This window comes from Beutenbergia cavernae DSM 12333 (assembly GCF_000023105.1).
GTDB lineage: Bacteria > Actinomycetota > Actinomycetes > Actinomycetales > Beutenbergiaceae > Beutenbergia > Beutenbergia cavernae.
The window spans coordinates 4,277,644-4,669,183 of record NC_012669.1; the positions used below are offsets into that span (position 1 = coordinate 4,277,644).

Here is a 391,540-nt window from a genome sequence, read left to right on the forward strand (position 1 = left end):
GCCCCACGCGGCCTTGCGGGCCGCGCGGTACAGCGTCCCCTGCCGCTTCGACACGGTGACGCCGCGTGCCGCGCCGTCAGCCTCGCACAGCTCCAGCCGCACGTGCCCGGTGCGCACCTGCGGGTGCCGGAGCACACGCGCCGCCGGCAGGCGCACGGGCAGCCGTGTCGCCGCCACGTACGAGAACTTCTCGTCCTCGTACCCGCGCTCGCCACCCTTCGCGGCCCGGTGCTCCCGGGTACGCGGCAGCCGGACGGCGGCGTGGCACCACTCGCCCTCGACGCTCGCCAGCGGGCAGGCCAGCTCGTGCGGGCACGGCGCGGCGAGGTGCCAGCCGGCGTCGAGCAGCCTCCCCCGCGCCCGCAAGATCCGCCGGTACCCGGCCGGCGTCCCGGGCTCCACGAGCAGCACCGTCGGCGCGAGCATCGCGGAGTCGACGACGGCGTCGCGCGCCTGCTCCGTCAGCTCCCCGAGCACGAACGCGCACACGGCGAGATCCGGCCCCGCCACGCCGTCGTCGGCGCCGGAACCTGCCCGCGTGAGCGGCGCCGTCGTCGTCGTGACGTCCAGATCGCTCGCCCGCAGCAGCCGGGCGGCGACGGCGAGAGCCTCGGGTGCGTAGTCGACGAGCGTCGCGCGCTCGAGACTCCCGAACACCTCGCGTGCCGCCCACGTCGCGGCTCCGGTGCCGGCGCCGAGGTCGAGCACGGATCGCGGCTCGAGGGTGGGCACCGCGTCGCTGACCTGGTCGAGAGCAGCGGCGACGGCGGCGAACGTCGCCGGCATCCGGGTCGTCAGGTAGCCGGCGACGTCGTCGGGAGCGGCGAGGATCGGACGTGATGCCGGGTGGTCGGCGAGGTACCGCTCGCTCAGGCGGCGCGCGGACGCCGCGACGCCGGCGCCCCGGTGCCTGCCGAGCTCACCGGCGACGGCGTCGAGGAGCTCGGGAGGCATGGCGCGCACCGGCCCATCCTCCCGCGTCCGGCGAGCAGGTCGATCCAGGGATGCCCCGGATGGGCGAGCGCGCTCCTGCGAAGCCCCGCTCGTGTCGCCCTGCACCTCCCTCTGCGCGGAGTAATGTGTGGGCCATTCAAGGTCAAGCCGGGGCCGTTCGGGCAGCAGCGAGCCACAGCCGGACTTTGCGAGCACCGGGAGGTTCGATGACCGATGTGCTCGCCGGCTACCGGGCGGGCGGACCCGGCCACGACGAGATGCTCCAGTCCACCGGGGCCGCACGGGCCGCGTGGGCGCAGATGGCCGACCTCGTCGGCCTGCACCACGGCGAGCAGCTGGCCCAGCGCGCCGCCGACGTCGTCGCCCTCCTCGAGGACCACGGCGTCCGGCACGGCGCCGACGACGCGGGCGGCACGGGCCGGCCCTGGCTCCTCGACCCGCTCCCCGTGCTGCTCGACGAGGTCGAGTGGGCGCGCATCGAGTCCGGGCTGCGGCAGCGGGCGCTCCTGCTCGACCTCGTGCTCACCGACCTGTACTCCGGCGCCGAGCTCCTCACGCGGGGCGTCCTCCCACCGGCCCTGATCCTCGGCCACCGCGGGTTCGTCCGCGCCGTCGACGGCATCCGCGTGCCGGGCGAGCACCAGCTGTTCACGCTCGCCGTGGACCTCGCGCGCAACGCCGACGGCGGCTGGCAGGTTCTCGCCGACCGCGCCCAGGTACCCACCGGGATGGGCTACGCGATGCAGGACCGCCGCATCGTGGCCGAGGTGCTCAGCGGGCTGTACCGCCACGCACGCATCCGCCGCATCGGGCCGTTCTTCCAGGCGGTGCGCCACGCCGCGGCCGAGGTCGCGCCCGCCGGCGCCGGCGACGCGCCCCGGGTCGCCCTGCTCACGCCCGGACCAGACTCCCCCGCCGCGTTCGACCAGGCGTACCTGGCCACGATGCTCGGCTACCCGCTCGTGACGGGCGAGGACCTCGTGGTGGCCGACGGGCGGCTCTGGATGCGCTCGCTCGGCCGGCTCGAACCCGTGGACGTGCTGCTGCGCGCCGTCGACGCCGAGCACTGCGACCCGCTCGACCTGCGTGGCGACTCCCGGCTCGGCGTCGCCGGCCTCGTGCAGGCCGCCCGAGCGGGCGCCGTGTCGGTCGTCAACCCGCTGGGCAGCGGCGTGCTCGACAACCCCGGGCTGCTCACCTACCTGCCCCGGCTCGCCCGCGAGCTGCTCGGCGAGGAGCTCGCGATCGGGTCGGCCGTCACGTACTGGTGCGGCGAACGGTCGATGTGCTCGCACGTGATGGCGAACCTCGACCGCCTCGTGGTGCGCCCCACGGCCCCCGGCGCGCCGGCCGTCCGCGGCTGGGACCTCACGCTGCACGAGCGTGCGGACCTCGCCGCCCGCATCGCCGACCGCCCGTTCGCCTGGGTCGGCCAGGAACCGATCGAGGCCTCGACCACGCCCACCGTGGCCGGGTCGGCCCTCGAGGCGAGGCCGACGACGCTGCGGGCGTTCGCCGTCGCCGGCACCCGCGGCTACCAGGTGATGTCGAGCGGCCTGGCGCGCGTGACCCCGGAGGACACCGTGCTCACGGACCCCGGCCCGCTCGACGCCGCGAAGGACGTATGGGTGCTCTCCTCCGAGCCGTACACGGTGGCCGATCCGTGGGTCGGCGAGGCGGCGGCGCCGTCGTCCACCGGCGGGACGGCGCACCTCCCGGCGTCCATCTCCCCCGGAGCGGCCGAGGACCTGTTCTGGTTCGGCCGGCACGCGGAGCAGGCGGAGCAGACGGTGCGGCTCGTGCGGGCCGTCTCCGACCGGTGGAACGACTTCCACGCCTCTCCCGCGAACGTCGGAGCCCGCGCCCTCGACGTCTTGCTTGACGCGGTGGCCACCGTGGCGGCGTCCGGGAGCCTGTCCGAGGTCGTGACGGACGCCCGGCGGCCCGGTTCCGTGGCGCACACCGAGGCGAAGCTGACCCGGACGGCGACGGCGGTGCGCGACCAGCTCTCCGGCGACACGTGGCTCGCGCTCTCCGCCATCGAGCGGGCGATCGCACGCGAGCGCGCGCACCACGAGCGCGACCCGGGCTCCGAGCTCGGACCCGTCCTCGCCCGGCTCCTCGAGGGTCTCCTCGCGCTGTCCGGTATCGCGGCCGAGTCGATGGTGCGCGACGCCGGCTGGTCGCTCATGGACGCCGGCCGGCGCCTGGAGCGTGCGCGCTGGCTCGTCGACACGCTCGCCGCCACGCTCACGCGCCTCCGCAGCGGCGACGTCGACTCGCTCGTGCTCGAGTCGGTGCTCATCGCCCACGAGAGCGTCATCACGTACCGCCGCCGCTACCAGGCACGCGCGAGCGTCGGCACCGTGCTCGACCTCCTGCTCACCGACGCCGCGAACCCCCGCTCCCTGCGGTTCCAGCTCGTCGCGCTCGGGGCGGACCTCGCCGCCGTCCCCGCCCCCGCCCGAGGCACCGCCGCCCGCGATGCCCTGCTGGCCGACGTCGTCGACCTCCTCGACGAGCTCGACACCCGTGCCGCCGCTGCCGCCGGCGACGACGGCGTCCGGTCCCGTCTCGCGGAGACGCTCGAGTCGATGCGGTGGCGCCTCGCCGAGCTCGGCGAGGAGATCGCCCGCGTCCACTTCACGCATCCGGTGCCGGTCCCGTGGCTCGACGCCTCCCTCGCGTGGGCACCCGACGGGACGGCGTCGTGAGCAGCAGGCGGGCGACGGCGCACGGGGCGTCCGAGTCGGGGCGTCACTACCGGGTCGTCCACCGAGCGACCTACACGTATCCCGCCCCGGCGGCCGGCTCCTACGGACGAGCCGTGCTGCTGCCGCGGGACGGCGGCGGCCAGGTCGTGCACAGCTCGCGACTCGACGTCGACCCGGTCCCGGCGGAGACCGCCGAACACCGCGACTTCCACGGGAACCGCTCCAGCTACTTCCGGATCGCGACCGAGCACACGTCGCTGCGGGTGCGCGCCGAGTCGGTGCTCACGGTGACCCGGCGGGGTGCACGGATCGACAGCCTGCCCGCCGTGCCCTGGACGACGGCTGCCGAGATCGCGCGCACGATCGGGTCGCCCGGGCGCGCGGGCGGGCTCGGCGCGACCGGCCGCGCGAGCCGGGACGGGCACGGCCTCCAGGGCGCCGCCCTGCTCGGGGTGGCCGAGGCGACCCTGCCGTCCGCGATGGTCGACCTGGACGAGACGGTGCGCGAGTTCGCGGCGCCGTCGTTCGGCCCCGGCCGCCCGCTCGTGCACGCCGTCGTCGACCTCTCCCGACGCATCCACGAGCGGGGGCGGGCGTCGGGGCCGGAGCTCGCCCACCTGATGATCGCGAGCGTGCGGTCGATGGGGCTCGCCGCCCGGTACGTGTCGGGGTACGTGTGGGAGGACGACGACGCCGCGGCTCCTCCGGGCGACGCGCCGCCGGGCAGGGGCGGGGGTGCCCACGCGTGGGCGTCGGTCTGGGTGCCCGGCGGCGGATGGCTGCACGTCGACGCGGCCCGCGACGTCCTCATCGACAGCCGGTACGTCGTGCTCGGCTGGGGCCGCGACCACCTCGACGTCTCACCGCTGCGCGGCGTCGTCTACGCGGACGGGGCCGGCGCCGACGTCGAGATCGAGGTGGAGCTCGTCGCGCTGTCGAACGCCGAGGTCGCGGACGTGCGGGCCGCGAACCCGCCCCTCCGGCGGCCCGTGGCGCGAGCCTGAGTCCCGCCGACGGCGCCCGCCGCGGGAGAATGACGGCGGCACCGCTCCCGACGAGAGGCAGCACCATGGCCCGCACCATCGCCACGACCACCCGGGTGGACCGCGCCGGGCTCGAGGACTTCCTCCGGACCCGGCACCGCGCCGTCCTGCTCACGACTCGCGCGGGCGGCGCACCGCAGATGTCGCCCGTGACGTGCGGTCTCGACGGCGAGGGCCGGCTCGTGATCTCGACCTACCCGGACCGCGCCAAGGCCGTGAACCTCCGGCGGGACCCGGCCGCGGCGGCCTGCGTGCTGTCCGACGACTGGGACCCGTGGGTCCAGGTCACGGGCACGGCCGAGGTGATCGACCTGCCCGACTCCGTGGAGCCGCTCGTCGAGTACTACCGGTCCATCTCCGGCGAGCACCCCGACTGGGCCGAGTACCGCCAGGCGATGGTCGACCAGGGCAAGTCGCTCATCCGCCTCACCATCACCGACTGGGGACCGATCGCCACGGGCGGCTTCCCGCCGAGGCTCGCCGACGACTGACGGCGTCGACGCAGAAAACCTCTCGCGGTCGCACAAAAAACCTCTCGCGAAGGCGTTCGGCCCGAGCTCAGCTGCGGGCGGTGAGGACGAGCGGCCCGTCGGGCGTGATCGCGATGGTGTGCTCGGAGTGGGCGCCGCGGGAGCGGTCGGTGCTGCGCAGCGTCCAGCCGTCGGGGTCGGTGTAGATCTCGTCCGTGCTCGCGAGGAACCACGGCTCGATGGCGATCACGAGCCCCGGCTTCAGCGGCAGACCACGGTGCGCCCGGCCCTGGTTGGGCACGTGCGGCTCGCCGTGCATCGTGCGGCCGACGCCGTGCCCGCCGAAGTCGGTGTTGATCGAGTAGCCGGCGTCGGTCGCCACCGCACCGATCGCCGCGGAGATGTCGCCCAGCTTGTTGCCGACGACGGCGGCCGCGATGCCGGCGTCGAGCGCCACCTCGGTCGTCCGGATCAGCCGCAGGTCCTCCTCGCGCGGCGTGCCGACGACGACGCTCAGCGCGGAGTCGGAGACCCAGCCGTCGACCGACGCCGCGAAGTCCACCGACAGCAGGTCGCCGTCCTGCAGCACGTAGTCGAACGGGAGACCGTGCAGCACGGCGTCGTTCACCGACGTGCAGAGCACCTTCCCGAACGGCATCGCGCCGAAGCTCGGGTGGTAGTCGATGTAGCAGGAGACGGCGCCGCGCTCGCGGATCATCTGGTGGGCGATGCCGTCGAGCTCGAGGAGGTTGACGCCGACGGCCGCCTCCTGGCTCAGCCGGGTCAGCACGCTCGCGACGAACGCGCCGGCCGGTCGCATCGCCTCGATCTCGGCGGGGGTCTTGAGGTCGATCACACCGAGCACCCTAACCGCAGGGAGCCGGGGTCGCCGGAGTGTCGCTCCCGCCCTCGCGGGGGTACGGCCGGGAGGATGACCGTGCCGGCGGCCCCCTCGGAGTAGGCGTCCGAGGGGCCCGGGCCGGCCCGGGCCGGCCCGGCACCGCGCGACTCCCGACTCCCGACTCCCGCCTCCGCCGTCGTCGTCGCCCGCGCGGGCTCGCCACGTGCCGGACACCGGCACCTCCTACGATCTCCCCATGTCTCCGCTCGTCGTGGCCGCCGCGATCGTCGACGACCTCGAGGCGCCCGGACGGCTGCTCACCGCCCGCCGGTCGGCGCCGAAGTCGCTCGCGGGCCGGTGGGAGTTCCCCGGCGGCAAGGTCGAACCCGGCGAGGATCCCGTCGCCGGCCTGCACCGCGAGATCGACGAGGAGCTGGGCGTCACGCTCGAGCTGTCCGACGAGCTCGTGGGGCCCGACGACGGCGCCTGGCCCGTCCTGAACGGGCACCTGATGCGGGTGTGGGTCGCCCGGATCGTCGACGGTGCGCCCGAACCGCTCGCGGACCACGACGACGTGCGCTGGCTCGAGCGCGGAGACTGGTTCGGCGTCGACTGGCTCGAACCCGACCGGCCGATCGTCGACGCCGCCCTCTCGTGGGCCGACGCACGCGGCCGGGCGGACCGGCACCGATGAGCGCACCGCTGGGGCTGCTGCTCACACCCGGTGCCGGTGCCTCCCGCGAGAGCCCGGCGCTGGTCGCCGTCGAGAAGGCCGTCGCACCGCTCCCCTGCCGGCGCGTCGACTTCCCGTACCGCCTCGCCGGCCGCAAGGTGCCGGACCGGCCGGAGGTCGCCGTCGCCCACCTGCGCACCGAGGCGACGGCGTTCGCGGCGTCGCACAACGCCGACGTCGGCAGCCTCGTGCTGGGCGGGCGGTCCTACGGCGGGCGGATGTGCTCGATGGCCGTCGCGGACGGGCTCCCCGCGGCGGGACTCGTGCTGCTGAGCTACCCGCTGCACCCTCCGGGCAGGCCCGAGAAGCTGCGGACCGAGCACTTCGGCCGGATCGACGTGCCCGTGCTGTTCGTGTCCGGCCGCACCGACCCGTTCGGGTCGCCGGCCGAGTTCGACGAGCACGTCGCGGCGATCCCGGGGCTCGTGACTCAGGTCTGGGTGACCGGCGCCCACGACGTCCGCGGGCGCGAGGCCGAGGTGGCGGCCGCCGTCGCCGCGTGGGTCGCCGCCCTCTGACGGCGGCACATCGGGTGCGCCTGGTGACCACTGTGGTCACCAGGCGCACCCGATGCCGCCGCTGGTACCGCGTCACTCGGCGTCGAGACGCTCCGCGACGTCGGCGAGCCGGGCGAGTCTGCGGTCCCACCCTCGGCCGACGGCCTCGAGTCGATCGGCGAGCATCCCCAGCCTGGCGCCCAACGCCCGGTACCGGATCGCCCGACCGTCGGGCACCGGCTCCACGAGGCCGACGGCCTCGAGCTGGGCGAGGTGCTTGGCGATCGCCTGCCGGCTGATCGGCAGCTCTCGCGCCAGGTCGCTCGCCGAGGCGTCGCGACTCCCGAGCACCTCAAGGATCTGCCAGCGCATCGGCTCCGACAGGGCAGCGCACAACGGGACGGGGTCCAGGACCGCGGACGACGTCGCTCGCCCGACCCGCTCAGGCATCCGTCCGGGCGAGCGTCGCCACGTACGCGACGAGCTGGTCGAGCTCCTCGGTCCAGCCGGAGCGGTTGTCCTCCATGGCTGCGCGACGGCGGGCGTCGTCGCCGAGGTCCTCGAACCCTGTCTCGAGGACCGTGACGACGGTCGTGTCGCCGTCGGGGTCCAGCGTGAAGTGGGCAGTCGTCGAGTTGTCGGCACGGATCGGCTCGCCGGGCGTGCCCCAGGTGAACGCGAACCGTTCTTCCGGGGCGAACTCGACCACGCGCACGGGGAAGTCCCCGTGATCCGGCCATCCGAACGTCCCCTCGGCGCCCACGTGGACGCCGTCGGGGAACTCGGCGCGGTCACCGAACCAGCCGGCCAGGTGCTCGGGCGCGGTGAGCGCCGTCCAGACCGTGGAGAGCGGGGCGTCGATCCGGACGGTGCGCGACACGGTGAACGCGACGTCGTCGATGGTGGCGGGCGGGTTCGACATGATTCCTCCTAGTTGCAACTGTACGGTTGCAAGTCAGGCTAGCCGGTTCAACCCGGAATCGCAACCCTCCGGTTGCACTGTCGACCGACGGCGCCCCGCAGCCTGGCCGCCCGCCGCTCAGGCCGGAGCGGCGCGGGAACGGCGACGCTCCACCACGAGGTCCTCCGACATGTCCTCGAGCTCCTTGCCCTTGGTCTCAGGCACGCGGAGCAGCACGAACACGAACGAGAGCACCGCGAAGAACGCGTAGAAGCCGTACGCGAACGTCAGCCCGATCTCCGCGAACACGGGGAACGTCGTCGAGATGAAGAAGTTCGCCACCCACTGAGCGGCCGCCGCGACGGCGAGCGCCCCGGCGCGGATCCGGTTCGGGAACATCTCACCGAGCAGCACCCACACGAGGGGGCCCCACGTGGCGCCGAACGCGACGACGAACACGTTCGCCGCGACCAGGGCGATCGTCGACCACGGCGCCGCGAGCTCCGCCGTCTGCGTGCCGTCGTCGGCCGTCGTCAGCGTGGCGAACGAGAACGCCAGCGCCATGACGCCGAGCGAGATCGCCATCCCGATGGAGCCGGCGAGCAGCATCGGACGGCGGCCGACGCGATCCACCAGCAGGATCGCGACGATCGTCACCACGATGTTCGTCACCGACGTGATCACCGTGATGAGCAGCGCGTTCGACTCGTCGAACCCGACGGACCGCCACAGCGTCGTCGAGTAGTAGAAGATCACGTTGATCCCGACGAACTGCTGGAAGACCGACAGCAGGATCCCGACCCAGACGATCGGCTTGAGCCCGAGGCGCGGCCCGCGCAGATCCCGCAGCGACTCCTTCTTCTCGCTGTCGAGCGTGGCGCGGATCTGCTCGATCTTGAGATTCACATCGACGACGCCGGTGAAGTCGTGGAGGACCTGGGACGCCTTGTCCACCTTCCCGCGGGCGACGAGGTACCTCGGCGACTCCGGCAGCCTCAGCGCGAAGAGGCCGTAGGCCACAGCGGGCACCGACGCGGCGAGGAACATCCAGCGCCACGCCTCCTGTCCCCACCACAGCATCTCCGCGGCGCCACCGGCGACGCCGGCGAGCACGGCGTCGGACAGCAACGCGATGAAGATGCCCGTGACGATCGCGAGCTGCTGCAGAGAGCCGAGGCGTCCGCGCACGTACGCGGGCGAGACCTCGGCGATGTACGCCGGCGCGATGACGGACGCCGCGCCGACGCCGAGGCCGCCGATGACCCGCCAGATGATGAGGTCGACGACGCCGAACGCCATGCCCGACCCGATGGAGGACACGAGGAACATCGCCGAGGCGATGAGCATCACCGGGACGCGGCCCATGCGGTTCGCCACCGGCCCCGCGAACCAGGCGCCGACCGCGCACCCGATGAGCGCCGACGACACGGCGAAGCCCTTGAGTCCCGCACCGAGGGCGAACGCGTCGCCCAGGGCGTCCACCGCCCCGTTGATGACCGCCGTGTCGAACCCGAACATGAACCCGCCGAGCGCCGCGGCGACGCAGATCCCGATCACCCGCGCGTTGAGGCGGCTGACCGCCGGCTTCTCCGCCACCTGGACCACCCCCGTCGTCGACCGACTCCGGCCTGGCTCGTGGGGGCGAACGTACCGCCGCGGCGTCTCACGCGCGCGTTGCGCCTGTGGCTCGGGTCACTGAGGGTGACCTAACTTATCTGACGACGTCGGGCCCTTGTGTCAGCACGTGGCATCATGGCTGCGTGCCTAAGATCATCGGCTCGTCGCTCGCCGAGCACCGCGAGCAGGTCCGCCACCGGCTCTTCACGGCGCTCTCGACGCTCATGGAGACGTCAGGGTTCGACGCGATCTCGCTCGCGGACATCGCCGCGCGGGCAGGCGTGGGGCGGACGGCCGTGTACAACCACTTCCCCGACAAGGAGTCGGTGCTTCTCGGGTTCATCGAGCACGAGACCGGCGCGTACGTGGCGGCGCTCGAGCGGGCGCTCGCGGACGTCGACGACCCGGTCGACCAGCTCCGCGTCTACGTGCTCCAGCAGATCCAGCTCAAGCGCGTCTACCACCTGGCCCCCGGCCCGGACCTCCGCACCGTCGTCTCGCGCGCCACGATGGAGCGCCTGCGCGACCACATCGACCAGGTCGAGCAGATGCTGCGCCGCATCCTCGTGCTCGGCATCGCGACCGGGCGGCTTCCGCGGCAGGACCTCGACGCCGTCGTGCCCCTCGTGAACTCGTGCCTCGCCGGCCGCCCTGTGCCCGACTCCGGGCCCGCGCGCGACCGAGCGATCGAGGCGACCGTCGGGTTCGTGATGCGGGCGGTCGGCGTCGACCCGGTCACCGTCGACGAGCGCCAGCTCACCGGCGTCTGACCGGCCCCCGGAGGTCCGCGGAGGACGGCGGAGCGTGCCGGGTGATGCCTCAGGGTCGCGTCGGACGCTTCTCGTTACCCCGCTTGTAGTTGCCGGTGGCGCGAGCGAGCAGCAGCTGTGCCTCGTCGTCGTCGGCGCCACGCAGCTCGGCCGCGAGCGCGCGGCCGCGGTTGCCGGCGACCGTCACGACGGCGCGGCCTCCACGTGAGACGAGCACGCGGTCGTCCTTCGTGATGCGCCAGTCGAACGGGTCGTCGTCGAGTCCGGACATGGAGGCGAGGCTGCCAGGCCGCTTCCCGGCCGTCGAGCAGAAAACCTCTCGCTGTCGCGCAGAAAACCTCTCGCGGTGGCGCAGAAAACCTCTCGCGGTGGCGCAGAAAACCTCTCGCGGAGGTTCAGGCGGGGCGGGCGGCGGCGTGGTGCACCTCGCCGAGCTGGGTGAACAGCGCGGAGTTGAACGCGAAGGCGCGCCGCACCTCGGCCACGATCTCGGCACCCTCGGCGGGCGAGTACGGCGCGGCGTCGATCCTGGCCCGGTACCCGTCCTTGAACACCTTCGGCTTCGCGATCGAGGGGAACGCGTAGAACGTCAGCTCGTCGTCGGCCAGGCCGTAGTGGCGCTCGAGCATCCGCCGGACGATCTGACCGCCGGAGAGGTCCCCGAGGTAGCGGGTGTACGCGTGCGCCAGGTAGTGACCGGACCAGGCGCTGCCGGCGGACCGGATCCGCGCCCCGTACTCCTGCGTGGAGGGGAGCAGCCGGACGTCCGTGCGCCAGTCGGGGCCGCGGAGCACCGCGAGGTCCGCCTCCAGCGAGGCGACGCGCGCGAGCTCACCGAAGACGAACGTGGCGCCGACGGCGTCGCCCGCCATCGCGGACTCCACGTCCTCCAGGGCGCTGTAGATCGCGTGGTGCTGCGTGGCGAGGTCGACGTACGCGTCCCGGCCGAGAGCGCCCGACATCAGGTCCGTGACGAACCCCCGGGTCTCCGCGTGCTCGTGCTCGGGACGGGTCGCCTCGCGCAGCCGTGTCGAGAGCGAGTCGAGGTCGGTCGCCGGCGTGAGGGTCGTCATCGTGCTCCTCGGGGTCGGGGGGGTCGTGTCACGACAGATTGTCGTGACGTCCTGTCAGGAACGTAGTGCGCCGGCGGGGGAGCCGGAACCACTCGTGGTCGGGATCACACGCGACGTTCGGCGTCCGCGCCGCACGCCGATCAGCACCGCGCCGCCGACCACGAGGACGAGCACGACGAGCGCACCCCACGGCACCGCCCACGCGGACGTGCTGACGTCGACCGGCTCGCCCAGCGCACCGTCGACCGCCTCGGGGACGACGGCGAGATCCGCGCCCAGCCGCACGAGCGGCCACACGCCGTCGACGACGACCTGGCGCTCCACCGACGCCCCGGGCAGCAGCTCCTCGACGAGCGCGGACCGGGTCACCGCCGCGACGCCGCCCGGCCCGGCGACCGTCACGTCCTCGTGCGCGAGCGTGCGCACGTTCCCGGTGTTCGTCAGCGTGTACGTGAGCGTCATGGCGACGGGACGCGTCGGGTCGAGCGTCGTGGCGTGCTCCGCACGGACGTCGGAGACGGCGAGGCCCACCACCTGCTCGCCCGCCACGCGGACGTGGATGCGCGAGCCCAGGCGGTTGTCGCGGCGCACCGTGCCGTCGCCGTGGGCGTACGACGTCACGATCCCGCCCGGGTGGTCGCCGGGCGCGGCGTCGGCCGGCACGGCGATCGTGAACGGCACCTCGGCGCTCTCCCCCGGGTCGAGCGCGATCGCGGGCGACGACGGCGACACCCACGTGCCGAGGTCCACGGAGGGCTGGTCCGCGGGCAGCAGGTCGAGGTGGCCGGCGGACGTCGAGAACCCGTCGGCCGCGTACACCGCCAGGTCGAGCGGCGCCTGGCCGAGGTTCGTCACGACGATCGCGTCCTCGACGACGTCACCCGGCTCGACGGCGTAGGCGAAGTTCGCACGGGACGTCCCGTGCTCGTTGTCGGCGGGTCGGACGCTCCAGGCGAGGTCGCCGTCGTCGGCGGCGGCGGGCGACGACGAGAGCAGGCCCACCAGCGCCGCCAGGAGCAGCACGACAGCGCCGCGGAACCCGCCGAACCTCGCACTCCGCGTCGAGCCTCGTACCGCGGGGTGCGAGGTTCGACGGGAAGCGCGAGGGTCGGCGCTCGGGGCGGGGTGCAGTGTCATGGGTCTTCCGAAGGTTCGGGCCCGGTCCGGTCCGGCCCCTGCGCGGGCCGGACCGGGCCGTGAGCTCAGCTCAGCGCGGTCAGCGTGAGCGTGGAGGTGTAGGCACCGGGAGCGGTGCCCGCGGGCGCGTTGAGCTGCAGCGAGGTGTCGACCTGCACGGAGCCGAGCGCGTGCCCGGCCGGTGCGGAGACGAGCGTCCGCGAGACCGCGAGCCCCGCATCCGAGCCGGCGCCGGGTGCGACGGCCGGACCGGCGACGGCGCCCAGGGCGTTCGCGCTGAGCGCGGGCTCCCAGCCGAGCGCCTGCCCGCCGAAGGACGCACCGCCGCTCGCGGCGAACGCGCCGACCTGACCGCTCAGCGACCACGCCGGGGCGTCCTCGCGGGTGTCGGTCACCGTGATGGCGTGCAGCGCGCCGTTCGCGACGAAGCCGGACTGCGTGGCCTCGGCCGTGCCGAGGCTGACGGCGCCCGCGCCGGAGATCGTCCAGCTGAACTCGCCGGGCTCGGGCCCGGGTCCGCCGTCCTCCGGCACGATCACCTCGACGGGCACCTCACCGTCGCCGGGCTCGGGCCCGGGGTCGGTGCCCGGCACGGCCGTCCACGCGACGGTGAACGGCGTCGCCGGCTTCTTCGGGTCGGCGCTGCCGCCCGAGGAGTACCAATACGAGGACTGCCCCGTCACCTGGTGGAAGTCGACGTAGGACTGCGGGAAGGCACCCCAGGAGCCGCCCGTCCGCACCTGCGGGCTGGCACCCTCCGGCGTCGTGACCTCGACGCCGAGGTAGTCGGGCTGGACCTCGACGCCGTCGGCCGTGACCGTCACGCCGCTGAACGTCGCGAGCCCGACCTGGACCGGCTCGATCGGCACCCACTGGCTCGGGTCCTCCATCGACGCTGCGAACCCGCCCGCGCTCGCCGTCAGCGTGCCCGTGCCGTCGGCCGCGACGGACAGCACGGGGTCGCTCGCCGTCCAGTACGTCATGCCGCCGTAGAACACGACGGTGACGTCACCGTCCCAGGACACCTGTGCCGTGCCGGCCTCCGCGTCGACCGTGCCGACGCCGTTCGACAGGACGACCTGCGCGCCCGTCGTGCTGGCGGGCGCCGTGCTGACGGCGGCACCGTTCGCGTCCTGGCACTTCGTGGCCCACGACGGCGTCGCCCAGCCGCCGTCGGCCGTCGGCTTCTCGACGCGGACGTTCCCGACCTCCGTCTGGTAGAACCCGTCCGCCTCGGTCCACAGCCGGCTGCTGCCGGCGTTTCCCGCGGCGCCCGCGGACAGGAAGTTGCACCCGCCGAAGAACGCGCCTCCACCCGCCTCCACGCTCATCGACCACCGCAGGGTGGCGTCGTCGATCTCGTTCGGCGCGGCCTGCGCCGACGTGGCCAGGGCCACTCCGGCGGCGAGCGAGACGGCGAGGCCGGCCAGTCCCGCGATCGTGCGACGGCCGGTGCGGCTCGTCGCGCGTGTGCTGTGCATGTGTCCTCCGTGGGTCGTGTCGTGAGGGGAACGGTGAGGCGAGCCTTACCTTACTGAGGATAGCCTTACTTCGGAAGCGGTGCGTGCCGGGTCATGCCGCGGACCACGGCAGCGCGAGCCATCCGCGGCGGAAGCCGACGACGGCGGTGCCCGCGAGCGAGAAGACGCCGGACAGCGCCCAGGCGAACCGCTCGGCGGGGTCGTCGAACGCGGCCGCGACGTCCGGGATGAGACCCGACGCCGGCAGGTACGTCTCGGCGTCGAGCAGGCCCGGTGGGGCGGTGTCGGCGAGGCCCGCACCGTCGCCGCCAGTGGCACCCGGTGCACCCGCTCCGCCGGCGCCCGTCGAGCCATCGGCGCCGCCGCCCGTACCCGCGCCGGGGCCGGTCGGTGGGGGCGCGCTACCCGCGCCACCCGGGTCGGTCGGGACGGGCGGCGGGTCGGGCATCACCGGCGCGTCGGCGTCGTAGCTGACGTAGACCGGCGTCGCCGGCTTCGCCGCGTCGCGGATCCCTCCCGACGAGTACCAGTAGGCCGCCTGCCCGGTCCCCGCCTGGAAGTCGACGAACGAGGGCGGGAAGGACCCCCAGGCCGCGCCCTGGCGGACCTGCGCCGGGGCGCCGTCGGGCGCGGTGACAGGGACGCCGAGGTAGGCGGGCGCGCCGCGGAAACCCTGGGAGCCCGCGAGGTTCACCCCGCTCAGGTCTGCCAGCACGATCTCGGCGTCGTCGAGCTCCACCCACTGCGACATGTCCTCCATGGACGTGCCGAAGCCGCCGCCGGTCCCGCGGAGCGTGCCGACGCCGTCGGTGATCTCGAGCACGGGGTCGCTCACCCACCAGTACGTGAGGCCGCCGTAGAAGACGACGGTGAAGGACCCCTCCCACTCGATCCGGGCGTCCCCCGACGCCGGGTCGACCTCGCCGCGGCCACCACGGATGACCGCCTGGACCCCGGTCCCCGTGTGCCGGGCACTCGAGACGGCTGTGCCGTCCGCATCGAGGCAGCGGTCGGCGAACGGCATCTCGCGCCGGGTGACCCCCGACGACGTCCGGTACGGCTTCTCGATGGTGACGTTGCCGTCGCGCGAGGCGTAGAAGCCGTCGGCAGCGGTCCAGACCCTGCCGCCACCGGTGTCGCCCACCTCGCCGGCGGAGAGGAAGTTGCACCCGCCGAAGAACGACCCGGAGCCCGCCTCCTCGTTGAGGCCCCAGCGCAGCTCGGCGTTCGACACCGTGAACGGACCGGTGACGGTCTCGGGGATGGTGACGTCGACGTCCACGTCGCCCGCCGCCGTCGCGAGGGCCGGTGCGCCGACCGCGGCGAGACCGGCCGCGAGCGCAAGGGCGAGCACCGGGGCGCGGCGCCTCACGGCGCGCCCGCCTCGACCCGCGCGCGCCCGAGGGGCGGCAGGTCCTGCGTGTCGTCCAGCGCCCGCGCCCCGTCGGGCGACGGGCTCGCCTCCGTGGCGCCCGGAGCCCCCGTGGCGCCGGGCACCGCCGGACCGTCCCCCGGCGCACCGTCCCCGTCGGGGACCCCTGACCCGCCGCGCGCGGCCCGGCGCGCCCGCCGTCGTCGCACGATCGCCGTCACGAGCGAGGAGAGCACCAGCACCAGGAGCGCGAGCCCGGTGCCGGCCGCGGCGAGGAACGCCCACGACGGGAGGCCGCCGTCCTCTTGGGCCTCGGCCGCGGCGGCGGCGAGCGCGGGGTCCGCGACGACGGTCAGCTCGACCTCCGGCGTCTCGCCCGAACCGGCACCGACGAGGCGCAACGTGTGCGTGCCCGTGCGGATGTCGGCGGGCAGCTGCAGCACCCCGGCCACCTCGCCGGCCTGGCCCGCGAGCATGGGACCGGCGGCGGCCAGGCCGCCGCTGAGCGAGGCCACCACCTGCTCGCCGGGTGTGAAGCCCTGCCCGGTGAACGTCAGCACGCGACCGGCCACGACGGTCGTCGTCTCGACGCCCAGCGTCGCCGGGACGTCCGGTGCCACGCCTTCCTCCGCCGCCGCGTCGCCCGTTCGCTCCCCCTCGTCAGCCGTCGCCCCGCCGCCCGAGGCCGCGGCGCCGTCGCCCCCCTCGTCCGCGGCCGACGCCCCGCCCGCGACGAACTCGACGGGCGTGAACGACTCGTTGTTCGCGTTGACGACGCCGTGCGCGCCGACCGTGATGATGCCGCAGGTCACCTCGCGGCAGTCCACGGCCGACGCGTTGCCCGCCCGGTCCTGCCCCGTGAAGGTGGGGCCGGGGATCACCATCGAGAGCGCGAAGGTGCCGTCGGCCGCGAGCTCCCCGCCGTTCGCGGCGTGCGCGGTGCTCGACCCCGGGAACGTCACGAAGCGCTGGTAGCCGGCGTTGTCGGCCGACTCGGAGTCGGGCACGTACACGAGGTCCTCGCCCGTGCGGCCGCCCTGGGACGGGCGCCACGACCCGCCTCCGGGATCGGACACCCAGCCGAAGAACACGTAGACGCCGCCGAACCCGCCCTGGACGGACTGGAAGCCGGAGCCGCTCACCTGCACGGTGGTCGGGCCGTCGAGCGAGGCGACACCCGCGCCGGCCTCGCTCGTCACGCTGACGCGCGGGGCCGCGGCGGCCGGCGGTGCACCGGCCACGAAGGCGGCGCCGGCGGCGAGCAGGGCGCCCGCCAGGGCGACGGCGAGCAGGGCGCGGTGGCGCAGCCCGGCGGGCGAGGGGGCGCTCATGAGACCTCCGAGGGAACGAGGGCGGGGTGTCGCACCGGAAGGACGACGGGCCCGGGCGAGGCGGGGTGGTCGATGACGGCGACGGGGTGGCGGTAGACGAGCGTGAGCAGCTCGGGCGTGAGCACGGCCCGCGGCGGACCGTCAGCGCGGACCCGGCCGCCGTCGAGCAGGACGACGCGGTCGGCGTGCGCGGCGGCGAGCGTGAGGTCGTGGAGCACGACGACGACGGCGACGCCGCCGTCCGCACGGCGGCGCACCTCGCGCAGCACCGCCTCCTGGTGGCGGATGTCGAGGGCGGCGGTCGGCTCGTCGAGGAACAGGACGGCGGTGTGCTGGGCCAGCACGCGCGCGAACGACGTCCGCGCCTTCTCCCCGCCGGACAGCGTCGGGTAGCGGCGGGGCGCGAGGTCCTCGAGCTCCGCGATCCGGAGGGACTGCGCGACGACGTCGCCGTCCGCATCCGCGTGCGCCGTCCCGTGCCAGGGCGCGCGACCCATCCGCACGACCTCGAGCACCGTGAACGCGAACGAGATGCGCGTCTCCTGGAGCTGCACGGCCCGCACGCGCGCGAGGTCCGCCGCCCGCTCCGCACGGAGGTCGGCGTCGGCGAGCCGCACGACGCCGGAGTCCGGGGCGAGGTCGCCGGCGAGCGCGGCGAGCAGGGTCGACTTCCCGGCCCCGTTGGGACCCACGAGCGCGACGACCTCGCCGGGAGCGACGTCGAGGTCCACGCCGTCGAGGATCAGCGCGCCCCCGAGCGTGAGGGTCACGCCTCGCGCCGACAGGATCGCGCTCATGCCCAGCCTCCCGCGCCCCGCCGCGTGCGGCGGATGAGCCAGAAGAAGAACGGCCCGCCGACGAGCGCCGTCAGCATGCCGATCGGGAGGTCGGCGTACGGCACGAGCGTGCGCGCCGCGAGGTCGGCGGCGAGCAGGAGCACCGCGCCTCCGAGAGCGCTCGCGGGCACGAGGACGCGGTGCCCCGGCCCCACGAACATCCGGATGAGGTGGGGGACCACGAGCCCGACGAACGCGATGACCCCGCAGAACGCGACAGCGGCGCCCGCGAGCACCGCCACGACGACGACGGCCAGGATCCGCAGCCTCTCGACGTCGACGCCCAGATGGCGCGCCGGCCGCTCCCCGAGCGCGAGCAGGTCGAGCCGGCGCGCGAGCAGCAGCGCGACGAGGAGCCCCGCCGCCATGAGCGGGGCCGCGACGGCGACGTCCGGCCAGCGCGTGCCGTTGAGGCTCCCGAGCTGCCAGAACACGATCTCCTCGCGCGCCTGCGTGTCGCCGAGGAACGTGAGGAACGCGATCGCCGCTCCGGCCACCGCGTTGACGGCGACGCCCGTGAGGACGAGCGTGACCACCTCCGTGCGGCCGGCCTGGCGCGCCGTCGCGTACACGAGCGCGGTGGCCGCGAGGCCGCCGAGGAACGCAGCGACGGCGATGGTCCAGGAGCCGAACGCCGCCCATCCGAGCACGATGACGGCGCAGGCCGCGGCAGCGGCACCGGAGGAGACGCCGACGACGCCCGGTTCCGCGAGGGGGTTCCCGAAGACGCCCTGCATGAGCACGCCGCCCGTGGCGAGCGCAGCCCCGACGACGAGCGCGAGCGCCACGCGCGGGAACCGGATCGACCAGAGGGCGGAGTCGCCGTTCGGGTGGGTCGGCAGCGGGAGCGCGTCGATGCCGATCCGATGCAGGAGCGAGCCGAGGACCTCCGCTGGCGGGATCGCCAGCTGCCCCACGCCGGCCGAGACCACGACGCCGACGACGAGCGCGATCCCCAGGGCGACGAACAGGCCGACGGTGCGCGACACGCGTGGCCGCCGGGCGCCGTCGTCCTCCCCCGAGGCCGGCCGACGCCGCGCAGACGAGGCGGCGTCGGCCCCGGCCGCGCCGTCGGCCCCGGCGTGCGGACCGGCGACGGCGCGGGCCGGCGCACTCATGCGTCGGCGGGCGCGTAGATCGCGACCGCGAGCGCCTCGAGGACCTCCGCCGTGGCGGGTCCGAAGCTGAGGATCTGGGTGTCGTCCATGTCGACGACGCGGCGCCGCTCGCCGGCGGGCGTCTGGGCGAGCGCGGGGAGGTGCTCGAGGAGACCGTCGACGCCGTCGACCGACTCGAGACCCTTGCTCATGACGAGCACGAGGTCGGGTGCCGCGGCGACGAGTCCCTCGTCGGTGATCGGCCGCATGCCGTCCCAGCCGATCTCGGACGCGACGTCGATGCCGCCCAGCGCCTCGATCATCGAGTCGGTGCCGGAGTCGGACCCGAACATGTAGTAGACGCCGGCCTGACCGCGGACGTAGAGGAACGCCATCCGCAGGCGCTCGCCGTCGGCCGGGGCGATCTGGGCGATCTGCGCGACGACGTCGTCGATCTGCGACTGCGTGCGCTCGGCGAGCTCGCGGCCGGCGTCCGGCACCCCGAGCGCGTCGGCGACCTGCTGGATGAGCGAGGGGACTCCTTCGATGCTGCGGTGGGAGTCGACGACGACGACCGGGATGCCGGCGTCGCGCATCTGGAGCACGACGTCCCAGGGTCCGAGGCTCGTGTCCGTGATGATGAGCGTCGGCGCGAGCTCGAGGATCGCCTCACCGGTGAGCTGGTGGCCGTTGGCCGTGACGAGCGGACGGTCGGCGATCTCGGGGAAGCCGGACGAGGTGTCGCGGCCCACGACGTTCTCGCCCAGTCCGAGCTCGAACACCGTGCGGGCCGTGGAGCCGTACACGTCGAGGGCGAGGATGCGGCTGACGTCGTGGACGGTCACCGTGGTGCCCTGCGCGTCCGTGACGGTGACGGGCAGCTGCGGCTCCGGCGTCGCGAGCGGGTCGATGTCGGGGTCCGCGAGCGTCGCGGTGGACGGTCCCTCGTGGCCGAGCGGGTCGGCCAGCGGGTCCACGTCGGCGAGGCGCGCACCGGCGGGCGCGGGGCCTTCGGAGCCGCCGGCCGACCCGGCGGCGCACCCGGCGAGCACGAGCACGGCCGCCGTCACGGCGGCGGCGAGCCCCGCCCGGAGCCTCCGCGCTCGGCTCCTGACGGACACGGTCGGGACGAGAGGCAGCGGCGGGCTGGCGATCACAAGAGCACAGGCTAACCTAAGTTAGGAGTGCCTGGCCTCACTAAGTGTGGCAGCCACGCGCCCGCCACCGGACGCACGGGCACGCCGCCGACCGGGCTCGACCTCTGGAGGTGGTGGCGCGCGGTCGCCCACGCGAACGTCACGCGGCGTAGGCAGCGAGAAACACCCGCACGCCCTCGTCGGCGAACCGGTTCAGCTTCCGTGGCCCGTACGGGGCGTCGACGCCGGTGAACATCGCCTCGTTCAGCGGGACCGCCAGGATCAGGTAGTTGAGGTGCTGCGCGGCGAGCAACGGATCCGGAGCGCTGAGCATCCCCCGCTCGGCGAGCCGCGCGACGGCGCCGGCGAGCGTCGCGTGCCCGCGCACCGGCCCGCCGCGGTGCCAGGCCTGGGCGAGCTCAGGGAATCGCGGCGACTCGGCGATGATGAGCCGTCGCATCCGGACGAGATGCGGCTGCAGGACCTCGCGCACGTGTGCTCGGGCGAACGCCCGCAGCTCGGACGGGAGGTCGTGGCTCTCGCCCAGGGCGCCGACCAGGTCGCGGGTGCTCTCCTCGGCCTCGTCGATCGCCTCCTGGACGACGGCCTCGAAGAGGGACCGCTTGTCCCGGACGTGTGCGTACACCGTCACCTTCGAGGCGCCCGCGCGGGCGGCCACCTCGTCCATGCTCGCTCCCGCGAAGCCGCGGTCCAGGAACACCTCGCGCGCGGCGACGAGGATCTGGTGCCGCTTCGCGTCCGCGCGACGTGATGCGCCCGGGTGCGCCGCGCTCCCGCCGGACGTGGTCGCCATCGGGCCAGAGTACTGGACCGTTCAGTTCAGTCGGCGCACGCTCGCACACCTGTACTACACAGTACAGTTCAACCACCGGAGGTGGCAGCATGTCCTCGCCGCTCAAGACCTCGACGGACCGCACCCGCACGGCGACGTCGGCGGACGGCACCCGGATCGCGTACGAGCAGACGGGCTCCGGCCCTCCGCTCGTGCTCGTCGAGGCCGCCGGCCACTATCGCCGCCTCAGCTCGTTCGACGGCCTCGTCCCGCTCCTCGCGACAGCGTTCACCGTCGTCCGGTACGACCGCCGCGGCCGGGGCGAGAGCACGGACACCCCGCCCTACGCCGTCGAGCGAGAGGCCGGCGACCTCGCTGCGGTGATCGCCGCGGTCGGCGCCCCCGCCTTCGTCCACACGTTCTCCTCCGGAGCGCTCGTCGCCCTCCAGGCCGCGGCAGCCGGCGTCGCGATCGCCCGGCTGAGCCTGGCCGAGCCACCCGTCGGCGACGGGTCCGACGCCGTCGAGCAGCGCCGCTTCACCGCCGAGCTGGAGCGCCTCGTCGAGGCGAGCGACAACGACGGCGCCGTGGAGTTCTTCCTCACCAGCGTCGGCGTGCCTGAGGACATGCTGGCCGGGATGCGCGGCACCGAGTCATGGCAGGCGATGGTCGACGTCGCCCCGACGCTCGTCTACGACAGCCTCGCCAGCCTGGCGACGACGACCGACCTGCTCGCCGACATCCTGATCCCCACTCTGGTCCTCGCGAGCTCCGGGAGCTCCGCGGACCTCGTCGGGATGGCAGACGACGTCGCCCGTGGCCTCCCGCACGGGAACCTCCGCACGGTCGACGGCGACTGGCACGGCCTGCCTGACGACGCCGTCGCCGACGAGCTGCGCTCCTTCTTCCTGACGTAGCCCGGGGCGCACGGACCGGGGTCGATCCGGGAGCGGATGACTCCCGGATCGACCCCGATCACGTCAGCGCGCGGCGCGCCGGATCGCCCCGATGCCGACGGCGAGGCCGACGGCGCACGTCGCGATCGCCGCGAGCGCACCCCAGAGGATCACCGGATCACTGAACGTCCCGGCGAAGAGCGCGCGTTCGGCGTCGACGATGTACGTCAGCGGGTTGGCGCGCGAGACGGTCTGCATCCAGCCCGGCCCCGTCTCGAGCGGCAGCATCATCCCGGACAGCAGCAGCAGCGGGAACGTCACCGACTGCTGCACGGCCCAGAACATCCACTCCGTCTTCCGGGAGACGATCGCGAGGGCGTAGGACAGCGCCCCGGCCCCGATCCCGAAGACGCCGAGGATCAGCAGCCCGACCAGCACGTGGCCGAGGTAGAGCGTGAACCCGAACGGCGTCGCCGCGAGCGTGATGACGAGCGCCTGGACGACCAGCGGCACGAACTCCTTGAGCGAGCGTCCGACGATGATCGACGCGCGGGACAGCGGCGTCGCGAGGATCCGCTCGTACGAGCCGAGCTGCATCTCGAACAGGAGGTTCGAGCCGGTCATGCCCGTGCCGAACACGCAGATCATGACGACGACGCCGGGCAGGAACCACTGCAGCGGACTGACGCCGTCGATGCCCTGCTCGCCGACGAGCCCGCCGAGCAGCGGCGCGAACAGGGCGAGGAACACGAGCGGCTGGACGAGGGAGAAGACGAGCGAGAACGGGTCGCGGAGCACGAGCATGAGCTCGCGGATCATGACGGCCCAGGTGTCGGACGCGAACTTCGCGACGCCCGACCGCTGTGCGGGTTCCGTGCCGCGCAGCTCCGCCCGGGTGGAGGCGATCGACGTGGCGCTCATGCTGCAGCTCCTTCCTCGCGCAGGCTGCGACCGGTGAGATTGAGGAAGACGTCGTCGAGAGTGGCCTCGGCGATCGTGGCCGAGGCCGGACGCACGCCGGCGGCGTCGAGCCGGTACAGGATGTCGGGGAGCGCCTCGGCTCCGCGGTCGAGGGTGAGGAGCAGCGCGTCGTCGCCGGACTGCGCGATCGCCGGGGCGAACCGCAGGTCGGCACCGAGGGCCGACCGCGCCGTGCCGACGTCGTCGGGTGCGAACCGCAGGGTGATGACGTCGGCCGCGTGCTCGAGGCGGAGCACCTCCGGCCGGGCGTCGGCGATGATCGAGCCGTGGTCGATGACGACGACGCGCTCGGCCATGCGGTCGGCCTCCTCGAGGTAGTGCGTCGTCAGCACGATGGTCATGCCGAACTCGGCCCGCATCCGCAGGATGTGCTCCCACAGGTTCGCCCGGCTCTGCGGGTCCATGCCGGTGGTCGGCTCGTCGAGGAACAGCAGCGGCGGGTGGTTCATGAGGCCCATGGCGACGTCGAGCCGGCGACGCTGGCCGCCGGAGAGCGTCGAGACGGTGCGCTTCTCGAGCCCGTCCAGCTGCATCGAGGCGATGAGATCGGTGGCGCGACGCAATGCCTCCGCCGTGGGGATCCCGTAGAAGCGGCCCTGGGTGACGAGCTCGTCGAGCACCCGGTAGGAGTGGCCAGCGCCGTTGCCCTGACCGATGTAGCCGATGCGCTGCCGCACGTGCGCGGGGCGCGTGACGACGTCGACCCCCGCCACCCGTGCGCTGCCCGCCGTGGGGGCGAGCAACCCGGTGAGCATCCGGAGCGTGGTGGACTTGCCGGCGCCGTTCGGGCCGAGGAAGGCGACCAGCTCGCCCTCGGCCACGTCGACGTCGACCCCCTTGACCGCCTCGACGGTCTCCTTGCCGCGCGTGAAGGTCTTCGTGAGTCCTTCGGTATGGATCAACTTGTACTCCCGTACGTCGTACCGGAATGGCTGGAGGACACTAGCATACGCTGTACGACAATGGTGCACCCAGGGTCCGACATCGGCGAGGAGACGACGTGACGAAGGCCGACGACGAGCCGCGCGACGCCGGTGCGACCGGTGGCGGCGCACGCGACGACGGCGCACCCGGCGGCCGGGCACCTGGTGGCGGGGATGCCCCCGCCGCGGCGGGCGGGCCGCCGCCCCTCACCCGCGCCCAGGTCGACGAGATCGCGAAGGAGCGCGGGCTCGAGCTCGTCCGCACCGCCGAGGCGGATCGCCGCCTCGCGCTCCTGTGGGAGTCACCCGCTCCGCGCTCCCGCGGACGCCGTCCGAGGCTCAGCCTCGACGAGGTCGTGGAGGCCGGGATCGCCGTCGCGCGCGAGGACGGTCTCGACGCCCTCTCGATGCGCCGGGTCGCACAGCGGCTCGACGTCGGCGCCATGTCGCTGTACACGTACGTGCCCGGTCGGACCGAGCTCGTGGACCTCATGATCGACCGCGCCTACGCCGGCCTCGACCTTCCGGCGGCGGGCGAGCCCTGGCGCACGGGGCTGCAGCGCTACGCGCGAGCCTTCTGGGACCTCTTCCACGCGCACCCCTGGCTGCTCCAGGCGAACCTGTGGCGGGCGCCGCTCGCCCCCCACGTGCTCGACGCCCAGGAGGCGGGACTGCGCACGATCATCGACACCGGCCTGCCGCCCGAACGCGTCGTCGACCTCATCGGCATGGTCGACAACTACGTGCGCGGTCTCGCCCGCGCGGACATCGCCGAGGTGCTCGAACGCGAGCGCACGGGCCAGGACTACGACACGTACTGGGCTTCCCTGTCGAGCTTCTGGGAGGACTACTTCGACGTCGAGCGCTACCCGACGATGACGCGCATCTGGGCGGCCGGCGGGTTCGAGCACGAGACCGGCGGGCTCGACGACGCGCTCGAGCGGCTGCTCGACGCCGTCGAGTCGGCGATCGAGCGAGCCACCTCCTCCTGAGCGCGCGGCCTCAGCCCTGGGTCCCGTCGAGCAGGTCCGCGAGCTCCGCCCGGTAGACGCCACCTTCCTGGGTGCCGGCGAACAGCCACCGGCCGTCCCGGCTCGCCGCCAGCGAGAGCACCGACGTCACCGTCAGGCCGCCCGACGCGCTGGACCACGTCGCACCGCCGTCCGTGCTGAGCAGGACCCCGCGGCCGCTGACCACGAGCCCGTCCTGCGTCGAGGCCGCCGAGCCGGCCACGAGCACCGTCCGCCCGTGCACGACCGCGGACGTGAGCGCACGGATCGCGCCCGAACCCGACGGCGTCGTCGCGGCGGTGAACGTCGCACCGCCGTCGTCGCTGCGCCACAGCCCGAACCCGCCCACGACGACCGTCGCGCTCCCCGGCCGCGTCGAGTCGGGGTCGGCGGCGAGGTGCACGGACGCGACAGGCTCCTCGAGCAGCCGCTCCACCGCGTGCTCGGAACCCGACACCCGGTACAGCCCGGCCGTCGACGCCACCCACAGCACGTCCGGGGCGAACGGGTCGAACGTCATGTCGTGCACGGTGCCGGGCACCGGGACGACGTCGTAGGTCGCCCAGGCGTCCGACGTCACCAGCACGCCGCGGTCGTCGCCCGCGGCATACGCGAGCGCGAGCGTGCCGGACGCGCTCGGCGACGCGGCCAGGTCGCCCATCGACACCATCGGCATGCGCACCTCGGTGAACGTCTCGCCGCGATCCACGGAGTGCTCCACGTGGCCGATCCGGTTCCCGTCGATGCGCAGGCGCCAGACCTCGTCCCGTCCGACCGGCTCCACGTCCCGGATCGTGACGCCCAGGCGTCCCTCGGCGCCCGTCGCGCCCCACTCGGGGTCCGGGTCGACGAGCGTGGCGTCGTCCAGCTCCAACGTCGCGAGCCCGTGGGTGTCCCCGACCCACAGCACGTCCGCGCCGTCCGGGCCCCGGGCCACCTCGAGGTCCTCCACCGTGAGCGCCGGCACGCCGAGCCGATCGTCGTACGTGCTGCCGCCGTCCGAGCTCGAGTAGACGCCGGCGTTCCGGAGCGAGAGCAGGAGGGAGCCCGGGACGTCCGGCCACGCGTCGATGTCCGCGGCGAGCGGCCCCCGGACCGGGAACGGCGTCTCGGTCCAGGTCGCGCCGCCGTCGGCGCTCGACGCCGTCCCGCCGAGCCCGGTGAGGTGCAGCACGCCGTCGACGAGCCGCATCGCCGAGGCGTAGCCGAGGTCCGTCCGCCCGACCACCTCCCAGGTCACCCCGCCGTCCCCGGACCGCCACACGTCCCCCGAACGCGTGACGGCCCAGGCGGTGGCGCCGTCGGCCGTCAGACCGACGAACGTGTCGCCGTCCGGGGCGAGCGCGCGCTCGACGTCGCCGGGGGTCCCGCCCGGTTCCCCCGCCCCCGGCACGCGGAGCACCGCCGTCCGCATCTGGACGAGGAGGTCGGTGCCGGCCACGGTGGCGCCGTAGATCGTCTCCCCCCACGCCACCCTCGTGTGGTGCCACGTCTCCCCGCCGTCGACGCTGCGGAGGACGCCGTCGGCCACGACCGCCACGAGCGTGTCCCCGGACGTCACGAACTCCTCGATGTGCACGTCCGGGAAGGGCAGGATCCGCCACGACCGCCCCAGGTCCTCGGTCCGCAGCACCATGCCCTGGTACGTGGGGTCGAGCAGACCCTTGCCGAACATGCCGTTGACGGCGTACCAGAACGCCTCGCCGTCGTCGGGGTCCGCGACGGCGAACCCGTCACCGCCGGCGATCGGCACGTCCCGCACGCGCGTCCACGTCTCGCCATGGTCGGTGGTGACGAACGGCGTGGCGACGGCGTCGAGCGTCATCATCGCCGTGCCGGGCGCGGCCGACGACGTCGCCAGCCGGGCCGCTGAGGCGTTCCGGCCGAGCGGAGCCCACGGCCCGGACCCGGCAGCCTCGATCGACGCGACGGTCCCGCCGCCGTGCTGCGTGGCGCCGTCCGAGTCGCCGCTGACCGCCAGGCTGTGCTCGCCCAGCTCGTCGAGCGCCACCGTCGCCGCGTACCAGCCCGGTCGGCCGGCGATCGGCTCGGTGGCGACGGTCGACCTCGTGCCCGACGGGGCCGTGACGTCCACGTCGGGTGCGGCGTCCAGCGCGACGGACGACTGGACGACGACGCGCGTCGAGCCCGCCGCGGGGTCCGGGGACCCGCGGACCGTGAGCGGTCGGACGAGCTGGGCGAACGGCACGCGCACGACGTCGCCGGTCGAGAGCTCCGCGACGAGGCGCCCGGAGACCTCCGCCGCGACGGGCGCGTCCTCGACGGCGACGTCGAGCGAGACATCGACGCTCCCGCCGGCGGGGATCTCGACCGACGACGGCGTCACCCCGGCCTCCCCGCGACTGTCCTCCGACGGGGCCACGGAGAGCTGCGCCGTCACCGCCTCCGCGCCGGCGTTCGTGAGCGTGACGGTGCCGGCGGCGTCCGTCGGGCCGTCCGTGTCCGCCAGACCGAAGTCCAGGACGGACGGCTCGGCTGCGACCGAAGCCCGGACGGCGGCGGCGACGTCGAGCGCACCGGAACCGCCCGCGAGCGGCGAGGAGCCGTCGTGCGGCACGGCGCTCGACACGAGCGCCGCACGCACCTCCGCCTGCCCGGCGTCGGGTCGGGCCTGCCGCACCAGCGCCGCCGCCCCCGCGGCGTGCGGCGCCGCCTGGGACGTCCCCGAGAACCGCCAGGCGTCTCCCTCGATGCCGAACTCCGCGGGCACGAGCGAGCGGATCTCGACGCCGGGCGCCGTCAGGTCGGGACCCACGCTCTTGCCGGTGCCAGGCCCGCGGGCGCTGAACTCGGCGATCTCTCCGGTGACGTCGACCGGGCTGAGCCGCGCCTTGACCTCGTCGTCCCGGATCGCGTCCAGGAGCGCCTGGACCTCGGCGTTGGTGGTGCCGAGCACCACGAGGCCCTCGACCCGGATCGCGTCGGCCGGCACGTCGGCCAGCAGGGCCGGCGGCCCGTCGATCACGTCGGCACGCTGCGGCGGCGCCCCGGCGTCGGTCCCGGTGAGCCCGGGCTCGTACGCCAGGGCCGCGAGCGCGCCGTGCTCCTGGGCGAGCCGCGCCAGCGCGATGTCCCGGGACGTGAGGTCGGGGATGGCGCGCGGCGTGCCGCCGCGGTAGACGACGACGGCGCCCGTCACGTCACCGACGCGCTCGTAGTCCGCCTCGGTGCCGTCGCCGACGTCGACGAACGGCGCCTCGATCGGCACGTCCGGGGCGTTGCCCGACACCGGGACCCGCCAGGTGTCCAGCGTCCGCCCGATCGGCGCCAGGAGCTCGAGCCGGGCCTCGACGAGGCCCGTCGCGTGGGCGCCGACGGCGAGCACCCCCTCGGCGGACGCGGGTGACGTCACGGTGCCCTCGGACGGCCCGGCGTTCCCGGCGGCCGCGACCACGACGACGCCGGAGGCCGCCGCAGCGCTCGCCGCGCGCCCGAGCGGGTCCGTCCCGTCCCCGGGCCCGGCGAGGCTGAGGTTGACGACGTCGGCCGGGTGGTCGCCGAGCGGGTCGACGGCGGCCTCGATCCCCGCGACGACGTCGGCCAGCGAGCCGGAGCCTCGGGCGTCCAGGACGCGGTACGCCGTGAGGGTCGCGTCGGGTGCCACTCCCGTCACCGACTCCGCCCCGGAGCCGGCGACGACCCCCGCCACGTGCGTGCCGTGACCGTTGAGGTCCTGCGGGTCGGTGTCGCCGTCCACGAGGTCGTAGCCGTCGACCACGCGGAAGCCCTCACCGAACCCGCCGCCGAGGTCGGGCAGCGTGTAGTCGACGCCGGAGTCGATGACGGCGACCGTGACGCCCGTGCCGCGCAGCGTCGTCCCGTCGGGCCCCGTCTGCTCCCACACCTCCGGCGCCCCGATCGCCGGGACGCTCGCGTCGGTGGCGGCGTGCACCGTCTCGTCCGGGGTGACGCGGGCGACGCCGGGCAGGTCGCCCAGCGTGTCGACGGCGTCCGCCGGCACGTCGGCCACGACGGCGTCGAGCACGCCGGTGAGGCGGTGGACGACGTCCATCGTCACGCCGGCGTCGGCGGCTGCGGCGACGACGCCGTCCTGGGCGGCCAGGAGCGCGTCCCGTGCGGCCGCGTAGTCGGCGGCGAACGCGGCGTCCGTGGCGTGGCGCCCGGCGGCCGTCCGCTGCTCGCCCAGCTGCGCCAGGGCCGGCTCGGCGGCGAGCTCGACGATGACCCGCACGCGGGACGCGTCGACGCCGTCGGCTCCGCCAGCGCCGTCGGTCGAAGGAACCGCGAGCGCCGGGGCCGAGAACCCGGCGAGCGCGAGCGCCGCGACGGTGGCCAGCGCTGCCCGGCGCCGTGCCCGAACGGCGGGGGTCGGGAGGGGCGCGCTGAGGAGCGAGGAACGTCGAGGCATGGCCGAGACCTTTCGCGGGGGCCGTCGCGGGGTCCACACGATCCGCATGGACCCCGCGTGCGGGGGACCGCCCACCCCGCCGCTCCATGCCTAGTGGCCGCACGCGGTCACGGGCAACGACCGGCGAGGCCGGATGCGGCCAATGGCCCCGAGCGGCCACACCAGTCACCGTGTGATCTGTGGGTTCGACCGAGTGGGTCTTCCCTTGGACTTCCGCTTCGGGGACCAACCACACGGTCGAGGGTCCTGGCCGGAACGTCCCTTCGGCGACCGCGTCATCCGGGTCCCGTGAGGGCCGCTCCGGACCCGGATCACACGGTCACGGGGCCGCGCCCCGGGCTAGATCCAGCCCCGCCGCGTCGCGGCGACGGCGGCCTGGAAGCGGTTGGCGGCGCCGAGTCGGGCGAACAGCGCCTGCGTCCGACGGCGCAGCGTGCGCGGCGAGATCCCGAGCCGGCGGGCGGCCAGAGCGTCGGTGGCGCCCGCCGCCATCATGGCCAGGATGGCCCGCTCGTCACTGGTCGGCCCGGTCTCGGGGCGCGGCGCCGGCACCGTTCCGGCTCCCGCGGGCAGGTCGACGGCGCCCGCCCAGTAGCGCTCGAACAGGGCGCACAGGGCCTCGACGAGTGCCGGCGCCGTCGTGATGACGGCCTCGAACGCGTCGACGTCGAGCGACGTGAGCACCATCGCCGTGCGCCGGTCGCTGACCGCCAGCTTCGTCGGGAGCTCCGCGGTGATCCGCGCCTCCTCGCCGTTCGCGACCTGGCGACGCGCGTCCTCCCAGGCGCCCGGGTGCGTGAAGCTCTCGGCGACGTACAGCGCCCGCCACCGCACCCCGCGGCGCAGCACCTCCGGCTCCACCGGGTTCGCCGTCGCCAGCGCGTACGGCGGCCTGTCGAACGAGAGGATCTCGGCGTCCGCCTCCTGCTGGAGCCGCGTGAACCACGCGGCGACGGCGTCCGACCCGCGCACCACGATCGTCGACTCGCCGCCCGTCTCGGACACCGTCATCCCGGCGTCGAACGTCCGCGCGAGCGGCTGGGTGGCCTGTCGCAGCCGGAGCAGCTCCTCCTCCTTGGCGTCCGCGAGAGCACGCAGGGAACGCCGCGGGTCCACGGCGGTGTACGCGTCCTCGCGGGCCAGGCCGTGCACGAGCCCGAGGCTGCGCAGCCGTTCGAGGCCGTCGCGGACGACGTCGACCGGCTCGCCGTGCGCCCGCGCCAGGTCGTCCGGGCTGGCGGTGTTCCGCGTGAGGATCGCCCGGTAGATCAGCCCGGTCCGTTCGTCGAGACCCAGGAGAGCGAGATCGGCGTCGGCCATCGACTCATGATGCAGCAGGGCGCGCCGTCGCGGCGGGCACACGCTGGCCCGTCACGCGAGCAGCGCCTCGAGCTGCGGAAGCCGCCCGAACATGTCCGGAAGGCCGCGCAGACCGTCGCGCACCGACTCCTGCGACAGCGCGAGGTCGGGGCCGGTGCTCACCTCCACACCCGCGAGGCAGCGGTGGATGTTCCACCTGGTGTGCCCGAGCCAGCCGGCGATCATGTACACGAACCAGCTCGGACCGGGTGGTGGCAGCGCTCCCCCGCCTGCGACGTAGCCGTCGAGCACCGCGCGGAAGACGTCGGGCTGGATGGAGTCGAACCCCGTCCCCTGCGCGAGCCTCAGCGCCGTCGAGCCGAGCTCACCGGACAGGTCGAGCATCCCCGACAGCTCCCAGTCGAGCAGCACCGGCCGGCCGTCGCAGGCCAGCAGGTTGAACGGCTGGACGTCCTTGTGGGTCAGCACGATCGGCCCCGGCCGTTCGCACGTGTCGACGAGCTGCGCGATCGCGAGGAACGTCTCGACCTGCGACGCGAGCTCGCCGGCCCACGGCTGCCCCGTGGCCGCCGCCCGCTCGGCGAGCTCGGGCCAGTCCCGCGGCGTCGGCTCCTCCGGCGGCTCGTCCGCCCAATCGACGTCGAGCGCGTGGAGGCGTGCGAGGAGCTCGCCGATCTCGAACGCGTACGGCACGGACACCGGCTCCTCGGGCACCTTCTCCCCCTCGACCCAGCGGTGGACGAGCGTGCTGTCGTCGGCCGCGATCGGCTCGGGCATCGGGATGCCGGCGGCGAAGGCCGCCTGCTCGAGCCGGAACACGTCCCGGGCGCGGTAGGGCCAGCGGCGGTCGACGACGTTGAGCTCCTTCACGGCGAACGAGCCCTGGTCCGTGTCGAGCCGGTACATGCGGTTGGCGGCGCCGCCGTGGATGCGCGTCCTCGGCCCGATCGGCGCACCGAGATGCGAGAGATCCATCCGGGGACGCTAGGACACCCGGGTCGCCGTCGCACCGGAAATACCCACCACCGCGGCCGGGCGTGCGACGCGAGGGCGCACCGGCGTCGTCCCCGTTCCCCCGAAAGTCGCAACGCAGGTTCCGTCCCGCGCCAGAAGCGCCCGACAGCCGCTCCCGGGGAGCGTGGAGGCACACCACCCCAGGGAGGGATCCGCCGATGAGCGCCATCGCCATCTCGGGCCTGCGCAAGAGCTACGGCCCCGTCCACGCCGTCGACGACGTCACGTTCGCCGTCGAGCCCGGCCGCGTCGTCGGGCTGCTCGGGCCGAACGGCGCGGGCAAGAGCACGACGCTCGGCGTCCTGCTCGGCCTCGTCGCCGCCCACGCCGGCTCGGCCACGATCCAGGGCCGGGCCTACGCCGACCTGCCGCGGCCCTCGCACGTCGTCGGCGCGCTCCTCGACGCCGGCGGGCAGCACCCGGGCCGCACCGGCCGCGACCACCTGCGCGTGCTCGCCACGGCGGCGCGCCTGCCGCTCGAGCGGGTCGAGGAGGTGCTGGACCTCGTCGGCATGACCCCGGCCGCGCACCGCCGCGTGCGCACGTACTCGCTCGGCATGAGGCAGCGGCTCGGCCTGGCCGCCGCCCTCCTCGGCCGGCCCGAGGTCCTCGTGCTCGACGAGCCCGCCAACGGACTCGACCCCGCCGGCATGCGGTGGCTGCGCACGCTGCTGCGGTCGTTCGCCGACGACGGCGGTGCCGTCCTCCTGGCCAGCCACGTCCTCGCGGAGGTGGCGCAGGTGGCGGACGACGTCGTCGTCATCGGCCACGGGCGGGTCCTCACCGCCGGCCCGCTCACCGACCTCGTGACCGACAGCTCACTCGAGGACGTCTACCTCGACCTCACCGCCGCCACCGAAGGAGTCCGCTGATGTACCGCGCCGAGCTGCTCAAGCTCCGCACCACCCGTGCCCCGTGGGTCGTCGCCCTCGTGGCGGTCGCGGGCATGGTGCTGACCCAGACGCTCACCATCGCCCTGCCCCGCACGCTCCGGCTCCTGGACGAGCTCGACGCCACGCAGACCGGCGGCGGCACCGGCCTCGCAGGCGGCGCCATGCCGGACCTCGCCGCCCTCACCGACCTGGGCGCCGCGCCGGCCCAGCGCGGGCTGCTCGACCTGCTCGGCAACGGCCCCGGCGGCTCGGGCTCGACCGGTGTCACGGCCCTGTGCATGCTCCTGCTGGGCACGCTCGCCGCGACCACCGACTTCCGCACCGGCGGCATCGTCCCCACCGCGCTCGTCATCCCGTCCCGCGTGCGGATCCTCGCGGGCAAGGCGGGGGCGACGGCGACCGTCGCCGTTGTGACCGGCGTCGCCCTCGCCGTCGTCACCGCGCTGGGACTGGTGGTCGCCGTCGCGACGACACCGGGCGCACGGCTCGCGCTGGGTGCCGGCGAGGCGCTCGGGGTGTGGGGCCGCGGACTCGTCGTCATGGTGCTGCTCGCCTGGCTCGGGCTCGCTGTCGGCACGTTGGTGCGCGGTCAGGTCGCCGCCGTCGTGGTGGTCGTGGCGCTGGCGCTCGTCGAGCCGATGGTCCAGGCCGCGACGCTCGTCCTGACCGGAGGCGCAGCCACGATCACGTCGTGGATGCCGCTCACGCTCGCGTCGCTCGCCTCGGTGGGGCGCGGCACGGCCGAGCTGTTCGGCGGCTCCTCGCCGATGGGCGCGGCGACGGCGCTCGCGGGGCTGCTCGTGTGGGCTGCCGTGCTGCTGGGTGCCGCCGGCTTCGTCTTCCGACGCCGCGACCTCGCCTGAGGTCGGGCCGGCGCCGTCGGCCTCGTACCGTTGACCCGGTCGCCGACCCGGCGGCCGCACCGTGAAGGAGGATGCCGTGCTCGAGGCGCTGAACCGCCGGCTCGCCGCCGTCGGCGTCCGCACGCCGACCGGCCGGGACGCGCTGCTCGGCGCCGCCCTGGCCGTGGCGACGGTGGCGGCGTTCCTCCTCGTCCTGCGCATGATCGGCGGCGAGCTCGGCGCATCGTTCGAGCCGGCGGTGGAGCTCGCGACGATCCCGGCGTGGGCGCGGGTGACCGCCTGCCTGGTGCTCGCCGCGCAGGCGATGGCACTGACGCTGCGCCGTCGGGCACCCCTGCTGTGCCTGTTGCTCACGCTGGTCGGGCAGCTCGCGCTGGTGCCCCTGCTGCCCCCGCTCGTCTCGTTCCAGGCGCCGGCCGGCCTCGTCGCGGCGTACTCGCTCGGCGCGTACTCCCGGCGGCCCGTCGCGCTGTGGGGGGCGGCCGGGGTCGCCGTCGTCCAGGTGCTGCTCGGTTACGTGCTCGCGGGGGCGCGGGCGACCGAGGCCGAGGTGTCGGTCGCGTCGCAGCTGTGGGGTGGCCTCGTCTCCGCGCTGGTGACCTACCTCGGTGCGGCGCTGGTCGGGGCGTACGTCGGGACCCGGCGAGAGCTCCTGGCGCAGCTGCGGGAGCGCGTGACCCACGCCGAGCGGGAGCGCGAGGCGCTCGCCGCCCGGGCGGTGCTCGAGGAGCGGGGGCGCATCGCCCGCGAGCTGCACGACGTCGCCGCGCACCACCTGTCCGGGATCGTCGTGCAGGCGACGGCGGCCGACCGGCTCCTCGACCGCGAGCCCGAGCGCGTGCGCGAGTCGCTCGCGTCGATCCGCGCGCAGGGTCGCGAGACGCTGGAGAACCTGCGCGGCGTCGTCGGTCTGCTCCGCGGCGCCGACACGGCCGAGGACGCGCCGCAGCCGACCCTGGCCGACGCCGACGAGCTCCTCGACGTCGCCCGCGACAGCGGGAGCGCCGTCACCGTCGCGACGGCGGGGACCGCGTGGCCCCTCGGCCCCACCGCGGAGCTGACGGTGTACCGGGTGCTGCAGGAGTCGCTGTCGAACGTCCGCCGGCACGCGCCCGGTGCGGCGATCGACGTCCGGCACTCCTACACCGCCGACGCGTACGTCGTCACGGTGCGCAACGCGCTCTCGCTGCGGGGGACGACGGCGTCCGTGGAGTCGGGCGGACGCGGCCTCGTGGGCATGGCGGAGCGCGCGGCGCTGGTCGGAGGCGACCTCGAGGCCGGGGCCGGCCGCGACGGCGCGTGGACGGTGCGGCTCACCGTGCCGCGGGCCGGCACCCGCACCGTGCCGGGGGTGGCGCCGTGACGCGCGTGCTGCTCGTCGACGACCAGGCGGTCGTGCGGGCGGGCTACGCCGTGATCCTCGCCAGCGAGGGGCTCGACGTCGTGGGTGACGCGGCGTCCGGCCGGGAGGCGGTGCAGCGCGCCCGCGAGCTGCGGCCCGACGTCGTCGTCATGGACGTGCGCATGCCGGGCGGTGACGGGATCACGGCGACGCGCGAGCTCGCCGGGCCGGGCGCCGTCGACCCCGTCCCCGTGCTCGTGGTGAGCACGTTCGACCTCGACGAGTACGTGTTCGGCGCCCTCGAGGCGGGCGCCGGCGGGTTCCTGCTCAAGGACGCGGAGCCGGAGGTGCTGGCGGCAGCCGTCCGGCGGGTCGCGGCCGGCGAAGGACTCGTCGACTCGACGCTCACGCGCCGGGTCATCGACGAGTTCGCGCGCCGCCGGGCGCCCCGGTCCGCCGACCCCGACGCGCTCGGGCTGCTCAGCCCGCGGGAGCTCGAGATCGTCGAGCTGCTGAGCCGCGGCTCCTCGAACGCGGAGATCGCGGCGGCCCTCGTGCTCGAGCCGAGCACAGTGAAGTCGCACCTGAGCCGCATCATGACGAAGACCGCGACGCGGGACCGGGTGCAGCTCGTCGTCTGGGCGTTCACGCACGGTGTCGTGGCGCCGCCCACGCCGCGCTAGGTGTGCTCGGCCGTCAGCTTGGTGACAGCCGGGTGGCTGGCGAGTGGACTGTGGCGACGTTCGGTCAGGGTGTCGTCCACGGCAGGAGATGTGCCCCTGGACGTGGTCGGGGTCGCCCCGGGTGAGCTCTCCGCGCTCGACCGCGTCACGAGGGTCCTGTAGGACCCGCCGGGGACCCTGATCACACGGTCGGGACAGGGGCGGCGCCACCAACCTCCTGGCCGAGAAACACCTAGAGCGCGGCGAGCCTCACCCGGAGCCCATCGACCAGCGCGCGGAGCGTGAAGGCGAGTCGTTCCTGGGTGTCCACCGGGCCGTCCGCCGCCGCTGCCGAGAACAGCGGCCGGCCCCCGGCGACGCCGACGTCGGTGGACGGCGCCGCGGCGTCATCGGCCGCACGCCCGGAGGCGTGGTGCCCGATCACCGCCCCAGCGACGGCGTAGACGACGAGCAGTGCGTCGCGCGGCGTGAACCCCGCGTCGTGGAGCACCTCGAGCAGAGCCTCGACCTGGTCCATGGTCCGCTCGGTGATCGCGGGACGGGAGGCGAAAAGGGCGGCCGCGCCGGGATGGCGCTGCAGGCCGTCGTGAAGTGCCGACCCGTAGTCGGAGACGACCCTTTCCCAGGGCCCCGAGGCCGACACCGACTCGAGCGCCTCGTCGAGGACGTGCTCGACGATCGCGTCCTCGAGCGCCTGCTTGTTCGGCACGTGGTGGTACAGCGTCATCGCCTCGACGCCCAGCTCGCGCGCCACCTTGCGCATCGACAGTGCCGCTGCGCCGTCGGAGTCCGCGAGCCGGACCGCCGCGTCCACGACCTGCTGCTTGGTCAACCCCGCGTGCCTGCCCTGCGCGCGCTGCTCGGCCACGAGCTCCTCCTTCGCTTGACTCCCTTACGTCGTAAGACTATCGTCCTGCGCGTCACTTACACTGTAAGAGAAAGGAACGGTTCATGAGCACCGTGGCATCCCCCCGACGCACTGTCGTCACGCCGGGCCGACGACGTCGCGTCGTCCAGGCCGTGCAGGTCGGCCTCGTGATGCAGCTCATCTGTCTCGCGCTGCCGCTGCTCGACCTGTGGGTGTTCGGCTCCGTCGAGCGCCACGTCCGCGCGGCCTACCCCGACTGGCCGTCGGCCGACGTCATGGCCGACAGGAACGCGATCCTGGGTGGGCTCGTCGCCGTCTCGCTGCTGGGCCTGCTCGGGTGGTGCGGCGCCTGGTGGTCCGCGCGAAGCGGACGCGGCGTCCGCGCCGTCGCCACGACTCTGTTCGCCGTCGGCGTGACGGTCCTGCTGTCGGTCGCCGGGCTGTCCGGCGGTGCGTACGACCAGGTGGTGCCGCTCTGGCTCGGCATCACCTCGCTCGTGCTGCCGGCGCTCCCGGGACTCACCGCCGTGCTCGCGGCCTGGAGCCGCAGCACCCGCTGAGCCCTGGCGGCCGCCGCGTCACTGCGACGCGGCGGCCAGCGAGTGCCAGAACCAGAGGAGGAGGACGGCGTCGTCCACCGGCACCGTCGGGTCGACGTCGATCTGGACGAAGCTCGGGAACCCGCCCGTGAACCCGGTGTGGCCGACCTGCACGCCGCCGCGCCAGAGCGAGAACCCGGACGCGAGCGTTCCGTCCTTGTGCAGCTCGTACGCCGCGACGTGCGAGGCGGCGTGCCAGAGCGAGCCTCGCTCCTGCCACACGCGGAACGCGGGCTCGCTCGCGCCGTCCGGAGCGGCGGTGTACTCGGTCTGCCCGCGGCGGAGCAGCCAGCCGTAGCCGCGGATGTGCGCCTTGCTCTTCGTGCTCCACGGCGAGATGGGAATCCGCGCGACCTCAACGCCGTCGAGCAGGATCGTGTTCCCCGTCGCCCACTCCGCACGCATGGTCGGTAGCCTCGCACGCGCCGCGCGCGAAGTCAGGGGGAGGACGCCGTGGCGGCGCTGTCCCGCGCGCGGATGAGGTAGGCGATCCAGAGGAGGAAGACGGCGTCGTCGACCGGGACGCCGTCGGCGATGTCCAGCGTCGGGCGGGACGACCAGAAGCCGGTGCGGCCGCTCGCGCCGACCTGGGTGCCGTTCGCCAGCACGACGAGGCCGGAGGACCAGAAGCCGGCGCCGCGGATCTCGTACGTCGCCGTCGCGGAGCTCATCCGCCACGCTCGCCCGAGGGCGCTCGGCCGCCACGCGCGGAACGCCGGCTCCGACTGGCCCTGCGGGGTGCCCGTGCGCTGCGACCGGTCCTTGCCGAGCTCCCACGCGCGGCCCTGGATGACCGCCCGGGCGCGCTCGGCCCAGAACTCCTTGTCGATGCGGGCGACCTCGCGCCCGTTCAGGAGCACTGTGGCGTCCTTCGTCCACTCCAGGTGCATGCTCGTCAGCCTGCCACGCTCACGGCTGCCGTCCCGCGGTGCTCTCGCGGACGACCAGCTCGTAGTCGGCGGCGAGCTCGAGCGGTTCGGGCGCGTCCTTCTGCCGGCTGGCGAGGCGCTCGACGGCGATCCGGGCGATCTGGTCGCGCGACGACGCGATCGTCGTCAGCGTCGGGCTCGAGACGCGGCCATACGGGATGTCGTCGAACCCGACCACCGCGACGTCGTCCGGCACGCGGAAGCCGCGCCGGTGGAGCGCGTGGATGACGCCGAGCGCGAGCCAGTCCGTCGAGCAGAAGACCGCGTCCGGCACCGGCCTGCCCAGCGCGGCGGCCCGGTCGAGGACGTCGCCCATCACCGACTCGCCCGCCTCACCGCGGTTCGACTCGACGGGCACCACCCGCTCCGGCTCGACGGCGAGTCCGTGGGCGCGCATCGTCGCGAGGTAGCCGTCCCGCCGCAGGTTGACCGAGTCGTCGAGCGATGCGCCGACCATCGCCACCCTGGTGCGCCCCAGCTCGAGGAGGTGGCCGACGGCCAGGCTCGCCGCGCCGACGTTGTCGATCGCCACGTGGTCGGCGATGCCTCGGAACGGCTTGTCGCCGAGCAGCACGAGCGGGGACGTGTCGGACCGTGCCGCGATCTCCTCCGGCGAGACACGGAGCGGGCTGAAGATCACGCCGTCGATCCGCTGCGGGAAGTCCCCCCGGAGGACTCGCTGCTCCACCTCCGCCGACCCGCGCGTCTGCACGATCAGCACGAACCAGGCGCGCTCCTCGGCGGCCTCCAGCACGTGCATGGCGAGCGAGGCGAAGTACGGCATGTCGAGCTGGGGGACGACGAGCGCGATCGTGCCGGAGCGGCCGAGCGCCACGTTCCGCGCGGCCAGGTTCGGCCGGTAGCCGAGCTCCGCGATCGCGCGCTCGACGCGCTCCCGCGTGGCCGCCTTCACGTGCGGGAAGTCGTTGATGACGTTCGAGACCGTCTTCATCGAGACGCCCGCCCGCGCGGCGACGTCCTGCAGCGTCGGTCTCACGGCACTCATCGCTCCCCCAGCCCTCCGACCCGCGCTACTTCATGCCGGAGTGCGCGATCCCGTCGATGATCCGCCGCTGGAAGACGACGAACACGACCAGCACCGGCACGAGCGTGACGATGCTCATCGCGAACATCTCGCCCCACTGCGACTGCCCGGACGCGTCCAGGAACGTGCGCAGCGCGAGCGGCACCGTGAGCAGCTTCGGGTCCGACACGTAGATGAGCTGCGTGAGGAAGTCGTTGTAGGTCCAGATGAACGAGAAGATCGCCGTCGTCACGAGCGCCGGCTGGAGCAGCGGGAACACCACACGCCAGTAGATCTGCAGCTGGCCGCACCCGTCGATCCGGGCGGCGTCGTCCAGCTCGCGCGGCAGCCCGCGGATGAACTGCACCATGAGGAAGATGAAGAACGCCTCGACCGCGAGGAACTTCGGCACGATCAGCGGCAGGTACGTGTCCACCCAGCCCAGGTCCCGGAAGATCGCGTACTGCGCGATCAGCGTGACGTGGTGCGGCAGCATCATCGTCGCGAGCATCACGCCGAACAGCACCTTGCGACCCACGAAGCTCATCCGGGCGAACGCGTAGGCGGCGAGCGAGCACGAGAGCACGTTACCGACGACGACCGCCGCGCAGACCAGGAGCGAGTTGAGCAGGTACGTCGAGAACGGCCGCCCGAGCCCGACCCAGCCCTGCAGGTAGTTCGTCAGCACGGGGTCCTGGGGGATCAGCGAGTCCGACGTGAAGATCTGGTCCGGCTCCTTGAACGACGCCGACAGCATCCACAGCAACGGATAGATCATGACCAGTGCGCCGAGGATCAGGACGGCGTGGGTCACCACGCGCCGCGACCGCAGGCCGGTCGCCGGGATCGCCGTCGCTCGCGGCCCTCCTGCGCTCATCGGGACCCCCCCGTGTCGCTCTCGTAGAACACCCAGAACCTGCTCATGAGGAAGTTCGCGGCGGTGAACGCCGCGATCACCAGCAGGAGGACCCACGCCATCGCCGCCGCATAGCCCATCCGGAAGTTCCCGAAGGCCTCCTGGTAGAGGTACAGCGTGTAGAAGAGCGTCGAGTCGGCCGGGCCGCCCGATCCCCCGGACACGATGTACGCCGGCGTGAACGCCTGGAACGACCCGATGATCTGCAGCACGAGGTTGAAGAACACGATCGGGCTGAGCAGCGGGAGCGTGATCCGCAGGAAGCGCCGCACCGCGCCGGCGCCGTCGACCTGCGCCGCCTCGAGCACCTCGCTCGGGATCTGCCGCAGCCCGGCCAGGAAGATCACCATCGGCGCCCCGAACTGCCAGACGCGCAGGATGATCAGCGTCCACAGCGACGTGTCCGGGTTCGTGACCCAGGAGCCGGACTCGATACCGAACCAGCCGAGCACGTCGTTCACGAGGCCTTCGGACCCGAAGATCTCCCGCCACAGGATGGCGATCGCGACGCTCCCGCCGAGCAGGCTCGGCACGTAGTACACGGCGCGGTACGCCGCGATGCCGCGCAGCCCCCGGTTGAGCAGCATGGCGACGCCGAGCGCGATGACCATCTCGAGCGGCACCGAGACCAGGACGTAGGTCAGCGTGACGCGCGCCGACGCCAGGTAGCGCGGGTCGGAGAACATCTCGCGGTAGTTGTCGAGCCCGATCCACTCAGGCGGTGCGAGCAGCGAGTACTCGCTGAACGAGTAGTACAGGGACAGCGCCATCGGGCCGATCGTGAGCACCACGAGGCCGATCAGCCACGGCAGCAGGAAGCCGTACGCGGGCAGGCTCGCGCGCAGCCGCGACCGCAGCGGGGGTGTGACGTTCCGCGGGACGACGACGGCGGCCGTCGGCCTCGTGGCGCTCAGCGACCGGGTGGCGCTCATCGCGCGGCGGCCTCCATGACCTGGGCTGCCGCGCCGGCGGCGTCGAGATCCCCGAACGCGATGCCCTCGTTCGCCCGGGCGAACGCGTCGGACACCGCGCTGTACCCGCTCGGCCACGCCGGAGGCGGCGCCCCGACCTGGTCCGTGATCGACTCGATGTACGCGATCGCCCTGCCCTCGGCGGAGTCGGGTGCGGCGCCGAGCAGCTCGCGGGCGCGCGCCGACGGCGGGACGCCGAGCGTGAGGCCGATCGCCTCGATCGCGCGGTCGTCGTTGATGAGGAAGTCGACGACCGACGCGGCGGTGTCCGGCGACGAGGTGGTCCCGGACACGCACCAGAAGTCGAGCGCCTTGATGTAGAGCCCGCTGAGGTCGCCGCTCGTCATCGACGGCACCGTCACCACCTCGAGCGGGTTCTCCGTCAGCGGCTGGTAGAACGTCACCTGCTGCACCCAGCCGAACTGCAGCGGCGAACGTCCCTTCACGAGCAGCGAGTTCTCGAACCCCGCGGACTCCGTGGTGACGTCGGCCGGCGGGACGGCGCCCGACTGGCGCAGGCGCTCCCACAGCGCGAACCACTCCTCCACGGCGTCCTGCTCCACGCCGAACGACCCGTCCTGCGTGAACAGCTCACCGCCGAGCTGCCGCGCGTAGACGCTGAACGCCTGGATGTTGCCGCCGTTGTCGTTGCTGCCGTACGAGTCGTCCCCGGCCGCCGCGTGGAACTCCGTGGTGAGCGCCTCGTAGTCGTCCCAGGTCCAGTCGGCGTCCGGCGCCGGCAGGCCGACGGCGTCGAGCTGTGCCGGGTCCACGAAGACGGCGAACGCGATCGAGCTCTGCCCGACGCCGAACGTGCCGTCCGCGACGTCGCCGCTGACGGCGACGTCGTCGTCCAGGTCGCCCGTGTCGATGTCGCCGTTCCCGACGGCGTCCGCGAGGTCGAGCAGGGCGCCCCGCTCCGCGTACTCGGCGAAGTACGACATCGACATCCGGAACACGTCCGGCGTCGTCCCACCGGCGGTCTGGGTGGCGAGCTTGTCCCAGTAGTCGTCGAACGCCGCGAACTCGGTCTCGAGGTCGACGTCGGGGTTGTCCGAGGCGAACGCGTCGAGCGCCGCCGCCATGCCGTCGTGCACGGGCTGGCCGCCGTACCAGGCGACGCGCGCCGCGCCCTGGTCCTCGCCGCCGCCTCCACCGCCTCCCCCACCGCCGGCCCCGCTCCCGCTGCCGCACGCGGTCAGCGCTCCGGTGGCGAGCAGGCCGGCGCCTGCCCCGAGGAACGTTCGACGCTGAAGATCCTTCATGGTGTTTCCCTCCGTCGGGTCGTCGTCACTGCGTGGTCAGTCGCGCGCCCAGCGCCAGTTGTGCGGGGCGGTCTTGGACGTGTAGGCGCCCTGCGGCAGGTCGTCGGCGGCGCGGATCGCCCAGCGCGCGAGCCAGACGAGGAGCTCGTCGCGCACGGTGGCGAGCGCGGGGTCGGCGGCGCGGTCCACGAGCTCGGCCGGGTCCGCCTCGACGTCGTACAGCTCGACGTTGCCGTCGACGTCGACGACGAGCTTGTGCCGTCCGGCGCGCACCATGCGCGACCCGCCGCTCATGGTCACGGTGTTGAGCTCGTCGAACGTGGCGCCGTCGTACGGGAAGTGCAGCGGCGGGCGCTCGTCGTCGTCGTACGGGACGCCGCCGAACCCGAGCTCGCCGTAGACGGACGTGAACTCCTCGGCCGGGGCGGGCTCGCCGCGCAGGAGCGGCTCGAGGCTGCGGCCCTGGACCCCGAGCGGGATGTCCTGGCCGGCGAGCTCGCACAGCGTGGGGAAGAGATCGACCATCGAGACGGGCTCGGCGACGACGCCGCCGGGCCGGACGCCGGGACCGCTGAGCTGGAACGGGATGCGCATGAGGAACTCGGACATGCCCGCGCCCTTGCGCTGGAGCCCGTACTCCCCCACGAAGTCGCCGTGGTCGGAGACGAACGCGATCACCGTGTCCCGCGCGCGGTCGCCGAGGTGGCCCACCAGCCGACGGAGCTGGTCGTCGATGAGGCGGAGCATCCCGCAGTAGTTCGCGGCGTAGCGCCGCCACGCCTCGTCGTAACCGGGGCGCTTGGTCCCGATGAGGTCCCCGAGCCAGCGGTACGTCCTGCCCTTGCCCGCGAGCGCCTCCGGACCGGCGAGACGCTCCGGGATCTCGTCCTCGTCGAAGAGGCTGAAGTACGGCTCCGGGACCTGGTACGGGTTGTGCGGCTCAGGGAAGGACACCCAGCAGAAGAAGGGATCGTCCTCACCCAGCTCGTCGATGACGTCCATCGCGTCCGACGTGATCCGGTACGGCAGCTGCCGCTCGAGCGGGAACGGGGTGGGTTCCGGGTGCACAGCGTGATCGAGGTCGTGGAGCCACGCGTCGAACGCCTGGTCGTCGGCGGTGCGCGCCGTCCCGCCGTCGTGCATGTACGGCCCGCGGTGGGCGTCGAAGTCGTCGAGGCCGCGGTGGATGTGCGGCTTCCCCGCGAAGCCCAGGCGGTACCCGGCGGCGCGCAGGACGTCGAGCAGGTCGTCCCCGTAGAGCGCGTGCTGCCCGGTGCTGTTCTGGCGGACGCGGTGCGCGCTCGGGAACCGCCCGGTGAGCATGCTGACGCGGGCGGGGACGCACAGCGGCGCCGAGGTGTAGGCATTCCCGAACACCGTCCCGGCGCGGCCGAGCGAGTCGAGGAACGGCATGGTGTCGAGGGGGAAGCCCCTCCCGCGGGTGAAGTCCGCCCGGTGCTGGTCGGTCATGATCAGCAGGACGTTCGGCGTCGTCGTCGATGGCACGTGCGGGAGTCTGGCACGAGTTTCTAGCGCTGTAAATACAGCGCTAGAAATCTGAGACGGCGGGCCGCTCGGAGGGAGTTCGTTCGTGGCGGCGGGCCGGTCGGTCGGTGGCGGTCCCGCCGCGATCAGCCGCGCAGCGGAAGCACCAACGGCTCGGCGGCGTCGTCGTCGTCGGTCCGCGCGACCACCCGCACCGGCACCCCCCAGTCCTGCTGCGCCAGGTGGCACGCGGGGTACTCGATGGCCGGGTCGGCGTCGCACGACGCGGCCTGCGCCGTCACGTGCAGCACGCCCTCCCCCGGTGCGAGCACGAGGTCGCGAGCCAGGTCGACGTCGTCGCCGGCACCCGAGACGAGCAGCTCCGGCGGCGTGGCACTCACCTGGAGGCGCGTCGCGGGGCCGTAGCGGTCGTCCAGCTTCTGACCGGGGGCCGGCAGGAACGGGACCTCCAGCCGGAGCGCACCCGCGGCCAGCTCCGTGACCGGGCGCTGCGTGCGGTGGGCGGCGCCGTCGTGCAGCGAGCCGCGCAGCTCGGCGGGCAGGGCCACGCGGGTGATCCGGTGCCCGGCCGACTCGACGACCAGGACCGCCGGACCGCCGTCGTCGTCACTCGCCTGGAGGACGACGACGTCGCTCGGCTCCGCGAGGCCGGTCGCGATCGTCGTGACGACGCCCGTCGCCGGGTCGTGGCGGCGCAGCGCCCCGTTGTACGTGTCGGCGACGAGCACGGAGGCGTCCGGCAGCGCGGCGACGCCGAGCGGGTGCTGCAGCAGGGCCTGGTCGGCAGCGCCGTCGCGGTGCCCGAACTCGAACAGCCCCTGCCCGACGGCGGTGTGCACGTCGCCACCCGCCGGATCCAGCCACCGCAGCGCCGACGTCTCGGAGTCGGCCACCCAGATCCGCCCGTCCTGGGCGACGGCGAGCCCCGACGGCTGCGCGAACCAGGCCTCGGCGGCGGGCCCGTCGCGCAGGCCCTCGTGCTCGGTGCCGGCGAGCCGCGTCAGGGACCCCTGCTCGTCGTCGAACGCCCACAGGGTGTGGTTGCCCGCCATCGCGACGACGAACGCCGCGAGATCCGGCGACCACGCGACGTCCCACGGCGAGCTGAGCTTCACCGACGTCGGTACGAACTGGTCGCCGAACCCGACCGGGTGCGTGCCGCCGTGCGGATCGCTGGCGTTGTCCGGCGCCCCGACGACGTACTGCTGGCCGGTCCCGGCGACGGTGCTGACATGTCCGTCGGCGAGCCGGACGCCCCGCAGGGCGTGGTTGACGGTGTCGGCGACGAGCACGTCGTACCCCAGGCGGGCGCGCAGCTCGACGGGCACGAGGCACAGTCCGTTGGGCTCGCTGAACCGCGCGACGTTCGGGCCGCCGTCGACGAGGCCCCGCTCACCGGAGCCGACGCGCCGGACGAGCGTCTCGCCGTCGGGGCCGAGCTCCGCCAGGGAGTGGTGGCCGGCGTCGGCGACGAGCAGGTTCCCGTTCTCCAGCGCGATCGCCTTGGCGGGGAACCGCAGGGTGCCCGGGGTGGGCGACGGCGGGACGTACGGGCCGCCGTCGTCATCCGTCCGGAGCGTGCCCTTCGCTCGGTGCTCCTCCACGAGCTCGTCGACGAGAGCCTCGAGCGCGGACGCATGACCCTCGCCGGCCATCTGCGCGACGACGTAGCCCTCGGGGTCGATGACCACGAGCGTGGGCCAGGCGCGAGCACCGTAGGCGGACCAGGTGACGAGCTCGGGGTCGTCGAGCACGGGGTGGCGCACCTCGTACCGGTCGACGGCGGCGGCGAGAGCCTCGGGGTCGGCCTCGTGCACGAACTTCGGCGAGTGGACGCCGACGATCGTCAGCACGTCGCGGCGGGCCTCCTCGAGCTCGCGCAGCTCGTCGAGGACGTGCAGGCAGTTGATGCAGCAGAACGTCCAGAAGTCGAGGACGACGACGCGGCCGCGCAGGTCGGCGAGGCTCAGCTCGCGGCCGCCCGTGCCGAGCCAGCCGCGGCCGACGAGCTCGGACGCGCGCACACGGGGCAGACGGGTGGTCGCAGGCATGCGCCAAGTCTGCCTCGCTCCACGTCCCCGACTGCACGAGGTGCGCCGGGCGTCCGGATGGTGGCGCGGGGCGGCGTCAGCCCTCCGACGGCTCCACGAGGACCTGCCACAGGTGGCCATCGAGGTCGGCCCACGTGGCGCTGTAGCCCCACGGCAGGCGCTCGGGCTCACTGACGACGGCGCCGCCGGCCGCGCGGACCCGCTCGACCAGGGCAGCCACCGCCGCCTCGGTCTCGACGGCGACGCTCAGCACGACCTCGCTGGCCCCCGGCTCGGCCACCCCCCGACCGCCCAGCACCCAGCCGAAGCCGTCGGTCGGGACGAGCATGAGGACGGTGCGCGGGGCGAGCCGGAACTGCAGGGGCTCCGGGACGCCGTCGTCGGCCGGGTCGCCGAAGGGGTCGAGGCCGAGCGCCTCCTGGTAGAACTCCATCGCGCTGCGCCGGTCGGCGATCGGCAGGGCGATCGTGACGGTGCCGAGGGATGCGGCCATGGTGGGCTCCTGTTCGTCGTCGTTCGTCGGTCCCACCCTTCCGGACTCGTCGACCCACGCGAACTCATCGCTGCTCGCGCTGCCGAGACGCGCACCACCGGGCCCGGCGGGCCTCAGGGCGTCGAGTCGATCGTGACATCGCCGTGGATCCACACGACGTCGTCCCCGAGCACGCACTCGGCCGGGATCGTCGCCGCCAGGTCGCCGGGCGGCGCAAGCACACCGGTCGCCTGGATCTCGTCGCTGAGGGCGACGGTCAGCCCCTCGACGTCGACCCCCGGACGGTCGATCGCCGCCGCGTCGGTGCCCGGGGGCCAGATGATCAGGGCGATCGGCGCGCCACCCTCGGGCCGGTTCTCGCCGACCATCTCCAGCGCCAGGCAGCCGCCCGGACCCGTGAGCAGGCGGCCCGCGAGCGTCCCTCCCGCTCCGCCCGCTGCCGGCTCGGCGGCGACGAGCGTGCGGACGCCGTCCGTCTCGGCCAGCTCGCCCGCCGTGCCACCGCCGCCCGCCGGCACGTCGTCCTCGGCCGGTTCGGTCGACTCGGCGTCGTCGGAGTCGCCGGCGTCTGCGTCGTCGGACGGCAGCCCAGTCGGGTCCGTCTGCTCGGCAGGGCTGCCCGTGCCGTCGGGGTCGTCCGGGCTGGTGGCGCCGCACGCCGCGAGCAGCGCCGGGACAGCGAGGAGCGCGGCGGCCACGCGGCGGCGGGTGGCGAGAGTGCTGGTCGTCATGGCACCCACCGTGACGCCGGCCGCTTGCGCAGGAGTTGCACCCGAGGCCTCAGACCACCGGGCGAGCCTCCGACGGTGGCGTGCCGATCACCTCGACCGGCCGGGGTTCGTACGTCTCCGCCGTGACGTCGGCGCGCACCACCCGGTTCAGGCGGAACCAGCGGACGGCGTCGCGCAGCCTGTCCCACGCCACGAGGTACCAGGCGCCGCCCGTGTGGGCGAGGATGATCGGCTCCACCCGGCGCTGCGTCTCGGCGCCCCGGCGGTCGACGTAGCGCAGCGAGAGCGTCCGCGACGTCGCGAGCGAGTCCTCGACGGCGCGCAGCGTGCGGACGTGCCGGGTCGCACGCTGCATCACGCCACCGCTGGTCACCCGTTCGCGAGAGGAACTCTGCGCCACCGCGAGAGGTTCCGTGTCCGACTGCGAGAGGATCTCCGCGCCGTGATCCACCCACACGCGGGAGGCGAGCCGCTGCGCCCGAGCAGCGGCGTCGTCGTCGAGCGTGTCCCAGATCTTCCGGCGAGCGGCCGCGGCGTCGACGGCGAACGGCCCGCCGGGCGGGACGGTGGCGAGCGCGACGGCGACCGCCACCGCCTGGCTCGGCGTGAAGTTCACCGGCGGGAGGCTGGCTGAGCCGGCGAGCACGTACCCGCCGCCCGGCCCCGACTGCGCCCAGATCGGCAGGCCCGCCTGCTGGAGCGCAGCGATGTCGCGCTTGACGGTGCGCTCGCTCACCTCGAGCTCGCGGGCCAGCCGCGGGCCGGTGGTGCCGGCCCGACCGACGCGCCGGAGCTCCTCCGCCAGGGCGTACAGACGCTCGGTCTTGTTCATGCCGCTCCCTTCGCGAGTGCGTGATCCCTGCCCCGACCCGCCGAGGACCGCGAGAGAAGTCACGCACTCACCGGAGGGCCGCGAACAATGGTGACAGACAGGTGTCACCGGGGCGCGGACAGACTGGTGTCATGAGCACAGACACGAAGGTTCATGTGGTCCTGGTCCCTGGTTTCTGGATCGGCGGATGGGCGTGGGACGACGTCGTCGGCCCGCTCCGCGACGCCGGTCTCGAGCCGCACGCCGTCACGCTTCCCGGTCTCGAGGAGGCGCCCGGCGATGTCGGTGGTCTCACGCGCGCCGACCACGCCGACGCCGTCGCCTCGCTGGTCGGCGGGCTCGACGGCGATGTCGTCCTCGTCGGGCACAGTGGCGGCGGGCCCGTGGTCCAGGAGGTGGCAGATCGCCAACCTGCACGCATCCGCCGGCTCGTGTTCGTCGACACCGGGCCGCTCGTGGACGGCGCGACGCTCTCCCCGCCGCTGCCGGACGGCGTCGACGGCATCCCGCTCCCCACCTGGGACGAGCTCGCCGAGCAGGGTTCCTCGATCGACGGCATCTCCGAGGAGGGTCTCGCGCGGTTCCGGGAGCGGGCGCGGCCGCAACCGGCCGGCGTCGCGACCGGGGAGGTTCGGGTCAGCAACCCGGATCGGCTGCGGATCCCGGCGACCGCGATCTGCACCTCGATCCCGTCCGCGGTGCTGCGCGAGATGGCCAGCCACGACGCCCCGCTGCACACGGAGCTGCTCGACTACGACGTCGCGTTCGTCGACCTCCCGACCGGGCACTGGCCGATGTTCTCGCGGCCGGTCGAGCTGGCAGCGGCGATCGCGGAGGCCGCGCGCGCCTGAGTCTGCGCGGTTCACGCGCGAGGGCGCCTACCCGTCCTGCCGCCCGCGCCTCACGCCGCGAGGCGCGGCGCCATCGCCTCCATCTGCTCGATCACGAGCTTGATGGCTTCGGGCTGCTGGTCCGGCGGGTAGCCGTGCTTGACGAGCAGGCGCCGGATCGAGGACCGCAGCTTGGCGCGCACGTCATCACGGACGGTCCAGTCCGTCTTGGCGTCGCGCCGCACCACGGCCACCAGCTCGCGCGCGATCTCGGCAAGTACGCCCGTCCCCTGGACTTCGACCGCCGAGGAGTTCGAGGCGACCGCGTCGTAGAAGGCGAGCTCGTCGGTCGAGAGCGGCGGGTCGAACGACGCGCCCCGATCACCCTCGGCGGACACGTCGCGTGCCACCTCGATGAGCGCCGCGATCACCTCCGCCGACGTGAGGTTCGAGTTCGTGTACTTCGCCATCACCTCGCTCAGCCGGACGGAGAACACACGCTGGCGCACGAGGTTGCCGTGGGTCACGGTCTGAGACTCGCGAGCGATCAGGTTCTGCAGTGCTTCGATCGTGAGCTGTGGGTTCTCGGCGGACTGGGCGCGCGTGAGGTAGTCGGTATCGAGGCGGTCCAGGCGCGGCGCCTCCAGCCCCGCGGCACCGTAGATGTCGAGCACCTCGCCCGACTCCACTGCTGCCGCCATGAGCTCGTTCAGCATCCGTTGGACGTCGTCGGGGATCGGTTCCCCGCGAGCCTGCCGCTCCTCGGCGTCCAGCTTCCCGATCCAGATCCGCACCTCCTCGTAGAAGCGGATCTCGTTATCGACGTCGGCGAGAGCCTCCGGCCCGCTGATCGCGCGGGCGCGTCCCAGCTGACCCGCGAGCGTGCGGAAGGTGGACGACGGCGTCACGCCGTCCGTGGCGTCGTCGCCTCGGCGCGGTGTGCGCAGCCAGTTGACCGCGGCCAGGATCGTCCGGAGCCCTGCGGCCTTGTCACCCGAGGACTGACGGCGTCGCAGGTCGGCGCGCCAGTCGAACCCAACGAGCACGGCGCGCAGTTCCTCGATCAGCTGGCGGGCGACGTCGACGGCGTCGTCCACCGTCTTGCCGACCGGCTTGGCCTCCTGATCGCGATCCGTGTACTCCGCCAGTGCGGCCGTCAGGTGCTCCGCGATCGGCGCGTACGCCACGAGCAGACCGGCGTTCTTGCCGCGGAACGTGCGATTCACCCGGGCGAGGGTCTGCATCAGCAAGGCTCCGCGGATCGGGCGGTCCAGGTACAGCGTGTGAAGCGGTGGCGAGTCGTACCCCGTGAGCATCATGTCCTTGACGATCACGATCTCGAGCTCGTCGGTCGGGTCCTTGAGCCGCTTCTTGATCACGGCGTTCTCGGAGTCGCGGCGCACGTGGTCCGAGATAGGTGGCTGGTCCGTGGCCGAACCGGAGTAGACGACCTTGACCTTCCCGGCATGAATGTCCGCCGAGTGCCAGCCGGGGCGGATGGCGACGATCTGCTCGTAGAGCCGGGCGGCGATGTCACGAGTGGCGCACACGACCAGAGCCTTGCCGGGAGCCACGTCCCCGCCGTCGACGTCGACGCTGCGTACGAGCTCCGCCATCGCCGTCCGACGCGCTTCCCAGTGCGCCACGAGATCGGTCGCTAGCTTCTCCAACCGCGCGGGTGCGCCGTAGATCGCGTTGACGACGGCGACAGACTTCTCGATCCGGTCCCGCTCCGTCTCGTCGAGTCCCACAGTGACCTCGTCCGCCGATGCGTTGATCTGGTCGTCCGTGAGATCTCCGCTGAAGCCCACCTTGACGAGGCGGGACTCGAAGTACACGGGCACCGTGGCACCGTCCTCGACGGCCCGCGTGAGGTCGTACGTGTGGATGACGTCGCCGAACACCTCGCGTGTGTTGCGGTCGGCGAACGAGATCGGCGTACCCGTGAACGCGATGAGCGTCGCGTTCGGGAGGGCGTTCTTGAGGTGCCACGCGTAGCCGTCGAGGTCGTCGTAGTGGCTGCGGTGCGCCTCGTCCACGATGACCACGATGTTGGGCCGGTCCGAGAGCCGCGGGTGCGCGAGCCCGGCGTCTTTCTCCTCCTTGGAGAGCCCGAACTTCTGCAGGGTGGTGAAGTAGATCCCGCCGGTCACCCGGGAGCCGAGCTCGTCGCGCAGCTCGTTGCGACGCACGATCTGCCGGGGCTTCTCCGGCAGCAGCTCGCTGCGGTTGAAGGTCTCGTAGAGCTGGCCGTCGAGCTCCGTGCGGTCAGTGACGACGACGATCGTCGGGTTGTGCAGCTTCGGGTGCCGCATCACCTGGTTGGCGTACAGCTCCATCTCCATGGACTTGCCGGACCCCTGCGTGTGCCAGACGACGCCGGCCTTGCCGTTCGTCTCGACCGCGTGGATGGTCGTGGCGATCGCCTGCGAGACGGCGAAGTACTGGTGCGGCTTCGCGATGCGCTTGGAGAGGCCGCCGTCGCCGGAGTCGAACGCGACGTATCCCCGCAGCAGCTGCAGGAAGCGCTCGGTGTTGAACAGGCCCGCGATGAGGACTTCGAGTGCCAGTGCACCGGCGTCGCCCGTCGCGGCGTCGCCCTCGGGGATGTCGGCGGTGATGCCGTCCGTCGCCCGGCTGTCCTCCGGACCCGGCGCCGTCGAACGGCCCACGACGCGTCCGTCGTCGTCCACATTCCACGGCGAGTAGTGGTTGAGCGGCGTGAACGGGGTGCCGTACTTCGCCGTGACGCCGTCGCTCGCGACGGTGAGGACGGCGAACCGGAACGCCAGCGGCAGCTCTCGCACGTAGGTGGTGAGCTGGGCGTGCGCCGCTGCGACGTCGGCGTGAGGGGTGCCGGCGTTCTTGAGCTCGATGATCCCGACGGGCATCCCGTTGAGGTAGAGGACGACGTCGAACCGGCGCTCGACGTCACCGCTCACCACTGTCACCTGGTTGACGGCGAGCCACTCGTTGCGGTCGGGGTCGGCGTCGACGAGCCTGATGGTGGGGGTGCGTTCCTGGCCGTCGTCGTCGAGGTAGGTGAAGCGGAATCCCTCGACGACGGCGTCGTGGAGCCGCTTGTTCTCGGCGATCGCGTCCTGCGACTGCGGAGTCGTCAGGGTGGCGAGGGCCTGGTCGAGGTACGCCGGGGGCACGTCGGGGTTGACCTTCCGCGCCGCCCGCTTGAGCCGAGACGGGATGAGAAGGTCGGCCCAGGTCTCCCGCTCGGCGATCGCGAGGCCCTCGTCGTCCACGACCGCGGGTGCGCCGGGGGCGATGGACTTGCCCTCCCGAGGTGTCCAGCCGTGCTCGGCGAGCTCCTCGAGGGCGAACTGCTCCCAGTCGGCTTCGCTCGGGTGCATCGGCGTCTCCCTGCAGGACTCGGTGTCGGGTGCTGGTCCGAGTCTGGCGCGTTCGCGCGGTTCTTGCGCTGATCGCGCTGATAAGGGGGTCTGTCACGCCATTACGACGGCAGACGCATCCGCCTGAGTTGGTCGAGGGGAAGCAAGAGCATGGGTTGCTCGGTAGGCGCGTCGACGAACCCGTACTTGCGCCAGAACCCGTCGGCGGCGTCATTCACGGGATGCACCAGGACGAACATGAAACCGATCTGACTCGTCAGCCGAAGGCATCGCTGGAGCGCGTCCTGGAGCAGGGATCGCCCGATCCCCGCACCATGGTGCGCGACGTCGACTGCGAAGCGACCGATGAGCAGGACTGGGACCGGCTGGGGGGTGCCGTGTCGACGACCGCGCGGCAGGTCGCCGCGCATGATGGAGCCCGTGGAGAGCGAGTAGTACGCCACGACCGCGTCCGATGGATCAGCGACGACGAACGTCTGGGACGCCCCGCTCGTCGCATTCGAGAGCGCTCGGCGCTTCAGCCAGTCGTCGAGGGAGGAGACACCGCAGGTGAACTCATCGACGCGGTGGTGATCCGCGAGCGGTTCCGGGGCGAAGAAGACGCTCACCGAGCGGTGAACACGGACGGCTCGGAGAAGAGGTCTACGAGACCGGGGTTCGGCTCGATGGGGTCCTTCATCAAACGCTCGAACTCGGCCCACTTGTCGGCGGGGACCTGGAAGGTGCGTTGGGCGGCGATCACCTCATCAGCCTTCTCGACCGCAACCTGGACGGCGAAGTCGGTGACGGATCGGCCGAGCAGCTCGGCGGCTGCGGCGATCGTCTCCTTCTGCCGGTGCGTGACGCGAAGCGCGATCCGCTCGGCCTTCGGGGTCTTGGTTGCCATCGTCACAGTGTACGCCTGTTGTGTGCCACCGCGAAGGGCGCGCCTTCACAGGAGGCAGCAGACCTCCTGCGTCGCTGGGTCAGACGTCAGCGTCCTCGCCACCCTGGTCGCGGTCGCGGCGACGGCGGGGAATCCGTTCGGCGAGATCGCGGGAGACCTTGCCGGCCGCCGACCTGGTTCTGTCGATCGTCTCGTTGCCGATGCGCCGCGTTGCGTCGATACCTTCCGCGCCCGATTCGAGCACCCTGTCCCTGGCGTCCACGGCCGCATCCACCCAGCGCCTCGCTTCCAGGGTGAGTGGACCCCCCTCGAGCCCGAGCGCATCCCGCAAGTCGACGGCGGCGACCGTCACATTGTTGCTCGATCGCACCACGTCTCGGGAGGCGCTGGGGTGCAGCAGCACCTTCGCGTTCGCCGAACCGGCAGCGATACCCATGCGCTCGATCAGTCGCTCGGTGCAGCGCGAGATGAGCTCCAGCCGATTCCGTCGCGCAGCCAGGAGTCCCTTGCGATGACGGTCCACCTCGTCCGGCGCCGCGCCGAGCACTCGGTCGAGCTCGAGCACCGCGATCGCGTCTTGCAGCTGGAAGCATCGCGCCAGGACGGCCAGCCACTCTTGCGCCGTACCCTCGACCTCCTTCGACGCCTTGGCGAGATCGCTCATCTTCGTCTGGCGTTCCACCTTCTCCGCGAGCGCGTCGAGCTGACGCAGGGCGTAGGCCTGCGTCCGGGCGATCGTTGCCGATGCGCCCTGCACCTTCGACCACGTCACCTCGGAGACACCACCCACGTGCTCTCGAACCACCATCGACTCGTCGATCACGAGGTCTACGCCGATCATGTCTGCCAGGACGGCGTCCTTCTGGGCGCGGAGCACGTCGTCGACCTTCGCGTCGATCACGGCGAGATAGTCCGTGATCTCGTCCATGGTCTGCTGCATCGCGAGCTGCGCCATCAGTCCCGCTGCACCGGCCAACATCGCCGGGTTGGTCAGCAGCGATCCAGGGGTCCTCGCAAACTCGAGGATGCTCTTGATCTTGCCGTTCTTCGTCAGCACGGCACGGCTGACACCCTCGGTCGAGCCCTTCATCGGCTCGAACTGCTTGAGGGCTCGCGCGGACTCCTTGGTCAGCTTCACCCATCGACCCGAGTTGGCGGCGATCTCGGGACCGGCCTGCGCGGCTCCCGCTCCAGCGCTTAGGGCCGATCCGAGCCTGGCCAGCCGCAGGTCTCGCGAGGGCAGTCCCTCAGTGGCAAGGAAGCGCTCCACGGCCGTCGTGCTTCCGATGACAGCCACGCCATCGCCGTCGCTGATCAGCTCGATCTCGTCTGCGCCGTCGCCGCTCATGACGCTTCACCCAGGGCGGAGTCGAGCTGGTCCGGACTGAGGTCGAGCGGAAGGGACAGAGTCTGGCCAGCGATGCGTGTGCACTGAGCACTCAGGTCGGCACGAAGGTGGGGCCAGATGCGCGCGAACAGCTCCTGGGGTGAAGGTGGCGCTCCGCTCCCCAGACGGACCGCGAACGTCGAGCCACCGACGTAGTGCTCCTCGCCGCTCTCCTGCGCTCGCACGGTCACGTCGCCAGCCACGAACCAGTGACTCGGATGCCCCTCCTCCGGCTCGGTCACCTGCACCTGAAGTTGGACCTCGACTCGGTCCTCGAACGGGTGATGACGACGCTCCCCTGATGACCGGACCAGAAGCGCCTCGACAGGCTCAGCGGGCACGTGACACCTTCAGTGGCGCGTTGGACCAGGTCGGCGGAACCGTGTCGGGGACGTCGCGGAGCGTGACTTGACCGTCCCACGTGGACGCTGCCCCGACCTGGCTCCTGCGCCGTCGTCCTTGTCGCCGAGGGATCACCGGAAGATCGTCGCTGATCGGCGCGACCTGAAGCTGGACTCCGTACCCCAGGGCTCGAAGCACTCGAGCGAGAGTCGCCATACGAACGTTGCCGTCGCCGTTAAGGATCTGGGACACCCTGCTCTCCCCCACCCCGAGCCGATGAGCGAGATCGCGCTGCGAGACACATGCCGTCTCGCGAGCCCTGTTCATCGTGGCGACGGCGTCGACGGCGAGCCTGGCGGCGCTGCGCTCCAGCTCACTCTGCTCTGTCATGGCTCACGTCCTCGTCCCGTACCCGCTTCGCCAGCTCGATCTCGCCGGGAGGGGTCTTCCTGATGTGCGGTGGCTTGACGAACGCTGTCGCCAAGCGGATGTAGTCGTCGAACTCCGGCAGGTCCGGGGGCCCCCAGAGTCGCTCACCCTCAAACCCCAGCTTGGGGTCCCAGGACCCCTGGCCGTCGGTGTCGAAGAACGTGATTCTGAGATTGAACCGCTTGATCTCCCAGACGCCGTCGCGCAGGCGGTTCCAGGCGTGCGGCCCCGGGAGGTCTCCGTACTCCGCGAAGCGCTCGAACGCTGCCTCCAACCACGCTTGATGACCGATCTGCTCGTCCGGCGCGAGGTCCGGAGCGGACGACGCGTCCACGAGACCGCCGGCAAGCTCATCCAGGAACGTGGACACCGGCGAGGTGACCGCGTCCGCCCGGACAGCACAAGCGACTTCGTAGACAGCGCCGTCAGCGACGACCCTACGCTGGACTTTACCCATGTGTAAACTCCAGCGCTGATCCGCTGGCGAGGATCAGGCTCACTTCGGCTGAGCCGATCGCTGGTTGCGTAGCCACTCGGCGAAGCCCTGGATCATGTCCGACACCTCCGGGCCGAGCGCCTCTGGCGACACGTTGGACAGAGCGCCGACCGCGGCGGTCCAGCGCTGCTGCGCGCTCAGCATCGCTTCCCGGTTGAGGTGGAGGTCGGCGAGCTTGGCCAGTACCCCGAACGTGTCGCCGGCGCGGGCTCGCCCGATAGCGTCGCTGACGACGCCGATCAGTGCGTCGAGGCGGCTGATGACCTCCTCGGCCGCCTCGTCACGTTCGTCGGTGAGGCGCTCGACCTCGTCCCGCTCGTCGTCTTCGACGGCGGTGGTCCGCGCGCCGCTGCCGGCGCCGGGCCAGACGGGTACCGCCTCGCGGAGGCTCATGTCGCTCAGGACGATGGACGACGGCGGGTCCCCGACACTGCAGAGGACGCTGAGCGCGATGAGTTCGCCGTCGATCCCGCGCAGCCGCGACACCACGGAGTTCACGCCCTCATCCACGACCTCCCATCGAGTGTCCGCGAGCGCATCGTCGATCTCGGACGGCAGGTCGGCTATCGCCGCGTAGCGGTCCTCGAGGCTCGACTCGAGGACCGCCGTCACACCATCGAGCTGGTCGCTGGCCTGACGCCACGCCTCGAGTTGCTCGGGGGCGCCTGCGGAGACGCCGTGGAGGGGGCTCGAGACCTCGTCCTCCGCTGCACGGGTCGGGTCGTCGGTCGTCATGCCAGCTCCTCAGCGATTGCCTCCGCGGCATGGACCGTGAGCTTGCCCGACATGAGCTGCGGCAGGAGCGCGTCCCGCGTCGCCGCGAGTGCCTGCTTTTCGTTTCTTACTTGCTCCGCCATCGCTACGAGTGCATCAAGGGTTTCTGCAAGCGGCAGAGCATTCTCATTCGACGGTACGCAGATCTTCATCCTGGCGAGCGAGCCCCGGGGTAGTTCCGTCTGCCCAGTGCTGCCCTCGGCCAGCACCTCGATCTCGCGCTCGAGCCGCAAGAGGGCGAAGCCGGCAAAGGTCGTGTTCACCACAGCGTCGTTGAATCGAACGAGAGTGACGTGGGAATCGACCGTCGCTTCCCGCGCGTATGTCCACCGACCAACACGACCTAGCGAACCCATACCGGTGGAGTTGATGAGAACATCACCCGGCGACAGAAGCTTCTCCGACTTTACTCTCGCGGGATCGGTCCACCGCGCCGGCCCTAGGTCGACCCTCTGCCCACGGACGCAGCGCTGGCCAAGAACCATCGTCGCATCCGACCCTCCGTCGACATAGCTCGGCGTGATACCGCGTGTCACAAGGTCTGCCACCTCGGAGATCTCGTACTCACGCGTCTCTGAGCCAAGCGAGCGGACGAACAGCGACATCGCTAGCGCGTCGGCAGTGGCGGCGAGCTTGGTGTTCGCGGCGATCTTGTCGTCCAGCGCGCCCAGCACCTCCGCGATCGCTCGTTGCTCACCTAACGAAGGAAGCGCCAAATCGATCTCCCGAAGAGATGCCAACGGTTGAGCGATCCCAGGCGTCCCAACAGTAGATGCACGCATCATGAGTTCGCGCCGACCTGGACCACGGAAGTAGTACATCAGGAACGCTGGTTCAGCCTTGCTTCTATCGACTGTGAGCTTCATCATGCTCGACGACAGAAGAAACTCGTCGTCGCCAATGAGACCGACTTCCCCGATCGCACCCCGATGTGGAAACACGAGGTCCCCCTCCCTCACCAGCGACCTGGCAAGGCGCCTCGCTGTCTCCGGCGCCACAAAGGTGCCAGAGCGTTGCGGGTGCTTACCGACGCCTATGTCCTGCCCGCGGAGCACGGGAACGCCGGACTCCGTATAGAGTTCCGCTTTCAGCGCTGACCCAAAGGGGCCGATCGCGATAGAGCCTGCCGAGCTCGATGCAAGATCGGCGATCTTGCATCGCCTCTGGCTAGCCACGAACCCTCCCCAGTTGCTCGCGTACGACCTGCTCCAGCCGCGCGGACTCCTCGAACTGCGCGAACAGCTCCGCCGTCAGCCGCTCGATCTTCTCCTCGATCGGCTCACCGTCGTCCTCCACCTCGGGGGCACCGACGTACCGCCCGGGCGCGAGCGCGTATCCGGCCTCCTTGATCTCCGACAGCGTCGCCGAGTAGCAGAACCCGGGCACGTCCTCGTAGGACGCCCCCGAAGCGGACGGTGCCCCCCGCCACGCGTGGAACGTCCCAGCGATCCGGGCGATGTCCTCGTCGGAGAGCTCCCGCTCAGCCCGCGTCACCATGTGCCCCAGGTTCCGCGCGTCGATGAACAGGACCTGCCCGGTTCGATCGACCGACCCAGAGGCACCCGCAGCCTTGGACTTCGCGAAGAACCACACGCACACCGGGATGCCTGTCGATCTGAATAGCTGCGTCGGCAACGCCACCATGCACGAGACGAGGTCAACCTCCACGAGCGCCGCCCGGATCTCCCCCTCACCCACGGAGTTCGAGGACATCGATCCGTTCGCCATCACCACGCCCGCCGACCCGCCCGGCGCGAGCTTCGACAGGATGTGCTGGATCCACGCGTAGTTGGCGTTCCCGGCGGGCGGGACGCCGAACTTCCAGCGCGCGTCCTCGGCGTTCCGCGCCCAGTCCTTGATGTTGAACGGCGGGTTCGCCATCACGAAGTCCATCTGGACGTCGGGGTGGACGTCGCGCGCGAACGTGTCGCCCCACCGCGGCCCGAGCTGCGCCGTCAGCCCGTGCACGGCGAGGTTCATCTTCGCCATGCGCCACGTGCGCTCGTTCAGCTCCTGGCCGTAGACGCTGATCGCCTGCGGGTCCTCGCCATGCCGTTCGATGAACTTCTCCGCCTGCACGAACATCCCGCCGGACCCGCAGCACGGGTCGTACACGCGCCCGCGATACGGCTCGAGCACCTCGACGAGCACCCGCACCACGCCGGGCGGCGTGTAGAACTCGCCGCCCCGTTTCCCCTCGGCCGCGGCGAATTTTCCCAGGAAGTACTCGTAGACCTCGCCGAGCACGTCGCGCGCCTTCCGGGCGCCGTCGCCCGTGAACCGAGCCGAGTTGAACAGGTCGATCAGCTCGCCGAGGCGACGCTGGTCGACGTTCTCCTTGTTGAAGATCTGCGGCAGCGTCGTCGCGAGCGCGGGGTTCGTCCCCATGATCAGGACCATCGCCTCGTCGACCAGCTCGCCGATCGTCGCCTGCCCCTCGGGATCGCCGGCGGGGCGCCCCTTCGCGTGCTGCGCCAGGTACCCCCAGCGCGCCCGAGGCGGCACCCAGAAGACACCGGCGGCGCGGTACTCGTCGACCTCCTCGAGCAACGGCCCTGCCTGCTCCTCGCCGATGCCGTCCGCCGCGAGCTCCGCTGCGATCACCGCCCGACGCTCGTCGAACGCGTCCGACACATACTTCAGGAACACCAGGCCCAGGATCACGTCCTTGTATTGGCTCGCGTCCATCGAGCCGCGCAACTTGTCGGCGGCCTTCCAGAGCGTGTCCTTGAGCTCCTTCATCGTCGTCGCTGCGGTCGGCAACGCCTCGGCTCGCTTACGCCTCGGTGGCATCGGGTCTCCTCGTGGGATGGTGGGTGGAACTACGGAACGGGACTGACGGCGTCGTCGGCGGCCTCGTCTGGCGTCAGCATGACGGCGCCGTCCGACACGCCGGTCAGGAGCGCCGCCTCGAGGGCGTCGAGCGTGGCGAGGCGGGCACGCGTCGTCTCGCGACGAGTACGCACCGCCGCCAGTGCGGCCGTCAGCGGCGCAGCCTGATCGGCGGGCACGAGCGGGACGTCCCACATGCGCCAGCGCTTGGCCCCGGCGGGCAAGGCGCGGATCACACCGGCGATCACCTCGGGCAGAAGGCCGGCCGTCTCGCCGGACAGGCGCAGCACGCGCGACGGTGCGCAGACGACGGACAGGCCCTCGTAGTCCACGAGCGCCATCGGGCGCGGGCTCGTCGTGAAGACGACGTCGCCGGGTTCCGTCAGACGCACCCCTGGGTGGTCGCGCTCCAAGGCGAGGCGGTCGACGGCGCGGCGCGGCGCGGCGTCGTCGGCCAGCTCGGCCGCCCCGATCAGGCGGTACCCGTCCGCGTCGGAGGACGCGACGTCGTCGGGCACGCGATTGCCGGGCACCACCCTCGCGAGTCCCGAGCTCACGAGACTCCCCAGCCGCGCCCTGCTCGACGCTTCCCCGACTCCGGAACCGATGCCCACCGCGAGCTGCTTCTCCTCCGGGGACGCGGTCTCGCGCACGAGCTGGGCGGCCACTGCGGCCGGGTCGGTTGACGCCCTGGTCCCGCCCCGTACGGGTGGTCGCGCCGCGAGCACCAGGTCGCCGGACTGCGCCAAGAGGAAGCGAGTCTGCACGAATTGCGCGAAGCGAAACGTGTGCCGGTGGACGGCGTCCCGCCCCGCGACCGCGGCGAGCACGTCGGTCAGGAGATCGCCGACGACGGCGGAACCCAGCGTCGCAGGCGTCGCCTCCACGTGGCTCACGTCGGCGACGGTGGTCCATCGCTCAGCTGGCGGCGTGCCGTCCTCCGGGTCTGCCAGCACCCAGATCGCCAGATGCTCACGGGCCCGCGACGGCACGAGGCCGGCGGAAAGCCGGATCACGGTGCGGATGCGGTCCGTGCGCAGCAGGTCGGCGCGGCGCAGCTCCGCATGACGTGAGCTGGGAGCGTCCACGAACGCCGAGGCGCGCGCAACCAGCACGGCGCGCTGGCCGGGATGGAGCGACAGGGCGACGTCGTCGGCACGCCGGAGGATCTCCTCGTCGCTGCCCGCACCGGTGAGATCCGTGACGATGATCGCCTGCGCCGGCGTGGCGTCGTCGTCCGCCGCGGCGAGCCGCCAGCCCTGCGCCAGCAGGCGGCGCCGCAGCCGGCGCTCGGCGATGGAGTCGAGCGCTGGCCCGAGCCACGCCCGCGGTTCCTCCAGATCGCCGACCACGTGCTGCACGCGGGCGAGGAGATGGCCGTCACGCGGATGCGGGTCGGCGAGCTCGACGGATGAGCCCGGCTCCCATCCGGCGAGGGCGAGAGCGAGGCGGGCGACGACGTCGACCACCGCGTCGGCAGGCGGCGCCGCGGCGGGGGATCTGCCCAGGATCGTCTCCAGCGCCGTCGGCGCGTCGAACGCCGCATCGGCGAGGATGTCGACGAACGCGGCCGCGACCCCCGCGGACCCGAGCGCCTCGATCTCGCTGAAGCAGCAGGCGTCGTCGGGGTCGACGTCGTCGGCCAGGTCCAGAAGCTCGAGCCGCGTGAGCGCCGCGAGAGTCTCCCCCGTTCGCGCCTTCACGGCGAGCAGCGCCTCGACAGCCGCGGCGAGCGCCTCGTCCGCGACGCCGTCGATGGTGAGCTGGCCGTGCAGGGCGAGGTCGCGGCGGACGTCCGGGTTGTTCCCGTGTGCGGTGGTTTCGAGCCAGTCGGCGACGTCGGACGCGCGGAACTCCAGATCGGTGCCCGGCACGGGGTCCGGGAAGGGTGTCGCCGTGCCGGCGAAACGTCGTCGCCACGTCGTGACGACGGGACGCTGCACCTGCGCGGCGATCGCAATCTGCGACAGCCGCACGACGACGTGGGCCAGCACGTCCGGTGCGGCGGTCGTCGTCATGGCGGCACGGTATCGACCCGCGAGAACCAGCGCGAGGGCTGATTGCTGATTACCGCTCTTATCAGTCCCCGCGCTATCGGGTACGCCTCGACGCCGCCACGCTCCTGCTGTCCGACACCGTCGCGTCCCCCATCTCGTGGACGCCCACCCCGAGGAGGTACCGATGTTCTACATCCGCGAAGTCCGCGTCGATCAGCCAGGGACGCACAACCAGCACGTGGCGGCCGTCCGGTACTCCGGCTCGCCGACGGCGCCGGCTCTCCACTCGGCCACCCGCGAGCAGGTGCACGCCTGGGTCACGGGCGGGGAGCGGTTCCGCACCTACGCCCCCAATGGGGCCTCCGCGGACGTCGTCGCGAGGCGGACCGACTCCGGCACCCGCTACATCACCACGGTGGCCAACGGATGGGAGACGGACAACCTCCTCCGCCTCCCGCGGTACTGAGGCGGCGGCCATGAGCTCCGACCAGGTCGACGCGACCAGCCCTCCGACAGCGCCGCCGGCGGCACTTGGCCCGACGGCGGCGGCCGGGGACGGAGTCGGCAGCGCGACCCTGTTCGGTCCGGCGACCCCTCCGGCGCCACGTCGCCGCTCGCGCCGAGGCCGCACCTTCGCGCTGGCGCTCGTGATCGCCGCGGCCGCGACGGTGTTCCTACTGACGCGCGAGACGTCGACGCGACTCGAGGAGGCGTACGCCGACTGCGCGCTCGAGGACGTTGTGGGGGCCTGGATCAGGGACGACGGCCACTCCCTCGAGCTCGACACCCAGGGCGAGGACGAGCTCGTGGGCGCCGGCTACCTCGACGTCCTCTGCATCACCGTCGCCATCGACGTGCCGTACAGCGTGCTGTCCGAGATCGGTGCCACCCGCGCGCTCGACGGCCGCCTCACCCAGACGTGGGACGGCTTCACCGCTTCGTGGTCCTACCACCCCGCGAGCGGCATGTCGCTCCTCATCACCGAGCAGTGACCTACCTCTGAGTGAAGGAGAGATCGATGACCTACCCGCCGTCGGGCCCGCCCGACTCCCAGCCCGAGTACGGCTCACCGCAGGTGACGACCTCGGCCCCGGCCGGGTCCCGCACATCGCGCCGCGCGCTCGTCTGGACGCTGTCCGTGATCGCCGGCCTGATCGTCGTGTTCGGCGGGGCGGCGATCGCGACGAGCGGTGGGGACGACCCGCAGGCCGCGCCGCCGCCCGTCGTCGACACGTCCGACCCGACGCCGGAGGAGACGAACGACGTCGACGACGCGGCGTCGTCGTCCGCCCCCGAGCCGACGCCCTCGCCGGATCCGACGACGCCGCCCCCGCCTCCCGAGCCGGAACCCGCCACGCAGGAGCCGGAAGAGCCGGCCCTCACGATGAGCCAGCAGAACGCCGTGCGGACGGCCGAGAGCTACCTGGACTTCACTGCATTCTCCCGCACGGGTCTCATCGACCAGCTGGAGTTCGAGGGCTACTCCGTGGAGGACGCGACGTTCGCGGTGGACAGCCTCACGGTGGACTGGAACGAGCAGGCTGCGGCCAGCGCGCAGAGCTACCTGGACTTCACGTCGTTCTCGCGCCAGGGCCTGATCGACCAGCTGATCTTCGAGGGCTTCACCCCGGAGCAGGCGGAGTACGGCGTGACGGCCGTCGGGTACTGACCCGCGAGCGCTGTGAAACGCCCAGCGGTGCCATGCACCGCTGGGCGTTTCACGGAGGCGCGCGTCAGCGCCCCAGGAGCACGAGCACGCCGTACACGAGCGCCGCGCCGAGCAGCGTCCCCACGACGAGCCCACCCCACGCGACGGAGCGCCGCACGCGCGAGGCGCGTGGCGCCGTCGTCGGCCCCGAAGCCCCCGGACGCGTGGCGCCGTCGCTCACGACCCCTCCTCCGTGACCCGCGTGAGGAACGCTAGCGTCGCGTCGAGGGTCTCCCGAGCCTCGGGCCGCCGGAAGTCGAACTGGTACTCGTGCCCGAGCCCGGCGTCCTCCCAGAACACCGTCGACACGTCCACGTCGGAGCCGTCCAGCGCGGCCGCGAGCTCCTGCGCCTGCGGTTCGAACGGGTCCGCATCACCGACCGCGAGCAGCGTGGCGGGGTACGCCCCGGTGACCTGCTGCGTCGTCGAGAGCTGGTCGATCGCCGGGAACATCCACCAGTCGCGGTGGCCGGTGTAGGACCACAGGAACGTCCGCAGCCCCGGGAATCCCGTGCTCCCGACCGTGTCCATGTCGTACAGCCCGCAGAAAAGGATCGCGCCGCGCAGCTCGTCCGGCCCGAGGGCGGGCGTCACACCCATCTCGTCGGCGAGTGCGGGAGACGTCTCGACGGCGGCCACCTGGCTCGCGATCTGCGCCCCGGCGGAGTCACCGCCGACGACGACGCGGCTCGCGTCCCCGCCGTACGTCGCCGCGTTCTCGCGCAGGTACGTCAGCGCGGCCTCCGCCTGCAGCACCGGCGCCGGGTACCGAACCTCCGGCGCCAACGAGTACTCGAGGCTCGCGACCACATAGCCGGCGTCGGCCAGCACCGTCGTGTACCCCGCGAGCGCCGCCGGCGAACCCGAGATGAAGCCGCCGCCGTGGATCCACAGCACGACGGGGAGGTCGGCGCCCGCCTCGGCGTCCCGCGGGGCGTAGACGTCGAGGCGGGCGTCCGGCGCACCGTCCACCGGAACCGGGATCGCGAGATGCGTCGACACCGTGTCGCGCTCGATCGGCACCCCCGGCCCGGCGATCACGGCGTCGCCGCGTTCGAACACACCGCGCGCGATCGCCACACCCGGCTGCACGCTCACCTGGTACACGAGCAGCGGCACACCCACGGCGACCGCGAGCACGACCGCGGCGATCGCCGCCACGCGCCAGCGGCGACGACGGCGGGACGGACCCGTCGCGCCGTCGTCGCCGGCGGCGCGGTCGACCGTATCCATCCCGCGATCCAAGCACGCCCCTGCCAGGGAAGACCCTCGGCGGGCCCCAGCGGAGACCGCAGAGAATCTCTCGCGATAGCGCAGAAATCCTCTCGCGGTCGCGCAGAGAACCTCTCGCGGTCGCGCAGAGAACCTCTCGCGAAGGGGTGGGGGTCAGGCGGAGGCCGGCGGCTCCCCGAAGTCCGGGACGTCGAGCCGCTCGCCGCCCGCGAGTGCGGACTGGTACGCCACGATGCCCGGAGCAGTGAACCGCGCGGACAGCCACGCGTTCACCGGCGGCACCGTGCCCGTGACGACGGACCGCACGAAGTCGTCCGCGAGGTAGTGGTGCGAGCCCTCGTGCCCGTTCGGGGCGCCGTCGTACGTGCGCGGCAGCCGGGACCGGTCGTGCACCCGGGCGCTGCCGGACGTGAAGCTCTCCAGCAACGCCGGGTCGAGCCCCTCCGTCACGGAGTCGGCCGACAGCTGGACCTCGTTGGTGTGGAAGAGGTCGGAGATGTCGTGGTACTCGCCGTCGGCGCGCGACGTGTAGTGCGCCCCCTTGGACCCCTGCTCCATGACGAGGTCGGTGCCGTAGAACCGGAACCGGGACTCGTGCACGCCGCCGTAGTGGCCGACCCGCCGGAACTCGTTGGTACGCATGACTCCGCCGTCGGCGAGCTCGAACAGCGCCGACATGTTCGAGAACGAGTTGTCGAACATCGACACGTCGCGGTCGAAGACGCCGTCGCCGCGGTCGTCCTCGATGCCGATGCACGACACGGAGGTCGCGTACGTCGGGATCGCGCCGAGCACGCCGCCGATCGCGTGCGTCGGGTAGAGCATCGGCGGGTAGCTCGCCGTCGACTTCCAGTTCTCGCCGCCCGAGTACTGGTAGGCGGCGTAGAACCCGTGGTCCATGTCGTGGACGTAGTCGCCCTCGGAGTAGAACACGCGGCCGAGCTCGCCCCGGCGGTTCCGGTCCCGCACGTACACCGTGGCCGGGTTGTAGTAGCTCGTCTCGCCCATCATGTAGGTGAGGCCGGTCTCGGTGACCAGCTCGATGATCCGCTCGATCTCCGTGAGATCGACGGCCATCGGCACGGCCGAGTACACGTGCTTGCCGGCCTCCAGCGCCTGCACCACGAGCGGCCCGTGCGTCCAGCGCTGCGTGAGGATCGCGACGGCGTCGACGTCGGAGGAGAGCATCTCCTCGTACGAGTCCACGACGGTGGCGCCCTCGAACCGCGCCGCGAGCTCCTTGGCGCGCTCCGGGATCACGTCCGTGACGGCGAGACGCGACACGTTCGGGTGCAGGTTCCACAGCGTCGCGAAGCTGCCGGCGAACTGCCCGGCGCCGACGATGCCGATCGAGAACGACCCGGCGCCCGGGTCGAGGGGAGCCGTCGGCTCCGGGGGAAGAAGGCTCACGCGTCAGGTGCCTCTCTGCGGTGGTGTGTTCGGGGACGACGACGGCGGCGCGCCGGTCGCACGACACGTAGCCTTTCGAGCCCTCACCGGACGGTCAAACTCGGCGCAGCATACGGACCGCTGGCGACCGGCTCCGCGGGGCAGACGAGCGGTGCCCGACGCAGCTCAGATCTCCGGTTCGCCCGGGCCGAGCCCGTACATCCGCCGGGTCAGGTGCCCGACGTCGCGGTCGAGCGCGTCGATTCGTGCGTTCATCTCGACGCGCAGGCTGTCGAACCGGATATCGAGCTTCGCATCGAGCGCCTCGATCCGGTCGTTCGTGCGTCCCGTCTCCGTCCGCAGGATCCGCACGAACGTCGTCGACAGGATCGTCATCATGCCGAACAAGAGCGTGGTGAAGACACCCAGCATCGTCCACACCTGCGCCTCGGTCATCGTCAGCACCTCCCCATCATCGCCGCAGCGTGGCCACGGTGCCAGGGTTCGCTCGACGGCGTCCGCGGGCTGTGGATGTCTGGCTCGCCATCGCGCCCAGCCGGCGCCGGGGACAACCGGGACGTCGCGGGCTATGCGACTGTGCGAGACATCTCCCCGCGCCGTCACGCGACGAGGGGCGGCCCGCCGTCCGCCGCCCGGTCCGGCCGGCGCAGCGCGTCGGCGTACGCCGCGGCGAGCCGTTCGACGGCGTCGGGGACGACGGCGGCCGGCACGGTGAGCGGGAGGCGGAGCCTTCCGGCGTGGGTGCCGTCGGTGGTGAAACGCGCGCCCGGCACGAGGGCGAGCCCGTGCCGCTCTGCCGCGATCGTCAGCGCGCCGGAGAGCCGCTGCGGCAGCTCGACCCACAGCGCCAGGCCGCCTCGCGGCAGGGGCACGCGCCAGTCGGGCAGCCGGGCCCCGAGCTCGGCGTGCCAGGCGTCCCTGGTCGCGCGCAGCTCGCCCCGGCGCTCCGCGAGGATCGGGCCGGGATCGGTGAGGAACTCCACGCCGACGAGCTGGTCCAGCGCCGACGACCCCAGCTCCAGCGACACCCGCGCCTCGAGCAGACGGTCCCGCAGCCCGACCGGAGCCCGGAGCCAGCCGACGCGCACGCCACCCCACAGCGGCTTCGACAGGCTCCCGAGGGAGACGGTGTTCTCGTCGCCGGCGTCGAACGCCCCGAACGGCGGCGGCATCGGTGCGGCGTCGGAGGCACCGCCCTCGGCGAGGTCGAGTTCGACGAGGCACTCGTCGACGACGGCGAGCGTCCGGTTCGCGCGCAGCGTCGCCGCGATCGCCTCACGCTGCGGCGCGGACATGAGCATGCCGGTCGGGTTGTGGAAGTCGGGCACGAGGTAGGCGAGGCGCGGGGCGCTCTGGCGTAGGGCCGCCGCGAACGTCGGCGGGTGCCACCCGTCGGGTCCCACCGGCACCCCCACCACCCGCGCACCGGCCCCGCGCAGCGCGCCGAGGGAGTTGGGGTACGTGGGCGACTCGACGAGCGCCCGGTCACCGGCCCCGAGCACCGCGTGGGCGACGACGGCGATCGCCGCCAACGCTCCGGGCGTCACGATGATCTGGTCGGGGTCGGTCGGCAGGCCGCGCGCCGCGTACCGCGCCGCGACCAGCTCCCGGAGACGCGGCGCCCCGAGCGGTGAGTAGCCGTTCGTCCGGAGCACCGCCGGAAGGCCCTCGAGCGCCCTCGCGACCAGGGCGGCCGTGCCCGGCGAGGCGACCGACGCCGCGGCGGTGAGGTCGAGCACGTCGTCCTCGCGCGGGAGCAGCACGGTCGACGCGATCCGGCCCGTGCCCGGCAGCGTGACGGTCGTACCGGAGCCACGCCGCGCCGTCGCCCAGCCGGAGGCGACGAGCTCGGCGTAGGCGCGCGCCGTCGTCGTCCGGCTCGTGCCGAGCGACGCCGCCAGGTCGCGTTCGCCGGGCAGCCGGGTACCCGGGGAGACCCGCCCGTCGACGACGAGGACCCGGACGGCGTCGGCGAGCGCCGCGTAGGCCGGCCGGTCGACCGGCATGCCACCGAGCAGATCGGTCAGCCTCGCAGCGGAGATGGCACCAGCGCGCACCGGTCCAGTGTGGCTGAAGTGGCTATCGATAACCAGGCCAATCGCGCCTCAGACTAGGGCCGTGACGACAGAGGCCCGCGCCGACCCCCACCCCGCTCCCGGCTCGAGGGCCGCGACGCTCGGCCCCATCGACCAGCTGCGAGCCGGACGTCTCGGACGCCGCCTGACACAGCTCGTCGCCGGGCTCCTCCTGTACGGCTTCTCGATGGCGATGCTCGTGGAGTCCGGCCTCGGCCTCGACCCGTGGGACGTCCTCCACGAGGGCATCGCCCTGCGCATCCCGCTGACGTTCGGCCAGGTGACGATCGCCGTCGGCGTCCTCGTGCTGCTCGCCTGGATCCCTCTTCGGCAGAAGCCCGGCATCGGGACGGTGCTCAATGTGATCCTCATCGGGCTCGCGGCCGACGCGGGGATCGCGCTGCTCCCGCGGCCCGACGCGCTCGGCGGGCAGGTCGCCCTGCTGGTCGGCGGGATCGTGCTCAACGGGCTCGCCGGGGCGCTCTACGTCGGGACCCATCTCGGGACGGGACCGCGCGACGGGCTGTGGGTCGGGCTCGCGCGCCGCACCGGGCGCAGCCAGCGGCTCGTCCGGACGGTCATCGAGGTCTCCGTGCTCGCCGTCGGGTTCGCGCTCGGCGGCACGGTCGGCGTCGGCACGGTGCTGTACGCCGTCTCCATCGGGCCGCTCGTCCAGCTCTTCATGCCGTGGGTCGCGGTACGGCTACGTTCTGACGATGGAGTCCACGAGCACTGACCAGCTCCCGGAGCGCAGCCGCGCCGTCGCTCGAGCGCTTGCCGACGCCGGCGTGCCGGGCCGGGTGCGCCTCCTCGCCGACTCGGCGCGGACCGCAGCGGCCGCCGCCGAGGCGCTCGGCTGCGAGGTCGGCGCGATCGCGAACAGCCTCGTCTTCACCGCCGACGACGGCCCGGTGCTGCTGCTGACCTCCGGCGCCCACCGGGTCGACCTGCCGGCCGCCGCGGCGCGTCTCGGCGTCACCGGCCTGCGCCGCGCCACCCCGGACGAGGTGCGGGCCGCGACGGGCCAGGCGATCGGCGGCGTGGCACCGGTCGGACACCCGGCACCGGTGCGCACCGGCGTCGACGTGGCGCTCGCTGCCTACCCCGAGGTGTGGGCGGCGGGCGGCCACCCGCACACCGTCTTCCCGACGACGTTCGACGAGCTCGTCCGGATCACGGGCGGGACCCCGATCTCCGTCGTCGGCTGACACCCTCGCAGCTCCGTAGCGGGTGGAACCGCCGCCCCGCCCGACTCGTTCATCCCTCAGGAGCGGGCCGCATCGCCCGACGACGACAGGAGCACGACCATGGGATTCCTCGACAAGCTCTTCGGCCGCACGGAGTCCTACGGCCCCGCCGCGACGCCGCGCCAGGTCACGCAGCAGGGTCCGCCGATGACGCCCGACGAGCGCGCCGTCGAGCGGTACCGCTACCTCCTGCGCACGGCCCCGCCGGACCAGGTCGAGCAGGCGCACGCCGAGGCGTTCGCCCGGCTCACCCCGGCCCAACGGCAGCAGGTGCAGGCGGAGCTCGGCGCCGCCGTCGGCCCCGCCGAGCGGCCCACCACCGACGCGCCTGACGAGCTCGCCCGCTCCGCGACGCGCGCGGAGATGCGCGAGCCCGGCACGCTCGAGCGCACGTTCGGCGGGCAGCGCGGCGGCTACGGCGGGTTCGGCGCCGCTCTCGGCGGGAGCCTGCTCGGCACTGTCGCGGGCGTCGTCATCGGATCGGCCGTGGCGCAGGCGCTGTTCGGGCCGGCGTTCGCGGATCCGACGGCGGAGTCACCGACGGACAGCGAGTCCGGTGGCGAGTCCGGCGGCGACGCCGGGGGTGACGCGGGAGCGGACGCTGGCGGTGACGCGGGCGCCGATGCCGGCGGTGACTACGGCGCGACTGACGCCGGCGCTGCCGACGTTGGCGGCGGAGGCTTCTTCGGCGGCGACTTCGGCGGTGGGTTCGACGGAGGCGGGTTCGACGGCGGGGGCGGGTTCGACGGCGGCTTCTGACCCGCCCGCACCGACCGCGTGGTTGTTCCTCTCCGCCGCAGGCTCGAGAGACACACCGCACAGTCGAGTGCCTGCCCCTTTCCCGACCGTGTGGTTGGTCCCACGAACTCGCACGCCCGCGGGACCAACCACACGGTCGACCCCTGGCTAGAAGAACGCGTAAGTGGTAACTTACGCGTCATGCTCGCCACCGACCCCTGGACGGCCCTCGCGGACCCCACCCGGCGCGGGATCCTCGCCCGGGTCCTGGCGCGTCCGACGTCGGTCACCGACCTCGCGCGCGACGTGCCCGTGAGCCGCCCGGCGGTCTCGCAGCACCTCCAGGTGCTCCTCGAGGCGCGCCTCGTCGAGGTGCGGCCCCAGGGTCGGCAGCGCATCTACTCGGCCCGGCTCGACGGGCTCGCGGATCTGCGCCACGAGCTCGAGCAGTTCTGGACCCAGGCCCTCGCCACCTTCAAGCAGGTGGCCGAGAGCACGTACGCCAGCCAGGAGGAAACGCCATGACCACCACCGACCAGACGACCTCGGTCCAGCTGGACCTCGTCGTCGACGTCCCGCAGGACCACGCGTTCCGCGTGTTCACCGAGGAGTTCGACCAGATCAAGCCGCGCACCTACAACCTGCTCGCGAGCGACATCGCCGAGACGGTGTTCGAGCCTCGCGTCGGCGGGCACGTCTACGACCGAGCAGTCGACGGCGCCGTGTGCCGCTGGGCGCGGGTCCTCGCGTTCGATCCGCCCGAGCGTTTCGTCATCACCTGGGACATCAGCGCCACGTGGCAGCTGGAGACTGACCTCGCGCGGACGAGCGAGGTGGAGGTCCGGTTCGTCCCGCTGGGAACCGAGCAGACCCGGGTCGAGCTGGAGCACCGCCACATCGACCGGCACGGCGACGGCTGGGAGGGCTACCGGGGCGCGCTCGAGGGGGACGACGCCTGGCCGCTGTTCCTCGAACGCTTCCGGGCCCTCACCGTCCCGAGCTAGACCCTCAGCCCTCCCGGAGCCAGACCGCCATCGTCGAGGCCCCGCGGTTGTTCCACGAGTAGTACGGCACGGCCGTGAGCTCGACGTCGCGGCGCGGGGCGCGGGCCTCCGAGTAGAGCACTGCGTCGTCCGCGCTGCCGCGGGTCTCGACGGACGCCGGCCCGACGAGCACGGGCACGACCTCCGACGCCGGCAGCACGGGTTCGAGCGCGGAGTCGCCGAGGACCACGGCGTGCACGGGGGCCTCGACGTCGACACCCTCGACGCAGTACACGAACGGGCCGTAGGCGAGCGCGGTGCGGCCGGCGTCGGCGGCGACATGGGTGCTGGCGTACAGGCGCCGGACCTCGACGTCGAACGCGACGTCGACCCTGTCGCCGTCGGCCCACTCGCGGCGCAGGGTCACGTACCCGTCCTCCCCCACGACGGCGTCCGTCGCCTCGCCGTTGACGCTGACGGCCGTCCCGCGGGCCCACGACGGCGCGCGCAGCAGCAGCGACCACACGGCCGGCGCCGAGCTCGACACGGTCAGCGCGACGTCTCCCCCTGCCGGGGACGAACTCGACTGCCGCAACCGCACGTCCGCGCCACCGAGGCGGCGTGCCACGGTGGAGCCGACGTAGAGGTCGACGGCGAGCGAGTCGGCGCTGGCCGCGTAGACATAGGACCCGAGCGACGCCTCGAGGCGCGCCAGGTTGGGCGGGCAGCACGCGCAGTCGAACCAGTCCCGCCGGACAGCCGAGCCGTCGCTGGCGAGCGGGTTCTCGTAGAAGAACTTCTGACCGTCGGCGCTCACGCCGGCGATGACGCCGTTGTAGAGCGCCCGCTCCAGCACGTCCACGTACTGCGCACTGCCGGACAGCGAGGCCATGCGCCGAGCCCAGAACACGAGCCCGATCGCCGCGCAGGTCTCCGCGTACGCACAGTCGTTCGGGAGCACGTAGTCCCGCGTGAACCCCTCGTTGTGCCGCGAGTCGCCGATGCCGCCCGTGACGTACATGCGCTTCGTGGTCAGGTGCGTCCACAGCGTCTCGCACGCGCCGCGCAGCCCCTCGTCGCCGGTCTCGGCCGCGAGATCGGCCATCGCCGAGTACAGGTACATCGCCCGGACGGCGTGCCCGACGGCCTGGCTCTGCTCGCGCACCGGGGCGTGCGACTGGTTGTACTCCAGGAACTCCTGCCGCCGGTCGCCGCGCTGCGGGAACATCGCGCCGAAGAACCCGGCGGTCCCCCGCTGCTCCTGCTCGACGTCGAAGTAGTGCGGCGTCGTGCCGCGCGCGTCGACGAACGCGAGCGCGAGGTCGAGGTAGCGGCGCTCGCCCGTGGTCCGGTAGAGCCGCACGAGGGCGAGCTCCACCTCCTCGTGGCCGCAGTAGCCACCCTCGTGGGCGCCGCCGGGGCCGAACTCGCTCACGAGCAGGTCGGCGTACCGCGCCACGACGTCGAGCAGCGTGGTCTTCCCCGTCGACTCGTGGTGCGCGACGCCGGCCTCGATGAGGTGCCCGGCGGCGTACAGCTCGTGCGCGTCGCGCAGGTCGGTGAACCGCTCCCCCGGCGCCACCACTGTGAAGTACGCATTGAGGTACCCGTCCTCCTGCTGGGCACCGGCCAGAGCGGCGACGACGCCGTCCACCTTGGCCTCGAGCGCGGCGTCGGGATGCGTGCCGAGCACGTAGCTCGCCGCCTCGAGCCACTTGGCGATGTCGCTCTCCCAGAACGGGTGGGGCCGCGGCTCGTCCGAACCGGGCGTCCAGGTGAGCGCGAGCGAGCCGATCCGGCCCGTCGCGACGAGCTGGTCGTACTGCGCGTCCAGCGTCGTGGCGCGCAGCTGCTGCTGGCGCGGTCCCCAGAAGGCGTCCTCGACGACGACGTCCCGCACGTTCACGGGGTGGCGGCGGGTGGTGGTCGGGTTCAGCGTGTGGGTCATGCGTCCTCTTCGATCTCGCGGTTGGACGGCGTCGGTGGCGTCGGCCGGTGCGGACAATGGCAACCAGCGTGCCACGGCTGGGGACTCGATCGTTCAGGCCGTGCGCCGGCCCGGCCGCGGCGGCAGGGTGGGCGCATGGCCACCCTCCACGACGTCGTCATCGACTGCCACCACCCCGCCTCGCTGGCCCGGTTCTGGGCCGAGGCGCTCGACGGGTACCGCATCGCGGCGTACGACGACGACGAGATCGCGCGCCTCGCAGCCGCGGGGATCGACGACGTCGAGGACGACCCGACGGTGCTGCTCGAACGGGCCGACGGCGGTTCCCCGCGCGTCTGGTTCCAGAAGGTCCCCGAGCCCAAGACCGTGAAGAACCGGGTGCACCTCGACCTGTCGGCCACCGACCCGGACGCCGAGGTCGCGCGACTGGTCGGACTCGGCGCCCGCGTCGTCGTCGACCGCGGCGAGCTCGTGGTGATGGCCGACCCCGAGGGCGACGAATTCTGCCTCCTGCGCTGACAGCGCGGTTGCCGGCCTCCTCCCGCGGGTCGAGACTCGCCCCCATGGACAGCTCCGACTACGAGGCGTGGCGCGACGACTACGCATGGCTGTTCGGCGGCGTCGCGCTCGTCGTCTACATCGCCTTCGCGATCGTCATGCTGATCGCGTACATCCGGATCATCCAGAAGGCCGGCTACTCCGGCTGGTGGGTGCTCATCGCGTTGGTGCCGATCGTGAACCTCGTGATGTTCCTCGTGTTCGCGTTCTCGCGGTGGCCGGTGCTCCGCGAGCTGGACGCCCTCCGCGCAGGAAGCCCGCCACCGCTGTAGCCGTCAGTGCTGTGGGTCGAACTGGCTCACGGTGAACGTGGCGCCCTGGGGGTCGCGGACGACGGCGTCGTGCGCCCAGTCGCTGTCCTCCGTGTGAAGCGCGACAGCACCCAGGCGCTCGGCCGTCGCGACACTCGCGTCCCGGTCCGCGACGGCGAACACCACGTGCCACGACGCGGGCACGGCCGGTGACGTGGGCGACTGCCAGCCGAACGCGTCCGCGAACCCTGTCGGGACCGACACCTCCGCCTGCCGCTCGGCGATCCCCGGGTCGATCGTCGCGGCGAGGTGGGCGCCGTAGCCCGGCACCCGGATCATGACGCCGAAGCCGACGTCGTCGAACTCCCAGCCGAACAGGTCGGTGTAGAAGGTCGCGGCATCGGCGACGTCGGTCGCCAGGTTCGAGAAGTTCCACGCCCCCGGCTCGTTCGCGACCTGGGCGCCGCGCCTGCGGCCGGCCTGCCAGAGGCGGATCTCGGTGCCCTCAGGGTCGGCGACGGCTGCCCCGACACCGGCATCGCCTGCCGCCGACGCCGGCGACAGGATCCGCCCGCCCAGCTCGACGGCCCGCGCCGCGGTGGCGGCGGCGTCGTCGACCGCGACGTACGTGTTCCAGCGCGCCGGCCCGTCGCTGCGAGGCGCCAGACCCGCGACGTCTCGACCGCCCAGCCGGGCGATGACGTACGGGGCCGGCGCCTCGGGTGGAGTCGCGACCTCGAACGTCCACCCGAGCATCTCGCCGTAGAACGCCTGGGCGGCGGCGAGATCCGGCGCCTCCAGGTCGATCCACGACGTGACTCCGGCAGGGTAGGTGCGCTCCGTCATGTGCCCTCCTCAGGGATCTCGAGCTCGGCCCCGAGACGCTCGAGCACCGTGTCGATCGGGTTGAGGTACGTGAGGCCCTGGCCGTTCGAGCCGCCGGTCGTGGAACCCGCGAACAGCAGCCCGACGGCGGCCATGCCGCTCCGCAGGTAGACGAGCGAACCGGAGTCGCCGCCGTCGGAGAACGACTCCTCGCCCTCGCCCTCGACCTCGATCTGCCCCGAGAACGAGAGCGTGCCGAGCCCTTCGCCGTAGTCCACGAGGAGGTCGTCCACCTCGATCGCCGTGACCCGGCCGCGGGTGACTCCGGTGGTGCGCCCGATCTTCTCGACCCCCTCGCCGCCCTCGACCTCGGACGTGCCGGTCAGCGTGCCGCCGGGGTAGGCCGGGTCGACGTCGTCCGGGGCGTCGAGCGACGCGAGAGCCGCGTCCACCTCGGCCTCCTCGCCCGCGACGAGCGGGACGAGGTGCGCGAGCGCGCCGATCCGGTCCGCGGGATCGCTGCCGCCGTCGAACGGGCCGGGCTGCAGCACCGCGTCACCCGGCTGCCCGCTCGACCCCACGAGCACGTGGTGGTTCGAGAGAACGTGCCGCGCGCCGTCGTACGTGACGAACGCCCCGAGCGTGCCGGCCGTGACGTCGACGTGCGCGATCGAGAGCCCCGGGCGCAGCGGGCGCACCCGTCCGGTCTCGCCCGTGGCCTGGGCCTGCGGCACCGGCCAGCGCATGCCGGACGTCGCCGTGCGCAGCGGGCGGATCCGGCCGGTGCGGCGCACGTCGACCCCCTCGGCACCGAGCTCGTCGGTGATCCGCCGGGCGACCATCCGCGCCGTCGGCGTCCCGAGCCGCGGGCGCACCGCCAGCGCGAACGACCCGTCCGCCCGGGGCGCGAGCCCCAGCGCCACGCCCACGGAGCGCGGCCCGGCCGGTTCCGTGGGCACCCCGCCGAGCCGGGGCGCCGCCGCCGTGCCATGCCGCGCGAGCAGCTCCCCGATCCGAGCCGCCGCCTCGTGCTTCGCCTCACGCGCTCCCGCGCGGTCCCAGTTCGTCATCGCGCCTCCCTGCCCCCAGTGTGGTGACTCCCTCCGACACCGGCGCGCGGTGAGCGTCCACCGCGTCACCCGCCCCGCGGCCGAACCTCCCCGACCACCCGGACCTCGACGGGCACCCCCGCCACGACGTCCGGGATGTGGTCGGCGAGATCCGCGGACCGGACGCGGACGACGACGCCGAACCCGCCCTCGTCGCGGCGCGCGACGCCGATCGCCGCGACACCTGGCAGATCATGAAGGCCGCGGCGCAGCGTCGCCTTCGCGGTGCGAGCCGCGGCGCGACTCGCCCGGGGTGGGCCGTCGCGCTCCTGCCCCGTCATGCTCAACGACACTACGCCGACGACGGCGCCCGGGTCGGCTGGGCCTGGGGGCTCCCGCGACGCCTACCGGGCCGACGCCGTCAGCCCACCAACCGGAACCGGGCGCCCGCCAGGCGCGTGTACCCGTCGGCGGTGCGCACCTCGATCCGCACGAAGCCGTCGGCGCCGGCGGCGAAGGGGTAGGTCCCCAGCACGTTCCACGCGCGCGGCGCCACCTGCTGGTCGACGACGAACTCCTCCTCGCCGTCGGCGTGGTGCACCACGTAGACGGCGGAGCGCGACGTCTCCGCGTTCGAGGGATACCAGATCGCCACCTCGTACTGCCCGGCGACGGCGATCTCCGGCCGCCACGTGCCCGTGCCGCCGGCCACGTCGAGCGGGCTGTACAGCGAGTTGAGCCCGTCCGGACCGGGCAGGCCGCTCACGAGCCACGTCCCGGACCTGTCGAACCGTGGGAAGAAGTCGTTGTTGGTGAGCTGGATCGTGTTCGGGTCGACGACGAGCACCGAGTCCTGCACGCGCACGCCGTCACCGATCCGCGCCGAGAAGTACGACCGCGTCCCGGGCGCGATCGTGGCCGACGACGGCACCGTGATCGTCTGCTCGGCCTCGCCCCGCGCCGGCAGGTCGAACGCGAGCGTGGTGACCGGCAGCGTCCAGCCCGGGTTCGCGGCGAGCGTGATCGTCCTGCTCTGCGCGACAGGGCCGCGGTTGAGCACGTGGACCGCCAGCGTGATCGAGTCGCCCGGGCTCACCGTCTCCGGCGCGGCCGTGAGCGACAGGATCCGGATGGGTTCGACGACGGCGACGCTCGCCTCGCCGATCACCGCGTCACCCGCCCCGGACGTCAGCCCGGCCGTGATCGCCGTCGTCGCCACGGGCGCGTCCTGCGGCACAGCGACGGAGAACGCCCAGGTGACGGTCCCGCCGGCGGGCAGCACCGTCGGGTTGCCCGGATCCGCCGTCGGCACCCATCCGTCGGGGACGCCGAGGGCGAGGGCCACGTCCTCCCACGGCTCGTCGGCCGCCGAGCGCACCCGGACGGTGACGGCGAGCGTGTCGCCGGGCGACGCCGTCGGCGACACCTCCACCTGACCGAACGCGCCGACGCCGTCCGGCGCCACGCCGGTGATCAGCGGCGGGAACGCGAGCGTGCGCTCGGGGCTCACGCCTGCCGTGGTCTCCACGCTGTAGCGCACGACGGCGGTGGTCCCCTCGAGCGGGATCGTCCACTCGTTCGGGTACGGCTTGTCGGCGATCACCTGCTCCGCGCCGTCGTCGACCCTGTAGCGCAGCGTCGCCGGATCCGTCGAGGAGCTCTGGACGTAGGCGTCGGCGCCGGAGCCGTCCGGGCGGGCCAGCAGCATGCCCCGCACGATCCCGGTCTGGGTGCCGTCGACGTCGTCGCTCGCCCAGCTCGACGCCGACCGGTCCTGCGCCTCGGGCAACCGGTGCCACGGCGCGGGTCGGCCGGCGCCGCGGATCACGACGGCGGCCAGCCCGCGCCCGGGGACCTCGACGTCGAGGCGACCGTTGCGGATCCGCACGGGACGCCGTCGGCCGTCACCGCCGACGATCTCGACGTCGTAACGTCCGCTGCGCCGGATGCCGGTCAGCTCGGCGTCGAACGAGACCGTCACGCGCGACGCCGTCGTCGACTCGTTCGTCAGCGAGAGGTACAGGGAGTCGTTCCCGACGCCGGTGAGCCAGTTGATCTGCGGGTCGTCGACGCTGACGGACCCCGCCGGCAGGTACGGCCACACGCCGTCCTCGCCGTAGAAGCGGCCCGGCGCGTGCCCGTACGTCGAGTACTTGAAGTAGACGAAGTCGCACTCGAGCTCGCGCGGGAACGAGATCTCGCCGTCGGAGCGCACCTCGTGCTCCGAGAACAGGTAGTCGATCGCCAGGCCCATCTGCGCCGGAGCGTGGTGGAAGTAGAGGCACGTCAGTCCGGGCGGCCCGACGAGCGGGAAGTCCGGCTCCAGCTGCCACGCCACGAACTGGCGGTAGTAGTAGCCGGGGTAGCTCGTGAACCTGCCCACCACCATGTTGTGCGCGACGTCGGCGATGAAGGAGTCGCCGACGGCGTGCGCCAGGCGGAGCAGGAACGGCGCCCAGATGGGGTTCATCACGAACCCGCCGCCCGGGTTGGGCAGGTCGTCCTTGCTCTTGTAGGTCGTGAGCTGCTCGAACGTGAGCCCGGTGGTCGAGACCTCCCAGGCGGGGACGACGTCGTCGTCGAAGTCGTCGTTCGGGTAGTCGGGCATCACGTGCCCGTCCCAGTCGTCGAACTGGTCGTCGATGTGGTCGCCGAACGGGACACGGATCCGCCCGCCTGGCACCTTGCGGGCCATGGTCTGCGTGACGAACCTCTTCGCCTCGCGGTGCGCCGCCTCCAGGAGGTCCTGCTCGCCGGTGAGCTCGTGGAGCACGAAGAGCTCGAGCCAGGCCTTCGAGTACGTGAAGCCGAACGACCCCTCGGGACCGTTCCGCGTGTACGGGACGTCGATCTCGGTGCGCGCGTAGTGCCGGGCGCGCGCGAGGGCCTCCGCCAGCCACGCCTCGTCGCCGGTGATCCGGTACGCCTGGATCGGCGTGCTCATCGGGGTGCGGGTGTCGCGGAAGGGCGGGTTCGCGATCGTGCCCATGGCCAGCTCGAACAGGCCGGCGTTCTGCCCGCGGGTCTGCTGGTACAGCGGGACGAGGGTCGACGCGTCGCCGGACACACCGCCGAGCCCCCACGACGTGATGCTCGCGTCGCCGTAGACGTCGTGGCCGACGATCGGCGTCGTCCCGTGGTTCCGCCGCGAGACGTGGTACTCGATCATCGGCCGCGCACGGCGGGCGTACACGTCCCCTCCGTCGCCGGGCGCGCATAGCAGGTACTGCGCGGAGAGCATGATGCCGGCGACGGCGGTGCGCACCGACTGGTCGTTCTCGACGTCGACGAAGCCCTTGGCGCGGTTCCACCACCCGGAGAACGACGGCACGAACGCCTCGGAGTCGTCGGCGTCGGGGTCGATCGTCACGAGGTCGAGCAGGTTGTGGGCCGTCTGGGTGAGCGACGTCCCGCGCACGTTCTGCCGGTACGCCGTCAGGCCGAGGTCCTCCCGGCAGACGTCGACGTACGCGTCGTACAGCGATCCCGCGTGGGCGACGACGCCGAACGCGTAGCCGCGGCTCTCGCCGGCGGCGAGCAGGCTGCGGCGGCCGGCGTGCGGCGCGTACGCGACGGGCTGGACGTCGGCGCTGTCGTTGCGCAGGCTCATCCCGAACGGCTGGCCGTTCGGCCCGAGCTCGCGCTCGTGCTCGTACTCGATGACGTCGGCGGGCACGTGCACCCCCAGCGTCGCCGTGGTCCCGGCGATCGTGCGCTGCGTGAGCGCCATCGGGGCGAACAGCTCCCACGAGGCGAGCGCGGCCGGGCTGCCGACGGCGCGCGCGTGCTGGAGGGCGCCGCACAGCACCTCCTCCACCTCGTCGAACGGGGCGACGTCGACGGCCTGGTAGCCGACGATGTAGTGCCGCGCCGGACCCGCGGTGAGCACGTGGTGCAGCTCGGGCCGGCCGGACGACAGGTCCCACCGGACCACGAGGTCGAACTCGCCCTCGTGAGCGCCGCGCAGCTCGACGGTGCGGTCGTCGAGCTGGTGCAGGGAGTCGAACGCGACCCACCGCGGCTGCGCGGAGCTGTAGTAGAAGAACGCGTCCGCGGGCTCCTCGGACGTCAGCACGACCCACTGCTCGTCGAACCTGCCCTCGACCGACGTGACGGGCAGCCACCCGGCGTCGGTGCGCACCTCGAGGTCCCGCACGTACGTCCGCCCACCGGTCCACGTCGCCTCGTGGAACGTGACGCGGTGCCGCGGCCCCGTGATCGTCGCCGCCTCCCGGAACGCGAGGTCGGGCTTCTCCAGCCGACGCAACGCGTCAGCGGGCGGCCCGTCGGCGCTGGGCTCCGGACCGGAGGGTGCGGCCGACGCCGGCGCGGCGCCGAGCACCGGCGGGAGCACCGCCGAGCCCACGAGCATCGCGACGACCGAGCGACGCGAGATACCTGCATTCCCCACCTGCGATGTGACGTCGTTGTCCATATTACGCATCGAAGACCCAGGCGACTGTTCGCGTCAACCCCCGAGATTCGCCGTCGTCCGCGCGCGGCAGTCGCCCCTAGCGATCCACATGGTGCATGATGTGTCCAAGTCATGCCGAACGGCGAAGGAGTCCGTCGTGCCGAAGCAGTCCGCCCGCGAGACCGTGCAGGGCACCCAGAGCATCGATCGTGCCCTGTCGCTGCTCACGGCGTTCTCCGCGGAGCGCCCCCGCCAGCGCATCTCCGACCTCGTGTCCACGACCGGCCTCGGGCAGTCGACGGTGTCCCGGATGGTCGCCGCCATGACGAGCATGGGCTTCATCCGGCACGACCCGCTCAGCGGCCTCTACTCGCTCGGGCCGGAGGTCGTGGACCTCGCGGGGATCGTCCTCAACGACCACCCGGTGCACGCCGCCGCGCGCCAGATCGCGCAGAACCTCGCCGCCTCGCTCGGCCTCGGTGTGAACGTGGCGGAGCGCTCCGGCCAGCACCTGTTCTACCTGTGCAACTTCGAGGGCAAGGACGCCCCGCGCAACTCGACGCTCATCGGTCGCGGCGGCCCGCTGCACGCGACGGCCCTCGGCAAGGCGCTGCTCATCGACTCGGACCGCGCGAGCCTCGAGTCGCTGCTCGGCGCGACGTTCGACAGGTACACCGCCCGCACGATCACGACCGTGGACGCGCTCCACCAGGAGATGGCCGCCGTCGCCGACCGCGGCTACGCGATCGAGAACGAGGAGCTCGCCCTGCGGCGCGCCTGCCTGGCGGCGCCGATCCGCGGCCGCGGGGGCGACGTGGTCGCCGCCGTCTCCGTGTCCGGCCCGCTGTCCGCGATGAACCTCGCCGAGCGCGAGGACTTCCTCGCCATGGTGCTCATCGAGCAGGCGGACCAGATCTCGACGGCGCTCGGGTACGTCGCGCGAGCGGCGACGACGGCGTAGCCCTCACCGCGCCCGGCCGACGACCCGCCGGACGGCGAGCGCCGCGACGAGCGCCGCGGCCGCCGGCCCGAACGCGACGGCGGCGACCGGCGCGTACCAGACGAGTGCCCACCCCCCGGCCAGGAGGACGACGCCGGAGAGCAGGTACGCCCCGGCACCCCCGGCCATGAGGCGCAGGTTCGCGAGCCACAGCGCCGGCGCGCCCACGCCGTCGTGACGGCGCACGTACACGGCCGGCAGGTGCGCCAGCCACACCACGTACACCGCCCCGAGCACCGCGACGCTCACCGCGAGCACCGAGCCGCGGGTGAGCTGCAGGTAGAACGCGAGCAGCACGACCTGCAGCGCGGGGAGCCCGAGCGGCAGCTGCGCCGACCACAGCTCGGCCCGCCACGTGCGCCAGCCGCCGCGCAGGTCCGCCGGCGCGTCGGGGTCGGCCAGGCGGCGCGCCACGCCGTCCGCGAGCACCGCCGTCGCCGGCGCGAACCCCAGCACGACGGCGCCGGCCAACACCTGTACGAGCCACGTCACCGACAGCACGAACAGGCGCGGCACCCACGACACGACGGTGGTCAGCAGGCCGGGCAGCCCTGCCGGCGCGGACGACGTCACGGGTGGTCAAGTCCCCGACGACGTATCTGGAGTGCGGCATCGTCCATGACGCCTGGTCGGAACCCGCCGGGCGAGCCGGGCTGCGCGTCCTCGATGAGCGCGCCGACACGCAGCTTCTCGAGCATCTCGGGCCGGCTCATCGCGACGGCCGAGGTGCCGGACAGCCCGGCGTCGACCGGCAGCACCACGCCGGTGATCCCGGACGCGAGCGGCGACGCGAGGAGGACGACGGCGTCCGCCACCTCGCGCGACGTCACCGTGCGGCCCATCGGGTAGCCGTACGACGAGCGCTCGGGATCGCCGTCGACGAGCGCAGGGGCGACGGCGTTGACACGGATCCCGCGCGGGGCGCAGTCGAGCGCCGCCTGGCGCACGAGCGTGTTCACGGCGCCCTTCGACGCGGCGTAGGCGGCGTTCGCGGGGTGGACGACGTCGGCGTTCACCGACGAGACGGCGACGAGCGCGCCGCCGCGGCGCAGGTGCAGCAACCCGGCCCGCATCGTGTGGAACGCCGTGTCGAGCGTGCCGCCGAGCACGGCGCGCCACGTGTCCTCGCCCGTCTCCCACAGCCGCCCGCCGCGCTGCACGGCGGCGCCGGAGACCACGAGGTCGAGCCCGCCGAGGTGATCGACGGCGGCCGTGAACGCGGCGTCCGCGCCGGAGGCGGTGCTCATGTCCGCCACGACGTGCCGCTCGAACGGCGGCGCCTCGGCGTCGTCGCGCGGCGCCTCCCGGTCGACGCCGACCACGCGGGCACCGTGCTCGACCAGGGCCGCGACGATCGTCGCCCCGATCCGCGAGCGCGTGCCGACGACGACGGCGCGTCGCCCGGCAAGCAGGTTCACCGCAGCTCCAGCTCCTTCACGACGCTCTCGAAGACGTCGATCGCGGCTCGACGCATGGCCGGCGACGCCGCACGCGCGGGGGCACGCACGCATCCGCTGGCGATGATGCCACGGTGCACGAGCACCTCCTTGTGGATCGACCACGCGAGCCCGGGCTGCAGGCCCCAGACGATCAGCGGCAGGAGCGCGGCGAACCGCGAGCGGGCGACGCCGCGCTCGCCGGCCGACCACAGCTCGAGGATCGGCGCCAGGAGGTCGGTGAACTCGCAGGCGGGCATCGTGCCGACGGCGCCGAACGCGTACTCGTCCAGCACGAACTGGGCGTTCTGCCCCCCGAGCAGCACGACGCCGGCGGCGGCCGCCGCGGGACCGACCTGCTCGATCTTGGCGACGGTCGGGGGCGCCTCGACCTTGATGCTCACGACGCCGTCGAGCGCCGCGAGATCGGCCAGCTCGGCGGCGCTCATGGCCACGCCCGTCGCCCCGGGTGCGTCCTGGATCATGACGGCGACGCCCACCCGGGATGCCTCCGCCGCGAGCCCGCCGAAGAAGTCGAGCACCTGCGCCGGGCTGGGCTTGACCATGTGCGGAGGCATGACCATCGCCGTCGTGGCGCCTCCGTCGGCGAGCTGGTGCAGCTGGTCGAGCGCCGGGGCGAGCGCGGAGGCGGAGACCCCGGCCACCACCGGGACGCCGTCGCCCGCCTCCCGCACCGCCGCGAGGATCTGGCGCCGGTCGTCCGCGCCGAGGGCGAACCCCTCGCTCGCCATCCCGAAGACGGCGAGCGCGTCGGCACCGGCCTCGCGCTGGAATCGTACGAGCCGGGCGAGGCTCGCGACGTCCAGGCGACCGCCGTCGTCGAACGGGGTCGCGAGAACGGGCACCAGCCCGCGAACCGTGCCGGGCGCCGAGTCAAGTCCCATGTGCTTCCTCGCAGAATAGTGAGTGCGACCTTCGCAGCCCGAACATAGCAGTCATATGGTGGATGCCTCACCCATCTGCGTGTATCGTCATCGCCAGCGGGTCGGCTCCACGACCCGGACCACCTCAACAGGAGGGCTGTGCAATGAAGCGCACACGTCGAGCACGCACGACCTGGCGCCTCGCGGCCGCGGCCGCGGGAGGCGCGCTGCTGCTGAGCGGCTGCAACCTCGTCGGCGGCGATCCCGGCTCGGACGACGACTCCACGGCCGAGGGCGACGGCGAGGAGGTCACGCTGACCGCCGCGATCGTCCCCGACCCGCCGGGCGCGAGCGAGTTCTACCGCGCCCAGTTCGACCTCTTCGAGGAGGCGAACCCCGGCATCACCGTCGACGTCATCGAGAACCCCTCCGACCAGCAGCTCAACGCGATCGAGCTGATGTTCCAGCAGGGCGAGTCGCCCGACGTCTTCCGGGCGCAGGGCACGGAGGCGATGAACCGCTTCTACGACCGCGGCTGGCTCGCGCCGCTGGACGAGCTCGAGACCGACGAGTTCATCGCCCGCTTCCCGGAGGGGTCGATGGACCCCGCCGTCTCCGGCCTGCACCGCGAGGACCACCTCGTGAGCCTGCCGCTCGTGTGGGGCGACTGGGGCCAGACGAACCTGCTCATCTACAACGCCGACATCCTCGCGGAGAACGGGTTCGACGGCCCGCCCGAGACGTGGAGCGAGTACGAGGAGATGGCCCGCACCATCACGGAGAACGGCGGCGGCGACGTCTTCGGCACCGCCCCGGCCGGCCCGAACGGCGGCAGCATCTCGATGTTCGCGAACACCGCCGCGCCGTCGTCGGTCGGCACCGGCATCGACCTCACGACCGGTGAGCCGTCGTACACGAACCCGCAGGTCGTCGAGCTCGTCGAGCAGTGGCGCGGCATGCAGGCCGACGGCGTGTTCCAGCCCGGCTGGGAGAGCTGGGACGGCGCTCGCGCGTTCAGCGAGTTCGCCGCCGGGCGTCTCGCGATGTACGCCTCGGCGACCTGGCACGTGGCCGAGATCCGGAAGCTCGACCCGGAGATCGCCATGGAGCTCGCGCCGATCCCGGTGCCCGACTCCGGCCGGGTGGCGTACTCGCCGCGCTCCGTCGCGCAGCAGCCGATCTGGAGCATGTCCGCCGAGTCGGAGCACCCCGAGGAGGCGCTCAAGCTCATGGACTTCCTCGCCTCGATCGACTTCTACGCGGCGTACTACGAGGAGTTCGGCTCGTTCACCGCGTCGATGCAGGCGTGGGAGGACGCGGCGCGGGAGAACCCCGACCAGGCCGGCATCCTCGACGTCGCCGAGGAGACGATCCGGACCTCCCCGAACCCGCAGCTCGCCGGCGAGGGTGCCGAGGAGTTCTGGGCGGCGGCCAGCGCGAACCCGGACCTCAAGTGGGGCCTCGCCGCCGACGAGTCGATCATCAACAACTCGGAGTACCTGCCGATCGCCGAGGCGCGCACGCAGGCCATGGAGGCACTCATCGCGGAGTACGAGGCCGACGATCCCGAGCTGCGCGAACAGCTCGCGTTCGAGGACTGGGACCCGCTGACGGACTACGCCCCCGCCGCCGAGTAGCACCCGCGGTGCCGTGCCCGCCCGGACGAGGGCGGGCACGGCACCGACCGACCGTCCTGACCGACCCGAGACCACGAGAGGATCCGGCATGGCCACCGCCGTCGCGACCTCGCCATCGACACCGAAGCGGGCTGCCCCGTCGTCGTCACGCCGGCGCGCCCGCCGCCGCGCGACGATCTGGGGCTACGTCTTCCTCCTCCCCCTCATCCTCATCTTCGGGGGCTTCACGCTCTGGCCGATCGTGGCGAGCTGGGGCTACTCGTTCTTCGACTGGGACGGCGTCGGCCCGCCCGAGGACTTCGTGGGGCTGGCGAACTTCAGCGAGGCGCTCGGCTCGGCCTCGTTCTGGAACGCGTTCGGCAACTCGTTCCTCTTCTCGCTCGGCGCCCTCCTGGTCGAGCTCCCCCTCGCGCTGATCCTGGCGCTCGTGCTCAACAACACGCTGCTGCGCGGGCGCAACGTGTACCGGCTCGCGTTCTTCCTGCCGGTCGTGGCGACGACGGCGGTCATCGGCATGGTCATCGCCGTCCTGCTCTCGCCGGTCGGCGGGGTGGTGAACGAGGCGCTGCGCTCGATCGGGCTCATCGACCGACCGATCAACTTCCTCGGGAGCCCGTCGACGGCGCTGCCCACCGTCATCGGCGTCGACATCTGGAAGGGCTTCGGCATCACGCTCATCTACTGGCTGGCGGCGCTGCAGACGGTCCCCAAGGACCTCTACGAGGCGGCCAAGCTCGACGGCGCGTCCCCCCGCCAGCAGCTCGCGAGCGTGACGCTGCCCGTGCTGATGCCGCTCGCCGTCGTCATCCTCCTGCTGACGTTCCAGCGGAGCCTCAACACGTTCGACCTCGTGCAGTCCATGACCGGAGGTGGGCCCGTGTACTCCACGGACGTCGTCCCGACGTACATCTACCGGTACGCGTTCGATCCCGTGTCGGCGGCGCCGCGGTACGGGTTCGCCTGCGCCGTCGGCGTCGTGTTCGGTCTGTTCACGCTGCTCATCACGCTGCTCCAGGGCCCGCTGCTGGCCGGCCGCATGCGGAAGAGCGCCGCATGAGCGCGACGACAGCACCGGGCCTGGGCGCCGGCGCGGACGCAGCGGCGGCCGTCACCGCCGAGGCCGGCCCCCCGCCGCCGCCGCGCCGCCGCCGCGGTGGACCGCGGGGCGCGAGCCGGCGCCTGCGCTGGTGGCACGTGGCCCTGCTGCCGATCGCCTTCCTGTGGGTGTACCCGTTCCTCTGGATGGTCACGGCCTCGTTCAAGACGCAGCGCGAGATGCTGCTCGGCGGACTGGGGCTGTGGCCGAGCGAGTGGACGCTCGAGAACTTCCAGCGGGCGTGGACCACCGGTCGGTTCGGCGACTTCACGGTCAACACGCTGACGTTCTCGATCGCCGTCGTCGTCATCGTCGTGCTCGTGTCCTCGCTCGCCGGGTACGCGCTGGCGGACCGGCAGCTCCCCGGGCGCAAGGTCGTGATGGGCGTGCTGGTGGCGGCGATGTTCGTGCCGCACGGCTACACGATCATCCCGGTGTTCCAGCTGGTCACGACGCTCGGCCTGCAGAACGGGCTGCTCGGTGCGGCGCTCGCTCAGGCGGCCGGCGTCGCCGTTCCGGTGCTGCTGTACGTCGGGTTCTTCTCCGGCATCCCGGGCGAGCTCGAGGAGGCGGCGAAGGTCGACGGCGCCGGGTACCTGCGGCGGTTCCGCTCCATCATGTTCCCGCTCGCGCGGCCCGTGACCGGCACGGTGGTGCTGCTCAACTTCATCGGGGCGTGGAACGCGTTCTTCATCCCCCTGGTGTTCACGCTGGGTCGGCCGGACCTGCGGACGCTCGGCGTCGGGATGTACAACTTCTTCGGCACCGACACCACCGACTGGGCCGGCCTCGCTGCCGGGGCGTCGATCAGCGTCGTGCCGATCATCATCGTGTTCCTGTTCCTGCAGAAGTCGTTCGTCGAAGGGGTCGCGGGTGCGGTCAAGAGCTGAGCCGCTCAGCCGCGACACGTTCCGGCAGGGCGAGTCGCCGCGCGTCGACCCGCGCACCGGCGAGCTCATGTGGATCGACATGCGCGCGGGCACGTTCCACACGGGCGTGCTCGAGGGCGGAGCCCTCGTCACCACGCGAACCGTGCACGTGGGGACGCGGATCGGCGCCGCGGCGCCGCTGGCGGCCGACGGCGACGGCTGGGTCGCCGCGAGCGGGCGGGACCTCGTGCACCTGCGTGACGACGGACATGTGGACGACGCCGGTGGCGCTGTGGGGAGCGTGCGCACGGTGCTCGCCGGGATCACACCCGCCGACGACCGGCCGCTCAACGACGGGGTCTGCGCCCCGGACGGCGCGTTCTGGGTCGGCTCGCAGACGCTGCCGCGCCGGCCCGAGGGAGCGCTCTACCGCATCGGGCCCGACCTCGCGGTCACGGAGGTGCTCGCGGACGTCACCGTCTCGAACGGCATCGCGCTCGACCCGTCCGGCGCCGCGCTGTTCTACGTGGACACGCTGCCGGACCGGTGCCTCGAACGGTTCGACGTCGCGGGCGGTGTGCTCTCCGGCCGCCGCACCGTCGCCGTCTGCGACGGCGGCAACCCGGACGGCATCGCGCTCGACGACGACGGCTGCGTCTGGGTCGCGATGTGGGGCGCCGGCGAGGTCCGCCGGATCGCGCCGTCGGGCGAGGTGATCGACGTCGTGGAGGTGCCCGTGTCGCGGCCGAGCGCCGTCGCTCTCTGGGAGGGCTTGCTCGTGATCACGACGGCGCGCACCGACCTGGACGACCCGGCGCCGTCCGGCGACGAGGGCCGGCTCTTCGCCGCCGCCGTCCCCGTGGGCGCCGCACCCACCCCGGCGTTCGGCGCGACCGCGTCGACGCTCCGTTCCACCGAGGAGGCCACCCCCGCATGGGCGTGATCCGTACCGTCGAGACGTTCCGGCTCCGCATCGACAAGGGCGCACCGCCGGACGCGCCGCGTTTCGTCGCGTCGCCGCGGGTGCGGAGCATCTACCCGACGGCGGACGAGACGCTGCTCGTACGGATCGCGACGGACGACGCCGTCGGTTGGGGCGAGGCCCTCGCGCCGGCGTCCCCGGAGGCGCCGGGCGCCCTCGTCGACCACGTCTTCGCGCCCGCCCTGATCGGCGCCGACCTGGCCACGGGCGTGCGGCCGCTGACCCGGCGGCTGCAGCAGACGGGCCGCGAGCGCGGGCACCTCTCGGGCATCCAGGCCGACGCCCTCGCCGCGATCGACACCGCGCTGTGGGACCTGCTCGGGCACGAGCTCGGGCTGCCCGCGCACCTGCTCCTCGGCGGGTCCGAGCGCGCACACGTGCCGGTCTACCTGACCTCGGTGGAGGGGTCCGACGACGCCGCCCGCGCGGCGTCCGCCCGCGCCGCCCGGGACGCGGGCCACACCCGGTTCAAGCTGCACCTCACGACGTCGCCCGAGGAGACCCTCGCGAGCTACGACGCCGTGAGCGACGCCGTCGGGCCGGGCGCGCGGATCGCCGTCGATGCGCACTGGGTCCACCAGCTCGGGGACGCCCGGCGACTCGCCCGCGGGCTCGACGAGCGAGGCGCCTGGTTCTTCGAGGCCCCGCTCGCGCCGGAGGACCTCGCCGGCCACGTGACGCTCGCGGCCGGGGCGATCACGCCGATCGCCGTCGGCGAGGCCATGCGGCACCGGTTCGAGTTCGCCCAGTGGGCGCAGGCCCAGGCGGTGCGCATCGCGCAGCCGGACATCGGTCGGACCGGGATCACGGAGGGGCTCGCGATCGCCGGCGTCCTCGAGGCGCAGCACGTGCCGATCGCGCCGCACCACTCGATGGCCACCGGCATCGCGTACGCCGCCGGGCTGCACGTGTGCGCCGCCGCGGACGACCTCCTGGCGATGGAGTGGAGCCCCCACGTGCTGCGGCGGTCCGCGGGGTTCATGGACGTCTCGCCGCTTGAGCTCGCCCGCGGCGACGACGGCGGCTCGCCCCTGGGCGGGTCCGTCCCCCTGCCGAGCGGGCCGGGCCTCGGGCTCACCGTCGACGACGACGCCGTCCGGGCGCTGGCCGCCGGCTGACGCTCGCCGGGTTACGGTGGCGCGCGTGACCTACGCCCCGCCCGCCACGCGCCGCCGATCCACGGGCTGGCTCGCCGTCGTCCTCGTGGTCCTGCTCCTGGCGGCCGCCGCCGTCGCCGTCGACCGCTGGTTCGTGACCGAGACGGAGCGCCGCGTGGCCACCGAGCTCGAGCCCAGCATCGGCGCCCGCCCGGACGTCAGCATCGGCGGGTTCCCGTTCCTCACGCAGTACGCCGCGGGCGAGCTCGACGACGTCCGGATCACCGCTGACACCGTCACCTACACCGACCTCACGCTGACGGACGTGACGTTCGACGCGGCCGGGGTCCCGACCGACCTCACCCAGCCGGTCGGCCAGGTGCGGGTGGACGCCGTCGTCCCGGCCGACACGCTCACCGCCGCGCTGCAGAACGCGGAGGGCGTGCCCGACGGCGTCACGATCGTGACGCAGGACGGTGCGGTCGTCGCGTCGGTCAGCGTGCTCGGGCTCCCGATCGAGGCGACTCTCGCGCCGCGCCCGGACGGACGCGCGATCGCCGTCGACGTGGAGGAGGTCACGATCGGCGGCGCCGTCGTCTCCGTCGTCGACCTTCCGGCATTCGTCGCCGACGCGCTCACGGGCCTGCGCGTCGAGCTCGACCAGCTGCCCGAGGGCCTCGAGCTGACGACGTGCGAGGTGACGGACGACGGCGTCCGGCTGGTCGCGGAGGGCACCGACGTCGTCCTGCCGACCGGCTGACCCCTCGCCGAGCGGCTACCGCCGCGGGCGTGGGCGCCGCCAGGAGTCGTCCTTGAGGTCGGACCCGGCGATCGTCCCCATCTGCAGCATCCCGCCGTCGACGACGTACGACGTGCCCGTCACGTAGGACGCGGCGGGGCTGCACAGGAACGCGACGACGGCGGCGACCTCGCGCGGGTCCGCGGGCCGACCGAGCGGCACGCCGGGCCGGCTGACCGTGTGGACGTCGACGCCGTCCTGCCCCGTGAGCGGCGTCGCCACCTCACCGGGCGCCACAGCGTTCACCGTGATCCCGTGCTCCGCGAGCTCGAGCGCCGCCGCCCGCATCATCATCCCGAGCCCGGCCTTCGCCGTGCTGTACGCGGCCGTCCCGATGCGCGGCAGGTGCTCGTGCACGCTCGTGATGCTCACGATCCGGCCGCCGCGACCCGCCGCGATCATCCGGCGCGCAGCCCCCTGGGCGAGGAGGAACGGGCCCTCGAGGTCGACGGCGGCCACCTGCCGCAGCAGCTCGAGCGAGAGGTCGACGAACGCCGCCCGCCCGCCGACCCCCGCCACGTTGACGAGGGCGTCGAGGCGTCCCAGCTCGCCGACCAGGGCATCGAGGGCGGGATCCACGGAGTCGGCGTCACGCACGTCGAGCCGCTGCGTCGCCACCCGCGCCCCCGCCGCGCGGGCGAGCTCCGCCGTCGTCTCGACGCTGCGTCCCTCACCGGAGGCGAACCAGAGGAGACCGACGTCGAACCCCGCCTCGGCGAGCGCGATCGCGCACGCCCGTCCGATGCCCGACTCCGACCCCGTCACGACGGCGACCTGCCGCACCTGCTCGCTCATGGGCACACTCTCCGGCATCGCCAATGGATCGCGCTACGGCGCCCTGGAGGGCGCGCCCGTTCGGCGTGCCGACGCCGCGGAACCGGAGTAGGAACGTGTTCGACAGGCGTGGCCACCGGTGCCGCGCCCGGACACGAGGAGCACCACATGGGCATCGACGACCTCGTCAACAAGGCACAGGACGCGCTCAAGGAGCACGGTGACACGATCTCCGACGGCCTCGAGAAGGCCGGCGAGGCGATCAAGGAGAAGACGCCGGACAACATCGACGGCCACGTCGACACGGCGATCGACAAGGCGCAGGAGTACATCGAGCAGCAGAAGAACAAGTAGGACGTCCTGGCGCACGACGACGACGCCGCCCCTCCGCGTGCTGGTGGGGCGGCGTTCGCGTCCTCAGCCCGGGCCCGTCCTCAGCCCAGGACCTCGGGCAGCTCCCGTTCCTCCCCCAGCACGTGCCGAGCCAGGAAACCGGAGACGACCTCGTACCAGACCTTCGCGTGCTGCGGCGTCAGCACCCAGTGGTTCTCGTCCGGGAAGTACAGGAACCGGTGCTGGCTCGTGCCGTCCTCGCCCGCGGGGAGCCCCGAGGACGAGAGGAGCTCGTACCAGAGCCGCAGGCCCTCGCCGATCGGCACCCGGTAGTCCTTGTCGCCGTGCACCACGAGCATCGGCGTCGTGATGTCCGCGACGGCCCGGTGCGGCGAGTTCTCCAGCGCCATCTCGGCCGTCATCTCGCGCTCCCAGTAGAACGCGGCGTCGGTGGTCGGGCCGAACTGGTCGAGCGCCCACAGGCTGGCGTGCGTGACGATCGCCGCGAACCGGTCCGTGTGCCCGGCGACCCAGTTCGCCATGTAGCCGCCGAACGAGCCGCCCATCGCCGCGGTCCGCGTCTCGTCGACCTCGGGCAGCGCCTCCGCCGCGTCGGTGATCGCCATGAGATCGGTGAACGGGGCCTTGCCCCACGCGCCCCAGCCGCGCTGGATGAAGTCCTGCCCGTAGCCCGTCGAGAGCGCCGGGTCCGGCAGCAGCACCGCGTAGCCCTGCGCCACGAGCAGCCACGGGTTCCACCGCCAGCTCCACGCGTTCCACGAGCCGAGCGGTCCGCCGTGGATCCAGAGCGCGAGCGGGGCCGGCGCGGCCGGGCTCGCACCGTCCGGCACGGCGAGGAACGCCCGGATCGCGACCTCTGCCCCGATCTCGACGACGGTCGTGGTCACCTCACGCAGGTGGCCGGGCAGCGCGGGCCGCGCGCTCGGACCGGGCAGGACGCTCACGCCGGAACCGTCGAGCGCCACCCGCACGACCTCCGCCGGGTACTCGTAGCTGCTGCGCAGCGCGAAGGCGGCGGACCCGTCCGGTGCGACGACGACGTTCGTGAACGCCCCGTCCGCGGTGAGTCGCCGCACGTCGGACGCGCCCGCCCCCGGGTCGCCCACCGGGACGACGAACACGGGCGCGGCGCCGCCGTCGTCGGCGGTCACGAGCAGGGCGGACCCGTCCGGCAGCCACGCCTCGGGGTGCGCCCAGCGGTCCCAGTCGCTCACGAGCCGCCGCGCGCCGGACCCGTCGATCCCGGCGACCCACAGCTCGACGCGCGGTGCGTCGTGCGGGGTCGAGATCGTCTCGCGCACGTACGCGACCCGGGTCCCGTCGGGGCTGATGACGGCGGCACCGAGGTCAGCACCGGCGTCGTCGACGATGACGGTCCGCTCCCCCGTCGCGACGTCGATGCGCGCGAGGACGGAACGCACGAAGCCCTTCGCCCCCGGCACCGCCCACGACGCGACGATCGTGGCGCCGTCGGGCGCCAGGTCGAAGCCGGCCTCCGGGGACAGCGCCCGCCGCGCGTCGGCCGTGAGGTCGCGCGTGCCGCGCTCGTCGTCCGGGCCGGGGTCCTTCGTGGACGACGGCGACCCGCCCTCGGCGTCGGACGTCACCTTCTCGGCGTCCTCGGGCTTCTCGGGCGGCAGCGGTGCCCCCTCGACCGAGAACAGGCGCGGGAACGCCGGCCCGAGGTCGTGGTCCCAGTAGCGGACCGGGTAGCCGTCGTGCAGGATCGCCGCGACCTTCTTCTCCTTGCGCGCCTTGCGCAGGCGCCGCTCCGCCGTCTCGTCGCCCGCGCCGAGCAGCGTGTCGGCGACCACGACGACGGCCTCTCCCGTGCGGGAGGCCACGACGGCGCCGACGCCGTCCGGGCGCCGCGCGAGCACGTGGGCCTCCCCACCCGCCGCGGGCAGCCGCCAGACGCACGGGACGGCGTCGTCCTCGCTCGTTCCCGCCTCGGCCCGCTTCGCGACGAACAGCAGGTCGCCGGCCGGCGTGATCGCCGCCTGGCCCTCGCCCTTCGCGCCGCGGGTGAGCCGGCGGGCGGGCCGTTCACCGGCCGGGTCCACCTCCCACAGGGCGGTGACGTAGCGCGTCTTCTTCTCGTCGAGCACGGACTGGCCGACGACGAGCCGGCTCCCGTCCGGCGCGAGCGCGAGGCCGCCGAGGCGCGGCAGCGCGACGTACGCGTCGAGGTCGTGGAAGGGGGTGGCGGGCTGAGCGGCGTCGTCGGTCACGGCTCTGGTCTACCACGCGACCCCGCGCTCGGTCCCGAGGATTCGTGCGGCGGCGTCCTCCGGGGCTCAGGGCTGGTCGGCAGCCCACTCCATCGGTATCTCCTGGGTGATGGCGACCAGGTTGCCGTCCGCGGCCTTCAGGACGGCCAGCCGGGCACCGGGCATGTCCACGATGCCGGTGGCCGGATCGATGTTGTCCCCCGTGGCGGCGTCGGCGGTGCCGACCTCGGCGAGCGATCCGTCGGAGACCTCGGTCATCGCCGTCGCCCCGGCGGCGACCAGCGCGGCGTGCGCCTGCTCGATGTCCTCGACCGTCCAGAAGACCAGTGGATGGTCCACCCAGGGAGCCGCCGTGAGCCCGATCTCCACCCCGTCACCGGAGAACGCCGCGAAGTCGTCGCTCTGGAACGCAGGTGGTTGGCCCAGCAGCGCCGTCCAGGCGTCGACGCTCGCGATGAGATCCCGTGCGGGCAGGACCACATTGCCGAAGCCGGTCAACCGTGTCACTGGATTCTCCTCCAAGGGTTCGTCGCTGAGGCCGAGGCGCCGCCGCACGGTATCGCGCCCGTGCCGACCTGCGCGGATGCCACATCGAGCATGCGCCCGCCTCGCGTCCGGCGTGCGGTTGACTGGGGGCGTGCCGTACGCCGAGACCGCCCCGGTTCCCGCCCTGACCTACCCGCCCGCCCGCCGCAGCGACGTCGTCGAGGAGCTGCACGGTATCTCCGTGGCAGACCCGTACCGCTGGCTCGAGGATCCGGACGCTCCGGAGACGACGGCGTTCGTCGCCGCCCAGAACGCGCTGAGCTCGCCGCTGCTCGACGCGCTGCCGGAGCGCCCCGTCTTCGCGGACCTCGTCTCGCGGATCCTGCACGCGCCCAGCGTCGGCCTGCCGCACGAACGCTCGGGTCGCACGTTCGCGTGGGTGAACGACGGGACCACCAACCAGGACGTGCTCGTGGTGTCCGACGACGGGGCACCGGAGGCCGATCTCGACTCGCGCGTCCTGCTCGACCCCAACGCGCTGGATGCCGAGGGCACGACGGCGGTGACGGGCTGGTCGGTGAGCCCGGACGGCGCGCTCCTGGCGTACGCGGCGGCCGAGGCGGGCTCGGACTGGCGCACGATCCGTGTGCTGGACGTGGCGACCGGCGCCGCGCTGCCGGACGAGATCGGCTGGACGAAGTGGGTCGAGCCGACCTGGCTGCCCGACTCCTCGGGCTTCCTGTACTGGGCTCACGACGCCCCGGCCGGTGCGACGTTCTCGGACGTCACCGAGGCCGGGTACCTGCGGCTGCACCGGCTGGGCGACGACCCTGGCGACGACGTCACGGTCTGGCACCGCCCGGACGCCCCGCGCCTGTTCGCCTACCCCGACGTCGCGGGCGAGTGGCTCGTGCTCCGGTACGCGGCCGGGTCGTCCGGGCCGAGCGACCTCGCGGTGCGGCGGCTCGTCCCCGGGCCGCGGGGCCTCGACGTGGCGGAGCAGGAGGTCGCTCTCACGTCCGATGCGCGGGCGCGGTGGTCGGTGCTCGGCGCGCGCGGGTCGCGGCTCGTGCTGCACACGGACGACGGCGCCCCGCGCCGCCGCATCGTCACCGTGGACCTGGCGCGGCTCGGGGAGGACGACGGCGGCCCGGTCGAGTTCGTGGAGCTCGTCGCCGAGGACGCCGACGCGGTGCTGCGTCCGGAGTCCGCGCTGGCGGCCGACGGCCTCGCGCTCGTGTACTCGCGCGACGCCACGCACCGCGTCGTGCTCGCGACGTTCGACCCGGCGGACGACGGCGCCGCGGCCCTTACCGTGACGGCGCACCGCCGCGCCGTCGACCTGGGCGGCGCCGTGACCGTGGCGGATCTCGACGTCGAGGAGGGCTCCGCCGTCGTCCACGTGCGCACGGCCAGCTTCACCGACGCGGGGACGAACCACCGCGTGGTCACGTCGCCGACGCCGAAGCACACCGTGCTGCCGACGCCGCCGGGGGCGTTCGACGTCGGTGACGTCTCGGTGACACGGCCTCGTGCGACGTCCGCCGACGGCACCGAGGTGCCGATGTTCCTGGTCCGGCGCACCGACCTGGCCGACGGCGAGCACGGCCCGCGGCCGACCCTGCTGTACGGCTACGGCGGCTTCCGCCTCGAGGCGAACCCGGAGTTCCGCGCGATCTTCGTCGCGTGGGTGGCGGCCGGCGGGACGCTCGCGGTGGCGACGCTGCGCGGCGGCGGGGAGTACGGCGAACAGTGGCACGACGCCGGGACGAAGGACCGCAAGCAGAACGTGTTCGACGACCTGTACGCGTGCGCCGAGACGCTCCTCGCCGACGGGATGGCGTCGGCGATCGCCGTGCACGGACGCTCGAACGGCGGCCTGCTCGTGGGCGCGGCCATGACGCAGCGGCCGGAGCTGTGGGCGGCGGCCCTGCCGACGGTCGGCGTGCTGGACATGCTGCGCTTCCACCGGTTCACGGTCGGCTGGGCGTGGCGCAGCGACTACGGCGACCCGGACGACGCCGCCGACTTCCCGGCCCTGCACGCCTACTCGCCGCTGCACCGCGTGCGGGACGACGTGGCGTACCCGCCGACGCTGATCTGCACCGGCGACCACGACGACCGCGTGGTCCCCGCGCACTCGCTGAAGTTCGGGGCGGAGCTGCAGCACACCGCCTCTCCGTCCTCGGGGCCGGTGCTGCTGCGCGTCGACACGCGTGCGGGCCACGGCATGGGCAAGCCGAAGGACGCGCAGGCCGCGGAGTTCGCCGACCAGCTCGCGTTCGCCGCGCACCACACGGGGTTGGTCCCCGAATCGTGACCGCCGGCGACCTCACCTGGCCGGTGCCCGACGGCGGCTGGCCGGCCTGGGTGCGGGACGTCCCGTACGACGCCGCCCGGCACCCGCTCGCCCAGACCGGGCCGATCGAGCGGGGCGCGAACTGCCAGCGGTACGCGTACGCCGTCGTCGGCCTCTTCGGGCTCGAGGTCCCCCCGCTGCGCTCGAGCGACCTGTGGGAGCGCGGGCCGCAGGTCGCCGCCGACGAGCTGGAGCCGCTGGACCTCGTGCTGGTGAACGGCTCCGCCGAGGCGTATGGCGCGCACGTCGGCGTCGTGCTCGGACCGGACGCCGTGCTGCACCTGTGCGCCGAGGTCGGCCGGCCCGCGGTGTGGGGCTGGGCGGACCTCGCCGCGCGCGAGCGCTACGCCGTCGTCCTCGGCGGAGTCCGCCCCGCGGGCGTCAGTCCTCCGCCGGACGGTGCGTGACGTAGACGAACTCGAGCCCGGGCCGGTCCGGGGCGTCGCGGACCTCGTCGACCACGAACCCGGCCGCCTCGAGCGACGCGTCGAGCAGCTCGCGCCCGCGGAACCACAGCGTCGAGGTCGAGCGCAGCTCGGCGCCGTCGGACGCGAAGCGGACCACACCCCGGAACGTGACGTAGGTCCCCGGACCGCGATCCTCCTCGACGTCCGTCCCGTCGTTCCAGGACTCCACCTCACCGACGCCGGGGACGTCGACGACGGCGTGCGTCGCCTCACGCGTCCAGCGGCGCCACGCCTCCTTCGCCGGGTCGCGCGTCTCGAACACGAACCGCCCGCCGGGGCGCAGCGCGGCGCGGACGCCGGCCAGCGTGGCAGCCCACTCCTCCTCGGTGAGGAAGACCTGCGCGACGTTGCCGGTCATCACCGCGAGGTCGACCTGCAGCGGCGGGAGCGTCGTCGCGTCGCCGTGGATCCAGGTCACCGCGTCCGCGTGGGGCTTGCCGCGGGCGACGTCCAGCGACGCCGCCGCAGGGTCGACGCCGACGACGTCGACCCCGCGCGCCGCGAGCATCGTCGCGAACGTGCCGGTGCCGCAGCCGACGTCGAGCACGGCGCGGGCGCCGAACTCCTCGACCATGGCCGCGTAGTGGTCGAGGTCGCTGCGGTCCGGATCGAGCGGGTCGTAGACCGCGGCCAGCCGGGGGTGCTCGAAGATGTTGTCTGGCATCGGGCTGACGCTAGGCCGGTACCCGCGGTCCGGTCACGCCTTTTGCTCGAGCGCACGCGTCGGCAGCGTCATCGCGCCGGCCTCACTTCAGGTGACCGCGGATCTCCCCGCCCGGGAACGTCGGTGTGTGGACGTTGATGTAGTAGTCGCGCGGGGACGCCTCGATCGCGGCGAGCAGCGCCGGGTCGGCGGTCACGCAGTCGGAGATCGACCAGGTGGTGCCGGTTCCGACGTCGAGCGGGACGACGATCGGCCCGGCGACCTTCCGCTCGCCGACGTGGATGTGCGCCGCGACGGCCGGGACCGAGAGGTTCCGGGCCGACATCGTGTAGCAGAGCTGGTCGCCCGAGATCTCGTAGGAGAAGAAGCCGTGGGCGCCCGTGTTCGAGCCCGTGGTCTCCTGGCCGACGTTCAGCGGGATCGCCGGGCTACCGGAGGCGGCCGCGGCCGGGACGAGAGCGGCGCAGAGGGCGGCACCGAGGACGACGGCGCCGAGACGGGTTCGTGTGGACGTGCGCATGGGAACGGATCCTCACTGATCGGTGGTTCCCTGCACCGGCTCCGAACCTACTCCTTGCGGTCGTCCTCGGCGAGCCTCGCGAGCATGGCGTTGTACTCCGCGAGCTGGGCGTCGCCGTCGCGGTCGGCGGCACGGTCGGTGCGGCGCGCGAGTCGCTCGTCGTCGCGCGACCAGGCGATCGCGATCGCGATGGCGAGCACGAGCGACGGGATCTCGCCGATCCCCCACGTGATCGCGCCGCCCTGCTGCTGGTCGGCGATCGCGTCGACCCCCCAGGGCAGCCCGAGCCCGCCGAAGTAGTCGGCGGCGATCAGCGCCGTCATGGTGGTGAGCGCGAGGCCGAAGAACGCGTGGAACGCCATCGTCGCGAAGAGCAGCAGGAGTCGGAACGGGTAGGCCGGGCGCTTCGGTCCGGGGTCGATCCCGATGAGCGCGTTGACGAACAGGTACCCGGCGAGCGAGAAGTGCACCACCATCGCGACGTGGCCGACGTGCGACGTCAGCGCCAGCTCGAACAGGCCCGTGAAGTAGAAGACGATCATCGACCCGGCGAAGTTCACGGCGGCGATGATCGGGTTCGAGAAGAACGCCGCCACTCGTGAGGAGACGAGCGCCAGGAGCCACTCGCGCGGCCCGCGGGAGCCGTCCGAGCGGGACGGCAGGGCGCGCAGCGCGAGCGTGACCGGCGCGCCGAGCACCAGGAAGATCGGCACGACCATCACGAGCATCATGTGCTGGACCATGTGCGCGCTGAACAGGATGTGGCCGTAGACCGCCGCGCCGCCGTTCGTCACCCACGCGAACAGGACGAGGCCCGCGAGCCAGGACACGGTGCGCGGCCACGACCAGGCGTCGCCCCGATGCCGCAGCCGCCACACCCAGCCGAGGTACACGCCGATCCCGGCGAGGGCCAGCAGGCCGAACAGCACGTCCGGCGAGAACTCGGTGAACCAACGCAGCGCCGTCGGCTCCGGCGGCACGGGGCGCCCGGTGATGAGCTCCGCGGGGCTGACGGCGCTCGGCGTCTGCGGGACCGGCGGCGCGCTGGACCCGAGCGCGACGGCGACGCCCATGACGGCGCCCATCACCACGACCTCGCCGGCCGCCAGCCGCCAGAACGCGGCCGTGCGCAGCGCGCTCGTGCCGGCGGCGGCGGACGCCCGCAAAGCCGGGATCGTGGACCGGCGGTGCCACCAGCCGGCGGCGCCGAGCACGACGAGCAGGGCCGCCTTGACGAGCACGAGCACGCCGTACCGGGTGGCGAGGCCGTCGAGCCCGCCGATCCGGATCCACGCGTTCACGACGCCGGAGATCGCCACGAGCGCGTACGCCCAGATCGCCAGCGCGGAGTACCGGGCGACGGCGTCGGGCAGGTCACGACCGGTGCGGTTCGCCGTGAGGCACAGGACGGCGAGCCCGCCGGCCCACAGCGTGACGCCGACGAGGTGGAGCCAGAGGGACGACACCGCCAGGTCGTGGCTCGCGGCCCCCGCGGCGTGCCCGGTCAGGGCAGTCGGGGCGAGGGCGGCGAGCGCGGCGACGCCCGTCCATGCGGCGCTGGTGTACCCGCCGACACCCACGGCGAGGACCGCCGTCACCCCGACCATCACGACGCCCACGAGACCCGAGCGGCCCGCCTCGATCTGCGTGACGTAGTAGCCGAGCTCCTCGCCGAAGTTCTCCCCGCCGAGCGGCCGCCCGGCCGTGTTGGCGTACGTGAAGACGAGCTGGACGACGGCGGCCAGCGTCCAGGCGACGGCCGCGCCCGCGGCGAGGGCCTGCGCCCGTCGCCACGCGGCGCCGTCGGGCGTCGGCGTTCTTCGGGACGTGCGCGGGAACACCGTGTGCGGTCTGGAGTCGTTCGTTGTGTGCGTTTCGCGCGGCCCGCCGGCACGCGGGAGGACGACGGCGCACATCACCAGGGCGCCGATCGTCAGGGCCGTCGTGAGCTGGACGACGGTGGTCACGACCGGCAGCCCCCAGCGCACGAGCGCGCCCGGGTCGGCGATGACCTCCGGCAGGGCGGCCCCGCTGAACGCGATGCCGAGGAGTCCGGCGACGACGGCCACCGGTACCGCGGCGATCGCGGCGCGGACGGCGAGCGCGGCGCCGCGGGACGGCTCGCCGTCGCCCGTCCGGCCCGGGAGATCGGGGCTCGACGGCGTCGCGCGGGCAGCCTGCGAGGTCACCCGATCAGGGTAGGTCGTCCGCGCCATGGGCCGACGCCGGCCGTGCGGTCGGCGGTTGACGCGTCGCAGCGGGCGGGAGTGGGGTGGGTTCGGGAGCGATGCGCTCCCGGATCGACCCCACTCCCGCCTACTCGACGAGCCCCCGGTTCGCCCGCGACCACGCCACGCGCGCCGCAAGCACGTCGAGGTGCCCGCCGCCGACCCACGTGACCTGCGGTTCGATCCCCCGCTCGGCGAGCGAGGCCGCATAGGCGATCGTCGCCTCCTGCCGGGCGATGACGGCGTCGACCAGGCCGTCCGTCGAGGTCAGCCCGTAGGCGCGCGCGAACACGGAGATCCGGCGCCGGCGGTCGGGCGGCGCCGCGAAGCCGTGCCAGCGCACGGCCTCGGCGTCGTCCCGGAACGGAGCGAAGTACTCGAGGGCGTACGCGACGTCGTCGAGCGGCGGCCCTGGATACGCGAGGTCCCAGTCGAACAGGCCGGTCGCCTCGCCGTCGGCCCACGTCATGTTCCACGGACCGGGGTCGCCGTGGCAGATGACGTGCGTCTGCCCGTCGGTCGACGCCGCGGGCGGGTGCGCCCACCCCGCTCCCGCCGGCGGCTGCCACCCGCGGCTCACGTCGTGGACCCGCCGGAGCAGCCGCGCGGCGGACGCCAGTCCACGCTCGCTCGCCTGGTGCGGCCAGCACGCCGGCCCCGCGTCGCCGGGCAGCAGGCGCACGGTCTCTACGTCGCCGTCGATGCCGAGCGGCTCCGGCACCCCCGCGATCCCGGAGGCACGCAGGTGCCGCAGCAGCGCGTGGACGGTCGGGGTCCACGCCTGCGCCGGGCGGTGCACGACGTCGCCGACGACGGCGACCCGCGGCGTCTCCGGTTCGCTCACCCGGCCAGTCCACCGTCCGGCGCCCGACAGCACCACCCCATTACCGCCAGTGCGGGGTGTGCGCGCGAGTGCGGGGTGTGCGCGCGAGTGCGGTGCGGCACGGCCCGCACTCGGACGCACGCACCGCACCCGGGACGCCGCACCCGGGAGCCCGGCTCCGGGACGGTCCGTGTCGAGGAACGCTCGGGTCACGGCAGGGTCACCGCCACGTGACCACCGGGTGAAGATCCCTCGCAGACCCCCGGCAGGGGACCTCTCCCCATGGCCGGACGGCGAAGGGTCAAGGTACGACTGGCATAATCGCCCAGTCCGTCCACGACCCGAGCGGGGCTCCATGACCACCAATCTCACGTCCGCGCAGGCCGCTCCGGCGCCGCACCTCGCGCCGACGACGAGCCCAATCTCCTACGACGACACCCAGCGCGCCAACGAGCTGCTCGGCAGCATCAGCCGCGTGTTCGACCAGCGCATCGTCGGCCAGCACGCCCTGCGCACCGCGCTCGTCACGTCGCTGCTCGCGAGCGGTCACGTGCTGCTCGAGTCGGTGCCGGGCCTGGCGAAGACGCTCTCCGCGCAGACGCTCGCCGCCTCCGTCGGCGGGAGCTTCCACCGCATCCAGTGCACGCCTGACCTCATGCCGAACGACATCATCGGCACCCAGATCTACAACTACGCGACCGGCGAGTTCTCCACGCAGCTCGGCCCCGTGCACGCGAACCTCGTGCTCCTCGACGAGATCAACCGGTCGAGCGCCAAGACGCAGTCCGCGATGCTCGAGGCGATGCAGGAGAAGCAGACGTCGATCGGCGGCGAGGTCTTCAAGCTCCCGAAGCCGTTCATGGTGCTGGCCACGCAGAACCCCATCGAGGAGGAGGGCACGTACGTCCTCCCCGAGGCGCAGATGGACCGCTTCCTCATGAAGGAGGTCCTCACCTACCCCGCGCCCGACGACGAGGTGGACATCCTGCAGCGGATGGCGTCCGGGGCTCTCACCGCGCCGCTCACCACCCAGCCGATCGCGCTCGCGGACGTCGAGTTCCTCCAGAAGCTCGTCGACAAGGTCTACGTCGACACGTCGATCAAGCAGTACATCGTCGCGATCATCAACACGACCCGCGGCGGCGGGCCGCGGCCCCTGCCCGGCCTCAACCAGCACGTCCGGGTCGGCGCCTCGCCGCGTGGCTCGATCGCGCTCATGCGGGTCGCGCAGGCGCTCGCCCTCCAGAGCGGCCGCTCCTACGTGGTGCCCGACGACGTCAAGGCGCTCCGCCACGCCGTCCTCCGGCATCGCATCGTCCGCACGTACGACGCGCTCGCGAACAACGTGCCGCCGGAGTCCCTCATCGACGCCGTGTTCGCCGCCGTCCCGAGCCCCTAGGCCCGCCCATGGCAGCCGTCCCCCCATCCGGAGGCTCGGCGCGGTCCTCCACCGCGCACTCCCGCCTGGCTCAGGTCCGGGCGCGCCTCGACCTGCCCACCGTCCGCAAGGCGGCGGGCCTCCTCGAGGGACGGCACCGCTCGATCTACTCCGGCCACGGCCAGGACTTCGACGAGATGGCGCTGTACGTGCCCGGCGACGACGTCGGCGACATCGACTGGAAGGCGTCCGCCAGCAACGGCATCCCCGTGATCCGGCGCTTCCAGCGGGAGTCGAACCTCGCGATGGTGCTCGCGGTCGACACCGGCCGGAACATGGCGGCCCTCGCGCCGGGCGGCGGCACGAAGGCCGACGTCGTCAGGTTCGCCGCCGACGTCATCGCGTACCTCGCGCGGGGCCGCGGCGACCTGCTCGCACTGGTCGCGGGCGACGACGAGCGCATCGTCCAGATCCCCGCCCGCGGCGGCACCGAGCACATGGAGATGTTGCTGCGCCGCATCGACGCGATGCTCGAGCTCGCCGCCCCGCCGTCGAACATCGGGCACGTGCTCGACCGTGTGCTCACCTGGTTCTCCCGACGCAGCCTCGTCGTCGTCATCACCGACGAGGCCCGGCCCGGTCTCGAGAACGAGCTCGCCCTCAAGCGGCTGCGCACGCGCCACGAGGTGATGATCATCCAGATCGCCGATGCGCTCCCCACGGACTTCGGGGACGAGGCGGTCGACGACGTCGACGTGCCCCTCGACGTGCCCGAGTTCCTGCGTGCCCGCAAGGACCTCGCGGCCGAGGCGCGCGACCTCGCCGAGCGACGCCGGGCCGACGTCGCCGCGATGCTGCGCCGTCACGGCGTGCAGGCCGTCACCGTGCGCACCGAGGAGGACCTCGTCAACTCGCTCATCCGCCTGCTCAGGAGGCAGAAGCGTGCCGGGCGCTGACCTCGGCGCGGAGCGCGGCCTGACGGCCCCCCTCCTCGCGATCCCCGCGGACCCGGTCCCGCCGAGCCAGTACTCCTGGTGGGTGTGGACGATCGGGCTGGTCCTGCTCGCGCTCATCGCCGCCTGGTACGTGTTCGTGTTCCGGTCCACACGCCCGCGGCCCGCCGACGGCGAAGAGGGCCGGCGCGGGCACGACCCGTACGAGGCCCTCCGGGCCGAGTACCTCGCCGAGGTCGAGGAGGCGTACGAGCGGTACCAGGGCGGGACCTCCGACCTGCGCGGCCTCCACCTGGACTACAACCACATCATGCGGCAGTTCGCGTCGGAGCGGGTCGGCGTCGACGCCAGCTCGCTCACCGTGACCGAGCTCGGCCGGCTCGAGCACAGCGACTCCCTCGTCGCGCTGCTGGAGGACTACCAGGAGCCGGCGTTCGCGACGTCGTCGGACGCCCAGGCCCTCACCGCCACCGAGCAGGCCCGGGAGGTGATCCGCACATGGTGACCATGCACCCCTGGGCGATCTGGGCGACGATCGGCGTCATCGTGGTGGCCGGCGTCGTCGGCTACCTCACGCGCCGCGGACCCCGCTCGCAGGACTCGGTGCGGTGGGTGGCGAACGCGGGCTACCTCACGCAGCTCGCCTCGTACCGGAGCCGCCTGTCGCTCTACCGGATCGGGCTCGCCGTCGTCGGCGCCGTGCTGCTCGTGGGCACCGTCGCCGCCGGGGCCGCCCTCGCGCGCCCCATCGACCGTCAGGTCCGCAACGACGAGCTCGCCACGCGCGACATCGTGCTCTGCCTCGACGTCTCGGGCTCGATGGTCGAGTACGACACGCAGATCATCGACACGTACCTGCAGCTGCTCGACTCCTTCGAGGGGGAGCGCATCGCGCTGTCGATCTGGAACTCGACGTCCCGCACGGTCTTCCCGCTCACCGACGACTACACGCTCGTCCGGGAGGAGCTCGAGACGGCCCGCGCCGCGCTCGACTTCGACGTCGACTCGCTCGACGACTGGTCCTACGACCAGGAGGCCCTCGACCGGCTGCTCGCGTTCATCGCGGGCACCGAGGGCGGCGACGGCGAGTCGTCGTCGCTGGTCGGCGACGGTCTCGCGAGCTGCGGCCTGCTGTTCGACGAGTCGGAGACCGACCGGTCCCGCTCGATCATCCTCGCCACCGACAACGAGGTGTTCGGCGAACCGGTCTACACGCTGCCCGAGGCGGGCGACTTCGTGACCGAGCGCGGGATCACGATCTTCGGGATCTACGCCGGCGCCGTGACGTCGACGAGTGCGGCCCAGGAGAAGGAGTACCAGGACGTGGTCGCCGCGAACGGCGGCCTGTTCTTCACGAGCGACGACCCCGCCGCCGTCGACGGCATCATCGACAGCATCTCCAACCAGCAGGCGGTCGACCTCGACGCGACGCCGGAGGTCGTGATCTCCGACAGACCGGAGGCCATGTTCGCCGTGCTCGCGGTCTCCTCGGCCGCCTTCGTGCTGCTCGTCTGGAGGCTCCGCTCATGACCCTCCGGATGCTCTGGCCCCTCTGGGTCATCGTGATCGTGTTCGGCCCGCTGCTCGCCCTGACGATCTGGCAGGCGGTGCGCCACACCGGCGGACGCCGTCGCGACTGGTTCCGCCGCGCGGGCATCGTGGCCGGCGTCGTCGTCATCGGGCTCTGCCCGGCCGTCCCGGACCGGCAGGGGCAGACCCTGCAGTCGAACGCGGAGCTGTTCTTCGTCGTCGACCGCACCGGCTCCATGGCCGCCGAGGACTGGAACGGCGGGGCGCCGCGGCTCGACGGCGTCCGGAACGACCTCGTGGCCCTCACCGAGGCGATGGCCGGGGCGCGCTACTCGATCATCGGGTGGGACTCCCAGGCCACGCGCCAGCTGCCGCTGACGACCGACGCGCGGGCGGTGCGCTCGTGGGCCGACACGCTGCGCCAGGAGGTGTCCGCGTACTCCGCCGGCACCGCCGTCGACCGACCGCTCGAGGCGCTGCGCGACGCCCTGGAGGGCGCCGCCGAGCGCAACCCGGGCAACGTCCGGCTCGTCTTCTTCCTGTCCGACGGCGAGAACACGAACGGCGACGACTCCGCGGCGGGCGAGATGGCGTCGTACGAGGAGCTCGCGCCGCTGGTCGACGGCGGTGCGGTGCTCGGCTACGGCACGTCCGAGGGTGGCCGGATGCGCATGTACGACGGCACCGACGCGACGGGCGCGGGCACCGACGCCCCCTTCATCACCGACCCCACCCAGTCGGGTTCGCCTGACGCGATCTCCCGCATCGACGAGACGACGCTCCGCACGATCGCCGAGCAGCTCGGCGTGGAGTACTCGCACCGCATCGAGCCCAGCTCCGTCGACTCCCTCGTGTCGGGCATCGACGTGCAGGACATCGCGAGCGACGGACGGCGCGAGGTCACCACGTACACGGACGTGTACTGGCCGGCGGCGCTCGTCGTCGCGCTGCTGCTCGCGTGGGAGGCGTGGTCCATCGGCCGCTCCGTGCCTGCGGCGACCCGCGGCGACGACGACGGTCGCCGTGCTCGCGCGCGCGCCAGGTCACGGGAACGTGCGGCGGCGCAGTCGCGGACCGGCGCCGGGGCGAACGGGGCTCCGGCCCTGCCGCCGCTGCCCGGCGCGACCGCACCGCTCGACCCGGCGGGTGGCTCGGCACAGCAACCGATCGGCGCCGGACGAGGGGGGAACGGCTGATGCCCACGTTGCAGGACCTGCCCACCCCGGGCACGTACCAGACCACGCAACAGATCCGCGATGCACGGCTCGCGCGCAAGCTCGCGGAGCGCCGTCGTCGGATGCTGCTCTGGTCCGCGCCGTTCGTGCTGCTCGCGTTCCTCGCCGCCCTCAAGCTCCTCTCGGGCGTGGTCATCACGTGGGCGGGGATGCAGGCGCACGAGCAGGGGTCGTACTCGACGGCCGCGTCGCGGTTTTCCTCGCAGCAGTGGCTGAACGTCGTGGAGCCGTTCCGGGCGTTCTACAACGAGGGCACGGCGCTGTACGCGAGCGGGGCGTTCTTCGCGGCGTCGCAGGAGCTCGAGGAGGCACTCGAGCTCGTGCCGACGAACGCCGAGGAGCCGACGCCGGCCGAGTGCGACGTGCGGACCAACCTGTCGCTCTCGTACGAGGGTCTCGGCGACGAGGCCGCCGCAGCGAGCGACCCCGCGATGTCGCAGACGTACTACCAGCAGGCCCGCGACACGCTCGCCTCGTGCTCCAACTCCGACGCGCAGGACGCGTCCGAGCGCCAGGAGGAGAAGCAGGAGGAGCAGCAACAGCAGCAGGAGGAGCAGGAGGGCGGGGAGGGCGACCCGTCGGAGAACCCCTCGCAGGACCCCTCCTCCGACCCGTCGTCCGATCCGTCGTCGGACCCGTCACAGGACCCCTCATCAGACCCGTCGCAGGACCCGTCGTCGGACCCCTCCGAGGGTGAGAGCGGCGGGGAGTCGGAGTCGCCGTCGCCGTCCCCGTCACCGGGCGACCCGCAGCAGGAGGAGCTCGAGGAGCGCAACCGCGAGGCGGAGCAGCAGCGCCAGGAGGAGGAGCAGCAGCAGGGCGGCGGCTCGGGCGGCGGCCAGGGCTGGTAGCCCCCGGTCGCGAGAGGACGTCTGACCCTCCGCGAGAGGAAGGGCCGATCACGGACTCGGCGAGGGCGTCTGCCTAGGCAGGCTCCGACGTCCGTCCTCCGCCAGCGGGAGGCTGCCGGGACGAGAGTTCGACCTGATGCTCGGCTGCCCACTCGGCGAGATGGGCCAAGGGGCCGCTGGCGAATGACGCTCCCAACGCGGTGAGTTCGTAGAGGGCCGTGTCTCGTCGCGATTCGCTCGAAGCCCTGGTCACCAGGCCGTGCGAGGTCAGACGTCGGAGGGACTCGGTCAGCACCTTGTCGCTCGCGCCCGAGATGCGACCCAGGAGAACGCTGCGTCGGGTCGGTCCCATGCGCAGAGCGGAGACGACGACCGGGTCCCAGGTGTGGTTGATGAGCTCGACCGCGGCTCGGACGTGGCAGTCCGAGACGAAGACCTCACAGCCGTCCTTGTTCACCAGCCCACCCTAGGGATCTCGTCCCTACCACGTGGTAGGGATCGGCTTCCTAGCGTGTTCGTGACACCTCACGAGGCGAAGGAGAACACCGTGAAGATCGGAATTCTGGGAACGGGGAACCTCGCGGTCACGCTGGGCCAGGCGTGGGCGCGTGCCGCTCACTCGATCATCCTCACTGGTCGAAACGCTGACCGCGTGAAGGCTGCCGCGGAGCAGGTGGGCGCGACCGCGATGCCGGTGGAGCCAGACCGGTTCGCCGAGCAGGCGGATGTTGTCGTGGTTGCGATCGCCTGGGACGGGCTGGAGCACGCGTTGAGGCTCGTCGGTGGGCCCGATGGGACGCTGGCAGGGAAGACAGTCATCGACTGCACCAACCCCGTCGACTTCGCGACCGGGCGCGTGCTTCCGGAGACCGACTCGGCGGCCGAGCTCGTCGCCGGCGTCGCGGCCGGCGCCCACGTGGTCAAGGCCCTGCATCTGTTCGCCGGTGCATCGTGGCCCTTCGTCGGCGAGGCTGGAACGTCACCCGTCGTCGCCATCTGCGGCGACGACGGCGAAGCGCTCAGCCAGACTGCCTCGCTGATCGCGGACCTCGGCGCGCGAACCGCGGTGCTCGGTGGGCTGGCCGCTGCTCGGCAGGCCGAGGAGGCCGCCGGCTTCGTGATGCGGGTTGTCGCCGCAGGCGCGAACCCCCGCTTCGCAGTCCCGGACGTCGACCCGGCCCTTCTTGGCACTGGACCCGCGGACCGGTGACCCTGGCACCGAATCCGGCCATCCGGCGCTACAGAGTGTCGTCGGGGAACCATGTGAAGCCGCCCGTCGCGCGACGGCGTCCGCCGCTCCGCGGGCGTCAGCCCCAGACGAGGCCGCGCGCCGGGTCCTCGAGCACACGGGCGACGTCGGCCAGCACCCGCGAGCCGAGCTCGCCGTCGACGAGCCGGTGGTCGAACGACAGCGCGAGCTGCGTCACCCAGCGCACGGCGAGCTCGCCGTCGTGCACCCAGGGCCGCTGCTCGATGGCGCCCAGCGCGAGGATCGCGGACTCGCCCGGGTTGAGGATCGGCGTCCCGGCGTCGATCCCGAACACGCCGATGTTCGTGATGGTCGCCGTGCCGTCGCTCATCCCGACCGGCGTGGTCTTCCCCTCGCGGGCGGTCTGGGTGAGCGCCGCGATCTCGCCGGCGAGCTCGTGGAGCGTCAGCCGGTGGGCGTCCTTGATGTTGGGCACGACCAGCCCGCGCCGCGTCGCCGCCGCGATCCCGAGGTTGATGTAGTGCTTGTAGACGATCTCCTGGGTCTCGTCGTCCCAGGACGCGCTGATCTCCGGGTGCCGCCGGATCGCGAGGATCAGCGCCTTCGCCGTGATGAGCAGCGGTGTGACCCGCACGTCCTCGAACTCGCGGTCCGAGCGCAGCTGGGCGACGAGCTCCATCGTGCGGCTCACGTCGACGGTCCGGAACACCGTCACGTGCGGCGCGGTGAACGCGGAGGCGACCATCGCCTCCGCCGTCCGGCGCCGTACTGACCGCACCGGGACGCGGGTCTGGCGGCCGTCGTCGGACACGGAGCCGTCCGCGAGCCACGGCTTGTCGTCGCCGGGGTAGGTCGCGAGCTGACGCGGCTCGTTGCCCTGCGACCGCGCCAGCACGTCGCCGCGCGTGACGATGCCGCCCGGTCCGGACGGCGTCACGGTCGTCAGGTCGATGCCGAGGTCCTTCGCGAGCTTGCGGACCGGCGGCTTCGCGAGCACCAGATGCGTGGATGACGACGGCGTCGCGGCGGACGCAGGAGGCGTCACCACGGCTGGGGGTCGGGTCGGTGCGCCGCCCACGGCGGGGACGGCACGCAGGCCGGGCGTCGGCCGCGCGTCCGAGCCGGCCGCCGGGCCGCCGGACGCCGCACCCGACGCCGCGGTCGCCGTCGTCCGTCCCGATGCCGCGGTCGCCGTCGTCCCTCCCGACGCCGCACCGCCCGTCGTGCGCGGACGCCGCGCGGAGGCGGCCGGGCGTGTGCCGTACCCGACGAGCACGTCGCCGCTCCCCTCCGACGACGCCTCGGACCCCTCGGATGCCGCCGATGCCGCAGGCGCAGCCGCCGAGGCGTCGGCCGGCGCGGGATCCGCGGCGTCCGCGGGGCCGGCGGGGTCCACGTCCACGACGACGATGGGAGTGCCGACGTCGACCGTCTGCCCGGGCTCGACGAGCAGCCGCGTCACGACGCCGTCCCACGGGCACGGCAGCTCGACGAGGGACTTCGCCGTCTCGATCTCGACGATCGTCTGGTTGACGGAGACCGTGTCCCCGACGGCGACGTGCCAGGTGACGATGTCGGCCTCCGTGAGGCCCTCGCCGACGTCGGGAAGGGCGAACTGCTGGAACTTCGGCACGGGGGAACCCTTCAGAACGCGAGGCTGCGGTCGACGGCGTCGAGCACCCGGTCGAGCGACGGCAGGTACTCGGCCTCGACGGCGGACACGGGATACGGCGTGTGGAAGCCGCCGACGCGCAGCACCGGCGCCTGGAGCGCGTAGAAGCAGCGCTCCGAGATGCGGGCGGCGATCTCGGCGCCGGAGCCGAAGAAGGTCGGGGCCTCGTGGACGACGACGAGGCGCCCGGTCCGCTCGACCGAGGCCGTGATGGCCGCGAAGTCGATCGGCGAGACCGAGCGCAGGTCGAGGACCTCGACGCTGTGCCCCTCGTCGGCGGCGACCTCGGCCGCCGTCAGCGCCACGTGCACCGACGGGCCGTACGCCGCGATCGTCACGTCCGTGCCGGGGCGGGCCACGCGTGCCCGGTGGAGCGCGTCGAGGCCCGACGTCGACAGGTCGACGTCAGCCGACGTGTCGACCTCGGCCTTGTCCCAGTACCGCGACTTGGGCTCGAGGAAGATCACCGGGTCCGGTGACGCGATGGCCTGCTGGATCATCGTGTACGCGTCGCCGGCGGTCGCGGGCGAGACGATCCTCAGGCCCGCGGTGTGCGCGAACAGTGCTTCCGGCGACTCGCTGTGGTGCTCGACGGCGCCGATGTGGCCGCCGTACGGGATGCGGATGACGACGGGCATCTGCAGGCTGCCGCCGGAGCGGTACGTGAGCTTCGCGAGCTGCGTCGTGATCTGGTCGTACGCCGGGAACACGAACCCGTCGAACTGGATCTCGCAGACCGGGCGGTACCCGGCGAGGGCGAGCCCGATCGCCGTGCCGACGATGCCGGACTCGGCGAGCGGCGTGTCGATGACGCGCTGCTCGCCGAAGTCCCGCTGCAGGCCGTCCGTCACCCGGAACACGCCCCCGAGGCGGCCGATGTCCTCGCCCATGAGCAGCACACGGTCGTCGCGCTCCATCGCCCGCCGCAGCCCGGCGTTGATCGCGCGCGCCATCGGCAGCCGCTCGAGCGTCGCCGCGCCCGCGTGCCGTGCCGCGCCCGCGGCGAGCGGCGCCGTCGTCCCGTTCGTCTCAGCGGTCGTCGTCATCGGGCCACCTCCACGCCGGCCTGCTCGAAGCTCTCGGCGTACTGCTGGTACCAGGCACGCTCCTCCGCCACGAGGGGGTGGTCGGCGGTGTAGACGTGCTCGAACATCGTGGGCGCCGCGGGCTTCTCCAGCGCCCGGCAGTAGGCGCGCACGTCGGCGGCGTACGCCTCGGCCTCGGCGTCGACCTCGGCGAAGAAGGCCTCGTCCGCCCGGCCCTCGGCCTCCAGCAGCGCCCGGAGGCGCGAGATCGGGTCGCGCCCGCGCCAGCGCTCCTCCTCGGCCTGCTCGCGGTAGCGGGTCGGGTCGTCCGAGGTCGTGTGCGCGCCCATCCGGTACGTCACGGCCTCGATGAACGTCGGCCCACCTCCGCTGTGGGCACGTTCGAGCGCCTCGGCGGTGACGGCGTACGAGGCGAGGACGTCGTTGCCGTCGACGCGCACGCTCGGGATGCCGAACCCGCCACCGCGCTGCACGAGCGGCACGCGCGTCTGGACCGAGGACGGTGCCGAGATCGCCCACTGGTTGTTCTGGCAGAAGAAGACGACCGGCGCGTTCGCCGTCGCGGCGAACACGAGCGCCTCGTTGACGTCGCCCTGCGCGGTGGCGCCGTCGCCGAAGTAGGCGACGACGGCGCGGTCACGGCCGGCGTCGCCGGTGCCGACGTCGCCGTCGCGCTGGATCCCCATCGCGTATCCGGCGGCGTGCAGGGCGTGGGCACCGATCACGAGCGTGGCGAGGTGGTAGTTGTGCTCGGCCGGATCCCAGCCGCCGTGGTCGATGCCGCGGTACAGACGGAGGATCCGGCGCAGGTCCACGCCCTTGGTGTGCGCGACTCCGTGCTCGCGGTAGGACGGGAAGACGTAGTCCTGGGCGGCCAGTGCGCGGCCGGAGCCGATCTGCGCGCCCTCCTGCCCGAGGCTCGGCGGCCAGAGGCCGAGCTCGCCCTGACGCTGCAGGGACGTGGCCTCGCTGTCGAACGCCCGCACGAGCACCATGTCGCGGTACATGCCGCGCAGGTCCTCGTCGGTGAGGTGCGCGATCCGCTCGGCGTACGCGGCGTTCTCGACCCGTCGACCCTCGGCGTCGAGCAGGCGGACCGTCTCGTCGGTGTCGCGAGCCTCGTCGTCGCCGACGACGGCGTGGGCCTGGTCGGTCGGTTCGGCGGGCGCCTGCGTGGGGTGCGGTCGGTGCTGGGGGCTGGTGCTGGCGATCGGGAGGCCGGTGCCGGTCACGCGCTCTCCTCGGGACGGGGATGGAGTTCGTCGGTTCCGCCCGGCTTCGGCCTTGTGGGCACCGGGCGGAACCTACGCTTGGGTAGGTTACGCGACCGTAGGTAGCGGCGCTACAACCTGGACGACGTTCGGTGGGTCGGATCGTCGAGACCACCTTCACCCGGTCCCGACCGGGCCGTCGAGGGGTCTGCGCGGATCGTCGGGAGATCCGCGAGATCACGGGGGGCGTCCGCCGTCGGCGTGGTCGGGACAGCCCCGCCGACGGCGTCCGACTGCCTGGCGTGGCTACGTACACCTGCCGCCCGTGGCGGTGTACGTCAGAGCGGGCGGCGGTGCGTGGGCGGCGCGTCAGCGCGCGCCGTCGGGCCAGGCCGCGATGCAGACGCGGTTGCCGGCGCGGTCCGAGAGGATCCAGCTCGCGGGCGCGCCGGAGTCGTCGACGATGCGTCCCCCGGCCGCGAGCGCCGCGGCCAGGCGCGCCTCGGCGTGCTCGCGAGCCACGGACACGTCGCCGTGCATCGCGTGCCGCAACGGCTTCGCCTCGTCGAGCTCCTGCATCCAGACCGTCGAGGAGTGCCCGAGAGGGTCGACGGCGTTGTCGTCGGACATCTCCGCGTACCCGAGCACGGCCCGCCAGAATCCGACGTCCACCTCGTCCGGTTTGGCGGCGACGGCGAGCTGGACCTCCTGGACGGCTCCGCGGTCGGGGAGCGCACCGTGGGCACGCGCGACCTCCGAGATCGCCTGGGCGAGGGCGACGTGCCGCGGTTCGAGGAACCAGAGGTCGCGGCTGAGCCGGACGGTGAGCCGGGCGTCGGCAAGGGTGAGCACCGCCCCCGATCCGTCGAGGCCGGCGACGCTCGCGACCGCCTCGGCGAGCCGCGCCGCGTCGGCGAGCGAGTGGACGGTGAAGACGGCCGTGGCACCGCCGTGCAGCACCACCCAGTCGTCCGTGCCCTCCGCGCCCAGGAAGTCCCGCCAGCCCTGCTCGCTCATGTCATCCTCCGCGATGACGTTCGATGGTGGTCAGGAGAGGAACCGGCGCGCCACGTCGATGACGACGTCGTTGGCCTCGCGCTCGCCGATCGTCACACGCGCACCCTCGGCGCCGAACGGTCGCACGATGACGCCCTCCTCGACGCACGCCTTGGCGAACGCGCTCGTGCGCTCCCCGAGCCCGAACCACACGAAGTTCCCCTGGGCGTCCGGCAGGTCCCAGCCGTGTGCGGCGAGAGCGCTGGTCACGCGATCCCGCTCGGCGACGAGCTCGTCCACGCGGGCGAGGAGCGCCGGACGTTCGCGCAGCGACTCGAGCGCGGCGACCTGCGCCAGTGCGTTGACGCCGAACGGCGTCGACGCCGCCCGGAAGCCGTCCGCCAGCCGGGTCCGAGCGACGGCGTACCCGACGCGCAGGCCCGCGAGGCCGTACGCCTTCGAGAAGGTGCGCAGGACGACGACGTTCGGGGCGTCGTCGACGAGCGGCACGCCGTCGATCGCGCGGGGATCGCGGACGAACTCGGTGTACGCCTCGTCGAGCAGGACGAGGACGTGCGAGGGGACGGCGGCGAGGAACGAGCGGATGTCGTCGCCCGCCAGCGCGGGTCCGGTCGGGTTGTTCGGCGAGCACAGGAGCACGGCGCGGGTGCGGTCGGTGACGGCCGCGAGCATGGCGTCGAGGTCGTGCCGACCGTCCGGGAGCAGCGGCACGGGCACCCCGCTGGCGCCGGCGACCGACACGACGATCGGGTACGCCTCGAACGAGCGCCACGGGTAGACGACCTCGTCGCCGGTCTCGCACACGGCGTCGAGCACGAACTCGAGCACGGCGACGGAACCGTTGCCCACCACCACACGGCCCGGCTTCACGCCGTGCAGCGCCGCGATCGCCTCGACGAGCTCTCCCGCGTACATGTCCGGGTACCGGTTGAGGTCGGCCGCGGCGTCGGCGACGGCGGCGAGCACACCCGGCAGCGGCGGGAACGGGTTCTCGTTGGACGACAGCTTGTAGCTGAACCGGCCCACCCCGCCTCGCGCGCCCGGGACGTAGGCGGGCAGGGACGTGATGGCCTCGCGCAGTGCGACGCGATCCTGGCTCGGCATGGCCACAGCATGCCGCACCGTGCCCGCACCGGGGACCCTCGCCACCCCAGCCGGGACCCTGCGCCACCCGGAGACGTGATGGGCGCGCTCGTGCGAGGATCGAGGCGTGGGATTCCTCGTCCGAGTCATCGTCAGCTCGATCGCCGTGTGGCTGACCGCCCTCTGGATCAACGGCATCGAGCTCACTCAGGCCGACGAGCCGATCAACCAGGTCGTCATCGTCCTCGTGGTCGGCCTGGTCTTCGCGCTCGTCAACGCGATCGTCAAGCCGATCGTCAAGGTGCTGACGTTCCCGCTCTACATCCTCACGCTCGGGTTGTTCGGACTCATCGTCAACGCGCTGCTCCTGATGCTCACGGGGTGGATCACGGGCTACACCCAGTGGGGTCTGACCGTCGACGGGTTCTGGCCCGCGTTCTGGGGCGGCCTCGTCATCTCGATCATCAGCGGGATCCTGTCGCTCATCCTCCCGTCGGGGAAGTCCAACCGGGGCTGAGCCGATGCCGCTCACGGCCGCTCACCCTCGTAGACGGTGGTCGTGACGGCGTCTCCCGGCTGCGCCCAGATGGTCCGCGCGTGCTCGCGCCAGGCGGTGATGGACTCGTCGCCCGAGGCGTCGACGTAGCGCGCCGTCTCGGCGTAGGTCGAGGTGATGCCGTGCACGTCCGGGCCGCCGATGCCCGTCGGCTGGTCGACGGCCGCGCTCGAACCGTCGAGGTGTCGGACCACGAGCGTCCGGTTCGCGGACTCCGAGGGAGTCGCTGAGTCGAGACCGGAGACGGCGTCCTCCGCGTGCTCGACCTGGAGCACCTGCACGTCTCGCGGCACGGGCATGAAGGAGACCGGCGATCCGAACGTCACCACGTTCGAGATCGTGAATCGCCGGCGCACCCCCGGGTCGTTCGCCAGGCGTATCGCCGTCATGCCGCCCTGGCTGTGGCCGGCCAGCAGGACGGGCTGGCCGAGCTGGGCGTCCGCTCGCGCGAGTGCCGAGACGACGAGCGTCTCCATGGGGGTGCGCATGTCCACGTACGCCCGGATGTTCGTCTGCATGTCCTGCGCATCGCTGCCGCCGAAGCCCAGCGGTTCGCGCGTCCCGGGGATGGACACCACCCAGCTGACGTCGCCATCGGCTCGCTCCACCCGCTGCACCTCGACCGCCGAGGCGCCCTCCTCGCGGTCGTCGAACGTCTGCCCGATGCCCTGCGCGAGCCCGAGCGCACCCGTGCGCGGTGCGGCGTCGGGCGCGTCCCGCTCGGCGGTGACCCGGATGTCGTCCCCGCGCGGGTCGAGAGCATCGATGAGTGCCTGGCCGCCTGGCAGCGAGGTGACGACCTGAGCGGCACGCCCGAGCGACGGCAGCCCGAGGAGCTGCATGACCATGCCCGACGTGCGCGCGGACGGAAGCAGCCCGTGCGAGGTGACGTCCGACATCCAGCTCGACAGGACGGGACCGAACGGCGCACCGGGAAATGCCACCCGGAGCCACGGGATCTGCAGGACCGGCCGCGCGCCGTCCTCCGCCTCCTCGTACGCGAGGGCGGCGAGCTCGAGCGCGTCGCGCAGGTCGGAGCACTCGGCGAGGACGTCGCGCAGCTCACCCAGGGCGGTGGCGATCGCACCCGTCGCGATGCCCGCCGTCGCCGGCGACAGGTGCGCGCCGCCGCGGACGATCGACGCCGCGGCGTTCAGGTTCGAGGCGCCGGCGAAGAGCGTGTCGATCGTCCAGCCGAGACGCGCCGCGAGCGCGCGGATCTCCTGGGCGTCGACGACCGCGCCGCCCTCGCCGCCGCTGACCGTGAGGACGCCGTCGAACGAGTAGCGGCTCGGGCCTCCGCCGTCGTGCTGCATCCCACCGGGGCTCATGCACGACCCCGCGGCGTCGGACGACCGCGAGTCGCGGGCCCAGCCACGGGCCGACCCCGGGTCACGAGCCCACCCCGGGTCACGAGGCACCGCCTGGCGTGACTCCGAGCAGACCTTGACGGGCGAGCTCGAGTGCCTCCTCGTGCCGACGTAGCGCCTGCGCGGCCGCGTCGACGAGGGAAGGGACGGCTGCCAGGCGGGCGGCGGTGCTGTCGCGGGCAGAGCGGAACGCGTTCGCGCCGGCGCCCGCCCACGCGTCCGGCTCGAGCGCGGCGAGCTCGGAGTGCGCGGTGCCGACGGCGTTGGCCGTCGCGAACAGCGTGGCGGCGTCGGCGTACCCGAACGGCGTGGACGGGTCGAACCGGCGGCCCGACCACCACTGCTCGGGCCTCAGCGTGTCGCGGACGAAGATCGGCCCGTCGGCGGGGCACATCGGAGGATTCGGCATGCCGGGACGGTAGGTCGACGGCGGGACGCTTCGCCCGGGAGGTGTGGACGACGCCGTCGCGTGCGTCCCGGACGCGCGCTGGGGACAACCCGTGGCCGCCGTCGCGGCGAGGCGACCCCGGGGCGTCGCGGGCCAGGCGACCCCGCCCGTCGCGGGCCGGGCGCCCCCGCCGTCGCGGGCCGGGCGCCCCCGCCGTCGCGGGCCAGGAGTCCTCGCCTCGAGTCAGACCTGAGCGGCCGAGTCAGACCTCCCGGAGGGTCTGACTCAGCCGCTCGGGTCTGACTCGGCACCCACCCCGCCGCGGCACACTAGCCGGGTGCAGACGTGGAGCAAGCACGGGCCGCCGGACGCGCTCCGCCGCGAGGCGGCCGGCCTGCGCTGGCTCGCGGCGGCGCCCGACGGGGTGAGAGTGGCCCGCGTCCGGGACGTGCGGGACGGTCGACTCGACCTCGAACGGCTCCCCCAGGCCCAGGCGACCCCCGGCGCAGCCGAGGCGTTCGGCCGCGCCCTCGCCCGGACCCACGCCGCGGGCGCGCCGTCCTGGGGCGCCCCGCCGCCCGGCACGACCGGCGACGGCACTCTGGGCGCCGCGAGCCTGCCCACGCCGGCCGCGCCGCCACCCACGTGGGGTGGGTTCTACGCGACGTACCGCGTCCTGCCCTACCTCCGCAGCGCCGTCGAGCACGGCACGATCGACGACGCCGGCGCGCGCGTCGTCGAGTCCTGTGCCGGCCGTCTCGCCGCCGGGTCCCTCGACCACGCGCAGCCGGAGCTGGTCGCCGCGCTCGACGTGCCGGTGGCGCGCCTGCACGGCGACCTGTGGTCCGGCAACGTGCTGTGGTCACCGCGCCTCACCGAGGCACGAACGTCCCGCCGAGGTGCGAACCCGGGGACTCGTACCTCGACGGGAGGCTCGGATCTCGGCGCGAGCGGCGGCTCGGACGGCCCGGAAGCGGTGCTGATCGACCCGGCTGCGCACGGCGGTCACGCGGAGACGGACCTCGCGATGCTGGCGCTCTTCGGGCTGCCCCATCTCGACACGGTGCTCGCGGCCTACGACGAGGCCTCAGCGCTCGCACCTGGCTGGCGCCACCGGGTCGCGCTCCACCAGCTGCACCCGCTCCTCGTGCACGCCGCACTCTTCGGCGGCGGGTACGGACGCCAGGCCGTGGACGCGGCGCGCGCCTACGCGTGAGGAGCGCTGGCACGATGACCCGGTGCCCTGGGACAACACAGAGGGACCCGCCGTGGAACCGGAGGCCGCCGTCGCCGAGGCCGTGCGCGTGGCCGACGACGGTCTCGCGCGCGGCGAGATGCCGATCGGCGCCGTCGTCTTCGCCGGTGAGGACGTGATCGGCCGGGCGTTCACCCAGGAGCAGAGCCTCGGCCGACGCATCGTCCACGCCGACCTCCTCGCCATGATCGCCGCTGACGAGCACCGGGGATTCGACCGGTCCGCGGGTCCGCTGACGCTCGCGGTCAACCTCGAACCCTGCCTGATGTGCCTCGGTGCGGCGATCACGCTCGGCGTCGAGCGGGTGTTCTACGGCCTGGCGTCACCGAACGACGGCGGCGTCGAGCTGCTCGCCCAGTGGCGGCCCCCGGTCGAGCAACAGTTCTTCCGTCGCCCGCGGGAGATCCGTGGCGGGTTCCAGGGCGACGCCGTCCGCCGTCAGTTCGCGGGGTATGCCGAGGGGTCCGGGCCCGCCGGCATGCGCGCCTGGGCACGGGAGCTGGCCGGCGGGTGACGCCGGCGACCCCGAGCGGCGTCGGCACGCCGGGGCCGCCGAGCGGCCGGGCCGCCGGGCCCCGCCCGACTCACCCGGCCCCACGTCCCCGACTACGCGTCCCGCAGCGGCGCGCTGCTGCGCCCGGTCGCGCGGCCGCTCAGCTCGGCGTCGAGCGTCTCCTGCGCCACCCGCATGCCCTCCGCGTAGACCGGTTCCTGCAGACGCGCCCACATGACCTCCTCGGACAGGTCCTCCACGTGCGCCGTCACCCACCAGATGTTGCCGAACGGGTCGCGCACGCGGCCGCCGCGCTGCCCGAACGCGTTGTCGTCGAGCTCCGTGACGACCCGCGCGCCGGCCTCCACCGCGCGGGAGAAGGCGACGTCGGCGTCGGGCACGAACACGCGCAGCAGCGACGGCATCACCGGCCACTCCGGGCGCCTGTCGAACGCGAGGACCACCGTGTCACCCACCCGGATCTCGCCGTGCCCGATGGAGCCGTCCTCGACCGGGACCCGGGCCAGCTCCTCGCCGTCGAACGCCGCGGCGACGAAGTCGAGGAACGCTCCGGTGTCGTCGGTGACGACCCACGGCGCGACAGCGGTGTACCCCTCGGGGACGTGGTTGCTCATCGTCTTCTCTCCTTCGATCGAGTGCATGCGACCACAGTGCCCGATGTGGAGGCCTGAAACGGTCCTCTACTTCCATCCTGGTCGCCCACGGCGCGGATGTGCTCGACGGCGAACGCGTCGTTGGTCACGTGACGGCGGCCCCCACCGTGCGGTACCTCCCGCGAAACGGCCCGGAGGGAGGAACAACCACACGGTCCACGCCTGAGGGAGGAAGAACCACACGGACCACACCCGAGGGAGGGACAACCACACGGCCCGTCGGCCCCGGCGCCGGATCCGTCAGCACGGCGACGCCGCGGCCTGGGATGATGGCCCCGTGGCCGAGACTCCCGCAGCACACCACTGGACCCGCCTGGCCGACGCCGAGCCCCCCATCCCGCTCGGCCCGCTCGACGGGCGCTACCGGGCCGCCGTCGCCCCGCTCGTCGACCACCTGTCGGAGGCGGCGCTCAACCGGGCGCGCGTGCACGTCGAGGTCGAGTGGCTCATCCACCTCACGGAGACGGGAGCCGTGCCGGGCGCGCCCACGCTCACGGACGCCGAGAAGTCCTACGTGCGCGACGTCGTCGCCGGATTCGGCCCTGCCGAGATCGCGGAGCTCGCCGAGATCGAGGCCGAGACGCTGCACGACGTCAAGGCCGTCGAGTACTTCCTCAAGCGGCGCCTCGTCCGGGCGCCCGAGGTGCTGGGCGAGACGTCCCTGCCGGCGGCGTCCGAGCTCGTGCACATCTTCTGCACGAGCGAGGACATCAACAACCTCTCCTACGCGCTGACGATCCGGTCGGCGATGCAGGACGTCTGGCTCCCGGCCGCGCACCGGCTCGCCGGCGCCGTCGCCGACCTCGCGCGCGAGAACGCCACCGTCCCGATGCTCGCCCACACGCACGGGCAGCCGGCCACGCCCGTCACGCTCGGCAAGGAGCTCGCGGTCAGCGCACACCGCCTGCGCCGCCAGCTCACCCGCATCGAGGGCGACGCCTACCTCGGGAAGATCAACGGTGCGACAGGCACCTACGGGGCGCACGCCGTCGCCGTCCCCGGCACGGACTGGCAGCGCGTCGCCCGCACGTTCGTGGAGCGGCTCGGCCTCGAGTGGAACCCGCTGACCACGCAGATCGAGTCGCACGACTGGCAGGCCGAGCTATACGCCGACGTCGCACGGTTCAACCGCATCCTGCACAACGTCGCGACCGACGTCTGGACCTACATCTCGATGGGCTACTTCCGGCAGCGCCTCGCGGCGCAGGGGTCCACGGGGTCGTCGACCATGCCGCACAAGGTCAACCCCATCCGGTTCGAGAACGCCGAGGCGAACACCGAGGTGGCGAACGCGCTGCTCGACAACCTGTCGGCGACCCTCGTCACCTCGCGGCTCCAGCGCGACCTCACCGACTCCTCGACGCAGCGCACGATCGGCGTCGCGCTCGGACACTCGCTCGTGGCCCTGTCGAACGTGACACGGGGGCTCGCCGGCCTCGACGTCGACGCCGACGCGATGGCCCGCGACCTCGACGCCAACTGGGAGGTGCTCGGCGAGGCCGTGCAGTCGGCGATGCGTGCGGCGTCGGTGGCCGGCGTGCCCGGGATGGCCGACCCGTACGAGCGCCTCAAGGACCTCACGCGCGGGCAGCGCGTCGACGGTGCGCGGATGCGGGAGTTCGTGTCCGGGCTCGGCCTGCCCGACGACGTCGCCGCGCGCCTGCTCGCGCTCACGCCCGCGGCGTACACCGGCCTGGCCGCGCAGCTCGTGGAGCACCTGGACGACTGACGCGACGGCGCACGCGGAGCGACGTCGTCAGCCTGGCGGTCGCGGCGCGGGATGGGTCGTCCCCTCTAGTCCGGGGCGGCGACCTGTGGCAGGGTCGCCTCCCAGGGCCAGAGGTCAGCGCCGTCGCCGAATCGAGGGGCTCATGCACCGTTCGCTCCGCCGCACGCTCTCCGCCGTCGTCGCCGCGCTCCTCGCGCTCGCATTGCTCGCCGCGCCGTCCTGGGCCGGCCCTCCGCGCCACGACGAGGACTTCCGCGTCAACCCGTACCTGCAGAACCCGTCGAGCACGTCGATGAGCGTCACGTGGTTCTCGACGACGGACCGGCCCGGGCTGCTCCGCCTCCGCGCGGTGGACGGCCATCCGCGCACGCGCGTGTGGCGCACGACGCCGGAGGAACAGCCGGTCCTCGAGTACACCCAGGCGGAGCTCGACGAGGAGATCGCCGGGCTCGAACCGGGGTCGTGGCTCCTGGACGGTGGCAGCTTCAAGCACGTCCTCGACCTCACCGACCTCGAACCGGGGACGACGTACGAGTACACGGTCCACCAGGGGCGCAGCCGGTTCACGGAACGGTTCCACACCGCGCCCGCGGCGGACGACTGGGACTCGATCCGCTTCATCGCGATGTCCGACTCCGAGACCGAGCCGCGCGGTCGCGTGCAGTACCGCGAGTGGGCGCCGGGGCTCGGCGGCGAGAACCGCCCGGCGGCCCAGGGCAGCGCGTGGGCCGAGACGTTCGGGACGGCGCAGCTCCTCGGCGAGGACGTGCTGCGGTACGCCCTGACCGAGGACGACGGCTACCGGAGGAACCTCGACGTCGTCGACGCACGAGACCCGGACTTCGTGCTGAACACCGGCGACCTCGTGCAGGGCGGCGGCTACCAGCCCGGCTGGGACGAGTGGTTCCGTCACAACGCAGGCTCCGCCGGCAGCGGCCTCTCCAGCACACCGGTGCTGCCCGCCTTCGGCAACTGGGAGAGCTTCGGCGCGCTCAACGGCGGGTACGGGACACCGGAGGACAGGTCGATCGTGGTGCAGTCCCGGGCGAAGTACCACGCGTACTTCGACGCGCCGGGCAACGGCCACCCCGAGCTGACCGACTCCTTCTACCGGATCGACTACGGCCCGATCACCGTGCTCACGCTCGATGCCAACAACGGCGTGCCGGACGACGCACCGGCCAACTACCCGGAGGACGAGCAGGCGGAAGGCCGCGAGTACTTCGGCCCGGGAACCGACACGCAGAACAACTTCACGCGGGCCGAGTACGAGGCCGCGGGCGGCACGGATCTCGCCGACTTCCACCCGGGCAGCGCGCAGTGGACCTGGGCCGAGGCCAACCTCGCCGACGCGCGGGCCGCCGGCCAGATCGTGTTCGTGCAGTTCCACCACGTGCCGTACAGCAGCGGCGAGCACGGGCTGCCGATGTACCACGCCGACACGTCCGGCCAGGGCGGGACCCCGATGCGGATCTACCACGACATGTTCGAGCGGTACGGCGTCACGGCGGTGATCTCCGGGCACAGCGAGATGTTCGAGCGCAGCCTCGTCGACGCGGACGGCGACGGCGTGGGCGTGGGCTACTACGACGTCGGCGTCTCCGGCGACGGGTTGCGCGGCGAGCGCCGCGACGGCGGCTCGTTCGCCGACCCGCTGCTGTCCTACAACGAGTTCAGCCAGTGGACCGCCGACCAGCACGAGGCCGAGCAGTGGGCCGTCGTCGACGGCGTCCCGCAGCTCATCGACGGCGGCAAGCACTACGGCCACCTGGAGGTCGACGTGCGGCGCACGTCGACCGGCGCCACCGTCACGTTCACGCCGGTGTACGTCTTCCCGGTGCTCGACTCGGAGTACGAGGTCGTGCGCACCGAACGGCGGACGTACGACGACGTCGTCACCCTCGAGCTCGACGCCTCCGGTCGGATCGTCGGGTAGCTCCGCCGGCGCCGGACCGCCGGGTCCGGACCGCCGGGTCGGACGACGTGCGGCGCCAGCCCCGACGCGCCGGCGGACCGCGTCAGAGCCCGGCGGCCACCGCCGCGCCCGCGCGCAGCCACGCGTCGCGGGTCTCGCCGCGCAGCGACCCGAACCGCAGGGGCCGCGCCCGCATCCCGTGGTCGTACGGGATGGCGACGACGTCCCGCGCGATCCGCCGGAAGCCGTCAGCGATGTGCGCGGGTGCGGCCTCGTCGCGATCCGCGTGCGACACGATGACGACGGCGTTCGCCGCCAGTGCGGCTGCCCTCTCGCCGCGTTCGGCGAGCTCGAGCAGCAGCAGCCGGCCCGCCTCGGCGTGCTCCTCGAGCGTGGACGTCGCCACGACGAGCTGGTCGGTCCGCTCGACCATCTGCAGCCACCGCTCGGCCGACTCGTCGTTGCCCGAGTCCACGAGGATGAGCCGGTAGTACTTCGCCGCCACGCGGTGCACGGCGTCGAACGCCTCCGCCGTCATGCGCTGCTGCGTGGCGAGCACCTCGGGCCGCGAGCGCAGCACGTCGTACTTGTCGCTGACCTGGTGGTGCACGAAGTACGCGAGGTCCGAGGCGTTCGCGTCCGGTGAGAGCAGCCGCTCGACATGCGGGAGCAGGTCCATGATCGACGCGTCGTGGCTGCCCTGCTCGGTGCGCCAGCCGAGCGTGCCGCGCGTGTCGTTGTTGTCCCACGCGAGGACGCCGGAGCCGCCGTACGTGGCGAACATCGCGGCGAGCATGATCGTGTCGGTCGTCTTGCCGGCACCGCCCTTGCCGTTCACCACGCTGATCGTCCGAGGTCCCGGCCAGTGCTGGCTCATCGCGCGGACCGCGGCCCGCAGGCCCTGCTCCTTCTGCCCCGGGGCGAGCTTGAAGCCCACGCGGTTCAGCCCGCCGCGCACACCGGACCTGGCCGGCTCCTCGCGCGTCGTCGACGTCAGGAACGATCGGCTCGGCGCCGCCTCCGGCGCGCTGGGGGGCGCAACTGGTGCCGGGGGCGCGACCGGCGCCGCCTGCGCGGAGGGCTGCGGGTAGGGCGCCTGAGCGGGGGACGACGACGGCGTCCCGTGCGTCGGGAGGGTGGCCGCCGGCGCGGGCTGCGGCTCGGCTGGTTGCCGGGAGGCGGGCTGCGGCTCGGCGGCCGGCGGCCGGGGCGCGGGGTGCGCGTCGGCAGCGGGTGGCGACGCGACCGCCTCGGCCGCGGGCGCCGTCGTCGGCGGGGCCGCACGAGGGGAGGGCGGGAGGTTGAGACGTCCGGCGAAGTCGCTGGCCGTGCCGCCCGCGGCACGGTTGACGGTGACCCCCGGTGTGCGGACCCTCGTCACGTCGATGCCGTCGGGCGGCGTGTCGGTCGTCGCCTCGTCGGGCCGGCGCACCTCCTCGACCCGTCCGTCCGGAGAGACGTGGAGGTGCCACGTCCCCTCCGGGTCGTCGACGAGCGCCCGGACACCGCCCGGCCCGCTCGTCCGTGCGTGCGCGACGAGCACCTCGCTCAGCCGTTGCCGCCCACCGGCCAGACCGTCCCCGCGCAACGGATGCACGGCGTCGCCGATGTGCACCTCACCCGAGCCGTCCACATGCAGCGTCGCGCGCACGTGCGCGCCGTCCCCCGCCATCGTCACGACACTCCCCTTCGTCGTCGCTGCGCTCACCCTAGGGCCGGGCGGCGCGTCGGCGCCCATGATCGGCACCCCCTGCCGCGCCGTGGGAGGATGCGAAACCGGCATATTCATTGCGCGCAGCAGAGGTGACACATGACGGAAGCGCTGTATGCGCAGGTCCACGAGACGCTGCGTCGCCGCATCGCGGACGGCGAGTGGTCGGTGGGGCAGCGCCTACCCTCGCAGTCCGACCTGACCGAGGAGTTCTCGGTCAGCGCCATCACGGTGAAGCGCGCGCTCGACATGCTCCGCGACGAGGGGTACGTCTCGCGCCGGCCGCGCATCGGCACCGTCGTCGTCTCACGCTCTCCCGGCGCCGAGGAGGCGGAGACGCGCCTCCCCCTGATCGGGTACGTGGTGCCGGGCTTCGACGACGCGTTCGGCACGCAGCTGCTGGCGGGCATGCTCGACGCCTCGCGGCACCGCGCGCACGTCCTCGTCGCGACGTCGAGCGGCGCCGCGGAGCTCGAGGAACGCCTCATCGAGGACCAGTTGGAGAGCGGGATCGACGCGCTCGTCCTGCTGCCGTCGTCGTCGCAGTTCATCCCCCCGGCCGTGGTCAGCCTCGTGGGGCAGCGGTTCCCGCTCGTCATCGTCGACCGCACGCTCACGGGCATGCCGGTGAGCACCGTGACGTCCGACAACGTCGCCGGGGGACGGCTCGCCGCCGAGTACCTCTTCGGCCTGGGTCATCACCGGCTCGCGCTCGTGCTCTCGCCGAACGCGATCTCGTCGCTGGACGAGCGCCGGCGCGGGTTCGTCGCCGCGCACGCCGCCCACCACGTCAAGCTCGAACCGACCAGCGTCTACGACGGCGTCCTGTCCGTCGTGCCCGGGGCGACCACCACCGCCGAGGACGACGTCGCCCGCCTCGTCGCCTTCCTGCGGGAGCACCCGGACATCACGGGGTGCGTCGTCACCGAGTACCACTCCGCGCGCATCCTGCTTCGGGCGGCCCGCGAGCTCGGCCGGTCCGTGCCGGACGAGCTGTCCATCATCTGCTTCGACGCGCCCCCGGAGTTCGCCGACGCCGCGATGCCGTTCACGCACGTCGAGCAGGACCAGCACGGCATCGGCACGCACGCCCTCGAGCTCGTGACGGCGCAGCTGCGCGAGCGCGGCGTCGTCGCCCAGGACACGATCCCCGTGCGGATCGTCGAGGGGCGCTCCACGGCAGCCGCTCCCGTCCGCTGACCCGACCCCGTCCGCGAGAGGATCCCTGCGCGTCCGCGAGAGGATCCCTGCGCGTCCGCGAGAGGATCCCTGCGCGTCCGCGAGAGGATCTGTGCTCGTGACCCAGCGCCCGAACATCGTCCTGATCAACGCCGACGACCTGGGGTACGGCGACCTGGGGTGCTACGGCTCCATGCGCAACGACACGCCGCACCTCGACCGGCTCGCCGCTGAGGGAGTCCGGCTCACGGACTTCTACATGGCATCGCCGGTCTGCTCCCCGTCCCGCGGGGGGATGCTGACGGGCTGCTACCCGCCGCGCATCGGATTCGGCGAGTTCGTCGGCCGTCCGGTGCTGTTCCCCGGCGACCCCGTGGGCCTCGACCCCGCCGAGCGCACCATGGCCCGGGTGCTCGGCGACGCCGGGTACGCCACCGCCGCCATCGGCAAGTGGCACTGCGGCGACCAGCCGGAGTTCCTCCCGACCCGGCACGGCTTCGACAGCTACTTCGGCATCCCGTTCAGCAACGACATGGGGCGCCAGCGCGAGCACGAGGACTGGCCACCGCTCCCGCTGATGTCCGGCGAGAGCGTGGTCCAGGAGCAGCCCGACCAGCGCTCGCTCACGGAGCGGTACACGGTGGCCGCGACGCGCTTCATCGAGGAGAACGCCCACCAGCCGTTCTTCCTCTACCTCGCGCACATGTACGTCCACGTGCCGCTGTTCGTCCCGGCGCCGTTCCTCGCGGCGTCGCGCAACGGCGGCTACGGCGGCGCGGTCGCCGCCCTCGACTGGAGCACGGGCGTCGTCATGGACACGCTGCGCCGCCTCGGGCTGGAGGAGAACACGATCGTCGTGTTCACGAGCGACAACGGCTCCCGGGCCCGCGGCGAGGGCGGCAGCAACGACCCGCTCCGCGGCCACAAGGCGCAGACCTGGGAGGGCGGCCAGCGCGTGGCGTGCGTGGTGCGCTGGCCCGCCGCGATCCCCGCGGGAGGCGTGTGCGACGCCGTCACGCGCTCCATCGACCTGCTGCCGACGTTCGCCGCCGTCGCCGGCGCGGCGGACTGGGCGGATCCGGCCCGGCCGGTCGACGGCGTCGACCTCACGGCGCTGCTCACGGGCGCCGGGCCCGCCCCGAATGAGACGTTCGCCTACTACTACATGGACGACCTCGAGGCCGTGCGGGTCGGGGACTGGAAGCTCCACCTGTCCAAGCGCCGCGACCCGATGCGGGAGCTGTACGACCTGCGCACGGACGCCGCCGAGACGCACGACGTCGCAGCGGACCATCCCGACGTCGTCGCGCGTCTCGAGGCCGTCGCCGAGACGATCCGCGCGGATCTGGGAGACGCGCGCCTCGGCGTCGTCGGTGCGGGACGGCGGCCGCAGGGCCGGGTGGAGGACGCCCAGCCTCTGACGTCCTACCGGGAGGACCACCCGTACCTCGTCGCGATGTACGACCTCCCGGACATGCCCACCATGGCGGGCTGAGCGTCAGCGCAGGAGCCTCAGCGGATCATCCGCCATCGCAGCGACGCCGAGCAGGTACGCCCCCACGAGGGACGCCTCGTCGCCCAGGCCGGTACTGACCAGCGTGGCCTCGATCTCGGGCACCCTCGGGCGGATACCGCTGAGGAAGGCCGACCGGAACGACTCCCCCAGCATGAGCGGGTAGCCCCCGAGCGTGAACCGCGTCGGCGCGAAGGTCAGGATGAGGATCGACGCCGCCTCCGCGATACGCGTCGCCACGAGCCGGATGGCCTCCGCGGCCCGCTCGTCGCCCCGCTGCGCGCGCTCGAGGACCAGCGCGCAGTAGTCCCGCATCACCGTGTGATCTCCGCTGGGCGTCGGCGCCTCCACGCCGGCAAGCTGTACGAACGCCGGGAAGCCCGCCATCACGTCGAGGCATCCGCGCGCACCGCACGGGCACCGCTCACCGTTCGGGTCGATCGGGAGGTGAGTGATCGGCGCGGGCAGCCTCGGGTGCGGTGCCCCGGTCTGACGGTCGATCCAGCCCGTTCCCGCACCGACGCCCAGCTGCAGGTGGAGGAGGTCGGCGGCGGCCGGATCGCCGGAGACCTCGCGCCAGTTCGCCGACGCCGCGCACCGTGCGGCGTCGGCGAGGCGGACCGGGACGGCGTCGTCCCCGACCGCCTCGCGCAGGCGTCGGGCGATCGGGACGTCACGCCATGCCAGATGGGCCGTGCGCACGATCCGGCCGGCGGCGTCGTCGACGGTCCCGCCGACGGCGACGCCCACACCACCTACAGGCCGTTCGAGCGGCTCCGTCACTCGTCGGAGCAACGTCGTCACGCTCTGCACGAGGTCCTCCGAGGTGGCCGGGATCGGGCCGGGTGCCGTCGCCTCGGCCAGGACCGCTCCGGTCAGCGTGCGAGCCTGCGCCACCAGTCGGTCGAGTCGGATGTCGACACCGAGGAACGCGTGCGCGTCGTCGTGGGGAACGAGGCGTGATCCCGGTCGCCCCCTGCCGTTCGCTGCCTCCGGCCCGACCTCGGCCACGTACCCGGCGGCCAGAAGATCGCCGACGATGCGGGTGACCGCCGGCTTCGACAGACCCAACCGACGTGCCAGCTCAGCGCGTGTCGCCTGACCGTCGTCCAGGATCGCGCGCAAGGCCAGGGAGAGGTTGTGACGGCGCATCTGCAGCTGCGACGCCGCCGCGTTGATCGAGCCCTCCCGCATGCCCGACCTCCTTCCCGCGCCCATCGTTCCGCATCCGGGTCCGGGTCTTGACATCGGTTCCGGGCTTCGCCATATAGTTACAGCATCTTACTAAATCCGTAGACACGGCCGACGACGTCTGTGAGGACCACCCATGAGCCGATCCATCTCGGGGACACCGCTCGCCCGGCGGACCGTCCTCGGCGCCGGCGCCGCATCCGCCGCGGCATTCCTCGCGGCCTGCAGCAGTGGCGGCAACGGCGGGAGTAGCTCCGGGAACGGCGAGGGCGGCGAGCTGAAGCTGCTGCTCATCGGCGGCAGCCCCGAGCTCGACACGTTCGTCAACGAGACCCTGCTGCCCGAGTTCGCCGATTCGAGCGGCTACACGGTCACCCTCGAGAAGGTGGACTGGGGCTCCGCGTTCCAGCAGGTCACCACGGCCGCCGGTACCGGAACGCTGGCGGACGTGCTCCTCATCGGCGGCATCTGGACGGCGCCGCTCGCGGACCGGGGCGCCCTCCTCGCGCTCGACGACCACGTGGCGTCCTGGGGCGACCTCGACAGCTTCTACCCCGGGATGATCGAGGACGGCGCGTTCGACGGCTCGCAGTATGCCCTCCCGCTCTACTCCGACACGCGCACCACGCTCTACCGCGCCGACCTCCTCGAGCAGGCGGGCGCCGACCCGAGCTCCCTGCCGAGGACCTGGGAGGAGTTCCGTTCCCTCGCGGAGCAGATCCAGGCCGCCCGAGTCGAGGGCGTCACTGCCGCCGTCGACTGGGGCCAGGACCAGAGCATCGGCCTGCAGCAGACGTTCGCCCAGCTCCTGCTGCAGGCGGGCGGCACCTACTACGACGAGTCGGGAAAGGCGCAGTTCTCCTCCGAACCCGGGGTCCTGGCGCTCGAGTACCTGACGGGGTTCTACCGGGACGGCCTCGCCGACGTGAACATGCAGGACCAGGGCACCGGACCGCGCGCGCTCGTCGCGGGCCAGGCGGCGATGACGTACACCGGCACCTTCACGGTCCGCAACGCCGTCGACAACGCGCCTGAGATCGTCGAGCAGCTCGTGGCGGGGCCACCGCTCATCGGACCGAGCGGTTCGCCGGTGACGAGCGCCTGGATCAACAAGCTGGGCATCGCTGCGTCGACCGACGACCCCGACGGCTCCTGGCAGCTCGTCGAGCACATGCTGTCCCGCGCGAACGTGGAACAGCTCGACGCGCTCTTCGGCGGGCTCCCCGCTCGCAGCGACCTCACAGACGCCGAGTACCTCACGGACACGCCGCCGGGGTTCATCGAGGCCGCGGAGCACATCGTGCCGCAGCCGGCGCACCCGAACATGCTCCAGATCGCACCAGAGATCAACACCGCCATGCAGGACGCGATCCGCAACCCCGACGACGTCGAACGCGTGCTCGCCGACCTGGACGCCACGATCGACGAGATCAATGGCGTCTGAGGTCCACTCCTCGAGCACACTCGACCTCCGGCGTCGCCGTGCCGCGATCGCCCTCGCGGCACCAGGGTTCGGCCTCATCTGGCTGACGATCCTCGTCCCCCTCGCGGTGGCCGTCGGCCTGAGCCTCACGCGCTACGACCTCATCAATCCGCCCCAGTTCGTCGGCCTGGACAACTACCGGAGCGTCCTCGCCGACGACGTGTTCTGGACCGCCGTCGGAAACACCGTCGAGTTCGCCCTCGGCCAGGTCGGCATCGGCATCGTCGTCGCGATGTTCGTGGCTGTGCTCTTCAACCGGGCGTTGCACGGCGGGCCACTGATGCGCACGCTGGTGTACCTCCCGCAGGGGGCGTCCTACGTCGTCGTCGCCCTCGTGTGGACACTGCTCTTCGACCCGGTCGCGGGGCCGTTCAGCCAGCTGAGCGAGGCCGTGCGGGGCGAGCCGATCCACTTCCTCACCGACATCGACCTCGCGATGCCGTCGATCATCGCGATGAGCCTGTGGCGCAACCTCGGGTACTTCATGATCATCCTGCTCGCGGCGCTCCAGGCCGTCCCTCGGGAGCTGCTCGAGGCGGCGGAGGTCGACGGCGCGGGTCCCGTCCGGCGTTTCGCCCACGTGACGCTCCCCCAGATCCGTTCCGCGACGGTGTTCGTCCTCATCACCTGGTTCCTCGGTGCGCTCCAGATGTTCACGCAGGCCTACGTGATGACGGGCGGCGGACCCGTGAACGCGACCCGCACGATCGTGTACCTGATGTACCAGGAGGCCTTCAGCGGCCTCGCCTTCGGCAAGGCCTCGGCGATCGCCGTGCTGCTCTTCGGCACCGTCGCGGTCGTCGCCGGGGCTGCCCGCCTCGTCGGCTACCGCCAGGCGAGCGCGCGGAGGTCCGCATGAGCCGGCGACGGTCACGGGAGACCCCCCGGTGGTACTGGTACCTCATCGGCCTGGCACTGACGGCCGCGTACGTGCTGCCGATGGCGTACGTCCTCCTCGCCGCCGTGACGCCCACCGGCCAGGCCATCGGGAAGGTGCCCGACGGCCTCGCGTGGTCGAACTTCGTCGACGCCTTCGCGCAGCAGGAGTTCGGCCGGTTCGCGATCAACAGCATCGTCGTCGCCGTGGTCTCGACGGTGGTCCAGGTCGCGCTCGCGATGACCGCCGGGTACGCGCTCGCGAAGCTCCCCGTGCCCGGCGCCCGGAGCCACCTGGTCCTGCTCATCGCGCTGCTCGTCGTGCCGCCGGAGATCATCATGGTGCCGCTGTTCGTGCTCGCGGCACGCCTGCCGCTCGTCGGGGGCAACGACATCCTCGGGCAGGGCGGTCAGGGCCTGGTCGACTCGCTCCCCGGCCTCGTAATCCCCCACCTCATCAGCGCCCTGGCGATCTTCCTCATGCGCCAGTTCTACAAGGACCTCCCTGACGAGCTAGCCGACGCCGCACGCGTCGACGGCGCAGGAGAGCTCGCGATCTTCTGGCGGATCTACACGCCGCTGGTGCTGCCCGCCGTCGCGGTCGTCGCGATCTTCGCCCTGCAGAGCGCCTGGAACGACTTCCTCTGGCCTCTCGTGATGACGCGCTCGGTGGAGCAGCGCACGCTCCAGCTCGGGCTGACCTCGTTCTTCCAGGAGCACTCGACCCAGTGGAACTACCTGATGGCGGTGGTCCTCGTGATCAGCATCCCGGTGGTCGCGCTCTTCCTCTGGGCGCAGCGGTGGTTCCGCGGTGACGTCATGTCCGGAGCCGTGAAATGACGGCGTCGAACGAGCAGGTGCGCGTACCCGAGCCGGACCGCCCCAACATCGTGCTGGTGGTCGTGGACGACCTGGGGTGGCGGGACCTCGGCTGCTTCGGCTCGACGTTCTACGAGACGCCGCACATCGACGCGCTGGCCGCGAGCGGTACGCGGTTCACCCACTCCTACGCGGCGGCTCCCGTCTGCTCGCCCACGCGCGCGAGTCTCCTCACCGGGAAGTACCCGGCCCGCGTCGGCGTGACGAACTGGATCGGCGGGCACGCCATCGGAGCGCTCAGGGACGTCCCGTACTTCCACGGGCTCCCCCAGGACGAGTACGCACTGGCACGAGCTCTCAGGGCGGGTGGCTACCGCACCTGGCACGTCGGCAAGTGGCATCTCGGCGGCGGCCGCCACCTGCCGGAGCACCACGGGTTCGACCTCAACGTCGGCGGCTCGGCGAGCGGCTCCCCGGTCAGCTACTACGCGCCCTACGGTATCGGCGCGCTCGAGGACGCACCCGACGGCGAGTTCCTCACGGACCGCCTGACGGACGTGGCCGTCGACCTCGTGCGGAGCAGCGACGACGCCCCGTTCCTCCTCAACCTGTGGCACTACGCGGTGCACACGCCGATCGAGGCGCCCGCGCACCTCGTCGAGAAGTACCGGCACAAGGCCGAGACCCTCGGCCTGCCCACCCACGGGCCTGACGCCGTCGAGGCGGGCGAGCACATGCCCGCCCGGCACCTGCGGTCCGAACGGGTGCGCCGTCGTCGCATCCAGTCGGACCCCACGTACGCGGCGATGCTGGAGACGCTCGACGGCGCCGTCGGCCGCCTCGTGACCGCACTCCGGGACGTCGGGAAGCTCGACGACACACTGATCGTCTTCACGTCGGACAACGGCGGCCTCTCCACGGCTGAGGGCTCACCCACGTGCAACGCGCCCCTCAGCGAGGGCAAGGGCTGGATGGCCGACGGCGGAACCCGCGTACCGACGATCGTCTCCTGGCCCGGCCGGGTCCCCGCCGGCGCACGGTCCGACCTGCCCTTCACGTCACCGGACTTCTACCCGACGCTGCTTGCTGCTGCCGGGCTCACCCAGCTACCCGAGCAGCACGTCGACGGCGTGAACCTGTGGCCGGCGTGGCAGGGCGCACCACTGGACCGCGGCCCGATCTTCTGGCACTACCCGCACTACTCGAACCAGGGCGGCGCACCGTCGGCAGCCGTCCGGGACGGCCGCTGGAAGCTCGTGCGCCACTTCGGGATCGAGCACGACGAGCTGTTCGACGTCGTCGCCGACGTGTCGGAAAGCCACGACGTCAGCGGCCGGCGCCGCGACGTCGTCGCCCGGCTGTCGGTGACGCTCGACTCCTGGCTCGCCGACGTCGGTGCGCTGATCCCGCGTCGTACGACGCCGCCGCCCGACACGTTCGACAGACCGCAGTAGTACGGATCGACGATGAACCGGAGGCCCACCGTGCCAGCACCGACGTCCACCCTCGCCCGCCGTTCCTTCCTGACGATCGCCGGGGTCGCCTCGAGCGGCGCCGTCGTCGCCGCCGCGGCGCCCGCCGTCGCCGCTCCCGCCGGGCCCGTGCCGCGTGACCCGCTCTTCACGCTCGGGGTCGCCTCCGGCGACCCGCACCCGGACGGCGTCGTGCTCTGGACCCGGCTCGCCCCCGACCCGCTCGCGACCGACGGCCGCGGAGGCATGCCCGACCGCGTCGTCCCCGTCACGTGGGAGGTGGCCGAGGACGAGCGGTTCCGCCGGATCGTGCGCCGGGGGGTCGAGCACGCCAGCGCCGCGTGGGCTCACAGCGTCCACGCCGAGGTGCACGGACTGAGACCGGACCACACGTACTGGTACCGGTTCCGCGCCAACGGCCAGGCGAGCCCCGCGGGCCGGACACGGACAGCTCCCGCGCCCGGGGCGCGCCTGCGCGAGCTCAGGTTCGCGTTCGCGAGCTGCCAGAACTACTCGGTCGGCTTCTTCACGGCGCTGCGACACCTGGCCCACGAGGACGTCGACTTCCTCGTGCACCTCGGTGACTACATCTACGAGGGGGACGCGGCAGGCGACATCGGCCGCGCCCACCTCCCGGCGGTGGAGCTCTACTCGCTGACCGACTACCGCCTCCGGTACTCCCAGTACAAGCTCGACGCCGACCTTCAGGCGGCCCACCACGCCCACCCGTGGATCGTCGCGCCCGACGACCACGACCTGGAGAACAACTGGGCGGGCGACCACTCGGAGCCGGACGACGAACCGGACCAGGACCCGGCAGTCTTCCGGCAGCGGCGCGCCGCCGCGTACCAGGCGTACTGGGAGAACCTTCCGCTTCGCCGCTCCTCCATGCCCCGAGGTCCGGAGATGCAGGTCTTCCGGCGGCTCGTGTTCGGCGACATGCTGCAGCTCGACGTGCTCGACACCCGGCGCTTCCGGGATCCGCAGGTCACGGATCAGGCCGACCGGTGGAACCCCGAGCGCCAGATCCTCGGTCCGGAGCAGGAGGCGTGGCTGCTGGCCGGTCTCGGGGCTGCCACAGCGCGCTGGAAGGTGCTGGGCAGCCAGGTCTTCATGTTCGACGCCGACACGGTCACGGGTCCGGGCGAGCGGTACGGCACCGATCCGTGGCCCGGGTACGCCGCCGCCCGCCAGCGTCTGTTCGACGGTCTGGCAGAGCGCGACGTCGACAACTTCGTCGTGCTCTCCGGCGACGCACACCGGAGCGCGGCGGCGGACCTCAAGCTCAGCTTCGCGGACGAGGGCTCGCCGACAGTCGGCACGGAGTTCCTCGGCACGTCGTTGACGTCGGGCAAGGACGGATCCGACATGGACGGCACCGGCACCGTGTGGCTGGCGGAGAATCCTCACCTGCGCTTCCACAATGCGCAGCGGGGATACCAGGTGTGCCGGCTCGGGAGGGACGAGATGCACACGGAGTACCGCATCGTCCCCTACGTCACGAGCCCGGGCGCCCCGATCACGACGCGAGCGACGGTGTTCGTCGAGTCGGGGCGCCCCGGCGTCGCGCACGTCAGCGACTGACCGCGTCGGCGTCGGCGTCGGCGTCGGCGTCGGGCAAGATCACGCCTCGAGGAGCGCACGCACCTCCAGCGCCATCACGGCGCTGAGCTGCGTGGAGTAGCCGACCGTCGGCGGCGCGGGCCGGGTCCAGTCGTCCCCGGCCCGGAGGAGCTCGCCGGGAGCCCCGGCCGAGGCGGCGGCCGCAGAGATCCTCTCGCCGTTGCGCAAACTTCCTCTCGCGGTGGCACCAACTTCCTCTCGCGAAGGAGTGGGGGCCGGGATCCGGGCATGCGCCCAGAGCGCGTCTGTGCTGGAGCGCACGAACGCCGCCACCCCCGGCACGTCCCGCTCGGCCAGCAGCTGCGCCGCGTACCGGTACCAGATCCCCTTGAAGAGCCCGACGTCGCCGCCGTCGGCCTCCGGCACGTCGTCCGGCGCGAGGTTGCCCTCGCGGCGGAAGACGCCGTCGGTCGCGAGCTCGCGGATCGACGTCAGCGCCGTGCGCTCCGCCTTGTCGAGCCACGCAGCCGCTCGTCGGTCGCGGTCCTCCTGCGCTCGTTCCTCACTGCCGGCGCCTCGCCGTGCCGCCCGGGCGAGCTCCACGCACGCCCCGATGTACAGCCCCTGGTTGTACGTGAAGCGCCAGTGGGTGTCGACGACGTCGCCGCCCTCCCGCCCGAGCCCGTCCTCCACGAACCCGTCGTCACCCACGAGGTGCGCCTCGAGCCAGTCCATCGACCGCTGCGCCCACGTCAGGTACGTCGCGTCACCCGTGACGCGGGCGAGCCTGGCCCCGAGGATGATGAACGGCCCGTTGGCCGGCGTGTTCTTGTAGTCCGGCTGCTGCGTGCGCCAGCTCACCGACTCCCCGTGCACGTCGGTCCAGCCGTGCTCCAGCACGTGGTCCCACAGCGCGACGACGTCGCGCATGACGCCGTCGTGCCCGCCGCCCGCCGCTCCGGGCGGCGTCGCCTCCGCCACCCGGAGCAGCGCGAGCGCGTACCAGAGCATGTCGTCGAAGTAGTCGTTGAACAGGCTGTCGCCGTTGCGCGTCCGGATGTTCGACGCCGTATCCCGGGCGGCGTCGAGCCACGCGCCGTCGCCGGTGCGCAGGTACGCGTCCACCTGCACGTCGATCACGTGAGCCAGCCACCAGTAGTTGAAGACCCGTTCGTCCTCGGCGGCGCTCGTCGGGTGCGTGTTGTGCAGCAGCTGGGGCCAGGGCGCCCACCACAGCTCGGACAGGCTCAGCTGCGCCACGTCCGCACGCCCCGGCCACTCCCCAGGTGCCACCCGCCGAAAGGTGAGCGCCGCCGTCGTCGTCATCGATTGGCCTCCAGGATCCGGTCGCCTTGCTCTCGCGCCTGCGCGAGCGCCGCCTCGCCCGAGAGGGTCCCGGACATCACCTGCTGCAGGGCGGGGATGAGCGCGAGACCCTCGACGTCGGAGTAGCCGGGCACGGGTGGGCGGATCCGTGCCACGGAGATGGTCTCCACGAGCGGCGCGAAGCGTTCGTCGGCCACGAAGTAGGGATCGTTCGCGGCCTCGACGTTGGCCGGGATCCAGCCGCTGATCTCGCTGAACGCCACGTTGTTCGCCGACTCCCCCGCCCACCACTTCATGAGCTCCCACGCACCCTCGGGGTCCGGCGCGCCGGTCGGGATGATGAGCCCGAAGCCGCCGAGACCGGCGCCCTGGTCGCCGCGAGGCCCGGCCACGGCCGGCACGATCCCGTACTCGAGACCCTCGACAGCGTCCCAGGTGGGGAGCTGCCACGGCCCGTCGTACTTGATCGAGACGATCCCCTGCGCGAAGGCGTCGATCCCGTCGGAGAACCCGAGCTCGTACACCTGACGCTCGTGGAGCAGCTCGTCCCAGAAGCTCAGGACGTCCAGCCCCTCCGGCGCGTCGAACGCCGTGCGCGTGAACGAGGCGTCCAGCATCTCGCCGCCCGCCTGGTACATGTACATGCTGAACAGCCCGACGTCCTGGATCTCGAACCCGGCCCGCTTCAGCGCGCCGCCCTCCCGGGTCGTCAGCGCCTCAGCGGCGTCGGCCAGCTCGTCCCACGTGGTCGGTGGCGCGATGCCCGCCTCGTCGAGGTGCGCGCGGTTGTAGAAGATCGAGCGAGCGTCCACGAGCAGCGGCAGGCCGAACGTCTCGCCCTCGACCTGCATCTCGCGCATCGACTCCGGGAAGAACGCGTTGAGGTCGAACCCGTCGCGCTCCGCCCACGCGTCGATCGACTGCAGCGCACCCCGCCGGGCGTACTTCGCCGTCTGCCAACGGTCCCAGAGCACGAGGTCGGGGATGTTCCCGCCAGCGATGCCCGTGAGGAGCTTCTGCTCCATCGCGCCCTGCGGGACGTACCGGAACTCGTAGTCGCCCTGCGAGGCGTTGAACGCGTCGAGCTGCGTCTGGATCTGCCCCGCCTGATCGCCGGCCCAGCCGCCCCACATGGTGAGGATGCGCGCTCCGGAGGCCGCGAACTGCGGCTGGTTGGGCGCCCCGCACGCGGCGAGGAGACCGGCGCCGGCTCCCCCGGCGGCGAGCGCACCGAGGACCGTCCTTCGACTAACGCGCGTTGACATGTGCCACTCCCTCGATGATGTAGCGCTGGGCGAACACGAACAGCAGCAGGACCGGGAGGCTGGCGATCACGGTGCCGGCCATGAGGGGCCCGTAGTCGGTCGCGTAGTCGGTCATGAACGACGCCAGGCCCACCTGCACCGTCCACATCTCCTGGACGTTCAGCACGATCAGCGGCCACATGAAGTTGTTCCAGCCCGCCTGGAAGGTGAGGATGCCGAGGACGGCGGCTCCGGCCTTCGCCAGCGGCAGGTACACCTGGGCGAAGATCCGGAACTCCGAGGCGCCGTCGATACGCGCGGCCTCGCCGAGCTCGTCGGGGATCGTCGAGAAGAACTGCCGCATGAAGAAGACGGCGAAGGCGCCTGCCGCGCCGGGCAGGATGATCGCCCAGTAGGTGTTGAGGAAGCCGACGCCGCCCTGGCCGAGGATGTTGTTGCCGCCCGCCAGCGGGAACGCCCGCAGCACGAGGAACGACGGCACCATCGTCACGATCCCGGGGATCATGAGCGAGGAGAGCAGGGTCGCGAAGAGCGCCTTCTTCCCGCGGAACTTCAGCTTCGCGAACGCGTACCCGGCGAGCGAGCCGAAGAACAGGTTCGCGATCACGCCCGCCACCGCGAGCACGAGCGAGTTCACGAAGTACCTGCCGAACGGGACCTCCGTGACGGCGCGCTGATAGTTCTCGAGCGTGACGACGCGCGGGATGAGCTCCAGAGCGCCGGAGAGGATGTCGCCCGCCGGCTTCAGGGACGTGATGAGCGTCCACAGCAGCGGGAAGACCGTGAGGACCGACACGACGACGACGGCGACCCACCACACGAGTGCGCGGACCCGGCTGCTCGGCGTGCGCCGTCGGGCATTCATGGGCAGAGGCGGCGAGGAGGCGGCACCGCCGGCCGCCCGCGCACGCGACGTCGTCGTGACGAGCGGGTTGCTGGGAGCGGGTTGCGCGCTCATGTGTTGTCCCTTCCCGTGATCCGCACGTTGATGAGCGCGAAGACCGCGATGATCGCGAACAGCACGAACGAGATGGCCGACGCGTAGCCCATCTCGAGGTTCCCGAAGCCCTGCGTGTAGATGTAGTAGACGAGCGTGATGGTCGAGTTGCCCGGGCCACCCTTGGTGAGGACGTAGGCCTGGTCGAAGACCTGGAACGCGCCGATGACGAGCAGGGTCGAGACGAGGAACGTCGTCCGCGACAGGCTCGGCATCGTGATGAAGCGGAACTGCTGCCACCCGGACGCGCCGTCCGTGCGCGCCGACTCGTACAGCTGCGGCGGGATCCCCTGCAGGCCGCCCAGGTAGATCATCATGTTGGTGCCGAAACCGGCCCACACGCTCATGAGCACGATCGCCGGCATCGCCCACGCGGAGTCGTACAGCCACGCCGGGCCGTCGATCCCGAACCACCCGAGCGCCACGTTGAGCATCCCGAACTGCGGGTTGAGCAGCCAGTACCAGATGGTCGCGGTCGCGACCGTCGAGGAGACGACCGGGATGTAGAACAGCGTGCGGAAGAGCCCTGCCACGCGCACGTTCCGGTTGAGGAGCAGCGCCGTCGAGATGGCCACGATCAGCCCCAGCGGGACGAACATCAGCGTGTACCAGGCCGTGTTCCGCAGCGCGATGAAGAAGTACGGGTCGAGGAAGAGCTTCGTGTAGTTGTCGATCCCGACCCAGCCCGTGTCGCCGATGATCGAGTAGTTGCTGAAGCTCAGCACGAGCGCCATCCCGGCCGGGATCAGCACGAAGATCGCGAACAGGAGCATGGGCAGGGCGACGAAGAGCCACGCCCACCGTTCCTGGATCCGCCACTGGCGCGACGGCCGTCGTCGGGTGCGCCCGCCCGCGCGCGGCGGATCCGCCGCCCGCGCGCCCGGACGCACCACCGCTGTCGTCGTCGTCATGATCGATCGCCTCCTTTGCCGATCGCACCTGGCCTCTATGCCAGGTGCGGGACTTTCCCTGCGTCCGACCTGACCCGGCCGGGCACCGCGTAGCCGACGACGTCGAGCACCAGCTCGCAGAACATCGAGTCGGCCCACGAGAACCACTCGCGGGTGAAGCGTGCGGGGTCGTCCACGTCGTACGACTCGCACATGCGACCCCGCGCGCCGTTCACCTCGCGCAGCATCGTGAGGATGCGGCGCTTCTCGCCGTCGTCGCCGCTCGTGAGGCCCTCGACGGCAGCCGCGATCGGCCACACCCAGCGGGGCGGCGTGTGCGGGCTGCCGACGCCCTCGCCGGTCGTCCCGCGAGCGAACGTCGGGTTCGCGTCGCTCAGCACGAACGCGCGCGTGGCGCGGTAGACCTCGTCCTCCGGGTCGACGGCGCCCGTGAGCGGCAGCGAGAGCAGGCTGGGCATGTTCGAGTCGTCCATGAGCAGGTGGTTCCCGAGGCCGTCCACCTCGTACGCCCAGATCCGTCCGTGCGCCGCGTGCTCGACGACGCCGTGGCGGCGCGTGGCCGCGTCCAGCTCGTCCGCGAGCTGCTCCGCGTCGCGCGCGAGGGTCGGGTCAGCGAGCGGTCCGCTGGCGAGCTCCGCGAGGTCACGCAGGGAGGCGACCGCGAACAGGTTGCCCGGCACGTTGTAGTGGTAGGCGCACGCGTCGTCGCTCGGGCGGAACGCGCTCCACGTCATGCCGGTGACGCCGACCGGGGACCCCTGCCCGCCGCGGGTCAGCGTGTCGCTCGGCGGGCAGTCGGTGCGCTCGAACCGGTAGGTGGAGAGCTCGTCGTGGCGCTGCTCGGTGGTCAGGGTCTCGACGACGGCGCGGCCCGCGGCGCGGAACGCCTCGTCGAGGTGGTCGGTGCGGCCGGTCGCGCTCCACAGCTGGTGGGCGAGCTGGAGCGGGAACGCGAGGGAGTCGACCTCGTACTTGCGCTCCCACGTCCATGGGGTCATGGCCGTGGCGTCCGCCTGGTGGCCGGCGCCCGTGGGGCCGTCGTTGAACGCGTTCGCGTACGGGTCGCGCAGGATCTGGCGGGACTGGCGACGCACGAGCGCGGCGACGACGTCGCCCAGTCCCGGGTCGACGCCCAGCAGCGCGAGGTACGGCCGCATCTGCGCCGCGGAGTCGCGGAGCCACATCGCGGGGATGTCGCCGGTGAGGACGAACGCGGTGGGCGGTTCGGTGGTGTCTCCACTCTCGAGGACGACGGCGTCGCTCAGCGTGCGTCGCATGGCCTCCGCGAACATCGTGGCCGTCTCGGCGTCGAGCGCCTCCGTGACCTGTGCGGTCACCTCATCCAGGACGTCGCCGTCCATCGTCGCCGCGATCCGGCCCATCGTGGTGCACTCCCAGCCCTTTGGGTATATCGAATAGGCGGGAACGTAGCACACGACGTGACGCGCGCGACAGCCTTTCGGCCGGGCCGCGCCGGGCACCTGGCGCGGGGCTCACGTGGGTACGCCCGGGCACTCGGGCAACGACCGTCCAGGAGGCGATGGGTCGCGTCCCGAGCCCTCAGACCGCGACTCGTCGCCTGGTCGCGGCCCCACGCGCGACTCACGACCTGGTCGCGGCGCCCCGACTCGTGCCGCCGCCCGCCGCGAACGTGCGATCTGGGCACCCATAGGGCCGTCTCGCGCCCCTCATGGCGCGTTCGGGTCGGGGCTGCACCGACGTCTCACGCGAGCGCGGGCCAGGGCGCGCGGGGCGCCGAGCGGCTCCGGCCCTGACCCCGGGACGCACGTCAAGACATCGTCACGTCGAGCCCTGGATCCGCCGCGGTGTGATCGGTCGTACTTTGCGCTATCTTGACTCTATCCAGGGCATCACCATGGCGAGAGGCGGTGGCACATGACCGACCACGACCCGCGCAGCGCGACGCCCCCTCAGCGCGACTGGCTGCCCCGGTACGCGCCCGCGCCGCCCGCATCAGCGTCACCGCTTCCCGGGACGCGGCCGCCCACGCCGGAGGAGCTCGCGCAGAGCCTCGGCGTCACGCTGCCGCCCGCACCACCGCCACCCCCTCCCCCACCACCGGGGCCGTCGCCGTCGTCCATCGCGCAGCCCGGCTACCCGCCGCCGCCCCCACCGCCCGGACACCCGCCGTCGGCGACCTCCGGCCTGCCCGTGCACCCGGCGGGGGCGACGCCGGACGCCACGGGCGAGCACTCCGACGTCGCAGCGATCCCACGGGAGAAGCTCCCCGCGTTCTCGACCTCGGCCACGGGTGACGCCGTCGTCGTCGACCCGCACGAGGCCCCCGACGACGAGACGGTGCCGGTCGGCCTGTGGGCGGGCATCGTCGTCGTGCTCGGGGTGCCCGCCGTCACGATGGCCGTGCTGCGCTTCATGCCCGAAGGGTCGGACGGCGCAGCCACGCATTGGACGCCCCCGTGGTGGGCGATCGTGATCCTGGTGGTCCTGGTCATGGCGACGGGCCTCGTCGCCGCGTCGATGCACAGCGACCTCGCGGAGCGCTACGGCCAACGGCGGGTCGCCTCACGCATCACCGAGGTCCCCGTGTTCCTGGCCGTCGCCGTGGGGTGCCTCACCGCCGTCGCGATCATGGCGCCGCCGTGGCCGCCGGGTCTCGGCACGGGCGACGGCGCGTCGACGTTCGACGTCGTGAGCTCGATCATCCCCGTGGTCTTCTCTGTCGCCGCCCTCGTCTGGGCCTTCGTCTCGTTGGCCCTCGCGCGCGCCGGCCTGAGGGCCGTCCGGGCCGAGCAGGAACGGATGCGGGAGCTGCGTGCCGCCGGGCGCGCCGCGCCAGGGACCATCACGGAGCGCTCGTTCCTGAGGAAGTGGTCGGACTCGCGCCCGCAGTTCAGCGTGAGGATCGCGTACTCGACTCCGGCCGGACCGCGGCAGCTCGCGGCGCACATGATCGCGAGCACGTCGCACCTGCCGACGGTGGGCAGCCCCGTCGTCGTCACCTACCGACCGTGGGACCACCCGGCAGCCGCCCGGGCGCTCATCGAGCTCGACCCGCGCCGTACCGCACTGTTCGACGAGCACACCCACCCGTACATCCAGCCGAGCGCGGATGGCGGCGGCTCGTGAGCACGGGACGCGGCACCGGGGCGGACGAGCCGCGACTGGCATGCTGACCCGGTGACCGACGCGACGTTCCTCGATCTGGACCCCCACGACCCACGTCTGGCGGACCTGGTCCTGCCCGTGCTGGTCCAGCTCCGCCCGCACCTCACGGCGGCGTCCCTGGCCGCCGTGTACGCGGAGGCTCATCCGGGCGGCCTGCGGCTGACGGCGCTCGTCGGCGCGGACGGCGAGTGCCTCGCCGTCGCCGGCTGGCGCGAGACCGTCAACACCGCGATGGGTCGTCACGTGTACGTCGAGGACCTCGTGACGGCGTCCGAACGCCGGTCCCGCGGCGCCGGCGCCACGCTGCTCGCCGAGATCGAGCGGCGGGCACGGGCGGTCGGCTGCCGGTTCGTCGACCTCGACTCCGGCACGCACCGCACCGACGCCCACCGCTTCTACCACCGCGAGGGCTACACGGTGAGCTCGTTCCACTTCCGCAAGGACCTCGGGCCGACGACGGTCTAGCACGCCTCCGACCCGGCCAGGCCGCGGCCGCAGCCACGAGACAGACCCGAGCGGTCGAGTCAGACCCTCGGGAGGGTCTGACTCGACCGCTCGGGTCTGAGTCGGCGGTACCGCCAGCGAACGAGCCGACTACTTCATCGTCCCCTGCGACACGGAGCCCTGGAGCTGCCGCTGGAAGACGATGTACACGATGAGCACGGGCACCACGGTGATGACGACTGCAGCGAACATCGAGCCGAAGTCGACGGCGTAGCCCGCCTGCGACACGAACGACGCCATGCCCTGGGAGAGCACGTAGTTGTCGCGGTCCGTGTTCAACGCCACCGGCAGCAGGAACTGGTTCCAGAGGCCGAGGAAGTTGAAGATCGCCACGGACGCCATGCCCGGGATCGCCATCGGCAGCATGACCTGGAAGAACGTCCGCCAGTGCCCGGCGCCGTCGATCGCGGCCGCCTCGGCCAGCTCCTCCGGCAGCGTCTTGAAGAACGCGTACAGGAAGAACACCGTGAACGGCAGCGCGAACGCGATGTACGTGACGATGAGGCCGGGCAGCGTGTTCAGCAGCCCGATGTTGTCGAGCACGAAGAACAGCGGGACGATCGCGAGGAACGGCGGGAACGTGAGGCCCGCGAGCATGAGGTAGTAGATCGCTCGGCGCCCCGGGAAGCTGTACCGCGCGAGGACGTACGAGCACATCGCCCCGAGCAGCATGACTCCCGCGAGCGCGAACCCGACCACGATGACCGTGTTGACGAACCACGTCCCGATCGCGTGCTCCGTCCACGCCGACACGTAGTTGTCGAAGTTCCAGTCCGCAGGCAGCCCGAACGGCGAGCTGAAGATCTCGTTCGTGGTCTTGAACGACGAGAACAGCGTCCACAGCATCGGCCCGATGACGATGACCGCCCACACGACCAGGACGATGTGGGCGATCGTGGTGGTGCCACGATCGCCGTGGGCCAACCGGGAGGATCCGCCTCCCACCGGGCGGGCGGGCGGGGCGGGAGCCTGCTCGGCGCTCTCAGGAGCGATGGCAGTCATGCTCGTCCCTTCTCGTCCCGGCCGCCCAGGAGCCGGTTCACACTGAAGACGATCGCGGCGAACAGCAGCGTGACGAGTGCGAGGATCACGCCCATCGCGCTCGCGTAGCCGAACTGGCCCTGGGTGAATGCCGTTCGGAACAGCTGCTGCGACATGACGAGCGTCGAGTTCTCCGGCCCGCCGCTCGGATTGAGGGCCACCACGTAGACGAAGCCGTCAAGAGCTCCGATGCCGAGGTAGATCCAGGCTGTCTGCACGTTGTCGCGGATCAGCGGGAGCGTGACGGACCAGGCCATCCGGATCCGTCCGGCGCCGTCCAGTCGTGCCGCCTCGTACGTCTCGGCCGGGACGCCCTTGATCGCCGCGATGAACAGCAGCATGTAGAAGCCGACGAAGCCCCAGATCATCACGAACATCGTCCACGGCATCGCCGTCGCGACCCTGCCGAGCCAGGGGAAGTCCTCGAACTGGTTCAGGCCGATCCCGGTCAGGACGCCGTTCACGAGCCCCATCTGCGGGTCGAGGATCAGGCGCCACATGATCGCGATCACGATGCCCGGGATCACGTACGGGAAGAACGAGATCACCCGGTAGAAGCCCGACCCGCCGAGGCCCCGGATCTGCCCGCGGCCCTGCCCGCCCACGGTGATGAGCGACGCGAACGCGAGCGAGACGACGACTGTCACCAGCGGCACGACGAGCGCCAGCTTCATGCTGTTCCCGACTGCCGTCATGAACAGCGGGTCGTTCCACAGCTTCACGAAGTTGTCGAGGCCCACCACGTTGAACTCGTCGCTGAAGCCCGACCAGTCCGTCAGGGCGTAGAACGCCGCCTGCGCGAACGGCCAGATCACGAACAGCAGGAACAGGCCGACCGGGAAGACGAGGAACACCGCCAGGAAGGACACGTACTCCCACGACATGCGGGGCCGGAGCCCGCCCCGGGGCGCACGACGGCGCCCCGGGGCACGAGCCCCGACCTTGGCGATCGCGTCGCCGCCATCGACTACTTCGGTCATACCACTTCGATCTTCTCGATGGAGTCGTCCTCGCGGATGCGGTCCGTGATGGCCTGCAGCTCGGACGTGAGGTCGTCCACAGACTTCGCGCCGTCGAGGAACGAGTTCCAGATGACGAGCTGCTCCTGGTTCATGCCGTACGTGCCGACGAAGTTCCACGTGAACTTGTTCTCGCCGGCGGCAGCGAGCATCTCCTGCTGGGAGACGAGCGCCGTCGACCCGAAGCCGTCCTCCGGCACCGTGTCCATGACGATCGTCGGAGCGAGCTTCGACCTCGCGAAGTTCTCCGCCGCCTCACGCGACAGCATGATCCGGATCATCTCCTTGCCGGACTCGACGCTGTTCGCGTCGGTCGGCACGACGAACGGTTCGCCGGCCGTCGAGTGCAGCGTCCCGGCTGGCATGGCCGAGCTGCTCGACAGCGGCCACGTGGCGACACCCTTCATCTCGAAGCCCTCGGCGACCTGGTTCTCCTTGTTCATCTCGTTCTCGATCCAGGACCCGGACGGGTACAGCAACGCCTGCCGGTCGTTGCTCCACCGCGCCTGAGCGGCAGTGAACTGCGTGCCGGAGCCGCCGGGGACGAAGTACCCGAGGTCGACGATCTCCTTGAGCGCGGCGAACACGTCCTGCAGGGCCTCGTGCGACCAGCAGTCGGGCTGCAGGTTCTCGAGCGCGAGGCGAAGCTCGTCGCCGGCCTCGATGATCGCGGAGTCGACGGCGAGGGTCTGGTAGTACGTCGCCGCCTCCTGACCCCAGACGAACAGCTTCAGGTCCTGCTCGGCCGCAGCTGCGCCGAGCTCCTTCGCCTCGTCCCACGTGGTGGGCGGCGTCCAGCCGTTCTCGTCGAACAGCGAGCCGGAGTACCAGACGCCGTACACGGTGAGCACGTAGTTGATGGCCACGAACTTGTCGTTGAACGTGCCGGGAAGCTCCGAGCCGGCGTACACCGTGTCCCGGATGATCTCACCCTCGAGGTTGGGGGCGTCGAACACGTCGTTCAGGTCCTCGAGCTGCTCGAGGATCGTGTTGAAGCCCATCGCCTGGGCGCCGGAGTTGTCGATGAGGTCCGGCGGGTTGCCGCCGACGAACCGCGGCTGCATCTCCGTGGCGATCTGGGTGGATGGCGCCACGGCGACCGACGAGCCCTCGTGGAGCTGCTCGAACAGGTCGGCGGCGAACTCGACGTAGTCGATGCCGTAACCGCCGTCGAAGATGACGGTGTCGACCTCGACGTCGGCAGGGACGTTGAACGGGTTGTCGGGATCGACGTCACCGGTGGGTTCGGTGGTCTCCTCGTCGTCGTCGCCGCTGCCACCGCCGGTGGCACAGGCGGCAAGCAGCGGGAACACCGCCGCGGTAGCGATACCGGCCTGCAGGATCGTACGCCGGTGGATCGTGATGCTCTCAGACATCTGTTGGGCACCCTTCTCGTGGGTCGGACGCGGCGTGGGGGGCGCCGCGCGGGTCAGGCTCCGCGCCGGATCTTCCCGGCGTAGCGGTTCTCCAGGGCGTTGTTGTGGTCGTCGCCTCCTGGGATGTTCGCGGAGATGTATACGGGCGGGACGTCGCCGCGCGCGGCCATGCGCTCGGCGACGCCGATGGTGAGGAGCTGCGCGATGAACGCAGCGGTGAGGGACGAGACCGCCCCGACGCCGATCCCCTCCCCGATCGTGAGGGTGGTGTCGCCGTACGGCGCGAGGTTGTCGATCGTGACGTCGGCGATCTCGGACAGCCGCTTCCCGCTCGGGTGCTTGGGTGTCACGGCCCCCGTGTGCTCGAGGCTGGTGACGGCGATGACGGCGTGCCCCCGCTCCTTCGCCGCGAGCGCCATCCCGACGATCGACCCGTTCACGCCGGAGTTCGACGCGATCACGAACAGGTCGGCGGGGTGGATGATCGACGCGTCCCACAGGTCGCTCACGACGTCGACGTCGCGCTCGAGGATGCCCGAGTGGAGGACCTCGACGTCCCGGGGACCGTGCAGGACGACGTCGCGCAGCGCGATCCGCGTGGTGGGGATGAGCCCGCCGGCGCGGCCGGCGATCTCCATCGCGAACGCCTCCGAGTGGCCGGTGCCGAACGCCTGGATGACGCCTCCGCCGTCGAGCGTGGAGACGATCAGGTCGATGGCGGCGTCGAACCCGCCCGCCTCGGCCTGCTCACGCAGGCGCTCGATCCGGGCGGTGACCTCGTGCGTGAACTGCGAGGTCGTCGTCGGGGAGTTCGTCAACGGGTGGTCCCTTCATCGGTGCGGCCCGCGGGTTCGGGACGGCGGTGGCTGGCCACGGCGCGGCCGGAGACGGCGATCTTGGAGATGCTCTCGGTGTAGTTCTCCTGGGTGACCAGGAGGTAGAGCAGGTCGAGCACGAACAGCTGCGAGTGCTTGGCCGACAGGTCGGCGGGGTGGAGGTAGCGCGCCGGGACCGACGCGACGAGGCACGCGTCGGCGAGCTGGCCGAGCGGAGAGGCCACCCGGCTCGTGATCGCGACGGTGAACGCCCCCGCGGCCTTGGCCTCGGCGACCATCTCGATGGTCTCCTTGGTGCGCCCGCTGTTCGAGATGCCGATGGCGACGCAGTCCTTGTCCTGGATCGAGGCGCTCGAGAGGCCGTTGTGGACGTCGCTCCACCAGTGCGTCTCGATGCCGATCCGGTAGAGCCTCCCGGTCATCTCCTCGGCCATGGTGGCGCTGCCGCCGGTGCCGTAGATGTCCAGGTGCCGGCACCGGGAGATCGCCGCGGCGACGTAGGCGCACTGCACGAGGTCCAGCTGGGTGGCCGTGGCCCGCAGCGAGCGGACGTGCGCGTTGAGCAGCGTGCGCAGGACGTCCGACGGCGTGTCGTCCGGGTCGAGCGTGCGGCCCACCTCCAGACGCCACGTGTCGACGTCGGCAGTGACCCCGCGTCCGCGGTCGGCGGCGACGGCGACGCGGAGCTGAACGTACCCGGGGTAGCCGATCTCACGGCAGAATCGGGTGACCGTGGCGGCGGAGACGCCGGCGCGGTCCGCGAGCTCCGTGATCGACAGCTCGAGCGGAGCTGTCGGTTCGGCCAGCAGGAGACCGGCGATCTTGAGCATCGCGGAGGACATGCCGGAGTGGTGCGCCTGGATCCGCTCGGAGACGCCGATCGCGCTCTCCGCAGGAGACAACAGGTCCGACACCATGAAAATCCCTCTCACGCCAGCGTGGGTTGCGGTGAAAGGTATTCTCAGCCCCCACGAGCGTCAACCCCTCGCAGGCGATGTCGCCGAGTCGTTACCGAAGGGAAACACATCCGAGATGCCGGGACCTTCCACGCACACCGGGGTGCACCTCGCCGTCGACGCGGGGGGAACCTCCACCCGCGCCGTCGTCGTCCGCGACGACGGCACCTGCCTGGGGTACGGCCGGTCCGGGAGCGGGAACCCGATCTCGGCCGGACCCGAGCGCGCGGGCGAGGCGGTCGCCGCCGCCGCGCGAGATGCGCTCGACGCCGCCGGCCTGCCGGCCGAGGAGATCTCGTCGGTCGTCGCCGCGATGGCCGGTGCCGACACGCGCGGGCCGACGGACTGGCTCGTGCAGCCTCTCGCGCACGTCGGACTGCCGACCGACGTCGCCGTGGAGGCGGATCTGCTGGCCGCGTTCCTGTCCGGCGGGGTCGACGACGCCGGGTACGCGCTCGTCGCGGGCACGGGTGCCATCGCCGTCCGGGTGCGCTCGGGCCGGCTCGACGGCGTCGCGGACGGGCTGGGCTGGCTGCTGGGCGACGACGGCTCAGGGTTCTGGATCGGCGCGCGCGTGGTCCGTGCCGCGCTCGCGGCCGTGGACGGTCGGCGCCCGCCGACGGCGCTGACGCAGCTCGTGCTCGACGAGCTGCGTCTGACCCCGCCGGAGGGGACGGACCCCAGCGGGCAGTCCGCGGCCGCGATCGCCATCACCCGCGAGCTGTACCGGGCCCTGCCCGTCACGCTCGCCCGGTTCGCCCCGCTCGCGTTCGCCGTGGAGGGCGACCCGACCGCTGACCAGATCGTGGCCGAGGCCGGGGCGCTCCTCGTGCGCACGCTGCGGGCGGTCCTCACGCCCGGCGTGACCGGGCCGCTCGTGCTCGGCGGCAGCGTCCTCGCCCAGCAGGAACGCCTCGCGACGACCGTCCGGGCGGCGTGGCCGACCCAGGACGTGCGGGCGGTGGACGACGGCGTGATCGGGACCGCCGTCCTGGCCCTGCGGCGCGCGGGGGTGCCCGTCGATGCGGCCGTTCACGCCCGCATCGCGGCCACCCTCGCGCCGTTGCGCGGCTAGGAGCCGGTAGGGACGCGTCGAGGTCGCCTCACGACGGTGCCGCGCGCGTCAGAGCGCGAGCCAGCCGTGACCGTCGTGCCAGTGCTCGCCGGACCGGAGGTGCGCGACGAGCGCCCGCTGCACCGCCGTGTCCTGCGGGAGCGAGTCGATGTCGCCGGCCGGCCGCCCGAAGACGAACGTGAAGAACGAGTCGTCATGGGGCTCGCCGTCGCGCTGGGTGACGGTGAACCGGCGCTGGAACGCCAGCACGTTCGACGACGCCGGCAGGTAGTCGGCGAGCTGCGGCGCGAGGAGCCACGAGTGGCACATCGCGACGTCGTACCGCTCCTCCGGGAAGTGCTCCGCGAAGAAGCCGCGGGCGAGCGCGAACGACGCGTCGCACTCCGCCGGGTCGAGCGGCCCGCTGAAGTCCGGCACGTGCACGCCGAGCACCGGCGTGCCCGGCTCGGTCGGCCGGCCCGACGCCGTCATCTCCGCCGCGGTCGTGCGCCCCACCCGCGTCCGCTCGAACTGGAGCCGGCCGAGCTGGACGAGCGACCCGCCGAGCGTGAACCCGGGCCACGCGGTGTTCTCGCACAGGCCGCCGGTCCCCTGGCGTCGCCGGGTGTGCACCATCTGCCGGCCGACGTCGACCAGGCTCGCGGTCGTGATCGCGCCGTCGATGCGCCGCTCGGCGTGCCACCGGCGCAGCGCGGGCACGCACGCCGCGTACACCCAGGCGTACAGGTAGCGCTCCACCGGGGCGACGCCGTCGTCGAGCCGGGGGAGCCGCGGCGGGGTGCGCACCTCGCCGAGCTCGCCGAGGACCAGCGCGACGGACCGCTCGAGCACCCACCAGGCGTCCGTCCCGGGCACCGGCGCCGCGGCGAGCATCGGATTGACGTCCTCGTGCGGCACGCCGATCTCGAGGAGGCGCGCGACGGCGTCAGCCCCCCCGGGGGAGCTCCACCGGTGCGGCGAGTTCCGGGGCGTCGTCGAGCACCCCGAGCCACGTGGCCGTCTCCTCGTGCCGCCGCAGCTCGTCGAGCCAGCCGCCCATGGCGCACTCCCCCTTCGTCGGTGAGGCCCTGCCGGCGACGTGCGCGCCGGTCGGCCGGGTCGCACGACCCTATGCGACGGGCCGATCCCGGCGCGGCGCTCATCCACCGCCCGGGACGACGAGGCCCGCCTCGTACGCGAGCACCACGAGCTGGGCCCGGTCGCGCGCGTCGAGCTTGGTGAGGAGCCGCGAGACGTACGTGCGCGCCGTCGCCGGCGAGAGGAACAGCTCGCCGGCGATCTCGTCGTTGGACAGACCGCGTGCGACGGCGGCGAGCACCTCACGCTCGCGGTCGGTGATGCGGTCGAGGCGTGCGGTGGCGTCGGCGTCCACGCCCGTCGACGCGGCCACCCGCGCGAGGACGGTGCGGGTCACCGCCGGCGCGAGGAGCGCGTCCCCGGCCGCGACCACGCGCACGGCGGCACGCAGGTCCTCGGGCGACGCGTCCTTGAGGAGGAACGCCGCGGCGCCGGCGCGGATCGCGCCGAGCACGAGCTCGTCGTCGTCGAACGTGGTGAGGACGATGACGCGTACGTCGCGCAGCTCCGGCGAGGCGACGATCCGGCGGGTGGCCTCGAGCCCGTCGACGCCGGGCATGCGGATGTCCATGAGCACGACGTCGGGCCGCAGCTCGCGGACGAGGCGGACCCCGGAGGCGCCGTCGTCGGCCTCGCCCGCCACCTCGATGTCCTCCGCGCGCTCGAGCAGGGCGCGCAGCCCGGAGCGCACGAGCGCCTGGTCGTCGACCACCACGGCCCGGATCGTCATGGGTTCTCCTCCGTTCCGTCCGCCGACGGCGGAGGCAGCGGCAGGACGGCGGCCACCACCCAGCCGTCCCCGCCTCCGGGAGGGCCGGCGTCGAGCGTGCCGCCGAGCTCCTCGGCGCGTTCGCGCATCCCTCGGATACCGTGCCCGCCCGACGGCTGGGACGCGGCCTCGCTCCCGGTCGCTGCCGCACGGGCACCGTCGTCACGCACCTCGAGCTCCACGACGTCGTCCGCCTCGTGCACGGCGACGCTCACGTGCTCGGCACCCGAGTGCCGCAGCACGTTCGTCAGCGACTCCTGGACGATGCGCACGCCGGCGGCCCACACCTCCGGCGGAACGCTGTCCGCCAACCCGGCGTCGACGTCGGCGTCCACCACGAGCCCGCCGTCACGCGCCGCGAGCAGCACACGATCGAGGTCGAGGTGCGCACCGCCGTCGCGCAGGAGGCCGACGCTCGCTCGGAGCTCTCGCATCGAGTCGGCGGCCGCTGATCGCGCGAGCGCAAGGGAGCGGGCCGCGGCGTCCGGCTCGCCGGCCGCGAGCGCCTCCGCGGCGACGTCGGCGTGCAGCGACACGGCGACCACCGTGTGCCCGACCGAGTCGTGCAGGTCGCGCGCGATCCGCAGCCGCTCGTCGGCGACCCGGCGGGCCGCCTCCGCCTCGCGCTCCGCCTCCCGCCGCCGGGCGACCTCCCGCTGCTCGGCGAGCAGGCGTCGCCGTGACCGTTGCCCGTCCCCCAGCGCGATCGCCGCCGCCATGATGGCGACGTTCGTGGCGAGCTCGTAGCCGAGGAGGTAGGCGGCGTCCTGGCCCGCCCCGATCCGGTAGGCGTACGTGAAGAGCAGGAGCGCGACGGCGGCGAGGATCGCCACGAGCGTCCGGCCCGCCTCGGCAGCGGAGTACAGGGCGGCCGCCACCGGCACCGCGAGGCCGATCGAGGGCAGGCCGCTCGCGTAGTACCAGATGAGGCCGAGGCTCGTGGCGACGACGACGATCACCGGCTGGGTACGTCGCACGAACATGAGGGCGCCGAACGCCGCGGCGAAGACGTAGCCCAGCGCCGGCGAGCCGGCGACCTCCTCCCGGGAGGTCGCGATGGCCGCGGCGACCGTCGCCGTGACGGCGACCGCCAGGATCACGTCGAGCGGTGTGACGCGCGGGGCTCCGACCCGGTCGGCCGCGGGCGGGGCAGGCCGCGCCGCGGCGGGGGTCACGACGTCGCCGCCCTCCGTCTCGTCGGGTGCCATCGCTCCAGCGTAGGGACGAGGGACGGCGCGCGCGTCGGCCGGGGGTCGCACGGCGATGTCGCTCCGGGGCGACATCGCCTCACCACAGGGGACGACGCCGCGGCGCGGAAGGAGTCGCTCCCGGCCCGACGACGCGGCTCGGCCCCGTCCATAGCGTCGAGGCAGTACACATCCCCTGCCTCACGGAGACCCCTCATGCGTTCCCTCGGCCTCGCGATCGCCGGCCTGTTCGGCGGCTGGCTCCTGGCCACCGCCGTCATCGGCGCCTTCCGCGCGCTGACGCTCGCCGCCACCGGCGCGGCGGCACCCGTGCCGTTCGTGCTCCGCTTCGCCCCGGAGGTGCTCGCGGTGCTCGGGGCCGTGCTCGTGCCGGTGCTCGCCGCCCGGGCGCGCGCACGACGGGAGGCCCGGCGATGAGGCTCTCACGACGCACGATGCTCGGCCTGATGGCCGGAGGCACCGCCGTGGGAACGGCCGCCGTCGTCTCCGGCTGCTCGTTCGCGGGCGGTGCGTTCGACGGCCCGCGCGACGAGGTCGGCCAGGTGCCGCTGACGACGCCGCTCGCGATCCCGCCGCTCGCGCCGTCGGAGATGGACGACGACGGCGTCCGGACGTTCGCGCTGACGGCGCGGCCCGGATCTCGCGAGTTCCTTCCGGGCACGACCACCGCCACGATGGGCTACGACGGCGACTACCTCGGGCCCACGCTGCGCGCGAAGCGCGGCGAGCAGGTGCGCGTGCGGGCACGCAACGAGCTGGACGCGGAGACGACCGTCCACTTCCACGGCATGCACCTGCCGGCGATCATGGACGGCGGCCCGCACCAGCGGATCCCGCCCGGCGGCGAGCGCACCCCGACCTGGGCGATCCGGCAGCACGCGGCGACGCTCTGGTACCACCCGCACCCGCACGGTGCGACGGAGGGTCAGGTCACGGCCGGCCTCGCCGGCCTGTTCATCCTGGACGACGACGAGGAGGCGGCCCTCGACCTGCCGCGGGACTACGGCGTCGACGACGTCCCGGTGATCGTGCAGGACATGCTGCTCGGCGACGACGGCGCCTCGCGCCGCGAGAACGGCCGGTTCGTGGGGACGCTCGGCAACACGCTGATCGTCAACGGCATCTACGGCCCGTACCTCGACGTGACGACGCAGCGGGTGCGCCTGCGCATCCTCAACGCCTCCGGCGCGCGGATCTACGGGTTCGAGATGAGTGACGGCCGGGACCTCGTGCAGATCGCGTCCGACGGCGGGCTGCTCGCCGCGCCGCACGCCACCCGCCAGGTGGTGCTGTCACCGGCGGAGCGGGCGGAGGTCATCGTGGAGCTCCAGCCGGGCGAGACGGTGGTCCTGCGCTCCGAGCCGTACGAGTTCGACGACGGCCCGGGCGGGATGATCGGCCGGGACGACCGGTTCGACGTGCTCGAGCTCCGCGCCGCCGCCACGCTCACGCCGTCGCCGGCCGTGCCCGCCGCGCTCGCCGCGGTGGAGAAGCTGCGGGTCGAGGACGTCACCCAGGAGCGGTCCATGGAGTTCAGCGGGACGTCGATCAACGGGCAGGACATGGACATGGGTCGGATCGACGAGGTCGTGACGATCGGCGCGACGGAGATCTGGAACGTCCGCAACGACAACGGGTCGCTGCCGCACAACGTCCACGTGCACGACGTGCAGTTCCAGGTGCTGACGATCGACGGTGCGGCGCCGCCCCCGCCCCTGGCCGGATGGAAGGACACTGTGCTGCTGCTGCCCGAGGTCGAGTACCGGCTGATCATGCGCTTCACCGACTACGCCGACCCCGCGGTGCCGTACATGTACCACTGCCACCTGCTGTGGCACGAGGACCAGGGGATGATGGGCCAGTTCGTGGTGGTCGAGCCCGGTCAGGAACCCATCCCGCCGACGGACGACGGCGCCCACGCCCACCACTGAGCCGCGGCACTCGCCTGCCCGCACCACCCGCTACGATGAACCTGCGTTCATTTCATTGCGGGAGGGCTCGGTGGCACGAACGGAGGCGCAGAACGCCGCGCTGCGAGCCTCGACGCGCGACGCCGTGCAGACCGCTGCCGTGCGCGTCTTCGCGCGGCACGGGTTCGCGGCGTCGACGATCCGCCAGATCGCGCTCGAGGCCGGTCTCAGCGTCGGGTCGATCTACCGCCACTACGCCACGAAGGATGCGCTGTTCTCCGACCTCCTCGACACCGCGGCGAACGGTCTCGCCGCGACCGCGGCGGAGCTCACGGAGGCGGACCGCCCGCTCGAGGCGCTGCACGTGTTCACGGAGCGCTTCCTGGCGGGGATCGCGGCGGACGACGGCGCGGCGGAGTTCGTCATGGTCGTGAACCACGGCTTCACGACGGACACGCCGGCCGGGACGGTCGACCGGCTCGTCGCCGCCCACGGCTCCCTGTGGGCGGCGCTCGAGGGACTCGTGCGGCGCGGCCAGTCCTCCGGCGACTTCTCCGCCGGCCACCCCGGACGCCTGACGACCGCGTACCTGGCGATGCTCGCGGGCGTCACGACGATGCGTCTCGCTCTCGGCCCGGAGCGCCCCGTCCCGGAGGCGGACGTCGTCCTCCGGATCCTCACGAAGGAGTCACCCGCATGACCCACATCACCGTCCGGCGCGGCGACGAGCTCGGCGAGCCCTACCGACGCCGGATCACCGAGGTCCTCGTGGGCGGCTTCGCCGAGGACTTCGCGTACTTCTCCCGCGACCCGCGCCAGCTCGCTGACGCGTTCGAGCACATGCTCCTGCTCGACGTGTTCGTGGTGGCGCTCGCCGACGGCGAACCCGCCGGCGTCGCCACCGTCACGACCGGGGCCCAGGAGTGCTTCGCACCTCGTGCTCGCGAGCTGCGCCGCCACCTCGGAGGAGTCCACGGCACGATCTCCTACCAGGTGATCCGGAGCCAGTTCCTCGGGGGGTACGACGGCGCACGCGACGGGCTCGCCGAGATCGGGTTCGTCGCGACGGCGCCCGCCTACCAGGGCCGGGGGGTCGCGACGGCGCTGCTGCGCCACGTCCTGGCCCTGCCGGAGTACGACGAGTACGTGCTCCGCGACATCAAGGACACGAACGCCCCGGCCCTCGGCCTCTACCGCAAGCTCGGATTCACGGAGGTCGCCCGGCGCCCGGTCCGGTTCGCGAAGCGCGCCGGCTTCTCCGCCTACGTCTCCCTCGGGCTGCACCAGGTCTGAGCGGGACCTACGCGCGAAGGCGGGCCCGCCGTCGTCGTCCTTGCACAGCGGCCACCCCGAGCACGGCTCCCGTGCCGAGCACGCCGACGCCGAGCACCACGAGCACCCACCCCGCCGGGAGGCCCAGGATCACGCGGTCGACGACGATCGTCTCGACCTCGCGGACGTCGCCGCCGCTGGACGGCGCGAACACGAAGTCCGCGTAGATCTGCGTGGGCGGGTCGGTGAAGGTCTGGTCGGTCGTCGTGAGGTACGCGGAGCCGTCGTTCTCGGCGAGCACGTCCGCGAGAGCCGGCCAGTCCTGCGCGCTCACCTCGCCGGCGAAGCGCACCTCGGCGTCGCCCGCCTGGTCGTCCACCCGGTCGGTCCGCTGCGGCGCGAGGACGTACGTGCGGACGCGCTGCGTGTCCTCGGCCGCCGAGGACAGGCGCATCGGGTAGACGAACGTGTCGCTGCCGAACGTCACCTGGAGCGGCTGGAGCTCCCCGGTGAGGGCGACGGCGTCGCTCCCCTCGGGCGTGAGGCGCACCGCCACGTAGGACCACCCCTCGGCGACGTACGGCACGAGCGCGCTCTCGAGGCCGGCGCTGAGCACGTAGCCGTTCTCGTCCAGCCAGTCGGTGAGCGCGCCGGCGTCCCGCGCGGCGAGCGTGGTGGCCTCGACGGGACCGAGGTCGACCTGGTCGAGGACGTCGACGCCCGGGTCACCCGGTGCGCCGCCGGCGCCGCCGTCGAGGCCGAACCCGCCGACCTCCGGCCACCAGTCGGAGACCCGTACCACCTCCGGGCGGGAGGCCTCGTCGAGGGCGTCCAGCACCGCCGGGTCGCCGAGCTCGACCTCGGCGGGCTCCGGGGTGGGAAGCAGGAGCGCGGCCTCCGGCGCGTCACTGATCGCGTCCAGCTCCATGAGCAGGCGCTCGGTGCTCCCGTCCCACTGCAGCAGGACCCGTTCGTGCGTGATCGCGACGTCGTACGCCTCCGACGTCACGACACCCCCGCACCCGCACGCCTGTGCCGGGCCGGGCACGACGACGAGCGCGCCGGCACCCACCAGCGCACCGACGGCGACGAGCGCGCGTCGCCGCGCGCGAACAGGCGCGCCGATCAGCGCGCGGACGACCCCCAGGAACCCCATGGCACGACGGTAGGGGCGCTGCCCGGCCCGTGGCAGCGTCGTCCACGGCAGCCGGTCGAATCGATGCGGGATCGATGCACGATCGTGTCCCATCCGTGACGCGAGACTCGGCGTCTCACATCGTGGCCACTCCTCCGGCGCGAGCTAATCCGGGAAGAGGAGCCGCAGCGCCTCGACGTACTCCTCACCGCGCCCGGCCCGCGCGGCCTCGCGCGCGGCCTCGGTCGGCGCGTGCGCCAGCGTCGCGGCCAGCCGGTGCAGGGCTCGCTCGGCGTCCTCGCGGCTCACCGGGCCGACCGGAAGGCGACCCACCTCGGCGTCGAGCACCTCGCGCACCCGTCCCCGCAGCCGTGTGATCGCCGGGTCCATCTCCCGCGCCGCCCGCACCAGAGCGTGCTGCGCCACCGCGTCGTCGACGATCTCGCGGGCGCGCTCGACGTCGCGGGTCGCTGCCGCCGGGGCGTGCGCCCGGATCGTGCCGAGGTCGAGCAGCTCGACGCCGTCGACCGACCCGACGGCCGGGTCGACGTCCCGGTGCAGGGCGAGGTCCACCACCACGAGCGGCCGGGGCTGGACGGCCGTCCCGACGGCGTGGCCGGCCCGCTCCTCGGCGCGGCGCTCGGCCGCCGCCCGCGCACCGGCCACCGCCGCGGCGTCGAGCACCGGACGCACGGAACCACGGCACGAGACGACGACGTCGGCGTCGGCGATCGCCGTCAGGAGCTCGCCCGGCGGGACGGCCTCGGCCTCCCGCGCCCGCGCGAACTCCTCGGCCCGGCCCGACTCCGAGTGCACCCGCACGTCCGTGCAGCCCCGGGCGCGCAGCGCCGCGAGGCTCGCCCCCGCGTACGACCCGGTGCCGATGAGCACCACCCGCGCCAACGGCCACGGCGGCGCCGAACGCGCCGCGAGGTCGAGCGCGACCCCGACCACCGAACGGCCCGCGGCCGCCAGGCCGGTCCCGGCCTCGACGGCGCGCGACGTGCGCTGGGCCTGCGCGAAGAGCCGCTCCAGGGCGCCGGTGGTGGTCCCTGCCCGCCTCGCGGCGGCGATCGCGCGACGCACCTGACCGGCGATCTCCCGCTCCCCGACGACGATCGAGTCGAGCCCGCTCGCGACGCCGAACAGGTGCCGCGCGGCGTCGTCGCCCACCCGCACCCGCAGGGCGGCCGACGGGTCGGGGCCGGGCCCAGCGGCGTCGTCGTCAGCGCCGGGCGCGGCGAGCGGCGACTCCGGCACCGTCCGCACGAGGTCACGGACCACGGCCAGCGCACGCTGGGGGTCCGTGCCGTCGGCGACGTCGAGGTAGACCTCGAACCGGTTGCACGTCGCCAGGAGCACGACGCCGGCGCCGTCGAGCCCGTGCGCGACGAGCGGCGCGTCGGCCCAGACCCGCCCGACGCCGGAGCTCAGGCGCTCCAGGTCGGCGAGGTCGGCGTCGCGGTGCGAGGCGGAGACGGAGAGCAGCACAATGCGTCGATTCAACCATTCGGAGTTTCTCCGTCACAATCGACGTGTGAATCACCACACCGCCGCTTCGCCGTCCCCGGACAATTCGCCCTTGCTCGCCGCCTATCACGGTCGGCCCGTCGGGCCCGCGGTGTGGTTCATGCGGCAGGCCGGTCGCTCGCTCCCCGAGTACCGCGCGGCGCGCGCCGGGACCGAGATGCTCGAGGCGTGCCTCACCCCGGAGCTCGCCGCCGAGATCACGCTGCAGCCCGTCCGGCGGCACGGCGTCGACGCCGCGATCTTCTTCTCGGACATCGTCGTCCCGCTCGCCCTCGCCGGCGTGGACGTCCACATCGAGCCCGGCCTCGGCCCGGTGATCGCGGAGCCGGTCCGCGACGCCACGGCCGCACGTGCGCTCGCCGCGCGCGCCCCGGGCGACGCCGCCCGGATCACCGAGGCCGTCCGGCTCACCGTCGCGGAGCTGGGCGCGACGCCGCTCATCGGCTTCGCGGGGGCACCGTTCACGCTCGCGGCGTACCTGGTCGAGGGCCGCCCGTCCCGCGACCACCTCGCCGCGCGCACGATGATGCACGCCGACCCCGAGGCGTGGGACGCGCTGCTCGGCTGGGTGGCCGAGATCTCGGGCGCGTTCCTGCGGGCGCAGGTCATGGCCGGTGCGAGCGCCGTGCAGCTGTTCGACTCGTGGGCCGGGTCGCTCGGCCGCGCCGACTACGCCGCCCACGTCCAGCGCTACAGCGCCCGCACGCTCGACGCCGTCGCCGATCTCGGCGTGCCCATGGTCCACTTCGGCACGGGGACGTCCGACCTGCTCGACCTGCTGCGCGACGCGATCCCCGCCGGCTCGCCCGGCACGGGACCCGCCGTCGTCGGCGTCGACCACCGCATCGGGCTCGACGAGGCGAACGCGCGTCTGGGCGGCGCGACGCCGCTGCAGGGCAACATCGACCCGGCGTTCCTCGCCGCCCCCTGGCCGGTGCTCGAGGCGCACGTGCGGGACGTCGTCGCGCGCGGCACCGCTGCCCCGGGGCACGTCGTCAACCTCGGCCACGGCGTGCCGCCGGACACCGACCCGGGCGTGCTCACGCGCGTCGTGGAGCTCGTGCACGGTGGCTGACGACGGCGCCCCGCGCGGGGCCGTGCCGGGTGCTGGGCGCGGCGCCGGGCCGGGCGCCGGGCCGGGCGCCGAGCGCCGCGCCGACGCGGTGGTCGTGGGCGGCGGGATCGGCGGGCTCGTCGCGGCGCGCGAGCTGACGCGCGCCGGGCTGACGACGCTCGTGCTCGAGGCGAGCGACGCCGTCGGCGGCCCGCTCCGCGCCGTCACGATCGACGGCCCGGGCGGTGCCGCACTGCGCCTGGACGCCGGCGCGGAGTCGTTCGCGACCCGGACCGACGCCGTCGCGGCGCTCGCCGCCGAGCTTGGCCTGGCGACGGCCGACCCGGCCGCGGGCGGAGCCTGGGCGTGGGCCGGCGGGCGCGCGTTCCCGCTCCCGGCCCCCGCGCTGCTGGGCATCCCCGGCCGGCCGTGGAGCGCTGCCGTCCGCGCCGCCCTCGGTGCGGGTGGCCAGGTCCGGGCGGCCCTCGACGCCGCGCTCCCCCGGCGGGTCGGGGCGCGCGAGCAGACGCTCGCCGGGCTGGTCCGACGGCGGATGGGCCGCCGCGTCGTGGACCGTCTCGTGGGGCCGGTCGCGGGAGGCGTGCACGCGGCCGACCCGCGCGACCTGGCGGTGGACGCCGTGGCGCCCGGGCTCCGGGCGGCGCTCCGGCGCACGGGGTCGCTCGCCGGCGCCGTGCGGGCGCTGCGCAGCGGCGCGGCGCCGGGCGCGGCGGTGCGCGGGATCGTCGGCGGGATGCATCTGCTCCCGACGGCGCTCGCCGCCCAGGCGGGCGAGGTCCGGCTGCGGGCGCCGGTGACGGCGATCGAGCGGGCCGACGACGGGTGGGAGGTGGTCGTCGCCGGCGGCCGGGTCCGCACGCCGCGGGTGGTGCTCGCCACCGACGCCGCCACCGCGGCCGCGCTGCTCGCGCCGCACACCCGTCTCGACGACGGCGACGTGTCCGCCGTCGCCCCGGATCGGGCCGCGGACATCGCGCTCGTCACGCTCGTCCTGCGCACCGACGAGCTCGCCGCGGCGCCGCGGGGAACCGGCGTGCTGGTGGCCGCTGACGGACCCGAGCACGGCGTCCGCGCGAAGGCGCTCACCCACGTCGACGCGAAGTGGGCGTGGGTGCGCGACCTGGTCGGGCCCGGGCACGCCGTCGTCCGCCTGTCCTTCGGGCGGCCCGGTGAGCGCCTCGAGCCGCCCGCGGGTGCGGCGTTCGAGCCGTGGCTCGTCGAGCGCGCGACGTCGGACGCCGCGACGCTCCTCGGCGTCGGGCTCGCGCCGGCCGACGTCGTCGCGAGCGCCGTCACCCGCTGGCCTGGCGCGCTGCCTCCCCCGACGCCCGCCGCGCGGGCCGCACGCGAACGCGTGCTCACCGCCGCCTCGGGCCTGCCCGGGGTGGGCGTGACCGGCGCGTGGGTCGCCGGGACCGGGCTCGCGGCGACTGTCCCGCACGCGGCGAGCTGCGCCGTCGCCCTCGTGCCGGAAATCCCGACCGAAGAAACGACGCAGAATCGTTAGTGACACGTCGTCGTGACATTCTGTCGTGACGTCCGGACAGCGTGTCAGACATTCACGGCGTGGGCTCCGGAAATGACCACTTCGACATCACCCGAGGAAAGCGCGACACTGGTCCGCGTGACCTCCACTCGGACCCTGCGGGTCGGCACCCGGGCCAGCGCCCTCGCGACCACGCAGTCCGAGTGGGCCGGCGAGGCGATCGCCGCTCGGGTCGCGGCTGCCACGGGATCCGACGTCGAGGTCGAGCTGGTGCGTGTCACGACCACGGGCGACGTGCTCACCGGCTCGCTGGCCTCGATGGGTGGGACGGGCGTCTTCGTCACGGCGCTGCGGGAGGCCCTGCTCGACGGACGGTGCGACGTCGCCGTCCACTCCCTCAAGGACCTCCCCACCGCCGCCGCTCCCGGCCTGGTCCTGGGCGCCGTCCCGCAGCGCGAGGACCCCCGGGACGTGCTGTGCGCGCGGGCGGGCGCGGGACTCGCGGACCTGCCCGCGGGTGGTCGGGTCGGGACGGGCTCGCCCCGGCGGGCCGCGCAGCTGCGGCGCGCCCGGCCGGACCTCGAGATCGTGGACATCCGCGGCAACGTCGACACCCGCCTGAGCCGCATCTCCCCGGGGAAGGGCGACCTCGACGCCGTCGTCCTGGCTCGCGCCGGCCTCGCCCGGCTCGGCCGGCTCGACGCCGTGACCGAGGCGCTCGACGCCGGCGTCATGGTGCCGGCCCCCGGCCAGGGCGCCCTCGCCGTCGAGGCCGTCGACGCCGCACCCGACTGGCTCCTGGCTGGGCTCCGCGCGTTCGACGACGCCCCCACGCGGCTCGCCGTCACCGCCGAGCGCGCGATGCTCGCCCGGCTCGAGGTCGGCTGCTCGGCGCCGGTCGGGGCGCTCGCCACGCTCGCCGGGTCACAGCTCCTCCTGCGGACCTCCGTGGGCGAGGACGCCGAGGACCTCGGCGGCTCGTTCCGCGTCGGCCTGCCGGACGACGACGACGCTCGGCTCGACGCCGCCGCCGGGCTCGGGCGGGCGGCCGCCGAGGCCGCGCTCGCCCGCATAGAGGCGGGCGGGCCGCCGTCGTGAGGTGTCGCGCGACGCTCCGGTCGAGCCGCGAGCACGTACCGCACGTTCGAGCACGTACCCCCGGAGGACGTGCTCGAACGTGGAGTACGTGCTCGGCACCCGGGGCACGCTCGTGAGCGAGCGCTCACTCACCGGACGGACCGTGCTCGTGCCTCGCACGGACCCCGACGACGCGATCGTCCGCGCCGTCGAGGACGCCGGCGCGCACGTGCTGCGGGCCGAGCTCCTCGCGTTCGTCCCGCCCGACGACGTCGCGCCGCTCGACGCCGCGCTCGGTCGCCTGGCTGCCGGCGACTACGACTGGCTGGCCGTGACGAGCCCCCGCACCGTCGACGCGCTCGTCGCAGCTGCCCGGCGCGGAGCGGCTGGAGGCTCGCGCGGCGCAGGTGCGCCGGAGGCCGGCTCACCGGTCGTGGGCCCGTTGGGGGCGGCTGAGCCTGCCGCGCGCACGTTGGGGGGACCTGAGCCTGCCGCGCGCACGCTGGCGGCGACTGAGCCAGTCGTGCACACCTTGGGGGGACCTGAGCCTGCCGCGCGCACACTGGCGGCGGCGCTCGGCGCGACGCGCGTGGCGGCGGTCGGCCCGGCCACAGCGGCGGCGCTCGACGCCGCCGGCGTCCCGGTGCACCTCGTCCCGGGCGACCGCGCGCCGTCGTCGGCGGCCGGCCTCGTCGCCGCGTGGCCCGCGGCTCCCACCACCGAGGTAGCACCGGGCGGGCGAGGTAGTGGTCCGCACCCACTACCTCACCCGCCCGCTACTACCTCGGCGAGAGGTCTCCGGCTCGAGGGCGACCCGGATGCCCCCGAGCCGGAGACGCGCGTCCTGCTGCCGCAGTCGGCGCGCGCCGAGCCGACGCTCGCCGAAGGCCTGGCCGCGAAAGGCTGGGACGTCGACGCCGTCACCGCCTACCGCACGGTGCCCGGCACTCCGCCCGGACCCGAGATCGCCCGCGCCTGGACGGCTGGCGAGGTCGACGCCGTCGTCCTCACGTCGGGGAGCGCCGCCGAGCACCTGCTGGCGCTGCTCGGCCCGCCACCCGCCGCCACGCGGGTGTGTGCGATCGGGGACGTGACGGCGGCCGCGGCGTCGCGGCTCGGCATCCCGGTCGCCGTGACGGCTGACCAGCCCACGCCGTCCGCGATCGTCGCCGCGCTGGCCCACGCGCTCAGCGCACCCCCGTTCGCACCCGCTCCCCCCACCCCCGCACGTCCGCCCGCACCCGCACCCGCACCCGCACCGTCGCCCGCACCCGCACCCGCACCCGCACCCGCACCTTCGGCTGTGGGTGCGGTTTCCGGGGCTCGTGAACGCTCACACGGCCCGGAACCCGCACCCACAACCGAGGGCGGGCACGCCAGCGGGTTCGAGCCCCAGCCCCAGCCCGAGCCCGAGCCCCAGCCCGAGCCCGAGCCGCGTCGTCGACCCCTCCCGAAGGATCCGTCATGACCGTCCTGCCTCCCGGCAGCCCTCGCCCGCGGCGCCTGCGCGCGACGCCGGCCCTGCGCCGCCTCACGGCGGAGCACCGCCTCGACGCCCGCGACCTCGTGCTCCCGCTCTTCCTCCGAGAGGGCGCGAGCGAGGCCGTCCCGATCGCGTCGATGCCCGGCGTCGTCCAGCACTCCCGCGACTCGCTGCGCGCCGAGGTGGTACGCGCCGCGGAGGCCGGCATCGGTGGCGTCATGCTGTTCGGCGTCCCGACGACGCGCGACGCCGAGGGCTCCGGCGCCGACGACCCCGACGGCGTGCTGAACACGGGCATCCGCGACGCGATCGCGGAGGTGGGGGACGCCGTCGTCGTCATGGCGGACCTGTGCCTCGACGAGTTCACCGACCACGGGCACTGCGGCGTGCTCGACGGCGCCGGGCGGGTCGACAACGACGCCACCCTCGAGCGGTATGCCGCGATGGCGCTCGCGCAGGCAGACGGCGGCGCCCACGTGCTGGGGCTCAGCGGGATGATGGACGGCCAGGTGGGCCACGTGCGGGCGGCGCTCGACGACGCCGGCCGCGCCGACACCGCGCTCCTCGCCTACTCCGCGAAGTACGCGAGCGCGTTCTACGGGCCGTTCCGGGACGCCGTCGAGTCGAGGCTCGTCGGGGACCGGCGCGCGTACCAGCTCGACCCGGCGAACCGCCGCGAAGGCCTGCGCGAGACCCTGCTCGACCTGGCCGAGGGCGCGGACGCCGTCATGGTCAAGCCCGCGCTCGCCTACCTCGACGTGCTCGCCGACGTGGCCTCCGCCAGCGACGTGCCCGTGTGGGCGTACCAGGTGAGCGGCGAGTACGCGATGGTCGAGGCGGCCGCCGCGAACGGCTGGATCGACCGGGAGCGTGCCGTGCGCGAGACGCTGCTGTCCATCGTGCGGGCCGGCGCGGACGCGGTCCTCACGTACTGGGCGCTCGACGTCGCCGGCTGGCTGCGCGCGGACGGCGGCGCGGGAGGTGCCCGGTGAGCCGCCGGCGCGGGAGGTGCCAGGTGAGCCGCTGGCATCCGGGGCAACCTTCCGCCGCCCCCACCGCCGAGTGCGTGATGCGTGCACGCCTCGGCCGGCGTGTCGCGGGGACGGATCACGCACTCGGCGAGAGGAGAGGCCAGCGATGAGCGCAGCGAGCACGATGGACGAGGTCTTCGACCGCGCCCGAGCGGCCATCCCCGGCGGGGTGAGCTCGCCCGTGCGAGCGTTCGGCTCCGTGGGCGGCACGCCGCGGTTCATCGCGAGCGCCAGCGGCCCGCACGTCACGGACGTCGACGGCCGCGAGTACGTGGACCTCGTCGGCTCGTGGGGGCCGGCGATCCTCGGGCACGCGCACCCGGAGGTCGTGGCGGCGGTGCAGGAGGCGGCGTCCCGAGGGCTGTCGTTCGGGGCGCCGACGCTCGGCGAGGTCGAGCTCGCCGAGGAGATCCGACGGCGGGTGCCCCCGGCCGAGCGCGTGCGGCTCGTCTCCACGGGCACCGAGGCGACGATGACGGCGATCCGGCTCGCGCGCGGCGTCACCGGCCGCGATCTCGTGGTGAAGTTCGCCGGCTGCTACCACGGACACGTCGACGCGCTGCTGGCCGCGGCCGGCTCCGGCCTCGCGACGCTGGCCCTGCCCGGGTCGGCCGGCGTCACGCCGGCCACCGCCGCCGAGACCCTGGTGCTGCCCTACGGCGACGTGCCCTCGCTCGAGGCCGCGTTCGCCGCGCACGACGGCCGCATCGCCGCCGTCATCACGGAGGCGGCGCCGGCGAACATGGGCGTCGTCGAGCCAGGCACCTTCAACGCGGAGATCCGGCGCGTCACCGCCGCGCACGGCGCGCTCATGATCTGCGACGAAGTGCTGACCGGGTTCCGCACCGGGCCGTCCGGGTGGTGGGGCGTCGAGAACGACGTCGCCGACGGCGCCGCCGCGCTCGCTGCGGCCGCCGACCAGGGGTCAGGTGCTCGAGCTCGTACCCCGGCGACGAGCTCGTACTCCCCGGTGTCCGATCTCGCCGCCGACGTACGAGCTCGGCGGGACGACCCCCTCGCGGCCGACGCCGGGCCGAGCACAACAGCCGTCTGGACGCCGGACCTGTTCACGTTCGGGAAGGTCGTGGGCGGCGGCATGCCCGTCGCCGCGATCGGCGGACCTGCCGCGATCATGGACGCGCTCGCCCCGCTCGGGCCGGTGTACCAGGCGGGCACGCTGTCGGGGAACCCGGTGGCGGTGGCAGCCGGGCTCGCGACGCTCCGCCTGGCCGACGACGCCGTGTACGCCCGCCTCGCGGACACCAGCCGCGCGGTCCGCACGGGCCTCACGGAGGCGCTCGACGCCGTCGGCCTCGCGCACGCCGTGTCGAGCGCCGCGAGCCTGTTCTCCGTCGCGTTCCGGGACGAGCGGCCGCGGGGCTGGGACGACGTCCAGGCCCAGGAGACGTTCCGCTACCCGGCGTTCTTCCACGCGATGCTCGACGCGGGCGTGGCGCTGCCGCCGTCGGTGTTCGAGGCGTGGTTCGTCTCGGCAGCGCACGACGACGCCGCCGTCGGCCGCGTGCTCGACGCGCTCCCCGGTGCGGCGCGGGCCGCCGCGGCCGTCGTCGCGCCGCGCTGAGGTCGGCTCGAGCGGCTGGGCCGGTCTCGGGGCTCCGCCGACGCCGCGGGGGTAGCGCGGCCGGCGAGTGGTCGCGAAGGGTCGCCGGCCCGGCAACCCGGACCGCCGTTCGCGACCACTCGACACACCGGCTCGCGCCCACCCATGGCCGAGGGGTCACGAACGGTCGCCTACCGGCAAGCCCGAGGTAAGCAGGAGGCAGAACGTCCGCATTCGGTTCTACGCTGACCCGGGACGATGACGACACCCTGGAGTGCCGCCCCTTGCTCGCACCGGAGGATGGCGTGGTGGTGACGACGACCCGCAGGCAGGTGCTCGCGTTCCGGCTTCGCCAGCAGCACCTGGCGCGGAGGCTCGGCGCCGCGCGGATGGGAGAGGCGACGGCAACCTGCGGCGTGCGCAACAGCCCGGCCGGTTCGGCACCGGTCGCGCTGCTGGCCCGGGTGAACGGCGTCTCGGAGGACCGGGTGTCCGCGGCGTTGTCCGGCAAACACCTGGTCGAGGTGGAGGACCCGCGCCTGGTACCCGCGCTGGTGCGCCCGGAGGATCTGGCGGTCTTCACCGTCGGCGGCATCGACACCGACGACGCGTCGCTGCGCGTGAAGTTCGGCCGAGGCGCCGCGAAGGCGCTCGCAGCCGCCGGCATCAGACCGATCGAGGCCCTGAACCGCGTGGTCGAGGCAGCGCACGCCGAGCTGGCCGGCGGCGTTCGCAGCACCGGCGAGCTCAGCGCGGCCATGACCGCCCGGCTTCCCGGGCCGATGTCGTTGTGGTGCCAGCGCTGCGGCTCACGCCACATCCACGAGAGCCTGTTCCGACTCCCCAGCGCGGCCGGCATCTCCTGCCTCGCACCACGCTCCGGCCGGCAGGTCCGCTACGTCCGGGTCGACAAGTGGCTGGGCACCGACGTCCCCGAGGTCGGGTCGCCCGCCGCACGAGACGCGGGCCGCGAGCTGCTCCGGCGGTTTCTCCACTGCTACGGGCCCGCGACGCCCGGCGAATTCGCCGACTGGACCAGAACCGCCGCCGGGGCCGCCCGGCACCGGTTCGCCGAGATCGCCGACGACCTCCAGGACGTGAGCTGGGACGGCCACACGGGTTCAGTCCTGCGCGACGATGTCGACGAGCTGCGCGACGCCCGCACGCCCTCCGGAGTGCGCCTGCTGCCGCCCAACGACCCCTACCTCCTCGCCCCCGACCGAGCCGCACTGATCCCGGATCCATCCAGCCGCACAGTGCTCTGGCCGGCGCTCAGCGCGCCGGGCGCCGTCGTCATCGACGGCGAGATCGTCGCCACCTGGCGCTCGCAGAAGAAGGGCACCGCGCTCCGCGTACAGATCAGCCCCTTCGACCGACCCATCGCCACAGCCGCCGCGCTCATCGAGCAAGAGGCTCACCTCCTCGCGGACCTGCGCGGCTGCCAGAGGGTCGAGGTCACGTAGCCCGGGCGCCGGCGAGCTCGGCGAGGATCCGCGCGTCGACGGCGCGACGCGTCTCCAGGTAGTGCTCGGGGTCGTAGGTGAACGCGTCGTACGCCAGGGCACCGCCCTCGTCGACGTACGACCGCGCCGTCGCCTGGTCCGTGAGCGTCCGCAGGAGCTGCAGCGCCCGGTGGTCGTCCATCGCCTGCGCGAACACGCGGTGCCGCAGCGACGGCCACGCCTCGCCGTTGGGCCCCGGGTACACGATGAACGGGTCGCCCGAGGGGAACGCGCCGCCGGCGGAGGTGTCGGCGTGCGGGTCGATCGGGCGGGTCGAGTGCTGCGCGAACCAGAAGTTGAAGCCCCAGTGCAGGAACCCGGGGGCGCTGAACGCGAACAGCTGCCGCCCCAGCACGCGGTTGCGCACGGAGGGCAGCGCGATGAACCGGTTCGCGACGTCGCGGTTCTGCGACACGCAGTAGTACACCCACGGCGTCATCCCGGCGTCGAGGAACGGCTGCACGTGGTTCGTGGCCACGATCGGCGTGTCCACGACGCCGTCCTGCGCGAACGCGAGATCGCTCAGCGCGTCGGCGATCGTGGCGCCGTCGAGCAGGTCGTCGACGACGGCCCGCGCCTCCCGGTAGTCGCTCAACATCTCAGGGCGCGGCTCGTCGCTCACGTGGAAGATCACGTCGCCCGACCAGTGCTCCGCGAGGTACCCGCGCAGCGCGGGCAGCAGCGAGGCGAGCAGCTCGCGGTAGCTCGGGTCGGTCGCCGGCACGTGCCAGCCGAAGCGCTGCTCGGTGCCCGACGGCGTCTCGACGTAGATCGCCGGCGTCGCCGTCGCACCCCACTGCGTGAAGAGGTGTGCGACCTCGAGCGTGGTGATGCCGTGCCGCTTGCACAGCGCCAGCCACCGCCCGAGGCGGGAGAAGTCGAACGCGTACGCCCCGCCGTCGTCGTCGCTGATCCCGACGAGCTGGACGGGCGGGCGTGTACCGCCGATCGCGGTGTCGAGGGGCGGCGTCCACGTCGGCGTGAGCAGCGAGTTGGCGCGCATCGCCGCGGCGGAGGCCACGTACTCCTCGAGCAGGCGCCAGTGCTCCTCGCTGAACGCGTCGACGCCGTAGTACGTCAGGAGGCTGTCGGCGTGCAGCCAGTGCATGTTGACGATGTCGAGCGCGGGCAGGGCCACGGGATGGACGACGACGGCGAGCTCGGCCGTGTGCAGCGGCTTGCCGTCGGCGTCGCTCATCTCGAGCGTGAGGGTGCGGCGCCCGGCGAGCGCGGGGTCGTCGACCTGGAGGTCGACCCACACCGCCTGCCAGTAGCCCAGGCGTGGGTGGAGCGTGCCGGCGAGACCGGCGGCGTCGACGGCGCCTGGGGCGCCGGCCCGGGCGTCGCCGGCGTCCGCCTGCTCGATCGGCCGCAGCAGGTCGGGGTACAGCCCTGGCGTATCGCGGAGGTAGCCGTCGTCGTGGCCGTCGAACGCGGGGAGCTGGCACGGCACGAGCTCGACGGTGCTGAGCCGCGCGAGGTGGGCGAGCTCGCCGCGCGCCCGGACCGTCACCGGTCCGATCGCGGCGGGGCTGTGGGCGGCCGGGGGCAAGAAGGCGAGCTGGACGGCGAGCGCCTCGCCGAGGAACCCCGAGAGCTCCGGCCGGCTCATCGGCCGCGGCGCGACGTCGGGGAACACCTTCTCGAGGGAGTCGGCGAGGACGAAGGTCCAGTCGGGGCGGGGGTACGGGCGGGCGTCGGTGGTCGCGCGTCTCATCGGGCACCATCCTGGCAGGCCGCGCTCGGCCCTCCGATCACGCCCGGCACCATCGCCCGCCGTCACGCGCACCCGCCGCCGCCCGCACCCGCCGCCGCCGTCCGCATCCGCCGTCGTCGTCGCCCACTCAGACTCCAGCGGCCGAGTCAGACCCTCGGGAGGGTCTGACTCGGCCGCTGGAGTCTGACTCGACGCACGGCCCGCCCGCGGATCGCCTCAGCGGGCGCCGGCGCCGTCGGTCGCACGCGACGCGAAGGACCGCAGCCGCAGGCTGTTGCCCACCACGAACACGCTGGAGAACGCCATCGCTGCCCCGGCGAGCATCGGGCTCAGCAACCCGAGCGCCGCGAGCGGGATCGCCGCGGTGTTGTACGCGAACGCCCAGAACAGGTTGCCCTTGATGGTCCCGAGCGTGCGGCGCGAGAGCCGGATGGCGTCGGCCGCGGCGCGGAGGTCGCCGCGCACGAGCGTGAGGTCGGCCGCCTCGATCGCCACGTCGGTGCCCGTGCCCATGGCGAGGCCGAGGTCGGCCTGAGCGAGCGCCGCGGCGTCGTTGACACCGTCACCGACCATCGCGACCACCCGACCCTCGGCCTGGAGCGCCGCCACCGCCTCGACCTTGCCCTCCGGCAGGACCTCCGCGATCACGCGCTCGATCCCGACCTCCGCGGCAACCTGCTCCGCCACCGCACGGTGGTCGCCGGTGAGCAGCACAGGCGTCAGCCCGAGGATGCGGAACTGGCGCACGGCCTCAGCGCTCGTCGGCTTCACGGCGTCGGCCACGACCAGGACACCGCGGGCCGCGCCGTCCCATCCGACGACGACGGCGGTGCGTCCGTCGCGCTCGGCGCTCGCCTGGGCCGCGGCGAGCGCGGGCGGGAGGTCGGCCTCCGGCGTCGTCCCGCCGTCGTCGGACGTACCCTCAGCACCGCCGGTCGCGCGTCCGGAACCCGCGACGAGCGACGCGCGACCCACCACGACCGCACGCCCCTCCACGGTTCCGCGCACCCCGAGCCCGCCGAGGTTGGTGAAGCCGTCGGGCGTCGGCAGCTCCCCGACCTCGTCGGCCGCGGCTGACGCGATCGCCCGCGCGATGGGGTGCTCGGAGGCGTGCTCGAGCCCGCCCGCGAGGCGGAGCAGCTCGGTGCGGTCGACGCCGTCGTCCGCCACGACGGCGGTGAGCGTCATGCGCCCGGTGGTCACCGTGCCGGTCTTGTCGAGCACGATCGTGTCGACGCGCCGCGTGGACTCGAGCACCTCCGGGCCCTTGATGAGGATCCCCAGCTGGGCGCCGCGCCCCGTCCCGACGAGCAGCGCCGTCGGCGTCGCGAGGCCCAGCGCGCACGGGCAGGCGATGATGAGCACGGCGACGGCGGCCGTGAACGCCGCGGTGGCCGGGAAGCCGCCGCCGAGCCACACGCCGAGCGTGCCGACGGCGATCGCCACGACGATCGGCACGAAGACCCCGGAGATGCGGTCAGCGAGTCGCTGCACTTCGGCCTTGCCCGACTGGGCCGCCTCGACGAGCCGCGCCATCTGGGCGAGCTGCGTGTCCGAGCCCACCCGCGTGGCCCGCACGACGAGCCGCCCGCCGGCGTTGACCGTCGCGCCGACGACGGCGTCGCCCTCCGTGACCTCGATCGGCACGGACTCGCCGGTGAGCATCGACTCGTCGACCGCCGACGCGCCGGCGACCACCACGCCGTCCGTCGCGATCTTCTCCCCCGGGCGGACGACGAACTCGTCGCCCACCACGAGCTGGTCGATGGGGATGCGCGTCTCGGCGCCGCCGCGCAGCACGGCGACCTCCTGTGCGCCGAGCTGCAGGAGGGCCCGGAGCGCCGCCCCCGCCTGCCGCTTGGACCGCTTCTCGAAGTAGCGGCCCGCCAGCACGAACATCGTGACGCCCGAGGCGACCTCGAGGTAGATGTTGGCGGCGCCGTCGCTCCGGCCCACGGTGAGCTCGAAACCGTGCGTCATGCCGGGCTCGCCGGCCGTCCCGAGGAACAGGGCGTACAGGGACCAGCCGAACGCGGCGAGCACACCGACCGACACGAGCGTGTCCATCGTCGCCGCACCGTGCCGCAGGTTCAGCCACGCGGCCCGGTGGAACGGCCACGCCGACCACAGCGCCACGGGCGCGGCCAGCGCCAGCGACGCCCACTGCCAGTACGTGAACTGCCACGCCGGCACCATCGCGAGCACGATCACCGGCACCGAGAGGACGACGGCGCCGACGAGTCGCTGCCGGAGCGAGGTCAGCTCCGGGTCGGGCCGGTCGGCGTCGTCGTCATCCGCCGTGGCGGACGACGGCGGCACCGGAACCTGCGCCGTGTACCCCGTCTTCTCGACCTCCGCGATGAGCAGCTGCGGGTCGTAGCCCTCGGGGGCCGTGACCGTGGCCTTCTCCGTCGCGTAGTTCACCGTGGCCTCGACGCCGTCGAGCCGGTTGAGCTTCTTCTCGATCCGCATCGCGCACGACGCGCACGTCATGCCGCCGACCTCGAGCTCGATCACGCCGGGTGCGCTCTGGAAGGACGCCGCGGCCATCAGTGCTCGCCGCCGTCGGTGCTGTCCTCGTTGCCGTCGTCGCTGCTCTCCGGGGCGTGGTGGTCAGCCGCCGCATCGAGCACGAACGCGGCCGTGTGCACCTCGCCGTCGACCTGGAAGTCCAGGTAGAGGAGGTAGCGGCCCGGCGTCGGCGCCTGCGTGGCGAAGACCACCTCCGGGCCGGACACGTCGCCGGCAGCCGGCTCGGCGCCCTCCGGGTGGACGTGCAGGTAGGCGAGATCGCCCTGGCGCAGCGCGACGAGGTGACCGAACGCGCCGAGGTACGGCTCGAGCGTCGTCACGTCCTCGCCGGCCCGGGTGATGGTCGCGGTGAGGGTGGAGTCGGCGCCCGCGAGGAGCTCGCCGTCGAGCGTCACGTCGAACCCGTCCACCGACGTGGTCGTCCGTACGGTCGTGGCGGGCGACGGCGTCGCGGCGCCTTCCACGTCGACGCTGCGGGTCAGCGTCACGTCCGGCGGGTCGTCCGCTGCGCCGTCGGCCGGCACGAAGTCGGCGAACACGCGGTAGGTGCCCGGCTCGTCCCACGTCCAGGGGATCGTCCAGGTGCCGTCGTCGGACATCTCCGGGTGGACGTGCCGGAACTCGCTCCCGTCCGAGCGCACCACGATGAGGTGCAGGCGCTTCTCGTGCGACTCGGCGAACGCCGTCAGGGGGTGGCCGTCGCCGCCGTCGACCCGGAACGACAGGTCGCCGGCCTCGCCGACGCCGCCGGGCGCCGTCACCTCGCTGAGCACGTAGCCGTCCTGCTCGAGCGACAGCCCGCGGACCGGTTCGCCGTGCCCGCCGGAGGCGCCGTCGTCGTGCGTCCCGCCGGCCTCGGCTGCGCCGTCCTCGTGGCTGGCCTCGTCGTCCGGCGCCGGTGCCGCTGGGTCCTCGGTGCTCGTCATGTCGTCCTCGTGGCTCATGTCGTCGCCGGCCTCGCGGGTCTCGTCGGTGTCTGCCCACCCCGCCGCGGCGTCGTCGGGGATCACTGCGGACCCGACCGCGAACGTCGCGGCGAAGATCGCCGCCAGCCCGGCGCCGAACAGCCCGAGCCTCGTGGGTGTCCTCATTCCGCACGCTCCGCGGAGTAGCCGGCCTCGTCGACGGCGGCGAGGACGGCGTCGTCGGCCAGGATCGCCTCGGCGACGACGACGAGCCGTCCGGTCACCGCCGACACCTCCACGCGCGTGACGCCGGGGAGGGTGGCGACCTCGCCGTGCACGGCGCTCTCGCAGTGGCCGCACGTCATCCCGGTCACCTGGTAGGTCTGCGTCGACATGTCGGATCCTCTCCCCATCGGATACCCCCTCGGGGTACTGGTCGTGAGTCAACGTATACCCCTCGGGGGTATGAGGCAAGCGATCCGCCGAGAAGAAGCCCGGCCGCCGTCGTCGCCTCGAATGATACCCCTGTGGGGTATGCTTCTCCACAGACGAGAGGAGCTCCCATGCCCGGCTACAGCGGAACCAAGGCGGACTACGCCAAGCGCATGCGTCGCATCGAGGGTCAGGTCCGCGGGATCGCGCGGATGATCGACGAGGACGAGTACTGCATCGACGTCCTCACCCAGGTGTCGGCAGTGACCAAGGCGCTCCAGGCGGTGAGCCTCGGACTGCTCGAGGACCACCTCGGCCACTGCGTCGTCGACGCCGCGCGCGCGGGCGACGAGGAGGGCGACGCGAAGGTCCGCGAGGCGGCCGACGCGATCGCGCGGCTCGTCCGCAGCTGAACGACCCGAATCGCCTGCAGCCCGCGGAGGATTCGTTGCCGTCGCGGCGACGAATCGTCCACGGCGGGCCCACCCCACGACCCAAGGAGCCCCTGATGCCCACCACCCTCACCACGCTCGACGTCACCGGCATGACCTGTGGTCACTGCGTGTCCGCGGTCACGAACGAGCTGGAGACGGTCGACGGCGTGCAGAGCGTCACGGTCGAGCTGCACGCCGGCGGTACGTCCGAGGTCACGGTTCTCTCGCACGCACCGCTCGCGGAGGACGCGCTGCGCGCCGCGATCGACGAGGCCGGGTACGACGTCACCGGCGTGCGCGCCCACGGCGAGGCCGAGGAGTGGGCCGAGGAAGGCCACGCGCAGCAGACCGCCGACGACGCCGCTGCGGGCAGCGCGGGTGTGCCCGCCTCGGGCGGTGGGTGCGGCTGCGGCTGCGGGACGGCGTCCGACGCCGGCCCGAACGTCGTCGAGATCGGGAAGCGCCCCAGCTGACGACCGTGTGGTTCGTCCCGCGAATAGCCACCACAGGGGAACACCCACACGGTGACCAGCCAGAGGCCCGAGCACCGTGTCGTTGTTCCCCCGAACGACCCCTTCCCGGGAACAACCACACGGTGACCCCGGCGTCACGGCGACCGTGTGGTTCGTCCCGCGAATAGCCACCACAGGGGAACACCCACACGGTGACCAGCCAGAGGCCCGAGTACCGTGTCGTTCGTCCCCCGAACGACCTCTTCGGGGGAACAACCACACGGTGACCCCGGCGCCACGGGGGAACCACCTCACGGTAGGTGCCCAGTCACGCGCCCCGACGCCGACGCGATCGCAGGAACTCCTTCACCTCCGCGGGGATCACACCCGTCCACACGTCCGCCGGGTCGTACCGGAGAACTGTCGCCTCGCCCGAGATCGTGAGGCCGTTCTGCCGACGTTGGTCCTTGCGCCGGGCACGGCGTGCAGCGTGAGCATCCTCGCCCTCGATCTCGGCGAGCAGCCAGGTCCTGGGGTCGATCTGCCACCCGAGATCGCCGCGGGCGCGCCGGCCGTCGGGAAGGACCATCGGGACCTGGAGCTCGTCGGGAGCGATCCCGGCGTCGTGACACTCGAGCCGGGCGAACGTCTCGTACGTCGACTCGGACCTGGCGTCCACGAGGTCCCACCACCCTGCGGCTCGGCTGGCGCCTCGACGGTGGCGGACGACGTCGCGCACCTTGGCGATGTCAGCGCCGTCGATGCGCTCCAGGTTGAGTGCGGAGTCGAGCAGAGCGACGGCGTGGTCACGATCGAGCTCCGGGATCGCCTGTGCGAGTGCGAGGCCAACGGGAGCTACCGCATACCCCTCGCCGGTTCGCGTGACCCGCGGGACGGTGAAACGGCGCACGCGGATTCCGTCGCGGGACAGTCGGCTGTCGCCGCTCGGGAGCGCTACCTGCGGGAGAGAGCGAAGCGGCAGACCCCAGAGGCCGTGCAGCGCGAGCGCAGACGTCCCCACCGCCACCGCTTCCGGGCCATAGGCGAGCAGGCCGAGCACCGCACCGCGTCTCCGGCGCCATCCGGGGTCCATGTCGACCGCCGCACCGGGTGCAAGGTCGTACACCCCACGCGTCGGGCGCACCCAATCACCACGTGCCACGCGGACGGCGCGGGCGTTCCTGGTGATCCCGGCCGCCTCGCACTGCGCCGTCGTCACCAGGCCGAACTGCAGCCGGGCCGCATCGAGCAACGCCTGCGGAGTGGGAGCGAGCGTGCGCACCCCACGAGGAGACCACCTCCGTCGGACTCCGCGACGTCCAGGTGTGGACAGCCGCTCACACCCGGCCCTGTCCGCGCCCTGGGGACAACCGGTGCGACGCCGGCACCGACCGTGCCGAACCTCCCCTGAACGACCACCCTCGCGGGAGCAACCACACGGCGACCCAGGCAAGGACCCGACGATCGTGTGGTTCGTCCCCCGAACCGTCCCTCCAGAGGAAGAACCACACGGCGACCCAGGCACAGACCCGGCGTCACCGCCACCGTGCGGTTCGTCCCCCGAACCGGCCTCTCCGGGGGAACAACCACACGGCGACCCAGGCAGAGACCCGGCGTCACCGCCACCGCGTGGTTCGTCCCCCGAACCGCCCTTCCAGGGGAACAACCACACGATCGACCGGGCTCCAGCGATGCGGCCCGGAGGGCCCGTCAGCGGAAGCGGCGCCCCTCGTCGCGCCGGTACGCCCACACCACGAACACCGCGAACAGCACGGTCCACCCGAGGAGCACAGGCAGGGCGAGGCCGTAGGCCGGTTCCCCGGACGTCACCTGCACCAGCAGGTCCCGCCCGGCCCGCGAGGGCAGCGCCTGCGAGAACGCGTCGAGCCACCCCGGGAACATCTGCGGCGGCAGGAACAGCCCACCGGCGAACGCCAGCGGGAACAGGACCACCTGCACGACGGCGATCGCCGCCTTCGAGGGCAGCGAGTACCCGATCCCGAGCCCCAGCATCGTGAACGGGATCGCGAGCGCGAGGATCGTCAGGACGCTCACCAGCAGCCGCGACCAGGACAGGGTCGCCGCCGTGAGGATCCACCCCGCCAGCACCAGCGGCAGCAGCCCGAGCGCCGCGAAGATCAGCCCGTTCGCCACCCGCCCGATCATCTGGGCGGACGCCCCGGCCGGCAGCGTCCGCATGTACGGGTCGAACGGCCGGTCGCGGTCCTCCGCGACGCCGGTGCCGTACGTGAACAGGCACGTCGCCATGATCGAGAACATCCCGAGCTGCGCGACGGCGGCCGTCGCAAAGACCGGGTTCTGCGCCACCGCCTGGTTCGGCACGACGAAGAACACCATCGCCAGCGTCGGGAACATCATCGTGCCGATGACGGCGATCGGGATGCGGATCGCCTCAAGGAACTGGTACTTGGCGTGCAGCAGCCCCAGGCGGAGCGCCGAACGCGGAGGGCGAGCCGGTCGGACCGGCACAGAGGCAGTGGCGGCGGTCATCGGAGTGCTCCCTGGGTCTGGTCGGAGGGGGACGACGACGGCGCAACGTGCGCACCGGAGGAGGCGTCGCCGTCGTCGTCACTTGCGGTCATGGCGAGGAAGGCTTCCTCCAGGCTGGCGCCGCGGACCTCGAGGCCCGAGAACGTCACGCCCTGAGTGACGAGCGCGCGGATGACGGCGTCGGAGTCGGTCGTGAGGATCGTCCAGCGGTCGCCGTCGGCGGTCGCGTCGACGACGCCCGGCAGCGCGTCGACGACGGCGCGCGCGTCTCCGGCCAGGCGGAGCCGGACGTGCCGGGCGGAGACCCGGCCGACGATCGTGGCGAGGTCGTCGTCGGCGAGCACGTGCCCGTGCCCGATGACGACCACCCGCTGAGCGAGCGCCTCGATCTCCTCGAGGTAGTGGCTCGTGACGACGATCGTGGCGCCGTCGGCGTGGTACTCGCGCACCGCGTCCCACAGCAGGCGCCGCGCCTCGACGTCGAGCCCGGTGGTGGGCTCGTCCAGGAGCACCAGCCGAGGCCGACCGACGATGGAGAGCGCGACGGCGAGCCGCCGCTTCTGCCCGCCGGACAGCCCACCGGTCTGGCGCTGCGCGAGGTCGGCGAGGCCGAACCGGCTCAGCAGCTCGTCCCGCGACATCGGATCCGGGTAGTGCCCGCCCACGAAGTCGACGACCTCCCCGACGCGGAGCGTGGGCGGCAGCCCCGTCTCCTGCGGTGTCGTGCCGAGCTGGATGCGGCTCGCCGGGACGCGCGGGTCGGCGCCGAAGATGCGGACCGTGCCGGACGTCGTCGGGCGCAGCCCGTTGACCAGGTTGAGCAGCGTGGACTTGCCGGCGCCGTTCGGGCCGAGCAGGCCGACGAGCTCGCCGGCCGGCACCTCCAGCGAGACGTCGTCGAGCGCGACGACGTCTCCGTAGCGCCGCGTGGCGTGGTCGAGCGAGATGACGGCGGTCATGAGACGGCTCCCTTGAGCAGGCTGGTGACGGCGGCCCTGTAGCGCTCGAGCGCGACGCGGCCTTCGGACGTGAGCGCGAGATACGTGACGGGCGTGCGCCGTTCGTGGGTCTTGGTGACAGCGACGTACCCGGCGTCCTCGAGCTTGCGGACGTGGGTGGACAGATTCCCGGCGGTCATGTCGAGCTCCTTCTGCACGCGGGGGAACGAGATGCGGTCCTCGGGGCCGAGCTGGGCGAGGACGACGACCAGTCGCAGCCGCGCCGGAGCGTGGATGACCGGGTCGAGGCCGTCGTTCATCGCGACGCCGTGGCCCGGCGGAGGCTGAGGCGGGTGAGGAGAGCGCCGACCAGCATCCCCCCGCCACCGGCGGTGGCCATGATGAGGAACGCGGTCGGGACACCTGAGAGAGTCGCGACGGCACCGACCAGCACGATCCAGACGCCGAGCGCGAACTGGCTCCAGGAACGCCAGATCGCGGCACCGGCCATGTAGAGCGCGCCGACGATGAGGCACGAGATCCCGTTGGCCATGAGGCCGATGAGCTCCTCGGAGGCGCCGTGCTCACCCATCGTTCGCAGGAGAACCCCCAGCATGACGAACGACAGCGACCACGCCCAGCCGTACATCGCCCCGCTGACCGCGCTCGCGCCCCGCACCCCCATGGTCCGGCGAGCGATGTGCACCGCCGTGAGGACGATCGCGATCACCAGCGCCGCGGTGAACACCACGAAGGCCCAGCCCGGGGGCACGCCGTCGTCGCGGCTCGCGACCCAGAGCGTGAGGTAGCCGATCGTCCACGCGATTCCCCACACGAGGAACAGCACGCGACCGTCGGGCTCGATCCGCACCCTGACGCGTGCGGCGTCCGCGCCAAGGATGCGGAGGCTCTCCGCGGCGTCCAGGCCCTCGGACGGCTCGACCTCCGACGAGGGACCACCTTCCCGGGGATCCGTCATCTGACCTCCTCAGGTCCCGTCGAACTTTGCAGTACAAACTTCTTTGCCAAGTATGCACGGCCCGGCCCACCGGGACAACCGCCGTCGTCGATCCACCCGACGCGCGGGCGGCTCGCCGGCGCCCTACAGTCCCCACGAACGCGCACATCCGACGGCGCCCAGCCCTGGAGGATCCCTGTGGCCACATCGATCGCCGACAGCCCCTGGCGCACCTTCTGGAACCGGGGCGGCGTATGGCGCGCCGTCCTGCTGGCCGTCGTCTACCTCGCGATCTACCTGGCCGCTGGCCTCCTCGCGGGGACGCTGTTCCGCGACCAGCTCGGCGACGACGACGTCTTCGCGACGCCGATGAGCGTGTTCGCCGGCCTGACGTTCGCGCTGATCATCGGCGCGATCGTGCTGACGGCGTTCCTCGCCTCCGTGCGCTGGTTCGGCCCGGTCTTCGGCCCCCAGCCGATCGGCGGACGAGCCTGGATGTGGGTCATCCCGGTGCTCGTGGCCGTCCCGATCGTGCTGCGGCTCGCCGGCATCGACTACGAGAGCTACGCCTCGGGCGTCGTGCTCGTGACTCTCCTGTCCGGGTTGCTCATCGGGTTCTGCGAGGAGGTGCTCTGCCGCGGGATCGTCGTGAAGATGCTCCGCGACGGTGGCCGGTCCGAGTGGACGGTCATGGCCGTGTCCTCGCTCATCTTCGCCCTGCTCCACAGCGCCAACCTCCTCGCCGGGATGGCGCCCGCCACGGTCGCGCTGACGATCGTCTACACGTTCGGCTTCGGTGCCTGCATGTACCTCACGCTTCGCGTGACGGGGCGCCTCATCTGGCCGATCGTCCTGCACGGCCTCTTCGACCCCACGCTCTTCCTCGCGACGGGCGGGATCGACGCCGAGTCCGGGGAGCAGACCTCGTCGCTGCTCGCGCTCGCGGCGCCGTTCAACTTCGTCTTCATCGCAGCCGGACTCGTGGCGCTCCTGGTCGTCCGGGGCCGCGTGCAGCGTGTTCCGGAGCCGCAGGCGGCCTGAGCCGGGCTACTGCGCGGCGAGTGCGGCGAGCAGCTCCGCCGCGCGGCCGGAGCCCGGCGCGGCGCCGGCCGCTGCGGCGACGGCGGCACGCGCCTGGAGCGCCGCGTTCACCGGGGTCGGGACGCCGTGCGTCCGCCCGAGGAGCACGATCTCCCCGTTGAGGTAGTCGACCTCGACCGACCCGGTGCCGCGTGCGAGGGACTGCCACGTCGAGCTGCCGCCGCGTTCGAAGCCCGGCACGGTCCCCACGCCGAAGGCGGAGCGCATCGCCGACTGCTCCTCGTCCGACGTCCACGGGATCCCCGCGGCCTCCAGCGCCGCCTCGCCCTCCTGGCGGGCGCGTCGCACGAGGCTCGCGGCATCGTCGTCCCGCCCGAACAGCGCGTCGGCCGCGTTCCCGAGGTTGCCGAGCAGCTTGGCGTACTTCCAGCGCATGACGTCGTCGCGCACCGGTGCGACGAACCCGCCGGCGGCGAGGTCCGTGCCGATGAGCTCGACCGTCGCGTCGACGCCGGACGGGTACCGGCCCAGCGTCAGCACCCCGGGGGCCGGGTCGCCGGGCGCGACGACGACGCCCGGCCGCAGGTGCGTCGCCGGCAGCCACACCGTGACGGCGACGACGTGCCCGAACCGGCGCAGCACCTGCCGTTCGTTGTCGACGCCGTTCTGCGCGCACACCACCGTCAGTCGCTCGCCGGCCGTTCCGCCGTCCACCGTCGCCGGCGCCCAGGCCGCGAGCGCACCGGCGGTGTCCTGCGACTTCGTCGCGAGCACCAGGACGTCGTCCGGTCGGAGCACCAGGTCGTCCGGCCCGCCCGCTGCCGGGATGGGCAGCACGCGGGTGCTCGACGGCGTCGCGAACGTCAGGCCGTCCTCGCGCAGCACACGCAGGTGCTCGCCCCGTGCGACGAGAACGACGTCGCGTCCCGCCTCGTGGAGGGACGCACCGATGGTCGCGCCGACCGCGCCGGCGCCGATGATCACGTATCGCACAGGACCACTCTTCCAGGTCGAGACCCCGCCGGTCCCGAGGTCCCGCCGCCCTCGACTCTCTCCTTCGCCGAGTGCATTCCTTCTGCCGCGACACGCCGACGGCACCCGGGAGAGACCACGCACTCGGCGAAGCGCGGGGCACCCTCGGGTCGGAGTGGTAGAACCAGCACATGACGGACGCCGAGGGCGCACCACCGGGCGCGCCGGGGCCTGCCGACGCTCGCGCGTCCGCGCCAACGCCCACCGACCGCCCAGCGGCACCCACGCCAGCGCCCACCGACCGCCCAGGGGCACCCGCACCGTCGCCCGCAGCGACGCGCCGCCGCCTCACCTGGGAGATCTGGCTCGTGCTCGGCGTGTCGCTGCTGGGCAGCGCGACGCTCGCGATCCTCAACCTCGTCGACCGCCTCACGATCGACATCCCGCTCGGCGACCAGTCCGCCACCCTCAACCCGCCGGCGAACGAACGCCCGTGGCTCGATCTCCTGTACCAGCTGCGCCGCATCGCGTTCCTGGCGTTGCCCGCGTTCCTCGCCCTGTACCTCCTCTCGGCGAACGGGCGGAGCGCCGCGCGGCGGATCGGGCTCGACCTGACGCGGCCGTGGAAAGACCTGCGGGACGGCGTCGTGCTCGCCGCGCTCGTCGGCATCCCCGGGCTGGGGGTCTACGCGATCGGGCGGGCGCTCGGTATCACGGTCGAGGTGCGCGCGTCCGGGCTGGACGGCATCTGGTGGACGGTGCCCGTGCTCATCCTCGCCGCGCTCGCGAACGCGCTCGTCGAGGAGGTCGTCGTCGTCGGCTACCTCGCCGAGCGGCTGCGGGAGCTGCGGTGGCAGGTGCCGGCGATCCTCGTCGTGAGCGCGCTCCTGCGGGGCAGCTACCACCTGTACCAGGGGCCCGGAATGGCGATCGGCAACGTCGCGATGGGTGTGCTGTTCGCCTGGTACTACCTGAGCCCGCGGTGGGGGCACCGCGTGCTGCCGCTCGTGATCGCGCACACGCTCATCGACGTCGTCGCGTTCGTCGGGTACCAGCTGCTCCCCGAGGCGTGGCTGACGGCGCTCGGCCTCGCCTGACGGCGCCCCGCGTCAGGCGGTCCGGGCGTCGTTCGCGGCCCGCTTGCCGGCCGACCGGATCTGGAAGCCCAGGATCACGAGCACGAGGCCGACGACGATCGCCCAGATGCCCAGCGTGAGCACGAGTGCCGCGGCGGTGATGCCGGGCTGCACGAGCAGCAGGATGCCCAGGATCGCGATGACGATGCCGGTGAAGAGGGTCCATCCCCAGCCGGGAAGCGGCCGCGCCTGGAACGCGGCGACCACGATGAAGATCCCGCCGAGGATCGCCCAGATGCCGCCGACGATGATGATGACGTCGAGCGACATGCCCGGCCGGAAGAGCAGCACGAGGCCGGCGATGATGCTGACGATCCCGAAGAAGATGCGCCATCCCGCGCCCGGGAGCCCGCGCCACCGGATGCCGTCGACGAGCTCGACGATCCCGTCCACGACCCAGAACGCGCCGAGCAGGAGCACCAGCGTGAGCACCGTGGCGCCGGGCCACACGAGCGCCAGGATGCCGAGGATGATCGCGAGCACGCCACGGATCACCGGGTAGTACCAGACCTGACCCGCGAGCTGTGAGAACAGGGGCGCGGGGGCCCCGGGCGACTCCGACATGACTGTCCTGCCTTCCGGTTCGTCAACACCCACCGCGGCGTGGCACCAGCCGCGCCGTGTCTTTCGCACCGCGGCCCATTCGTACCGCGAGCGGGGTGCCGCGGCAACGCGGCACACGGGAGTTCCGCAAGGTGCCGCCTAGACTCGCACGCATGAGCGAGGCGGACGCGCCGGGCACCACGGTGCCCCAGGCGCCGGCACCGTCGGTGCCCCCGCCGACGCGCACGGTCGAGATCATCGACGTGCCCGCGCACCGGCTGCGCCGGCCCGGTGACCTGGTGGCGATGATCCTGGCGCTGCTCGGCGTCGTCCTCGTCCTGCTCCTCGCCGTGTACGCGCACCGCACCACCGAGGGCGTGACGGAGGACATCGAGAACGCCCTCCCTGACTTCCTGGAACGTCTTCTCGACATCCCGCTGAACCTCCTCGAGGGTCTCGTCACGTTCCTGCTGCCGCTCCTCGTCATCGTCGAGCGGCTGATCCGGCGCCAGGTCCGCGTGGTCCTCGAGGCGCTCGCGGCCGCAGTCGTCGCGGCGTTGCTGACCGGCGCCGGCGCGTGGCTGCTCAGGTCGTTCGCGCCGGACGCGCTCGTCGACGGCCTCGCGATCGCCTCCGGCACAGCGCTGTCGCCGGCGGTCGCCGCGATCGCCGCCCTGCTCACCACGATCGGCTCGCGCGACCGGCGCCGCGCGGTCGGGTGGTCGTGGAACCTGCTCTGGATCGTCCTCGTGCTCCAGGTGCTCATGGGCGCGATGTCCCTGCCCGGGGCCTTGGTCTCGGTGCTTCTCGGCCGCGCGCTGGGCCTGGCCGCCCGGTACCTGTGGGGCGTGCGCGGGGAGCGCGCGTATGGTCGCGACCTGGTCACCGCCATCCGCCGGGCCGGGCTCGATCCCTTGCGGATCCAGCGGATCGCTGATCCCGAGGACCTCGCCGAGGCCACCGCCGAGCTCGTGACGACCAACTCACCGATCGGCTACGTCACCGAGCACCCGGACGCGCTGCCGGCCCGTGCGGAGCGGCGGGCGGAGATCCGTGAGGAGCGAGGGGCGGACGACGACGGCGCGCCGCCGACGTCGTCACCGGCCTTCATGGCGGCCACGTCGGAGCAGGCCGACGACGGCGAACCCGCGCCGTTCTCGTCGCCCACCCCGGTCGTCACGCTCGACGACGAGAGCGCGCCCGCCGACGCCGGACCTCCCGCCCCGATTCGCCTCCGGGTGAGCGACCCGGCCACGGTGGCGCTCGCGCGCGAGGGCGAGAACCGCGTGTACGCCGTCGTCGACGCCGACGGCACCCGGTGGGACGTGGTGGTGCTCGACGGCGACCGGCAGGTGGTCGGCACGCTCGCCGCGTTCTGGTCGACGATCCGGCTCAAGGGCCTCGAGCAGCGAGCCGTGGTGTCGCTGCGGGCGGCCGCGGCGCGCGCGGCCCTCATGACGTACGCGGCGGCCGCCGCGGGGGTGCGGGCGCCCAGGCTGCAGGGCATCGCGGACGAGGAGGACTCGGTGCTGCTCGTCGGGGAGCACGTGTCCTCGGCCACGACCCTGTCCGCGATGCAGCCGGACGACATCACCGACGAGCTGCTCGACGGCGCCTGGGAGCAGCTGCGGGTGGCGCACGACGCCGGTCTGGCGCACCGGGCGATCACCGGCGACGCGATCCTCGTGGCCAGCGGGCGCGACGTGTGGCTCACCGCCTGGGAGAACGGCGAGATCGCGGCGTCCGAGCTCGCCCGCCGGCTGGATCTCGCGCAGATGCTCGCGCTCCTGGCGCTCACCGTCGGGCCCGAACGGGCCATGGCGAGCGCCTCGCGCTCCCTCACGGAGGAGCAGCTCGTCGCGATCGCACCCATCCTGCAGCCGGTGGCCCTGCCGCCCGCCACCCGGGCGGCGGCGCGCCGCGACAAGCAGGTGCTCGCGCGCGTCCAGAACCTGCTCGTCGACCTCATCCCGACGGCGCAGACGGAACCGATGCAGCTCGCCCGGTTCAGCGCCCGGACGGTCGTCACGGTCACCGTCGCCGTCATCGCCGGCTTCATCCTGCTGACCACGCTGAACTTCGACCAGATCATCGCCGCGGTGCGCGAGGCGAACCCGGTGTGGATGGTCGTGGCGTTCCTGCTGGGACTCCTCACCTACCTCGGCTCCGCGATGAGCCTCGTCGCGTTCTCCCCCGAGAAGCTCCCCCTCTGGCGCACCACGCTCGTGCAGGTGGCGGCGTCCGTCATCACGCTCGTGGCTCCCGCGGGGATCGGGCCGGCCGCCCTCAACCTGCGGTACCTGCAGAAGAACCGCATCGCGACCCCGATGGCGCTCGCGACGGTGGCGCTCGTGCAGGTGTCGCAGTTCGTCACCACCGTCCTGCTGCTCCTGGTGATCGCTCTCGTCACCGGCTCGTCGGGCGCCCTGGACTCGTTGCCGTCCGGGGCCGTGCTGCTCGTCGTCGCTCTCGTGCTCGTGGCCGCGTCGACGGCGTTCGCGTTCCCGGCGGTGCGCCGCTGGGTGCTCGCCCGGCTGGTGCCGATGCTGCGCCAGGTGTGGCCGCGCGTCGTGTGGGTCGTCGGGCAGCCCGGACGGCTCGCGATGGGGATCGGCGGCAACCTCATCATGACCATCGGCTACCTCGCGGCGTTCCAGGCGGCGCTCGAGGCGTTCGCTCAGAGCGTCCCGCTCACGTCGCTGGCGATCATCTACCTCGTCGGGACGGCGGCGGGCTCCGCGATCCCGACACCCGGGGGCGTCGGGACCGTCGAGCTCGCGCTCACGTCCGGCCTGCGGACGGCGGGCGTGCCGACGGCGGTGGCGGCGTCGTCGGCGGTCCTCTTCCGCGTGCTGACGTTCTGGGGCCGCGTGCCCCTCGGCTGGCTCGCGATGCGGTACCTGCAGAAGCGCGACGCGATCTGAGGATCGCGACCGACGAACGACGCCTCACATGTGCGCGCACGCGGCCGGTGCGTCGGTAGGCTGACCGGGGCCCGGATCCAGTGGCGAGCGAGGCGGTGAGTCGATGACGGTGTCGTTCCGTTTCGCCGCCATCACCGACCTCGGGACGGTCCGCACCAACAACGAGGACACTGCACTCGCGACGCCGCACCTGCTCGCCCTGGCGGACGGCATGGGCGGCCACGCGGCCGGCGAGGTCGCCTCAGCGGTGGCGATGCGCGCCGTCCTCGACCTCGTCCGCGATCCCCCGGCCGGCGACCTCGCGGGAGCCGTCGTCGGGGCTGCGCAGCGCGCCCGAGGGGCGCTGCACGCGATGTCGCGGGCGGACCCCGAGCTCGAGGGCATGGGCACCACGCTCGTCGTGCTCGCCGCCGGCGGCGACGGCCTCACGCTGGCGCACATCGGCGACTCCCGCCTGTACCGGATGCGCGACGGTCAGCTGACCCAGCTCACCGTGGACCACACGCACGTCCAGCGCCTCGTCGACAACGGCCAGCTCACCCCCGCCGGCGCCCGCACCCACCCGTACCGCTCCATGATCCTGCGGTCCCTGGACGACACGAGCGACGACGAGCCCGACATCGCCGTCCCGGACATCGCGCCCGGCGACCGTCTGCTGCTGTGCAGCGACGGCCTGAGCGACTACGTGGCGGACGAGCACCTCGAGGCGCTGCTGGCCGACGGCGACGTCGAGCACGCGGCGCAGGCCCTCGTCGACGTGGCGCTCACCATGCACTCGCGCGACAACGTCACGGTCGTGGTGGCGGACGTGCTGGACGACGACGCACCCGACGCACCCGACGGCGTCGCCGTCGGCGCCTCGCTCGACGCCGCCGTGCTGAGCGGCCCTGCGCGGCGCGCGCTGCAGGCGGTGTTCGACGACGTCGAGCCGGACGCCGACACCGTGCCGCGGCCCGGCGAGGCGGCCGCGGCGTCCGCGGCGGCGCCCGCGTCCGCGGAGGGGGACGAGGACGAGCCCGATCTCGCGGAGGAGCTGCTCGGCACGTCGGACGAAGCGGTCGACGACGAGGACGAGGTCCACGAGGACCCGCCCGGAGACGTCGACGACGAACCTGCCGATCCGGCGCCCGCTGACGTCGGGCACGTGGCGAGCAGCGAGTCCGGGCGGAGCTCCGACGTCGTCGCCGGCACGTCCGATCCCGTCTCCTCCGCCGCCCCCGACAGCGTTCCCGCAGGTCGCCGCGCCTGGCCGTGGGTGGTGGGCGCGGTGGCGGTGCTCGCCGCCGCGGTCGCCGCGTGGTGGGTGTGGCTGCGGTGAGCCTGTGGACCGCCGGCGACGAGTTGCCGAGCGGGGGCGGAGGCCGGATCGTAGAGGCCAGACGTCGGGAAGGGGCGCGCGTGCACGAGGAGCGGGACATCGAGTCCGAACCTGCTGCGATCGCGCCCGCTCGGCACTGGGCTGAGGACCATTTCGCGGGCGCCGGCCTGGCGGAACGCGACCGGGACCTGCTCGTCCTCCTGGTCAGCGAGGTGGTGACGAACGCCGTCCTGCACGCGCAGCCACCGGTGCACCTCACGATCGACATCACGGCCGAGCGCACGCGGGTCGAGGTGACCGACGGCGCCCGCGTCGTCCCGATCCTGCGCAACCCGGGGCCGGACGAGTTCAACGGCAGGGGCATCGCCCTGGTCGACGCGATCGCCACCACGTGGGGCACGATCATGCACCCCGACGGCGCCAAGACCGTCTGGTTCGAGCTGCGTCAGCCGGCGCCCGCCGTCGCCTGATCGCTCCCGCCCGCGCTCGGGGGGCTCACCACTCCGCGAAGCTGCCGTCGGCCGCCGTCCAGATCGGGGAACCCGCGTCGAGCGTGCCCGTCGCGACCCGCTCCCGCACGGCGTCCTCGTCGACGTCGACACCGAGCCCCGGGCCGGTGAGCCGCGGGATCGCTCCGTCCACGGGCGTGAGGACCGACGGGTCCGTGAGGATCGCGAGCGCGGGGCTCGCCGGGTCGTGCACGTCGACGACCTGCTCCTGCGCGTACGCGTTCGGCACGGCCAGGTCCACCTGCAGGCAGGCCGCGAGCGCGACGGCGCCGAGCGGGCAGTGCGGCGCGATCTGCGCGTCGTACACCTCGGCCTGCGTGGCGATGCGGAAGCACTCGGTGATGCCGCCGGCGTGCGAGAGGTCGGGCTGGACGATCGCGACACCCGCCTCGAGCACGGAGCGGAACTCGTAGCGGTCGTAGAGCCGCTCGCCGGTGGCGATCGGCACCGGCGACGCGTGCACGAGCTCCCCGATGAGCGCCGAGTGCTCCGGACGCAACGGCTCCTCGACGAACGCCGGAGCGATGTCGTCGAGCAGGCTCAGCGCGCGCCGCGACTGCGCGACCGACAGGCGGCCGTGGAAGTCGATGGCGATGTCGATCGCCGGTCCGACGGCGTCCCGCAGCTCCCGCAGGTCGCTGACGAAGCGCTCCGCCCACGCCGGCGACTCGAGGAAGCCCACGGGGCCGTAGTCCGGGGCGACCTTGACGAGCGTGTACCCCTGCTCCACGCGCCGGCGGGCGAGATCCGGGTCGCCGGTGCGTCCGGAGCCGCCGGCGTGGGCGTAGACGCGCACCGCGTCGCGCGCCGGCCCGCCGAGCAACTCGTGCACCGGCGCACCGAGCGCCCGGCCCTTGATGTCCCAGAGCGCCTGGTCGATCCCCGCGACGGCGGACCCCATGAGCGGCCCGCCGCGGTAGAACCCGCCCCGGGTCAGCACCTGCCAGTGCTTCGTGATCTCGCGCGGGTCCCGGCCGACGAGGTGCTCCGCCATGCGCTCGAGCGTGGCGACGGTCGCGAGCGCCCAGTTCTCCGCGACCGCCTCGCCCCAGCCGGCGATGCCCCGGTCGGTCGAGATCTTGACGAGCACGCAGCGGTTGCTCAGGACGAACGTCTCGACGGCGGTGATCCGCACGGCGGGCTCCGATCGGTGGTGACGACGTCGTCGGGCCGCGGCGTGGTGCGGCCGATCGCCGCCGACCCTACCGGTGCCCGCCCGCCCCGAGGCACGGGGGTTCAGTAGATGAAGAACTCCTGCTCTCCCCACACCTCGCGGCGCCCGCGCTCGGGATCGGAGGCGACGACGTCGTCCGCCCCGAAGAGCATCGTGGTGCGGTTCCGCGGGTCGTAGGCCGTCCAGTCCGGGGCGAGGTCCGGGTCCGGCGTGCCGTGGGCGACGAAGTGCGCCCAGTGCCGCTGCATCCGGTCGGCGAGCTCAGGGCCGGACGGGTCGCGGCCGAGCACGAGCAGCCGGGTGAGGGAGCGCTGCGGCCACAGCAGCAGCACGTCGAGGCCATGGAACGCCCCGAGCCCGAACGCCGGCGAGCGGTAGTCGAGCCGGTACCGCCAGACGTTCGCCGACCGGGCCTGCCGGTCCGAGTGCTGGATGCCGGGCATCGTGAACGCGAGATCGGTGCCGAGGGCCGTCAGCCCGGCGTCGTCGTCCGGGTACAGCGCGAGCAGCTCGGCGGCCCGCACGGGACCCACCGCGTCGTCGAGGGCGACGGCGATCGCGGCGCGCGTCGTCGGGAACTGGCCGCGGGCGAACCGGCGGAAGAACGTGTGCTCCTCCCGGTTGTGGCCCGACAGGAAGGCGACGGCGGACGGCTCGTCGCCCGCCCGGGCGAGGCCGGCGTAGTCGTCGGGCAGCAGGTCGCCGTCCAGCCACGGGCGGCACGTGATCGCGGACGGGCGCGCCTGCGACACCACGAGCTCGGCGCGCAGGACCTCCGCGATCGGCGCCGTCCACAGCGACGACGGGTCCTCCCGGCTCGCCCCGACCTGCGCACAGAACTCGCGCGCGAGCCGGGCGGCGTCGTCGCGGTCGGTGGCCATGTTCGCGGAGCCGGACTGGGCGATCGCTTGGTGGAACAAGCCGCGCGCGGCGGTGATCTGCATGAGCAGGGACACCGAGCACGCCCCGGCGGACTCCCCGGCGATCGTCACGCGATCCGGGTCGCCGCCCATGCCGCCGATGTTGTCGCGCACCCACTCGAGCGCGCGGATCTGGTCGCGCAGCCCGACGTTCGTGGCGACCCGCTCGTGGGGTGCGCCGATCCCGTCCCGCTCCCCGACGACGTCGAGCATGTTCCCGAACCCGAGCATCCCGAGCCGGTAGTTGATCGCCACGACGACGATCCGTCCGCGCGCCGCGAGCAGGGCGCCGTCGAAGTCGCCGGCCGTGCCCGTCTCGAATCCGCCGCCGTGGATCCACACGAGCACGGGGTGCGGGCCGTCGAGGTCGGCGGCGACCGACGGCGCGGCGCCCGGTGCGTGGGGTCCGGCCGCCGCCGGGACGTGGACGTCGAGCGTCAGGCAGTCCTCGTGGTTCGCCCCGCGGCTGCCGAAGATCGGGGCGAGCTGTGGGGGCAGGAGCGGGTTCGGCTGGGGCGCCTGCGGGCCGCGCACCGTGGCCGGCCGGACGCCGTCCCACGCCAGGGGCGGCCGGGGCGCCGCGAACCGGAGCTGCCCGGTCGGCGGTGCGGCGTACGGGATGGCGCGCCACGAGATCGCGGGGCCGAAGCGCGTCGCCCGGACCACGCCGGCCACCTCGCCGGACTCCGTCCGTGCGACGGGCCGCGCCTCCGGGTGGCGCGCCAGGGCCCCCGTCACCGCCGTCACGTCAGTCATGCTGCCTGTGCGGGCTCCGCGGCGCCAACGGATACCCGCGGTCCGCTCGCCCGAGTGTGGTGTGAGCGTCCGAGTGCGGGCCGTGCCGCTCCGCACTCGCGCGCTCACCCCGCCCTCGAGCGCTCCGGGGTGCGGGCGACGGCGAGCGGCGCCCTCAGCGCCGCCGGGCGGCGTCGGCGAGCCACTGCTCGATGCCGCCGATGTGGGCGACGGCGAGAGCGTGGGCCAGGTCGGCGTCGCCGCGCTCGACGGCGTCGAGGATCGCGCGGTGCTCGGCGAGCGTGCGCGGCACCGCACCCTGCTGCGTCAGGCCGCGCCACACGCGGGCGCGCATCGTGTCGCTGGACAGCGTGTCCACGAGGCTCGCGAGGTAGGAGTTGCCCGCCGCGGCCACGAGCGTGCCGTGGAAGGCGAGGTCGTGCGCGACCAGGCTCTCGACGTCGGCGTCGTCCCCGATCGCGCCGAGCAGCTCACGCAGCGCGGCGACGTCGTCGGGAGCGATGCGCCGCGCCGCCATCGCCGTCGCCGCCGGCTCGAGGATGCGCCGGACGGCGAAGATCTCGAGCACGGAGTCGTCGTCGTGGAGGTCGACGACGAACGACATCGCCTCCAGCAGCAGGCGCGGCTCCAGGCTCGTGACGTAGGTGCCGTCGCCACGGCGGACGTCGAGCACCCGGATCATCTCGAGCGCCTTCACCGCCTCCCGCATCGAGCTGCGGGACAGACCGAGCCGCTCGGCGAGCTCCTTCTCGGGGGGCAGCCGGTCGCCCGGGGCGAGCTCACCCGTGACGATCATGTCCTTGATCTGCAGGATCGCTCGGTCGGTGAGCGCCATGGGGCCCGATCGTAGCCGCGGCGGACGCCGTGACCCGCTCCCTCAGCCCCGCTCGGCGGTGACGGCGCCGGCGCCGGCGCCGTCGGCGAGGAGGGCGACGGCGTCGGCGAGCGCGGCGCGCGAGGGGCCGACGTCGGACCGCTCGCGGCTCGGGTGCACCCGGTTCGTGAGGAGGACGGCGACAGTTCCGCGCTCGCGGTCCACGACGAGGGACGTGCCCGTGAAGCCGGTGTGCCCGACGCCGTCGACCCCGCCCATGAAGCCGGCGTCGCCGATCCGCAGCCCGAGCGACTGGCCGTACCCGGGCAGGTCGCGGGTGCCGAGCGGGCCCAGCGCGTCGGTGCTCAGCGCCGCCACGACCGCGGGCGAGATCCCGCCGTCCCCGAGCAGGCCCCCGCCGAGCGCCAGCAGGTCCGCCGCCGTGCCGAACAGGCCGGCGTTCCCGACCGGCCGGCCGAACGCGTGCGCCATCTCGTCGTGCACCGCGCCCCGGACCAGCCCGCGGTGCGGCTCCACCTCGGTGGGCAGCACCGCCGCGCCGTCGCCGACCGGGCCGTACTGCAGGGTCCGGGCGCCCACCGGGACGGCGACGAGCTCCGCCACGAGATCCGCGAGCGGCCGCCCGGTCGCGATCTCGGCGAGGCGCCCGGCCGCGACGTACCCCAGGCACGAGTACGTGAACCGCTCGCCCGGAGCGGCCTCGAGGTCCGAGGCGAGGACGGCGTCGAACAGCGCCTCCCCCTCGACGTCCCGCCACGCGAAGCTCACGGCGGGCAGACCCGAGGTGTGCGTCAGCAGGTGCCGCAGCGTGATCGCGTCCGCGTCCTCGCCCCGGCCGACGGCGAGAAGCGGGCTCACTGGCGCGTCCATGTCGAGCACGCCGCGCTCCGCCAGGGTGAGCACCGTCGTCGCGACGTACGCCTTCGTGAGCGAGGCGAGGTCGACGACCGCATCCGCGTCGACGAGCGGGGCGCCGTCGTCGTACGTCTGCGCCCCGGCCGCGGCCACCGCCTCGCCGGCGGGCGTGCGGATCGCGACGATCGCGGCAGGTGCGAGGCGGCCGGCGACGACGGCGTCCGCCGTCTCGCGGGCGAGGGTCGCCAGAGCGGGGGGTGCGTCGGGTGTCACCCGGCGACGGTACCGTCGCCGGACCGTCCGGGCGGTCACGCGGCCCCTCTCGTGCGAGGGGCCCGTAGGGTCGTTCCCATGCCGTTTCCCGATGAGGTGGCCCCCGTGCGCGTCGTCCCGGCTCGCGCGGGATGGGCGGCCGAGGGCTCCGAGCTCGTGGCGTCGCTCGACCGCGCGCTCGGGCCGCTCGCGGTCGCCGTCGACCACATCGGCTCGACATCCGTGCCGGGGCTGCCCGCCAAGGACTGCCTCGATGCGATGGTGCGCGCGTCCGACCTCGACGGCGTCGCCGACCGTCTCGTGGCGCTCGGCTACCGCCTGCGGCCCGAGCCGTGGAACGCCGAGGACGTCACGTGGGGCGAGGCGTGGCCGAAGCGCGTGCTGGCCCCCGCCGTCGGCGCACGCAGGTGCAACGTCCACGTGCGGCTGCCCGGGTCCGGCAGCGCCCGCTACGCGCTGCTCTTCCGCGACTACCTGCGCGCCGACGCCGAGGCCCGCGACGCCTGGGGGCGGTTCAAGCTCCGCCTCGCCGCGAGCGTGCCCGACATCGCCGGCTACGGCCAGATCAAGCAGCCAGCGACGGAGGTGCTGATGCGCGGCGCTGAGGGGTGGGCGACGCGGGTCGGCTGGACGGAGAACAGGTCGGAGGGCTGACAGCGCCGTCAGGTTCCCGCACGGGCGGCGGCGCCATCGCGCCTGCCCGCATGCATTCATGCAGGTCAGAGGCACTTACTTAACGCTCAGTAGACAATGCTCGCCGAACGGGACTAGCGTCCCCACCCGTACGCCTCACGCGCAGTCCAGGCGCCTGCCTCGCCAGCACGACCCGTTCCACCGGCCGCCGTCGGCCCGCACGAGCAGCTCGACCCTTCAAAGGAGAAGCGATGTCCACGCACCCCAGCGTCCGCACGATCACCCCCGACTTCGCGCGCCGCACGTTCCTCGGCCTCTCGGGCGCGAGCGCCCTCGCTGTCACGCTCGCCGCCTGCGGCGAGGGCGGCGGCGGCGGGGGACCCCAGGCGCGCGAGGAGGTCGAGCTCGCGCTCCCCACCTACGCCGCGCCGCCGGAGGTCCCGGGAGGCATCGTGAGCGACGTCGAGGGCATGCCGGTCATGTTCACCGAGCCGTTCCAGGAGTACTTCGACTCCGTGGAGGCACCGCCGCTGTCCGGGGGCGAGGTGTCGACGTTCCAGGTGCTGTGGGGCGCCCCGCCCCGCGACAAGCCGGACAACGAGTACTGGGTCGAGCTCGAGGAGCGACTCGGCGGGACGTTCGCCCCCACCCTCGTCGCGTTCGACACCTACAACGAGAAGATGGCCACGACCATCGCGAGCGGCGACATCCCGGACCTCCTGTTCGTCCAGGACTCGAACGCCGTGGCGGCGAAGGCGATCGACGACGGCGTGTTCGCCGACCTGTCCGAGGTGCTCGCCGGCGACAACATCCTCGAGTGGCCGAACCTCGCCAACGTCGGCACGAACGCCTGGAAGGCCTCGGCGAAGAACGGCCACATCTTCGGCGTCCCGAACGAGGACCCGTACATCAGCCAGTTCCCCGCGATCCGGTGGGACGCGATGGAGGCGGCCGGCTTCGACGAGATGCCCGAGGACGCCGAGGGCTTCCTCGAGATGATGACGGCGATCGCGGAGCTGGGGGAGCTGCACGGCAAGCCGATCTACGGCATCGGCGCATTCGAGGGCCGCGCCCAGGCGATGGTCGAGCAGATGTTCCGCGCCGGCACCACCTGGCAGCTCGACGGCGACGGCAACCTCATCAACATCATCGAGACCGACGTCTACGAGCAGGTGCTCGACTTCCAGAACCGGATGTGGCAGGCCGGCGTCTACCACCCGGACGCCCTCGCCCTCGCGTCGCAGGGCAACCAGGCCGCGGAGATGTTCACGAACGGGCAGTCGTGCATCTGGACCGACGCGTTCCAGGGGTTCTTCGGCTCGCAGATCCTCAACGACGTCGCCGAGCTGACGCCGGGCGCCGAGGCGCGCCTCTTCGTGCCGCCCGCGTTCGACAGCGGCGACATCGTCGTCCAGCGCAACGACGGCTACTGGGGCATGGTCGCCATCTCCGCGAAGGCCGCCGAGGACCCGGAGCGCCTCAAGGAGCTGCTCGGCGTCATCAACTACTGGCGCGCACCGGACGCGAGCACGGAGGCCCGGTTCATCCACTCCGGCGTCGAGGGCTGGAACTGGGACCTCGGCGACAACAACGAGCTCGTCGGGATCGACGACCCCGCCGCGCAGGCCGACCGGGCAGCCCTCCAGTGGCTCGGGGCGTTCAAGTCGCCGTCGTACACGATCGCCGAGAACAACCTGCCCTACGTCGACAACTTCCGTGAGGTCGCCGAGACCCTCATCCCGCTGTCGGTCCCGAACGTGACGGTCGGCCTCTACAACGAGGCCGTCGGTGCGAACGGCGCCGCCATGAGCGAGGTCGACACCGACTACCGGGGCGGCATCGTGAGCGGCCGCATGCCGCTCAGCGCGCTCGAGGACTACCGCGAGGCGTGGCGGGCAGCGGGTGGCGACGCCGTCCGCGACGAGTACCAGGCCGCGCTGGACGCGCAGGCCTGATGGCCGTGATCGAGACGTCCGACCGGGCGGGCGCCGGCCCGTCCGGTCGGGCAGACCCCGAGCCGGCGCCGGAGTACCGCCTCCGCACCCGCGCGTCCGTCTGGACGCGCATGAAGCGGGAGCGGTGGACGTACGCCTTCATCGTGCCGGGCGTGCTCTTCTTCGCGGTGTTCGCGTACATCCCGCTGCTCGGCAACGTGGTGGCGTTCCAGGACTTCTCGCCCTACTGGGGGATCTTCAACTCGGAGTGGGTCGGGTTCGACAACTTCGTCGCGATGATGTCCGACCCGCAGTTCATGCGGGCCCTGCGGAACACGCTGACGATCTCGTTCCTGCAGATCGCGTTCGCGTTCCCCGCCCCCATCCTGCTGGCGATCCTGCTCAACAGCCTGATCTCGGACCGCATCAAGCGCATGGTGCAGTCGATCGTGTACCTGCCCCACTTCATCTCGTGGGTCATCGTCATCTCGATCTGGCAGCAGGTGCTCGGCGGCGCCGGCCCGGTGGCCGACCTGTTCAGCCAGATCGGCGTCGACGGCGTCAACATCATGTCCAACCCGGACACGTTCAAGATCCTCGTGACCTCCCAGGTGATCTGGAAGGACATCGGCTGGGGCACGATCATCTTCTTCGCGGCGATCAGCGGGATCCCGAGCGAGCTCTACGAGGCCGCCGCCGCCGACGGCGCGGGCCCGATGCGCCGCATCTGGCACGTCACGCTCCCCGGCATGGTGCCGGTCATCACGCTGCTGCTCATCCTCACGATCGGCAGCGTGCTCACGGTCGGCTTCGAGCAGCTCCTGCTGCAGCAACCCGCCGTCGGCTCCGCCGCGGCCGAGGTCCTCGACACGTTCGTCTACTACCGCGGCATCCAAGGCGGTGACTGGGGTCTCGCCACAGCGGCCGGGCTCTTCAAGGGCGTGATCGGCACGATCCTCGTGGTCGCCGCCAACAAGTTCGCGAAACGACTGGGAACGGGAGGGCTGTTCTGATGGCCGCCACGGTGTCGACGCCCAGGACGACGGCGTCCGGTCAGGAGCTGCGCCCCTCGCCGAGGCGGCCGGTCTGGATGGGCCGCCCGTCCGCCGGCATCCAGGCGGGCAAGGCGCTCCTCATCGCCGTGATCGTCGTCATCATGCTGTACCCGTTCCTGTACGTGATCGCGATGAGCTTCGCCTCGCGCGAGGCGGCGGCCGCGGGCGGGTTCTTCCCGAACGAGTTCTCGCTGGAGGCGTACCGCTCGGTGCTGGGCGGCAACGTCGTGACCCGCGCGCTGCTCGTCTCCATCGGGATCACGCTCGTGGGAACCGCGCTGTCGATGCTGTTCACGACGACGCTCGCCTACGGCCTCATGCGCACGCGCGAGGTGCCGGGTGCGAAGTTCGTGCTGGTGGCCGTGCTGTGCACCATGCTGTTCGGCGCTGGAATCATCCCGAACTACCTGCTGATCCGCTCGCTCGGTCTGCTCGACACGTACTGGGCGCTGATCCTCCCCGGACTCATCTCGGCGTTCAACATGGTCGTCGTCCGGAACTTCTTCATGGGCCTGCCGAACGAGCTGCTGGAGTCGGCGCGCATCGACGGCGCGAGCGACTGGCGCATCTTCACCGGGATCATCCTGCCGCTGAGCAAGGCCGTGCTCGCCGTCGTCGGCCTGTTCTACGCCGTCGGCTACTGGAACGCGTTCTTCAACGCGCTCATCTACCTCAACGACACCTCGAAGTGGCCCATCCAGGTGGTGCTCAACCAGTACGTGGTGCAGGGCTCGGCGCTGACGTCGGTGCAGGCGCCGGACATCCCGCCGCCGCCGCCGGCGACCGTGCAGATGGCGATCATCGTGCTGGCCACGATCCCGATCCTCATCGTGTACCCGTTCCTGCAGCGCTACTTCACGAAGGGCGTGCTCACGGGGGCGATCAAGGGCTGACCGGCCTCCGGGACACCCGCCCTCACTCCCCCGTCTTCGCCCCGCCGGGCGCCAGCGACGCGAGCAGCGCGTCGATCGTGCGCCGGGTGACGGCTGCCATGTCCACCTCGTCCGGAGAGAGCAACCATTGAATCTGCAGCCCGTCCATGACGGCGATGATCGCCGTGGCGGTCTCCTCGAGGTCGGCGTCGTCACGGAGCTCCCCGACGTCGCGCGCCTCCGCCAGCGCCTCGACGACCATGGCCCGCAGACCGGAGTACCGGCTGCGGAACCACTCCTGCGCCGGGTGGTCCCGCGTGACCGACTCCGCGGACAGCACCGCGTACAGCTGCGTCACGTTCGGGCGGGCCGAGTTCCGCTCCGCCGTGTCCACGAGATGCCTGAGGAACTGCCGCCCGTGCAGCTCGGACCCGTGGCCGCCCTCCTCGACGGGGAGCTGGTCCCGCGCGTGCAGGAGGGCCGTGAGCAGCTGGTCCTTGCTCTTGAAGTGGTGCAGGATCCCGGCCGCCGTGATGCCGACCTCCGCCGCGATCTCGGCGAGCGACGAGTTGTAGAACCCGCGCTCGGCGAACGTCGTCGACGCGACGTCGAGGATCTCCTTCCGACGCCGGCGCGTGCGCTGGCGCTGGACGCCGTCGTCGGGAGCACCGCCGTGCGTGCTCCCGGCTGCTCCGTCGCCATCCCTCGTCATATCCGCGAAGCGTAGACCGACGACGACGCCGCTTCCGCCCCGTTCCCGCCTCGCACACCAGGAGATGCACCGATGACCGTCGCCGACACCGCCAGCCCCGCCGGCCCGGCCCTTCCCCCGGCCGCCGGCCTGCTCGCGGGCGCCGTCCCGTCGAGCGCCGACCTCGAGGCACGCGTGCGCACGCTCGATCTCGCCACCAAGGTGGCGCTCGTGACCGGGGCGACGGCGTGGTCCACGGCGCCCGAGCCCGCGATCGGCCTCCGGGAGGTCGTCATGTCGGACGGCCCGGCGGGGGTGCGCGGCGTGCGCGCCGGCGAGACGGCGACCTCGCTGCCGGCGCCGAGCGCGCTCGCGGCGACGTGGGACCTGACCCTGGTCGAGCGTGTCGGGGCGGCCATGGCCGCCGAGGCGCGGGAGAAGGGGGTCGACGTCGTCCTCGCGCCGGTGCTCAACCTCCAGCGCACCCCGGTCGGCGGCCGGCACTTCGAGTGCTTCAGCGAGGACCCGACGCTCGTGGCCGCGGTCGGCGGGCGTCTGATCGCGGCGATCCAGCGCCGCGGGGTCGCGGCGTGCGCGAAGCACTTCGTGGCGAACGAGTCGGAGACCGACCGGACGACGTACGTCGCGCGCGTCGATCGCCGGACCCTGCGCGAGATGTACCTCCCGCCGTTCGAGACCGCTGTGCGCGACGCCGGGGCGTGGACGGTGATGGCGGCGTACAACGCCGTGGACGACGGCGTCGAGAGCGCCCCCGCCACGGAGCACCGGCACCTGCTCACCACGGTGCTCGTCGACGAGTGGGGCTTCGACGGGCTCGTCGTGAGCGACTGGGCGGCGACCAGGACGACGGCGCCGACGGCGAACGCCGGGCTGGACCTCGTGATGCCCGGACCGGACGGTCCGTGGGGAGCCGCGCTCGTCGAGGCGGTGCTCGCGGGCGAGGTCGCCGAGTCGGTGATCGACGCCAAGGTGGTGCGCGTGCTCCGGCTGGCCGCGCGGGTCGGGAAGCTCGACGACGGCGTCCCCGCGCCGGTCCTCGACGCGCCGCCCGGCGCCGTCGTCTCGCGCGAGATCGCGGCACGCGGGTCGGTCGTGCTGCGCCGCGACGACGACGTGTGGCCGCTGGACGCGCACCGGCTGCGGAGCATCGCGGTGCTCGGCGAGAACGCCGTCGACCCGTACGCCCAGGGCGGCGGCAGCGCGAAGGTGCACGCGCCGCACGAGGTCAGCCCGCTCGACGGGCTGCGACTGGCCCTCGCCGGCACGGGGGTGGATGTGCGGCACGCCCGGGGCGGACCGGTACGCGCCCTGGCGCCGGAGCTCGACGTCGACCGCACGCGCGGCCTGCACGGCGCACCCGGCGTCACGGCCCGGTGCCTCGACGCGGACGGCGTCGTGCTGCGCGAGCGCACGGAGCCGCGCACCAACTGGACCTGGACCTACGACGTCCCCCCCGGCACGGCGTGGCTCGAGCTGCACGCGCACGTGCGGCTCACCGAGCCCGGCACGCACGTGCTCGAGCTCGGCGCGATCGGGTACCACGACGTGCTCGTCGACGGCGTGCTCGTCCGGTCGGCCCGCGACGACGACGGGTCCGGCGCCGTCCTCGACTCCTCCGTGAACGCCCCCGCCGGGACGCCGGTCGAGGTCATGGTGCCGGAGCCGGACCGCGGGGGCGGCGCGGAGGGCGCGGTCGGCCGCGCCGTGAACGTGACGCTGCGGTGCGCCGTCGTCGACGTCGGCCAGTACGGCCGGATCGTCAGCGCCACGCTGCGGCACCGGCTGCCCGGCCCGACGCCGGACGAGGAGCTCGCGGACGCCGTCGCGCTGGCCGCGGCGAGCGACGTGGCCGTGGTGGTCGTGGGCACGAACGGCGAGGTCGAGAGCGAGGGCTGGGACCGGACGACGCTGGCGCTGCCCGGCCGCCAGGACGAGCTCGTGCGCGCCGTCGTCGCGGCGAACCCGCGCACGGTCGTCGTCGTGAACGCCGGCGCACCGGTGCTCCTGCCGTGGCTCGACGACGTCGGTACGACCGTGTGGGCGTGGCTCGGCGGGCAGGAGGCCGGGCACGCGGTGGCGGACGTGCTGCTCGGGCGCATGGAGCCCGCCGGCCGCCTGCCGTGGACCCTGCCGGCCCGCGAGGAGGACTCGCCGGTGCCCGACGCCGTCCCGGCCGGCGGCGTCGTCGCCTACGACGAGGGGTCCGACGTCGGGTACGTCGGCTGGCAGGCCTCGGGGCGCGCGCCTGCGCTGCCGTTCGGGCACGGGCTCGGCTGGGGTACCTGGACGTACGGCGGCCTGGACGTCTCGCCGGCGCCCGACGGCGGGCTCGTCGTCGCCGTCGACGTCCGGAACGACGCAGCGCGGGCGGCGCGCGAGGTCGTGCAGGTGTACGTGTCGCGGCCGGGGACCGACGGCGAGCCCCACGGCGTCCGGCGGCTCGCGGGCTTCGCGTGCGTCGACGCGGAACCGGGTGAGACGGTGCGCGCCCGCGTGCGGGTCGACGCCGCCGCGTTCCGACGATGGACCGACGCCGGATGGGCGCGCGTGCCGGGCACGTACGGCGTGCACGTCGGCCGGTCCGTCGCCGACGTGCGGCTCGCAGCCGACGTGACGATCGCGGCCGACGACACGATCGCTGCCGCCGAGCGCGCCACCGGCGCCGCGGCGTCGTCGCCCGTGAGGGCCGCCCGATGACGGGCTTCGTGCGGCGGTCCGGGACGAGGATCGTCGACGGCGCGGGCCGGCCGGCGCTGCGGCGCGGCGTCGGGATCGGCACGTGGTTGCTGCCCGAGGGCTACATGTGGCGGTTCCGGCCGGCCGCGCGGGACGCCCCGTACCCGGGTGTGCCCGCGCAGAGCCCGCGGGAGATCGAGGCCCTGGTCGTCGACCTCGTCGGAGCCGACCGCGCCGCCGAGTTCTGGAGCGGGTTCCGGCAGGCGTTCTTCTCCGAGGCGGACGTCGCCCGGATCGCTCAGCTGGGTTTCGACCACGTCAGGCTGCCGATCAACTCGCGCGTGCTCATGGCCGACGACGGGCGCTTCCTCGAGGAGGGCTTCGCGCTCGTCGACGCGTGCGTCGCGTGGTGCGAGGCGGCCGGCCTGCACGTCGTGCTCGACCTGCACGGGGCGCCGGGCGGCCAGACCGGCACGAACATCGACGACTCGCCGCGCGGGCGGCCGGAGCTGTTCGAGGACCCGCGCTACCGCGAGCTCACGATCCGGCTGTGGACCCAGATCGCGCGGCGCTACGCGTCGTCGACCACCGTCGCGTCGTACGACCTGCTCAACGAGCCGATCCCGAACGAGTTCGCCGCGGCGTACGCGGACCGGCTCGTCGCGCTGTACCGCGACCTGACGGCGGCGATCCGCGCCGTCGACCCGGACCACCTCATCCAGTACGAGGGCGCCCACTGGGCGAGCGACCCCGCGATCTTCACGGAGGTCTGGGACGAGAACTCGGCCGTGCACTTCCACCGGTACTGGTCGCCGCCGGACACCGCCGGGATCGCGCCGTTCCTCGAGGTGCGCTCCCGGTTGGGGCTCCCGCTCTACATGGGCGAGGGCGGGGAGAACTCGCCGGAGTGGCTCGCCGCCGCGTTCGGGCTGTACGAGGCGCATGACATCGGCTGGAACTTCTGGACCTGGAAGAAGGTGGACAACGCGCACTCCCCCGCCGTCGTCGTGCCGCCGCCCGGGTGGGCGGACGTGCTCGCGTACGCGGCGGGCGAGGCGCCGCGGCCGGCGCCGTCGGACGCGTGGGAGACGTTGAGCGCGCTCGTCGAGGCGATGCGGCTCGAGAGCTGCGAGTGGCACGGCGAGATCGTGGCCGCGCTCCTGCGCCGAGCGGGGGACGACGGCGAGCTCCGGCTTCCGGCGTACGGGTTCGGGTACGGCGGGGCGGGGGCGTCGTACGCGACGGCGGCCGCGTCCCCCGACCCGCGCCTGCGCGCGGACGACGGCGTGACGCTGCGCCTCGTCGGGGGCGCGGGTGCTGGGCACGGTGCGGCGGGCGCCGACGGCGTCAACCCGTTCGCCGCCGACCCGGCGGAGCGCGCCCGGGCCGGGGTCGTCGCCGCCGAGCTCGCCGCCGGCGACTGGCTGGCGTTCGACGTCGACGTCACGGGCACCGCCTCTGGACGGCGTTCCGAGGAGTGGGGTGGATCCGGGAGCGATGTGCTCCCGGATCCACCCCACTCGGTCGCTCTGACGGTCGAGGTGGTCGCGCATGCGGACGACGGCGCGGCGCGGCCCGCGCTCGACGTCCGCTGTGGCGCCTCCCCCGTGGCCGGCGACTGGGTCGCCGACGCCCCGAGGACGTGGCGCGGTGCCGTGACGGCGCCGACCGGTGCCACGACGGTGCGGGTCGGGCCGCTCGACGGAGCGCTCACGCTCGCGGGCCTGCGCTTGCGCTGACCCCCCGCGCGACTCCTCAGAGCGCCGGGCGCAGCTCCGCGAACGCCCAGCCGGCGAGCGTCGTCGGCGTGGTGCTGCGCACGTCACGCGGATCCTCGGGCACGTGCGGGCCGCGGAGACCCCGCGACATCCCGACGATCCCCTCGACCTGCGCGTCGCTCATCCCGAACGCGCGCAGCTGCGCGGCGACGTCGTCGTCCGACACCCGCCGGGCGACCACGTCGCGCCCGATCGCCGCGGACACCACCGTCGCGACGTCGGAGAACGACAGGTCCGCCGGGCCGTACACCCCCTGCGTGTGCCGGCCGCGCCACGCCGTGGACAGCAGCCGCAGCGCACCGACCGTCGCGATGTCGGCGGGGGCGACCCACGGGATGCGCAGGTCGAGCGGCAGCGTGGTCGTGAGCTCGCCGCCACGGAGCGAGTCCAGGTCCAGGAACAGGTTCGAGAAGAAGTACCCGCAGCGCAGGTGCGTGACCGAGGCGCCGGTCGCGTCGAGCATCTCCTCCGTGCGGGCGAGCCCGTCGATCTCGCCGAAGCCGCCCCGCGCGTCCGCGCCGCCGCTGCTCTGGAACACGACGCGCGGGATCCCGTTCTCCTGCACCGCGTGCGCCCCGACCGCACCGACCCGGGCGTACCCGGCGGCCGGGTCGTCGTCCTGCGTCGGCGGATCCACCCAGTACAGCGCGTCGACGCCTGCTGTGGCCGCCACGACGGCGTCGACGTCACCCAGGTCAAGCTCGACGACGTCGCTCGCGGCACGGACGTGCGGGTCGAGGCGCGCGGCGTCCCGCACGAGCAGGGTCGGGCGCTCCCCCGCCTGCAGCAGCAGCGGGACGAGCCGGCGACCTACCTGGCCGGTCGGGGTCGTGACGGCGATCTTCATGGATGGCGCTCCTTGCTCCGGTGACGGGTCGTCCATCCTGTCGGCCGGCGCCGACACGCCCGCCGTCGACGGGCTGGCGCGGGCGAGCCGCACCGATGACGTGCGCCGGTACGGTCGGGCCGTGAACGTCGTCGCGGACCGGGTCCGCGACCAGCACGAGGCGACGGTCGCCTGAGCCCACGGAAGGAATCCCTGTGTCACTCGTCCTCACGGGACACCGCGGCGTCATGGGCGCCGCTCCGGAGAACACTCTCGCGTCATTCCGTCGGGCGGTGGAGTCCGGCTGCGACGAGATCGAGCTCGATCTGCGGCTCACGTCCGACGGCGAGATCGTGATCCTGCACGACGCGGACCTGAGCCGCACGCACGGCCTGCCGGACGCCGTCGTCGACCTCAGCCTCGCCCGGCTGCGCGAGCTCGCGCCCGACGTCCCGACGTTCGCCGAGGTGGTCGCCGCGATCGCGATCGGGATCCAGGCCGAGATCAAGGCCGACGGCGTCCCGGACGTTCTCGTCCCGATGCTCGAGGCCGACCCCGACCTGGCCGGGCGGGTGCTCGTGACGTCGTTCAAGCCGGACGCCCTGGCCCGCGTGCACGAGCTGCGCCCGACGGCGCCGCTCGGCCTCATCTTCGGCACCGCCCCGGAGCCGGCCGAGCTCGTGGAGCGTGGCCTGGCCGTGCACGCCTCCTGGGTCATGCCCGGTCTCGCGGGCCTGACGCGCGACCACGTCGACGCCGCTCACGCCGCCGGCCTCAAGGTCGCGGCGTGGCCCGTGCCCGACGACGAGACGCTCGCCGCGGCGCGGGCGCTCGGCGTCGACGGCGTCACCACCGACAACGCCCACACGCTCCGGCGGCCCTGACACCGCCTCAGACGGTGGGAGCGCCTACTTCTCGAAGAGGCGGGCGCCCCACCAGTCCCACCGCGGCCGCCAGCCGTTCTGGCGAAGCACCGCGAACACCGGCTTCTTGGCGTCGACGGGGCGGATGATCGTCGCACCCTCCCACGAGGCCCGGGATCCGCCGGCGTCGGCGACGACGATCTGGCCGTCGGCGCCCTCGCGGAACGAGGCCTTCGTCTGGTACGCCGTCTTGCCCCGCTTCCAGCTCCAGTCGCCCCGCGCGAACATCCCTCCGGGACTCCATCCGGCGCTGATCGACGTCGTGCCGGAGTACTCGACGAACCTGTAGTGCGCCCTCGCCTGATCGAGGGTCAGCTCCATCCGCCAGGCGTACGCCACGCTGCCCTTCACGAAGAGGGTCGTCCAGCGCAGCTCCTCGCTCTTCCAGCGGACCTCGACCTGAGCGCCGTCAGCCGTGCGGGCGGCGTCGATCCGGTAGGGCAGGCCGTCGCTGTTCATCCCGACGAGGTCCGCGACCACGCCGTCGAGCGGCACGGGTGCACCGGCTGCCGCGACCGGCGCCGCGGGGACCTGGGCCGTCTCCCGCTGTCGGGCGACGCGCATGCCCCGCCGCGCCGTCCAGAGCCCGCGCACGAGGATCAGCACGGCCGCGCCGACGAGAAGGCCGATCCCGAGCGCGGTCCTGTCGGTCATGAGTGCCACCACGGCAGCTGCCGCGAGCGCGTAGCAGACGATGAGGACGACTTTGCGGCTGAGGACGGCGAAGCGCTGCTCCCCGGTGCGCTGTCGTTCGTACGTCATCGGGACACCGACCCTCGACCAGCGTTCACGGTGCCCCATTCAACCAGCGGGCTCGGCACGACCCGACGCGCGCGGCGACGGCCCGCCATCCACACCCCACGCCCACCGTGCCCATAGCCGACGCGAGCGCCGTCGTCGAACTGGAGACCGCGTGAGCCAGTCGCTACCGTGACACGCGGCCCACCGGGCCGCAGCTGACGGACGCGAGTTCGGGGCCCGGGTGTCCCGCGCGCGTACGGTCGGCGGCCGAGCACCTGCCTCGCGCACAACCTGGGCTCTCGACGTCCTGCCCGAGGCGTCCGCCGGTCGCCACCCGTCCGGGCTGAGTACGCACCCCGCCACCTGCGGGGCACTCAACCCGAGGTCGCCAGAGGCGACCGGATCGGACGAACCACACATGAGGAACCGGCGCACCATCGCCATGCTCGCCGCCACGACGGCGGGAGCGCTCGGCCTTGCCGCGTGCAGCTCGACGGAGGAATCCGCTGCCGAGGCACCGAACGGAGACGTCGGTGAGATCACTCTCGCCGCCGTTCCCGGGTGGGACGACACCATCGCCTCCAGCGTGCTGTGGGAGGCGGTGCTGGAGGAGCAGGGCTACGACGTCACCATCGAGTACATCGACGTCGCACCAGCGTTCATCGGAGTCTCGTCCGGCACCTACGACCTCTACCTGGGCTCCTGGCTGCCGACCACGCACGGCGACTACTACGAGCAGTACGGCGACGACATGGAGGTGGTCGGCGTCTGGAACCGGGATGCCCGCAACACCTTCGCGGTGAACGCCGACGCCCCGATCGACTCGATCGAGGACCTCGCGGAGAACGCCGACCTGTTCGAGAACAGGATCATCGGAGTCGAGGCGGGGGCAGGCCTCACGCGTCTCGTCGAGGACGACGTGATCCCGACGTACGGCCTCGAGGAGATGGAGTTCGTGACGTCGTCCACCCCGGCGATGCTCGCCGAGCTCGACGGCGCGATGGCGTCCGGAGACGACATCCTCGTGACGTTGTGGCAGCCGCACTGGGCCTACGGGGACTACGACCTCAAGAACCTCGAGGACCCCGAGGGCACCCTCGGCGGGGCGGAGGAGATCACGATCCTCTCCCGCACCGGCTTCGCCGACGACGCGCCCGTCGCCCACGGGTGGCTGAGCGACTTCGAGATGGACCTCGACCTGTTCGCCACTCTCGAGGCGGCCCTCTTCCAGGGCAACGAGACCACCGAGTACGACGACCAGATCGCCACGTGGATCGACGAGAATCGTGAGTGGGTCGACACCCTGACTCCGTGACGCCTCGCCGCGCCGGGGCCGGGTGTCGCGCCCGCTAGCCTGACCGGGGCCGCTCGCCGCGGCCGGGACGCGACCCGCGAACCAGGAGCCCCGTTGGACGAGACCCGCACCCCACGCCTCGAGCTGGCGATCCAGGACCACGTGGCGGTCACCACGGCCCGCAGCATGGGGGCGGACCGCGTCGAGCTGTGCTCCGCTCTCGGCTCCACCGGCGGCGTGACGCCGAGCCAGGGTCTCGTCGAGCTCACCGTGGAGGCTGCCCGGCCGAGCCTGCTCGACGCGCCCCTCGGCGTGCACGTGCTCGTGCGGCCCCGGCCGGGCGGCTTCGTGTACGACGTCAACGAGCTCGAGCTCATGGAGCAGGACGTCCGGGCCGCGCGCGCAGCCGGGGCGGACGGCGTCGTCGTCGGCGCGCTCCGCATCGACGGGAGTCTCGACACCCACGCGATGCGTGTGCTCGTCGACGCCGCGGCCGGAGCCGCCGTGACCTTCCACCGGGCGTTCGACGTGATGCCCGACCTCGTCGAGGCGATCGACGTGCTCGCCGGGCTCGGCGTCACGCGCGTCCTCACCTCCGGCGGGGCGCTGCGCGCGGTCACCGCCGTCGACCGCTTCCGCCGGCTCGTGCTCGAGGCGGACGGCAGGATCGAGATCATGGCCGGCGGCGGCGTGCAGCCGGAGGACGTGCCGGTGCTCCTCGGGGCCGGGGTCGACGCCGTGCACCTGTCCGCCCGGCGGGTCGTGGTGGACGACGGCGGCCCGGGCGGCGGCAGCGCCACGGGCTACGACCAGACCGACGGCGACCTCGCGCTCGCCGCCGGGCAGGCGTTCCGCCAGTGGTGCGAGAGCACGGCGTGACGGAGTCCTGGCCCGGCGGGCGGGCCGAGCCGGCCGGGACGCCGACCCCGGCGTTCCGCGAGGCGTCCGACGTCTCGATGCCTCCGCTGCCGCCCGTGGCCGACGGCGGGCTGCCGCGCCCGCGCGTCGCGATCGCCGGGATCGCGATCGAGTCGAGCACGTTCTCGCCGCACCGCGCCGGATGGGCGGACTTCCGGGTGCTGCGCGGCGCCGACCTGCGCGCCAGGTACCCGTTCCTCGCCCCGGGCACCGACCTGGGGGACGCCGCCGACTGGGTGCCGCTGCTGGACGCGCGGTCGCTGCCCGGGGGCGCCGTCGAGGCGGACGTCTACGCGAGCCTGCGTGACGAGATCCTGGCGTTCGCGGCCTCCCACGGGCCGTTCGACGGCGTCCTCCTCGACCTGCACGGCGCCATGAGCGTCGTGGGGGTCACCGACGCCGAGGCGGACCTCGTCGGGCGCCTGCGGGACGTCGTCGGACCCGACCCGCTGCTCTCCGCGTCGATGGACCTGCACGGCAACGTCTCCGCGGACCTGGCCCGCGCCCTCGACCTGCTCACCTGCTACCGGATGGCCCCGCACGAGGACGCGTGGAACACGCGCGAGCGGGCCGCGCACCGGCTCCTCGCGCGGCTGCGGGGTCCGAGCGGCGCCGACCCGGTGGCGCGGCGCCCGTGGCAGGCGTGGGTGCCGGTCCCGGTCCTGCTGCCCGGCGAGAAGACCAGCACGCGCCTCGAGCCGGCCCGGTCGCTGTACGCGCGGCTGCCCGCCGTCGAGGTCGCGCCCGGCGTCGTCGACGCCGCGATCTGGATCGGCTACGCATGGGCGGACGAGCCGCGGTGCAGCGCCGCCGTCGTCGTGACCGGGGACGACGGCGACGCCGTCGCGCGCCACGCGCACGACCTCGCCACCGCGTTCTGGGCCGCCCGCGACGACTTCGCGTTCGTGGCGCCGACCGGTTCGTTCGCCGAGGCGCTCGACGCGGCGCTCGCGCGGCCCGCGGACGCCCCGCGCCCGTTCGTGATCTCCGACTCCGGCGACAACCCGACCGCCGGCGGCGCCGGCGACGTCACGTGGAGCCTCGGCGAGCTGCTCGCTGACCCACGGTTCGTCGTCGACCCGGCTGAGGGCGGGCCGACGGCGATCCACGCGTCGATCTTCGACGCGGAGGCCGTGGCGGCGGCCGCCACCGCAGGGGTGGGCGCCGACGTCGAGCTGGCCGTGGGCGGCCGCGTGGACCCCGGTCCACGCGGCCCGGTGCGGCTCGCGGGACGGGTGGCGGCGGTCGTCGAGGGCGACCCGGTCGCCGGGCGGACCGTCGTCGTCCGCGCCGGTGGCGTCCACGCGATCGTGACCGAGCGGCGCAAGCCGTTCCACCTGCTGGCCGACTTCACGGACCTGGGGCTCGACCCAGGTGCCGCGGAGGTCCTGGTCGTGAAGATCGGCTACCTCGAGCCAGAGCTGTACGACCTCGCGGCGGACTGGATGCTGGCGCTCACACCGGGCGGCGTCGACCAGGACCTGCTCCGGCTCGGCCACGAGCGGATCACGCGGCCGAGGTATCCCTTCGACCCGGGCATGCCCGAGCCCGACCTGCGGCCGGTGCTGCGCCGCCGGGGCGAACCGGAGCGGCGCTGGTCACCGCCCGCGTGACAGCGGTCGGCGTCGCCCGAGCGTGTATCCGACGACACCGCCGAGGAGCCCGAGCCCGACGGCCGCGGTCGCGGCTCCGACGTAGAGGCCGCCCAACGTCGGGTCGAAGGTCTGCTCGGACAGCGGCGCGTACGCCGTCCACCCGAACGACACCGGCCGGGTGAGCGCCCACAGGGCGCCGCCCGCGAGGAACAGCGCACCGGCGACCGCCACGATCCAGGACCCCCGCGTCATGGGCGGCAGCCTAAGCCCCGGTTGCGGGCTGACGCGACGTTCCTGGGACGAACCGCCTGCGTGTTCACGCGTCACCTCACGGACGCGAGCGAGCCCGCGTCAGCTGAGCAGCCGCCGCGGCGCCGCGCCGCGGCCCTGGGGCGCCGTCGCCGAGGACCAGATGTGGAAGACGCCGTAGCCGCGCCAGGGTCGCCAGGACTCGGCGAGCGCCGTCGCCTCGTCGGGATCCACGACGCCGAGCCCGCGCCGCAGCACGAGATCGCCGGCGGGGAACGCGTCGGGGTCGCGCAGGAGGCGCAGCTCGAGGTAGTCGGCCGTCCACGGCCCGATCCCGGGCAGCGCGAGCAGCCGCTCGCGTGAGCCGGGCCCGGTGTCGAGCGCGAGCCCGTCGGCGAACGCGGCGGCCAGGGACGTCAGCGAGGACGCGCGCGCCCGGGTGAGGCCGACGACGGCGCGCAGCTCGTCCGGGTCCGCCCGCGCGATCGCCTCCGGGGTGGGGAACGCGAACCAGTGCGGGGCGGTCGAAGGCGCGCCGGCCGCCCGCAGCGGCGTGCCGTACGCAGCCACGAAACGACTCGTGAACGTGCGCGCGGCGGCGAGGGAGACCTGCTGCCCGAGGACCGTGGTCGCCGCGGCCTCGAAGGGGTCGACGAAGCCGGGCACGCGCATGCCGGGCGCGCCGGCGACCAGCGGGGCGAGCGCCGGGTCGGCGGCCAGAACCGCGTCCGCGGCCAGCGGGTCGTGGTCCAGGTCGAGCCACCCCCGCACCCGGCTCACGAGGGCCTCGAGCGCCCCGTCCGCTCCTGACCACACCGCGCCGACCCCGGCCACGGCGACCAGCGGTTCCACGTCGAGCACGACGACCGGCTCGTCGGCCGCCAGGTGCACGGTGACGAGCACCGGGCCGTCGGGGGTCGGCACGGTGCGCGTCACGGTGCGACCCAAGGGGTCGACCCTGTCCAGCCCGACGGTCTCGTGCCGCCCCAGGGCGGCCAGGAGCGCGTCGGCGTCGAGCGGTGGCGTGTACGCCAGGCGCAGCCCGCTCACGGCCGCCCGCGTGGGCGGCCGGGCGAGCGCCGTCGACGCCGTCATCCGGTGCGTCCGAACTCGTTCCGCTCGCGCTCGAGGGTGAGCAGCGTGCGCTTCGCGTCCGGCCCGCCGGCGTACCCGCCCATCGACCCGTCCGAGCGCACCACGCGGTGGCACGGCAGGACGATCGGCAGCGGGTTGAGCGCGCACGCCGTGCCGACGGCGCGGACGGCCCGGGGTCGACCCGAGATCGTCGCGACCTCCCCGTAGGACGCGGTACGGCCGTACGGGATCTCCTCCAGGTGCTCGACCACCGAGCGCCGGAAGCCGCGCAGCAGCTGCAGGTCGAGCGGGAGGTCGAACACGTGGCGCCGGCCGGCGAAGTACTCGTCGAGCTCGCGCGCGACGGCGTCCAGGCGGGCGGGCGCGAGCAGGACCCGCGGGCTGACCCGCTCGGCGAGCTCCTCGAGGGTGGGCTCGGCGCCGTCGCGCGCGAACGCGACCCGGACCAGCCCGGCGCCCGTGGCCGCGAGCACGAGAGGGCCGACCGGCGTGTCGAGCGTGCGGTACGCGACGTCGAGCACGCCGTCGCGCGCGGCGGCGGCGGCCAGCGCTGCCGTGAGGTGCTCCGGCACGGCGCCCGCCCCCGCGGGAAGGTTGCCGGCGGGGATCCCGACGGCGTCGGCCAGCCCGGCCGACAGGAACGGTGGCTGCGTGGCGTGAGTCATGATGCTGCTCCTTCGAGGTACGTCCGGCGCAGGCGCGCGACGCCGTCGGCCGCTGCGCGACGGGCGGCCGCCGCGGTGCCGCCGACGATCGCGGCGACCTCCTCGTACGGCAGCCCGCCCACGTAGTGGTGGACGACGCACGTGCGCTGCTTCGGTGCGAGCTCGGCAAGTGCCTCCCACAGGTCCCGCTCCCAGCCTCCGGGCGGTGCGCCGACGTGGCCGGTACCGACGTGACCGGCTGCGTCGAGCCGCTCGACGACGTCGGACGCGCCGCCCGCCGGAACGGCCCGCCGCGCCCGTGACCGATGCGCGTCGATCGCCTTGCGGTGCGCGATCGTGACGAGCCAGGCCTCGAGGTTGGCGCCGCCCGGGAGGTCCGGGTAGGCCTTGAGGGCGGCGAGGAACGTCTCCGACCAGGCGTCGTCCGCCTGGTCCGGGGGCAGGAGCGCCCGCACGACGCGCAGCACGGTGGGACCGTGCCGCTCGACGACCTGGGCGAACGGTGGGTTGCTCACACCAGGTAGACGCGCGGGACGACCCCCGTGTGAGGTCGCCTTCCCCGCCGGTCGGTGCAGCACTCCCCCACTCTGCACCCCGCCTCCGACATCCCCTACGCCTGCTCCAGGAGGAAGCGCCGGATGCTCGCGTCGTCCGGCCGCTCGTGCGCGTCCGAGCCGACCCACTCGCTGTGCCCCGCCGGCAGCGCGTGCAGCCACGTCGGCCCGCCCAGCGCGTTCGCCACGGCGAACTGGCTGGGCGGCGGCACACTCGGGTCGGCCAGCGCGGGCGCCACCACCACCGGCACTCGCACGCGGCCGGCGGCCGTGGCGGCGTCGGCGTAGCGCAGTGTCTCGAGCGCCTCGGGATGCTCCCGCAGGTGGGCGCGCACCCACCGCCCCGACCCCAGGCAGTCGACGCCGGCGCGCCACGGGTAGTCGCCGAAGCTCGGGACCTCCAGGTACCCGCCGTCGAACCGGTCGTCGAACGCGAGCGCGAGCGCCCCGATCCCGCCGCCGAAGCTGCCCCCGTGGTACGTCAGGCGCCGGGCCTCCGGCACCAGTGCCAGGCCGATCGTCACCGCGAGCCACAGGTCCGCCGTCGAACCGACGTGGCTGTACGACCGCGGCGTCTCGATGCCCCACAGCACGTGCGGGAGCGCGTCGTTGCCGATCCCGGGCACCACGCTGCGCGACCCGAGCCCGCGGGCCACGGGCATGACCGCGAGCGCCCGGGGCGGGACGCCGTCGAGACCGGGGTCCGACCGACCCCCGTAGCCGTGCCCGACCACCACGACCTCCTCGGCGCCGTCCGTGGGCCGCACGACCCACCCGCCGATCGCGGCGTCGTCGAGGCTGCGGTAGGACAGGTCCGCCACCTCGTGGGTCGCCTCGTGCCCGGGCAGCGGGCGCCACCCGGAGACCTCCGGGAGCGGGTCGACGGCGGAGGTCTCGGCGCGCACGGACGCCCAGAAGGCGTCGAAGTCGGCGGGCTCGTCCGCCGGTGCGCTGACGTGGAGGAGGTCCTCGAGCGTGTGCCCGTACGTGGCGTCGAAGCCCGGGTCGGGCACCAGCTCAGGCGCGACGGTGGCCCCGGTGAGGCGATTCATTGGCACCCCTGAAGGCTACGGGCCAAGAACCGCCGCATGCGGCTCTTCACCACTCAGGACCGCGGCGTCCGGAGCCCGGCGAACTGGGTCGCGTTTGCCAGGAATGATCGCGGGTAGCGGTCCCTTGCCAGTCGAGAGGTCGCCGACATGGTGCAAGGCAGTCACTTCAGGGCACCCGATCCGAGTCCGGCTCGCCAATACCGTTGCAGGAAGATGAAGAGCAGGATGACCGGAAGCACCGCGAACAGGGACCCGATGATGACGCTGGGGTAGTAGTCGGCCTCGTTGAGCGACCGGGAGTTCCAGAAGTACAAGCCCAGCGCCACCGGAAAGAGATCCCTGTCGGTCAGCATGAGCAGCGGCAGGAAGAAGTTGTTCCAGATGCCGTTGAAGCTGAACAGGAACAATGTCACCACGCCGGGCCACATCGAGGGCAGCGCGATCCGGAAGAAGATCCCGAACTCGCGGGACCCGTCCAACCGGCCGGCCTCGACCAGCTCGTACGGCGCGTAGGAGCGGGCGAACACCCTGGCGAGGTAGACACCGAACGGGTTGACCAGTCCGGGCAGCAATACGGCCCAGTACGTGTTCACGATCCCGAGGTTCGAGGCGAGCAGATATAACGGCAGTGCCGTCGCCGCGCCCGGTACGAGCACGCCGACCAGGACGAAGCCGAACACCCTCTCCTTGCCACGGAACTCGAACTTGTCGAAGGCGTGGCCGGCCAGGAAACAAATCAGCGTAGATCCGGCGGCTCCGACTCCGGCGTAGGCCAGCGAGTTCACGAACCAGCGAGGATAGATGCCGCCGTCGCGGCCGACAAGCGTCGTGACGTTCTCGAGGAGGTTGAAGTCGGCGAAGACGAACCCGGACGTGCCGGTCAGGTCCGTCGCGTCCTTCGTCGACGCGATCACGAGCCAGAGCAGCGGGAATATGCAGTACGCCATGACGACGACCAGAACCACCGTCACCGGGACCCGACTCAGTAGCCACATCGGCGTTCGCGCGGCTACTCGGCCGCCGGCCCCGCTCACCGTCGCCTCACACGCGTCGCAACCCACGACGCGGCACCGATGAGCACCGCGAACACCAGGGCCGCCGCGGCTGCGACACCGAAGTTGTGGTCGGTGAACGCCTTTTGATAGATGTACATGTTCGGAGTCCACGTCGAATCGATCCCGGGCGCCCGGGAGCTCAGCAGCATCGGCTCGGCGAACAGTTGCATGGCGCCGACGATGGTCATGAGGACGGCGATGCTGATCGCCCCGCGAATCATCGGCACTTTGACCGACAGCGCGACGCGCAGCTGGCCCGCTCCGTCGACCCGCGCGGCTTCCAGCGTCTCACGCGGGATCGCCTGCAGCGCCGCGAAGAAGATGACGACGTTGTAGCCGACGTGCAGCCAGATCGTCACGTTGGCGACGGCGACGATGGACGCCGGCAACGAGGAGATCGACCACTCGGCGCTGCTGAGTCCCTCCACGACGTCGACGAGCGGCGAGATCCCAGGCGTGTAGAGATAGAGCCAGATGATGGCCGCGATCAACCCCGGCACAACGTTCGGAAGGTAGTACACGAGCTGCAGAAAGCGGCCCCCGATCGCCAGGCCGCTGTCCAGCAGCAAGGTGATGACGATCGCGGCGCCGATCATCAACGGGATGTAGAACACGCAGTAGACCCCGATGATCCCGAAGCTGCCGAGGAAGTCGGTGTCACTCAGCACCGCGGCAAAGTTGCCCAGCCCGACGAACACCGTTTGCGCACCACCGAAGCCCAAGCCTGACGACTGCTCCGAGAACAGGCTCAAATATGCCGCGTACCCTAGCGGCACGATCGTGAAGACAGCGAACACGACGAAGAACGGCGCGATGAACGGCAGTGGCGACGGGCCCCGCCGCCGCTGCCCTAGCCGGGAACCGGCCGGGACCGCGCGTACGAGGGCGGCCACGTCAGTCGACCGCGATCCCGCGGTCATTGAGACTCTCGACCACTGTCTCCTGGACCGGGGCAAAGATGTCGGGGAGCGCGGTCGTGCCGGCGTTCACCTGCGCGATAGCGTCCTGGAACGCGGTGTCCATCGTGCTCTGTGCAGGTCCCCAAGTCCACTCGCCCGGGATGGCGGCGGCAGCCTCTGCTGCGACGGCGTAGATGTCCTGGCCGCCGAAGAACGAGGTGTCGAATGCGTCTCTGGCCGGCCCGACAAGATCAGCGTTCGCGGGCAGCACGCTGGACTCACCGCCGGCCACCCGGGCGGCGATCCCTTCCTCGGTGGTTGTCATCCAGGCGATGAAGGCCTCCGCGGCGTCTTGATGCTCACTGTCCGCGGTGACGGCGAATGTCGCGCCCCCGTTGCCGGCCGATGTCGGTTCGCCGGTGAACGACGGCGGCAGGGCCACCCGCCACAGCCCCGCCTGATCTTCGAAGTTGACCGGGAGGTAGCCGCCATTCCAGGACCCGGCAAGTGTCGTCCAGGTCTGGCCGGCGGCCTGCCTCTGACCCAGGAGCTCGCCCTCGCCGACCCAGACGAGGTCTTCGTCGACGAAGCGCTGCTGCATTTCGGCGACCTGGCGGGTGACCTCGTTGTCGATGTCGACGGTCCAGGCGTCGCCGTCGGCGGAGTACCACTGGGCACCGGCCTGCCAGTTGATGCTGGCGAGGGAGCCAGGATCGTTGGCGGTGGTGGCTCCGATCCGGGCTTCCGGGTCGATGTCCTTGATCTGGCGGGCGACCTGCTCGTACTCCTCCCAGGTCGTGGGAACGTCGATCCCGTGTTCCTCGAACAGGTCGGCGCGGTAGTACATCACCCAGGCCGCCAGATCCAGTGGGTAGGACCACGTCTCGCCGCCCAGCTCAACGAGGTTGCGAGCGGCGTCCGGGAATTCCTCCGCCACCTGGTCTGCCGCTTCCTCGCTGAGTGGCTGGAGGAGCCCTTGGGCGAGGACATCAGGCAGGTACGGGTACTCGACGGTGGCGACGTCGGGTGCGGTGCCGGCGCGCGACGAGTTCGCCAGAGTCGTGTAGTTGTCCGCCGCCGACGGGGTGGTCTGAAACTCGACGATGATGCCGTCCTGCGAGCTGTTGAAGGCCTCGACGACCGCCTCGGAGTTACGCAGCCAGGACATGAAGGTGATCGTGACCGGGCCGTCGTCGGCCTCGGTCGGTGCCGCGTCACCAGACCCTTCGGCGCCGGCGCAGGCGCTGGTCAGCAGGGACACGGCGACGGCCAGACCGGTCAGCCGAACGAGGCGGGCACGGGGAGTCAGATGCGTCATCGGACAACTCCTTCGGGTGTGTTGGGAGGAACAGCCGGCCGGTGACCGACCATCATGGATGTGCGTCCATCGGTCGTGGGTAGCCCGGCGGAGGCCAGGATGCGGTCCATCAACTCCTGCGTGCGGACCGCGCTGGATGCGTCGTTCTGCGTGATCTGCGCGCTGGCCCGGACTGCCGCGAAGAAGTGGTCGGCCTGGGCCGCGAAGCCGAGCGTGCGTGTCGGGGCGGCGAACCCTGAAAAGGCCTGGGTCTGCCGATGCGTACGCTCCTCGCCGCCCGTGGCCACGCTGATCTGGTCCGGCGCCACGACGGTGACCGACTGCCCGTCTCCGTGCAAGGACACCCTCTCGGTCCACACCCCGGTACTGCGGTTGCCGACGACAGTCGCCAGCTGGCCGCCCTCGAACTCGAGGAGAGCGGTGAGGGAGTCCTCCCAGTACGGGTCGTCGAAGACCGCCCGCGCGGTAACCTCGGCGCATTCGCCGAAGAAGAAGCGGGCCAGGTCGACCATGTGCACGAGGTTCTCCGCCGAGCCTCGGTAGCCTCGCTCCGGCCGCGTCTTCTCGAAGACCCCCACGGCCGCGGGATGCTCCGACATCGCGGCCTTGGCCCGCATGTAGACCGGGGCGAACCGGCGATTGAAGCCGACCATCAGCGACGTGTGGCGCTCGGCGGCAATGTCGCGCAGCAGCCTGGCCTCCGGGAGGCTCGGCGCCAGCGGCTTCTCGCAGAGCACCGGTACCCGGCGCTCCAGCAGCGCCGTCACGACTTCGACGTGATGCTGCTCAGGCGCGAGGACGAGGGCGGCATCCACATCGACCGCGGCCAGCAGCTCGTGGACGTCGGCGAAGCCGGGGATCGAAGGGTGCCGCGCCAGCGCCGCAGCTGACGGATCGGCCACCGCTACCACCGCGACGTCCTGGCGGTCGGCGAGCACCGGGAGGTGAGCGATGCGGGCGATCCCGCCAAGGCCGACGACGGCGGCGCGCAGAACTGTCACGCGGAACAGCGTTCGGCCGACCCCTAGGCCGCGTCAACGAATCCGATCGGAATCGGTCATCCGTCCGATCGGCGCACCGATGAGGACCGCACGTTCAACGACGGCATGATCCGCACTTGTTGCATGGCGGTCAGCGGGTCGCTGACCGGGTGGCGCATCCGGTCAAGACACAGCGCGATCGCGGTCCGGCCGAGAGCCTCCGCAGGCGGTGCCACAGCGGTGAGCGGAATCTCGGCCAGCTCGGAGAACTGGTCGTCGTAAGCCACGATGGCGAGGTCATCAGGGATGCGGATGCCCAGTTCGGCGGCTTCCTGCAGCAGGGCCATCGCGTGGGCGTCGGGCTGCACGATGACACCGGTGATCCCGGCATCGACGAGTTCCTGCAGCAGGGCACGGATCTCGTCCCGCCGCGCCTCGGTGACCCATGCCTCCTCAGGCAGGTCCCGTCGCGGCGCGTGTTCCAGCAGGCCCAGCTCTGTGATGGCCTTCCGATAGCCGGCGAGCAGCCGCGGTGACGTCGGGTTACCCGCGGTGAGCAGGGCGATGCGATCGAAGCCTTGGTCCACCAGGTGGTGGACGCACAGCTCAGCTCCGAACTCGTGGTCCGAGCGCACCGATTCGAGGCGGGCCGGTCCGACGAACTCCTCGAGAGAACGCTCGAGGAGCACGACCGGAATCGGCGAGTCGAGCAGCAGGTCCAGCGTCGGCCCGGAGAAGTCCGCGAGCGAGGGGGTCACCAGCAGCCCGTCCGCCCCGGCCGCGACCATCGCCGCCACGGAGCGTCTCTCGTCGCGAGCGATGTAGTTGGTGACACCGAGCACCAGGCGCACCCCGTTGGCCTGGGCCGCCCGATTCGCCGACCGGATGATCGACGCGTAGTAGTTTCCCGTGGTCGGAGCCACCATCCCGATGGTGGGGATCTCGCCCCGTCTGACCGGGCGGCGTGTTCCCGGATCCGTGCGGCCTACAGCGGTGGCGCCGCCGTGCACGCGATGCAGCAGACCGCGCTTCTCCAGCGACGCGAGGTCCCGCCGCAGCGTCACGACCGACACGCCGAGCCGCTCGGCGATGTCGCTCACGACAAGCGAACCGCGTAGCTGGAGCTCCTTGAGCAGGGCGTCCTCGCGCTGAGGGCGGATCATCCTGCCGAGTATGCCGATCCGGCGACCGCTTCGGTCCTCAAACGATCGGAACCGATCAGGCCGGGCTCGAAGATCCAGCTCTCGCCGATCCTCCGCCCACTACTCGACCCGGGCCACGAGCCGCGACGCCAGGTCGATGGCGGCCTCGATCTCCGGCGACGGCCGGAGCTCCGCCCAGGCGTCAAGCACCCTCCGCAGGGCCCGCAGGGCTTCGGCGGGGCGGTGGCCACCTTGAGCGTGCCGTACCGACTGCACAGCCTCGCGCTCCTGATCCGGAGGAGCGGCGCAGGCCCGCGCCGCTCGTTCCACCGCGCGGACGAGGTCGAGCAGGGTCGGCGGGTTCCAGGCCAACCGGGCTGCCTTCGTCGAGCCCGTTAGACCCGCAACGTCGACAGTCAGGGTCGCCCGGCCGTCCGTGACGGAGAGCTCGACGCCATCGTCGAGGGCGATCGCGCCGGAGACCTCCGCCGCGAGGTCGATCACGATGCTCGATGACTCCTGGGTCGGATCGCTCACGTGCACCGTCAGCTCGTCATCGCCCTCCTCGAGCGCGACTGCGGCGCCGGTGTCCGTCGTCACCAGCGACACCGACCCGGGCGTGAAGAACACGAAGCCGGCGCGCCCGCTCGGCTCGTCGCGCACTGCCTGCGCCTCCGGCGTCCGTGCGACGACGTGGTACCGCGGCGCCGTGGACTCCGCAGCAGTAGTGGCGGCTGAGGCACCTGGCAGGACGGCGTACGCGTAGCCGGCGGACGGCGACGCCGAGCCGTGCGGCAGGACGAGCGTCACGTAGTCGTGCTCGCGCACCACGAAGGCCTCCGGCTTGGTCAACCCCGTGTTGATGTCGATGAGCCGGCCGCTTCGGCGCTCCTTGACGACGGTGAGATCGTGAGGCGCGAGCATGACGTACCCGCCGGTGCCGGCCAGGTGTGCCCAGTGCGCCCCGGCAATCTGGCCGGACGCGTCCACCGGGTCGCCGTCGACGGTGAGCGTTCCGGTGCTCACCGTCGTGACCCGTCGGTTCTCCACAGTCGTCTCCGCCGTCCGCCCGGCGTCGACAGTGATCCCGGCGCCCAACAAGACGTAGCCGTGCTCGAAGAAGAAGCGGGAGAAGCGGCCGTGCATCGTGGACGGTGGTTCGCCGGCTAGGTCGATCGCCGCTGCGCCCCACTGTCCGGCGGTCACGCCGCCGGCCCAGTAGCTGGGATTGTGGTACTCGTTCGCCCAGCCACCCGGGTACAGCTGACGGGCCACGGTGTCGGTGGTGACGCCCGGGATGCGGTAGGAGTCGATCGTCGCCCAGAAACCTTCGTCGTACTGCACGATGTCAGGCGTGTACATCAGCACCGAGGCGTCGGCCTGATACCAGCCTCGTTTGTTCTCGACCAGGCCCTTCTCCGCGTTCGCCATCCGCCACGAGTGCATCGCCAGCACCGCGATCCAGTCCGCCCGCCGGTGCAGCACCCGGTCCATCACGCCAAACACCCAGGTGCCGGTCAGTGGCGGGCGCGGAACGATGTCGGGGTCGGCGAGGATCCTCGAGGCCACCGCGGCGTTGGCCAGAACCATGTCGGCGGTCGGGGGGTCGCCGCGGTAGGCCAGCTCGGCCTTGATCAGGGACTCCAACCGGGCCCGGTTCGTCTCGTCGGCGCTGGCCACGAGAGAGATCAGCCCGTTGAGGAACGAGGTCCCGGTCTCCCGGCTGCCGAGCGGCCGGTCGATCTGGCGACCCCGCACAGTGTCCGGGACCCGGCTGCGGAACAGCCATGGCTCGTACGCGGACCAGACCCACTCCCACAGGATGTCGGTGGCGGGCTCCCACTCCGTGCCCGCCGTCCGAGCGGTGATGCCGGGGATGGAGCCGAGGTAGGAGGTGCCGTAGAGCCCGATGTAGGGGAACTGGCCGTGCTGGACGAAGGAGCCGTCCGGGTAGAAGCCGTCGTGGCTGAAGAACGCCTCGTTCTCGGTCGAAGGATCGATGAGGCCGGGCGGCCGCGGGTCGGGGTTCGCCCACGCGATCACCGGCACCAGGCCGTCCCTGCCGGCAATGACATCGGCTTCGTCGTCGACAAGCAGCCCACGCCCCATGAACGCGTCGCAGAACCAGACCCTGTTGCCGGCAGCTGCGTACGTGCCCGACGTCGGGATCGTCGGGGTGAAGTGCTTGCTCGCCGCGACGACGGCGGCGGTGGTCCCCGGCGTCAAGGCGTCGTAGACGAACAGGACGGCCTCGTGGATCGACCTCGGGATGGCGATGTCCCAGTCGTACCAGTCTCCGAACCGGACGCCGCTGGTCGACCAGACATCGGAGGTGAGGTAGTCGAGGCCCTCCTGGATTGCCGTCAGCATCGCGTCGGCCTCGTCGGGCTCGAGCGCGCCGGCGGCCCACACCTGTGCCATCTCGCGGAGTCGCCGCGTGCTGTAGGAGACCCGCTGCGAGTCCTGATACGTCGAGCGGCTCGTGAAGGGGGAGTCGGCGAAGACACCGAGCCGCGGTTCGGCGCGGTCGATGTTGGCCAGGTGGGTGCGCGCGGTCGTGACGAGCTGTTGAGCGGGTGCCGCCACCAGGGGATCGGCCAGGTCCAGACCCGCCGGGAGGTAGAAGCGCAGCCACCGCTCGCGAGCGGCGGCGAATGCGGCCGGGTCCGAGGCGATGGTGGGGCCGGCCCAGGCGGCGCCGGCGGGGCCGCTGGTGAGGTCGGCCGCCAGGATCGCCGCCGCTGCGCCCAACCCTCCGATCAAGACGTTCCGTCGGCTGATTCCATGGGGTCCGCTCATCGCCTGACTCCTTTGTCTCTGGCCCGTTGCCGAAGTTCGGCTCGATGCTAGGACCGGACCACTGCGCTCAGGGAGACAACCGATCAGAACCGATCACGTCGCCGCGATCAGCGGCGTTCGAGGCCCGGCGCGACGTCGCCGCGCACCTACTCCCGCTCGAAGTCCCAGATGATGAGCGCCGGGTTCCCGGCATACGCCGCCCGTGACGCCGCCTCGATCCACGGCATCATCTCCCACACGTTCGGCGGCCGGGCGGGGTCCTCGAACTTCATCGGCGCACAGGGATCGAGATCCGTCCCGGGCGAGCTTCCGCCGTCGTCCGCTCCCGCCGCCGGCAGCGCATCACTCAGGCGGGGGTACTCGCGGCAGTGCCGCGGCAGCAACCCGAGCGGAAGTGCCGCCTCCAGGTACTCGCTCGTCGCGTGCCGCCAGTTCGGCAGGTAGCCGAACTCGCCGTCGGCGCCCTCGATCAACGGATAGAGCGGCGAGCCGAGGAAGAGGCCGCGGGTATCCGAGATGACGAGGTGCCCGCCCGGGCGCAACACCCGCGCGAACTCCGCGAACGACGGCCCGAGGTCGCGGACGTGGCTCAGGGCCAGGGTGACGACGACGAGGTCCACCGACGCCTCGGCCACCGGCAGCTCATGCACAGCGCCCTGCGCGAACCGGGCGCTGGGCACCTTCTCGCGCGCGATGGCCAGCATGTCGGGCGACCGGTCGACGCCGAGCACGTCGTACCCCTGCTCCGCCAGCCACGAGGTGTGGCGGCCGGTGCCGCACGCGGCGTCCATCACGACGCTCCCCGGTGGCACCTGCGCCATGAGCGGCCGGACGAGCGGCTCCTCCATGCCCCAGAAGCCGTTGGGTCCGGCGTCGTACGTCGGCGCCCAGTAGCGGTAGCCGTCCTCGACCGACAGCGGGACGACGTCGTGGCCCTCGCCGAACGTCTCGGCGGCCTGGAGCAGCTGGCGGATGTCCGCGAGCCGCGCCTCGGTGAACGCGCGGTCGCGCTCGCCGGCGAACGCGCGCAGGAGCGCCACGCCCTCGAGGCCGAGGAGGTAGGCGAGCGGGTGCTGGTGGATCGTCGGGAAGGACGGGGTAGACATGGCGGGGCGCCTTTCGCAGGAGGGGACACGGCAGGGGGCCGACGGCGGTTGTCGCCGTCGGCTCGTCGGGTTGCGGTGGTCCGCTCTCACGCCATGCGGCCCACCCAAGCGGGGCGCGCCCTGGCGGCGCAAGGCGAATTCCGGCTTACCTCCCGGCAGGCGCCCGCAGCCCGTCGAGCCCGACGCGCAGGAGCCGCTCGAGGCGCTCGCGGTCGTCGGCGTTCATCATCACGATCCCGAGCACCAGGCTGACGACGTCGTCGATGTCGAGCTCGTCGCGGGCGACGCCGGCCTCCTGGGCGCGGGCGAGCAGCGGCGCACCGGCCGCCATCATGCGGTCGCGGGCGGAACGCATGACCGGCTCGTCGAAGCGCAGACCCTCCGCGAGCGCCCGCTTCGTCCCGACGTACTCCACGAACCGCCGCAGCCACGCGACGAGGGCGTCCCAGGCGTCGGCGCCCGGCTGCTCCTCGGCGAACCGCACGAGCGCCGTGACCTCGTCGAGGTAGACGCTGCGCAGGAGATCCTGCCGCGTCGGGAAGTGGCGGTAGAGCGTGCCGACGCCGACTCCCGCACGGCGTGCGATGTCCTCGAGCGACGCCTGGACGCCGCCCGTGGCGAACGCGTCTCGCGCGGCGACGAGCAGCGCGTCGTAGTTGCGCCGCGCATCGGCGCGCATGGCTCGCCGCGGGACGAGCTCGGCTTCGACGTCGGACATGGCACCTCTTGCAACCGGAGGCGGGCCTCCATATAGTCGGAGGCACCCCTCCGTTTCATCGGGGGACGGACCCCATGATCCCCGAAGGGAGACGTTCATGCGTCTCGGTCTCCAGATCCCCGACTTCACCTGGGCAGGCGGCCCGAAGGCCCTCGGCTCGGACCTCGCCCGCGTGGCCCGCACGGCGGACGACGGCGGGTTCGGCTACCTCGCCGTCATGGACCACTTCTTCCAGATCGGCGCCGTCGGACCCACCGAGAACGACATGCTCGAGGCGTACACGACGCTCGGCTTCCTCGCCGCGCACACGGAGCACGCCAAGCTCCTCACCGTCATCACCGGCGTCCACTACCGGCACCCGGGCGTGCTCGCGAAGACCGTCACGACGCTCGACGTCCTCTCCGGCGGCCGCGCGATCCTCGGCGTCGGCGCCGGCTGGAACGAGGAGGAGTCCCGCGGCCTGGGCATCCCCTTCCCGCCGCTGCGCGAGCGGTTCGAGCTCCTCGAGGACACGCTGCGCCTCGTCACGCAGATGTGGGCCGGTGACGAGGCCCCGTTCCAGGGCACGCACGTGCACGCGGAGCGGCCGCTCAACGTCCCGCAGGCGCTGAGCACGCCGCACCCGCCGATCATGGTCGGCGGCGGGGGCGAGAAGAAGACGCTGCGGCTGGTCGCCCAGTACGCCCAGGCGTGCAACCTCTTCAACACCCCGGACCTGTCCCACAAGCTCGAGGTGCTGCGCGCGCACTGCGACGACGTCGGCCGCGATCACACCGAGATCACGAAGACGGCGTACCACGTGCTCGACGTCGGCCCGCGCGGCGAGCGGACGGCGCAGCTCATCGACGAGCTCGGCCGGCTGCGCGACGCCGGCATCGACGACGTCATCGGTGGCGTGCCGGACGTCGCGACCTCCGACGCCCTGGAGCGGCTCGCGGCGGACGTCGTCCCGGTCGTCGCGACGTTCTGACGGCGGGGCTCGGGCCGGGTGCACAGGGCGGCAGCATCGGACGCACCCGGCCTCCCCGATCGGCCCCAGCGCACGGCCGTCAGGTGGCGTGCACGGCGCCCCAGAACGCGTCGAACACCGGTGACGGCCCCGCCGTCGACCAGGCCCGGTTCGTGAGCAGGATGCCGACGACGCCGCTCGCCGGGTCGATCCACCAGGTGCTGCCCATGCCGCCGTCCCAGCCGTAGCTGCCGGCGGGCCGGCCGCCCGGTGCGTCGGCGATCTGCACGCCGGTCGCGAAGCCCCACCCGATGAGCCCCGCGGCGTCCGCGACACCACCCACGTAGTCGGTGGTCATCGCCCGGACCGACTCCTCGCTCACGAGCCGACCCGTGCGCGCCGTCGCCCCGCCACCGCGCAGCAGGTCCGCGAGCGCGTACAGGTCGTCGACGGTCGAGACCAGCCCGTCGCCCGCGCCGGGGAAGGCGGGCGGGCGCGACCACTGGCCGTCGGCGTCGTCGTACCGCTCGAGCGCGCCGGTTCCCGGGTTCGACGCCCACTGCGGCCCGAATCGGCCCCGGCGCTCGGGCGGGACGTCGAACGCGGTGCTCGTCATCCCGAGCGGGTCGAACAGGCGCTCCGCGAGCAGGCCCGGCAGCGGCTCCCCGGCGGCTCGCGCCAGCAGCACACCGAGCACCTCCGCGGACGTGTGGTAGAGCCAGCGCTCGCCCGGCTGGACCATCAGCGGCAGCTCACCGAACCGGCGCATCCACTCGGCCGGTTCCGGGTTCACGGCCGGCGCGGGCGGGCCGACGTTGAGGCCGCTCGCGGTCATCGCCTCCAGCACGACGCCGGGGAACGGCCCGGTGAAGTCCATGCCGGTCCCGAGGCGGAACGTCAGCACGTCGCGCACCGTGATCGGCCGGTGCGCGGGCACGGTCGCGGTGAGCGGGCCGTTCGGCTCGGCGAGCACGCGCCGGTCGGCGAGCTCCGGCAGCCACTCCTGGACCGGGTCGTCCAGGCTGAGCACGCCGTCGTCGAGCAGCATCATCGCGACGACGGCGCACACCGGCTTGGTGACCGACGAGATGCGGAAGATCGTGTCGCGCGCGATCCCTCCGCCGCCGACGGGCTCGTGGGTGCCGATCGAGCCCGCCCGCACGTCGTCACCGCGCGCGACGAGCCAGGCGAGGCCCGGTGGGTCGTCTCCCTGGACGTGCGGCGCGAGCGCGTCCTCGATGGCGCGGTCTGGCGTCATGATCGCCGGCGACGACGGCGTCAGGCGCCGAACGTCTCGAGCAGGACCTTCTCCTCGGCGTCCGTGAGGTTCGTCGCGATGAGCTTGGCGTGCCCGCGGAACCGCTCGCCGAGACGGTCGGTGTCGGCGTTCTCGGTGACCACGAACAGCGCCGACGTCCCCGGCGTCACCTGGGTGCGGATCTCCTCGAGCTGTTCGTCGTTGATCCCGACGGCGCCGACGGCCTTGCTGATCGCCCCCGCCGCGGCACCGACGGCGGCTCCGAGGAAGGGGACGAAGAACAGCGTGCCGAACAGCAGGCCCCAGAACGCGCCCCAGCCCGTGCCCCGCCACGAGTCCTCGTTGCGGTTCACCGTCTTCGGGGCCTTCGCGTCGGCCGGCCAGGAGACGATCGCCGAGTCCACCACGCGGACGAGCCCGTCCGACGCCGCGGCCTTGAGAGTGTCGGAGGCCCCGTTGGCGCCTTCGGGGGTGTCGAACTTCCAGACGGTGAACGTGGTCATGGCGTGCTCCTTCGCGTCGGGCCCTTCTCGACGCCGACCCTAGGCTCGCCGGTCACGGCGCGCCATCCCCCGGTCCGGGTGAGTCTCCGGGCACCCGGGCAACCCACCGAGCGGCAGCTACCCGACGCGCGAACCCCAGTCCTCCGACCTGCGGACCGCGCATCACTGATGCTCGATCGTCGCACCAGTGATGCTACGATCGATCCATGCGCACGACGATCAGGCTCGACGACGACGTCGCGGCCGCCGCGGAGCGGCTTCGGCGCGAGCGTCACATCGGCCTGGGCGAAGCCGTCAACGAGCTGGCGCGGGCGGGCTTGCATCGCGGCGCACCTGCGGAGCGCCGATACCGGCAGCGGACGGCGGACCTCGGTCTGCGGATCGACGTCTCCAACGTGGCCGAGGCTCTCGAGCTCCTCGATGAGGCCGACCTGGACGCGCCACGGTGATCGTCGACGCGAACGTGCTGCTGTACGCCGTCGACACCGGCAGCCCGTTCCACCGCGCCGCCAAGGAATGGCTGGAGGAGGCACTGAGCGGACCGGCCCGGGTCGGCCTTCCGTGGCCCTCGCTCCTCGCGTTCCAACGGATCGCCTCCCACCCGCGAGCCGCAGCACAGCCGCTGACCCCAGGGGCCGCGTGGGCGTTCATCACCGAGTGGCTGCGCGCGGATCCAGCCTGGATCCCGACGCCGGGTGACGGGCATGCGGCGATCCTTGGCCGACTCCTCACCGCCGGGGACCTCCGCGGCAACCTGGTCACGGACGCCCACCTCGCCGCGCTCGCGCTCGAGCACGGCGTCGGCATCTGCTCGTTCGACAGTGACTTCGCCCGCTTCGACGGGCTGACCTGGCACAACCCGAGCGCAGCGCGTTAGGCGCGGCGGGGAAGGAGGTCGCTCCACCAGGTTCGGCTAGGCTGCCGCCCAAACATCCGATGTCTGCTACCACCGATGGGATCGGCATGCCCACGATCACCGGCGTCACCGTCACCGACGTCCGCTTCCCCACGTCGCTCGAGCTCGACGGCTCCGACGCGATGAACCCCGACTGCGACTACTCCGCCGCCTACGTCGTGCTCGAGACCGACGGCACCGCCGGCGACGGCGCACCGCTCGCCGGCTACGGCCTCACGTTCACCATCGGCCGCGGCACCGACATCGTGGTCGAGGCCGCGACGCAGCAGGCGGCGCTGCTGGTCGGGCGTGACACCGACGCGATCGCGCGCGACATGGGCGGCCTGTACCGCGACCTCACCGCCGACTCACAGCTGCGCTGGCTCGGCCCGGAGAAGGGCGTGGTCCACCTCTCGCTCGCGGCCGTCATGAACGCCGCCTGGGACCTCGTCGCACGCCAGGCCGGGAAGCCGTTGTGGCGCCTGCTGGCCGACCTGACGCCGGAGCAGCTCGTCGACGTCGCCGACCTGCGCTACCTGTCCGACGTCCTGACGCGCGAGGACGCCGTCGCCCTCCTGCGCGAGCGCGAGGGCGGGAAGGCCGAACGCCTCGCGGAGCTGGAGCGCCGCGGTTACCCGGTGTACACGACGTCGGCCGGCTGGCTCGGCTACGACGACGCGAAGCTGCGGCGGCTGTGCCAGGAGGCCGTCGACGAGGGCTACTCCCACGTCAAGCTCAAGGTGGGCGCGAACGTCGACGACGACCGGCGCCGCCTCGCCATCGCCCGCGAGGTCATCGGCCCGGACCGCAAGCTCATGATCGACGCGAACCAGGTGTGGGACGTGCCGCAGGCGATCGAGTGGGTCCGCGCGCTCAGCGACTTCGACCTCCACTGGATCGAGGAGCCGACGTCGCCGGACGACATCCTCGGTCATGCCGCCATCCGCGAGGCGCTCGCGCCCATCGGCGTCGCCACGGGCGAGCACTGCCACAACCGGGTCATGTTCAAGCAGCTCATCCAGGCCGGGTCGCTCGACTTCCTCCAGCTCGACACCGGCCGCCTCGCGAGCATCAACGAGATCGTCGCCGTCCTCCTCCTCGCCGCGCACACCGGCGTCAAGGTCTGCCCGCACGCCGGCGGCGTGGGCCTGTGCGAGATGGTGCAGCACGTGTCGGTGCTCGACTACGTGGCGATCGGCGCCGACCTGGACGGCCGCGTCACGGAGTACGTGGAGCACCTGCACGAGCACTTCACCGACCCCGTCGAGGTGCGCGACGACGGCGAGGGCCCGGGCTACGTGGTCCCGTCCCGGCCGGGCTACTCCACGGAGATGTTCCCCGAGTCCGTCGCGACGTACACGTTCCGGGACGGCGCGTACTGGGCGGGCGCCCGGGCCGCCGCGGAGGATGTCGCGGGAGCGGCGTCGTGAGCGGGCCGACGACGGCGTCCGGCGAGTTCGCCGGTCTCGTCGCTCTGGTGACGGGTGGGGCGAGCGGCATCGGCGCCGCGGTCGCCGCGGCGCTCACCGAGCGCGGGGCGCGCGTCGCGACGCTGGACCGCAGCGCGCACGACGCCCAGCCGGGCGGCGTCGCCGTCGTCGCGGACGTGACGGACGACGACGGCGTCCGGCGCGCCGTCGCGGAGGCCGCGGGCGCGCTCGGCGCACTCGACGTGCTCGTCAACAACGCCGGCATCGGGGCCGCCGGGACGGTGGCCGACAACGACGACGCCGAGTGGCTGCGCGTGCTCGACGTCAACCTGCTCGGGCTCGTCCGCGTCACCCGGGCGGCGCTGCCGCACCTGCGGGCCAGCGAGCACGCGGCGATCGTCAACACGTGCTCGGTCGCGGCGAGCGCCGGCCTGCCGAACCGCGCGCTGTACTCCGCGACGAAGGGCGCCGTGCAGTCGCTCACGCTCGCGATGGCCGCTGACCACGTGCGCGAAGGAATCCGCGTGACGTGCGTGAACCCGGGCACCGTGGACACCCCGTGGGTCGGGCGCCTGCTCGACGCCGCCGACGACCCGGCCGCCGAGCGCGTGGCCCTCGCGGCGCGCCAGCCGAGCGGCCGGCTCGTCACCCCGGCCGAGGTCGCGCACGCCGTCTGCTACCTGGCGTCCCCGCTCGCGAGCGCGACCACCGGCACGACCCTCGCCGTCGACGGCGGCATGCAGGGTCTGCGGCTGCGGCCCGAGTGAGCGGCGCCCGATGGACACGCAGAGGCTGCCGCGGCGCGACGTCGCGCTGACCGAGGTCGGGTTCGGCGCCGCGCAGGGCGGGGACCTGTACCGCCCGACGACGCACGAGGAGTTCGCCCGCGCCGTCGAGACCGCCTGGGACGGCGGCGTGCGGTACTTCGACACGGCGCCGCACTACGGCCTCGGGCTGTCCGAGCGACGGCTCGGCGCCCTGCTGCGGGATCGACCCCGCGGGGAGCTCGTGCTGTCGACGAAGGTCGGGCGGCTCCTCGTTCCGTCACCGTCGACGGCGCACGAACGCGACCTCGACCACGGTGGCATGTTCGACGTGCCGGCCGACGTCCGCCGCGTCTGGGACTTCACCGCCGACGGCGTGCGCCGCTCGCTCGAGGAGAGCCTGGGGCGGCTCGGACTCGACCGCGTCGACGTCGTCTACCTGCACGACCCCGACGAGGCCGGCCTGCTCGACGTCGCGATCGCCGAGGCGATCCCCGCGCTCGCCGCGCTGCGCGACGAGGGCGTGATCGGCGCGATCGGCGCCGGGATGAACGCGTCCGCGCCGCTGGCACGCGTGGTGCGCGAGGGCGACGTCGACGTCGTCATGTGCGCCGGGCGCTACACGCTGCTCGACCCGAGCGCGGCCGACGACCTGCTGCCGCTCGCCGCCGAACGCGGGGTCGGCGTCGTCGTCGCCGGGGTGTACAACTCCGGGCTGCTCGCGCACGACAGGCCGCCCGCCGACGCCACGTACGACTACGCGCAGGCGCCCCGCGAGCTGCTGATGCGGGCGCACCGGATCGCCGACGTGTGCGAGGCGCACGGGGTGACCCTCCCCGCGGCGGCCCTGGCGTTCGTGCGCGGGCACCCGGCCGTCGTCTCGACGGTCGTGGGGCTGCGGACGGCTGAACAGGTCACGCAGGCGCTCGACCGGGCGGCGACGGCGGTCCCCGCCGCACTCTGGCGCGACCTGCGCTCCGCCGGCCTGCTCCGCGCGGACGTGCCGGCGCCCGCGTGAGGCGGCCGGTCCCGTCAGCGGATCTCGTCGAGGGCCACGAGGTCCTCGGGCGACGGCGTCCAGGCGGCTGCCGCGGCGTTGGCCGCCACCTGCTCGCCCCGGGTGACGCCCGCGATGACGGAGCCGACCGCCGGCTGCGCGGCGAGCCCGCCGATCGCGACGTCGAGGATGCCGACGCCGCGGTCCGCCGCGAAGCGCTCGAGGGCCTCGATCCGGTCGAAGTCCGCCGCCGCCAGCCGGCTGGTCTGGCGTGGGTCGGCGAGCCGGGTGCCCTCGGGCGCCGCCTGGCCGCGCGTGTACTTCCCGGTCAGCAGGCCGAACTCCAGCGGGAAGTACGGCAGGATCCCGACGCCGGTCCGCTCGCAGGCCGGGACGAGCTCGGCCTCGGCGGAGCGGTCGTACAGCGAGTACTTGTTCTGGGCGCTGATGAAGCGCGTGGTGCCGGCGGAGCGGGCGGTCCACTCGGCGTCGACCACCTGCCACGCCGTGAGGTTCGACGACCCGATGTACCGGACCTTGCCCTCGGTGACCAGGTCGTGGAGCACCTCGAGCGTCTCCTCGATGGGCGTCACCGGGTCCGGGAAGTGCAGCTGGTACAGGTCGATGTAGTCGGTGCCCAGGCGGCGCAGGCTGCCCTCCACCGCGCGTCGCACGTAGCGGCGCGACCCGCGCACGCCCCAGTCCGGCCCGTTGAGCCCGCCGAGGTCCGAGCCGAACTTCGTGGCCACGACCACCTCGTCGCGGCGCGAGCCCAGCGCCTCGCCGAGCAGCGTCTCGCTCTCGCCGCGGCTGTAGGAGTCGGCCGTGTCGAACAGGGTCACCCCGGCGTCGAGCGCGGCGCCGACGACGCCGCGGACTGCCTCGGCGTCGATGCGCGCGCCGAACGCGTTGCACCCGATGCCCAGCACGGAGACGGTCAACCCGGAGTCGCCCAGCTGGCGATACGTCATCTCTGTCGTCACGCGCCGACTCTAATCTGATGACCAGGCCCGCCCAGCACGGCGACGGCGCCCGACGCCGTCGTCCACCCACTCACCGGAGGCACCCGTGCACCTGATGCGACTCGGACCGATCGGCGCGGAGATCCCCGCCGTCGGCGACGGCGACAACGTCTACGACCTGCGCCCGCTGGTCGGCCGCCTCGACGGCGCGTTCCTCGCCTCGGGCGGGATCGCGCGGGTGCGGGAGGCGCTCGCCGCGGGTGCGCTGCCGGTGCTCGACGGCGCCGCCTCGCTGCGGCGTGGCGCGCCGGTCGCGCAGCCCCCCGCCGTGATCTGCATCGGCCAGAACTACGCGGCGCACGCCGCCGAGTCCGGGGCCGAGCCGCCGTCGTCGCCGATCATCTTCTTCAAGCACCCCAACACGGTCGTCGGGCCGGACGACGACGTCCCGTTCCCGCCCGGCGCGACGAAGCTCGACTGGGAGGTCGAGCTCGGCGTCGTCATCGGACGTTCCGCGTGGCAGCTGCCCTCGCGCGAGGCCGCGCTCGAGCACGTCGCCGGGTACACGATCGTCGACGACGTCAGCGAGCGCGCGTGGCAGATCGAGGAGTCCGGCGGCCAGTGGTCGAAGGGCAAGTCCGCGCCGGGCTTCGCGCCCACCGGACCGTGGCTCGTGCCCGCCGACGAGGTCGACGCCGGCGCCCTGCAGCTGCGCTCCTGGGTCAACGGTGAGGCCCGGCAGGACTCCGTGACCGCCGACATGATCTTCGACGTCGGCTTCATCGTGTGGCACCTGTCGCAGTACCTGGAACTCTCCCCCGGCGACCTCATCTGCACGGGGACGCCGGAGGGGGTGGCGCTGTCCGGCCGCTTCCCGTACCTGGGTGCCGGCGACGTCGTCGCGCTGGAGATCTCCGGGCTCGGGCGGCAGGAGCACGCCGTCGTCTGAGCGCGCCGGGCGTCGCCTCGCCACCTCGTTGTGGGTGGTGGGCCCGAGGCGGGCTGGGCGAGCTCAGGCGCCGAGGTCGGCGAGCTTGCCCTCCAGCACGGCGCGCTCGCGGGCGTTGCCGCACAGGGCGACGGCGCGCTCCAGCTCCGCCCGCGCGTCGTCCGTGCGCCCCATGCGGCGCAGCAGCTCACCTCGGACGCTCGGCAGGAGGTGCGAGCCGGCGAGCCGGGCGTCGTCGGCCAGCGCGTCCACGAGCGGGAGCGCGGCGGCCGGACCGCGCTCCATCGAGACGGCGACGGCGCGGTTCAGCTCGACCACCGGCGACGGCGTCAGCTCGGCGAGAGCGTCGTACAGGAGCACCACCCGGCTCCAGTCGGTGTCCGCCACGGATGGCGCGACAGCGTGCACCTCGGCGATCGACGCCTGCAGCCCGTACGCCCCGAGGCCGCGTCCGAGGCCGGCCGCGTGGGCGAGCGCGGCCCGACCGCGACGGATCGCCGAGGCGTCCCACCGCCGTCGGTCCTGTTGCTCCAGCAGCACGGGTTCGCCATCCGGCCCGATGCGCGCCGGGAATCGGGCCGCCGTCAGCTCCAGCAGGGCGAGCAGGCCGTGGACCTCCGGCTCGTCCGGCAGGAGGCGGCTCAGCACGCGCGACTGTCGTAGCGCCTCGGAAGCCACGTCCACGCGGATGAGGTCGTCGCCGGACGACGCCGTCGACCCCTCTGTGAAGATGACGTAGACGACGTTGAGCACCGAACCGATCCGCTCGCGGCGCTCGTCTGCGGGCGGGACCTCGAACGGTACCTGCGCCGCGGCCAGCGTCTTCTTCGCCCGCGTGATCCGGGCCTGCACGGTGGCGGTCGGCTGGAGGAACGCGTGCGCGATCTCGTCGCTCGTGAGACCACCGATCACGCGCAGCGTGAGCGCCACCCGCGCCTCGCGCGAGAGCACGGGGTGGCAGGCCGTGAACGTGAGCGCGAGGATGTCGTCGTCGATGCGATCGGGGTCCCAGAGAAGGTCGCGATCGGCGCGGTCACCGCTGGGGGGCGCCCCGGTGGCGGCCTCACCGTCGTCGAGGTCGCGGGCGAGGACGGCGTAGCGCTCGTCGCGCGCCGAGCGCCGGCGGAACGTGTCGATCGCCCGACGGCGTCCCACCGTGAGCAGCCAGCCCGCCGGGTTGTGCGGGACACCCTCACGCGGCCAGGTCACGAGTGCCTCCGCGAGCGCTTCCTGGGCGAGGTCCTCGGCGAGTGCGAAGTCGCCCGTGTAGCGGGCGAGGCCGCCGACGATGCGCGCCGACTCGATGCGCCACACCGCCTCCACCGCCTGCCGGCCGCTGCCCGGCGGGCTCGCCGGCGCCGCGGGGCGCCCGGTCGGGGGCGCGGCGCGTCCGGCCGAGGGCGCGGCGTTCGCGCCGGGGTCGCCCGGGTCGCCGGCCGGTCCGCTCGAGGCGGACCGGCCGGTTCCCGGCTCCGGGGACCGCTCGCTCAGAGCTGGCCCGTCCGCTCCCGCCAGGCGCGTTCCCTCTTGATCCACGGGTTGTCCTGCGGGAACTCGTCGATCGTGCTGACGCGGCGGATCTCGGTCTTGATGCCGGGCCCGGAGTACGGCAGGCGCTTCGCCCACTCGACGGCCTCCTCCTGCGAGGCGACGTCGAGGATGTAGTAGCCGCCGAACAGCTCCTTCGTCTCGCCGTACGGCCCGTCGCTCACGACCGGCGTCTCGGAACCGTGGTCGACGACGAGTCCCGGCTCGGGGTCCAGGCCCTCGGCGGCGAGGAGGACGCCGGCGTTGATGAGCTCGTCGTTGAACTTGCCCATCGTCTCGAGCATCTGGTCGAAGTCCACGTCCTGGAAGTCCTGCGCGGCCTCGTCGGTCGTCCGCATGATGAGCATGTACTTCATCGTTCTCTCCTCAGCTGTGTCGGGTCGCGGTTCGGACCCTCTCATCCCCAGGTCGAACGGGCCAGGGGCGGATCGACATCCGGGCTCCACGACTTTCGCCTCGCACTCTCAGGACGCCTCCAGCGTGCTCCTGAGCCACTGCGCCCGCGCGTCGATCAGTCGGTGGAGATAGCGGGTGAGCACGAGGCGGTCGACGACGGCGCCCAGCGGGCCGAGGGGGGATCGGAACCGGACGTCGTCGGTCATGAGGGTGACGCCGCCAGGGCGCTCCGCGAACGTGTGCTCGTGCCACCAGGCGTCGAACGGGCCGGCGACCTGCTCGTCGACGAACCGATGCGGCGCCTCGAGGATGGTGATCGTCGCCGTCATCCGGAACCGGATGCCGAGGTGGCGCGCCTCCCAGGTCACGGCGTCGCCGAACGTCAGGAGCCCGGACGTGACGCCGGCGACAGCGCGCTCCCCCGACCGGGACATCGAGGCAAGGTGGGCATCGACCGAGCGCGCCGCGTCGAAGCACGCGGAGATCGGCGCCGCGATCGGCGTCTCGATCCGGAACGACGGCACGCTCGCGAGCCTAGGCGTCGCCCCCTGTGACGTGCCGACCGTGCGGTTCCTCACTCCAGACAACCCCGCACCGTGCGATCACTCCCCCGAGGCGGCGGTTCGGGGGACCAACAACACGGTTGGCCGTGACGGGGGGACCAACAACACGGTCGGCCGGACCCCGGGTGGCCAGGAGAAGTACTCCGTGGGTGCCGCCCAGGGCGGCACCACCTACGTAGCCGGGCGTACCCCGAAAGGCCCCGCGGGCGGACGTGCCGGCGCGCCCGCGGCGGGACCGTGGAGGCCATGACCACACACGCGAGAACCCAGGCCCCCGCCGACGCGAGCCGGCACTCCGCGCGACGCTCCGAGCCACCGGTCGTCACGACGCGCGGCCTCACGAAGCGCTACGGCGACCGCCTCGCCGTCGACGCCGTCGACCTCACCGTCCGGCGCGGCGAGGTGTACGGCTTCCTCGGCCCGAACGGCGCCGGGAAGACCACCACGCTCCGCATGCTGCTCGGCCTCGTCCGCCCGACGGCCGGCACCGCGCGCGTCCTCGACCGTCTGCCCGGGGAAGCGGGCGCCGTCGCGCGGGTCGGCGCTCTCGTCGAGGGGCCGGGCTTCTACCCGTACCTCTCGGGCCGCGACAACCTCCGGGTCCTCGCCCGCTATCAGGCGCTGCCCGCGAGCGCCGTCGACGCCGCCCTCGAGCGCGTCGACCTCGCGGGCCGCGGCCGCGACGCGTTCCGCTCCTACTCGCTCGGGATGAAGCAGCGGCTCGGCGTGGCCGCGGCGATGCTGGGCGATCCGGAGCTGCTGATCCTGGACGAGCCGACCAACGGGCTCGACCCCGGCGGCATGGCCGAGATGCGCGCCCTCATCGTCGACCTCGCACGCCAGGGCCAGACGGTGCTCCTCTCGAGCCACCTGCTGGGCGAGGTCCAGGAGATCTCGGACCGGGTGGGCGTCATCTCCGGCGGTCGCCTCCTCGCGGAGAGCACCGTCGCCGAGCTACGCGGCGGTCGTGGGCTGTTCGTCCACGCGGAGCCCGGGGTCCAGGCGCTCGACGTCGCCACGCGACTTGCCGGTGACGGCGCCGTGCACGCCGTCGACGGCGGCCTGCGGCTCGACGTCGACCCGGCTCGCGCCCCCGACGTCGCCCACGCCCTCGTGACGGCCGGCGTGGACGTGCACGAGATCCGACCGCTCGAGCGGTCCCTCGAGGACGTGTTCTTCGAGCTCACGACTTCGCCGGCGACGCCGGCCAGCACCCAGGAGGACTGACGCATGGCGACCACGCACGCGACCCCACCGATCCCGACGACGTCCGTTCCGCCGTCGTCCACCGCACGCTCGCTGGTCCGCAGCGCAGCGGCCGAGACGCTCCGGCTCCGGCTCTGGCCGGCGGTGTGGGTGCTGCTCGGCGTCTGGCTGCTCCTCAACCTGACGTTCGCCTACGTCTTCAACTACCTCGCGTACGCGAGCGGGTCGGAGAGCTTCGCCGCCGAGGGCGTCCCGCGCGAGGCGCTGCTCGCGGGCCTGCTGCCGTCCGCCGTCCCGGGGCTGCTGACGAACGGCATGCCGATGTTCGGCGGCGCGATCATGCTGACGCTCGGCGCGCTCGCCGTCGGCAGCGGGTTCGGCTGGGGCACCTGGAAGACGGTGTTCACGCAAGGTCCCGGGCGGGCGACGGCGTTCGGCGGCACGCTCCTCGCCGTCGCGCTGGGTGTGGTGGTGGCCGTCGGGGCGACGCTCGCGCTCGACCTCGCCGTCTCGTCCGGGATCGCCGTGCTCGAGGGCGCCGACGCCGCGTGGCCGGACGCCGTCGACCTCGCCCGGTCCTTCGGCGGCGGACTGCTCATCATGGGGATGTGGGCGGCCGTCGGGGCGCTGATCGGCCTGCTCACCCGCAGCCCGGCGATCGCGATCGGGCTGGGCCTCGTGTGGTCGCTCGTCGTCGAGAACCTGCTGCGCGGCGCGGCCGGCCTGCTGCCCGAGCTCGCCTACGTCACCGACTACCTGCCGGGGACGGCGTCCGGATCGCTGGCCGGCGCGGTCACCGAGGCCGCGGGCACGGCGGCCGGCGGCTCGCCCGGCGTGCTCACCGTGCTCGACGGCGGGCTCGCCGTGGGCGTGACGCTCGCCTATCTGGTGGCGGCGGTCCTCGCGAGCGTGCTGGTGGTGCGCCGACGCGACATCGCCTGAGCACCGGCCCGGTCACGGGCGTCGAACCTCGTACAACGCGTCGAACCTCGCACCCCGTGGTGCGAGGTTCGACGCGAGGTACGAGGTTCGGCGTCTCGCCTCCCCGAACCCCCTTGCGCGTACGAGACACATCGTGTGTATGGTGTACACGTTCATGTACGCCACACACACGAGTGTGTGCCCCACACGCGAGGAGACAGTGATGCAGGATCCGATGATCGCCATCCGGGGACTGGCGAAGTCCTACGGAAAGAACGCCGTGCTCCGCGGCGTCGACCTCGAGGTGAAGCGCGGCGAGATCGTCGCGCTGCTCGGCCCGAACGGTGCCGGCAAGACGACGGCGGTCGGCATCCTCACCACGCTCATCGCGCCGGACGCGGGCACGGTGCACCTGGGCGGGATCGACGTCGTCGCGTCGCCCCGGGCGGCACGCACCCGGGTCGCCGTCACGGGCCAGTACGCCTCGGTCGACGAGTTCCAGACCGGCGAGGAGAACCTCCTCCAGATGGCCGCGCTCAACGGACTGTCGAAGCGCGACGGCAAGCGCCGGACGTCGGAGCTCCTCGAGCGCTTCGACCTCACGGCGGCGTCCCGCCGTCAGGTCGGCACGTACTCCGGCGGGATGCGGCGCCGGCTGGACCTGGCGTCGAGCCTCGTCGCACGTCGACCCGTGCTGGTGCTCGACGAGCCGACCACCGGCCTGGACCCGGCCAGCCGCATGGACCTGTGGGACGTCGTCGCCGACCTCGCCCGCGAAGGCACCACGATCCTCCTCACCACGCAGTACCTCGAGGAAGCCGACCACCTCGCCGACCGCATCACCGTGCTCGACGGCGGCCGGATCGTCGCGGAGGGCACGGCGGCGGCGCTCAAGGCGCGCGTCAGCCGCGAGGCTGGAGACCAGGTCCGCCTCGTGCTCGACGACGCACGCAGCTTCGACGTCGCGCGCGGCCTCGGCCTGCCGATCAGCACGGTCGACGAGCGCGGGCTCAGCGTGACGGTCCGCGCCGAGAGCTCGGTCGGCACGGTCCGGGAGCTCCTCGACCTCGCCGACGCCCACGACCTCGCCGTCGACTCCGTCGCCATCGTGCGGCCGAGCCTCGACGACGTCTTCCTCGCCCTCACCGGGGCACGCCGTACCACCACGACCACCCCGGCCGACGAGCCAGCCACGACGGGAGCGAACCGATGACCACGCTGACCAGCCCAGCCCCTCCCGCGACCGGCCGGGCGACGAGCACGCCCCGGGCCGCCGTCGTCGGCCCCCTCCGCAGCATCGGCACGATGGTGCGCCGCGAGACCCGCCGCAACCTGCGCAGCCTCGACGGCCTCATCACGGCGTTCGTGCTGCCGATCGCCATCATGACCGTGTTCGTCGTGATCTTCGGCGGCGCGATCTCGGGCGGGGACGGCGACTACATCAACTACGTGGTGCCGGGCGTGCTCGTCATGTGCATCGGGTTCGGGGCGGCGACGACGGCGGTGAGCGTCGCGCAGGACCTCACGTCCGGCACGATCGACCGTTTCAAGACGCTGCCGATCCACGCCTCGTCGGTGCTGTGGGGCCACGTGCTGGCCTCGACGGTGCGCAACCTCGCGTCGGTCGCGGTGACGATCGGGGTGGCGTACGCCCTCGGGTTCCGGGCGGACGCGGGCCTCGGCGACTGGTTCGCCGTCGCCGGCTACGCGGCCGTCATGGCGCTCACGTTCGCGTGGTTCAGCGCCGCGGCGGGGCTCGTCATGAGCGTCGAGGCGGCGCAGAGCCTCAACATGGTGTTCCTGTTCCTGCCGTACGTCTCCAGCGGGTACGTGCCGATCGAGACGCTCCCCACGTGGCTGCACGGTTTCGCCGAGAACCAGCCGTTCACGCCGATCATCGAGACCCTGCGCGACCTCCTCGCGGGCGGCGCCACGGCCGGCAACCTGGTCCCCGCCCTCGCGTGGCTGGGCGGGGTGCTCCTGGTGAGCTCCGTCGGGGCGGCGGTGGCGTTCGGTCGCCGCCGGGCGCGCTGAGCGCGCCCGTAGACTCGGCGGACCAACGGATGAGCGTGCGGGAGGACGAGCGAGCGATGTCGGACGACGACGCACCCGCCCTCCCGCACGCCGTCGCCCTCGCGTGGGGGCTCGCCGCGCGGCCGCAACGGCCGCCGCGCGGCGAGCTGTCCACCGAGCGCATCGTCGAGGCGGCCGTCCAGATCGCCGACGCCGAGGGGCTGGCCGCGGTCTCGATGAGCAAGGTCGCGACGTCGCTCGGGTACACGACGATGTCGCTGTACCGCTACGTGACCAGCAAGGACGACCTGCTCGAGCTGATGGCCGACGCGGTCCAGGGCGAGGCCGTCCTTCCGCCGGCCGCCGACGCGGAGGACCTCGCCCGGGGCGTCGACCCCGGGGCGTCCGGTGCGCCCGACGGCGGTGGGTGGCGCTCCGAGCTCCGAGCGTGGCTCTTGACGCTCGCAGGCATCTTCGAGGCTCACCCGTGGATCACGGAGGTCCCGATCTCGGGACCGCCGGTCACCCCGAACGCGCTGCGCATCGTCGAGCACGGGCTGCGCGCCCTGCGTGACGCCCCGTTCGACGACGAGGAGAAGATCGGCGTCATCCTCATGGGCACGAACCTCATGACGGGGTACGGCGTCGTCGAGCAGCGCCTGAAGCGCGGTGACGCCTCGTCCGACGTCGGCGCGGCGATGCTCGAGCTGGTGACGCCCGAGCAGTTCCCCTACCTGCGCCCGCTGTTCGAACGCGGCTCCTACGCCGGGACGGATGACCTCGACACCAGCCCCGAGCTGGAGTTCGCCGTGGAGCGGGTGCTCGACGGCGTCGCGCACCTCATCGCGACGCGCGCCTCGGGTGAGCCGCCCGCGAACGAGGCGGACGACGTCGCCGCCGAGAACCGGCGCACGCAGCTGTACCGAACCGACAAGAAGGTCCGTGAGGCGGCGAAGCGACGCCGCGAGGCGGAGAAGAAGCTGCGGGAGGAGCTCAAGCGGGAGCGCGACGTCGTGCGCGAGGCCGAGAAGAAGCTCCTCGAAGCGGAGCGGAAGGCCGCGGAGCAGGCAGCGAAGGTCTGACGGTCGCGGCGACCGACCCAGGGTCGAGCCTCACGTCGCGGTTCGGGTCGCGACGACGAACGTGCGCGGGAACGGCAGCACCGTGCCGAACGGGCGCCGCGGGTACGCGTCGCGGAGCGCCGCCCCGTACTCGGCCTCGAACCGGCGGCGCAGCTCGTCCGGGAGCGCCTGCAGCACAGGGCGCGCACCGGTGCCGGAGATCCACGCCAGGACCGGGTCGTCGCCGTCGAGCACGTGCAGGTACGTGGTCTCCCACGCGTCGATGCTCCAGCCCGGGCCGGCGAGCGCCTCGAGGTACGCGGTCGCAGACGTCCCCCGTGAGAGCGTGACGTGCTCCGTGTGCTGCGCGTACGGCTCCCGGGCCGCGACGTCCCGCAGCAGCCGGTGGCTCGGCTCGTCGTGGTTGTGCGGCACCTGGATCGCGAGCGCCCCGCCCGGGGCGACGTGCTCGCGCAGCCGCCGCGCGACGTCGAGCTGGTCCGGCACCCACTGCAGGGCGGCGTTCGACACCACCAGGTCGACGGGCGACGGCGGTGCCCAGCTCGCGATGTCTCCGAGCCGGTAGGAGGTGCGCGCGTCGGTGTTCTCGGCGACGGCACGCTCGATCATCTGCGGCGAGGAGTCGATGCCGAGGATCTCGGCCTCCGGCCAGCGCGTACGCAGGACGGCGCTGAGGTGCCCCGGCCCGCAGCCGAGGTCCACGATCGTGCGCGGCGCCCGCGGCACCCGTCCGACGAGCTCGACGAACGGACGGCTGCGCTCGTCCGCGTAGGTGAGATACGACGTCGGGTCCCAGTGCGGCACGGTCGACTCCCTGGTGTCTCGGGGTTCTCGAAGTCTCGACATCGAGATACTTGATGTCGAGAGGCTAGCAGTCCGCGCCTCGCGGGAGGACGATGTCGATCCAGCGCACCGCCGTTCGTACAGAGGGTGAGCGGCCCGGACGAGCCGGGCCGCGGTCACCGAGGAGGAACCATGCCGACCTACCTGCTCACGATCATGCAGCCCGGCGACGGCTCGCCCGCCCCGCCCAACGTCCTCGAGCCCATCATGCGCGACGTCCAGTCGTTCAACGCCGAGCTGCGCGAGGCCGGGGCCTGGGTCTTCGCCGGCGGCCTCCACCCGCCGAGCACCGCGACCGTGATCCGCCCCAGCGGCGACGACGTCCTCGTCACCGACGGCCCCTACGTCGAGGGGAAGGAGCACGTCGGCGGCCTGACCGTGCTCGAGGCTCCCGACCTCGACGCCGCGCTCGAGTGGGGCCGCAAGCTCGCCCGGGCCGTGACGATCCCGGTGGAGGTCCGCCCGTTCCAGGACGGCGCCACCACGTGACTCCCGTGGGCGACGGCGGAGGGGCCGAGCCATGTGCGGGCGCTACGGCAATGACCCACTCAGCGGGTCAGCGCCGTAGCCCGGCGAAGGGCTCGGGTCCCGTGCGGGCGATACGGCAATGACCCACTCAGCGGGTCAGCGCCGTAGCCGCGAAGGGCTCGGGTCCCGTGCAGGCGATACGGCAATGACCCACTCAGCGGGTCAGCGCCGTAGCCCGGCGAGCTCGACCCCGACCGCCGTCGCCGCCGTGTTCCGCGAACACCACGGGCGCGCCGTCGCCGTCCTGGTCCGCGCGTTCGGGGACATCGACATCGCGGAAGACGCGGTGCAGGAGGCATTCGTCGCGGCGCTCGAGCACTGGCCGGATGGTCCGCCGCCGAGCCCGGGCGGCTGGATCATCACGACCGCGCGCCGCAAGGCGATCGACCGGCTCCGCCGCGAGGGGTCCCGCGCCGACCGGCACGCTCAGGCCGCGCTCCTCCACGCCGTCGAGCCACCGGCCGAGGAGGGTCCCGTGCGCGACGACCGGCTCAGGCTCGTCTTCACCTGCTGCCACCCGGCGCTCAGCCGGCAGGCGCAGGTGGCGCTCACCCTGCGTCTGCTCGGCGGGCTGACGACGGCGGAGATCGCCCGCGCGTTCCTCGTTCCGGAGGCGACGATGGCGCAGCGGCTCGTGCGCGCCAAGGGGAAGATCCGGGACGCCCACATCCCGTACCGCGTGCCGCGCGACGCGGACCTCCCGGACCGGCTCGCGGGCGTGCTCGCCGTCGTCTACCTCGTGTTCAACGAGGGGTACGCCGCGAGCTCGGGCGACGATCTCGTGCGCGACGACCTGTGTGCCGAGGCGATCCGCCTCGGCCGGCTCCTCGCCGAGCTCATGCCGGACGAGCCCGAGGTGCTCGGCCTGCTCGCGCTCCTGCTCCTCAGCGAGTCGCGCCGGCCCGCCCGCACCGGCCAGGACGGCGCGCTGGTCCTGCTGCGCGACCAGGACCGCGATCTCTGGGACCGCGGACTGATCGCCGAGGGCCACGCGCTGGTCCGGCGTTGCTTGCGCCGCAACAGTCCCGGCCCGTACCAGGTGCAGGCAGCGATCCAGGCGGTGCACACGGACGCGCCGTCGGCGGCCGACACCGACTGGCGCCAGGTCGTCGCCCTCTACGACCAGCTGCTCGCCCTCACGCCGAGCCCGGTGGTCGAGCTCAACCGGGCGGTCGCCGTCGCCGAGGTGGACGGGCCGACGACGGCGCTCGCGCTGGTCGAGGCGCTCACCCTCGAGCGCTACGACGTGTTCCACGCGGTCCGCGGCGACCTGCTGGCACGTCTCGGGCGCCCGGCGGGCGCCGCGGAGGCATACGCGCGGGCAGCCGAGCTGGCCGGGAACGCGGCCGAGCGCACCTACCTGGAGAACGCACGGGACGCCGTCGTCGGTGAGGCCCGTCCGTCCCGCCCACCGGGCGGTGGCGCCTACGCTTGACCTCGAGCATGGTCGAGGTTGTGGGATGAGGGTCCGACCCCGAGGAGACCCCATGCTCGCCATCCGGCACCACAGCTTCGGCCCGCCCGACGTCCTCCACCCCGAGCACGTCGCCGATCCCGAGCCCGGTGCGGGCGAGCTCCGGATCGCCGTCGAGGCCGCCGGCATCCACCTCCTCGACACCACGATCCGCTCCGGCGCCGACGGCGGTCCGGCGCCGCTCCCCGAGCTCCCGACCATCCCGGGGCGCGAGGTCGCCGGCATCGTGGACGCGGTGGGCGACGGCGTGCCCGACACGTGGCTCGGGCGCCGCGTGGTCGCGCACCTCGGCGCCGGCAGGGGCGGTGGCTCCGCGGAGCTCGCCGTCGTCGCCGCGGCCCGGGCGTACGAGATCCCGGACGGGCTCGACGCGGCGGTCGCCGTCGCGGCCATCGGCACCGGGCGCACGGCCACCGGCATCCTCGACCTCGCCGAGCTGCAGGCCGGCGAGGTCGCCGTCGTCACGTCCGCCGCCGGCGGGCTCGGGGTGCTCCTCGTGCAGGCTGTCGCCGGCGTCGGCGGCACCGCCGTCGGCCTCGCCCGCGGGGAGCGGAAGCTGGCGGTCGCCCGTGAGGCGGGCGCCGCCGTCGTCGTCGACTACACCCGGCCGGACTGGGACGACGTCGTCCGGCAGCTGGCACCACCGCCCACGGTGGTGTTCGACGCCGTCGGCGGCGACGTCGGCCGCCGCGCCTACGCGCTGCTCGCCCCGGGCGGCCGGCTCGTGCGGTACGGCTGGACGTCCGGCGAGCAGACCGCGTACGACGACGCCGACCGCCGCGTGGTGGACGTGCTCGGCCCGGCGATGGTGGCGCGCGAGGGCGGGCTCGCGTCGCTCGAGTCCGAGGCCCTCGCGCGGGCGGCGGACGGTACCCGCGTGCCGCTGGTCGGGTCGACGTTCCCGCTCGCGGACGCCGCCGATGCCCACCGCGCGCTCGAGGCGCGCGAGACGCACGGCAAGGTCGTGCTGCTCACGCCCCGGGCGAGCTGACGGCGACGCGGCCGCCGGCGTCGAGGCGCTCGGCCGCGAGCCGCTCCGCCGCCTCGAGCGGCGTCACGCCGAGGCGGTCGGCGTCGTCGAGCAGGCGGCGCAGGACGTCGCCGATCCGCCGGACCCGGTCCAGGATCTCTTCGTGCGTGCCGAGCCTCTTCGACTCGAGGTCCAGGTAGATGACGCCTCCGGCGTTGACCACGAAGTCCGGCGCGTAGAGGATCCCGCGCGCGGCGAGCCGATCCGCGCCGTCGTGCGACGCCAGCGGGTTGTTCGCGGGACCGCACACGGCCGACGCGTCGAGGGTGTCGATGACGTCGTCCGTGAGGAGACCGCCCACGCCCGCGGGCACGAACACGTCAGCCCGCACGAGGTGCTCGGTCCCGGGCTCCACCCACGCGGCACCGAGCGACTCCGCGAGGACGCGCTTCGCCGGGTTCACGTCCGTCAGCGTGAGCGTGGCGCCCTCCGCCGCGAGCCGCTCCGCGAGCCGGCCGCCCACCTGCCCGACGCCGGCGATCGTGATGCGCCGGCCGGCCGGGTCCGGTGAGCCGGTCACGCGTTCGAGAGTCGCGTGGATCGCGGCGAGGACGCCGAGGCTCGTCGGCCCTGCGGGCTCGCCCGCGCCGCCGACGGCGTCGGGCAGCCCGACCACGTGCTCGGTGCGCTCGCTGACCACGAGCATGTCCTGCGTCGTCGACCCCACGTCCTCGGCCGTGCGGTACAGCCCGTGCAAGGACTCGACGGCGTCGCCCAGGTCGAGGAACGCGGCACGGCGGCGATCGGCGTCGAGCACGACGCCGGGCTCGAGTCCGATCACGCTCTTCCCGCCGCCGGCGTCGAGCCCGGCCACGGCGTTCTTCAGGGTCATCGCTGCGGACAGCCGCAGGGCGTCGCCGAGTGCGTCGCTCCAGTGCGGGTACGTCCACAGCCGGGCGCCGCCGAGGGCGGAGCCGAGGACCGACGAGTGGAGGGCGACGGCGACGAACAGGCCGCTGCGCCGGCCCGTCACCACCTCCACGCGCTCGTGGACGAGATCGGGCAGGGGCAGGGCAGTGGTCATCGTCGAACCTCTCGTCGCTGGCCTTGTGGGCCGTGCGCTGCGGGCGCCTCGGGTTGGTGGCGCCCGCACTCCATTGTGCCGCGCTGCGTCGCGCAGGGCAGGTGGACGCGGACGCCAAGGAGCGAGGTGGAATCACCCCGAGGTTCACCCGGTGGGACCGATGACATCGGCCCTGCGTGCGGAGTAGACAAGGCGCACCACCTTCCCGCGCGACGAGGGGCGCAGCAGTGGAGCGAGCAGGGGTCTTCATCGGGGTCGACTCGACGGGCGGCATGCCGACCCTCCGGGACGCCGCGGCCGGCGCCCGGCGCATGCATGCCTGGGCGCTGGCCCAGGGCATGCCGGAGGAGAACGCCGTCCTGCTGACCGACGCCGACGGCCAGAAGGTCACCGGCGACGCGATCTTCGGCGCGATCACGCGCATTCTCGACGGCGCCGGCGTCGACCAGCTGCTCGTGTACTTCGCCGGGCACGGCGTGAGCATGCGGCGCTCCGAGTACTGGCTGCTGAGCGACGCCCCCCGGGACACGTCGGCCGCCGTCGCCGTCGCCGGATCGCGCCTGCTCGCGGAGGGCAGCGGGGTGCGACACGTCGTGTTCGTGTCCGACGCCTGCCGGACGCCGCCCGAGGGCCTCCCCGCGCAGGCCGTGATCGGCCGCGAGATCTTCCCGAACGACGCACCTGCCGAGACGTCGTCGTCCGTCGACGTGTTCTACGGCTGCGGGCTCGGGCGGACCGCCGCGGAGGTCAAGGACCCCGCCGTGACGAGCGCTGCCTACCGCGCGCTCTACACGGACGCGCTGCTCGAGGCGCTCTCCGGCCGCGCCGCCGAGGTGCTCTCCCCCGGCGACGGGCCCGCCGACCACGCCTCGTACGTCCTTCCGCCCTCGCTCAAGGAGTACCTGGCGCGAGCTGTGCCGGCCCGGGTGGCGGAGCTGGGCCTCGTCGGCAAGGTGAACCAGCTCCCGGACGCGATCGTCACGCTCGGCGGGAGCTGGGTGGCTCGCGTCGAGGAGGCCGGGGGCGGCGGCGCGGACGGCGCCACCAACGGCGGAGCCGCGAACGGTGGAGCGCCCGCCCGCCCGGGCGGGCCGCCGGCGCCGGCTCCGGGCGGTGGCTTCCCCGCTGGTGCCGGCGTGCGGCCGGAGGCGCCCATCACGGGCGAGATCCCGATCGTGCCGGCGCCCATGTGGCCCGAACAGCAACAGCAACAGCAACAGCAACAACAACAACAGCAGCAGCAGCAGCAACAACAACAGCAGCAGCAGCAGGAACAGCAGGAGTTGGCGCCGGTCGACGCGATCGGGGAGCCCTCCGAGCCCGTCGCCTGGAGCCCGACCACGGTGATGGACACGCTCACGCAGTCCGCGCTCACGGCGTCGCCGAGCGAGACGATCGCGCTCGCCGAGCTCGTGAGCGACACGGCCGTGGACGACGTCGCCGGCGTCGGCCGCCTCGCCCAGGACATCGCACGCGGGATGGACATCTCCCCCGAGATCCAGACCGGCGTCGTCATCCGCGGCGATGCGATCGACCACCTGCACGTGCCCGGCGCCGACGTGTGGCAGCTCGATCACGGGGCGGCCGCCGTCGTCGGTTCTCCGCGACCGGGTGCCAACGCGCTGGTCGTGCTCGGGTCGGGACGCGGCGTCGTCGTCCCGATCGCGCAGGACATGATCGTCACGCTGACGGTCGCCGACGGCGAGCTGGTCGACGTCGCGTACGAGCCGTCGCCGTCGTCGTGGCAGCATGCGACGTTCAGCGAGCACGCCGACGAGCTCCGCGCGCTGCGAGCGGTCACGGCAGCGGGGTCGCAGCAGGGCACGTTCCGCCTGACCGTGGCCGACGCCGACGCGTTCGCCGAGCGCCTCCGGCTCACCGGCTGCGCGGACCCGGGCCTCGCGATCTACGCCGCGCACGCGTTCGCGGAGCTCGGCCTGCGCGACCGGGTGGACGCCCTCGCCCGGCCGCTGCGCGAGGCGCTGGGCTTCGTCCCGTACGACGTCGCCCTCCTCGGGTCGTCCCCGCCGGCGGTCGTGCGCCCCGGCGACGACGTCGCGCCGGCGTTCCCGATGCTCACCCAGGGCTGGGCGGTGCTGCGGGCTCGCCGCGCGGGCCTCCCGCCGTCCCTGCGTGACCTGGAGCGGCACCTCCTCGACTCGCTCTGGACCCAGCTCGACCCGGCCGGCGTCGACGTCGTCCGGACCGCTCTCACCCACCAGGAGCTGTGATGACCCACCTCGTGCTCGTCCACGGCCGCGGCCAAGCCGGCCTCGACTCGATCGGCCTCAAGGCCGACTGGGTGGGGGCCCTCGCCGGCTCCGGCCCGCTGCCCATCACGGAGGAGCTCATCCACTTCCCGTACTACGGCGACACCCTCGCGCAGCTGACCGCCGGCATGAGCCCGCGGGAGGCGGCGGCGGTGATCGTGCGGGGCGACGACGTGGACGACGGCGAGAAGGCGTTCATGCTCGACGTCATGCGTGAGTGGCAGCTCGCCGTGGGGCTGTCCGACGACGAGGTGGTCGAGGCGTCGGACGAGCCCGAGGTCATCGAGCGCGGCTTCGGCGACTGGCCGTGGGTGCGCGCCGTGCTCCGCGCGATCGACCAGCACCTGCCGGGCGGCAGCGCGGCCACGATCGCGCTCGTCACGCACGACGTCTACCGGTACCTCACGGACTCGGCGATCAGGGAGACGATCGACGACGGCGTCGCGTCCGCCATGCCCGACGGCGAGCCGACGATCGTGGTCGGGCACTCGCTCGGGTCGGTGGTCGCGTATCACGTGCTTCGCTCCCACGTGAAGGCCGACTCGTGGGACGTGCCGCTGCTCGTGACGGTGGGTTCGCCGCTCGCGGTGACGGCGATCCGCGCGACGCTCAAGCGGCTCGACCCGATCCGCGTGCCCGATCCCGTGGGGTCCTGGCTCAACGCTCGGGACCCCCGCGACGTCGTCGCGCTGTACCCGCTCACCGCGGACCGTTTCCCCCTGCCGTCGTCGTCCCGGGTGCAGATCACCGACGACTCGACGATCGACAACGTGACGCCGAACCGGCACGGGATCTCCGGGTACTTCGCGGCGCCGGGTGTGGCGAAGCCGATCCTCGACGCGCTGCGCTGAGGTCCCGTCGGGCGTGGCCCGCTGGGCCCGCTGGCACGCTGGTCCGCCGAACCCGCTGACCCGCCGAACCTCGTACTTCCCGTCGAGCCTCGCACCCCGGGGTACGAGGTTCGACGGGAAGTACGAGGTTCGGCGTGAGTCGTGAGGCGTCAGGCGTGAGGCGTGAGGCGTCAGGGGTCAGGGGTCAGGGGTCAGGGCGTCAGCGCGTCACGAGGTTGACGAGCCCCGGCGCGCGCACGATCGTCCGCGTCACGGCCCGGCCGGCCAGGGCGCGCTCCACGGCGGGCGACGCCGCCGCCAGACCCAGCAGCTCGTCGTCGGACACGTCGAGCGGCACGTCCAGCCGATCGCGCACGCGCCCGTCGACCTGCACGATCGCCACGGTCGTCGACTCGACCAGCAGCGCCGGGTCGACCTCCGGCCACGGCGCGGCCGCCACCGAGGGCCCGCGCCCCAGCGCCGCCCACATCTCCTCCGCCGTGTAGGGCGCCACGAGCGACAGCAGGATCGCCGCGACCTCCGCCGCCTCGCGCACCGCCGGGTCGGCCGCACCCGTCAGCGCATCACCCGGGCCGCCGTCGTCGCCCTCACGCCCGCCGCCCGCTTCCGGGCGCCCGCCGCCCGACGCCGAGCGCCCGCCACCCGCGGCGCCGTCGAGCGTCCGCCGCGCGGCGTTCACCAGCTCCATCACGCGCGCCACGACCACGTTGAACCGCAGCCCCTCGAGCAGACCCTCGACGTCGCGGACCGTCCGGTGCGTGACGCGGCGCAGCGTCGCGGAGCCACCGGCCGGGTCTGCGCCGGGCGAGCTGGTGACGTCGCGCGCCAGCCGCAGCGCGCGCGCGAGGAACCGCTCCGCGCCCGCCGGAGACAGGTCGGCCCAGTCGATGTCCTCCTCCGGCGGACCGGCGAACACCATGGTGAGCCGCACGGCGTCGGACCCGTACGCGTCCAGCTGCTCCGCCAGCTCGACGCCGTTGCCCAACGACTTGCTCATCGCGCGACCCTCGTTGATCACCTGCCCCTGGTTCGTCACGGCGGCGAAGGGCTCGACGTCGTCCACCAGGCCCAGGTCGCGCAGGACCTTCTGCATGAACCGCGCGTACAGCAGGTGCCCCGTCGCGTGCTCCACCCCGCCGACGTATCGCACGGCCGGCATCCACCGCCGCGCGTCCTCGGCGTCGAACGGCCCGCCGGTGAACGTCGGCGACAGGTATCGCAGGAAGTACCAGGACGAGTCCACGAACGTGTCCATGGTGTCGGTGTCGCGCCGCCCTGGGCCGCCGCACCGGGGGCACGGCACGTCCACCCACTCCGACGCCGCGGCCAGCGGCGACACCCCGCGCGGCGTCAGGTCCGCCCCGCGCAGGTCGGGGAGGACGACGGGCAGCTCGTCGTCGGGCACGGGCACCTCGCCGCAGGCACCGCAGTGCACGATCGGGATCGGCGTGCCCCAGTAGCGCTGCCGCGACAGCAGCCAGTCCCGCAGCCGGTAGCTGACAGCCGGCTCGGCCCAGGCGACGCCGTCGAACGCCCCGGGCCGCGCGGGGTCCAGCTCTGGCATCAGCGACGCGTCCCCGACGCCGACGCCGTGCACCTGCGCGAACGCCGCGTCCCGCTCGTCGTGCGCCGGCACGCCCATGACGACGCCGGTCCCGTAGCCCGGCAGCACGTAGTCGGCCGCCCACACGGGGACGACGGCGCCGGTCACCGGGTGCCGGACGCTCGCCCCGAGCGGCACGCCCGTCTTCGGCCGGTCCGTCGCCTGACGCTCGATCTCCGTCGCGGCGCGCACCAGCTCGCGGTACGCCTCGAACGCGGCGCGCTGCTCCGGCGCGCACAGGCGATCGGCCAGGTCGGAGTCGGGGGCGACGGCGAGGAACGTCACGCCGGGCACGGTGTCCGGCCGGGTCGTGAAGACGACCACGTCCGACGGCGCCGCCCCCTCCCGCGCGGCCGGGACGCCGTCGTCGGACCCCTCCGGCGGAACAGGACCGACGACGGCGAACCGCACCCGCGCCCCCGTGCTGCGGCCGATCCAGTTCCGCTGCATCGTCAGGACGCGGTCGGGCCACCGGCCCTCGAGCAGCGCCATGTCGTCCAGCAATCGGTCCGCGTAGTCGGTGATGCGGAAGAACCACTGCACGAGGTCGCGCCGCACCACCGGCGTGCCGCACCGTTCGCAGCGGCCCGACACGACCTGCTCGTTCGCCAGCACCGTGCCGTCCTGCGGGCACCAGTTCACCGACGACGCCGCCCGGTACGCCAGCCCCTGCTCCACCATCCGCAGGAAGATCCACTGGTTCCACCGGTAGAACTCCGGGTCGGAGGTGTGGAACCGGCGCGTCCAGTCGAACGAGACCCCGTACCGGCGGATCGAGGCGGCCTGGGTGGCGATGTTGTCGGAGGTGTAGACGGCGGGGCTCTCGCCGCGGCGGATCGCGGCGTTCTCCGCGGGCAGGCCGAAGGAGTCCCAACCGATGGGGAACAGCACGTCGTAGCCGCGCATCCGCCAGTACCTGGCCAGCACGTCCGCGAGCGCGAACACCTCGCCGTGCCCCATGTGCAGGTCGCCGGAGGGGTACGGGAACATCGTGACGAGGTAGCGGCGCTCGGCCGAGCCGTCGTCGCGCGCCGTGAACAGGCCGAGGCGTTCCCACACCCCCTGCCAGTGGTGCTCGACGGCGGTGCGTGCGGCGGCGGCGTCCGTCGCCGTGGTCTGGTCCGTGCTCGCGCTCATGACGCGTCTCCTTCGTGTGCTCCTCCTGGGTGTGGTGGTGGCACGAAAAAGCCCCCCGAACCGTCGAGGGGCTGCCGCGCTGAGTGTGCCTGGTCAGCGCGGCTGCATAAGGAGGAGCGTCACGAAACGCATGGCGCGAGGTTAGCAGGGCGGCTCCCGTCGCGGCAGGACGGATCTCGGCCCGATGGCACCACGCGGTGCCCGCGCTCGCGCCGGCGGCAGCGGTGCTCCTACGCTGAGCCATGGCCCAGCTCACGCCCGGGTTCCGCGGCAGGGACCGCCCGTCCGGCGTCGCCCTCCCGCCCGGCCAGTACGAGGCGCACGACTTCCCGGTCCTCTCCGCCGGCCCCACCCCGCACGTCCCCACGGAGGCGTGGGAGCTGGAGGTCGTCACGGAGCACGGCGAGCGCCGGTCATGGACGTGGGAGGAGTTCCTCGCGCTGCCGCAGGAGGAGCCGACCGTCGACATCCACTGCGTCACCCGCTGGTCGAAGTTCGGCACGGCGTGGCGCGGGGTCTCGCTCGACACCCTGCTCGCGGACGTGTCCTCGACGGCCGAGTACGCGCTCGTCGGCTCGTACGGCGGCTACACCACGAACGTTCCGGTGGCCGACCTGCTCGGCGGCAAGGCGTGGGTGGTGCACACGTACGACGGCGCGCCGCTGGCCCCGGTGCACGGTGGTCCGGCGCGGCTGATCGTGCCGCACCTGTACTTCTGGAAGTCGGCGAAGTGGGTGCGCTCGATCCGCCTCATGCAGCAGGACCGGCGTGGCTTCTGGGAAGAGCTCGGCTACCACGACCGCGGCGACCCGTGGCGCGAGCAGCGGTACCAGGGTGACTAGCGACGTCGGCTCCGCGGCCCGCCTCGGTGATCGGTTCGGGGTGCGCCCCGGGTGGCAGGTCGCGCGCCTGGTGGAGACGCGACCGGAGTCCGTCTCGGCGCGCACGCTCGTGCTCGCCGTGCCGCGCTGGCCCGGCCACCTCGCCGGGCAGCACGTCGACCTCCGCCTCACCGCGGCGGACGGCTACACCGCCGAGCGCAGCTACTCCCTCGCCGGCCCGCCCGAGGCGGTCGACGACGACGGCGTCCCGACCGCCCGCATCGAGCTCGCCGTGCAGCGTGTGCCGGGCGGGGAGGTGTCGACCTATCTCGCGGACGACTTCGCCCCCGGCCAGCTCATCGAGGTCCGCGGACCGATCGGCGGGTGGTTCGTGTGGTCGCCGGGCGACGACGGCGGCGCGCCCGTCCTGCTCGCGGCCGGCGGCTCGGGGATCGTGCCGCTCATGGCGATGGTCCGTCAGCGGCGTCGCGCCGGCGATCGGACTCCGTTCCGGCTCGTGTACTCCGTACGTCGACCGGAGGATCGGTTGTACGTCTCCGAGCTCACCCGGCCTCCGGCCGCGGACGGCGGAGTGGAGAGCACGGTCCTCTACACGCGCTCGGCGCCCCTGGACGCGCGCCGGGAGCCCGGCCGGCTGACGGCGTCGGACCTCGCCGCCTGGGGGTGGCCGGCAGCGCTCGAGCCGCGGTGCTTCGTGTGCGGTCCGACGGGGTTCGTGGAGGCGGCCACCCGGCTGCTGCTCGGGCTGGGCCACGATCCGGCCCGCATCCGCACGGAACGCTTCGGACCGTCCGCCGACTAGGAGCAACCGACCGAGGAGGAAGCGATGACCCAGCCCGAGCCGCCGGGCGACACGCTCGCACCCGAGGACGGCAACGCCGTCGGCGGCCCGCTCGGCGACGTGTTCGTGCGGGACGTGACGCTCGCCGTCGTCCGCTGCGGGACGTGCGGTCGCGAGGGGAGCTTCGCCGAGTCCGACGTGTGGCAGCACGGGCCGGGCGTGGTGCTGCGGTGTCACGCGTGCGCGGCCGTGCTGCTCCGGCTCGTCGTCGGGCCCCACCGCACCTGCCTGGACGCGAGCGGCCTGGCGACGCTCACGTGGCCCGCCGGCGACGGCACCTGAGCACCGGATCCCGCGGCGACGCGGGATCGGGTGCGCCTAGTGACCTGTCTGGTCACCCAGCGCACCCGATGTGCGCCGTCGGCGCAGTGCCCGCTGCACGGCGGGCTGGCCGAGCAGCACACCCACCAGGACCAGCGCGATGCCGGCGACCTGCTGCGCGCCGAGCACCTCGCCGGCGGCGACGACGCCGAGCAGCACTCCGGTGACGGGGTTGAGCAGGCCGATGAGGCCCACCGTCCCGGCGCTGAGGCGCCGTAGCCCGGAGAACCAGACGAGGTACGCGAGCGCCGTCGCCACCAGCGTCAGGTAGGCGAACCCGAGGAGAGCCTGGCCGTCGATCGGGGGTGGTCCACCCTCCGCGACCACGGCGAACGGCAGGAGCACCAGCGCGCCGGCGACGAGCTGCCACGCCGTCGACGGGAGGACGTCGACGCTCTCGACTCTGCCGGCACCCTCGCCGCCGTCGCCGTCCCCCCGCCCGTGCCCGGACGCCCATCGCGTGGCGAGCACGAACCCGACGGACGACATGACCATCGCGGCGACGGACGACGCCACGCCCAGCGGGTCGACCGCCGTCGAGCCGGTCAGCACCATCGCCGCCACGCCGGCGATGCCGAGCCCGGCCCCGACGAGCGACAGCACGCGGGGGCGCTGGGTCAGCCACGCCCACGCGGCGAGCATCATGACGACGGGCGCGCTCGCCATGATCGTCGCGGCGACGCTCGACGGCAGCAGCTGCGCCGACAGGTACACGAGCGCGAAGAACGCCCCCATGTTGAGCGTGCCGAGCACCACCGACCGCCACCACCACGCGCCGCGCGGGAGGCGACGGGCGATCAGCAGCAGGATCAGGCCGGCCGGTAGCGCGCGGATGACGCCGCCCCACAGCGGGTAGTCGGCGGGGAGCGTCTGCCGCGTGACGTAGTAGGTGGCGCCCCACGCGACGGGAGCGATCGCCGTCGCCAGCGTCCGCCGCCACGTGCTGTCCACCCGAGCACCCTACGAGCGCGGGCAGCGGGACAGAGAACGGGCTCCGTCGGGTCCCGGTGGCCGGGCGGCGCCCGCGCTCCTAGCCGGCCATCTCCATGATCGGCTCGCCGTCAGGCGACAGCACGTACCAGACGTCGTTCGCGCCCTGACCGTTCACGTCGCCGGCGGCCGTGTCCTGGGCGAAGAGGTACAGCGGCCATCCGTTGAGCGTGAGCTGGAGCTCGCCGTCGGGTGTCTCGATGGTCCCGACCTCGCCCGTGACGCCGTCGACCACCGGTTCCTCCGAGGAGGCGATGACGGGCGGCCACGCCGTCAGGCAGTCGCCGGTGCAGGCGCTGGCGTCGCCGCCCTGGGTGTCGTTGGTGAACATGTACGCCGTCATGCCGGCGCCGTCGACGACGATCTCGCCGAGGTCGCTGTCGGCCGTCGCGAGGTCGGCATCCGCGGGGGCCTCCTCCTCGGGCGCTGCCGACTCCTCCTGGGCGGTCGTCTCCTCCGGCTCGGCGGGGTCCTCGCCCCCGCTGCACGCCGCCAGTGCCAACGCGGCCGCGGCCAACCCGGCCAGCGCCGCTCGTCGAACGATCCTCATCGGTCCGCCTCCCGTGAATGGGTCCGCCCGGGGCGCGGATGCGCGACGGCGCGGCCACACGCATGACACGAGGTGCGGCGCCGACCGGTTCGATCCAGCTCGGTCGCGAGCGCTCCGCCGTGCTCACGTCCCGAGCAGGCGCACCCGCTCCTCGATGACGCCCGGGACGCCGTCGTCGACCGGGGCGTCGATCGCGCGCAGCACGCCTGCGAGGGCAGCCGCGGCGTCGAGCAGGTCCGCCGCCTCCAGGCTTCTGGGATGCGTCCTCTCCAGGCCCGGCGGCACGGGGGCACCCGCGTTCTCGACGGTGACGGCGCCGAAGTGCGGGTACGTCAGGCCGAGGTCGGCGGCCCAGAGCTGCCAGACGAGGTCCCGGCCCTCGGTGAGGCAGCGCAGCGCGCGCCAGGGATGGCCGCGGTGCGCATGGCGCGCCGCGTCGCCGACGGCGACCCAGGCGAGGAACGCCCACTCGTGGCGCGTGCCGCCGTCGGGCACCCAGCGGTCCGGCCCGAGCGGCGTCGCGAGCCGACCGGCTCGGTCCACGAGCGCGCGAGCCTCGGGCGGGAGACCCGTGCGGAACTCGGCGGGGACGACGACGAGGCTCAGCTGCCGCCCGTCGTCGTACAGGATCACGAGGTGCGAGCCGGACGCCCACGGCTGCGCCAGCGAGCCCGCGACCGGCGCGAACGCTCGCGCGGCCGCCAGCGCCTCGTCACGCCGCACGTCGAGCGACTCGCCGTCCGCGACGCCGAGGCCGGCGTCGACGTCCGAGAGAGCGTCTCCGGCGCCGCGGCCGAGCGACCCGCTGAGCTCGAGCCAGTCGACCCACGGCGTGCGCTCGGCCCAGGCCGTGAGGGCGTCGACGAGGCCCTGCGGGCCGGACGAGGTCGTGGTCATCGCCTCATCCTCGCGGGAATCACGTTGGCCCAGCCAGGCCGACGCCATAGCCTCGCCCCCGATGACCCGCCACGGCACCCAGATCCCGACCATCGACGTCGAGCTCGCTCGACGCCTCGTCGCCGACCAGATGCCGCAATGGTCACACCTGCCGGTGCGACCGGTGGAGCTGTCCGGCTGGGACAACCGCACGTTCCGCCTCGGCGACGACATGTCCGTCCGCCTCCCGAGCGCCGAGGGCTACCGCGAGCAGGTCGCCAAGGAGCAGCACTGGCTGCCCCGGCTCGCCCCGCACCTGCCGCTGCCCGTCCCGACGCCGCTCGCGCTGGGCCGGCCGGCGCTCGGATATCCCTGGCCGTGGTCGGTCTACCGGTGGATCGACGGCGCGCCGGCGGCAACCGCACCGATCGCCGACCACGTCACGTTCGCCCGTGACGTCGCCGCCTTCCTCGGGGCCCTGCAGCGGATCGACGCCGACGGCGGCCCAGGCCCCGGGACGCACAACTTCCACCGTGGCGGGCCGGTGGCGTTCTACGACGACCAGACGCAGGAGTCGCTGCGCCGCCTCGCCGGCCGGGTCGACGTCGCACGTTCCCGGGACGTGTGGGAGGCAGCGATCGCCTCCCGCTTCGACGGCCCGCCCGTGTGGCTCCACGGCGACGTCGCACCCGGGAACCTGCTGGTGCGGGACGGCCGCCTCAGCGCCGTCATCGACTTCGGGACCAGCGGCGTCGGCGATCCCGCGTGCGACCTGGTGCTCGCGTGGACGTTCCTCGGCGGCGAGGCGCGGGAGGCGTTCCGGCGGGCTGTCGCGGAGTGGGCCGACGGCGCGATGTGGGCACGGGCACGCGGCTGGGCCCTGTGGAAGGCGCTCATCACCTTTCCGGCGGACGACGACGACGGGCCCGACGCCGCCGTCACCCGGCGGGTGGTCACCGACGTCCTCGCCGAGCACGCGAGCTGACACACGCGCGCTGACGGCGAGCGGCCCGAGCCGTCCGGCCGCTCTCGACCGGTCACGAATCGAGAAGCGCGGAACGGCTCGTCCTCCTAGCGTGAAGCCGTACGCAGGCAGACACGAGTCGAGGAGGATCGGTGGCGGCGACAGCATCCACGTCCGGCAAGAAGAAGGGCAGCACGGCGTCGGAAGGGGGATTCTCCGAGCAGGAGCGCGCCGCGATCAAGAAGCGGGCCGCCGAGCTGAGGACGGAGGCGCGGCGGGGAAGCACCGCGGACAAGGCGGCTGCCGACGAGGCCGACGTACTGGCGAAGATCGCCGAGATGCCGGAGTCGGACCGGGTGATGGCCGAACGCGTGCACGCGATCGTGACCACCGTCGCTCCGGACCTGGATCCGAAGCTGTACTACGGGCAGCCGGGCTACGGCAGGAAGGGCAAGGTGCTCTGCTTCTTCCGGAGCGGCCAGATGGACAAGGAGCGGTACTCGACGTTCGGTTTCAGCGTCCAGGCGAACCTCGACGCCGCCGCTGGCTTGTGGCCCACCTCCTACGCGCTGATCGCGCCGACCGAGCGGGCCTGGGACGAGCTCGGCGAGCTGGTCAAGCAGGCGGCGAGCTGAGCGGATACCGAGCGAGCTCACGCTGAGGACGACCTCGGCGCCCTCGGCGGCGGCAGGAGTACGGTCCGGGTCATGACCGAGACTCTGTGCGTGCTGCTCTGGGCACATCCCGGCCAGCTGGACGCCCTCGCCGCGTACGAGGACGCCGTGCTCGAGCTCGTTCCCGCCCACGGCGGGCGCGTGCTCAGCCGGGTCCGGCGGCTCGTGGCCGACGACGGCGGCACACCCGCCGCCGACGGCCAGCCGCACGAGGTCCAGGTCATCGAGATCCCCGACGACGACGCGCTCGCCGCGTACCTGGCGGACCCCCGGCGCACGGCGCTGACGGCGGACCGGGATCGCGCCGTCGCCCGCACCGAGATCCTGCGGACCGCGCGCGTCGTCTGACGGCGTCCGGCGCGCCGGGGACTCGGCGTGCCCGGCCTCAGGCGCCAGCCCAGCTCAGGCGCCGGCGCGCCGCGGACGCGCGACCCAGGCGACCAACAGCGACAGCACCAGGTGGACGTGGGCCGACGCGCTCTCGCCCACCGGATCGCCGTTCACCCAGTGCGTCACGACGGCGCCCGCCGTGATCACCACGAGGAGGAGCGCGCCGAGGAAGCGGCTCCGCGGGCTGATCAGCATCGCCGCCGCCACGAGCTCGCCGCCGCCGACGACGAAGCGGAACCAGGACGGGTAGCCCCACTCGACGAACTTGACGGAGTACGGGGCGCCGAAGAACGTCTCGCCGGGGTAGAACTTCGTGATCGCACCGACGGTGAACGAGACCACCATCCACACGAGCAGCACCGTGAAGAGGCGCCGCCGCCACGTGGTGGGCCGCTCGACGTCGGGTGCGCCGTCGGCGGCCGTTCGGTCGACGGCGCCGGGCGCCGCGCTCGAGACGGCGTCGCTGGGGGACGTGGGCATGGTCAGCCTCCTGGGGAGTCGCATGGCGAGTCCGGGAACGCCGCACAAGGGGCGCGAACTCGTCGGTCACGGGGCTGACGGATCGCGGCGCGGAAGTGTGACCGGCAGCCGCTGGGCGGCGTCGTCGACCGGACGCCCGGCCGGCTAGGCGGCGCCGTCGACCGGGCGTTCGGCGGGCTCGTCGACAGCCTCCCCGTGCCGCGCGCCGCGGAACGGCGTGAGCGCGAGCCCGAGCGCCGCGACCACGAACCCGACGACGGCGATCCACAGCACCGGGACGAACCCGATGCGATCGGCGAGGAGTCCGCCGAGCGGCGCCCCGATCACGATGAACGCCCGGTTCATCGACCGCCTCGTCGCGTTCATCCGAGTCTGCATCGCGTCCGGCGTCATGGCCTGCCAGTAGCCCATCTCGTTGGCGCCCTCCGCGCCCATCGCCAGCCCGTAGAGCAGCTGGCCGAGGCCGACGTACACGAGCGTCGCGACGCCGTCGGCGCCCGTCAGCAGCGGGACCGCGGCGATCAGCGCCCAGCCGAGCGCCTCGACGAACCGCGCGCCGATGACCGCGCGCCCCGCGCCCCAGCGCAGGCCAAGACGCGTGGAGAGGGAGCTGCCGATGAGGCCGCCGACACCGGCGCACGCCAGCACCAGGCCGAGCTCGAACGCGCTGAAGCCGAGCTGCGTGAGCGCGAACGGCACGAACACGGTCCCGAGCACGCTGTTGAACAGGAACCAGCCGTGCGTGGCGTAGGCCAGTGGGGCGAGAGTGCGGTGCCGGTAGACCCACCGGAGTCCCTCGGCCATGTCGCGCCCGATGCGCGGGCGTGGTCCGGAGCTGCCCGCGGGCTCGGTGATGCGGATCCGGGCGACGACGACGGCGGAGACCAGGTAGGACACGGCGTCGGCGAGGACGGCGAGCGGTGCGCCGACGAGGCTGACGAGGCCACCGGCGACGACCGGACCGGAGGTCTGCGCGACGGCGCTGGACTGTTCGAGACGGGCGTTCGCCACCAGCAGCGCCGACCGCGGCACGAGTCGCGGCAGGAAGGACTGCGACGCGGAGTCGTTCGCGAGCGACAGCACGCCGAACAGCGCGACGACGACGGCGATCGTCGCGATGCTGAGCCGGTCGAGGGCCCACAGCAGCGGGATGAGTCCGAGCAGGACGGCGCGGCCGACGTCGGTCACGACCATCACCGGCTTGCGGCGCCACCGGTCGAGCAGCGCACCGGCCACCAGCCCGAGCAGGATGTAGGGCAGCCAGCGAGCGGCGTTGACGAGCCCGACGTCGGCAGCGGTCCCGGCGAGCGTGACGACGACGAGCACCTGGATCGCCATCGTCGTGATGTAGGTGCCGAACTCGGACACCGTCTCAGCAGCCCAGAACGGCAGGAAGCCGGGGACTCGGAACACGCGCTCGGCGGGCGGGGCGGCGTCGGGCACGGCGTCTCCTCCGGTAGGGGTTCCACTCTCCCAGACCCCGGACGCCGACCGTGCGTCCGGGGGCAGCCGTGGGACAGCCGGGTGCAGCCAGAGGCACGAGGCGCCGCTCAGGGCACCCAGCCTCGAACCGGCGTCAACCTATCGTTTGACACGCGATACGATCTCGATATATCGTTACCGCGTTCGCCGGTTCAGGCGGACCAGTACGGGCGACGACGTCGAGGCACCGCCTCCGCCGCCCCACCAACCACATCTGGAGACATCTCATGAATCACCGACACTTCACACGTCCCGACTCCCAGGCCCCCGAGGCCTCAGAGTTCGACACAGCGTTCGACGCCGGACGCCGCGGCCCACGGCCCGGCGGTCCGCGGCGGCGCCGGGGCGGCTTCGCCGGCCCGGAGGACTCGCCGGACGGCGGCCGTGGTCGCCGTCGAGGCGGTCGCGGACCCTTCGCCGAGGGCGACGTGCCCGAGGGTGGGCGTGGCCGCCGCGGCGGTCGCAGCCCGTTCGACGAGGGCTTCGGCGGCGCCGAGTTCCACCGCCACCCGCACGGCCCCGGGGGCCGCGGGCGCGGCCGGGGCGGACGAGCCGGCCGCGGCGACGTCCGCGCCGCCGTCCTCCTGCTCCTGCACGAGGAGCCGATGCACGGCTACCAGCTGATGCAGGAGATCGCGGAACGCAGCGGCGGGAGCTGGCGCCCGAGCCCGGGCGCGATCTATCCGGCACTCAACCTGCTCGCCGACGAAGGGCTCGTCGAGCTCAGCGCCGAGGGCGGACGCCGTCTGGCGTCGCTCACGGACGCGGGCCGCGCCCACGTCACGGAGCACGCCGACGCCCTCGGGAACCCGTGGGCGGACGGCGCCGGGCGCGGACCGTCCGCGCACCGCCAGCTGCGCGAGGCGATCGAGACGGTGGGCGTCGCCGCGCACCAGGTCGCCCGCACGGGCAGCCCGGATCAGGTCGCGGCCTCGCTCGCGGCCCTCGAGGCTGCGCGGCGCGAGCTGTACCTGATCCTCGCGGGCGAGGCGTCGAGCGCGTCAGCAGGCGAGGAGCCTGGTCACGCCGACGGGTCGGACGCCGCCCCGAGCGGGAGCTGACCTCGCGCCACCCCACAACGGGGAGGATCCGGGCCCTGGAGGGCTCGGATCCTCCCCGTCGTCGTGTTCGAGCACCCGATCCCCTGCGGGCGGGAGGGCGATCCCCCGCCCGGGTGAGGGCCGAGCGATGCGCCAGCCGCCAGCGTGGAGCCATGCCAGAACCCACGCTCACGCCCACCGCCCACGCCGCGACCCTCCCGGGGTCCGCTCACCCCACGAACGACGTCGCCCCCGGCACGCCAGCCAGGTCGCCACACCCCGGCCGCGGCCTCACGCGCGCGGCGGGCATCGCCCTCATCGTCATCGCCACCGCGCACGTCGTCGGCACCATGACGTCGGCGTGGTCCGGGTGGCTCGCGGGCAACCTCCGCGACGGCACCGCCGACCCGGAGTCCGTCGCGACGTTCTGGGCGCAACCGGGCGGGCTGGCGGTGCCGCTCGCCCTGGTCGGGCTGCTCGTGATCCGCATGGCCCGGCGGAGCGAGCGCGCGCCGACCTACCTCGGGTGGGTCCTTCTGGGCTGGATCGTCCTGTGCATGACGCTCATCGGTCCGGCGAGCGGGTTCACGTCCGGTCTCGTGCCGTCCGTGCTGCTCATCGCGGCCGACCTCCGCGCCCGGAGGAGTCCCGCGGCGCCCGTCGCACCCGCACCGGGCGGCAGGCCCTGACCCTCAGGTCTGCCCGAGGTCGCCGCGCCTCGCCGCGAGTCAGCCGACGGCGGCGAGGGCCTCGACGCGCCGGCTCCCCCAGGTCCCCAGCTCGCGGAGCGCCCCGTTGAGCGAGACGCCGTGCTCGGTGAGGGTGTACTCGACACGAGGCGGCACCTCGGGGAAGACCTCGCGAGACACGAGCCCGTCGGCCTCCATCTCGCGCAGCTGCTGCGTGAGCACCTTGTCGCTGACGCCGGGCAGCCCTCGGCGCAGCTCCGCGAACCGTCGGGTCCCGTGGGCGTCGAGCTCCCACAGGATCAACGACTTCCACTTCCCGCTCACCACGTCCATCGCGGCGTCGATCCCGCACACGTACGGGCCGCGTCGTTCCGTCCGCACCATCACCGTCGTCGTCATCCGTGTTCGCTCCCAGCAATAGCCGTACCGACCGTGGCGCCCTGACCTGCGCGCTTACCCAGAGGTGAGAACCCCACATCGAGGTGCGTTCTTCCCGAGCACCGGGCGGTCGCCGAGCCTGGGACGACGACGCGGGCACCCGGCCGGCGTCGTCGGACCTCCGGAGGACCCTTCCAGATGACGACCACCGCCCGCACGCCCGTCACAGTTCTCGGCCTCGGCGCCATGGGCCACGCGCTCGCGGCTGCCGTGACCGGCGCCGCCCACCCGACCACCGTGTGGAACCGCACCCCCGGTCGGGCCGGCGCGCTCGTCGACGCCGGGGCCACCGAAGCGCGCGACGTCCGCGCCGCGGTCACCGCCGCGCCGCTCGTCGTCGCGTGCCTGCTCGACCACGCCTCCGTGCACGAGGTGCTGGACCCCGTCGCGGACGCGCTGGCCGGCCGCACGCTCGTCAACGTCACGACGACGACGCCGGAGCAGTCGCGCGAGCTCGCCGCCTGGGCCGCCGGGCACGGCGTGACGTACCTCGACGGCGGCATCATGGCCACGCCGCCGATGATCGGGCAGCCGGGCTCGTCCGTGCTGTACAGCGGGTCGGCCGAGGCGTTCGAGGCGCACCGAGCCGTGCTCGACATCTGGGGCGAGAGCACGTACCTCGGCGACGACGCCGGCGTGGCCGCGCTGTACGACCTCGCGCTCCTGGCGGGCATGTACACGGTGTTCGCGGGTTTCCACCACGGCGCCGCGATGGTCGCCACGGCCGGCATCTCGGCGACCGAGTTCGCCGACCGTGCCGTGCCGTTCCTCTCGGCCATGATCGGCCACGTGCGCACGGATGCCGCGGCCATCGACGCAGGCGACTACGGCGGGCCGGAGCAGCAGAGCCTCGAGTTCTCCGACCTCGGCGACATGGTCCAGGCGAGCGTCGACGCGGGCGTCGCCACCGACGTCGTCGGAGCGGTCCAGGCACTCATCCGCCGCCAGATCGACGCCGGCCACGGCACGGACGGCTTCGCGCGCATCTACGAGAGCGTCCGGGCCGGAGGCACGCGATGAGCGGCGCCGCGAAGGCCCCGGTCACGCTCGTCGGACTCGGCCCGATGGGCCAGGCGATGGTGCGCGTGCTGCTCGCCGCGGGCCACCCGGTCACGGTGTGGAACCGGACGCCGTCACGCGCGGACGACCTGGTCGCGGAGGGCGCCGTCCTCGCGGCGACGCCCGCCGACGCCGTCGGCGCGAGCGAGCTCGTCATCCTCAGCCTCACGGACTACGGGGCGATGCACGACATCCTCGATCCGGCGGCCGGCGCACTGCGTGGGCGGACCATCGTCAACCTCAGCTCCGACACCCCTGACGTCTCGCGGGCGGCGTCGGCCTGGGCGGACGAGCACGGCGCCACCTTCCTCACCGGTGGCGCCATGGTGCCCCCGCCGATGATCGGCACGCCGGCGGCATACGTCTACTACAGCGGCCCGACGGCGACCTTCCGCACCTGGGAGGCCGTGCTCGCCGTCATCGGTGCGCCTCGCTACCTCGGTGAGGACCCGGGCCTGGCACAGCTGCTGTACCAGGCCCAGCTCGACGTCTTCCTCACCGCGCTGTCCGGTCTCGCGCACGCGACGGCGCTCACCGCCGCTGCGGGAGTTCCGGCCGCCGAGTTCCTCCCCGACGCGATGCGTACGCTCACCGAGATCCCGGCGATGGCGACGCCGGCGGAGCTCGCCCGGTCGTTCGACACCGGGGTGCATCCGGGCGACCTCGCCACCGCGACGATGATGGGCGCCACGGCCGCGCACATCCTCGCAGCCAGCGAGTCGGCCGGCATCGACCTGGAGCTCCCGCGGGCCGTCGCGTCGCACTACGAGCGAGCGATCGCGGCGGGTCACGGCCGCGACAGCTGGACCAGCATCCTCGAGGTGATCCGCGCCCGCTGAACCGCCCCCGCTCGCGTGTCACATCCTGGGGACCTGCGCCGTCCACCTGGCAGAGGGCGCCGAACGGCGCCCGAGGGAGGAACGACATGGACCCGATCCTGGTCACCGGCGGCACCGGCACGGCCGGCCGCCTCGTCGTGGCGCGACTGCGCGAGGCGGGTCGCGACGTGCGCGTGCTCACCCGTTCGGCAAGGCCCCGGGCCGACGGCGTCACGTACGTGACGGGCGACCTCACCACCGGCGACGGCGTGGCCGCAGCGCTCGACGGCGTCGGCTCCGTCATCAACTGCGCCGGTGCGAACGGCATCCACGAGCAGGTCGCACGCACGCTCGCCCGGTCCGCCGCGGCGGCGGGCGTGCGGCACCTCGTCCACCTGTCGGTCGTCGGCGCGGAACGGGTCCGGGTGCGCAGCCGGTTCGACCGCCAGTCGTTCGGCTACTTCGACGAGATGCGCCACGGCGAGCTCGCCGTCGAGGGGTCGGGAGCCGCCTGGACGACGCTTCGCGCCACCCAGTTCCACGACCTCATCGCCACGGCAGCGGGCTTCCTCGTGAAGTCGCCGGTCGTTCCGTCGCTCACCCGGATGCGGTTCCAGCCGGTCGAGGCCGACGACGTCGCGGCGCGCCTCGTCGCGTTGGTCGACGGCGAGCCGCACCGCGGCTACGTCGAGATCGGAGGACCCGAGGTGCTCCCGATGAAGGAGCTCCTGCGCCAGTACCTCGACGCTCGCGGACTGCGCCGCGTGCTGCTCCCCGTGCGGCTCCCGGGCGCCGCGGCGGCGTCGATCCGCGACGGGGCCAACCTCACGCCCGACCACGCGGACGGCACCCGCACCTGGGCGGACTTCCTCACGGGCGGGTCGCTGGCCGCGCGAGCCGCGGCCGCGCGCGGCTGAGGAGACCCCGCTACTCCCGCCGCTGCACCGCCCGGAGCTCCGTCTCGTGGACCTTCGCGGCGTCGTGCGGCGCGAGCTCAACCGGCTCCAGCTGGATGTCGACGCGGTCGATCGTCCCGGTGAACCGGAACGGCGGACGGTAGTCGGTCGTCACCGGCTGGCCGGTGTCCTCGCCGATGCCGAACGTGTCGACGCCGAACCGTGCGAACACCGTCCTCTCGGCGCGCCCGGATCCGACCGGTGCGCCGTCGACGGTGAGCGTGACGTCCGCCCCCTTGCCGATGCCGCCGCCGTCATAGGCGAACTCCACGCCGACTACGGCGTCACCGGCCGGCAGCGGTTGCGCCGCCCGCACCGTCGTGTGCTCGCCGTAGTAGTTGTAGTCGAAGATCGGTACGCCGTCCTTCAGGTACAGCGACATCCCGCCCGCGACGCCGCCGATCGCCATGATGACGCCGTTCGTCGCCGCGCCCTCCATCGTGACACGTGCGGCGAGCTTCCAGCTGCGGTTCTTCATCGACGGCGCCGCCGTCTCGGGCAGGCGCGTGGCGCCGGCGTAGAACGTGAAGTCGAGCGCCTCAGGGTCCGACCCGGGCGCCGTCGGCTTCGGGATCAGCGCGCGAGCGACTCCGCGATCGTCCAGCGGGTAGACGTGGTACTTCTCCGCGGCCTCGTCGAACCTGTGCTTCATCTCCTCGAGCTTCTCGGGCATCGCCTCGGCCAGGTCCTTCGCCTCCGAGAAGTCCTGCTCCAGGTGGTACAGCTCCCAGCGGTCCTGGTCCCAATTACCGGGTGCGATGTCCTGCCGCCACGGCAGCGTGTGCTGAGCGTTGGCCTTCCAGCCGTCGGAGTAGATCGATCGGTTGCTGAGGATCTCGAAGTACTGCTCGCCGCGGCCCTCGAATCCCGGGTCGGTCAGGCTCGGGAGGAACGACCGGCCCGCGAGGGGCATCTGCTCGATCCCGTTCACCGTGTCCGGCATCGTGACGCCGGCGGCCTCGTACAGCGTCGGCGCGACGTCGACGAGGTGCAGGAACGGGTCGCGGGGCACCGGGTCGTGGGACACCCGAGCGGGCCAGCTCACCACCATCGGGTTGCGCGAGCCGCCGAGGTGCGAGGCGACCTGCTTCACCCACTGGAACGGGGTGTTGCCCGCCCACGCCCAGCCGAGCGGGTAGTGCGGCTCCGTCTCGGGTCCGCCGAGCTTGTCGAGGTCCGCCAGGATCTCCTCGATCGACGGCAGGATCCCGCTCAGGTTCTTGATCTCGTCGAGGGTGCCATCGGGACCGCCCTCCGACGACGCCCCGTTGTCGCCCACGATGTAGAGCACGAGGGTGTTCTCGGCGTCGGGCAGCTCCTTGATCGCGTCGAGGAGCCGCCCCACCTCGTGGTCCGTGAACGCGAAGTACCCGGCATAGTTCTCGAACAGCGCGCAGTAGACCCTCTTCTGCTGCTCGCTGAGCGAGTCCCACTCCGCCACCCAGTCGGGACGCGGAGTCAGCTCGGCGTCGGGCGGGACGATGCCCATCCTCTTCTGGTTCGCGAACACCACGTCGCGGTACTTCTCCCACCCCATGTCGAACGCGCCCGTGAAGCGGTCGCGCCACTCCTTCGTGACGTGGTGCGGCGCGTGCATCGCACCCGGTGCGAAGTACATGAAGAACGGCTTGTCCGGCGCGACCGACGTCGCGTACCGCATGCGTGAGATCGCCCGGTCGGTCATGTCGGTCATGAAGTGGTAGCCCTCGTCGGGCCCCTTGTCCGGTTCCACCGGAGTCGTGTTCTCGAACAGCACCGGGTAGTACTGGTGGGTCTCGCCCGCGTTGAAGCCGTAGAAGTACTCGAAACCCATCCCCGTCGGCCACCGGTCGAACGGTCCGGCGACGCTCGTCTCCCAGTCAGGCGTGTTGTGGTTCTTCCCGAACCACCAGGTCGAGTAGCCGTTGTCCTTGAGGACCTCGGCCACCGTCGCGGTCGTCCTCGGGATCATGGTCGTGTAGCTCGGGAACCCCGTGGCCCACTCCATGAGGAACCCGTTGCCGGTGTCGTGGTGGTTGCGCCCGGTCAGCAGCGCGGCCCGTGACGGGCCGCAGATCGCCGTGGTGTGGAAGCGGTTGTAGCGCAGCCCCTCGCTCGCGAGCTTGTCCAGGTTCGGGGTCGGGATCAGCCCGCCGAACGTCGACGTCTGACCGAAGCCGACGTCGTCGAGCAGGATGACGACGATGTTCGGGGCGCCCTCGGGCGCCGTCGGGATCCGCGGCCAGGCGGCCTCGGACTCCACGTAGGTCCTGCCGATCGTGCCCTCGAACGGCGGAGGTGGCTGTGGGATCGCCGAGGGCGTCTCCGGCGATGGGCCGGACGAGGTGGCTGTCATGGCCACATCTCACACCATGGATCAACCTCCCGCGCGGCCTCGCCGTCGGGCGATCGCGGCGGCGAGCGTGCCGGCGACGAGCAGCGCGAGCGCGACCCCGGGCAGCGGCCCGACGTCGGATCCCGTACCCGGCAGCTCGCCGCCGGGTCCGGGCCCCGGGCCGGGATCTGTCGGCGAGGGCGTGGGGGCCGGCGTGGTGCTTGCCGTGTTCGTGACGACGACGGCGCCCGTCGCCCCGGCGCCGACCGTGAGCGTGTTCGTCAGCTCCCCGTCGACGGTGATCGCCGCGGTGCCCCAGGTGACGCCGGCGACGTCGGGGAGGGTGATCTCCTCGAACGTCACGACGGTGCCCTCCGGCAGGTCGTCCGGACCGATGACCGGCGTCCCGTCGGCCGGCACCTCGAGCTCGCCCGTGACGGGGCCGGCGCCCGCGTCGTAGGAGAAGCTGACGGTGAACGTCGTCCCCGGCGGCACGAGCGACGCGGCGTCACCGGCCACCACCTTCGCGACGGTGAAACCCCCGAGCGTGCTCACGTACGTGTTCGTGACGGTCACGGCCGTCGGGCTCGCCTCGTCCGCCCCGATCGTGACCCCGGCCGGACCGATGGTGACGCCGTCCCACCGGAACCCCTCGTCCGCGAAGTCGCCGTCCTCCTCGACCAGGTCCTCGCTGAGGTCGCACGTCGTTCCCACCGGGAACCACGCCTCGCCGCCCCCAGCAACGGGACCGCCGGTGACGCCGTCGGCGACGCCGATCGTGCCGTCGCTCACCGCGGGGTCCGCGGGATCGCCGTCCACGTAGGCGTCGGCGGAGCACGTCCAGTCGACGTCGAAGTCCCGGTCGCCCACGTAGCCGCCGTCCGGCCCGTCGACGACCTTCGTCACGTCGAACGTGCCGAGCAACGTGTTCGCGAGGTTCAGCTCGATGATCTGACCGGCGTCGGTGACGGTGAAGGTGCTGGTGACGACGCCGTCGACGGTGATCACCGGGTTCGCCCATTCCATCCCCGCCAGGTCGACCGGCAGAAGCTCGCCGTCGACCTCCTGGGTGACGGCGGCGAGGTTCTCGAAGATCTCGCACTCCGCGCCGATCGGCAGGCTCGAGTGCAGGTCGACCGCGCCCACGGTCACTCCCCACCTGGTCGTGAAGATCGCCCCGTCGGCAGTCACGCACCGGATCCCGCCGGTGAAGTGCAGGTTCTCGAACGGGGTGCCGTCCGCCACGTCCTTGGTGATCTCCACGGAGCCGAGCGGTGTGGCCCCGGGCGTCGGGTCGCACGGGAACGCGAAGTTCCACGGGAAGTTGTGGTGCTCGGTGCCCGTGCCGGCCATCGTGTAGTCGCCGCCGACGTAGACGCGCCCGTTCGTGCTGGTCTCCGTGGTGAGGTCGACATTCGGCCCGAGGATCGAGCCCATGAACTGGCTGGACCCGGCGATGTCGACGGTGGTCGTGCCCGTGAAGTTCCACAGCAGGCTCGAGGCGAAGTCGCCGAAGCCGGGGAAGCCGAACGCGTCCACGCGCACGCCGTCCTTGCGGATGTCCAACGGCGCGAAGCCGGTGACGGGGCCGCCCGTGACGTTGACGACGATCGAGGCGCCGTCGGGGAAGCCGTCGAACGCCAGGCCGGAGATGCCCGCGAGGTCGGCGGCATCGACCTCGAACACCTGCAGGGTCGCCGTCGGGTCGGTGGACGTGAACGTCAGAGTGGGCGCCGCGGCGACGGCGGTTCCGGTCACCGCCTCGGCGGCAAGCGTCGTCGACGCCGTGACCATGTCTGCGGGGAACGACGTCGGGTCGTACGGGAGGAGGGCGGCCGGGCCCATGTTCTGGGTCAGTCCGCCGCCGTTGGTGGTCAACCGTTCCTCGCCCGACACCGCACCGCCGACGTGCACCGCCCCACCGCCCGTGACCAGGGGGCCGACGTCGACGGAGGACTGCCCGCCCAGCGTCATGTCACCGCCGACCGCGAGCATCGTGGACCCGGGTTCGGGAACGATCCCCGAGCCGGCTCCGACCACGCCGATGTCGAACAGCCCGGGGCGGTCGAACGTCGCATCCCCGTGCACGACCATGAGCCCCTCGGACTCCGCGGCGTCGGGCACGGCGTGGAAGTCGCCCCCGACGTACACGGCCACCGCGTTGTCCGTGAAGATCGGGACGCTCCCGCCGTTCGGCATCTCGCCGTCGCCCGGGCACTCCGGTGCCGGGTCGGCGCTCGCCGGGGCCAGCGGGCTCAGGACGGCCGAGACCGGGACGTAGCCCGCGACCGCCAGGCATGCGCCCAGACCGAACGCTGCCCACGTCCGACGTCGGAGCGTGCGCTGCGCAGTGCGCGTTCGTGATCTCACGTGCGGAACCTCCCGAACGCCGAGTGTCCAGGAGCGCACCAACCGAGGCAACCGTGCCGGCCGGCGCGCGTCGCGCTCAGCGTGCCCGGGCGTGCGTGCCGCGTCGTCGGCCGGCGGCGACGAGAGCGCAGCCCGCCGCAGCCAGCAGCGCGGCCGTGAGAGCGAGCGCGTCGGCATCGGCCCCGGTCGCCGGCAGCCGGCCCGGCGGCGTGCCCGGCCCGGGCGAACCCGGGCCGGGATCACCCGGCGTCGGGGTCGGGGTCGGCGCCGTCACGGCCTGCAGCACGAAGTCGAGTCCGGCGACGGCGGTCTCCGCGACGTCGAACGTGAGCACCGGCTCGCCGTCGACCTCGTACCCCTCGGGCGGGGTGACCTCGGCCGTGTAGCCCGCGCCGGGCGGCAGCTCGAGCCCCCAGGTGCCGTCGTCACCGGTGGTCACCGTCCCGACGACGGCACCGCCCGAGTCCCGGACCGTGACCTCCGCGCCCGGCACCGGGTTGCCGTCGGTGTCCGTGACGGTGCCGCCCGCCGGGACCGTGAGCGGCGGCTCGTCGGCGGCCACGACGAAGTCCTGGTCGAGCCGACTCTCGCCGGCCGCCGTGATCGTGGTGGTGAGCTCCGTGACGTCGCCCGTGTACCCGTCCGGCACGGTGAGCGTGATCGTGTACTCGCCCTGCGGGAGCTGGTCGAGGAAGTAGCTGCCGGCGTCGTCGGTGGTCAGCGCGACGTCACCGTCCGGGCCGCTCACCGTGACGGTCGCGCCCGCGATCGGGTTGCCCTCGTCGTCGGTCACCGTCCCGCCGACGGCGCCCGGCTTCTGGACGGCGAAGTCGACGTCGGTCACATCCTCGGTCTCGACGGTGACCTGCTGCTCCGTGGGGCCGTCGGCCGTGTAGCCGAACGGCACCTCGAGCGTCACCGTGTAGTCGCCGGGCGGCAGGTCGCCGAAGGAGTACGTGCCGTCCGCGGCGGTCGGCGTCGTGAACGTGCCGCCCGGGCCGGTGATCGTCACGACGGCGCCCGGCACGCCGGAGCCGCCGGCCGTCACCGTGCCGGACACCGAGGCCGGCGCCTGGACCACGAAGTCGTTCCCCGTGCTCGGCTCCTCCTGACCGACCTCCACCGTGATGTTCGGCGGAGCGGAGACCTCGGTGAATCCCGGCGGCAGGTCACCGAGCGAGAACTCGTACTCCTGCGGCTGCCCACCCACGAGGTCCCACGGGACGTCGTCGACGACGTACCGCCCCTGCGAGTCCGTGACCGCCGTGAACGGGTCGCCCCCGCCGACCGGGGTGAGCGTCACCGTGACGCCCGGAACCGGCTCGCCGTCGGTCGTCAGGACCGCACCGCTGACGGCGATGGGCACGATGTCGCGGATGCCGAAGTCGATGCCTGTGGCATCCGTGGTCGACAGGTCCGCCGGCAGGATCGTGGGAGCCAAGGAGAAGTACCCGGGATGTCCAGGTGGTGCCGGCGGTGCGGTCACCTCGACGGTGTACCCGTCCGCCGCGGCGTAGCCGGGGAACGAGTAGGTGCCGTCGGCGGCCGACGTCGTGGTCGCGAGCTGCGTGCCGTCCGGGCCGAACAGCGTGAGCGTGGCGCCGCCCAGCGGCCCGTCGACGTCGTGCGTCACGGTCCCGGTGATGTCCCGCGCCAGCGAGGCGAACCACGTCTGGTAGACCGGGAAGCCCGACCGCTGGAAGAAGAAGACCGTCAGGCTCGTGATCGGCACGGTCGGGGAGAACCAGCCGGCGGCGCCGGACGTGTCGAGCCCGGCCGCGTTGCCGAGGACCTCGCCGGACACCGGGTCGAACGTGGCGACGTCGGCGGCGCTGCCCGTGCATGCCGGGCTCGGCGTGGTCGCGCAGTAGTTGAACCCGCCCTGCCAGCCCAGCTCGGCGCCGGTGAGGAGCTGTCCGTCCTCGCCGCGGGCGATGACCACCGCGCGGTCGGCGTCGATGTCGCCCAGCACGAACGACCACCCGCCGGCCGGCGTCGGCCGCTCGAAGGTGTAGGTGGTGGTCGACGGCGACGTCGCGTTGTCCGCGCGCGGCCGCAGGTTGAGATAGGACTGGTTCTGGCTCGAGCCGTACACGGCCCCCGGCGGCGTCGCGGCGCTCATCCAGATGCTCGCCCCGGACTGCACGCCGACCTGCCCGCCGCGCGAGTCCGTCGTGACGGTCGCCGCGGGGAAGCCGCCCGCGGGGAGCTGCATCGTCGTCGTGAACGCACCGGCCGACCCGGCGAGCGGCTGCCACGACGCCCAGCCCGCCGTCGTCGCGGCGACGGCCGCCGACGGCGCGAGGGCCAGCACCGCGGCGAGGAGCGTCACGAGCACGGCGGGGGCCGCTGCGCGGCGTCGGGTCGCACGGATCACGGAGGAAACGTATAAGACGGGCCTCTCAGGCGCCAGGCCTCGCACGTGAACGTTCAAGGACCGCCCGGTGGCGCCGTCGACGAGGCCGCCGTCCTACGTCGCTGCCTCCCCGAGGCCCGCGAGGTGCGCCACGAGGTACCGCCGCTCCGCAGCATTCGTCGCGTGCGACGCAGCGCTCCGGAACGCCTCCCGCGCCTCCGTGACGCGGCCCGCACGTTCGAGCAGATGCCCGCGGACGACGTCGTAGCGGGCCAGCTGGGCGACGGCCGGTGCGGCGGCGTCGAGCACCGCCAGGCCCGCGGCGGGGCCGTGAGCCATCGCAGCGGCGACGGCGCGGTTGAGGGTCACGACGCCGCTGCCGGTCATCTCCTCGAGCGCCTCGTAGACGTCGAGGATCCGAGGCCAGTCGGTGTCCTCGGGGCGGGCGGCCCGGGCGTGGATCGCGGCGATCTCGGCCTGCAGCTCGTACTCCCCCGGTGGCCCCGGCTCGGCGGCCGCCCGCTCCAGGAGAGCCAGTCCCTCGGCGATGCGGGAGTGGTTCCACCGCCGGCGGTCCTGCTGGGCCATCGGCACGATGTCGCCGGCGTCGTCGGTGCGGGCGGGTCGCCGCGCATCGGTCAGGAGCATGAGCGCGAGCAACGCCCCGACCTCCCGCTGGTCGGCGTCGCCGTCGCCGGCCGCGAGCGCCAGCCGGGTGAGCCGGATCGCTTCCTCCGACAGCTCCACGCGGTTGAGCTCCCCGCCGCCGGCGCTCGTGTGCCCCTCGGTGAACATGAGGTAGAGCACGTGCAGCACGGCCCGCTGCCGTTCGGTGCGCTCGGCGGGTTCCGGCATGGTGAAGCCCACGCCCGACGCCGCGATCCGCGCCTTCGCGCGGCTGATGCGTTGCGCCATCGTGGCCTCGGGCACGAAGAACGCGGCGGCGATCTCCGCCGTCGACAACCCGCCGACGGCGCGCAGCGTGAGCGCGATCGCCGATGCCGGCGTGAGCGCCGGGTGAGCGCACAGGTAGAGGAGGACGAGCGAGTCGTCGGCACTCGGGGCGGTGCCGCCGACCGGTTCGGCCATGAGGGCGGCGAGCTCGCGGCGTCGTCGTGACGACTCGCTCCTCCAGGCGTCGACCATCCGCCGGGTCGCCGTCCGCACGAGCCACGCCCGGGGGTGCTCCGGCACGCCGTCCTCGGGCCACCGCTGCGCCGCCACCAGGAGCGCCTCCTGCACGGCGTCCTCGGCGGCGTCGAAGTCGCCGTACCGACGCGTGAGCGCGCCGACGACCTGCGGCGCGAGCTCGCGCAGCAGGTCGTCGACGACGGCGTCGGGCGTCAGCGCGGTTCGCCGGTGGTCGCGTAGTGGGTCATCTCGTCCGCGTCCGACGGGCCGTCGTCCATGATCCGCCGCACGTGGACGGGCTGCTGCGTCGCGATCCCGCCGCGGCCGGGAACCGCCGACACCTTCGCCGCGATCTCGATCGCGCGCTCCTCGGACTCCACGTCCACGATCTGGTACCCGGCGAGCCACTCCTTGAACTCGCCGAACGGGCCGTCCGTCACCACGGGTGCCGCTACGCCGTCCGACCGGACCGTGCGCGCCAGGTCGGGCCCGGTGAGCAGGGTGCCGCTGACGAGCTCACCGCTCGCGACGAGCTCCTCCGTCAGGGTCCCGTAGTAGTCCAGGTGGGCCTGGATCTCCTCGGGGGTCCACTCCTCCATCGGCGTGGTGTCGGGGCCGGACTCGAACGTCACACCCAGCAGGTACTTCGTCATGGTCTTCCTCGCTTCTTCACGGGGTGCCCTGTGCGGCACCGTCGAGAGTAGAACGGAGCCGCCGCGGCGTCCTCGACATCACCGCCGAAGTTCGTCGAATCTCATCGGCGCGGCCGCGTCCGGTCGGTCCTCTCCCGCCGAGTGCCTGATCCCTCGCGCTCTCACCGGCGGGTCGCGGGCACAGATCCCGCACTCGACGGCGAGGACGCGCCTCAGAGTTCCGCTCAGTCGTCCGAGGCTGCGGCTCCCGCCGCCGCCGACGCGGCCGCGTCGTCGTCGTCGAGCTCGCGGCCCCTCAGGATCTTCGACTCGCGCCACAGCAGGTGCGCGCCGGTCCACACCAGCATCGCGGCGACGATGCAGATGCACGGGAAGAGCACGATGAAGTCGAGTGCGGTCCCGATCGGTGGCGCCCCGGGCATCGCCGATCGCAGGGCCGGGAAGGACAGCATCGTGGCCGAGAGCCAGATGACGTTCGAGAACTCGAGCTTCTTCTTCAGCAGCGCGCTCCCGATCGTCACCACGGCCATGAGCGTCGTCAGCAGGATCGCCAGCAGGTAGAACACCACCAGGGTCACGCTGAGCGCGTCGCGGTTGCCGTCCAGAGTCACCGGCAGCGTGTCGATCCCGTTCTCCGTGGTGACCTCGCCCAGCGTCGCGCTCATCACCCACGGACGGGCCGAGTTCTCGATCGTCAGCTCGAACGGCACGTTCTCGCCCGTCTCGTCGTCCTGCACGCTGACCCGGAAGTCGGAGAAGGGTCGGTCCCAGGGGTAGAACGTGTCCCCGCGGTCCAGCACCAGCGTGACCGTCGTCGGGTCGACGATCGACTCGCCCGGGTAGGTGACCACCGACGTCGTCATCCCGCCGGAGACGATCTCGATGCGGAGGTTCTCGGACATCTCGCCGGCGCGGTCGCCCACGAAGTCGCCGTGCGGGATGGGCAGGATGTTGGCGCTCAGGACCCGGTTCGTGAGGTCGACGTCCTCCGTCTTCATCTGGAGCGTCAGGTAGTCCTCGCCCGTCACCGGCTGCTCACCCTGGATGGGCACCTCCGTCGTCACGTTGAGCGCACCCGAGAACGCGACGACCGCGTAGTAGACCACCAGGAGAGCCCCGACGACGGCGAGGATGCGCGGGGCCGGGTTCTTGCGACGCCGACGACGCTCCGCGGCCACGACGTCGTCGGGCACCATCTCGTCCACCTGCTGGGTCATCGTGTCTCCCTCGGTTCTGACGTTCCGGACTCGCGCTTCTCGGCGACCGTGGCCGCGAGCGCGTACAGCAGCAGGACGAGCAGCAGGAGGTACGGCCCGGGCGTCGACGTGATCGCCGCCGCGAACGCCTCCGTGTCGGTGACGTGCTCGACGTCGGCAGTCACGGTGGTCGACGTGTCCATGGACGGGTCGCTCGAGGAGACGCTGAGCTGCTGCCGTGCCTGGTTCGGGGCGTTCAGCTCGTCCGCGAGCAGCCGGATCGTCACCTGCGCCGTCGCACCGGGATCGAGGGTGATGACGCACGCGAACTCCGTGGTGCGCACCGCACACTCGGCCTCCGGGTCGACCTGCACGGACCGGTAGATGAAGCCCTTGTTGACGCTCCCGCTGAGGGTCAGCGTGACCGGGCCGGACGACGGGTTCGGGCCGAGCGTGGTGTCGAAGCGCCCCACCTGCCCGCGCTGGAGCTCGCCCGCCCGCATCTGCACGTTCATCGTGAGCGGGCGACCCGCCGGGTCGGGGTCGGCCGGCTCCGGCTCCGGTTCCTCCGGCTCGTCGGGTTCAGCCGGCTCGACGACGGGCGGGGGCGACGGCGACGGCGTCACCTCCGGTTCGGTCGTCGGGCGCGGACGAGGCACGGGCGGCACTGCCGGCGCCGGGGCGGGAGGCGCGGACGGGGTCACCGGCGGGGGCGGCGCGGGCGGGGGCGGCGGCGGCTCGACGATCGTGACGGTGTACGTCGGACCTGAGACCGCGTTGTCGTAGGCGTCCGTGGCCGTCGGGATCAGCGGGTTCCCACCGAGCGCCAGTGGGCTCGTCGGCGTGCACGACCACGAGCCGGAGCTCGGCACGGTGACCGGGCCGCACACCACCGTGCCGGCCGTGGTGCGCACCGTGACGCTGCTGCCGGCCTCGCCGGTGCCGCTGACGGCGGTGCTCGTGTTCGTCGACGTCGCCGGGCCGGTGATGGCCGGCGCGGCAGGCGGGGTGACGTCGACGACGTACGTGACCGTCTCGCTCGCGGGGTAGACGTCGGCGAAGTCGTTGGTCTGCGTGGCGACGAGCGGGTGCGAGCCCTCGGCGAGCGGCGTCGTCGGCGTGCACGTCCACGTGCCGTCGGCCGCGGCCACGGCGGTGCACACCGTCGGCCCTCCGGCGCCGTCGGTGACGGTGACGGTGTTCCCCGGCCCCGCCGTGCCGGTGATCGTCGGCGACTGCTCGCTCGACGTCGTCCCGTCGGCCGGTGCCGTGATGACCGGGGCCGGCATCACCCACTGCAGGACGAGGAAGCCGGCGCCGCCGGCCTGGCCGAGGGCGTTCGTCATGCCACCGATCCCGACGTTCGCGGCGTAGCCGTACACCGGGTCGCCCATCCCTCCGGGCTGCGCGTTCACGCCGGGAGCGGCGCCGCTCGCTCCGGCCTCGGAACGGGGCGCCGTCACCGTCGGCGCGATGTAGGACGACCCGCCGCCGCCCGTCCCGTTGGACGCGCCACAGCCACCGCCTCCGCCGCCGAACCTCCCGGCACCTCCGCCACCGCCAGCCTGGTACTCGCCACCGCCGGCGCCGCTGCCGCCGGCGTAGGCGGATCCCGCCGTCGCCACGACGGCGCAGCCCGGCGACGGCGCGCCCGCACCGCCCTCCGACGGGCTGCCTCCGCCGGCGTTTCCAACGCCGCCCTGGCCCGGCTGACCGCTGGCGCCGGCCGCGCCGCCGCCCCCACCACCGCCCGTCGACCCGCTGGCCGCACCCCCGCCTGCGCCGGCCACCAGCAGCGGCTCGGACGCGAACGGTTCGCCGGTCCACAGCGCCCCGAGTCCGCCACCTGTAGAACCGTGCGGGATGCCGCCGAGGACCGCGCCGCCCACGCCGCCGTTCCCGAACGGCGACAGGTCCGGGTTGGTGTTGTATCCACCCCATCCGATCGTGATGTTCCACGTCTCCCCGCCCGTGGCCGGGGCCACGCCGGCGACGAACGCTCCAGCACCGCCTCCCGGCGTCGCGGCGTCGTGCGTGCTCGCAGCACCGCCGCCGCCCGCTCCCCACAGCCGAGCGTCGACCTCCGTCACCCCAGGAGGGACACGGAAGGTCTGGTTCGCGCCGGGGTTCGTGAACGTGAACATGCGACAGTTCGTGAACCCGGCGAGCGGCGTGCAGTCGGCCGGGTCCGCGGCCGCAGGCTGTGCGCCCGGGCCGGCGACGGTGCCGGCGACCAGGAGGATGGCCGCGAGACCCGCCACGAGCCACGCCGCCGGCGCACGGCGAAGTCCGCGTCCCGTCCGGACGAACGATCGGCGCACGTGCGCTCCCCTGGCGGCTCTCCCGCGTGCCGCTCCGTGCCGACGCGACTCGCTCACCGAGAGACGTCTATCTCACTTCATCGGCGCGCGCACGCCGAGCGGCGTTCGCTCACGCCGGCCCGATGGGCGATCATCGTCGGGACGTCGGGCGCGGAGGGTGCGCCCGGCGCCCTGGCTCAGGAGCTGCCGGGCAGGTCCGCCGCGAGGATCACGTGCGGGTCGCCGTCGAACGGCTGCAGCGCACCCGGTGCGGGGAACGGCAGCTCGTACGTCTCCTGCTTCGCGCCGACGTCGCCGAAGTCGTCCCGCTTCACGACGACGCGGTCCGGCCCGACCTCGACGATGCGGACCCGCAGCGGCGCGGAGCCCGGTCGCTCGAGCTGCCACAGGTCGGCGAGCCAGTGCAGGCCGCGCTCGTCGAGGGCGTCCTCGGCCTCGTCCCAGGGCACGACGCCGGTGATCTCGCGGCCGAGGCGGTCGATCGCGACGAACCCGTCGCCGTCGAGCCGCATCCAGCCGAGAAGCTCGCGGTCGCCCGCGCGGCGGTGCTCGATCCAGTCCTGGGGCATCCGGCGATGGTACGGAGCCGGGCGCACAGGAGCCACGGGTATTCGCCGGCGCCCCTCAGCGCCGCGGGCGCACCGTGAGCAGCACGGTGACGACGTCGCCGTCGTCCACATCCTCCGCCCGCCGCACGGCGTCCTTGATCGGCACCACGTAGCCGCCGTCGCGCGGGAACAGCGACGTGGTGAAGGCGGTGTCGCCGATGCGACCGTCGACGGGGATCGCGCCCCACCCGTACGTGACCTCGCGTGCGATCGCGTGGATCTCCGCGCTCTCCGCCTCGGGCACCGTCACGAAGTGGAACGGCGACGGCCCGCGCCAGTAGAAGATCTCCCCGATGAACTCGAGCTCCATGGCGGACAGCATCCCGCACCGCACCGACGTCCGGCGCGGTACGGGTGGCCGTCAGTGCCGGAGGCTCAACCGATCGTGACGGTGGTGGTCAGCGGGGAGCGGTTGCCGGCCGGGTCGACGGCGCGCACCGCCGACGCGAACGCGCCCTGATAGGTCGTTCCGGCGATGCCGTACGCGGCGGTGAAGTAGTCGCCTGCCCAGAGCTGCAGGATGTCGTAGCGCAGGGCCGACGGCGGATCGACGGGGTCGGTCGAGGCCGTCCAGGTGGTCGTGAACTCGTACGACTCCTCGTCCAGCAGCACCGTCGCGTTCGTGGGTGCGCTCGGCGCGGTCCGGTCGGTGCCGCGGGGCGGGACCGTCACGGTGACCGTGTTGCTCGCGGCCGTCACGCTGCCCGAGACGTGGAAGCCGCGGACGGTGAACGTGTGGACGCCCGGCGCCAGGCCGCGCAGCGTCATGCGCTCGTACTTCGTGAGCGCCTCGCCGTCGCCGGCGTCGTAGACGAGGAAGCGGTACGGGTCCATGGCGGAGTACCTGTCCCAGGCCAGGTCGACGGTGCCGCCCGACGTGGAGGTCACGCGCAGGCCGGTCACGGCCGGCCAGGTCGGCGTGGTGAACGTGACGGGAGCGCTCGGCGCCGACACGTTGCCGGCGCGGTCCACCGCCCGGACCGTGAGCGAGTACGTGGTGCCGGACTGCAGGCCACCGAACTCGGTGCGGCTCGGCGACGTCGTCGCCTGCGACCTCGAGCCGTTGTGCACGGTGTACCACTTGAGGCCCCCGGCGTCGGTCGACCCGGTGAACGCGATCGTCACCATGTCCGGATCGACGTCCAGGATCCTCACGTTCGACGGTGCCGTGGGCGGCGTCGTGTCAGCGGCGACGGCGGCGGGTGCCGTCAGGCAGAGCGCGATCGTTGCGGCCCCGACGGCGGCAGCGATGCGCGCGCGGTTCCTCATGGCTGTTCCCTTCTGGGCAGGTCACCCCTGCACGGGAAGCACGAGGCCGAGGCTCGCCGGGTTCAGCGGAGGGCTCAGAGCCCGACCATCGCCATCCCGGCGTCGTTGTACCGGTTACCCGCGACGCCGACGCGTGAGGCGAGGGAGTCGAGGTCGGCGACGTCGTCAGCGGACAGCCCGACCGCCGCCGCCCCGGTGTTCTCCTCCACCCGCTCGATCCGTCGCGTCCCGGGGATCGGCACGATCCAGGGCTGCTGCGCGAGCAGCCACGCGAGCGCCACCTGGCCCGGCGTCGCGCCCCTGGCCTCGGCGAGCAGGCGGACGTGCGCCACGATCGCCTCGTTGGCGGCGAGGTTGTCCGCCTCGAAGCGGGGCACGCGACGCCGGACGTCGCCGTCGCTGAAGCTCGTCGAGGTGTCGACGGTGCCGGTGAGGAAGCCTTTGCCGAGCGGGCTGAACGGCACGAGGCCGATGCCGAGCTCGGCCAGGGTCGGCAGGACCTCGGGCTCCGGGTCACGGGTCCAGAGCGAGTACTCGCTCTGGACCGCCGTCACGGGATGGACGGCGTGGGCGCGGCGGATCGTGCCCGCTCCGGCCTCGGACAGCCCGAGGTGGCGCACCTTGCCCGCGGCCACGAGCTCCCCGACGGTGCCGGCGACGTCCTCGATCGGGACGTCCGGGTCCACGCGGTGCTGGTAGAAGAGGTCGATGACGTCGGTGCGGAGCCGCCGCAGCGACTCGTCGGCGACCTTCCGGATCTGGTCCGGCCGGCTGTCGGTCCCCGCCATCCGGCCGTCCACGATGTGCCAGCCGAACTTCGTGGCGATCACGACGTCGTCGCGCACCGGCTCGAGAGCCTCGCCGACGAGCTCCTCGTTGACGTACGGGCCGTACACCTCGGCGGTGTCGAAGAACGTCACACCGCGTTCGACGGCGCCGCGCAGGACGCCGATCATGGCCGCCCGATCGCCGGGGTTGGGTCCGTAGCTCTGGGACATGCCCATGCAGCCGAGGCCGATCGCCGAGACCTGGAGGCCCTGGCCGAGGGTGCGTACGTGCATCAGGACTCCTGCTCGTCGGTCCGCGCGGGACGGCGGTACTCGTCGTCGGTCACGTGCTCGAGCCACGTGGTGGTCGCGGCCGGATCCTCGGCCAGGTCGAGCATCGCGAGGTGCTCCATGAAGTCGTCGGGCGTGGCGCCGTGCCAGTGCTCCTCCCCCGGCGGGGTGTAGACGGTCTGGCCTGCGGCGACCTCGATCACCTCGCCGCCGCGCGACTGCACGAGCGCGACGCCTTGGGTGACGTGCAGGGTCTGCCCGTGCGCATGCGAGTGCCAGGCCGTCCGCGCGCCAGGGGCGAACCTGACTGTCGCGACCGTCATCCGCTGGCCCGGCTCGCGTGGGCCCGCGATGGGGTCGAGCCAGACGTCGCCGGTGAAACGCTCCGGCGGGTTCTTGGCCGTGGCGGGCTTCGGGAGCTTCTCCATCAGTCGTCCTCTCGGGTGCCGCGCGACGCCTGGCCGATCGGTGCCGCGCCGCGCTCCGCGGGCGGGGCGAGCGTGGTCGCGGCCCAGGACGCGAGCAGCTTGAGGCCGTCCTCGGACGCCGATCCCGGCGCCGCCGTGTACACGTTCATCTGCAGGCCGGTGTCCGCCGGCAATTCGAGCGCCTCGTAGTCGAGCTCCAGCCGCCCGACGGCGGGATGGTGGAAGACCTTGGTGCCCGTGCGGTGGTACCTCACGTCGTGCGAGGCCCACATGGTGCGGAAGTCCTCGCTGCGCGTGGAGAGCTCGCCCACCAGGCTGGTCAGTCCCTTGTCGTACGGGTTCCTGCCGGCCTCGGCGCGGAGGATCGCGACGGCGTCGTGAGCGATCCGCCTCGAGCGATCCCCCCAGAACCGCTCGGCTGCCTCGGGGTCGAGGAAATGGAAGCGCGCGGTGTTCATGGGCTGGCCACCGGCCTGCGCGGGCGAGGAGTACATCGGCGCGTACAACGCCCGGCCCAGGAGGTTGGCGCCGAGGACGTCGAGCCGCCCGTTGCGCACGAACGCCGGCACGCCCTCCATCGCGTCGAGGATGCGCTGCACGGCCGGACGCAGCGTGCCCGACGGCGTCCGGCGCGCCCGGGAGCGGGCGGCCCCGGAGGTGTTCGCCGCCCGTGCGAGGTCGAACAGGTGGCCGCGTTCGGCATCGTCGAGCTGGAGCGCCTCCGCCAACGCCTCGAGCACGGACTCCGAGACGCCGCCGAGGTTCCCTCTCTCGAGACGCGTGTAGTAGTCGACGCTCACGCCGGCGAGCATCGCCACCTCCTCGCGCCGCAGCCCCGGCACGCGCCGGTTGCCGCCGTAGGCGGGGAGACCGGCCCGGTCAGGGGTGAGCCGCGCACGCCGGGAGGCGAGGAACTCGCGGGTCGCCGCTTTCAGGTCCATGCCTCGACGGTACGTCCGCATCCGCCGGGCCGGCAGGTACTGGCAGTACCCGGAACGGCAGGGACTCCCTCGGGCCGAGGAGGCACGGTGGACTGGGTCGCAGCGGCCCGACGGCGCCCAGGCGCACCAGGTGCGACCACCACCTCTCGCTGTGAAGGGACACCACCATGCGAGCCACCTACATGTACGGCGCCGGCGACGTGCGCGTGATCGACGTGCCGGACCCGATCGTCCAGCAGCCGACCGACGCCGTCGTGCGGGTCGTCCTGGCCTGCGTCTGCGGGTCGGACCTGCATCCGTACCACTCCATGCCCGCCACGCCGGAGGGCCATTCGATGGGGCACGAGTTCCTCGGCGTCGTCGAGGACGTCGGCTCCGACGTGACGACGGTCGCCGTCGGGGACCTGGTCATCGCGCCGTTCGCGTGGTCGGACAACACGTGCGACTTCTGCCGCGAGGGCCTGCACACCTCGTGCCGGCACGGCGGGTTCTGGAACGCCAACGGCGTCGGGGGCGGGCAGGCCGAGGCGGTACGGGTGCCGCTCGCCGACGGCACCCTCGTCGCGGCGCCCGTCGGTGAGGACTCGCCGCTCCTGCCGTCGCTCCTCACGCTCTCCGACGTGTACGGCACCGGCTTCCACGCCGCTCTCCGCGCGGGCGTGAACCAGCGGACCACCGTCACGGTGATCGGCGACGGCGCCGTCGGGCTCATGGCCGTGCTCTCCGCCCGGCAGCTCGGCGCCGAGCAGATCATCCTCATGGGCCGGCACCCTGCCCGCACCGATCTGGGCGTCGAGCTGGGCGCCACCGACGTGGTCGCCGAGCGCGGCGCGGAGGGCATCGCGAGGGTGCGCGAGCTCACCGGCGGCGACGGCGCCCACGCGGTGCTCGAGGCCGTGGGGCACATGCCGGCCTACGAGCAGGCGGTCGGCGTCGTGCGCCCCGGCGGCGTCATCAGCCGCGTGGGCGTGCCGCAGTACTCCTCGGCGCCGGTCGGGTTCGGGAGCCTGTTCGGCCCGAACGTCACGCTGACCGGCGGACCCGCCCCGGCCCGGGCGTACATCGAGCGCCTCATGCCCGCCGTCCTCGACGGCACCGTCGACCCGGGCCGGGTGTTCGACAGCACCGTCGCCCTCGACGACGTGGCCGACGGCTACCGGGCGATGGACGCCCGCACCTCGCTCAAGGTGCTCGTCCGCCCCTGACCCGCCCGACGCCGTCGTCCGCCAACGATCCCTGGAGAGACACGATGACCGATCCCACGCAGCAGAGCGCAGCCCAGCGACTCGTCGGCGACATCGCCCCGAAGCTGGCCGCCCTGACCGACGACGTGCTGTTCGGCGAGGTGTGGTCGCGGCCGGAGCTCGCCCGCCGCGACCGCAGCCTCGTGACCGTCGCCGCCCTCGTCACCAACGGCAGCACCGAGCAGCTCCGGAGCCACCTCGCGCTGGCGCGGGAGAACGGGCTGACTGAAGGCGAGCTCATCGAGGCGATCACCCACCTCGCGTTCTACGCCGGGTGGCCGCGGGCGATGTCCGCCGTCGGCGTCGCGCGGGAGGTCTTCGCCGCCTGACCTCTCGTGCCCGGGGTGGGGCGACTCTTCGTCGGTTGTCCCCAGATCACGCTTTTCCGTGAATTGGGCGCATTGTCCACAGAATGCGCGGGCTAGATCTTCTCGTTTGCAGCCTGCTCTTGTGTACATGTGTTCGACATGAGATGCTGGGGCATGACCTCAGGCGCCGCGTTCGAGCCGCCGGACGAAGCCGCGTCCATGGCGCGCGGGGCCACCGGTGCGGTGCGGGAGGTCTCTGCGGAAACGACCGCCCTGATCTCGCGAGTGCGAGGAATGGCGGGCTCGTTCGATGCCGACCGGAACGGGTGGGACGTCGAGACGGCGTTGGATGCCGCGGCTGTGGTCGAGGATCTCGCCCGGACGGTGTCGCATCTGCAGCTCGTCGCGGCTCATGCGGTGGCGACGTCGCACGAGCGCCCGGCGGCGGATCCCGGAGCGTGCCGACTGGATGGCAACGACGGCGCGCCGCTCTCGTTCGGCGCCTCGGCCCACCTGTCGCTCGTCCGTCCGAGCGACGACGCCACCGGCGCCGCGGGCCCCGCGCGGGAGACGCCGGCGCGGCGTCAGCGGTCGCCCTACCGGCGGGCGGCCGACGGGTTGCGGGTGCGGTTGCGTCTGTCGCAGGCGGAGGCGCGGCGGCGGGTCGTCACGGCGCGGGATGTCCTCGGGTCCCGGACGATGTCGGGGGTGCCGTTGGCACCGGAGTTCCCGCTCGTCGGCGAGCTGCTCGCCGACGGCGCCGGAGACCGGGACGCCGTCCGGCACATCCTGCACGGCATGCACGACATCGGCCGGGCGGTCCGCCACCGGCACCGGACCGACGTCCACCGCGCGTCCGCGGACGCCGACCAGCCCGGCAACGACGGCTCATCCGAGGCCCTGGCCCGTCGTGAACAGGCCGACGCGACAGCTGCCGAGGAGGTCACCGAGGCCGAGCGCATCCTGACCACCGCCGCCCGCGAGGTGGACGCCGACAGCGTCCGCCGCCTCGTCGACCGTGTCGTGCACCTCGTCGACCAGGACGGCGCACCGCCGAGCGAGGCCGAGCTGTCCGCCCTCCAGGGCGTGTTCTGGATGGGCCGCCGCCACGGCCTGCACCAGGTGCGGCTCTGCGTCGACGACGTCGGGCGCGAGATGCTCGAGACCATCTTCGCCACCGCCACCAACCCCCGCACCTACGCCAACCACGGCTGCGACAACACGACCGACGCCGACCCGGGCGCCGAACGCGGGGCCGTAGTGCCCACGCCCGGCTCGGCATCCGCAGCCGACGTGACGCCGGTGGAGCGGCGCCCCGTCGCTCGCCTCCGGCTCGACGCACTCCTCGCCGCATGCGGCGCCGCGCTGCGCGCCAGGGCCCTGCCCGACACCGGCGGACTCCCCACCCAGGTCATGGTCACCATCGCCCTGAACGACCTCCGCGCCGGCATCGGCTCCGCCGAGCTCCCCTACACCGGCCCGGTCCCAGCACGCGACGCCCGCCGCCTCGCCTGCGACGCCGACGTCATCCCCATCGTGCTCGGCAGCGCCGGACAGATCCTCGACGTCGGACGCTCGAAACGGCTCTTCCCCGCCCACCACCGCAAAGCCCTCACCGCCCGCGACGGCGGCTGCGCGTTCCCCGGCTGCCACATCCCCGCCCCCTGGTGCGAGGGGCACCACGTCACCCCCTGGTGGAAGGGCGGAACCACCCGCATCGACCACGCCACCCTGCTCTGCGCCTACCACCACCACCTCATCCACGCCGGCCGCTGGACCGTGCAGATGCGCAACGGCACACCGCACTTCTACGGTCCCGGGCAGGCGACGAACGGCCCCGGGATGCGCAACACCTACCACCGGCTCGCCGTACCCAGGCGGCGCCGGCAATAGCTGGACTGCGCGCCGAGCACGCGACCCCGGGAAAGGCGGCGAGCCCGCAGCAGCCGGATCGCCGCGGCGCGCTCAGACGGCGTAGCGCAGCAGGGAGACGCCGCTCGGGAAGCCGCGCGCCTCGACGAGCCGCAGCCGCGGGACCTCGTGCCCGTCGGGGAAGAGCCGCCTCCCCCGTCCCTGGACCACGGGGTAGACGAACAGGCGGTACTCGTCCACCAGACCGGACTCGATCAGGGCGTGCGTCAGCGTGATGCTGCCCGTCACCACGATGTCGCGGCCCTCCTGCTCCTTCAGGACGCGCACCTGGGCGATCCAGTCGCCGGCGAGCACGCTCGAGTTCTGCCACTCAGGGTCGGTCATGGTCGAGGAGACGACGTACTTCTGGACCTCGTTCAGCTCCTGCGTGATCCCGGTCTGGTCGTCGGTCTGCAGGGGCCAGTACCCGCGGAAGTCCTCGAACGTCTGGCGCCCCAGCAGCAGCGCGTCCTCCTGCTCCGACTGCAGGCGCATCGACTCCAGCAGCTCCGCATCCTGCTCCGCGGGGTCGAACCAGTCGCCGAGCATCTCGATCGAGCCGTCGAGGGAGATGTTCTGCGTGATCGCGAGTGTCCTCATGCCACACGACACTGCCACGGCGGCGCCCGCCCCACGAGGGGGAACGCCGTCAGGCCTCGCGCGGCAGGAGGCGGATCGTCGTGAGCTCCTGCCCGGCGCCGACCACGGTGTTCACGATCCGCGGCCCGTACCTGTCGTACTTCGCGTGATATGCGGCGTCGACGGCGTCCGCCACCTCCGCTCCGACCTGCTCGAACGTCACGTCCTTCTCCACGCCACCGGCGCGGATGCGCCCCTGCCCGCTCGCCAGGGCACGCCGGAACCACCCGTTCTCCGGCCCGTACGCCGACCGGATGTAGAGGTCGTCGCCGGCACGGACCACCCAGATCGTCACGAACGGACGCAGGCTCCCGTCGGCGCGCGACGACGCGACCCGCAGCTCATCCGCCTGACCCACGTCGGCGAGCTCCGCCGTCGTCCACTCCGCCATGGTGCTCACGCCTCCGGGATGATGCGGCCGGCGGTCTCGAGCGTGAGCGACGCCGGCTCCGGGCCACGCCGCACGCCCTGGTCGAGCCCGTCGATCTGCGCCAGCTCCTCGGCCGAGAGCTCGACGTCGAAGACGTCGAAGTTCTCCGCGATCCGGTGCGGCTTCACCGACTTCGGGATGGCCGAGCGGCCCTCCTGCGTGTGCCAGCGCAGCATCACCTGCGCGGGCGTCTTCCCGTGCCGGGCGGCGATCGCGCCGATCGTCGGGTCGTCGAGCGTGCTGCCGCCCTGGCCCTCGTAGTAGAACGTGATGCCGCCGATCGGCGACCACGCCTGGCTGAGGATCCCGTGCGAGGCGTCGAGAGCGAGCAGCTCCTTCTGCTGGAAGTACGGATGGAGCTCGATCTGGTTGACGGCGGGCACCACGTCGACGGCGTCGAGCAGCTGCGTGAGGTGCTCCGGCATGAAGTTGCTGACGCCGATCGCGCGCACCCTGCCGTCGGCATACAGCCGCTCGAGCGCGCGGTACGCGCCCAATGTGCGGTCCCAGGCCGTGGGCAGCGGCTGGTGGAGGATGAACAGGTCGAGCTGGTCGACGCCGAGCTTGCCGGCCGACTTCTCGAACGCGTGCAGCGTCTCGTCGTAGCCGTAGTCGCTGATCCACACCTTCGTCTCGACGAAGAGCTCGGCCCGCGGGATCCCCGAGCTGCGGATCGCCTGGCCGACCTCGCGCTCGTTGCCGTAGGCGGCGGCCGTGTCGATGTGGCGGTAGCCGACGCGCAGCGCCTCCTCGACGGCGGCCACGGTCTCGTCGGGCGGGGTCTGGAACACGCCGAATCCCAGCGCGGGGATCTCGACGCCGTTGTTCAGGGTGAGAGTGGGAACGCTCATGCCAGCACGCTACGGCCGGGCGACGGCTGGCGGGAGGCCCTGTCAGTACCCGGCACGTCAGCTGCCGGCGCCGGTGCCGGTGCCGGTGCCGGTGTCGGTGCCCGTGCCGGTGCCGCGGCCCTCGCCCGGCGAGCCGGCCCGGCCGTCGGCTCGCGCCGCCCGCGCCAGCAGGTAGTCCCGCTCGACGTCGTTCTGCGTGAGCCCGGCCGCCGCCCGGAAGGTCGCCGCGGCGTCGTCGCTGCGCCCGAGCTCGTCGAGCAGGTGGGCCCGGACCGCCCGCGCGCGCCCGCGCGTCAGCGGGTCCTCGCTCAGACCGTGCTCACGGTCCAGGGCATCGAGGAGATCGAGACCGCGGGTGGCACCGAACGCGCGCGCGACGGCGACGACGCGAGAGAGGCGCACGGGCCCGGTCGGCGTGAGGCGCTCGAGCCAGAGGTAGAGCGCGGCGATCTGGGGCCAGTCGGTGTCGGCCTCGCTCGCGGCGTCGGCGTGCACCGCCGCTATCGCCGCCTGGAGCTGGTACGCGCCGACCTCGCGCCGCACCCAGACGGCTTCGAGGATGCCGCGAGCCTCGTCGATCATGCCGGCGTCCCACAGCCGGCGATCCTGCTCCTCGAGCGGCACGAGCCGATGGCGCGCGTCGGTCCGTGCGGCCCGCCGCGCCTCCGTGAGGAGCATGAGCGCGAGGAGCCCGGCGATCTCGGCGTCCTCGGGCGCGAGGTCCCGGGCCATACGGGTGAGGCGGATGGCCTCGCGAGCGAGGTCGACCCGCCCCAGCGAGCTCCCCGCCGTCGCCGTGTAGCCCTCGTTGAAGACGAGGTACAGCACCGTGAGCACGGCCCGGAGCCGCTCGTCCCGGTCCTGTGGCGTCGGGGCCACGAACCGCGCGCCGGCCTTCGCGAGCTGCTGCTTGGCCCGGCTGATGCGGGTGCCCATCGTGGTCTCGGCCATGCCGTACGCGTGCGCGATCTCGCCGGTGGACAGGCCACCGACGGCGCGCAACGTCAGCGCGACCTGCGACGTCGGGCTGAGCGCCGGGTGGCAGCAGAGCAAGAGCACGGTGAGGCTGTCGTCGTCCGACACGGGGCGCGCGCGACGAGCCGGCTCCGCCATCGCGAGGTCGCCCACCCCGACCACCCGCTCCCGGCGGTGCCGGGCCTGCTCGGAGCGGAGAAGGTCCACCATCCGGCGGTAGCCGACGCGGATCAGCCAGCTCCGCGGGTCGCTCGGGACGCCGTCGACCGGCCACTGTTGCGCCGCGGCGAGCAGAGCCTCCTGGACGGCGTCCTCCGCGACGTCGAACCGGCTGAACCGGCGCACGAGCGCGCCGAGCACCTGCGGCGTCTCGCGGCGCAGCAGGTGCTCGACGGCGGGTTCGAGGGGCGCGGCGGCGGGCATCAAGCGGCGAAGTCGTCGCCCATGATCGGGCGGATCTCCATGGGTTCGCCCATGAGGTCGACCATCCGGCTGACGATCTCGACGGCGCGCTCCTGGCTCTCGCAGTCGATGACGGCGAAGCTGGCCAGCACCTCCTTGAGCTCGACGAACGGTCCGTCCGTGGCGACCACGCCGGCGTCGCTCCGGCGGACGGTCGTCGTCACGGCCGGGTGGCCGAGTCCCTCGCTCGAGACGAACTCGCCCGTCTCGCGCAGCTCCGCCTCGAACCGCTGGTAGGCGGCGAAGGCGGCGAGCGCCTCCTCGGACGGCGTCTCCGCCGTCGCGGCGTCCCAGGCGTCGGCGGGCGTGTATCCCAGCAGCAGGAACTTCATCGTGCCTCTCCTCGATCGTGGGTCTGCTGTCCGGTCGCGACGCGCCGGCGCAGACGGAGAGCGTAGGCCGTGGTCCACGCGAAGGCGACGACGCCGGTCGCGGCGACCTGCAGGCTGGCACTCGTGGGTGAGACCGGGGCGAGCAGCACGAGCGCCACGAGCCCGTGGCCGAACGCCGCTGTCACCTGCCGCTCGCGCACGGCGCGGACGGTGAGCACGACATACGCGACGGCGAGCGCCGTGAACGCGAGGACGGCAGCGCTCGAGTGGACGACGGCGTGCCAGGACGTCGCGGGCGCCGGTCCGTCCGGCGTGCCGAGCGGGAACCCGTGCTGCGGATCCATGACGAACAGTCCGGCGAGGACGAACCCGAGGCCCGCGATGGCCAGGAGCACGGGGACGGCACGCCGCCCCACGCCGTCGGGCACCACGCGACGGTGCGCCACGGCAAGGGCGATCACGCCCAGGCCGGTGAGCGCGAACGTCGCCGTCTGGATCCAGCCGAGGTCCCCGGTGGCCAGCTGACTGATCGGGTGCACACGGAGGTCGAACCCGTCGCGGACGAGCATCTGCACCGAGGCGGAGGCGTAGAAGAACGGACCGGCCGCGGCGCCCGCGGTCAGCAGTCGGAGGGTGGACGACGGCGTCCCGTGAGTCGGGCGGATCGGTGCCGTCGTGGAGGTGCTGAGCGTGGTCATCGACGTGCTCCTCGTTGCGAAGGGATCTGACGCCGCTACCTCGGAGCCGCCGCCAGGAGCTCGACATGGGGCGGGTGTGATCCAGATCACATCGACAGGGTCCGAGACGACGTCGAGATCGGCTGCTCCGTCACGAGGTAGCGGCGACTGCACCCGGAGAGGCGCAGCACGACACCGAGGAGAAGGAACCATGACCGAGCAGCACATCCCCACCGACGTGACCGCGGACCAGATCGATGCCTCAGGTCAGGAGCAGCTGGCGCCGCCGAGCGCGGGCCTCGCCGCGTTGGACCGGCTCGTCGGCAGCTGGACCGTCACCGGCGGCGCCGAGGGCACCGTCACGTACGAGTGGATGACGGGCGGCTACTTCCTGCTGCAGCGCGTCGAGCTGCAGCAGTTCGGGCAGCCGGTGACGGGGCTCGAAGTGATCGGCAACCTGCACCCGTTCGGCGAGCCGGTCGGCGAGGACGTGGTCTCGCGGTTCTACGACTCGATGGGGAACACGCTCGACTACGTCTACGAGCTCACCGGCGACACCCTGATGATCTGGGGCGGCGCCAAGGGCAGCCCCGCGTACTTCGAGGGCAGGTTCTCCGACGGCGACAGCACCATGGCGGGCGAGTGGGTCTACCCGGGCGGGGGAGGCTATGCGTCCACGATGACGCGGCTCTGAGCTCCGCAGCGCGACGCCTGGCGTGGTCGACCGCACCGCCCTGGCGGCCGACCACGCCAGACGTCACGTCCGGATCAGGCGAGGGCCTTCGCCTTGAGCGTCGCGAACTCGCGCTCGTCGATCGCTCCGGCGTCGAGCAACGCCTTGGCCTCGGTGATCTGCGCCGTGGGCGACGGCCCGGAGCCCACCGCCACGTCGCGGACGTAGGCGTCGGTGTCGGCCTTCGCCTGCGAGACCTGAGCCAGCTGCCGCTCCGCCATCCCGCGTCCGCGTGCGATGAGGTAGATCAGCGCGGACAGGAACGGCACGGCGACCAGCGCGAGCACCCACACCGCCTTCCACCAGCCGCTCAGCTCCCGGTCGCGGAACAGGTCGCCGAAGATCTGGAACAGCAGGACCAGGTACATCACGAACGCGAACCACCACACCATGAGCCAGAACCAGTCCATGAACGTGTTCATCGAAGTGCTCCCGTCGGTCGGCGCCGGACTCGCCAGAGCCGTGCGCTGCCTCAGCGTCGGGCCGCTGGGGCGGCGAGTCGTCATGCAGAACGCGTGATTCCGAGTTCATGCGATCGGTGTGATGCCGACCCGGCGGTCTCCGTGGCTCACTGGGTCGCACGCCGACCCCTCCATCCGACGAAGAGGCGAGCTCGTGGACTACACCGACCGGCTGCGCAGGTTCGCGATCAACGACCCGCGGCTCGAGGAGGAGGTGGAGCTCGACGCCGCCGCCCTCGACCCCAGAGCGCTCGCGCTGGTCCGGCTCGCCGCCCTCGTCGCGGTCGGCGGTGCGGAGCCGACGTACGGCACCGAGGTCGACGACGCCGTGACGGCCGGGGCGTCGACTGCCGAGATCGTCGACGTGCTGGCCGCCGTCATCCCGATCGTCGGGCTGCCCAGCGTCGTCGCCGCCGCGCCGAAGCTGGCCCTGGCTCTCGGCGTCGACCCGTTCGAGTCGGACACGCCGGCCTGACCCCTCACTCGCCGAGCAGACCCATCGTGACCGCCTGACGGACGGCCTCGCTGCGCGACGAGGCGCCGAGCTTGCGGTAGATCGACCCGATCTCCGAGCTGGCCGTGTTGCGGGAGACGAAGAGGCGCTCGCCGATCTCGCGGATCGTGAGATGCGTCTGCAGGTACGGCAGGAGCCGGAGCTCGGCGGGCGAGAGCGGTGGCACCGAGGTGGCCATGCTCGCGGCGCGGGAGCCGGCGCCGAACTCCTGGCGCAGGTCGGCGACCTCGTCGACGAGCACGCCGAGGTTCGGTCGGTGGAGCAGGACGTCGTCGATCTCGCGCAGCAGGTGACGGACGGCGGCGACGTCCCCCGCCGCCCAGCTCGTCCTGGCCAGATGCATGCGGGCGCGCACGGCCAGGGTCGGGAACGCGTACGTGCAGAACGTCCGCACCCGCATCCCACGGGTGAGGAGCCGACGCGTCTCCGCGAGGTCGCCGTCGTGCAGCGCGAGACGCGCGGCCGCCGCGAACGCCGGCGCGCTCGTCGGGTAGTCGTACATGCGGTGCTCCTCGATGGCGTCCAGCGCGTGCCGAATGCGCTCCCGCCCGCGTTCCCACTGGCCGTGGTCCATGTCGCGCTGGGCGAGCTGCGCCTCGCAGAAGACGAGCGTGTCCGCGTTGCCGACGGCGGCGGCCGCCGCGACCGTCCTCTCGAACTCCCGAGCGGCGCCGTCGACGTCCCCGACGAGCAGGCGAGCCAGGCCGCTCGCCGTGAGCGCCGTGTCACGCCACACGCTCCACTCCGGCTCGCTCGCGACGGCGAGGGCGGCGTCGTCGAGCAGCGCCTGGGGGCCCTGCGGGCACCGGAGGGCGCGATACATCGCGCGAGCGGAGTCGAACGACGCCGATCCGTCCACCATCTCTCCGTCGAAGGCCGCGGCGTCGACGACGGCGCCCCACCGCTCCGCCTCGCCGGCGCGTCCCTCGTACGCGGCGACGTAGCCCGCCAGCACCGCGAGCGGAGGGTAGGCGACGACGGCGTCGTCGCCGAGGGCGCGCAGCCACTTGCCGACGGTCGAGAGCTGGCCCGCCTGGAAGAGGGTCATCACGAGGCGTGTGACGAGCCGGACGCAGCGCTCCCGGTCCGACGTCTGGAGAAGCTGTTCGACGGCGCGTTCGGGCGACCCGTGCGCCTCGTACCAGTCGGCGGCCCGCCGCCGGAGCCCGTCGACGAGCTGCGCCTCGACCGTCGTGAGCTCGCCGAGGAGGAACTCGCGGAACAGCGCGTGGTACCGGAACCACCACCGGCGCCGGTCCAACGGCACCAGGAAGAGGCTCGACGCCTCGAGCCGCCGGAGCATCTCCCGCGAACCCGGCTCGCCTGTGACCTCGTCGCACAGGGGCCCGCACAGGTTGTCGAGCACGGCCGTGCGCCGCAGGAACGTGCGCATGTCCTCGGGGAGACGGCGGTACGACTCGCGCTGGAGGTAGTCAGCGACGTAGGGGTCCTCACCCGTGACGGCGACGGCGTCGCCGCCGCTGTGCCGCGCGATCAGCGAGGCGAGGTAGATCCCGACCGGCCACCCTTCGGTCCGCTCCGTCACGGCGGCAGCGGCCTCGGGCGAGACGGGGACGTGCGAGGCGGCGAAGACCTGCAACGTTCCGGCGACGTCGAGCACGAGATCGCTCGCCACGATCTCCACGATCTCGCCCGCCGCGCGGAGCCGGGGCAGATGGGGCTGCTCCGTGCGGCTGGCCGCGACCAGCTGCGAGCCCGCCGGGATCCCGGCGACCACCACCCCCAGCACGTCGTGGCACGCGGGCGACTGCAGCTCGTGGAGGTCGTCGAGCACGAGGACGAACGGCGTCGGGCTCCGCCGCAGGGCCGACGCCAGGCGAGGAGCCGCGCGCCCGAGCACCGAGGCGTCCGGCCCCACCATGTCCGCTACGAGGCCCTCCGGCCCGTCCGAGACCCGTGCGAACGCCGAGGCGAGGACGACGAGCAGGCTCGACGGGTCGTCGTCGAGGGTGTCGAGCGAGACCCAGGCCACGGGGCGATCCTCGAGTGCCGCCCACTCGGCGAGCATCGTGGACTTCCCGTAGCCGGCGGGTGCGGTGACGCCGACCACGCGCCGCCCGCTCGACCGCGCGCCCTGGATCAGGTCGGCGCGACTGACGGCCGCCGTTCGTCGCGCCGGCACGGCAAGCTTGGCGTCGAGGAGCAAGCCGTCCAGCTCCGCGGCAGCCGGCACGGGGCCCGGCGCGTCGCCCACGGCCAGACGATAGTGCGCGGCGTCTCGGCCCGCGCGGCGCGAGGGAGGCCCCGGTTCTCACGCAGTCTGCGTGATGAGCCGCGCTGCCTCCGTCCTTAGCGTGGCACGCGTCCGAGTCCTGCCCACCCGAGCGGAGAGACCCATGCGTCCCGACCGGCACGCCCGCACGATGCTCCCGATCCCCGACCGACCGGCGGCGGGACTCACGACCTACGACGCCAAGGACCCGGACACGTCCTACCCGCCGATCGAGCCGCTCCTCCCGCCCGACGGCGCCCCGAACGTGCTCGTGATCCTCATCGACGACGTGGGCTTCGGTGCGTCGAGCGCGTTCGGCGGGCCGTGCCGCACGCCGACGGCGGAGCGGCTCGCCGCGGGTGGGCTGCGGTACAACCGGTTCCACACCACCGCGCTCTGCGCACCGACCCGGCAGGCGCTGCTGACCGGCCGGAACCACCACTCGGTCGGCATGGGCAGCATCACGGAGACGGCGACGTCGGCGCCCGGGAACAGCTCGCTGCGGCCGAACACGAAGGCGCCGCTCGCGCTGACCCTGCGGCTCAACGGGTACTCGACGGCGCAGTTCGGCAAGTGCCACGAGGTTCCCGTCTGGCAGACCTCACCGATGGGCCCGTTCGACGCGTGGCCCACGGGCGGCGGTGGCTTCGAGACCTTCTACGGCTTCATCGGCGGCGAGAACAACCAGTGGGACCCAGCACTGTACGAGGGCACGACGCCGATCGAACCGCCGGCCACGGCCGAGGAGGGCTACCACCTCACCGAAGACCTCATCGACCACGCCTGCGCCTGGGTGCGGCAGCAGAAGGCGCTCATGCCGGACAAGCCGTTCTTCGTGTACGTCGCCCCCGGTGCCACGCACGCGCCGCACCACGTGCCGGCGGAGTGGATCGAGAAGTACCGGGGAGCGTTCGACGACGGCTGGGACGTGCAGCGGGAGCGCACGTTCGCCCGGCAGAAGGAGCTCGGCGTGATCCCGGCCGACGCCGAGCTGACGGTGCGCCACGACGAGATCCCCGCGTGGGACGACATGCCCGACGACCTCAAGCCCGTGCTGTCGCGGCAGATGGAGGTGTACGCCGCGTTCCTGGAGCACACCGACCACCATGTCGGCCGGCTCATCGACGCGCTCGAGGATCTCGAGGTGCTCGGCGACACGCTCGTCTACTACATCATCGGCGACAACGGCGCGTCGGCCGAGGGCACCGTCAACGGCGCCTTCAACGAGATGGCCAACTTCAACGGCATGGCGGCGCTCGAGACGCCGGACTTCATGCGGAGCAAGATGGACGAGTTCGGCTCGCCGACCTCCTACAACCACTACGCGGTGGGCTGGGCGTGGGCGATGGACACCCCGTTCCAGTGGACGAAGCAGGTCGCCTCCCACTGGGGCGGCACCCGGAACGGAACGATCGTGCACTGGCCGAGCACCATCGCCGACCGCGGCGGCCTGCGTACTCAGTTCACCCATGTCATCGACGTCGCCCCGACCGTGCTCGAGGCCGCGGGCCTCCCGGAGCCGGCCATGGTGAACGGCGTCCTGCAGGCGCCCATCGAGGGCACGAGCATGCTGTACACGTTCGACGGCGCGGACATCCCGGAGCGGCACGACCTGCAGTACTTCGAGATGTTCGCCAACCGCGGGGTCTACCACCGCGGGTGGAGCGCCGTCACCAAGCACCGCACGCCCTGGGTCATGGTCGGCGGCGAGCTGCCGGCGTTCGACGACGACCTGTGGGAGCTCTACGACGGGTCCTCCGACTACAGCCAGGCGCACGACCTCGCCGCCGAGCGGCCGGACATGCTCGCGAAGCTCCAGCGCCTGTGGCTCATCGAGGCCACGAAGTACAACGTGCTGCCGCTGGACGACCGCACCGGTGAGCGGCTCGAGCCGACGATGGCCGGGCGCCCCACGCTCATCCGCGGCGACTCCCAGCTGTTCTTCCCTGGCATGGGGCGCCTCTCGGAGAACAGCGTCGTCACCGTGAAGAACCGGTCGTTCTCCGTCACCGCTGAGGTCGAGGTGCCCGACGGCGGAGCGTCCGGCGTGCTCATCGCGCAGGGTGGGCGGTTCGGCGGCTGGAGCGTCTACCTCCGCGACGGCCGGATGACGTTCTGCTACAACGTGCTCGGCATCCAGAGCTTCGTGGTGTCGTCGGAGGAGCCGGTGCCGGCGGGCACCCATCAGGCGCGGATGGAGTTCGCGTACGACGGCGGCGGGCTCGGCAAGGGGGGCGACGTCACGCTGTACGTCGACGGCGGTCCTGTCGGCACGGGCCGGGTCGACGCCACTCAGGCGATGGTGTTCTCCGCCGACGAGACGACCGACATCGGGTACGAGTCCGGCACCACCGTCTCGCCGGACTACACGGCCCGCGACAGCCGGTTCACCGGCAAGCTGCTCTGGGTCCAGCTCGACGTCGGGACCGACGACCACGACCACGTCATCAGCCCCGAGGAGCGCCTGCGGGTGGCCATGGCCCGGCAGTAGCCGATCGCCCCGCGGGAGGGAGCCGAGCGTGCCGACCGACGCCGGTCAGCACCACCATCACGTCGGTGCGTACGACGCCGACGCCGATCCGTTCGTGCGCCGTTCCGCGTACCTGTACGGCCTGATCATCACCGGGTCGGTCCTCGCTGCCGCGCCGGAGGACCTCGGCCTCGTGCGCGTCGCCGCCCTGCTCGGCGGCACGCTCGTCGTCTACTGGTCGGCCGAGACGTACGCCGACTGCATCGCGGCGCGGACAGTCCTCGGCCGCCCGCTCGACGCGCACGAGCGCCGCCGCGTGCTCACCGACGGGTTCCCGCTCGTGGCGGCGTGCGCCGTGCCGGGCGTCGTGCTGCTCGCGGAGGCGGTGCTGCGGGTCGAGCCGGCGCTCGCCGTCGACGTCGCCCTGCTCGTCAACGTCGTGCTGCTCATGGTCGTCGGATGGCGGATGGGCACCGCCGGCGGGCTGACCGGCGGCAAGCGCGCGCTGACGACGGCGGCAGCCGGGCTGCTGGGGGTCGCGATGATCGGGCTCAAGCTGGTGCTGCACCACTGACCCGGAACCGGGCGGCGATCGTCCGGAATCGCCTCTACGGTGCCGCCATGAGCGACCCCGAGTACTGGCGGGAACCACCCCTCGCGGGCACCGAGACCGAGCACCTCCTCGGCGCGCTCGACCGCCTGCGCGCCACGTTCCGGTGGAAGGCCGACGGGCTCGACGCCGTCGGCCTCCAGACCCGGATCGGCGCCTCGACCCTGACGCTCGGCGGCCTCCTCAAGCACCTCGCCCGGGCCGAGAACCAGATGTTCACGACCAAGCTCGACGGCACGCCGATGGGGCCGCCGTGGGACACCGCGCCGTGGGACGAGGACGACGACTGGGACTTCACGTCCGCGGCGACGGACAGCCCCGACCAGCTGTACGCCGTCTGGGACCGCCAGGTCGAGCAGTCCCGCGCGCGGCTCGGCGCCGCGCTCGCCGACGGCGGACTCGACCAGCTCGTGCACCTGGAGTGGCCGGGCCGGGGACACCTCAGCCTGCGCCGGCTGCTGTGCGACCTCCTCGAGGAGTACGGGCGCCACACCGGTCACGCGGACCTGCTCCGGGAGGCGGTCGACGGCCGGGTGGGCGAGGACCCGCCCGCCGACTGGCGGCCCGAGTCGGGAGGCTGAGGCACAGCCACGCAGGACATCAGCCGTCGGCGCGCCACGTCTGCCGCGGCCGGTAGCCCGTGCGGCGGAGCCAGTGCTCGGTATAGAGGATGCGCGACGGCGTGATGACCGTCAGCGGGTCGGCGGGCGGCTCGTCGATCGATCGGCCACGTTCGACGTGGTCGGACTGCCACCGGAACGCCTCCCAGTACGGCTCCGACGCCGGGTCGTCGCGCTCGAGGGTGCGAGCGGTGCCGAAGAGCTGGGCGCCGCGGCTGCTCGCCTGGCCGACGAGGGGCGCGACGATCCCGGCCGAGACGCGCGGGTCGCGCCGCAGGTTCCGCGACTTCCTCGAGCCGTTCCAGCTCGAGTAGAAGATCTCGAACCCGAGGCTGGAGTAACGCACGGGCGTGGCCGTCGGCGCCCCGTCCGCGTCGACGGTCGCGATCACCGCGAGGTTGTGGGTCGAGAGCAGGTTGAGGATCCGCTCCTCGAGCTGGTCCCGCGGAAGGTCGACGTCGGGAGCGGGCCCGCTGAGCCAAGGGTTCGTGAGCGGCATGCCGCCATCGTCGCAGCACGGGGGCGCGGGTACTCAGTCGGCGGGACGCTCGGGCAGTCGGTACACGGACACGTGCGACGGCGAGTCGCTCGTGAACGGGGCGCCGGCGAAGTCCGCGTGCCGCGACTCCAACTCCATGCCGGCCAGGCGCGCCATGAGGTCGAGCTCTCCCGGCCAGATGAACCGGTGCGGTGAGAACCACACGCGCGCGGCGCCGTCGTCGTCGAAATGGATGTGATGGGAGACGACGCGCTGGTGCGCCATGTCGAGGACGTCGACGCCGAGGTAGCCGTCCTCCGCGGTGAAGACCTGGGCGTGGCGTCCGCCGGTGACGGGCTGCGGGCGCGGCACCCACAGCTCGACGAGGAATCGCCCGCCGGGCGCGAGGTGGGCGGCCGCGTTGCGGAAGCACGCCACCTGCGCCTCCTGCGTGTAGAGGTTCGAGATCGTGTTGAACACGAGGTAGACGAGGCTGAAGTCGCCGGGCACGCGTGCGGTCGCCATGTCGCCGACGACGACGGGGAGCTCCTCCTCGGTCGCCTTCGTGCGCAGGACGTCGACCATCGCCTCGGACAGCTCGATGCCGCTGACGTCGGCGCCGCGCTCCCGCAACGGGACGCCGACCCGGCCCGTGCCGATCGCGAGTTCGAGCACGCGGCCGCCCTCGCTGAGGGCGTGCAGACGATCGAGCGTGGGCCCGAGGACGTCGGGGGCGAACATGCCCTCGCCCGGGGTGTCGTAGCTCGCTGCGGCGTCCGCGCCCCAGAGGTCGCGCTGATCGAGGTTCCAGATCGACATGACGCCACCGTGGACCGGTCCGCCCGACGCGTCCAGGCCTTAAGCGCCGCTCAACCTGCGCCGGCGTCGAACACGAGCCAGCGGCCGTCCTCGTCCGTGAGCAGGAAGCCCCAGGTGAGGCGCTCGCCGTCGGACATCGAGGCGTCCGTCTGCTCCGGCACGAACGAGACCGTCACGCCGACGGCGTCCGGGTCCTGGCAGCGCCGATGACCGCACCTCCTCGGGCGCGGAGGCTCATGTGGTCAGGCCGAAGTAGCGGACCACCGACCTCCAGGACCGACGTCTTGCCCGTGCCGTACCCACCATTGACGAAGACGACGTACTCGGGCGCGCTCATCCCACCAGATCGTAGGCGGTCTCCCGCGCTGGTGGACTGTCGAGGACCCGTTCGGATCCAGGGTCGTCAGGTCTCCGCGGCGCGTGCGCTGGCGTGGACGTGCGCCTCGATGCCGGTGAGGAGGTACCCCAGCCCCCTCATGAAGTCACCGGACCAGTCGTCGTTGTCGAGGTAGCGGTGCTCCGCGAGGGTCGGGTAGCGGTCGGACCGGTCCTCCAGGAGCGCCTGCCCGCGGGTGCGATCCTCCTCGCCGATCGTCAGCGTGGCCTCGGTCGAGGCGGAGCCGACGATCTGGTTGTAGATCGTCCAGGTCGCCGCGGACAGGTCCGGGCCCTCCAGCCCGGCCTGCCGGAGCGTCGACTGCAGGGCCTCCAGCTGATCGAGGAAGTTCGGCCCGAGGCTCGGGCGCTGCGCGGCCACAGGTGGCACCCAGGGATGTCTGACGAGCACTGATCGCCAGGCGACGGCGAGGCGTTCGACACATCGTCGCCACGGCTGACCGGGCGACGAGGCGTGTGTCCCGGCCTCGCCGAAGACGTGGTCGACGGCGAGGTCGAGAACGTCGTCCTTCGTCCGCACGTGCCAGTACAGCGACGGCGCGACGACGCCCAGTCTCTCGGCGAGTCTGCGCATGCTGAGCGCGTCGAGCCCTGCGTCGTCCAGCAGCTCGACGGCCGCCTCGACGATGCGGCCGCGGGTCAGCGGGGGGTCGTCACGTTCGGGTCGCTGGGGTCGCAGCCACACGCTCGACGCCGCCGCCCGGTCCTCCGGCGCTCGCCTCGTCGGCATCGGCCCGCCCTCGTCTGATCGTCTACCGGCTGCTCCACTCTAGTACGCTCGTAGGCGCCCCTAACGCTGTTAGGGACTCCGGAACGATGTAAGGGACGGGCGGATGAAGAAACACGCAGGTGGCTCTGGAGCTGGGCGCTGGGGAGTGCTGTGGGCGGTGGCCGCGGCGCAGCTGCTCGTGGTGCTGGACGGCACGATCGTCAACATCGCCTTGCCGTCGGCGGATGCGCAGCTCGGGCTGGGAGAGGACACGCGCCACTGGGTCATCAGCGCCTACCTGCTGGCTTTCGGCGGGTTGCTGCTGATCGGTGGCCGGGTCAGCGGGGCGATCGGTCATCGACGGGCGTTCGTGATCGGTCTGCTGGGCTTCGCGGTGGCCTCGTTCCTCGCGGGGCTCGCCTGGAACCCGGCGGCACTGATCGGCGCCCGCGCGCTCCAGGGGGTTTTCGCGGCTCTGCTGGCGCCGGCGGCACTGTCGGTGCTGTCGCTGTCGTTCCCGGACCCCCGTGAGCGTGGCCGCGCGTTCGGGGTGTTCGCCGCGGTCGGCGCGACGGGGTCGGCGATCGGCCTGGTCCTCGGTGGCCTGCTCACTGAGTTCGCGAGCTGGCGGTGGTGCCTGTACATCAACGTCCCGATCGCCGTCGGAGCCGCCGTCGGCGCCGTCCTGATCCCGAGGCTCGCCCCGGTGCCGCGCACCGGGCGCGTCGACGTCCTCGGTGGCGTCCTCAGTGCTGCCGGGATCGCGGCCATCGTCCTGGGTATCAGCCGGATCGAGACCAGGGCCGGAGTGTCGCCGCTCGTGCTCGGCCTGCTGGTCGGCGGGATCGTCCTGCTGACAGCGTTCGTGCTCGTCGAGCGACGCGCCGCCCAGCCCGTTCTCCCGCTCAGCGTGCTGACGGATCGGGCCCGAGCGGGATCCTTCATCGCGATCGCTCTGATGTTCCTCGCGATGTTCGGCTTCTACCTGTTCATGAGCTACTACACGCAGTCCCAGCTCAGCTACTCCCCGATCGGGGCGGGCGGCGTCCTGCTCATCCACGCTCTCGTCGCCCTGGTGGGGTCCGTCTGGATCGCAGGCAAGCTCATGGGTCGCGTCCCTGCGCGCGTTCTCGTCGTCAGCGGACTGCTCGCGGCGGCCGCCGGGCTGCTCGTCCTGACCTTCCTCGAGGCGGACTCCTCCCACGTGTTCGCCGTCTACCTGCTGCCCGCGATGGTGCTCACCGGGCTCGGCATGGGCTTGGTGATCACGCCTACGGCCAGCACCGCCACCCAAGGAGTCAAGGGACACGATATCGGCGCGGCGTCGGCAACCTTCAACGCCGCGCAGCAGCTCGGCGCGGCCATCGGGGTCGCCCTGCTGAACACCGTCGCCGTCCTGTCGAGCACCAGCTACCTGTCCGACCAGAGCGCGACGCAGACCGAGGCCGCGATCCACGGCTACACCACCGCCCTGGCGGTCGGGGCGGGCACCCTGCTCGCCGCCGCCGTCGTCAGCGCCGTGATGATTCGGAGCCGGCGGCCCGACGACGTCTCCCGGACAGAGCGTGTCCGGGTCGCGAGCTAGCGTCGAGACCATGACGGAGACGACGACAGCACGCGACTTCTTCGACACCTACACCCGGGCCTTGCTCGACCGCGACGCCACGGCGATCGCCGACCTCTACGCCGTCCCGGCACTCATCGAGTTCCCGGGCCAGGCCGTAGCCGTCTCGGACCGTGCCCAGACGGAGGCCTTCTTCGCCGCGGCCGTCGGTCAGTACGCGGGCGTGAACGAAGCACGGGCCGAGATCGACGTGATCGCCGAGACCGGGCACAGCCGGTGGGTCGACGTGCGGTGGCTCCACGACGGCGAGCCGGCCGAGCGCTTCGTCTACCAGCTCGTCCTCACCGAGGGCCGCTGGGAGATCGCGGTCCTGACCCCGATGGACACCTGATCCGCGGCGCGTCACGGCTCCGCGGGGTGCGAGCCGCCTCGAGACACCGGCGGGTGCAGCACGAGAACGACGACGATCGCGATCATGAGCACCGCCGTCAGTGTCACCGGGATCGGGATGATCGGATCGAACAGCACCAGCACCGCGCCGAGCGGTACGACGACGTTGACCACGCGATCCGCGTTCTCCCGGATCGCGATCCACCAGATGCCGAGCACGAAGACGGCGATCGGCACCGTCACGGTGAAGGAGGCGGCGACGTCGTCGAGCACGCTGTGGCCCGTGAGCACGTCGATCTCGACCTCGATCCCGGCCGAGAAGGCGCCCGCCGCGGCGAACACGAAGAAGTGCACGTAGCCGTACCGGATCGACCGCCCGAGGCTCCCGATCGCCGTGTGGTGCGGGGGCCAGAAGTAGATCCACCACAGTGCTGCCGTGACCACGATCGTCAGTACGGCGATCGAGATCAGGGGGCCGAGCTCGGTGTCGTCGTGCAAGGCTCCGATGATCGCGTTCGACGACGCGAGCAAGCTCTCGCCGAGCAGGATCAGGGTGAACAGGCCGTAGCGCTCGGTGATGTGGTGCGGGTGCCACGGCGTCGGGCCGGTGCGTTCCGCGAGGACGGGGATGGCCAGCTCGAGGACGACGCCCACCAGGAAGCCGGCGATGATCGCCCCACCGGTCGGGAGGAGCAGCAGGAGGAGCCAGTACACCTGCACCGCGGCGATGCCGGCCGCGTAGATGCGCGTGGCCCTCCGGGCCGCCCCCGCCGACCTCGACGCCCGCAACCACTGCGTCACCATCGCGGCGCGCATGACGACGTAGCCGATCACCGGGATCGTGAAGTCCAGCTCGGTGAACGCCGACTCGATCCCCGCGGCGAGCACGAGCACGCCCGCCATCTGGACGATCGTCAGCACGCGGTAGAGCCAGTCGTCGGTGGCGAACGACGTCGCGAACCACGTGAAGTTCATCCACGCCCACCAGATGGCGAAGAACACGAGGCCGTAGGAGACCAGCCCGTCGAGGACGTGCCCCTCGGTGAGCGCGTGGTGGAGGTTGACCGCCGCGATGCTCACGGCCACCACGAAGACGAGGTCGAAGAACAGCTCGAGCGTGCTCGCCGTCCGGAACGGCTCGCCGGGGTCGCGCGGGCGCATCGAGACGAGGCGGGACCGCGACGACGACGGCGCGGGCTCGCTCATCGGGTCCCTCCCGTCCGCCGCACGGTGACGACCGCCCGGACGGGGGGCGGTCCGACGGCGCGGCGCCCGCTCGCTGCCGTCCGCACGACGGGGCGCTGTGTCGTCATGAACGCGCATGCTGCCACTCCGTGTCCGGGCGCGCTCGGATGAGCGACCGCGGAGCGCCTCCGCGACGGCATGGCAGGATCGCGCCCGTGGGGACGCCGCTGCCACAGGTGCGACTGCTGCCGCCCGCACCGGGCGTCTACCGGTTCCGAGACGCCCGGGGCCGTGTGCTGTACGTCGGGCGGGCCTCCGAGCTGCGGCGGCGCGTCACGTCCTACTGGGGAGACCTGCGCGGGCGTGGGCATCTCCGCCGGATGGTCCCGCAGATCGCGCGGGTCGAGGCGGTGGTCTGCGACAGCGAGCACGAGGCCGCCTTCTTGGAACGGAACCTCCTCGAGGCGTCGAGGCCCCGGTGGAACCGGACAGAGGGCGTCGAGTCGATCGTCTATATCAGGCTGGAACGGCGCGCGGTCCTGCGACACGATCCGGGCGGAGCGGCCCCCGTCTTCGGCCCCTACCTCGGTGGGGAGAAGGTGCGCCTCGCGGCCTCGGCGCTCAATCGCGCGCTGTCCCTCGCGTACGCGGGAGAGCGACTGGGCGGGTTCGACCGGGACATGGCCCGGGTGCGGGGCGTGGCGCCCGGTGACCGGGCGGAACGGGAGGCCGCCTTCGCGGCAGTGCTCCGCCGCGAGGCCCCGGCGCTCGCTGCCGTGCGGTCGGAGCTGCTCGCCCGGCGTGAGGCCGCCGCCGCCGCGCTCGGGTTCGAGCTGGCCGCACGGATCCAGGCGGAGATCGAGGCGATCGAGTGGGTGACGGCCGAGCAGAAGGTCAGCGGCTGGGCCGCCGAGGGGGACGCCGACGCCCACGGCTGGTGCGGCGGAGTGCTGGCGAGCTTCGAGATCCGCGACGGGAGGGTGCGGGCGTGGCGGCAGCGTGCGTGCAGCGAGAGTGCCGCCGTCGCCCGCCTCGCGGTGACACCCCAGCGCTGGCGCACGTTCGCGGATCGCGCCGCGACGCTGGCCTCGACCCTCGCCGCGGCCGGGGACGGTACGGGTCCGCCGCAGGGCTAGGACGCCCCCACGCGGCCGCCCACCCGCTCACCCGGCCCGGGGTTCCGTGCGGGCCACGGCCTGCAGCCGGAACAGCCGCACCACGCGACCGGAGTCCCGCTCGTACGCGCGGTACCCCGGCCACTGGGCCTCGATGCGTGCCCACGCGGCGTCGCGCTCGCCGTCGTCGGTGATGCGCGACGCCCGGACGGGGATCGGCCGGCCGCGCACGCTGATGCTCGCGTCCGGGTGCGCGAGCAGGTTGTACGTCCACGCGGGATGCCGGTCGCGGGCGAACGACGTCCCGGCGACGATCGCGCGGCCCGGGCCGTCGGGTGTGTACATGAGGTAGGTGTCGCGCGGCTCGCCCGACCTCGCGCCGGTCGAGTGCAGCACGAGCGACGGCACGAGCAGGGCGCTGAGCTGGACGCGGCCGCGGGTGAGGGCGGCGAGGAGCCGCTCGGCGGGTGGGAGCAGGACGGGACCGACGGCGCGGAACGCCCGCGTCCGCGTGAGCGGTGCGATCGCGGAGCGCAGGAGCTGGACGGGGCCGGACACCCGGCCATTCTGTCGCTGCGCGGCCGACGCCGTCCGGTCCGCGGCTGATGCCTCACCGGGGAGGATCCGTGCGCCGCTCGCGAACGAAGGTCGTCCCATCGGTCCGCACGACGTGCTGCTCGCCGGGCACGCGCGCTCGCTGGGCCTCGTGATGGTCACGAACAACACGAGAGAGCTCACGCGCGTCCCCGGTCTCGAGATCGAGGACTGGTTCGCCGAGGCGTGAGGCGCGCCGGATAGGCTGCTCGGGATGACGATCCGCCATGTCCTGTTCGACGCCGACGGCGTCCTGCAGCTCGTTCCCGGCGGCTGGATCGCCGCCATGGAGCCGCACCTCGGCGACCGCACGGAGGAGTTCTTCAGGCGCACGTGGAGCGAGGAGCTGCCGATGCTCGCCGGCCGCGGCGACTACCTCCCGCTCCTCGCCGCGGCCCTGGAGGAGTTCGGCGTGACCACTCCGGTCGAGGACGTCTACGCCGACGTGTGGCACCGCATCGAGCTGGTCGAGGAGTCGATCGCGCTGGTCCGGGCGGTCCGCGCCGCCGGCCTCGGCGTGCACCTCGGCACGAACCAGGAGTCGTACCGGGCGGCGTTCATGCGGGCCGACCTCGGCTACGACGCCCTGTTCGACACGAGCAGCTACTCGTGCGAGCTCGGCGTCGCGAAGCCCGACCCGGAGTTCTTCCTACGGGCGGCGCGCCTCATCGGGGACGAGCCCGCGAGCGTCCTGTTCATCGACGACAACCCGCCCAACGTGGACGGCGCGCGGGCCGCGGGGCTGGCGGCGGTGCACTGGCACGTCGAGCACGGGCACGACGCGCTCACCGCGCTCCTGGCGCAGCACGGTGTGCAGGTCTCGTCCGTTCAGGACGACGACGGCGGCCGTCCCGTCGCGCCGTCGCCGGCGGTCTGAGCGAGCCCGACCGGCCCCGGCTCGGGCTCCCACCCGCAGTCGTCCAGCGCGCGGGCCAGCACGCGCCTCGTCAGCCCAGCACCTCCGGGCCGAACCGACCCCACGCCACGAACACGAGAAGCGCGAGGTACGCGACGTTCAGGAGCGCGTGCGCGTACTCGCGGCGTCGGATCTCCACGACGGCCGCACCCACCATGACGATCGCCAGCCCGGACGCCGCGACCGGCGTCAGGAACGGCGCGACGCCGAGGGCAGCTGGCAGGACGAGACCGACTCCCCCGGCGATCTCCAACGCGCCCAGGACCTTGACGAACGAGGCGCTGAAGCCGCCCACCCAGCCGCCCCCGGGAGCCTCGGCGAGCGTCGATCGCGGGATGAACAGCTTCGTCGAGCCGGCCACCAGGAAGACCGCCGCCATCAGCCCGGCGACGATCCAGAGTGCGAGATTCATGGGGAGGTGCTCCGTCGTTGTGACCTTCGCCCGTCCGGGCCCGTCATCACCCATGACGCACCGTGGGAGAGGAAGGTAACGGCATGACCGAGCCCGGTTCCGGGGAGCACGTCGCCGAGGCGTTCGAGGCGCAGCGCCCACGCCTGGTCGCCGTCGCCTACCGCATGCTCGGGTCGCGGGCCGACGCTGAGGACGCCGTGCAGGAGGCGTGGCTCCGCCTCGCGCGGCAGGACGAGGCGGCGATCGACAACCTCGCCGGCTGGCTCACCACGGTCGTCGGCCGGGTCTGCCTGGACGTGCTGCGCTCGCGCCGCTCGAGACGCGAGACCCCCGTCGGGGGCGACCTGCCCGAGCTCGTCGTCACCGAGGACGACGGCGATCCCGCGAGCGAGGCGGAGCTGGCGGACTCCGTCGGGCTGGCGCTCCTGGTCGTGCTCGACACGCTCGGCCCCGCGGAGCGCCTCGCGTTCGTGCTGCACGACATGTTCGCGATGCCGTTCGAGGAGATCGCCACCGTCCTCGGCAGGTCCACGGCCGCCACGAAGATGCTCGCCAGCAGGGCGCGACGAAAGCTGCAGGGCTCCCCATCCCCGGCCGACGACCGACGCCGGCAGCGCGCCGTCGTCGACGCGTTCCTCGCGGCCGCACGGGACGGGGACTTCGACGGCCTGGTGCGGGTGCTCCACCCGGACGTGGTCTGGCGCACCCACGCCCCGAGCGGGGAGGTCGTGGTCCGGCGGGGATCGGCGGCACTCGCCCGCGCTGTCAGCCGCGGAGCGGGCCTGGGCGTGACGGCGCGGCGCGTCCTCGTGAACGGGGAGCTCGGGGTCATGGCCTGGGATGCGGCCGGCCAGCCGCTCGGCGTGATGGCGTGCACGGTGGCGGGCGGTCGGATCGTCGAGGTCCTCGCCGTGTCTGGCCGCCGACGGCTCGAGGCGCTGGACGTTCCCCGGCCCTGACGCGCGCTCAGACGGGCCGGGTCGGCGTCCTCTCCCCGGCCGTGACGGCGAACGGCAGCACGTTCTCCGGCGGCGGGAGCGGGCAGGTGCCGTAGTCGCTGAACGCGCACGGCGGGTTGGTGGCCCGGTTGAAGTCGAGCACGACGGCGCCGTCGTCGTCCGGGGTGACGGTCAAGAAGCGCAGCAGTCCGAACGTCTCCCGACCGCTCGTCGCGTCACGGAACGCGATCGAACCGCCGGCGCCGACGGCGAGGCTGTGGTGGGCGCCGTCGTACGTGAACCTCACGTGCCCGATGATCTGGGCGACGTGCTGCACGCGCTCGGCGGAGGACCCCACCGCCACGCGCTCGGCGTCGGCCAGCGGCGTCAGCACGGCGTCGAGGCGCCACGCGGGGTCGGGCGTGAACGTCGGGACGCCGTCGAACCCGGTGCGCCCGGGCGCCTCCGGGTCGCGCACCCGAACACCCCTGTTGCCCGCGCCACGGCCGAGGATCTCGAGCACGCGGTCACCGACGACGACGGCGCCGACGCCCGCTCCGGAGGCGTCGCCGACCCGGGTGCGCCCGGTGAGCGCGACGCCGTCGAGGAGCACCGCCCCGCCGTCTGACGACGATGCGGCGTCGGGCTCGACCCAGGTCCCCTCGTCGTCGTACCACCAACGACCGGGCAGGTCGTCGAGCGTCGTCGGCTCCGTGCCCAGCCAGTGCAGCGCCGTGAGGCTGAGCCAGCCGTGCGGCCGGCGCAGCTCCGCCTCGCGGGCCGCGTGCCACGCCTCCCAGTCGGCCAGGAACGACGTGCCGACGTCGTTCGTCGCGGTGCTCATGCGTCACCCTCCCGCGAGGCCTCGAAGTCTGCGGCGATCGCGGCCCGGAGCTCGGCGTCGCCGAGGACGTCGAGCACCGTCGTCGCCAGGCCGAACGCGGCGTCGAGCACGCCCTGCGTCGCGAGCGGCTGCAGCGTCGTCGCGGCGAACGCCGCGGTGTGCGCGCCGATCCCCTCGGGCGCCGTCGCGATGTTCGGGTGGATCGCGGGCACCACGTGGCTGACGTTGCCCAGGTCCGTGGATCCGCCGCCGGTGGCCGCTGGCGACGGCGGCGGGAACTCCCGGCGGCCGCGCAGGTTCGCGGCGAAGCGGTCCGCCAGCGCCTGGTTCACGTTCACCGGGAGGTAGGCAGGCAGGCGGTCCCACACGATCTCGGCCTCGGTGCCCGTCGAGATCGCGGCGCCCCGCAGCGCGGCGTCCACCCGCTCCGACAGCGCCTCGAGTCCGTCGATCGTCGCGGAGCGCACGAAGAAGTGAGCGGCCGCGCGCCCGGGAACGATGTTCGGCGCCTGGCCGCCGTCGGTGATGATCCCGTGCACGCGGTCCGTCGGGAGGATGTGCTGGCGCACCTGCGCCACCGACTGGTACGCCGTCACCACGGCGTCGAGCGCGTTGTAGCCGCGCTCCGGCGCCGCCGACGCGTGCGCCTCGACGCCGCGGTACGTCACCTCGACGTGCCGCATGCCGAGACCCGAGCCGTACGCGCGGTCGCGGTTGCCGGGATGCACCATGACGGCGGCAGCGACGCCCTCGAACCCGCCGGCGTCGATGATCCGCTGCTTGCCGCCACCGCCCTCCTCCGCCGGGGAGCCGATGAGCTCGACGGTGCCGCCGGCGTGCTCCAGCAGCTCGCGCACGGCGAGGAAGGCGCCCACGGCGGTGGCAGCGATGAGGTTGTGCCCGCACGCGTGCCCGATGTCCGGGAGCGCGTCGTACTCCGCGAGGATCGCGACGCGCGGACCGCCGTCGCCGGCGTTGGCGTGCAGCGCCGTCGGCAGCCCGAACGCCCCGACCTGCGCCGCCACCCCGTGGCGCTCGAGGAGCGCCGCGACGCGCGCGGCGGACCGGTGCTCCTCGTACGCGGTCTCGGGGTCGTCGTGCAGCTCGTCGGCGAGCTGCCGCAGGTCGGGCAGCAGCCCGGTGAGAACCTCGTCGACGCGCGCGGCGAGCGGGTGCGCCTCGCGCTCGGGTGGGGCGACGGCGTCGTGGTCCAGGGCGGTGGTCATGGGTGCGATCGTCGCAGCGCCCGGGGGATCGCGGCCCGCGCCGTGCGGATGTGTCCGCATCGCGGTCGGTCGGCCGGGCGAGCTGCGCGCGTGGCACGGCCGCGTCCCCGCGGCTGAGCGGCCGGTCCGCCGTCAGCCGTGCGCGACGGCGGCAGGCGCCCCGGCCCCGTCCACCACCACCCGAGCCATCCGGCGGAAGGCCTCGCGCTCCTCGGGACCGAGCGTGCCGAGCATCGCGTCGAGCGCGTCCGCCACGTCGGCGTGGAAGGAGGTCATCGCCGTGGCTCCTCGCGAGGTGAGGGACACGTGCGTCGCCCGCCGATCCCCTGGCACCGCGCGGCGCTCGACGAGCGCTCGGCGCTCGGCGCGGTCGACGAGGCCGGTCAGCGCCGCCTTCTCCACACCCAGTCGCTGCGCCAGGTCCGCCATCCGGAGCGGCCCGTGCTCGAGCAGGCAGAGCAGCCGCCCCTGCGTGGCCGTGAGCTCGTGGCGCTCGGCTACCCCGCCGACGGTCGCCCGGATCAGCAGGGACAGGTCCACGAGCGCGGGAAGTCCCGTGGTACCGCCGAGAGGGCACGACGGCGCGTGGTCAGCTGGCTCGCTCACGCAGACGATCGTACATGCACGCGATAGTCCATGGTGTGTACTATCCGAGGAGGAAGCCACCACAGGAGGACGTCATGAGCTTCAGTCACACCACGGGTACGCGCGGTGCCCGCCAGCCCGGTGGCCGCCTGGTCGCCTGGGTGAACCGGCGGACCGTGAAGAAGATCCGCACCAAGGGCGGGAAGGTCATGGGCATGAACGCGCTCGTGCTCACCACCATCGGCCGCAAGAGCGGTCAGGAGCGTGCGACGCCGGTCGGGTGGTTCCCGGGACCCGACGGCACGTGGATCATCGTGGCCTCGGCCGCCGGCGCCGCGTCGAACCCCGCCTGGTACCTCAACCTCGCGGCCCACCCGGACGAGGTGACGATCGAGCTCGACGGGCAGAAGATCCCGGTCAGCGCGCAGGAGCTCCACGGCGACGAGCGCGACGCCGCATGGGCGCAGATCACAGCTGCGGCACCGAACTTCGCGAAGTACGAGGTCAGGACGGACCGCGTGCTTCCGGTCCTCCGCCTCACGCGCCGGAGCTGACGCGGGCTAGACGAAGCGGTAGTCGACGCCGACGGCGCTTCGATGAGGGGCGGGAGGTCACCCACGGGCACGAGGCGAGGCAGGCCGCCGGCCAGGGTCAGTCGCTCGTGAGGATGACGAGCTCCCCCGTCGCCCGGGTCATCGCGACGTACCGGTCGACGGCGCCCTCGATGCCCTGCCCGAACGCCTCGGGGTCGACGAGGACGACCAGGTCGAACTCGAGACCCTTCGCCAGCACCGGCGTCAACGACTGCACCCGGGCTGTGTCCGCGACCACGACGTCACCGGCCGCGCTGATGACGCACGCGACGCCGTCGTCGTGGGTCGCGAGCCACTCCTCGAGGATCGTGCCGAGGTCCGACGCCGGTCCGTGAGCCACGGGGACCCCGGTGCTGCGGATGGACGTGGGCACGTTCGCGTCGGGGAGCGCCGCCCGGATGACGGGCTCGGCCGCTGCCATGACCTCCTCCGGGGTGCGGTAGTTGATGCTCAGCGACGCCAACCTCACCCGGCCGAGGCCGACCCGCTCGAGCCGCTCCTGCCACGACTCCGCGAAGCCGTGCCGCGCCTGGGCGCGGTCGCCGACGACGGTGAGGCTCCGCGACGGGCACCGCGCCAGCAGCATCTGCCACTCGGCGTCGGTCAGCTCCTGCGCCTCGTCCACGACGACGTGCGCGAACGGACCCGCGAGCAGGTCCGGGTCGGCGGTGGGCAGCCCCGAGGAGTCCACGAGGGCGCTGCGCAGGTCCTGGCCGCGGAGCATCGACATCACGTGCATGTCGGACGTGTCCGTCTCGATCAGATGGTCGACGACGTCGTCCACGCGTGCGCGCTCGGCGTCGAGCACCGCCTGCTGCCGGCGACTGCGGCGGGACGCCTCCGGGTCGCCGAGCCGCAGCCGCGCGGCGTCGAGGAGCGGCAGGTCGGAGACCGTCCACGCGCGGGCGTCCGCGCGCTGGAGGCTCGCGACCTCGTCGCGCTCCAGCCAGGGGGCGCACAGGCGCAGGTAGGCGGGAACCTCCCACAGGTCGCCGACGACGTCGGCCGCCTCCAGGATCGGCCACGCCCGACCGAACGCCTGGACCAGCTCGTCGTTCGTGCCGAGCGCTCGCCGGACCTCCGCCGTCGGGTCCTCGCGGCGCAACCCGTACGCGTCGAACTCCTCCTCGGCGCCCGGGTCGCCGTCGTCGTCCCCGGAGTCGTGGAGCTTGTCGACCAGGATCGCGAGCAGCGCCTCCCAGATCACCTCGCGCGCCTCGTTGTGCGGGGTGCCGGGCTCGACGGCGTCGTACGCCTCGGCCCAGTCCGCGGTGCTGACCCAGGCGTCACCCCACGGCGTCTCGACCTCCATGCCCTCCGTCGGCGGCTTCTCGTGGAACCGCACGGCCGGCTCGATCGCCGCCACCATCCGCGCGTCCGCCTTCAGGCGAGCCACGGCCGGGTCGACCTCGGGCCGGGCGGCGGCGCCCTCGGGAACCAGGTCGGCGAGCGTGGCCGTCTGCACTCCCTCCTCACCGAGGCTCGGCAGGACGTCGGAGACGTACGCGAGGTAGGGCTGGTGGGGGCCGACGAACAGCACCCCGCCGCGCCGGTGCCCGAGGCGCGGGTCGGAGTAGAGCAGGTAGGCGGTGCGGTGCAGGGCGACGACGGTCTTGCCGGTCCCCGGTCCGCCGTCGACGACGAGCGCACCCTCGGATCCCGCGCGGATGATCGCGTCCTGGTCGGCCTGGATGGTGCCGAGCACGTCGCGCATCCGGGCCGACCGGGTGCTGCCGAGGCTGGCGATGAAGGCGGACTGGTCGTCGAGGGCAGCGCGCTCGGCGTCGTCGGACAGGCCCTCCGCGGTGAACACCTCGTCCCAGTAGTCGCTGATCCGGCCGGCGGTCCAGCGGTACCGACGGCGGCTCGCGAGGCCCATGGGGTTCCCGTGGGTGGCACCGAAGAACGGCTCCGCCACGGGCGAGCGCCAGTCGACCAGGAGTCGCTTGCCGGCGGCGTCGGTGAGTCCCAGCCGACCCACGTACACCGGTTCCGGCGCGTCGGTCTGCACCATGCGGCCGAGGCACAGGTCCAGCCCGAAGCGGCGCAGCGTGCGCAGGCGCGCGGTGAGGCGGTGGATCTCCTGGTCCCGCTCCAGCGCCGCCGTGCCGCTGCCGCCGGGCGCCTTCCGTTCGGCGTCCAGCCGGTCGGACAGGTCGGCGATCTGCTGCTCGAGGCTCTCGGCGATGGCGGCGAAATGCTCCTCGTCGCGATCGATCAGCGACGGGTCGGACTTGGCGGCGAGGCGGTCGGGGAGGTCGAAGGCGCTGGTGGACAGAGAAGACACAGATCGGCTCCGAGGTTCGGTGTGGCGGCCGGAGACGGGCGGCGAGCGGAGGTGTTCGCACAGGTCCGGACGAAGATTGTGCGACGTGACGGGGGCCTTGCCGCAAGCCCCCCGGTGCGCTATACCTTGGAAAGGGCGAGCAGAGGATGCTCGCCCTTTCTCGTGCCCGACGGCGTCCCGCACCCCGTGCGTGACGCCCGCCGTCCGCGGGTGAGAATGGATGATGGCCCGCACCCCGGAGATCCCGCCGGACGTCATCGAGTCGTTCCGTCGCGTCCGTGAGGACTTCACGCGGTTCATGCTCTCGTACCGCTTCGGGATGGAGGAGGTGACGACGAAGCTCGAGATCCTCCGCGAGGAGTTCGCACAGCTCCACAGCTACAACCCGATCGAGCACGTCTCGACCCGCCTCAAGAGCCCGGAGAGCGTCGTCGACAAGGCGACCCGCCGGGGCGTCGAACCCTCGCTCGACGGGATTCGCTCCAGCATCACGGACATCGCCGGCGTCCGGGTGACGTGTTCGTTCGTGTCGGACGCCTACCGGGTCTTCGACGCGCTGGTCGACCAGCCCGACGTCGTCGTCCGCACGGTCAAGGACTACATCGCCGAGCCCAAGCCGAACGGGTACCGGTCGCTGCACGCGATCGTCGAGATCCCGGTGTTCCTGTCGTCGGGCCCGGTGCACGTGCCTGTCGAGGTGCAGTTCCGGACCGTCGCGATGGACTTCTGGGCAACCCTGGAGCACAAGATCTTCTACAAGTTCGACGGCGCGGTCCCGCCGGAGGTGGTGGCTCAGCTCCGGGAGTCGGCGTCGACGGCGGCACGCCTCGACGAGGAGATGGAGCGGCTGCACGACGCGGTGCACGGCCCTCGCGAGCCCACGGCGCCGGGCGCGGCGGACGCGGCCGTGTCGGACGAGGTCGTGCGGCGGATGCTCCGCCTGCTCGGGGGTGCGGACGCCAGCGAGGCGTGAGCCTGCGCCCATCGCCCGGAAACCCGGGCCGTGCGCCCTGGTGCCCGGGACGCGGCCCACCCGAGCGTTGACCTCGGCTGCCCGTCGACCGGCGGGCCGACCCGAGGAGAACCGCATGTCCATCCGGACCGACCCCGCCGGCGTCCCGACGCCGTCCCCCACCCTCCGCCCCACGCGACCGCCGCGCGCCTGGGCCTGGACCGGAGTTGCCGCCGGCGTGCTCGGCATCGCCACCATCCAGGCCTCGATGGCGACGTCCGTCGACTGGGAGGCCACCGCCGGCGACGCGGAGGCGATGCTCGCCGACGCCGCCACCAAGCAGGGCGCCTTCCTGGCCTTCCACCTCCTGGCCTGCCTCACGATGCTCGCGCTGCCGATCTTCGGAGCCGGCCTGAAGCGGCGCCTCGACCAGCAGGGACCGGCCGGTGCGCTGCACGGGCAGGTCGGCCTCGCCGGGCTCCTCCTGACCGCGGCGGCACTGCTGCTCGGCAGCGGCCTGGACACGCAGTTCGCGCTCGGGTTCTCCGAGCCGGAGCTGTTCGTGCCGGAGTCGGCGGCGTTCTACACCGACTGGGTCGCCACGATCCCGTGGCTCTGGGTGGGTGCCGGGCTCACCGCCCTCGCCCTCTCCGCGGCGTCGCTGCGCCACGGAGCCGCGCCGCGCTGGATCGGCGTCGTCTCCCTGGTGCTCGGCGCGCTGACGGTCGTGGCCGGGATCTCCCCACTGCAGTACATGGCGGGGTTCGTGGGCCCGATCTGGCTGCTCGTTGTCTCGCTCGGGTTCGCCCTCGGCGACCGGCGCTGAGTGCACGGCTCAACGCCCGGAGCGCCCCGGCGGCCGCGTGCCGCCGGGGCGCTAGCGTGCGCTCCATGAGCACGACGCCGCCGGCGCGCTACCCCGGCCGGCCGCGCGCCGCCGTCGCCGTCGTCGTGGCCGCCGCGCTCCCGGCGATCGCGGGCGCGGTGCTGCTCGTCGCGAGCGGTGCGCCGATCACGCCCGACGTGCTGTTCCTCGTGGTCGACGTCACGGTGGGGCTCGTCTACGGCACGGTTGCGGCCGTCATCCTGTCCCGGCGCAGCCACGCGGTCGCCTGGCTGCTGGCGCTCGCCGCCGTCGGTGGGGGTCTGTCCGCGCTGGGCGGCGGCTGGATGACGTACGCCGTCGAGCACCCGGCGGTCCCCGGATTCGACCTTGCCGCGACGATCTTCGGCTCAGCCTGGGTGCCGGGCACGCTCGCGCTGTTCCTCGTGGTGCCCTGGTTGGTCCGCGAGGAGCCGTTGGACCGCTGGTCCTGGGCGGGCGTCGCGATCGGCGCGCTCACCACGCTCGCGTTCACCGTGCAGCGGCTGGCGTTCCCGGCCTCCGACAACGCGTGGCTCCTCGTCGCCGTCGTGGTCGTCGGGCTCGGCACGGCCGCGGCCGTGGCGTGGCGACGCCGGCACGGCCCTCCGCGCGAGCGAGCCGGCCTCGGGCTCCTCGCGGCGGGCACCGCGGTGATGGCGCTCTCGTTCTTGCCGCTGCTGCTGGTGCCCTACACGAGCGCGGAGGTGCTGCTGCTCGTGCCGGCCTCCCACCTCGCGTGCCAGGCGCTCTTCCCCGGCGCGCTCCTGGTGACGATGCTGCGGAACCGGCTGTGGGGCATCGATCTGGCCGTGAGCCGGGCCGTGCTGGCCGGACTGCTCGCCCTCGGCCTGGCGATCGTCTACGCCGGGCTGGTGTGGACGGCGTCGGCTCTCGTCGACAGCTCGACGGTCGCGCAGGTCGTCGCGGCCGTCGGGGTCGCGGTGGCCGTCCAACCCGTGCGACGGCGTCTGGATGACCGGGTGCGCCGCCTGGTCTGGGGTGAGGCGGCCTCGCCGGGTCGCGCCGCGCTGCGCATCGGCGCCTCCCTCTCGGCGGGCTCCGGTTCCGCCGAGCTGCTCGACCGCCTCGCCGCCGCGGTGGGAGAGGCGCTGCTCCTGGAGTCGGTCACGCTCACGACGTCCGACGACGACGGGGTCGGACGGTGGGGCGACCCGACGAGCGTCGTCGTCGAGCGCCCGATCGACCGGGAGGGCGCCACCGTCGGCACGATCGCCGTGACGCCGCGGCCCGGTGAGCAGCTCGACCGGCGCACGCTCGACGCGCTCGACCGTCTCCAGCCGGTGCTCGCCGTCGGGCTCGGGCTCGTCCGCGCGACCGCCGACGTGGTACGGGCCCGCGACGCTGCCACCCGGGCTCGGCTCGCCGAGCGCAAGCTCATCCGGCGCGAGCTGCACGACGGGATCGGACCGTGGCTGTCTGGTCTCCGGCTCGGCCTGCAGGGCGCTCGCAACGTGCTGCGCAGCGACCCCGACGCCGCGGACTCCGTGCTCGCCGCGCTGCAGGAGGAGGTCGGGCAGCGGGTGGAGGACGTGCGCCTGCTGTCGCGCAGCCTCCTGCCGCCGGTCCTCGAGGAGCGCGGGCTCGCCGCGGCGCTGGCGGAGCTGGTGGCGCGCTACGCCGAGACGGGGTTCGCCGTCGTCGGCGCTCCGACCGAGGACGTGACCGACCCCCTGCGCTCGCTGGACCCCCGCATCGCCGCCGCCGCGTACGCCGTCGTCTCCGAGTCGGTGCTGAACGCGTCCCGGCACTCCGGTGCGCGCCGCTGCACCATCGACGTCGCTCTCGCCGACGACGCCGATGGTCCGGCGCTCGTCGTCACGTGCCTCGACGAGGGGATGGGCCGGGCGCGGGAGGCGGGCGACGGCGTCGGGTCCCGATCGATGCGGGAGCGCGCCGAGGAGCTGGGTGGATCAGTGGTCATGGGTCCCGGGCCGGACGGCGTGGGCACGCTCGTGCGGGCACGGTTGCCGCTGGCGCCGACGGCGGTGCCGGCGTGAGCAGCGATGGCTCGACGATGCTGCGGGTCACCCTCGTGGACGACCACCCGGTCTTCCGGATCGGCATGGCCGCGCTGCTCGACTCGCTGCCGGGCGTCACGGTGGTCGGGCAGGCCGACGGCGCCGCTGCGGCCCGCGACCTGTTCGGCGGCGGGCACGAGACCGACGTCGTCCTCATGGATCTCGACCTCGGCGACGGCTCCGGCGTCGACGTGACCCGCGACCTGCTGCTGCTCCGACCGGACCTGCGCGTGCTCGTCGTGACGATGCACGAGGACGACGACGCCGTCGTCGCCTCTGTCCGCGCCGGGGCGCGGGGGTTCCTGGTGAAGTCGTCGCCGCCGGACGCCGTCGAGCGGGCCGTGCGGGCCGTGGCGGCCGGCGAGATGATCCTGTCGCCGGCGGTCGCGGAGCGGGCGATGTCGTACGTGCTGGGTGGGCAGCGCGCGGCCCGCCTCCCCTTCCCGCAGCTGACGGACCGCGAGCGCGAGGTGCTGGATCTGGTGGCCCACGGCCTGGACAACACCGCGATCGCCCGCCGGCTCTCGCTGAGCCCGAAGACGGTACGCAACACCGTGGCGACGGTGCTGGCGAAGCTGTCGCTGCGGGACCGGTCGGCGGCCATCGTGCGGGCGCGGGCCGAAGGCCTCGGCGCGGGTCCCGCCTAGCGGAACGGCGGGCTGACAAGGCGAGTACTCACTGGGTGCATACACTGGGTGTATAGTTCCGCGCCATGAGCGTTCCGATGGCGGTCCTCGGCCTTCTGCAACCCGGTCCGGCGCACGGCTTCGCGATCAAGCGGCGCTACGACGAGCTGATCGGTCGAGACCGTGAGCTCAAGTACGGGCAGGTGTACTCGACGCTGGCACGCCTCGAGCGCGACGGGCTGGCGAGCGGGGTCGGTGTGCAGCCCGGCGGCGGCGGGGATCGCAAGGTCTACGCGATCACCGACGCTGGCGTGACGGAGCTCGAGACGTGGCTCATGACGCCGCAGCTCCCCCAGGCGCGACCGGCCGAGCTCGTGACACGAGTCGTGCTGGCGCTCGTGGCCGGCCGGCCCGCTGAGCCGATCCTCGACGGCCAACGTCGCGTGTACCTGGCACGGATGCGTGAGCTGACGGCGGCGCGGAAGGGAGCCGACGCCGTCGCGCGGGCGCTGGCCGACTTCGAGCAGGCGCACCTCGAGGCGGACCTGCGCTGGATCGAGCTCGCGGCTGCTCGCCTCGGCCCGATGCGGGAGGCCCTGAACACGGGCGAGGAGGCCACTGATGGCTGAGATCGTCCTGGAGACGCGGTCCGTCAGCCGCTCGTTCGGTGCGATGCCCGCCGTCGACGGCGTGGACCTCACCGTGCGCGCCGGTGAGGTCGTCGCGGTGATGGGACCGTCGGGGTCTGGAAAGTCGACGCTGCTTCACCTCGTCGCCGGACTGCTCCGCCCTGACTCCGGTGAGGTGTGGTTCGACGGCACGCGTCTGGACAACCAGCCTGAGCACGCACGAGCGAGGACGCGCCTGCGACACATGGGCTTCGTCTTCCAGTTCGGCGACCTCGTACCGGAACTCACCGTCGTCGAGAACGTCGAGCTGCCGCTCCGCCTCCTCGGCACAGCTCGCGCGAGCGCACGAGCTCGTGCGCTGGAGATGCTCGACCGCTTCGGGATCGCCGAGCAGGCGGACCGGCGCCTCTCCGAGGTGTCGGGCGGGCAGGCCCAGCGCGCCGCAGTCGCCCGTGCGCTCGTCCACCAGCCGGCCGTCGTGCTGGCCGATGAACCGACCGGTTCGCTGGACACGCTGACGGGCGAGCTCGTGCTCGAGGAGCTCGTGGGAGCTGCCGCGGAACGTGGCACGGCCGTCGTTCTCGTGACGCACGAGCTCCGGGTCGCGTCCTATGCCGACCGCGACGTCCTGGTCCGGGACGGCCGCATCGTCGCGGATCCGGTCGGCGCGGTCCCGTCATGAGCCCGCATCTTCTCCTCGGGTGGCGGCTCGTCCGCGCCGGCGGATGGACACGCGCTCTGAGCGTCGCGATCGGAGCACTCGTCGCCACCGTCTTCGCGATGGTCGCGCTCGCGATCCCGACGGCGGTGTACCCGCCCGATGCCGGCATCCTCGACATTTGGCAGGCGAACGTCACGGCCGCGCTCCTCTTCGCTCTCGCGCCCGCCGCCGTCCTGCTCGTCACGACAACTCGGATCTCGTCCGCGATTCGGGACCGCCGGCTCGAGTCCCTGCGACTCATCGGGCTCTCCCGTGGCGGTGCCACCACGGTCGCTGCTACGGAGTCGGGAACGCTGGCGGGTGCGGGCGCGGTGGCCGGATCGGTGATGTTCGTGGCACTCGGTCCCGTTGCCGATCGGATCGTCGCCGCAGGTCCCGCGTGGTTCGCCGCGCCGCTTCACCTCGACACCGTCGTCCTGCTGGCGGCCGTGCTCGGCGTCGTCGCCGTGTCCGCCGCGATCGGTGCCGCTCCGATGATGCGAAGCCACAGCCCGCTCCAGGGCCGCTCCCCCGCGACGAGGCGCCGGCCCACTCGGTGGCGGCTCGCAGTTCCGGGCGTCGCTACCGCCATGCTCGGCACCCTGGTGGTGCGAGGTGAGGCGATCATCGCTGCGCAGCCCGACGCGGGCATCACGTTGCTCGTTGGTGGTGCCGTGCTCGCTGCCGTCGGTGTGGCCGTGGCCACCCCCGTGCTCGCGGACTGGTCGACCGCGCTCCTCGTCCGCTCGGGCTCCGTCCCAGCCGTTCTCGCCGGTCGCGGGATCCAGGCAGAGCCGCTCGCGACGACGAGAATCGTCGCGGGTCTCGCCGTTGCCCTGCTCCTCGTGCTGGGCGGGAACGCGGTCCTGCTCGCGTTCGAGTCCACGCCGCAGTACCGCTCCGCGCTGCAGGCGCTCACCACCGGACCGCAGTCGATCCGCCTGCACCCCGAGGATCCTCGGACGACACCGCTCCTCTCGCTCGACGACGTCGCCGCGATCCAAGGCTCCCTCGACGGAGTTCCTGGTGTGGAGCAGGTCTTCCCCTCGTACGACGTCGAGGCCGTCGGGTGCGACCCGATGGACGGGTGCTTCACGAGACCGTTCGTGGGGACCTGCGATCAGCTCGCCGCGGTGATGGCGGTGACCGGATGCGTCGATGGGCAAGCGGGGTACATCGGCGCTGCGAACGTGCCCGACGACTGGGGGTCGCTCCCCGAGCGCGGGGCCAGCGATCGCCTGGAGCTCCGCTTCGCCGGTGTCCCGCCGGTCAGCGTCCCGCTCGGGCCGGACCTCACCCAGGACTGGGCCGCCACCGAGGAGCGCTGGGTCTACCCGGCCGGGCACGACTACGTCATCCCGCCGGACGTCGCCGCACAGGCCGGCGCCGGCGCCCTCTTCGTCACGGTCATCGCCGAGGGTGGAACCGAGGTTCGCGACCGGGTCGCCGCCGCGTTGCCCTCGCTGGCCCAGCCCGAGGAGTACTGGAACGACTCGGAGGTCGCCGCCGTCGGTCGCGTCCGCCTCGTGATCTACACGCTGTCCTCGATGGCGATCGGCACCGCGCTGCTCGGCCTGGCGCTGACGGCCTTCGACCACGCTCGCGAGCGACGACGCACCGTTGCTCGTCAGGTAGCGGCCGGCGTTCCGCCTCGGACGCTCTACGCCGGCCAGGTCCTCCAGGTCTTCACGCCGCTGCTCGCGGCCGTGGCTCTCTCGACGGCGCTGGGCTGGCTCCTCGTCCGTGCGTGGAGCGCGGCCAGCGGATGGCCGGCTCTCACCGACGGCTCGACGCTTGCCCTCGCTGCGACGGTGACGATCGTGGGCGGCGCCCTTGTCGCCCTCCTCACCATTCCGGCGGTGCGAACGCGACTCACTCCTGAGCTCCTCCGCCGCGAGTAGGCGGGACACGGGTTCCTTCCACGCGCGGCTCATCGCTCACGGGCGGAGCAACGAGCGCACCCGCGCAACCTCGCCCGACGACAGCCCGAGCCCCCTCAGGTACGCGCTCGACGACCCGTCGTGCTGCTGCAGGTGGTCGAGCATCGCGCCGATGTCACTCGCCCGGGCCACGCCGGGTTCGGCCCGGCAGTAGTCCGCCACGATCTCGGAGCGTGTGACGTCGGCGAGGTCGAGGAGGATCGCCGCGACCATCCCCGTGCGGTCCTTTCCCGCCGCACACCCGAACAGCACCGGCCCCGGTCCGGCCGAGGCCAGCGTCGAGAACACGGCCGCGAGGGTCGCCGCGTTCCGGTGCAGGCTTGCGCAATAGACCTCCCCCACGCTGCGCTCCGCGGCCGGATCGCGCCGTCGTTCAGCGTCCGGATCGATGAGCGGACGACGGCGGTAGGCCGCGTGCGCTGCGAACGGATGGGGACGCGCGTCGACCTCGTCCGCCGATCGCAGGTCGAGGACCAGCGACACGCCCGCCCCCTCGAGAGCCGCACGTTGACCCGACACCAGACGCGACGGCGTCGCCGACCTGATGACACGACCGCTCGGGGTGTGCGTGCCGTCCCGGCGTCGGAGACCTCCGAGGTCGCGGGCTCGCGGCAGGCCGAGCCACCACGCGCTCGCCGCTACCGACACCTGCGCCACCGTATCCGCTGGCGCACCGTTGGATGTCGCGGACGGCGTCGAGGTCACCGCAGCTGGCGGCATGTCGAGAACGCTCGGGCGGCTCCGTTCTCCCTATGACGGCGCCAGGCGGGCGCCCCGACGGAACGAGGCGAGAACGATGGACCGACGTGACGTAGCCGAAGCCTTGGCGAAGCCGATCGCGCAGGAGCTCCTGGGATCCTCGATCCCGGCACGACTGGCCTATGTGGGTGCCGACGGCGGTCCCCGCGTGATCCCGATCGGTTGCTGGTGGACGGGTGCGGCTCTCGTCATGGCGACCACGCCGAACGCACCCAAGGTCCCGGCGCTGCGCGCCCGCCCGAACGTGGCGATCACGATCGACAGGCTGGACCCGTGGCCACCGCGCATGCTCCTGATCCGCGGTGCGGCACGGCTCGAGGAGGTCGACGGCGTCCCGGACGAGTACATCGAAGGGGGACGCAAGGTCACTCCCGCCGATCTCTTCGAGGACTGGGAGCGTGGCGTGCGGGAGCTGTACGAGCGGATGGTGCTCGTCAGCGTCGAGCCCACATGGGCAAAGCTGATCGACTTCGAGACGACCCTGCCGTCGCCGGTGGAAGAGCTGATGCGTGCCCGGGCGAGCGGCGAAGGGCGCCTGGCGGGTGGGTGAGGGCGGGACTTGACGCGTAGGATTATTCCTACGTATCGTGCCGACATGGCCATCAACTCCGTGAAGACCGTGACCGTGTTCGTTGCCGACCAGGACCGTGCCCGCGACTTCTACGTCGATGGCCTTGGCATGGAAGTAAAGGTCGACCAGACATTCGGCGAGAACCGTTGGCTCGAGGTGGGTGCGCCTGAGGGCACCGCGCTCGTCCTGCACAAGCCTTTCCCCGGTATGAGCGCCGGCGGCGGGCAGGGCACCCTGCTCGCCAGCGATGACCTCGACGCTGACGTCGCACGCCTGCAGGCGGCTGGGGTCGTCGTGGACGGCCCGAATGACATGCCGTGGGGCAAGCAGGCAACCTTCACCGACCCGGATGGCAACGGCTACGCCCTGCAGGGCTGAGGAGACCCCAGTTGCCTCGACGTCTCAAGAGCGGGCCCCTTGACGAGGTGTTCGGCGCGCTGGCCAACCCCACCCGCCGCGACATCCTTGACGAGCTCCTCGGTGGTGAGCACACCGCGGGGGAGCTCGCCGCGAAGTTCGACATGGCCCGTCCCAGCGTCTCCGAACACCTCCGCGGGCTGCGGGAGAGCGGCCTGGTCGAGGAACGCCAGGTTGGCCGCCGCCGCTTCTACCGTGTCACGGGGGAACCGATGGGCGAGCTGATCGACTGGCTGACCCCGTACGAGCGGTTCTGGCGTGACCGGATGACCGCGCTCGGCGGTGTCCTCGACCGGATGGGTGACGATGACGAAGAGTGACGATCTCACCACGATCGAGGTCGATCAGTACTTCCCTCACGCGCCGGCGAAGCTGTGGCGCGCGCTGACGACGCCGGAGCTGATGGCGCAATGGCTGATGCCAAACGACTTCCAACCCGTCGTCGGGCACCGGTTCACCTTCCGTGGGCGCCCAGTGGCGCAGACCGGGTTCTCGGGGCAGATCGCCTGCCAGGTGCTGGAACTGATCCCTTCGAAGCGACTGCGGATCAGCTGGGCCGATGCCGATACCACCGACGTGATGGCGACCGAGGTCGCCTGGACCCTCCAACCCGAGGGCAAGGGCACCCGACTGTTCCTCGAACACTCCGGCTTCGACCCCGACGACCCCGTCCAGCAGCTCGCGCGCCGTTTCATGAACGGCGGCTGGCGCAGCCACGTGCTGCGCCGACTGGGCGACCTGCTTCAGCGCCTCACCTGACCACACCAAAAGGACCCCACCATGCCTCGCACCATCGCAGAGAAGCTGCAGATCAGGCCGAACACCGAAGTGCTGTTCGGCCCCTCCACCCCGGAGCAGCGTGCATTGCTGGATCCCCTGCCCGAGGGGGTCATCCTCGTCGACGGCATCGACCGGGATACTTCGGATGTCGCGGTGATGTTCGCGCGGAACCGAGACGAGCTCGACGCTCTGCTCATAGGCACGTTCCCGTTGTTCACCACGCCGAAGGCGATCTGGATCGGCTACCCCAAGGGCAACAAGGCCGACATCAACCGCGACAGCATCTGGGAGCGCGCCGAGGAGGTCGGATGGACCCTCAACGGCAACGTCTCCCTGTCCGACACCTGGTCCAGCGTCCGCCTCAAGCGCCAGGACTGAACCTGAGGATTGGCGTTCCTGCCCGCTGAACCCGGATGCTGGCGGCGAGCATGCGGCGCGACCCGATCGCGACACGTCACACTCGGAGGGCCCGTTTCGTCGTCATGTCATGACCACTCGCACGGGAAGGACGAGTCACATGACCACTCTCGAGCAGCACGAGGCGGACGAAGCGGCGATCCGGCAGCACGTCGACGGCATCATCGCGAGCCTGCGCACCAAGGACCTCGAGGCGATGCGCCGGCTGTACGCGCCCGACGTCGTCTCGTTCGACATCGAACCCCCGCTGCAGCACGTGGGCATCGAGGCGAAGCTCGCGAACTGGGCCCGGGTGTTCGAGATCTTCCAGCAGGTGGACTACGAGGTGCGCGATCTCACGCTCGCCGTCGACGATCACGTCGCCTTCGGGCACGGCTTCGGCCGGCTCAGCGGCACGCTCGCGGACGGCGCGACCACGCCCGGGATGTGGGTCCGGGCGACGTACGGCTTCCGCAAGGTTGACGGCGGATGGGTGATCGCCCACGACCAGGTGTCGGTGCCGTTCGACGTGCGGACGGGTCGCGGGGTGGCCGACCTCGAGCCGTGACGGTTCGCGGGACGTCTGCCGTGGCAGTCTGGGGCGATGGCACGAGCCAAGCAGGTCGAGCTGCGCGACGGCGTCGAGCTCACCAACCTCGACCAGCCGCTGTTCTCCGGGGCTGACGCGACGAAGCGGGATCTCGTCGACTACCTCGACGCCGTCGCGGGGCCGTTGCTGCGCGAGCTCGCCGGTCGTCCGCTCTCGGTGGTGCGCGTGCGCCCGGGAGCGCCGCCGTTCATGCAGAAGAACCTCCCCGACTACGCGCCGGACTTCGTCCGCTCCGTGACCGTCTGGTCGGACGCCGGGCACCGCGAGATCCACTACCCGATCTGCGAGGACCGGCGCACGCTGCTGTGGCTCGCGAACCAGCGTGCGGTCGAGTACCACCCGACGCTGATGCTGCCGGCTACGCCGTCGGCCTCGCAGGAACGCGTCGAGATCCTGGCGGGTGCGGTCACGCACCTGGTGCTCGACATCGATCCACCCGAGGGCAGCGGCTTCGACGTCGTCGTCGCGACGGCGCGGCTGGTCCAGGCGGCGCTCACGGACGCCGGGCTGCGCGGCGCCGTCAAGACGTCGGGGTCCAAGGGCGTCCACGTGATCGTGCCGGTCACCGGCATCGAGCTGCCGGACGCCGCGGCGGCCACCCGGGCCCTGGCGGCCAGGGCGGAACGGCTGGACCCCTCCGTGGCGACCACCGCGTACATCAAGGCCGATCGGGGCGGGAAGGTGTTCCTCGACGCCACCCGCTCGGGCGGCGCGTCCCTGGCCTGCTGCTACAGCCCGAGGGTGCGGCCGGGCGTCCCGGTCTCCTACCCGGTGCCGTGGGAGGACCTCGAGGAGGTCACGCCAGCCGCGTTCACGATCCGGTCCGTACCGGCCATGCTCGACGGCGACCCGTGGGCGGCGTCGCTGCCGTCACCGCAGACCGTGCCGGCAGACGTGATCGCCGAGGGTCACACGATCCCCGTCGCACGCGTGGCGGCCATGCACGAGGGCAAGAGGCGCAAGCGTGCTGCGGAGCGCGACGCGGCTGGGTGAGCGCCACTGACGTCACGGCCGGACCGGGCGGCGTCAGCTCGCGAAGCGGGCGCAGCCGCAGGACGGTTTCGGCGCCGGTCGCGCTGGCCATGTGGAACATCGGTTGCGCCTCCGGCAACTGATGCTCCGCGGGCCGCCCGGTACCGCCGCACCGCCGCAGCCCTCGCGTGCCGCCCTCCCGCTATCGTGGCCACGGTGACCGGCCTGCCTCCGCCTACACCGCAGCCCTTGTCGGCGTGGCCGCTCCCTCCCGCGGAGTTCGAGCGGTGGTACGGCGGCTGGGATCCGATCAGCCTCGCCGACGTTGCACGGTTCATGGCCGGGTTCGACAGCCCGTGGTGGGTCGTCGGGGGCTGGGCGCTGGAAAAGTTCACGCCGCTCGACCGCGCCCATGACGACCTCGACATCTCCGTCGCATCCCACGACGCTGACCACCTTCGACGATTCCTCCGCGATCGTGGCTGGACGACGTGGAACATGGACTCGGGCTGGCTGCGCCCCTACGACGAGCGCTTCCGCGAGATTCGTCCCTCCAGCAGCATCTGGGTGCGTGCCGACGCCGGGTCGCCCTGGGTGCTCGACGTTCCTCTGACGCCGTTCCGGGACGGACAGTGGACGAACAAGAAGCTCCCGGACCAGGCCATGTCTCTGGACGACGCGACGTGGGTGTCCGACGATGGCCTGCGTTACCTCAACCCCGAGATCGTGCTCTTCATGAAGGCCGCTCAGGCGCGGGACAAGGACACCGCTGACGCGGAGGCGGTGCTCCCGCTCCTGGACGACCGGCGACGCGCCTGGCTGCGGTCGAGCATCGCGAGCACGGCGCCTCACCACCCGTGGGCATCACTGGGCTGAGGTCGCCGGGCCTGATGCCGTCACGGCGTCAGCCGGTGCAGGTCACGCGGGAAGAGCGTGACCTCCCGGACGTTGGCCGCACCGACCAACCGCGAGACCCACCGCTCGAGCCCGATCGCGAAGCCGCCGTGCGGCGGCATGCCGTGCTCGAACGCGGAGAGGTAGTGCCGGTACTCGGACGGCTCCTCCCCGCGCGCTCGGATCGCCGTCAGGTAGTCCGCGTGGCGGTGCAGCCGCTGTCCCCCGGTCACCAGCTCGACGCCCCGGAAGATGAGGTCGAAGCTGTTGCTCCAGGGGCCACCAGGCTCGGCCCCCGTCCAGGGATGTGTGTAGAAGGGCCGCTTGCGCATCGGGTAGCCCTCGACGGCGAGGACGTCGCTGCCGAGCTCGTCGCGCGCCCACTCGCCCAGTGCCCGCTCGTGCTCGGGCGCGAGGTCGGGCTCGTCCGGTGCCGCGCCCACGCGCGCCAGCGCCTCGGCGAAGTGGATGACCGGCACCTCGGCGGGGATGGCGGGGAGCGTGAGGCCGAGGAGCTCGACGGCGTCGGAAGCCGTACTCCGTACGGCGTCGACCATGCTGGCGAGCGCCCCGCGCAGCACCGCCAGGACGTCACGGTGACCCTCGATGAAGCCGAGCTCGACGTCGAGCGACGTGTACTCCGCAAGATGCCGCACGGTGTCGTGCGGCTCGGCCCGGAACACCGGTCCGACCTCGTACACCCTCTCGAACACGCCCACGAGCTGCTGCTTGTAGAACTGCGGGCTCTGCGCGAGGTACGCGGGGCGGCCGAAGTAGTCGACGCCGAACACGTTCGCCCCGGACTCCGTGGCCGTGGCGACGAGCTTGGGGCTGCGGACCTCCGTGAAGGCGCGCGCGTCGAGGTACGACCGGAAGCCCTTCAGGGACGCCGCCGCGATCTCCCACCGAGCGCGCATCACCGGGTGCCGCCACGCCACCGCCGCGTTCTCGAGCAGCACGGGCAGCGACGCGTCGAGCTTCGGCCGCCACAGCTCCACGGGCGGCGTGGCCGCGGCGTCGCTCAGCGCGGTGATGGTCGGCGTCGTGATCTCGACGCCGCCCGGAGCCTGCGCGTTCGCCGTCGCCACCCCCGTCACCTCCACCGGTGTCTCCTCCGGCGGAACCGCCGGGACGCCGTCGTCGGGACGGATGACCACCTGGGCGAGGCCGGACCGGTCGCGGACGACCAGGAACGTCACGCGGGCGAGCTCCCGCCGTCGGTGGACGTGCCCTCGGAGCGTCACGACGCCGCCGGGCGAGGCTGCGGCCAGCTCGGCGGCGAGCGTGCGCCGGCTCGGGGATACGGGTGGTCTCATGTCTCCTCCAGGTGTCGAACGCCCTGGAGGTGTGGGCGGGGGCTAGGTCGCGGTGCCACCACACCTTCGCCGGCTGACGCCGGCCTCTCGTCGGTCCGCCGATCCGCGCGGGCACCCGTTCCGTGCTCGGACGAGGGTCGTCACTCCTCCGGGTGCCGAGCCCAGGCTACCCAACGCCCGGGCCGGTCACGTGCCTCCGGGCCGGACCCAGTCGCGGTTCTCGCGCAGGAGCGTGAACCCGGCCGACCGGTAGAGCGCCACGGCAGGAGCGAGCGAGGAGGGGGTCACGACGGCGACGGCGCTCGCGCCCCGGTCGACGAGGGCCGCGCAGGCGCCGAGGACGGCGTGGCGACCGTAGCCGTGCCCGCGATGGTCGGCATGCGTGCCGACGGGTTCGAGCAGCCCGCACCTGCCGACGCCCGCGAACCAGCCCGTCGCAGTCGCTGCGGGCTCGCCCGCCGGCGTGCGCACGAGCGTCTCCACGGCCAGGGCGCCGGCCGGTGAGCCCTTCATCGCGTGCCAACGATCAAGGGTGAACGTCGATCCGGGCCACGCGGACCGATGCACCATGACCCGGTCGGCGGCATTGGCCTCAGTCACCTGCACAGCCCGGCTCGACACCTCCCGCGGCGTCCACGACAACACCGTCCAGGAGTCCTCCGCGCGATCCCACCCCGGCACCGGCAGGCCGTCGGAGGAGTCGTTGCCGTCCACCAGGAGCGCCTCGGCGTCCTCTGCAAGCGCTGCGAGGTCGGCGCCGGGCGCCGTGGTCACGCGCAGCACCGGACCATCGAGGAAGCCGACCGCCGCCGGCGTCCCGCCGTCGGTCCAGAGGTGGACGGCGGCGTCGTCGAGCCGGAGGTACCACCCCACGTCGCCCGGGTGGAGGCCGCCGACCGGGGCATCGGGCGGCGTCCACTCGCAGAGCGCGCGCAGCGCCGGGCCGGTCTCGGCGGCGGTCAAGCGGAATCGCGCGAGGGACGTCATGGGCCGAATCATGGGCCGACGGCGCAGCGTGGCTCCATCGCTTTTCGGCCGCCGCCTCCCGATGCCCCCGCCGTGGCGGCTTCCGTTGCCGCTACGACAACGCATCCTCCACGTGCCGGCGCGTTCCGCTGCGGGTCGACACTCAGGCCGACGACGGCGTCGCCCCCACCACCGAGAGGAGCTGGAGCTTCTCGTAGCTCTCGCTCCCCGGCGTGGCCGTGTAGACGAGGAGGGAGTGGGACTGCTCCGGGTCGTGGAGGATCTGGCAGCTCACCTCGAGCAGCCCGACGGTGGGGTGCTGGAACCGCTTCACCTCGTTCGGCGTGATGCCGACCTCGTGCTTCTTCCACACGATGCGGAACTCCTCGCTCTGGGCCGTGAGCAGCTCCGCGAGGTGCGCGGCCCTGGAGTCCGGCCCGCGCAGGGCGAGCACACCGCGGAGCCCTGAGGCGTACATCCGCGTATAGAACGCGTGATCCTCGGCCGGGTAGAGGTCCCGAACGGTCGGGTCCGTGAACCAGCGGTATCCGATGCTCCGCGCCGGCCCGGTGAACCGGGTCAGGTCACCGACGAGCGCGACGCCGAGCGGCGTCTGCCGGAGCGTCTCGCCGAGCTCGGTGACGATCTCGGCCGGGGTGTCGGCGAGCCGGTCGAAGATCCGCAGCATCCCGGGGCTCACGTGGTGACTCCCCGAGTTTCGGGCTGGGGCCTGGTGTCCGGCGAGGCGGAAGAGGTGGTCATGCTCGTCGCGGGAGAGGTGCAGCCCCTGCGCGATCGACGCGATCATCTGCTCCGACGGCTGCGGGCCGCGCTCCCGTTCCAGCCGCGAGTAGTAGTCGGTCGACATGTGGCACAGCAGCGCGACCTCCTCCCGCCGCAACCCGCGGGTCCGACGACGTTGCCCACGCGGGAGTCCGACGTCCTCCGGCTGCAGCACCCCCCGGCGGCCGCGGAGGAACTCCGCCAGCCCTGCGCGATCGATCATGCGTGCCATCCTCCCCCGCACCGGACCGGCACCACATCGCTGAGCCTGGGATCGGCAGGCCGTGGATAACGCCCGTGGCGCCGGGCACGCTCGTGGTCAGGCGCCGAACGGGTGCCCGTCGCGACACAGGAGACACACATGACCCGCAGGCAGGACGACATTTCGGTTCCCGACCTCTCGGGAAGGCGAGCGGTGGTCACGGGCGCGAGCGACGGCGTCGGGCTGGCCATCGCGACCAGGCTCGCCGGCGCGGGTGCCGAGGTGGTCATGCCGGTCCGGAACGCACGCAAGGGTGAGGCGGCGCTCACGAGGATCCGCGAGCGGCACCCGGCGGCGAAGCTCGTGCTGCGGGAGCTGGACCTGTCCTCGCTGGCCTCGGTCGCCGCACTCGGCGAGACGCTGCGCGCCGACGGGGCTCCGATCCACCTCCTCGTCAACAACGCGGGTGTCATGACTCCGCCTGAGCGGCAGACCACCGCCGACGGGTTCGAGCTGCAGTTCGGCACGAACCATCTGGGTCATGTGGCGCTGACGGCCCATCTGCTGCCGCTGCTGAAGGCGGGACGCGCCCGGGTGACTTCGCAGGCGAGCATCGCGGCGCGTCGTGGCGCGATCAACTGGGACGACCTGAACTGGGAGCGCTCCTACGACGGCATGCGCTCGTACCGGCAGTCGAAGATCGCGGTCGGGCTGTTCGGCCTCGAGCTCAGCCGCCGCAGTCGGGCCGCTGGGTGGGGGATCACCAGCAACATCTCCCACCCCGGCGTCGCTCCGACCAGCTTGCTCGCGGCGCGCCCCGAGGTGGGCCGCGGGCAGGACACGCGCGACGTGCGGTTGATCCGCTGGCTCTCGGCACGCGGCCTGATCGTGGGCACCGTGGAGAGTGCGAAGCTCCCGGCGCTCTTGGCGGCGACCTCGCCGGAGGCGAAGGACGGCGGGTTCTACGGGCCGCAGTGGCCGGGGAACATGGGAGGTCCGCCTGGGTCGCAGCGCTTGTGGGCGCCCTTGCGCCGGGACGCGGACGCCGCGCGCCTGTGGTCGGTGTCCGAGGAGCTGACGGGCGTCACCTTCGCGTAGGTCGCGGCCGTGGCCGGTTGCAACGGCGTGACCGCTGCGTCGAGCTCGGACAGCCAGCAGCGGTACGAGCGGTCAGCCCGGTGACAGCAGCCGCGGTGACGTCTCCGTCCGCCCTACCAGGCCCCACCGGCGCTGGACTCCTGCGCCATGTCGACGAACCTCGCGTAGTGCCCCTGGAAGGCCACGACGATGGTGTCCGTGGGGCCGTTGCGGTGCTTCGCCACGATGACGTCTGCCTCGCCCGCGCGCGGAGACTCCTTCTCGTACGCGTCGTCGCGGTGCAGCAGGATCACCATGTCCGCGTCCTGCTCGATGCTGCCCGATTCGCGGAGGTCGCTCATCTGCGGCCGCTTGTCGGTCCGCTGCTCGGCACCACGGTTCAGCTGCGAGACCGCGATCACCGGCACCTCGAGCTCCTTCGCGAGGAGCTTGAGCGCCCGGGAGAACTCCGACACCTCCTGCTGCCTCGACTCCACCCGCTTGCCCGAGCTCATGAGCTGCAGGTAGTCGATGATCACGAGCCGCAGCCCGTGCCTCTGCTTGAGCCGCCGCGCCTTCGCCCGGATCTCCATCAGCGACATGTTCGGCGAGTCGTCGATGAACAGCGGCGCATCGGACACCGCGCTCATCGTGGACGCGAGCCGCGTCCAGTCGCGGTCCTCCATCGGACCCTTGCGCAGCTTCTGCAGCGGCACCCCAGCCTCCGCGGCGAGCAGGCGCATGACGATCTCGTTGCTGCTCATCTCCAGGGAGAAGATCGCGCTAGCCATGCCGTGCTTCACCGACGCCGCCCGGGCGATGTCCAGCGACAGCGTCGACTTGCCCATCGCGGGCCGTGCCGCGACGACGATCATCTGACCCGGGTGCAGCCCGTTCGTGAGCCGGTCGAGCTCGGCGAACCCCGTGGGCACTCCCACGAGCCCGCCGCTGCGGTTCACGGCGTGCTCGATCTCGTCCATCGTGCCGTTGATGATGTCCCGCAGCGGCCGGTAGTCCTCGCTCGTGCGGCGCTCCGTGACGGCGTAGATCTCGGCCTGGGCGGTGTTGACCAGCTCGTCGACGTCGCCGCCGTCGGTGGCGTACCCGAGCTGCACGATCCGCGTGCCCGCCTCGACCAGCTTGCGGAGCACGCTCCGCTCCCGCACGATCCGCGCGTAGTACCCGGCGTTCGCGGCCGTCGGCACCGCCGAGATCAGCGTGTGCAGGTAGGCCGACCCGCCGACCCGGGCCAGTAGGCCCCTCTTCGTCAGCTCATCCGAGACCGTGATGGCGTCGGTCGGCTGACCGCGCCCGTACAGGTCGAGGATCGCCTCGTAGACCATCTCGTGCGCCGGGCGGTAGAAGTCCTGCGCGCGCAGCACCTCGACGACGTCGGCGATCGCGTCCTTCGACAGCAGCATGCCGCCCAGCGCACTCTGCTCAGCCGCCACGTCCTGCGGCGGGGTGCGATCGAAGTCTGACCTCGGTTCGGCGTCGACGGCGGTCATGAAGCCCCTCTCTCCTCGAACACCAGTTGTACCCGAGGGCACCCACAACGACCCTGACGCCTCTCCGGCAGATCACGCTTCCACCGGGACCGGGCCACGCTAGGGCCCCGCCGGCACGGCGCGCGAGTCGGGTGGTGCACCGACCCTGTGGACGAGCCGCCCTGCCCTGTGGGCGCGCTGTGGACGACGACGCAACCGCGCTGTGGACGACACTCCGCGTCCGTCCACACCTGTGTGGATCCCCTGTGGACGACGCGCCGCGAGCCCCGCAAGCACGCGGATCCGCGCACGCCGACACCCTGTGGATCCCGCGTCCACGAGAAGAGCCGCCGCGACACGCCGACGGCGCCGAATGCCACTCTGGGGGCGTGCGCGGACGAGACAGGACCCGGGAGGGCGACGCCTCGCCGTCGGGCACCGGCCTCGCGCCCGGCGAACGACGGCGGCTCGACCGCCAGATCCTCGCCCTCGCCGTCCCCGCGCTCGGCGCGCTCGTCGCCGAGCCGCTGTTCGTGCTCGTCGACTCCGCGATCGTCGGCCACCTCGGCACCGCGCAGCTCGCCGGGCTCTCGCTCGCGTCCACTCTGCTCGTCACGATCGTCGGACTCGCGGTGTTCCTGGCGTACGCGACGACGGCGGCCGTGGCCCGGCGCGTCGGCGCCGGCCAGGTGCGGGAGGCGATGCAGTCCGGCGTCGACGGCATGTGGCTCGCCACCGGCCTCGGCGTGGTCCTCGCCGGCGTGCTGCTCGTCGTCGCCCCGTGGGCGGTCGGCGCGATGGGCGGGGCCGACGACGTCGCTCGCCACGCCGTCGTCTACCTGCGCTGGTCCTCGCTCGGCCTGCCAGGGATGCTGATCGTCCTCGCCTCGACCGGGGTGCTGCGCGGCCTGCAGGACACCCGCACACCGCTGTGGGTCGCGGCGGGCGGCGCCGCCCTCAACGCCGTCCTCAACGTGGTGCTCGTGTACGGCGCCGGGCTCGGCATCGCGGGCTCCGGCATCGGCACGGCGATCGCGCAGACGGCGATGGGTGCGGTGCTCGCCGTGGTCGTGGTGCGGGGCGCCCGGCGACACGGCGCCTCGTTGCGCCCCGCCGCCGGCGGCATCTGGGCCAACGCCCGCGCGGGCGCACCGCTGTTCGTCCGGACGCTCTCGCTGCGCCTGGCGATCCTGGTCACGGTGTTCGTCGCCACCGGGCTGGGCGAGGTGACGCTCGCGGGGTACCAGGTCGTCAACGCCGTGTGGCTGCTCGCGGCCTTCGCCCTCGACGCCCTCGCGATCGCCGCCCAGGCACTCGTCGGGCACGGTCTCGGCGCCGGCGACGTCCCGCGCGTCCGCGCCCTCCTGCGCCGCTCCCTGCAGTGGGGGGTGGGCGCGGGCGCAGTGCTCGGCGTCGTCATGGCGGCCGGCGGCTGGTGGTTCGCGCTGCTGTTCACGACCGACCCGCAGGTGCGGACCGCCGTCGCCCTCGGGATGGCCGTGTGCGGGCTGCTGCTCCCGATGGCGGGCTGGGTGTTCGTGCTCGACGGCGTCCTCATCGGCGCCGGCGACGGCCGCTACCTCGCGTGGGCCGGCATGCTCACGCTCGTCGCGTACGTGCCGTTCGCGCTCGCCGTCCGGGCGTGGGCTCCCGACGGCGCCGCCGGACTCGCGTGGCTGTGGCTCGCCTTCGCCGGGGTCTTCATGGCGGCCCGGGCGCTCACCACCGGGCTGCGCGCGCGGGGGTCCCGCTGGATGGTCACCGGGGTCTGAGGCCGGGCATCAGATGCGCGGGCGCGGGCGAATCACGGGGAGCCGGTCGGCCGCTCTGAACACGAGCGCGAGCACCGCCGCCAGCACGAGCACGCCCGCGGTGTTCCGCAGCGCCACGCCGAGGCCCAGCTCGGCGGCGTTCAGGAACGGGTACGGGTACCAGTCGGTGGCGGCACCGCGCACGAACGTGAACACGATCCAGGCCACCGGCCACGCGAAGGCCCATCCGATCGTCGCCAAGTCGATCCGCGGCCGCGGCCCGAACAGGAACCAGCCCACGATCGTCCACACCGGCGAGAACGCGTGGAGAGCGAAGGAGACCCACAGCGCGAGTCCGCTCAGCTGGACCATCGGCAGGAGCACGAACGTGAAGACCAGGCCGGTGATCGCGATCGCGAGGAGCGAGTCGACCCGGAGCACCCGCCACACGCGACCGTCCCGGTGCGGCCGCAGCACCAGCCCGATCGCCGCGGCGAGGACCACGATGTTGCTCTGGATCGTGAAGTAGCTGAACAGCCGCGCCAGGCGCACGCCGGCGCCGAGCTCGTCCTCGGTCTGCCCGCTGTTCGCGTCCTGCCCACCCGTGAAGAGCAGCACGATCTGCGCGATCAGGGCCGCCGCGACGACGACGGCGAGCACCCCGTGCCACGCACGGATCGCCGTCGCCGACCCGGCGCGCTCGGTCACGGTCCGTCCCGCTGGAGGCATGTCCGAGAGCGTAGCGACGACCCCGGACGACCCTACGTCGCCGCACGGGACGCACCGCCGGCATGACGACGGCGGCCGGCTCCCTGCGAAAGGGAACCGGCCGCCGTCGTCGTCCGCCGCGGGCGACGGACAGGGTGGAGCTCAGGCCGAGGGAACGACCTCGACGTCGAGGTCCGCCGAGACGTCCGCGTGGAGCCGGACGTGCACGCGGAACGAGCCGAGCGTCTTGATCGGCGCCGGGACCTCGATCTTGCGGCGGTCGAGCGTCGGGCCGCCGGCGGACGAGACCGCCGCGGCGATGTCCGACGTCGTCACCGCACCGAACAGCCGGCCGCTCTCGCCCGCACGGGCGGAGATGCGGACGGTCGTGGCCTCGAGCTTGTCGCGCACCGCGGCAGCGTCGGCGGCGGTCGCGATCGCGCGCTTCGAGCGAGCGCCACGGATCGCCGCGACCTGCTTCTCGGCGCCCTTGGTCCACGTGGTCGCGAGACCGCGCGGCACGAGGTAGTTCCGGGCGTACCCGTCCTTGACCTCGATGACGTCGCCGGGCTCACCGAGACCGGTGACCTCGTGCGTGAGGATGAGCTTCGTGGTCATGATCGCTCCCCTCAGCGAGCCGAGCTCGAGTACGGCAGGAGCGCCATCTCGCGGGCGTTCTTGACGGCCTTCGCGATGGCGCGCTGCTCCTGCACGGACACGCCGGTCACGCGGCGAGCGCGGATCTTGCCGCGGTCGGAGATGAACTTCCGCAGCAGGACGGTGTCCTTGTAGTCGATCGCCTCGATCTTGGCCGACTTCAGCGGGTTCGACTTCTTCTTGGGCTTGCGAAGAACGGGCTTCGCCATGATGTGTCTCCTCGTGTGTCCCGCGGGCCGGCGTGTGCTGGTGCACACGGGGCCCGGTCGTTGTGTCTAGAAGGGGGGCTCGTCGCCGAACGAGCTCGAGCCGCCCGCGGCCCACGGGTCCTCGCCCTGGGCCTGGTTCCCACCCTGACCGCCGCCCTGGTTGCCGCCGTAGCCGCCACCCTGACCGCCGCCGTAGCCGCCACCCTGGCCGCCGCCACCGCCACCGCCGAAGCCGCCGCCTCCGCCACCGCGCGAGGCGCGGGTGACCTTGGCCGTGGCGTACCGGAGCGAGGGGCCGACCTCGTCGACCTGGAGCTCCACGACGGTCCGCTTCTCGCCCTCGCGGGTCTCGTACGAGCGCTGCACCAGGCGGCCCTGCGCGATGACGCGCATGCCCTTGGTCAGGGACTCCGCCACGTTCTCCGCGGCCTCGCGCCAGATCGAGCAGCGCAGGAACAGCGTGTCGCCGTCCTTCCACTCGTTGGTCTGCCGGTCGAAGGTGCGCGGGGTGGACGCCACCGTGAAGTTGGCGACGGCGGCTCCGGACGGCGTGAAACGCAGCTCGGGGTCGGCCGTGAGGTTGCCGATCACGGTGATGACGGTGTCGCCTGCCATGGGTGCTCCTCGGTGTCGGTTGCCGGGGTCAGCGGGTCGGAGCCGCTGTCAGTGAGCGTCGGGGCGGATGAGCTTCGTGCGCAGGACAGCCTCGTTGAGGCCGAGCTGGCGGTCGAGCTCCTTCGCGAGGTCCGGCGTCGCCGTCAAGTTGACGACGGCGTAGATGCCCTCGGCGCGCTTGTTGATCTCGTAGGCCAGGCGGCGCTTGCCCCAGATGTCGACGTTGTCGACGGACCCGCCACCGGTCTTGATCACGGACAGGAACTTGTCGAGCGACGGAGCGACGGTGCGCTCGTCGACCTCGGGATCGAGGATGATCATCAGTTCGTAGTTACGCATACTCAGGACCCACCTCCTCTGGACTGGACGGTCACGGGCCTTCCGTGACAGGAGGGTGATGCGTGGACCGCCGCCGTTCGCGGGCGCAGGGGCACGCGGACGGACGATGCGGTCGGTGGAGTCTACCGTGCCCAGCCCGGCCCGCGGCACGCGGGCGTCGTCGACGTCGGCGACTGCGGGGCGAGCGTCCGAGTGCGGTGCGTGCCGGTCCGCACTCGGACGCACGCCCCGCACCCGGGTACGACGGAGGCGTCGCCGTCAGCCGCCGTCGGGAGGACCGGTGGAGACGACGATCGTGATCGTCGAGCCGCGCGGTGCCGTGCCGCCGGCCGGGTCCTGCCGGACCACGAAGCCCGCAGGCTGCTGGTCGGACGCCTCGTCGGCACGGACGACGGTGAACCCGGCCAGGCTCAGCTGCACCTGAGCGGCGGTCGCCTCCATCCCGGTGGTGTCCGGGACCGGCACGCCCTCGTCGGACGGCTCCTCCGTCGGATCCTCGGTGGGATCTTCCGTGGGTTCCTCGGTCGGTTCGGGTGGCCCGGACGAGACGACGAGCGTCACCGTGGATCCGACCACGACCTCCGTCCCCGCTCCCGGGTCCGTGTGCACGACCGTGCCGGCCGGCTGCGTGGACGGCTCCTGCGACACGCTGGCGACCAGCCCGACCTCGCCGATCTGCGCCGTCGCCGTCGCCTCGTCCAGCCCGACGACGTCCGGCACGGCCACCATCTCGGGCGGCGGCGGGGGAGGTGGCGTCGACCGCTCCGGGAACTCCTGGACCTCCATGCCCTGCGTCGCCGTCTGCATGTACTGCGTCCACAGGTCCGCGGGCACGGTGCCGCCCGCCACCGGGTCGTAGCCTCCGAACGGGGTGATCGTCTGGATCTCGCCGTCCGCGCCGGGCTGGTACAGCGCGACGACCGTCGCGAGCTGCGGGACGTACCCGGCGAACGACGCCGCCGTGTAGTCGTTGGACGAGCCCGTCTTCCCGGCGACCGGACGGTCCAGCTGGCTCGCCGTCTCGCCCGTGCCGCGCTCGACGACCTGGGTCATCGCGTAGGTCGCGTCGGCCATCACCTCGGCGTCGATCACCTGCTCGCCGGTGGTGTCGGCCGTGTACTCGACGTTGCCCTCGCGGCCGGCGACCTGCTCCACGATGTGCGTCTCGTGCCGCTCGCCCTGCGCCGCGAACGTCGCGTACGCCGTCGCCATGTCGACGGCGTGCGGCGCCGCCGAGCCCAGCACGTTCGAGTCGACGGCGTCGAGCCCGTTGGTGTCCTCCGGGAGACCCGCCCGGACGGCGACGTCCCTGGTGTTCTCCGGCCCGATGTCGTGGTTGAGCTGGCCGTACACCGTGTTGACCGAGTTCACGGTCGCCTCGACGAGGTCGATGCTGCCGCGGTTGACGCGGTCGAAGTTCCGCACGTTCCAGCCGTCGATGTCGCGCGGCGCGTAGCTCTCGTAGCGGTCCTCGAGCGTCACGCCCTGCTCGAGCGCCGCGACGAGGGTGAACGGTTTGAACGTCGACCCGCCCTGGTACACCGCCTGGGTAGCCCTGTTGTACGACTCGGCGATGAAGTCCGTGCCGCCGTACAGCGCGCGGATCCCACCTGTCGCCGGGTCGATGGACACGAGCGTGTTGCGCAGCTCCGGCGCGTAGCCGGTGACCATGTTCTGCATCGTGTCGACGGCGGCCTGCTGCATGGTCGGGTCGATCGTCGTCGTGATCGCGAGACCCTGCCGGTTGAGCTCCTCCACCGTGTACGGGGCGTCGTCGCCGGTCGTGAGCTCGTCGATCGCCATCTGCAGCAGGTACCCGTTCGGGCCGGCGAACGTGTCGCTGCGCTGGTACTCGACGACCTCGGGGAAGGTGGCCTCGTTGCGGTCGGCCTCGGTGATCCAGCCGTCCTGGACCATGAAGTCCAGCACGCGGCTCCACCGGCTCTCGGCCTGCTCGGGGTTCGTGGCCGGGTCCCAGTTGTTCGGCGACGGGATGATGCCCGCCAGCAGCGCGGACTCGGAGATCGTCAGCTCGGAGGCCGGCTTCCCGAAGTAGGACTGCGCTGCCGCCTCGATGCCGTACGCGTTCCGGCCGAAGTAGATGGTGTTGAGGTAGGCGTCGAGGATCTCGGACTTGTCGAGCTCCCGGTCGAGCTTGACCGCCAGGATGGCCTCGCGGAACTTGCCGACGTAGTCGGTGGTGGTCCCGAGGTAGTAGCGCTCGACGTACTGCTGCGTCAGCGTGGAGCCGCCCTGCTGCCCGCCACCGCGGAGGTTGTTCCACAGCGCGCGGGCGATGCCGATCGGGTCGATGCCCGAGTTCGAGTAGAAGCGGCGGTCCTCGGAGGCGACGACGGCGTTCCCCACGTAGTCCGGCAGCTGCGTCGTGTCGACGATCTCGCGGTTGACCTCGGCGAGGGTGCCGATCTCCGTGGTGCCGTCCGCGAAGTACACCGTCGAGCCCTCGGCGAGCGCGAGGTCGTCACGTTCGGGGATGTCGGTCGTCGCGTACGCCGCGGCGAACAGGCCGGCGACGAGGGCGACACCCGTCACGAACGTGCCGAGCAGCACCCGCCAGCTGGGCAGCCACCGCCGGATCGGGCCGAGTCCCTGGCGCGGGTAGTTCCAGCCGCGCTTGCGCTTCGGCTTCGCCGACGACGTCCTGGCGCCGTTCGCGCGTGCCGTCCCCGAGCCGCTGGGTCGGTTGGATCCGCCGCCGCTGCCCCCGCCGGAGCGGCGCGCGTTGGTGCGCTTGCCGGCACTCGCCACGCTCAGCCTTCTTCCGTCGTCACCTTGGTCGCGCCGAGTGCGCCACGCCTGGGCGCATCCTCCGCGTCGACTCCCGACGTGCCCCGCCGAGCAGCCACCGATGTGCGGCGGCAGGCTGAGGCACCGGCCACCCAGTATGCGTCGACGCCCCCGGCGGGGGAACGGCCCGAGCACCGATTCACCACATCGGCACACAGTCCTTACTCGCGGTGAGGCGCGCATCACTCCTGCCGACGGCAGGTGCGTGCGGGACGCCGTCCGGCGAGGAGCAGGGTCCGGCCGAGCCTCAGCTGCTCGGGAAGTGGAGGCTCATCCCCGCCGTGCTGTCGCGCTGCCAGCGGCTGGTGACGACCTTGTCGCGCGTGTAGAAGCGCACCCCTTCGGGGCCGTAGATGCGGGCGTCACCGAACAGCGACGACTTCCAGCCGCCGAACGAGAAGTGGGCGACCGGGACCGGCACCGGCACGTTGACGCCCACCATCCCCGCCTCGACGTCGAAGGAGAACTGCCGGGCGGCACCGCCGCTCCGGGTGAAGATCGCCGCCCCGTTGCCGAACTCGTGCTCGTTGACCAGCGACAGCGCCTCGTCGTAGCTGTCCGCCCGGACCACCGACAGCACGGGGCCGAAGATCTCGTCCCGGTACACGCTCATCGACCTCTCCACGCGGTCCAGCACGCACGGGCCCACGAAGTAGCCGCTGTCGGGGAGGTCGCCCGTCCGGCCGTCGACGACCAGCTCCGCACCCTCGGCCACGCCGGCGTCGACGTATCCGAGCACGCGGTCGCGGTGCTCCGCCGAGATGAGCGGACCGATGTCGGTGTCCGGGTCCGAGGCCGGGCCGACCCGCAGCGCCGGGAGGCGGCGGGAGATGGCGGCCACGAGGGGCTCCGCCACGTCGCCGACGGGCACGACGACCGACACCGCCATGCACCGCTCGCCCGCCGACCCGAACGCGGCGCTGACAGCCGCGTCAGCGGCCGCGTCGACGTCGGCGTCCGGCATCACCACCATGTGGTTCTTCGCACCGCCCAGGGCCTGCACGCGCTTCCCGGCCGCAGTGCCGGCGGCGTAGATGCCGCGAGCGACGGGCGTCGATCCCACGAAGCTGATCGCTGCCACGTCCGGGTGCGCGATCAGCGCGTCGACAGCGCCCTTGTCGCCGTGGACGACGGAGAACACGCCGTCGGGCAGGCCGGCGTCGCGCCACATCCGCGCCAGCACGACGGCGGCAGACGGCACCTTCTCGCTCGGCTTCAGGACGAAGGCGTTGCCGCACGCGATCGCCGTCGTGCACATCCACAGCGGCACCATCGCCGGGAAGTTGAACGGGGTGATGCCCGCGACGACGCCGAGCGGCTGCCGGATCGAGTGGACGTCGACGCCTGTCGAGACCTGTTCGGAGAACGACCCCTTCAGCAGCTCCGGGATCCCTGTCGCGTAGTCGGCGTTCTCGGCGCCCCTGGCGATCTCACCGAGGGCGTCACCGTGGGTCTTGCCGTGCTCGCGCGAGATGATCCGCGCCAGCTCGTCGGCACCCTCGCGCAGGATCTGGCGGAACGCGTACAGCACGTCCGCCCGGCGACCGAGCGACGTCGCCCGCCAGGCGCGGCCCGCGACCTTCGCCGTGGCGACGGCCTCGCCCACCTCCTCGGCGGAGGCGAGCGGAACGCTCGTCACCTCGGCTCCGGTCGCCGGGTCGAGAACGGGGATGGTCCGGCCGGAACGTCCGGCACGAGCGCTCCCGGAGATCCAGTGCTGCAGCTCGTCCTGCTCGGGCATGAGTGTGCTCCTGTCGTGATCGACGATCCGGTGGGGGTGACAGCGGCAGGCTCAGTAGCGCAGCGCCTTGCCGCCGTCGACGAGGACTTCCTGGCCCGTGACGAACGGCAGGTCGAGCGCGACCGTCACGATCGCGTGGCCGATGTCGTCGGCATCGGCGAGCCGCCCCAGCGGGACGAGGTCCGCCTCGGCGTCGAAGGTCCTCCGTGCTGCCTCGGCGCCGACCAGTCGCTCGTGCCAGCCCGAGATCACGGTGCCGGGTGCGACGGCGTTGACCCGCACGGCGGGAGCGAGCGCGACGGCGAGCCCGCGGGTCAGCTGCGCCAGGGCCGCCTTGCTGACGCCGTACGGCAGCGAGCTGCCGACGGCGCGCGTCCCCGCGATGGACGTGACGTTGACGATCGAGCCGCCGCGGCGCCTCATCGACTCGGCGAACGCCTGGCACACCCAGAACGCGCCGACGAGGTTGACGCCGAGGAGCTCGTCCCAGAGCTCGGGGGTCACGGCGTCGAGGTCCGCGAACTCGATCTTCTCGGTCGTCCCCGCGCTGTTCACGAGCACGTCCAGGCCGCCGCTCGTCTCCAGCACGTGGGCCGCGGCCCGGCCGACGGCGTCGCGGTCGGACACGTCGAGGAGGAGCGGGTGCGCGACGGCGCCCATCCCGCGCAGCTCGGCGGCGAGGTCCTCGGCCGCCTGCGCCGACCGGGAGTACCCGACGTGGATCTCCTCGATGCCGCGCCGCGCCAGCTCCAGGCATGTCGCGCGACCGATGCCCGTGGCGCCACCGGTGACGACGGCGACCCGACCGGCCGCGCTCACGCCGCACCCTCGGTGAGCCGGTCGGCGTCGCGGCGGTCGTCGTCGGACATCGGCAGCGACACCGGAGCGAGCCGATCCTGGGACAGGTAGACGCCCTTGACCACCTCGAGCGCCGTCAGGCCGTCACGACCGGTGATCGCCGGGGGTCGGCCCGCGCGGACCGCGTCGAGGAACTCGGCGATCTGGATCCGGTGGAACCCCGGCAGGCTCGGCCTGCCGTGCTCCTCCTCGTGCCACCGCCTGGCCAGCTCCTCCTCGCCGTCGAAGGTCCACAGGTCGGTGACGGCCTGCGCGAGCTCGGGGCTCTCCTGAAGTCCCACGCTGTGCCCCGCGGTGCCGTGCACCGCCAGGCGGAACCCGGGGGCGCGGTAGGCGACGGCGGGGCTCGGCTCCGAGGCGAACCCGTTCTCGAACGTCGTCATCGCCTGGATGGTCGCGATGGCCCCGCCGGCATAGGTGACGACGGCGCCCGCGACGTCCTCGACGTCGATGTAGTCGGCGTGCTTGAGAGTCGCCCAGCGCCCGTACACGGACGTGGGCGTGCCGAGCATCCAGTTCATCATGTCGACGTAGTGGATCGCCATGGTGAGCAGCGCGCCGCCGCCCTCGCCCGTCCACGAGCCGCGCCAGTCGTCGCGTTCGAAGTACGTGCGGTCGCGACCCAGCTGCGCCAGGCACTCTGCGGCGACGACGCCGCCCAGGCGGCCGGCGGCGATGGCGTCGTGCATCCGCTGCGCGGCGGGGAAGAAGCGGCGCTGGAAGACGGTCCCGAGCGTCACCCCGGCCCGCTCGGCCGCCACCACGAGCTCGTTGGCCTCCGCGAGCGACGTCGTCAGCGGCTTCTCGACGAGCGCCGCGACCCCGCTGTGGATCGCCTGCATGGCGGGTGAGAAGTGGTGCTTGTGCGCCGTCGCCACCAGGACGGCGTCGAGGTCGGCGTCGGCGAGCATGCGGTCGACGGCGTCGTAGACCCGCACGCCAGGGAAGCGCTCGGCGAGCTCCTTGGCGCGTTCGACGGTGCGGTCGCACACCGCGACCAGCTCGACGCCAGGCAGCGCCGAGGCCGCCTCCGCGTGGGTGGCGCCGATCTTGCCGCAGCCGATCACTGCCACCCGCATGTCCCTGGCCATCACGCCTCTCCTCCTCGACCGTCCGGACCTCTCCGCACGCCCGCCTCGGCGAACGCCCGGGCCAGGGTGCTGTACGACAGCTCGGCTGCCGCGACCTCGTCGAACCCCGGCTTCGCCTGCCGTCGGACGCTGATCTCGACCGAGACGGTCCCGCCGTAGCCCAGCGAGTCCAGCTGCGACAGGAACGGCACGTAGGCGAACTCGCCCTCACCGGGGACGAGGAAGTCGAAACCGTCGTCGGTCCGGACGTGGTCCTTGACCTCGACGACCAGCGTGTGCGGCAGCAGCGCGGCGACGACGCCCTCGAGGTCGAAGTCGCGCACCGCGAAGTGAGAGATGTCCAGGTTGACGCCCAGCGTGGGGGAGGCCACCGCCGCGAGGACGGCGAGCGCCTGCTCGGGAGTGGAGACGACGGCGCCCGAGTGCGGTTCCAGTGCCACGGCGCAGCCGGCAGCCGTCGCCAGCTCCGCCAGCTCCCCGAAGCGGTCCTCGATCAGCTGGCGGTCGGCGTCCCACGTGGTCTGCGCCACGATCGGGGGTGGGTTGCCTCCGAGCAGGGGCCCCTTGGGTCGGTGCGCCCCGAGGCTGACCGGCAACGCCGCGCCGGCACCCAGCAGGGCGGCCACCTCGAAGGATCGCATCAGCCGACGACGGCTGCCGGCCCACGTCTCGTCGTCGCACACGAGGGGCGCGTTCGCCGTCACGCTGGAGATCTCGAGCCCGACCTCGCCGGCGGCCGTGCGCCAGCCCGCGACGTCCTCGTCCGTGGCGGTGAGCGCGTCGGTAGGCCACCCCTCGCAGACCGTGACCTCGACGCTGTCGTAGCCGATCCGCGCCAGCGTCCGCACGACCTCTCCGAACGGCAGTGTCGGGGTCGACCAGGTGTTGTAGCCCAGCTTCACGACGCTCCGTCCGGGCAGAGGAGCTGCTTGACTCCGGCACTCGTGCGTACCGCGTCGAACGCGGCCGGCCACTCGCTCAGGGGGTATCTCCGGCCGACCAGTGGTTCGAGGTCGACGAGCCCGCGCTCGAGCAGCAGCATCGCCCGGTCCCAGGACTCGGGAGTGCTCGCGAACCCGCCGGTGATGACGAGCTCGTGGAACGACACCCGGGCGAGGTCGATCGGCACGGCGTCGCCGCGCTGGCCGATCTGGACGTAGCGGCCGCCGCGCCGGACCCGTGCGATCCCGAGCGCCATCCCGGCGCCCGAGCCCGAGCACTCCAGGACGACGTCGACCTCGCTCGGGGCGTCCGCCGGGTCGTCGGCGCACGCCAGTCCCAGGGCGCGCGCGACGTCGAGGCGTTCGGCGTCCGCCGGCGTCCCCAGCACCGTCGGTTCGCCGCCGCAGACCCGGGCGACCTGGGCCGCGAGCAGGCCGATCGCGCCGGGTCCGACCACCAGCACGCGGTCGCCGGCGCGGACGGCCGGCGTGGGGTGGAACAACGACCGGCAGACGCAGGCCAGGGGCTCGCTGAGCGCTCCCGCGGGCAGCGGCACGTGGTCCGGCAGCCGGCGCGCGTTGCGCGCGGGAACGACGACCTGCTCGGCGAACCCGCCGTCGGCGCCGGAGCCGATCGAGACCCTGGACTCGCAGCGGTTGGGCGATCCGCCGCGGCAGTCGCGGCACTCGCCGCACGTCGAGAAGAACGTCTCGAGGGCGACACGCTCGCCGACCCGGGCCGCGTCGACACCGGGACCGACGGCGGCGATCGTGCCGCTGACCTCGTGCCCGAGAGTGACCGGTGGGCGTGAGCCGTAGCTGCCGTCGAGGATGTGCAGATCGGTTCCGCACAGACCCGCGGCGGCGACGTCGACCACCACCTGGCCCGGCCCAGCGGTGGGCCGCGGGACCTCCTGCAGCTCGACGTCGCCCGGCTCTGGACCCGTCTTTCGCACCGCGTGCATCAGCCGACCCGTGCTCCCATGTAGCGCAGCGTGCAGGACGTGTAGGTCGAGGCGATCTGGTCGACGGCCTCCTCGCGCGCAAGCCTGCCATCCAGCCAGGCCGCCACGGGTGCGCCCCAGATGCTCCGCCCGATGGCGAAGCCGCTGAACCCGGGGGTGGCGGCGGCGACGTCGAGCCAGTGGCCGACGACGTCGTTCGGCGCGCCCGCGCCCAGCACCACGCACGTGGCCCGGGGGTCTGCGACCACGGCCTGCCCGGCGACCCGCGCCGCGGCCTCCCGTGAGGAGATCCCCTCGACCTTCCACATGTCCACCTGCACGCCCGCATCCTGGATCTCCGCCATCGATCCGCACAGCTCGTCGACGTCGACGCTGGGGATCTCCCCGTCGGCGCTGTCGCTCTGGCCGACGATCAGCTCGAGCATGAAGGCGATCGACCGCTCCGCCAGGAAGTCCGCGAGCTCACGCAGCCGGCCCAGCTGCGTCCGCTTCGTCTCGGGGGCATCGGTCGTGCGGTAGTGCACGAGGGCCTTCGCGCACGCAGGCCGGAACTCCAGCAGGTGCTGCCGGTAGTCGCTGCCGTACTCGAACGTGAAGACCGACTCGGACGCCCGTTCCACGGGCATCGAGACCGGAAGCCCCAGCGCGGCGACGCGCCTGGCGATCGACGCCCCGAACTCCTCGTCGATCAGCACGCCAGGGCGCGCTCCCCCGAGCCCGCCCTCGATCGCAGCAACGAACGCGTCGAAGATCAGCTCCTTCGACCGACGGATCTCGGCGTGCGTCATCCCGGCGGCACGCACCGAGGAGAACGCACGTTCCCGATGATCGAACGCCAGCACAGCCATGGGCTGATCATCTGCGGTCGCCACGACACTCCCCTCCTCGACGCCTCATGACGTGAGGCTAGCACGTTGTTACGATGTCTCTATGTCTGCACAGGTAACCAAGGAGCTCGATCTTGTCTCCGTCGGGCGGGTGGTCGTCGACCTCTACCCGGCCGAGGACGGGCGCGCCCCCAAGGACGTGGAGAACTACCGCCAGTACCTCGGAGGATCCCCGACGAACGTGGCGGTCGCGGCCGCGCGCGCGGGCCTCCGGAGCGCCGTGGTCACCCGCACCGGCGACGACCTGTTCCACGAGTTCGTGGTCGATCAGCTCGCGAGCTTCGGCGTCGACGCGCGCTGGGTACGCGCCGTCCCGGGACGCCGTACGACGCTCGCGGTCTGCGACCTTCGCGACCCCTCCTCGCCTGCGCTGCAGTTCTTCCAGGACACCCCGCCGCCGACGGACGCGCTCGACGCCGCCGAGCTGGTGGCGGCGTCGTCGTCGTCGCACATGCTCTGGATCACCGCCTCGGGGTTCGCCACCGACCGCTCCGCGGCGGCACACGACGCAGCGCTCGCCGCGGCGGAGCACACGTTCCTCGATCTCGACCACCGGCCGGACTTCTGGGCCGACGAGCGCGCCCTGCGCGATCGCCTCCGGCCCGTCCTGCCCCAGGTCGACACGGTGGTCGGCAACGAGAAGGAGTGCTCGATCGCCCTCGGCCGCCCGGGAACCGCCGAGGAGCTGGGGCGGGTGCTGCTCGACGAAGGACCGCGCCTCGCCGTCGTCAAGCGTGGGGAGGAGGGGGTGGTGGCGGTCACGCGGGACGCCGTGCTGTCCGTGCCGGCCGTTCCCGTCCGCGTCGTCAACGGGCTCGGCGCGGGCGACGCCTTCGGGGGCTGGCTGGTCAGCGGGATGTCAGCGGGAGTGCCGCTGGACGTGACCCTGCGACGCGCGACGGCGGCTGGCGCGATCGTCGCCTCGAGGCGGGGGTGCTCGGTCGCCATGCCCACGCCGGCCGAGGTCGACGAGCTCCTCGAACGGCACGGACGCTGACCGATCGCACGGCCGGACTCCGGCTGCCCCGGGTGTTGCCCCGTCGTCACTCCCGATGCACTATTGTCACATTGAGTTGACATGTTGCCTGTGGGGACGGATCGAGATGGCCGAAGAGCACGCAGTGATCCAGGTGGCGCTCGACCGCGCATCCCCCGTCCCGCTCTACTTCCAGCTCGCGGAACAGCTCACCTCGGCGATCACCGACGGTCACGCTCAGCCTGGCGACCCGTTCGAGAACGAGGTCGCCATGAGCGAGCGACTGGGACTCTCGCGCCCCACGGTGCGGCGCGCGATCCACCACCTGGTCGACCAGGGGCTCCTGGTGCGCAAGCGCGGCCTCGGCACGTTCGTCGCCAGCCGGCGGGTGCACCGCCGGGTGAGCAAGGGGAGCCTGTACGAGGACCTCTCGATCCAGGGCCGCCATCCCAGCACCGAGGTGCTGAAGGTGGCGAGCGAGCAGTACCCGAAGGCGGCGACGGCGCTCGAGCTCGATCCCGGTACCGAGCTCCTCGCACTGAGGCGGCTGCGGTTCGCCGACGGCGAGCCGTTGGCGATCATGCAGAACTGGCTCCCCCCGCGGCACAGCTCGATCACGCAGGAGCAGCTCGAAGCCCGAGGCCTGTACGCCGTCCTGCGCGACCACGGCGTCGGGTCGGTCGTCGCGCACCAGTCCGTCTCCGCACGGCTCCCCACCGCCGAGGAGCGCGCGCTGCTCAAGATCTCGAGCCGGCTTCCGGTCATCGCCGTGTCGAGGACCGCGTTCGACCCGTCCGGCGCCCCGGTCGAGCACGCCGAGCACGTCTATCGTTCGGACGGCTACACGATCGACCTGGTGCTCGAGGAGAACTGACGCCGCCTCGCCGCGAGCACCGCGCACGTCTATATGTATTGACATATTCACCTGTGCTCAGGTAGGTTCGCGGTCATGGAGCGAATTCCCCTCGCGATCGTCGGCGCGGGCGGCATGGGCACGAGACACCTGTTCGGGATGGCCGAGCTCGAGCGTGCGGGGCTGAACCCGTTCGACCTCGTCGCGGTCTGCGACGTCGACCCCGCTCGCGCCGAGCACGTGGCCGACGAGGCGCGGGCCCGCCTCGGGCGCCGGCCTGCCGCCTGCGCCGACGTCGCAGCAGCGCAGCGGCTGGGTGCCGTCGCCGTCGACATCACCACGGTGCCGCAGGCCCACCACAGCCTCGCGGCCGACGCCGTCGCCCTCGGGCTGGACGTCATGGTGGAGAAGCCGGTCGGGCTCACCATCGCCGCCGCGCGGCAGCTCGAGGCATCGGTCGCGGGATCGGACCGGATCCTCAGCGTGGCCGAGAACTTCCGCCGCGACCCGACCAACCGACTGGTGAAGGCCCTCGTCGACGGCGGCGTCCTCGGGGAGCCTCGGTACTTCCATCAGAGCTCAGGTGGCGGCGGCAACCTCATGGCGATCTCGATGTGGCGACACATGAAGGACGAGAGCGGCATCCTCTTCGACGCCGGCACGCACTACACGGACATGATGGAGTACTACCTCGGCCCGGTCACCAGCGTCTACGCCCAGATGCGGCTGTTCGAACCGGTCCGCTACAACCCGGCGGCGACGGGTGGCGCACCGGCGTCGAACCCGGGCGGCGTCTACGGCCAGTCCCAGGCGGCGATGCCCGCCGAGTTCGAGGCGACCGCCGACGACGCCCTGTTCGCGATGGTCAACTTCGCCTCCGGCGCCGTCGGTCAGTACGCGGAGAACCGGGCGGAGCACGGGCGGGACAGCTGGGCGCGCAGCGTGCACGGCTCGGCAGGCGCCGTCGAGATCCCCAAGGACCGCAGCGGCCAGCCGCTCGTGCTCACGCTCGACCGGACCCACACCTACACGGGCGCCGAGATCCTCCCGCTCGTCCCCGAGTTCCAGCTCGACGACGCGACGGCGGCGTTGTTCGGTGGAGCGCAGGCGACGGCGTACGGGCTCGACTTCGAGACCGTCGACCGCCTCCTGCTCGCCGTCGAGTACGCCGAGTTCGGTTCCTGCATCAGCTCCCGAACCCGACCCGAGGTGGGCCTCGACGAGGGGCTCCGGGCGATAGCTCTCTGCTACGCGATGATGGAGTCCGGTGCCGCCGGTGGCACGCTCGTCACCGTCGACGACGTCCTCGACGGTTCCGTGAGCGGCTACCAGGCGAGCATCGACGCGGCCATCGGGATCGGCGCCAACGCCTGAGCCATGGAGCACTTCACGCAGATCGTGCAGGACGTCCTCCTGCTGAAGGTCCCGTTCACGGGTGTGTGGACGGGCGTCACGCTGGTCCTCGGTGAGGGGCCGCCGATCCTCGTGGACAGCGGCGGCATGGCCGAGACGGTGGACTCCACGATCGTGCCGGCGCTCGCCGAGCTCGGCATGGGTCTGTCCGACATCGGGTGGGTGCTCGCCACCCACATCCACGGCGACCACGTCGGGGGCATCGCGCGCATGCGCCAGCTGGCGCCCTCCATCCAGGTGGGCGTGCTGCGCGAGTCCGACGAGCGCATGCGTGATCCGCTCGCGTACAGCCGCGAGATCCGTGCCGCGTTCCCCGAGCACAGCGCCGCTCCCCCGCCCGTGCTCGACGGCGTCACGCCGGATCGGCTGCTCGACGACGGCGACATGGTGGGCCCGCTGCGAACCATCCATACGCCCGGCCACGACACGGACGCCTGCTGCTTCTTCGACGTCCGCTCGGGCACGGTGATCACCGGCGACTCGCTCCAGCTCAACGGGACGGTGTCGCAAGGGTGCGCGTTGCTGTTCGACCCCGAGCGCTACCTGCCCTCATTGCAGCGGCTGCTCGCGTTGCCGGTGCGGAACATCGTCTGCGGACATCCGTACCTGCCGCTGGGCGAGGTCGCCATCGGCGAGGACGCCGCCCGCCAGTTCCTCGCGGCCTGCATCGGGTGCTACGAGCACGACCGCGGGTTCGTGGCCGGCATGGCGGCAGCCGGCGTCACCGATCCCCACACGGTCGCGCGCGCACTGGTCGCCGCGGTCGACGGCGTGGAGCCGGCGAAGCTGTTCCTCCCGATGCACACGGTGGCCGCGTACCAGGAGCTGGCAGCGGCGGACAGGAGTACACGCACATGAAGGCGGCCCTCATCACAGGAGCCTCGCGCGGCATCGGCGCTGGGTGCGCTCTGACGTTCGCCCGCGAGGGCTACGCCGTCGGCATCAACCACCGCTCGTCCGGCCAGGACGCCGAGCGCGTGGCGGAACAGTGCCGAGAGCTGGGCGTCGAGGCCGAGGTGTTCGCCGCCGATGTTGCCGACGTCGGCGAGTCCCAGGCGATGGTCGAGCAGTTCGTCGAGCGATTCGGCCGGATCGACGTGCTCGTCAACAACGCCGGCGGAGCGCTGCGGATGCCGCCGGGCGGCTTCATCGACATGCCGACGGCGTACTGGGACAGCCAGATCGCGCTGAACCTGAACGCTGCCGCCTACTGCGCGCAGGCGGCGGCGCGGGCGATGGTGGCGCAGGAGATCGCTGGCGCCATCATCAGCATCTCCTCGATCCACGGCGACGTCACGTGGGTCCGCCGCAAGGCCCTGCCGTACTCGGCCGCCAAGGCCGGGCTCACCATGATGACGAAGTCGCTCGGCGTCGAGCTGATCCAGCACGGCATCAACGTCAACTGCATCGCGCCGGGGCTCATCCACACGAAGGCCCTCGACCGCTACTCCGAACGCGACCTGACCGCGTTCAACCGCAAGATCCCGTTCGGGGGTGGCGGCGAGCCCGCGGACATCGCCGAGCTCGCGGTCTTCCTGGCCGACAAGGCCAAGAGCCGGTTCATCGTGGGCCAGACGATCACCGTCGACGGCGGACAGTCGATCGACGGCGCGATCGACGCCATGCTCGACGACGCGTTCTGAGGCGAGTAGCCGCACCGACGCGTGCCCCGGACCTGCCGAGTGCGTGATCCCTCCCGTCGACACGCCGCAGCCCGCAGGAAGATGCACGCACTCGGCGCAGCAGGTACGGCCCCATCCGGCCCTCAGCCGCGCTCGACGGGGCGCGAACACGACTCATGGCCTGATCGCGGACGCGAACCCCACACCCGCCGAGTGCGGGATCCCTCCCGCCGATACGCCGCGGCCCGCAGGAAGATGCACCGCTCGGTGGCCGGCGGGCCGCGCGCCGCCGCGCGGCCCGCCCGTTCTCAGAGCCCCGCGAGCTCTTGGTAGAGATCGGCGTCGTAGTCGATCAGGTCGTTGATGCCGCGCAGGTGACTGACGGTCACCCACGGCAGCCACTCGCGGTGCCGCCCCATCCCGCGCGCGAGCGTGAAGCAGTAGTGCTCCTGCTGCCACCCGGGGCCGCGCGTGCCGCGATGGTCCTCCGGTGTGCCGACCATCGCCTTCGTGTTGTGCAGGAGGATGCGCGCCACGTCCAGGTAGTGGGGGTCGGCGGTCTCCTGCGCGAGCCGCGCGTAGCTCTCCACGTCCCACGCCATGTAGGCATCGTTCAGCGAGTGGCCCGTGGCGATCAGCTGGATGCCCACGGTGGGTGTGCCGCGCTTCCAGTGCAGCTCGGCGTCGTCCGCGTCCTCGGGCATGGGGACGTCCCAGATGTACATCCAGGTCTCGGCGACGTCCGCGGCGATGCGTGCGCGCTCGAGCCACGTCTCCTCGTGCGTGAGGTGGTGCAGCGCGAGGTAGGCCTCCAGCGCGATGGTGGCGGCCTCCTTGTCGACCACGTCGGGGTTGTCGATCGTCCCGCCGGTGAAGCGACCCCGCGCGTGCCCCCCGGCGCCCCACGCGAACTCGCCCGCCCGCAGTGCGGCGTCGAGGTACGGCTCGTGCCCGGTGACCCGATAGAGCTGCGCGTAGAACGGGACGACGTTGTACGTGCCGGTGGTCGACGCCGAGAGCAGCTCTCCGGACAACGCCCGCCAGGAGCGGGGGAAGCCGCCGCCGGGTTGCTCCTGCGTCAGCAGCCAGTCTGCGAAGGTGCGCACCCAGGCGAGCCACTCCGAGCGATCCCTGCCCGCCCGCACCTCGCGCTCGTACGCCCGCATCAGCGACTTCATGTCGTCGGTGAAGCTGCGCAGGTAGATCGCCTGCTCGGTCGTGACCTCGCGCCCCGTGGGCCACGTCGAGACGGCTGGCGCGCCGGACCTCAGCATGAACCCCTCGTCGAGCGGCGGGTCGACCGGCCGTCGCACGAACACGTCGATGGCCTTCTCGGCGTCTCGCACGAGGGCCCTGCTGCGTTCCGACCCCGGGTCGCGGGCGGCCTCGACCAGCATCATCTCCGCGGAGCCCAGGGCGTAGCCGGTGAACCCGAGGATGACCTTCGAGTCGGGATGCTCCTTACCCCCCGGGATGGCCGGCATCACGAACTTCACGCCGGCACGGTTCCCGCCGACCGGGTCGGAGACCTCGAGGAAGTTCTCGGCGAGCACGTCCACCATGGTCGACCGCATGGTCTCGACGTCCTGCGGGTTCGGGCGCGGGTCCAGCGTGCGCCACGCCCATCGCCAGGAGCTGGTGATCAGCTCGTTGGTGTCGGCGGCCCGGTCGAAGCGGAACGTCACCTCGTACCGGTGCGTGAAGCCGTCGGTCAACGGGTTGAAGCGGTACCGCCACCGCTGCTCGGCGGTCGCGCCGTGCTCCCCGCCCCCCTTCGGCCCGTAGCTCAGCGACCCCTCCGAGCCGGGCATCGCGTAACCCAGCGCGGTGCCGTCCGGCCGCTCCTCCGCGAGGACGGCACCGAACCGGAACTCCCCGGCCACCATCGGCTCGCGGGAGAAGCTCTGGCCCTCCGCCGCGCTCGTCCGGCCGTCCGGGGCTGAGTCGAGGACCGCGACCGTCGCGCCGTCGGGCAGCCGGGTCGCGAGCAGCGGCGCGGGCATCCGGTCCTCACGGATCCACACCGTGTAGTTGCCGGGCTCGTAGTAGTTGCCTGCGCCGAAGGAGTTGTCGCGCATGTGGTCGAAGTTGCCGTAGATCATGCCTGGGGCGAACCACTCCATCTGCGGCCACGGCTCGGCCCCGACCACGCGCAACGCGGCGACGCTCGCGAACCCGCCCGGAGCGTCGCCGTGCACGCGCACCTCCCGGCGCAGCCGCAGCGAGTCCCCCTCGGTCGTCCAGCGGTCGGTGAAACGCAGGGTGGCGCCGCCCGGCGTGTCCAGGCGACCGGTGCCCAGCCACTCTCCGCCCGTCCCGCGCAGCGAGTCGTAGCCCGCGTCGAGCGTCACCGGTGCGGCTCCCGCCTCGCCGCTCCACACCGTGGCGCGCAACGGTGCGGCCTGCTCGGCCGCCGCGCCTCCCGGCGCACCGACGCGCAGGCCGAACGAGCTGTCGGCGTTCTTCAGCACATGCACAGCGCTGTCACCTCTCGGGGTTCGTCTTTCTCGACGACACGACACGCATCGTCACGGACTTGGTCACTGTCTTGCCCGGCTCGATCGTGAGCTCGGTCCCGGTCAGCTCGCGGGCGCGGCGCACTCCGCTGGGGTAGCCGGACGCCGGCTCCAGCGCCAGTGAGTGCGCCGTCCCGTACCAGGGGTAGTCCTGCCGACCGCCCGACTCGTACCAGTACCAGGCGAACGGGAAGTCCTCCCGACTCCAGGAAAGCTCCACCATGAGCCCGATCTCCGGGTTGTGGATCCGGGCGTGCACCTGGTCGTCGTCGAACGAACCGAGGAACGCGAGCCGAGCGCCGCCGCTGCCGGCGGCGTCCAGCCGGGAGAGGTCGACGGCGGACTGGTCGACCTCCGTGTGCGCCGGCCAGCGCGGTGGTGCCGGGGTCGGCGGGACGTCGTCGGGCATGTCCGGATGGACGACGCACCCGGTGACCTCCACTGTCGTCGCCGGGCCGATCAGCGGCGCCCCAAAGGCGGGATGCTGGCACCAGAGCACGTCGACCGGGCGGGCGCCGACGTGCTCGACCGACTCGGTGACCGTGACGGCGTCGGCCACCGCGACCACCGTCTTGGTGACGACGAACGGACTGCGCGCGAGCGCCGTCGTCATCTCCACGCCGTCCGCCACCGGCTCCCAGGTGAACGGCGCGAGCCAGGTCTCGCCGTGGAAGCCCCAGTCGACGCCGTACTCGACCGACGCCCTGCCGGCGTTCGGGAACATCGTGTTCCAGCCGCCGCCGGAGCGGTCGAGTGCAAGCGTCTCCGGCACGCCGGGCAGCGGGAGGGCGGTCGGTGGGCGCAGCCCCCAGCGCGGGGTCCACAGCAGCTCGATGTCGGTGGACCGCTGGCGGATCGAGGAGACATCGCCACCCTTGCCCGGGATCACGACGACCTCGAGGTCGTCGGTCGTCAGGTGCACCGCCTCCCACCCGGAACGCGTGCTGACTCCGGGCCGCGCGGCAGCATCGGCGCTCATCGTGAGTTCCCTTTCTCGCTGCGGCTCAGCGGAGGCCGACACGGGCCATGGACCGCAGGAAGTGGCGCTGGAAGATCAGGAAGATGACGAGCACAGGGATGAGGGACGAGACCGAGCCGGCCATGGCCGGGCCCATCGACACCGTGCCGTCCTCGGACATGAACCGCGTCAGCCCCAGGGGCACCGTGTACTTCGCCTCGTCCGTGATCATGATGAGCGCGCTCTCGTAGTCGTTCCACGTCGAGTCGAAGATCAGGATCGCCAGCGCCGCCAGCGCCGGTCGCGCCATCGGGAGGTAGATGGACCAGAAGATCCGGCCCTCACCGGCGCCGTCGATCCGGGCGGCCTCGCCCAGCTCGCGCGGTGCCGAGGCGAAGTGCTGGCGCAGCAGGAACGTCGCGAACACCGACGCTAGCCCCGGCAGGATCAGCGCCCACAGCGTGTCGTAGAGGCCGAGCTCGCGGAAGAACATGAAGCGCGGGACCAGCATCAGCTGGGCCGGCACCATCGACGTCGCCAGGAACGCGATGAACAGGACGTTCTGTCCCTTGAACCGCAGCTGCCCGAACGCGTATCCCGCGAGCGTCACGACGGCCAGCTCGCCGATGATCGTGGCGACGACGACGATCGTGGAGTTGCTGAAGTACCGCACCATGGACCGCTCGCCGGTCCAGACGTCGACGTAGTTGCTCCAGTCGACGGGGTTGGGGATCCAGCGGATGGGGATCTCGAAGATGTCGAGGTTCTGCTTGAGGGACGACGACACCATCCACAGGAACGGGATCAGGAAGACGATGGCGAGCAGTGACATCACGACACCGCGGCCGATCCAGGAGGCTCGCTCCCGCCGCTGTCGCTTCACGAGGCTCGGGCGCGGGGCGTAGCGCGCGGCGTCGGCGCTCATCGGGTGCTCCTCATGTGTACAGGCCCCTGCCCCGCTGGAGCTTGAACAGGGCGATGGACAACGCCAGCACCGCCAGCATGCTCATGACGCCGATGGCCGCTGCGTACCCGAATCGGTACCAGTGGAACCCCACCTCGTACATGTAGTAGGAGAGCACCGTGGTCGAGTCCCCGGGACCGCCGCCGGTCATGAACTGGATGAGCCCGAAGCCCTGGGACCTGCCGATGAACGACGTGATCAGGAGGAACGTCAGGATCGGCACGAGACCCGGAAGGGTGATGGCCGTGAACTGCCGGGTGGTGCCGGCGCCGTCCAGCTTCGCCGACTCGTAGAGCTCCGGAGGCAGGTCCTGCAGCGCAGCGATGATGAGGATCGCGACGTAGCCCGCGCTGATCCACACCGACATCAGCACGATGGCCGGCAGCGCCCACTGCTCCGAGGTGAACCAGCCGGGCACGTCGGTGAGACCGAGCGCTCGGAGGAACTGGTTGACCATGCCCGACGTCGGGTTGAGCAGGGTGAGCCACACCGTGCCGGCCGCGATGACGTTGACCAGCGACGGGAGGAAGAAGATCGCCCGGATCACCCCACGCGCCGGCATCGGGCGGTTGAGCGCCAGCCCGAGGAAGAGCCCGACGGTGATGGTCAGCGGGGTCCCGACGCCCGCGTAGAACAGCGTCCGCAGCGCGGAGGACCAGAACATGTCGTCCTGGACCAACTCCTGGAAATTGCCCAGGCCGATCCAACGGATGCCCCCCAGACCGGAGACGACGTCCCAGTCGGTGAAGGCGATGAACAGCCCGGAGACCATCGGGACGACGAGGAACGCGAGGACGCACAGCACCGTCGGTATGACGAACAGCCACGGGATCCACCACCGGTAGCCGTTGACGAGAACGGATCGCTGCGGGCGATCCGGGGTTGAGGGAGCCGAACCGCGCGGCAGCTTGCCCGCGCGGTCCGGCTTCGCACCTTCGGAGATCAGGGTCACGAAAGAGGCCTTCTCACTCCAGCCAGCTGTCGATGGCCTCGTCGGCCAACGTCTTCATCTCGGCGATCCCGTCGTCGATCGACTTGGTCCGGAGGCGGATCTCCTCCTCGATCTGGGACTTGATGCTGGAGATCTCGGTGAACGCCGTGGTGATCGAACGCACGGCCAGCGGCGGCTCGGCCGCGAAGAAGGTCTGTTCGAACGACTCGACGTCGAACAGCTCGTCCGCGTCCGGGCCGAAGAGCGCCTCGTTCAGCGAATCGCTCGGCCCGTCCTCGTATTGGAACGGCGAGACCTTGCCGGACGGGGTCACGAGCTCGGCGCCCTCGCCCATCCAGAACTTCACGAAGGTCCAGGCCGCTGACGCGTACTTCGACTTTGCCGAGATCTGCACGTCGTCGCCGCGTACGCCGGGGTTGATATACGGCTCACCGGCCGCCAGTCGGGGATACGGCCGGAAGGTGGTCCGGAAGTCGTGCGGGTACTCCTCGAGGTTCTTCACGTACCGCGCGATGATCGTCCCGTCGAGCATCATCGCGAACGTCCCGTCGAGGAAGTAGTTCTGCGCGTACCCGCCGATCCCCTCGGCCGTGATCCTCTCCTGGGTGAAGATCGAGCCGTCGTCCTCCATCGCCAGCGTGGCTTCGAGTCGCTCCCTGACGAGGGGGTGGTCGAGGTTGGACTCGGTCCCATCCTCCGTGTACAGGTAGTCGCCGCCGAGCCCCACGGCCTCGTGCCGCGGCACGTTGTAGGCGCCGACGTCGAACCCGGCGCTGGCGAACTCCTGCGCGATCTGGTGATAGTCGTCAACCGTCCAGTCGAACGGGATCTCGATGCCGGCGGCTTCCATCGCATCCTGGTTGATGACGACGAAGTTCGGGAAGTGGGTGGTCGGGATCGAGAACAGCTTGCCGTCCACCAGGGTGCTGATCGGCTCGTCCTGGACGAAGATCTGCGCCAGGTCGTCCTCGCGTGCCAGGTCCGTGAGATCCAGCGCGAGGGCCGCCTGCGACCGGCGGACGACGTCCACCGTGCCGTAGGAGAAGTACACGTCGATCGGGACGCCGCCCTGGAGCGCCGTGTCCAGCTTGAGGATGCCTTCCTCGTCGTTGACGTACCGCGTGTACTCGACCTCGATGTCCGGGTACTTCGCCATGAACGCGTCGACGAGCGCCTGCGGCCCCGTCTCGGGCGCCACGCCGCCCCACACGACGAGGCGGCCCTCCTCCGGGGATCCCAGGTCCTCCGGCGGCTCCCCGTCGCTGCCGCCGCTACCGTCGCTCGGACCGCACGCCGCGAGCATGCCGGCCCCCGCGGCGAGCCCGAGACCGCCGCCCAGCAGACCACGTCGGCTGAGCTGCCAGTTGCCGTTGACCACCGTCACAACCTCCTCGTTCGACCGGCGGCAACCACCCTCGGCGCCGTCTGCGATGTGTCACGACCAGCCTAAGCAATCCTGACATGTTGTGTCAATGTCAGGAGTTGCTAACAATTGCTCTAACCGTCCGACGGCGTGAAGCCGCTGATCTTGTCCCCGAGCGGGATCGGGTTGACGCTCATCGTGTACGTCGTCTCCAGCGGGGCCGGGTGGCCCGAGCCGTCGCCGATCGTGAGCCCGTCCGCATCCGCGACGTAGGGCTCGATGAACGCGTACCGGGCCGTCTGGGTGTTCGGGCCCGGTCGAGCCTGGAACATGAACCAGTCGGTGCCTTCGTGGTCCGCGAAGTTCGGTCCGGTGCCGGTCCCGGTCACCTCGGCGTTCTTGCTCATGATCGGTGTCGGGTTCTTCACCCAGTTCGAGGCGACCATCGGGTCGCCGCCGACGTACCTCAGGTAGCCGATCGCGTAGTAGACGGTCCAGTAGCCGCTGGCGGAGTACGCCATGTAGACCTCGCCGTCGTGGCCGTAGACGGCTGTGGCGCCCTCGACCACCTTGGGCCACCACATGTTCGGGTCGCTGTCGGACTGGGCGTACCCGTGCATCTCCCAGTCGTACTCGGACCGGGTGATGACGGTGGGCGCTCCCCGGAGGGTCCACGGGTTGACGATGCGGCTCATGAGGATCCGCTGATGGAACTCGGACGTCCCCCGACCGACCTCGTCCACGTAGGTGATGTACGTGTCGCCGGCGACCCTCATGAGCGAGATCCCCGCGACGAAGCTCTCCGCGTTGAAGTCGGGATCGTCGACGTTCGTGATCCGGCGTGCCACGTTCACGTCACCCGTGACCGGGTCTCCCCACCGCCCGAACAGGTCGTCGCCGTCGAGCGCCTTGAGGACGTACTGCCGCTGGCCCTCGGCCGCGCCGTCACCGAGCTGGGCGGCCGACAGGTAGAGGTACCACCCGGCGTCCTGCTCGCCGACCTCCTCGGGTGCCAGGTAGTGGATCTCGGGCGACCACAGGTTGGCCATGTCGTCGGGCGCGAAGATCACCGAACCGACGGCCTGTGACAGGTCCGACGGATTCGCGACCTTGTACAGCGACATCGTGGTACCGGACGTCGCCAGGAAGTAGTACTGCCCCTCGTGGGTGAACATGTACGGGTCCGCCGCCCGAACGATCGGGTTGGTGAACGTCAGCTCACCCTCCGGCACCGCCTGTGCGATCGCGGGATCGATGTGCAGCGAGCTCACCATGTCCCCGGCGAAGCCTTCACTGCCGAGGAGGTCCGTCAGGTGCCCGAACTCACCGCCTGACACCGTCAGGTCGAACGTGCCCGCCAGCTCCGTGGAGCGTGACTTCGCGGGAGCGATCGTCGCCCAGAACTCGCCACCGGACACCGTGATGTCCGCGTCGTAGTCGGCCGTATAGGCGCTCCCGTCCTCCTCGTAGACGGCGTAGACCCCCTGGGTGAACGTCCCGCCGCTGATGGTGGCGGACGCCGATCCGGAGCTCTCGCCGCGGTGGGCGAGGACGACAGGTCCGTAGAACGTCCCGCCGTCGATCTGGAGGGCCACCTCGGCGCCGGGGGTCACCGCGCCGGTGTTGTCCGACCCACCGCGCAGGCCGGCCCACGGACCGCCCTCGACCGTCACCGACGTGGCCGGTGCGGGCACCGCGTCGTCCCGCCCGCCGACGATCGTGAGGTACGTCTCGCCGCGGCGAGTGAACTCGGTGTCCACGCCCGTGCCGATCGTCAACGGGTGACCCATCGCGTAGATCGTGCCGTCGACGGTCGGGGACTGCAGCAACAGGTTCTCGACGGTGGTCGGGCCGCCCAGTCGCATGGCGCCCTCGATCTGCAGCGCCGCACCGTCGGCGGCGAAGTCGATGTCGCCGTCGTCGGAGGTGAGCGCGACGCGCGAGCCGTATGCGCCGAGGTCGTACCCGCCCTCGATCGTGTAGCGGTCCGTCAGCACCACCCGGCCGTCGCCGGACAGCGCGGCGATCGCGGCGCTCAGGTCGCCGACGGCGTGGGTCGGGCTGCTTCCGTCGCCGTCGCCGTCCGCGGCGAGGTACACGACCTCGTCCTCGGTGACGCCGTCGAACGAGCCCGCGATCTCGTCGATCACGTCCTCGTCGGCCCCTGGAAGCCGCACGAGCGAGCGCTCGGCACCGTCGACGGCCGCCCAGTCCGACACCGAGATCCTGTCGATCTCGGCATCGCCGAGCCGCACGCTGACATCGCCGTCCGCCCGGTCGAGCCGCGCGTTCCTGACCTCACCGGCGAGGAATCGGGCCGTCAGGCTCTCGGTGACCCGGCCCGCGGAGGAGTGGAGCGTCCTGACCTCGCCGCCGGCGATCGTCACGAGTGCGCCGGCGACGTCGAACGGCTCGTCCGTCCCGGCCCAGACGTGCCGGACCTCGCCGCCGGCGATCGTCACATCGGTGGTGCCCTCGAAGTCGTCGGTCAGACCCGTGATCCCGACGACCCGGGCGAACTCGCCGGAGCCGATCGTGATTGAGGAGTCGTCACTCACCCCGACGACGCTGACCTGGCGCCCCCGGTCCGTGGTGACGCCGTCGCCGATCACGAGGTCTGCACCGTCGGCCTGCAGCTCCAGCGAACCGGCGTTGGCCAGCTCCAGGGACGAGAACCTGACGTCACGTGCGATCAGCACCTCGGCGTCGGCCGCGAAGGCGATCGATGCCGCACCGTCGCCGGCGAACGTCACCCGCCCGGCGCCAGCGGCGAGCGTGGCCGGATCGACGTCCCAGGTGACGTCCCCGCTGACCGTGATCGCACCGCCCTCGGCGGCCAGCAGGCCCAACGCTGTCTCGAGACTGCCGCACGGGCTGGCCGCGCTGCACGCGCTGCCCTCGCCGTCGGCACTGACGTGCACATCGGCGGTGTTGACCAGGACGTCGAAGATCTCCCTGAGCGCCGCCACCTGTTCTGGCGTGTAGTGCTGCCCCGCGAAGCGCACCGTCCGGACGGGCGCGAACTCGAGGATCTGTTGGTGGCGGCCCTCGCCTCCCCAGGCGTTCGCGGCCTGGATCGCGTCCCACTCGACGCCGTCGAGCGTGAGGTTCACGTCCTCGACGACGTTGTTGATGTCGATCGTGTTGATGTGGCCGCCGGTCAGGGTCACGGTGGCTGATCCGACGATGTAGCGGGTCACGTCGCCGGCCGTGTGCAGGGCCCCCACCCGGCCGTCGGTCATCGTGATCTCGGTGCTGCCCGAGTAGTGGTTCTCGAGCGACGCGCCGAAGACCTCCTGGACGACGCCGCCGTCGATCGTGATGTGCGAGGTGCCGGTGTAGGTCTGGGTCCCAACGCCCTTGCCCCGGCTGAAGCCGGCCACCTTGTAGAACGTCCCCGAGCTGATCGTGATGTGCGAGTCGGCGTCGAGCACCGTGTCCTCGGCGGACGGCCCGTGGTAGCCGCCCACCACGAACACCTGCCGGACGCCGGCCGTGGGCACGCTCACCATCTCGACGCCGTCGCCGAACGTGATCGGGTGCCAGTTCGCGGCGAAGACCGACCACTGCGAGGTGACGACCGTGAGGTCGGCGAAGGTCGTGGGTCCGGCGAGGTTGTACTCGATGAACGGCGTGTCACCGAAGACCAGCCGTCCGGGGTACGCCTGCTCGCCGTCCGTGCTCGTGACGAGGATCGGCTCGGTGTGGGAGGGCTCGACGAACGTGGCGTCGAGCGGGTAGTCGCCCATCAGGACGACCCGGCCGCCATCGCCCGCCACGAGGTCCAGCGCCGCCGCGAGCGACCGCACCGGCGCGTCGGGGCTCGTCCCGGGAGCTGCGTCGTCACCGGCGTCGGCGTCGACGTAGACGACCAGTCCGTCGTCAGCGGCTGCCGGTGGGGCGACGAGGCCACACACGAGGAAGGCCAGGGCCGCGACGAACGCTGCCAGGGGGGTGGACACACGCGTCATCTGGAGCTCCACGGAGTGAGGTCCTGCGCTGGACTCCGCATCCACAACTTCGATGGTGGGATGTCGTAGCGGGAGCATATGTAAGAACAACCAGGTGTTGTGTTTGTTCGTATGTCACGGTAACGGCACTCAGTCCTCGGGTCAACGATCGGCGGCCGGGTCGGAGGGTGCTTGACTCCTGCCCCCGGTCGCGTCACACTCGCTTCGATGTATCAACTCGATACATCGAGTGGCTACAGACCGACCGAGGACGAGGAGGATCACGATGCGCAACCGCGGCGACGTCCTCGAGCTCGCGATCCTCGGACGGCTCGCGGACGGCCCTCTGCACGGCTACGAGCTCCGGAAGCGACTCGGCGTCGTGCTCGGGGCGTTCCGCACGCTGTCGTTCGGCTCGCTGTACCCGCGCCTGCGCGCGCTGGAGGAGAAGGGCTGGATCCGTCCGGTCGACACGGCCGCGCTCCCGCACGCCCTCGCCGGCCGGCGGTCGCGGGTCGTCTACGAGCTGACCGCGGACGGCAAGGAGCGGCTCGCCGGGGCGCTGTCGCGGGCGGAGCCGGCGTCGTGGGACGACGAGACGTTCGACGTCCGCTTCTCCATGTTCGGCGAGACGGATCCCGAGACCCGCCTGCGGATCCTCGAGGGACGGCGCACCCGGGTGCTGGAGCGGCGCGAGGCCTATCGGTCGGCGGGCACGCGCGGCCGCGAGCGCCGCGACACGTACACCCTCGAGCTGCAGCGCCACGGCCTCGAGCTCCTCGACCGCGAGGTCAGCTGGCTCGAGGACCTCATCGCGAAGGAGCGGTCGGGCACGACCGACCATCCCGCCTCCGACACCCCCCAGACCCCTGACGGCCGCCCGGCCGGCCGGGAACCCGAGAAGGAGAACCCATGAGTTCCATCCGCGTCGCCATCGCCGGCGTCGGCAACTGCGCGAGCTCGCTCGTGCAGGGCGTGCACTACTACCGTGACGCCGACCCGAACGGCTCCGTTCCCGGGCTGATGCACGTCCAGTTCGGCGAGTACCACGTGGGCGACCTGGAGTTCGTGGCGGCGTTCGACGTCGACGCGAAGAAGGTCGGCTTCGACCTGTCCGAGGCGATCAACGCCAGCGAGAACAACACGATCAAGATCGCCGACGTGCCGCCGCTCGACGTCCCGGTGCAGCGCGGCCCGACGCTCGACGGCCTCGGCAAGTACTACCGCGAGACGATCACTGAAGCGTCTGGCGACGCGGTCGACGTGGCCCAGGCCCTCCGCGACGCGCGCGCCGACGTGCTCGTCTGCTACCTGCCGGTCGGCTCGGAGAACGCCGCGAAGCACTACGCACAGGCCGCGATCGACGCCGGCGTGGCGTTCGTCAACGCGCTCCCCGTGTTCATCGCGGGCACCCCGGAGTGGGCGGAGAAGTTCCGCGCCGCCGGCGTGCCGATCGTCGGCGACGACATCAAGTCCCAGGTCGGCGCGACCATCACCCACCGCGTGCTGGCTCGGCTGTTCCAGGACCGCGGCGTCGTGCTGGACCGCACGTACCAGCTCAACGTCGGCGGCAACATGGACTTCAAGAACATGCTGGAGCGCGACCGCCTCGAGTCGAAGAAGATCTCGAAGACGCAGGCCGTGACGTCGAACATCGACCACGACCTCGGCTCGCGCAACGTGCACATCGGTCCGAGCGACTACGTGCAGTGGCTCGACGACCGCAAGTGGGCGTACGTCCGCCTCGAGGGCCGCGCGTTCGGCGAGGCGCCGCTCAACCTCGAGTACAAGCTCGAGGTGTGGGACTCGCCGAACTCGGCGGGCATCATCATCGACGCCGTCCGGGCCGCGAAGATCGCGAAAGACCGCGGGATCGGCGGGCCGATCCTCTCGGCGTCGTCGTACTTCATGAAGTCCCCGCCGGAGCAGTACCCGGACGACCTCGCCCGCGCCAAGGTCGAGGCGTTCATCGCCGGCGAGGCCTGAGCCCCGCCGCTCTTCGGGGACGACGACGGCGCCCCTCACCTTCGCGGGTGGGAGGCGCCGTCGTCATCCGCGGGCGGGGCGCGCCGTCGTCACGCGGGGACCTCGGGGTGCCGCACGCGCCACACCCACTTGCGCAGCTCGTCGAACCACAGCACGGCCGACGCGAGCGCCACGCAGACTCCCCAGTGCGCGAGGTCGAGCGACGCCGTCCCGAACGCGTGCTGCAGCACCGGCACCTCGACGACGGCGACCTGCAGCACCACGCCCAGCGCGAGCGCGCCCCAGAGCCAGCGGTTGACGAACAACCTGTGGAACGCCGTCGTCGTCTCCGACCGCGAGTTCAGCGCGTTGAAGAGCTGTGCGAGGACGAGCGTCGTGAACCCCGCCGTGCGGGCGACGTCGAGCGTGTCCGTCCCGTCGATGAGCCCGCCCGGCAGGAAGACGTCGATCGTGACGAGCGTCGCCACGGCCATGACGAGGCCGATCGAGATGACGCCTGACCACATCCGCCCGTCGATGATCCGGTCCGTCAGAGCACGCGGCCGACGCGCCATGACGTCGTCGATCTCGGGATCCACGCCCATCGCGAGCGCCGGCCCGGAGTCCGTGACGAGGTTGATCCACAGGATCTGCGTGGCGAGCAGGGGCAGCACCACGTGCTCGTCGGAGGCGCCGGCGAGCCCGATCACGCCGGCCAGCACCACGCCGAGGAACACCGTGAGCACCTCGCCCATGTTCGACGAGAGCAGGTACCGCAGGAACTTGCGGATGTTGTCGAAGATGACGCGGCCCTGGCGGACGGCGGCGACGATCGTGGCGAAGTTGTCGTCGCCGAGGATCATGTCCCCGGCCTCCTTGGTCACCTCCGTGCCGGTGATGCCCATGGCGACGCCGATGTCGGCGCTCTTGAGTGCCGGAGCGTCGTTGACGCCGTCGCCGGTCATCGCCACCACGAGGCCGTCGGCCTGCAGCGCGTCGACGATGCGGAGCTTGTGCTCGGGGGCGACGCGAGCGTAGATCGACACGCGGCGGACCACGAGGGTGAGCTCGTCGTCGTCGATCGCGTCCAGCTCCCGACCGGTGAGCGCCTCCGCACCGGGCTCGACGATGCCGAGGTCGGCGGCGATGCGCGCGGCAGTGGCCGGGTGGTCGCCGGTGATCATGACGACGCGGATGCCCGCCCGGTGCGCCTCCCGCACCGCGAGCGCCACCTCGTCGCGCGGCGGGTCGATGATCCCGACGACGCCCACGTAGACGAGGTCGTGCTCGGCGCTCTCGTCCAGATCGGCAGAGCCGTCGGCCGGCTCGAGGTCGTCCGCCGGACGGTAGGCGACGGCGAGCGTGCGGAACGCCTGCGCCGAGAGCCCCTCGACGTCGGCCAGGATCCGCTCCCGCCGCGCGTCGTCGAGCTCCACCACGTCCTCGCCCACCACGACGTGCGTGCAGAAGCTCAGGAGCACGTCGGGTGCGCCCTTGCTGATGAGCACGAGCTGGCCGTCGGTGTCGCGGCGCCCGAGCACCGACATGCGCTTGCGCTCCGACGTGAACGGCACGGAGCCCTGGCGCTCGTAGTGCGCGGCCTCCTCGATGGTGCGGTCGAGCTTGCGCGCCGCGACGAGGAACGCTGCCTCGGTGGGGTCGCCCTGGATCTGCCACTCGCCGTCGCGTTCCAGGAGCTGCGCCTCGTTGGCGAGCATCCCGCCGCCGAGCGCGATCCGGGCCTCGCGCGCGAGCCGCGAGTCCTCGAGCCGGTGACCCTTGTGCAGCGCGACTCCGTCGGGGCGGTAGCCGACGCCGGTGAGGTCGACCCGGCCCGACGCCGTCACGATGCACTCGATCGTCATCTCGTTCTTCGTGAGCGTGCCGGTCTTGTCGGAGCAGATGACCGACGCCGAGCCCAGCGTCTCGACGGAGCTGAGCTTCTTCACGACGGCGTTGCGCCGGGCGAGCCGCTGGACGCCGATCGCCAGCACCACGGACAGGATCGCGGGCAGACCCTCCGGCACCGCGGCGACGGCCAGCGAGACGCCGAGCAGGAGGACGGTGACGGCGTCGGACAGCTCGTCCACCTGGTTGACCAGCGCGATCGTCACCATGACGACGACGGCGATCGCGATCACCGTGATGCCGAGCAGCTTCGAGACGCTCGAGATCTCGCGCTGCAGCGGCGTCGGGTCCGCCTCGGTGGCCTCGAGCATCTCCGCGATGGCGCCCATCTGCGTTCCCATGCCCGTGCTGGTCACGACGGCGCGGCCGACGCCCTGCGCGACGGCGGTGCCGCGGAACACCATGTCGAGGCGGTCTCCGAGCGGCGCCGGCTCGGGGAGAGTCCTCGTGTTCTTGGTGACTGCCTCGCTCTCGCCGGTGAGCGAGGACTCGCTCACGCGGAGGGCGGTCGCGGCGAACAGGCGGGCGTCGGCGCCGACGGCGTCCCCCTCCGCGAGCACGAGGACGTCACCGGTGACCAGCTCCGCCGACGCGACGGTGCGCAGCTCGCCGTCGCGCAGCACCGTCGACGTGGCGGCGGTCATGTCGCGCAGGGCGGCGACGGCGGACTCGGCGCGCTGCTCCTGCACGTAGCCGAGGACGGCGTTGAGGATCACGATCGCGAGGATCACCACGGAGTCGATCGGTAGACCCTCGGCGCCCTCGACGATCCACGCGACGAGCGAGATCGCGACGGCGACGAGCAGCAGGTAGACGAGCGGATCCTGGAACTGCGCGAGGACGCGGCGCCACAGCGGGACGGGCAGGGTCTCGCGCAGGTCGTTCGGCCCGTTCTCCGCGAGCCGGCGCGCGGCCTCGGCGCGACTCAGGCCGACGTCGAGGTCGACGCCCAGGTCCCGGGCGACGTCGGCCGCGTCCCTGGTGGACGGGTCGGGCGCCGTCGACGTCGTCCCGGCCGCGACAGACGGCGCGGGACGCGGCCCGGGGCCGGAGGGCCGCGGCGTGCTCGGGGTTGGGGCGTGCTCGGCAGGCTCCACGCGTCCATCGTGCTGCCTCGGGCGCCTGCGCGCACGGGACCTTCTGCCCTCGTCCGGGCTCGAGGGCTCGCACGGGGCCTTCGCCCTCTCCCGGGCTCGATCCTGACTCGCGGCACAGGACGGGCTCGCGCCACGCTCGGCCCTCCCCACGCTGTGGGTGCGACTTCCGGGGTGTGTGTGCGTTCACGGGCCCCGGACGTCACACCCACAGGCCGGGCGGCGGACGATGCAGGGCGTTCGTCTGCCGCCGGATAACCTGCAGCGGTGACAGGCGCAGGACCAGGGGAGCACCCTCCGCGAGACCGCGAGTCCGCGGAGCGAGACCCGGGGCGGGGTTCACGAGACCCGGGCGGACCGCGCGACCGCGAGCTCGCGCCACGGGACGACGCCACGCCGCCGCCCGCGCACGCGGGCGTCTGGGCGGACCTGCGCGCGCTGCTGGCGGGGTCCGGCTTCCGCAAGCTGTTCGCGGTCCGGCTCGTGTCGCAGGCGGGCGACGGGATGTTCCAGGTCGGGCTGGCCTCGCTGCTGTTCTTCTCGCCCGAGTCGCAGGGGACGGCTGCCGCCATCGCCGGCGCGTTCGCCGTGATGCTGGCGCCGTTCACGATCGTCGGACCGTTCGCGGGGGTGCTGCTCGACCGCTGGCAACGGCGCCAGGTGCTGGTGTGGGGCAACGCGGTGCGCGTCGTCCTGACGCTGGGCATGGCGGCGCTCATGCTCGCGGGTGGCGTGAGCGGCTGGATCTACGCGGTCGGGCTCGCCGCGCTCTCGGTCAACCGGTTCCTGCTCGCGGGCCTGTCGGCGGGTCTGCCGCGCGTCGTCGACCGCCCGCTGCTGCTGACGGCGAACTCGATCACCCCGACGCTCGGTGCCGGTGCAGCGTTCGTCGGCGGCGGGATCGGGTTCGTGCTCGGTCTCGCGTTCGAGCCGGGCCGGGTCAAGGACTCGTCGGCGCTCGTGTGCGCGGCCGTCGTCTTCGCTGTCGCGTCCCTGCTGGCGCTGCGACTCGGCCGCACGCAGCTCGGCCCGGATCGCCCGGCCGAGGCGTCCGTCCACAGCGAGATCGCGAAGGTCGCGCGAGGCCTGGTCGACGGCGCCCGGTACCTGGCCGCGCGCCGCACGCCCGGTCAGGCGCTGCTCGCGATGGCGACGCACCGGTTCCTGTACGGCGTCGTCTTCATCGCGTCGATCCTCATCGCCCGCAACCTGCTCGACCCGGGGAACCAGGACGCCGGGCTCGCGACGTTCGCCGTCGTCGTCGGCCTCACCGGCGCCGGCGGCGCTGTCGCGATGGTCCTCACGCCGACGCTGTCGCGGCACACGGGGCCGCAGGCGTGGATCGCGATCATGCTGCTGCTCGCCGCGGCGAGCCAGCTCCTGCTCGTGACGACGCCGTCGCGCGCCGTGGTCTACGCCGGTGCCGGGCTCCTGGGGCTGGCCGCGCAGGGGACGAAGATCGCCGTCGACACGATCGTCCAGCGCGACACCGAGGACTCCTACCGCGGGCGCGCGTTCGCGTTCTACGACGTCCTGTACAACGCCGCCTTCGTGGGCGCGGCGGCGCTCGCCGCGTTCACGTTGCCCGACACCGGCTGGTCGCGCGCCGTGTTCGTCGCCCTCGCCGTCGCGTACGCGCTCGCGGCGCTCGTCATGTGGACGCGTGGGGCGCGCTCGCCGCGTCCGGTGGGGAGCGCCGAGGTGTCCGACGTCGGGCCCTCGTCGACCACCCTGCCTGCCTGACGCCGGCGCTCGGCCACCGCGCCGGGTGCGGGGTGAGCGTCCGAGTGCGGTGCGTGCCGGTCCGCACTCGGGCGCTCACCCCGCACTCGGCACGGTTCGACGTCAGTCGTCCTGGTAGACGCCGAGCTCGTTGCCGCTCGGGTCCGTGAAGTGGAACCGGCGCCCGCCAGGGAACGAGTACGGCCCCTGGACGACGGCGCCGCCCGCGTCCGTCACGGCGACCACGGACGCGTCGAGATCGTCGGAGGAGAACAACAGGAACGGACCGCCCGGCCGCACCGAGTCACCGAGGCTCAGGCCGCCGACCTCGGGATCGTCGGACGTGGCGCCCCGGATCCCGGCGTACCCCTCGCCGTACGACGTGAACTCCCACCCGAACGCCCGCTCGTAGAACGCGATCGCCGCGGGCAGGTCCGTCACGGTGAGCTCCACGTAGTCGATCCACCGCCGTGCCGATTTCTCAGTCATGGGACAGAGCCTCCCTCAGACCTCCGACATCCGGGTCGCCGCCATCCGAGCATTCGCCAATCCGGGCATCCGCGACGTGCCGGAGCCACGAGCGGCGCCCCACCGTCACGTCCGCGATCTCCCGCTCACGGGGGAGGCGCATCCCCACGCGCGGGGAGGTCGGGCACCGCGCCGCAACGGGACCGTGGAACCACGCCAGATCCCCACGACGAGAGGCACCGCGATGACCGCCCGGTCCGCCCCGACCGACCACCCGCCGACCCCCGCCCACGACCACCCCGCACGGGGCGCCGTCGGCCACCCAGCTGGAACCCGGGCCACGCCCGACGCCACGCGGCGCCTCACGGGCACCGCGCTCATCACGTCCGCGGTGACGACGACGCTCGTCGGCTTCTTCGCCGCGGCGCCCGACCTCAACCCCTTCCTCGCGGAGGGCAACGCGCTCGGTCGGGCGCTCCTGCCCGGTCCCGTGCTCACGTGGACCCTCCTCGCCGTCGCACTGCTCGGCCTCGCGACGGCGACCGCCGCACTCCTCCGGCCCCGGTCGGGCGATGCGGGGCGCCTCGTCGCCCCGGTCGCGGCGCTGCAGGTGGTCGCGTTCGGCTTCCTGGCCCAGGGAGCCCAGACGCTCAGCGCCGCCGGCTACCTGATGTCGCTGGCCGTCCCGGTCCTCGTGGTCTGGATGGCCGTGCAGGTCTTCCGCACGCGGCCCGGGTGGCGGATCCCGATCGCGCTCGGCGGGGTGCTCGCCGTCGTCGGCATCGTCGTCGCCCGTGACGCGTTCGCCACCCAGCTCGGTGGGGTCATGAGCGGGTTCGCCCGCGAACGCTGGGGGCTCCTCGGCGTCGTGATCCCGCTCGCGACGGCGACGGCGTGGGCCGGGTTGGCCCTGCTGCGCGCCTGGCGCCGTGGATCGCTGCATCGCGCCACCGCCTGGGTGACCCGTCACCGCCGGCTCTTCACCGTGCTCGCCGCCCTCGGCCCGCTGCCGTATGCCCTCGCCCGCCTGACCTGGCTGACACCGTGGGCGATGTTCGGCGGCGAAGGGGTCCCCCTCTCGGTGAAGATCCAGGGGCTGGCACTCTCCTCCGGCGCCTGGCTGGGCTTCTTCCTCACGCTCGGCCTCATCCTGCCCTGGGGCGAACGGTTCCCGCGCTGGTTCCCGCGACGTGCCGGGCAGCCCGTCCCGCCGGCCGCCGCGATCATCCCCGGCGGAATCGTCGCCGTCATGCTCTCCGGCGCGGCGATCCCGCTCCTCCTCATGATGGGCGCGAGCGGCGCCGTCCTGTTCCCCGCATGGTTCTGGGGGCCGATGCTCGCTCTCGCCGTGTGGGGCTACGCCGGGCACCGCGCCGGCATCGACGTTTCCCGGTGATCCGCCGACCGTGTGGTTTCTCCCCCAGCCGCGGGGCTTCGAGGGACCAACCACACGGTCGATCCGCGGGCACCCAGACCCCACCCCCCGACCGTGTAGTTCTTCCCCCACCGCCGGGCTTCGAGAGACCAACCACACGGTCGATCCGCGGGCACCCGGACCCCACCCCCGACCGTGTGGTTTCTCCCCCCACCACGAGCCTCAGGGGACCAACCACACGGTCGGGGGCTCAGGGGGACCAACCACACGGTCGGGGGTCAACGAGCCTCGGCGAGCTGGGCGGCGAACGCGCGGAGGTCGTCAACGAGCAGCGCCGGCTCCTCGAGCGCCGCGAAGTGGCCGCCGCGCGGCATCAGCGTGTACCGCCGCACGTCGAAGAAGCGCTCGACGTACTCGCGCGGCGCCGGTCCGCCGAGATCCGCCGGGAAGAGCGCGATCGCCGTCGGGACCTCGATCCGGGGCGACCAGTCCGCGGCGGCCGCGCCGGCGTCGTCGCCTGAGCCGGAGCCGGCCGCGTCGCCACCCCACTCGCCGGAGCCGACAGAGCCGTAGCCGGCCGCGTCGCCGCCCCACCCGCCGGAGCCGCCCGACTCAGCGGCACCCCCCGACTCGGCGACACCTCCCGACTCAGCGGAGCCGCCCCACTCGGCGGCGTCACCGGAGTCCCACTCGCCGCCGAGCCCCTCGGCGTAGAACCTGAACGACGACCGGACCGTGTTCGTGACCCAGTAGAGCATCACGTTCGTGAGCACGTCGTCGTCGGCCAGCGGCGCCTGACTCCAGGCACGGAACTTGTCGCCGAGCCAGCCCGCGAGGCCCACGGGCGAGTCGCTCAACCCGTACGCGAGCTCGAGCGGTGCTCCCGACTGCACCGTGAAGTAGGACGCACTCTCCGCCCACGCCATCGACGCGCCCAGGTAGGCCCGCTCGGCGTCGGTCGCGGACTCCCGGTCCACGGTGAACATGTTCGGGAACGGCACGTCGGTGAGGTGCAGGCCGAGGACCCGCTCCGGGTGCGCCCGCGCGATCTCCTGCGCGATGGCGGCGCCCCAGTCCCCACCGTGCACCACGTATCGCTCGTACCCGAGGCCCGCCATCACCTGGGCGATCGTCTCCGCGACGGCGGCGAGGGTCGCGCCTCCCGGTTCCGGCTGCTCGGAGAACACGTACCCGGGGAGCGAGGGGACGACGACGTCGAAGGCCGGTCCGTCGTCGTCGTCGCCGTCGCGCCGTGTCAGCCGGTCGACGACGTGGGCGAACCGGTAGAAGGAGTCCGGCCAGCCGTGCAGGAGGAGGAGCGGGACGGCACCCGGCGCCGCGCTGCGTTCGTGCACGACGTGGACGTCGCGGCCGTCGACGCGCGCGACGCGGTGCGTCCACCGGTTGAGGCGGTCCTGGACCTCGCTCCAGTCGTAGTGCTCCGCCCAGTGGCTGACGAGTCGGCGGACCTCGCCGAGCCCGCCGGCTTCGCCGCCGGTCGGCTCGTTCGGCCAGCGGGTGCGCGCGAGGCGCTCGGTGAGGTCGTCGAGCACGGCCTGCGGGACGTCGATCGTGAGCTCGCGGAACTCCATTGTTCGGCCCTCCGGGGCGTCGTCGGGATCGTGAGGCCGACGCTACGCACGGAAGAGGACGAGATCGGTCCGCTACTCGCGTGCGGCCCACCAGGCGAGCAGCTCCGCGCGCGCCACGTCCGGCTCCACGGGCCCCCGTTCCATCCGGAGCTCCAGCAGGAACCGGTACGCCTCGCCGACCACCGGGCCCGGCCCGATCCCGAGCGTGGCCATGATCGCCGCGCCGTCGAGGTCCGGGCGGATCGCCGCAAGCTCCTCCTTCTCCGCCAGCTCTGCGATGCGGCGCTCCAGGTCGTCGTACGCGTGCGACAGCCGCTCCGCCTTGCGCCGGTTGCGCGTGGTGCAGTCCGCGCGGGTGAGGCGGTGCAGCCGCTCCAGCTCCGGCCCGGCGTCGGTCACGTAGCGGCGCACCGCCGAGTCGGTCCAGGCGCCGTCGCCGTACCCGTGGAACCGCAGGTGCAGCGCGATGAGGGTGGTGACGTCGGCGATGGTCGCCTTGTCGTAGCGCAGTGCCGCCAGGCGCTTGCGCGCGAGCTTCGCCCCGACCACCTCGTGGTGATGGAAGCTCACCCGCCCACCCGGCTCGTTGCGACGCGTGGCGGGCTTCCCGACGTCGTGCAGCAGTGCCGCCAGCCGCAGCACCAGGTCCGGTGCCGGCACGGGCCCGTCGGGACCCGTCTCGAGGTCGATCGCCTGATCGAGCACCGTCAGCGAGTGCTCGTAGACGTCCTTGTGCCGGTGGTGCTCGTCGATCTCGAGCTTCATGGCCGGGAGCTCCGGCAGCACGACGTCGGCCAGCCCCGTCTCGACCATGAGCTCCAGCCCGCGCCGCGGCGCCGGCGCCAGGAGCAGCTTCGTGAGCTCCGCCTGCACCCGCTCCGCCGAGACGATCGCCAGCCGGCCGGCCATCGCCGTCATCGCCGCCATGACGTCCGGGGCGACGTCGACCCGCAGCTGCGCGGCGAACCTCGCGGCCCGCATCATCCGGAGCGGGTCGTCGTCGAACGACTGCTCCGCCGAGACCGGGGTCCGCAGCACGTGCGCGGCGAGGTCGTCGAGGCCGTGGTGCGGGTCGACGAACGTGAGGTCCGGCAGCCGGACCGCCATCGCGTTGATGGTGAAGTCGCGGCGGGACAGGTCGCCGTCGAGCGTGTCCCCGTACTCGACGGCGGGCTTGCGGGAGCCGGCGTCGTACGCCTCGGTGCGATACGTCGTCACCTCGACGACGACGTCCCCGCGGCCGGCGCCGATCGTCCCGAACGCGCGGCCGACGTCCCAGACGGCGTCCCCCCACCGAGCGAGGATCGCCTCGGTCTGCTCGGGTCGCGCCGACGTCGCGAAGTCCAGGTCGGAGCTGCCGCGGCCCAGGAACGCGTCCCGCACCGGGCCGCCGACGAGCGCGATCTCGTGGCCGCCCGCGGCGAACAGGTCGCCCAACGGGTCCACGTCGGCGGCGATGCCGGCGAGCACGCCGAGCGCCGTCCGCATGAGCTGCGCGGGGCGCTGTGCCTCGGGCGTGGGCATCGCGGGTGGTCCTCCGGGGACGGTGGTGGACGGAGCGCGTCAAGGGTGCCATGCGCGACGCCGGCACACGCAACCGGCCCGTCCGGCGCCCGGCTCCGGCACGGCGCGGAGCGACTCATTTACAGTGTCAGCATGTCCTCGCAGTCCCCGGCCCAGCCCGCGGCCGGCCGACCAGCACCGCCGACGGTGCGGCTCGAGCGACCCACGGCCGCGCTCCCGGTGGTCGACGAGACGTCTGCCGGGGGGCTCGTCGTGGACGTCGTCGACGGCGCCGCGTACACCGCCGTCATCGCCCGCCGGAACCGGGCGGGCCGTCTGGAATGGTGCCTGCCGAAGGGCCACCTCGAAGGCGCGGAGACCGCCGAGCAGGCCGCCGTCCGGGAGATCGCCGAGGAGACCGGCATCACGAGCCAGGTGCTCCGCCACCTCGCCACCATCGACTACTGGTTCGCCGGCCACGACCGGCGCGTGCACAAGGTCGTCCACCACTACCTGCTCGAGGCCACCGGCGGTGAGCTCACCACGGAGAACGACCCCGACCACGAGGCGGAGGACGTCGCGTGGGTCCGCCTCGACGAGGTGTCGGCCCGGCTGGCCTACCCGAACGAGCGGCGCATCGTGGCGACGGCGCGGGACCTCCTCGCCGGACCGCTGTGACCCGGCGCTCCCACCGTCGTTCGGGCGTCCCTCGGGCCGTGGCCGCCGCCCTCGTGGCGCTGCTGGGCCTCGGCGGCGCCGCACTGGCCACCACCCCCGCCGTCGCTGACGAGGCGGGCGGCGTCTCGGTCGAGATCACCGACCTCCTGCCCGCCGTCGCCCTTCCCGACGACGAGCTCGTGATCCGCGGGACCGTCGAGAACACCGCGGACTCCGTGCTCGAGGATCCGACGGTGTCCTTGCGCGTCCAGTGGCGCACCCCCAACTGGCGGACGGCGCTGGAGCTGTGGCTCGATCCCGAGGGTGGGGTGGCGTCGCGCAACGTCGTCACGCAGCCGCTCGACGGCGACCTCGCGCCAGGCGACCGCGTGCCGTTCGAGATCCGGATCCCGGTCGAGGAGGCGGGTGTCGCGGCGACGGAGAGCTCGTGGGGTGCCCGCGGGCTCGAGGTGCGCGCCGGCGACGCGACGCGCTCCGCCTCCGACCGCACCGTCGGCGTCTTCTACCCGGACACGGATCCCCTGCCCGCCCCGACGGAGCTGAGCGTGCTGCTGCCGCTCGCGCCCGACGCGTCCGAGTGGGAGGCGGCGCGGGCCGAGGAACGGCCCGTCGGCGACGTCGCCGCGGAGCGCCTCACGGAGCTGGCCGGTCTCGGCGGGCCGGACGTGTCGTGGGCCCTCGATCCGTCGGTGCTCGCGTCCGACCCGCTCCCTGCGGAGCCGGACGACGACCCGACCGCCCCGGCCACGGACGGCACCGGGGGGACGACGGACCCTCCGAGCGGCACGGAGGCACCGACCGACGGCGGGGCCGATGACGACGGTGCCGCGGCCGACGGAGCGGACGCCGTCGCCGACCTGACCCGCACGCTGCGCACCGCGAGCGCCGGCCGCGACGTCGTCGCTCTCCCGTACGGCGACGCGGACTCCGGGAACGTGATCCGCGCCGGGCAGCCGTCGCTGCTCGCGCAGGCGCGGGAGCGCGGGGCGGGGCTCACGGACGAGGCCGACCTGCGCGTCCTCGCCGACGTCGCCTGGCCTGCCGGCGGCGAGCTGGACCAGCAGGTCGCCGACGGGCTCGCCGACGCCGGGTACGACACGCTCGTGATGCCGAGCTCGCTCGTGGCCCCGACGACGCCGATCACGTACACCCCGACCGGGCGCGCGTCGCTCCCCGCGAGTGACGGGACCACGCTGGACGCCGCGCTCTGGGACCCGGAGCTGTCGACGGCGCTCGGTGGGGCCGGAACCGACGAGCTCACCTCCCGCCAGCTCCTGCTCGGGCTGACGGCGGTGATCGCCCGGGAGCGGCCGCTGGACGCCCGCGGGCTGCTCGCCGTCGTCGACCGGGAGGCGATGGCCGACGCCGACCTCGACGCCCTGGCGGAACGCCTCGAGGCCCTCGAGCAGGCGCCGTGGCTCGACGTCGTCCCGCTGCGCTCGCTGCTCGGCCGCCCGGACGAGGCACTCGACCGTGCTGCACTGCCGGCCGAGGGTGATCCGCTCGACGACGGCACCGAGCTGACGCTCGCGCGGACGGCGGCGGAGCTGACGCGGGCGGACGGCGTCGCGACCGCCCTCGCCGATCCCGAGCCGGTGCTGCGCGGCGTGCGGGACGACCTGCTCAGCGTCTCCTCCACGGCCTGGCGCGGCCGGCCCGAGGGCCGGCTCGCGACGCTCGAGGACGCGACGGCGGCGCTCGACGACGTGCTCTCCGGGATCGGGGTCACGCCACCCGGCAGCCACATCAACCTCATCGCGCAGGAGGGGTCCATCCCGATCGACGTCACGAACGCGCTCGACCAGGAGGTGACGGTGACGGTGGTGCTGTCGTCGTCGGACCCGGTGCTCGTGGTCGAGGACACGCCCCAGCTGACGCTGCCGCCCGCGGACGGCGGCACACCGTCCGTCACGACCGTGCGCGTGCCCGTGCACGGCGTGAAGAACGGCGACGTCGACGTGCAGGTGGAGCTGCGGACGCCGAGCGGCACCGTCGTCGGCGAGGAGGCGTCGTTCGCGATCCGCGTGCGGGCAGACTGGGAGACGGTGGGGACAGCCGTCGTCGCCGGGATCCTCGGGCTGCTGCTGGTGATCGGCCTGTACCGGACGATCCGGCGCGGGCCACGCAAGGCGACAGGGGAGCCGTCATGACAGTCACGACCACGCCCAGCAAGGCGCCCGTGCCCCGCAGGCGTGGGCTCGCGGGCTCCGCCGCCGTCATGTTCTCCGGCACGTTCGTCTCCCGGATCCTCGGGCTGATCCGCAACATGGTGCTCGTCGCGGCGATCGCGGCGACGGGCGGCGCGGCCGACGCGTTCGCCGTCGCGAACACGCTGCCCAACACGATCTACATGCTGCTCGCCGGCGGTGTCCTCAACGCGATCCTCGTGCCGCAGATCGTGCGGGCGATGAAGCGGGCCGACGGCGGCCAGGACTACGTCAACCGGCTCCTCACCGTGGCCGGCACCGGCCTGTTCGTGCTGACGGTCGGGCTGACGGCGGCGTCCGCGCTGCTCGTCACGATGTACGGCTCGAGGCTCGACGCCGCGTGGTTGCCGATCGCGTTCGCGTTCGCCCTGTGGTGCGTCCCCCAGCTGTTCTTCTACGGGATGTACACCCTGCTGGGGCAGGTGCTCAACGCCCGGTCGAGCTTCGGGCCGTACATGTGGGCGCCGGCGGTCAACAACATCATCGCGATCGCCGGGCTCGTGGTGTACATCGTGATGTTCGGGAGCACAGACCCGGGATCCGCTGCGTCCGGGTGGACGGCCGAGCAGACCATGGTGCTCGCGGGCTCGGCCACGCTCGGGGTCGCCGCGCAGGCGCTCGTGCTCATCGTCCCGCTGTGGCGGAGCGGGTTCCGCTGGCGTCCGGCCTGGGGCTTCAGCGGCCTCGGCACGGCCAGCCGGGTCGCGATGTGGGCGTTCGGAGCCCTGGCCGTGGGTCAGCTCGGCTTCCTCGCGGTCTCGAACGTCGCGGCGGCGGCGTCCGGCGCGGCCGGCGGCGCGGGCGGCATCGCCGGCAACGCGGCGTACCAGAACGCGTTCCTCATCTTCATGCTGCCGCAGTCGCTCATCACGGTGTCGCTCGTGACGGCGCTGTTCACCCGGGTGTCCGACGCCGCCGCGGACAAGGACACGACGGCGGTGCGCGCCGACATGTCGCTCGGCATCCGCACGGTCGGCGTGTTCACGGTGTTCGCGACGGGCGCGCTGATCACGCTCGCGGTGCCGGTGGTCGGCGTCATCACCGGTGGGTCCGCCCAACCGGCGGAGGTCGACGCGATCGCGAATGTGCTCGTCGCGATGCTCGCGGGGCTCGCCGCGCTGGGCGTCTGGACGGTGTGCCAGCGGATCTACTACGCGTTCGAGGACGCGAAGTCGTTGTTCTGGATCCAGATCCCGATGGCGGCGATCGTCATCGCCGGGTCCGTCGCCTCGGCGATCGTGCTCGAGCCCGTGTGGTGGGTGGCGGGCGCCGGCGCCTCGATGGCGCTGTCGAACATCGTCGGCGCGCTCATCGCGTACCTGGGCCTGCGCCGTCGACTCCCCAGCCTCGACGGCTCCCGCATCCTCATCACGCACCTGCGGCTCGTCATGGCGGCCGTGCCCGCGGCCGCCGTCGGGTGGGCGGTGCTGCACTTCGTCGGCGTGACGTCCGGCCTCGTCGGGTCGCTCCTGCGGGTCGTGGGCGTCGGGGCGCTCATGACGGCGATCTACCTCGTGCTGCTGCGCAAGCTCCGGGTCGACGAGCTCGACGTCCTCGTCAGCCGCATCCGGCCGCTCGTCGCACCGGTGCTCCGGCGGCTGCGTACCATGGCCGGAGTCGGTCTGACCCGGTTGGGCAAGGGAGGGATGTCGGTGAGCTCGAGCGCGGACGGCGTCCGGCGTGGCACCGTTCTCGCTGAGCGGTACGTCGTCACCGACCCGCTGCCCACCGAGGTCGACGGCGTCCGTCGCTGGCGGGGTCGCGACCAGATCCTGCAGCGCGACGTCGAGGTCGCGACGCTCCGCGGTCCCCGCATGCAGGACGCGCTCGATGCCGCGCGCCGGGCCGCGCTCGTCGAGGACCACCGCCTCGCCCGCATCCTGCGCGTCGGCACGCAGGAGACCGAGGGCTACGTGGTCACGGAGGCGCGCCAGTTCCGCACCCTCACCGAGCTCGCGTGGCGTGACCCGCTCGACGTCGGCATCGCCCGCAGCCTCGTCGGCGAGCTCGCGAGCGCTCTCGAGGCCGCGAGGCGCCGCGGCGTGCACCACCAGGCCCTGCGACCCGGTGCCGTCGGGATCACCCCGGACGGCTCCGCGTTCCTCACCGGCCTCGGGTTCGACGCCGCCGCCGCAGGCACCCGCTCGCGCGACCCGCGCCTGACCGCCCGGACCGACGCCGTCGACCTCGTGCGCCTGCTGTACTTCGCGCTGACGGGCCGCTGGCCCGCCCCGACGCGGGCGCGGCTCGACCGCGCGGAGGCGTTCGACGTGGACCGGGCGGGGCTGCCCGCCGCTGACGCCGGGCACGACGGCACGGTGCCCCCCGGCCAGGTGCGCACCGGCGTCCCCGCCGACCTGGACGCGCTCTGCACGGAGACGCTCGGCGCTCACGAGGACGGGCCGAACACGCCAGCGGAGCTCGTCCGCGACCTGGCTCCCTGGGGCCCGATCGAGCTGCCCGCCGTCCGGCCCGACGGCCCCGGTGCGGTGGGCGGCCCGGACACGCCGATCTGGGCGCCGACGACGGGCGCCGGTCCCGCTGCCGACGTCGCGTTCACGGCGATCGTCAAGGGCGACTCGGGTCCGGGCGTGGGCACGGCGTCCACGCCCGTGCGCGGGGTGCCGCGGATCAGGCCGGAGGAGCCCGAGGCGCCGTCAGCTCCCGCCTGGCAGGCGACCGGGGCCGGGGCTGCGCCGGGCCTCGCCGGCGCGGACGCGGCCGCCGCCGCGAGAGGCTCTGCCGACGTCGGCGCCGCGAGCGTGGCCGCCGATCGCACCGCGACCGGCGCCGCGAGCGTGGCCGCTGGTGCGACGGCCGTCGCGGCCGCTGGTACGGGTGCCGCTGGTGTCGGTGCGGCGGCTGGTGCTGGTGCAGCCCGAGCTGGAGCAGTCACTGCCGCCGGCGCGGCTGCCGGTGCCGGCGCGGCTGCCGGTGCCGGCGCGGCGACGGGCGCCGCGGTCGTCCGGGCCGCCTCGGCGGGCGCCACGGCGAGCGGGCCGACGTTCTGGCAACGGGTCACCGGCTTCTTCCGCAGGCTCGACCGGGTGATCCCCGCGGCCCCACCAGAGCCGCACACCCCGGCGGCACGCGCGAACCCGCCGGCGCTGCCCCCGGGTTCGCCGGTCGCCCCGCCCGGATCGTCTCCGGTCGCGCCGACGGCGTCACTGCCGGTCGCGCCGCCCGGGTCACCGCCCGTCACGTTCGCGCCCGTGCCGCCCGGCACCGGCCCCGGCGACGCCCCGATCTCGGTCGCGGGGACCGCGCCGACCGAGCACGCCGCGTTCGCCCCGCCGGCCGCCCCGGGCTGGGCGCCCGTCGCCGCCGGAGCCGCTGCCGCTGCCGCTGCCGGCACCGCAGCCTCCGACGAGAACGGTCCAGCCCTCGAGGCCGACGAGGACGCGGGTGAGGACGACCTGGAGGTCACGCGCACCCGACGGCCTCCGCGGGACGAGAGCGCGGCGACCGCCGTCGAGCACGAACCGGCCGATGAGGACATGGCGCCCGACGACGCGGCGATCCACGCGCCCGGCGACGAGACGGGCACCGACGACGAGTCGGACGACGAGCACGCGGCCGAGCCCGCGGCGGAGTCGACCTCGGTCCTGAGCGCCGCCGCACCGTTGCGGGTGGACCGCCCGGGTGCCGAGGTCCGGGAGCACGTCACGCCCGCGCCGAACCATCCGCCGCGCCGGGACCCCGCCGAGTGGACGGTCCAGGAACCCCCGTCGGATCCGGCCACCGTGACGTTCGACGCGATCATGGACCGCGCCCCGTCCGCGGACGAGCACCACACCGCCCGGCACCCCACCATCGAGTCCGCCGGGGCGGGCGCGGCGCTCGGGGCAGCCGTCGGCGGAGCCGCGGAGGGCATCGCCAGCGCGGCGCGCTCCGTGGCCGACGGCGCCACCAGGGTCTGGTCGCGCCTCACCACGCCGTCCCGTCCGGACGACGCGTCGCAGGCCCCGCCGCCGGACCAGGCGCGGACGTCCGCCGCCCCTGAGCGCACGCACCCCACCCGCCCGAAGCCCGACCGCACGCAGCCCACGCGGCCGCAGTCCGGCGGCGCCGCTCACCCGTCAGCGGGCGGGCCGACCCGCCCGCACCCGACCGCGCCGGCCCGCACGTCGATCCGCACCGCGGGTCACGGCCAGGCGACGCCTCCCGGCCGACCCCTGCGTGCGCCGTCGCGCCCCGCACCCGAGCCGAGCGAGGACTCGGTGGACGCCGAGCAGCACACGCTCTCGCGCACGCGGTTCAACCCCACCCCGATCGTCCTGACGCTCGTCGTGGTCGCGATCGTCGTGGTGCTGGTCCTCGCGGTCCGGTCCCTCGTCATGGCCGGAGGCGGCGGCGACCCGGGAACGGCGCCCGAGCCGACAGTCGTCCCGACGCAGGACGCCGGCGCCACCGGGGAGGCCGAGGAGGAGGCGCCTCCGGCGGACGACGACGGCGGCGGCGGCGAGGCTGTTGCGCCGGTGATCGCGTCGGTCACCTCGCTCGACCCGTCCAGCGGCCAGGGCGACAACGCGGACCAGGCGCCCCTCGCCGTCGACGGCGACCCGGCCACGTCGTGGAACTCCCTCTCCTACGACAGCCCGACGTACGGCATGAAGGACGGCCTCGGCTTCGCCGTCGTCCTCGAGGGCCCCGCCCGCGTCTCGGCGGTCACGCTCGTCGTCAACGGCAGCGGCGGCCGGGTCGAGGTGCGCCGGACGACGGCGGAGGTCCCGTCGGGCGGGGAGCTCCTCGCGTCCGGTGCGATGTCGTCCTCCACGCGGCTCGAGTTCGAGGAACCGGCGGATCTCGACACGCTCGTGCTCTGGTTCCCGGAGCTCCCGCAGTCCGCGGCCGACGGCCGCAACCGCATCGAGCTGGCCGAGATCACACTCGAGTAGATCGCAGGTACGCCTTGCCGCGAGGGGACAGCCGGTAGCCCACCTCGAGACTGAGCGTGAGGCCGAGGTTCTTGAGCTTGCGCACGTCCACCTTGAACGGATCGCGCTCGCGCCCGAGCATCGCCGCCAGGTCGGGCGCGCGGCGCGCCGGGTGCGCGGCGATCAGCGTGAGCGTCTGCCGCGTCCACGGACCGTGCGAGCTCGCCCGGTCGAGACGGTCGAGGCGGCGGTCGATCTCGGCGACGTCCGCGTCGGTGAGGCCGTCGGACGCCGCCAGGACGTCCCGCTCGTCGGGCTCCGGGTCGGCGTGGAACGCCACCCGGTACACGGGCAGGTCCGGGGCTCCGCGCAGGTCCGCGACCAGCTCGGGCGCGTCGGCGTATCCCGCCAGCCGGGCGTCGTCGTCGCCGATCCGCGTGACGTCCACCACGCCGACGTCGTCGACGACGATCCGCCCCACCGCCGTGCGGTACCGGTGCCCGGCGACGGCCTGCACCCGCCGCCACCTGCGGAACGTGACGGTGACGGCGCCACTCCGGACGCCGTCGGCGAACCTCGTCTCGAACAGCACGCCGCCACGGTAGCCGTGACCACGCCGCTCGGCCTGGGCGTCGCGGGAACATCCGCGGCCTATCATCGGTTGCTCAGGACGTCATGTCGGACACACGAAGGACAGCCATGCCGCAGGACGCGCAGGTCCGCGAAGTCATCATCGTCGGCTCCGGTCCCGCGGGGTACACCGCCGCCGTCTACGCCGCGCGGGCGGATCTCCGTCCGCTCGTGTTCGCGGGGTCGGTCACCGCCGGCGGGGCGCTCATGAACACCACCGACGTCGAGAACTTCCCCGGGTTCCCCGACGGCGTCCTCGGCCCGGAGCTCATGGAGAAGTTGAGCGCGCAGGCCGAACGGTTCGGCGCGGAGATCGTCTACGACGACATCGAGTCCGTCGACCTCGCCGGCGAGATCAAGACCGTCACGAACGCCGACGGCGAGACGTTCCGTGCGCGGTCGGTCATCCTCGCGACCGGCTCCGCCTACAAGGAGCTCGGGCTGCCCGAGGAGAAGCGGCTCTCGGGCCGCGGGATCAGCTGGTGCGCCACGTGCGACGGGTTCTTCTTCCGCGACCAGCACATCGTCGTCGTCGGCGGCGGAGACTCCGCGATGGAGGAGGCGACGTTCCTCACACGGTTCGCGTCGAAGGTGACCCTCGTGCACCGGCGTGGCGAGCTCCGCGCGTCGAAGATCATGGCCGCGCGGGCCGAGGCCGACCCGAAGATCGAGTTCGCCTGGCACAGCGAGGTCGCGGCGATCCACGGCGACGACAAGGTCACGGGCGTGCGTCTGCGCGACACCAGGACCGGCGAGGAGCGCGAGCTCGACGCCACCGGCGTCTTCGTGGCCATCGGTCACCTGCCTCGCACCGAGCTGGTGAGCGGGCAGATCGACCTCAACGCCGAGGGGTACATCGAGGTCACGCACCCGACCACGGCCACCAACCTGCCGGGCGTGTTCGCGGCGGGCGACGCCGTCGACCACATCTACCGTCAGGCCATCACCGCCGCCGGGACCGGGTGCGCAGCCGCGCTCGACGCCGAGCGGTACCTGGCAGCGCTCGGCGAGGCCGGCGACCCTGACCGGGACGCTGCCCAGACCCCCGACCCCGACGGGCACGTCGTCGCGGCCGATGCCACCCCGGCAGTCGTCGTAGGCTGACCCGACGAAGTCACGCAGCACCACGGGAGTTTCGATGAGCACGGTCACCGCTGTCACGGACGACACCTTCGCGACGGACGTCCTCCAGGCCGACGGCGTCGTCCTGGTCGATTTCTGGGCGCCCTGGTGCGGGCCGTGCCGTCAGGTCGCGCCGGTCCTCGAGGACATCGCGAACGAGCTCGACGGGCAGGTCACCGTCGTCAAGGTCAACACCGACGAGAACCCGTCGACGACGGCCGCGTACGGCATCGTGTCGATCCCCACGCTCAACGTGTACTCCGGCGGTGAGCTCGTGAAGTCGCTCGTCGGCGCGCGCCCCAAGAAGGCGATCCTCGCCGAGCTGGAGCAGCTGCTCCCCGCCTGACGGCCCGTCCTGGGCACGGGGTCGGAGCTGCCGACCCGCGCCCGCCTTGACCAGTTCTTTCCGCGCGCCGTGCCAGACTCGACGCGGCGACCGCGCGCCGTCCGGCCTCGCGGCGCCACGGCCCGCGCAGGCGAGGAGGTGGATGACGTGTCCGACGATCCCCAGGTGAGCACGCCCGCCGCGGGCACGCGCCTCGACCCGTGGCACGGCTCCTACGCCGCCCGCACGCGCGGCATGCGCGCCTCGGAGATCCGGGCGCTGTTCTCCGTCGCGAACCGGCCCGAGGTGGTCTCGCTCGCCGGCGGCATGCCGAACATCGCTGGCCTCCCGATGGACCGGATCGCCGAGGAGACGCAGCGGCTGCTCGCCGAGCGGGGCGCCGTCGCCCTGCAGTACGGCTCCGGGCAGGGCGAGCCCGGCCTGCGCGAGCAGATCACCGAGGTCATGGCGCTGGAGGGGATGAACGCGCATCCCGACGACGTCGTCGTCACCACCGGCTCCCAGCAAGCCCTCGACCTCGTGGCGCGGATCTTCCTCGACCCCGGTGACGTCGTCGTCGCGGAAGCCCCCAGCTACGTCGGAGCGCTCGGCGTGTTCCGGGCGTACGAGGCCGACGTCGTGCACACCCCGATGGACGCGGACGGGCTCGTGCCGGACGCCCTCGACGCGACGCTCACGCGCCTCGCCGCCGAGGGGCGCCGTGCGAAGTTCCTGTACACGGTGCCGAACTTCCACAACCCGGCCGGCGTGACGCTCTCCGCCGAGCGGCGCCCGCGGATCGTCGAGATCGCCCGACGCCACGGCGTGCTCATCCTCGAGGACAACCCGTACGGGCTGCTCGGCTTCGACTCCGACCCGCTGCCCGCCCTCGCCTCGCTCGCCCCCGAGGGCGTAGTCTACCTCGGGTCGTTCTCGAAGACGTTCGCGCCCGGGTACCGCGTCGGCTGGGCGCTCGCTCCGCACGCCGTCCGCGACCGGCTCGTCCTCGCCAGCGAGTCGTCGATCCTCTGCCCCTCCATGATGAGCCAGCTGTCCATCGCGACGTACCTGTCGACGTCGGACTGGCGCGGCCAGATCAAGTCCTACCGGCAGATGTACGCGGAGCGGCGCGACGCGATGGTCGCCGCGCTCGCCGAGCACCTCCCGGACTGCACGTGGACGACGCCGGACGGCGGCTTCTACACGTGGCTGCGGCTGCCCGACGGGCTCGACGCGCGGGAGATGCTGCCGCGTGCCGTCACCGCCCTCGTGGCCTACGTGCCCGGGACGGCGTTCTACGCCGACGGCTCGGGCGCCGACCACATGCGCCTGTCGTACTGCTACCCGACGCCGGAGCGGATCACCGAGGGCGTGCGGCGGCTGGCCGGCGTCGTCTCCGCGGAGCAGGAGCTCGTCACGATGTTCGGCACGTCCGACGCCCGCGGCGGCCGCACCCTCGACGCTCCCGGCCCCGAGCAACCGTGAGCTTCGACGTCCTCGTCCTCGCGGGCGGTCTCTCGCACGAGCGGGACGTCTCCCTGCGGTCCGGGCGGCGCGTCGCCGAGGCGCTGCGTGACGCGGGCGTGAGTGCCGCCGTCCGCGACGTCGACGCCGACCTCCTCGCGTACCTCGACGACGCCCGCCCCGACGTCGTCTGGCCGCTGCTGCACGGCTCGACCGGGGAGGACGGCTCCATCCGGGACCTTCTCGAGCTCGTCGGGGTGCGCGCCGTCGGCACCGGCTCGGCCGGGTCCCGCATCGCGTGGGCCAAGCCCGTCGCGAAGACGGTGCTCGCACGTGCGGGGGTCGCCACGCCGGCCTCCGCGACGCTGCCGCAGAGCCTGTTCCGGGAGCTCGGCCCGCACGCAGTGCTCGGCCGCGTCCTCGACCGGCTGGGGCTCCCGCTCGTCGTGAAGCCGGCGTCGGGAGGGTCGGCGCTCGGCGTCTCGCTCGTGACCTCCGCGGAGGCGCTGCCGCAGGCGATGGTCTCGTGCTTCTCCTACGGGGACGTCGCCCTCATCGAGCAGGCGGTCACCGGCACCGAGGTTGCCGTGAGCGTCGTCGATCTCGGCGATGGGCCGGTCGCGCTCCCGCCCGTGGAGATCGTCGTCGACGACGGACCGTACGACTTCGACGCGCGCTACAACGCCGGACGCACCGAGTACTTCACCCCGGCCCGGCTGCCGGCCGACCATCTGGCCGCGGCCTGCGCCGTCGCCGTCCGTGCTCATGACGTGCTGCGCCTGCGGCACCTCTCGCGGACGGACCTCGTGGTCGACGGCTACGGCGTGGCCTGGTTCCTCGAGGTGAACGTCGCGCCGGGGATGACCGAGACGTCGCTGTTCCCGCTGGCAGCAGCGGCGTCACCCACGCCGCTGCCCGAGCTGTACCGCGGGCTGGCCGACGTCGCCCGCCGCGGCTGACGTCAGGGCCGCGGACCAGCCGGGCCCTCCGACGGATCCGCGGGCCTCTCGGCCGACGCTTCCGTCGACGACCCGCCGGTCATCCGCCGGTGCGCGGCGTCGTACGCGTTCCCGGCGGTCGCCTCGAAGCGGTCATCGACCATGTCGTAGACGAACCAGCCGACGATCACGATCAGCGGGGGCAGCACGTAGCCGAGGAACCACCCGTGGACATTCACGTCCGACAGGATCACCGTGAGCAGCCAGATCACGAACGCGACCACGTACACGATCGCGTACGTGAGGACCTTGCCGGCGAGCCAGCGGGGTCTACCCGCCCAGTTCCCGGCCTGGTCCGTGAGGAACGACGTGATGAGCGGCTTGACCCAGACGGTCGCGGCCGTGAGCACGACCGCAGCCCAGAGCACGCCCCAGGATCCCCGGACCCCGGGGACGAACAGCACGATCGCGACAACGACGATCAGGTTGAACACCAGCAGGGCGCCGAGGCGCACGATCCAGGCCCTCATGGCGCCCATCGTGGCAGCGCGCGTCGCGCCTGGCCACCGGCGGTCGGCGTGCGCGCGCCGCCGTGGCGGTCACCCGTCGGTGCCGATGTGCTCCTCGCTCTCCTCGCGCAGCACCCCTGCGTCCTCGGGGGCGACGGCGTCGAGGATGCGGTTGAGGTCTTGAACGCTCGCGAACTCGATGCTGATACGGCCCTTACGTTGCCCGAGGGCGATCTTGACCTTGGTGTCCCACCGGTCTGACAGGCGACGGCCGAGGTTCTCGAGCGCCGCCGTGTGCTCACCTGCCCGCGGACGACGGCGCAGCTCCGGCCGCATCGGCTCGTCCTCGCCGAGGGCGACGATCTCCTCGGTCGCGCGCACGCTCAGGCCCTCGGCGACGATGCGCTGCGCCAGCCGCTCCATCGCCGCGCCGTCGCTCAGCCCGAGCAGGGCACGCGCGTGGCCGGCGGACAGCACGCCCGCCGCGACCCTGCGCTGCACGAGCGGGGGGAGCTTCAGGAGCCGGAGCGTGTTCGAGATCTGCGGCCGCGACCGCGAGATGCGGGAGGCCAGCTCGTCGTGGGTGCACGAGAAGTCGTCGAGGAGCTGCTGGTACGCGGCCGCCTCCTCGAGGGGGTTGAGCTGCACCCGATGGAGGTTCTCGAGCAGGGCGTCCCGGAGGAGGTCGGTGTCCGCCGTCTCGCGGACGATCGCCGGCACGGTGTCATTGCCGGCGAGCCGGGACGCGCGCCAACGCCGCTCGCCCATGATGAGCTCGTAGCGGGGAGAGCCCTCGACGTCCGCCACGCGGCGCACGACGACGGGCTGCAGGACGCCGACCTCCCGGATCGAGCCGGCGAGCTCCTCGAGGTCGTCCTCGTCGAACACCCGGCGAGGCTGCTGCGCGTTCGGCGCGACCGCGTCGACCGGGATCTCGGCGAACGTCGCGCCGGGGACGGGGACGAGGCCGTCGTCGGGCTCGTCGACGGCGGTGCTGCCGTTCGTCGTCGCGCCTTCCGGCGCCGCCGGCACGTCCGCCTCGACCGCACCCGGCGTCGGCGCGCCGTTTCGGCTCGCGCTCTCGTCGGTGCCGGGCTGCTGGTCCGCGGCTGGCTCCTCGGTGCCGTGCCGACCCGCGCCGGGCTCCTCGGTGGCCTGCTGCTGGCCCGCAGCGGGCTCGTCGGCCGCTTCCGGCTCCTCAGCGGGCTCGTCGGCCGCTTCCGGCTTCTCAGCGGTGTCGGCATCCGTCGGCGCCGACGTCGGCCCGTCGTCGCCGGCGTCAGTGCCCGAGACCGACTCCGCCGCCTTTTCGGGTTCCCGCTCCTCGATGTCCTTGCTCGGCGGCCGCTCCGCGACGACGGTGTCGACGGCGACGCCACCGTTCTGCCCGTCTTGCTCGGTGGCCGGCCCGGGGAAGAACACGTCGACGGGACGCGCAGCGGTGGACGAGGCGCCGGGGATGAGGGCGCCGAGTCCGCGCCCAAGTCCGGTACGTCGCTTCTCACTCATGGTCGCCCTCCTCGGGCTGTGGGTGTAGCGGGGTAGGTGCGCCGACGCTCACGCGGTCGGACGTCGACGTCCAGCGCCGGTCGGTGAGCACGTGTCCGGGCGCCGGCTCGCCTGGCGCGGCGGCGCCACGGGGAAATGCCGAGCTCACCGCCTGGCTCGGCTCCTCGGTCGCGGCGGTGGCTCGGTCGCGGCCCTCTCGCGCTGGCTCGAGCTCGCCGTTGCTCACGGGCGCAGCCTCGCCGGTGCCCCCGGCCGGAATTGCTCCCTCGGCGCGTGATGCCGTCCGCACGTCGCGCTCGGACGTGCCGTGCTGGGCTACGTTCCCTGGAGCCCCGTCGCGGTCCCCGGTCGCCACGCGCAGCTCCTCGCCCCTCGTGTGTGCCGACCCGCGTCGAGCGATCTCTCGCGCCGCTTCGAGGTAGGCCAGGGCTCCGGACGACATCGGGTCGTACGCGATCACCGTCTGGCCGTAGCTCGGCGCCTCGGAGATGCGGACCGAGCGTGGGATCGCCGTGCGCAGGGTCTGCTCGGGGAAGTGTTCGCGAACCTCGCCGACGACCTCACGCGCCAGGTTCGTCCGTGAGTCGTTCATCGTGAGGAGGATCGTCGAGACGTGCAGCTCCTGGTTGAGGTGCGCACGGATCAGGTCGATGTTGCTGAGGAGCTGGCTCAAGCCCTCGAGCGCGTAGTACTCGCACTGGATAGGGATGAGCACCTCTTCAGCGGCGACGAAAGCGTTGACCGTGAGCAGGCCGAGACTTGGTGGGCAGTCGACGAAGACGTAATCGAGTCGTGGCAGTCCTTCCCTGGTGCGGTGCTCCAGGTAGGCACGCAGGGCAAGCCGGAGACGGTTCTCCCGAGCGACGACGGACACCAGTTCGATCTCGGCACCCGACAGGTCGATCGTCGCGGGTACGCAGAGCAGGTTCTCGTTCGCCGGTGAGGCCTGCACGATGTCGCTCAGCGGAACGTCGTTGATGAGCGCGTCATAGGTCGACAGCACTCCGGCGTGGTGGTCGATCCCGAGGGCTGTCGAGGCGTTGCCTTGCGGATCGTTGTCGACGACGAGGACGTGCAGCCCGGACTCGGCCAGCGCTGCCGCGAGGTTGACAGCAGTCGTCGTCTTCCCGACGCCGCCCTTCTGGTTGGCGACAGTGAAGACGCGGGTCTCGTCGGGGCGCGGGAACCGTGCGCCGGCGAGCTCGATCCGGCGTCGGGCATCGTGAGCGAGCTCTGCGGCAAGCGGAGTGCTGTCGTCGAAGTCCGGGATGGAGGAGAGGAGAGCGGCCCGACGCGCTGCGTCGTCGAACGCGGGTATGGAATCCTCGGTGCGCTGGTCGTCACCCACCACTGGGTGCTCTCCGTCCTGATCGGCGATCTCTGCGGTGCCTAGCCTACGTGTGGTGGGTGCCTGATCCGGACTTCATCCACAGGCGACACGCACCCGATTCCGACGGAGCGGTTCGCCGTCCTGAGGGCGCCGTGGCGCTCCGCCAAGAGGCACTCCCGCACCTCCGACGGCGGATCGCAATGCGTTCTTGGCGACCCTTCTGCCTGTCGCGCGATCGGTGATTGGGGGCATCTGGCTCACCCTCGAGGGGCACCCTAAGCCCCGCCTCGTGCGCCCGTCAGCGCGCAGACGGGTCCCGCGATCGACGCTCCACCAGGCAGTCGGACGCACCAGGGCCGTTCCACGTGAAACGTCCCGCTAGCGTCCCGGAACGAGCGGGCGAGGTCGAGTCCGGACTGGAACGCCGCGACGCCTCTGCGTGCCACTCGTCCTTGACTTGGCTCCGATCAGGCACGACGAGGTGCGTCAGACCTCGGCTCCGACGTTGGCCGCAGCGCGGGGCGACCGATTCTCGAGCGAGTCGCCCGCAACCTTCGGTGCACGTGAGGATCAGGCTGATCGCTACGTTGCGCCGCATCGAGCTCGGCGTCTCCGGGCGGCTCCGGCGCAACCCCGCACAGCGCGGTACCAGCGCCGCGCATGCGGCGCGCGGCGTCAGGTGTCCGGTGTCACGCGGTCCGGCTCCCGACCCCCGGGCCTCAAGGCCGTAGGACCCTCTCAGACCGGTGCCCCAGTACCCAGCACCGCGCACCGAGCACCGAGCACCGAGCACCCCATGGGAGCCCAACACCGCGAATCTGTACGAGATTCCGCTCTTCGTGTGGATCCCGAGCCAAGAGGCGGCACGGGTCCGCGCCCCGGTACTGCGGACCCGCGCGCATCCACGGGGACGCGGGAGCTGCGCCGCCAGCCCCTGACTGCGCCTCTCCTCGACCGAGACAGGATCGCGCGGTGCACCGCGAGAGAAGCCTCCCTCGTCGCAGTCCGGCAGGTGAGGGACCACCACCGGCGTCGGACGTGGGGTTTCACGTGAAACGCACGACAAGCGATCGGGTCGTGTGACAGTGCCAGCCGCGGATCTCACGCCACAGCCTCGGGGACCGCTCTGCGCGTTGGTGACACAGCGACCCGGTGTTCCACGTGAAACCGGGGCCCATCGGGTCTGGGCCGATAGCGGGCCGGCCGAGAGCGGCGCTGGGTTCTGCGGCAGCTCGCCCTCTCACGCGACGGAGAGCGCCGCCCAGCCACGTGTGGCGCGTCGGGTCTCCATCGCGGCGCCCGATCGTCCGTCACATGCGATGACTCCGATCAAAGAGAGCTCCACCGATCACGAACCACGCATGCAGCCACGGACGCTGGCACCCGCAGCCGCACCCGCACCCACACCCACACCCGCACCCGCACCCACCGGCACCGGCACCGGCACCGGCACCGGCACCGGCACCGGCACCGGCACCGGCCAAGATTCACGTGAAACGCGGGTCCCGGCGAAACGCACCAGTGGCCACTGCCCGCCTCGTACTCGTACCGAATCTGGTGTCTACCCTCGTCGTCTCTTGTAGGCGCCCAGGAGGTGTTCCCGGCTGACCGGTCACGATCGCGCACCCGCCACGATACGAAGGGAAGGACGGCGAGCCTGTGTCGCCCTATCAGGATCGTCGCCGGAGGATTCCGCGGGTCGCCTGCCCTTCCTTCGCTCAACGTGGAGCGGCATCCACCTGAACGAAGCCGGCGGCCGCCGCGCGGAGGTGGCTGCGCTCACCCGGAGCCCGTCCCAGACGGCGCGGCAACACGGTCCTCCGCGGGCGGGAACGGCACATCAGTCGCACACCTTCATGCACCGCGATGCGTAGGCGTGCAGGACGCGGCCATGTGACTCGCACGCCAGAGAGTTGCCGACCTCCTCACGAGCGCCCTGGCTGCCAACGACAGGCCACTCGGATTCGCACCCCGTCTGCGCCGACTGGGCTCTGCCGAGGCCTAGGGCCCGTCGGCTTACGTCGCGGAACCTTCGCTGCGCGGCCGCGCGGCGAGCACTGACGATTCAGAACGTCCTGACCCGGCTCGGCGTTTCACGTGAAACGGGGCGGACTCCGCCCTGGCGATGTGTCGGCCCCAGCAGCTCGAGGAGGCCTCCATCCAGGCGTCTGGTGCGGAGTCCCGCTCGGCGGTCAGCTCGCTGGGTCCGGCGGGGACCGTCCTAGCGCGGCCGTAACGCGTGGCCAGACCAGGTCGGACGCGACAGGCCAAACGAGGCAGGGCCGGGCCAAGACAGCGTCGCACGCCAGGTCCGGCGTAGCCGGGAATGGTTCGCGCACGGCCCGATCAAGTGAGCACAGCCCGGGCCGAGCCAGGTAGCGCCGCGTAGAGAGATGCCCCGCCCCGGTCGGCAGGGCCGCGGCGGCGACGTCCGGCTCGAGCCCCGTGGACCAAAGCCCAACCATGCAAGCCCGGCTCGGCCCCGTGAAGCCAGGCAAAACGAACCGCGACCGGCTCGGCCCCGTGGACCGAGGCACAACAAACCGCGACCGGCTCGAGGCCGCGGAGCAAGGCCCACGAAGCACCACCGCGCCGGGCCCTTGAGGCGCAGTCCCAGCAAACACGAGCAAGACTCGTTCCCTAGTGAAGGACGGGACGTCCCCGGGGTAGACGCTCCCACCCGCCAGGTAGCCGTCCTCGACTCAGCAGGCCAACAGAGCCCGCGCTCGAGCACGCAGGTTCGCCCCATCCGCGCGCAGCCCGGTCTGGTCCATCCCCTCACGACCGCCCGAAGAGACCCAGCGAGCGTTGCCCTCGCTTGACGCCGCACCTGGATTGCCGTCCCGGAACGGCTTCCTCCAAAGAGCCTCAAGGAGCACTCCGAGGCTTCGTTTCACGTGAAACACACCAGACGACGAAACGCGCCGTGGACGACCAGTCGCTGCGTCGACGAGAACGATGTATCCGGATCGGCGCACGGGTGCTGTCCGCCGCGAAGCGACGCGCTAGGCCGACCCGTGCCGCGTGGTCGCATGTGGCACGTTGCAGCCGTGTCCGTCTGGTTCAGCGCCCAGTCGGAGCCGGCCCGCTCGCGGTACCTGAACTCGCGCCAGATCGCGCCGCGACGTCTCAGCTGCGACGGAGGAGAAGCGGTCGCTCCACGCGGCCAGCACCACCGACAGTCCCGACCCGAGTGGCTCTTTCCTGGCCGGAACGTGGTGCCAAGGCTAGGTGCCATGCCGGTGCCGGGGATCCGGGTCGAGGCCCGGAAACGCGTCGGCCACCCTCCTCACCCTAGATGCGCAGCAGGGCGGAGAGCGCCCCGGAAGGGCCCTCGCTGTACGTGCAGTGCCCACGGCGCCGCTGCGTGATCGCTCTCGAGCCGTTTCACGTGAAGCGGCTTGGCGTCCGCCCTGCCGCGAGAGCCTTCTGGGTGTTTCACGTGAAACGTGCCGGCACCGTCCCGCCCGAGAGCCTTCCGCGTGTTTCACGTGAAACGGACTCTTCGGCACGCGCAACCCGCTAGAGAGTCGAGGGTCGCGCGAACCCGACAGAGCCACGCCGAAGAGTGCGGGATCCTGGGCAGTCCCATGGCAACGCCGGGGCCGCCAAGAGCCCTCGTTCGTCCGAGCCGGGCCGCCCGGCCTCGCCGTGCCGTGCTCGCCGCCGGTGCCGCGCCCATGGCCCGGGATCATGGGTTGGCACGTGAACCGAGGGGATGTAAGCCGGCGGGAACCCGCCCCGACCAGCCGTGCTTAGCTCCCGGGCCGCGCCGCGCCAATGGCCCGTGATCACAAGGGTCGGTAGGGCAAGACGCGGCCGACACGTGAACCGAGAGGATGCGAACTGGCAGGGGCGGCCCTGCCCACCCGTGCCAAGCGCACGGCCCGCGCCGCGCCCTTTGCCCGGGATCACAGAGGTCGGCAGGGCATTAGCGCGGCGAACACATGGACTGAGAGAGCGTGGACCTGCAGGAATCGGCCTTCCCGTGCCGTGGTCGCCGGCGACGCCGTGCCCATGGCCCGGGGCATCGGGGGCCACACGGACGAGGTACGGCCTCCACGTGAACCAAGGAGACGCGAAGGACGAGCCGGCGAGCACGTCGTCCTGGCACCTGGCGTCGACGCGGGAGAGGACCGAGTGGCAGCCGTGTGCCGACCTGCTCCCTCCCTCATCTGCGAATGCGGCGCCCAGCGGTCAACCCTGAGCATGGTGACCACCACTGCGGGAGGCCATGCGCGGCGCTCGAGTCAGCAGGCACGCTTCCGTCGCGTCGGCCTGGGGAGAGTGGTCTACGGACGCTCGCGTGAAGTCCTCGCTTCCTTGCGCTTCTGGGCGAGCTCGTCTTGATCTTGGGCAGCGGCCTCTCGTCTCACGTGAAACAACCGGGCCATCAAGACAATCGCCCCTTCCGTGCTCGCCGACGTGCGGCGTTGCGCTTCCTCACGCCCAGCGATCCCCGTCAGTCACGTCTAGACGCGCGCACAGAGTTTGAGCGACACGGCCACCCGGGAGCAGCGGGAGCACCGCGAGCAGCGGGAGCACCCGGGAGCAGCGGGAGCAGCGGGAGCAGCGGGAGCAGCACTGTGGCAGAGCGAGTGCGCGTACAACCGCCTTGACCCTGACGCTGTCACATCATCGGCGCGCAGCGCCGTCGTGTAGCGCGCCACGCCGTCGTGCGAAGACGAGCACATCCGCGACGCGAATTCGCTGGAGGCCGAGCTGGCGCAGCGGCGCGCCCGCACCGTTTCACGTGGATCACGTTGCGCGGGAGGCCGGCGGTGCACCCCCGAGCGTTGGCCGCGCCGCTTCGCAACGGAGGCGTCGCCCGCATCGCGTCAATGGCCGTCGAGCCGTGGGCGTGGGCGTCACACACGTCATCTAGATCCGGCGGCACCCATCGTGGGCGTCCAGCGGACAAGAACGCCCGAGCCGGGCGTTGCACAGACTGCGCGTGATACCGATTGTTGATCCGCGGGAGTTCGAACGACCTGGTGCCTCGATCACCATGCCCACGACCCGCGATGATCCTTCTGATGCGGGCGCCTGCATGCGCCGCGCCATCGGGCGCTCGACAGCGGGCGGATGGTTCGAGGACCTTCCTGACCGTGCACACGTCGAAGAGTCGACCGACGCTCCGGGCCGTCGGTCTCCGGGGTCGCACCTAGCGCCAGGATCCACATGCCCCGCAGGACGCAGGGCGCAGCACGCACATCGACAGACCGCGGAGCCGCGAGGTCGGCCTCACGCCGTCCTGGATCCGCGGTTTCACGCGGAACGGACCGCGCCCCAAGCCAGATGCGGAACCACGAAGCGCCAGTCCGCACGTGCCGCCACATCAGCGCTCCATGCCACGTCAGCGTTCCCCGTGCCGCGTCAGCGTCCCGAGCCCGGCGAGACTCCGGTCCGCGCGCCCCCTCAGCGCAGACGCACCTCGACGACTCGTGTCGTCTCTCCATCGCCGAGCAGGTCCACATCGTGCACCGACGCCGTGTCGACGGCGAAATCCCGAAGGTCCACCGCCGCTTCGTCGAGCTCGGCCTGCGCGCGCGCACCCTTCTGCGCCAGGAGCACACCGCGTCGAGAGAGCAGCGGCAGCGTCCACCGTGCGAGCTTCCCCAGCGGTGCCACGGCGCGGGCCGTGACGGCCTGCACCTTGAGCTTCCCGTGGAGCTCCTGCGCCTGAACCTGATGGAGGGTGACGTTGTCGAGGTCCAGCTCATCCCGCAGTTCCGACAGCCAGGCGACCCGTCGCTCCATGGGCTCGACCAGGTGGACGTCCAGGTCGGGCCTCATCAGGGCCAGGACCACACCGGGGAGACCGGCGCCCGTGCCCACATCCGCCACGGACCCGGCATCAGGCAACCAGCGAGCGACGGCAGCGGAGTTGACGATGTGCCGCAGCCACAACCGGGGCACCTCCCGCGGTCCGATGAGACCGCGTTCCTCACCGTGCTCGGCGAGCAGCTCGCCGAACCGCACCGCACCGGCGAAGCCGTCGCCGAGGATCCGCCGGCTGGCCTCGACCTCGACGACGAGGCTCTCCGCCCCCGTCATGCGTCAGTACCCCGAGGCGCCATCAGCTGACCCGGATCACAACCCGGCGGTTCGGCTCCACACCCTCGGAGTCGCTCACCAACCCGGCCGCCGCGACGACGTCGTGAACGACCTTGCGCTCGAAGGGATTCATCGCCTCCAGCGCGACCGGCTCGTCGGTGCCGCGTGCCTCCTCGATCGCGGACTCCGCGAGCTGGGTCAGCTCGGCGCGACGCTGCGCGCGGTGACCCGCGATGTCGAGCATGAGGCGGCTGCGCTCACCCGTGCGCGCCTGCACGGCAAGGCGCGTCAGCTCCTGCAACGCATCGAGCACCTCGCCCTCGCCACCGACGAGCTTGCTCAGCGATCGCTGGTCCTCACCCTCCGCGACGATCTCGACGGCAGCCCGACCGTGCTCGACGTCGATGTCGATGTCACCGTCCAGGTCCGCGATGTCGAGGAGCTCCTCGAGGTAGTCGGCGGCGATCTCGCCTTCCTCCTCGAGACGCTTCGTCTCCGGCGGACCCTCGAGGGCGGACGGCGTCTCGACCTGCTCGCTTTCGGTCATGCATGATCCTCACGATTGAGGCCGCCGGCGCGGCCGCTTCAAGAACTGGGTGCCTAGCGGCGCTTCTTCTTCGACCCGGACGACGATCCGGACTTCTTCTTCGAACTGGCGTTCGCGGAACCATCGGCCGCCGCTGGCTGCTTCGGCTCGCCGTTGCTCGACGCCGCGGGCGTCTCGTCGTCCTCGAGCGGCGACGTCGACGAGGCCGCCGCGGAGGCAGCCCCGCCAGGCGCAGAGTCCGCCGGGCGCTGCCCCTTCTGGCGGTCCTTCCGCTTGGGCTGGACGCGTTGTCCGCTCGCGGGCTTCGCCTCTTCGATGGCGGCCGCCTCGTCCTCCAGGACCTCGCCGCGCTTGAGCCTCTTCCGAGCCTGGCGTTCCTTGAGCTTCGCCTCAGCCTCCGAGCCTGGCGCCGGCGATCGTCTGATGACGTAGAACTGCTGACCCATCGTCCACAGGTTCGACGTCGACCAGTAGACGAGCACACCGATCGGGAAGTTGACGCCCGTGAACGCGAAGATCAGCGGCAGGACGTACATCAGCATGCGCTGCTGCCGCGCCATCGGGTTGTCGAGCGCCGTCTGCGGCATGTTCTTCATCGTCAGCTGGCGCTGCGTGAAGAACGTGGTCGCGGACATCAGCACGATGAGAACGACGGTCACGATCTTGACCTGGACGTCGTCGCTGCTCATGAACGTCTGGGACAGCTGAGCGCCGAAGAACGTCGACTGCTCGGCCTCGGCCGCGATCTCCTGCGTCAGCGGACCGATGCTGGGCCGGCCGTAGTCACCGCTCGCCAGCGCGGGGAGCGACGCCAGCACGCGGAACAGCGCGAAGAACACCGGGGACTGCGCCAGGATCGGCAGGCACGACGCGAACGGGTTCGTCCCCGCCTCGCGGTAGATCGCCATCATCTCTTGCTGCATGGCCTGGCGAGACGCGGGGTCCGTCTTCCCCTTGTACTTCTTCTGCAGCTTCTGGATCTCGGGCTGCACGATCTGCAGGCCTCGCGACGCCCTGATCTGCCGCACGAACAGCGGGATGAGGATGATCCGGATGATGATGACGAGGACGACGATCGACAGCACCCACGTGATCCCGGCCGTCGACTCCAGCCCGAGGAACACCAGCGCCTCGTGGGCGCGCACCATGATCCATGCCACCGCCACCATGAGCGGGTACAGGATGTTGTCGAACCAGTCCATGCGGAACTGAACTCCTAGCCGGGGTGCTTCGCCGTCGGGACCGCGGTCATCGAGGGCTCGTCGGAACAGGGTCGAGGGTACGTGCTCCCCGTGGCCGGGCGGGAATCGGTCACGACGACGTCCCTCCCGGCTCCGAGGTCGTCAGCTTCGCGGCGCGGGCCGGCACGTGGTCGACGCCGCCCTTGCTCCAGGGGTTGCACCGCAGCAGGCGCCACGCCGCCAGGCCCGTGCCCCGGACGACCCCGTGCCGCCGCAACGCCGTGACGGCGTACGCGGAGCACGACGGGTAGTACCGGCACCGCGGCGCGAACCAGGGCGACACGATCAGCTGGTAGCCGCGCACCAGGCCCAGAAGCAGCCACGTGAGCGGGTTGCGAACGCGTTCCGTGTCCGACGACGACGGATCGTCCGAGACGAGCGGTGCGTTGGAGTGGTCGAGATGTGGCGTTGCCGTCATCGCGCCGGCACCACCTTCGCGCGGAGCCCGAGCGAGGTCAGCGAGCCGTCGACGTCGCGCTCGAGCTCGGCACTCGTCGCGTTCGCGCTGGGCGGCAGGGCACGCACGACGACGAGCGTGCCGGGCAGGAGGTCAGTGACACGGTGCATGAGCACGGCGCGGAGGCGCCGCTTTACGCGATTCCGCACGACCGCACCCCCCACGGCCTTGGAGACGACGAAACCGACGCGCGGGGGTTCCCCGGCGTCGGTCGTCGCTGCATGCACCACGAGGCGGCGCGTCCCGCGTCGCGTGCCGCGCCGGAACGTCCGGGCGAACTCGTCGCTCCGGCGCATCCGGTTCGCGGCCGGGAGCACCGGCTCAGGCGGACAGCTCGACGCGCCCCTTGCGACGGCGAGCCGCGAGGATGGCACGACCGGCGCGTGTACGCATGCGCAGTCGGAAGCCGTGCACCTTGGCGCGGCGCCGGTTGTTCGGCTGGAAGGTCCGCTTGCTCACGGGAGTACTCCACACTGATCGAGAGGTCACGGCGTGGGTGCTCGCCGCGGGGTCCGGGTGTCGTGGGTGATTCGGCGCGAACGACGACCACCGCCGTCAGGGCAGCACGAACCGCACGACTCAGCCACGGTACGCGACGCCGCTCATCAGGGTCAAACCGTTGCGGCGCGGCGCCCTGGGTCCGACTGTGGACAACTGTGGATGGACCTGTGCTTGCCGTAGGTATCA

The 391,540-nt window shown here is 72.9% G+C and carries 362 protein-coding genes and 2 pseudogenes (1 of these 364 cut by a window edge); 160 read left to right on the top strand and 204 right to left on the bottom strand.

Features of this window, described 5'->3' with window-relative positions; translation table 11 throughout:
* Positions 1 to 954: the 5' portion of a small ribosomal subunit Rsm22 family protein gene (locus BCAV_RS19440; protein ID WP_043350723.1), read on the bottom strand. It extends 21 nt beyond the left edge of the window; only the first 954 of its 975 coding nucleotides appear in the window; the start codon lies at positions 952 to 954; its stop codon lies off the left edge, out of view.
* Between the two features lie 206 nt (positions 955 to 1,160).
* On the opposite strand from BCAV_RS19440, the gene BCAV_RS19445 reads away from it, so the two are divergent.
* From BCAV_RS19445 to BCAV_RS19455, 3 genes are all read left to right on the top strand, one after another.
* Positions 1,161 to 3,668 (top strand): circularly permuted type 2 ATP-grasp protein, encoded by a 2,508-nt coding sequence (locus tag BCAV_RS19445; protein ID WP_015884340.1) that lies wholly within the window; start codon positions 1,161 to 1,163, stop codon positions 3,666 to 3,668.
* A complete protein-coding gene (locus BCAV_RS19450; protein WP_015884341.1) occupies positions 3,665 to 4,672 on the top strand; it encodes a transglutaminase family protein in 1,008 nt (335 codons plus the stop codon). The genes BCAV_RS19445 and BCAV_RS19450 overlap by 4 nt, the downstream gene beginning before the upstream one ends.
* 65 nt (positions 4,673 to 4,737) lie before the next feature.
* Entirely contained in the window at positions 4,738 to 5,202 is a 465-nt protein-coding gene (locus tag BCAV_RS19455; RefSeq protein ID WP_015884342.1) for a PPOX class F420-dependent oxidoreductase, read from the top strand.
* A 67-nt stretch (positions 5,203 to 5,269) separates the two neighbouring features.
* Here BCAV_RS19455 and map read toward each other — a convergent pair whose 3' ends face one another.
* Positions 5,270 to 6,037, bottom strand: coding sequence for a type I methionyl aminopeptidase (gene map / locus BCAV_RS19460; RefSeq protein ID WP_015884343.1), 768 nt, complete (start codon positions 6,035 to 6,037; stop codon positions 5,270 to 5,272).
* A gap of 241 nt (positions 6,038 to 6,278) precedes the next feature.
* On the opposite strand from map, the gene BCAV_RS19465 reads away from it, so the two are divergent.
* Positions 6,279 to 6,716 (top strand): (deoxy)nucleoside triphosphate pyrophosphohydrolase, encoded by a 438-nt coding sequence (locus tag BCAV_RS19465; RefSeq protein ID WP_043347576.1) that lies wholly within the window; start codon positions 6,279 to 6,281, stop codon positions 6,714 to 6,716.
* Positions 6,713 to 7,273 (top strand): alpha/beta hydrolase family protein, encoded by a 561-nt coding sequence (locus BCAV_RS19470; RefSeq protein WP_015884345.1) that lies wholly within the window; start codon positions 6,713 to 6,715, stop codon positions 7,271 to 7,273. Before BCAV_RS19465 ends, BCAV_RS19470 begins: the two co-directional genes overlap by 4 nt.
* 72 nt (positions 7,274 to 7,345) lie before the next feature.
* On the opposite strand, the gene BCAV_RS19475 is transcribed toward BCAV_RS19470, so the two are convergent.
* The 3 genes from BCAV_RS19475 to BCAV_RS19485 form a co-directional block, all read right to left on the bottom strand.
* Positions 7,346 to 7,702 carry an ArsR/SmtB family transcription factor gene (locus BCAV_RS19475; RefSeq protein WP_015884346.1) on the bottom strand — a complete coding sequence of 119 codons (357 nt, stop codon included), beginning with the start codon at positions 7,700 to 7,702 and terminating at the stop codon, positions 7,346 to 7,348.
* Entirely contained in the window at positions 7,695 to 8,174 is a 480-nt protein-coding gene (locus BCAV_RS19480) for an SRPBCC family protein (RefSeq protein ID WP_015884347.1), read from the bottom strand. The genes BCAV_RS19475 and BCAV_RS19480 overlap by 8 nt, the downstream gene beginning before the upstream one ends.
* A 117-nt stretch (positions 8,175 to 8,291) precedes the next feature.
* Positions 8,292 to 9,749: a sugar porter family MFS transporter gene (locus BCAV_RS19485; RefSeq protein ID WP_015884348.1), complete on the bottom strand. Its 1,458-nt coding sequence runs from the start codon at positions 9,747 to 9,749 to the stop codon at positions 8,292 to 8,294.
* Positions 9,750 to 9,913: 164 nt separating this feature from the next.
* On the opposite strand from BCAV_RS19485, the gene BCAV_RS19490 reads away from it, so the two are divergent.
* Positions 9,914 to 10,540, top strand: a complete 627-nt coding sequence (locus BCAV_RS19490; RefSeq protein WP_015884349.1) for a TetR/AcrR family transcriptional regulator — start codon at positions 9,914 to 9,916, stop codon at positions 10,538 to 10,540.
* Positions 10,541 to 10,589: 49 nt separating this feature from the next.
* On the opposite strand, the gene BCAV_RS19495 is transcribed toward BCAV_RS19490, so the two are convergent.
* From BCAV_RS19495 to BCAV_RS19540, 10 genes are all read right to left on the bottom strand, one after another.
* A complete protein-coding gene (locus tag BCAV_RS19495; RefSeq protein ID WP_015884350.1) occupies positions 10,590 to 10,811 on the bottom strand; it encodes a hypothetical protein in 222 nt (73 codons plus the stop codon).
* Positions 10,812 to 10,935: 124 nt separating this feature from the next.
* Positions 10,936 to 11,613 carry a biliverdin-producing heme oxygenase gene (locus BCAV_RS19500; RefSeq protein WP_015884351.1) on the bottom strand — a complete coding sequence of 226 codons (678 nt, stop codon included), beginning with the start codon at positions 11,611 to 11,613 and terminating at the stop codon, positions 10,936 to 10,938.
* Between the two features lie 54 nt (positions 11,614 to 11,667).
* Positions 11,668 to 12,636: a COG1361 family protein gene (locus BCAV_RS19505; RefSeq protein WP_015884352.1), complete on the bottom strand. Its 969-nt coding sequence runs from the start codon at positions 12,634 to 12,636 to the stop codon at positions 11,668 to 11,670.
* A 179-nt stretch (positions 12,637 to 12,815) separates the two neighbouring features.
* A complete protein-coding gene (locus tag BCAV_RS21870; protein WP_015884353.1) occupies positions 12,816 to 14,231 on the bottom strand; it encodes a hypothetical protein in 1,416 nt (471 codons plus the stop codon).
* A 91-nt stretch (positions 14,232 to 14,322) separates the two neighbouring features.
* The gene (locus BCAV_RS21875; RefSeq protein WP_015884354.1) at positions 14,323 to 15,603 is read right to left on the bottom strand and encodes a hypothetical protein; all 1,281 of its coding nucleotides are present in this window, start codon (positions 15,601 to 15,603) and stop codon (positions 14,323 to 14,325) included.
* Positions 15,600 to 16,934, bottom strand: coding sequence for a hypothetical protein (locus tag BCAV_RS21880; protein WP_015884355.1), 1,335 nt, complete (start codon positions 16,932 to 16,934; stop codon positions 15,600 to 15,602). Before BCAV_RS21880 ends, BCAV_RS21875 begins: the two co-directional genes overlap by 4 nt.
* Complete coding sequence (locus tag BCAV_RS19525; RefSeq protein ID WP_015884356.1) at positions 16,931 to 17,731, bottom strand: heme ABC transporter ATP-binding protein; 801 nt, start codon at positions 17,729 to 17,731, stop codon at positions 16,931 to 16,933. Before BCAV_RS19525 ends, BCAV_RS21880 begins: the two co-directional genes overlap by 4 nt.
* Positions 17,728 to 18,888, bottom strand: coding sequence for a FecCD family ABC transporter permease (locus BCAV_RS19530; protein WP_015884357.1), 1,161 nt, complete (start codon positions 18,886 to 18,888; stop codon positions 17,728 to 17,730). Before BCAV_RS19530 ends, BCAV_RS19525 begins: the two co-directional genes overlap by 4 nt.
* Entirely contained in the window at positions 18,885 to 19,988 is a 1,104-nt protein-coding gene (locus BCAV_RS19535) for a heme/hemin ABC transporter substrate-binding protein (RefSeq protein ID WP_144016832.1), read from the bottom strand. The genes BCAV_RS19530 and BCAV_RS19535 overlap by 4 nt, the downstream gene beginning before the upstream one ends.
* Before the next feature lie 175 nt (positions 19,989 to 20,163).
* Positions 20,164 to 20,817 carry a TetR/AcrR family transcriptional regulator gene (locus BCAV_RS19540; protein WP_015884359.1) on the bottom strand — a complete coding sequence of 218 codons (654 nt, stop codon included), beginning with the start codon at positions 20,815 to 20,817 and terminating at the stop codon, positions 20,164 to 20,166.
* 89 nt (positions 20,818 to 20,906) lie between these two features.
* Between BCAV_RS19540 and BCAV_RS19545 the strand changes: the two genes are divergently transcribed.
* Positions 20,907 to 21,713, top strand: a complete 807-nt coding sequence (locus BCAV_RS19545; RefSeq protein ID WP_015884360.1) for an alpha/beta fold hydrolase — start codon at positions 20,907 to 20,909, stop codon at positions 21,711 to 21,713.
* Positions 21,714 to 21,776: 63 nt separating this feature from the next.
* On the opposite strand, the gene BCAV_RS19550 is transcribed toward BCAV_RS19545, so the two are convergent.
* Positions 21,777 to 22,613 carry an ABC transporter permease gene (locus tag BCAV_RS19550; protein WP_015884361.1) on the bottom strand — a complete coding sequence of 279 codons (837 nt, stop codon included), beginning with the start codon at positions 22,611 to 22,613 and terminating at the stop codon, positions 21,777 to 21,779.
* Complete coding sequence (locus BCAV_RS19555) at positions 22,610 to 23,575, bottom strand: ABC transporter ATP-binding protein (RefSeq protein ID WP_015884362.1); 966 nt, start codon at positions 23,573 to 23,575, stop codon at positions 22,610 to 22,612. Before BCAV_RS19555 ends, BCAV_RS19550 begins: the two co-directional genes overlap by 4 nt.
* Before the next feature lie 98 nt (positions 23,576 to 23,673).
* Between BCAV_RS19555 and BCAV_RS19560 the strand changes: the two genes are divergently transcribed.
* Positions 23,674 to 24,588: a TetR/AcrR family transcriptional regulator gene (locus BCAV_RS19560; RefSeq protein ID WP_015884363.1), complete on the top strand. Its 915-nt coding sequence runs from the start codon at positions 23,674 to 23,676 to the stop codon at positions 24,586 to 24,588.
* A gap of 10 nt (positions 24,589 to 24,598) precedes the next feature.
* On the opposite strand, the gene BCAV_RS19565 is transcribed toward BCAV_RS19560, so the two are convergent.
* The 3 genes from BCAV_RS19565 to BCAV_RS19575 form a co-directional block, all read right to left on the bottom strand.
* On the bottom strand, positions 24,599 to 28,996 hold the full coding sequence (locus BCAV_RS19565) for a S8 family serine peptidase (RefSeq protein WP_015884364.1): 4,398 nt from the start codon (positions 28,994 to 28,996) through the stop codon (positions 24,599 to 24,601).
* 339 nt (positions 28,997 to 29,335) lie between these two features.
* Positions 29,336 to 30,316, bottom strand: coding sequence for a LuxR C-terminal-related transcriptional regulator (locus tag BCAV_RS19570; RefSeq protein ID WP_015884365.1), 981 nt, complete (start codon positions 30,314 to 30,316; stop codon positions 29,336 to 29,338).
* Between the two features lie 51 nt (positions 30,317 to 30,367).
* On the bottom strand, positions 30,368 to 31,291 hold the full coding sequence (locus tag BCAV_RS19575) for a phosphotransferase family protein (RefSeq protein WP_015884366.1): 924 nt from the start codon (positions 31,289 to 31,291) through the stop codon (positions 30,368 to 30,370).
* A gap of 197 nt (positions 31,292 to 31,488) precedes the next feature.
* Between BCAV_RS19575 and BCAV_RS19580 the strand changes: the two genes are divergently transcribed.
* The 4 genes from BCAV_RS19580 (at position 31,489) to BCAV_RS19595 (ending at position 35,111) form a co-directional block, all read left to right on the top strand.
* Positions 31,489 to 32,202 carry an ABC transporter ATP-binding protein gene (locus BCAV_RS19580; RefSeq protein ID WP_015884367.1) on the top strand — a complete coding sequence of 238 codons (714 nt, stop codon included), beginning with the start codon at positions 31,489 to 31,491 and terminating at the stop codon, positions 32,200 to 32,202.
* Complete coding sequence (locus BCAV_RS19585) at positions 32,202 to 33,086, top strand: hypothetical protein (protein WP_015884368.1); 885 nt, start codon at positions 32,202 to 32,204, stop codon at positions 33,084 to 33,086. The genes BCAV_RS19580 and BCAV_RS19585 overlap by 1 nt, the downstream gene beginning before the upstream one ends.
* 76 nt (positions 33,087 to 33,162) lie before the next feature.
* Complete coding sequence (locus tag BCAV_RS19590; protein ID WP_015884369.1) at positions 33,163 to 34,449, top strand: sensor histidine kinase; 1,287 nt, start codon at positions 33,163 to 33,165, stop codon at positions 34,447 to 34,449.
* Positions 34,446 to 35,111 carry a response regulator transcription factor gene (locus BCAV_RS19595; protein WP_015884370.1) on the top strand — a complete coding sequence of 222 codons (666 nt, stop codon included), beginning with the start codon at positions 34,446 to 34,448 and terminating at the stop codon, positions 35,109 to 35,111. Before BCAV_RS19590 ends, BCAV_RS19595 begins: the two co-directional genes overlap by 4 nt.
* 232 nt (positions 35,112 to 35,343) lie before the next feature.
* Here the strand turns inward: BCAV_RS19595 and BCAV_RS19605 are convergent, their stop codons facing one another.
* Positions 35,344 to 35,979, bottom strand: coding sequence for a TetR family transcriptional regulator (locus tag BCAV_RS19605; protein WP_015884371.1), 636 nt, complete (start codon positions 35,977 to 35,979; stop codon positions 35,344 to 35,346).
* Positions 35,980 to 36,062: 83 nt separating this feature from the next.
* Between BCAV_RS19605 and BCAV_RS19610 the strand changes: the two genes are divergently transcribed.
* Entirely contained in the window at positions 36,063 to 36,539 is a 477-nt protein-coding gene (locus tag BCAV_RS19610; protein WP_015884372.1) for a hypothetical protein, read from the top strand.
* A gap of 18 nt (positions 36,540 to 36,557) precedes the next feature.
* Here BCAV_RS19610 and BCAV_RS19615 read toward each other — a convergent pair whose 3' ends face one another.
* The 11 genes from BCAV_RS19615 to BCAV_RS19665 all read right to left on the bottom strand — a co-directional run bounded on the left by BCAV_RS19615 (position 36,558) and on the right by BCAV_RS19665 (position 47,296).
* Positions 36,558 to 36,983, bottom strand: a complete 426-nt coding sequence (locus tag BCAV_RS19615) for a hypothetical protein (protein WP_015884373.1) — start codon at positions 36,981 to 36,983, stop codon at positions 36,558 to 36,560.
* Positions 36,984 to 37,015: 32 nt separating this feature from the next.
* Positions 37,016 to 37,468, bottom strand: a complete 453-nt coding sequence (locus BCAV_RS19620) for a hypothetical protein (protein ID WP_015884374.1) — start codon at positions 37,466 to 37,468, stop codon at positions 37,016 to 37,018.
* Between the two features lie 19 nt (positions 37,469 to 37,487).
* Entirely contained in the window at positions 37,488 to 38,513 is a 1,026-nt protein-coding gene (locus BCAV_RS19625) for a LacI family DNA-binding transcriptional regulator (protein WP_015884375.1), read from the bottom strand.
* 25 nt (positions 38,514 to 38,538) lie between these two features.
* Positions 38,539 to 39,408 (bottom strand): carbohydrate ABC transporter permease, encoded by an 870-nt coding sequence (locus BCAV_RS19630; RefSeq protein WP_015884376.1) that lies wholly within the window; start codon positions 39,406 to 39,408, stop codon positions 38,539 to 38,541.
* Positions 39,405 to 40,379, bottom strand: a complete 975-nt coding sequence (locus BCAV_RS19635; RefSeq protein ID WP_015884377.1) for a carbohydrate ABC transporter permease — start codon at positions 40,377 to 40,379, stop codon at positions 39,405 to 39,407. Before BCAV_RS19635 ends, BCAV_RS19630 begins: the two co-directional genes overlap by 4 nt.
* A complete protein-coding gene (locus BCAV_RS19640; RefSeq protein ID WP_015884378.1) occupies positions 40,376 to 41,683 on the bottom strand; it encodes an ABC transporter substrate-binding protein in 1,308 nt (435 codons plus the stop codon). The genes BCAV_RS19635 and BCAV_RS19640 overlap by 4 nt, the downstream gene beginning before the upstream one ends.
* 36 nt (positions 41,684 to 41,719) lie before the next feature.
* Positions 41,720 to 43,189 (bottom strand): sulfatase-like hydrolase/transferase, encoded by a 1,470-nt coding sequence (locus BCAV_RS19645; protein WP_015884379.1) that lies wholly within the window; start codon positions 43,187 to 43,189, stop codon positions 41,720 to 41,722.
* A 125-nt stretch (positions 43,190 to 43,314) separates the two neighbouring features.
* On the bottom strand, positions 43,315 to 45,240 hold the full coding sequence (locus BCAV_RS19650; RefSeq protein WP_015884380.1) for an NHL domain-containing thioredoxin family protein: 1,926 nt from the start codon (positions 45,238 to 45,240) through the stop codon (positions 43,315 to 43,317).
* A 76-nt stretch (positions 45,241 to 45,316) separates the two neighbouring features.
* Positions 45,317 to 45,733, bottom strand: a complete 417-nt coding sequence (locus tag BCAV_RS19655) for a VOC family protein (protein WP_015884381.1) — start codon at positions 45,731 to 45,733, stop codon at positions 45,317 to 45,319.
* Between the two features lie 113 nt (positions 45,734 to 45,846).
* Positions 45,847 to 46,464 carry a hypothetical protein gene (locus BCAV_RS19660; protein ID WP_015884382.1) on the bottom strand — a complete coding sequence of 206 codons (618 nt, stop codon included), beginning with the start codon at positions 46,462 to 46,464 and terminating at the stop codon, positions 45,847 to 45,849.
* A gap of 49 nt (positions 46,465 to 46,513) precedes the next feature.
* Entirely contained in the window at positions 46,514 to 47,296 is a 783-nt protein-coding gene (locus tag BCAV_RS19665) for a helix-turn-helix transcriptional regulator (RefSeq protein WP_015884383.1), read from the bottom strand.
* 131 nt (positions 47,297 to 47,427) lie between these two features.
* Here BCAV_RS19665 and BCAV_RS19670 point away from each other — a divergent pair, with 131 nt between their 5' ends.
* Positions 47,428 to 48,147, top strand: a complete 720-nt coding sequence (locus BCAV_RS19670) for an alpha/beta fold hydrolase (RefSeq protein ID WP_015884384.1) — start codon at positions 47,428 to 47,430, stop codon at positions 48,145 to 48,147.
* A 50-nt stretch (positions 48,148 to 48,197) separates the two neighbouring features.
* Here BCAV_RS19670 and BCAV_RS19675 read toward each other — a convergent pair whose 3' ends face one another.
* From BCAV_RS19675 to BCAV_RS19725, 10 genes are all read right to left on the bottom strand, one after another.
* Complete coding sequence (locus BCAV_RS19675) at positions 48,198 to 51,491, bottom strand: type I restriction endonuclease subunit R (protein WP_015884385.1); 3,294 nt, start codon at positions 51,489 to 51,491, stop codon at positions 48,198 to 48,200.
* Between the two features lie 101 nt (positions 51,492 to 51,592).
* Positions 51,593 to 52,099 carry a GNAT family N-acetyltransferase gene (locus tag BCAV_RS19680; protein ID WP_015884386.1) on the bottom strand — a complete coding sequence of 169 codons (507 nt, stop codon included), beginning with the start codon at positions 52,097 to 52,099 and terminating at the stop codon, positions 51,593 to 51,595.
* Entirely contained in the window at positions 52,096 to 52,377 is a 282-nt protein-coding gene (locus BCAV_RS19685; RefSeq protein WP_015884387.1) for a type II toxin-antitoxin system TacA family antitoxin, read from the bottom strand. Before BCAV_RS19685 ends, BCAV_RS19680 begins: the two co-directional genes overlap by 4 nt.
* Before the next feature lie 79 nt (positions 52,378 to 52,456).
* Positions 52,457 to 53,725 carry a hypothetical protein gene (locus tag BCAV_RS19690; RefSeq protein ID WP_015884388.1) on the bottom strand — a complete coding sequence of 423 codons (1,269 nt, stop codon included), beginning with the start codon at positions 53,723 to 53,725 and terminating at the stop codon, positions 52,457 to 52,459.
* 369 nt (positions 53,726 to 54,094) lie between these two features.
* Positions 54,095 to 54,496, bottom strand: coding sequence for a helix-turn-helix domain-containing protein (locus BCAV_RS23615; protein ID WP_043347595.1), 402 nt, complete (start codon positions 54,494 to 54,496; stop codon positions 54,095 to 54,097).
* Positions 54,480 to 54,992, bottom strand: a complete 513-nt coding sequence (locus BCAV_RS19705) for a hypothetical protein (RefSeq protein ID WP_015884390.1) — start codon at positions 54,990 to 54,992, stop codon at positions 54,480 to 54,482. Before BCAV_RS19705 ends, BCAV_RS23615 begins: the two co-directional genes overlap by 17 nt.
* A 39-nt stretch (positions 54,993 to 55,031) precedes the next feature.
* On the bottom strand, positions 55,032 to 55,766 hold the full coding sequence (locus BCAV_RS19710) for a hypothetical protein (RefSeq protein WP_015884391.1): 735 nt from the start codon (positions 55,764 to 55,766) through the stop codon (positions 55,032 to 55,034).
* Entirely contained in the window at positions 55,763 to 56,980 is a 1,218-nt protein-coding gene (locus BCAV_RS21885; protein ID WP_015884392.1) for a restriction endonuclease subunit S, read from the bottom strand. Before BCAV_RS21885 ends, BCAV_RS19710 begins: the two co-directional genes overlap by 4 nt.
* Positions 56,973 to 58,598 carry a class I SAM-dependent DNA methyltransferase gene (locus BCAV_RS19720; RefSeq protein WP_015884393.1) on the bottom strand — a complete coding sequence of 542 codons (1,626 nt, stop codon included), beginning with the start codon at positions 58,596 to 58,598 and terminating at the stop codon, positions 56,973 to 56,975. The genes BCAV_RS21885 and BCAV_RS19720 overlap by 8 nt, the downstream gene beginning before the upstream one ends.
* 29 nt (positions 58,599 to 58,627) lie before the next feature.
* Complete coding sequence (locus BCAV_RS19725; RefSeq protein WP_015884394.1) at positions 58,628 to 60,655, bottom strand: hypothetical protein; 2,028 nt, start codon at positions 60,653 to 60,655, stop codon at positions 58,628 to 58,630.
* A gap of 163 nt (positions 60,656 to 60,818) precedes the next feature.
* On the opposite strand from BCAV_RS19725, the gene BCAV_RS19730 reads away from it, so the two are divergent.
* From BCAV_RS19730 to BCAV_RS23255, 3 genes are read left to right on the top strand one after another with little or no spacing between them, the layout of a single operon-like run.
* Positions 60,819 to 61,100, top strand: coding sequence for a DUF3892 domain-containing protein (locus tag BCAV_RS19730; protein WP_015884395.1), 282 nt, complete (start codon positions 60,819 to 60,821; stop codon positions 61,098 to 61,100).
* Positions 61,101 to 61,110: 10 nt separating this feature from the next.
* Positions 61,111 to 61,626 (top strand): hypothetical protein, encoded by a 516-nt coding sequence (locus tag BCAV_RS21890; protein WP_015884396.1) that lies wholly within the window; start codon positions 61,111 to 61,113, stop codon positions 61,624 to 61,626.
* A gap of 26 nt (positions 61,627 to 61,652) precedes the next feature.
* Entirely contained in the window at positions 61,653 to 62,303 is a 651-nt protein-coding gene (locus BCAV_RS23255; RefSeq protein ID WP_015884397.1) for an Ltp family lipoprotein, read from the top strand.
* Positions 62,304 to 62,367: 64 nt separating this feature from the next.
* Here the strand turns inward: BCAV_RS23255 and BCAV_RS23080 are convergent, their stop codons facing one another.
* The 5 genes from BCAV_RS23080 to yczR form a co-directional block, all read right to left on the bottom strand.
* Positions 62,368 to 62,523 (bottom strand): hypothetical protein, encoded by a 156-nt coding sequence (locus tag BCAV_RS23080; protein WP_015884398.1) that lies wholly within the window; start codon positions 62,521 to 62,523, stop codon positions 62,368 to 62,370.
* Positions 62,520 to 63,575: an alpha/beta hydrolase gene (locus BCAV_RS19745; protein WP_015884399.1), complete on the bottom strand. Its 1,056-nt coding sequence runs from the start codon at positions 63,573 to 63,575 to the stop codon at positions 62,520 to 62,522. The genes BCAV_RS23080 and BCAV_RS19745 overlap by 4 nt, the downstream gene beginning before the upstream one ends.
* A 153-nt stretch (positions 63,576 to 63,728) precedes the next feature.
* A complete protein-coding gene (locus tag BCAV_RS19750) occupies positions 63,729 to 64,985 on the bottom strand; it encodes a Gfo/Idh/MocA family protein (protein WP_015884400.1) in 1,257 nt (418 codons plus the stop codon).
* Between the two features lie 165 nt (positions 64,986 to 65,150).
* Positions 65,151 to 65,420, bottom strand: coding sequence for a hypothetical protein (locus BCAV_RS19755; protein ID WP_015884401.1), 270 nt, complete (start codon positions 65,418 to 65,420; stop codon positions 65,151 to 65,153).
* Positions 65,421 to 65,584: 164 nt separating this feature from the next.
* Positions 65,585 to 67,042: a MocR-like transcription factor YczR gene (gene yczR / locus BCAV_RS19760; protein ID WP_043347601.1), complete on the bottom strand. Its 1,458-nt coding sequence runs from the start codon at positions 67,040 to 67,042 to the stop codon at positions 65,585 to 65,587.
* On the opposite strand from yczR, the gene yczE reads away from it, so the two are divergent.
* The 5 genes from yczE to BCAV_RS19785 all read left to right on the top strand — a co-directional run bounded on the left by yczE (position 67,026) and on the right by BCAV_RS19785 (position 70,049).
* On the top strand, positions 67,026 to 67,796 hold the full coding sequence (gene yczE, locus BCAV_RS19765; RefSeq protein WP_015884403.1) for a membrane protein YczE: 771 nt from the start codon (positions 67,026 to 67,028) through the stop codon (positions 67,794 to 67,796). The genes yczR and yczE overlap by 17 nt on opposite strands.
* Complete coding sequence (locus BCAV_RS19770) at positions 67,777 to 68,268, top strand: YbaK/EbsC family protein (RefSeq protein ID WP_015884404.1); 492 nt, start codon at positions 67,777 to 67,779, stop codon at positions 68,266 to 68,268. The genes yczE and BCAV_RS19770 overlap by 20 nt, the downstream gene beginning before the upstream one ends.
* Before the next feature lie 99 nt (positions 68,269 to 68,367).
* A complete protein-coding gene (locus tag BCAV_RS19775) occupies positions 68,368 to 69,066 on the top strand; it encodes a hypothetical protein (protein WP_015884405.1) in 699 nt (232 codons plus the stop codon).
* 180 nt (positions 69,067 to 69,246) lie between these two features.
* Positions 69,247 to 69,570, top strand: coding sequence for an ArsR/SmtB family transcription factor (locus BCAV_RS19780; RefSeq protein WP_015884406.1), 324 nt, complete (start codon positions 69,247 to 69,249; stop codon positions 69,568 to 69,570).
* The gene (locus BCAV_RS19785) at positions 69,567 to 70,049 is read left to right on the top strand and encodes an SRPBCC family protein (protein WP_015884407.1); all 483 of its coding nucleotides are present in this window, start codon (positions 69,567 to 69,569) and stop codon (positions 70,047 to 70,049) included. The genes BCAV_RS19780 and BCAV_RS19785 overlap by 4 nt, the downstream gene beginning before the upstream one ends.
* Positions 70,050 to 70,053: 4 nt before the next feature.
* Here the strand turns inward: BCAV_RS19785 and BCAV_RS19790 are convergent, their stop codons facing one another.
* Positions 70,054 to 71,976, bottom strand: a complete 1,923-nt coding sequence (locus tag BCAV_RS19790; RefSeq protein ID WP_015884408.1) for a glycoside hydrolase family 127 protein — start codon at positions 71,974 to 71,976, stop codon at positions 70,054 to 70,056.
* A gap of 135 nt (positions 71,977 to 72,111) precedes the next feature.
* Between BCAV_RS19790 and BCAV_RS19795 the strand changes: the two genes are divergently transcribed.
* On the top strand, positions 72,112 to 72,495 hold the full coding sequence (locus tag BCAV_RS19795) for a VOC family protein (protein WP_015884409.1): 384 nt from the start codon (positions 72,112 to 72,114) through the stop codon (positions 72,493 to 72,495).
* Positions 72,496 to 72,539: 44 nt separating this feature from the next.
* Positions 72,540 to 72,806 (top strand): DUF805 domain-containing protein, encoded by a 267-nt coding sequence (locus BCAV_RS19800; protein ID WP_015884410.1) that lies wholly within the window; start codon positions 72,540 to 72,542, stop codon positions 72,804 to 72,806.
* A 3-nt stretch (positions 72,807 to 72,809) separates the two neighbouring features.
* Here the strand turns inward: BCAV_RS19800 and BCAV_RS19805 are convergent, their stop codons facing one another.
* From BCAV_RS19805 to BCAV_RS19820, 4 genes are all read right to left on the bottom strand, one after another.
* Positions 72,810 to 73,631: a VOC family protein gene (locus tag BCAV_RS19805; protein WP_015884411.1), complete on the bottom strand. Its 822-nt coding sequence runs from the start codon at positions 73,629 to 73,631 to the stop codon at positions 72,810 to 72,812.
* Entirely contained in the window at positions 73,628 to 74,680 is a 1,053-nt protein-coding gene (locus tag BCAV_RS19810; protein WP_015884412.1) for a chymotrypsin family serine protease, read from the bottom strand. The genes BCAV_RS19805 and BCAV_RS19810 overlap by 4 nt, the downstream gene beginning before the upstream one ends.
* 65 nt (positions 74,681 to 74,745) lie before the next feature.
* Positions 74,746 to 75,000, bottom strand: a complete 255-nt coding sequence (locus tag BCAV_RS19815) for a hypothetical protein (RefSeq protein WP_015884413.1) — start codon at positions 74,998 to 75,000, stop codon at positions 74,746 to 74,748.
* An 80-nt stretch (positions 75,001 to 75,080) separates the two neighbouring features.
* Complete coding sequence (locus BCAV_RS19820) at positions 75,081 to 79,094, bottom strand: golvesin C-terminal-like domain-containing protein (protein ID WP_043347607.1); 4,014 nt, start codon at positions 79,092 to 79,094, stop codon at positions 75,081 to 75,083.
* A 136-nt stretch (positions 79,095 to 79,230) separates the two neighbouring features.
* Here BCAV_RS19820 and BCAV_RS19825 point away from each other — a divergent pair, with 136 nt between their 5' ends.
* Complete coding sequence (locus BCAV_RS19825) at positions 79,231 to 80,034, top strand: IclR family transcriptional regulator (protein WP_015884415.1); 804 nt, start codon at positions 79,231 to 79,233, stop codon at positions 80,032 to 80,034.
* Between the two features lie 3 nt (positions 80,035 to 80,037).
* Here the strand turns inward: BCAV_RS19825 and BCAV_RS19830 are convergent, their stop codons facing one another.
* Genes BCAV_RS19830 through BCAV_RS19840 form a run of 3 tightly spaced genes read right to left on the bottom strand, consistent with a single transcriptional unit; the run spans position 80,038 to position 82,414 of the window.
* Positions 80,038 to 80,646, bottom strand: a complete 609-nt coding sequence (locus tag BCAV_RS19830) for a DUF624 domain-containing protein (protein ID WP_015884416.1) — start codon at positions 80,644 to 80,646, stop codon at positions 80,038 to 80,040.
* On the bottom strand, positions 80,643 to 81,491 hold the full coding sequence (locus BCAV_RS19835) for an SDR family NAD(P)-dependent oxidoreductase (protein ID WP_015884417.1): 849 nt from the start codon (positions 81,489 to 81,491) through the stop codon (positions 80,643 to 80,645). The genes BCAV_RS19830 and BCAV_RS19835 overlap by 4 nt, the downstream gene beginning before the upstream one ends.
* Positions 81,488 to 82,414 (bottom strand): dihydrodipicolinate synthase family protein, encoded by a 927-nt coding sequence (locus BCAV_RS19840; protein WP_015884418.1) that lies wholly within the window; start codon positions 82,412 to 82,414, stop codon positions 81,488 to 81,490. The genes BCAV_RS19835 and BCAV_RS19840 overlap by 4 nt, the downstream gene beginning before the upstream one ends.
* Positions 82,415 to 82,557: 143 nt before the next feature.
* Here BCAV_RS19840 and BCAV_RS21900 point away from each other — a divergent pair, with 143 nt between their 5' ends.
* The 6 genes from BCAV_RS21900 (at position 82,558) to BCAV_RS19870 (ending at position 88,834) form a co-directional block, all read left to right on the top strand.
* Positions 82,558 to 84,030: an ABC transporter substrate-binding protein gene (locus BCAV_RS21900; RefSeq protein ID WP_015884419.1), complete on the top strand. Its 1,473-nt coding sequence runs from the start codon at positions 82,558 to 82,560 to the stop codon at positions 84,028 to 84,030.
* Positions 84,031 to 84,118: 88 nt separating this feature from the next.
* On the top strand, positions 84,119 to 85,087 hold the full coding sequence (locus BCAV_RS19850) for a carbohydrate ABC transporter permease (RefSeq protein WP_015884420.1): 969 nt from the start codon (positions 84,119 to 84,121) through the stop codon (positions 85,085 to 85,087).
* A complete protein-coding gene (locus BCAV_RS19855) occupies positions 85,084 to 86,016 on the top strand; it encodes a carbohydrate ABC transporter permease (protein WP_015884421.1) in 933 nt (310 codons plus the stop codon). Before BCAV_RS19850 ends, BCAV_RS19855 begins: the two co-directional genes overlap by 4 nt.
* Positions 86,000 to 86,938 (top strand): SMP-30/gluconolactonase/LRE family protein, encoded by a 939-nt coding sequence (locus BCAV_RS19860; protein WP_015884422.1) that lies wholly within the window; start codon positions 86,000 to 86,002, stop codon positions 86,936 to 86,938. Before BCAV_RS19855 ends, BCAV_RS19860 begins: the two co-directional genes overlap by 17 nt.
* The gene (locus tag BCAV_RS19865) at positions 86,929 to 88,095 is read left to right on the top strand and encodes a mandelate racemase/muconate lactonizing enzyme family protein (RefSeq protein WP_015884423.1); all 1,167 of its coding nucleotides are present in this window, start codon (positions 86,929 to 86,931) and stop codon (positions 88,093 to 88,095) included. Before BCAV_RS19860 ends, BCAV_RS19865 begins: the two co-directional genes overlap by 10 nt.
* 25 nt (positions 88,096 to 88,120) lie before the next feature.
* Entirely contained in the window at positions 88,121 to 88,834 is a 714-nt protein-coding gene (locus BCAV_RS19870) for an LmeA family phospholipid-binding protein (protein ID WP_015884424.1), read from the top strand.
* Between the two features lie 15 nt (positions 88,835 to 88,849).
* On the opposite strand, the gene BCAV_RS19875 is transcribed toward BCAV_RS19870, so the two are convergent.
* Positions 88,850 to 89,668 (bottom strand): SDR family oxidoreductase, encoded by an 819-nt coding sequence (locus BCAV_RS19875; protein ID WP_015884425.1) that lies wholly within the window; start codon positions 89,666 to 89,668, stop codon positions 88,850 to 88,852.
* Positions 89,669 to 89,815: 147 nt separating this feature from the next.
* On the opposite strand from BCAV_RS19875, the gene BCAV_RS19880 reads away from it, so the two are divergent.
* Positions 89,816 to 90,001, top strand: coding sequence for an antitoxin (locus BCAV_RS19880; RefSeq protein WP_015884426.1), 186 nt, complete (start codon positions 89,816 to 89,818; stop codon positions 89,999 to 90,001).
* A gap of 80 nt (positions 90,002 to 90,081) precedes the next feature.
* On the opposite strand, the gene BCAV_RS19885 is transcribed toward BCAV_RS19880, so the two are convergent.
* A complete protein-coding gene (locus BCAV_RS19885) occupies positions 90,082 to 92,232 on the bottom strand; it encodes a S9 family peptidase (RefSeq protein ID WP_015884427.1) in 2,151 nt (716 codons plus the stop codon).
* Positions 92,233 to 92,298: 66 nt separating this feature from the next.
* The gene (locus tag BCAV_RS19890; protein ID WP_015884428.1) at positions 92,299 to 92,739 is read right to left on the bottom strand and encodes a VOC family protein; all 441 of its coding nucleotides are present in this window, start codon (positions 92,737 to 92,739) and stop codon (positions 92,299 to 92,301) included.
* Positions 92,740 to 92,869: 130 nt separating this feature from the next.
* On the opposite strand from BCAV_RS19890, the gene BCAV_RS19895 reads away from it, so the two are divergent.
* Both BCAV_RS19895 and BCAV_RS19900 read left to right on the top strand, forming a co-directional pair.
* Entirely contained in the window at positions 92,870 to 95,038 is a 2,169-nt protein-coding gene (locus BCAV_RS19895; protein ID WP_050761770.1) for a prolyl oligopeptidase family serine peptidase, read from the top strand.
* Complete coding sequence (locus tag BCAV_RS19900; protein ID WP_015884430.1) at positions 95,035 to 95,484, top strand: C40 family peptidase; 450 nt, start codon at positions 95,035 to 95,037, stop codon at positions 95,482 to 95,484. The genes BCAV_RS19895 and BCAV_RS19900 overlap by 4 nt, the downstream gene beginning before the upstream one ends.
* Here the strand turns inward: BCAV_RS19900 and BCAV_RS19905 are convergent.
* The 4 genes from BCAV_RS19905 to BCAV_RS19920 form a co-directional block, all read right to left on the bottom strand.
* The gene (locus tag BCAV_RS19905; protein WP_015884431.1) at positions 95,459 to 96,208 is read right to left on the bottom strand and encodes a class I SAM-dependent methyltransferase; all 750 of its coding nucleotides are present in this window, start codon (positions 96,206 to 96,208) and stop codon (positions 95,459 to 95,461) included. The two genes, BCAV_RS19900 and BCAV_RS19905, sit on opposite strands and share 26 nt — an antisense overlap.
* 82 nt (positions 96,209 to 96,290) lie before the next feature.
* Positions 96,291 to 96,728 (bottom strand): CHRD domain-containing protein, encoded by a 438-nt coding sequence (locus BCAV_RS19910; RefSeq protein WP_015884432.1) that lies wholly within the window; start codon positions 96,726 to 96,728, stop codon positions 96,291 to 96,293.
* A gap of 47 nt (positions 96,729 to 96,775) precedes the next feature.
* Entirely contained in the window at positions 96,776 to 98,917 is a 2,142-nt protein-coding gene (locus tag BCAV_RS19915; protein WP_245528897.1) for a bifunctional copper resistance protein CopD/cytochrome c oxidase assembly protein, read from the bottom strand.
* A 127-nt stretch (positions 98,918 to 99,044) separates the two neighbouring features.
* On the bottom strand, positions 99,045 to 99,800 hold the full coding sequence (locus BCAV_RS19920) for an aminoglycoside phosphotransferase family protein (protein ID WP_015884434.1): 756 nt from the start codon (positions 99,798 to 99,800) through the stop codon (positions 99,045 to 99,047).
* Positions 99,801 to 100,134: 334 nt separating this feature from the next.
* Between BCAV_RS19920 and BCAV_RS19925 the strand changes: the two genes are divergently transcribed.
* Genes BCAV_RS19925 through BCAV_RS19950 form a run of 6 tightly spaced genes read left to right on the top strand, consistent with a single transcriptional unit; the run spans position 100,135 to position 105,726 of the window.
* Positions 100,135 to 101,178, top strand: coding sequence for an AAA family ATPase (locus BCAV_RS19925; RefSeq protein ID WP_015884435.1), 1,044 nt, complete (start codon positions 100,135 to 100,137; stop codon positions 101,176 to 101,178).
* 8 nt (positions 101,179 to 101,186) lie between these two features.
* A complete protein-coding gene (locus BCAV_RS19930) occupies positions 101,187 to 102,113 on the top strand; it encodes a DUF58 domain-containing protein (RefSeq protein WP_015884436.1) in 927 nt (308 codons plus the stop codon).
* Positions 102,100 to 102,615, top strand: a complete 516-nt coding sequence (locus BCAV_RS19935) for a hypothetical protein (RefSeq protein ID WP_015884437.1) — start codon at positions 102,100 to 102,102, stop codon at positions 102,613 to 102,615. The genes BCAV_RS19930 and BCAV_RS19935 overlap by 14 nt, the downstream gene beginning before the upstream one ends.
* Positions 102,609 to 103,640: a vWA domain-containing protein gene (locus tag BCAV_RS19940; protein WP_015884438.1), complete on the top strand. Its 1,032-nt coding sequence runs from the start codon at positions 102,609 to 102,611 to the stop codon at positions 103,638 to 103,640. The genes BCAV_RS19935 and BCAV_RS19940 overlap by 7 nt, the downstream gene beginning before the upstream one ends.
* Positions 103,637 to 104,836: a vWA domain-containing protein gene (locus BCAV_RS19945; RefSeq protein WP_015884439.1), complete on the top strand. Its 1,200-nt coding sequence runs from the start codon at positions 103,637 to 103,639 to the stop codon at positions 104,834 to 104,836. Before BCAV_RS19940 ends, BCAV_RS19945 begins: the two co-directional genes overlap by 4 nt.
* Positions 104,836 to 105,726: a hypothetical protein gene (locus BCAV_RS19950; RefSeq protein WP_015884440.1), complete on the top strand. Its 891-nt coding sequence runs from the start codon at positions 104,836 to 104,838 to the stop codon at positions 105,724 to 105,726. The genes BCAV_RS19945 and BCAV_RS19950 overlap by 1 nt, the downstream gene beginning before the upstream one ends.
* A 73-nt stretch (positions 105,727 to 105,799) precedes the next feature.
* Here the strand turns inward: BCAV_RS19950 and BCAV_RS19955 are convergent, their stop codons facing one another.
* Complete coding sequence (locus tag BCAV_RS19955; protein WP_015884441.1) at positions 105,800 to 106,183, bottom strand: winged helix-turn-helix transcriptional regulator; 384 nt, start codon at positions 106,181 to 106,183, stop codon at positions 105,800 to 105,802.
* 54 nt (positions 106,184 to 106,237) lie between these two features.
* Here BCAV_RS19955 and BCAV_RS19960 point away from each other — a divergent pair, with 54 nt between their 5' ends.
* Positions 106,238 to 106,936 carry an NADPH-dependent F420 reductase gene (locus tag BCAV_RS19960; protein WP_222836659.1) on the top strand — a complete coding sequence of 233 codons (699 nt, stop codon included), beginning with the start codon at positions 106,238 to 106,240 and terminating at the stop codon, positions 106,934 to 106,936.
* 97 nt (positions 106,937 to 107,033) lie between these two features.
* Here the strand turns inward: BCAV_RS19960 and BCAV_RS19965 are convergent, their stop codons facing one another.
* The 5 genes from BCAV_RS19965 to hisC form a co-directional block, all read right to left on the bottom strand.
* Positions 107,034 to 108,569, bottom strand: coding sequence for a dihydrolipoamide acetyltransferase family protein (locus tag BCAV_RS19965; protein WP_015884443.1), 1,536 nt, complete (start codon positions 108,567 to 108,569; stop codon positions 107,034 to 107,036).
* Between the two features lie 11 nt (positions 108,570 to 108,580).
* A complete protein-coding gene (locus BCAV_RS19970; protein ID WP_015884444.1) occupies positions 108,581 to 109,654 on the bottom strand; it encodes an alpha-ketoacid dehydrogenase subunit beta in 1,074 nt (357 codons plus the stop codon).
* Complete coding sequence (gene pdhA / locus BCAV_RS19975; RefSeq protein WP_015884445.1) at positions 109,651 to 110,886, bottom strand: pyruvate dehydrogenase (acetyl-transferring) E1 component subunit alpha; 1,236 nt, start codon at positions 110,884 to 110,886, stop codon at positions 109,651 to 109,653. Before pdhA ends, BCAV_RS19970 begins: the two co-directional genes overlap by 4 nt.
* A gap of 348 nt (positions 110,887 to 111,234) precedes the next feature.
* Positions 111,235 to 111,882, bottom strand: coding sequence for a VOC family protein (locus BCAV_RS19980; RefSeq protein WP_015884446.1), 648 nt, complete (start codon positions 111,880 to 111,882; stop codon positions 111,235 to 111,237).
* 30 nt (positions 111,883 to 111,912) lie between these two features.
* On the bottom strand, positions 111,913 to 112,986 hold the full coding sequence (hisC, locus tag BCAV_RS19985; protein ID WP_015884447.1) for a histidinol-phosphate transaminase: 1,074 nt from the start codon (positions 112,984 to 112,986) through the stop codon (positions 111,913 to 111,915).
* A 106-nt stretch (positions 112,987 to 113,092) separates the two neighbouring features.
* Here hisC and BCAV_RS19990 point away from each other — a divergent pair, with 106 nt between their 5' ends.
* Positions 113,093 to 113,482, top strand: coding sequence for a phage holin family protein (locus BCAV_RS19990; RefSeq protein WP_015884448.1), 390 nt, complete (start codon positions 113,093 to 113,095; stop codon positions 113,480 to 113,482).
* Positions 113,483 to 113,493: 11 nt separating this feature from the next.
* On the opposite strand, the gene BCAV_RS19995 is transcribed toward BCAV_RS19990, so the two are convergent.
* Both BCAV_RS19995 and BCAV_RS20000 read right to left on the bottom strand, forming a co-directional pair.
* Positions 113,494 to 114,852 (bottom strand): alpha/beta fold hydrolase, encoded by a 1,359-nt coding sequence (locus BCAV_RS19995; RefSeq protein WP_144016836.1) that lies wholly within the window; start codon positions 114,850 to 114,852, stop codon positions 113,494 to 113,496.
* A 79-nt stretch (positions 114,853 to 114,931) separates the two neighbouring features.
* The gene (locus BCAV_RS20000; RefSeq protein ID WP_144016837.1) at positions 114,932 to 115,300 is read right to left on the bottom strand and encodes a hypothetical protein; all 369 of its coding nucleotides are present in this window, start codon (positions 115,298 to 115,300) and stop codon (positions 114,932 to 114,934) included.
* A 316-nt stretch (positions 115,301 to 115,616) separates the two neighbouring features.
* On the opposite strand from BCAV_RS20000, the gene BCAV_RS20005 reads away from it, so the two are divergent.
* Positions 115,617 to 116,495 carry a fructosamine kinase family protein gene (locus BCAV_RS20005; RefSeq protein WP_015884451.1) on the top strand — a complete coding sequence of 293 codons (879 nt, stop codon included), beginning with the start codon at positions 115,617 to 115,619 and terminating at the stop codon, positions 116,493 to 116,495.
* Positions 116,496 to 116,517: 22 nt separating this feature from the next.
* Positions 116,518 to 117,048, top strand: coding sequence for a deaminase (locus BCAV_RS21905; RefSeq protein ID WP_015884452.1), 531 nt, complete (start codon positions 116,518 to 116,520; stop codon positions 117,046 to 117,048).
* 92 nt (positions 117,049 to 117,140) lie between these two features.
* Here BCAV_RS21905 and BCAV_RS20015 read toward each other — a convergent pair whose 3' ends face one another.
* Entirely contained in the window at positions 117,141 to 117,662 is a 522-nt protein-coding gene (locus tag BCAV_RS20015; protein ID WP_015884453.1) for a VOC family protein, read from the bottom strand.
* 316 nt (positions 117,663 to 117,978) lie between these two features.
* On the opposite strand from BCAV_RS20015, the gene purB reads away from it, so the two are divergent.
* A complete protein-coding gene (gene purB / locus BCAV_RS20020; RefSeq protein WP_015884454.1) occupies positions 117,979 to 119,430 on the top strand; it encodes an adenylosuccinate lyase in 1,452 nt (483 codons plus the stop codon).
* 142 nt (positions 119,431 to 119,572) lie between these two features.
* Entirely contained in the window at positions 119,573 to 121,366 is a 1,794-nt protein-coding gene (locus BCAV_RS20025; RefSeq protein WP_015884455.1) for a purple acid phosphatase family protein, read from the top strand.
* 82 nt (positions 121,367 to 121,448) lie between these two features.
* Here the strand turns inward: BCAV_RS20025 and BCAV_RS20030 are convergent, their stop codons facing one another.
* A complete protein-coding gene (locus tag BCAV_RS20030; RefSeq protein WP_043350806.1) occupies positions 121,449 to 123,017 on the bottom strand; it encodes a ParA family protein in 1,569 nt (522 codons plus the stop codon).
* 138 nt (positions 123,018 to 123,155) lie between these two features.
* Between BCAV_RS20030 and BCAV_RS20035 the strand changes: the two genes are divergently transcribed.
* Positions 123,156 to 124,256: a GntR family transcriptional regulator gene (locus BCAV_RS20035; protein WP_015884457.1), complete on the top strand. Its 1,101-nt coding sequence runs from the start codon at positions 123,156 to 123,158 to the stop codon at positions 124,254 to 124,256.
* A gap of 97 nt (positions 124,257 to 124,353) precedes the next feature.
* Positions 124,354 to 125,730 (top strand): sulfatase family protein, encoded by a 1,377-nt coding sequence (locus BCAV_RS23475; protein WP_015884458.1) that lies wholly within the window; start codon positions 124,354 to 124,356, stop codon positions 125,728 to 125,730.
* A gap of 3 nt (positions 125,731 to 125,733) precedes the next feature.
* On the opposite strand, the gene BCAV_RS20045 is transcribed toward BCAV_RS23475, so the two are convergent.
* Positions 125,734 to 126,942, bottom strand: a complete 1,209-nt coding sequence (locus BCAV_RS20045; RefSeq protein ID WP_015884459.1) for an ROK family transcriptional regulator — start codon at positions 126,940 to 126,942, stop codon at positions 125,734 to 125,736.
* A gap of 133 nt (positions 126,943 to 127,075) precedes the next feature.
* Between BCAV_RS20045 and BCAV_RS20050 the strand changes: the two genes are divergently transcribed.
* Genes BCAV_RS20050 through BCAV_RS20070 form a run of 5 tightly spaced genes read left to right on the top strand, consistent with a single transcriptional unit; the run spans position 127,076 to position 133,173 of the window.
* Complete coding sequence (locus tag BCAV_RS20050) at positions 127,076 to 128,383, top strand: ABC transporter substrate-binding protein (protein ID WP_015884460.1); 1,308 nt, start codon at positions 127,076 to 127,078, stop codon at positions 128,381 to 128,383.
* Positions 128,373 to 129,281, top strand: a complete 909-nt coding sequence (locus BCAV_RS20055) for a carbohydrate ABC transporter permease (protein WP_015884461.1) — start codon at positions 128,373 to 128,375, stop codon at positions 129,279 to 129,281. The genes BCAV_RS20050 and BCAV_RS20055 overlap by 11 nt, the downstream gene beginning before the upstream one ends.
* Positions 129,278 to 130,138, top strand: coding sequence for a carbohydrate ABC transporter permease (locus tag BCAV_RS20060; protein WP_015884462.1), 861 nt, complete (start codon positions 129,278 to 129,280; stop codon positions 130,136 to 130,138). The genes BCAV_RS20055 and BCAV_RS20060 overlap by 4 nt, the downstream gene beginning before the upstream one ends.
* Positions 130,135 to 131,571: a sulfatase gene (locus tag BCAV_RS20065; protein WP_015884463.1), complete on the top strand. Its 1,437-nt coding sequence runs from the start codon at positions 130,135 to 130,137 to the stop codon at positions 131,569 to 131,571. The genes BCAV_RS20060 and BCAV_RS20065 overlap by 4 nt, the downstream gene beginning before the upstream one ends.
* A 12-nt stretch (positions 131,572 to 131,583) precedes the next feature.
* Entirely contained in the window at positions 131,584 to 133,173 is a 1,590-nt protein-coding gene (locus BCAV_RS20070) for an alkaline phosphatase D family protein (protein ID WP_043347618.1), read from the top strand.
* Between the two features lie 39 nt (positions 133,174 to 133,212).
* Here the strand turns inward: BCAV_RS20070 and BCAV_RS20075 are convergent, their stop codons facing one another.
* The 5 genes from BCAV_RS20075 to BCAV_RS20095 are packed head-to-tail and all read right to left on the bottom strand — an operon-like array spanning position 133,213 to position 139,033.
* Positions 133,213 to 134,478, bottom strand: coding sequence for a glycoside hydrolase family 76 protein (locus BCAV_RS20075; protein WP_050761772.1), 1,266 nt, complete (start codon positions 134,476 to 134,478; stop codon positions 133,213 to 133,215).
* A complete protein-coding gene (locus BCAV_RS20080) occupies positions 134,475 to 135,743 on the bottom strand; it encodes an ABC transporter substrate-binding protein (RefSeq protein ID WP_015884466.1) in 1,269 nt (422 codons plus the stop codon). The genes BCAV_RS20075 and BCAV_RS20080 overlap by 4 nt, the downstream gene beginning before the upstream one ends.
* On the bottom strand, positions 135,727 to 136,701 hold the full coding sequence (locus tag BCAV_RS20085) for a carbohydrate ABC transporter permease (protein ID WP_015884467.1): 975 nt from the start codon (positions 136,699 to 136,701) through the stop codon (positions 135,727 to 135,729). The genes BCAV_RS20080 and BCAV_RS20085 overlap by 17 nt, the downstream gene beginning before the upstream one ends.
* Positions 136,698 to 137,651, bottom strand: coding sequence for a carbohydrate ABC transporter permease (locus BCAV_RS20090; RefSeq protein WP_015884468.1), 954 nt, complete (start codon positions 137,649 to 137,651; stop codon positions 136,698 to 136,700). Before BCAV_RS20090 ends, BCAV_RS20085 begins: the two co-directional genes overlap by 4 nt.
* Before the next feature lie 35 nt (positions 137,652 to 137,686).
* Complete coding sequence (locus BCAV_RS20095) at positions 137,687 to 139,033, bottom strand: glycoside hydrolase family 125 protein (RefSeq protein WP_015884469.1); 1,347 nt, start codon at positions 139,031 to 139,033, stop codon at positions 137,687 to 137,689.
* A 514-nt stretch (positions 139,034 to 139,547) separates the two neighbouring features.
* On the opposite strand from BCAV_RS20095, the gene BCAV_RS20100 reads away from it, so the two are divergent.
* Both BCAV_RS20100 and BCAV_RS20105 read left to right on the top strand, forming a co-directional pair.
* Positions 139,548 to 140,759 (top strand): DUF3592 domain-containing protein, encoded by a 1,212-nt coding sequence (locus tag BCAV_RS20100; RefSeq protein WP_015884470.1) that lies wholly within the window; start codon positions 139,548 to 139,550, stop codon positions 140,757 to 140,759.
* Between the two features lie 51 nt (positions 140,760 to 140,810).
* A complete protein-coding gene (locus tag BCAV_RS20105) occupies positions 140,811 to 141,263 on the top strand; it encodes a GNAT family N-acetyltransferase (protein WP_015884471.1) in 453 nt (150 codons plus the stop codon).
* A gap of 129 nt (positions 141,264 to 141,392) precedes the next feature.
* Here the strand turns inward: BCAV_RS20105 and BCAV_RS20110 are convergent, their stop codons facing one another.
* From BCAV_RS20110 to BCAV_RS20130, 5 genes are read right to left on the bottom strand one after another with little or no spacing between them, the layout of a single operon-like run.
* Positions 141,393 to 142,304: a carbohydrate ABC transporter permease gene (locus tag BCAV_RS20110; protein ID WP_015884472.1), complete on the bottom strand. Its 912-nt coding sequence runs from the start codon at positions 142,302 to 142,304 to the stop codon at positions 141,393 to 141,395.
* Positions 142,301 to 143,323 carry a carbohydrate ABC transporter permease gene (locus BCAV_RS20115; protein WP_043347624.1) on the bottom strand — a complete coding sequence of 341 codons (1,023 nt, stop codon included), beginning with the start codon at positions 143,321 to 143,323 and terminating at the stop codon, positions 142,301 to 142,303. Before BCAV_RS20115 ends, BCAV_RS20110 begins: the two co-directional genes overlap by 4 nt.
* Entirely contained in the window at positions 143,320 to 144,738 is a 1,419-nt protein-coding gene (gene ngcE / locus BCAV_RS20120; RefSeq protein ID WP_015884474.1) for an N-acetylglucosamine/diacetylchitobiose ABC transporter substrate-binding protein, read from the bottom strand. The genes BCAV_RS20115 and ngcE overlap by 4 nt, the downstream gene beginning before the upstream one ends.
* A 53-nt stretch (positions 144,739 to 144,791) precedes the next feature.
* Positions 144,792 to 145,556: a sugar isomerase domain-containing protein gene (locus BCAV_RS20125; protein ID WP_015884475.1), complete on the bottom strand. Its 765-nt coding sequence runs from the start codon at positions 145,554 to 145,556 to the stop codon at positions 144,792 to 144,794.
* Entirely contained in the window at positions 145,553 to 146,491 is a 939-nt protein-coding gene (locus BCAV_RS20130) for a MurR/RpiR family transcriptional regulator (RefSeq protein WP_015884476.1), read from the bottom strand. The genes BCAV_RS20125 and BCAV_RS20130 overlap by 4 nt, the downstream gene beginning before the upstream one ends.
* Before the next feature lie 115 nt (positions 146,492 to 146,606).
* On the opposite strand from BCAV_RS20130, the gene BCAV_RS20135 reads away from it, so the two are divergent.
* A complete protein-coding gene (locus tag BCAV_RS20135; protein ID WP_015884477.1) occupies positions 146,607 to 147,605 on the top strand; it encodes an N-acetylglucosamine kinase in 999 nt (332 codons plus the stop codon).
* A 48-nt stretch (positions 147,606 to 147,653) separates the two neighbouring features.
* Here the strand turns inward: BCAV_RS20135 and BCAV_RS23545 are convergent, their stop codons facing one another.
* From BCAV_RS23545 to BCAV_RS20150, 4 genes and pseudogenes are all read right to left on the bottom strand, one after another.
* Positions 147,654 to 148,184: a hypothetical protein gene (locus BCAV_RS23545; protein ID WP_280956305.1), complete on the bottom strand. Its 531-nt coding sequence runs from the start codon at positions 148,182 to 148,184 to the stop codon at positions 147,654 to 147,656.
* Positions 148,185 to 148,520 (bottom strand): annotated as a pseudogene (locus tag BCAV_RS23550) (acyltransferase domain-containing protein); the annotation flags it as partial.
* A 223-nt stretch (positions 148,521 to 148,743) separates the two neighbouring features.
* Positions 148,744 to 149,412 carry a response regulator transcription factor gene (locus tag BCAV_RS20145; RefSeq protein ID WP_015884480.1) on the bottom strand — a complete coding sequence of 223 codons (669 nt, stop codon included), beginning with the start codon at positions 149,410 to 149,412 and terminating at the stop codon, positions 148,744 to 148,746.
* Positions 149,409 to 150,659 (bottom strand): sensor histidine kinase, encoded by a 1,251-nt coding sequence (locus tag BCAV_RS20150; RefSeq protein WP_015884481.1) that lies wholly within the window; start codon positions 150,657 to 150,659, stop codon positions 149,409 to 149,411. The genes BCAV_RS20145 and BCAV_RS20150 overlap by 4 nt, the downstream gene beginning before the upstream one ends.
* Before the next feature lie 195 nt (positions 150,660 to 150,854).
* Between BCAV_RS20150 and BCAV_RS20155 the strand changes: the two genes are divergently transcribed.
* From BCAV_RS20155 to BCAV_RS20170, 4 genes are all read left to right on the top strand, one after another.
* On the top strand, positions 150,855 to 151,076 hold the full coding sequence (locus BCAV_RS20155) for a hypothetical protein (protein WP_015884482.1): 222 nt from the start codon (positions 150,855 to 150,857) through the stop codon (positions 151,074 to 151,076).
* Positions 151,073 to 152,590: a multicopper oxidase family protein gene (locus tag BCAV_RS20160; protein ID WP_015884483.1), complete on the top strand. Its 1,518-nt coding sequence runs from the start codon at positions 151,073 to 151,075 to the stop codon at positions 152,588 to 152,590. The genes BCAV_RS20155 and BCAV_RS20160 overlap by 4 nt, the downstream gene beginning before the upstream one ends.
* 70 nt (positions 152,591 to 152,660) lie before the next feature.
* Positions 152,661 to 153,269, top strand: coding sequence for a TetR/AcrR family transcriptional regulator (locus BCAV_RS20165; protein WP_015884484.1), 609 nt, complete (start codon positions 152,661 to 152,663; stop codon positions 153,267 to 153,269).
* Positions 153,266 to 153,862 (top strand): GNAT family N-acetyltransferase, encoded by a 597-nt coding sequence (locus tag BCAV_RS20170; RefSeq protein WP_015884485.1) that lies wholly within the window; start codon positions 153,266 to 153,268, stop codon positions 153,860 to 153,862. Before BCAV_RS20165 ends, BCAV_RS20170 begins: the two co-directional genes overlap by 4 nt.
* A 7-nt stretch (positions 153,863 to 153,869) precedes the next feature.
* Here the strand turns inward: BCAV_RS20170 and BCAV_RS20175 are convergent, their stop codons facing one another.
* Both BCAV_RS20175 and BCAV_RS20180 read right to left on the bottom strand, forming a co-directional pair.
* The gene (locus BCAV_RS20175) at positions 153,870 to 154,997 is read right to left on the bottom strand and encodes a DUF2330 domain-containing protein (protein ID WP_015884486.1); all 1,128 of its coding nucleotides are present in this window, start codon (positions 154,995 to 154,997) and stop codon (positions 153,870 to 153,872) included.
* Between the two features lie 144 nt (positions 154,998 to 155,141).
* Positions 155,142 to 156,482, bottom strand: a complete 1,341-nt coding sequence (locus tag BCAV_RS20180; protein ID WP_083770114.1) for a glutamyl-tRNA reductase — start codon at positions 156,480 to 156,482, stop codon at positions 155,142 to 155,144.
* Here BCAV_RS20180 and hemE point away from each other — a divergent pair.
* The 7 genes from hemE to BCAV_RS20215 all read left to right on the top strand — a co-directional run bounded on the left by hemE (position 156,469) and on the right by BCAV_RS20215 (position 165,682).
* Positions 156,469 to 157,581: a uroporphyrinogen decarboxylase gene (gene hemE / locus BCAV_RS20185; RefSeq protein WP_015884488.1), complete on the top strand. Its 1,113-nt coding sequence runs from the start codon at positions 156,469 to 156,471 to the stop codon at positions 157,579 to 157,581. The genes BCAV_RS20180 and hemE overlap by 14 nt on opposite strands.
* Entirely contained in the window at positions 157,574 to 159,088 is a 1,515-nt protein-coding gene (locus tag BCAV_RS20190) for a protoporphyrinogen/coproporphyrinogen oxidase (protein WP_015884489.1), read from the top strand. Before hemE ends, BCAV_RS20190 begins: the two co-directional genes overlap by 8 nt.
* 72 nt (positions 159,089 to 159,160) lie before the next feature.
* On the top strand, positions 159,161 to 160,165 hold the full coding sequence (hemC, locus tag BCAV_RS20195; RefSeq protein ID WP_015884490.1) for a hydroxymethylbilane synthase: 1,005 nt from the start codon (positions 159,161 to 159,163) through the stop codon (positions 160,163 to 160,165).
* A gap of 79 nt (positions 160,166 to 160,244) precedes the next feature.
* Positions 160,245 to 161,612, top strand: a complete 1,368-nt coding sequence (locus tag BCAV_RS23555) for a uroporphyrinogen-III synthase (RefSeq protein WP_015884491.1) — start codon at positions 160,245 to 160,247, stop codon at positions 161,610 to 161,612.
* The gene (gene hemB, locus BCAV_RS20205; protein ID WP_015884492.1) at positions 161,609 to 162,619 is read left to right on the top strand and encodes a porphobilinogen synthase; all 1,011 of its coding nucleotides are present in this window, start codon (positions 161,609 to 161,611) and stop codon (positions 162,617 to 162,619) included. Before BCAV_RS23555 ends, hemB begins: the two co-directional genes overlap by 4 nt.
* Before the next feature lie 145 nt (positions 162,620 to 162,764).
* Positions 162,765 to 164,240 (top strand): glutamate-1-semialdehyde 2,1-aminomutase, encoded by a 1,476-nt coding sequence (gene hemL / locus BCAV_RS20210; RefSeq protein WP_015884493.1) that lies wholly within the window; start codon positions 162,765 to 162,767, stop codon positions 164,238 to 164,240.
* A gap of 287 nt (positions 164,241 to 164,527) precedes the next feature.
* The gene (locus tag BCAV_RS20215) at positions 164,528 to 165,682 is read left to right on the top strand and encodes a winged helix DNA-binding domain-containing protein (protein WP_043347629.1); all 1,155 of its coding nucleotides are present in this window, start codon (positions 164,528 to 164,530) and stop codon (positions 165,680 to 165,682) included.
* On the opposite strand, the gene BCAV_RS20220 is transcribed toward BCAV_RS20215, so the two are convergent.
* The 4 genes from BCAV_RS20220 to BCAV_RS20240 all read right to left on the bottom strand — a co-directional run bounded on the left by BCAV_RS20220 (position 165,675) and on the right by BCAV_RS20240 (position 171,270).
* Positions 165,675 to 167,438: a DUF4091 domain-containing protein gene (locus BCAV_RS20220; RefSeq protein ID WP_015884495.1), complete on the bottom strand. Its 1,764-nt coding sequence runs from the start codon at positions 167,436 to 167,438 to the stop codon at positions 165,675 to 165,677. The two genes, BCAV_RS20215 and BCAV_RS20220, sit on opposite strands and share 8 nt — an antisense overlap.
* Before the next feature lie 216 nt (positions 167,439 to 167,654).
* Positions 167,655 to 169,988, bottom strand: coding sequence for a heavy metal translocating P-type ATPase (locus tag BCAV_RS20230; protein ID WP_015884496.1), 2,334 nt, complete (start codon positions 169,986 to 169,988; stop codon positions 167,655 to 167,657).
* A complete protein-coding gene (locus BCAV_RS20235; RefSeq protein ID WP_015884497.1) occupies positions 169,988 to 171,061 on the bottom strand; it encodes a hypothetical protein in 1,074 nt (357 codons plus the stop codon). Before BCAV_RS20235 ends, BCAV_RS20230 begins: the two co-directional genes overlap by 1 nt.
* Positions 171,058 to 171,270, bottom strand: coding sequence for a heavy-metal-associated domain-containing protein (locus BCAV_RS20240; protein WP_043347636.1), 213 nt, complete (start codon positions 171,268 to 171,270; stop codon positions 171,058 to 171,060). The genes BCAV_RS20235 and BCAV_RS20240 overlap by 4 nt, the downstream gene beginning before the upstream one ends.
* 168 nt (positions 171,271 to 171,438) lie before the next feature.
* Here BCAV_RS20240 and BCAV_RS20245 point away from each other — a divergent pair, with 168 nt between their 5' ends.
* On the top strand, positions 171,439 to 171,720 hold the full coding sequence (locus BCAV_RS20245) for a metal-sensitive transcriptional regulator (protein ID WP_015884499.1): 282 nt from the start codon (positions 171,439 to 171,441) through the stop codon (positions 171,718 to 171,720).
* 95 nt (positions 171,721 to 171,815) lie between these two features.
* A complete protein-coding gene (locus tag BCAV_RS21915) occupies positions 171,816 to 172,214 on the top strand; it encodes a heavy-metal-associated domain-containing protein (RefSeq protein ID WP_015884500.1) in 399 nt (132 codons plus the stop codon).
* Positions 172,215 to 172,521: 307 nt separating this feature from the next.
* On the opposite strand, the gene BCAV_RS20255 is transcribed toward BCAV_RS21915, so the two are convergent.
* The 5 genes from BCAV_RS20255 to BCAV_RS20275 form a co-directional block, all read right to left on the bottom strand.
* On the bottom strand, positions 172,522 to 173,475 hold the full coding sequence (locus BCAV_RS20255) for a type IV toxin-antitoxin system AbiEi family antitoxin domain-containing protein (protein ID WP_015884501.1): 954 nt from the start codon (positions 173,473 to 173,475) through the stop codon (positions 172,522 to 172,524).
* A 428-nt stretch (positions 173,476 to 173,903) separates the two neighbouring features.
* On the bottom strand, positions 173,904 to 174,704 hold the full coding sequence (locus BCAV_RS20260; protein WP_015884502.1) for an ABC transporter permease: 801 nt from the start codon (positions 174,702 to 174,704) through the stop codon (positions 173,904 to 173,906).
* Positions 174,701 to 175,663, bottom strand: a complete 963-nt coding sequence (locus BCAV_RS20265) for an ABC transporter ATP-binding protein (RefSeq protein WP_015884503.1) — start codon at positions 175,661 to 175,663, stop codon at positions 174,701 to 174,703. The genes BCAV_RS20260 and BCAV_RS20265 overlap by 4 nt, the downstream gene beginning before the upstream one ends.
* A complete protein-coding gene (locus BCAV_RS20270) occupies positions 175,660 to 175,962 on the bottom strand; it encodes a transcriptional regulator (protein WP_015884504.1) in 303 nt (100 codons plus the stop codon). Before BCAV_RS20270 ends, BCAV_RS20265 begins: the two co-directional genes overlap by 4 nt.
* On the bottom strand, positions 175,959 to 176,621 hold the full coding sequence (locus BCAV_RS20275; protein ID WP_015884505.1) for a hypothetical protein: 663 nt from the start codon (positions 176,619 to 176,621) through the stop codon (positions 175,959 to 175,961). Before BCAV_RS20275 ends, BCAV_RS20270 begins: the two co-directional genes overlap by 4 nt.
* A gap of 177 nt (positions 176,622 to 176,798) precedes the next feature.
* Between BCAV_RS20275 and BCAV_RS20280 the strand changes: the two genes are divergently transcribed.
* Positions 176,799 to 177,641, top strand: a complete 843-nt coding sequence (locus BCAV_RS20280; protein ID WP_015884506.1) for a CPBP family intramembrane glutamic endopeptidase — start codon at positions 176,799 to 176,801, stop codon at positions 177,639 to 177,641.
* Between the two features lie 6 nt (positions 177,642 to 177,647).
* Here BCAV_RS20280 and BCAV_RS20285 read toward each other — a convergent pair whose 3' ends face one another.
* A complete protein-coding gene (locus BCAV_RS20285) occupies positions 177,648 to 178,634 on the bottom strand; it encodes a ketopantoate reductase family protein (protein WP_015884507.1) in 987 nt (328 codons plus the stop codon).
* A 170-nt stretch (positions 178,635 to 178,804) separates the two neighbouring features.
* Here BCAV_RS20285 and BCAV_RS20290 point away from each other — a divergent pair, with 170 nt between their 5' ends.
* Entirely contained in the window at positions 178,805 to 179,710 is a 906-nt protein-coding gene (locus BCAV_RS20290; RefSeq protein WP_043347642.1) for a CPBP family intramembrane glutamic endopeptidase, read from the top strand.
* Positions 179,711 to 179,722: 12 nt separating this feature from the next.
* Here the strand turns inward: BCAV_RS20290 and BCAV_RS20295 are convergent, their stop codons facing one another.
* On the bottom strand, positions 179,723 to 180,313 hold the full coding sequence (locus BCAV_RS20295) for an HdeD family acid-resistance protein (RefSeq protein WP_015884509.1): 591 nt from the start codon (positions 180,311 to 180,313) through the stop codon (positions 179,723 to 179,725).
* A gap of 152 nt (positions 180,314 to 180,465) precedes the next feature.
* On the opposite strand from BCAV_RS20295, the gene BCAV_RS20300 reads away from it, so the two are divergent.
* The 3 genes from BCAV_RS20300 (at position 180,466) to BCAV_RS20310 (ending at position 185,004) form a co-directional block, all read left to right on the top strand.
* The gene (locus tag BCAV_RS20300) at positions 180,466 to 183,216 is read left to right on the top strand and encodes a lysylphosphatidylglycerol synthase transmembrane domain-containing protein (RefSeq protein WP_015884510.1); all 2,751 of its coding nucleotides are present in this window, start codon (positions 180,466 to 180,468) and stop codon (positions 183,214 to 183,216) included.
* 103 nt (positions 183,217 to 183,319) lie between these two features.
* Positions 183,320 to 184,534, top strand: coding sequence for a PP2C family protein-serine/threonine phosphatase (locus BCAV_RS21920; RefSeq protein WP_015884511.1), 1,215 nt, complete (start codon positions 183,320 to 183,322; stop codon positions 184,532 to 184,534).
* 80 nt (positions 184,535 to 184,614) lie between these two features.
* Complete coding sequence (locus BCAV_RS20310) at positions 184,615 to 185,004, top strand: ATP-binding protein (protein WP_015884512.1); 390 nt, start codon at positions 184,615 to 184,617, stop codon at positions 185,002 to 185,004.
* A 25-nt stretch (positions 185,005 to 185,029) separates the two neighbouring features.
* On the opposite strand, the gene dgoD is transcribed toward BCAV_RS20310, so the two are convergent.
* From dgoD to BCAV_RS20330, 4 genes are all read right to left on the bottom strand, one after another.
* Entirely contained in the window at positions 185,030 to 186,178 is a 1,149-nt protein-coding gene (gene dgoD, locus BCAV_RS20315) for a galactonate dehydratase (protein ID WP_015884513.1), read from the bottom strand.
* Between the two features lie 101 nt (positions 186,179 to 186,279).
* Positions 186,280 to 187,884 (bottom strand): carboxylesterase/lipase family protein, encoded by a 1,605-nt coding sequence (locus BCAV_RS20320; protein WP_187292832.1) that lies wholly within the window; start codon positions 187,882 to 187,884, stop codon positions 186,280 to 186,282.
* 163 nt (positions 187,885 to 188,047) lie between these two features.
* Positions 188,048 to 188,728: a FadR/GntR family transcriptional regulator gene (locus BCAV_RS20325; RefSeq protein ID WP_015884515.1), complete on the bottom strand. Its 681-nt coding sequence runs from the start codon at positions 188,726 to 188,728 to the stop codon at positions 188,048 to 188,050.
* 42 nt (positions 188,729 to 188,770) lie between these two features.
* Positions 188,771 to 189,856, bottom strand: a complete 1,086-nt coding sequence (locus BCAV_RS20330; protein WP_187292833.1) for a serine hydrolase domain-containing protein — start codon at positions 189,854 to 189,856, stop codon at positions 188,771 to 188,773.
* Between the two features lie 78 nt (positions 189,857 to 189,934).
* Between BCAV_RS20330 and BCAV_RS20335 the strand changes: the two genes are divergently transcribed.
* The 4 genes from BCAV_RS20335 to BCAV_RS20350 all read left to right on the top strand — a co-directional run bounded on the left by BCAV_RS20335 (position 189,935) and on the right by BCAV_RS20350 (position 194,371).
* Positions 189,935 to 190,510 (top strand): GrpB family protein, encoded by a 576-nt coding sequence (locus tag BCAV_RS20335; protein ID WP_015884517.1) that lies wholly within the window; start codon positions 189,935 to 189,937, stop codon positions 190,508 to 190,510.
* Positions 190,511 to 190,740: 230 nt separating this feature from the next.
* On the top strand, positions 190,741 to 192,444 hold the full coding sequence (locus BCAV_RS20340; protein ID WP_015884518.1) for a type 2 periplasmic-binding domain-containing protein: 1,704 nt from the start codon (positions 190,741 to 190,743) through the stop codon (positions 192,442 to 192,444).
* Positions 192,444 to 193,436, top strand: coding sequence for an ABC transporter permease (locus tag BCAV_RS20345; RefSeq protein WP_015884519.1), 993 nt, complete (start codon positions 192,444 to 192,446; stop codon positions 193,434 to 193,436). Before BCAV_RS20340 ends, BCAV_RS20345 begins: the two co-directional genes overlap by 1 nt.
* Positions 193,436 to 194,371: a carbohydrate ABC transporter permease gene (locus BCAV_RS20350; protein WP_015884520.1), complete on the top strand. Its 936-nt coding sequence runs from the start codon at positions 193,436 to 193,438 to the stop codon at positions 194,369 to 194,371. The genes BCAV_RS20345 and BCAV_RS20350 overlap by 1 nt, the downstream gene beginning before the upstream one ends.
* A 22-nt stretch (positions 194,372 to 194,393) precedes the next feature.
* Here the strand turns inward: BCAV_RS20350 and BCAV_RS20355 are convergent, their stop codons facing one another.
* Complete coding sequence (locus tag BCAV_RS20355) at positions 194,394 to 195,062, bottom strand: TetR/AcrR family transcriptional regulator (protein ID WP_015884521.1); 669 nt, start codon at positions 195,060 to 195,062, stop codon at positions 194,394 to 194,396.
* Between the two features lie 72 nt (positions 195,063 to 195,134).
* On the opposite strand from BCAV_RS20355, the gene BCAV_RS20360 reads away from it, so the two are divergent.
* Together BCAV_RS20360 and BCAV_RS20365 are read left to right on the top strand one after the other, a co-directional pair.
* Positions 195,135 to 197,759 carry a beta-glucosidase gene (locus tag BCAV_RS20360; protein WP_015884522.1) on the top strand — a complete coding sequence of 875 codons (2,625 nt, stop codon included), beginning with the start codon at positions 195,135 to 195,137 and terminating at the stop codon, positions 197,757 to 197,759.
* Entirely contained in the window at positions 197,756 to 199,477 is a 1,722-nt protein-coding gene (locus BCAV_RS20365) for a glycoside hydrolase family 5 protein (RefSeq protein WP_015884523.1), read from the top strand. Before BCAV_RS20360 ends, BCAV_RS20365 begins: the two co-directional genes overlap by 4 nt.
* Positions 199,478 to 199,493: 16 nt before the next feature.
* On the opposite strand, the gene BCAV_RS20370 is transcribed toward BCAV_RS20365, so the two are convergent.
* Complete coding sequence (locus BCAV_RS20370) at positions 199,494 to 200,363, bottom strand: NAD(P)H-binding protein (RefSeq protein WP_015884524.1); 870 nt, start codon at positions 200,361 to 200,363, stop codon at positions 199,494 to 199,496.
* Here BCAV_RS20370 and BCAV_RS23085 point away from each other — a divergent pair.
* Positions 200,362 to 200,538 (top strand): hypothetical protein, encoded by a 177-nt coding sequence (locus BCAV_RS23085; RefSeq protein WP_187292834.1) that lies wholly within the window; start codon positions 200,362 to 200,364, stop codon positions 200,536 to 200,538. The genes BCAV_RS20370 and BCAV_RS23085 overlap by 2 nt on opposite strands.
* Positions 200,539 to 200,557: 19 nt before the next feature.
* Entirely contained in the window at positions 200,558 to 201,226 is a 669-nt protein-coding gene (locus BCAV_RS20375; RefSeq protein ID WP_015884525.1) for a glycerophosphodiester phosphodiesterase, read from the top strand.
* Positions 201,227 to 201,250: 24 nt separating this feature from the next.
* Here the strand turns inward: BCAV_RS20375 and BCAV_RS20380 are convergent, their stop codons facing one another.
* Positions 201,251 to 202,027, bottom strand: coding sequence for a hypothetical protein (locus BCAV_RS20380; protein ID WP_015884526.1), 777 nt, complete (start codon positions 202,025 to 202,027; stop codon positions 201,251 to 201,253).
* Between the two features lie 397 nt (positions 202,028 to 202,424).
* Between BCAV_RS20380 and BCAV_RS20385 the strand changes: the two genes are divergently transcribed.
* The 3 genes from BCAV_RS20385 (at position 202,425) to BCAV_RS20395 (ending at position 205,831) form a co-directional block, all read left to right on the top strand.
* Positions 202,425 to 203,321 carry a glycine betaine ABC transporter substrate-binding protein gene (locus BCAV_RS20385; protein WP_015884527.1) on the top strand — a complete coding sequence of 299 codons (897 nt, stop codon included), beginning with the start codon at positions 202,425 to 202,427 and terminating at the stop codon, positions 203,319 to 203,321.
* Positions 203,322 to 203,414: 93 nt separating this feature from the next.
* The gene (locus BCAV_RS20390; RefSeq protein WP_015884528.1) at positions 203,415 to 204,179 is read left to right on the top strand and encodes a copper homeostasis protein CutC; all 765 of its coding nucleotides are present in this window, start codon (positions 203,415 to 203,417) and stop codon (positions 204,177 to 204,179) included.
* Positions 204,180 to 204,256: 77 nt separating this feature from the next.
* Positions 204,257 to 205,831 (top strand): M81 family metallopeptidase, encoded by a 1,575-nt coding sequence (locus tag BCAV_RS20395; RefSeq protein WP_015884529.1) that lies wholly within the window; start codon positions 204,257 to 204,259, stop codon positions 205,829 to 205,831.
* On the opposite strand, the gene BCAV_RS20400 is transcribed toward BCAV_RS20395, so the two are convergent.
* From BCAV_RS20400 to BCAV_RS20460, 13 genes are all read right to left on the bottom strand, one after another.
* Entirely contained in the window at positions 205,817 to 206,065 is a 249-nt protein-coding gene (locus tag BCAV_RS20400; protein WP_015884530.1) for a hypothetical protein, read from the bottom strand. The genes BCAV_RS20395 and BCAV_RS20400 overlap by 15 nt on opposite strands.
* Before the next feature lie 99 nt (positions 206,066 to 206,164).
* Positions 206,165 to 207,157, bottom strand: coding sequence for a DNA-3-methyladenine glycosylase family protein (locus BCAV_RS20405; protein ID WP_015884531.1), 993 nt, complete (start codon positions 207,155 to 207,157; stop codon positions 206,165 to 206,167).
* Positions 207,154 to 207,822 (bottom strand): methylated-DNA--[protein]-cysteine S-methyltransferase, encoded by a 669-nt coding sequence (locus BCAV_RS20410; protein WP_015884532.1) that lies wholly within the window; start codon positions 207,820 to 207,822, stop codon positions 207,154 to 207,156. Before BCAV_RS20410 ends, BCAV_RS20405 begins: the two co-directional genes overlap by 4 nt.
* Complete coding sequence (locus BCAV_RS20415; protein WP_015884533.1) at positions 207,819 to 208,337, bottom strand: RNA polymerase sigma factor; 519 nt, start codon at positions 208,335 to 208,337, stop codon at positions 207,819 to 207,821. The genes BCAV_RS20410 and BCAV_RS20415 overlap by 4 nt, the downstream gene beginning before the upstream one ends.
* 95 nt (positions 208,338 to 208,432) lie before the next feature.
* Positions 208,433 to 209,428, bottom strand: coding sequence for an acetylxylan esterase (locus BCAV_RS20420; RefSeq protein ID WP_015884534.1), 996 nt, complete (start codon positions 209,426 to 209,428; stop codon positions 208,433 to 208,435).
* A 161-nt stretch (positions 209,429 to 209,589) separates the two neighbouring features.
* Positions 209,590 to 210,399, bottom strand: a complete 810-nt coding sequence (locus BCAV_RS20425; protein WP_222836660.1) for a carbohydrate ABC transporter permease — start codon at positions 210,397 to 210,399, stop codon at positions 209,590 to 209,592.
* A 59-nt stretch (positions 210,400 to 210,458) separates the two neighbouring features.
* The gene (locus BCAV_RS20430) at positions 210,459 to 211,403 is read right to left on the bottom strand and encodes a carbohydrate ABC transporter permease (protein ID WP_015884536.1); all 945 of its coding nucleotides are present in this window, start codon (positions 211,401 to 211,403) and stop codon (positions 210,459 to 210,461) included.
* Positions 211,378 to 212,700: an ABC transporter substrate-binding protein gene (locus BCAV_RS20435; RefSeq protein WP_015884537.1), complete on the bottom strand. Its 1,323-nt coding sequence runs from the start codon at positions 212,698 to 212,700 to the stop codon at positions 211,378 to 211,380. Before BCAV_RS20435 ends, BCAV_RS20430 begins: the two co-directional genes overlap by 26 nt.
* Positions 212,697 to 213,701: a Gfo/Idh/MocA family oxidoreductase gene (locus BCAV_RS20440; protein WP_015884538.1), complete on the bottom strand. Its 1,005-nt coding sequence runs from the start codon at positions 213,699 to 213,701 to the stop codon at positions 212,697 to 212,699. The genes BCAV_RS20435 and BCAV_RS20440 overlap by 4 nt, the downstream gene beginning before the upstream one ends.
* A gap of 56 nt (positions 213,702 to 213,757) precedes the next feature.
* The gene (locus tag BCAV_RS20445) at positions 213,758 to 214,843 is read right to left on the bottom strand and encodes a LacI family DNA-binding transcriptional regulator (protein ID WP_015884539.1); all 1,086 of its coding nucleotides are present in this window, start codon (positions 214,841 to 214,843) and stop codon (positions 213,758 to 213,760) included.
* Positions 214,844 to 214,942: 99 nt separating this feature from the next.
* Complete coding sequence (locus BCAV_RS20450) at positions 214,943 to 217,621, bottom strand: polysaccharide lyase family 8 super-sandwich domain-containing protein (protein ID WP_015884540.1); 2,679 nt, start codon at positions 217,619 to 217,621, stop codon at positions 214,943 to 214,945.
* Positions 217,622 to 217,767: 146 nt separating this feature from the next.
* Positions 217,768 to 218,727 (bottom strand): class I SAM-dependent methyltransferase, encoded by a 960-nt coding sequence (locus tag BCAV_RS20455; protein WP_015884541.1) that lies wholly within the window; start codon positions 218,725 to 218,727, stop codon positions 217,768 to 217,770.
* A gap of 145 nt (positions 218,728 to 218,872) precedes the next feature.
* On the bottom strand, positions 218,873 to 219,445 hold the full coding sequence (locus BCAV_RS20460; RefSeq protein WP_015884542.1) for a TetR/AcrR family transcriptional regulator: 573 nt from the start codon (positions 219,443 to 219,445) through the stop codon (positions 218,873 to 218,875).
* 97 nt (positions 219,446 to 219,542) lie between these two features.
* Between BCAV_RS20460 and BCAV_RS20465 the strand changes: the two genes are divergently transcribed.
* Entirely contained in the window at positions 219,543 to 220,415 is an 873-nt protein-coding gene (locus tag BCAV_RS20465; RefSeq protein ID WP_015884543.1) for an LLM class F420-dependent oxidoreductase, read from the top strand.
* A gap of 79 nt (positions 220,416 to 220,494) precedes the next feature.
* On the opposite strand, the gene BCAV_RS20470 is transcribed toward BCAV_RS20465, so the two are convergent.
* Together BCAV_RS20470 and BCAV_RS20475 are read right to left on the bottom strand one after the other, a co-directional pair.
* Positions 220,495 to 221,652, bottom strand: coding sequence for a serine hydrolase domain-containing protein (locus BCAV_RS20470; RefSeq protein WP_015884544.1), 1,158 nt, complete (start codon positions 221,650 to 221,652; stop codon positions 220,495 to 220,497).
* Positions 221,653 to 221,672: 20 nt separating this feature from the next.
* Positions 221,673 to 222,155, bottom strand: coding sequence for a DUF1269 domain-containing protein (locus BCAV_RS20475; protein ID WP_015884545.1), 483 nt, complete (start codon positions 222,153 to 222,155; stop codon positions 221,673 to 221,675).
* Between the two features lie 206 nt (positions 222,156 to 222,361).
* On the opposite strand from BCAV_RS20475, the gene BCAV_RS20480 reads away from it, so the two are divergent.
* The 5 genes from BCAV_RS20480 (at position 222,362) to BCAV_RS20500 (ending at position 226,262) form a co-directional block, all read left to right on the top strand.
* The gene (locus BCAV_RS20480; RefSeq protein ID WP_015884546.1) at positions 222,362 to 222,604 is read left to right on the top strand and encodes a hypothetical protein; all 243 of its coding nucleotides are present in this window, start codon (positions 222,362 to 222,364) and stop codon (positions 222,602 to 222,604) included.
* A complete protein-coding gene (locus tag BCAV_RS20485) occupies positions 222,601 to 223,032 on the top strand; it encodes a TA system VapC family ribonuclease toxin (RefSeq protein ID WP_015884547.1) in 432 nt (143 codons plus the stop codon). The genes BCAV_RS20480 and BCAV_RS20485 overlap by 4 nt, the downstream gene beginning before the upstream one ends.
* Positions 223,033 to 223,118: 86 nt before the next feature.
* Entirely contained in the window at positions 223,119 to 224,480 is a 1,362-nt protein-coding gene (locus BCAV_RS20490; RefSeq protein WP_015884548.1) for an enolase C-terminal domain-like protein, read from the top strand.
* Positions 224,477 to 225,247: an SDR family NAD(P)-dependent oxidoreductase gene (locus BCAV_RS20495; RefSeq protein WP_015884549.1), complete on the top strand. Its 771-nt coding sequence runs from the start codon at positions 224,477 to 224,479 to the stop codon at positions 225,245 to 225,247. The genes BCAV_RS20490 and BCAV_RS20495 overlap by 4 nt, the downstream gene beginning before the upstream one ends.
* Positions 225,248 to 225,257: 10 nt before the next feature.
* Positions 225,258 to 226,262 (top strand): aldo/keto reductase, encoded by a 1,005-nt coding sequence (locus tag BCAV_RS20500; protein WP_015884550.1) that lies wholly within the window; start codon positions 225,258 to 225,260, stop codon positions 226,260 to 226,262.
* Positions 226,263 to 226,276: 14 nt separating this feature from the next.
* Here the strand turns inward: BCAV_RS20500 and BCAV_RS20505 are convergent, their stop codons facing one another.
* Positions 226,277 to 227,212 carry an aldo/keto reductase gene (locus BCAV_RS20505; protein WP_015884551.1) on the bottom strand — a complete coding sequence of 312 codons (936 nt, stop codon included), beginning with the start codon at positions 227,210 to 227,212 and terminating at the stop codon, positions 226,277 to 226,279.
* A gap of 97 nt (positions 227,213 to 227,309) precedes the next feature.
* Between BCAV_RS20505 and BCAV_RS20510 the strand changes: the two genes are divergently transcribed.
* Complete coding sequence (locus BCAV_RS20510) at positions 227,310 to 228,152, top strand: fumarylacetoacetate hydrolase family protein (protein WP_015884552.1); 843 nt, start codon at positions 227,310 to 227,312, stop codon at positions 228,150 to 228,152.
* Between the two features lie 63 nt (positions 228,153 to 228,215).
* Here BCAV_RS20510 and BCAV_RS20515 read toward each other — a convergent pair whose 3' ends face one another.
* From BCAV_RS20515 to BCAV_RS20525, 3 genes are all read right to left on the bottom strand, one after another.
* The gene (locus tag BCAV_RS20515; protein ID WP_015884553.1) at positions 228,216 to 229,475 is read right to left on the bottom strand and encodes an RNA polymerase sigma factor; all 1,260 of its coding nucleotides are present in this window, start codon (positions 229,473 to 229,475) and stop codon (positions 228,216 to 228,218) included.
* A 164-nt stretch (positions 229,476 to 229,639) separates the two neighbouring features.
* Positions 229,640 to 230,056 carry a YciI family protein gene (locus BCAV_RS20520; protein ID WP_015884554.1) on the bottom strand — a complete coding sequence of 139 codons (417 nt, stop codon included), beginning with the start codon at positions 230,054 to 230,056 and terminating at the stop codon, positions 229,640 to 229,642.
* Between the two features lie 108 nt (positions 230,057 to 230,164).
* Positions 230,165 to 230,620 carry an SRPBCC family protein gene (locus BCAV_RS20525; RefSeq protein ID WP_015884555.1) on the bottom strand — a complete coding sequence of 152 codons (456 nt, stop codon included), beginning with the start codon at positions 230,618 to 230,620 and terminating at the stop codon, positions 230,165 to 230,167.
* A gap of 285 nt (positions 230,621 to 230,905) precedes the next feature.
* Between BCAV_RS20525 and BCAV_RS20530 the strand changes: the two genes are divergently transcribed.
* From BCAV_RS20530 to BCAV_RS20550, 5 genes are all read left to right on the top strand, one after another.
* Entirely contained in the window at positions 230,906 to 231,886 is a 981-nt protein-coding gene (locus BCAV_RS20530) for an ABC transporter ATP-binding protein (protein ID WP_015884556.1), read from the top strand.
* A 3-nt stretch (positions 231,887 to 231,889) separates the two neighbouring features.
* Complete coding sequence (locus BCAV_RS20535; RefSeq protein ID WP_015884557.1) at positions 231,890 to 232,807, top strand: ABC transporter permease; 918 nt, start codon at positions 231,890 to 231,892, stop codon at positions 232,805 to 232,807.
* Positions 232,808 to 233,009: 202 nt separating this feature from the next.
* Entirely contained in the window at positions 233,010 to 233,999 is a 990-nt protein-coding gene (locus BCAV_RS20540) for a daunorubicin/doxorubicin resistance ABC transporter ATP-binding protein DrrA (protein WP_043347649.1), read from the top strand.
* Complete coding sequence (locus BCAV_RS20545) at positions 233,996 to 234,820, top strand: ABC transporter permease (protein WP_015884559.1); 825 nt, start codon at positions 233,996 to 233,998, stop codon at positions 234,818 to 234,820. The genes BCAV_RS20540 and BCAV_RS20545 overlap by 4 nt, the downstream gene beginning before the upstream one ends.
* Positions 234,821 to 234,849: 29 nt before the next feature.
* Positions 234,850 to 235,881, top strand: a complete 1,032-nt coding sequence (locus BCAV_RS20550) for a TetR/AcrR family transcriptional regulator (RefSeq protein ID WP_015884560.1) — start codon at positions 234,850 to 234,852, stop codon at positions 235,879 to 235,881.
* 30 nt (positions 235,882 to 235,911) lie between these two features.
* Here the strand turns inward: BCAV_RS20550 and BCAV_RS20555 are convergent, their stop codons facing one another.
* On the bottom strand, positions 235,912 to 236,685 hold the full coding sequence (locus BCAV_RS20555) for a methyltransferase domain-containing protein (RefSeq protein WP_015884561.1): 774 nt from the start codon (positions 236,683 to 236,685) through the stop codon (positions 235,912 to 235,914).
* A 171-nt stretch (positions 236,686 to 236,856) separates the two neighbouring features.
* On the opposite strand from BCAV_RS20555, the gene BCAV_RS20560 reads away from it, so the two are divergent.
* The 3 genes from BCAV_RS20560 (at position 236,857) to BCAV_RS20570 (ending at position 239,717) form a co-directional block, all read left to right on the top strand.
* Positions 236,857 to 237,213 (top strand): YciI family protein, encoded by a 357-nt coding sequence (locus BCAV_RS20560; RefSeq protein WP_015884562.1) that lies wholly within the window; start codon positions 236,857 to 236,859, stop codon positions 237,211 to 237,213.
* Between the two features lie 184 nt (positions 237,214 to 237,397).
* The gene (locus tag BCAV_RS20565) at positions 237,398 to 238,687 is read left to right on the top strand and encodes an RNA polymerase sigma factor (protein WP_015884563.1); all 1,290 of its coding nucleotides are present in this window, start codon (positions 237,398 to 237,400) and stop codon (positions 238,685 to 238,687) included.
* A gap of 52 nt (positions 238,688 to 238,739) precedes the next feature.
* Positions 238,740 to 239,717, top strand: coding sequence for a zinc-binding dehydrogenase (locus tag BCAV_RS20570; protein WP_015884564.1), 978 nt, complete (start codon positions 238,740 to 238,742; stop codon positions 239,715 to 239,717).
* Here the strand turns inward: BCAV_RS20570 and BCAV_RS20575 are convergent.
* Positions 239,698 to 240,780, bottom strand: coding sequence for a Glu/Leu/Phe/Val dehydrogenase family protein (locus tag BCAV_RS20575; RefSeq protein ID WP_015884565.1), 1,083 nt, complete (start codon positions 240,778 to 240,780; stop codon positions 239,698 to 239,700). The two genes, BCAV_RS20570 and BCAV_RS20575, sit on opposite strands and share 20 nt — an antisense overlap.
* A gap of 227 nt (positions 240,781 to 241,007) precedes the next feature.
* Here BCAV_RS20575 and BCAV_RS20580 point away from each other — a divergent pair, with 227 nt between their 5' ends.
* Complete coding sequence (locus BCAV_RS20580; protein WP_015884566.1) at positions 241,008 to 243,011, top strand: caspase family protein; 2,004 nt, start codon at positions 241,008 to 241,010, stop codon at positions 243,009 to 243,011.
* Complete coding sequence (locus BCAV_RS20585; RefSeq protein ID WP_015884567.1) at positions 243,011 to 243,901, top strand: hypothetical protein; 891 nt, start codon at positions 243,011 to 243,013, stop codon at positions 243,899 to 243,901. Before BCAV_RS20580 ends, BCAV_RS20585 begins: the two co-directional genes overlap by 1 nt.
* Before the next feature lie 199 nt (positions 243,902 to 244,100).
* On the opposite strand, the gene BCAV_RS20590 is transcribed toward BCAV_RS20585, so the two are convergent.
* The gene (locus BCAV_RS20590; RefSeq protein ID WP_015884568.1) at positions 244,101 to 246,641 is read right to left on the bottom strand and encodes a leucine--tRNA ligase; all 2,541 of its coding nucleotides are present in this window, start codon (positions 246,639 to 246,641) and stop codon (positions 244,101 to 244,103) included.
* 242 nt (positions 246,642 to 246,883) lie between these two features.
* Here BCAV_RS20590 and BCAV_RS20595 point away from each other — a divergent pair, with 242 nt between their 5' ends.
* From BCAV_RS20595 to BCAV_RS20605, 3 genes are read left to right on the top strand one after another with little or no spacing between them, the layout of a single operon-like run.
* Complete coding sequence (locus BCAV_RS20595; RefSeq protein ID WP_015884569.1) at positions 246,884 to 247,483, top strand: sulfite oxidase-like oxidoreductase; 600 nt, start codon at positions 246,884 to 246,886, stop codon at positions 247,481 to 247,483.
* Positions 247,476 to 248,285, top strand: a complete 810-nt coding sequence (locus tag BCAV_RS20600; RefSeq protein ID WP_015884570.1) for a ferredoxin reductase — start codon at positions 247,476 to 247,478, stop codon at positions 248,283 to 248,285. The genes BCAV_RS20595 and BCAV_RS20600 overlap by 8 nt, the downstream gene beginning before the upstream one ends.
* A gap of 24 nt (positions 248,286 to 248,309) precedes the next feature.
* Positions 248,310 to 248,606, top strand: a complete 297-nt coding sequence (locus BCAV_RS20605) for a DUF6510 family protein (protein ID WP_015884571.1) — start codon at positions 248,310 to 248,312, stop codon at positions 248,604 to 248,606.
* 36 nt (positions 248,607 to 248,642) lie between these two features.
* Here BCAV_RS20605 and BCAV_RS20610 read toward each other — a convergent pair whose 3' ends face one another.
* The 3 genes from BCAV_RS20610 to BCAV_RS20620 form a co-directional block, all read right to left on the bottom strand.
* Positions 248,643 to 249,596, bottom strand: coding sequence for an EamA family transporter (locus BCAV_RS20610; RefSeq protein WP_015884572.1), 954 nt, complete (start codon positions 249,594 to 249,596; stop codon positions 248,643 to 248,645).
* Positions 249,597 to 249,675: 79 nt separating this feature from the next.
* A complete protein-coding gene (locus BCAV_RS20615; RefSeq protein WP_015884573.1) occupies positions 249,676 to 250,185 on the bottom strand; it encodes a COG4315 family predicted lipoprotein in 510 nt (169 codons plus the stop codon).
* Between the two features lie 123 nt (positions 250,186 to 250,308).
* Positions 250,309 to 251,082 (bottom strand): hypothetical protein, encoded by a 774-nt coding sequence (locus BCAV_RS20620; protein WP_015884574.1) that lies wholly within the window; start codon positions 251,080 to 251,082, stop codon positions 250,309 to 250,311.
* Positions 251,083 to 251,143: 61 nt separating this feature from the next.
* Here BCAV_RS20620 and BCAV_RS20625 point away from each other — a divergent pair, with 61 nt between their 5' ends.
* From BCAV_RS20625 to BCAV_RS20635, 3 genes are all read left to right on the top strand, one after another.
* The gene (locus BCAV_RS20625; protein ID WP_015884575.1) at positions 251,144 to 252,046 is read left to right on the top strand and encodes an aminoglycoside phosphotransferase family protein; all 903 of its coding nucleotides are present in this window, start codon (positions 251,144 to 251,146) and stop codon (positions 252,044 to 252,046) included.
* Between the two features lie 131 nt (positions 252,047 to 252,177).
* On the top strand, positions 252,178 to 252,660 hold the full coding sequence (locus BCAV_RS20630) for a DUF1801 domain-containing protein (protein ID WP_015884576.1): 483 nt from the start codon (positions 252,178 to 252,180) through the stop codon (positions 252,658 to 252,660).
* A 72-nt stretch (positions 252,661 to 252,732) separates the two neighbouring features.
* Complete coding sequence (locus BCAV_RS20635) at positions 252,733 to 253,047, top strand: DUF1330 domain-containing protein (protein WP_015884577.1); 315 nt, start codon at positions 252,733 to 252,735, stop codon at positions 253,045 to 253,047.
* Between the two features lie 54 nt (positions 253,048 to 253,101).
* On the opposite strand, the gene BCAV_RS21925 is transcribed toward BCAV_RS20635, so the two are convergent.
* Positions 253,102 to 253,569 carry a DoxX family protein gene (locus BCAV_RS21925; protein WP_015884578.1) on the bottom strand — a complete coding sequence of 156 codons (468 nt, stop codon included), beginning with the start codon at positions 253,567 to 253,569 and terminating at the stop codon, positions 253,102 to 253,104.
* 144 nt (positions 253,570 to 253,713) lie between these two features.
* The gene (locus BCAV_RS20645) at positions 253,714 to 255,012 is read right to left on the bottom strand and encodes an MFS transporter (protein ID WP_015884579.1); all 1,299 of its coding nucleotides are present in this window, start codon (positions 255,010 to 255,012) and stop codon (positions 253,714 to 253,716) included.
* A gap of 266 nt (positions 255,013 to 255,278) precedes the next feature.
* Between BCAV_RS20645 and BCAV_RS20650 the strand changes: the two genes are divergently transcribed.
* Positions 255,279 to 256,112, top strand: coding sequence for a PadR family transcriptional regulator (locus BCAV_RS20650; RefSeq protein WP_015884580.1), 834 nt, complete (start codon positions 255,279 to 255,281; stop codon positions 256,110 to 256,112).
* 152 nt (positions 256,113 to 256,264) lie between these two features.
* On the top strand, positions 256,265 to 256,780 hold the full coding sequence (locus tag BCAV_RS20655; RefSeq protein WP_015884581.1) for a DUF6463 family protein: 516 nt from the start codon (positions 256,265 to 256,267) through the stop codon (positions 256,778 to 256,780).
* Positions 256,781 to 256,819: 39 nt separating this feature from the next.
* Here the strand turns inward: BCAV_RS20655 and BCAV_RS20660 are convergent, their stop codons facing one another.
* Complete coding sequence (locus BCAV_RS20660; RefSeq protein ID WP_015884582.1) at positions 256,820 to 257,179, bottom strand: winged helix-turn-helix transcriptional regulator; 360 nt, start codon at positions 257,177 to 257,179, stop codon at positions 256,820 to 256,822.
* 177 nt (positions 257,180 to 257,356) lie between these two features.
* On the opposite strand from BCAV_RS20660, the gene BCAV_RS20665 reads away from it, so the two are divergent.
* The 3 genes from BCAV_RS20665 to BCAV_RS20675 all read left to right on the top strand — a co-directional run bounded on the left by BCAV_RS20665 (position 257,357) and on the right by BCAV_RS20675 (position 260,012).
* Positions 257,357 to 258,238 (top strand): NAD(P)-dependent oxidoreductase, encoded by an 882-nt coding sequence (locus BCAV_RS20665; protein WP_015884583.1) that lies wholly within the window; start codon positions 257,357 to 257,359, stop codon positions 258,236 to 258,238.
* Positions 258,235 to 259,116 (top strand): NAD(P)-dependent oxidoreductase, encoded by an 882-nt coding sequence (locus BCAV_RS20670; protein WP_015884584.1) that lies wholly within the window; start codon positions 258,235 to 258,237, stop codon positions 259,114 to 259,116. The genes BCAV_RS20665 and BCAV_RS20670 overlap by 4 nt, the downstream gene beginning before the upstream one ends.
* A gap of 86 nt (positions 259,117 to 259,202) precedes the next feature.
* The gene (locus BCAV_RS20675) at positions 259,203 to 260,012 is read left to right on the top strand and encodes an SDR family oxidoreductase (protein WP_015884585.1); all 810 of its coding nucleotides are present in this window, start codon (positions 259,203 to 259,205) and stop codon (positions 260,010 to 260,012) included.
* Positions 260,013 to 260,022: 10 nt separating this feature from the next.
* Here the strand turns inward: BCAV_RS20675 and BCAV_RS20680 are convergent, their stop codons facing one another.
* The 13 genes from BCAV_RS20680 to BCAV_RS20740 form a co-directional block, all read right to left on the bottom strand.
* The gene (locus tag BCAV_RS20680; RefSeq protein ID WP_083770119.1) at positions 260,023 to 262,386 is read right to left on the bottom strand and encodes an arylsulfatase; all 2,364 of its coding nucleotides are present in this window, start codon (positions 262,384 to 262,386) and stop codon (positions 260,023 to 260,025) included.
* Between the two features lie 21 nt (positions 262,387 to 262,407).
* On the bottom strand, positions 262,408 to 264,735 hold the full coding sequence (locus tag BCAV_RS21930; RefSeq protein ID WP_015884587.1) for a choice-of-anchor A family protein: 2,328 nt from the start codon (positions 264,733 to 264,735) through the stop codon (positions 262,408 to 262,410).
* 76 nt (positions 264,736 to 264,811) lie between these two features.
* Entirely contained in the window at positions 264,812 to 267,112 is a 2,301-nt protein-coding gene (locus BCAV_RS20690; RefSeq protein ID WP_245528902.1) for an MSCRAMM family protein, read from the bottom strand.
* A gap of 93 nt (positions 267,113 to 267,205) precedes the next feature.
* Positions 267,206 to 268,438 carry an RNA polymerase sigma factor gene (locus tag BCAV_RS20695; protein WP_043350959.1) on the bottom strand — a complete coding sequence of 411 codons (1,233 nt, stop codon included), beginning with the start codon at positions 268,436 to 268,438 and terminating at the stop codon, positions 267,206 to 267,208.
* Positions 268,435 to 268,875, bottom strand: coding sequence for a YciI family protein (locus tag BCAV_RS20700; protein ID WP_015884589.1), 441 nt, complete (start codon positions 268,873 to 268,875; stop codon positions 268,435 to 268,437). The genes BCAV_RS20695 and BCAV_RS20700 overlap by 4 nt, the downstream gene beginning before the upstream one ends.
* Positions 268,876 to 269,099: 224 nt before the next feature.
* The gene (locus BCAV_RS20705; protein ID WP_015884590.1) at positions 269,100 to 270,092 is read right to left on the bottom strand and encodes a DUF4436 family protein; all 993 of its coding nucleotides are present in this window, start codon (positions 270,090 to 270,092) and stop codon (positions 269,100 to 269,102) included.
* Positions 270,089 to 272,392, bottom strand: coding sequence for an Ig-like domain-containing protein (locus BCAV_RS22575; protein WP_043347657.1), 2,304 nt, complete (start codon positions 272,390 to 272,392; stop codon positions 270,089 to 270,091). The genes BCAV_RS20705 and BCAV_RS22575 overlap by 4 nt, the downstream gene beginning before the upstream one ends.
* Before the next feature lie 176 nt (positions 272,393 to 272,568).
* Complete coding sequence (locus tag BCAV_RS20715) at positions 272,569 to 272,961, bottom strand: hypothetical protein (RefSeq protein WP_015884592.1); 393 nt, start codon at positions 272,959 to 272,961, stop codon at positions 272,569 to 272,571.
* A gap of 55 nt (positions 272,962 to 273,016) precedes the next feature.
* Complete coding sequence (locus BCAV_RS20720; RefSeq protein ID WP_043350961.1) at positions 273,017 to 273,310, bottom strand: DUF1905 domain-containing protein; 294 nt, start codon at positions 273,308 to 273,310, stop codon at positions 273,017 to 273,019.
* Between the two features lie 65 nt (positions 273,311 to 273,375).
* Positions 273,376 to 274,269, bottom strand: a complete 894-nt coding sequence (locus BCAV_RS20725) for a fibronectin type III domain-containing protein (RefSeq protein WP_015884594.1) — start codon at positions 274,267 to 274,269, stop codon at positions 273,376 to 273,378.
* 74 nt (positions 274,270 to 274,343) lie between these two features.
* Entirely contained in the window at positions 274,344 to 275,330 is a 987-nt protein-coding gene (locus BCAV_RS20730) for an aldo/keto reductase (RefSeq protein ID WP_015884595.1), read from the bottom strand.
* Positions 275,330 to 275,755, bottom strand: a complete 426-nt coding sequence (locus BCAV_RS20735) for a (R)-mandelonitrile lyase (RefSeq protein ID WP_015884596.1) — start codon at positions 275,753 to 275,755, stop codon at positions 275,330 to 275,332. The genes BCAV_RS20730 and BCAV_RS20735 overlap by 1 nt, the downstream gene beginning before the upstream one ends.
* Positions 275,755 to 276,696 carry a helix-turn-helix transcriptional regulator gene (locus BCAV_RS20740; RefSeq protein WP_015884597.1) on the bottom strand — a complete coding sequence of 314 codons (942 nt, stop codon included), beginning with the start codon at positions 276,694 to 276,696 and terminating at the stop codon, positions 275,755 to 275,757. The genes BCAV_RS20735 and BCAV_RS20740 overlap by 1 nt, the downstream gene beginning before the upstream one ends.
* A gap of 167 nt (positions 276,697 to 276,863) precedes the next feature.
* Here BCAV_RS20740 and BCAV_RS20745 point away from each other — a divergent pair, with 167 nt between their 5' ends.
* The 3 genes from BCAV_RS20745 to BCAV_RS20755 all read left to right on the top strand — a co-directional run bounded on the left by BCAV_RS20745 (position 276,864) and on the right by BCAV_RS20755 (position 280,141).
* On the top strand, positions 276,864 to 277,901 hold the full coding sequence (locus tag BCAV_RS20745; protein ID WP_015884598.1) for a zinc-binding dehydrogenase: 1,038 nt from the start codon (positions 276,864 to 276,866) through the stop codon (positions 277,899 to 277,901).
* A 44-nt stretch (positions 277,902 to 277,945) separates the two neighbouring features.
* Positions 277,946 to 278,269 (top strand): carboxymuconolactone decarboxylase family protein, encoded by a 324-nt coding sequence (locus tag BCAV_RS20750; RefSeq protein WP_015884599.1) that lies wholly within the window; start codon positions 277,946 to 277,948, stop codon positions 278,267 to 278,269.
* A gap of 153 nt (positions 278,270 to 278,422) precedes the next feature.
* Complete coding sequence (locus BCAV_RS20755; RefSeq protein ID WP_015884600.1) at positions 278,423 to 280,141, top strand: HNH endonuclease signature motif containing protein; 1,719 nt, start codon at positions 278,423 to 278,425, stop codon at positions 280,139 to 280,141.
* 72 nt (positions 280,142 to 280,213) lie between these two features.
* Here BCAV_RS20755 and BCAV_RS20760 read toward each other — a convergent pair whose 3' ends face one another.
* The 6 genes from BCAV_RS20760 to BCAV_RS20785 are packed head-to-tail and all read right to left on the bottom strand — an operon-like array spanning position 280,214 to position 284,546.
* Positions 280,214 to 280,759 (bottom strand): dihydrofolate reductase family protein, encoded by a 546-nt coding sequence (locus BCAV_RS20760; protein WP_015884601.1) that lies wholly within the window; start codon positions 280,757 to 280,759, stop codon positions 280,214 to 280,216.
* Between the two features lie 49 nt (positions 280,760 to 280,808).
* Positions 280,809 to 281,189 carry a DUF2255 family protein gene (locus BCAV_RS20765; protein ID WP_015884602.1) on the bottom strand — a complete coding sequence of 127 codons (381 nt, stop codon included), beginning with the start codon at positions 281,187 to 281,189 and terminating at the stop codon, positions 280,809 to 280,811.
* 5 nt (positions 281,190 to 281,194) lie between these two features.
* The gene (locus BCAV_RS20770; protein ID WP_015884603.1) at positions 281,195 to 282,079 is read right to left on the bottom strand and encodes an aldo/keto reductase; all 885 of its coding nucleotides are present in this window, start codon (positions 282,077 to 282,079) and stop codon (positions 281,195 to 281,197) included.
* A 57-nt stretch (positions 282,080 to 282,136) separates the two neighbouring features.
* Positions 282,137 to 283,477 carry an RNA polymerase sigma factor gene (locus BCAV_RS20775; protein WP_015884604.1) on the bottom strand — a complete coding sequence of 447 codons (1,341 nt, stop codon included), beginning with the start codon at positions 283,475 to 283,477 and terminating at the stop codon, positions 282,137 to 282,139.
* A complete protein-coding gene (locus tag BCAV_RS20780) occupies positions 283,477 to 283,848 on the bottom strand; it encodes a YciI family protein (protein ID WP_015884605.1) in 372 nt (123 codons plus the stop codon). The genes BCAV_RS20775 and BCAV_RS20780 overlap by 1 nt, the downstream gene beginning before the upstream one ends.
* A complete protein-coding gene (locus tag BCAV_RS20785) occupies positions 283,845 to 284,546 on the bottom strand; it encodes a DUF998 domain-containing protein (protein WP_015884606.1) in 702 nt (233 codons plus the stop codon). The genes BCAV_RS20780 and BCAV_RS20785 overlap by 4 nt, the downstream gene beginning before the upstream one ends.
* Positions 284,547 to 284,736: 190 nt before the next feature.
* Here BCAV_RS20785 and BCAV_RS20790 point away from each other — a divergent pair, with 190 nt between their 5' ends.
* Positions 284,737 to 285,219 (top strand): hypothetical protein, encoded by a 483-nt coding sequence (locus tag BCAV_RS20790; RefSeq protein WP_015884607.1) that lies wholly within the window; start codon positions 284,737 to 284,739, stop codon positions 285,217 to 285,219.
* Positions 285,220 to 285,293: 74 nt separating this feature from the next.
* On the opposite strand, the gene BCAV_RS20795 is transcribed toward BCAV_RS20790, so the two are convergent.
* Complete coding sequence (locus BCAV_RS20795) at positions 285,294 to 285,680, bottom strand: SHOCT domain-containing protein (RefSeq protein WP_015884608.1); 387 nt, start codon at positions 285,678 to 285,680, stop codon at positions 285,294 to 285,296.
* A 193-nt stretch (positions 285,681 to 285,873) separates the two neighbouring features.
* Here BCAV_RS20795 and BCAV_RS20800 point away from each other — a divergent pair, with 193 nt between their 5' ends.
* Entirely contained in the window at positions 285,874 to 286,194 is a 321-nt protein-coding gene (locus BCAV_RS20800; RefSeq protein WP_015884609.1) for a carboxymuconolactone decarboxylase family protein, read from the top strand.
* A 4-nt stretch (positions 286,195 to 286,198) separates the two neighbouring features.
* Here BCAV_RS20800 and BCAV_RS20805 read toward each other — a convergent pair whose 3' ends face one another.
* Entirely contained in the window at positions 286,199 to 288,448 is a 2,250-nt protein-coding gene (locus BCAV_RS20805) for a LuxR family transcriptional regulator (RefSeq protein WP_015884610.1), read from the bottom strand.
* Between the two features lie 142 nt (positions 288,449 to 288,590).
* Here BCAV_RS20805 and BCAV_RS20810 point away from each other — a divergent pair, with 142 nt between their 5' ends.
* From BCAV_RS20810 to BCAV_RS20820, 3 genes are read left to right on the top strand one after another with little or no spacing between them, the layout of a single operon-like run.
* Positions 288,591 to 290,957 (top strand): arylsulfatase, encoded by a 2,367-nt coding sequence (locus tag BCAV_RS20810; protein WP_015884611.1) that lies wholly within the window; start codon positions 288,591 to 288,593, stop codon positions 290,955 to 290,957.
* Positions 290,958 to 290,985: 28 nt separating this feature from the next.
* Positions 290,986 to 291,510 (top strand): hypothetical protein, encoded by a 525-nt coding sequence (locus BCAV_RS20815; RefSeq protein WP_015884612.1) that lies wholly within the window; start codon positions 290,986 to 290,988, stop codon positions 291,508 to 291,510.
* Between the two features lie 47 nt (positions 291,511 to 291,557).
* Entirely contained in the window at positions 291,558 to 292,127 is a 570-nt protein-coding gene (locus BCAV_RS20820) for a mycothiol transferase (protein ID WP_015884613.1), read from the top strand.
* A gap of 19 nt (positions 292,128 to 292,146) precedes the next feature.
* Here the strand turns inward: BCAV_RS20820 and BCAV_RS20825 are convergent, their stop codons facing one another.
* The 4 genes from BCAV_RS20825 to BCAV_RS20835 form a co-directional block, all read right to left on the bottom strand.
* A complete protein-coding gene (locus BCAV_RS20825) occupies positions 292,147 to 292,665 on the bottom strand; it encodes a pyridoxamine 5'-phosphate oxidase family protein (RefSeq protein ID WP_015884614.1) in 519 nt (172 codons plus the stop codon).
* Between the two features lie 33 nt (positions 292,666 to 292,698).
* The gene (locus BCAV_RS20830; RefSeq protein WP_015884615.1) at positions 292,699 to 293,463 is read right to left on the bottom strand and encodes a class I SAM-dependent DNA methyltransferase; all 765 of its coding nucleotides are present in this window, start codon (positions 293,461 to 293,463) and stop codon (positions 292,699 to 292,701) included.
* A gap of 172 nt (positions 293,464 to 293,635) precedes the next feature.
* Positions 293,636 to 293,800 (bottom strand): hypothetical protein, encoded by a 165-nt coding sequence (locus tag BCAV_RS23090; RefSeq protein ID WP_187292836.1) that lies wholly within the window; start codon positions 293,798 to 293,800, stop codon positions 293,636 to 293,638.
* A 66-nt stretch (positions 293,801 to 293,866) separates the two neighbouring features.
* The gene (locus BCAV_RS20835) at positions 293,867 to 294,589 is read right to left on the bottom strand and encodes a TetR/AcrR family transcriptional regulator C-terminal domain-containing protein (protein WP_015884617.1); all 723 of its coding nucleotides are present in this window, start codon (positions 294,587 to 294,589) and stop codon (positions 293,867 to 293,869) included.
* A 103-nt stretch (positions 294,590 to 294,692) separates the two neighbouring features.
* Between BCAV_RS20835 and BCAV_RS20840 the strand changes: the two genes are divergently transcribed.
* Both BCAV_RS20840 and BCAV_RS20845 read left to right on the top strand, forming a co-directional pair.
* Positions 294,693 to 296,153: an MFS transporter gene (locus tag BCAV_RS20840; RefSeq protein WP_015884618.1), complete on the top strand. Its 1,461-nt coding sequence runs from the start codon at positions 294,693 to 294,695 to the stop codon at positions 296,151 to 296,153.
* A gap of 10 nt (positions 296,154 to 296,163) precedes the next feature.
* Positions 296,164 to 296,523 (top strand): hypothetical protein, encoded by a 360-nt coding sequence (locus tag BCAV_RS20845; protein ID WP_015884619.1) that lies wholly within the window; start codon positions 296,164 to 296,166, stop codon positions 296,521 to 296,523.
* 11 nt (positions 296,524 to 296,534) lie between these two features.
* Here BCAV_RS20845 and BCAV_RS20850 read toward each other — a convergent pair whose 3' ends face one another.
* Positions 296,535 to 297,728 (bottom strand): low temperature requirement protein A, encoded by a 1,194-nt coding sequence (locus tag BCAV_RS20850; RefSeq protein WP_015884620.1) that lies wholly within the window; start codon positions 297,726 to 297,728, stop codon positions 296,535 to 296,537.
* A gap of 194 nt (positions 297,729 to 297,922) precedes the next feature.
* Here BCAV_RS20850 and BCAV_RS20855 point away from each other — a divergent pair, with 194 nt between their 5' ends.
* Complete coding sequence (locus BCAV_RS20855; RefSeq protein WP_015884621.1) at positions 297,923 to 298,843, top strand: nucleotide excision repair endonuclease; 921 nt, start codon at positions 297,923 to 297,925, stop codon at positions 298,841 to 298,843.
* Between the two features lie 27 nt (positions 298,844 to 298,870).
* On the opposite strand, the gene BCAV_RS20860 is transcribed toward BCAV_RS20855, so the two are convergent.
* Positions 298,871 to 299,380, bottom strand: a complete 510-nt coding sequence (locus BCAV_RS20860) for a nitroreductase family deazaflavin-dependent oxidoreductase (protein ID WP_050761777.1) — start codon at positions 299,378 to 299,380, stop codon at positions 298,871 to 298,873.
* Positions 299,381 to 299,630: 250 nt separating this feature from the next.
* Between BCAV_RS20860 and BCAV_RS21935 the strand changes: the two genes are divergently transcribed.
* Positions 299,631 to 300,293 carry an HAD family hydrolase gene (locus BCAV_RS21935; RefSeq protein WP_015884623.1) on the top strand — a complete coding sequence of 221 codons (663 nt, stop codon included), beginning with the start codon at positions 299,631 to 299,633 and terminating at the stop codon, positions 300,291 to 300,293.
* A 70-nt stretch (positions 300,294 to 300,363) separates the two neighbouring features.
* Here BCAV_RS21935 and BCAV_RS20875 read toward each other — a convergent pair whose 3' ends face one another.
* Positions 300,364 to 300,744 (bottom strand): DoxX family protein, encoded by a 381-nt coding sequence (locus BCAV_RS20875; protein WP_015884624.1) that lies wholly within the window; start codon positions 300,742 to 300,744, stop codon positions 300,364 to 300,366.
* A gap of 83 nt (positions 300,745 to 300,827) precedes the next feature.
* Here BCAV_RS20875 and BCAV_RS20880 point away from each other — a divergent pair, with 83 nt between their 5' ends.
* A complete protein-coding gene (locus tag BCAV_RS20880; RefSeq protein ID WP_015884625.1) occupies positions 300,828 to 301,703 on the top strand; it encodes a sigma-70 family RNA polymerase sigma factor in 876 nt (291 codons plus the stop codon).
* Positions 301,704 to 301,710: 7 nt separating this feature from the next.
* Here BCAV_RS20880 and BCAV_RS20885 read toward each other — a convergent pair whose 3' ends face one another.
* The 3 genes from BCAV_RS20885 to BCAV_RS20895 all read right to left on the bottom strand — a co-directional run bounded on the left by BCAV_RS20885 (position 301,711) and on the right by BCAV_RS20895 (position 304,358).
* Positions 301,711 to 302,526: a DUF1684 domain-containing protein gene (locus BCAV_RS20885; protein ID WP_015884626.1), complete on the bottom strand. Its 816-nt coding sequence runs from the start codon at positions 302,524 to 302,526 to the stop codon at positions 301,711 to 301,713.
* Entirely contained in the window at positions 302,523 to 303,752 is a 1,230-nt protein-coding gene (locus BCAV_RS20890; RefSeq protein ID WP_015884627.1) for an amidohydrolase, read from the bottom strand. Before BCAV_RS20890 ends, BCAV_RS20885 begins: the two co-directional genes overlap by 4 nt.
* Positions 303,753 to 303,884: 132 nt before the next feature.
* Positions 303,885 to 304,358, bottom strand: a complete 474-nt coding sequence (locus BCAV_RS20895) for a MarR family winged helix-turn-helix transcriptional regulator (protein WP_187292837.1) — start codon at positions 304,356 to 304,358, stop codon at positions 303,885 to 303,887.
* 74 nt (positions 304,359 to 304,432) lie between these two features.
* Here BCAV_RS20895 and BCAV_RS20900 point away from each other — a divergent pair, with 74 nt between their 5' ends.
* A complete protein-coding gene (locus tag BCAV_RS20900; RefSeq protein ID WP_015884629.1) occupies positions 304,433 to 304,891 on the top strand; it encodes a nitroreductase/quinone reductase family protein in 459 nt (152 codons plus the stop codon).
* A 97-nt stretch (positions 304,892 to 304,988) separates the two neighbouring features.
* Here the strand turns inward: BCAV_RS20900 and helR are convergent, their stop codons facing one another.
* Positions 304,989 to 307,217 (bottom strand): RNA polymerase recycling motor ATPase HelR, encoded by a 2,229-nt coding sequence (helR, locus tag BCAV_RS20905; protein WP_015884630.1) that lies wholly within the window; start codon positions 307,215 to 307,217, stop codon positions 304,989 to 304,991.
* Positions 307,218 to 307,437: 220 nt separating this feature from the next.
* On the opposite strand from helR, the gene BCAV_RS20910 reads away from it, so the two are divergent.
* From BCAV_RS20910 to BCAV_RS20940, 7 genes are all read left to right on the top strand, one after another.
* On the top strand, positions 307,438 to 308,190 hold the full coding sequence (locus BCAV_RS20910) for a GTP pyrophosphokinase (RefSeq protein WP_015884631.1): 753 nt from the start codon (positions 307,438 to 307,440) through the stop codon (positions 308,188 to 308,190).
* Positions 308,191 to 308,305: 115 nt separating this feature from the next.
* Positions 308,306 to 308,995 carry a hypothetical protein gene (locus BCAV_RS20915; protein WP_015884632.1) on the top strand — a complete coding sequence of 230 codons (690 nt, stop codon included), beginning with the start codon at positions 308,306 to 308,308 and terminating at the stop codon, positions 308,993 to 308,995.
* 65 nt (positions 308,996 to 309,060) lie between these two features.
* The gene (locus BCAV_RS20920) at positions 309,061 to 311,052 is read left to right on the top strand and encodes a sensor histidine kinase (RefSeq protein ID WP_015884633.1); all 1,992 of its coding nucleotides are present in this window, start codon (positions 309,061 to 309,063) and stop codon (positions 311,050 to 311,052) included.
* Entirely contained in the window at positions 311,049 to 311,720 is a 672-nt protein-coding gene (locus BCAV_RS20925; protein WP_245528906.1) for a response regulator, read from the top strand. Before BCAV_RS20920 ends, BCAV_RS20925 begins: the two co-directional genes overlap by 4 nt.
* Positions 311,721 to 311,785: 65 nt before the next feature.
* Positions 311,786 to 312,328, top strand: a complete 543-nt coding sequence (locus BCAV_RS20930; RefSeq protein ID WP_043347672.1) for a PadR family transcriptional regulator — start codon at positions 311,786 to 311,788, stop codon at positions 312,326 to 312,328.
* Positions 312,321 to 313,010 (top strand): ABC transporter ATP-binding protein, encoded by a 690-nt coding sequence (locus BCAV_RS20935; RefSeq protein WP_015884636.1) that lies wholly within the window; start codon positions 312,321 to 312,323, stop codon positions 313,008 to 313,010. The genes BCAV_RS20930 and BCAV_RS20935 overlap by 8 nt, the downstream gene beginning before the upstream one ends.
* Positions 313,007 to 314,929 (top strand): FtsX-like permease family protein, encoded by a 1,923-nt coding sequence (locus BCAV_RS20940; RefSeq protein WP_015884637.1) that lies wholly within the window; start codon positions 313,007 to 313,009, stop codon positions 314,927 to 314,929. Before BCAV_RS20935 ends, BCAV_RS20940 begins: the two co-directional genes overlap by 4 nt.
* A gap of 36 nt (positions 314,930 to 314,965) precedes the next feature.
* Here the strand turns inward: BCAV_RS20940 and BCAV_RS20945 are convergent, their stop codons facing one another.
* Positions 314,966 to 315,688 (bottom strand): tyrosine-protein phosphatase, encoded by a 723-nt coding sequence (locus tag BCAV_RS20945; protein WP_083770123.1) that lies wholly within the window; start codon positions 315,686 to 315,688, stop codon positions 314,966 to 314,968.
* Between the two features lie 76 nt (positions 315,689 to 315,764).
* On the opposite strand from BCAV_RS20945, the gene BCAV_RS20950 reads away from it, so the two are divergent.
* From BCAV_RS20950 to BCAV_RS20985, 8 genes are all read left to right on the top strand, one after another.
* Positions 315,765 to 316,277 carry a pyridoxamine 5'-phosphate oxidase family protein gene (locus BCAV_RS20950; protein ID WP_015884638.1) on the top strand — a complete coding sequence of 171 codons (513 nt, stop codon included), beginning with the start codon at positions 315,765 to 315,767 and terminating at the stop codon, positions 316,275 to 316,277.
* Positions 316,278 to 316,322: 45 nt separating this feature from the next.
* Positions 316,323 to 316,676 carry a VOC family protein gene (locus BCAV_RS20955; RefSeq protein WP_015884639.1) on the top strand — a complete coding sequence of 118 codons (354 nt, stop codon included), beginning with the start codon at positions 316,323 to 316,325 and terminating at the stop codon, positions 316,674 to 316,676.
* An 11-nt stretch (positions 316,677 to 316,687) separates the two neighbouring features.
* A complete protein-coding gene (locus BCAV_RS20960; protein WP_015884640.1) occupies positions 316,688 to 317,035 on the top strand; it encodes an ArsR/SmtB family transcription factor in 348 nt (115 codons plus the stop codon).
* Positions 317,022 to 317,474, top strand: coding sequence for an SRPBCC family protein (locus tag BCAV_RS20965; protein WP_015884641.1), 453 nt, complete (start codon positions 317,022 to 317,024; stop codon positions 317,472 to 317,474). Before BCAV_RS20960 ends, BCAV_RS20965 begins: the two co-directional genes overlap by 14 nt.
* A gap of 21 nt (positions 317,475 to 317,495) precedes the next feature.
* On the top strand, positions 317,496 to 317,873 hold the full coding sequence (locus BCAV_RS20970) for a DUF3052 family protein (RefSeq protein WP_015884642.1): 378 nt from the start codon (positions 317,496 to 317,498) through the stop codon (positions 317,871 to 317,873).
* A gap of 139 nt (positions 317,874 to 318,012) precedes the next feature.
* Positions 318,013 to 318,459, top strand: coding sequence for a YybH family protein (locus tag BCAV_RS20975; RefSeq protein WP_015884643.1), 447 nt, complete (start codon positions 318,013 to 318,015; stop codon positions 318,457 to 318,459).
* 36 nt (positions 318,460 to 318,495) lie between these two features.
* On the top strand, positions 318,496 to 319,494 hold the full coding sequence (locus BCAV_RS20980) for a DNA polymerase domain-containing protein (RefSeq protein ID WP_015884644.1): 999 nt from the start codon (positions 318,496 to 318,498) through the stop codon (positions 319,492 to 319,494).
* Positions 319,495 to 319,689: 195 nt separating this feature from the next.
* Positions 319,690 to 320,349: a nucleotidyltransferase domain-containing protein gene (locus BCAV_RS20985; RefSeq protein ID WP_245528907.1), complete on the top strand. Its 660-nt coding sequence runs from the start codon at positions 319,690 to 319,692 to the stop codon at positions 320,347 to 320,349.
* Positions 320,350 to 320,369: 20 nt separating this feature from the next.
* On the opposite strand, the gene aspS is transcribed toward BCAV_RS20985, so the two are convergent.
* The 3 genes from aspS to BCAV_RS21000 form a co-directional block, all read right to left on the bottom strand.
* Complete coding sequence (gene aspS / locus BCAV_RS20990; RefSeq protein WP_015884646.1) at positions 320,370 to 321,683, bottom strand: aspartate--tRNA(Asn) ligase; 1,314 nt, start codon at positions 321,681 to 321,683, stop codon at positions 320,370 to 320,372.
* Positions 321,684 to 321,869: 186 nt separating this feature from the next.
* Entirely contained in the window at positions 321,870 to 322,670 is an 801-nt protein-coding gene (locus BCAV_RS20995; RefSeq protein ID WP_043347679.1) for a GNAT family N-acetyltransferase, read from the bottom strand.
* A gap of 142 nt (positions 322,671 to 322,812) precedes the next feature.
* The gene (locus BCAV_RS21000; RefSeq protein ID WP_015884648.1) at positions 322,813 to 323,655 is read right to left on the bottom strand and encodes a helix-turn-helix transcriptional regulator; all 843 of its coding nucleotides are present in this window, start codon (positions 323,653 to 323,655) and stop codon (positions 322,813 to 322,815) included.
* Positions 323,656 to 323,793: 138 nt separating this feature from the next.
* On the opposite strand from BCAV_RS21000, the gene BCAV_RS21005 reads away from it, so the two are divergent.
* A complete protein-coding gene (locus BCAV_RS21005; protein WP_015884649.1) occupies positions 323,794 to 324,732 on the top strand; it encodes an SDR family oxidoreductase in 939 nt (312 codons plus the stop codon).
* Between the two features lie 113 nt (positions 324,733 to 324,845).
* On the opposite strand, the gene dnaB is transcribed toward BCAV_RS21005, so the two are convergent.
* On the bottom strand, positions 324,846 to 326,219 hold the full coding sequence (gene dnaB / locus BCAV_RS21010) for a replicative DNA helicase (RefSeq protein WP_015884650.1): 1,374 nt from the start codon (positions 326,217 to 326,219) through the stop codon (positions 324,846 to 324,848).
* Positions 326,220 to 326,587: 368 nt separating this feature from the next.
* Between dnaB and BCAV_RS21015 the strand changes: the two genes are divergently transcribed.
* Entirely contained in the window at positions 326,588 to 327,970 is a 1,383-nt protein-coding gene (locus BCAV_RS21015) for an MATE family efflux transporter (protein ID WP_015884651.1), read from the top strand.
* A 9-nt stretch (positions 327,971 to 327,979) separates the two neighbouring features.
* Here BCAV_RS21015 and BCAV_RS21020 read toward each other — a convergent pair whose 3' ends face one another.
* The 12 genes from BCAV_RS21020 to BCAV_RS21075 form a co-directional block, all read right to left on the bottom strand.
* The gene (locus tag BCAV_RS21020) at positions 327,980 to 328,678 is read right to left on the bottom strand and encodes a Pr6Pr family membrane protein (RefSeq protein ID WP_050761779.1); all 699 of its coding nucleotides are present in this window, start codon (positions 328,676 to 328,678) and stop codon (positions 327,980 to 327,982) included.
* 141 nt (positions 328,679 to 328,819) lie between these two features.
* Entirely contained in the window at positions 328,820 to 329,275 is a 456-nt protein-coding gene (gene rplI / locus BCAV_RS21025; protein WP_015884653.1) for a 50S ribosomal protein L9, read from the bottom strand.
* An 11-nt stretch (positions 329,276 to 329,286) separates the two neighbouring features.
* On the bottom strand, positions 329,287 to 329,523 hold the full coding sequence (gene rpsR, locus BCAV_RS21030; protein WP_015884654.1) for a 30S ribosomal protein S18: 237 nt from the start codon (positions 329,521 to 329,523) through the stop codon (positions 329,287 to 329,289).
* A gap of 66 nt (positions 329,524 to 329,589) precedes the next feature.
* Complete coding sequence (locus BCAV_RS21035) at positions 329,590 to 330,138, bottom strand: single-stranded DNA-binding protein (RefSeq protein ID WP_015884655.1); 549 nt, start codon at positions 330,136 to 330,138, stop codon at positions 329,590 to 329,592.
* Between the two features lie 48 nt (positions 330,139 to 330,186).
* Positions 330,187 to 330,477 carry a 30S ribosomal protein S6 gene (gene rpsF / locus BCAV_RS21040; RefSeq protein WP_015884656.1) on the bottom strand — a complete coding sequence of 97 codons (291 nt, stop codon included), beginning with the start codon at positions 330,475 to 330,477 and terminating at the stop codon, positions 330,187 to 330,189.
* A gap of 258 nt (positions 330,478 to 330,735) precedes the next feature.
* Positions 330,736 to 333,246, bottom strand: a complete 2,511-nt coding sequence (locus BCAV_RS21045) for a transglycosylase domain-containing protein (protein WP_015884657.1) — start codon at positions 333,244 to 333,246, stop codon at positions 330,736 to 330,738.
* Positions 333,247 to 333,532: 286 nt separating this feature from the next.
* Positions 333,533 to 335,026 carry a CoA-acylating methylmalonate-semialdehyde dehydrogenase gene (locus tag BCAV_RS21050; protein WP_015884658.1) on the bottom strand — a complete coding sequence of 498 codons (1,494 nt, stop codon included), beginning with the start codon at positions 335,024 to 335,026 and terminating at the stop codon, positions 333,533 to 333,535.
* Between the two features lie 51 nt (positions 335,027 to 335,077).
* Positions 335,078 to 335,845, bottom strand: a complete 768-nt coding sequence (locus BCAV_RS21055; RefSeq protein ID WP_015884659.1) for an SDR family NAD(P)-dependent oxidoreductase — start codon at positions 335,843 to 335,845, stop codon at positions 335,078 to 335,080.
* On the bottom strand, positions 335,842 to 336,975 hold the full coding sequence (locus tag BCAV_RS21060) for a Gfo/Idh/MocA family protein (protein ID WP_015884660.1): 1,134 nt from the start codon (positions 336,973 to 336,975) through the stop codon (positions 335,842 to 335,844). The genes BCAV_RS21055 and BCAV_RS21060 overlap by 4 nt, the downstream gene beginning before the upstream one ends.
* Positions 336,975 to 337,877 (bottom strand): sugar phosphate isomerase/epimerase family protein, encoded by a 903-nt coding sequence (locus tag BCAV_RS21065; RefSeq protein WP_015884661.1) that lies wholly within the window; start codon positions 337,875 to 337,877, stop codon positions 336,975 to 336,977. Before BCAV_RS21065 ends, BCAV_RS21060 begins: the two co-directional genes overlap by 1 nt.
* The gene (locus BCAV_RS21070) at positions 337,874 to 338,881 is read right to left on the bottom strand and encodes a zinc-binding dehydrogenase (protein ID WP_015884662.1); all 1,008 of its coding nucleotides are present in this window, start codon (positions 338,879 to 338,881) and stop codon (positions 337,874 to 337,876) included. Before BCAV_RS21070 ends, BCAV_RS21065 begins: the two co-directional genes overlap by 4 nt.
* Positions 338,881 to 339,729, bottom strand: coding sequence for a 2-deoxy-5-keto-D-gluconate 6-phosphate aldolase domain-containing protein (locus BCAV_RS21075; protein ID WP_043347685.1), 849 nt, complete (start codon positions 339,727 to 339,729; stop codon positions 338,881 to 338,883). The genes BCAV_RS21070 and BCAV_RS21075 overlap by 1 nt, the downstream gene beginning before the upstream one ends.
* Positions 339,730 to 339,811: 82 nt before the next feature.
* Here BCAV_RS21075 and BCAV_RS21080 point away from each other — a divergent pair, with 82 nt between their 5' ends.
* From BCAV_RS21080 to BCAV_RS21100, 5 genes and pseudogenes are all read left to right on the top strand, one after another.
* Positions 339,812 to 340,765 (top strand): PfkB family carbohydrate kinase, encoded by a 954-nt coding sequence (locus BCAV_RS21080; RefSeq protein WP_015884664.1) that lies wholly within the window; start codon positions 339,812 to 339,814, stop codon positions 340,763 to 340,765.
* Between the two features lie 106 nt (positions 340,766 to 340,871).
* Positions 340,872 to 341,618, top strand: coding sequence for a GntR family transcriptional regulator (locus BCAV_RS21085; protein WP_015884665.1), 747 nt, complete (start codon positions 340,872 to 340,874; stop codon positions 341,616 to 341,618).
* A 75-nt stretch (positions 341,619 to 341,693) separates the two neighbouring features.
* Positions 341,694 to 342,971, top strand: a complete 1,278-nt coding sequence (locus tag BCAV_RS21090) for a Gfo/Idh/MocA family protein (RefSeq protein ID WP_015884666.1) — start codon at positions 341,694 to 341,696, stop codon at positions 342,969 to 342,971.
* Between the two features lie 126 nt (positions 342,972 to 343,097).
* A pseudogene (locus tag BCAV_RS23620) lies at positions 343,098 to 343,550 on the top strand (MBL fold metallo-hydrolase); the annotation flags it as partial.
* 314 nt (positions 343,551 to 343,864) lie between these two features.
* A complete protein-coding gene (locus BCAV_RS21100; protein WP_015884668.1) occupies positions 343,865 to 344,653 on the top strand; it encodes an SDR family NAD(P)-dependent oxidoreductase in 789 nt (262 codons plus the stop codon).
* Positions 344,654 to 344,940: 287 nt separating this feature from the next.
* On the opposite strand, the gene BCAV_RS21105 is transcribed toward BCAV_RS21100, so the two are convergent.
* The 6 genes from BCAV_RS21105 to BCAV_RS21130 form a co-directional block, all read right to left on the bottom strand.
* Complete coding sequence (locus BCAV_RS21105) at positions 344,941 to 347,109, bottom strand: hypothetical protein (RefSeq protein WP_015884669.1); 2,169 nt, start codon at positions 347,107 to 347,109, stop codon at positions 344,941 to 344,943.
* 7 nt (positions 347,110 to 347,116) lie between these two features.
* Positions 347,117 to 348,127, bottom strand: a complete 1,011-nt coding sequence (locus BCAV_RS21110; protein ID WP_015884670.1) for an aldose 1-epimerase — start codon at positions 348,125 to 348,127, stop codon at positions 347,117 to 347,119.
* A 25-nt stretch (positions 348,128 to 348,152) separates the two neighbouring features.
* Positions 348,153 to 349,031 carry a carbohydrate ABC transporter permease gene (locus BCAV_RS21115; protein ID WP_015884671.1) on the bottom strand — a complete coding sequence of 293 codons (879 nt, stop codon included), beginning with the start codon at positions 349,029 to 349,031 and terminating at the stop codon, positions 348,153 to 348,155.
* A 10-nt stretch (positions 349,032 to 349,041) separates the two neighbouring features.
* Positions 349,042 to 350,022, bottom strand: coding sequence for a carbohydrate ABC transporter permease (locus BCAV_RS21120; RefSeq protein ID WP_015884672.1), 981 nt, complete (start codon positions 350,020 to 350,022; stop codon positions 349,042 to 349,044).
* A 13-nt stretch (positions 350,023 to 350,035) separates the two neighbouring features.
* Complete coding sequence (locus tag BCAV_RS21125) at positions 350,036 to 351,406, bottom strand: ABC transporter substrate-binding protein (RefSeq protein WP_050761780.1); 1,371 nt, start codon at positions 351,404 to 351,406, stop codon at positions 350,036 to 350,038.
* A gap of 113 nt (positions 351,407 to 351,519) precedes the next feature.
* Positions 351,520 to 355,356, bottom strand: coding sequence for a family 43 glycosylhydrolase (locus tag BCAV_RS21130; RefSeq protein ID WP_015884674.1), 3,837 nt, complete (start codon positions 355,354 to 355,356; stop codon positions 351,520 to 351,522).
* Positions 355,357 to 355,621: 265 nt separating this feature from the next.
* Here BCAV_RS21130 and BCAV_RS21135 point away from each other — a divergent pair, with 265 nt between their 5' ends.
* Positions 355,622 to 356,251 carry a PadR family transcriptional regulator gene (locus BCAV_RS21135; protein WP_015884675.1) on the top strand — a complete coding sequence of 210 codons (630 nt, stop codon included), beginning with the start codon at positions 355,622 to 355,624 and terminating at the stop codon, positions 356,249 to 356,251.
* Positions 356,248 to 357,321 carry an inositol-3-phosphate synthase gene (locus BCAV_RS21140; protein ID WP_015884676.1) on the top strand — a complete coding sequence of 358 codons (1,074 nt, stop codon included), beginning with the start codon at positions 356,248 to 356,250 and terminating at the stop codon, positions 357,319 to 357,321. Before BCAV_RS21135 ends, BCAV_RS21140 begins: the two co-directional genes overlap by 4 nt.
* 89 nt (positions 357,322 to 357,410) lie before the next feature.
* Here BCAV_RS21140 and BCAV_RS21145 read toward each other — a convergent pair whose 3' ends face one another.
* Positions 357,411 to 360,305, bottom strand: a complete 2,895-nt coding sequence (locus BCAV_RS21145; RefSeq protein ID WP_015884677.1) for a cation-translocating P-type ATPase — start codon at positions 360,303 to 360,305, stop codon at positions 357,411 to 357,413.
* Between the two features lie 264 nt (positions 360,306 to 360,569).
* Between BCAV_RS21145 and BCAV_RS21150 the strand changes: the two genes are divergently transcribed.
* Complete coding sequence (locus tag BCAV_RS21150) at positions 360,570 to 362,045, top strand: MFS transporter (RefSeq protein WP_015884678.1); 1,476 nt, start codon at positions 360,570 to 360,572, stop codon at positions 362,043 to 362,045.
* A gap of 102 nt (positions 362,046 to 362,147) precedes the next feature.
* Here the strand turns inward: BCAV_RS21150 and BCAV_RS21155 are convergent, their stop codons facing one another.
* A complete protein-coding gene (locus tag BCAV_RS21155; protein WP_015884679.1) occupies positions 362,148 to 362,513 on the bottom strand; it encodes a VOC family protein in 366 nt (121 codons plus the stop codon).
* A gap of 223 nt (positions 362,514 to 362,736) precedes the next feature.
* On the opposite strand from BCAV_RS21155, the gene BCAV_RS21160 reads away from it, so the two are divergent.
* On the top strand, positions 362,737 to 363,888 hold the full coding sequence (locus tag BCAV_RS21160) for a hypothetical protein (protein ID WP_015884680.1): 1,152 nt from the start codon (positions 362,737 to 362,739) through the stop codon (positions 363,886 to 363,888).
* Between the two features lie 257 nt (positions 363,889 to 364,145).
* On the opposite strand, the gene BCAV_RS21940 is transcribed toward BCAV_RS21160, so the two are convergent.
* Positions 364,146 to 365,459 carry an epoxide hydrolase family protein gene (locus tag BCAV_RS21940; protein ID WP_015884681.1) on the bottom strand — a complete coding sequence of 438 codons (1,314 nt, stop codon included), beginning with the start codon at positions 365,457 to 365,459 and terminating at the stop codon, positions 364,146 to 364,148.
* Positions 365,460 to 365,531: 72 nt separating this feature from the next.
* Positions 365,532 to 366,983, bottom strand: a complete 1,452-nt coding sequence (locus BCAV_RS21170) for a CCA tRNA nucleotidyltransferase (RefSeq protein ID WP_015884682.1) — start codon at positions 366,981 to 366,983, stop codon at positions 365,532 to 365,534.
* Between the two features lie 132 nt (positions 366,984 to 367,115).
* Here BCAV_RS21170 and BCAV_RS21175 point away from each other — a divergent pair, with 132 nt between their 5' ends.
* Genes BCAV_RS21175 through BCAV_RS23490 form a run of 3 tightly spaced genes read left to right on the top strand, consistent with a single transcriptional unit; the run spans position 367,116 to position 374,745 of the window.
* Positions 367,116 to 367,640 carry an NUDIX hydrolase gene (locus tag BCAV_RS21175; protein WP_015884683.1) on the top strand — a complete coding sequence of 175 codons (525 nt, stop codon included), beginning with the start codon at positions 367,116 to 367,118 and terminating at the stop codon, positions 367,638 to 367,640.
* Positions 367,641 to 367,678: 38 nt separating this feature from the next.
* A complete protein-coding gene (locus tag BCAV_RS21180; RefSeq protein WP_015884684.1) occupies positions 367,679 to 369,790 on the top strand; it encodes a DUF6049 family protein in 2,112 nt (703 codons plus the stop codon).
* Positions 369,787 to 374,745 (top strand): lipid II flippase MurJ, encoded by a 4,959-nt coding sequence (locus BCAV_RS23490; RefSeq protein ID WP_015884685.1) that lies wholly within the window; start codon positions 369,787 to 369,789, stop codon positions 374,743 to 374,745. The genes BCAV_RS21180 and BCAV_RS23490 overlap by 4 nt, the downstream gene beginning before the upstream one ends.
* Here BCAV_RS23490 and BCAV_RS21200 read toward each other — a convergent pair.
* Entirely contained in the window at positions 374,732 to 375,316 is a 585-nt protein-coding gene (locus tag BCAV_RS21200) for an ASCH domain-containing protein (RefSeq protein WP_043347702.1), read from the bottom strand. The two genes, BCAV_RS23490 and BCAV_RS21200, sit on opposite strands and share 14 nt — an antisense overlap.
* Before the next feature lie 107 nt (positions 375,317 to 375,423).
* On the opposite strand from BCAV_RS21200, the gene trxB reads away from it, so the two are divergent.
* The 4 genes from trxB to BCAV_RS21220 all read left to right on the top strand — a co-directional run bounded on the left by trxB (position 375,424) and on the right by BCAV_RS21220 (position 379,224).
* A complete protein-coding gene (trxB, locus tag BCAV_RS21205; protein WP_015884687.1) occupies positions 375,424 to 376,458 on the top strand; it encodes a thioredoxin-disulfide reductase in 1,035 nt (344 codons plus the stop codon).
* Positions 376,459 to 376,492: 34 nt separating this feature from the next.
* Positions 376,493 to 376,822 carry a thioredoxin gene (trxA, locus tag BCAV_RS21210; RefSeq protein WP_015884688.1) on the top strand — a complete coding sequence of 110 codons (330 nt, stop codon included), beginning with the start codon at positions 376,493 to 376,495 and terminating at the stop codon, positions 376,820 to 376,822.
* Between the two features lie 165 nt (positions 376,823 to 376,987).
* Complete coding sequence (locus BCAV_RS21215) at positions 376,988 to 378,286, top strand: aminotransferase-like domain-containing protein (protein ID WP_245528909.1); 1,299 nt, start codon at positions 376,988 to 376,990, stop codon at positions 378,284 to 378,286.
* Complete coding sequence (locus tag BCAV_RS21220) at positions 378,283 to 379,224, top strand: D-alanine--D-alanine ligase family protein (RefSeq protein ID WP_015884690.1); 942 nt, start codon at positions 378,283 to 378,285, stop codon at positions 379,222 to 379,224. The genes BCAV_RS21215 and BCAV_RS21220 overlap by 4 nt, the downstream gene beginning before the upstream one ends.
* Positions 379,225 to 379,226: 2 nt before the next feature.
* On the opposite strand, the gene BCAV_RS21225 is transcribed toward BCAV_RS21220, so the two are convergent.
* The 9 genes from BCAV_RS21225 to rpmH form a co-directional block, all read right to left on the bottom strand.
* Positions 379,227 to 379,733 (bottom strand): hypothetical protein, encoded by a 507-nt coding sequence (locus BCAV_RS21225; RefSeq protein ID WP_050761782.1) that lies wholly within the window; start codon positions 379,731 to 379,733, stop codon positions 379,227 to 379,229.
* A gap of 69 nt (positions 379,734 to 379,802) precedes the next feature.
* Entirely contained in the window at positions 379,803 to 381,221 is a 1,419-nt protein-coding gene (locus BCAV_RS21230; protein WP_015884692.1) for a ParB/RepB/Spo0J family partition protein, read from the bottom strand.
* Positions 381,214 to 382,569, bottom strand: a complete 1,356-nt coding sequence (locus tag BCAV_RS21235; protein ID WP_425358465.1) for a ParA family protein — start codon at positions 382,567 to 382,569, stop codon at positions 381,214 to 381,216. Before BCAV_RS21235 ends, BCAV_RS21230 begins: the two co-directional genes overlap by 8 nt.
* 5,400 nt (positions 382,570 to 387,969) lie before the next feature.
* Positions 387,970 to 388,608, bottom strand: coding sequence for a 16S rRNA (guanine(527)-N(7))-methyltransferase RsmG (gene rsmG, locus BCAV_RS21240; RefSeq protein ID WP_015884695.1), 639 nt, complete (start codon positions 388,606 to 388,608; stop codon positions 387,970 to 387,972).
* A 22-nt stretch (positions 388,609 to 388,630) separates the two neighbouring features.
* Complete coding sequence (locus tag BCAV_RS21245) at positions 388,631 to 389,155, bottom strand: Jag family protein (RefSeq protein WP_015884696.1); 525 nt, start codon at positions 389,153 to 389,155, stop codon at positions 388,631 to 388,633.
* 53 nt (positions 389,156 to 389,208) lie between these two features.
* The gene (yidC, locus tag BCAV_RS21250) at positions 389,209 to 390,357 is read right to left on the bottom strand and encodes a membrane protein insertase YidC (protein WP_015884697.1); all 1,149 of its coding nucleotides are present in this window, start codon (positions 390,355 to 390,357) and stop codon (positions 389,209 to 389,211) included.
* Between the two features lie 109 nt (positions 390,358 to 390,466).
* On the bottom strand, positions 390,467 to 390,814 hold the full coding sequence (gene yidD / locus BCAV_RS21945; RefSeq protein ID WP_015884698.1) for a membrane protein insertion efficiency factor YidD: 348 nt from the start codon (positions 390,812 to 390,814) through the stop codon (positions 390,467 to 390,469).
* The gene (gene rnpA / locus BCAV_RS21260; protein WP_425358490.1) at positions 390,811 to 391,149 is read right to left on the bottom strand and encodes a ribonuclease P protein component; all 339 of its coding nucleotides are present in this window, start codon (positions 391,147 to 391,149) and stop codon (positions 390,811 to 390,813) included. Before rnpA ends, yidD begins: the two co-directional genes overlap by 4 nt.
* Before the next feature lie 25 nt (positions 391,150 to 391,174).
* Positions 391,175 to 391,312: a 50S ribosomal protein L34 gene (rpmH, locus tag BCAV_RS21265; protein ID WP_015884700.1), complete on the bottom strand. Its 138-nt coding sequence runs from the start codon at positions 391,310 to 391,312 to the stop codon at positions 391,175 to 391,177.
* Positions 391,313 to 391,540 lie beyond the last annotated feature (228 nt).

What these genes read in the sequence shown, in the direction of transcription:
- BCAV_RS19445 (WP_015884340.1), top strand. Translation starts at nt 1,161, where the DNA reads ATGACCGATGTGCTCGCCGGCTACCGGGCGGGCGGACCCGGCCACGAC.
- BCAV_RS19455 (WP_015884342.1), top strand. Translation starts at nt 4,738, where the DNA reads ATGGCCCGCACCATCGCCACGACCACCCGGGTGGACCGCGCCGGGCTC.
- BCAV_RS19465 (WP_043347576.1), top strand. Translation starts at nt 6,279, where the DNA reads ATGTCTCCGCTCGTCGTGGCCGCCGCGATCGTCGACGACCTCGAGGCG.
- BCAV_RS19470 (WP_015884345.1), top strand. Translation starts at nt 6,713, where the DNA reads ATGAGCGCACCGCTGGGGCTGCTGCTCACACCCGGTGCCGGTGCCTCC.
- BCAV_RS19475 (WP_015884346.1), bottom strand. Translation starts at nt 7,702, where the DNA reads ATGCCTGAGCGGGTCGGGCGAGCGACGTCGTCCGCGGTCCTGGACCCC.
- BCAV_RS19480 (WP_015884347.1), bottom strand. Translation starts at nt 8,174, where the DNA reads ATGTCGAACCCGCCCGCCACCATCGACGACGTCGCGTTCACCGTGTCG.
- BCAV_RS19495 (WP_015884350.1), bottom strand. Translation starts at nt 10,811, where the DNA reads ATGTCCGGACTCGACGACGACCCGTTCGACTGGCGCATCACGAAGGAC.
- BCAV_RS19500 (WP_015884351.1), bottom strand. Translation starts at nt 11,613, where the DNA reads ATGACGACCCTCACGCCGGCGACCGACCTCGACTCGCTCTCGACACGG.
- BCAV_RS21870 (WP_015884353.1), bottom strand. Translation starts at nt 14,231, where the DNA reads ATGCACAGCACACGCGCGACGAGCCGCACCGGCCGTCGCACGATCGCG.
- BCAV_RS21880 (WP_015884355.1), bottom strand. Translation starts at nt 16,934, where the DNA reads ATGAGCGCCCCCTCGCCCGCCGGGCTGCGCCACCGCGCCCTGCTCGCC.
- BCAV_RS19525 (WP_015884356.1), bottom strand. Translation starts at nt 17,731, where the DNA reads ATGAGCGCGATCCTGTCGGCGCGAGGCGTGACCCTCACGCTCGGGGGC.
- BCAV_RS19530 (WP_015884357.1), bottom strand. Translation starts at nt 18,888, where the DNA reads ATGAGTGCGCCGGCCCGCGCCGTCGCCGGTCCGCACGCCGGGGCCGAC.
- BCAV_RS19540 (WP_015884359.1), bottom strand. Translation starts at nt 20,817, where the DNA reads ATGGCGACCACGTCCGGCGGGAGCGCGGCGCACCCGGGCGCATCACGT.
- BCAV_RS19545 (WP_015884360.1), top strand. Translation starts at nt 20,907, where the DNA reads ATGTCCTCGCCGCTCAAGACCTCGACGGACCGCACCCGCACGGCGACG.
- BCAV_RS19550 (WP_015884361.1), bottom strand. Translation starts at nt 22,613, where the DNA reads ATGAGCGCCACGTCGATCGCCTCCACCCGGGCGGAGCTGCGCGGCACG.
- BCAV_RS19565 (WP_015884364.1), bottom strand. Translation starts at nt 28,996, where the DNA reads ATGCCTCGACGTTCCTCGCTCCTCAGCGCGCCCCTCCCGACCCCCGCC.
- BCAV_RS19570 (WP_015884365.1), bottom strand. Translation starts at nt 30,316, where the DNA reads ATGGCCGACGCCGATCTCGCTCTCCTGGGTCTCGACGAACGGACCGGG.
- BCAV_RS19575 (WP_015884366.1), bottom strand. Translation starts at nt 31,291, where the DNA reads ATGGATCTCTCGCATCTCGGTGCGCCGATCGGGCCGAGGACGCGCATC.
- BCAV_RS19580 (WP_015884367.1), top strand. Translation starts at nt 31,489, where the DNA reads ATGAGCGCCATCGCCATCTCGGGCCTGCGCAAGAGCTACGGCCCCGTC.
- BCAV_RS19585 (WP_015884368.1), top strand. Translation starts at nt 32,202, where the DNA reads ATGTACCGCGCCGAGCTGCTCAAGCTCCGCACCACCCGTGCCCCGTGG.
- BCAV_RS19610 (WP_015884372.1), top strand. Translation starts at nt 36,063, where the DNA reads ATGAGCACCGTGGCATCCCCCCGACGCACTGTCGTCACGCCGGGCCGA.
- BCAV_RS19615 (WP_015884373.1), bottom strand. Translation starts at nt 36,983, where the DNA reads ATGCGTGCGGAGTGGGCGACGGGGAACACGATCCTGCTCGACGGCGTT.
- BCAV_RS19620 (WP_015884374.1), bottom strand. Translation starts at nt 37,468, where the DNA reads ATGCACCTGGAGTGGACGAAGGACGCCACAGTGCTCCTGAACGGGCGC.
- BCAV_RS19625 (WP_015884375.1), bottom strand. Translation starts at nt 38,513, where the DNA reads ATGAGTGCCGTGAGACCGACGCTGCAGGACGTCGCCGCGCGGGCGGGC.
- BCAV_RS19630 (WP_015884376.1), bottom strand. Translation starts at nt 39,408, where the DNA reads ATGAGCGCAGGAGGGCCGCGAGCGACGGCGATCCCGGCGACCGGCCTG.
- BCAV_RS19635 (WP_015884377.1), bottom strand. Translation starts at nt 40,379, where the DNA reads ATGAGCGCCACCCGGTCGCTGAGCGCCACGAGGCCGACGGCCGCCGTC.
- BCAV_RS19640 (WP_015884378.1), bottom strand. Translation starts at nt 41,683, where the DNA reads ATGAAGGATCTTCAGCGTCGAACGTTCCTCGGGGCAGGCGCCGGCCTG.
- BCAV_RS19650 (WP_015884380.1), bottom strand. Translation starts at nt 45,240, where the DNA reads ATGCCTGCGACCACCCGTCTGCCCCGTGTGCGCGCGTCCGAGCTCGTC.
- BCAV_RS19655 (WP_015884381.1), bottom strand. Translation starts at nt 45,733, where the DNA reads ATGGCCGCATCCCTCGGCACCGTCACGATCGCCCTGCCGATCGCCGAC.
- BCAV_RS19660 (WP_015884382.1), bottom strand. Translation starts at nt 46,464, where the DNA reads ATGACGACCAGCACTCTCGCCACCCGCCGCCGCGTGGCCGCCGCGCTC.
- BCAV_RS19665 (WP_015884383.1), bottom strand. Translation starts at nt 47,296, where the DNA reads ATGAACAAGACCGAGCGTCTGTACGCCCTGGCGGAGGAGCTCCGGCGC.
- BCAV_RS19670 (WP_015884384.1), top strand. Translation starts at nt 47,428, where the DNA reads ATGAGCACAGACACGAAGGTTCATGTGGTCCTGGTCCCTGGTTTCTGG.
- BCAV_RS19675 (WP_015884385.1), bottom strand. Translation starts at nt 51,491, where the DNA reads ATGCACCCGAGCGAAGCCGACTGGGAGCAGTTCGCCCTCGAGGAGCTC.
- BCAV_RS19685 (WP_015884387.1), bottom strand. Translation starts at nt 52,377, where the DNA reads ATGGCAACCAAGACCCCGAAGGCCGAGCGGATCGCGCTTCGCGTCACG.
- BCAV_RS19690 (WP_015884388.1), bottom strand. Translation starts at nt 53,725, where the DNA reads ATGAGCGGCGACGGCGCAGACGAGATCGAGCTGATCAGCGACGGCGAT.
- BCAV_RS23615 (WP_043347595.1), bottom strand. Translation starts at nt 54,496, where the DNA reads ATGACAGAGCAGAGTGAGCTGGAGCGCAGCGCCGCCAGGCTCGCCGTC.
- BCAV_RS19705 (WP_015884390.1), bottom strand. Translation starts at nt 54,992, where the DNA reads ATGGGTAAAGTCCAGCGTAGGGTCGTCGCTGACGGCGCTGTCTACGAA.
- BCAV_RS19710 (WP_015884391.1), bottom strand. Translation starts at nt 55,766, where the DNA reads ATGACGACCGACGACCCGACCCGTGCAGCGGAGGACGAGGTCTCGAGC.
- BCAV_RS19720 (WP_015884393.1), bottom strand. Translation starts at nt 58,598, where the DNA reads ATGCCACCGAGGCGTAAGCGAGCCGAGGCGTTGCCGACCGCAGCGACG.
- BCAV_RS19725 (WP_015884394.1), bottom strand. Translation starts at nt 60,655, where the DNA reads ATGACGACGACCGCCGCACCGGACGTGCTGGCCCACGTCGTCGTGCGG.
- BCAV_RS19730 (WP_015884395.1), top strand. Translation starts at nt 60,819, where the DNA reads ATGTTCTACATCCGCGAAGTCCGCGTCGATCAGCCAGGGACGCACAAC.
- BCAV_RS21890 (WP_015884396.1), top strand. Translation starts at nt 61,111, where the DNA reads ATGAGCTCCGACCAGGTCGACGCGACCAGCCCTCCGACAGCGCCGCCG.
- BCAV_RS23255 (WP_015884397.1), top strand. Translation starts at nt 61,653, where the DNA reads ATGACCTACCCGCCGTCGGGCCCGCCCGACTCCCAGCCCGAGTACGGC.
- BCAV_RS19745 (WP_015884399.1), bottom strand. Translation starts at nt 63,575, where the DNA reads ATGGATACGGTCGACCGCGCCGCCGGCGACGACGGCGCGACGGGTCCG.
- BCAV_RS19755 (WP_015884401.1), bottom strand. Translation starts at nt 65,420, where the DNA reads ATGACCGAGGCGCAGGTGTGGACGATGCTGGGTGTCTTCACCACGCTC.
- yczE (WP_015884403.1), top strand. Translation starts at nt 67,026, where the DNA reads ATGGCACCAGCGCGCACCGGTCCAGTGTGGCTGAAGTGGCTATCGATA.
- BCAV_RS19770 (WP_015884404.1), top strand. Translation starts at nt 67,777, where the DNA reads ATGGAGTCCACGAGCACTGACCAGCTCCCGGAGCGCAGCCGCGCCGTC.
- BCAV_RS19775 (WP_015884405.1), top strand. Translation starts at nt 68,368, where the DNA reads ATGGGATTCCTCGACAAGCTCTTCGGCCGCACGGAGTCCTACGGCCCC.
- BCAV_RS19780 (WP_015884406.1), top strand. Translation starts at nt 69,247, where the DNA reads ATGCTCGCCACCGACCCCTGGACGGCCCTCGCGGACCCCACCCGGCGC.
- BCAV_RS19785 (WP_015884407.1), top strand. Translation starts at nt 69,567, where the DNA reads ATGACCACCACCGACCAGACGACCTCGGTCCAGCTGGACCTCGTCGTC.
- BCAV_RS19790 (WP_015884408.1), bottom strand. Translation starts at nt 71,976, where the DNA reads ATGACCCACACGCTGAACCCGACCACCACCCGCCGCCACCCCGTGAAC.
- BCAV_RS19795 (WP_015884409.1), top strand. Translation starts at nt 72,112, where the DNA reads ATGGCCACCCTCCACGACGTCGTCATCGACTGCCACCACCCCGCCTCG.
- BCAV_RS19800 (WP_015884410.1), top strand. Translation starts at nt 72,540, where the DNA reads ATGGACAGCTCCGACTACGAGGCGTGGCGCGACGACTACGCATGGCTG.
- BCAV_RS19805 (WP_015884411.1), bottom strand. Translation starts at nt 73,631, where the DNA reads ATGACGGAGCGCACCTACCCTGCCGGAGTCACGTCGTGGATCGACCTG.
- BCAV_RS19810 (WP_015884412.1), bottom strand. Translation starts at nt 74,680, where the DNA reads ATGACGAACTGGGACCGCGCGGGAGCGCGTGAGGCGAAGCACGAGGCG.
- BCAV_RS19815 (WP_015884413.1), bottom strand. Translation starts at nt 75,000, where the DNA reads ATGACGGGGCAGGAGCGCGACGGCCCACCCCGGGCGAGTCGCGCCGCG.
- BCAV_RS19820 (WP_043347607.1), bottom strand. Translation starts at nt 79,094, where the DNA reads ATGGACAACGACGTCACATCGCAGGTGGGGAATGCAGGTATCTCGCGT.
- BCAV_RS19840 (WP_015884418.1), bottom strand. Translation starts at nt 82,414, where the DNA reads ATGGGACTTGACTCGGCGCCCGGCACGGTTCGCGGGCTGGTGCCCGTT.
- BCAV_RS21900 (WP_015884419.1), top strand. Translation starts at nt 82,558, where the DNA reads ATGAAGCGCACACGTCGAGCACGCACGACCTGGCGCCTCGCGGCCGCG.
- BCAV_RS19850 (WP_015884420.1), top strand. Translation starts at nt 84,119, where the DNA reads ATGGCCACCGCCGTCGCGACCTCGCCATCGACACCGAAGCGGGCTGCC.
- BCAV_RS19855 (WP_015884421.1), top strand. Translation starts at nt 85,084, where the DNA reads ATGAGCGCGACGACAGCACCGGGCCTGGGCGCCGGCGCGGACGCAGCG.
- BCAV_RS19865 (WP_015884423.1), top strand. Translation starts at nt 86,929, where the DNA reads ATGGGCGTGATCCGTACCGTCGAGACGTTCCGGCTCCGCATCGACAAG.
- BCAV_RS19875 (WP_015884425.1), bottom strand. Translation starts at nt 89,668, where the DNA reads ATGAGCGAGCAGGTGCGGCAGGTCGCCGTCGTGACGGGGTCGGAGTCG.
- BCAV_RS19880 (WP_015884426.1), top strand. Translation starts at nt 89,816, where the DNA reads ATGGGCATCGACGACCTCGTCAACAAGGCACAGGACGCGCTCAAGGAG.
- BCAV_RS19905 (WP_015884431.1), bottom strand. Translation starts at nt 96,208, where the DNA reads ATGCCAGACAACATCTTCGAGCACCCCCGGCTGGCCGCGGTCTACGAC.
- BCAV_RS19910 (WP_015884432.1), bottom strand. Translation starts at nt 96,728, where the DNA reads ATGCGCACGTCCACACGAACCCGTCTCGGCGCCGTCGTCCTCGGTGCC.
- BCAV_RS19925 (WP_015884435.1), top strand. Translation starts at nt 100,135, where the DNA reads ATGACCACCAATCTCACGTCCGCGCAGGCCGCTCCGGCGCCGCACCTC.
- BCAV_RS19930 (WP_015884436.1), top strand. Translation starts at nt 101,187, where the DNA reads ATGGCAGCCGTCCCCCCATCCGGAGGCTCGGCGCGGTCCTCCACCGCG.
- BCAV_RS19940 (WP_015884438.1), top strand. Translation starts at nt 102,609, where the DNA reads ATGGTGACCATGCACCCCTGGGCGATCTGGGCGACGATCGGCGTCATC.
- BCAV_RS19945 (WP_015884439.1), top strand. Translation starts at nt 103,637, where the DNA reads ATGACCCTCCGGATGCTCTGGCCCCTCTGGGTCATCGTGATCGTGTTC.
- BCAV_RS19950 (WP_015884440.1), top strand. Translation starts at nt 104,836, where the DNA reads ATGCCCACGTTGCAGGACCTGCCCACCCCGGGCACGTACCAGACCACG.
- BCAV_RS19970 (WP_015884444.1), bottom strand. Translation starts at nt 109,654, where the DNA reads ATGACGACGACCGCTGAGACGAACGGGACGACGGCGCCGCTCGCCGCG.
- BCAV_RS19980 (WP_015884446.1), bottom strand. Translation starts at nt 111,882, where the DNA reads ATGAGCGAGCAGGGCTGGCGGGACTTCCTGGGCGCGGAGGGCACGGAC.
- hisC (WP_015884447.1), bottom strand. Translation starts at nt 112,986, where the DNA reads ATGCCGAGCCAGGATCGCGTCGCACTGCGCGAGGCCATCACGTCCCTG.
- BCAV_RS19995 (WP_144016836.1), bottom strand. Translation starts at nt 114,852, where the DNA reads ATGAGCCCCGGTGGGATGCAGCACGACGGCGGAGGCCCGAGCCGCTAC.
- BCAV_RS20000 (WP_144016837.1), bottom strand. Translation starts at nt 115,300, where the DNA reads ATGCCGAATCCTCCGATGTGCCCCGCCGACGGGCCGATCTTCGTCCGC.
- BCAV_RS20015 (WP_015884453.1), bottom strand. Translation starts at nt 117,662, where the DNA reads ATGAGCAACCACGTCCCCGAGGGGTACACCGCTGTCGCGCCGTGGGTC.
- BCAV_RS20025 (WP_015884455.1), top strand. Translation starts at nt 119,573, where the DNA reads ATGCACCGTTCGCTCCGCCGCACGCTCTCCGCCGTCGTCGCCGCGCTC.
- BCAV_RS20030 (WP_043350806.1), bottom strand. Translation starts at nt 123,017, where the DNA reads ATGGCGGGGGACGGCGCGCACGTGCGCGCGACGCTGCATGTGGACGGC.
- BCAV_RS20035 (WP_015884457.1), top strand. Translation starts at nt 123,156, where the DNA reads ATGACGGAAGCGCTGTATGCGCAGGTCCACGAGACGCTGCGTCGCCGC.
- BCAV_RS20045 (WP_015884459.1), bottom strand. Translation starts at nt 126,942, where the DNA reads ATGCGGGAGGGCTCGATCAACGCGGCGGCGTCGCAGCTGCAGATGCGC.
- BCAV_RS20050 (WP_015884460.1), top strand. Translation starts at nt 127,076, where the DNA reads ATGAGCCGATCCATCTCGGGGACACCGCTCGCCCGGCGGACCGTCCTC.
- BCAV_RS20055 (WP_015884461.1), top strand. Translation starts at nt 128,373, where the DNA reads ATGGCGTCTGAGGTCCACTCCTCGAGCACACTCGACCTCCGGCGTCGC.
- BCAV_RS20060 (WP_015884462.1), top strand. Translation starts at nt 129,278, where the DNA reads ATGAGCCGGCGACGGTCACGGGAGACCCCCCGGTGGTACTGGTACCTC.
- BCAV_RS20065 (WP_015884463.1), top strand. Translation starts at nt 130,135, where the DNA reads ATGACGGCGTCGAACGAGCAGGTGCGCGTACCCGAGCCGGACCGCCCC.
- BCAV_RS20070 (WP_043347618.1), top strand. Translation starts at nt 131,584, where the DNA reads ATGAACCGGAGGCCCACCGTGCCAGCACCGACGTCCACCCTCGCCCGC.
- BCAV_RS20075 (WP_050761772.1), bottom strand. Translation starts at nt 134,478, where the DNA reads ATGACGACGACGGCGGCGCTCACCTTTCGGCGGGTGGCACCTGGGGAG.
- BCAV_RS20080 (WP_015884466.1), bottom strand. Translation starts at nt 135,743, where the DNA reads ATGTCAACGCGCGTTAGTCGAAGGACGGTCCTCGGTGCGCTCGCCGCC.
- BCAV_RS20085 (WP_015884467.1), bottom strand. Translation starts at nt 136,701, where the DNA reads ATGAGCGCGCAACCCGCTCCCAGCAACCCGCTCGTCACGACGACGTCG.
- BCAV_RS20090 (WP_015884468.1), bottom strand. Translation starts at nt 137,651, where the DNA reads ATGACGACGACGACAGCGGTGGTGCGTCCGGGCGCGCGGGCGGCGGAT.
- BCAV_RS20095 (WP_015884469.1), bottom strand. Translation starts at nt 139,033, where the DNA reads ATGGGCCGGATCGCGGCGACGATGGACGGCGACGTCCTGGATGAGGTG.
- BCAV_RS20100 (WP_015884470.1), top strand. Translation starts at nt 139,548, where the DNA reads ATGACCGACCACGACCCGCGCAGCGCGACGCCCCCTCAGCGCGACTGG.
- BCAV_RS20110 (WP_015884472.1), bottom strand. Translation starts at nt 142,304, where the DNA reads ATGACTGCCATCGCTCCTGAGAGCGCCGAGCAGGCTCCCGCCCCGCCC.
- BCAV_RS20115 (WP_043347624.1), bottom strand. Translation starts at nt 143,323, where the DNA reads ATGACCGAAGTAGTCGATGGCGGCGACGCGATCGCCAAGGTCGGGGCT.
- ngcE (WP_015884474.1), bottom strand. Translation starts at nt 144,738, where the DNA reads ATGTCTGAGAGCATCACGATCCACCGGCGTACGATCCTGCAGGCCGGT.
- BCAV_RS20130 (WP_015884476.1), bottom strand. Translation starts at nt 146,491, where the DNA reads ATGGTGTCGGACCTGTTGTCTCCTGCGGAGAGCGCGATCGGCGTCTCC.
- BCAV_RS20135 (WP_015884477.1), top strand. Translation starts at nt 146,607, where the DNA reads ATGCCGGGACCTTCCACGCACACCGGGGTGCACCTCGCCGTCGACGCG.
- BCAV_RS20145 (WP_015884480.1), bottom strand. Translation starts at nt 149,412, where the DNA reads ATGACGATCCGGGCCGTGGTGGTCGACGACCAGGCGCTCGTGCGCTCC.
- BCAV_RS20150 (WP_015884481.1), bottom strand. Translation starts at nt 150,659, where the DNA reads ATGGCACCCGACGAGACGGAGGGCGGCGACGTCGTGACCCCCGCCGCG.
- BCAV_RS20155 (WP_015884482.1), top strand. Translation starts at nt 150,855, where the DNA reads ATGCGTTCCCTCGGCCTCGCGATCGCCGGCCTGTTCGGCGGCTGGCTC.
- BCAV_RS20160 (WP_015884483.1), top strand. Translation starts at nt 151,073, where the DNA reads ATGAGGCTCTCACGACGCACGATGCTCGGCCTGATGGCCGGAGGCACC.
- BCAV_RS20170 (WP_015884485.1), top strand. Translation starts at nt 153,266, where the DNA reads ATGACCCACATCACCGTCCGGCGCGGCGACGAGCTCGGCGAGCCCTAC.
- BCAV_RS20175 (WP_015884486.1), bottom strand. Translation starts at nt 154,997, where the DNA reads ATGGGGTTCCTGGGGGTCGTCCGCGCGCTGATCGGCGCGCCTGTTCGC.
- hemE (WP_015884488.1), top strand. Translation starts at nt 156,469, where the DNA reads ATGCGTCGATTCAACCATTCGGAGTTTCTCCGTCACAATCGACGTGTG.
- hemC (WP_015884490.1), top strand. Translation starts at nt 159,161, where the DNA reads ATGACCACTTCGACATCACCCGAGGAAAGCGCGACACTGGTCCGCGTG.
- hemB (WP_015884492.1), top strand. Translation starts at nt 161,609, where the DNA reads ATGACCGTCCTGCCTCCCGGCAGCCCTCGCCCGCGGCGCCTGCGCGCG.
- hemL (WP_015884493.1), top strand. Translation starts at nt 162,765, where the DNA reads ATGAGCGCAGCGAGCACGATGGACGAGGTCTTCGACCGCGCCCGAGCG.
- BCAV_RS20220 (WP_015884495.1), bottom strand. Translation starts at nt 167,438, where the DNA reads ATGAGACGCGCGACCACCGACGCCCGCCCGTACCCCCGCCCCGACTGG.
- BCAV_RS20230 (WP_015884496.1), bottom strand. Translation starts at nt 169,988, where the DNA reads ATGGCCGCGGCGTCCTTCCAGAGCGCACCCGGCGTGATCGAGCTCGAG.
- BCAV_RS20235 (WP_015884497.1), bottom strand. Translation starts at nt 171,061, where the DNA reads ATGAGGACACCCACGAGGCTCGGGCTGTTCGGCGCCGGGCTGGCGGCG.
- BCAV_RS20240 (WP_043347636.1), bottom strand. Translation starts at nt 171,270, where the DNA reads ATGTCGACGCAGACCTACCAGGTGACCGGGATGACGTGCGGCCACTGC.
- BCAV_RS20245 (WP_015884499.1), top strand. Translation starts at nt 171,439, where the DNA reads ATGCCCGGCTACAGCGGAACCAAGGCGGACTACGCCAAGCGCATGCGT.
- BCAV_RS21915 (WP_015884500.1), top strand. Translation starts at nt 171,816, where the DNA reads ATGCCCACCACCCTCACCACGCTCGACGTCACCGGCATGACCTGTGGT.
- BCAV_RS20260 (WP_015884502.1), bottom strand. Translation starts at nt 174,704, where the DNA reads ATGACCGCCGCCACTGCCTCTGTGCCGGTCCGACCGGCTCGCCCTCCG.
- BCAV_RS20265 (WP_015884503.1), bottom strand. Translation starts at nt 175,663, where the DNA reads ATGACCGCCGTCATCTCGCTCGACCACGCCACGCGGCGCTACGGAGAC.
- BCAV_RS20270 (WP_015884504.1), bottom strand. Translation starts at nt 175,962, where the DNA reads ATGAACGACGGCCTCGACCCGGTCATCCACGCTCCGGCGCGGCTGCGA.
- BCAV_RS20275 (WP_015884505.1), bottom strand. Translation starts at nt 176,621, where the DNA reads ATGACGGATCCCCGGGAAGGTGGTCCCTCGTCGGAGGTCGAGCCGTCC.
- BCAV_RS20290 (WP_043347642.1), top strand. Translation starts at nt 178,805, where the DNA reads ATGACGGACGCCGAGGGCGCACCACCGGGCGCGCCGGGGCCTGCCGAC.
- BCAV_RS20295 (WP_015884509.1), bottom strand. Translation starts at nt 180,313, where the DNA reads ATGTCGGAGTCGCCCGGGGCCCCCGCGCCCCTGTTCTCACAGCTCGCG.
- BCAV_RS20300 (WP_015884510.1), top strand. Translation starts at nt 180,466, where the DNA reads ATGAGCGAGGCGGACGCGCCGGGCACCACGGTGCCCCAGGCGCCGGCA.
- BCAV_RS21920 (WP_015884511.1), top strand. Translation starts at nt 183,320, where the DNA reads ATGACGGTGTCGTTCCGTTTCGCCGCCATCACCGACCTCGGGACGGTC.
- BCAV_RS20325 (WP_015884515.1), bottom strand. Translation starts at nt 188,728, where the DNA reads ATGGCGCTCACCGACCGAGCGATCCTGCAGATCAAGGACATGATCGTC.
- BCAV_RS20335 (WP_015884517.1), top strand. Translation starts at nt 189,935, where the DNA reads ATGCCGTTTCCCGATGAGGTGGCCCCCGTGCGCGTCGTCCCGGCTCGC.
- BCAV_RS20340 (WP_015884518.1), top strand. Translation starts at nt 190,741, where the DNA reads ATGTCCACGCACCCCAGCGTCCGCACGATCACCCCCGACTTCGCGCGC.
- BCAV_RS20345 (WP_015884519.1), top strand. Translation starts at nt 192,444, where the DNA reads ATGGCCGTGATCGAGACGTCCGACCGGGCGGGCGCCGGCCCGTCCGGT.
- BCAV_RS20350 (WP_015884520.1), top strand. Translation starts at nt 193,436, where the DNA reads ATGGCCGCCACGGTGTCGACGCCCAGGACGACGGCGTCCGGTCAGGAG.
- BCAV_RS20355 (WP_015884521.1), bottom strand. Translation starts at nt 195,062, where the DNA reads ATGACGAGGGATGGCGACGGAGCAGCCGGGAGCACGCACGGCGGTGCT.
- BCAV_RS20360 (WP_015884522.1), top strand. Translation starts at nt 195,135, where the DNA reads ATGACCGTCGCCGACACCGCCAGCCCCGCCGGCCCGGCCCTTCCCCCG.
- BCAV_RS20365 (WP_015884523.1), top strand. Translation starts at nt 197,756, where the DNA reads ATGACGGGCTTCGTGCGGCGGTCCGGGACGAGGATCGTCGACGGCGCG.
- BCAV_RS23085 (WP_187292834.1), top strand. Translation starts at nt 200,362, where the DNA reads ATGGATGGCGCTCCTTGCTCCGGTGACGGGTCGTCCATCCTGTCGGCC.
- BCAV_RS20370 (WP_015884524.1), bottom strand. Translation starts at nt 200,363, where the DNA reads ATGAAGATCGCCGTCACGACCCCGACCGGCCAGGTAGGTCGCCGGCTC.
- BCAV_RS20380 (WP_015884526.1), bottom strand. Translation starts at nt 202,027, where the DNA reads ATGACGTACGAACGACAGCGCACCGGGGAGCAGCGCTTCGCCGTCCTC.
- BCAV_RS20385 (WP_015884527.1), top strand. Translation starts at nt 202,425, where the DNA reads ATGAGGAACCGGCGCACCATCGCCATGCTCGCCGCCACGACGGCGGGA.
- BCAV_RS20395 (WP_015884529.1), top strand. Translation starts at nt 204,257, where the DNA reads ATGCCTCCGCTGCCGCCCGTGGCCGACGGCGGGCTGCCGCGCCCGCGC.
- BCAV_RS20400 (WP_015884530.1), bottom strand. Translation starts at nt 206,065, where the DNA reads ATGACGCGGGGGTCCTGGATCGTGGCGGTCGCCGGTGCGCTGTTCCTC.
- BCAV_RS20405 (WP_015884531.1), bottom strand. Translation starts at nt 207,157, where the DNA reads ATGACGGCGTCGACGGCGCTCGCCCGGCCGCCCACGCGGGCGGCCGTG.
- BCAV_RS20410 (WP_015884532.1), bottom strand. Translation starts at nt 207,822, where the DNA reads ATGACTCACGCCACGCAGCCACCGTTCCTGTCGGCCGGGCTGGCCGAC.
- BCAV_RS20420 (WP_015884534.1), bottom strand. Translation starts at nt 209,428, where the DNA reads ATGAATCGCCTCACCGGGGCCACCGTCGCGCCTGAGCTGGTGCCCGAC.
- BCAV_RS20430 (WP_015884536.1), bottom strand. Translation starts at nt 211,403, where the DNA reads ATGACCGCGGGATCGCGGTCGACTGACGTGGCCGCCCTCGTACGCGCG.
- BCAV_RS20435 (WP_015884537.1), bottom strand. Translation starts at nt 212,700, where the DNA reads ATGACGCATCTGACTCCCCGTGCCCGCCTCGTTCGGCTGACCGGTCTG.
- BCAV_RS20445 (WP_015884539.1), bottom strand. Translation starts at nt 214,843, where the DNA reads ATGATCCGCCCTCAGCGCGAGGACGCCCTGCTCAAGGAGCTCCAGCTA.
- BCAV_RS20450 (WP_015884540.1), bottom strand. Translation starts at nt 217,621, where the DNA reads ATGAGCGGACCCCATGGAATCAGCCGACGGAACGTCTTGATCGGAGGG.
- BCAV_RS20455 (WP_015884541.1), bottom strand. Translation starts at nt 218,727, where the DNA reads ATGTCTACCCCGTCCTTCCCGACGATCCACCAGCACCCGCTCGCCTAC.
- BCAV_RS20460 (WP_015884542.1), bottom strand. Translation starts at nt 219,445, where the DNA reads ATGTCCGACGTCGAAGCCGAGCTCGTCCCGCGGCGAGCCATGCGCGCC.
- BCAV_RS20465 (WP_015884543.1), top strand. Translation starts at nt 219,543, where the DNA reads ATGCGTCTCGGTCTCCAGATCCCCGACTTCACCTGGGCAGGCGGCCCG.
- BCAV_RS20470 (WP_015884544.1), bottom strand. Translation starts at nt 221,652, where the DNA reads ATGACGCCAGACCGCGCCATCGAGGACGCGCTCGCGCCGCACGTCCAG.
- BCAV_RS20475 (WP_015884545.1), bottom strand. Translation starts at nt 222,155, where the DNA reads ATGACCACGTTCACCGTCTGGAAGTTCGACACCCCCGAAGGCGCCAAC.
- BCAV_RS20480 (WP_015884546.1), top strand. Translation starts at nt 222,362, where the DNA reads ATGCGCACGACGATCAGGCTCGACGACGACGTCGCGGCCGCCGCGGAG.
- BCAV_RS20490 (WP_015884548.1), top strand. Translation starts at nt 223,119, where the DNA reads ATGCCCACGATCACCGGCGTCACCGTCACCGACGTCCGCTTCCCCACG.
- BCAV_RS20500 (WP_015884550.1), top strand. Translation starts at nt 225,258, where the DNA reads ATGGACACGCAGAGGCTGCCGCGGCGCGACGTCGCGCTGACCGAGGTC.
- BCAV_RS20505 (WP_015884551.1), bottom strand. Translation starts at nt 227,212, where the DNA reads ATGACGTATCGCCAGCTGGGCGACTCCGGGTTGACCGTCTCCGTGCTG.
- BCAV_RS20520 (WP_015884554.1), bottom strand. Translation starts at nt 230,056, where the DNA reads ATGAAGTACATGCTCATCATGCGGACGACCGACGAGGCCGCGCAGGAC.
- BCAV_RS20530 (WP_015884556.1), top strand. Translation starts at nt 230,906, where the DNA reads ATGACCACACACGCGAGAACCCAGGCCCCCGCCGACGCGAGCCGGCAC.
- BCAV_RS20535 (WP_015884557.1), top strand. Translation starts at nt 231,890, where the DNA reads ATGGCGACCACGCACGCGACCCCACCGATCCCGACGACGTCCGTTCCG.
- BCAV_RS20540 (WP_043347649.1), top strand. Translation starts at nt 233,010, where the DNA reads ATGCAGGATCCGATGATCGCCATCCGGGGACTGGCGAAGTCCTACGGA.
- BCAV_RS20545 (WP_015884559.1), top strand. Translation starts at nt 233,996, where the DNA reads ATGACCACGCTGACCAGCCCAGCCCCTCCCGCGACCGGCCGGGCGACG.
- BCAV_RS20550 (WP_015884560.1), top strand. Translation starts at nt 234,850, where the DNA reads ATGAGCGTGCGGGAGGACGAGCGAGCGATGTCGGACGACGACGCACCC.
- BCAV_RS20560 (WP_015884562.1), top strand. Translation starts at nt 236,857, where the DNA reads ATGCCGACCTACCTGCTCACGATCATGCAGCCCGGCGACGGCTCGCCC.
- BCAV_RS20565 (WP_015884563.1), top strand. Translation starts at nt 237,398, where the DNA reads ATGACCCACTCAGCGGGTCAGCGCCGTAGCCCGGCGAGCTCGACCCCG.
- BCAV_RS20570 (WP_015884564.1), top strand. Translation starts at nt 238,740, where the DNA reads ATGCTCGCCATCCGGCACCACAGCTTCGGCCCGCCCGACGTCCTCCAC.
- BCAV_RS20575 (WP_015884565.1), bottom strand. Translation starts at nt 240,780, where the DNA reads ATGACCACTGCCCTGCCCCTGCCCGATCTCGTCCACGAGCGCGTGGAG.
- BCAV_RS20585 (WP_015884567.1), top strand. Translation starts at nt 243,011, where the DNA reads ATGACCCACCTCGTGCTCGTCCACGGCCGCGGCCAAGCCGGCCTCGAC.
- BCAV_RS20590 (WP_015884568.1), bottom strand. Translation starts at nt 246,641, where the DNA reads ATGAGCGCGAGCACGGACCAGACCACGGCGACGGACGCCGCCGCCGCA.
- BCAV_RS20595 (WP_015884569.1), top strand. Translation starts at nt 246,884, where the DNA reads ATGGCCCAGCTCACGCCCGGGTTCCGCGGCAGGGACCGCCCGTCCGGC.
- BCAV_RS20605 (WP_015884571.1), top strand. Translation starts at nt 248,310, where the DNA reads ATGACCCAGCCCGAGCCGCCGGGCGACACGCTCGCACCCGAGGACGGC.
- BCAV_RS20615 (WP_015884573.1), bottom strand. Translation starts at nt 250,185, where the DNA reads ATGAGGATCGTTCGACGAGCGGCGCTGGCCGGGTTGGCCGCGGCCGCG.
- BCAV_RS20620 (WP_015884574.1), bottom strand. Translation starts at nt 251,082, where the DNA reads ATGACCACGACCTCGTCCGGCCCGCAGGGCCTCGTCGACGCCCTCACG.
- BCAV_RS20625 (WP_015884575.1), top strand. Translation starts at nt 251,144, where the DNA reads ATGACCCGCCACGGCACCCAGATCCCGACCATCGACGTCGAGCTCGCT.
- BCAV_RS20635 (WP_015884577.1), top strand. Translation starts at nt 252,733, where the DNA reads ATGACCGAGACTCTGTGCGTGCTGCTCTGGGCACATCCCGGCCAGCTG.
- BCAV_RS21925 (WP_015884578.1), bottom strand. Translation starts at nt 253,569, where the DNA reads ATGCCCACGTCCCCCAGCGACGCCGTCTCGAGCGCGGCGCCCGGCGCC.
- BCAV_RS20650 (WP_015884580.1), top strand. Translation starts at nt 255,279, where the DNA reads ATGAATCACCGACACTTCACACGTCCCGACTCCCAGGCCCCCGAGGCC.
- BCAV_RS20655 (WP_015884581.1), top strand. Translation starts at nt 256,265, where the DNA reads ATGCCAGAACCCACGCTCACGCCCACCGCCCACGCCGCGACCCTCCCG.
- BCAV_RS20660 (WP_015884582.1), bottom strand. Translation starts at nt 257,179, where the DNA reads ATGACGACGACGGTGATGGTGCGGACGGAACGACGCGGCCCGTACGTG.
- BCAV_RS20665 (WP_015884583.1), top strand. Translation starts at nt 257,357, where the DNA reads ATGACGACCACCGCCCGCACGCCCGTCACAGTTCTCGGCCTCGGCGCC.
- BCAV_RS20670 (WP_015884584.1), top strand. Translation starts at nt 258,235, where the DNA reads ATGAGCGGCGCCGCGAAGGCCCCGGTCACGCTCGTCGGACTCGGCCCG.
- BCAV_RS20675 (WP_015884585.1), top strand. Translation starts at nt 259,203, where the DNA reads ATGGACCCGATCCTGGTCACCGGCGGCACCGGCACGGCCGGCCGCCTC.
- BCAV_RS20680 (WP_083770119.1), bottom strand. Translation starts at nt 262,386, where the DNA reads ATGACAGCCACCTCGTCCGGCCCATCGCCGGAGACGCCCTCGGCGATC.
- BCAV_RS20700 (WP_015884589.1), bottom strand. Translation starts at nt 268,875, where the DNA reads ATGACGAAGTACCTGCTGGGTGTGACGTTCGAGTCCGGCCCCGACACC.
- BCAV_RS20705 (WP_015884590.1), bottom strand. Translation starts at nt 270,092, where the DNA reads ATGACCCAGCAGGTGGACGAGATGGTGCCCGACGACGTCGTGGCCGCG.
- BCAV_RS20715 (WP_015884592.1), bottom strand. Translation starts at nt 272,961, where the DNA reads ATGCCCCAGGACTGGATCGAGCACCGCCGCGCGGGCGACCGCGAGCTT.
- BCAV_RS20720 (WP_043350961.1), bottom strand. Translation starts at nt 273,310, where the DNA reads ATGGAGCTCGAGTTCATCGGGGAGATCTTCTACTGGCGCGGGCCGTCG.
- BCAV_RS20725 (WP_015884594.1), bottom strand. Translation starts at nt 274,269, where the DNA reads ATGAGGAACCGCGCGCGCATCGCTGCCGCCGTCGGGGCCGCAACGATC.
- BCAV_RS20730 (WP_015884595.1), bottom strand. Translation starts at nt 275,330, where the DNA reads ATGCACGTACGCACCCTCGGCCAGGGCCTCCAGGTCTCGGCGATCGGC.
- BCAV_RS20735 (WP_015884596.1), bottom strand. Translation starts at nt 275,755, where the DNA reads ATGGAGAAGCTCCCGAAGCCCGCCACGGCCAAGAACCCGCCGGAGCGT.
- BCAV_RS20740 (WP_015884597.1), bottom strand. Translation starts at nt 276,696, where the DNA reads ATGGACCTGAAAGCGGCGACCCGCGAGTTCCTCGCCTCCCGGCGTGCG.
- BCAV_RS20745 (WP_015884598.1), top strand. Translation starts at nt 276,864, where the DNA reads ATGCGAGCCACCTACATGTACGGCGCCGGCGACGTGCGCGTGATCGAC.
- BCAV_RS20750 (WP_015884599.1), top strand. Translation starts at nt 277,946, where the DNA reads ATGACCGATCCCACGCAGCAGAGCGCAGCCCAGCGACTCGTCGGCGAC.
- BCAV_RS20755 (WP_015884600.1), top strand. Translation starts at nt 278,423, where the DNA reads ATGACCTCAGGCGCCGCGTTCGAGCCGCCGGACGAAGCCGCGTCCATG.
- BCAV_RS20760 (WP_015884601.1), bottom strand. Translation starts at nt 280,759, where the DNA reads ATGAGGACACTCGCGATCACGCAGAACATCTCCCTCGACGGCTCGATC.
- BCAV_RS20765 (WP_015884602.1), bottom strand. Translation starts at nt 281,189, where the DNA reads ATGGCGGAGTGGACGACGGCGGAGCTCGCCGACGTGGGTCAGGCGGAT.
- BCAV_RS20770 (WP_015884603.1), bottom strand. Translation starts at nt 282,079, where the DNA reads ATGAGCGTTCCCACTCTCACCCTGAACAACGGCGTCGAGATCCCCGCG.
- BCAV_RS20775 (WP_015884604.1), bottom strand. Translation starts at nt 283,477, where the DNA reads ATGCCCGCCGCCGCGCCCCTCGAACCCGCCGTCGAGCACCTGCTGCGC.
- BCAV_RS20780 (WP_015884605.1), bottom strand. Translation starts at nt 283,848, where the DNA reads ATGAAGTTCCTGCTGCTGGGATACACGCCCGCCGACGCCTGGGACGCC.
- BCAV_RS20785 (WP_015884606.1), bottom strand. Translation starts at nt 284,546, where the DNA reads ATGACCACGCTCAGCACCTCCACGACGGCACCGATCCGCCCGACTCAC.
- BCAV_RS20790 (WP_015884607.1), top strand. Translation starts at nt 284,737, where the DNA reads ATGACCGAGCAGCACATCCCCACCGACGTGACCGCGGACCAGATCGAT.
- BCAV_RS20795 (WP_015884608.1), bottom strand. Translation starts at nt 285,680, where the DNA reads ATGAACACGTTCATGGACTGGTTCTGGCTCATGGTGTGGTGGTTCGCG.
- BCAV_RS20810 (WP_015884611.1), top strand. Translation starts at nt 288,591, where the DNA reads ATGCGTCCCGACCGGCACGCCCGCACGATGCTCCCGATCCCCGACCGA.
- BCAV_RS20820 (WP_015884613.1), top strand. Translation starts at nt 291,558, where the DNA reads ATGAGCGACCCCGAGTACTGGCGGGAACCACCCCTCGCGGGCACCGAG.
- BCAV_RS20825 (WP_015884614.1), bottom strand. Translation starts at nt 292,665, where the DNA reads ATGCCGCTCACGAACCCTTGGCTCAGCGGGCCCGCTCCCGACGTCGAC.
- BCAV_RS20830 (WP_015884615.1), bottom strand. Translation starts at nt 293,463, where the DNA reads ATGTCGATCTGGAACCTCGATCAGCGCGACCTCTGGGGCGCGGACGCC.
- BCAV_RS23090 (WP_187292836.1), bottom strand. Translation starts at nt 293,800, where the DNA reads ATGAGCGCGCCCGAGTACGTCGTCTTCGTCAATGGTGGGTACGGCACG.
- BCAV_RS20835 (WP_015884617.1), bottom strand. Translation starts at nt 294,589, where the DNA reads ATGCCGACGAGGCGAGCGCCGGAGGACCGGGCGGCGGCGTCGAGCGTG.
- BCAV_RS20840 (WP_015884618.1), top strand. Translation starts at nt 294,693, where the DNA reads ATGAAGAAACACGCAGGTGGCTCTGGAGCTGGGCGCTGGGGAGTGCTG.
- BCAV_RS20845 (WP_015884619.1), top strand. Translation starts at nt 296,164, where the DNA reads ATGACGGAGACGACGACAGCACGCGACTTCTTCGACACCTACACCCGG.
- BCAV_RS20850 (WP_015884620.1), bottom strand. Translation starts at nt 297,728, where the DNA reads ATGAGCGAGCCCGCGCCGTCGTCGTCGCGGTCCCGCCTCGTCTCGATG.
- BCAV_RS21935 (WP_015884623.1), top strand. Translation starts at nt 299,631, where the DNA reads ATGACGATCCGCCATGTCCTGTTCGACGCCGACGGCGTCCTGCAGCTC.
- BCAV_RS20875 (WP_015884624.1), bottom strand. Translation starts at nt 300,744, where the DNA reads ATGAATCTCGCACTCTGGATCGTCGCCGGGCTGATGGCGGCGGTCTTC.
- BCAV_RS20880 (WP_015884625.1), top strand. Translation starts at nt 300,828, where the DNA reads ATGACCGAGCCCGGTTCCGGGGAGCACGTCGCCGAGGCGTTCGAGGCG.
- BCAV_RS20885 (WP_015884626.1), bottom strand. Translation starts at nt 302,526, where the DNA reads ATGAGCACCGCGACGAACGACGTCGGCACGTCGTTCCTGGCCGACTGG.
- BCAV_RS20890 (WP_015884627.1), bottom strand. Translation starts at nt 303,752, where the DNA reads ATGACCACCGCCCTGGACCACGACGCCGTCGCCCCACCCGAGCGCGAG.
- BCAV_RS20900 (WP_015884629.1), top strand. Translation starts at nt 304,433, where the DNA reads ATGAGCTTCAGTCACACCACGGGTACGCGCGGTGCCCGCCAGCCCGGT.
- BCAV_RS20910 (WP_015884631.1), top strand. Translation starts at nt 307,438, where the DNA reads ATGATGGCCCGCACCCCGGAGATCCCGCCGGACGTCATCGAGTCGTTC.
- BCAV_RS20915 (WP_015884632.1), top strand. Translation starts at nt 308,306, where the DNA reads ATGTCCATCCGGACCGACCCCGCCGGCGTCCCGACGCCGTCCCCCACC.
- BCAV_RS20920 (WP_015884633.1), top strand. Translation starts at nt 309,061, where the DNA reads ATGAGCACGACGCCGCCGGCGCGCTACCCCGGCCGGCCGCGCGCCGCC.
- BCAV_RS20930 (WP_043347672.1), top strand. Translation starts at nt 311,786, where the DNA reads ATGAGCGTTCCGATGGCGGTCCTCGGCCTTCTGCAACCCGGTCCGGCG.
- BCAV_RS20935 (WP_015884636.1), top strand. Translation starts at nt 312,321, where the DNA reads ATGGCTGAGATCGTCCTGGAGACGCGGTCCGTCAGCCGCTCGTTCGGT.
- BCAV_RS20940 (WP_015884637.1), top strand. Translation starts at nt 313,007, where the DNA reads ATGAGCCCGCATCTTCTCCTCGGGTGGCGGCTCGTCCGCGCCGGCGGA.
- BCAV_RS20945 (WP_083770123.1), bottom strand. Translation starts at nt 315,688, where the DNA reads ATGCCGCCAGCTGCGGTGACCTCGACGCCGTCCGCGACATCCAACGGT.
- BCAV_RS20950 (WP_015884638.1), top strand. Translation starts at nt 315,765, where the DNA reads ATGGACCGACGTGACGTAGCCGAAGCCTTGGCGAAGCCGATCGCGCAG.
- BCAV_RS20955 (WP_015884639.1), top strand. Translation starts at nt 316,323, where the DNA reads ATGGCCATCAACTCCGTGAAGACCGTGACCGTGTTCGTTGCCGACCAG.
- BCAV_RS20965 (WP_015884641.1), top strand. Translation starts at nt 317,022, where the DNA reads ATGACGAAGAGTGACGATCTCACCACGATCGAGGTCGATCAGTACTTC.
- BCAV_RS20970 (WP_015884642.1), top strand. Translation starts at nt 317,496, where the DNA reads ATGCCTCGCACCATCGCAGAGAAGCTGCAGATCAGGCCGAACACCGAA.
- BCAV_RS20975 (WP_015884643.1), top strand. Translation starts at nt 318,013, where the DNA reads ATGACCACTCTCGAGCAGCACGAGGCGGACGAAGCGGCGATCCGGCAG.
- BCAV_RS20980 (WP_015884644.1), top strand. Translation starts at nt 318,496, where the DNA reads ATGGCACGAGCCAAGCAGGTCGAGCTGCGCGACGGCGTCGAGCTCACC.
- aspS (WP_015884646.1), bottom strand. Translation starts at nt 321,683, where the DNA reads ATGAGACCACCCGTATCCCCGAGCCGGCGCACGCTCGCCGCCGAGCTG.
- BCAV_RS20995 (WP_043347679.1), bottom strand. Translation starts at nt 322,670, where the DNA reads ATGACGTCCCTCGCGCGATTCCGCTTGACCGCCGCCGAGACCGGCCCG.
- BCAV_RS21000 (WP_015884648.1), bottom strand. Translation starts at nt 323,655, where the DNA reads ATGATCGATCGCGCAGGGCTGGCGGAGTTCCTCCGCGGCCGCCGGGGG.
- BCAV_RS21005 (WP_015884649.1), top strand. Translation starts at nt 323,794, where the DNA reads ATGACCCGCAGGCAGGACGACATTTCGGTTCCCGACCTCTCGGGAAGG.
- dnaB (WP_015884650.1), bottom strand. Translation starts at nt 326,219, where the DNA reads ATGACCGCCGTCGACGCCGAACCGAGGTCAGACTTCGATCGCACCCCG.
- BCAV_RS21020 (WP_050761779.1), bottom strand. Translation starts at nt 328,678, where the DNA reads ATGCCTCCAGCGGGACGGACCGTGACCGAGCGCGCCGGGTCGGCGACG.
- rplI (WP_015884653.1), bottom strand. Translation starts at nt 329,275, where the DNA reads ATGACCACGAAGCTCATCCTCACGCACGAGGTCACCGGTCTCGGTGAG.
- rpsR (WP_015884654.1), bottom strand. Translation starts at nt 329,523, where the DNA reads ATGGCGAAGCCCGTTCTTCGCAAGCCCAAGAAGAAGTCGAACCCGCTG.
- BCAV_RS21035 (WP_015884655.1), bottom strand. Translation starts at nt 330,138, where the DNA reads ATGGCAGGCGACACCGTCATCACCGTGATCGGCAACCTCACGGCCGAC.
- rpsF (WP_015884656.1), bottom strand. Translation starts at nt 330,477, where the DNA reads ATGCGTAACTACGAACTGATGATCATCCTCGATCCCGAGGTCGACGAG.
- BCAV_RS21050 (WP_015884658.1), bottom strand. Translation starts at nt 335,026, where the DNA reads ATGCCCGAGCAGGACGAGCTGCAGCACTGGATCTCCGGGAGCGCTCGT.
- BCAV_RS21060 (WP_015884660.1), bottom strand. Translation starts at nt 336,975, where the DNA reads ATGGCCAGGGACATGCGGGTGGCAGTGATCGGCTGCGGCAAGATCGGC.
- BCAV_RS21070 (WP_015884662.1), bottom strand. Translation starts at nt 338,881, where the DNA reads ATGCACGCGGTGCGAAAGACGGGTCCAGAGCCGGGCGACGTCGAGCTG.
- BCAV_RS21075 (WP_043347685.1), bottom strand. Translation starts at nt 339,729, where the DNA reads ATGGCTGTGCTGGCGTTCGATCATCGGGAACGTGCGTTCTCCTCGGTG.
- BCAV_RS21080 (WP_015884664.1), top strand. Translation starts at nt 339,812, where the DNA reads ATGTCTGCACAGGTAACCAAGGAGCTCGATCTTGTCTCCGTCGGGCGG.
- BCAV_RS21085 (WP_015884665.1), top strand. Translation starts at nt 340,872, where the DNA reads ATGGCCGAAGAGCACGCAGTGATCCAGGTGGCGCTCGACCGCGCATCC.
- BCAV_RS21090 (WP_015884666.1), top strand. Translation starts at nt 341,694, where the DNA reads ATGGAGCGAATTCCCCTCGCGATCGTCGGCGCGGGCGGCATGGGCACG.
- BCAV_RS21100 (WP_015884668.1), top strand. Translation starts at nt 343,865, where the DNA reads ATGAAGGCGGCCCTCATCACAGGAGCCTCGCGCGGCATCGGCGCTGGG.
- BCAV_RS21110 (WP_015884670.1), bottom strand. Translation starts at nt 348,127, where the DNA reads ATGAGCGCCGATGCTGCCGCGCGGCCCGGAGTCAGCACGCGTTCCGGG.
- BCAV_RS21115 (WP_015884671.1), bottom strand. Translation starts at nt 349,031, where the DNA reads ATGAGCGCCGACGCCGCGCGCTACGCCCCGCGCCCGAGCCTCGTGAAG.
- BCAV_RS21130 (WP_015884674.1), bottom strand. Translation starts at nt 355,356, where the DNA reads ATGACGCGTGTGTCCACCCCCCTGGCAGCGTTCGTCGCGGCCCTGGCC.
- BCAV_RS21135 (WP_015884675.1), top strand. Translation starts at nt 355,622, where the DNA reads ATGCGCAACCGCGGCGACGTCCTCGAGCTCGCGATCCTCGGACGGCTC.
- BCAV_RS21140 (WP_015884676.1), top strand. Translation starts at nt 356,248, where the DNA reads ATGAGTTCCATCCGCGTCGCCATCGCCGGCGTCGGCAACTGCGCGAGC.
- BCAV_RS21155 (WP_015884679.1), bottom strand. Translation starts at nt 362,513, where the DNA reads ATGACTGAGAAATCGGCACGGCGGTGGATCGACTACGTGGAGCTCACC.
- BCAV_RS21160 (WP_015884680.1), top strand. Translation starts at nt 362,737, where the DNA reads ATGACCGCCCGGTCCGCCCCGACCGACCACCCGCCGACCCCCGCCCAC.
- BCAV_RS21940 (WP_015884681.1), bottom strand. Translation starts at nt 365,459, where the DNA reads ATGGAGTTCCGCGAGCTCACGATCGACGTCCCGCAGGCCGTGCTCGAC.
- BCAV_RS21170 (WP_015884682.1), bottom strand. Translation starts at nt 366,983, where the DNA reads ATGCCCACGCCCGAGGCACAGCGCCCCGCGCAGCTCATGCGGACGGCG.
- BCAV_RS21175 (WP_015884683.1), top strand. Translation starts at nt 367,116, where the DNA reads ATGTCCTCGCAGTCCCCGGCCCAGCCCGCGGCCGGCCGACCAGCACCG.
- BCAV_RS23490 (WP_015884685.1), top strand. Translation starts at nt 369,787, where the DNA reads ATGACAGTCACGACCACGCCCAGCAAGGCGCCCGTGCCCCGCAGGCGT.
- trxB (WP_015884687.1), top strand. Translation starts at nt 375,424, where the DNA reads ATGCCGCAGGACGCGCAGGTCCGCGAAGTCATCATCGTCGGCTCCGGT.
- trxA (WP_015884688.1), top strand. Translation starts at nt 376,493, where the DNA reads ATGAGCACGGTCACCGCTGTCACGGACGACACCTTCGCGACGGACGTC.
- BCAV_RS21225 (WP_050761782.1), bottom strand. Translation starts at nt 379,733, where the DNA reads ATGAGGGCCTGGATCGTGCGCCTCGGCGCCCTGCTGGTGTTCAACCTG.
- BCAV_RS21230 (WP_015884692.1), bottom strand. Translation starts at nt 381,221, where the DNA reads ATGAGTGAGAAGCGACGTACCGGACTTGGGCGCGGACTCGGCGCCCTC.
- rsmG (WP_015884695.1), bottom strand. Translation starts at nt 388,608, where the DNA reads ATGACGGGGGCGGAGAGCCTCGTCGTCGAGGTCGAGGCCAGCCGGCGG.
- BCAV_RS21245 (WP_015884696.1), bottom strand. Translation starts at nt 389,155, where the DNA reads ATGACCGAAAGCGAGCAGGTCGAGACGCCGTCCGCCCTCGAGGGTCCG.
- yidC (WP_015884697.1), bottom strand. Translation starts at nt 390,357, where the DNA reads ATGGACTGGTTCGACAACATCCTGTACCCGCTCATGGTGGCGGTGGCA.
- yidD (WP_015884698.1), bottom strand. Translation starts at nt 390,814, where the DNA reads ATGACGGCAACGCCACATCTCGACCACTCCAACGCACCGCTCGTCTCG.
- rnpA (WP_425358490.1), bottom strand. Translation starts at nt 391,149, where the DNA reads ATGCGCCGGAGCGACGAGTTCGCCCGGACGTTCCGGCGCGGCACGCGA.